Here is a 327,091-nt window from a genome sequence, read left to right as displayed (position 1 = left end):
CCGAGTTCCTTAACTACCCTTCTCCCGCTGGCCTTAGAATCTTCTTCCTGTCTACCTGTGTCGGTTTGCGGTACGGGCGCATCAGATATCCATACAGCTTTTCTCGCCCCACTTCAGGCATACTTCCCTACTCTAATTTCGGTCCCTTACGCCCGGGTCAACCATCGCCCGGGTTATGCCCTTCGCAGGTGTCACTGTACTTAAATCTTTCTGCGGTAACGGAATATCAACCGTTTGTGCATCGGCTACGCCTTTCGGCCTCACCTTAGCTCCCGACTTACTTGGAGCGGACGAACCTTCCTCCAAAAACCTTAGACTTTCGGCCAATATGATTCTCACATATTTCTCGCTACTCATTCCGGCATTCTCACTTCTGTACTGTCCACCAGCGCTTCCGCTCTGATTTCATCCTGTACAGAACGCTCTCCTACCATCCCTTTCGGAATCCCAAGCTTCGGTATATGATTTTAGCCCCGTTGAATTTTCGGCGCAGGGCCACTCGACCAGTGAGCTATTACGCACTCTTTTAATGAATGGCTGCTTCTGAGCCAACATCCTGGTTGTCTGAGCAACCCCACATCCTTTCCCACTTAACCATATTTTGGGACCTTAGCTGTGGGTCTGGGCTGTTTCCCTTTCGACGATGAAACTTATCTCACACCGTCTGACTCCCGCACTTAAATTATCCGGCATTCTGAGTTTGATAGGCTTCGGCAACCTTTCGGCCCCTAGTCCATTCAGTGCTTTACCTCCGGTAATTATGTGCGAGGCTAGCCCTAAAGCTATTTCGGAGAGAACCAGCTATCTCCGGGTTCGATTGGAATTTCACCGCTACCCACACCTCATCCGCTACCATTTCAACGGGAGTCGGTTCGGTCCTCCATGAGGTTTTACCCTCACTTCAACCTGGACATGGGTAGGTCACCCGGTTTCGGGTCGAATACAACTGACTTCTTGCGCCCTATTCAGACTCGGTTTCCCTACGGCTCCGGACCTTAAGTCCTTAACCTCGCCAGTTACATTCACTCGCCGGACCATTCTACAAAAGGTACCCGATCACCCTTTGACGGGCTTTCGGTGCTTGTAAGCACAAGGTTTCAGGTTCTATTTCACTCCCCTCCCGGGGTGCTTTTCACCGTTCCTTCACAGTACTCTTCTCTATCGGTCACCAGGGAGTATTTAGGCTTGGAGAGTGGTCTCCCCATCTTCCCACCGGATTCCTCGTGTCCGGCGGTACTCTGGATACAGCCCCATGTGTTCCGTCTTCGCCTACGCGGCTTTCACGCTGTCTCGCAGGCCTTCCCAGACCTTTCGGCTGACTTCCCACATTTCTTAGCTGTCCGAAACCCCGAGAACATTGCTGCCCTCGGTTTGGCCTCTTCCGCGTTCGCTCGCCACTACTTGCGGAATCTCTCTTGATTTCTTTTCCTCGCCCTACTTAGATGTTTCAGTTCAGGCGGTTCCCCCCGTATACCTATGAATTCAGTATACGGTGACTGGACATGACTCCAGCCGGATTGCTCCATTCGGAAATCTGCGGATCAATACCTACTTACGGTTCCCCGCAGCTTTTCGCAGTTTGTCGCGTCCTTCTTCGGCTCCTGGTGCCAAGGCATTCCCCTTGCGCTCTTTGTAGCTTGACCATGTGATATCGTTCGGTTCTCAAAATTGCAGTTCCCTTAAACAAGATTTCGCAAAACCTTGATTAATTGATAACAACTTTTTCTCGCTTAATATCTGCTTCGTGCTTTATTCAGTTTTCAAGGTACAGACACACAGTGTCATTCGTCGCGCTTTACTCAACCGCTTCCGCAGCCTCGCAGTCGCGCAATTGAGATACTGTATGTTATTTTGCAGGCTCAACCTGCTGGTGGGCTTAAGTGGACTCGAACCACCGACCTCACGCTTATCAGGCGTGCGCTCTAACCGGCTGAGCTATAAGCCCATATCTTCTTCCGGCCAGAGGCTATCAGTGTTTCTTAGCCACAATAGCCGTTGGTGGAGATAAACGGGATCGAACCGTTGACCTCCTGCTTGCAAAGCAGGCGCTCTCCCAGCTGAGCTATACCCCCATATAGGAGTTATTCAACTGTTTGGTCTTTTCTCGTTCTCTTTCCCTGAAGAACCTTCGCCGTCTCCGGCTTGGGGCCTTCAAAATTAAACAACGATTCAGGAATGGTCCTCCGTAATTCTGACCTTGGATTCGCAACAGATTTTCCATCTGTTCGCTCTCTCCATAGAAAGGAGGTGATCCAGCCGCACCTTCTGATACGGCTACCTTGTTACGACTTCACCCCAGTCGCCAATCCTACCTTCGGCGGCGCCCTCCTTGCGGTTAGACTACCGACTTCGGGTATTACCGGCTCCCATGGTGTGACGGGCGGTGTGTACAAGGCCCGGGAACGTATTCACCGCGGCATGATGATCCGCGATTACTAGCAATTCCGGCTTCACGCAGGCGGGTTGCAGCCTGCGATCCGAACTGGGACCATTTTTGGGGATTTGCTCCGCCTCGCGGCTTTGCTTCCCTTTGTTGATGGCCATTGTAGTACGTGTGTAGCCCAGATCATAAGGGGCATGATGATTTGACGTCGTCCCCACCTTCCTCCGTTTTGTCAACGGCAGTCTGATTAGAGTGCTCTTGCGTAGCAACTAATCACAAGGGTTGCGCTCGTTGCGGGACTTAACCCAACATCTCACGACACGAGCTGACGACAACCATGCACCACCTGTCTCAACTTTCCCCGAAGGGCACTCCCATATTTCTACAGGATTAGTTGGATGTCAAGATCTGGTAAGGTTCTTCGCGTTGCTTCGAATTAAACCACATACTCCACTGCTTGTGCGGGCCCCCGTCAATTCCTTTGAGTTTCAACCTTGCGGTCGTACTTCCCAGGTGGATTACTTATTGTGTTAACTCCGGCACGGAGAGGGTCAGACTCCCCACACCTAGTAATCATCGTTTACGGCATGGACTACCAGGGTATCTAATCCTGTTTGCTACCCATGCTTTCGTGCCTCAGCGTCAGTTAGAGCCCAGCAGACCGCCTTCGCCACTGGTGTTCTTCCCGATCTCTACGCATTTCACCGCTACACCGGGAATTCCGTCTGCCTCTACTCCACTCAAGCCCCACAGTTTCAAATGCAGTCCATCAGTTAAGCCGATGGTTTTCACACCTGACTTGCAGAGCCGCCTACGCACCCTTTACACCCAGTAAATCCGGACAACGCTCGCTCCCTACGTATTACCGCGGCTGCTGGCACGTAGTTAGCCGGAGCTTCCTCCTTGGCTACCGTCATTATCGTCACCAAGGACAAAGGTTTACAATCCGAAGACCTTCTTCCCTCACGCGGCGTCGCTGCATCAGAGTTTCCTCCATTGTGCAATATCCCCCACTGCTGCCTCCCGTAGGAGTCTGGGCCGTGTCTCAGTCCCAATGTGGCCGTTCAACCTCTCAGTCCGGCTACCGATCGTTGCTTTGGTGGGCCGTTACCTCACCAACTGGCTAATCGGACGCGAGCCCATCTCTCAGCGGATTGCTCCTTTGATTCTAAAGCCATGCGACCTCAGAATGTTATGCGGTATTAGCGTCCGTTTCCAGACGTTATCCCCCTCTGAGAGGTAGGTTGCTCACGCGTTACTCACCCGTCCGCCACTAAACTGTCTCGAAGCAAGCTCCAAAACAGTTCCGTTCGACTTGCATGTGTTAGGCGCGCCGCCAGCGTTCGTCCTGAGCCAGGATCAAACTCTCTAAAAATTTGGTATATATACGTCCGAAGACGTTTATATCAATTTCTAGAGCCTCTTAGCTCTTTTCGATACACTAACGTGTATTCGTAATCTCTTTGCGAGTATCTCTACTCTAAGGAAAATTACGGGTTCCGTATTCCTTACTCGTTGTTTAATTTTCAAGGTCCCATGCGGTCCCTCAGCCTTTTGGCTTTCGTTTCCGCAGCGCCCTTTCCGCAAGGCGCTTGTCTATAATACCTCACGTCGAACCGTTTGTCAACACCTTTTTCGAGTTTTTTTCGCAGTTTTTTAAAAATTGATTCGCCAGGAACACAAAATGCATATCAGTGAAACGAAAACGTCGCTGTGACACCGCTGTTATATTGGTCTGGGACATACTTTACTTCTACGGAATTAGGTTTCTTACCGGCAGCAAGGGCAGCTCGAAGCAGCCATTGCGACAATTCACCGGAGCCCATCTTCTGAACAGTAGCATTAAAGTTATCCTGAATCAAGAAAACAGCCGTGGTCTTTCCGGCCTTGATTAATGGTACCAACTGATTAATAATATTCTGATCCTTGGCATTTGTTGCAGAAGAGACAGGAATTCCACGCTTTCGAAAATAGTTATCGCGGACCGAATTGCAGTTATGCAACACAAAGTTAAAAGAAACAGACTCGCTCTTCAGCTGGTCCTTCGATAATTCAGAATACAGCTGAGATATCTGATGCGATTTTTTGATAACCGAATCTGTAACATTAAAATAATTATAGATGAGCATCGAATTATCGCACCATGTGAGGTCAAGGTGATACCAGCTGCCATCGATCTGGATCTCATTCCACATATGGCCGACGCCGTTATGCCAGCCGTAAACAAGCGTGCAGTTGATTCCGACGCGGCCGGCTAGAAGCTGCATCGCACGGGAATAGCCCTCACAAACGGCTTTTCCGCTGATGAGAGGTCCGCAGGCACTAAAGGGCTGCCAATTTCCAGAGCTTTGCGTTGCCGCTGAGTCATATACGCAATGGGAAGCAAGATAATGAAATAGATATTCTTCCCGCGCAAACTCACTCAAGCCAGACGGAATCGATGAAATTACTTTAGAAACGGCAGAATCGAGCTTTTTTTGCATCGCAATACATTCATTCGGGGACAGGACTGAAAACAGCTGAATGTCGGTTTTGCCATTATGCTTGCTGAATCCGTAAACGCCAGCGACCCAAAAAACTTGCGGATTATCATCGAGATAAGCGAGCATGCCCAACTGTATCTCGGTTTCCGTAACATCGCCGGAATAGGTAATCGTGCGGATGGGGTAATAGCCAGAATCCGATTTTTGCTCGGAAATCCAATTGACATTATCACCAATCAATCGGTAAATACTGCGCGCGGCTTTGGATTTCAGCGCCAGATAGCACTCCTGCTGCTTCACAGGGGTGTATTGCCTGGAGGTGCTTTTGGAGGTAACTGCCACATTCTTCTCGGTTTTTGAAGAACTTGGAAGTACCTTTTCGATTTTCTTTACTGTGCGGACCTCATCGGCAGCTGATGTGGTTGCTTCGCTAACTACAATCTCGGATGTTTTCGGTTTATCACTACTGGCAGTAAGGCGTGAGACGTTATCCTGAGTGATATTTGTAACTTGTTTGATTGTTTTATCGAACTGATTGACTAAGTCTTTGTGCCCTGCATAGGAAGATACTGCGACCGAATCCAGGACGACGGCTGCCGTTGTACACAAAATCGCAGAAATTGTACCTTTTCTCACCAAGAGTACCCCCTACGCAGTATTTTTTATTATTATAGCATGGCCTATTACAACATCAATTGATTTTTCCGTGAAACGTCGCTCTGCGCTTGACATTTTGGTCAGATTCCAATATACTAATAAAGCGCGTTCGTAGTAAGAGAAGCGAGCTGCGATTTCAACAAATTTCATATCCGGGTGTGGCGCAGTTGGTAGCGCGGGTGGTTTGGGACCATCAGGCCGCAGGTTCGAACCCTGTCACTCGGACCAAAAATATCCAGTATTCATGCGCCTTTTTGAATCAGTCATAGGCTTTTGACCACTTAATTGACCACTATAAGGTATTGGCGCTAGTTTCCAATCAATAATCAATCAACATGGAAAGCGGCGGAATTCGGAAAATCCGGATTCCGCCGCTTGTCTATTACGCACCATTTGTATCAATCGACTATAAATGTGCGAATTGAACCGGCACTTGGTGCGGCAAATAAGGCTGATAACATAATGTTATCAGCCCAGATTGTCGAAGAACCCATCCAACGCGGTTAAACGAAGGATGGGTTCTCTTGATAATATGCAGGATAGGAAAATAAGCAAAGTAAAATCAATAAAAACCCGGAGGGATGGCCATCCCTCCATTTCCACATTGCCAGCTTTTTGAGATTCATGGCAGCAAACTTAAGCTTAACCCAATTCGTCACTTGAGTTAAGCCCCGGTAGAGCGTGTACCGCATCCCATATTTCACTTTTGCATCGGCGAAGACACGCTCAATGGTTTCTTTTCGTTTTTTGTAAAGCTCTTTGTATTTCGGTGTGTGCCTGATATCTTCCGCAAGCTCCACATAATCCTGCCACACATGCCGCGTTACGGTTTTCGTACAGCTTTTACTCTCGGTGCAGCGAGAACGGAATGGACATTTTTCGCAGATGTAACTCCGGCTTTTGTATTCCCGGTATCCCTCACGGTTGGTTGTTGCATAATGCAGAACCTGATATTCCGGGCAGATCACACAGTCATAATATTCGTCGTATACATACTTCCACCATTCCAGATTTCCTGCTTTGGTCATTGGCCGCTTGTATGCTGTGGAAAGTACCCGCCCGTCGTCAAACACCCGTTTACAGATATGCGGCGTTTTGTATGCGGCGTCCGCCACCACCGTTTCAATTTCAGGAAACCGTTGAGTCACTTTGCCATAGACCGCGTCAAATGCTACACTGTCATGTACGTTTCCCGGAGTCACCTCAACGTCAAGGACAAAATTGTGTTTGTCGCAGGCCGTATGTGCTTCGTAGGCAAAGCACTTCTTGTGTTCTCCCTTTTGGAACAACCCGCTTTCCGGGTCTGTTTTGGACACCATGATTTCTTTTTCCTTCGGCGGTTTCGGAGTACTGTCGAATGGCTTCTTCCCATGATCTTCCCGGTCAGCGTTAACCTCTTCCATTAATTCTGAGGCATATCGCTTTGCCGCCTGAGGAACTGCCTTTTTGATCTTTTTGTTGATGTTGGCGTTTGCTTTGATATGCGTCCCATCCACAAATACTGCTTCCGGCTCCAAATATCCGGCGTAATTTGCCTCCTGCAAAATCCACGAAAACACCTGCTCCACGGTTTCCTCTGTGAACCGGTGCTTAAAATTGTAACTCACAGTGGAGAAATGCGGCAGCTCCTCGTTCAGTGTATATCCCAGAAACCACCGATACGCGATATTCATATTGATTTCCTGCATCGTCCGGCGTAAAGAGGGAATTCCGTACAGATGCTGGATCAGAACAATCTTAAACAGGACGACCGGGTCCACACTAGGACGACCGTTGCCCTCACAATACAAATCTTCTACAAAATCATAAATATGGCTAAAATCTACCGCGCTGTCAATCTTTCGCAGCAGATGATTTCCCGGCACCAATAGGTCTGTATTCACAAATTCCACTGCATCTCTGCGTAGTTTTTCCCGTTCCAGCATCTTTCATCACCTGTCTATATTTTACCATTTTACAACGAAAAAGCCCAGCTTTCACTGGACTTTTTCGACAGGCTGAGAGAAGAATTCCAAAGAATTCTTCTCTGTTTTTCTTCTAAGCCGCCGCAAATTACTGATAAAGCGGATAACGGCTGCAAATGTCTTTTACGGTTGCATGAATCTTTTCTTTCGATGCTTCAAAGTCAAATATCGCGAGGCTGATGCACTCGGCAATCTTGTCCATATCGGCTTCGTTCAGGCCGCGTGTTGTAACAGCCGGAGTTCCGAGGCGAAGGCCGCTTGTAACAAACGGGCTGCGCTTCTCATTCGGAACCGTATTTTTATTGGCAGTGATATTGACGGAATCCAGGCGCTGTTCCAGTTCTTTTCCGGTCAGTTCCATACCGCTCAGGTCGATCATCATAAGATGGTTGTCTGTTCCGCCGGTTACCAGCTTGACGCCGCGCTTCATGAGGCCGTTGGCGAGTGCCTGCGCGTTTTTGACGATGCGATGGCCGTATTCCTTAAATTCAGGCTTCAAAGCCTCACCGAGGCAAACTGCCTTGCCGGCGATGATGTGCATGAGCGGGCCGCCCTGTGTACCTGGGAAAACTGCCTTGTCAATCGCCTTTGCGTACTGCTCTCGGCAAAGAATCAAGCCGCCGCGGGGACCGCGAAGCGTTTTGTGTGTAGTGGTGGTGACAATGTCTGCCCACTCCACCGGGTTGGGATGATCCCCGGAAGCGACAAGGCCAGCAATGTGCGCCATATCAACCATCATGATGGCACCACAGGCATCGCAGATTTCACGGAATTTTTTGAAGTCGATTATCCTCGGATAAGCACTTGCACCGGAAACAATAATCTTCGGCTTCACTTTCATAGCGGTTTCATAAACCTTGTCGTAATCTATGCGGCCTGTCTCGGGGCTGACGCCATAGGGAACGAAATTGAAATATTTTCCCGAAATATTCACCGGAGAACCATGTGTCAGGTGGCCGCCTTCCGAAAGGCTCATTCCCATTACCGTATCGCCGGGCTGGAGAAGTGCAAAATACACCGCAGTGTTGGCCTGAGCACCGGAGTGCGGCTGAACGTTGGCATGTTCTGCACCGAACAGCTCACAGGCGCGTTTGCGGGCGATCTCTTCCACAACGTCAACGTACTGGCAGCCGCCGTAATAGCGTTTGCCCGGGTAACCTTCGGCATACTTGTTGGTAAGGACGCTGCCCATAGCCGCCATAACCGCAGGAGAAACTATATTTTCTGAAGCAATCAGCTCCAAATTGTCGCGCTGACGCCCAAGTTCCTTCTTCATAGCCGCTCCGACATCGGGGTCGACCTTAGAAACATAGCCGATGGTATCCATCATATCACTGTACATGCCTTTCAATTCCTTTCCCAATTGATTTTGCTAATATTATACCCTTTAGCGCATAAAAGTGCAATCTTACCCAAGAAATGCGCGGAAAAGGTTTGGCCTTGTAACGAATCCATTTTTGTACTAAAATGATAAAAACAGTTTCGCAAGGAGTACTCTCATGACAAAAAAGCAACGCGCCGCACTCGCTGTGCAGGCGTTGAAAAAAGAATATCCGGACGCCATTTGTTCCCTTAACTACAAGGACCCGCTTCAGCTGCTGATTGCAACCCGGCTTTCCGCACAATGTACGGACGCTCGGGTTAACCTCGTTACCCCTGCTCTTTTTAAGCGGTTCCCGACGCTTGACGCATTCTGCAACGGCACGCAGGAAGAAATCGAAGAATACATTCATTCCTGCGGCCTCTACAAGACCAAAGCTCGTGACATTCTGGCAATGTGCCGCATGCTCAAAGAGAAATTCAACGGTGTTGTTCCCGACACAATTGAGGCTTTAACGCAGCTTCCGGGGGTCGGGCGCAAAACCGCCAACCTTGTTGTGGGCGATATTTACCACAAGCCGGCTGTGGTAACGGATACACACTGCATCCGCATCTGCGGACGGCTCGGCTTGAGCGAAGGCAAAGACCCCGCAAAGGTGGAAAAGCAGCTTCGCGCGGTTCTCCCGCCGGAGGAATCTAACGACTTCTGTCACCGGCTTGTTCTGCACGGAAGGGCTGTTTGTACCGCGCGAAACCCGAAATGTGAAAAATGCTGCATGAACAAATTCTGCAAATCTTCCACCGTCAAAGACGAATCAACTGCATAAAAGAAAGGCTCGGTGCGTAATGCACCGAGCTTTTTTTCATATTGATTTACTTTATCATCAGCTTGCAGATCTGATTGGTGTACTCGACCGGGTCATCAATCGGAACGCCTTCAATCAGCAGAGCCTGCGTATACAGCAGGGACGCATACTCCTTGAGCGTATCCTTATCGTTCTGATAAAGGCTGCAAAGCTTTTCAAAAATCGGATGGTTGGCGTTGATTTCCAGAACACGCTGCGTCTTGACTCGATCCTTATCTACATTCGGCATAGAGTTGAGCACTTTTTCCATCTCCATGGAAATCATGCCGTTTGTGGAGATGCAGACCGGGTGAGTCTTGAGCTTCTTAGAAAGGACGACATCGGTGACCTTGCCTTTGAGGGAATCCTTCATGAAAGCAAGCATGTCCTTATTCTCTTCAATCTTTTTCTCCGCTTCCTTCTTTTCCTCTTCTGTTTCGAGGCCGAGGTCATCAGCGGAAATCGACTTGAATTCCTTGTCGTTATATTTCATCAGCATGGAAATTGCGAATTCGTCGACAGGATCGGTCATGTAGAGAATCTCATAGCCGCGCTCGCGGACAGCGTCAGCCTGCGGCAGCTTGTCGATGTGCTGGATGGTGTCGCCGCATGCGTAGTAAATATATTTCTGATCTTCCTTCATGCGGTCCGTGTATTCCTTCAAGGTAACGAGTTTCTTTTCCGTGGAGGAATAGAACAGCAGCAAATCCTTCAGAACATCCTTGTGCATGCCATAATCTTCATAAATGCCGTATTTCAGCTGCAGGCCGAAGTTCTTGAAGAACTTCTCATACTCTTCCCGCTTGTTTTTGAGCATTGTCTCCAGCTCGGAGCGAATCTTCTTCTCAATACGCTCGGCAATTAGTTTGAGCTGGCGGTCATGCTGAAGCATTTCTCTCGAGATATTGAGCGACAAATCCTGCGAATCGACGAGGCCGCGCACAAAGCTGAAATAATCCGGTAGAAGGTCGGCGCATTTATCCATAATCAGCACGCCGTTGGAATAAAGCTGAAGGCCCTTCTCATAATCGCGGGTATAGAAGTTGAACGGAGCATGCGCCGGAATGAACAAAAGCGCATGGAAGTTTGAAGCACCTTCCACATACATGTGAATTGATTTGGCAGGGTTCTCGTAATCGCTGAATTTACTCTTGTAAAACTCGTTGTACTCGTCCTGGGTGATTTCGTTCTTGTTCTTGCGCCAAAGCGGAACCATGCTGTTCAGCGTCTCGGTCTCGGTATACTTTTCGTATTCGTCTTTGCTGCCTTCTTTCAGACGGCTTTTCTCCATATCCATCTTGATGGGATAACGGATATAGTCAGAATACTTCTTCACGAGGCCCTTAATGCGGTACTGGTCAAGAAACTCGCTGTATTTCTCATCGTCCGTGTCGGGTTTCAGCTTCAACACAATCTCAGTGCCGTGCTCCGCCTTCTCGCAAGGTTCTACCGTGTAGCCTTCCGGTCCAGAAGATTCCCATTTCCATGCTTCGTCACTGCCGTAAGCCTTACTGGAAACAGCAACATGCTCGGCCACCATGAACGCGGAGTAGAAACCTACGCCGAACTGGCCGATAATCTCAATATCTTCGTTCTCTTTGCCCTGTTCTAAATTCTTCTTGAAATTAAGCGAACCGCTCTTGGCGATGGTGCCGAGGTTTGTCTCAAGTTCTTCCTTGGTCATACCGCAGCCGTTGTCGGAAATGGTAATGGTACGGTTTGCTTGATCGAGACGGATGCGAATTTCAAAATCGTCGCGGTTCAGTCCGGTTTGACCATCCGTCAGTGCCTTATAATATAGCTTGTCGATTGCGTCGCTTGCATTCGATATCAATTCGCGAAGAAAAATTTCCTTGTGCGTATAGATGGAATTGATCATCAAATCCAAAAGACGTTTAGACTCTGCTTTGAATTGCTTCAAAACAATGCTCTCCCTTCTGGACAAAAAAGAATTAGCACTCTTTACATTCAAGTGCTAATTCAATGATAACTCCTTGCAAGCAAAAATGCAAGTGGTCAATTGTTAAATTTTCTTTACATTCCCCTAGCTTTTCGGAACGTAATCGTGGTCGACTGTAATGGCGGCGTAATAGGTTGAATTGAGCTTATGGATTTTATCCGACACCACCTCGACCAGCTCATCGTCCTTCATAGAAAAACCGAACGGCACACAGATGTCAAAGACTAAATTCGAGTGGGTAGGCCCCCAGACCACGCGGAAATCGTGCATTGTAATTTCCGGGGAAATCGTATCAAGAAGCGCTTCTACCTGTTTTTTGAGCTCGTTTGTGCGCGCATCATCGGTAATAATCGGGTCCATGTGAATTACAAGATGAATCCCTTTTTCAGAAAGGAACTCTTTTTCAATATTATCAATGAGGTCGTGGCTTTCGAGAATATCGCGTTCCGCAGGAACCTCGCAGTGAACGGAAGCAAAGCATCCCCCGGGGCCGTAGTCGTGGACCGTAAGGTCATGTACTCCGATAATGCCTTCTTTTTGCGTGATGGTGCGGTAAATATCGTCTACAAGAACATGGGAAGGCGCCGCGCCGAGGAGTGGGTCGCTCGTCTGGCGGATAAGCCGGTAGCCCGTTATCATAATCAAGACGGCAACGGCAGTTCCCATATATCCGTCCAGATTATAGCCGGTAAAGCGTGTAATGAGGGCGCCAACAAGGACAACAGACGTCGTGATGACGTCGCTTCGGCTGTCAGCTGACGCAGCCATCAGCGTTTCCGAATTCGTGAGCTTTCCCACTTTGCGGTAGAAAAGTGACTGCCAGAGTTTGAGCAAAATAGAAAGGCCGAGAATCAGTGTCGCGAGCAGAGAAAAATCGGTTTTCTCCGGTGAAAGGATTTTATGGACAGAATCCCGGGCAAACTCGAAACCGACAACAAAGATGAGCAGCGACACAATAAGGCCGCTGATATACTCAAACCTTGCGTGGCCGTAAGGATGCTCGCGGTCCGCCGGTTTGGAAGCCATGCGGAACCCCACAAGGGTAATGATGGACGACGCGAAATCAGTCAGGTTGTTCATAGCATCGGTGGTAACCGCAATACTGTTTGCAATGGTTCCTGCTATGATTTTTGCGATGAAGAGGATGAAATTCGTAATGATACCGACGATTCCCGCAAAGCGGCCATAACTTCTGCGCACTTCCGGGTCATCGAGTTTTTCGGAATTACGCACAAAAAGGTGAATTAATAGTTTTGTCATAGCGCAGCCTCAAACAGATTTCCGCCGCTGCTGTCGATGGCAACAATCAGTGGGAAATCCTTTACCGTTAATTTTTTGACCGATTCACAGCCCAGGTCTTCAAAAGCAATCACTTCGAGGGAAGTAATGCACTTGGCGGCAAGCGCACCGGCTCCGCCGACAGCGCAGAGATACACTGCCTTGTTTTGTTTTATGGCCTCCACAACCTCCGGTGAGCGGTCACCCTTTCCAATCATGCCTTTCAAGCCGAGGTCGAGCAGATGGGGCGTATACGGATCCATGCGCGCTGATGTGGTCGGGCCGCAGGAACCGATTGCCATACCGGGCGGCGTGGGTGTCGGGCCTGCATAATAGATCACCGAGCCGCGAAGCGGAAACGGAGGCTCCTTTCCTTCTTGAAGCATCGCAAAAATGCGCTTATGTGCCGCGTCACGGGCTGTGTAAACCGTACCGCTGAGCAACACACGGTCGCCTGCTTTCAGCGTTTCTGCCCATGACTCAATGTCTTTCACATCAAGAGAACGTGTATCCAAACGATTACCTCCATCTAGCCGCCATTGCTGCCGGCCGGTATTGAAAAAGGGAACCGCCTGAAGCAGTCCCCTTTTGCGTAATGACAACGGTTAATCCAACATCTTTTTCTTTTTTAAGAAAGCAAACAATCCGCCGGTCAGCACAACCGCAAGTGCCAGCGGGAACCAGAACTGCGGCAAAGGGATTCCTTTCACGTTCATTCCGTACAGTCCGAAAATCGTCATTGGAAGCGCTGCGAGCAGTAAAACCGAAACCAGATGACGCATAACGGTATTGAGATTATTGGAAATGACCGAGGAGGAAGCGCCCATGATGCCATTTACGATATTCAGGTAAATGTTTGACATATCAATTGCCTGCTTCACTTCTATGAGCACATCTTCCAAAAGGTCCTGATCATCCTCGTAAAGCTTTAGAACCCTGCCGCGCATGATTTTTTCTAGCGTAATCTCGTTGCCTTTGAGCGATGAAGAAAAATAAACAAGCGACTTTTCAATGCTCAGGAGCTGAAGTAATTCCGCATTCCGCATGGAACGCCTCAGTTCTGTTTCAACATAATTGCTAATCTTATCAATCTGCTTCAGATACTGAAGGTAACGCGATGCAACCCGAAGCATAATGTGGAGCACAAACCTCGTCTTTAGGTTTGTCTGTACTCCGCGCACAAGCCCCTGCGCAAACTCTCCTACCACCGGGTTATCCTTAATGGAAACGGTAATCACATTGCGCTCTGTGATAATAATGCCGAGCGGCATGGTGGTGTAAGTTATGCTTTTACCTTCTTTTTCAACAACCGGAATATCAATGACAATCAGTGTATTTTGGTCTTCGTGGTCAATGTGGGAAGATTCTTCTTCATCCATTGCCGCACGGAAAAAATCCGGCTCAATGTTAAAATCTGAAATCAGGCTGTTAATTTCTCTGTCGTCTGGTGCGACGCAGTTAATCCAGCAACCCGGTTCGCACTCTGGAATCTGCATCATGCGCCCGTCTTGCGTTTTGTAATAGGACAGCATTGTGTTCATCTCCTTGATTCAGTTTTCGTCGAACATTCCCATAAGGGTCGGGATTCACAATGCCACCCCCTTTATGACTTGCATACACGTGAATATTATAACACAGCAAACTCGGATTACAAGAGTGCACAGGAAGTTTCATGCTCTGTTTTTTAACTTTGAGTTCAAAATCGCTGAATTTCGCCTTATACGGTTATTTTTGGCCGATTACGCAAGAAAAAGCTCCGCATTTCTGCGGAGCTAATTTGCTTCGGAAATTAATTCTTGCGGCTGAAAATCTGCATGATATCCGTAAAATCATCGTCAGCAACCATGTCTTCGTTGCTGGAATTCTTTCCGGACTCAGCCTTTCCTGCCGATTCTTGCTTGTTCTGAGATCTTTTAATCGTAAATGGCTCTTCGGCATCCGCTGTTGGAAAACCGGTGGCAATAACCGTTACGCTCATTTCATCATCCATATTCTCATCAAACGCGGCACCCCAGATGATGTTCGCATCTTCGTGCGCCTGCTGGGAAATCATGGACGAAGCCAATTCCATTTCGTCAAGGCCGATATCTGGCGAAGAAGTGATATTGATAATCACGCCGCGTGCACCATTGATAGATGTTTCGAGCAGCGGGCTGGAAATTGCCATTTTTGCCGCTTCTTCCGCCTTGTCTTTACCGGAGGCATGTCCTACGCCCATGTGTGCGTAACCTGCATCCTTCATGACTGCGGTGACATCTGCGAAGTCCAAATTGACAAGGCCCGGCAGTTTAATCAGGTCAGAAATACTCTGAACGCCCTGACGCAGGACATCGTCTGCAACAGAGAACGCATTGAGCAGCGTAATGCGCTGTTCGCTGACAAGTTTCAAACGCTCATTCGGAATCACAACAAGGGAATCTACATGTTCTTTCAGCGCCGCAATGCCGCTTTCCGCCTGTTCCATACGACGGCGGCCTTCAAACTCGAACGGCTTTGTCACAATACCGACCGTGAGGACGCCCATATCGTGAGCAATTTCGGCAACGATTGGTGCTGCACCTGTTCCGGTGCCGCCGCCCATGCCTGCGGTGATGAAGACCATATCGCTCCCGCGAATCGCAGCGGCAATCGCCTCACGGCTTTCATCGGCTGCTTTTTGTCCTGTTTCAGGATTGGAACCGGCGCCTTTACCATGCGTAATCTTTTCGCCGATTTGAATTTTCTGTGTCGCCTTAGAACGGTACAGTGCTTGCTTGTCGGTATTTATGCTGATGAATTCTACACCCTGTACACCCGCGGTAACCATGCGGTCGACTGCATTTCCGCCGCCCCCGCCGACACCGATTACTTTTATCTGAACGATATTGTCAAAGTCGTTGTCAATCTCAAAAGGCATTGCGCCGCTTCCCCCTTATTATTGATACACAATCGCTCACAAACCCATAATGTAATTATACACAATTTCCAGCTAAATTCAATCTATTTTTCGAGTTCTCAAAGATAAGCGTGCTATTTTTTTGCTGTTGCAGAAGAAACCGTTGCAGTGTTTGGGTCAAAATATGCCCGATCGGTGTCTCCTGCCGTCGACATATTGAGGGTACCTGTTTCAGTAGGCTTAATTTGGGTTTTTAGGATTTCTTTGGCAAATTTTAGCTTATAGGGCAGGTCTGTTGCTGTTCCTAAGTTAATGGTAATCCGTCCGTCATAAATGAGTAAGATGCGGGAAACCTGTGAAAAATCCGAGGAAGTTATGTTGCTGATGCCACTTTCCTTGATTGCTTCTAGCGTACTGCGGAAGGCGGTTTCCTGCATGGAATCCGCAAACTCGATTTTTGAACCTGCCTGTGCTTTTTTAATGTTCAGCCCCTCTATGGTCATGCAACTTTCTGGGGCAGAAGAAGCCGTTTCAAGAACTGTCTCATCACTGCCGATGATAGCGTAGCCTGAACCATACACGACCGCGCCTACGATTTTTGCTTCTTCCACTGCAATGGAGATCCCCGTGGGGAAATGTTTCGATATCCTGACAGAACCTATGTATGGAAGTGATGTTCGGATCTTTTGCACATCCTCTTTTGTTCTTGTTAGCACAAGGTTGTCCCCAATTTTGATGCCGCTTGCCTGTATGATTTGTTCTTCCGTATACCGTGTTTTTCCGCTTACGCTGATATCGGTAATCTTAAACAGAACCGTTACCGAAAGGATAGCCGCAACGCTTAAAACGACAATGAACAGGGTAAGGTAAAACGCTATCAGCACACGTCTCCGGTGTTTCCGGCGGCGAAGAGCGCGTTCTCTGGCCTTTTCGGAAAAAGCCGGCGCCTGCTGCTCTGCTCGGTAGTAGCCAGCCCTCTCCGTACGTGGATTGCGCAGAGAGGGCTGATAGCCTCTTCCCCCGTCCCTCTGCATTCTCTTTCCTCCTCTAGATTCGTTTTACATCTGCACCGAGATTGCGAAGATTTCTTTCAAGGTTTTCATAGCCGCGGTCAAGATGGTTCAGACCGCTGATTTCCGTCGTTCCGTACGCTGTTAGGCCGGCAACAACAAGTGCCGCACCGCCGCGCAGGTCGGTAGCTTCCACGGAGGCGCCGGACAGTTTCTCAACGCCGTCGACAATAGCGACGCGGCCTTCCACTTTTATGTTAGCACCAAGCCTGAGAAGCTCACCTACATGTTTATATCGACTTTCAAATATATTTTCTACAAAAACACTTGTGCCATCCGCAACGCTGAGCATTGCCATGATCGGTGCCTGTGCATCGGTCGGAAAGCCCGGGTACGGCATGGTTCGTATACTCTTGACCCGATGCAATCTCTTCGGCGGAATAATCGTCATTTTGTTTCCGTTTGTTTTCAGAACACATCCGCTTTCTTCAAGCACAGGAACGATTGGCTCCAAGTGTTTTGGAATAATATCGGAAACAGTCAACGTACTTCCGGTCGCTGCCCCTGCAGCGAGGTAGGTTGCTGCGGCAATGCGGTCCGGAATCACGCGGTGTTCGCAGCCCGAAAGGCGTTTCACCCCTTCAATCGTGACGGTGCTCTCCCCTGCGCCCCTGATTTTTGCGCCGCAGGAATTGAGAAAATCGGCAAGGTCGCAGATTTCCGGTTCGCGTGCCGCGTTGTTGATGACTGTGGTTCCCTCGGCAAGAACGGCGGCAATCAGAATATTCTCCGTCGCACCGACGCTCGGAAACGAGAGGGAAATGACTGCACCGTGCAAGCCATTCGGGACAACACAGTTCAGGCTCCCGTGATCTTCGTTAATGATGACGCCCATACGGCGCAGCGCCATGAGGTGGAGGTCGATGGGTCTCGGCCCGAGTTCACATCCGCCCGGGTAGGAAAGAATGGCTTTCCCCATTCTCGCAACAATCGCGCCGAGGAAAATGATAGAGGAACGCATCTCCCGCATCAGGTCGTCCGGAATGTTGTATCCATCCGCTGAAGTAGGGTCTATTTCGATGTCTCCGTCAGACCGTTTTACTCTGCAGCCGAGGTGGTTCAGAATACGCTCTGATGTGTCCACATCAGACAGCGACGGGCAGTTATGTAGAATGCATTTCCCGCCGCAGACAAGAGAAGCTGCCATCAGCGGCAATGTGCTGTTTTTTGCCCCGTGTATATTAACTTCACCTTGGAGTTTTTTGGCGCCATGTATCAATAATTTTGACATACCAACACCCCCACACATTCTGCTTTTATATTATGCTTTTGGGGGCATTGCGGTGACGACGCCTCAATAGTGCTCGGCAAGCACTTCCTTTATGAGCTTACAGATGCGTGCATTTGCATCGGTAATTGCCATTTTCTTTGCATTTTCGCCGAGCTTTCGTATCGTGTCTGGGGACGCAAAGAGTTCGTCCACTTTGCGGCAAAGCGTTTCAGGCGTCAGGTCCTTTTCCTCAAGGATTGCCGCCGCGCCGCGGTTTACCATAGCCATGGCGTTGTGATACTGATGATTTTCCGCGACATTGGGCGAGGGAATCAAAATGGAGGCGCGACCCTGTGCCTGAAGTTCACTGAGGGTAATGGCGCCCGCACGGCAGATTACGAGGTCGGCAGCAGCGAGGCAGTCCGGCATATCGTTGATATACTCACGGATGTCAAGCTCGGGATGCTGAGCCAAATCGACTCCCTTCTCCTTCAGCAGGTCGGGGAACCATCTTCCCCACTGACCATAGGCGTGGATATGCTGGAAGCGGCCCGTTTTGACGCTGGAAGCAATTAAACCTGCTACGGCTTCGTTAATCGTTCTTGCACCGAGACTTCCGCCGAATGAAAGGATAACCGGACGCTCATCGAGGCCGAGTTTCTCGCGTGCCTTCTTTCGGTCTGCGCGGATAATCTCCTGCCTGACAGGATTGCCGGTGAGGACGCAGCGGGCTTCCGGTGCCAGATATTTCTGTGCATCGGCTACCGCAAGCATGGTGCGGTCTGCGCGTTTGGAAAGCATTTTATTGGTAACACCGGGGTATGCGTTCTGCTCGTGAATCAGGGAAGGAATTTTCATCTTGGTAGCTTCCCGAATGACAGGGCCGGCGACGTAGCCGCCAGTGCCGATGCAGATATCCGGCTGGAATTCGCGGATAATCTTGCGCGCTTCCCAGCTGGCCGTGAAAACATGTACTGCCGCTGCGGCATTTCTTTTCACGTTTTTCCAACTCAGCTTTCTCTGGAAACCGGCAACCGTGATGCTCCTAAAATCAAAACCGGCCGCAGGGACAAGCCTTTCTTCCATGCCTCCCTTTGCGCCGATATAAAGGATCTGTGTGTCCGGTTCATTTTCACGTAAATATCCGGCGACAGCAAGTGCCGGGTTGATGTGTCCGGCGGTGCCACCGCCGGCAAACAGAACTTTCATACTGCAAAACTCCTAATTATGTTTTTTCTGCCGATGACGTCCGTGAGATCGAAAGAACAATTCCCATTTCTGACAGCAGAATGACAAGCGAGGTACCTCCGTAGCTGAAAAACGGAAGGCTGATGCCGGTGTTCGGCACCGTGTTGGTAACAACGGCGATGTTCAGCAACGCCTGCAGGCCAACCTGCAGGACAAGTCCGACGCCGAGCAGCATACCGAATTTATCTTTCGCGCGCAGCGAGATGGAAACGCCGCGCCACACAAGCATAACAAACAAAGCAATAATAATCAAGGCACCGATGAAGCCGAGTTCCTCGCAGACCACGGAAAAGACGAAGTCATTTTCCGGCTCCGGCAGCCACAGATATTTCTGCCGCGACTGCCCGATTCCCACGCCGAGCAGGCCTCCCGAACCAATCGCATACAGTGATTGACGGGTCTGCCACGTTTTTTCCATGATTTCCTTGCTCTCGGTGGAGAAGGGATTCAACCAAACCGCAAGTCGGGTGCTGGTGTAGGAAAGCTTGTGCGAGAAAGCAACCAGATAGACAATCGCCGCGCCGATTGCTCCAAACGCTGCGATAAACCAGCGCATTTTCACACCGCCGATGAACAGCATGATGCCGGCCAGAAGAATAATTATGACCGTAGCTGAGATATGCGGTTCCTTAACAAGCAAAAGGCAGATGGGCAGCAAAATCAGGAGATATGGAAGAATTCCGTGCCGAAAGGTATCCATTTTGCTGAAATTGAGGGAAATCAGATGTGCAAACATTAAGATGGTGGCAAACTTCGCAACTTCTGACGGCTGAAACTGCCCGAGCGGCCCGAGAGAAATCCAGCGATGCACTCCGTTTGTTGCCGGCATGACCAAAACAATGGCGAGAAACACAATAGAAATAAGCAAAATGGGAACGGCCAGCTTATGAAAATGGTGATAATCGAAATAAGAAAGCAAGATCATTGCCGTGACGCCAATCACCGCAAAGACTAACTGACGCTTGATGAAAAAATAGCTGTCGCCCTGTGTATATTCCGCAGAAGCATAGCTTGCCGAAAACAGCATCACAAGACCGATTACGAGCAACGTCATAACGAGGAAAAAGAACGGGAGATCCATTCCTTCCCGCGCGGAGAAAAGACGAAATTTCTTTTTCACCCGAACCGGACGGACAGAATTCTGCTGCACGGTTTTCTGCTGGGCGGTGCGCACGGGTGCGCGCCTCCCTGCGGCGGTTCCATTCGTCAATGTTCGTCACTCCTTTGGGAAAGGGTATGTATGACAGCACGCCGCCGGATAAAGCAGCCGGAAGCTGTTACAGTCCAAAAACCGCAAGCAGAACAGATACTGCACCGAAAATAACAGTAACGATGCTGAACACAGCGCAGATTTTCACTTCGCTCCAGCCACAGAGTTCAAAATGGTGATGAATCGGGCTCATTTTGAACAGCCGCTTTCCATGCGTGGCCTTAAAGTACAGAACCTGAAGTACAACGGAGAGAATTTCGGCCAAGTAAACAATGCCTGCCAGAAGAATCAAGATCGGCAGATTTAAAGCGAAGCCGAGCGCGCACACAATGCCGCCGAGGAACAGCGAACCGGTGTCACCCATAAAAACCTTTGCCGGGTTGAAATTCCAAATAAGAAAGCCGAGGCAGCCGCCTGCCGCAGCCGCAGCGAATATTCCGACCGGTGTAAGGCGCAAAAATCCTGCAATCGTGAGGAATGTAAGGCTTACGAAAAAAGTAACTGATGCGTTCAGTCCGTCAATTCCGTCGGTAAAGTTGACGGCGTTGACCATGCCGACAATTCCAAGCAAACAAATAACCCAGTACCAGATTCCCCAATCGACACTGCCGGCAAACGGAACAAGCATCCTGCTGCCTGCCCCGAAGCGGTAGAGTGAATACAGGTATGCTGCCGCAACAAGGAATTGAAGAACCAGCTTCTGCCGAACGTTGAGGCCTAAATTTCTCTTTTTTACGGCCTTGATGTAGTCGTCCAGGAACCCAATCGCTCCAAAGCCGCAGGCCATCAGCATACCGCCGACAATCTTGACGTTCATTAGCATTACAGAAGGACTTTCTCCGCTTTGATCGAAATACAATGGGACGCAGATTGCGACAGCGACAATCGACCCGATTATGAACATCAAACCACCCATAATCGGGGTTCCGCTCTTTTTCTTATGCCATGCCGGTCCCTCACTTCGGATTGTCTGACCGAAATTAATTCTATGAAGGAACGGTATCATCCATTTTCCAAGCAGGGCTGTTATGCCGAATGAAATTAATGCCGCTGCTGCAATCAATACAGAATTCATACTAATCTTCTTCCATTCTTTATAAACTTCAGAGGCCCGAAGCGGCCGGAGCTTCATCCGGTCCGTTCAGGGCATCCAATATTCCGGCAAACGGTACGCCTGCGGCCATTGCCGCGGCCGCCGCAGCCAAAGACGCTTCCACGTCTCCTTTCTGGGCATGTTCCAAGCGCACTCGGCCAATGATGCCGATTCCAACCATTTCAAACACAGTTGTTCCATCGGGAAGAGTGCGGATATTTCTCGCAGTGAAATCCGCTCCGTCCCAACGGGTTGAATAAGTAAACACGCTCCGGAAGCCGAGGGGTTTCGGCTTTTCCGGCTCAAATTTCGTTACGCACACCGAAAACAGCGCAGGCAGCGGGATTTCCTGAGGTTCCGGAGCAAGGAGAACCGCCACCGTATCTCCCCGCTCCTCGGCTTTGTGTACATCAATAACAGTGACGTCATTTATGTTCCTTTTCAGTATCTTTCCCAGAAAATATGTTGCCCGTTCAGCGCCATTCGATACAGCAATGATTTTTTTCGCTTGTTTCATCTTAATCATACCACTGCTTCTCCCTGCGTCAACGCATTAGGCCACCTGATTCTTTTCGGAGAATGTCACGGTTATCACCGTGCCCGGAGCCACCTTCGTCCCTTCCGCAATGCTTTGCGTGGACGAGACTGCGCTTGAGCTGGTCAATGCGGCACCTGCAATGCTAATATTCAAACCCGCTTCCGCCGCTCTTTGGTTCGCTTCGGAAAGGGTCAGATTCACAAGATTGGGAACCGTAACAGTTTGTGCGGCAGAGTTTTTATCGGTAAACAGTACAACCGTGCCTTTCTTCGGTATGGACTTTCCTGCCTCCGGAATCTGGGAAACGACGGTATTCCCATCCCCATAGACTTTGGCTTGGAGGCCTTCCTGAGCCACTTGATTCTTTGCCGCGTCAACCGTTTTGCCGACAACATTCGGAGCTTTCCCGTCGAGTTTTGCAAGTTCTTCCTCCGTATACTGCGGCTGAACACCGATATAGGGCAAAACCTGCGTCATAGTCGCCAGAAAAGTCGGGCCGGCAACCGGACTGCCGTAATATCCGTTCGGGCCATGAGGCTGGTCATAGAAGACCAGCATGGCGATTTCCGGATCTTCCGCGGGCGCAAAGCCGCAGTAAGACGCGATATATTCTCCTTTCGCCATGCCTTGCTTTTCGGAAGTTCCCGTTTTGCCGCAGACACGGTAACCGGCAATATATCCGCTCTTCGCGGTGCCGGTCTTGGCGTCTTGTTGCAATATTTTGCACATACGCTGTGAGGTTTCTTTAGAAATCACTTGGCGTTTCGGAGTCGTGTCAGCAGTTTTGACGATGTTTCCGTTGCTGTCTATAATCTTTTCGACGATGTGCGGCTGAACAAGATATCCGCCGTTTGCAACCGCGCACGCCGCTGTAATCATCTGGATTGGTGTAATACTGTTGGACTGCCCGAAGGATATGCACGCAAGGTCAACCGGTGTCATATTCTCGGCGGTAATATAGATGCTTCGCGATTCACCCGGAAGGTCGATTCCCGTTTTTTGGGTAAACCCGAACGCATCAAAGTATTTGAAGAGGAGTTGTGCCCCGAGTCTCTGACCCACCTGCATAAAGACGACGTTGCTGGACTGGCAGATTCCTTCCGCAAAGGTCAAATGGCCGAAGGTTTTCCAGTCTTTAATTTTTCGGTCGCCAATTACCAAATATGGCGGGCAGTTGAACGGGGTATCCTCCGACACCAATTTCTCTTCCAAGGCCGCCGAAGCGGTAATCATTTTGAAAACGGAACCAGGGAAATACACATCGCTGATGCACTTGTTGCGCCACTGCTCCTGAAGTGCTTTCTGCTTGGCTTCGCTTTTTTTATCTGGGTCTGTAATTGCTTCAATCTCCGCTGCTTTTTGGGGATCGTCAATGACAAACGGATTATTGGGGTCAAAATCGCCCTTTACGGCCATTGCGAGAATAGCACCGGTCTTGACATTCATGACAATAGCGCATCCGCGGTTTTGGACCTTGTTGTTTGCGATGCCCTCAGCGAGGTATTTTTCCACATAATGCTGAATGACCTCATCAATGGTAAGGACGAGGCTGTCGCCGTCTTTTGCGGCAACTTCCTGCTCATATTGGAAGTTCATATCGGTGCCGACGGCGTTCTGTGCCGTGACGAGGCGTCCGGGCGTGCCGGTGAGTTCGCTGTCATACTCTGCTTCTACTCCGGCGAGGCCCTGATTGTCCGTGCCGGTAAACCCGAGCACAGTGGCGGCAAATTTTCCGTAAGGATAGTACCGTTTATAGTTTTCTTCCAAGCGGATTCCGCTCGTGATATTATTTTTCGATTTGAATTCCAGAATCTTATTGCGGACGTCTTCCTCGACTTTGCTTTTCAGAATCTCATAGTACGTCTTTTTTTGACTGCGTTTTACAATCTCATCCTTGTTAATACCGAGAATTTCCGACAGGCCCGACGCAATAACATCGCGGTTTTTATCGGTAATATAGGCGGGCTCAAGGATTACGTCCCAGACAGTAGCGCTCTTAGCGAGTTCCTTCATGTTGCAGTCGTAAATTGTTCCGCGCTTTGCCGAAAGCGTAGTGTCTTTCAACTGTTGATCGGTGGCGCGTTTCTGGAGTTCAGGGCCTTGAATCAGCTGCAGCTTCACTAAGCTGAAGATGACGGCGCCAAAACCGACCCCCACCAGCAGAATCAGGATGATCATTGTTCTGCGCCATGTTCTGACCGTTTTCCCTTTTGCCATATTTACCTCCAACAAGGAACGCCTCATAACAAATGAGAGTTAAGATTCTCTCTCAACTCTCTTTCCACTCGTCAATACAAATTTTCGCGCTAAATAATATGTACTGGAGACATGCTTCGTTTATGACAGAAAGCTTGTTATCGTGTCCCAGATGTTCTGCAGCCATGCCCAACTGCCTTCAACCGTTTTCTGCACTACCTCACTCTTGTCGCCGTTTGTCAGCTGCATGGTGATGACCTGATCCTCCTGCGTGGGTTTCATGCCAAGTTTCTGAGATGCGTAGTTTTCAACTGCTTCCATAGAAAGCGAGCAGTCGGAACGGAGTTTCAGTCTGGCGTTGCAGTCCTGCTGCTCTTGCAGAGTCTTTTGTGCGGCATTGAGCTGCGTGGTGAGTGTGTAAAGCTGGACTTCCCCGTTAATATAGGCACCAACCAGTCCGGCAATGACAAGAAACGCAAAAAAAGGAAGAAGATATTTTTTCAGACGCGCTTTGCGATTTGCCTGCAGGCGCTCTTTCGGAAGTTCAATTACATTGGATTTTTTCTGCGGTACTCGTATCGGTTCCGCTGTGTTCTTCTCTTCAAAGAGGGCAAAATCGTAAGCAATGTTCTGGTTTGCCACAACAATCACTCCCCACATTTGAATTACAGCTTAACGCATACCCGCAGCCTAGCACTGCGAGAACGTGGATTTTCTTTTATCTCTTGCTCGGAAGGTACAAGGCCTTTCTTGTAAAGCAACTCTGCTTGAGGTTTTCTGCCGCATACACACACCGGAAAATCCGGAGGGCAGATGCAGCCCTTGCACCAGTCTGCCATGCGCTGCTTCACGATGCGGTCTTCCAGAGAATGGAAGGTAATTACTGCCAGACGCCCGCCCGGCTTCAGAAGCGAGAATGCGGCATCCAATCCCTCGGAAAGCTTGTCCAATTCCCCGTTGACTTGAATCCGGAGCGCTTGGAAGGTTTTGCGGGCCGGGTGCCCGTCCCTGCAAGCCTTGGCAGGCACAGACTGTTTAACGATTTCGGCGAGCTGAAGCGTTGTTTCCACTGGGGCTTTTTCCCTCGCCCGAACGATGCCCTGGGCAATTTGTCTCGCGTATTTCTCTTCCCCATATTTTGAAATGATTTCCGCGAGTTCCTGCCACGAAAAAGTATTCACAATATCTTTTGCGGAAACACCTTTCTTGCTCATGCGCATATCGAGAGGTGCGTCATGGTGGTAGGAAAAGCCGCGTTCCGGATTATCGACCTGGTAGGAAGAAATCCCGATATCCAACAGAACCCCATCGGCTTCGTTGATTCCGTTTGCTGCGGCAGCTTCCTTCATTTCCGCAAAATTGCATTGGTAAATGCTGACACAAGGAAAACTTCCGAGTCTTTCTTTCAACACCTGAATCGCGTCAGGGTCTTGGTCGATTGCTAAAAGCCGGCCTGTCGTCAACTTTTCGGCAATTGCCCTAGAATGGCCGCCGCCACCGGCCGTGCCGTCAATATACACTCCATCCGGCTTAATGGACAAGCTCTCGATTGTCTCATCGAACAGCACAGGTTTGTGAGTGAATTCCAATTTAGTCACCCCTAAAAATCAAGCTCGTCCATGGCTTCGGCAATCGCTTCCTGTGTCAGCGACGCATTAAACTCATTCCACTTTGTGGTGTTCCAAATCTCCGCCCGGTTGGAGGTTCCGATAAAGGTAACATCCCGATCGAGGGAGGCGTAAGTGCGAAGGTTTTGAGGAATCAGGATTCTGCCCTGCTTGTCCGGCTCTACCTCAACGGCCCCAGAGAAGAAAAAGCGCTGCAGTCCACGTGCCTTGGAGACAGGCATGGCGCTCACTTTTTCCTGAAGGCTTTTCCAGCCTTCCGCAGAAAGGACAAAAAGGCAGCCGTCCAAGCCTTTTGTGACATAGAAACGATCCCCCAAATCCTCACGGAATTTGGAGGGAACGATAACCCTGCCTTTGAGGTCGATATTATGTTGATATTCACCGATCAGCATAATTCGTCACACGAAACAGAACACCGAATTACCACTTTGTGTTCTGTTACCTCCACCTTTCACCACTTTATGGTTAGATTATAGCTTGTTTATGTATAAAATGCAACTAAATATTTCAGCGCTGAAGCGCTTTTTTTCGTCTTTTTAAATACAAAAATCCCAATATATAGTTTTCTAAAAAGGAATAAAAAAAATACGCCACAACATCTTGTGGCGTAAGAATTTTTGGAATTTTTTCCCGCTAATTTGAATGTTGGGAAGCCTTGATGCTCTGACGGATCTTTCTCGCCTCAGAAAGAAGCTGAGCAAGTTCTTCGTCGGTTCGCTTCATCAGGTCATCCACATATTCATTGGTAGCACGCTTCATTTCCCGAGACTTTGCCTGTGCCTGGCTCAGAATTTCGTTAGCACGCTGCTGCGCCTCCCGCGTAATCACGTCCTGAGCAACCAATGCCTTAGCCTTTTCCTGAGCAACGCGCAGGGTGGTCTCCGCCTCGCGTTTCGCATCGGCTAAAATCTGTGCGCGATCCGCAACGATTGCCTTGGCTTGATGCACTTCCTGTGGAAGCAGTTCACGCATTTCATCCAGAATCTGCTTTACCTGTTCCCCATCCACGACTTTGCCGTGACTCATCGGAAGGGTCCACGCCTTTTCCACCATATCATAGAGTTCGTCAATCAGATCATCAATATTCATGTCTGTTTCCCTCCCGCGCATAAACGACGTTCAATATCCGAAAGAATTACTTCGGGAACAAAGTTTGAAATATCACCGCCGAAGCAGGCAATTTGCTTTACTCCGCTGGAGCTGAGGAACATATTTTCTGCCGTAGTGTTCAGGTAAACTGTTTCCAAATCTGGGTTCAGCTTCTTGTTGAAGAGAGACATCTGGAACTCATACTCAAAGTCTGACATTGCCCGAAGGCCTCTCACAATGGCGATGGCACCGCGCTCCCGCGCATAATCGGCGAGGAGGCCGTCAAAGCCGACAACCTCAACATCATCCATATCCGCTGTGCAGCGTTTTAGGAGCTCAATACGTTCCTCAAGCGTGAATGCCGGGTGCTTTGCAGGATTGACAAGCACCGCAACAATGACATGGTCAAAGATTTTGCGGGCACGGTTGATAATATCCATATGCCCGAGCGTAACGGGGTCAAAGCTTCCCGGACAAATTGCGGTCTTCATTCGTTGGTCGCATCCTTTCGCCGGTAAACCGTGAGGCAGATTTTTCCGTAGCGGTACCGCTTGATGCGGGAAAATCCCTCACACTGTTCCGGCAATTCTTCCTCTTCCGGATTTTCACAGATAATCGTGCCGCCCGCGTTCATTTTTGCGGCTACAAGCGGCAGCGCACGCTGAAGCAGCCCTGTGCGGTACGGCGGATCTAGAAAAACAATGTCAAACGGTTTTTCTGAACGCATTAAATATGCGGCGAAATCCATATTGACGATTTTTGCGCAGTCTGCAAAGCCGCAGGATTCAACATTTTTCCGCACAACATCCAAGGATTCGCGGCTGGAATCCACAAAAACCGCTTCCCTGGCTCCGCGGCTGAGCGCCTCAATGCCAAGCTGACCGGAACCCGCGAAAAGGTCGAGGACGCGGCGTCCCTCAATTTCAAATTGTATAATGCTGAACAGGGCTTCTTTCACTCGTTCCGGCGTAGGGCGAACTGCCTCGCCTTCCCGCGTAATTAGACGTCTTCCGCGCGCTGTTCCTGTAATTACTCTCATATTTTTACCACCTATTTCCGCCTGCGTGAAAAGGCAGACGGCACTCTCAAAAGCAAACAAAATACCAACAATTCAGAGCATTTTTAATTTATATTACAATTTGTTTTATTATCCCATGAAGCGGACAAACTGTCAACTTTTTTCAATCGTCCTTTGACTCGGGGTGGAAGTAGTTGTAGATATTCCGCGCCGCCGGTTCGGTGATTCCGGGAGTTTCAATCAGCTCCTGCAGGTCGGCGTCCCCAATGGCGGCAACGGTGCGGAATCTTTTCAGCAGCGCTTTGGCTCTCACCGGGCCGACGCCCTCAATGGAAAGAAGTGTGGAAGAAATGGTTGATTTTTTGCGCAGTTGGCGGTGATAGCCGATTGCAAAGCGATGAACCTCATCTTGAATGGTAGAAATCAGCGTAAAGGCGCTGCGGTTGGAATTGATGGCGATTTCGCCGCCGTTCTTTGCGATGGCCCGCGTTCTGTGGCGGTCATCCTTAACCATGCCGAACAGCGGAATATTGTAGCCCGCTGCATCGAGAATCGGCTGAACAGCCGCAACGTGTCCTTTTCCGCCGTCGAGGAGGATAAGGTCCGGAAGGCGGCCGAAGCCTTCACCGCTGTCTTTATTTTTCTCATATTCCTCGAGCCGGCGTGCAATAACTTCGCGCATGGAGGCATAGTCGTCCTGCCCGACCACGGTTTTGATTTTGAACCTGCGGTAAGCGGAGCGAAGCGGCCTTCCGTTTTCAAACACGACCATGCCCGCTACATTTTCTTCCCCTGCGAGGTTGGAAATATCGTAAGATTCAATGTAGGCGGGCGGTTCCGGAAGTCCCAGAAGCCGTGCAAGCTCATCCAGCGCCGAAGCCTCACGGCCGGTGCGGCCTGTTGCCTGCGCAAGCTGCTCCGCGGCATTATTCCGGCACATATCGGCTAGTTTTGCCTGTTCGCCCTTCTGAGGAACCGTTATCGTCACTTTACGGCCTGCTTTCTCTGAAAGCCAGCGGGAAAGCAGTTCCTGTCCTTCTGCCGGACCATCCAATGTGACACGCGGAGGAATGCGGTCCCGCATGGAATAGTAGCGTTCCAAAAACTCCCCGCGCACCGCCTTCGGCATGCCGGTTCCATTGATAAAGAAGGTTTCGCGGTCGGTCAGGCGCCCGTTTTCAAACCGGAACACCTGAAAGCAGGTTTTCCCGCTCCCCTGAGTCATAGCGATAACATCCTGCTCCGGTATTTTTGAGCATACGACTTTCTGCCTTTCCGCCGTTTTTTTGATTGCGGCAAGATAGTCGCGGATTCGCGCGGCACGTTCAAACTCCAGTTTTTCCGCCGCTTCTTCCATGCGCCGCGTTAATTCGCGGACGCTTTCGGCACTGCCGCCGCGCAGAAAATTGATGGCATCCTGCACCGCTTCTCGGTATTCTTCTTCCGAAATTTTGCCTCGGCAAGGCGCGCAGCACTGCTTAATGTAATAGTTAAGGCAAGGTCTCCCCTTCCCGATATCGCGCGGGAACACACGGTTGCAGGTTGGCAGGCGGAAAATCTTCTGGGCTGCTTCTACCGACTGCTTTACCGACCAGCCGCTGACATAAGGGCCGATATATTCCGCACCGTCATCTGCGATTTGCTTTGCCTCGCTGATGCGCGGCCACGGTCCTTTCGACACACGAATGTAGCTGTAACCCTTGTCATCTTTCAGCAGAATGTTGTATTTGGGTGTATGCTGCTTTATCAGGCTACATTCCAGCACCAGCGCCTCAAACTCGCTGTCTGTGAGGATATATTCAAACCAGTCGACATGGGCAACCATCTGGCGGACTTTTTCATCGTGATTCTTATCGGAGCCAAAGTACTGGCTGACACGGTTCTTGAGTGCTTTTGCTTTTCCGATATAAATAATCTTGCCGGATTTGTCGTGCATCAGGTACACGCCCGGATGGAGCGGCAGCTTCATGGCACGAGCGCGGAGTTCTTTTTTGTGCTTTTCAAATTCGGTCACAGCAGCCGCCTCTCTTTCTTTTGATCTCATAAAACAGAAAGGGCACCGCAGAAAAGCGGTGCCCGTGAACCCTAGGAAATTACTCTGTAAAACCGGACTGAACCAGCTTTACAAGGCTGCTGACAGCTTCTTCTTCGTCGGAACCGTCTGCTATAATCTTGATGGTGGTACCGCCGACAATTCCAAGGGACAAAACGCCCAGCAGACTCTTTGCATTGACGCGGCGCTCCTCTTTTTCAACCCAGATGGACGACTTAAACTCGTTTGCTTTTTGAATAAAAAAGGTTGCTGGTCTGGCATGAAGGCCAACCTGATTCTGAACCAAAACATCCTTTGCATACATGTCGTATTCACTCCTATCAAAATAACGCAAAGCAGCAGAGTAATAATCGTAAACTTCTCACACATTATAGCACTTCTGGACAAGCCGTCAAGGAAAGCAGACAAACTTTGGATTACTGACCGAAACCGTTCCTTTTCAAATTGCCGCTATTTGTGCAATTTGCCAATATTGTTGAAAACTTTTAGATTCTCTGCCTCATTCTATGCATCAAAAAAGCATTATTTTACTTATTTGGAACTTCAAAACCATGCTGGGAGAGGAAAAGCCTGTCTTGTTCCGTCAGTTCCGCCGAAGCCAAAAGCTCCGGGCGCTTTCGCGCGGTTACCAGCAAAGACTGTTCCCTACGCCATTTATTCACGTTCTCATGATGGCCGGAAAGCAGCACCTGCGGTACTTCTCTGCCCCTCCACACCGCCGGACGAGTGTACTGTGGGTATTCGAGGAGGGAATGATAATGGCTTTCCAGCTGAAAGCATTCATCATCTGCCAGCACGCCCGGCAGCATCCGGCACACGGCATCGGCCAAAATCAGCGCGGGTAATTCGCCGCCTGTGACGACATAATCTCCGATGGAGATTTCCTCGTCGACATACGCTTCGAGCACGCGCTCGTCGATTCCCTCATAGTGGCCACAGAGAAGCACAAGCCCGTCCATTTTGGAAAGCTCCTGCACCCGTTTTTGGGTGAGCGTTTTGCCCTGCGGAGAAAGGTAAATTGTATACGGCTTATAGCCGAGATGGGCAATCAGGTCATCCATGCAGAGAGCGATGGGTTCCGCCATCATCAACATGCCCATTCCTCCGCCGAACGGGGAATCATCGACCCGCTGATGTTTATCGAACGCATAGTTGCGAATCTGATGGCAGCAGACCTGCACTGCACCCTTTCTGCGTGCGCGCCCGATGATGCTTTCCGCCATTACGGTCTCGCACATTTCAGGAAACAGGGTCAGAAGGTCAATCCTCATCGTCAAAAATCCCCTTAATCGGCTGAATCAGCATTTTCCCCTTTTCGAGGTCGATGCGTTTGATAACCGGCTCTATTGCGGGGATGAGGTAATTCTTTTTCCCCGGCGAGGTAATCTGATAAACATCATTGGCGCCGGTACGCATAATATCGGTGACGGTACCGTAGTAGACAAACGTATCAACGTCGTAAACATCCAGACCGATTAAGTCGGCCATAAAATAATGCCCCTGCGGGATTTTTGCATCGTCCCGCTTGAGGTAAAGAATCTTTCCGCGGTAAGTATCGGCAGCTTCTACCGTGTTGACATTCTCCAGCGTAAGAAGAAGCTGTGATTTATGAACACGTGAAGAAACGACTTTCAAAGGAATTTCGCCTTGATTCAGGTAAAGAGTGTGAAACTGTTTCAGGAACTCTGGGGAATCGCACCAAGGATCGACACGAAGTTCACCGCGGACCCCATGGGTCCCAACAATTTTGCCAGCTTCAAGGAACTGCTTTACCATATCATTTCCTCCAACGAAAAGCAGAGCAGGAAACCCCTGCTTTCTACTGTTTCAACAATTTTTCCGTATCAGCCGTGTAACCCGGCTCTTTTCAATCATTTTCAGAAGCAAATGCAGAATCGTTGCTTCAATGGGAAACATCACAAGATTGGTCACAATTCTGGCGGAAACAACCGCAAAAAACGCCTTGCCGTAGAGGATAGACAGCCACAGCGGATTCAACAGGATACTGATAAGGAACGTAATCAAAGCCTTTGCAGAGAAGGTACGCCGCAGACTGACCGGTTTGCGGTAGAAGAATACGCCGTAAACGAATCCAGAGAGAAACGCATTCAGTGTAAAGCCCGGAAAATACGGTCCGGTGGGACAAATAAAGTACCCCAGAATGTCGCCGGCAACCCCGAACACGCCCCCAGCCACCGGTCCGAAAATCATTCCTACCGCCGCAATCGGCAAGTAGGAAAAGCTGATTCTGAGTATGGCCGTAATATGAATGGTAAACATGCTGAGGACGATTCGCAGGGCAAGAAGCATGCCACAGACGGTAATGGCACGGATGCTGCCTAGTTCTTTAGCCGACAGGCGAACAGAATTCAAGATCTGCTTCATATGGAAAGACCCCTTTCTGCAGCAATGCTGCACAAGAGGCCTTACCCTCAAATATGCAGCAGCGGGATGCGGTTTCCGCACCGCAAGCTCGAAAGCTATTCGTCCGCCCGACAACTCCCCGTCCGGGCGGCACTGACGCCGCAAAAAAGCGGCACGCGCGCGAAAACCTACTCTGCAGTTTTTTTATTTTATGTTTAATTATATCAAAGTTCCACACTGTTTGCAAGGTCTGCCAAAGCGGGCAGGAAAAGGCGGTTTGCGGGCAACTGCTGCACAAAACAGCCGCAGTGTCAAGATGACACTGCGGCCTGTTTTTCTGCCTCAGTCGATTTCGACGGCAACCTTGGTATTATTGCGGGTTGCTGCAGAACGCATCACAACGCGGATTGCTTTGGCGATACGACCCTGCTTTCCGATAACTCGGCCCATATCACTCTCGGCTACATGGAGGTGATAAACGACTGTGCCGTCTTCGGTAGGTTCGTCAACGTCAACGCGAACCGCTGACGGATCTTCAACAAGCCCCTGCGCAATGGCGATAAGCAATTCTTTCATTGCACTTCACTCTCCGGATCACAGTACGCCCTGCTTTTTGAGCAGCGCCTTTACGGTATCGGTCGGCTGAGCGCCGTTCGCAATCCATTTTTTTGCCTTATCCGCATCAACTTTGATAACGGACGGTTCCTCCAACGGATTGTAATATCCGATTTCCTCAATAAAGCGACCGTCACGCGGGAAACGTGAATCGGCGACAACAATGCGGTAGAAAGGAGCTTTCTTTGCGCCCATACGACGCAGTCTGATTTTAACTGCCATAACTTTCTCACCTCCAATGGAATCTCTAGCATATCTTCACCGGCAAGTACCGGATGAAAGCGGAATCAGAACGGTCTGCCGAAACCGGCAAGACGCTTGCGGAAACCGGGCTTTTTCATCTGCTTCATCATCTTTCGCATCTGCTCATAGCCCTTCAGCAGGCGATTGACATCTTCGACCTTCATACCGCTGCCTGCCGCAATGCGGCGTTTCCGCTGTGAATTGATGATTTCCGGCTTTGCGCGCTCACGCGGCGTCATGGAAAGAATAATTGCCTCCATGCGGTCAATCTGCCGGTCATCAATCTCAACATCTTTAATCTGCTGGGCGACACCCGGCAATTTGGAAAGGACACTCTTCATGGAGCCCATTTTCTTCATCTGACGCATCTGCTCGAGCAAGTCGTTGAGGTCGATTCCCTCATGCATCATCTTGCGGGCTGTCGCTTCGGCTTCTTTGCGGTCCAAGGCCTTTTCGGCATCTTCAATCAGGGTAAGGACATCACCCATGCCGAGGATGCGGGAGGCCATGCGGTCCGGATGGAACACTTCAATATCGGTGAGCTTTTCGCCCGTGCCGGCATACATAATCGGTTTGCCGGTAACGGCACGCACCGAGAGGGCCGCGCCGCCGCGCGCGTCACCGTCGAGCTTCGTGAGAATTACACCGCTGATGTTGAGCAGGTCGTCAAACGACTTGGCAACATTCACGGCTTCCTGACCGGTCATGGCGTCCACGACGAGCAGAATATCGGAAGGATGCACCGCAGCACGGATGTTCTGCAGTTCATCCATCAGCTTCTCGTCAATCTGCAGACGGCCGGCCGTATCAATTAAAACAAAATCATGGCCGTAATCTTTTGCATGCTTCACAGCCGCCATGCTGATCTTCACCGGATCTTCGGCGCCCATTTCAAAAACGGGAACCCCTGCCTTCTCTCCGATGACTTTGAGCTGTTGAATTGCTGCCGGGCGGTAAACGTCGGCGGCAACGAGCAGCGGCCTGTGGCCTTCTTTTTTCAGCATCAGCGCAAGCTTTCCGGCGTGGGTGGTTTTACCGGAGCCCTGCAGTCCGCAGAGCATCACAATGGCCGGCGGTGAAGACGGTCTGCTGAGGTGGGCGTCACCGCCACCCATCAAAGCTGTCAATTCTTCATTGACGATTTTAATTACCATCTGCGCCGGGGTAAGGCTTTGCATTACTTCGGCACCCACGGCACGCTCCGCGACCTTTGCGGTAAATTCCTTTGCGACTTTATAGTTTACATCGGCTTCAAGCAAAGCAAGGCGGACTTCACGCATAACATTCTTAACATCTTGTTCGGTCAGCTTGCCCTTTGATTTCAGCCGTTTGAAAACAGCGGAAAGCTTATCTGAAAGACTTTCAAATGCCAACGCATTTCCTCCTTATTCGCCAAGCAGCTTCTGTGTATTCTGAAGAATTTTGTCGGCGTCCTCTTCAATCTGCCCCACATAGCTGCACCTGCTGTTGGTCTGCTTAATTCGGTCAGCCGCCTCATAAATTTCACGGAGAGTAGCACGAAGTTCAGCCGTACGCTTTACAAAACCGAGGCGCTCCTCCATCTCTCTGAGCTGCATCTCGGCGCGCTTAATGGCATCGCGGACACCTTGGCGGGTTATCCCTTCGTTTTCTGCAATTTCGGAAAGAGAAAGGTCGTCGTTATAATAAAACTCAACCACTTCACGCTGCTTTTCCGTAAGCATATTTCCGTAAAAATCCAACAACAGGGATACTGTAAGATCCTTTGGCATCTTGAAGCACCGCCTTATGTAAAGCAATAAATCTTTACACCTGAAATTATACAAGATCGTCCTTCGGGTGTCAAGGCTTTTTTCTTGTCACCCTAAGGTAATATGCACTTTTGCCGCAAGTTTCAGTTGGCCGTCGTTCATCTCCAGCTTCGTCAACCCTGCGGAGGCGGTAATTCCGAGGAGGGAAGCTTCAAATGATGGCGCCTTGCACGAAAAGCGGTTCCCGTCACGCTGAAAATCCTTCGGCAGGTGATCCTCCGCCTTATCCAGCAGCCAGTTGACCGGCACAGCAAGGCGGCCGATTTTCGCCGAATTTACCTCAAACCGGAGTTTCTGCTCCTTCGTATCAAGCGAAGGGGTAACATTCAGCGTCACGGCCAGATTTTTGCCTTGGTAAACGACCGGAATGTAGACATCCGCGCTTTTTCCGGAGCCACCGGCAATCGCAACGGCCTGAATCTGCAAATCCCCCGTTTGAATCTGGCCATCATATTTCCTCACAAGATAGGCAAGGTATGCATTTACTTCGTCGCTGGAAAAGGTGTTCTCTTTCCCTGTGAGAACCGATGCCGCCGCTGTGCGAGCCAAAGTGTCGGAAGGCTCAATGTTCTCGAGGTTTCTGCCCGCGTACGGGTTACTGAACATCAGCCCTACCGTAACACAGGCTGCCACGATTACCACAATGAAAATCGCAACGCCCTCCATGAGCCCCTTATTTTGGTTTTGCTTCTGCGGGCCACGCACACCATACGGCACGATGGATTCCATTATGAAGAGACCTCCGTTTCGTTTACTTCAGTTCAACGATTGTAACGCCGGACTCCCCTTCCCCGAATGTTCCAAGACGGTATCTTTTCACCTGCGGGTGATTTTTCATGTGAGTCTGCACCGCCCTGCGAAGTACGCCCGTGCCCTTTCCGTGAATAATCGTCAGCTGCCCGACGCCGGAAAGCACGGCGGCATCAATCGCACGGTCGACCTCCATTAGTGCCTCTTCCGCTGTAAGGCCTCGGACATCCACTTCCCTTGCGGCAGGAACCTGAGCGCGGCTTACGTTGCTAGTGACTGTTCGGAAGATTTGCTTCTGCTGCTTTTCCTGCAAGAGGCGCAGATTAGACAAAGGAACGCGAGTCTGCAGAATTCCCGCCTGAACGAGGACTTCGGGTGGATTGCCCTCCGGCAGGCGAAGGACCGTAGCTTTTTTATCAATGTCAAAAATCAGCACCGTATCGCCGACCTTGAGAGGACGCGGCAAACGGTAATCGGAGTCCTGCTTTTTGCTGACAGGGTCCGCTGTACGTTCCAGAGAACGAAGTCCTGCATTGAGTTTTGCTTTTTGTTCGGCTGTAATCCCTTTGTTTTTCTGCTTGCGGATTTCATCCATCTCATTCAGGAGAGCATCGATTTGTGCCCGGGTCTGCGCAACAAGCTGAGCCGATTTTTCGCGTGCCTGCGCAATGGCGCGGTCTGCTTCTCTCTGCACCTTGCTGCGCGCTTCTTCCGCTTCGCGGCGGGCAAGCTCAGCTTCCTCCCTCATGCGGCGGGCTTCTTCACGCTCATTTTCCAGTTGTCTGCGGCTTTCCTCAAGGTTTTGGACTACGTCCTCGAAACGCCGGTTCTCACCGGAAACGAGCTCTTTGGCACGGTCTACCACAGCAGGGTTCATTCCGAGGCGAAGAGAAATTGCGAATGCGTTGGAACGGCCCGGCATTCCGATTAAAAGGCGATAAGTCGGGCGAAGCGTTGCTACGTCAAACTCGCAGCTGGCGTTCTCGACGCCGCTCGTCTGCAAGGCATAGGCTTTTAGCTCGGCATAATGCGTAGTTGCGGCGATTTTCGCTCCTTTGGAACGAAGCTCCTCCAGAATGGATTCCGCGAGGGCGGCGCCCTCTACGGGGTCAGTGCCGGCTCCCAGTTCATCGAGCAAGACAAGACTATGTTCATCCGCGCGCTGTATGATTTCTATTATATTCTTCATGTGTGCAGAAAACGTCGAAAGCGACTGCTCGATGCTCTGTTCATCGCCGATGTCGGCAAGCACCTGGGTGAAAACGGAAAGTTCGCTCCCTTCCGCCGCAGGAATCATCAAGCCGCACATCGCCATCAGCGTCAGAAGGCCGACTGTTTTGAGCGAAACGGTCTTACCGCCGGTGTTCGGGCCGGTGATGACAAGGGTATCAAAGGTTGTTCCAAGCTCGATATCCGTCGGGACAACCTTGTCTTTATCAATGAGCGGATGGCGCGCGCGGTGAAGGACGATTCTTCCCTTGTCGTTGAGTTTCGGCCGTGTTGCTTTCATGCGGTAGGCCAGCGACGCCTTGGCGAACACAACACTGAGCGACACCGCAAGGCCGTAGCTGCGCACAATCGTGTCCGCAAAATTGCCGGCTTCCGCAGAAAGCGCATAGAGGACGCGCTCCATCTCCTTTTTCTCCTGAGAAAGGAGCTCTTTGACGCGGTTATTTGCTTCCACGGCGCCCATCGGCTCAATAAAAACCGTTGAGCCGCTTGCCGAAGTATCGTGCACAAGGCCCGGAATCTCGGAGCGATACTCCGCTTTAACAGGCACAACAAAACGCCCTTCACGGATGGTTACAATCGGCTCCTGAAGGTACTTCTGGTAAGTGGCGGAATGAATCATCCGGTCAAGCACTTCGCGGGCTCGGGCGGACGATTGACGGATTTTCCTGCGGATTTCCGCAAGCGCGGGCGAAGCGTTGTCTGCCATCTCTTCTTCCGAGAGAATTGCTTCGCTGATTTGGTTTTCGAGGTACGGATTCGCCGTGATGAGGCTAAACCGCTCATCAAGGCAGGTTTTGACCCCTTCGCACTTATCGCGCCACTCCTTAATCCCGCGCAGGGTCCGAAGGACGGAGGCGATTTTCAACAGCTCCGCCATAGTGAGCATTCCGCCTGCCTGAGCGCGGTGAAGAGAATCCGTTACATTGGTAAGGCCCCCGAAAGACGGGGAACCGAAGCGCGCCATCAGGCCGAAAGCGTCGTCGGTTTCCTGAAGGAGGCGCTCCGCGTCGCTCGGCGACGGTTCTAGTTGCAATGCTGCCTGCGCAGCGTCTTCACATGCAGCCTGCTCTGCGAGCAGGTTCAGAATTTTATCGAGCTCAAGCGCTTTGGCGTGTTTTTTCCAATCGTACTGCATTTCAAAAATCCTTTCTCAAGGCTTGCCTGTATTTCTGCACGATGTATGGTGTAAAGTAATCAGCACCAATTCAGGCGGATTGTTGAGTCTGGGATATTTTCCCAGACCTGTGCTGACGATCAGTTGTTTGTTTTCCATGCGGTACAGCCCGGCGCTGTACTGCGGAAAAAATTTACGCTCCGGAGACAACAGTCCGCCGAAGTGCGGAATGCGAACCATTCCGCCGTGAACATGGCCGCTTAAGGTAAGCTCCGCGCCCCATTCCGCATAAGTATCAAAAAATAACGGATTATGGGCCAGCAGCACTGTAAACGAAGCATCATGCTGCCCGACAAGATTCTCCATCTGTTTTTTTGTAAACACGGCGGGTTTGCGTGAATCCCAATTTTTCCAGCGATAAAACCGCAACGGCACGCGTATGCCGCAAAACGTGATGTTCTCGCCGTTTCGCTCCAGTTTTTCCGAACGGTTGTTCAAGACATGAACTCCTCGTTCCCGCAATTCTCGAATGAAAAAGCGCCGATTCTTTGTAGACAGCTTTTGCTCATGGTTGCCGTATGCAAAATACACGGTACATTTCTTGCAGAGAGTTTCGGCAAGCCGGAACAGCGAGTGAAAATCCTGAATCCACTCATCCGCAAAATCCCCGGTGATAACGATTGCATCCGGCTTGAAGTCATTGATTCTCTGCACAAATTTCTGAACGCACTTCGGAGAAGGGTTCCCGTGCAGGTCGGATAATTGGGCAATGCGAAACCCATCAAACGAAGCTGGGATTTTTGCAGACGAAACTATATACTCGGAAGTACGCAGCATGGCATTTTCCGGGCATAACGGAGCGATGGAACGAAAAACGCGCTTGATGAGCTGTTTTTCTCCATACAGGGTATCATGATATGCAGCATACGGCCGTTTTGAAAAAGAAATTGATTTTTTCAAAAATATTCTCCCGCTGTAATTGTGTTATTCTAAAATTTTTTATAGCAAATAGTAAAGGCGCAAAACACTGTGAGGAAACCTGCGCTTCACGATATTTTTGCCCCATTTGTCATCTGATGGTAAAAATCGAGTGTGGCAAATCCGCGCTGAAGCGTTTCCAACACATAGTGTTCCGAGGCGGCAGACAATTCCTTTGCGGCCTCCTCCGAAACACGGAAGGAAAAGAGCTTATCAAAATCGGCATAAACCGTGTGGCGCAAAGCAGTCATGGCTCCGGGATGGAGCAAATACATCGGTTCCGGCTGCTGCTTACCGCAGCAATTGCCGCACAGAATTCTTCCGCTCCTCGGCAGGAAATACATGGTTTCCGATTCGTAGCACCCGCAATCCGCGCAGCAGATGAGGTTCGGCATATAGCCGGCAAATGACATCATCCGCATCTCCACGGCTGCCTTGAGCACCGCTTCGGGTCTCATATTTTTACTCAAAAAGTACATCGCGTTTAGCAGAAGGCGAAGGAACATCTCCGCTTCGGAATCCTGCGGAGCGAGGACAACGGCCAGTTCGCAGAAATACTGGGCAAGCGAAAGGCGCCCAATATCCTCTCGAAGGCCAAAAAAGACTTCGATTGGCTGGGCGTCGTCAATTATGTAACTATCCCGCCCTTCAAAAATGGAAAAGCGGGAATAAGTAAAAAGTCTTGTAGCGGAAAGCCGGCCAGAACCGGCTCGCCTCGACTGGCGAACGAATGCACGCAAAATGCCTCGTTCCCCCGTCAGGACTGTGACCAGGCGGTCTCCTTCACCCACGCGTTTCTCCGAAACCACCAGGCCCCGGGCGTCGATCTTCATTCTGGTCCTCCCGTTTTGACTGTGCCTGTTGGGATTTTGCCTTGCACTGTGTGTACGTCAGGTAATCGCGTACCGTTCCGGTACGGCGGAAAACATCCCAGGCTGTCTTTTCGTCCATAGCTAACCGCTCCTCTGTAAAAACCGGTGTTACCCGGTTGAATCTTTCCGGTAACAAGTATTTGCAGAGGAGGCGTTTCTATAAGAGGTAATTGTATGAATAGAAACCATAATATTACATATTTTGCTGTTTGTATTTCAGCGAAATATGTTTTCAGCTGTCGAAAGCGGAGCTATCATATCCCATTGCTCTGAGCGCAGCTTCCCGGTTTCTCCAGTCTTCTTTGACCCTGACCCATAGTTTTAGATTGATTTTACACCCGAAAAAGCGTTCCATATCCTCGCGGGCATAGGTGCCGATTTTTTTCAGCATGGAACCGTTTTTGCCGATGATGATACCTTTGTGGGATTCCTTTTCGCAGTAGATAACCGCAGAGATATCGGTGATTCCGCTGCCGTCATCCCTCGCCGACATACGCTCGACGACAACGGCGACTCCGTGAGGAACTTCACTGCTCAAGAGGCGGAGAATCTTTTCTCGGACGATTTCACCCGCAAGGACGCGCTCCGGCTGATCCGTCAGGGCATCGTCGTCAAAGAAGTGAATTTCCGGATGAGCAAGCTTCTTGAGCTCTTCGGTGAGTTCGTCAATTCCGTCGTTCTTAACAGCCGAAACCGGAACAACCGCCTCAAACGGATAGAGGGAAGAAAGCTCGGCAATCTGCGCCATTAGGACAGATTTATCGGCCAAGAGGTCAATTTTGTTGATGGCAAGCACCGCCGGAATTTTCTGTGCCTGAAACCTTTGAATCAGCTCCCGCGAAGACGGGGAAACCTTCCTGCCCGCTTCTTCCACCAGCAAGCAGGCGTCCACACCGGAGACGGACTCCAAAACCGACTTGACCATGTATTCTCCGAGACGGTTGCGCGGTTTCAAAAGTCCGGGTGTGTCGATAAAGACCAATTGGGTTTCCGCTTGTGTCAGCACGCCCATGATGCGGGTGCGTGTTGTCTGCGGTTTATGAGAAACAATGGCAACCTTCGTGCCAAGCAGTGCATTGAGAATTGATGATTTGCCGACATTCGGCCGCCCGACAATGGAAATAAACGCTGTTTTTTGTTCCGGTGATTCAGCCACGGTGTTTCCCTCTTTCTGCTTTTTTTCGGAAGAGCTTGTCCTTTACGCCAAGTGGACCTAACTCAATAAAAATCAGGCTGATCGCCGTCGCTGCGGCAACAAGAACTATCATGCCCGGGTTTTCGCAAAAATAAGTCAGCATAAGCTGAAAACTCTCAGGCTTCCAGAACAGGCAGACCGCAACGCCCAGTGAAAAAAGGGCGCCCATCAGAACGGCACCTGACGCAAGGTCCTTAATTTTGCGGATGCCGGGATCATAGTGCTCCGCCATGCGGTTGCAGATGGTTTCTGCCGAGGTATTCAGCAGTTCACCCATGAAAACAGCCGCAAAGGTAAGAAAAAGCACGGCGTATTCTGTTCTGTTCAAATGAAAAAAGAACGAAAAAGCGAACACATATAGTGCGACGACAATGTGTATCCGCATATTTCGTTCATGATTGATGCAGTAACCGATTCCTCGGAAAGCACAACGAAAACTGTTCAAAAACCGCAAGTTCTATTCCTCATCTTCTTCAAGTACATAACTGCTTGTGCTCGGCAGGCCAAGCTCCGTCATGACTAGTTCTTCTTTCTCGCGCATATGAACCCTTTCAATGCCACCCTGCTCATGGTCATAGCCGAGAAGATGCAGCATGGAATGGGCTGTGAGATAACCGACCTCGCGCTCAAGGCTGTGGCCGTAGCGTTCTGCCTGCTCCACAGCTTTTTCCATGGAAATCACGATATCTCCGAGAATTTTTGCACCGGTTGAGTGGTTTATGTCGTAAACTCCGTTCTCTCCCATTGGGAAGGACAAAACATCGGTAGGCATGTCCTTATTGCGATACTGCAAATTCAGCTTGTGGATCTGCTCATTGTCAACGAAGACCACACTGACCTCCGCAGGTCCCTCAAACTTCTCCATTCTAAGTACGGCAGTACAACAGCGCCGCACAAGCATCCTAAGGCCCGTCGGTATTTTGACTGCCTTCTGCCTGTTATCAATAATCACCTTGACTTTTTCCATGGTAATCACCGCCCCGCTTCTTCATATTTCTCATAAGCTTTTATGATTTCCTGCACCAATCTGTGGCGGACAACATCTTTTTCCGTAAAACGAATCTGCGCAATGTCATCAACATTCCTCAGAATATGCAGGACATGTTTCAGGCCGGAACGTTTGCCGTCCGGTAGATCAATCTGCGTAACGTCTCCTGTAATAACCATTTTGGAACCGAACCCAAGCCGCGTAAGAAACATCTTCATCTGTTCCGGCGTAGTGTTCTGAGCCTCGTCGAGAATGATAAAGCTGTCGTCCAACGTTCTTCCGCGCATATAAGCAAGCGGTGCAACTTCTATGTTGCCGCGCTCAACATACTTCTGGTATGTTTCGGCCCCCAGCATATCAAACAACGCGTCATAAAGAGGGCGCAGGTAAGGATCGACTTTCTGCTGTAAATCTCCGGGAAGAAAGCCGAGTTTTTCACCCGCCTCCACGGCAGGGCGAGTCAAAATAATCCTGCTGACCTGCTGTGCGCGGAAAGCCTTGACGGCAAGCGCCACGGCAAGGTAGGTTTTACCCGTTCCGGCCGGCCCGATGCCGAATGTTATGGTATTGGACTCGATTGCCGTGCAATAGCGTTTTTGACCAAGCGTCTTTGGCTTAACCGGTTTGCCTTTTGACGTCAGGCAGATGCAGTCGCCTGCAAGCGCCTCGATTTTCCGTTCGTTTCCTTCGCGAACCAGTTCAAAGCAATAGCGAACATTCTGCTCGTTTATTATCTCACCGCGGTTTGCCAAAGCAATCAAGCTTTTCAATGCGCGCACGGCTTGTTCTACGTCTTCCGGTTCCCCGGAAACTTTCAGTTCGTTGTCGCGGCAGACAATTTCAACATGGTACTGCTGCTCAACCAGACGGATATTTCCGTCAAAGCTGCCAAACAGGGCAGCTGTCTGGTTATCATCTTCAATATTTATCTTTTCTTCAAACATCCCATCACCTGAACGGTTTGAGCCGCAGCAATAAAATCTGATTCCGGCGATACCGGAATGATTCCATTATACCACGAACACAAAAAACCTTCTACGAAATTAATAGCAATATTATATACAAAATTTTATGAATCTTTTATGAATATCGGCGATTCCTTTGCAATATTTTCTTCGCATACCAATAATACGCTTTCTTCGAGCATGTCATTTCCCCATTTTTCATTGATTTTTGAGGAAATAACCTTACCAGAAGGAAGAATTTCTTTCGTCTTGCGTTCCACTTCCTTTTTGGCAAGAGCCCGTGTTTCGTCTTTCGTCAACATCGTTTCCGCAATCTGAGCTTCCGACCATTCTTCTTCGTAGATGCCGAGCGGGAGCAGCACGCCGAACATAGAAATTCTGGACTGTGACCGCGACACGCTCCACCCAGCCCCCGGTTTTCTTTGAAAGGTAAGTGGAAACCGTGCATTAAATATATCGAGATTTCGACGGTAAACTTTATTCCCCGTAAGCACCGTTTTTTTCTGTTTCTGCTGCACCCGAACCGTAAAGCTATGCTTTGTTTCGGCTATGATTTCGGCGGAGGCATGGGTCAGCGTACTGCCGCCGGTCTGGTCGACTACGACGGAATCTACCAAGAGCTGATCCTTAACAACCGCGTCTCCCTTTTTTACAAGCGGGGTTCCGGCGTAAACTTTCATGGAAATAATCTGACCGGTTTCGGAAGCCTTGATGTTGCAGATGCTTTTTAGGTCTGCGATTTTCGGCTTCTCCACTTTTTTCTGAACGACGACTTCCGCCCTACACCCTTGCAGATTAACGCTCATCCACCGGATTTCCGGAAACTTCAGCATAATTTTCTGTGCCAGCGCCCTTGGATCAATGGAACTTCTCCACGTTCCCGGAGAAAGCCCCTCGGCAGCCAGAGCTTTTTCAAGCTGCGCGGCAGGATAGGGAGAATCTCCGGTAATCTCCACACACCACACCCGCAGGGAAAGAATGAAAGCGATGATGAGAAACGCTGCCGCCCCAGCCCAAAGGCCCATGTGCCCACGTGTCTTGTACAGCAAAAACGGAAGGCCATGTTTTTCGCGGATTTTCAGGCGGCAGCCGGCTCTGCGGGCAAGCGGCCGCAAAGCCCGATATTTGCGCGCCGCGACACAGGCTCCCATATTCTTGCCTGCGCGGATATCCCACAGATAGATGCCTTTTCTGGCACAGGCGGTATAAAACCGTTCCGGGCTGCCTCCATGAACGCGGAAACGGACATAGCCGATCAGCCAGCGAGTCAGATTAAGTGAAAGCATGGAACACCTCAGTCCAGAAATTCAATTCCTGTGATGTAGCCGGTTACAACAAGAGCATCAGCCGTTAAGCAGCGGATGGTAAGGCCCCTTCCGGTAAAGCGGACGACATGGTTCGGCGTGCGGACGCGGACAACGGTCTCGTCGTATTCCAGGACGCCGCCGCATCCTTCCACGACTGCTTCGCGGTTTCCGTTCAGTTCCATATGTGACTGTATGGAAAGCCCGGACATTTCAAGCATTTTCCCCGGCCTGCGCATCCTACCCCACCTCTCGGTAAATGCTATGCGGCGGAATGAGGAATTATCCGTTCCGCATATATATGGCTGAATCAATAGTTTGGACCGGCTGCGTTCTTTACAGGCGGTTGCAATCAATGAGGTGGTTCTGTGGGTAAAAGTTCGGGTTTGCTGCTTGCGGCTGTACTGACGGCGGCGTGCGCTCTGCTGATCTTTCCGGCTCAGGCGGCGCAGGGAGCAAGAAACGGCGTGGAGTATTCACTCAACATCCTGCTTCCTTCCCTTTACCCGTTTATGGTCCTCTCGGTTTTCGTCGTGAAATGCGGGCTCGCGGAAAAACTCGGCGCCGTGCTCGAAAAGCCGACGCAGGCATTGTTCCACCTCCCCGGCAGCGCGGCTGTCTCCGTCGTGATGAGCGTCATTGGAGGCTACCCCGCCGGAGCGCGTTCCGCGGCGGCGCTTCGCTCAGAAGGCCTAATTACGGATAAGCAGGCAGAACAGATGATGTATTTCTGCGTCAATGCGGGGCCATCGTTCGTCATTACGGCTGTCGGCATCGGATTTCTCGGGAATGCGCAGGCGGGAGCTGTTCTGTTTGCTTCTCAGCTGATTTCCTTTTTGATTATGGGGATTCTCTCCGGTCTGCCCGCGCGGCGGAAGAAAGATACTGCTCGCGATGCTGCGAAACGGAACACGACACAGCACGGGACCGCGGAGGCATTTATCGTTTCTGCCGCAGATGCAGCTTACTCTACGCTGATGATGTGCTGCCTTGTGATTTTGTTTGCCGCAGGAATGAACCTGCTGCGGATGGCGCTGACTTCGCCCGTTGTTTCCGTTTTCTGTTCCGCGGTTCTCGAAGTGACGGGCGGCTGTGCTGACCTCGCCCGCACCGGAGCACCTCTCTGGTGTTTTGCGCTTGCGATGGGTTGGGGCGGAATCTGTGTTCATCTGCAAGTGATTGCCTGCCTCGGCTCGATACAGATTCGCAAAGGCCGTTTTGCTCTCTGCCGCCTGATACAGGGATGTATTTCGGCTCTGGTCTGCTGGTGCCTGACACAGCTTTTTCCCCCGTGTGCCGAGACTTTTACAAACACTTACGAACCCATTGTTGGCGCCACCTCCGGCTCCATTCCCGCGGCGGCAGCGCTTGCCCTGCTTTGCGTCGTTCTGCTGTTTTCCATGCCGCATCAAAAGCTGGAAATTGACGATACAAAATGATATAATTCTTTTAAGATTGAACCCACAAAATTTTTTACAGGGGATGAATTCATGTTCAAAAGAAAAAAACTTTTTGGAAATAAAATTGAACCTGACTGCTCCCTGTGTTATTATGCCGATGAAAATAAATGCGGTACCGACAAGAAGCCCTGCAGCCGCTTTCGCTATGACCCGCTCAAGCGTACACCTGAAAATCCTCCTCCGCTCCGCCATTTCAGCAAAGATGATTTCGAGCTGTAAATTCCAACAGAAAAGGAGGCCGCATTTTAAGTGGTCTCCTTATTTTTTCTTATTCAGTTCATAACGCCGGAAAAAATAGAATCCATATCCTCCGTGACGGAGGCTTCAATCTGCCCTTGGGCAGCCATATCTTTCATGATGTTAATTGCTTTCCGATGCTCCATAGCCTTCCGGTACGGCCTATCCTCTGTTAAGGCCTGATAGATATCAACGCAAGCAAGGATGCGGGAATTGAAATCAAGATTGCTGCTGTCGCGCCCATAGGGATAGCCGGAGCCATTCAGTTTTTCATGGTGATTGGAAGCCCATTCGGTAATCTCTTCAAAGCCATCAATCCGCTCCAAAATTTTGCGGGTATAATACGGATGGGCCTGAATCATGCGGAATTCGTCCCTGCTAAGCTTTCCGGGCTTATCCAGAATCGAACTCGGTACAATCAATTTTCCCAAATCATGCAGGTCGGCTGCAACACGCATTTGCCAATACGTTTGCTCGTCAAATTCATAATACTGGCAGATAAATCCGGTCTTTTCACTGATTCCCCGCGAATGAGAACCGGTAAACGGCGACTTGGCGTCGATGATTCGGCTGAAAATCTGAGAAATCTCGCGGAGCTTTCGGAAGTCAAACTCACGGCTCACTTTAGGCTGCATCGCAACAAGCGCCCGCTGTACAAACATATCATTCAGGTCGAGCCAAAACTCCACATTGGCGCTCAGTTCCAGAGCCGCTTCACACAAATCCGGATCAAACATATGTACATTCTGGACGATGGAATCCATAACTTGATCCGTTCCCATACCGCTGGAATACCAAATTGCCATCAAGTCCGCCAGATGGATGATTCGTGAAAAGATTGGAATCTTGTTGCCTGCAATGCCGAAGAATCCGCTTCCGTCGTAATTCTCGTGGTGATAAAGAATCACGTTTTCACGCTTCATCAGGAACGGAAAGTTCGCAAGATTTTTTTCACCCTCGATGCAGTGCAAAGGCATTGCCTCAACCGCACCACTATCTGTACTAATAGTAACTCCTTTATCCTTCATCTTGCGAAGAGAAGCCATTACGCCGTTATCATGAAGGAGTGAATAGGAAATTAAATCGAAAAGGCTAGACTCAGAAAAACCGATTTTCTTCGCAAGGCGCGCAGAAATATACGCAACACGCATTCCGTGATTGGAATGTGTTGGCAAAATTTCTTTTTCAGCAAAATCCAATGTCCGTGATAAAGAAATTAGGAACTCATTGATATTCAGCAACAAATGATCACACGCTTTACTTGAAAATTTTGTATACAAAAATTCGTATATTTGTTTTATTATAACAGAAATGGCGACTGTGATTTTTTACAATAAAGAAAAATACATGATTTACGGCAAAATTTTCTTGAATTTTTGGTATTTATTATTAAACAATTAAGGAATGCTATTTTGTTTTTTATTAAATTTTGTTGTTTTTACGCTTAATTTTCCTTACGCTTTCCGATGTGCTGCAAAGATAAAAAACGGAAGGAGAAAACGGCATGAACCGTATTGAAGCGAACATACAATCCCGATTATTTGGATTGCAGGACCTAAACTACCGCAGCTTTCAATGCAAGTTGATTCCGACTGTTGCACCCGAAAACGTAATTGGCGTTCGCACCCCCGAACTGCGTAAGATTGCAAAAGAACTTTCCGGAACAACAGAAGCAAACGAATTTCTGAAAATTCTGCCACACAAATATTATGAAGAGAACAACCTTCATGGCTTTCTCATTGATTTGATGACGGATTACGACCAGGTCATTGATTCCCTGGATAAGTTTTTGCCCTATGTGGACAACTGGGCCACCTGCGACATGATGTGCCCCAAAGTGTTCAAAAAACATCTGCCGTCGGAACTGCTCGAAAAAATTCGCGAATGGCTGAAGTCGAGTCACACTTACACGATTCGCTTCGCCATTGAAATGCTAATGACTTTTTACCTGGGTGACCTCTTTCTTCCGGAGTACCCGGAGATGGTTGCGGCAGTAAGGTCCGAGGAATACTATGTAAAGATGATGATTGCATGGTATTTTGCGACGGCACTGGCGAAACAATATGACGCTGTTCTCCCGCTCCTCGAGCAGCACCGTCTGGAAACGTGGACCCATAACAAAGCGATTCAGAAGGCGATTGAAAGCTACAGAATCACGGATGAGCAAAAAGCTTATCTCCGGACTTTGAAGGTGAAGGATTAAATAAGCCATAGATGAAAGGCTGCAGATGATAAATCTGCAGCCTTATTTCTTTATTGATTCTGGCCCATGACGTCGCTTGCCCCGAGCTTAACATCCCTTTTCTTGAAATCAAAATTCCTGAAGTATTTTACATTCTGCGGTGTACCCTGCGCCGGCGGGAATTCATAGCCGGGGTAACGGACTACCGGGCAGGTCTCTTTTTTCAGCTTGCTGATAAAATCATCCGGAAGGTTCAAAATACTCTGAATGACTTCCTTCGGGGTATTTGCCATCCACTGGGCAAGCGAGACGTCCGAATAGTGGTCGCTGTTGAAGAATTCCAGATAAATCAGTTTTTCGTTTCCGGTATTTTGAACATAGTGGAAACCGCCCACCGGCACATAGCCTACGTCGCCCGCCTGATAATTGAACGTGCGTGCCTTCGGCCCGGGCATAAATACCGTCATCCGAGCCTGCCCCTGGATATAATACTGGAATTCATCATTATTGGTATGCCAATGGATCTCGCGCATGGCACCGGGCTCTACCTCAACCATAGCGCAAGAAACAGTTTTGCAGGCAGGGAAATTCCTTTGGTCCAGAATACGGATGCTACCGCCTTCCCCCATAATGGGTTTGACGTTAATCAGTTCATGCTTGTACGTGTTCGGAACGGTTCCATACGGTGACTGAATGGTCTGGGATTCAATCGGCCCCGGGTCGCCGCCATCGGTAATATAGACTTCTTCCTTCGGTATTTTGTCAAACACGGACTCCGGACACCCGAAATTCGCCGACAAAACATCTTTTGGCAGATGGGAGAACAGCTCGCTGATTGAAAACGTATTGTTTTCGGAATAAGTGCCTTTATCAAAAAGCATCAAGAATTCGCAGCCCTCATGAAGCCCCTGAATGGAATGCGGAATATTCTTCGGAAAAATCCATCCCTCACCGGGTTTACAGTCCGCAATAAAATTGCGGCCCATTTCGTCAACGGCTGTCACGCGGGCGCCACCGACCAGCACAAAACCAAATTCCGACTGCTGGTGGGAATGCATTTCCCGAACGCCCGGAGAAAGGTTCATATCAACGATGGCAAATGTGTCTGATACCGGAAGTTCGCGCTTTGTGATTTCGCGCGACCACCCGCCCGGCTTGATTTCAACATGAGTGTCTGAAAAAGAAAACTTCAGGTTCGGCAGCAGGCCGTGGTCTGTTGCCGGAGGTACAAGCATATCGGGCGATTGCTCATCTCTCTGCAGGTTCCTAGGCCCCAGGTCAAGAGCACCTGCCCCGTCGCTCCGAATCGGTTCCGGCCGGTTCGCCGCTTTCAGCTGGTCCAGTTTTTCCTGCATTCTTTCAAAATACCGTCGATCCATCTACATTCCTCCTAAGCTCTCGCTTTTTTCTTAGTTATCCCCATTTTTTGGCGGTTAATCATAGAAGGGAATGGAGATCACTAAGAATCGGAATCTTCGCGCACGATTAAGAAAGGCACAAAAATTTGTGCTGTCCGTTCTAATAATTTGTAATCCGTTTTATATAATTTTATTGACAAGTTATTAATTTATCGTTATACTTTTTTCAAGAATCGAGGTGACGTTCGACTTGTCAAAAAATGTTTACAGTATCGTGCTGATGGACGAAATTGTGGAGGCAATCGACAAGCTAGCCTATGAGCAATGTACCAGCCGCAGCGGGCTGATCAACCGAATTTTGGCTGATTATCTTTCCTGCCCCACGCCTGAGAGCCGCATCCGCGATATTTTCAGCTGTATGGAAGAAATGTTCGCCGGCCTTGACAGCTTTCAGTTCCGTGAGCAGCCGAGTGAAAGCATGGTTACGATTCGCAGCGCCCTGCATTACCGTTACCGGCCAACGGTGCGATATCTGCTTGAGCTTTACCGAGAAACCGGTGATTATCTCGGCGAGCTACGCGTTTCTTTCCGAACGCAGAACCGCGAGCTTCTGGAACTCTCAGAAGATTTCTTCCGCTTCTGGGCGGAGCTGGAGAGCGAGGTTGTCGCAGGCCGGTTCCCGGAAGGAAGAATTCCATGCTCCATAGAGCCGGGACGCTTTATCCGCCGCCTTCTTCGGCCGGGCAACGAAAACAGCGTTACCTGCGAATCTTTGGCACGAACAATCCTCGATTATATCCGTTTGTTCGACGATTCCATGAAAAAGTACTTTGCAGACGAAAGCGAAGCAGCAAAAAATCAAATTGCAAAGAATTATTTGAAACGGCTGAACAGAAATGATGTTCTGTAAGCTGACCTCATAAAGGAGGGGTTTTATGGATACCCAGAAATTCACACATAAATCGCTGGAAGCAATTCAGCAGGCGCAGACGACAGCTCTGGAAAACAACTGCATGCAGATTGAACAGGAGCATCTGGCAGACGCGCTGCTGCGGCAGGAAAACGGATTGATTCCCCAGCTGCTCACCAAGATGGGGCTGGACTCCGGTGCTGTGCTTCGCGCTGTGGAACAGCAGGTCAAGAAGCTGCCCGCCGTGACCGGCCCCGGACGCGAGCCGGGAAAAATCTACATTTCTCCGGATGTAGACGCTGTTCTCGTCGAAGCGGAAAAACAGGCCGAACGCATGAAAGATGAATACATTTCCGTGGAACACATCATGCTTGCAATGATTGAAAAGCCGAATTCTGCGATGCGCAGTGTGTTCGAGCGTTTCGGCATTGACCGCAATCGCTTCCTGCAAGTGCTTTCCACCGTGCGCGGGAATACGCGCGTCACAAGCGACAGTCCGGAGGAAACTTACGATGCGCTTGCAAAATACGGCCAGGACCTAGTGGCACTTGCCAGAAACCATAAACTTGACCCGATTATCGGCCGCGATGATGAAATCCGAAGCGTAATACTGATTCTCTCACGGAAAACGAAAAACAACCCTGTGCTCATCGGTGAACCGGGCGTCGGCAAAACGGCGATTGCTGAAGGTCTTGCCCAGCGCATTGTGCGCGGCGATGTACCGAACAGTCTTAAGGACCGCAAGGTCATCTCGCTGGATATGGGTGCGCTCGTAGCCGGAGCGAAATACCGCGGCGAATTTGAAGAGCGGTTCAAGGCCGTTTTGAATGAGGTAAAAAAGAGTGAAGGCCGCATTATTCTGTTTATTGATGAGCTGCACACCATTGTGGGTGCGGGCAAAACGGAAGGCAGCATGGATGCGGGCAACCTTCTGAAACCGATGCTTGCCCGCGGTGAACTGCACTGCATCGGTGCGACAACGCTCAACGAGTACCGCCAGTACATTGAAAAAGACGCGGCTCTCGAACGCCGCTTCCAGCCCGTCATGGTCGAGGAGCCCTCCGTGGAAGACACCATTGCCATTCTGCGCGGTCTGAAAGAGCGCTACGAAGTGTTTCACGGAGTAAAAATTCAGGACCAAGCTTTAATTTCGGCGGCGACGCTGAGCAACCGTTATATCTCGGACCGTTTCCTGCCCGACAAGGCAATCGACCTTGTAGACGAGGCGTGCGCAATGGTCCGCACGGAAATCGACTCGATGCCGGTAGAACTGGACGAAATTTCCCGCAGAATCATGCAGCACGAAATTGAGGAAGCGGCTCTGAAAAAAGACACCGATCCTCTTGCACAGGAGCATCTGAAATTGATTCAGAAGGAGCTTGCGGACGAACGTGCACAGCTGAAAGAACGCAAGGCAAAATGGGAAAACGAAAAGAACGCAATCAGCAAAGTGCGCAAGCTGCGTGAGGAAATTGAGCAGGTCAACGCGGAAATTGAAAAGGCAGAGCGCGTTTATGACCTGAACAAGGCTGCCGAACTGAAATACGGCAAGCTACCTGCACTGACAAAAGAACTGAAAATTGAAGAAGAAAATGTAGAAAAGGCGCAAAGCGAAGATTCTCTGCTGCATGACCGTGTAACGGACGAAGAGATTGCGAAAATCGTAGCCAAATGGACGGGTATCCCCGTTGCACGGTTGATGGAAAGCGAACGGGAAAAGCTGCTCCGCCTCGAAGATATTCTCCATGAACGCGTCGTTGGGCAGGACGAGGCCGTAACAAAAGTGTCCGAAGCGATTCTCCGTTCACGCGCAGGAATCCAAGACCCGAATCGCCCCATCGGTTCGTTCCTGTTCCTCGGGCCGACCGGCGTCGGCAAAACGGAGCTGGCAAAAGCCCTTGCTCAGGCACTGTTCGACGATGAAAAGAACATGGTCCGCATTGACATGACGGAATACATGGAGAAATTCTCGGTATCGCGGCTCATTGGAGCACCTCCGGGCTACGTCGGCTATGAAGAAGGCGGACAGCTTACCGAAGCGGTGCGCCGTCACCCCTACTCGGTCGTTTTGTTCGACGAAGTGGAAAAGGCTCATCCCGATGTATTCAACATTCTTCTGCAGGTTCTCGACGACGGGCGAATCACGGATTCTCAGGGACGCACGGTCGACTTCCGCAACACCATCATTATTCTGACCTCGAACCTCGGCTCCAGCTATATTCTCGATGGCATTGACGAAGCCGGAAACATCAGCGAGGAGGCAAAAAATCAGGTCAATGGTCTGCTGAAAAAGCAGTTCCGCCCCGAATTCCTCAACCGACTCGATGAGATTGTGTTCTACCGTCCGCTCCAGCGCAATGAAATTTACAAGATAATTGACTTGCAGGTTGCTGACTTACAGCGCCGTCTGCAGGAAAAGCAGCTAAACGTGGAACTGACCGACGCGGCGAAAGAGTTCATCATGGAAAGCGCTTTCGACCCTGTATACGGCGCAAGGCCGCTGAAGAGGTTCATTCAAAGCCGTGTGGAAACGCTGATTGCAAAGAAAATCATTGCAGGCGGTATTCTCCCCCGCACGGTGCTCAAAATCGACGTAAGCGACGGACACCTGACGATAAGCGAAAAGCCGCAGATTGCTGCCGCAGAATAAAATTGCACTCAGGCATCTACCGTAGCGTGAAAAGAAACGGAGCAGCCGTTCCGAAATGGAACAGTTGCTCCGTTTTACTATGGAAATGATTTGTCAGACGTTTTCGCCCTCTACTTGCGCAACTTCTTCTTCGGGAGCATCTGCGTAGTCGTTTGCCAGATGGAATTTATCAATGAGCCAGAAGATAAAGCCAAGCAGCATAGCGACGCATGCACCGAGGGACATACCTTTGAGCTGTACCTGGCCAATCTGAATGAATGCGCCTGAAAGTCCCGTTACCAGCACAACGCTCGACATGACAAGGTTGCGCGAACGGCTGTAATCGACCTTCTGTTCCACGAGCAGGCGCAAACCGGAAGCCGCAATCATTCCGTAAAGCAGGAAGCTTACGCCGCCCATTACCGGGCCCGGAATGGACTGAATCACAGCGGAAACCTTGCCAAAGAAGGCAATTACCATCGAAATCACGGCCGCACCGCCAATGACCCAGACACTGTAAACACCTGTCATCGCCATGACGCCGATATTCTCGCCGTAGGTCGTCGTCGGGACGGAACCTACTAAACCAGACAGCATAGTGGAAACGCCGTCGCCCAAAAGCGTGCGGTCAAGGCCCGGGTCTTTGAGAATGTCACGGCCAATGATTTTTCCTGTGACGATCTGGTGGCCGATATGCTCGGAAACGACAACCACCGCTGCCGGAAGGATGACCGAAATTGCCGTCCAGTTAAACTTTGCCGGCTGGAAATTCGGAACTGCGAAGATCGGAGCCTGGTCCACCAGTTGCCAATCCACAAGTCCGAAGCAGGCGGCTGCAATGTAGCCTACAACAATTGCAATCAAAATCGGAATTACCGCAAAGAAGCGGCGGAACAATACATTTCCGAAAACTGCCACGCAAAGTGTAATCAGGAAAACAGCAACCTTTTTGGGGTCGATTTGCGTGTAGGTATCCGTAAGGATCAGCCCGCCCATTTCAGCGGCGTTTCCGGCAAGTTCGAGACCGATTAATGCAACGACCGCTCCCATGGCCGCAGGCGGAAGAATGACGTCAATCCATCTGGTTCCGCAGAAATGAATGATGAGTGCTACCAAACAGAATACAGCACCGGTCACGACAAATCCGCCGAGTGCGTAACTGTATCCCAATCCTTGGGTTGCTATAACAATTCCGGCAGGTGCAATAAAGGCAAAGCTAGAACCAAGATATGCCGGGGCTTTGCCCTTTGAAATCAGAAGATAAATCAGTGTGCCGACGCCGTTCATGAAAAGCACAACGGCCGGGTTAATGCCGATAAGGTTCGGCACGAGCACCGACGCGCTGAACATGGCAAACATGTGCTGCAGACTAAGCGGGATTGCTTCCAGAATGGGGGGTACTTCTTCGACCTGAATGATTTTTTTCTTCATTTTCTTCTCTCCTCATCTCTGTCTTTATCTATCTTGAGTTTTCCTAGAAAAACTCAAAAAAAAAGCCCGCCCGATGCTGAAATACATCGGTGTGAGCTTTTTTGTTATGTTGTGCCGGCCCGTCGGAACGAGGATTTCGGGGCCCCGCAAATGGGGCAAACCCAATCTTCCGGCAATTGTTCAAATGGAATAGCGGGATCGTTATAAACATATCCGCAAATGGTGCAGACCCAACTTTCGGAATTTGACTCCTTTTTCGGACTATCCTCCCTATAAGTAGGAGCATTTTTCGGAGCACGGCCTTTAATCACGCGATGATAATACTCATATGTCATCGGTTTGCCTTGAACGGTATCGCTGCCTGCAACCACTTCCGCCAAGTAAATAGTATGAGATGCGGTTTCCACGCTGGAAACCACTTTACAGAGGAACCAACAACAAATATTTTCCTCAATAACAGGAACACCTTCCGCGAGAACACGGTAATGAATGTTCTTGAGCTTATCTGTGTCACGTCCGGAACTGAAACCAAGAGCTCCAATAACCGCCCCGGAGGTATCTTCCGAAAGAACGGAAACTGTGAAAATACCTTCCTCGCGAATGCACTCGTTACTGAAATTGTTGTGACTCATGCTGACAGCAATAATATTGGGATTATAAGCAACCTGCTGAACAGTATTGACAATGCAAGCAGAAACTTTATTCCCGCGTTTCACGCCGATTGCATACATGCCGTAGGTTAGTATATTCAGTACATCGACTGTCAAGCATAATTCCTCCTTCAAGGCATTTTTTCTATTATAACGCGCAGTGCGCCAAATAGCAAGAGATTTTACATATTCTTGTAAATTTCTGAGGCCAAACCATCTTCCTTCCGACTCTCATTAACCGCATCGCCGTTTCCGCTGACAGACGACTGCGGGATTTTCTTTTTATAATATCGCAGGAGCTTCAGATATTCCGCCGCTTTCTTCATACCGCGCAAGGCCGCCTGTTCCCAAAATATTTCGGCCTGTCTGCGGTCCCGCTGGACCCCGATGCCATAATAGCAGCACTCGCCAAGACGGTTCAGCGCTTCACCGCTGCCGTGACCGGCTGCCTTAAAATACCAGTGCAGCGCCTGCTCCATATCTTTTTGCCCGCCGACGCCTTCCTCCAAGCACTGAGCGAGCAGAAACTGCGCGCGCGAATCTTCCAGCAAAGCTGCTTTTTTCAGCCAAAAAACCGCTTTGGCGCCATCCTGCTTCACGCCACGGCCCAAAAGGTAGCATTGTCCAAGGTTGCACGCCCCTCCGGCGCAACCCTGCTCCGCCGATTTTGCAAACCAGTATGCTGCTTTGCTGTTGTTTTGTTTTACTCCGTTTCCATCGCGGTATATGACACCGAGGCAGTTCTGTGCATCGGCATAACCCTGGCGAGCAGCCTGCAGAAACCAATGTGCTGCCTTGCGGACGTCTTTTTTCGCTCCCAACCCGTAGCTGTAACGGATTCCCAGATTGAACTGCGCCATCACATGGCCCCGCTGTGCCGCTTGAGTCCACCAGTATTCCGCTAGGGAGTAGTCCTGCTGAACACCGCGCCCCGAATAATAGCACAAAGCGAGCCTGTTCTGCGCGTCCAGGTGTCCTTTGCTCGCGGCCCTTTGGAACCAAAACGCCGCCTTCTCATAATCACGCGTCACATCTTCTGCGGTTTCATAGACAAGGCCAAGCTTGTAGCAGGCGGCTGCATCCCCGTTTTCTGCCTCATTCTGAAGCCGCTTGAGTTCCAGCACATTTTCGGGGATGGATGCTTTGCCAAGGACGCAAAGAAAGCAGAAAACGACAAAATCGGTTTGTTCCGCTGTCCAGCAATATTCATTGCTCATCCGGACTCGGAAATGCCTGCGAATTTCCTCCCAATCGGAAGGATTTTCCTTCAGTTTCTGAAATATACCCTCCCGGAACGCGAGACTCAGCAAGTGGAGTTCTCCCTTAAATTCTCCTTTTGCAAAGTCTTTGAAAAGCGCGGTGAAAAGGCGTTGATTGGAAAAGACTTCTTCGCCTTTTGTTTCCTTAATCTTGTTGAGGACACCGACAACTGCCTGATTCATCTGTTCACCTTCAGATGGATTTTCGCTTATCCGAAAAGCTCGTCTCTGTGATTCCGGCGACGGAAAGGTCATCTCCGCTTCCGCGTTCTGACATATCGGCGAGAAAGCTTTTCAGCTCCGCCGACGTTTTCTTTTTTCTCCCAGCGGAGAACTGACGAATCACCTGATCCATAAAATCGGTGTAATACTCTCTGGAAGCGAAGGAATTCCGCACACCGTCCGTCGTCATGACAACAGCAGAAGGTTTCTCCAACCCAAAGATGTGGTGAAACTTATAATACGCATCCGGTTCACAGAGAGAAGTCGTTATATTCCCGATAAGTCCTTCTTCCTTCGGCACGAAAACCTTCTCCCCTTCACAGACGGCAAAGCAATCCCCGTCGCCGATCTGCAAACCGAACCAATAGTAGGGGGTTACCGCCGCGGCGATTAAAGTCGTTCCGTAGGCGGTCTCCACAAGTTGACCATTGCGCAGAAGCTCTCTGCGGTGTTCGGAGAGGGGCGAAAGCTCCTCCTCGCTGAATGGATGAGAAGCATAATGCGCTGCAACCTTCCGGTTCCAGCTCAAAATAATATTCTTTTTCAACTGCTCGAGCTTTGCATCGACCTCGCAGCTCAATAAGCCTCTACCTTCGCGCTTGACAAACTCACGCACTGCATGCAGCGCCGCAGACGCCGCCAACTGAGAGCCGACGTCGCTGCGAAAATACCGCTTGTCGCCATGCCCGTCCGCAACCGCTGCCGCCGCAGAGTCCCCAAAATGGGCGGAACAGGAAAAATCCTGACAGACCTGCTGCTTGCGCGTATGGGACGCTCCCCGCACCGTTACATGAAAATCAACAAGGCAGTGCGAAGGCACACGATAATCAGTTCCAGCCTTCATCCTCATCCACCAATGCGTTCTCAGGCTGCCATTCTTGTTCCTGCTGATTCAGCTGCTCGGTAAATGCTTCCTGACGGCTGGTTTGGCCCACAGGGCTGCTTTGGCTGCCGATTTTCGACGCCGTAACGGAGACAAGGCGAATCATCTTCATCAAGGCCTCCGGCGTATGGGCGCGGAGAACTGCTTCCTTTGTGCCGGTGAACTCTACCAAGACATCGTCGTTAATTTCACTTTCTTCCCCAATTGCAACCGCAACTTTAATGGCAGCACGGAACCAGTTGTTCTTTTTCAAATCTTCAAGTGCTTTTTCGTAATCGTCGGTCGGCTCTCCGTCCGTCATCAGAAAAATCGCCGGAGCATAGGAACCTTCGGCATCGCTCATGAATGCTTTGCGGGAAAGTTTTTCGCCCAGCATGCGGAATGCTTCTCCCAAATCCGTCAGGCCGTCCGCGTCAACGTAGGGCCACTCAAATTCACTGGCTGGTTTCGGCTCGTCATAAACCCACTTTGCCCCATTAGAAAACGTGAGCGCAGCAATTTTAATCTCAGCGTCAGCATTATCCTCGGAAATTGACCGAATCTCAGGCAAGACATTGAAGATTGCATCATTCACCGCACCGATTTTCTTTCCCGCCATACTTCCCGAGGTATCGACAAGGAAGAAGAGAACCATCGTACGTTTTGCAATTCCTTCGGTATTTTCAAACGGATTGGACATTTTATTACTTCCCTTCAGCAATTCAGCTCTGCGCGGTGTCAGGTAATTTCAGCCTGCACATCGCCGCCGAAATTAATTTTTACGTTTCTGAAAATCGGAAGAACTTCCTGCGGCAGAATGGTTCTTTCGGTTCCGTCCGGCATTTCAGCTTTCCAAGGCGCTTGGGACAGATTCCGAACGCCCCAGAGTGTTGGTTTTTTCTTGTTTCTTATAACCTCACCGGTTACTGTCCGACAATCTAGACTGCCTTTCTGCGTATGGCAGGCATAGAGGTGATTTCCCGGGCAAAGTGCCACAGAAAACTTCTGCACGTCCAGCCGCAGCGGGTGAACCAGTTCCGCTCCGCAGGAAAGGCAACGCAAGGATTCGTCTGCCCCGCCGCCGGTAGGAACGACAAAATTCTCACAGCCGCAGCCGCACGAGACAATCTCGTCACGCAGGCGGATAAACAGGCGCAGCCATTCATTGTCGGATACGCGGCGCTCTTTGCGGCGGATTCCCTCCGTAAACGAACGAATGAACGCTTCGCGGATAAATTCCGGGTAAAGAGGCCAAAGCACGATGGCATTGTTATGTACTCCGCGCACGGGGCGGTTGCTCCCATTCGACGGGTCGAAAATAAATACCGGAGAAGTTCCGTAATGCCGTACCTCATGCTCATCTGTCAGGCAGACGCTTTTGAGCACCTTCTCCCCCTCAAGCGGATGCGAAAGAAACAAAAGGAGAAATAGCATGACGGCAAGAGAGAAGTAATCCGACTGCATTCCGGGCTGCTCGCCAAGAACGACCTCCGGAGCCATGTAGCGGCATTTCCCCGCAATGCCGAGATTTACCCCGTAAGGGGCAACATTGTCGTTATCGCAGATGAGAACACTTCCGTCCTCCGGATTGATGAAGAAGTTGCCGTCGTTGAGGTCTTGATAGGACTTTCCCTGACGGTGCAGCGCCATAAAACTTTCCACAATATTCAGTGCCGCATTAACCCGAACCGAGTGCTTTACGATTCGTTGTTTCGCATTGAGAATATCGGTAAAGCTACAGTAATTCTTCGGCCGCAGCTTCATCAGGTAGCCGAAGCTGCCCTCCGTTTCCTCCGTCACGCACAGAGGCCACAGAAAAGAAGGCGCAGGGGCACCGTCCTGGATATTCTGCTTTAGATTTTTCAGGAACTCTTGCGGGCGTTTCAAGGAACCCGGAAAGAACCATTTCAGCGCATACTCCTGCCCGCAGTATTCCACGCGGTAAACGATTCCCTGGCCGCCTTCCCCAAGTTTCGACAGAATCGTGAGAAAGCCGCCGGAATCCGCGACTTTTATCTTATGTCCGGTTTCAAACTCCATTTCGGACATTCCTCTCTCGCAATTAGAATCGTTTTTTACAGAACTTTACGAAATTTTGGCAATACTATAATATATCACGATACCTTTTAAATGTCTATAATTCAAAAAACGCCCTGTGCCGTTTCGGCACAGGGCGTATAAAAGCAGCAAAAAGAATTATTTCTTGCGTTCTGCCAGAGCTTTTTTGACTTCTTCGGTGAAAAGCGGGATAATCTTCGTTGCGTCTCCGACAATGCCGTAATCGGCAACTTCAAAAATCGGCGCAGATTCATCCTTGTTAATGGCAATGATGACGTCGGATTCTTCCATGCCGGCGAGGTGCTGAATCGCACCGGAAATGCCGCAGGCGATATAGAGGTTCGGGCGAACCGTCTTACCGGTCTGACCGACCTGGATATCTTTCTCAACCCAACCGGCGTCAACAGCCGCTCTGGAGGAGCTGACCGCTCCGCCGAGAACTTTGGCGCATTCTTCGAGCATCTTGAAGTTTTCGGGGCAGCCCATGCCGCGTCCGCCGGAAACCAGAATCTTTGCGTCCTGAATGTCCATCTTGTGGGATTCTTTCTTCACGACATCGAGAATCTGAACATCTTTCTCGGATTCCGGAATCTCAATATCGAATTTCTCAACAACAGCCTCTGCGTCTGCAATCGGCTTAATCTTCTGCATAACGCCCGGGCGAACGGTTGCCATCTGCGGACGGTAATCCGGGCAGACGATGGTTGCCATGATGTTGCCGCCGAATGCAGGACGGGTCATGCGGAGATTCTTGGTTTCGTCATCTGCAATATCGAGTTTCGTGCAGTCAGCCGTAAGGCCGGTGCGGATTCTGGCAGCTACGCGCGGAGCGAGGTCGCGGCCGATTGCGGTTGCGCCGTAAAGGACGATAGCCGGCTTATATTTCTCAATAACCTTGCACATAGCATAAGCATACGGCCTTGTGGAATACAGCTCAAGGTCTTTGTTGTCGACCATGACGATTCTGTCGGCGCCATAGCTTGCAAGGTCTTTGCAGAGACCGGAAACACCGTAGCCAAGAAGAATGGCCGTTACTTCAGTCTCCAATTTTGCAGCGAGTTCTTTTGCTTTGCCGAGCAGCTCATGGGATACACCGGCAACCTGGTTATCTACCTGCTGGATAAATACGTAAACGCCTTTATATTCCTGAATATCCATTCTGATCACCACTTTCAACTATATAATGAATTTCTCTCTGAGCTTTTCGAGCATGTACTCGGCCGCTTCCTGAGGATTCAGGTTGGTGACGACCGTGCCGGCAGCCTTCGGGGTCTTGGTGAAGGTCTGAACAACGCGGGTCGGAGAACCTTTCAGACCGATGTCTGTATCCTCAACGTCGAGATCCTTGCGGGTGATGATCTTGACTTCTTTTTCACGGTACGCGTCAAAGATTCCGCCCGGAGTCATGTAGCGCGGCTCGTTGAGCTCGCTCAGTGCGGTGATCAGGCAAGGCATTTTTGCCTTGACAATGTGGTAACGGTCTTCAAACTGGCGCTTGACGATGACATACTCGCCCTCGACCTTGATTTCTTCCGCATAGCTGATATTAGTGATGTTGAGGTTCTCAGCAATCTGCGGGCCAACCTGGGCGGTGTCACCGTCGATGGCCTGACGGCCGGTGATGATGAGGTCAAACGGAAGCTTCTTGAGTGCAGCAGCAATAGTGTGAGCTGTTGCCCATGTGTCGGCACCGCCGAATGCACGGTCCGTCACGAGGTAGGCTTCGTCGGCGCCCATTGCCAGAGCTTCGCGGAGCGCTGCATCAGCCTGCGGCGGGCCCATGGTAAGAACGGTAACATGTGCGCCCTGGGAGTCTTTCAGACGGAGAGCGGCTTCCAGACCTGCTTTATCATCTGGGTTGATAATGCTCGGCACGCCTTCGCGGATCAGAGTACCGGTTTTGGGGTCGAGTCTTACTTCATTTGTATTTGGAACCTGCTTAATGCAAACGACTATATTCACTGCAATTCCCTCCTAATCTTTCTGCCTTACTTCAAGGCATATTTGGAGATTACCATCTTCTGAACTTCGCTGGTGCCCTCATAGATTTCGGTAATCTTGGCGTCGCGCATCATGCGCTCAATCGGATACTCTCTCGTGTATCCGTAACCGCCGTGGAGCTGCAAGCAGCGAGTGGTAACATCCATAGCCGTGGAGGCGCAGTAAAGCTTTGCCATGGCTGCTTCTTCGGAATAAGACTTCTGGGTATCTTCCGCAACAGCTGCGCGGTACATCAAAAGCTGAGCAGCCTTCACTTTTGTAACCATGTCCGCAATTTCAAACTGGGTGTTCTGGAATTTCGCAAGCGGGCGGCCGAACTGCTTTCTCTCTTTAACGTACTTGATTGTTTCTTCAAGTGCGCCTTCTGCAATACCGAGAGCCTGTGCGGCAATGCCGATACGGCCATTGTCCAGCGTTGCCATAGCAATAACGAAGCCTTTGCCTTCCTGACCGAGAAGATTTTCCTTCGGGACAATGCAGTTTTCAAAAATCAGTTCGCAGGTGGAAGAACCGCGGATACCCATTTTCTTTTCTTTCTTGCCGACGGAGAAGCCCGGGAAATTCTTTTCTACAATGAACGCGGAAATACCATGGTTGCCCTTACTCTTATCCGTCATGGCGAAAACAATGTAAGTATCCGCATAACCGGCGTTTGTAATGAAAATCTTGTTGCCGTTAAGGACATAGTGGTCGCCTTCGAGGACAGCCCTCGTCTGCTGTGCGGAAGCGTCCGTGCCGGCATTCGGCTCTGTGAGAGCGAAAGCGCCGAGGTATTCGCCGGAGCAGAGCTTCGGCAAATACTTAGCCTTCTGCTCAGGAGTACCGAATTTCAAAATCGGCCATGTACCAAGAGATGTGTGAGCGGAAAGCATGGTGGCGGTAGTAGCGCATACCTTGCTGATCTCTTCGATGCACATTTCGTATGTAAGGGTATCGCAGCCTGCGCCGCCGTATTCCTTCGGGTAAGGGATACCCATGAACTTATATTTACGCATTTTTTCGAGCGCTTCGACCGGGAAGCGCTCTTCTTCGTCGATTTCCTGTGCGTAAGGTTTAATTTCTTTTTCTGCAAACTCTTTGAAGAGCGTGCGGGCTAGCTGATGTTCTTTACTGAGTGTGAAGTCCATACTCGTTCCTCCAAATCTGTCGGTTTCGATTACTTCTTGGAATAGTCATAGAATCCCTTGCCGCTCTTCCTACCGAGCAGGCCGCCGCGTACCATTTTGCGGAGCAGGGGGTGAGGACGGTATTTCGGATCTCCGGTTTCTGTATAAAGCACTTCCATAACGTCAAGAACAATGTCAATGCCAATGAGGTCAGCCAAAGCAAGCGGTCCCATCGGGTGGTTTGCACCGAGCTTCATAGCGGTGTCGATATCCTCTGCGGAAGCGGTGCCTTCAGCCAGGACGTTGACTGCTTCGTTGATCATCGGAACAAGGATGCGGTTTACGACAAAGCCCGGAGCTTCTTTGACCTGAACCGGGGTCTTGCCGATTTCTTCGGAAATCTTCTTGATTTTTTCAACGAGCTCGTCCGGTGTGTTGATGCCGGCGATAACTTCGACGAGTTTCATGACCGGTGCGGGGTTGAAGAAATGCATACCGACAACCGGGCGGTCAAGTTCGTTGCCGATTTCTGTGATGGACAGAGAAGAAGTGTTGGTTGCAAAGATAGCGTCTTTCTTGCAGATGGCGGAAAGTTCCTTGAACAGGTTTTTCTTGACATCCATCTTCTCAAGAGCTGCTTCCACGATGAGGTCGCAGTCAGCAGTAATTTCCTTTGTGCCGGTTGTAATCTTTGCGAGAACTGCATCCGCCGCAGCCTGCTCCATCTTGCCCTTTGCAACGAGTTTGCTCAGGTTCTTTTCGATCTTTGCTTTGCCGTTCGCGGCAAGCTGCTCATTGATGTCGCAGAGTTTTACGGAATAGCCTTCGGTCTGTGCAAATGCCTGTGCAATGCCGGAGCCCATGGTTCCGGCGCCAATGACGCCAACGATCATAATCATAAGCCTCCTAAAATGATTTTACTTATTAATGAACGGGTCGTGCTTTCTCTTTTCACAGAACGCCGTCATAGCGTTTCTCTGGTCCTGTGTGCCACAGCAGGCCGCAAAAAGCTCAGACTCCAGCGCAACGGCGGAGTCGATATCCATCTGCAGGCCCATGTTGATCGCCTTTTTGCACTGGCGAACGGCAATCGGAGCGTTTTCGGAAATGCGTTTGGCAAGTTTCATGGCTTCGTCCATCAGCTGGTCAGCGGGATAAACCGCATTGACTAGACCGATTTGCAGCGCTTCGTCAGCCTTCACATTGCGGCAAGCGAAAATCAGTTCCTTTGCCTTCCCTACGCCGATGGTGCGGGCAAGGCGCTGGGTGCCGCCGAAGCCCGGTGTAATGCCGAGACCAGCTTCCGGTTGGCCGAAAACCGCATTTTCCGAGGCGATGCGGATATCGCAGCTGAGTGCCAGCTCACATCCGCCGCCGAGTGCAAAGCCGTTGACCGCTGCGATGACCGGAATCGGCAGCTTCTCGATTTTGCGGAAAACAGCATTTCCCTTTGCACTGAATGCGCGGCCTTCCTCAGACGTCATGTTGCACATAGCGGCGATATCGGCGCCGGCGACGAACGCTTTTGCGCCCGCGCCGGTGATGATGAGGCAGCGTGTTTTATCCACGTCAACCGCGTCGATGACTGCTTCGAGGTCGCAGAGGACTTCGTTGTTCAGCGCGTTGAGCGCTTTTTCACGGTCGATGGTAACGACACCGACAAAGTCTTTCTGCTCATATTTAACATAGCTCATCGCTAATCCTGCCTTCCTTCAAATCGGAAAATCTTAATATTTCTTCACGATGGTTGCAACGCCCATACCGCCGCCGACGCACAGCGTGGAGAGACCGTACTCGACATCTCTTCTCTGCATTTCGTAGAGCAGCGTGGTGAGAATGCGGCAGCCGGAGCATCCGACCGGATGGCCCAGAGCGATTGCGCCACCGTTGACGTTGACCTTGCTCATGTCGAAATCAAGGCCCTGGCAGACTGCGATGGACTGTGCTGCGAAAGCTTCGTTTGCTTCAATCAGGTCCATATCTTTAACGGACATACCGGTCTTTGCCATGACCTTCTTGGTAGCCTCAATCGGGCCAAGGCCCATGTAAGCCGGTTCAACACCAGCAGAAGCACCGGCAACCCAGTAAGCCATCGGCTTTACGCCGAGTTCTTTCGCTTTTTCTTCGCTCATGACAACAACTGCGGAAGCAGCGTCGTTGATGCCGGAAGCATTGCCTGCGGTGACGGTTCCGTCTTTCTTGAACGCCGGGCGAAGAGCGGCAAGGCTTTCAACCGTAACGTTTGCGCGCGGAGCTTCATCGGCGTCGAAGATGATGGTGTTTTTCTTCTGCTTTACTTCAATCGGAACAATTTCATCCTTGAATTTGCCTTCCGCAATGGCTTTCTGAGCTTTCTGCTGGCTGTTTGCGGCAAATTCATCCTGCATGGTGCGGGTGATGCCGTATTTTTCAGCAATGTTCTCGGCAGTGATGCCCATGTGATAATGATAGAAGGAATCCTCAAGTCCGTCATGAATCATAGAGTCAAGGAGTTCGCCGTTGTTCATGCGATAACCGAAACGTGCCTTCTTGAGGAGGTACGGTGCATTGGACATGCTCTCAGCACCGCCGGCGATGATGACGTCAGCTTCGCCCGCAGCAATCAGGGCTGCCGCGACGTTAACACTCTTAAGGCCCGAGCCGCAGAGGTTATTCAGGGTAAATGCCGGGGTCTCAACCGGGATGCCTGCATGAACTGCCGCCTGACGAGCCAGATTCTGGCCGATGCCTGCCTGGAACACACAGCCGAGAATAACCTCATCAACTGCTTCCGGAGCAATTCCGGCACGCTTCATGGCTTCTTTAACAACGACTGTTGCGAGTTCAGGCGTTTCAACGTTGACAAGAGCTCCGCCCATTTTGCCAATGGCGGTGCGGCAAGCGCCTGCTAAGACAATTTTTTTGGACATAATTTTTCCTCCATTCGTTTTCCATTTTTTATCGCAGAACTTAAAAATGACTGCACTTTTAGTGGCTACACTTTCAAGGTTAAACTATGTTAAATATATCACAAGTGTTTCATCAAATCAACCAGAAGAAGAAAAAAATCGTCATTTTTTTAACAATAAGTTTCGGAAAATCTCATGCATTTATATTTTCACAGAAGAATTTTTGGATTTCCGGAAATTCCCCGTTCAGAGAACCTTGCGCCAGCTCTGCCGAGCCTCCTCCGCGGCCCCCGAAAGCAGCGTTTAATTTCTTGCAGAAAGGACGGACATCCCCTTCCGAAACTGCCAACGCATAGCGGAAACTGTTGTCTTTGCCGCTGAAAACGCCCACCGTTCCGCCGCACCGTTTTGCAAGCATCAACGCATAGCGCCTGAGGTCATCCGGAGAAAGGTTCTCTTCCAGCGTGCAGTAGTTTCCGCAGTTTTCCGGAACCAAAGCCGCCTTTTGCGCGAGCATGGCGGCAGTCATTTCGGAAAGACGACGTTTCAGGTCGGCGTTCTCCTTTAAAAGACGTTCTACAGCAGAATCAATTTCCCCCTGCTTTGCGGAAAGCAGCGCAGAAACGGCGGAGACACTCCGGAGCTTTTCATGATAATCTTCCATGGCCTGAGCGCCACACACCAGAGTGATGCGCGTTCCGCCCTTGTAGTTTTGCCAGCCGATCAGCTTTATCGCGCCAATCTCCCCCGTGCGGGCGACATGTGTTCCGCAGCACGCGCAGACATCGTATCCTTCCACGGTTACGATGCGGACGGCACCCGTCAGCTGCTTTTTGCTTCGATACGAAAGCGTCTGCAGCTTTTCCTGCGACGGATACTCCGCATGAACCGGAACATTGCGGTACACCGCTTCATTTGCTAGGTCTTCCACGAGCTTCAGTTGGCTTTCGCTGAGCGGAGCGTTCCAGTCAACCGTCATAAACTTTTCACCCATGTGGAACCCAACATTGTCGACTCCAAACAACCGGTTGGCGATGCCGGAAACAATGTGTTCGCCGGTATGCTGTTGCATCAGGCGGAACCGGCGCGTCCAATTCACGCCGCCCATCACGTTGAGACCTACGGGCAAAGGCTTGTCCGTTGTGTGAACAATCTCATCTCCCTGCTCCTGAACATCAAGCACATTCACAAAATTCAGTACACCGGTATCCGCCGGCTGGCCGCCGCCTTCCGGATAAAAAGCCGTGCGGTCAAGAACGACCTGCCATTTTCCGTTTTTCTGTTCGCATTTCAACACGCGGGCCGAAAAGATTTTGCGGTACGCATCTTTGTCATATAATTTTTCGGTCATGGTTTCTCTCCTTTTGCTTTTAGGAATTCGCACTGAGAATAAAACCATTATATAGCTGCCACGGCGGCTCTTCAATAGAATAGGAAAGGGTTCTTCCGTCCGACGGGACTTTCCAAGTCGGGGAAAATTGTAATATTTTCGGGCTGTCATGGGAATTCTACCCGTGAGGTGATGAAAAATGAAGGCAAAAGATATTATGACCAAAAACGTCGCCTGCGTGCAGCCGAATGAATCCGTACTACGAGCAGCACAAATGATGAAGCAGTACAAGTGCGGTTCCATTCCGGTGTGCAGCGGCGGCAAGGTTGAGGGTATCGTTACCGACCGCGACATTGCGCTGCGGTGCATTGCAGAAGGCAAAGACGCAAAGCAAGCGAAGGTCAGCGAAATTATGACAGCCAACCCGGCAACAGGCTCCCCGGAGATGGATGTCAACGACGCGGCAAAAATCATGAGTGAAAAGCAGATCCGCAGACTGCCGATTGTCGAAAACAACAACATTGTTGGTATGCTTTCTCTCGGCGATATCTCCACGGAACCGGCCGAAAAAGATACGGCAGGGAATGCGCTGAATTGTATCTCAAAGCCCTCATCGGCACAGATGTAACCCTCCCCGTTTTATTTGACAAATTTCTGGCTGCATGTTAAAATACAAGCAATTGAGTCATGAAGGCTCAGAAGTTTTCTAAATGTTTCTAATATATATTTGAATAACAAAAAGCCCATGAAGGGTAATTTTCCGCCCTTTATGGGCTTTTTTATGAGGTGCCGTAAAAATGCATATTCCGGACGGCTATTTGAGCCCGCAGACAACAATTTCGGGCCTTGCCGCTATGGTTCCCCTTTGGGGCGTTTCTTTTCACAAAGTGAAACGCGAGCTGAAACAAAAAGATATTCCGCAGATTGCGCTTTGTTCCGCCTTTACCTTTCTTGCCATGATGTTCAATGTTCCTGTGGCCGGAGGTAGCTCCGTTCACGCCATCGGTTCCGTTCTTGTCGCTATTTTGCTCGGCCCGTGGGCCGCGGTCATCTCCGTGAGCACCGCGCTGCTGATTCAGGCGCTGATGTTCGGCGACGGCGGAATTCTCGCTTTCGGCATGAACTGCCTCAACATGGCCGTTGTGATGCCGTTTGCCGGTTACGGAATTTATAAACTGATTGCCGGCAAATCCAAGTTGGGCAGCGGGCGGAATCTTGTTGCTGCGTTTTTTGGTGCATATTGCGGGCTGAACCTCGCGGCGTTCTGCGCTGCGGTGGAGTTTGGCATCCAGCCACTCCTGTTCCGCGATGCAGCCGGACAGCCGCTGTACTGCCCCTATCCACTTTCGGTTTCGATTCCGTCCATGATGTCGGCACACTTAATTGTTGCCGGGCCGATTGAAGGAATCCTCACCGCCGCGGCACTCGCTTATGTTGTAAAGTTTGCACCGAATCTGATGCAGAGGTTACCTGCTCAGGAGCCAGAAAAAATTTCGTTTTTCAAACGCTACAAGCCTATTCTCATCGCCCTGCTTGTTCTTGTCGCTTTGACTCCCGTCGGCCTGCTTGCAACGGGCACTGCCTGGGGGGAATACGCCACAGACGAACTGAAAGCGATGATTGGATACATTCCGAAAGGCATGGCGCAGTTGGCGGATAAATGGAACGCACTGATGCCGGATTATTCCCTTCCGATACTCGGCGGCGGTCAGACTGCTTCCGTCGGCGGGTACGTTCTTTCTGCAGCTGTCGGCATTGGAGTTGTCGGGTTACTGATTTTCCTGATGGCAAAACTGTTTGTAAAGAACAGCAAAGGGGGCCCAAACCCATGACTGACCCGCAAAACGGCAAAATCACTCTGCCCGCGTGGATGACCGAAACGAATAAAAATGTTTCCGGCAAGGCAAAGACAGGCTTTCTCCGCCGAACAATCCAAAATATCTCTCAGGTGTTTAAAAACGACCTGTATTCGGAAACCTATGCCTCAAAAGCGGGGCTTTTACAGGCCGTTGACCCCTGTGCAAAAATTCTTGCATTTCTTATCCTTATGATTTTTTCCGGCTGCACATCGAGTATCACAACGCTGATTGTGCTTACGGCAGTTCCGCTGTTTTACGGAGCGGCATCCGGCATTCCGATGAAGGATTTTTTCCGGCGCGTGTGGCTGACCATTCCGCTGATTGTTCTGCTGTTTTCTCTTCTAGGAACCAGCAGTCTGTTTCTCGGCGGGCAACCGCTTTTCTACCTGATTCCCCCACGGCTGTTCGGCAGCTGTGGCGGCATGTATTTCACCGCAGAAGGCATCGCTGCGGCATTCCGCATTGCGCTTCGCACAGGGATTTCCATTTCCTTTGCCGCTCTACTTTTGATGACGACGCGCTGGCAGCAGGTTATCGGAGCCTTTGCGGCGATGCATCTGTCCAAGACCGCTGTGGCGGTTCTGGATATGGCATATCGCTACATTTTCTTTCTTTCGGAATCGGCAAGCGAGATGTTCGAAGCGTGTTTTCTCCGGACAATCGGGAAAATTTCAGCTCGTGAAAGCCGCCGCCGTACGGGCGGCAGCGTTGCCATTCTGCTTCTGAAAAGCCACGCTGTGGGCGACGAAGTCTACGACGCCATGCGCTGCCGAGGTTACAACGGAGATTTCCGCCGCCTTCGCAAATCCCACCTTTGCAGCAGAGATATGGCTTTTCTGGGGATTAACCTAATTCTATTGATTTTTTTGAGTCTGATTCGGTAGCATCAGGCATCGTTGGGAGCATTGTATTCATGGTGCTGAACCAATCTGTTTTCCGGCTGGAACACGCCGAATATTCCTATATTCCGGGGGAACCGGCACTCTCGGATATAAACCTTGAAATCAAAAGCGGAGAGCGCGTCTGCATTCTCGGCGCGAATGGGTGCGGAAAGTCCACTCTGCTAAAAATGTTTGCCGGTTTGTTCTTCCCGCAGAGCGGTTCGTTTTCCGCATTCGGCGAACGACTCACAAAAGGCCGCTTTGAAGATGACTCCTTTGCTGCAAGCTATCACCGCAGAGTCGGGTTCATCTTTCAGTCTGCCGACATTCAACTGTTTTGCGGCACGGTTCGGGACGAAATTGCGTTCGGGCTGCTGCAGCAGGACCTTTCGGAAAAAGAAGTTCGGAGCCGCACAGACGACGTCATGCGCATGCTCGGCATTGAGGCGCTCGCGGAGAAGCCGCCGTTCCGCCTGAGCGGAGGCGAAAAGAAGAAGGTCGCACTTGCCGCCGTTCTTGCTATGAATCCCGAAGTGTTGATTCTCGATGAACCGACAAACGGACTTGACCCGAGAACGCAATCGTGGCTTATACGCCTTTTGGACGCTCTGCACGCAGCCGGAAAAACCATTATTTCCTCTACGCACGATTTAGGGCTTGTAACGCGAATTTCCGACCGTGCGGTATTATTCTCTGAAAATCATACGATTGCCGTGGACTGTGCTACACAAGACGTGGTGCAAAATATTTCTCTACTAAAATCCGTCAATTTGATTGATGATTCCGTTTGATTGCACGTTCCCTCTGTGTTATAATCAGTTCAACGAAAAACGACATCAGGCGGTGACGGAATGCAGATTATGATCGTAGACGGCCAAGGCGGCGGCATTGGCAAGGCCGTGATTGAAACCATCCGAAAACGCCTCGGCGACAGTATTCCGATCGTTGCGCTTGGCACAAACGCGCTTGCCACTTCCGCCATGCTGAAAGCGGGGGCAAACGAAGGGGCCACAGGAGAAAATGCAATCCTCGTCTGCGCACCGAAAGCAGACGTTATCATCGGAAGCATCGCAATCATCTGTGCAAACTCCATGCTCGGAGAGCTGACCCCGGCAATGGCGCGCGCCATTGCGGAAAGCCCCGCAAGAAAGCTTTTAATTCCTCTGAGCCGGCAGAATATATCGGTGATGGGTGTTACAGGAAAGCCGCTTCCACATTATGTGGAAGACGTGATTCAGGTGTTGAAGGAACTGACAGAAGGTGACTGAACATATGTGTGAAGCAAATGTCTACTGGTTGGATGAACAGGGCAAAACGAGCTTGCTGATGGACTCCGTCGATAAAATCATCCCGGAAGAGGACGGCAAGATTTTTCTCGAGAATATTTACGGAGAACGCAAAACCGTCGCCGCCCGCATCAAGCGGATGGAGCTTGTTGACCATAAAATTTATTTTGAGCCGAAGCACGATTAACTTATAAAAAGCAACAGCCCGGTGCAGAATTTGTCCCCAATAGGACGAGTCTGTTACCGGGCTGTTTTGTTTTCTTCTTTCTACGCAGAAGCCGTTTTCCGCAGCTGCGTTCCCATGTTTTGTGCTATGAAGCGTCGGCTATGTCAAGAGAAGTTCGCAATTTGGGGACTCCACGAAATGAATTAAGCTGCGCTTAGCAGAAGTGTCTGAATCGATTTGGGATTCAAATATGCTCTGGAAACGGACCAGTCTTCAGCGTATTCCATGAGATATGTTGTAACCAACCGCAGATAGGAATCTTTGTTTGGGAATATCCCGACGACGTTGGTTCTGCGCCGGATTTCCTTGTTCAGCCGTTCCAGCATATTGGTCGATGAGATTTTACGGGCATCAAGCTCGGGGAATGCATAGAAAGCCAGTGAGTCCTCCAGCCCGTCTTCCAGAAGCTCGATTGCTTTGGGAAACCGCTTCCCATATTGCTCCGACAACTGTTTTGCGCGCTGTCGCGCTAATTGGACGGAAGGCGCCAGCCAGATTTCTTTCAGTTGGACCGCAAAGGATTCTTTTTCTTTCTGCGGTATATGGGCCAGAATATTTCGCATGAAATGCACTTTGCAGCGTTGCCAGGATGCGCCGGGAAAACTTTCTCGGATGGCGGCAATCAGCCCTTTGTTCGCATCGGAAACCACCAGCAGCGGTGTTTTCAAGCCGCGATCCAAAAGACTTTGAAACAACTGGGAATAGCTCTCTTTGGATTCGTCCAGCATCGGCTCCACGGCGAGAATGTCCCTGTGCCCTTGCTCGTTGACGCCGCAGACAACCATCACCGCCATGCTGACGACACGGCCATCCATACGGACTTTTTCGTACAGGGCATCCGTCCAAATGACAGGATAACGAGTATCCGTCAGAGAACGGTTGCGAAATTCCTGTACCTGTTCATTGAGCCCTTTTGTCATCTCACTGACCTGACTGCGGGAGAGGTTCTCTATCCCCAGACTGTGAGCCAACTTTTCCATCTTCCGTGTGGACACGCCCTGCACGAATGCCTCCTGAATAACCTGTACCAGCGCCGCCTCGCTGCGTTTGCGTTCAGTGACAAAGAACGGGATATATCCATGGCTGCGCAGCTTTGGCACCATGAGATACATCGTCCCTACGCGAGTATCCAGCCTCCGGGGACGATATCCGCAGCGGTAGTCACTTCGAGACGGATTGTGCGCATTCTTTTCCGCCCCCACAAGGCCGGAAACCTCCGCCTCCATCAGTTGAGCGCAGAGCCATTCCAGCATACTGAGCATCGGGTCGGGCTCCGCCATACATTTCAGTAGCAATTCCGTAAGATCTGTGTTATTCTTTCCTTGAGTCATTGGGACCAACTCCTTTTTGAATGTCTTGACACCATTCATTTTAAAGGAGTCCCAATGGCTTTTCTATACCTTCTCGAAATTGCGAACTTTATTGTACTCTATCGAAGCGTCAGGTTTGAAACGTTGCATTTGGGGGGGAGTTTCCTTATAATTATTATATGCAACACATACAATTTAAAGCGACGCTGTTGAAAGGAAGGAGGATTTATGATAAAAATTGACAATCGGGTCCGCGCCGTTTTCCTGAAAGTTCTGATGATTATGGCAGGTGCAACGCTTTCCTCCATCGGACTTGAAATTTTTCTGATTCCGAACGATATGATTGACGGGGGTGTCGTCGGAATCTCGATTATGGCGAGCTACCTCACTCATCTGCCCTTGGGATTGTTCACCTTCTGCCTGAATCTTCCATTCCTGCTAATCGGGTATAAGCAGTTCGGAAAAACTTTTGTGATTTCAACTTTGTTTGCCGTCTCATGCCTTTCCATAGGCGTTTCTCTGTTCCACCCGATTCCGAGTCTGACGCAAGACACATTTCTGGCAGCAATCTTCGGCGGCATCATCAACGGTGCCGGAGTAGGCCTGATTATTCGAGCCGGAGGTTCCCTTGACGGAACCGAAATCGTTGCCATTATTTTTGACAAGCGAACCAGTTTTTCCATCGGCGAAATCGTAATGTTCTTCAACATATTCATTCTCGGAATCGCCGGTTTCCTCTATGGGTGGGACCGCGCCATGTATTCGCTGGTGGCATACTTTATCGCGTTCAAGGTCATTGATATTGTGGTGGAAGGCTTGGACGAATCGAAAGCCGTTTTTATTGTTTCCGACCGCTACGCCGAAATTACCGATGCGCTTTCGGCAAGATTGGGCCGCGGCGTGACACTTCTGGAAAGCCAAGGCGGCTATTCCAAAACAGAAACGATGGTAATTTACATTATCGTCTCCCGTCTTGAAATTGCGAAACTGAAATCCATTGTCCTTGGCTTTGACAATGACGCGCTGATTACAATCGGCAGCGTGGAAGTCGCCGGTAAAAAATACAGAAAAAAAGCAATTCACTGAATTGCTTCAAAGACGGCTGCGGTGCAGCCGTCTTTTTTTGTTCAGGTGTGAAAAATCTTCTCGCGTTTTAGAACATTGTTACAAAATTTGTCGAAAGAACACAGATTGTCTATTGCATATTTAGTATTACCATGCTATAATCATTCCAAAATATGGTGTAGGTTGTATGGAATCGTGATATCGCACAACCGCACCGTATCTTTGCGTAAACGGGGGATTGCCTTCTGAAAATATGCGGACTGCAAAAGCTCACTCTACTTGATTACCCCGAAAAAATGGCATGTACCGTTTTCACCGGTGGGTGCAATCTGCGCTGCCCATTCTGCCACAACGCTTCGCTCGTAGTCGGGGCGATGCCCGATGAAATTCCTCAGAGCGAATTGTTCTCATATCTGGAAAAAAGGCGCAAGGTGCTCGACGGCATCTGCCTTACCGGAGGAGAACCGCTTCTGCAGGACGGCGTAGAGGATTTTTTGAAGCGTGTCAGAGAGCTCGGCTACTCGATCAAGCTCGACACAAACGGCACATTCCCGGAAAAGCTTCGGAAGCTTATCGAATCCGGTCTGGTCGATTATGTTGCGATGGACATTAAAAATTCGCCGGAACGATATGCGGAGACAGTCGGCGTACCCGGCTTTGACGATTCTCCCATTCGGGAGAGCATCGATTTTCTTCTTTCCGGCTCCGTAGATTACGAATTTCGCACAACAGTCGTCCGAGAGCTGCACAATGCGGAATCTCTCGCCGCTGCCGCCCGTTCCATTCAGGGCGCGAAAAGGTATTATCTGCAGAAGTTCGTAGATTCCGGTGAACTAATCGGCTGCGGTTTCTCCGCTGTTTCCGATGAAGAGATGAAGGAATTCTTGGAACTTGTTTCTCCCTTTGTACAATCCGCCGCGCTGCGCGGCGTTTAATATCTAAATTAAAGGGGTTTGGGGAAATGTATGAGGTAGTGAAAAGGGACGGAGCCGTCGTTGCTTTTGATATTTCAAAAATCAGCGCGGCCATCGGCAAAGCATTTGAAGCATTGGACAAGCAATGCAACAAAGATATTTTGGACTTGCTCGCACTCCGCGTTACGGCTGACTACGCACCCAAAATCAAGGACAACAAAATCGGCGTTGAAGCGATTCAGGACAGTGTGGAATCGGTGCTGATTCAAGCCGGCTATGCTGACGTTGCGAAATGCTATATTCTCTACCGCAAACAGCGCGAGAAAATCCGCAACATGAAGTCCACCATTCTGGACTACAAGCAGGTTGTTGACAGCTACGTGAAATTCACCGACTGGCGTGTAAAGGAAAATTCCACTGTTACCTATTCGGTAGGCGGCCTGATTCTCAGCAACTCGGGCGCCATTACCGCAAACTACTGGCTTTCCGAAATCTACGACGAAGAGATTGCGAACGCACATCGCAACGCGGATATTCATATTCACGACCTTTCGATGCTTACCGGCTACTGCGCCGGCTGGAGCCTGAAACAGCTGATTCAGGAGGGGCTCGGCGGGGTTCCCGGCAAAATCACCTCTGCACCGGCAAAGCATCTCGTTTCCCTATGCAACCAGATGGTCAACTTCCTCGGCATCATGCAGAATGAATGGGCGGGTGCACAGGCTTTCTCATCGTTCGACACTTACTTGGCGCCGTTCGTCAAAGTGGACAACCTTTCCTACTATGAAGTCAAAAACTGCATTCAGTCTTTCATTTACGGCGTGAATACGCCCAGCCGCTGGGGTACGCAGGCACCGTTCTCTAACATTACATTGGACTGGACGGTTCCGGATGACCTTGCTGAATTACCGGCAATTGTCGGCGGCAAAGAAATGGATTTCAAATATAAAGACTGCAAAAAAGAAATGGACATGATCAACAAGGCCTTCATCGAGACGATGCTGGAAGGAGACGCCAACGGCCGCGGATTCCAATACCCGATCCCGACTTACTCCATCACGAAGGACTTTGATTGGTCTGACACGGAAAACAACCGCCTGCTCTTTGAGATGGCTTCCAAATACGGCACTCCTTATTTCTCCAACTACATCAACAGCGATATGAAGCCCACCGACGTGCGCAGCATGTGCTGCCGCCTGCGCCTTGACCTTCGCGAGCTGCGCAAGAAATGCGGCGGATATTTCGGAAGCGGTGAAAGCACCGGCTCTATCGGCGTTGTCACCATCAATATGCCCCGCATTGCTTATCTTGCGGAGAACGAAGAAGACTTCTACGCGCGCCTCGACCATATGATGGACATCGCCGCGCGTTCCCTGAAAATCAAGCGTGAAATTATCACTCGCCTTCTGAAGGAGGGCCTGTATCCTTACACGAAACGTTATCTCGGTTCGTTTGACAACCATTTCTCCACCATCGGCCTTGTGGGGATGAATGAAGCCTGCCTGAACGCCAAGTGGATTCGTGAGGATTTGACCCATCCGAAAGCGCATGCATTTACAAAAGACGTCCTGATTCATATGCGCGAACGCCTCTCCGATTATCAGGAGCAATACGGCGACCTCTACAACCTGGAAGCCACACCTGCCGAATCAACGGCCTATCGCCTTGCGAAGCACGATGTGGAACGCTACCCGGACATCATTACGGCTTCCGAACACGGAAAGACGCCGTATTACACCAATTCCTCGCATCTTCCGGTCGGCTACACTGACGACATTTTCGAAGCGCTCGACCTGCAGGACGACCTGCAAACGCTTTACACATCCGGTACCGTGTTCCACGCGTTCCTCGGTGAAAAGCTGCCGGATTGGAAGGCTGCGGCCACTCTGGTACGCAAAATTGCAGAGAACTACAAGCTGCCGTATTACACGCTCTCCCCAACCTATTCTGTCTGCAAGAACCACGGCTACCTCACAGGGGAACACTTCACCTGCCCGAAGTGCGGTGAACCAGCCGAGGTTTACAGCCGCATAACCGGTTATTACCGTCCGGTTCAGAACTGGAACGACGGTAAGACAGAAGAATACCATGCGCGCAAGCTGTATAACTTGAACACATCTCGCATTGAGGGTCACGGAACAATCAAAAAAGAAATGACTAAACCGGAATCCCAGACGGCTGCCAAAGGCGAAGACGGTACCATTTACCTTTTCACAACAAAGACCTGCCCGAACTGCAAACTCGCAAAGACGTTCCTTGACAAGGCCGGCATTTCTTATCGCGTTGTCGACGCAGAAGAAAACCTTGACCTAGTTGAGAACTATGGGATTCGTCAGGCTCCGACTCTTGTCGTCATTCACAACGGGAACGTCCTGCGTTATGCGAACGCTTCCAACATCAAAAAATATGCTGAGGAGCAATGCTGAAAGTCACCTCGAACATAATAACGAGCTTTCCCTGAAGCCGGGGAAAGCTCGCTTTTTTGTATAAAGCGGAAATTTTCCAAGGCAACGCGAGGGGACTAATTATACTTCTAGCCGCTGTTCGGCGTCGAATCTGCTTATGCCTGCGCGTTTTCCGCCTACAAATTGACGCGAAACAGTGCGCTAAATCGAGATAAAAGAAGATAAATACCATATTCTACTGAATGAATCTGTTTTGCACCGCTTTTTTCCGTTTTGTAAATTGAAGAATAATTTGAAAAGCGTAAATTCTGATGCTATAATATTAATCTAAGTTTATCCTAAAGTCGTCGGAGTGTTGATATGAATCTAAAAAACATTATTTTAGGGAAACCACTAAAAAACAGCGACATCTCAAACGAAAAGCTTTCTAAAGTTTGGGGACTCTCGGTTCTGGCAAGCGACGCTGTATCGTCTGTTGCCTATGCCGGCGAGGAAATCCTCCTTGTTTTGGTCCCAGTCATGGGGCTCTCCGCCTTCCATGTCGCACCACTGGTAACTCTCCCGATTCTTCTTCTTCTTGTTGTGTTGATTATCTCCTATTCACAAGTAATTGCCGCCTACCCAAAGGGCGGCGGAGCATACAGTGTAACAAAGGAAAACCTCGGCAAATATCCGGCGCTCGTCGTCGCAACCGCATTGATTACAGACTACATTATGACGGTAGCCGTCAGCATTTCGTCGGCGACCGCGGCCATAACATCCGTTTTCCCGCAGCTTATCAACTACAAGGTACTGGTTGCACTGTGTTTTGTTCTATTTATAACCATCGGCAATCTCCGCGGAATCCGGGAATCTGCAAAGCTTTTCGGGATTCCGACCTATATCTTCATATTTTCTATGGCAATCTTGATTATTGTCGGTCTTACTAGGGTCGCACTCCACAACATTCAGCCGCTGACTTACGCACCGAATGACCCAAACGTGATCAGCCAGAATTTCAACTCTTCTGTCGCCGGCATTTCCATAGCTCTGCTTCTGCATGCGTTTTCTTCCGGATGCTCTGCGCTGACCGGCGTTGAAGCTGTTTCAAACGCAGTTCCTTCTTTCAAAGAGCCTTCTCAGCGTAATGCGAAAACCGTCCTTTATATGCTCGGCGGGATAAGCATTTTCCTGTTCGGCGGCTCCATTCTTCTGGAATCTGCCCTGCAGGTCATGCCGATGAAAAATGTAACAGTCATCTCCCAGGTTGCCAGCGCTGTTTTTAACGGTACCTGGTTCTCGTTCATGTATTATGTCATTCAGATTTTCACGGCGCTGATTCTGATTCTTGCCGCTAATACGGCTTACAACGGACTTCCGGTTCTGCTTTATATTCTGGCTCACGATAATTATGTTCCCCGCCAATTTGCTCACCGCGGAACAAAGCTGAGCTTTTCCAACGGAATTCTGTTTATTTTCGTCGTTGCAAGCCTTCTCATCATCGGCTTTGGCGCTGACACCCACAGAATGATTCCACTTTACACCATTGGGGTATTCATTTCCTTCACCCTGTGCCAGTTCAGTATGATGCGCTATTGGCTGCGCACAAAGGCCAAGGGCTGGAAATATAAAATCTGGATTAACGGGCTTGGCACCCTAATGACTTTGGTTGACACCTTCGTTATCGTCTACAACAAGTTCCTCGACGGTGCGTGGATGGTCATCGCAGCAATGCCGGTTCTGATGGCATTTATGATCTATGTAAACCGGCACTACACCTATGTGGGCAAGCAGCTGGAACTGAAACAGTTCGGCCCCTATCATTCCGACACATCGGTTGGAGACAGCCCGTGCATCGTGCTGATGCAGTCCATCAATAAATCTCTTTTAAAGTCACTCAACTATGCAAAGACAATTTCGGACAACACAATCGTGCTTCACATCTGCCGACATCCGGAGCATGCCGCTGAACTGAAAAAGCAGTGGGAAGAGCTCAACATTCCAATTCCTTTGGAAGTTGTTCTGACGCCCTACCGCGACATTATGAAGCCGTTTGATGATTATATCTGGGCCAAAGAGGCACAGCTGAAACACGGTCAGTTTATCTCCGTAATCATCGTGAAATTTGTTACCGACCACTGGTATGATAACCTTCTGCACAGCCAGAACACTTATTTCTTTGAGCGGATGCTTTCGAAACATAAAAACGTCACCGCAACCATTATGCCGTTCCATTATAACCAGAATCAAGAACAGCTAAGGCTCCATTCCGAAAACCCATCGTCTGAAAAAACGTAATTGCATTATACTCCAAGTAAAACAGCCGGGGATTTTTCCCCGGCCGTTTTCGCTATCTCTTTGTGAATAATTTTCTCATTGATATTGACTTTCTTGTGGCTCAAGATTTCTGCATACTGCACTGCGTTAATGGCAAAAATAAAAACCGGAAACAAAGTTTCCGGTTTTGGAGCTACTGGTCCGACTCGAACGGACGACCTGCGCATTACGAATGCGCTGCTCTACCAACTGAGCCACAGTAGCATTAACTCAGTGACTCAAATATTATATCGAAAAAGTCAGCTGTAGTCAAGCCCTTTTTCAAAAAGTATTTCACAGCTGTGAATAGGATTCACGTGTTGATAAAATATCACTCAGTTTGTAATAGACTTATTTTAGTGGTTTTTTAACATTTTTTTATCACAACCATCCTACTTTATATAGGAAAAGGGCGATTTCAATTGCTTAACATTAATGAACGTCTTCGAGAACTGCGTGTAAAATTTGGCTATACGCAAAATCAGATTGCTAAGCTTTTGAACATCGATCGGTCTACATATGCCTACTACGAAACTGGCAAGACCCATCCGGATATTGGTTCCCTCCTTCTTCTTGCGAGAATGTACAATATTTCATTAGATGAACTGCTGGAGGACGAAACCGCACCGAAATCGGTTTGTGACCGCCGCTTAGTCAAAGATTATGTACGCGGCAATAAAAACTCAAGTCATATTTACGATCTCTCCACCGAGGAAAAAGACTTGATCGGTGCTTTCCGGACATGTTCCGATGAGGAACGTAAGAAAATCATGGAGTTGGCTTTCTCCATAATCAAGAAACACGGTGGGTCATCCCGTTCTCGCTGATTATTCCCGCTTCAAACAGCGGGAATTTTTTGTGTTCTTTTCCTAAACCTCTTTCTATGTTAAAATATCACCAAAGGAATGGAGGTTGCTGCTATGAATTTTGACGCTTTGACGGGCGGAGTAGAACCGGGCGGTCTTCGTACGAAGAGCGATATTCGCATTCTGATTTGTTATCTTCTTACAAGCATCAAAGCGCCGCTCGCAAAGGATGATTTAATCAGTATTGCGGTTGACAACGGCCTAGCCAATTATTTTGAACTTGTCGGAGCGATCTCCGAAATGGCGGAAAAAGGAATCATCACGATAAGCGGAGACAACGGTGAATTTTGTTCCGCAACCGACACCGCTTTCATGATTTCAAAGCAGCTTGACGCAGAACTCCCCCCATCGGTACGCCAGAAAGCGCGTAATGCTGCTATTGCCTTGCTCGCCAAAGCAAAACGCGAACAGGAAAACCGGGTTGAAATTGAACCGGTCGAACGCGGATATCGGGTAACGTGCCATATTTCAGGCGGAAAAGAGGACCTGATGAATTTCTCGCTCTGTGTGCCCGACCTTGCTCAGGCGAACACGGTAAAGGAAAACTTTCAGAACTCACCGGAAACCGTCTACCGCATGCTCCTAGCGCTTGTTACGGGTGAGTATGACGTTGCCTCGGGAATTTTAAAGGAAAACACAAAAAAGGAATAATCTTTTCCATAAAAAAATTGCCGAACCTCAGCAGCTTTGCGAGGCTCGGTAGTTCATGCACGATTGATAGATTTTTTATGTGTTTGCGATGATGATGTGCGCCATAATATCGGCCACATCCTCGCAGCAGTCTAGAGAATCCTCGAGAGTTTGGTACAGGCTCTGCCTGCGCATAACTTCGACGGGGTCATGCTGCTGCTCCGGATCAAACATATTGCGCATAGCTCCGATGAAGAGCACATCGCCTTCTTCTTCAATATGGTTCACGCGAATCGAAATTTCATGAAGGTCTGCCTGGTTTTTCTTGAAATGCTTAAAAGCATGCATCATGTTGCAGAGTTCCGTGCACGCGGAAGCAATCAGTTCAACAAATTTCTCTGCAGTTTCGTCTTTCTTTTCAATGTGCATCATGTATACTTGATTGCCGACATCGTCAATGCTGTCGGTCAGTGCTTCAATTGCCGCAACCAGATTCATCATATCCGGGCGTTCAATCGGTGTAATAAAAGCGTCTTCAATCAGCTTAGAGCATTCATGAACGTGCTTGTCTCCTTCGTGTTCGATCGCTTTCAGCTGTTTGATTTCTTCCTCATTGATTCTATCTGCGGCAAATGCACGCTTCAGCGTTTGTGCTGCGCGGGATGAAATTTCCATTCCTTTTTCAAACAGAATAAAATAATCCGGTCCCTTTGAAAAAAAAGTGCTCATTTTTCTGCCCCTGTCTTTCATTTGTCCATATGTATATTTCTGGCCCGTTCTCATTTGCTTTGGCAGCTTATGACTGCTTCCGATATCTTATTATATCGAATCGAATGATTCATTTCAATCCTCACGATTTCTTTTTTGCGCTATGCACAGCCGGAGATACTTTTGGGAAAGAATAATCTGCGATGAGTATAAAATCACTTGATTTTTCTCATGTGTTTATCGTATCTTAAAAAATGTATGCTATTAAATAAAACGGAAAGGAGATAGATTGTTGGACTTTGGCTTTCTTGTAGATGTATTTCTTCATCTGGACGTTCATCTTGCTTCCTTTATGCAGCAATACGGTACCCCGGTTTATGTGATGCTGTTTCTGATCATATTCTGTGAAACAGGTCTGGTCGTAACACCGTTCCTGCCGGGTGACTCTCTCATCTTCGCCGCCGGCGCACTCGCCGCAACCGGAATTGTCAGCTGGACCGCCCTGCCGCTTTTCATGATTGCGGCCGTGACTGGGAATATGCTCAACTACCAAATTGGCCTCTTCCTGAGTGACAAGGTAAAGCAGCGTAAGAAAATGCGATTCATTAACCAGGAAGACCTTGACCGAACGCAGGAATTTTTTGATAAGTATGGCGGGATCACAATCGTGATTACACGTTTTATGCCCATTCTTCGGACATTCTCGCCATTTGTTGCAGGTGTCGGCAAAATGTCTTACCGCCGTTTTCTCTTGTTTAACACTGTCGGCGGAGTATCTTGGGCTGCAGTATTCTTCTTCATCGGGTACTTCTTCGGGAATCTTCCCGCTGTTAAGCAGCATTTCAGCATGGTAGTCATCGCCATTATTTTCGTTTCTGTCATTCCTGCTGTTGTGGCGTTTTTTAAAAACAGAAAGAATAAAAAAGAGAAAAAATGTGAGGAAGGCCAAATCTGAGTCTGACTTTTCTGACAGGATAAAGAATCCCCCGCTGAAGCATAGAATTTCAGCGGGGGATTCCTATTCTGACTGGTTCTGCTAATTATGGGGGACTTCTGATGTGCCTTTTTCGCGCAGATATGTACTCTCTAGGTCTGCAAGGTGCAATTTGACTGCCAACGGGTATTTTTCATATGCCTGACTGATTGCAAAGCTGCCTCCCCTCGCAGCCTCATCAAACCCGCCCATGTGCCAGCGGATTGCGATTGCCTCGGAAGCCTTAAGCCGCATAAAACGCTCAATGAGAAATACGGATTTCTCACCGTGCCCATAGGGGTAAGGGTCATCAATCGTATATTGCACACGTTTTTCCCACTGGCCCGTTTCCTCGTTTTTATAATTGCGGTAACCTTTCTTGTAAAACTGTGCCTTGCAGATATCATGCAGCAGAGCGCAAATTGCAAAGCTCTCCTCGCTGTCATGTTCTTCGTCGAAATGCTTTTCGCGCATCACATGATAAACACTGACGCTGTGCTGAACAAGTCCGCCCAAGCAGGCACAATGAAATTTTGTGCTCGCCGGAGCAACAAAAAAATCCGTCGTCTGCAGCCAAGCAAGAAGCTCTGCAGAACCTGCGCGCGTAATATGTTCCCGGTAGATCGCTTCAAATTCTTCACGATAACCCATAAAATTCCCCCTAACGTTACAAACGGATTATACCATATTTCTGAGATTTTTGCTTCACCCCACTTTCTCCGATTTTAGACCGCTATTTTGTAAAAAAGCTCCAATTTTAACTATATCTTCAGGCAGAATATACAATTGCAATTAAATATCGTAAAAATTTTGTTCATTTTGTCAATTTTATTGGATTTCAAAGCCTTGTGTTGTGTTAATTTTAACGGTTTTTTGTTTAAAATCATGATTGTTTTTTTGTATAAATCATTGTAGAATTAGTTACGAAGAGGAGAGAAAGTGTACAGTTAATTTCGAGTACGTCTTTTCCTCACAACAGAGGGACTTCACCATTTTTTCACAAACGGAAAACGCCTACAGCTTTATTTGCTGTAGGCGTTTTCCGTTATGCTTTTTTGAATCTTTTTTCGAGGAATGTTTTGCACATTCCGACTAATACTATTTTATTGCAGGCGCATGTTTGCCTGCTATGAAAAACTTTGGAAAGGTAATGACCTATGCCTTTTTTTGAAACAAGGCTGAAAAACAGCGACAACACATACCGGGAACTGTTTGTGAGATATCCGAACAACCCGATTTTAACCGCAAAAGACTGGCCTTATGCAGTTAATACCGTATTTAATCCATCCGCCACGATTTTTAACAACCAAACGCTTCTTCTTGCTAGGGTCGAAGATCGTCGTGGTTTTTCGCACTTTACAAAAGCCGTCAGCGATGACGGTGTTACAAACTGGAAAATCGACAAATTCCCAACGCTGGAACCGTCACCGGATTTTCCGGAAGAATCTTGGGGAATTGAGGATCCACGTATTACCTGGATTGATGAACTGGAAAGCTGGGCCGTTGTTTACACTTCTTACTCACGTTCCGGCCCAACTGTTTCTTTGGCATTGACGAAAGATTTTGTTTCTTTTGAAAAAATGGGTTCCATCATGCCGCCGGAAGACAAAGATGCAGCACTCTTTCCCCGCCGATTCCAGGGAAAATGGATGCTGATTCACCGCCCAATCGGGGCAAAACTGACCAGCGAAGAGGAAGTTGGTCCGGGAGCACATATCTGGTTATCGTGCTCCTCCGACCTGAAATATTGGGGCGATCATCAAATCCTTTTGAAAGCTCGGCGAGGCGCATGGTGGGATGCGAACAAAATCGGCCTGTGCTGCCCTCCGCTTGAGACACCCGATGGATGGCTCATTTTGTACCATGGGGTGCGTCAGACTGCCTCAGGGTGCATTTATCGGCTTGGGCTTGCTCTGCTGGACGGAGAAGACCCCACAAAGGTTCTGAGGCGCAGTGATGAGTGGATTTTCGGCCCCGAAGAGTCCTATGAGCGGGAAGGGGATGTGCGTGACGTTGTATTCCCATGCGGATGGGTTCACGATAAAGCTTCCGGTACTGTGCGTATCTATTATGGGGCTGCCGACAGTCGCATCTGTCTTGCGACCGGAACACTGAGTGATCTTTTGGAATATATCAAAAGCTGTCCCGGGCCGTCGGCTGATTCCACTTATTGACGCCTTGTTTGGCTGACCACGTTCCGGAAGAAAGGAGGAAATGATTTTGAAAGCGTTATTCTTAGCCGGCGGTATGGGAACGCGCCTGAGGCCGTTAACCAATCATGTACCGAAGCCGATGGTACCGATTATGGGAATTCCTCTTTTGGAACGGTCTATCGGCGAACTCAAGCAATGCGGAGTCGATGAGATTGTACTCAGCACCTGCTACCAAGCACATGTGATTGAACAGCACTTCGGGCCGGACAGCCGAAACGGAATCAAAATTCATTGTGTCTGCGAAGAAAAGCCGCTCGGCACCGGAGGAGCCATCAAAAACTGTGAAAAATACTTTGACGACACCTTCCTTGTGTTCAATTCCGACATTCTCTGTAATTTTGACTTAAAGGCGCTCGTCGCGTTTCACAAGCGAAAGAAAGCAGACGTAACCATCGCTTCGATTGAAATTCAGGACCCGCAGAATTACGGCGTCATTGAATTTGACCCGGAGGACACCATTCTTTCGTTTACGGAAAAGCCAAAACCCGGTGAAGAAAAATCCCACAACATCAATGCCGGAATCTATGTTTTTGAACCGCGCGTACTGGATGCAATCCCTGCCGGCAAAAAGGTTTCCATCGAGAGGGATATTTTCCCCATGTTATTAAAAGAGGGATACCGCATGGCGGTTTACCGCGGCAACAGCTACTGGATTGACATTGGAACGCCTAAGAAGTATATGCAGGCACACACAGACATTTTTGAAGGCTCCTGCCATGTGCCTGAGAACGATTTCAAGAGTGCCCAGATCTACGGGCGTGAGAACGTTGACCTAGACCCCACCGCTAAAATCACCGGGCCGGTCTGGTTCGGCAAGAACGTTCATATTGGGGCAAATGCCGTCATCGGGCCAAACGTGGTCATCGGTGACGGATTTGAAGCAGGCCGCGGATTGGAGGTGCGCAACAGCGTTATCTGGAAGAATGTTACGGCCGGTAGTGGCGTAAGCTTTGACCATTCCGTTGTAACAAGCGGCTGCAAATTGGATAGCGGCGTGCAGTGCCAAAACATGATTTATTCTCCGGAATGCAAACTCCCATTCACATAATATCGGAAAGGAATGTCTCTCTTGGAAGATAAAAAAATTCCGAATACTCTGTTTCTCAGCACCTACCCCCCTCGCGCCTGTGGAATTGCGACGTTCACCCAAGACTTAATCCACGCTCTGGAAAAGGAATGCGGCTGCACGCCGGGCGTTGTTGCGATCAATGACGGGGCGTATGAGTATCCGCCGGAAGTGAAAATGACGCTGAACCAGTATGACCCGAATTCATACCTGGAAATTGCACAGCAAATCAACGTATCCGGTGCTGAACTATTGATGATTGAACACGAATTCGGCATTTACGGAGGGCGCTGCGGCGAATATCTGTTGAAGCTAACGAAGCTGCTGGAGATTCCTTACCTGCTGACACTTCACACAGTCCTTCCGAACCCCAAAAAGCTGCAGCACACAATTCTGACAAAGCTTGCGGAAGGATGCCGGAAAGTCATTACAATGTCGAACACATCGGTGCAGATTCTGAAAGACGTCTACGGCATTGACCCCGAAAAAATTGCAGTCATCCCGCACGGAGTACCGGAAATCGCCGTTGAGGACCGGGAACAGCTCAAGAAAGAAATCGGCGTTGATGGGCGGTTCGTGGTAAGCACCTTTGGTCTGCTCAGCCCCGGCAAGGGATTGGAGTACGGCATCGGTGCCGTTGCGAGGGTTGCAAAAAAACACCCTGAAATACTCTACCTCATTCTCGGCCAGACACATCCGGTCATCAAAGAAAAGTACGGAGAGCAATACCGAGAAAAGCTCGAAGAAAAAGTTAAGGAACTCGGAATTCAGGATAACGTGCGCTTTGTAAACCGCTACTTGACAAAAGAGGAAATCGTTTTTTACCTTGACGTATCCGACGCCTACATGACGCCGTATCTCGGAAAAGACCAGGCGGTAAGCGGAACCCTTGCCTATGCTGCCGGTTACGGAAGGGTCATTATTTCAACCCCATACCCTTACGCAAAGGAAATGCTTGCGGACGGGCGCGGGCTGCTAGCAAAATTCCGAAGCACAGTTTCCCTCGAAAAGTGTATTCTTCAGGTAATGCGAGACCCCAAGCTGAAGGAGAAAATGGAGCGAAACACCTTGAAACTCGGTCAAAACATGATGTGGAGCAAGGTCGCGGAAAATTATCGCTCTGTTTTCCGGGAGGCTATTTCATGCGGAGAGGGTGCAGAGAATGCCGGAAATTGATTTGCGTTACCTTTTTCGCCTCACGGATGATACCGGAATATTCCAGCACGCCGTACTGGGTATTCCGGATCCATCCGAGGGGTATACGACCGACGACAATGCACGGGCGTTAATTCTGGCCGATATGCTTTATGAGCGCTATGGCGGGAAGCGGTTTGAGGATCTTATCGTTCGCTACCTGAGCTTTTTACTCTATGCCGAACGGGGTCACTGGTTCCGGAATTTTATGAATTATAATCGAGAATTCACCGAAAAGCGCGGCTCCGAAGACTGTTACGGCAGGAGCATCCTAGCCCTCGCATACACCGCTTCCCGCTCATATTTGCCGTCAACAATCCGGGAATGTGCGAAAAATTTGCTTGACCGAACGATTCCTGCCTGTAGAAATCTGAAATATCCGAAAGGAATTGCATATACAGCCGTCGGCCTTTCTTTGTATAACTCCAGTGAAGCTGCTCATTACCGCAAAATCCTACGAGAAGAACTGATTGAAATATATCAAAAATGTCGCAAGAAAAACTGGCATTGGTTTGAAGATGAAATTACATATTGCAGCGGGATTCTGCCTTATGCGATTCTTTGTACATACAACCCAGAAAATCTGCAATTCAAAATCGGACTCGAAAGCCTTGATTTTCTTTCAAAACTGACATTTCGTAACAAGATGTTTTTCCCAGTCGGGTGTAATGGATGGATGAAACGCGGCGGTTCCCCTGCCGTTTATGATGAACAGCCCGTGGAAGCCTGCAACATGATGATGGTTTGCATGAAGGCCTATGAAGCAACCGGCAGCGGCGTTTATTTGGAGCAAGCGAAGCATTGTTTCCAGTGGTACCTTGGGAGAAATATCTCTCACATTTCTATGATAGACCCGGAAACCGGCGGCTGTTGCGACGGGATATCGCCATTCAGAGTCAACAAAAACGAAGGAGCCGAAAGTCTGATTTGCTGGCTGATTTCTGCATTGGTTGCCGAACAGAATGGTTGGTATACCTGAAGTTTCATGAGCAAATGCTGATTTTTGCCGCTTTTTTACTTGACAAGCTACTCCTTTTATGATAAACTAATTGAGTCAACTCGCGAGAGTGGCGAAATTGGCAGACGCGCAAGATTCAGGTTCTTGTGGATGATTAAAAGTCCATAAGGGTTCAAGTCCCTTCTCTCGCACCATTGTGAAAGCGCCTATCATGTTTGGGATATCATGATAGGCGCTTTGTTGTATTTCTGGGAAACTGCAGGAAATCCTAACGTTGTACTGAATTCTCCATCCGCATCTAACCATAATCAAAAGGCCGATGATAATATTCATGGGCCTTTTTGTTTGAATAAACATGCTATGTTTTCGATCATTAATGCTCTGTCTGATTTCCCGCAAATACAGTAAAAGACCGTCCATTCAATGGACGGTCTTTCTGGCTCCCCGTGTTGGACTCGAACCAACGACCCTGCGGTTAACAGCCGCATGCTCTACCGGCTGAGCTAACGAGGAATATTCGTGTTGGCGCCACCTATTGTCCCAGGCCGTCACCAGCCAAGTATCGTCAGCGCATGTGAGCTTAACTTCCGTGTTCGGAATGGGAACGGGTGTACCCTCACTGCAATCGGTACCAACTAATATCGCTGCCCAGCAGCATGAAGTTTTTGTCCTCAGGAAACTGGATTCATCATTTGAACAGTTTCCCGATTCAAATGGTGACCCGTGCGGGACTCGAACCCACGTTAACGGCGTGAGAGGCCGCTGTCTTAACCGCTTGACCAACGGGCCAAAAGATAACTTCATGCCGCCTAGCAGGTATTTGGTGCACCATCAGGGATTCGAACCCGGGACACCCTGATTAAGAGTCAGGTGCTCTACCAGCTGAGCTAATGGTGCATAAATATGTACCCTGAAAACTGAATAAAGGTGAAGCAGGTATGGGCGAGAGATGAGCGCCCGACCGAAGTATGGTCAAGCTCTCGGCCTATTAGTACTGCCAAGCTGAACACGTTACCGTGCTTACACATGCAGCCTATCAACCTTGTAGTCTACAAGGGGCCTCTCCAGCTTACGCTGTGGGATATCTTATCTTGGAGTCGGCTTCACGCTTAGATGCTTTCAGCGTTTATCCGATCCGCACATAGTTGCCCAGCTGTGCCACTGGCGTGACAACTGGTGCGCCAGAGGTGCGTCCATCCCGGTCCTCTCGTACTAAGGACAGCTCTCCTCAAATATCCTACGCCCACGACAGATAGGGACCGAACTGTCTCACGACGTTCTGAACCCAGCTCGCGTACCACTTTAATCGGCGAACAGCCGAACCCTTGGGACCGAATTCAGCCCCAGGATGTGATGAGCCGACATCGAGGTGCCAAACCTCCCCGTCGATGTGGACTCTTGGGGGAGATCAGCCTGTTATCCCCAGGGTAGCTTTTATCCGTTGAGCGACGGCAATTCCACTCTCATACCGCCGGATCACTAACTCCAACTTTCGTTTCTGCTCGGACCGTCATCCTCGCAGTCAGGCTGGCTTTTGCGTTTACACTCTTTCGCACGGTTTCCGTCCGTGCTGAGCCAACCTTTGAGCGCCTCCGTTACCTTTTAGGAGGCGACCGCCCCAGTCAAACTGCCCGTCTAACAATGTCCCCCGACCGGTTTACGGCCGCAGGTTAGAATTTCAGCAACTTAAGGGTGGTATCCCAAGGGTGACTCCGCCGCAGCTAGCGCCGCGGTTTCCCAGTCTCCCACCTATCCTGTACATAAATTGCCGAAACCCAATATTAAACTGCAGTAAAGCTCCATGGGGTCTTTCCGTCTTGTCGCGGGTAACCGGCATCTTCACCGGTACTACAATTTCGCCGGGCGGGTAGTTGAGACAGTGCCCAGATCGTTACACCTTTCGTGCGGGTCGGAACTTACCCGACAAGGAATTTCGCTACCTTAGGACCGTTATAGTTACGGCCGCCGTTTACTGGGGCTTCAATTCGATGCTTGCACATCTCCTCTTAACCTTCCAGCACCGGGCAGGTGTCAGCCCCTATACTTCATCTTTCGATTTAGCAGAGACCTGTGTTTTTGCTAAACAGTCGCCTGGGCCTATTCTCTGCGACCACATCGCTGTGGCACCCCTTCTCCCTAAGTTACGGGGTCAATTTGCCGAGTTCCTTAACTACCCTTCTCCCGCTGGCCTTAGAATCTTCTTCCTGTCTACCTGTGTCGGTTTGCGGTACGGGCGCATCAGATATCCATACAGCTTTTCTCGCCCCACTTCAGGCATACTTCCCTACTCTAATTTCGGTCCCTTACGCCCGGGTCAACCATCGCCCGGGTTATGCCCTTCGCAGGTGTCACTGTACTTAAATCTTTCTGCGGTAACGGAATATCAACCGTTTGTGCATCGGCTACGCCTTTCGGCCTCACCTTAGCTCCCGACTTACTTGGAGCGGACGAACCTTCCTCCAAAAACCTTAGACTTTCGGCCAATATGATTCTCACATATTTCTCGCTACTCATTCCGGCATTCTCACTTCTGTACTGTCCACCAGCGCTTCCGCTCTGATTTCATCCTGTACAGAACGCTCTCCTACCATCCCTTTCGGAATCCCAAGCTTCGGTATATGATTTTAGCCCCGTTGAATTTTCGGCGCAGGGCCACTCGACCAGTGAGCTATTACGCACTCTTTTAATGAATGGCTGCTTCTGAGCCAACATCCTGGTTGTCTGAGCAACCCCACATCCTTTCCCACTTAACCATATTTTGGGACCTTAGCTGTGGGTCTGGGCTGTTTCCCTTTCGACGATGAAACTTATCTCACACCGTCTGACTCCCGCACTTAAATTATCCGGCATTCTGAGTTTGATAGGCTTCGGCAACCTTTCGGCCCCTAGTCCATTCAGTGCTTTACCTCCGGTAATTATGTGCGAGGCTAGCCCTAAAGCTATTTCGGAGAGAACCAGCTATCTCCGGGTTCGATTGGAATTTCACCGCTACCCACACCTCATCCGCTACCATTTCAACGGGAGTCGGTTCGGTCCTCCATGAGGTTTTACCCTCACTTCAACCTGGACATGGGTAGGTCACCCGGTTTCGGGTCGAATACAACTGACTTCTTGCGCCCTATTCAGACTCGGTTTCCCTACGGCTCCGGACCTTAAGTCCTTAACCTCGCCAGTTACATTCACTCGCCGGACCATTCTACAAAAGGTACCCGATCACCCTTTGACGGGCTTTCGGTGCTTGTAAGCACAAGGTTTCAGGTTCTATTTCACTCCCCTCCCGGGGTGCTTTTCACCGTTCCTTCACAGTACTCTTCTCTATCGGTCACCAGGGAGTATTTAGGCTTGGAGAGTGGTCTCCCCATCTTCCCACCGGATTCCTCGTGTCCGGCGGTACTCTGGATACAGCCCCATGTGTTCCGTCTTCGCCTACGCGGCTTTCACGCTGTCTCGCAGGCCTTCCCAGACCTTTCGGCTGACTTCCCACATTTCTTAGCTGTCCGAAACCCCGAGAACATTGCTGCCCTCGGTTTGGCCTCTTCCGCGTTCGCTCGCCACTACTTGCGGAATCTCTCTTGATTTCTTTTCCTCGCCCTACTTAGATGTTTCAGTTCAGGCGGTTCCCCCCGTATACCTATGAATTCAGTATACGGTGACTGGACATGACTCCAGCCGGATTGCTCCATTCGGAAATCTGCGGATCAATACCTACTTACGGTTCCCCGCAGCTTTTCGCAGTTTGTCGCGTCCTTCTTCGGCTCCTGGTGCCAAGGCATTCCCCTTGCGCTCTTTGTAGCTTGACCATGTGATATCGTTCGGTTCTCAAAATTGCAGTTCCCTTAAACAAGATTTCGCAAAACCTTGATTAATTGATAACAACTTTTTCTCGCTTAATATCTGCTTCGTGCTTTATTCAGTTTTCAAGGTACAGACACACAGTGTCATTCGTCGCGCTTTACTCAACCGCTTCCGCAGCCTCGCAGTCGCGCAATTGAGATACTGTATGTTATTTTGCAGGCTCAACCTGCTGGTGGGCTTAAGTGGACTCGAACCACCGACCTCACGCTTATCAGGCGTGCGCTCTAACCGGCTGAGCTATAAGCCCATATCTTCTTCCGGCCAGAGGCTATCAGTGTTTCTTAGCCACAATAGCCGTTGGTGGAGATAAACGGGATCGAACCGTTGACCTCCTGCTTGCAAAGCAGGCGCTCTCCCAGCTGAGCTATACCCCCATATAGGAGTTATTCAACTGTTTGGTCTTTTCTCGTTCTCTTTCCCTGAAGAACCTTCGCCGTCTCCGGCTTGGGGCCTTCAAAATTAAACAACGATTCAGGAATGGTCCTCCGTAATTCTGACCTTGGATTCGCAACAGATTTTCCATCTGTTCGCTCTCTCCATAGAAAGGAGGTGATCCAGCCGCACCTTCTGATACGGCTACCTTGTTACGACTTCACCCCAGTCGCCAATCCTACCTTCGGCGGCGCCCTCCTTGCGGTTAGACTACCGACTTCGGGTATTACCGGCTCCCATGGTGTGACGGGCGGTGTGTACAAGGCCCGGGAACGTATTCACCGCGGCATGATGATCCGCGATTACTAGCAATTCCGGCTTCACGCAGGCGGGTTGCAGCCTGCGATCCGAACTGGGACCATTTTTGGGGATTTGCTCCGCCTCGCGGCTTTGCTTCCCTTTGTTGATGGCCATTGTAGTACGTGTGTAGCCCAGATCATAAGGGGCATGATGATTTGACGTCGTCCCCACCTTCCTCCGTTTTGTCAACGGCAGTCTGATTAGAGTGCTCTTGCGTAGCAACTAATCACAAGGGTTGCGCTCGTTGCGGGACTTAACCCAACATCTCACGACACGAGCTGACGACAACCATGCACCACCTGTCTCAACTTTCCCCGAAGGGCACTCCCATATTTCTACAGGATTAGTTGGATGTCAAGATCTGGTAAGGTTCTTCGCGTTGCTTCGAATTAAACCACATACTCCACTGCTTGTGCGGGCCCCCGTCAATTCCTTTGAGTTTCAACCTTGCGGTCGTACTTCCCAGGTGGATTACTTATTGTGTTAACTCCGGCACGGAGAGGGTCAGACTCCCCACACCTAGTAATCATCGTTTACGGCATGGACTACCAGGGTATCTAATCCTGTTTGCTACCCATGCTTTCGTGCCTCAGCGTCAGTTAGAGCCCAGCAGACCGCCTTCGCCACTGGTGTTCTTCCCGATCTCTACGCATTTCACCGCTACACCGGGAATTCCGTCTGCCTCTACTCCACTCAAGCCCCACAGTTTCAAATGCAGTCCATCAGTTAAGCCGATGGTTTTCACACCTGACTTGCAGAGCCGCCTACGCACCCTTTACACCCAGTAAATCCGGACAACGCTCGCTCCCTACGTATTACCGCGGCTGCTGGCACGTAGTTAGCCGGAGCTTCCTCCTTGGCTACCGTCATTATCGTCACCAAGGACAAAGGTTTACAATCCGAAGACCTTCTTCCCTCACGCGGCGTCGCTGCATCAGAGTTTCCTCCATTGTGCAATATCCCCCACTGCTGCCTCCCGTAGGAGTCTGGGCCGTGTCTCAGTCCCAATGTGGCCGTTCAACCTCTCAGTCCGGCTACCGATCGTTGCTTTGGTGGGCCGTTACCTCACCAACTGGCTAATCGGACGCGAGCCCATCTCTCAGCGGATTGCTCCTTTGATTCTAAAGCCATGCGACCTCAGAATGTTATGCGGTATTAGCGTCCGTTTCCAGACGTTATCCCCCTCTGAGAGGTAGGTTGCTCACGCGTTACTCACCCGTCCGCCACTAAACTGTCTCGAAGCAAGCTCCAAAACAGTTCCGTTCGACTTGCATGTGTTAGGCGCGCCGCCAGCGTTCGTCCTGAGCCAGGATCAAACTCTCTAAAAATTTGGTATATATACGTCCGAAGACGTTTATATCAATTTCTAGAGCCTCTTAGCTCTTTTCGATACACTAACGTGTATTCGTAATCTCTTTGCGAGTATCTCTACTCTCTGGAAAATTACGGGTTCCGTATTCCTTACTCGTTGTTTAATTTTCAAGGTCCCATGCGGTCCCTCAGCCTTTTGGCTTTCGTTTCCACAGCGCCCTTTCCGCAAGGCGCTTGTCTATAATACCTCACGTTTGCTCGTTTGTCAACACCTTTTTCGGGTTTTTTCGCAGTTTTTTAAATCTTTTCATTGTTGTTCTTTTGAGGAACAATGACGGCGTTTTGTAAGGATAAATGCGCCCCTATGGGGAAAACTTCTGAACAACAGGAAAAAGGAGTTGATGAGTACGAACCGAAAGCTAAAATACGTTTGGCGTGTTGTCGTTATCCTGCTGCTGAACATTCTAATCATAGCCGCGTTCATGCGCACGAACAACAACAGCGTTCAGACTCTTTCAAAAGTCGGGTCAACCGGAACAGAAGTTCGCCAGATTCAGACCAGACTGAAACAATGGGGCTATTACAAAGGAAGCGTTGACGGCATCTATGGCACCGCAACAAAGAACGCCGTGATTGCGTTTCAAAAGAAGAACGGACTGACACCCGACGGTATTGCAGGACCTGCGACCCTCGCGAAAATCGGCATCTCTTCTTCGGGCGGCAACACCGGAGGAGCCGGCGGCTTTAGTCAGAACGACGTAAACCTGCTGGCGCGTGTTATCTCCGCAGAGGCCCGTGGTGAACCCTACGTGGGTCAGGTTGCCGTCGGAGCGGTTATTCTCAACCGCATTGACCATCCGTCTTTCCCGAACACGCTGGCGGGCGTCATCTACCAGCCCGGCGCATTCTCCTGTATCACAGACGGAGGCATCAACGCTCCTGTTGAGGATTCTGCTTACAGGGCAGCGCGTGACGCAATGAACGGCTGGGATCCATCCGGCGGCGCTATCTATTACTATAATCCTAAGAAATCGACGAGTCAGTGGATCTTCGCGCGACCGGTCATCACAGTAATCGGTGACCATCGGTTCTGCGCCTAATAGATGTATGCAGCAAAAAAGCGGCGTATGAATATCATACGCCGCTTCTCTTTTTATTGTTCCTTATATAACTTATATTACATAACGTTCCGCGAAACAGGCATCAGCCGTTTGCCTTGAACTCCGTAAACAGCTTTTTGATTTTTTCGCCATAGGCCTTGTTGGCGTCGTCGGTTAAGGAATTGTTGTAAATCATAAGATATTTTCCGCTATTCGACAGAACTGCGTTCACTTGCTGGCCGATAACGGTGAACTTACCGGTGGACTTTACGTCGGAAATCACTTTCTTTGCGGTGTCGTTCAGGTTCTTCGTGTCGAATTCATACAGTTCCAGCGTCACGTTGTTTTTCCCGTTGTAATCATACTTATAGCGAACGCCGGCCTTCGCGCCGATCATATCGCTGCGCATCTCTTCCGGTGTTCCCGCGACGGAAGCGTTTGCTGTGAGATATTTCTGCAGGCCTGCAAGATTATCCTCAACCGCGGAATCGTCAGCCGATGCAGCAGACTGTGCTTGCGACGTTTGGGAAGACGCGGAAGCATTTCTCGAAGCGCTCAGATCGGTACCGCACGCGGTAAGAGAAACGGCCAGAAGCGCCGCAACGGAAATAATCCAGAGTTTTTTCATATTGAAATCCGCCTTTTTCATTTCTTAGAAGGCTCGGCCGCAGGGTTCTTCCCCGCTTATTCCGGCCATTATTGTTACTTATTATCCGATTTTTTCCCCAGTTTGTCAAGGCAGCGGCATACGGAGGGGAGTGCCGCCGCTTTTTGACAAATCTTATCCTTAGAGTATTATATTGCATTATTATAACAATATTCAATATGCTGCACCGCAAAGCAGTTTTGGATGCCGTTTCGGTCAAACTTGGTTATTCAACTGCTGCCCCTATGCGGCATAAAAAAGCCCCATTTGCTTTGACAAATGGGGCGCATTTCTTGTTTTAGCTATTAGCGAGCATACCTACGGAACCATCACAGCAGGTAAGTGCTTGCGAGCCTGTCAATCATATTTCGCATGTCTGCCACCAAATCGTTGCTTCCGTCATGCAGGCTCCAGTCAAAAATCACACCTCTCGCCGCAACGAACAGCGTTTCGGTGATTTTGCAGACATCGGCTTCCGGTGGCAGTTCCCCGTTCTTCTGTCCCTCGCGGAGAATATCCATCAATAAATCCTGCATAGCGCGGCCATGGGTCAGAAACATCTTATTGGTGGGAACATAAAGGTTACGCACCATCGCCAAGCCGTCCTTCAAAGCGAGCTGTGCGTAGAGCGCAAAATACTCCGAGATTCTTTCTTTGCAGTTTTTTGTTCTGCTTAGGAGCGCAGGAATTTTATCCTTGAAGTATTTGTCTCCCTGCCGGTAGATTTCTACGAACAGGTCAAATTTCGACTGAAAGTAATGATAATAGGTTCCAACCGATACTTTTGCCTTTTTGGCGATTTGTTCGATGGTGATGTTCTCATAACCATACTTTTTCATCAGCGAAATGCCACATTCGTAGATTCTTTTTTTGGTCGCCAAGGCCTGCAGCGTTCGGCTTGTCACATCTTTGCCCATATTTTCCCGCCTTCCGATGATTCTCCGCTCCTAATAATACCTCACCGGCATGTTCGTTGCAAATAGCCGAAACAAGAGGAGATTCGCCTCGCAAGCAGGGGTGAATCTCCTCGTCGCATCTATGTAGAAATAAAGCGGTGTTTATTCAATGTGGCTGGCAACTTCGTATGCGTCCCAAATTGCATACATAATATTCGCCACTCTGCGGGCGTCGCCGAGCAGATGAATCTCGGGGACTTCGCCGCGAAGCTGATTGTAGAGCTCATTTTCCGAGGTATAGCCCACAGCAAGAATGACCGTATCCGCCTTGATGGACTGCACTCCGTCAGCGGTTTCCACCTGAAGCGTACTTCCGTCGTAACCGGTGGCTTTCGCGGAGGTGACGGTGCGAATCCCCTTGAACGGAATCAGCGCCGCCAGCATTTCGCTGTTTGCATGGCAAAGCGGAGCATTCACCGCAAGAATCTTCGGGAGGGCTTCCACAATGGTTACGTTCTTGCCCTGCTCACGCAGCCAGAGTGCGGTTTCGCAGCCGACTAGTCCGCCGCCGATGATGGCAACATCCTGCTTTGCGATGACCTTTCCGAGCAGCACGTCTGCGGCAGGATAAACCGGTGCCGAGCCGAGAGAGAAAACCTTCGGCTTCGAGCCGGTTGCCACAATCACGACATCCGCGCCGAGCTTGCGGACGTCTTCCGCTCCGACCTCCGTGTTCAGATGTACTTCCACGCCGAGCTTTTTCAGCTCATGCGTATACCACGCCGCAAGCGCGTGGTCATCCTGCTTGAAGGACGGGGTACCTCCCGGAATCAGGTTTCCGCCCAATGCCGAAGATTTTTCGTAAACAACCGGTTCGTGGCCGCGAAGTGCCAGCACGCGGGCCGCTTCACATCCGGCAACACCGCCGCCGACAATAACGACCTTCTTTTTGCGCAGCGCGGGAACAAGGCGTGTCGAGCGTTCGCGGCAGGCCTGCGGATTGACGGCGCAATTGAGGGCGGAGTACTCCTGAATGCGCCCCATGCATCCCTCGTGGCAGGAGAGGCACGGACGAATCGAAGCCGTATCTCCGGCTTTCAGCTTATTGACGTAGTCCGGGTCGGCAAGCAGCGGGCGGCCGAGCGAAACGATATCGCACGCCCCGTCTGCCACGGCTTTTGAAGCCATTTCCGGATCATCCATGCGGCCGGCGCAGATGACGGGCACATCCACAACATCCTTTACCATCTTTGCGTAAGGAATGTAGAGGCCCTTCTTCTGGTACATCGGCGGATGGTTCCACCACCAGGCGTCGTAGCATCCGACGTCTACGTCAAGCGCGTCATAGCCATACTCCGCGAGCAGCTGTGCCGCTTTGAGGCCTTCTTCGATGTCTCTGCCCTTTTCTTCAAATTCCTCGCCCGGCAGAGCGCCGACGCGCCAGTCCTTAATGAAGCTCTTCACACTGTACCGCAGCGTTACCGGGAAGTCATCCCCGCAGGTTTTCTTAATCTCTTCCAGAATCTCGCGGGCAAAGCGCAGGCGGTTCTCAAGGCTTCCGCCGTATTCATCGGTGCGGTTGTTGAACAGTGAAATGGCGAACTGGTCAATCAGATACCCTTCATGCACGGCATGAATCTGCACACCGTCGAACCCGGCCCTTTTCGCATTGTAGGCCCCTTTGCCGAACTGCTTGACGATTTCATGGATTTCTTCCACTTCAAGCGGACGGCAGATTTTATCGAGCCAGCGGTGCGGAATGGCAGAAGGCGCCACAGGCGGGTGTTCGCCAAGATTGGTCGGAATGGTGACTCTGCCGAACCCGCCGGAAAGCTGCAGAAATACCTTTGCATCGTAGGCATGGATTCTTTCGGTCATTTCGCGCGCGGTGCGGATAAAATGCACGGGGTTATGCGTGGAACACGGGGTGTTCGGCATATCGTGCTGTTCCACCTTGTTGTCAACAAACGTGACACCGGTGAAAATCAGGCCTGTGCCTCCCTTGGCTCTTTCCACGTAGTAGTCAATGCCGCGCTGGTTAAAGCCGCCCTCCGCATCCCCAAGTCCCAGAGGGCCCATCGGAGCCATAGCAAATCGGTTTTTTATGGTGCAGTTGCCGATGGAAACTTGTTCAAACAGATTCGCATACTTGTTAGGCATAAACATTCCTCTTTTACCGAATTGATTCAGTGAATGCATTCAACGAAATCAATTTATCACGCGGATATCTTATTGTCAAGCACCTTCTCTACTGTCCTAAAGGTATGACTTGTTCCGCGTGTTGATGACTTTTCCTGTCGGGGCGATTTCCGCTTTCCGCCGCTGTCTCTTTGCTTACGAGAGGCTCGCCTTCGATTTTAGCAAGCGATGTCCGTACTGCTTGCGGGGAGTTGGGAAACGACGGCGTTCCCCGGACTGTTTTTGCTGTATCCGGTATGCGTAATGGCGGGAATCGCCGCGGCGACGGGGCAGAAGGCGTTTCCGAATCATAAAGGTCATTTTCTCTCCCTGCTTATTTGCCCATATTATACCATTATAGTGAATTGATAACAATTCCTGCCGTGTTTTATTTTTCTAAATTTGAAGATACTTCTGCTTTTGTTCCAGAGAAAAAGTGCCGAATTTGCGCTGTGGACTGCCATAGAAAGCCGCAGGCCCTCATATATTTTAGCGTATGGGGGGAAGGTGTTTTGTCATGTTGATTCATGTTGTAAAAGCAGGCGATTCACTCTGGAGCATCGCGAACAGCTATCAGGTCCCGCTGGATTCCATCATCTCCGCCAACGGGCTGGCGGACCCCGATGTGCTCGTTGTGGGAGAGGCTCTCGTAATTCCGACGGCAGGCGTGTCCTATGTTGTGCAGCCCGGTGACTCTCTGTGGAAAATCGCGCAGAAATACGGCGTCACGGTTGCCAACCTCGCCACTGCCAACAACATCACAAATCCGCAGAATTTAACAATCGGCTCAACGCTCACCATACCGAACGGATATCGGCCCGCCATCGGCGTAAACGGGTACATTGACATTTTCGGGCAGTCAGCCGTTCCCATTGTGAACCGGCACGCCGAATTGCTGACCTATTTAGCACCGTTCGCCTATCTGATCCGGGAGGATGCAGGACTCGACCCAATCGACGACGAGCCGATTATTCAGGCCATGAAGGCGTATGGCACCGTGCCGGTAATGGCTGTCACCAACTTCACCTCCACGTCGCGAGGAGAAAATCTCGCTTCGCAGGTTCTGAATGACCCGATGCTGGTTGAAACACTGCTCGACAATATCCTTTCGGTCATGAACCGAAAGGGATATCAAAGTCTGAACGTCGACTTTGAGAACGTTCTTCCAGAGGACCGAGAAGCCTACAACAGCTTTCTGATGCGCGCCGCCGACCGCCTGCACGCGGAAGGGTATTTCCTCTCCACCGCCCTCGCACCGAAAACAGGGCCGACGCAGGCAGGGCTGCTCTACGAGGCGCACGACTACCCCGCCCACGGCAGGATTGCCGATTTCGTCGTCCTGATGACCTACGAGTGGGGATACCGGAAAGGTCCGCCACAGCCGATTTCTCCGATCAACAAAATCAGGCAGGTGCTTGATTACGCCGTTTCGGTCATCCCGCCGGAGAAAATTTATCTCGGGTTTCAAATCTACGCGCGGGACTGGGTCCTTCCCCACCAAGCCGGACAGGAAGCCGAAACCTTCAGTCCGCAGGAAGCCATCAGCCGCGCCGCGAAGTACGGGGCCGAAATTATGTATGACTCCGAGGCGGCCTCACCCTTCTTCCGCTACACCGACGAAAACGGCGTTGAACACGAGGTTTGGTTTGAAGATGCACGCAGCGCGCAGGCGAAGTTCGACGCCGTGAAAGACTACGGCCTGGCCGGAATCAGCTATTGGCCCATCACCCCTGCATTCCCCCAGAACTGGAGTTTGCTGGACGCCACTTTTATCGTGAAGAAAAGAGAACAATAAAAATGCGCCCGGCAAACAGCCGAACGCGCTTTTCCCCGTGTAAACCTTCGGTTTTCGGTTATGCTATGTTGGTGATAACCAACGCAAATCGGGGGTGATACACAATGAAGGTCGAAGTCAAAAAAATCAGCCGCAAAAGCAACGCCGAGAACAGCAAAAGCCTGAACCAACCCACGCATGTGAAAAACCAGAACGACGAGCACAACGCAAGAAAAGTCTCTCTCGGCCCCAATACAAATCGTTAAATTTATGTTCCGATTTTACTTCTAGTAATTTTCTTGAAAAGCCATCCAAACGGGGAGATACTAAATTGGAAGCAGCGGGACATGTGTGCTCGTTTTGGGCAAAAAGTACTCCTCTCGGAGGGGCTTCTTTACAAATTGACTTTTAATTTCGCATCACCTTGCAGATACTATCTGCGAGGTGATTTCTTTGTATCGCGATCTTCACGAAATGCTTATGCTAAACGACAACACACGTCAATATTTTATGAAACTTCCGGTGCGCGTCCAAATGACCGCCCACGACATGAACGATGAAATTCACACAGAAGAGGAACTGCACCACCTGATTGACCGCATGACGAAAATCCATTATTAACTGCATCCGTACCGAAATTCACATTCCATCCAAATATTGGATTTGATTTCTTCGAATAATTCCGTTAAGCTAGTATTGTGAAAAGATGGTTTTCAAAATATCATTCCCAAGCCGCTCAGAAATGGGCGGCTTTCTTTTTTATCCACATTGTAGCTCTAAACAGAACGGCTGCGCATTTCTTGTACCATGTCACCATTGACAAAATTTTATCAGATAAATTATAATGAATGAAAGCTTTTAATTACTATAGAACGGCCTGAACAAAGGCTTAGGAGAATAGATATGGCGCCAAAAGACAACTTTCCTGAAGGGGTAAAAGTAAAATCGCTTTATAAAGCGATTAAGCTGCTCGATTATTTTGACAGCAACCACCCGGAACGCGGCATCAGCGAACTTGCGGAACTCAGCGGCATGCTCAAAAGCAGCGTATATAACATCATGAGTACATACGAGGCTTGCGGAATTATTGAAAAAAATCCGAAAACGGGCCGATACCGCCTCGGGCTGAAAATTCTGGCCTTGAGCAACGTCTTGGGTCAGGACGACGTCTTCTGGGAAGTCATCCGGCCGTATATGGAAGAACTCAGCGAGCAGACCGGAGAAACCGTTTTCCTCGCAACACCCTACGGCAACAACATCATCTACCGCGAAGCAGCCTACCCGAATCACGCCATTTCCGTCCGGGCAATCAAAGGCGTCGTAGCACCCATGTACTGCACAAGCTTAGGGAAAGCAATTCTTTCCTGCATGGAACCAGATTACACCGAGCGGGTTATTTCCGAGGGAATGAAAGCGTTCACCCCATACACCATAACCGACCCGCAGGCATTCCGTGAGGAAATTCAGAAAATCCGCATGCAGGGTTATTCCGTTGACAACATGGAGCATGAATACGGAATCAAATGCGTCGGCGTTCCTCTCCGGAACAGCGATGGTGAGCTGGTTGGCGCCATCAGCCTTTCCGGCCCCTCTCTGCGCTTTAAGGATGAGCAAATCAAGAAGTACGCGGAGCTGCTCACCGACTACGCCAGACGGATACAGAACCGCATTTAATCGGACTCCATAAAATGCAAAGCACACAGGTAAAAGCCTGTGTGCTTTTTTTGTTTTAAATTCCTTGTGAAAAAATGCCATAAAATGCTGGTAAATAGTTACATTGCACATTTTTGAGCAAATTTGAAGAATTCTATTGACAGATTTGCATAAAGCGCGTAAAATGACAACCACAAAACAGCGTTCATTTATAATGAATAAAATTGAAACCGGCGTTCAGAATTAATGAAAAACCAATTTCGTGGAATACAATCCGGAGGAATTTTTATGAGTATTCGCTTTTCAAACGGCGCATGGCCAACCATGGTGACGCCTTACAAGGAGAATGGGTCAATTGATTATGAAGCGCTCGCCAGATTGATAGACTGGTATATCGACAACGGGGCAGACGGTCTTTTCGCAACCTGCCAGTCCAGTGAGATTTTCCATCTGTCTTTGGATGAGAGGATAAAGCTGACGAAATTTGTAAAACTACAAACAGCCGGCAGAGTGCCCGTCATCGCCTCCGGACATGTCTCTTATGACTTAGAGGACCAGATTACGGAACTAAACGCGATTGCCGAGTGCGGTGTCGATGCTGTTATTCTCATCAGCAACCGGCTCGCCGGTGAAAATGAATCGGACGACGTTCTGCTGGAGCGGCTGGATCAAATCGTTCATGCGCTTCCCGAAGAGATTCCGCTGGGCTTTTATGAATGTCCTTACCCATACAAGAGGGTGCTTACGCCGAAGGTCATTAATTACTGCACATCTTCCGGGCGTTTCTACTTCCTCAAGGACACCTGCTGCGACATCGGGCAGATCGCTGCCAAGCTGGAGCTGCTGAAGGGCAGCAACATGCACTTGTACAACGCAAACACCTCCACGCTGCTGGACAGCCTAAAGCTCGGCGCAACAGGGTACAGCGGAGTGATGGCAAACTTCCAGATGAAGCTCTACGCTTGGCTCGTCAAGCATTGGCAGGAAGAGCCGGAACTCGCTGAGGAAGTGCAGGAGATTTTAACGGTCTGCTCACTCATTGAACTGAAAAACTACCCGGCAAACGCGAAATGTTTCTTAAATCTGAGCGGTGTGACCATGAATGAGAGTTCGCGGAGGGGAACCCAGGTCCTCCAGTCGGCAACCGAAATCCTGGAACTAAAGCAAATCCTCTCTTTGACAAAACGGCTCGAGAAAAAACTCGGCATTTAGTTCATTTTTCATGGGGAAGATTTTTCATTGTTCCTAGGAAATGAAAAACCAGCCTTTGAAAATATTTTGAAACAGGAGGAATTGTAAGAAAAATGAGGAAAAGAAGAACCATCGCACTTGCCGCTGCGGCAGCACTTATGGTATCCACTTTTACCGGCTGTGCAGGCGGCGACACAAGCAGCGCTGCTTCGGCAGCCTCAAGCCAAGCTGCGAGCGCGGCCGGAGCCACTACCATCACGTTCTATGGCGGTTGGACCGGTGCCGACCTTGACAAGATGACTGCTTTGGTCAACGAATTCAACAAATCACAAAATGCAGTAAAGGTAAACTTTACATCTCAGCAATGGACACAGATGTTCACAAAGTTCCTGGCTGACTACCAGGCAGGCTCCACGCCGGATGTTGTGGCAATGCACACCTTTGAAATGGGCCAGTTTGTCAACATGGGCGTTCTCGACAGCGATGCCATCAAAAACCTCGGCCTCAAAGAAAGCGACTATATCAAGACGGCTTGGGAAGGATGCACCTATGACGGCAAGCTCTACGGTGTTCCGCTCGATGTGAACATGCACGCCCTCTATTACAACAAAGATCTGTTTAAGAAGGCGGGCATCACAAAAGCTCCTTCCACAAGGGAAGAACTGATTGCTACGGCCCAGAAGCTCACAATTGACGCGAACGGCAAGAATGCGTCACAAAGCGGTTTCGATGCTTCAAACATTAAGCAGTACGGTTTCGGATTCCTGCAGAACCACCACACGTTCTACCAGATTTACGGCCTGATGAACCAGGAAGGCTACAATCCGTTCACCAACGACCAGACAATAATCTCACTCGATACCACAAAAGTTTCTCCCGCCATTCAGTTCCTGCAAGACCTAGCTTATAAGTACAAGGTCACGCCGGTCGGCGAAAAATCCCCGATTGACGACTTCAAAGCCGGCACAGTCGCAATGATTATCGACGGCAACTGGCAGCTCTCCGGACTACAGAACGTCACCTTTGACTGGGACACTGCAGAATATCCGCAGATTTTCGGTCAGAAGGCTGTTTGGGGCGCATCGGAACTTCTTGCGATGCCGAAGAACAAGAACGCAGATAAGCAGAAAGCAGCTGCAACCTTTATAAAATGGCTGTCGGAAAACTCCGCAAAATGGGCGGAATCCGGCCAGATTCCTGCAAACCTTGCCGCTCAGGCAGCTTCTACGAAGCTGAAGGGCATCAACGCTTACAACGCAGAACTGGATTATGTTAAGTTCCTCCCCGCCCACCCGAAGGCAGTCAAGATCTTCTCCAGCTCCGCTCCGAGCCCGATTCTAACGGCAGCACAGAACGCGATGCTGAACAATAAGAACGCCGATGAAATTACCATGCAGCTTCAGACCGACATCAACAAAGTTCTAGCCAGCTAAACCAATATCACTCGCAAACATTCGTTTTCCCCTTGTTCAGTTGCCGTCTCTCCGCGTGAGCCACCTTACGCGGAGAGACGCGGCGGCTGACGTCTAGACGCCATCTGTTCGCTTGAGACCCTTCAATACAAGGAGTTGAGATTCGCTATGCCAAAGGGGCAGAATTTTACATCGCCTGGAAACGGCACAGCTGCGAAGCCGCGGCGCACAAAATCCCTGAACGGTTCGCAAGGCAAAATCGCAGCACTGTTTTTGCTTCCATATCTTTTGATTTTTACGATTTTCAGACTCGGCCCTAGCATCGCCGGTATCTATATCAGCTTTTGCAAATGGGACTTGGCCGGCAGCCTTTCCTTCATCGGATTTGACAACTTCGTTCGGCTGCTGAAGGATACGAACTTCCATATTTCCCTGTGGAACACGCTGCTCTTTTTTGTCTTTACGCTTCCCCCGCTGATTGTTTTCAGCCTGCTTCTGGCGATTCTGCTGAATCAAAAGATGCGTTTCAAGAATGTGGGCAGAGTTGTGTCCATCATTCCTTATGTTCTGATACCGGCTGTTGTGGGTATCATCTGGAACTGGATGTATGACAACAACTTCGGTATTCTGAATTATTACATCAAGAAATTAGGCGGATCATCCGTTCAGTGGCTGACAAGCGACAAGATGGCTCTGATTTCCGTTTCGATAGTGGTGATTTGGTCTTTTATCGGGTATAACATGGTTCTCTTCCTCGCAGGACTTCAGGGAATTTCCCGCGAACTGTACGAGGCTTCGATGATTGACGGCGCCAACAAATTCCAGACTCTGATGAAGATTACTTTGCCCCTTCTCAGACCGATTACATCCATGGTCACCACCCTCACCCTGATTAACACCGTTCAGCTGTTCGACCAAATCTTCGTTATGACGAACGGCGGCCCGGGTACTTCCACCCTTACCATGGTGCAATACCTTTACACTTCTGCCTTCCAGAACTACGAAATGGGCTACGGTTCGGCAATTGAAGTTGTAATTCTGATTATTCTTGTGCTCCTGATCAAGCTCCAGAATAAGATTCTAAAAGTCGATGAGGGAGTGTGATTGACTGATGACTCATGCACTGAAGAACAGCTGGAAATATATCCTTCTGGTTGTTATCTGCGTCGTTTTCCTTTTTCCGCTCGCGTGGGCGCTTGTGTGCTCCGTTAAGCCGGAAGCGGAAATTTTAAGCTACCCGCCCAAGTGGATTCCTGAGATTTTCACTTGGTCAAACTACACTACGGTTTTGGCAAGATATCCCTATTTGGACTGGGCGAAAAACAGCATCATCACGGCCGGTTTAGGCACGCTGCTGATTCTGCTCTTCTCCTCCCTTGCGGCTTATGCTTTGGGCCGCTTTGAATTCCGCGGCAAAAAACTCATTTACAGCGTCATCGTCGCCATGCTCCTGATTCCGATTCAGGCCTACATGATTCCGCTGTACCTGATGTGCGCGAAGATGGGCATTCTCAACACCTACGCCTCCATTATTCTGCCATCTGTCGCCAACGTAACAAGCATCTTCATTCTCACCAGCTTTTTTAAGGGCCTGCCGAAGGAGCTGGAAGAAGCGGCGAGAATCGACGGATGCGGCGAGTTCCGCATTTTCGCGCAGATCATGCTCCCGCTTTCCAAACCGGCACTTTCCACGGTCACCATTCTTACCTTTATCTCCAACTGGAACAGCTTCCTGTGGCCGATGATTGCCATCCGCGAGGACACGCTCAAGACCCTGCCGGTCGGCATCGCACAGTTCATGGGCTCGGTCAACTCCAACGCGCAGTTCCAGTACGGCACCGCTCTGGCAGGCTGCTGCATGGCTGTTATCCCGACCTTGATTGTGTTCCTGTTCCTGCAGCGCTACTTCGTTGAAGGCATCGCCAGCACAGGCATTAAGGGTTAACGGATATGAAGGATTGTGCGGAATTTCGAAAAATTACACACGAATATATCTGCGGCAAAAATGCCCCGTTTCAAAGCTGCCATGCTTCCAGTGTGGCAGCTTTAAGGGACGGCAGCATTTTTGCTGTTTGGTTTGCCGGCAGCAAAGAAGGAGCCGACGACGTCGGAATCTGGGGCGCGCAGCGCCGCGGCGGAGTCTGGGGTCAGCCACATATCCTCGCGCAGCGGGATGGCGTACCGCACTGGAACCCGGTGCTCTTTGTGCGGCCCGACGGCTCCGTCATGCTCTTTTACAAAACCGGCAGGGAGATTTCCTCTTGGCAGACGCAGTTCATGATTTCCACGGACAACTGCCGAAGCTGGTCTCAGCCGCGGGAATTGGTCCCCGGCGACCGAGGCGGCAGAGGTCCCGTTCGCAACAAGGTCATTACCCTTTCGAACGGAAGGTGGCTCGCTCCCGCTTCCCGCGAAGACGGCGAGTGGCGCTGCTTTGCCGATTATTCGGACGACCAAGGAGCCACGTGGCACAAAAGCAATGAAGTTTTTGCGGGGCTGCGGAAGGAATATTCGATTAATCCCGACCACAAGGATATTCCGGTATCCGAGCAGTCTTACAGCGGCCGCGGCGTGATTCAGCCGACGCTGTGGGAATCGAAGCCGGGCATGGTTCACATGCTGATGCGAAGCTCGGAAGGCTCGATTTTCCGAAGCGATTCCGAGGATTACGGCACGACCTGGTGCCCGGGCTACGCGACCTGCCTGCCGAACAACAACAGCGGCATCGACGTAGCGAAAGCCGTCGACGGGAGGTTGTTTCTGGCCTATAACCCCGTCGGCTTGAACTGGGGTCCGCGCTGCCCGCTGAAGCTCGCCTGCTCGGAAGACAACGGCGTTACCTGGCGGGACGTGCTCACCTTGGACGACGAACCCGGCGAATATTCTTACCCCGCGATCGTTTCTCACGAGAACAGCCTGCTGATTACTTATACTTATCGGCGGATCGATATCGCCTTTTGGAAGCTCGACTTGGCTTGAAAATTTTCTCTGAAAATCTTCTCTCAATGGAAGGCGTAAACAAATGATTTATGACACAAAAGAGAATCTGCAAAACTACAAGGGCATCAGCAAAAACCTCGACCTTGCCCTCGATTATCTGGAGCGGGCCGACCTTTCCGGTATGGAGGCCGGAAGGTATGAAATCGACGTCAGCCATGTATTCGCACTCGTGCAGGCGCCGCAAACGCGTCCGCAGGAGCAGTGCCGCTGGGAGGCCCACAAAAAATATATTGATATTCAGTATTTAATCGACGGGCAGGAAACCATCGGCTTTCAGAAGACCGAAGCTATGGCGGTTTCGGAGGCATACAACGCGGAGAAGGATCTTGTCTTTTTCCGCGAAAACGGAGAAGGCTTTTTCCCCCGGCTCGTTCCCGGCAGCTTCGTGATTTGCTTCCCGACGGACGCGCACAAGCCCCTGATTTGCACGGACGAGCCTCAGTCGATTAAAAAAGTGGTTGTAAAAGTTGAAGTACAGTCCCCAACATCTGATTAAATGGAGCGAAGAGGTATGCAGAAAAGACCGAAAATTCTTGTCGTCGGCAGCTTTGTCATGGATTTGATTGTGAGCACCGAAAAGTTCCCGAATTCGGGTGAAACCGTGCTGGGCAAAAGCTTCCGCACCGCTCCCGGCGGAAAGGGCGCGAATCAGGCGGTGCAGGCCGCGCGCCTTGGCGCCGACGTTACCATGGTAGGAAAAGTGGGAAACGATGACTTCGGAAGAAGCCTCATCAATTCCTGCAAGGAATCCGGTATCCACACCGAGCATATTGCAGTTGACCCCGAGGTATCTTCCGCTGTCGGGAATATCATCTTGGAAGTCGGCGAAGGAAAGTCGGCAAAGAACCGAATCGTGGTCGTTCCGGGCGCCAACATGACGATTACGCCGGAGGATGTCGCTTTCCTGAAGGATACCATCGACCAGTACGACATGGTTATCCTGCAGCTCGAAATCCCGATGCAGATTAATGAAATCGTTGCGAAGTACGCCTTTGACAAGAACGTGCCCGTCATGCTCAACTCCGCCCCGTCGGCTCCGCTTTCCGAGGAGCTGCTTTCGCGCCTGACTTATATCTCGCCCAATGAGCATGAAGCGGCTGACCTTACGGGCATCCACATCCGCAAGGACGGGAAACTTGTGAATCAGAACGACGCAGAAGCTGTGGTTGATTCGCTGCTGCAAAAGGGCGTGAAAAATGCAGTCATTACGCTCGGCAGCGCGGGCGCGGTGGTAGCAAACAAGAACGAATTTGTCTACCAGCCGTGCATTGACGTGGTGGAGGTAAAGGACCCGACCGCCGCAGGCGATTCCTTTGTGGGCGCCTTTACCACCGGGTTGTGCGCGGGGCTGAGCCTCAGCGAAGCGCTGACGTTTGCGAACTACACCGCAACGCTTACGGTTTCGCGCATGGGCGCGCAGCCCTCGCTGCCGTACCTCGACGAGGTCCTTGACCTGATGAAGAAGGTAGGGCAATTCGGATTCGATTTTTCACGGTTGGATATTCTGAAACAATCTTGAAGGAGAAAAGCGATGATTAATAAAGAGAGTCAAGACAGTTTGAAAAACTTTATCAATCTGGCAAAAGAAGAACTCGACAAATTCTCTGCGACCATTACAAGCGAAAGCTATGAAAAGGCTGTGGAAATCATTCTGAATGCGGAAAAGAACGGAAACCGCATTCATATTACAGGTATCGGCAAGCCGTCTCATGTGGCACAGTACATGGCTTCGCTGCTATCCTCCACCGGCACGCCGACGTATTTCCTGCATGGCACCGAAGCCGTTCACGGCTCCTGCGGTCAGCTTGTTCCGGGTGACGTCGTCATCTGCATTTCCAACAGCGGCGAAACGGCTGAATTGAAGGCTACCGTTATGGCCATTAAGAACAACGGCTGCAAGATTATCGCCGTAACGGGAAATAAGGATTCGTGGCTCGCAAAGCAAGGCGACGCATGCCTATTTGCCGGTGTGGAGCAGGAGGGCGACGTGCTGAACCGTGCGCCGCGCGCCTCGATTCTCGCGGAAATTCTTGTCCTTCAGGGGCTGAGCGTTGTGCTCCAGACAACAAGAGGCCTGACGCCGCAGGAATATGTGAAATGGCATCCGGGCGGGACTTTGGGCCAGCTGAGGGACAATGAAAAATAAGAGGTAATTCGCGATGTTGAAAACAGCTTGTATTCATCCCGAAATCATGGCGGTTCTGTCCCGCTGCGGACACGGGGATAAAATCCTAATTGCGGACGGCAACTATCCGCTGGAATCCAAAAGCGGCGACGCGGCTAAGGTCTACCTCGGCTTAACAAGCGGAACGCCAGAAGTGACGGAAGTCCTGAAAGTCCTCGCTCAGGTCGTCAATTTTGAAAAGGCAGAAGTCATGATGCCCGACGGAGAACAGCCTCCCATATTCGATGAATTCCGAAGCATTCTCGGCGGAATGGAACTGAGCGGCTTGGAGCGGTTTCAGTTTTACGAAGCCTGCTGCCAGCCGAATGTTCGCCTGGCCATTTCCACGGGGGAAAAGAGAACTTTCGCAAACATTCTTCTTACCATTAATGTCGCTTGAGAAATCATACGGGTTCATTGTTTCTCTAACAGCAAAAGCCGCAGGTGAAAGCCTGCGGCTTTTCTTTTGGCGGATGGGGCCAGCCACGAACGGGCTGTGTGCCGAATTTTGCTCTGTCAAGCGCCGCCGCGGAGAGACTCCACAAAACGCCGCGTAATCTCACGCGGGCGAGTAATCGCTGTTCCGACAACCGCGGTCCATACCCCAAGGCGGAAAGCGGTTTGCAAATCCTCCGGCGTCCAAATGCCGCCTTCTGCCGCGACGGGCAGGCCGAGTGTTTCGACGTATTGTTTCATCAACGCGAAATTCGGGAGCTTCGTTTTCTTTGTATATTCGGTGTAGCCCGATAACGCCGTGCTCACGATGTCAAACCCCAGTTCCTTTGCAGTTACACCCTCTTCATAGCAGGAAGTGTCCGCCATAAAAATCCGGTCAGGGTACTTTTTCTTGACCTCCGTGAAAAAATCGGCGAGTGTCTGCCTTCCCGGGCGGAGGCGCTTCGTCGCATCAAGCGCGATAATTTCCGCGCCGACTTCAACCAGCTCGTCTACTTCTTTCATGGTCGGCGTAATATAGACGTCGCTGTCCGGATAATTGACCTTAGAAAGACCGATGATCGGCAGATCAACGGTGCGCTTGATTTCCGCAATGTCCTCCGGCGAATTCGCACGGATTCCGGCTGCTCCCCCTTCTTTTGCCGCGAGCGCCATTCGCGCCATGATTTTTGAGCCGTAAAGCGGCTCCGTCGGCAGCGCCTGGCACGAAACGACGAGGCCTCCCCTCAGCTTATTTAAAACCGCGTTTTTATTCATTGCACATCTCTCTTTACTCCATTTCCCGGGAATCCAGTGAACGGGAATTTTTTTGAATTATCTACCGCAATCATACCAATAAAATAAAAAATTTTTTCGTTATATTTGAAAATATTTTCTATTTTTCACCTTATTTCGCTGTAAATATGCTAAAATAGGAAAGAATTGAGGTAATAATAAAAAATATTTTCACTTTTCTGTAGTTGTTTTCTCTTCCAAGCATAACGGATGGAAAACAGGCTCTTTTCCCCATATTACCGCTACGAAAGCGAAGATACAAGAGACAATCGGGCAATTCTTAACGTCGAACTGCGGATTGCACTTGCCGAAAACACAAGGAGGTTTCTCCCCATGCCATACGACATTTTCGCGAAAATTAAAGACTGCTATAAAGTTTTTACAAAGGCTGAGCGCAGGGTCGCCGACTTCATTTTGGAGTCTCCGCGCGAAGCGCTCTATATGACCATCACCGACCTGGCCTCCCGCTGCGGAGTGGGCGATACCTCTGTGTTCCGTTTCTGCAAGACTTTAAATCTGAACGGGTATCAGGATTTTAAGATGACGCTGGCGCAGTCGCTGAGCGGCAACGGCACCGTTGGTATGACCCTTTCCGAGGAAATCGACATCAGCGACTCCACCGAGGAAGTATGCCGAAAGCTACTGAACATCGACATTTCTGCGCTCAACCAGACACTTGACATGATGAACAAAGACGATATTCAGCGAGCGGTAGACATGATAAAAAACGCGCGCATGATTCATTTCTTCGGCGTCGGCTCCTCGAACATTATGGCGCAGGAAGCCATCAATAAATTCGCCCGTATTCTTCCTAACGTGGCGTGCGTGCAGGACACACATATGCAGTATATGGCGGCTGCCTTGCTTGGCGAGCCCGATTTGGCAATCGCTTTTTCATACTCCGGCTCCACGAAGGACATCATTGAAATTGTGAAGCGTGCAAAGGAGAACAAGGCAAAAACAATCTGCATCACCCGCTATGCCGAATCCCCGCTGACCGCCTACGCAGACATTGTGCTCTTGTGCGGTGCGAACGAGGGACCGTTTCAAGGCGGTTCGCTTTCCGCAAGAGTTGCGCAGCTTTACCTGCTCGATGTGCTGTATACGGAGTATTTCAAGCAAAACTATGCTATATGCGATTACAACAAGAAGCGCACGACGCAGTCTGTTGCTTCAAGACTTTTGTAAACACCCGAAAAAATGGATCGATTAGAAATGGAAACGAGATTTGGGAGGGACATTCATGAAAATCATCCGTGCAACGGAATACAACGACATGAGCCGCAAAGCAGCAAACATTATCTCAGCACAGGTCATTTTGTACCCCGATTCGGTTCTCGGTTTGGCAACCGGTTCCACCCCGCTCGGCGTTTACCGCCAGCTCGTGGATTGGTTCCGCAAGGGAGACATTGACTTTTCAAAGGTTCACAGCGTCAATCTGGACGAATACGTCGGCCTTGCCCCCGAGCATCCCCAGAGTTACCACTACTATATGAATGAGAACTTTTTCCGGCACATCAACATCAAGCCGGAAAACACCAATGTGCCGAACGGCCTCGCGGAGGACATTGATGCCGAATGTGCCCGCTACGACAAGCTGATTGCCGACCTCGGCGGAATCGACCTGCAGCTTCTGGGCATCGGCCACACCGGCCATATCGGTTTCAACGAGCCGGACCAAGACTTCGACAAGATGACGCATAAGGTGAAACTCAATCAGAAAACCATTGAAGCAAACGCCCGCTTTTTCAACAGTGTGGACGAGGTGCCGAAATATGCCATAACGATGGGCATAAAAGCGATTATGCAGGCCAAAAAAATCCTGCTTGTTGCCAACGGCGAAGGTAAAGCGGAAATTCTTGACCGCGCTTTGTTCGGTCCGGTTGCACCGGCTGTACCGGCTTCCATTCTGCAGCTTCACCCGGACGTAACCGTCGTAGCGGATGAGGCGGCGCTTTCCGTCATCCAAAAAAATCATCCCGAGGCGTTGATGTAAGTATGATTCTGAAAAATGCAAAAGTCTTCGATGAGAATTTTAATCTCCAGCGCGCCGATATTCAAATTGAAAAAGACAAAATTGAAGAAGTAGGTCACGGGCTTTCGGGCGAAGACGAACTCGACCTGAGCGGATGTATCGTATCGCCCGGCTTTGTGGACATTCACATTCACGGCTGCGTCGGCGCCGATACCTGCGACGGCACGCGCGAAGCGCTGTCGAAAATGGCGTCGCACCTCATCGAAAAAGGCGTAACGTCGTTCTGCCCCACAACCATGACGGTCTCGCTGCCGGAAATCCGCAAGGCACTTTCTGCCGTCCGTGACTGCATGGACAACCCGCCGCAGGGCGCGACGATTCTCGGCGTCAACATGGAAGGCCCGTACATTTCGCCGAACCGGAAAGGCGCGCAGAGCGAAGAATTCGTGCGCCGCCCCGACGCCGCGGAATTCCGCCGTCTTTACGACGAGTGCGGCGGCATCATTCGGTTTGTTGACGTTGCGCCCGAACAAGACGATGCCGACGATTTCATTCGGGAAGTGAAAGAATTCTGCTGCGTCTCGATGGCCCATACGGACGCCGACTACGACCAGGCAAAGCGGGCGTTTGGGCTTGGCATAACCCATGTCACCCATCTGTTCAACGCGATGAACGGGCTGAATCACCGCGCGCCGGGCGCCGTGGGAGCCGTTTTCGACGACGACACCGTCTCCGCCGAAATAATCTGCGACGGGTTCCACATTCATCCGGCAGTTCTCCGCACGGCGTTTCGCCTGCTCGGAGAAAATCGGACGGTCGTCATCAGCGATTCGATGCGCGCGGCCGGATTGCCTGACGGCGTATCGGAGCTCGGCGGACAGACCGTTTATGTGAAGGACGGCAGGGCACATCTTGCAGACGGCACGATTGCAGGCTCGACAACGAACCTCTATGATGAAGTGCGCAAGCTAGTTCGCTTCGGCGTTCCGCTGCGGCAGGTAATTCGCTCCGTTACCATCAACCCCGCTCGCGAAGCAAGGGCAGATCGGGAAATCGGCAGCATCGCGCCCGGGAAAATCGCAGACCTCAATGTTTTCGACGAGGAACTCAACCTGAAAATGGTCATCGCAAAGGGTAAAATACTGGTTGACCACCGCAGTAATAGCTAATGTGCAATAAAAAAGGCGGCAGGCACTTTTGTGCCTGCCACCTTTTCGGGAGCACTGAATCAAGCAAAACAAATTTAACCGCTTAGGTGTGGAATTGTCGTGGTGTAAAATAAGGCACAAGGCTTTTGCCATGTACCTTATTTGTTTAGGCAGATGCATTTTCAGCGTTTTCCACGCTGTCGGTTTTCTTGCGAATCAGAATGAACGGCGTCAGCTCGTCCTCCTGCCCGGCAGGGTTGTCTTTAATCATGGAGCACAGTTCTTGATTCGGTATTTGCTTCAAAGTATCCGATTTTCCGAGCAGCTCCACGTTGAGGTCGTTTGCGTCTACAATCATGCAGTCGACCCCACATTCCTTCTGAATTTCGTTGCAGACTCTGTCTGGTTCAATCGGGTTCAGCAAGGCAATATCATGGTAAAGCTCGAACGACGAGCCAGGGTAGAAACCGTCGATTCCGGCAATGCCATGGCCTGCAACTTTGTAAAAAACTCCATGAATACCGAACGGCTTCGTAACAGCAGAGCAGAACGCCGCCAGCAGAATCCGCGGGAGTCCGCATAGATTGATTGCCAGCTGCAGCTTATAGGGCTGATCCATCGCCACGCCATAGCTGTTGGAAGACGCAAACTTTGAAAGGGTCTTCGCCCAAAATCCGAGGTGCACGTCTTTCTTTTCGACGATATTGTTCTGGCACATGGTGATGACCTTTTCGCTGATGGAAAGGATATCTCCGGGCTGGAAAACCGGCAGAACATAGCGCTTCACCAGCTCGATGTAAGACTCTCCCCGCTGGACGAAATGAGTCTGTACCGCTAAACGCTTATAGCTCTGACCCGACTCTGAGACGATATCTTTCCGCCAGAAGCAATGTCGGCTTTCTTCCGTTTGATTTCTATTCTCATTCTGATTCATTTTCTATACCTTCCAAAAATTCTCTGAAATTATTTTTCGGCACTTTTGTATTGTTTATACAAAATTATACGATAAGTATTTCTTTGCAGGTATGTTCGTGCCGGAATCCGGTCAAAAGGTACGGATCTACGAATTGATACCTTTTTCCTATATTATACCCACCACACAGCCACTATGATTCGTTTTCAGAATTTAATTTATTTGTCATTTTCCACTTCCCGAATTTTGTTGAAGAAAAACACTAGGAGTTATCGGGAGATTTCATGCCAGTTTGGTCGTTCACGATGCAAAGAATCCGGATTTCAAAGCAGATATAACGGCAATATGGTAACGAAGTGATTTATTAATTCTTTATTTTGGAAAATTTTTCTCGCATTTTAGAAATATTATATTGTTTTGTGCATCTTTATTTGATATTTCTATAGGAAACTAATGAAATTTAGATAAAAAAATTGCATTCATTTCTGTAGTAGAATATTTATTAAGAAAAATCGTTTTATTATTAACACATTAAGAAAAATCATTTTTTTGATATATCTTATTCAAGAAGGTAAGATGAGTAGTTTGTTTTCCGCTCACCTTACCGCGCTGATGAAATTAAAAAGCTTCTATTGTCAATTGCTTTATGCACAGTCTGAACAGTCGTCATCGTTTTTGCTGTTCCAAGTTTACTAGTGAAACTGTATGTGTCTACACCACTTCGCAGCGATTATATGATTAACGCCTTGAAATAAAAGGTTGGCAATACATGCATTGAAATATTTGAGATCGACTTTTTCTTGAATCCCGTCATTTCACTGAGCAGACGTGCAACAGATTGCAGTAGGAGGTAATTTTGGAGGGTAAATGAAATGTTGCATAAATGGCTACATAAAAGACAGGAAAAAATGAGCGCGAAGAAAAGGGCAGCTATAATTACCGGGAGCATTATCCGTGTTACAGCTGTCCTTTTCTTTGCTTGTTTTTTATTTTTTTAAGGCTATATCAGTGGATTCTGAGAACCCCGAAATTTATTCACAGGATTGTTTATTTTGGTGGGATAAATAAAATGTTGCACGAAATGCAAAGAAAAAAAGAAGATGAATGTAAAGAAATAACAGTCGCAATCACAGGGTTCTAAATGATGGCATTTATATAAAATCCGGAAAGCAGAAAGTAACTGGCAAGCAAGTTCTTGGATATTTGCACGATTCCTGGTGATCAGATACAGAAATCTGAACGAGATGTTTCTACGAAAAAATTTTGAATGAGGTTGAAATTATGTTAGAGACGAAATCAACATCACGCAAAGCACTAATTGTAGCCAACACCGGCAGATTTATTGCTTTGTTTGAACTTGACAACATTAGAATTCTTCAAAGTTTAGGGTATGAAGTTCACTGCTTCGCGGATTTTCATGAAAGTGCTTATCATGATTTAACCAAAAAAGTAGAAGATCTTGGCGTCATCATTTATAATGCCGATTCTTTTCGTTCCCCGTTCCGATTGAAAAATATAAAAGTCTACCATCAGCTGGTAGATATAATGAACAAAAATAAATTTGATTTTGTGGACTGCCACACTCCAATGGGTGGAGTTTTAGCCCGTTTGGCAGCACGAACAACAAAAACACGCCCCATACAATACACGGCACACGGATTTCATTTTTTTAAAGGCGCGCCAATACATAACTGGCTTTGTTATTACCCCGTTGAACGTTTCCTCTCCCGTTTTACCGATACCCTAGTTACCATTAATCATGAGGATTTTGAGAGGGCGAAATCCCTTCATGCAAAGCGGGTCCTGTACATTCCAGGCGTGGGGTTTGATACGGCAAAATTCAAAAACACTCAGGTCGACAGAAAAAAGAAAAGGCAGGAACTTGGCATTCCACTGGAAGCTTTTTTAATTGTATCTGTGGGTGAAATCAATAAAAATAAAAATCAACATGTCATAATCGAAGCCATATCCAAAATATCGGATTTCAATCCATATTATCTCATTTGTGGAGAAGGCCCGGAAAAAGAAAATTTGAAGGCATTAAGCAAAGAGCTCGGAATTGAGCAGCAAGTGATTTTTCTCGGATTCCGAAACGATATTGCGGAGATTTTGAAAATTGCAGATTGCTTCGCATTCCCATCGAAGCGGGAAGGGTTGGGAATTGCCGCACTGGAAGCAATGGCTTCTGGATTACCCATTATAACATCGAATGCAAGCGGCATATTGGATTACTCTGAGAATGGAAAAACAGGTTTTATTTGCTCTCCAGATGATGCCTGCGGATTTGCAAATGCGATTTGCAAATTGGCGCATGATGAAAATCTCAGACAACAAATGAGCTCTTATAATCAATCAAAGGTCTTAAAATATGATATTAAGAATGTCAGGCAAACGATGGTTGATATTTATAAAAGCATATAATTGGGGGTATTAGTTTTGGAACCTCTTGTATCAGTTGTCATCACAGTATACAACGGCGAAAGATATCTTGAAAATTGCGTGGAGTGCATTCTCAATCAGAGCTATCGTAATTTTGAAATTCTCATCTGCGATGATTGCTCCACGGACAGAACTCCTGAAATTTTAGAGCGTTTAAGCAAACAGGATTCCAGAATTCATGTTCTGACCAACCATTCGAATTTAAAGGCCGGGGCCAGCAGGAACCGCTGTATTCAGGAAAGCCACGGACAATACATCATGATACAGGACAGCGACGACGTTTGTGAGAAGAACCGGGTCGAGCGGCTTCTTGAAAGTCTTGTTAACGATGAAACCGTGCAGTTTGTCAGTAGCGGATATTATATGTTTGATGAGAAGGGCATTTACAAAACAATTGTTCCGAAAATTGAGCGACCGGAAAAAGAAGATTTTCTTTTTACATTACCTTTTTGTCATGCAGCATCCATGTTCGAGGCAGATTGCCTGAAAGCTATTGGTGGTTACCGAATCAGTAAAGAAACGCGCAGATCACAAGACTATGATATGTTTATGCGGCTTTACGCGGCCGGGTATCGCGGAAAAAATATCAAGGATATTCTATATGGATATCGTGTCGACAAAGAAGCGATTCGCCGAAGAAAGTTCCGGTACAGAATCGATGAATGTAAGATAAGATACCAGCGGTTCAAGCAGCTTGGACTGCTGCCGAAAGGGTTCCTCTATGTTCTGAAGCCTATTCCTGCGTATTTTGTCCAACTGCTGAAAGGCAATAGAGGATAACGATAAGGGTTGATTATATGAAAAAGTTAGTTTATATTTTTACATATAAACTTCCGGACGTTTCCGGAGAAAGCAATGGCAACGGCGTCATCAAAAAAATATGGAACCAATATGAAATATTCCGGAAATCTTACGATACCTATCTGCTCGGCTACACCGGCAATCAAATTGGCTTGTTTCACGAAGACAAAATAACAATTATGCCGAACTCCTTTTTGAAAGTGCCCAGAAGATGGAACCTGTTTGCCGCGGGGGAAAAGATTGCGCAGGAGATGGGAGCATCCTTTTTTTATATTCGGTATGGCTTTAGTGATGGCATTTTTGTTAAAATGCTGCGGGCAATCAAAAAGAGCGGTGCCTCCACGATTCTGGAAATTCCAACTTTTCCTTATAAGCGCACTTTTTATCGGGACCGACTTCTTCACCGTCTGATAATGCGGCCGCTCGACTGTCATTACCGAAAAAAACTCTTCCATTATGTCGACCGTATTGCAACCTTTTCGGAAGATAGAAAGATTTTCGGGATTCCTTGCATACATATCGTCAATGGAATCTCCGTTAACAGTATTCCGGTTAGAAAACCGGTTCCTCACAAGGATGCCATTCACTTAATCGGCGTAGCATCCATGCGGAGTTCTCATGGATATGACCGCATGATCAGCGGGTTAAGTGAATATTACAGAAATGGCGGGGAAAGAAAAATCGTTTTCCATGTCGTTGGCGACGGTCCGGAACTCCCGAAATACAAAGACATGGTCGAAAAATATTCTCTGCAAAGCCATGTCATTTTTCATGGACCCCAGTTTGGCGAGGCATTGGATGAACTTTTCAATTCAAGCGATGTTGCTGTAGAATGCCTAGGCTGCCATAGAAACAATATATTTATAGAGAGTTCCTTGAAAAGCAGGGAGTATGTGGCAAGGGGAATCCCGATGATTTCTTCCTGCAAAATTGACGTCATTCCGGAAGATTTTCCTTACCTTCTTCCTATTCCGGGGGATGAAAGTCCCGTCGATATTTCGGAAGTGCTCAAATTTTACGATAAAGTCTATAAAGCGGAACCTGTGGAAACTGTAATTCAAAAAATGCGAGCTTTTGCCCTCCTTCATTTTGATATGGAAAATACAATGCAGCCAATCTTACAAGAATTTGAACGGATGAAATCGGAAAATGAGTAGAATTTTAAAAAAGATAAGCTTGCCTTATATTGTTTTGCTTGCGATTGTTTTGTCTTTTATTATTGCTCTCTCCTTAGGGAACAATAATATTGTGTTCCTCTCAATCCTTGCCCTTTTTCTGTGGAATATCGTTTACTGTTTTGAGGATCTGAAAGGAAGAGTACTGTTTTTTGCCTTTCAGATTACTTTCTTTACCTTTTTGCTTGGAAAACTGACCGTTCGTTTCTTTTCCGGACAAACATTTCTGGATGGTTTTTCGGACAGCATACTTCGGCATATCTTTCTCTGCCTGTTTTTAAGTATGCTGTCCGTTTTTGCAGGTTTTTCGATTTTTCACGGAAAAAAACAATCATATTCCACCCCTTCGGCACCTATGCAATCGGATTTAGGCCGTTTCGTCCGCGACATTAGCAAAGTTGTTCTTTATGCGACATTTGCGCCTTACATGGCCCAAATTATCGAAAGAATTATTTTTGTGAGGAATTCTGGGTATTTAAGCTATTATAGGGAATTTAATTCCGCTATTCCCTTCCCCATTAAAAAGTTGGGGGAAATGTGTATTCCTGCTCTTTTCCTTTTCCTTGCAACTATGCCGTCGAAAAAGCAATGCAAAATTCCTCTGTTGCTATATTTTCTGGCCGGAGTCGCCACTTTAGGTTACGGTCAAAGAAACGGATTTGTTCTAGCAGCCGCCTTGATTCTTATTTATGCCTGCCTTCGTGACAAAATCCATAACGACGGTACCGTTTGGGTCAGTAAAAAAATGATTCTGTGTATCATTCTGGCGATGCCGTTTCTGCTGGTCTTTTTGTCGTTACTTCTCTATTTCAGAATGAATCAAATGGCAAAGTTCTCATTTTTTAGCGCAATTACCGATTTTTTTGATCGACAGGGCATAACGGTAACATTGCTCGGTTACGGCATACAGTACCAAAATGATTTTCCTGCTGGAAAGTTTTATTTGTTCGGCCCAATCATCGACTTTCTCAATAAAAACGTGATATCACAGTCCTTGTTTCATTTCCCTGTTTACCGTTCCCAGACGGTGGACATGGCTCTTTTGGGAAATTCTTTCGGCCAAACAATAAGCTATTTTGTCAATCCTGATCAATATCTAGCTGGCTTGGGGTTAGGCTCCTGCTATATTGCCGAGGCTTTTCATGATTTCGGTTACGTCGGGGTTGTTTTAGTCAGTGCTCTGTATGGATTTATTTTAGCGAAAAGCACTCGAATTTTTGAAAAACACATGTTTTTAGGTGCGTTTCAGCTTTTTATGGTGAAAGAAATTCTCTACGCACCTAGGGATGCGGCTTTTACGTTTCTAACATCCGCATTTAATTTTATTAATGTTTTTACGGTCCTTGGCATTTGTTTTTTTGCAAAGGCGCTTTTAAATCTGCAAAAAAAACGGTCTACCATGCCCCATGGAAAATCTAATAAGATCCTTGTTCTTATTAATTCTTGTTTCCCCTATGACAAAGGAGAATCCTTCCTGGAAAATGAAATACCATTTGCAGATGGTTTCGACAAAATCTATCTTTTCCCCTGCCAAGTAGAGAACGACCAAACGAAGCGTATCGTTTCTAACGATAAAATTCAGATTATTCCTCTGAAAAAGGTCACCGGTAAAGGCAGAAAGCTCCTTCAATCCATGATATGCCTGTTTCATCCGAAATTCTGGAAAGAACTCAGGTTTCTGATGCAAAATGGAAAGATGAATTTTCGGACAGTTAAATTCCTGCTTTCTTTTATGCAAACAGGAATGTCCTCTACCCAGAAAATCAAACGGCAGCTTCAGAAAGACGGCATTTCCGAAGAATCCAACATTGTTTTTTATTCCTATTGGATGTTTTATCATGCATTTGCCGCTGTCAGCCTGAAAAAACAGTTTCCAAACAGCAAAGCTGTTTCCAGGTGCCATGGCTTTGATCTTTACGAGTATCGCAACCCAGATCATTATATTCCCTTTAGGCAATATATTATCGAGAACTTGGACACGATATTCAGCATTTCCGAAGACGGGAAAAACTACATCGAAAGCAGTTACCCAAATTTCAGAAAGAACATAGTGGTCTCCAGGTTGGGTACTATGGATTATGGAGTCCGAACGATAGATACGATATCGTCGCCTTTCCGTATCATTTCCTGTTCCTGGATTTCGCCGGTAAAGCGCGTTTGGAAAATTGTTGACGCCCTCTCACAAATTCGGGATATCGAGATTGAATGGACGCACGTCGGAAGCGGTCAGCAGTTTGAATCGCTGAAGAAGTATGCCAATAAAAAGCTGGGGCCCAATATCCATGCGGTTTTCTTAGGCGCCGTTTCCAACCTTGATTTAATGAGGCTATATCAGCAAAACGATTATCATCTTTTTGTCAACGTTAGCGAATCGGAGGGAATCCCGGTATCAATCATGGAGGCAATGTCCTTCGGAATTCCCGTCGTTGCTACGAACGTAGGCGGCGTCGGTGAAATCGTCTTTGACGGAAAAAGTGGGATTTTAATCGATAAGGATTTCGATAATCAGGATTTAGTCAATGCCATTAGGGATTTTGCGACAATGGATATCTCCGTTTATGACGCATACCGGAATAACACCCGAAAATGCTGGGAAAAAAAATTCAACGCTGCTAGGAATTTTACGGAATTTTATAAAATACTAAGGGGATGAAACTATGCCCGGCTTTTTTATATCAAATCGGGATTGTGATTGCCAGATCAACAATTTTTACAACGATTGCTGTAACCGGGAGAAAATCTCTGATTGCGGTTTCGTCATTCAGCGAAACACGTTGAATAAACTACTGGACGATAAGATTTTTCAGCAAAATGAGCACTATATTGTTATCACCGAAGGTGTTATCCTCAATAGAACCACTCTGATGAAGAAATATGGAAAAACTGATTTTTTTGAAACCGTAATTTCCATGTATGAAACCTGTGGCGAGGATTTTTTCAAGGATTTCCGCGGCAGTTTTTCCGGAGCAATCTATTTAAAGTCCAATAAAAAATGGATTATTTTTACCAACCATGTTGGTGACAAACAAGTCTTCTATTACATAAACGGAGAAGATTTTGCGGTTGGAAGCGAAGTAAATTATCTTGTTGAGTGGATGAAAAAATCCGGTATCCAATACCACATGGATGAAACGGGTATTTACTTCCAGCTGACTTATGGATTTATGGGCGACAGCAACACTCTGATTCAAGAAGTGAAAAAGCTGCAAGCCGGAACTTACCTTGTCATTAAAGATGGCAAATATGAGATAAAGACATATCATCGTTTCCGTTATAACAAATATGATTTGTCCGCCCTCCGAGAGGATGAGATTATAGAAGGAATCGACCAGCGATTCAGGAAAGCCGTTCGCCTCGAATTTGAAAAAGACAAGGAGTACGGATATCGGCATTTCGGTGAGTTGAGCGGCGGTCTGGATTCCCGCATGACACTTTGGGTTGCAAATGATTTGGGATACCGGAATATCACGGCAGCGACCTATTGCAAATCGGGATATATAGATGAAAAAATCGCAGAGCAAATTGCATGCCATTGCGGCTTTCAATGGATTTTCAAATCTCTGGACGATGCCAGCATGATGTTTGACGTCGATAAGATTACAAAGATGTCTTTTGGGCTAGATTATTATTTGGGTATGGCCCATTCCAACAGCCTTTATGAACATTTAAATCTTAAAGATATCGGCTTATGCCATACCGGGCAGTTGGGCGATGTTATTGTCGGTGGTACCTATGCTTTCTATCCATATCCTGTAAAGAACTTTGATGTTCATAAAGCAAATTCTAATATGCTGATTTCCAGAGTTGACAGGTCACACCTTAGGCAGTATGACTGGCTTGAGCTTTATTGCCTTTATGTGCGGGGATTTTTGGGAACACTGAACTCTCACGCGATGCGTCAAAACTATTTTGAAATTGTTTCACCGTTTTTGGATATTGATTTTATTGAATACTGCCTTAGCATCCCGCTGAATATGCGGTTTCAACATAATATCTATAAAAAGTGGATCGTGAAGAAATATCCGGATGCGGCTCAGTTCAAATGGGAAACAATCAACGCAAAAATAACGGACAGCAAACTTAAAGTTGCACTTATTCATATTATCAGGCGAGGTCCTGCAAAACTGACGAAAATGCTAGGCATAAAGTCTGACCTGACGCTGCCTGTAAATATGAATCCGTACGATCTGTGGTATTTTCACAAGGCGCAAGTAAAGGAATTCATGGATTCTTACTTTGCCGATAACATTGAAACTTATGGAATGGGAGCGCAATTGTTGGAGGATATGAAAATGATGTATACACGCGGCAATGCAACGGAAAAAGCACAGGTACTGTCTGTACTGTCGGCTTTGAAACTCTATTTTGATAAGAAAAATGGATAAATACGTTAATCGCTTGAAAACTCTGCTACAAAAAGGCCTTTTCCACATCATGGGAACCAACATTCTTAATTATCTGATTTCTTTTGTGACAAACATTCTTATTGTTCGGTTCCTCAGTAAAACCAATTACGGAATATTTAGCTATGCTTATAACCAGTATTCTCTTTTCCTGCTTTTTTCAGGGATGGGCCTAATTAGCGGAGTTCTGCAGTTCGGCTCCGAAAAGAGGCCGGATGAAGAGAAGGAATCCTACTTCAGGTTTGGGTTGACTGCCGGACTCATTTTTAACCTCCTGATTTCAACCTTTATTTTTTTGTATGGCAGGTTCGTAAATATATCTATCCCGGAATCGGCACCGTATATCTGCGAGCTGATGCTGCTTCCCTTGTTCGACTATGTGTTTAATTACATTGCGATTCTTTTGAGAATCCGCAAAAAGAACAAGGAATACGCAAGACTGATGAATATCAATACCATTTTGTACTTCCTTTTTGCCTGCTCTGGTGCTTATTTTTACGGAATTACCGGCACAATTCTGGGGAGGTATTTTGCATTTTCGCTGTCAATTATCATTGGAATCCGTTTCTGCAAGTATGATTTCCAGAAGATGCGCGGTGTGCAAAAACTTTATTCAAGTCAAAAAAGGGGCATCTTAAAGTATTCTATTATCGCATGTCTGAGTAACTCCATTTCATCTTTGCTTTATCTGATTGATATTGCTTTAATCGGTCTTTATATAAAAGACTCTGTCACAGTGGCAGTTTACAAGGTTGCCACAACTATCCCGAACGCTATGGTTTTTATACCATCGAGCATCATGGTTTTTATTTATCCGTATTTTGCGGAACAAAATCAAAATTTTGACTGGATCAAGCAAAAATACTACTCAATGCTAAAGGCCCTACTTCTTGTAAACGCGTTCATCAGTCTTTTGCTGGTTATTTTCGCGCCTTATATCATCTCCATTCTTTGGGGACAGGAATATCTGGACGCCGTAATACCGTTCCGTATCCTATCGTTCAGTTATTTTATATCCGCTTCATTCCGTATCCCTTGCGGGAATATTCTGGCGATGCTAAGAAAAGTAAAGGTAAATTTAGTTGTAAGCATTATTTCCGGAATTTGCAATATCCTTTTAGATATGGTTTTGATTCCGTATATGGGGCCAAATGGAGCCGCAGTCGCCACACTTTCCGTGGTGGCGATTTCCTCCGTTATCGCTTTTCCCTATTTGCTTTACTATATTAACAGTAACATCTCTGATTCTAGAAAGGTCTAACGTATGATATTCTTTCCCATAAAAGCTGATGTCTAATCAAGAATCTACAAATCATTCCTTCAAAGGGTGTTCGGGATAACTACTGGCAAGCGGTCCGGGGTCTGTGCATTTTACTTGTAGTCGTAATTCATTGTGCAAACGGTTTGGATTATATCGACCGTCCGGGTCTGGAATGGAACTACTAATCCGAAAACGGCTTGAAGGAGGAAAAATAGCCAATGGGCAAAATTGAATTTAATGACCTCGGCGCCCAGTACCGCCACCTGAAGAAGGAAATTGATGCGCAGATTGCTGCGGTACTTTCGGAAGCGCATTTTATTTCAGGTCCTCAGGTGGAGCAGCTGGAACATGAGCTTTGCGAGTATACAGGCAGAAAATACTGCGTGGCGACAAGCAGCGGAACCGCTGCATTGCTGCTGCCCCTCATGGCAAAAGGCATCGGCAAGGGGGACGCAGTTTTTGTGCCGGCGTTTACCTTTTTCGCGAGTGCCGAGGTGGTCAGCCTTACGGGCGCTACACCGGTTTTCTGCGATTCCGAGGAGGATATTTTCAATCTGGACCCCGCTTCTCTGGAGGAGCAGATTGAAAAAGTTAAGCGCGAAGGGAAACTTAGGCCAAAAGCGGTCATTGCGGTTGACCTGTTCGGCCATCCGGCAGATTTTCCCCGTATTGAGGAGATTTGCCGCAAGAACGGCCTGTTTCTGTTGGAAGATGCCGCACAGGGCTTCGGCGGTGCCATCGGCGAACGAAAAGCCTGTTCGTTCGGAGATTGCTCCGGGACGAGCTTCTTCCCGGCCAAAGCGCTCGGCTGCTACGGCGACGGTGGCGCGGTGTTCACGGACGATGAGGAAACTTACCGCTTGCTGACGTCGCTGCGGGTCCATGGCAAAGGCACTATGAAATACGACAACGTCCGCATTGGCTTGAACGCACGGCTGGATACTCTGCAGGCTGCGATTCTTCTGCCGAAGTTGCACGCGTTTGATGAAGAGAATGAACACCGCAGACGCGCGGCAAAACGATACAACGAAAAGCTCAAAGACCGCTTTGTCGTTCCTCAGGAGCGGGAAGGGTTTACCTCCAGCTACGGCTACTACACGCTTAGGGCAAAAGACTCCGCGGAACGGGCAAAAGCTATGGATGCTTTGAAAGCAGCGGGAATTCCCTGCATGATTTACTACCCGAAACCGCTTCATCTTCAGAAGGTCTATGAGCCGCTCGGCTACCGTAGGGGCGATCTTCCGGTCGCGGAGAAATTGGCGGATACCGTGTTTAGTCTGCCTATGCACGGCTATATTTCGGATGACGTTATTGATGAAATCTGCTCTATTTTGAATAAGATTTAAGAAAGAATAGAGAAAATAAGAAAGAATAGAGGAAAAGCTTATGGATATCAAATCGGAACTTCTGGGAAAAATTAAAGATAAGTCTGCGGTAGTCGGAATCGTCGGTCTCGGCTATGTGGGTCTGCCGCTTGCGGTAGAGTTTGCAAATGCCGGCTACAAGACCATCGGTTTCGATGTGCAGACCAAAAAGGTGAATGCCGTAAATGCCGGCCATAACTACATCGGCGATATCGTCGACGATACGCTCAAGAAAATGGTGGAAAGCGGAAAACTTTCCGCGACCTCAGATTTCTCATTCATCAAGGATGTGGATGCCGTTGCCATTTGCGTGCCGACTCCGCTCGACAAGTATCAGCAGCCGGATATCAGCTATGTAAAGGGCTCCACGGAATCTGTGGCGAAGTACGTTCATCCCGGCATGGTTATCATTTTGGAATCCACCACTTACCCGGGAACCACGGAAGAACTGCTGAAACCGATTCTGGAATCAAGCGGCCTGAAATGCGGGAAAGACTTCTATCTCGCCTTTTCACCGGAGCGTGTGGACCCCGGCAACAAGCAATACAAGACAAAGAACACCCCGAAGGTTGTCGGTGGCGTCGGAAAGGATTCCACGGAGGTTGCGGCGGCTCTCTACCGCAGTGTTCTGGCCGGCGGTGTGTTTGAAGTTTCTTCTCCCGCCGTTGCGGAAATGGAAAAGCTGCTGGAAAATACTTACCGCAACATCAACATCGGCCTTGCAAACGAAATGGCCATCATCTGCCACCGCATGGGAATCAATGTCTGGGAGGTCATCGAGGCCGCCAAGACGAAGCCGTACGGCTTCCAAGCCTTCTATCCGGGGCCGGGCCTCGGCGGACACTGCATTCCGCTTGACCCGTTCTACCTGACTTGGAAAGCCAGAGAGTTTAATTACCACACACGCCTGATTGAAACCTCCGGCGAAATCAACACCGGAATGCCCGAGTATGTGGTGCAGCGTGTCATGTCGGTTCTGAATAAAAAGAAGAAGGCCCTGAACGGCTCCAAGGTGCTTGTTCTCGGCGTCGCTTATAAGGCGGACATTGACGATTACCGGGAAAGCCCGGCTCTGAACGTCATTGACCTGTTCAAGCAACAGGGCGCACAAACGACCTATTACGATCCGTATATTCCGGAGTACCGCTACAAGGGCGAAACTTGTGTCGGCGCGAAAGAACTGACAGACGAGATGCTGAAAGAAGCGGATATCGTTGTCATCTGCACCGCACATTCCTGCTTCGATTACAACAGGATTCAGAAGCTTTCGCAGGCAGTGTTCGATACCCGCAATGCCATGAAGGACGTCAAGGACCGTTCCAACATCGAGCTTTTATAATTACGTTTTTCTTAGCTTGGCTGAATTTCAACAAATAAAAATTCACCCCGTTGGATATATTTTTTATTTAGGCATATTCAATCAACGCAAGTGATTTAAGACAACATAAAAAGGAGTCTTCGGAACATCCGAAGACTCTTTTTTACGCAAGGGGGCTCTTACCGATAAGCAGGATGCTCGATAATTCTGCCCATTTGCGGAATAAAGGCCTTTTAAGCGCCTATTCCTTGATTACTCTTTGTTTTTTTTACCACATATGCAATGAGATAAACAATTGTCAGTACTGTGAACAGCAGGAATGGAATCAATATATCTGATTTGGTAACATACTCCCAGAGGAAGAAGATAAATGTTGCAAGTGGAAACAGCAAGCCTCCAAATTTCATCTTATTCACGAGCATAATCTCTATGATTGAGCAGATAATTAAACCGATGGTGCCCTTTCCTTCAATGTATCAAAAGTTGTCATTTTGGTTTATATTGCTTACCATATATATTTTACGCAATAGAAAGACCGCATGAGACAACCTATAAAAAGCTGTTTCATGCGGCTTTCTATTTTACCTGTTTAAGAGGAGAAAACCTATATTTTAGTGTCTCGTATTCGTTATTGCGTAGAAAGATTCACTACCCATCTCTCTTTTTTCAATGCGTAATTGGCCACCATAATTTTGCCAATATCCAAGGATTTTGCTGCCAGATACATGATAATCGGGCTCCAATTCGTAAAGGCGGCCATAAGGAACAGCATCGGAATCATCACTGCGGCTGTTCCGCCGTCTACCCACATGCAGACCTGTGTATCACCGCCCGCACGCAAAATAGCCAGTTGGACATTGATATAAGTCCATAACGGTATCAGCACTGCAATCAGCATCACCATGCCTTTGCAGATATTCTGCGCATTCTGACTCAGACTGACAAATACAATCGGTACAAGTGCCGAAGCGCCAAAACAGCCTAAGCACAAAAACAACCCAAATACCACTGCTGCAGACAGCATCCATACTTTTTCCTGTCTGGCGCGGTCTAGTTGATTGCTGCCGAGGGATTTTCCTATGATGACACCCGCCGCTGTGGTAATGCCAGTATAGGATGAGGACAACAAGTTTGAAATGGCAAAGCTTGCTGCTATGCCGGAAACAACATCGGCCCCGCCTCTGCTATTATAAACCGCCGACGCAATGGTTTCCGACGCAACAAACATTAGCTGCGAGAGGATAATCATGGAACCTTTTCGGAGGATTTCTCCAAACAGTTTCCAATCAATCCGCTTGAGAACAGACATGTCAACAAAGTCCGGTTTATCTTTCACGGTATAACCGACAAATAAAAGCATTTCTATGGTATTCGCAATAATGGCGGCATACGCTGCGCCCTTTACTTCCAGTCTCGGCATACCCAAATTCCCGTAAATCAGTACCCAACATAAGAAAGCATTGATGACTGCAGCAGACACCGAGATTATCAGAGGAACTTTTACCTTCCCTATCTCCCGGTAACAAGTTGCGAAAATATAGGAAATAATCATTTGCACTCCGACAAATCCCATTAAAAACATGTATTCTTCTGCATAGTCTAGGATAAAATTCGCTTGTTTGTTCCCTATAACCATGAGTCCCAGAACTTTTCTTGTAAAAACCATCGTCACAAGAAAATAAACAATGGACAAGGAGAAAGAGGTTATCAGCTTAAATGCAAAGGCCTGCCGCATCCCTTCCTTATCCTTCGCCCCTGAAAACTGTGTAAGAAAAATTCCTCCCGACGTGCAAATCGCATTTTGCAAAATGATAAAGATATATAAGACTTGTCCGGAAATATTTACACCGGACATCTTGACGTCTCCCAGCCCCGACACCATAAAGCTGTTAATCAGCGAAATCAGGCTTTGCAGGAGAGCTTGGAGCATGACAGGAATTCCAATCATAAAGGCTTTTTTGTAAAATTGCATATCTCCGAAATATTTTCGGTACGTTTGGATTCTCATATTGGATTTCTCTCCTATGTCGCTTGAAAATCTCCCTTGTTGCAAATATAATAATATCGTTCGGATTAGATATTTTATATCGAAACATCGCCTAAAAATATCAAAATATTTTTTATTGGGTGATATTATGACAGATTCGAGTGATAATATTACAATCCGCAGCGACCGGTCTCAAATTGTAGAATACAACAATCCGCTTTTTGAGTGCTTCGCTCAAACAAATTATTTTGCCGCGAATAAGCCTTATCACATAACGGAACACTGGCATGAAGATTTTGAATTATTTTATATTCTTGACGGAGAATTGGGATATTGCGTCAATAGAAAAAGCATCATCCTTCATGCGGGAGAAGGGATTTTGGTAAATTCAAAACGAATCCACTCCAATCACTCGGTGCCGGGGAAACCTTGTGCTTTCTATTGCAGCATCATCCACCCTTCTCTTTTATGCAGCTCCAAATACATAGAACAGACTTACCTAGCTCCTTTGCTGGGCGCAAATTCCTTTGATTATTTGCTTTTAAACCGGAACGATTGGACGCACGTCATCATCGACGAAATGGAAAGATTGTTTGAGGACTCGGATAACAAGACCATCGAGCTAGACATTTTAGAATCTTCCTTCCGAATCTGGAAAAACATTTATAAGCATGTAGAAACCCCACCTACAACAGCCGGGCCTGCCTCCTTTGAAATCGGCACGTTCAAATCCATGATTCTGTTTATTCAGCATCACTATATGGAAAAGATCTCTCTGGGAGATATCGCTGCCGCGGGAAATGTGGGAAAAACGCTTTGCGCAAAGCTGTTCAAAAAATATGCCTCGAAAACTCCCGGGGAATATTTAATCTACTACCGCATTCAAAAGAGTATCGAACTGCTGACAAAGACAAATTTGAGCATCACGGAAATCAGCTATGCCACCGGTTTTTCAAGCGCGAGCCATTACACAAAAACATTCCGTGAAAGGATGGGATGCACTCCGTTGAAATTCCGAAAAGACAACGCAAACGACAAATTAAATTTTTCTCTCATTCCTCAAAGAGAAAGACTCAGTTGATGTCCGCAAGTACAATGTTTTCCCGGCACGAATTTCTCCGGCAGAACAACCGACAGAAACTGGCCGGGAAACTTTTGCTTTCTTGACTTTTTTGAGCTTCGAACTATAATGTTAAGTATATTAACAGAATGGGAGATGTGATCCATGGCTGCTCCGAATCAAAAACAGTTGGACCTTCTCTGCGACCGCTTTTTGCAAACAGTCCATCAGTTCGGCGAACTGGAAAAGCAGGTTCACACCTTCGAGGACGGCCAAAAACTCCACCTATCAGAAACGCATACAATTGTGGCAATCGGCAGCCACGACGGGATTAATATGGTCACACTTTCTAAGCTGCAGGGCGTTTCCCGAAGCGCGGTTACCCAAATGGTCGGCCGACTGGTGAAAAAAGGGTTTGTAAAAAAAGAGGTATCGCCGAGAACCGAAAACGAAGTCGTTCTTTCCCTCACGGAAAAGGGAAAACAGGTTTGCCGGTGGCATGAGAACCAGCACCAGTGGCTCCGCGAACAGCTGGCAAAGCGTTTCGCACAATATTCCGGTTCGTTCGCCTCGCAGCTCGCTTCTCTGATGGATGAGATGCAGTCCATCTGGAATTCCGTTCCCAAGGATCTAAGATGATTTTTCAACCGTAAATGTTAAGCGAATTAACAGATGACTGGAGGAATCCCCATGAGCTATCAGCAGCTAAATCCCATCACGCAGCTGAATTTTCAGGCAAACCGTGTGCTGACCTACGGCAGCCTTGCCTGCAATGCGCAGGAGGTGCAGGAAGCGGTGCGGGATGTTCGGACGCTGGAAGAATGGGACCGTGCTTGGAGCGCGATTGCCCAAAAAGCGGAACGGAAAAAGCGCTGGCTTCACGCCGCGTATTACTACCGGATGGTGGAATTTTTCCTGAAGGCCGAGAATCCGCGGAAAGAGCAAATCTACGAAAAATGCCTTGCGTGTTTTTACCGCGGGTTTGATGACGAGCTGCATCTCCGCTATCAACGGCATGATATTCCGTTTGAAGGCGGCACGCTGCATGCGATTCATATACCTGCCGAGAAGGAAAAAGGAACCGTACTGGTCTGCGGAGGATATGATTCTTTTATTGAGGAGTTCGTACTGCAGATTCGCGATTTGGCGGACCGCGGATATTCCGTCGTTTTATTTGAAGGGCCGGGCCAGGGCTGGTGCCTGCGGGAAAAGATGTATTTCCGGCACGACTTTGAAAAGCCAGCATCCGCTGTGCTGGACTATTTTGGCATTAAGCGATGTGCCATGGTCGGCATCTCTTGGGGCGGTTATTTTGTCCTGCGCTGCGCGGCCTTTGAAAAACGAATTGTGGCCGCGGCTGCTTATGATGTGATGGATAACGGCCTTGAGGTCATGACGAATGTTTTCCCGAAGCCGATTTGCTGTCTGATTCGATGGGCGCTGCGGCACAGAAAGGAAAAACTGGTGAACGGACTGACCGCCCGCATCCGCAAGAGAAGCATTCTGGCGGACTGGGCTCTTTCCCAAGGGATGACGATTACGGGAACCGAAACGGTCTTTGCGTTTTATGAGGCACTTTCCCGCCATACGCTCTCCGGAATTGAGGACCGCATCACGCAGGATATTCTGCTGCTCGCCGGAGAAAAAGACCATTATATCCCCGTAAATCAGTACTATCGCCTCAAAGAAAGCCTGCATCATGCGAAAAGCCTCACCTGCCGGCTGTTCACAGAAGCGGAGGGCGGCGAACAACATTGCCAGATTGGAAATCACATGTTGGCGGTTAATACCATTTTGGATTGGCTGGACCGAGTTTACGGAGAACACTTCACTCAGTCCTGATCCCCTTCGGCAAAGTCACGCTTTCGGTTATAAAATAAGGGTTTCCTGCATACGAATCTCTCCGGCAGAACAGCCGAGAGAATTCGATTCGTGTCTGGAAACCCTTTTCTTAATGGCATTGAGATCGTACCGGATAGAATCATTTACGACCTGACGGAATTATTAACGCTGTCATTTTAAGCGTTCGAGGCAGGAAAGGACCTGCCAAACGACGTGACATTGAAAAGGAGAATATATGGGCATAATTTCCTTTATGACTCGAAAATCAGCCGCTGTAAAGTCTGCAAATCGGTGACCGGTGCCGAACATTTTCCTTCTTTGCAGAGATAATAAGCCGTCCCTTGGGCCGGAATCGGATAGCTTTCGGTGTAAGGTGCCAGTTCCGCTAATGCTTTTTGATTTGCTTTTGTCTTGACCGTGGTGAACGGAAGCTGTTCCTGATGGCGGTGCAAAAAAGTAAGCAATTCCGGAGGTACTTCCTCGCCGGAAGTTACGCAAATGAGTTCCTGAGACGGATAAAATTCCTCCATCAAGGTGCATAAAGCAGCACAGCTTGCCGTTGGAAAGTCGGAAAGATAGCCGGAATAGAACCTGACTTGCTTTTGGAAGAGGGTATTCCACTCTGTCTCCCCCGTAAGCCGAAAAAGCCACAGAAGTACGGCAAGAGCAACGGAATTGCCGGAAGGTAACGCCCCGTCGTCTGTTTCTTTCGGGCGGCCGATTAAAGATTCGGCGTCTTTTGCATACAAATAGAACCCTCCGTTTTCCTTATCAAAAAACAAGTCAACCATCTGTTTGGAGCAGATAATTGCTTTTCTTAGATACGACACTCGGAGCGTAGCCTGGTAGAGTTTCAGCAGGGCAAACGCATAAAACGCATAATCATCCAGCTGCGTGTCAATGCCGGCTTCGCCCTTGCGCCAGAGGTGGTACAGCCGGCAGGTCTGGTGATTGAATAAAGACTCCGAAATGAATTGCTGCGCGTTTTGCGCCGCTTTGAGGTAAACGGGTTCATCGAGCAGAATATAGGCATCTGCAAGAGCGGATATCATGAGAGCGTTCCATGCGGTTAGGACTTTATCATCTTTATGAAGCACGGTGCGCTTTAAGCGGTAATCCGCAAGGATTTTGCAGTCGGCCGCGATTTGCGGATTTCTTTCCTCATATCTCGAATTTTCGATTAAATTTGGTACGCTTCTGCCCTCGAAATTGCCGGTTTCGGTAATGCCAAACCATCGGCAGAATTCTTCTGCTTCCGCTTTTCCAAGCACCGCGGCGACTTCATCCGGCGTAAAAACATAATATTTACCTTCTTCGCCCTCGCTATCCGCATCCTGCCCGCAGTAAAATCCGGACTGTTCATCGGTCAGCTCGCGTAGAACATAGCGCAGTACGTTTTCGGCAATGCGCCGGTAAAGGGGGCTATCGGTCTTTTGGTATGCTTTCAAATAAACTTGTGCAAGCAGCGCATTATCGTAAAGCGTCTTCTCAAAATGGGGAATCAGCCACTTTTCATCGGTCGAGTAGCGCGAAAATCCTCCGCCGATATGGTCATAGATGCCACCCCGATACATTTGGTCTAACGTATGCCGAACCATTTTGAGCGCATCCTCATCACGCTCGGCTGAGGAGTAGCGCAGCAGAAACAGCAGGTTGAACGGAGTCGGGAATTTGGGAGCAGCACCGAACCCTCCCCAATCCGGATCGTAAGCCTTCCGAAACCACCGGAAAGCACGCTGAAATACTTCCTTAGTAAGTTCAGAGGCAGGGCGTTTTTCCGTTTCCAGCTGCTCAAGCATACGGACTGCGTTTTCACCGGATTCCAGCAGTTTTTGTTTATCGGTCTTCCAAAGCTGTGCGACCGACTTCAGAAGCTCCAGCAGTCCCATTTGGCCATATTGCGAGGTTTTCGGCAAATAGGTTCCGACCCAAAACGGCTTTTGCTCCGGCGTCATGAGAACCGTCAGCGGCCATCCCCCGCTGCCGTGGAAAGCCATGCACACAGACATATACACGGCATCCACATCGGGGCGCTCCTCCCGGTCCACCTTAATGCAGACATAATCCCGATTCAGAATTTCCGCTACCTCTAAGGATTCAAAGGATTCATGCGCCATCACATGGCACCAGTGACAAGTGCTGTAACCGATGGAGAGAAAAATCGGCTTGTCCTCCGCTTTTGCCTTACGGAAAGCCTCTTCGCCCCACGGGTACCAGTCGACGGGATTATGGGCATGCTGTAACAAATACGGAGACTTCTCTTTCGCTAATCGATTGGTTTTTTCGTTGTCTGCCATGCGGCCGCCTCCTTTATCTTGTAAATACCCTATTCTAAAATTATTTCATCTTTTCGGATCTTATTTCTTCCTTTTTTTGGTATATGGGCTTTTTCTGTTTTTGTAAGAAAAATCGTTCTTTCTTGTCCGGATAGTGGCATGCTTTCCAAAGAAAGTGCTATACTAGGTGATACAGGCGTTATGAATCCATGGAGCGGCGTGAGACGTCGGCAGGATTGCGCTTGGCGGCATTTACCATGTAAACGTAGAGCAGCCGAGTTATACACAGACGTGAATAAGAGAATGTGGGGAAAATAAAGTGAAAGTTTTGCAGATTAATTCCTGTTGCGGTGTTGGAAGCACCGGGAGAATAGCCGCCGATATATATAAGGCATTGGAAGAACAAGGGCATCAATGCAAAATCGCCTATGGGAGAGGGAATGCTCCAGAGGACATTGATACCATAAGAATCGGTTCGAGTTTAGATAATTATTTGCACGTAATCAAAACCCGAATCTTTGACCAACATGGTTTTGGCTCTGAGAATGCTACCAGAGCGTTAATCAAGCAGATTGAAAATTATGACCCCAATATTATCCATCTACATAATGTTCATGGATATTATGTAAACATTGATATTCTGTTCAACTATTTAAAAGAAGCGGGAAAGCCTGTTGTCTGGACACTGCATGACTGTTGGCCATTCACAGGCCACTGCGCTTATTTTGATTATTGCGGTTGTAAAAAATGGGAAACAGGATGCTTTGCATGTCCGCAAAAGCGGGAATACCCTGCTAGCTTTGTCGCTGACAACTCAAAATCGAATTACGAGAAGAAAAAAGAGCTTTTCACGTCGATTAAAAATATGGCGCTTGTTACACCCTCCCAATGGTTAGCAGGGCTTGTGAAGCAGTCTTTTCTTAGGGAGTACCCCGTACATGTAATTCCGAATGGAATTGATTTAAATGTTTTCCAGCCAACAACCGGAGACTTTAGAGAGAAGTATCATCTGCAGAATAAAAAAATTGTTTTAGGCGTTGCAAATATTTGGGATGCGCGTAAGGGATTAAAGTATTTTTTGCAGCTGGCAGACAAATTAGATGATTCTTGCCAGATTGTGATTGTCGGTGTGACAAACAAGCAAAAAAAAGAACTGCCGTCTAAAATTCTGGGAATTACCAGAACGGATAATGTAAAACAACTGGCTGAAATCTATACTGCCGCTGATGTTTTTGTCAACCCAACCCTGGAGGATAATTTCCCCACCACGAATCTGGAAGCGCTGGCATGCGGTACCCCGGTAATCACATTCAAAACTGGAGGAAGTCCGGAAAGTTTGGATGCTACCTGCGGAATTACTGTGGATGCGGGCGATCTTCAGAAATTGGCGGAAGCGGTGGAGCAAGTGCTGCAAAACCGCTTTACTAGGGAATCCTGCATCAAAAGGTCTAGACAATTTGACGCAAATAGGTCTTACGCAGATTATTTGAATCTCTACAACAATTTATTGCATGAAGCAATATCATAATCGGCCTTCCCATGCTCTTGCCTTTCTATTTTGAACGTCAGTCTGCCAACTGAAGTTTTGTTCTCTACACATATCTAAAATGCAAAAAATACCCGCATGAACCTGAAAGTTCATGCGGGTTTTTACTTTGTGGACAACGGAATATTTATTTAATTTTGATGACGGCTTTGTCCGGAAAAATCCAAATCCGAATCAGATCCACTCTTCCAGCCGGTCGTGCTCCGAAAAGGGCGTAGGCGTCAACTGCGGGTAAGTCCGGTACATGGCCAAGGAATTCATAATTACCTTAAGATTGTGGCAAGCACATCTTTGAACATCTCCGACGCAGATGCTTCTTTTTCTCCGCAGGTTGCCTCGATAGACGATTTGCCGTCCCTGGCCTGTGACGTGTGCCACATCGGTTGTGACGTCGGTATACTCCATGTAAAAATCAGCCGGGCTGGTTCTTTGGACCACGCAGTTCAGGTGAATCTTTTCTCCGTTTACCAGAATCACGCCGTCTTTTTCTTCTGCAGTGTATCCTTCTTTCAAGTTTGCCGTTACAGTGTCTTTTCCGTCCGGCTTCGGTGTAAAGGAATTCCACATTGCCTGCCGAATCGGAAGGAACGGAACTACCTTTTCAAATACAATCTGCCCTTTGTCATCGAAATTCGGCATAACGGTCTCAACAGCCATAACGATGTTTAACGCCCGCTGTTTTCCTCCCGGCATGATGAGGTCATTCCCGGCGTGCATGGATTTGTACGGGGTGGATGCGCCCCCGTTCCAGTCCGTCATAATCAGTCCCTGAAAACCCCATTCACCGCGGGCGATGTCGGTGTTCAGGTCGCGGGAATCCGCCGTCGGAACGCCGTTAATCAGATTATACGAAGTCATAATCGCCATCGGCTGGGCCGTTTTCACGGCAATTTCAAAGCCTTTGAGGTAGATTTCCCGCAACGCCCGTTCGCTGACGATGGTATCTACCGCATACCGATTGCTCTCCTGATTGTTGGCGGCGTAGTGTTTGATGCAGGCACCCGTGCCGGGGCGGGATTGAATGCCGCGTGTTATCGCCGCAGCCATAAGGCCCGAAACGAGCGGATCTTCGGAAAAATACTCAAAATTTCTTCCGCAGAGCGGATCACGATGAATATTCAGGCTCGGGCCGAGAATCATCGTAATGCCGTATTCTTCCATTTCTTCTGCAATGCCACAGCCCACACGGAAAAGAAGGTCTCGGTCAAAACTCTGCGCCAGCAGGGTACCGACCGGCCACACCGTGCAAAACTGATGTTTCTTGACTTTTTTGCCGGTAGATAAGTCGGTTGCTTCAAATTCCTGCTTGACTCGAATTCCGGCCGGTCCGTCGGCCATTACAATGGACGGAATTCCATACTTAGCAAAAAGGCTGCCAGTTGTCTCGCCGGCTGCACCGGGAATGGTGCTGGAGTTTTCGCCGATGATTGGTTGCTCCTGATTTGTTACGCCCCATCCCGTACCGCAGTTTAGTGTAGCCAGTTCTTCGGTATCCATTTGAGCAACGAAGTCTTCCAGCGATTCTCTGCCTTCTTTCACGTCTTTCAGAGTAATCGACTTTTTTTGCACGACTTTTACTTTTTCATACGGCATCGTGGGTTTATAATCGGGGTCTGTCGTATAAGTTACGACTTCCTCTTTTTCAAGGCATGGTTTCCGAAGCGGAATGTTGTTTCCGTCGCATGTTAGAACAAAAATGGATTCATCCTCCCAGTTTTCATCCCTGCATGGAGTCCTGCCAGCTTTGCTGATTTCATGCAGTTCTTCGGAAAGCGGATATTCGTTGCGCAGTTGTTCCGTCACGACCGCTTTTTTCAGCTTCAGAACAACAGCCGGAATCGTATGTCTGGATGAATTGCCGATACGAATTCTGTAATCGCCCTCATCCAAGCGATAGCAGGCGTCTTTTTCACAGTAGGAAGCCATATCGCGGATTCGGAACCGAATGAAGAGCGTCTGAGATTCTCCGGGCTTGAGTTCTTTTGTTTTCGCAAACGAGGCCAGTTCCTGGAACGGCTTTTCCACGCCATTGATTTCATTCCAGCCGCCGGGGGCGGAGTAATAAACCTGCACCACTTCACGCCCGGAATACACGCTGCCTTCATTTTTCACTTTTACCTGAAGTTTGACCCACTCCCCTTCCAGTTCGGCTCCTTGGCATTCCATGGAAAATTCCGTGTAAGAAAGGCCGTACCCGAACTCGTAACATGGTTCGATTCCGAAGGTATCGAAATACCGATACCCGACATAAATACCCTCTTCATATTTTTCTTTGCTGACATCGTTGTCGTTGTAGGCAAAGGTGGCAGACGCGGGATAATCGCTATACTTCATCGCCCAGGTTGCGGTGAGCTTTCCGGAAGGCGTGACTCTGCCCGTGAGCACGTCCAAAAGTGCGTCGCCGCCTTCCTGACCAGCCTGCGACATCAGGAGTACCGCGCCGATTTTCGAGTTCTTCCGAACGGTGCTCATATCCACAACCCCGCCGACGTTTAGAACCAGAATCATTTTCGGGAAAGCATTGGAAATTACTTCCACATTGTTCCGTTCGGTCTGACTGATTTCATAGTCCCCGATCTCATACTCCATTCCGTCAATCGTGACATTTTTCTTTAGGCAGCGGTCCGCACCTTCTCCGGAATTTCTGGAGATGACATACACGGCGGTGTCGGTCATCTTAGCATATTGAGAAACCTGCTCCGCAGAATAGCTCATCTCGGGAAAAACAAACATGTGCAAAGGATCGCCGATTGATTTTTCTTCCGCTGCGTCGTACTTTGCGGCGTACTCGTTCAGCAAGTCTTTCGTAACGACATGATATCCTGCGGACAGAAAAGATTGCATGATGTTAATGTGGTACCGAGGGCTTTGGTTCACATGAACGATGCCGCCTCCAAGAAGTCCTCCGTTCAGCGGATCGCCGGAACCGGTTCCTCCTCTTACCGTACGCACTGCACCGCAGCCGAACAGAGCAATTTTCTTTGACTCTGCTTTCAGAGGTAGTGTTCCGTTTCGGTTCTCCAAAAGCACCATGCCGCTCGCCGCGGCCTCTCGCGAAAGCGACGCGTTTCTCTTTTCCCTCATTGACATCGGGTAGTCCAGTTGGTTCTGCATATGATTGCTCCTTGTGTGTTATGTTGCCGGCTCTTTGCAATGTGCCATGCCGTGAGAGGCTTGTCCAAAATTTTTGCAGTTTGCCGGATGAATCAGAAACTGTTGCCCAGACTTAGATGGCATACTCCGTGAAAGAAAATGGAAGGCGATGTAATCGTTCTGAGAACATCGCCTTTGTGGTTATTATCGAAGCGTTTTAATGAGTTCTTCCATGTCTTCGGAGAAAAAGCTGACCATGCTGTGCAGCGGCATTCCATCAATCATCTGATGGAACATTTCCGAGTTTACGGTCTCCGATGACTGGCCGAATGCTTTCCTCATTTTCTCCAAGGCAGATTCCAGCAGCTCCGGCTTTTCGCCGTAACGGAGAACATCGCCGATTGTTGTGGTATCGGTAATTTTCAGAGGAATTCTTTCCGTGCTGCTGATTGTGACTTTATCATGAAGCGGAAGGTCTCGGCTTGAAGTGCCGACGAAAATCTCATATTCTCCGTTCCCGGTGTACCAGCCCGGAATTCTCGTTTCATAATAAGCAAAGCTGCGTTTGTCTAAGCAGAACGAGACGGTCTTTTCCTCGCCGGGGTTCAGAAATACTTTCTGGAAACCCTTCAATTCCCGAACCGGACGAATTGCTTTCTGCTCTTCCGGCGGTGACACATAGAGCTGGATGGTTTCCTTTCCGGCCACCTTGCCTGTGTTTTTCACCGTGACGGATACGGTAAGGGTATCTGTATCGTTCATTTGGTCGGAAGAAAGCACCAAATTGCTTAATGCAAACGTGGTGTAGGAAAGTCCATGGCCAAACGGGAAAAGGACTTGCATCTTTCGTGCATCATACCAGCGGTAGCCGACATAGACACCTTCGCCGTAATTGACTTCGGTTTCGCTGCCCGGGAAGTTCAGATAGGAAGGTGTGTCTTCCAGACGAAGCGGGAACGTTTCCGCGAGTTTTCCACACGGATTTGCATCCCCGAACAGCAGCCGGATTTCCGCGGTTCCGACGCCCTCGCCGCCAAGGTACATTTCCAGCACGGACGGCACCTTATCAATCCACGGCATGGATACGGCGCTTCCGTTGTGAAGCACAACGACTGTGTTCGGCTGGACTGCGCAAACTTTTTCAATCAGCTCATTCTGACATGCCGGAAGGTCAAGCGTTGTACGGTCATACCCTTCCGACTCGTAGCTGTCCGGCAGGCCGGCAAAAATGACGGCGACCTTTGCTTCCTTGGCGGCTTTCAGCGCTGCCTCAAGCAATTCGGAATTGGTGGTTACTCCGTCGGCTTCATACCCCGGAGCGTAGGTGATTCCCTTCAAACCGGATTTTTCAGCGGCTTCGAGAGCGGAATCCACCCGAAAGCTATTGATGTGGCTTGAACCGCCTCCCTGATAACGTGGAGCTTCGGCAAATCTCCCGATGAAAGCAATCTTGTCTGTCTTATTCAGCGGAAGCAGCCCGTTGTTGTTTTTCAGCAGCACGGCGCTTTCTTCCGCAGCCTTGCAGGCCAGCTGATGGTGCTTTTCTTTGTCGTAGGACTCGATTTTTGTTTGTTCGTCCAGCCCTTTTTCAATCCACTTCAGAAGATTTTCAACGGCTTTGTCGAGTGTCTCCATTTTCAGCGAGCCGTTTTTGACCGCCTCAACGATTTTCGCGTCGTTGCGTCCGTTGCTTGACGGCATTTCAAGGTCCAACCCGGCTTTCAGCGCCTCGCATCTGCGGTTCATGGCACCCCAGTCAGTCATGACAATGCCGTCAAATCCCCATTCCTTACGGAGCACCTGATTCAGCAGCCATTCGTTCTCGCAGGAATAAACCCCGTTAATCTGGTTATAAGAGCACATCAGCGTCCACGGTTTTGCCTGCTTCACGATTTTTTCAAATACGGCCAGATAAATTTCCCGCAGGGTCCGTTCGTCTACACGGTCACTGATGCTCATCCGGCGGGTCTCTTGGTTATTCGCGGCGAAGTGCTTTACGCTTGTGCCAACTTTTTTGCTTTGCACGCCCTTAACATAACTCGCCGCCATTTCTCCAGCAAGATAAGGGTCCTCCGACAGATATTCGAAATTCCGTCCGCAAAGCGGGCTTCTCTTTGACCCCGGACGTGACGGTAGACATCAGCAACGCGACCCTTACCCAGGACGGCGAAAACCGCGTGCGGGTCGGAAACATAAAAGGGAAAGAGCGCCCGGAGCAGTTAAAATTGTGCATCGGTTACCACGCAGGTTATAAAGTCGAGACATACTTGAGCTTTGCTTGGCCGGAAGCATACGAAAAAGCACAATACGCTGCCGATATTATAATGAAAAAAATGAAGCGCAAAGGTCTTCAGGCCGAAGATATCCATATTAGCTACGTCGGTCTGAATGCGCTTCATCTTGGCGTCGCCGATATGGACCCGGATTTCGTGAAAAGAATGAACGAGGTCGTGTTGCGGATTGCCATTCGCACGAAAGAAAAAGCAGAGGCCGCCAAGATTATTCCGGAAATCGCGCCACTGCAGCTCAACGGACCTCCGGGTGCAAGCTTCTTCGGCGGGCGCGCAAAAGTTCGGGAAGTAATCGGCTTATGGCCGACGCTGATTCCGCGCGATGCTGTGAAGCTCACACCGCACATTTTGGAGGTGAACTGACGGTGGCGGAAATTTATCTGATGGATATCGCCCACGGCCGTTCGGGAGATAAGGGCGACACCTGCAACGTTTGTGTTTTTGCCCGCGACCCGAAAGATTATGAGCTGATTAAAAGAGAAGTTACGGTTGAGAAAGTCCGTGAGTATTTTGGGGACATGGTTAAGGGAGAAATCATCCGCTATGAAATTCCGTCCCTCAACGGCTTCAATTTCGTGATGAAACACGCGTTAGGGGGCGGAGCAACGCTTTCACTGAGGCTGGATACTCTCGGCAAATCGATGGGCTCTGCGTTTATGAGAATGAAAATACACAAAGACTGATTTCTTCTATGGAGTAACGAAATCGGGTATTTTGATGCCCGAAACAATCGCGGCTGCAGTTTGATACGCTTTCATTCATCGGTAGATTCAAAAACATTGCTGTTCCTTGTCAGATGGGGGTAAGGTTTTACGCCGGCTCAGGCTGGTTTTTGATACACAACCGCTTTGTATCTTAGAAATCGCCTTACCCCCTCCCCTTTCCTAATCTTCTTCACAAGTAATCCGAACATCGAATGGACTATACAAGTTTTGTACTATCATTGCATAAAGAGGAATTAAAAAATGGGAAAAAAAATAAGAGCGCTTGAAAATTTGAAAGTGCTTGATTTAACAAGAGTTGTCGCCGGCCCGTACTGTACTGCAATTCTTGGAGATATGGGTGCAAAGGTAATCAAAATAGAAATTCCGGGAAAAGGCGACGACTCTAGGGCATATGATCCGCATGTAAATGGAGAAAGCGTTTACTTTGCCAACTTAAATCGGAATAAAATCGGGATTACTTTAAATTTGAAACATCCGAAAGGTAAAGAGATTTTTCTTCAGCTTGTTAAAAAAGCCGATGTTGTGGTCGAGAATTTCCGGCCTGGCGTTATGGACAAGCTCGGAATCGGCTACGATGTTTTAAAAGAAGTCAACGACCAAATCATCTACGCGGCTGTTTCAGGGTTTGGAAGCTACGGGCCTTATTCGCAGCGCCCGGGATATGACATTATTTCACAGGCAATGGGCGGTTTGATGAGTGTAACCGGCCCGGAGGGAAGCCCTCCGACCCGCTCTGGAAACGCAATGGGCGATATTCTGGGGGGAATGAACCTCGCTATCGGAATCTTAGCCGCCGTAAATGCCCGCCATTTAATCGGGCACGGGCAGAGAGTGGATGTCTCCCTTGTGGATTCGGTTGTCGCGAGCCTTGAAAATGCCTTTGAGCGATATCTCTACTCCGGGATGCTTCCAAAGCGAATGGGAAACTCTTATGCTTCTATTGCACCCTACGATTCTTATCGCGCGAAAGACGGTTATGTCATTATCGCATGCGGCAACCAAAAGCTGTACGAAAAATTCTGTACCGAAGTAATCCACATGCCTGAAATGATTACGGATAAACGCTTTGCAACGATACCTCTTCGCGTAAAAAACAATAAGATACAAAAGCAATACATCGAATCTTGGACAACAAAACATACGGTAGATGAAGTTGTTGATTTGGCTTTGTCAAAAGGAATCCCCGCTGGGCCGATTTACGATTTGAAACAAATCATCGAAGACGAACATATCTCAAAAGCACGCGAAATGTTTTTGGACGTTGACCACCCAGTCATCGGGAAAATGAAAGTAAACGGTAATCCGATTAAATTGATGGATACCATGCCGGATGTCCAGATGCCGGCTCCGACGCTCGGACAAGATAATGATTACGTTTACGGTGAGATCTTGAAAATGTCAAAACAGGAAATCAAAGACCTCTCGAAGAACGGCGTAATCTAATCATTGCTATTTCGAAACTCCCGTTATTTTTTCCATCTTCGCCGGCATTGGAAGAATCTGCACATTCTGCGAATAAAATATTTCTCTTTCCTTTGTGACGGTAAATATCTTTTACCTGTCGCTGGCCTTTCCTTCCTTCAATCGAGAGAAATCTAAAAAACCCCCTAATGTAGTTTTTCCTACATTAGGGGGGCTTTGCTGATACAGAGAAATCAAAGAACGATTTTGTTTTGCGGCAGAAAATGATAAGAAAATCAAAGCTCTGGTCATAATCGGGTCTTATGCCAGAACCTATTCTCAAGCTGATGCGTATTCGGACCTGGATATCATTATAGCCACAGAAGACCCAGAATCCTGGCTTTATGGAGAAGAACCGGCAAGCTGGGAAACATGAAGACATCATTTGTAGAACCTACTTTCACCGGAAGCAAGACAAAGGATCTAACCGAAAAAGTTAGGTCCTTTTTTCCAACATAGCAATAATTTCAGCCTAGCCTCATGTTCTTACAGTCGGGCATTTTGTCCGACTCCTTTTCTTACCCGGCTGAAATTCCCTATTTACTTTTGCAAACAGTCGGTTATAATATAAACGTACAATGTACGGAAAAGAGATGAAGTGCCATGCGTCCCTCACAGCGTGACAAAATTTATAAATATCTGACGGACTATTACAATACAAACGGCTATCCGCCTTCCATGGCGGAGATAGCGGCGTCGCTTGGCCTGAAATCACGGTCAAACATCAACGCGCAGCTTGCGCAGATGGCCAACGAAGGGAAACTTACTAAAATTAACGGCAAATACTACCCGGCACAAGCCGCTGAACAGACCCGCGTCGTCATGGTTCCGGTGCTGGGAACCATCGCCGCCGGCGTGCCCATCACGGCAATTGAGAACCTGGAAGGATATGTCGGTTATCTACCTCGCTCCGGTCACGGGGGCAATCCCCTGTTCGCTCTGCGGATTAAAGGTGACTCCATGATTGAAGCCGGTATCTATGACGGGGATATCGTTATTGTGGAGCAGACCCCTTACGCGGAAAACGGTCAGATTGTCGCGGCGATGGTTGGCGACGAGGCAACCGTCAAGCGATTCTACAAGGAGAACGGGCATTACCGTCTCCAGCCGGAGAATTCCAGAATGGAGCCAATCATCGTTTCCGAGGTTCAGATTCTCGGCCGGGTCATTTCAAGTATGCGTTATTACTATTGAGGCGACAAATGGAACGCGTAATCCTGCACAGTGACTGTAATTCCTTTTATGCTTCCGTTGAATGCCTGTATCATCCGGAAATCCGCAACAAGCCGGTCGCGGTCGGCGGAGAACCGGAGCACAGACACGGAATTATCCTCACAAAAAACGGAATCGCCAAAAAATACGGGGTAAAAACAGGCGAACCGCTCTGGAAGGCAAAGCAGAAATGCCCCGATCTGGTAATCATTCCGCCGAATTACCCGCTTTACCAGCGCTTTTCGGAGATGGCCCGGAAGATCTACCTAGAATATACCGACAAAGTGGAGCCGTTCGGAATTGACGAAAGCTGGCTCGACGTGACGGGCAGCGCAAAGATATACGGTGACGGAGAGAAGATTGCCAGAGAAATCAACCGGCGCGTCAAGGAAGAACTCGGCATCACCGTCTCAGTCGGCGTGTCCTGGAACAAGATATTTGCAAAGTTCGGAAGCGATTACAAAAAGCCGGATGCCGTGACGGTCATCACAAAAGAGAATTACAAAGAAATCATCTGGCCGCAGCCGGTGGAAGATTTGCTGTATGTCGGCCCGGCAACAAAGAGAAAGCTGAACGGGATTGGAATTCACACAATCGGCGAGCTGGCCGCTATAAAACCGGAGTACCTCCGGGCCAAATTCGGCAAGTGGGGCGACGTGCTGCATGATTTTTCAAACGGCCTCGATATCACTCCGGTTGCGGAGTATGACAGCACCAGAGCGGTAAAATCCATCGGCAACAGCACCACGACAATTCGCGACCTGAAGACCGAGGAAGACGTGAAAATGGTTCTGTTCGTCCTGGCGGAAAGCGTAGGCCGCAGGATGCGGGAACAGGGATTCAAAGGCCGGGAGCTGTCCGTTGCGGTGCGCGACAACGAGCTTTGCACAATTGCGAAGCAATGCAAATTCGAGAAGTTCACCAATATCTCTTCCGAGATTGCGGAAAAAGCGTTCTGGCTTTTTCGGAAGTTTTACAGCTGGTACCGGCCAATCCGCAGCATCGGAATCTCGGTGTCGGATTTCGCTCACGACAATATTCCCACGCAGACGGATTTGTTTTGCGACGAGCGTCAGCGGATACGCATGGAACGGCTCGACAGCGCCGTTGACGTCTTGAAACGTCGGTTTGGGAATTACTGCGTGCAGCGCGCTTCGCTACTGAAAGAACCGACCTTGACAAGGTTCAATCCGAAAGACGAGAACACAATTCATCCGATTGGGTATTTCTGAGGGGTGGTAGTCCATGTCGGTATACAAAAAATATGTGGATATGATTGTGCGGTATTATCCGGACGGCACAATCAGGCCTATGGCTGTCTGGTGGGAGGAAGGAAAGCTGTACGAAATCGATCGCATTCTTGATGTGCGCCCGGCAGCGTCGCTGAAGGCCGGAGGAGCGGGGATCCGTTACACCTGCCGCATTCAAGGGCACGAAACGTATATCTGGCTCGAAGACAACCGGTGGTTTGTGGAAGCAAAAGGAAAACCGCGCAGTCAGGAGGTAAGCTGATTTATGTGTGGAAGATACTGCTTATATGATGACGGCAACGAAGAGATACGAATGATTCTCGACCGGACGGCGGGCGATTTCAAAACCGGTGAGATCTTCCCGACGGACAAAGCGCCGGTGCTGATTGGGCAAAGCGGAAAGATTAAGCCGCAGGCTGTTATTTGGGGATTCCCCGGTTTTCGCGGCAAAGGAGTCATTATCAACGCCCGCGCGGAAACGGTTCCGGAGAAACCGCTGTTCCGAAATTCCCTCCGGTCAAAGCGCTGCGTGATTCCTTCTTCCGGCTTTTTCGAGTGGACTCACGACGGGCAGAAAACGAAGTACCGGTTCAATCTCCCCGACACCGGTGTTCTTTATATGGCAGGGCTTTACCAAGACTTTGGAGAGAAGAGATGCTATGTCATCATTACAACGGCAGCGAATGAATCCATGTCTGCCGTTCACAACAGAATGCCGGTTATATTGCGGCGGAACGAAGTGCGGGAATGGCTCTGCAATGATTCGGCAGCGACGAGCAAGTTGGTTAAGATGCCGCCGCTGCTTGTAAAAACTCAGGTTGGATAAATAACCTTCTATTAAGTCGGACAAAATGTCCGACTTCTTTTCTTCTAGAGGGTATTGTGGAGATCTTATCTCTTTACGACTCCAGTCTTTGATTATTGATCAAGCCTTACACAGAACGCCTTTTCGATTTTATAGAAATCAATCCTTTGCTTCCTAACGGCAACGTATGATAATTTAGATTAAAAAAATGCCCGCATGAATTTGAGATTGCCATTCCATACGGGCTTTTTCGTTTCTGAAAATAAAAAACCGCATGATGAAGCCGAAAATGCCGGTCTCATGCGGTTTTCTGATGTTTTGTGATGGTGGACGCAACGGGACTCGAACCTGTGACCTCTCGCGTGTGAGGCGAACGCTCTAACCAGCTGAGCTATGCGTCCAAAAAAATTTGCGCGACTCTACCACGCGCAAACACAAGAATGGTGACCCGGGCGAGAATCGAACTCGCGTTACCGCCGTGAAAGGGCGGTGTCTTAACCTCTTGACCACCGGGCCGGATGGTAGCGGCAATTGGATTCGAACCAACGACGCTTCGGGTATGAACCGAATGCTCTAGCCAACTGAGCTATGCCGCCATGTAATGCTCCGTCAAAGATAACGGAGCGTTTATTATTATACTCTATTCGTGGTTGGCTTGTCAATAAATTTTTGAAATATTTCAAGCCACTAAAATCAGGTAAGAACCGAGTAGTTCGGCGCTTCCTTCGTAATCTGGATGTCGTGCGGGTGACTCTCTCTGAGGCCTGCGCCGGTGATACGGCAGAACCTTGCCTTTTCATGAAGCTCATCAATGTTTGCACAACCAGTGTAGCCCATGCCTGCACGCAAACCGCCCATCAGCTGATAAACCGTGTCGGAAAGGGGCCCCTTGTAAGCAACGCGTCCTTCAACGCCTTCCGGAACGAGCTTCTTTGCATCCTGCTGGAAGTAGCGGTCTTTGCTGCCGTGACCCATAGCCGCAAGGCTGCCCATTCCGCGGTAAACCTTAAAGCGACGACCCTGATACAGCTCGGTCTCTCCGGGGGATTCCTCGCACCCTGCAACCAGCGAACCAATCATGACGACGTCTCCGCCGGCGGCGAGCGCTTTCACGATATCGCCAGAGAACTTAATGCCGCCGTCTGCGATAACCGGGATACCTGCCTTCTGTGCCTCGCAAGCCGCGTCATAGATTGCGGTAATCTGCGGAACGCCGATGCCTGCAACGATGCGCGTAGTGCAAATGGAGCCCGGGCCGATGCCGACCTTCACGCAGTCTGCGCCGGCGTCGATGAGCGCCTTTGCGCCCTCTGCCGTGGCGATGTTGCCTGCAATGAGCTGAAGATCCGGGTATGCTTTCTTAACCTTCTTGACAGCGTTCAGTACACCGCTGTTGTGGCCGTGGGCGGAGTCGAGGACGACAACGTCCACCTGTGCTTCCACCAAAGCAGCAACACGGTCGAGGACATCTTCGGTTGCACCGATGGCGGCGCCGCAGAGTAGGCGGCCATTTTCGTCTCTTGCGGAATTCGGGTACTGAACCGCCTTTTCAATATCTTTAATGGTGATAAGGCCTTTCAGGTTGCCGTCTTTGTCGACAAGCGGCAGTTTCTCGATGCGGTGGGAACGGAGAATTTCCTTAGCCTCTGCCAGTGTCGTTCCGACCGGAGCCGTGACCAAATGGTCTTTCGTCATGACATTCGCAATCGGCTGGTCGAAATCGGAGCCTTCCATAAAACGAAGGTCGCGGTTTGTGATGATGCCGACGAGCTTTCCGTTTTCGCAGATCGGCACACCGGAAATGCGGTAGCGGGCCATAATCTCTTCCGCGTCATGCACGGAATGCTCGGGCGAAAGATAGAACGGGTTCGCGATGACGCCGTTTTCGGAACGCTTAACACGGTCAACCATATCTGCCTGTTTCTCGATTGGCATATTCTTGTGGATGATACCGATTCCGCCTTCACGAGCAATCGCAATTGCCATCTGTGTCTCCGTTACGGTGTCCATTGCCGCCGTCATCAGCGGAATATTCAGGTGAATCTTCTTCGTGAGCCGAGTGCCGAGATTGACCTCTTTCGGCAAGACGTTGGATTCTGCCGGAATCAGCAGGACATCGTCAAACGTGAGCGCTTCCTTTACAAATTTTTCCGAGTAATTCGTATTTAACATGCCGTTCCTCCATCTTCAGCCTGATAGTCGCATGGACGGGCCAAAGCCCGTCCACTTTTGTGTTTATTTTATATAACGACTATTTTAACATTTCACTTTTGGGCCGTCAATACCATCCGTGAATTATTCTTTTTTCAGCTTTTTGCTGAAGCTGTAAACCGAACGCTGCCGTCGCAGTCGCCGCGAAGAAAGAATTTTCCGCCAATTTTTTCGCCTGAAATTTCCAGATCTTTGCCCTCATCGACTTCACGGAGGTAATTAATCTGAATTGTATGCGCCTTCCTGCGCACATCCGGGGGGAGAAAATCCCAAACGATGTCTCCGTAGACCGAATTGTTCATGTGGCCGTTCGCGTCGAGGTCCGAGTAGAACACTCGGCGCACCCCGAGAAGCGGAAGACCGTCGGGCACAGAGAATCGCTCCATGCGGTTCTCCGGCTCAACGATATCTTCTGGGTAGAAGCCAAACTGCTTCAATGCCTGCGGGCGCTGGACTTTATGCGTTACGGCATCTGCCAGCACCGTTGTCTGCATCACATCGAGCAGAAGGTCGCCCTTTGCATCGTAGAACTTGAAATCCCGGTAAAGCTGCGCTCCGCCGCGCCCGCGCGGATGTGTTTTGATGGTAATTGGCTCACCGTTCCCGGGAAAGTGGAAGATGTGTACGCGGGTGGAAATGATAAAGAACACGAGTCCGGCGGTCTTTTTCATCGTCTCATAGCCAGCATGCATTACATTTAAATGCTGTTCGCTCGTCTCCTGCACCAGGCGCAGGGCAGAACCGAACTTGAGCGTATTGGTAGGCCCTACGTCATAAACAGGCACGTTCAGGCTGCGGGAATACTCATTGATAATTTCTGGACTCAAGGACGGATGACCTCCGTTCCGACGTATTTGCGGAGGACCTCAGGTACCGTAACGCTGCCGTCCGCATTCTGGTACTGCTCTACGATTGCCGGCAAGACGCGGCTTGTCGCGAGGCCGGAAGCGTTGAGCGTATGCACGAATTTCGTCTTTCCGTCTGTGTCGCGGAACTTCACGTTGCCGCGGCGTGCCTGATATTCCCGCGCGTTCGACGCCGAGCTGACTTCCTTATAGATGCCCATGCTCGGAATCCAGACTTCAATGTCGTAAGTGCGTGCCATGGAGAACGAGCAGTCGCCCGCAGCAAGCTTGTTGAGGCGGTAGTGAAGCCCAAGCTCCTGCACGAGGTGCTCCGCCTTGTGGACGAGCTCCTCAAAAGCCTTGTCGGATTCATCCGGCTTTGTGTACTGGACCATCTCTACCTTATTAAACTGATGGCCGCGGATCATGCCGCGCTCCTCGGAGCGGTAGCTTCCCGCTTCGCGGCGGTAGCACGGAGTATAGGCAATGTATTTTTTCGGGAGTTCCTCTGCCGAAAGGATTTCATCGCGGTGGAGGTTCACAAGCGCGGTCTCCGCCGTCGGTAGAAGGAATTTCTTTTCGGTGCTTGTCGGGTTCGCAATCCAGTAAACCTCGTCGCTGAACTTCGGGAACTGGCCTGCGGTGTAGCCGCACTCATAATTCAGCATGTGCGGAACAAGCATCAGCTCATAGCCGTCCTTAATATGTTCATCGATGAAGAAGTTGAGCAGCGCCCACTCGAGGCGTGCGCCCATGCCGCAATACACCCAAGAACCGGCGCCCGCGAGCTTTGCACCGCGCTGGTAGTCGATGAGGTGCAGGCTCTCACACAGCTCCACATGGTTTTTCGGGGTAAATCCCTCAAATTTCGGTTTCTCGCCAAAATAGCGAAGCGGCTCGTTGTTTTCTTTTCCGCCCGCCACAACGTCCTCATCGGGCATATTCGGAAGGCTGAGGAGCAGCGTTTTCTGCTGTTCTTCGATTTCGTCGAGCTTTGCGGAGTATTCCTTCACTTCCGCGGAAAGCGTCTTCATGCGCGCCAACAGCTCGGATACGTCGCCGCCCTCTTTTTTCAGTTGCGGAATTTTCTTGCTTGCCGCGTTCTGTTCGGCGCGCTTCGCCTCAACTTCGGCAATCAGCTCACGGCGTTTTGCGTCAATGGCAAGAATGTCATCGACAATCTTGTCCGCGTCATAATTGCGCTTTTTTGCCCCTGCCTTAACCAAATCGGGGTTCGTACGAATCAACTTAATATCAATCATAAATCCTATCTCTCCTCGCTGCCCGCTGCGTGCGGACGAGCTTTTTCTTCAATTAGAATTATTATCTATCCCAAAAGGATAATTATTCCTGTTTCGTGTGCTTGAAATGTATCTTTAAAGACGAATAGAAAGGTATATTATTCTATGCAAGAATTATATTGATATATTTTTCCGTTTTCCGCCCGCCGATTGGCCCTTGCCGCGTTAGTTTTCCACAATTTTTTGACTTTTTGTGGAAAGTTTGTTTGATTTGCCGCGGCAATCACCATATTCTGCTTTCCAATCGGCAAAGCGGATTATCGGTTCTTCTCATTGGACCGGATTCCGGCTTTTATATCCGGCTTCAAGATGAACGCCCGAAAGAACCAATTTCCTTTGAGAATATCCCTCGCCATAGAATGAATCTTCTTCTTCCGCTTCTGCGCGGAGAGGGAGCGCGCTCATCGTGACTCGAAATACTTGACCAATTCTGCAAGGTCTTCTTCCCCGTAAAACTCAATCTGCAGAACTCCGCGCTTTTTGGTTCCGCTCACGCGCACTTTTCTGCCGAGGCTTTCTTTCAGGGCAAGTTCCGCTTCTTCATAGTAGCGTACTTTATGCGTCTGGGGTTTCTTCTGCGGCTTTGCGTTTGCCTTCTGCGCCATTTTTTCAAGCTCGCGCACAGAAGCGCCGTTTTCCGCAGCTTTTGCGCCCTCCATCATAGATTTTTCATCCGGAAAGCTGAGCAAAGCCCTTGCATGTCCCGCGGAAAACGCACCGGCTCTTACACGCTCCTGCAGCTTCTTCGGGAGATTCAGCAGACGAAGTGCATTTGCCACGGCCGGGCGCGATTTCCCGACGGTTTTTGCTACTTCGTCCTGCGTCATGCCGTAAGTATCCATGAGGGACTGGTAGCCCTGCGCTTCTTCCAGCGGATTGAGGTCCTCGCGCTGAAGGTTTTCAATCAGGGCAAGTTCCATGACCTGCTCGTCGCTCAATTCCCGAACGACTGCGGGCACTTCGTCAAGGCCCGCCATGCGCGCCGCGCGCCAGCGGCGTTCGCCCGCAACAATCTGGTAGCCTCCGCCCACGAGCGGCCGTACCAGAAGCGGCTGAAGAACACCGTGCTGGGAGATGGAGTCTGCAAGCTCACTGAGCGCCTGCTCATCAAACTCGCGCCGCGGCTGGCCGCGGTTCGGTTCCAGCTCTGTGGTCTTGAGCATGACAGCAGTGCGTTCGCCTTCCGTATCATTTTCAGCAAAGATGGCGTCCAATCCTTTGCCGAGTCCGCCTTTTCTCGCCATCGTCATTTTCCTCCGTTCATGCGCACGATTTCGTCCGCCAGATCGTTATATGCCTGCGCGCCGCGCGATGATTTGTCAAAATATTGAATCGGCCGGCCGAAGCTCGGTGCTTCCGAAAGGCGCACCGCGCGCGGTATGACCGTGCCGAAAACCTTGCGCGGAAAATATTTCTTGACTTCCTGCACCACCTGCTGCGTAAGGTTCAGGCGGCCGTCGTACATCGTGAGAAGCACGCCCTCTATCTCAAGCCGCTCGTTATACTGCCGCTTGACCCTGCGCACCGTGTTCATGAGCTGTGAAAGCCCTTCCAGCGCATAATATTCGCACTGAATCGGCACAAGCAGCGTGTCGGCGGCGTTCAAAGCGTTCGTCGTGATGATGCCGAGCGACGGTGGGCAGTCGATAAATATGTAATCATAGTTTGCCGTGATGGGAGCCAGCGCACTTTTCAGGCGTGATTCCCGTCTCTCTAGGTCAACCAGCTCGATTTCGGCGCCCGCTAGGTCAATGCTCGACGGGATGAGGTCCAGATTCTCGAATTCCGTTTTTAGAACGACATCTTTGGCCTCGGCGTCACCGATCAGCATTTCGTAAACGGTGTTCTTGAGCTTCCGCCTGTCTACCCCGACTCCGCTTGTGGCGTTGCCCTGCGGGTCAATATCCACAAGAAGTGTTTTGAGGCCCTTTTGCCCCATCGCCGCGGAAAGGTTGACCGACGTCGTGGTCTTTCCCACGCCGCCTTTCTGGTTTGCGATTGCGATGATCTTCCCCAATTTCATTCCCCCTTCCGCATTCTGTAATTTATTCATCATTATAGCACATCGAATGGGCAAGATAAAGAGATAATTCTTTGCGTTTCGTGCGGAAAACCGGAAATGTTTCACATGAAACATTCGGTGTTTTTTGCAGGCTGGGCGCGGCTTTTCGGCTTTTTTATCAGTAAAAACGCAGCAGGCCGGACTTTTGTCCGGCCTACTGCGTGGGAAATGATATAGGGAAATAGGAGTATTCTTGTAATCTATTTTAGGCGGGTTTTCGCCCTCCCGCATGGGCACAGGTTTTCGGTATCCTGACGATACACTCTATATATTCATCCGTTTCGCTCTGAAGGGTCTGTGCGGGAATTCCGCTTTCCTTCATCGTTTTTACGGCGTGGGAGATTGTGTTGAGAAAAATGCGTACATCTTTTACTACAAAAGTCTTATGTTGTTTCGCTGCGTCTTTACCGCTAAGTAGCTTCATCACATAATCGTCCGTCTGGCGGACATTATAATTTCGCTCGATGATGACGTTCAACGCTTTTTTTCGCATTTCCGGATCCTCGATGCGGACCAAAGCGCGCGCATGGCGCTCCGTAAGGCCTGCTTCGGTGATCCGTTGGCGCTCGTGCTCCGTCAGTTTCAGCAGTCGGAGCTTGTTCGCCACGGCAGACTGGCTTTTCCCGAGGCGGCATGCGGCTTCTTCCTGTGTAACGCCCCAGGTTTCAATCAGCTTGCGGATTCCTTCCGCTTCTTCAAACACACCGAGGTTTTGTCGCTGAAGGTTTTCCGTCATCGCCATAACGGCGCTTTCACTCGGCGTACATTCGCTTATAATGCACGGGACACTTGTCATGCCTACCATCTTGCAAGCACGCAGGCGGCGTTCCCCCGCGATAATTTCATATAGCCCCGAAGCGTTTTTACGCACAGTAATGGGCTGGAGAAGGCCGTTTGCAAGGATGCTTTGAGCAAGGTTTTCCAGCTCGGCCTTGTCAAAGTTACGGCGCGGCTGTGCCGGATTCGGAACAATCTGGTCAACGTTGATCTCGACGATACGGTTTCTATCTCCGAAATACAAAATCACCGCCTCCTCGCCTTGTCCTTCCAGGTACAAGCATACGACAGACAGGCGAAAAATTTTGTAGTTTTTTGGGACTGACTTGAAAATTTCTTCGTTTTTTCTCTTTCCTTTTTCAACATATTTCCGATAAATTGTTGAGAGTTCGCTTAAATCCGCCCTCTTCCCCTTTTATATTTCTTAGTATGAATTTTATAAAAGCTCAGAGTATCTTTTTCCGAGCTTTTTTCCGTGCCAAAACACTCGAAATGCAAAAATCCCCCAATGCATTTTTCTGCATTGAGGGATGAATCTCTTTTATAGGACATTAATCATCCGAAAACATCGAGTCAGAGAGGTTTTTTCGAGATTTTGGAACCGTGGCGAGGGTATGTTGCCGCGAGCAACGCGTTTCGGCGGATCAGGAATAAGGTGCGCCCGTCTCCCGCCGGCAGCGTATATTTCACCGTTTTTTCCGTCTTGCAGCCGAGTAATGCAATTGCCCTTTCTGCGGATTTTCCTTCCTCTTCCGCGTCGGGACCTTTCATTGCGGCAAACACGCCGCCCATACGCAAAAACGGCAGGCAGTATTCACAGAGAACCGGCATTGCCGCCACCGCACGCGCGGTTGCAAAGCCAAACGCCGTACGGAACTGTTTCTGCCGTGCGGCCTCTTCGGCGCGTGCGTGAACAATCTCCGCCTCAAGCCCCAGTTTCTTGGTAAGCTCCGCCAAAAAGACAAGGCGCTTGTTAAGGCCGTCTAACAGCGTAAGCTGCAAGTCGGGGCGCATGATTTTAAGCGGCACGCCGGGAAATCCGGCTCCGGTGCCGACATCAATCATCTTCTCGCCTTGCGGAATGTCGTAATACTTCAAAATCAGGATACTATCGAGAAAATGCTTCGCGGCGATACCTTCCGGGTCTACGACGGCTGTAAGGTTGATTTTTTCATTCCATTCGGTGAGCAGAGAGGCATAAACCCGAAACTGTTCCTCCTGCTGCGGAGTGATAAAAATGCCGCAGTCGGAAGCATAAGTTTTCAGAAGCGATGCCGCGTCATTCATAAATTTTTCTCCTTCTTTGCGAGCCAGATGAGAAGCACCGAAATATCGGCAGGGCTGACGCCGTAAATACGGGACGCTTGTCCCACGCTTGCGGGGCGGACTTCCTGTAGACGCTCCTGCGCTTCTTTGCGCAAACCCGTCAGCTTTGTGTAGTCAATGTCCTCCGGCAGACGTTTACCCTCCAGACGGCGCATTTCTTCAATCTGGGCTTTCTGCCGCTTAATGTATCCCTCATACTTGAGTTCAATCTCCACGTTTTCAAAAACCGCCTGTGGGAGATTCGGCCTGCCTGGGTCGACCGGCGCGAGCACTTCGTAGTTCAGCTGGGGGCGGCGGATGAGGTCCGCAAGACGCACACCGGTGGTTACCGGAGTTGTTCCACGTGAAACAAGTATTTGATTCAACTCCTCCGACGGCGGCAGAACGGTCTTTTCCACGCGCTCGCGCTCCGCTTTCTTTTGTTCTTCCTTCGTAAGAAAACGCTGCCAGCGCTCGTCGGAAATCAGGCCGATTTTTCTGCCGATGGGCGTCAAGCGCTCGTCGGCGTTATCCTGCCGCAAAACGAGGCGGTATTCGCTTCTCGAGGTCATCATGCGGTAGGGTTCGTCGGCGCCCTTCGTGATAAGGTCATCGACCAAAGTGCCGATATAGCTTCCGGCGCGGTCGAGAATCATCGGTTCACGGCCCTGAATCTTCAGCGCCGCGTTGATGCCCGCGACGAGTCCCTGCGCGGCCGCCTCTTCGTACCCAGAACTTCCGTTGAACTGCCCTGCCCCATAGAGGCCGGGGTAGTCCTTGAATTCGAGCGTCGCGGAAAGCTGGCGCGGGTCAATGCAGTCATATTCAATCGCGTAGGCCGTGCGCATGATTTCAACGTGCTCGAGGCCCGGAATCGTCCGGTAAAACTGAATCTGTACGTCCTCCGGAAGAGAAGTGCTCATGCCCTGCAGGTACATTTCCTCAGTGTCAAGGCCGCACGGCTCGATGAAAAGCTGATGGCGTTCCTTGTCCGCAAAGCGGATAATCTTCGTTTCAATGCTCGGGCAGTAGCGCGGGCCGATTCCCGTGATTCCTCCGGTAAACAACTGCGAGCGGTTGAGGTTATCCAAGATAATTTCCTTGGTGCGCTCATTTGTCCATGTGATATAGCAGTCTGCGCGATTGACCCCGGGTTCCAGCGTGTCGTAGGAGAACGGAACAACCGGGTCGTCACCGTGCTGTACCTCGAGACCATTAAAGTCGATGCTGGAGCGCAGAACACGCGCAGGTGTTCCGGTTTTGAACCGGCGCAACGAAATGCCAAGTTTTTTGAGTGACTCTGTCAGAAACGCCGCAGGGAACATTCCGTCGGGACCACTTTCGTAGGAAACCTCACCGACGAATATCTTTCCTTTCAGGTATGTTCCCGTTGCAAATATGACAGCCCTTGCTTCATAAACGCCGCCGAAGCGCGTGATAACCTTCCAAGTTCCGTGGTCGCCGCGCTCAATCGCGACAACTTCCGCCTGCTTCAAACTCAGATTCGGCTGAAGCTCCAGCTTATGCTTCATTATTTTGCTGTATTCCCTGCGGTCAATCTGGGCACGGAGCGAGTAAACCGCCGGGCCTTTGCCTTTATTGAGCATACGGCTCTGAATAAAGGATTGGTCCGTCGTACGGCCCATTTCTCCGCCGAGCGCGTCAATCTCTCGCACGAGGTGGCCCTTTGCGGTCCCGCCGATGGACGGGTTGCACGGGCAGTTTCCCACCGCATCCATATTGATTGTAAACACGACCGTCTTACAGCCAAGTCTCGCGGCAGCCAGAGCGGCTTCAATTCCGGCATGGCCGGCGCCGACTACCGCTACATCAATTTTTCCGGCATTATATCTGATTTCCATGTGATCTCCTTTTCCTATGCCGCGCGAATCGTCGGCCTTTCATTTCCTTCTCATATTATACTATTCGTATATACAACATAACATTTTACTATATGTGGATTTTAAAATTTGCGTTTATTTTCCGACACAGAAGTTATGGAAAACAGAATCCACAACCGCTTCTGTCGCCTGCTCGCCGGTCAGCTCGAGAAGCACGGATACCGCGGCCTCGACCGAAACCGTCACCGCGTCGAACGTCATGCCCGACTCCAGCGCAGCCTGCGCTTCTTCCACGCAGTCCAGCGCGCGGCGTGCGGTGTCCCGCTGGCGCTCCGTAAGGAGCATCCCCTCCGCGGGGTCGATGTTCGCCGTATCGAGCACTTTTGCAGTCTCCCGCTCCAAATCTTCCAGACCTTTTCCGGAGGCGGCAGAAAGTATTACAATATGATTATAATGTTGGCGAATATACTCCATGTTGATTTTTTGCGGCAAGTCGCTCTTGTTGACTACGGCGATGCACGGTGTTCCGGCAAGTGCCTCGGTCAACTTGCGGTCGGAGTCGTCCAACTCTGCGGAACTGTCGAACACCGCAAAAATAAGCTGCGCGGAACGAATTCGCTCATAGGCGCGTTCCACGCCGATTTTCTCCACCGGATCCTCGGTGGAGCGTATGCCTGCCGTGTCCGCAAGGCGAAGCGGGATTCCGCCGAGCAGAACCGTGTCCTCCACAACATCGCGGGTCGTGCCCGCGTACTGTGTAACAATGGAGCGTTCACAGCCCGCAAGCAGGTTCATGAGCGTGGATTTTCCGACGTTCGGCCGGCCCGCAATTACGGTCTCCACGCCTTCACGCATGGCTCGCCCAGCTTCAAAGCTGCGCAGAAGTTTTTCCAGCTCCTCCTTCGCCGAAGCGAGCGATGTGCGGATTTCTTCCGACGTTACCTGCGGAATATCGTCTTCGGGGTAATCGGCCCAAGCATCCAAGTGGGCGGCAAGTGTTGTCAGCGTATTCCTTACCCCGATTATTTTCTTTTCCAATGCGCCGTCGTGGCCGGCAAGCGCAGCTTTTGCGGCCTGCTGCCCTGCAGCGCCGATAATTTCCATAACCGACTCGGCCTCGGTAAGGCCCAACTTTCCGTTCAAAAAGGCGCGGCGCGTGAATTCGCCCGGGCCTGCGGGAACTGCGCCTCCTTCGAGTACTGCTTTTAGCAGACTGCGTGTCACATAGATTCCGCCGTGGCACGAAAGCTCAACCACGTTTTCGCCGGTAAAGCTCGCGGGTGCGCGGAAATTTAATGCGATGGCCTCGTCGATCTCTCCGTCTTTTCCGTAAACATGACCGTAAAGCGCGCGGTAGCCGGGCAGGTCCACAAGGCGCTTTCCGTGGGCGGAGACAAAAACTCGGTCTGCCACCTGCTGCGCTTCCGGCCCGGAAATGCGCACAATGCCGACTGCCCCCGGCGCCTGCGCCGTGGATATTGCGGCGATGGTCTGACCGGGCGGGTGATATTTCATTTCCATACTTTGTTCCTCCGTCCTGTCATGCGAATTTGCGTTTTCTCAGAAACAGGGAAAGGCGTTGCGCCTTTCCCTGCACTGTGGGCCTTTCTAAAAGGCCATATATAACTCCCCAAACTCCAAAAGATTACAACTCAGTGTGATAAATCGACTCTTTGATAGAGCGAGCCTTTCGTTTCCGATTTCACCGGACGCGGCTCGTTTTCCGCATTGTTTTCGGACTGAGCATTGACAGCCGGTTTGCTGCTGTCCTGCGGACGGCGGGATCTTCCGCGCTGCTGATTTTTGCGGCGGCCGTATTTTTTCCCTGACGGGCGGCGATGAATACGTTCGCCTTCAATCGGCCCGATGACCACATGGCGCTGAAGGTCTTCGCCCTCCGACCATGACTTTGCGCCTTCCACCGTCTGCACGGCGGTGTGAATAATACGGCGCTCATAAGGATTCATCGGCTCGAGAGAGCAGTTGCGGCCGTTGCGCAGACTCTTTTCGGCCATCTTTCTGCCGAGGGACTCGAGCGTTTCGCGGCGTTTCTCGCGGTAATTGCCGATATCGAGGGCGATGCGGTAATATCCGGTTCCGACATGATTGGCAACAAGTCCGGCGAGGTACTGGAGCGCGTCCAGTGTTTCCCCGCGGTGGCCGATGATAAATCCGACATCGTCGCCTTTAATGGTCAGCAGTGCGCCGCCTTCTTCTTTCTGAATATTAATCTCGGGATCCTGAATTCCCATGCATGAGAGCACTTTTTTCAAATAATCCGCAGCAACTTGGGCAGGGTCGTCCTCAATGTAGACACGAACCTTTGCCGGACTTCCGCCGAAAATACCGAATGTCTTTTTGGTGGGCATTTCAAGAATTTCAAATTCCGCTTCATAAGACTCCACGCCCAACTCTTTGCACGCAGCTTCTTTTGCAAGCTCTACAGTTTCGCCGATGCCGATGGCTTCTCTCATTTGCAACTTCCTCCCATCATACACGTTTTCCGTGTGCAGGAAATTTATTTACGGCGTTTCTCAACTTTTTTTGAGCCCGCCTTCTCTTTGATCGCAACATGTGGAATTGGTTTAATAGCAGCTTCTTCCTGTTCAAGCAGGGCAACTCGCCGTGCTTCCGCCTGAGCATTCAAAGCGTCCGGCCCGTACCATTTGTTCATAATGACGTTCTGTACGAAGCCGAGAGCCGAGGAAATAATCCAGTAAAAACCGACGGCTGCAGGAACGGTGCAGGCAAACCATGCGGAAACGAAAGACATGATGTACATGGTGTATTTCACGCAACCCTGCTGCTGTTGCTGCTGCACGGCGGACATCATTTTCGTGGTTATGAACTGAGAACTAAGGTACACAACAAGGCAGAGCACAGGAATAATCCACAGGTTGGAGCGGAACAGTGTTCCGAAAATATTCGCGGCGTCGCACGGCGTATCGAGCAGGTTCAAGCCAAGAAATCTAAATCCATGGTTGAACGACTCAAGCCTTGCCAACTCGTCGCCGCTGAACATTCCGAGAAATGGCTTAAGGTTGGTAAAGTTTTTGACAATTTCAATCTGTGCATACTGCGTGTTGAAGGAATTTCCGATGCCCGGAACGTGATTCAACATTGCAACTGCCTTGTTGACCGCTTCCGAAGAAAGGTGGAGTGCATTGGAAAGCGGGTTCAACACGGTATAGTACAAGCCCAACATTACAAGGAAAGGAAGAATCATCGTCAGGCAGCCGCCGGACGGGTTAACACCTTCCTTTTCATACAGCTTCTGCATTTCAATCTGCATACGCTGCTTGTCGTTCGCATATTTTTTTTGGATTTCCTTTTGCTTAACCGACAATTTGGCGGTAGCCGCCATGGAACGCTGCTGTTTAATAAAGAACGGAAACAAAAACATCTTGACGATGAGGGTGAACAGGATTATCGCGACGCCATAGTTGCCGACGAGATAATACAGCCACCACAGCAGATAGCCAAGGATGCTGCCAAAGAAATTGAAAATGTCGTTCATGCGGAAAATACTCCTCTAATTCGATCAATGCTTTGCCTTTTTTTCAGGTACAGGATCATAACCGCCCCTGCTGAACGGGTTGCAGCGTAAAAAACGGAACAGTGCCAGAAAAAATCCTTTCACTGCCCCAAACCGTTCAATCGCCTCAATGGCGTAATTTGAGCATGTTGGGTAATAAATGCAGCACGGCCTCCTTTTTAACGGGGAAAGTGCCTTTTGGTAAAATCGAATAGCCGCAATCATTAATTTCTTCATAGTCTCTTACAGAAAAACGCCAGCGTTTGTCAGCTGCTGCTCCATAGCGCGCTGAACTTCGCTGCTTTTCACAAACGGTGTTTTCGCCCTAGCGACGAAAATTAGGTCATACCCGGGTTTGATTTCTTTGTTCAGGGTACGGAACGCTTCGCGGATCACTCGGCGGGAACGGTTCCGTTGCACCGCATTGCCGATTTTTTTCCCGGTTGTAATTCCTACGCGCACCACGCCAAGCCGGTTTTTTATCACATAAGTAACCAGCACCGGCCCAACAAAATATTTTCCATGGGCATAGGCACGCTGAAATGCTCTGTTGTCTTTTATACTCTCAATCTTTGTCATTCGCTGTCAGGTTGTTCAGTTATGGGAAAATCACCGAAAAAGGCCGCCTCAGCCGAAGCCGGCAGCTCATTTTCGGTATCCCGTTTCAACCGCAATGAGCACGCCCATAAATTAATAGGACAGGCGTGCCCTTCCCTTTGCCCTACGGCGTGCAAGCACCTTGCGGCCGTTCGCGGTAGCCATACGCTTTCTGAAGCCATGTTCTTTTTTGCGGTGCAGCTTCTTCGGCTGAAAAGTTCTGAACATAAAAACCCTCCTTTCGGGTAATTCGGCCTGCGCTTCGGCTTCTTCCATTCCGGACTATGCCGGCAAAATTTCCGCGGCGATTTTCGCGGAAAGCGCAGCCTCCCCGGGACCTGTCCGCTTATACGTCTTACCCGAGGCCCTATAGAGTTTACTATATCACATCTTTCCTCGGTTGAAAAGACTTTTTCTTTCGATAAACTCCATTTCCTGCCTTTTCCACAGTTTTAAAGCTTTTCTAAAACCCTCGAGAAGAAATTTTGCAGAAAAGTGCTGTTTCTTTGCAAACAATTATGGTAATATTGTATCTGGAAAAATATCTCTAAATACCGGAAAATAAAATTTCTTTGAAAAGTTTCCCTCCACAGGGCAACTTTTTGGTTTTTGTGCTGTTAGACGGAGGCTGTTCTTGTGCAAAAGACGGAGGCTGTTCTTGTGCAAAATTGAAATAAATGGAAAAATACGTTTTCTTTGCTTTTTTTGCGGAAAACAGCATCAATTTGTGCTATGATTATAAATGGGTTTTTGTGCTTTCATGAAACATTGTGCCGAAAACGGCCAGTGGGTGGCACAGGAAGATAAAAAATGCTCCGAGGGAAAATGAGGTTTGAGATCAGTTATGGAATCGTTTACGGAAGTTTGGAACCTTGTCTGCGACTACTGCAAAAGTAGAATCACGGAAATTGCGTTTTCAACCTGGATTGGCAGGATTGAACCGCTGACACTGGACTTTTCCAACGGCACTGCCGTCCTGCAGGTCCCGAATGAGCTGCACCGGCAGACGGTTTTACATTATTATAAGGATCTTCTCGAAGAAGCATTCCGTCAGGTGTTCAGCCAAGAGATTCAGATTCGGCTGATTACCCCGGAAGAGGCAAAGCCTGAGGCGAAACGGGAAGATGAGGCCGCGGCAAGCGAAAACTATGAATTTACGTTTGACACGTTCATCGTCGGGCCGTCCAATAAATTTGCGCACGCCGCTTCCATGGCCGTCGCCAGCAAACCGGCTTCCCTCTACAACCCGCTTTTCATTTACGGGAACTCCGGCCTCGGCAAGACACACCTTCTCTACGCCATCCGCAGCGAAATCAACCGCACTCACCCGGACATGAATATCATCTACATTAAGGGCGACGAATTTACAAACGAGTTGATTGAAGCAATCCGCCGAGGCACAACGGGAGATTTTCATAACCGGTACCGCCGCGCCGACGTTCTGCTCGTGGACGATATTCAGTTCATCGCGGGCAAGGATTCGACGCAGGAGGAATTCTTCCATACCTTCAACACGCTCTACGAGGCAAAAAAACAGATTGTGCTCACATCCGACCGTCCGCCGAAGGATATTCAGACTTTGGAGGAGCGTCTTCTCACTCGCTTTGAGTGGGGCCTGACCGCGGATATTCAGCCGCCGGATTTCGAGACCCGAATCGCAATCATCAAGCGCAAAGCGGAGCTTCTGAAAATTGACCTTCCGGACGGCGTCATCGAATACATAGCGAACCGGCTGAAGAACAACATCCGCCAGCTGGAGGGCGCCGTGAAGAAAATGAAGGCATTCCACCTCCTCAACGGCGATCCATACAATATCCAGACCGCGCAGGCGGCAATCAGCGACATCATCAACAACGACCAGCCTACACCGGTAACCGTCGAGAAAATCATCGACGAAGTCGCACGTACGTTCGGCACCACGGCCGAGGAGATCCGTTCCTCGCGCCGTTCGGCGAACATTTCCAACGCAAGACAGGTCGCTATGTATGTCGTGCGTGAAATTACGGACATGTCTATGGAGAGCATTGGGCAGGAATTCGGCGGCCGCGACCACTCGACCGTCGTCTATGCGCTCCAGCAGATTGACGAAAAGACAGCACGCGACCCGAAGATTAAGGCTACCGTGAACGATATTATTAAGAATATCCGCGACCGGTAGCGTCTCTCAAAAAAATTATACAGACAGGAATTTTTCGATTTCCTGCGCCTTTTTGTACGTAAAAAGTTTTCCACATTTTTTCGGGAAAAGAATTCAACATCTCACAAACCGGTTGAAAACCTGAAATTCTTCTCAGAGAAATTTTTCACAAGTTTTCAACTTTCCCCACAAAGTTTTCAACAGAGAGTTGAATTCTTGGTTTTGCTTTCATTTTTCAACATTCCTACAACAACGCATTTCTGAAAATTTATACAGTGAATTGTCTGATGAATTCTGGGGTTGCCAATATTTTCAACTTTTTCATGCACACTACTCCTAATGCTGAAAAAATACTTTCAGACTTTACTTTTACAGGAAGCAGGCGGTTACAATATGCAGTTTTCTTGCGACAGGCAAAAATTGAATGAGGCGGTGTTGAATGTTCAGCGCGTCGTCTCCTCGAAATCTTCCATTCCGGCGCTCGAAGGAATCCTTCTTACTGCGAGAGGCGAAACCGTAAAACTCTGCGGCTTCGACCTTGAGATCGGGATGACCACCGAGATTGCTGCGAACGTAAAGGAACCGGGCAGCATCGTCATGGGTGCAAAGCTGTTTGGGGACATCGTGCGCAGGCTGCCGGGCGACACCGTGAACTTTTCTTGCGACGAAAAATATGTAACGCAGATTGAAAGCGGCGAAGCAAAGTTCTCGGTGACCGGAATTCCGGCAGAAGAATACCCGGAGCTGCCACACATCACCGGAGAAAAAACCGTGAAAGTCCCTTCCTCCACTTTAAAGGGAATGATTCGCCAAACGCTGTTTGCCGTAGCGGAAAGCGACGCAAAACCGATTTACACCGGAACGCTGTTTGAAATGGAAGAAGGGAAAATCCGTCTCATTTCCGTCGACGGCTACCGGCTGGCCATCCGGGAAGAGCCGATTTCCTGCGGAGAAAAGAACAACTTCGTGGTTCCGGGCAAGACCCTGAGCGAAGTTATGAAGCTTCTGGGCGACAACGACGACCCGGTGGAGCTTCAAATCGGCATGAGGCATATTTTGTTCCGCATCGGCGATTACACCGTGATTTCCAGATTGCTGGAAGGCGAGTTTCTCGACTGGCGCGCGGCGCTTCCGAAAACAAGCGCAACGGAAATTCAGGTTTCCGTTTCCGATTTCATCGCCAGCTTGGAACGCGTCTCCCTCCTGATTACCGAACGGCTCCGCAGCCCTGTGCGCTGCCTGTTCTCGGAAGGGTGCATCCGCCTTTCGTGCTCAACAGCAATCGGCCGCGCAAACGACCGGCTTGCCGCTAAGATTTCCGGCGATGAGGTGGAAATGGGCTTTAACAGCCGCTACCTGCTCGACGCACTGCGCAATACGGAATGCGATGAAGTAAAAATCAAACTGAACGGCGCTCTCAGCCCGCTGACGATGACACCGGTTTCGGGAAATTCGTTCCTGTTCCTTGTCCTCCCCGTGCGGCTTAAGAGTGGAGGAGATTAAAACATGGAATCCATAAAAATTACATTCGAGGGCGATTTTATCCGGCTGGACAGCCTTCTCAAGCTCGGCGGAGCCTTTGAAACCGGCGGCCAGGCAAAACAGGCGATTCAAAGCGGCCAAGTGAAGGTCAACGGCGCCGTGTGCTATATGCGCGGCAAAAAGCTCCGCGCAGGAGACCGTGCCGAATTTAATGGAAAAATCTACGAGGCGGCCAAAGCGTGAAGATTCAGCGATTTGCTTGGCGGGACTTCCGCAACCTCCCCTCCGGCGAAATCGTTCCGGGGCCGGAGGAAAACGTCATCTACGGAAGCAACGCGCAGGGAAAGACCAACCTTCTCGAGGGAATGTGGCTGTTTACGGGCGAGCGCTCCTTTCGGGGTGCCAAGGACCCGGAGCTTGTGCGCAGCGGTTGCGAAAGCGCCGAAATTCGGCTCGACTTTTTTGCCGACGGCCGCGACCAAACGGCGAAAATCAGCATAATCGGCGGAAGGCGCTCCGCGGAACTGAACGGCGTCAAAAAACGCTCCTGCTCCGCGCTCATCGGCGAATTCCGCGCTGCTGTTTTTTCGCCGGAGCATCTTTCGCTGCTTTCGGGCGGCCCGGCGGGAAGGCGTGCCTTCACCGACGCGGCTCTCTGCCAGATTCGGCCCGCCTATGCCGCCGTTTTTGCGGAATACAATCGGAGCCTTTCCCAAAGAAACGCTTTGCTCAAAGATATTCCGAAATGCGCGGATCTTCTCGATACGCTCGACGTCTGGGACGAAAGGCTTGTTCAGCTCGGCGAGAAAATCATGCGCGGAAGGGCGGCATACCTCGAACAGCTTTCTCCGCGGGCTGCCGCTTTTTATAGCGGAATGTGCGGCGGGCGCGAAACGCTCTCGCTCCGTTATGAAAGGAGCGCGCCCGATTTTGCGGAAGCACTGCGTAGGGAAAGAAAAAATGACATCTTCACCGGGCACACGGGCGTTGGGCCCCACCGCGACGATGTGCTCGTGGAAATATCGGGCATGGATGCCCGCGCCTACGGCTCGCAAGGGCAGAAGCGCTCGGCGGTCATCGCCATGAAGCTGGCCGAAGCCGAATTGCTTGAAAAGACGACCGGCGAAACTCCCGTCATCTTTCTTGACGACGTATTGAGCGAGCTGGACGCCGAGCGGCGGTATTACCTGCTGAACCGGCTGAAAAAATTCCAGGTGTTCATTACCTGCTGCGAGCCGGACGCGGTGAACGCCGAATGTTGCGGAAAAATGTTCCGCGTGGAGAACGGCGTTCCGAAAGAAATGACGGCCGGAACTTGACCATCGGGAGGAAAAGTATGTTTCTTCATCTCGGCCAGGATATTGTCATCCGCATGAAAGACGTCATCGGGATTTTCGACCTCGAGACGTCCACAATTTCCAATACCACACGCGATTACCTTGCGGCGGCGCAGAAGGCCGGGCAGGTCGTCAGCATTTCCGACGAGATGCCGAAGTCTTTTATCCTCTGCCAAGACAGCAAGGGAAAAATCATTGTTTATACATCCCAAATCTCAACCGCAACGCTACTGAAGAGAACCGGGTTTACCGACGAGATTTCAAATCTGTAAAGGAGGAGCCATGAAAGGAAAGAAAAAAACCGCTTGCCCCTACTGCGGGGAAACGCTGAACTATGCAAAATCCTGGACGCTTCGGCGCCGCGGCGAATATATCTGCCCAAAATGCGGAGGGCTCTCGAATGTGCATCTGGACAGGAGCCTTTATACCCTAGGTCTCACCGTAATTCTTGTGAGCCTTGTCATCTTCATTTTCGGCTTGATTTTTGACTCTTCGTTTGCGCCGTTTACGCTTGGAGCTGTTTTTTTGCTATTTCTTGCGTTTTTCCTGGTTTCTCCACTTTTTGTGAGACTTCGCAAGCCGGCACCGCCGAGGCCGCAGCAAAGAAAAAAGCCTCAGGAGCCGCCGCGTTACGGCAGAACGCTATGATTTCACCGACATGTCCTTACTGCAAGGCCCGGTTTCTTTACCCGGAACTGAAGCAGCGCGGGAAAAAACATACCGGCGTATGCCCTCACTGCGGGAAGCCTTACCGGATATCCCGTCTGGCACGCGTGGTTTATATTCTCGGTGCGCTGGCTATACTGTTCCTCATCAACTACGGCCTGCTGTTTATTTCCGACATGAACCTGCCGTTCATGCTGGCAGTTACGGTGCTTGGCGTGACGGCTTTTTACTTGCTCTTTCCGTTTTCCGTGCGTTTTCGGAAGGCGGAGCCGGACAAGCCGCAGGCAAAGAAAGAGAAAAAACCTGCAAAAAACGGCCATTTGAAAAAATGAATGCATCATTGTAAAATAAAAAGATAACGGAAGAGATTTTAAGAAAGATAACAGCTTACAGTAGAAGAAAAAAGCTGCTGTGGGCGGATACGGCTGGAAACGCTCGGCAAAGCCGACGCGGATACCGTACATGGAGGGTTGAATTTTGGAATTCAGCAAAGTAACTCAGGCGGGCGAAGCTTACGACGAAAGTGAAATTCAGGTTCTGGAAGGACTCGAAGCAGTTCGGAAAAGGCCTGGAATGTATATTGGGACAACAGGGCCTCGCGGTCTGCATCACTTAGTGTATGAAATTGTTGACAACGGAATCGACGAGGCGCTTGCCGGGTACTGTAAAAACATTGATGTTAAGATTCTGCCCGACAACGTTATCAGCGTAACGGATGATGGGCGCGGAATCCCGGTTGGTATTCACCATCAAGTGGGAATTCCGACGGTTACCGTCGTGTTCACGATTCTTCACGCAGGCGGAAAGTTCGGCGGAGGCGGATATAAAGTCTCCGGCGGTCTGCACGGCGTGGGCGCTTCCGTTGTAAACGCGCTTTCGGAATGGCTCGAAGTGGAAGTTTGCAAAGACGGAAGAATCTATTTTCAGCGCTTTGAGCGCGGCAAGGCCGTAACGGATTTGCAGGACCGCGGACCGACCGACCGCACCGGAACCACCGTTCGCTTCAAGGCTGACCCCGAAATTTTCAAAGAAACCACAGAATACGATTACGAGACGCTGCAGGTGCGTCTGCGCGAGCAGGCTTTTCTTAACGCCGGCTTGCATATTTCGCTGAGCGATGAACGCAACCCCGAGGAACCGCGCTCAGACAGTTTCCTGTATACGGGTGGCATCAAGAGTTTTGTAGAATATATTCACAAGAAAAAGGCTCTTGAGGTCATTCACCCGGACATCATCTATTTTTCGGCCGTTGCGCCAGACGATTCCGCAACCGCGGAAATCGCCATGCAGTATAACGACAGCTACAACGAGCTGATGCTGTCGTTTGCAAACAACATTCCTACGACGGACGGCGGCACGCATGAAGAAGGGTTCAAGCGCGCGCTCACCCGCGTGATGAATGACTACGGCAGAAGATTCAATATTCTGAAAGATAATGACAAAAACCTGAGCGGCGAAGATTTTCGCGAAGGTCTTACCGTCATTATCAGCGTCAAGCTGAAGGAGGCCCAGTTTGAAGGCCAGACGAAGGCTCGCCTCGGCAACACTGAAATCGGAACCCTCGTCAACAACATGGTGAGCGAGAAGCTCGCGACTTACCTTGAGGAAAATCCGTCCACGGCACGCGCGATTTTCGACAAGGCCTTGGCGGCATCCCGCGCACGCGAAGCGGCGCGCAAAGCGCGCGAAATGGTTCGCCGCAAATCGGCGCTGGAGGAGGCATCCCTCCCCGGCAAGCTGGCGGACTGCCAGAGCCGCAACGCGGAAGAAACCGAAATCTATATCGTCGAGGGCGACTCGGCAGGCGGCTCCGCAAAGGGCGGACGCGACAGGCGCTACCAAGCCATCCTGCCGCTTTGGGGCAAGATGCTGAACGTCGAAAAGGCCAGACTCGACAAAGTTTACGGAAACGAGAAGCTCCAGCCGATTGTTACGGCGCTCGGCTGCGGCGTCGGCGAGGACTTCGACATCACCAAGCTCCGCTACGGCAAAATCATCATCATGGCGGATGCCGACGTCGACGGTTCACACATCCGCACGCTGCTGCTGACGTTCTTCTACCGGTTTATGAGGCCGCTTGTAGAACAAGGCCATATTTACCTCGCACAGCCGCCTTTGTTCCGGCTGACGAAGAATAAAAAGCATTACTACGCTTACTCCGACAAAGAGCGCGACCAGCTGATGGCGCAACTCCAGAGCGGATATGAAATTCAGCGCTACAAGGGCCTTGGTGAAATGGACCCCGAACAGCTTTGGGAAACCACCATGGACCCGGCGCGCAGAATTATGCGCCGTGTGGAGGTTGAAGATGCCGAAGCCGCCGACGAGGCGTTCACGATTCTAATGGGCGATAAGGTCGAGCCGCGCCGTGAGTTTATTGAAAAGAATGCTAAGTTCGTAGAAAACCTCGACGTGTAAAAAGCGTACCGCCGCTGAAATACTCCAAACAAAAACCTGATTTTCTTGCACTGCACCAGAGTCTCCTAACAAGAATAACTTCTAGCCAACGTCCATGAAAACCTGCAAACCATTTGGCTGTTGATTCGCTTTGGAACGTCCATGAAGCAACCTGAAAAAGGAGAAATTTTATGTTTACAGTTTTCACGGAACGGGAATCGAAAGTGCGACCCTCTGGAAAAGATTCCACGCCGGCCGCAGACGGAGACCCCGGGCGAAGTACGGCGGAAAAGATCCCGCCGCAGGAAGCGAAACTTGTTTCCGACTGCACGAAAAATTTTGAAAAACCGCAGACCGGAATTTCGCTGGTCTGTGACCTCACGGATCAAGAAATCCGCGAAAATATCCGCAAAACCGGATTTCTACGCACGACGGATTTTCTGGATTATCTGATGGCGGCAATTGTTGTACTCTATACTGTCGTCACTTTTCGGCAGATTATCGCGTATGATACACCGAAAAACTGGATTATTCTGGTTTGCCTGAGCCTGATAACTGTCTCATTTCTTGCTATGCCGTATTCAAATTTGAATCACGAGAAGAAAAAGTACCAAGAAAGCGGAATGGGCAAAGTAACAATTTACCCGGACCGCATCGAGCTGCCGGAAACCGGCAGCCAACTTCCCCTCGACGGAACGGCAGAGCTGCTCCGCACGGAGAAGGCGTTTACACTGGTTTATCCGTTTGAAAAGGAAGCACTTACCCGCACGCTGCGGTGCGTGATTATTCCGTTCCGGTGCGTGCAGGATGAGTTTCTCCCCTATGTTGAGGCAATGCTCACCGCGGGGACGCGGCCGAAAAAGTAAACGGAGGGAAACAGATGCCCAAAAAAATCGAGGAACCGGTTACCGTGCAGCAAACGCTCACGGCGCGGGATTTTGCCGAGGCCTTTCAGGCAGCGTTGTTTTTCTCGGCACCCATGAGGCGGCGCTCGGTGCGCATGCTGATGTGCATTACGGCGGGCGGGATCGCCGCGTCGTTTCTTCCGCTCAGCTGGGCAAGAGTTTCCGTTCGCGCAACCTTGATTGCGGTGTCCGTTCTCTGCCTTGCGGCAGGGATTGTCATTTGGTTGTTCCAGCCTGTCTGGCAGAGAAACCGGGCAGAAAATTGGTTTCGCTGCTGCCCTTTGGCAGCCCTCCCCGCCAAAATCACGCTTTCGCGGCGCAGCGCGGAGATTGTGACCGAATGTGAGCACATGGTCGAATACTGGACGGATTTTTCCCTCTGCGTGGAAACAGACCGCCTGATTTGCGCAGCCGGAGGCCGCCAAAGATTTCTTCTTGTGCTGAAAAAGGAGGGGCTTCCCTCAGAACAGGCCGAGGAGCTTTCGGGCCTGATGCGCTATGCGTTCGACGGCCGATGGTACCGGATGCCGTCCAGAAAAGGAGGAAGCTGAATGGAGCCGGTTGAGCTCAATTTTGCTGTCACCTGTGAAGACTACATGAACGGCGCCGCCGCGCGGCTGAAAATGCAGGCAGAGGGAAACTACCGCTTGGTAAACAAGCTTGTCGGCGCGGCATTATTCGTCATCGGCGTGGTGTTGTTTGTTCTTCACTATGCAACCGGCCGCCCGTTTCAGTGGCTTGCCGGGGTTTGCACCGTTTTGGGCGCGTTCCTCCTGTTCGTGAGTTATCCGTTTCAGGAGGCAGTCGTAAGGCGGATGGCCGCTGTGCAGTTTCAAAAAGGACTGTGCGGCGTGGCCGCGCAGCAGGTTGTTTTTCGAGAAGATTGCGTAGAGTTCCACGGCGAACGCTACGAAGCCAAAATTCCTTATGAGATGTTTTTCTCGGCTTACGCCGACGAGACGTCGGTGCTGCTTTGCACCGCACCCGACGAAAGCCGTTTGATACCAAAACGAACAATGAGTCCGGAAGAGCAGGAGCGCGTGGAGCATCTGCTTGCCGCCAGACTGAACCGGAAATTTAAGCAGGAAGGTGCCCGCTAATGGATGAAATAGAAAACGAACGAATTATAAACGTAGACCTTGAAAAAGAAATCAAGAAGGCGTTTCTGGATTATTCGATGTCGGTTATCGTTTCGCGTGCCCTGCCGGACGTGCGCGACGGTCTGAAACCGGTTCATAGACGCATTCTTTACACGATGTACGAAAACGGCCTGTCGCCGGACAAAGCTTACCGCAAGTGCGCCGATACCGTCGGTTCCGTGCTCGGACGTTACCATCCGCACGGCGACGCTTCCGTTTATGACGCACTCGTCCGCCTTGCGCAGGATTTCTCGATGCGTTACATGCTGGTAGACGGTCACGGAAACTTCGGTTCTATCGACGGTGACCCGCCGGCTGCTTACCGTTACACGGAAGCTCGCATGAGCAAAATCGCCGTGGAGATGCTGCAGGACATCGACAAAGATACCGTCGATTTCCAGCCGAACTACGACGACCGTCTAAAAGAGCCTGTGGTTCTGCCGAGCCATTTCCCGAACCTTCTCGTCAACGGCTCCACCGGCATCGCCGTCGGCATGGCGACAAACATTCCGCCGCACAACATGGGCGAAGTTATCGACGGCGTCTGCATGCTCATCGACAATCCGGACGCGACGCTCGACGACCTGATGCAGTGCATTAAGGGGCCGGATTTCCCGACGGGCGGCATCATCATGGGCCGCAGCGGAATCCGCGCCGCCTACGCAACGGGCCGCGGCCGCATCATCGTGCGCGCCCGTGCCGAAATTGAAGAAGAAAAGAACGGCCGTTTCCAGATTGTTGTGACGGAGCTGCCGTATCAGGTCAACAAGGCAAGGCTGATTGAAAGCATTGCCGACCTCGTGAAGGAAAAACGTATTGATGGTATCACCAACATAGAGGACCACTCCGACCGGGAAGGCATGCGCATCGTGATTTCCGTAAGGCGCGACGCCTCCCCGCAGATTGTGCTGAACCACCTGTTTACTTATACCCAGATGCAATCAACGTTCGGCGTGATTATGCTTGCCATTGTGAACGGCGAGCCGAAAACGCTCACGCTGAAACAGATTCTCCAAGAATACATCAAGTTCCAGGAAGAAGTGGTACGCCGTCGCACTGCCTTTGAACTGAAAAAAGCGCAGGAGCGTGCCCATATTCTCGAGGGCCTCAAAGTTGCCGTCGACAACATCGACGAAGTCGTGCACATCATCCGCGCGTCGAAATCCGTTGCGGAAGCCCGCCAGAACTTAGCCGCCCGCTTCGCCCTCGACGACGTGCAGACAAAGGCCATTGTGGAGATGCCTCTCGGCCGTCTGACCGGACTCGAAAGAGACAAGCTCGAAAAAGAACTTGCCGATCTGCGCGAAAAGATTCGCGACTACGAAGATATTCTCGCACACGAAGCCCGCGTGCTTGCCATCGTGAAGACGGAAGCGCTCGCGGTCAAAGAAAAATTCAACGATCCGCGCCGCACCAGCATAGAGGCGGTCAGCGGTGAAATGGATATTGAAGACCTGATTCCGGACGAAGAGTGCATGCTCACCCTGACGGAATTCGGCTATATCAAACGCCAGAATCTTGACACTTACCGCACGCAGCGCCGCGGCGGACGTGGCGTGAGCGGCATGACCCGCCGTGAGGAGGACGTGGCTTCCGAGATGTTCGTCATCGGAACGCACGACTACGTGATGTTCTTCACGGACCGCGGCCGCGCCTACCGCCTAAAATGCTACGAGGTTCCGGAAGGCACCCGCACCAGCAAGGGCATGAACATCGCAAACCTTTTGCCCATTGCGCAGGACGAAAAGGTAACGTCGATGATTCGCGTGCGCGAATTTGACAACGAGAGCTACCTTGTGATGGTGACGAAAAACGGCGTCATCAAGAGAACGCCGCTTTCCGCATTCAGCAATGTTCGCAAAAACGGCATCAATGCCGTCACCCTCGACGAAGGCGACGAGCTTTCTTGGGTACGCCTCACAAGCGGCGACGATGAACTGCTTGTGGCGACGAATCTGGGCTACGCCATTCGCTTCAAAGAAAGCGACGTCCGTCCCATGGGCCGCACGGCTCACGGCGTGAAAGCCATTAGCCTCCGAGAGAACGACAAGGTTGTTGGCATGAGCGTTCTGCGCCCGGGCGCGTTTGTGCTCACGGTTTCCGAGACCGGCTTCGGCCGCCTCTCGCCGATTGACGACTACCGCCTCCAGAAGCGCGGCGGCATGGGAATCCTCAACTACCGCGTGGAACCATACGGAAACGTCGCGGCCATTCAGGTCATTGACCCCGATGACGACCTCATTCTCATTTCCTCCAACGGCGTCATCATCCGCATCCATGCCGACAGCATCCGCGTCTGCTCACGTCCGGCTAAGGGCGTTCTGCTCATGCGTGTCGGCGAAGGAAACCGTGTGGTAACGGTCGCCCGCACCACACGCAGCGACGAGGAAGAAACCGCTCAGCCCGAAGACGACGGAAGCGCCGAGGAAGGAGGCGCAACCGAAGAAGAAATCCAGCAGGAAGCGCAAGAACCCGAAATGATTTCCGAAGATGAAAATACACAGGAATAAAGGGAGTATCAGTCATGAAAAAGGCCGTTCAAGTTGTCGGAGCAGCACTCTGCGCAGCACTTCTGCTGGCAGGCTGCTCGAATGTAACGCTTCCCACCGTAGCTGGAGATTCCACTTCTTCGCAGACCTCCTCTGAGAAGAAAACGGTTGTGAGCCAGTCGCCCTCTTCCGCCGCCGATTCCAAAGCGGCCGCTTCTTCTCAGGCCGAGGTTTCCTCGGAAAATGCAAACGACCGCGGGAGCGGAGACGAGGGTCCGGTTAATACTATAAGTACAGACAGCGAAGCGTTCAACAAAAAGTTTAAGAATAACCCGATTGATGAACGCTATGCCTCGGAGATGTCTACGCTCATAACAACGACGGACATTGTTGAGCTTACGGGCAAGTTTACCAGCCTCTGGAACAAGGAAATCACCCACGCGATGGAGGAGCTGAAAGCGAAGCTCGAAACCACTGATGCGGAAAAATGGAGTAAAATCCAGGCCGACCAGAAAAAGTGGGAAGACGGAAAAGCAGCCGCAATCGAGGAAATCGGCAAAAGTGTACAGACTGGCGGAAGCGTGGCACGGGTGACAACCGCCACAAAAGTGATGGAGTATTACCGTGCGCGTGCCGCTGCGCTTTACCGGATTCTCTACGATTATGAGCCCGATTTCACGTACGCATATACTAAGTAAAAGCGGAAATCAACAAAAGCACACAGGTTTTCAACAACAGGTAATTACTTATTAGAAAATTGGAAAACATAGGCTGCATGCGGCTTTTCGGGCAAAATAGCAGGAACGGAAAACTGAGTTTTCAACTGTTTTTGAAAAACTTGTGGAAAAGATTTCGGCCGGAAAGGGGAACCTCAGATTCCATGAAATTGACCGAGAAAACACTGGAGCAGAATTACATTTACCGAGGCAAAATTCTCGATTTCCACGTTGACCGCGCAGAACTTGAAAACGGGCGTGTCGTAACACGCGAATGTGTCGACCACCATGGCGGCGTCTGCGTGGCGGCGCTGACCGACAACAACGAGCTTTTCTTTGTGCGGCAGTACCGTTACCCGTATCATGAGGTTGTGCTGGAGCTTCCGGCGGGAAAACTGGAAAAGGACGAGGACCCGCTGGAGGCCGGCAAACGGGAACTTCGCGAGGAGACGGGCGTTACCGGAAAAAATTACGTCGACCTCGGCAAGCTCTATCCCTCCCCCGGCTACACGAATGAGATTATTTTCCTCTACGCCTGCCGTGTGGAAAGCCGGGGCAGCGATGACCTCGACGAGGGAGAATTCCTCGAGGTGGAGAAAATCCCGCTGAGCAAGGCTGTGGAGATGGTCATGAACGGCGAGATTTGCGACTCCAAAACGCAGGTCTTGATTTTGAAGCTGAATACGTTGATTTCCGAAGGCAAGTTTCATTAAGAAAAAAGCCGTACCGCGTAATTTGCGGTACGGCTTTTACAATTTTCGGGAAAATCAGTCGTCGTTGAGTTTGTTCATCACGAGGCCGGTAATCAGCTTCGGGTAAAAATATGTGGATTTCTGTGGCATCTTTTCGCCCGCGGCGGCGACGTCGCGGATCTCGGTGACGCGGGTCGGGTTGAGAAGGAACGCGCACTGGCTTTCCCCGCTTTGTACCGAAGCCAGCGCCTCCTGCAGAGAACGGGTGTAAGTCAGGTTGACCTGCTTTGCCATGTTCTCTTTGTCAATGCCGAGGTACTTTTCAAGAATCAGGTTGTGCAGGACGGAAACGTCAAGACCGCGGTATGCTTCGCTTTTATCCGGAAGAACGGAACGCATCACGCCGATGTCCTTCAGCACGAGCAGGGTCCAGTTCTCCCCGCCATCGTAGAACGCGAATGCTTTTTTGCCTTGCAGATATTTTTCGTTCAGCACACGCTCAATGGTATCCGTGCCCTGCTGCGGAATGACCTCAAATTCGTCGGCGCAGGCGGCAAGCAGCTTTTCGGCGTTGAAACCGGAAAGGCCGCGCACCAGGCGGTGCGTCGGGAATACCACGAGGCCGTCGTTCTCCATATCCACGAGCATCATCATCACATAATCCTCGCCGCCCTTGGCGATGCCGTGCTCACGGCAATAGTTGCGGTAGTTCAGCGCGGTCTCGTAGCGGTGATGGCCGTCCGCGATATAAAGCTTGCGGTTTTCAAAGTCGGCGCAGATTGCCTTGATGGCTTCCTTGTCGTTGACGAGCCACATGCGGTGCGTGACGGCACCGTCCGAAAACTCATAGCGCGGCTTGCCGGAAGAAAGCGCGTCAAGCCTTGCGCCGGTGATATGCGCTTCGTCCATGTAGAGGGAGTAAATCTGGCTGAAGTTGCATCCGGTTGCCTGCATCAGACGGAAACGGTCTTCCTTTGCTTTGGAAAGCGTCTCCTCGTGCGGCAGCACAATACCCTTTGAGAATTCCTCGAGCTTCACAAGGCAGATGAAGCCCTTTACTTTTTTGCGGACGCCGTAGGCCTCAAATTCCTCTTCGTAAATGTAGAAGCCGGGGTCTGTGTCGCGACGAAGCGTTCCGTCCGCGAGCCAAGTTTTCAAAGTCTTTCTTGCTTCCGTGTAAGGATCCTCGCCCTTCGGCAGCTCAAGCCGGATGACGTTGCGGGGGTTCTTGTTCAGAAATGCAACGCGCTCTTCCTCGCTGATGATGTCGTAAGGGGGGCAGGTGAGTTCTTCGATTTTTCCCGCTTGTGCCGTATAGCGCAAAGCGCGGAAGGGTTTGATTTCTGCCATGTTATTCCACCGTTTCTCCGCACGTTTTTTCGCGCACCGGCAGCCCCGTGCGGAAGGCTGCGGCATCTTTGGCCGCACTTTTGCGGCTCACCGTGATAAAATCATTATACCGCGAATGGAACTTTCGGGCAACCGCGGGTTCTCCATAACCTGAAGGAAAATCTTGATGTGCATTTCTTCGCCAAGTTACAGGAAAGGGTTTTTTCTCCGAAAAGTTTGTGCTATAATAATAAAACTCTCAGCAATCGTTCAAGAAATGTTTACACTTTTGCTTTCACGGATTGCTAGAATAGAAAGGTAATGTTAGCTAATATGCTCAGGAGGGATGATTCCATGATTGAGGTGAAAAACCTCTCGAAACGTTACGGTGAAAACGTGGCGCTAAACCATGTCAGCTTCACCGTAGGCGAAAACACCGTGGTAGGTTTCCTAGGGCCGAACGGCGCAGGAAAATCCACCACAATGAACATCATAACGGGGTACATTTCCGCAAGTGAAGGGTCTGTCACAATCGGCGGCTACAACACGCTTGACAATCCGAACGAAGCGAAGAGACTCGTTGGCTACATGCCGGAAATTCCTCCCCTCTACCTCGACATGACGGTCAAAGAGTTTCTGAACTATCAGTATGAACTGAAAAAGGTTACCCTGCCGCGCGAAAAGCATATCAAAGAAATCTGCGCGCTTGTTCGCATCAGCGATGTTTACAACAGACTTATCGGTAACCTGTCAAAAGGCTATCGCCAGCGTGTCGGCCTAGCCCAGGCACTGATCGGCAACCCTCCTGTGCTGATTCTGGACGAGCCCACCGTTGGTCTTGACCCGAAACAGATTATTGAGGTGCGCAACCTCATCAAAAACCTCGGCAAAAACCACACCGTTATTCTTAGTTCGCACATCCTGCCGGAAGTGCAGGCCGTGGCGGACCGTATCATCATCATTAACCGCGGCAAGATTGTTGCGGACGGAACACCGTATGAGCTTGAGCACGGAAGCCAGGGCAAAGAGCAGAAGCTCAACGTGCGGATGGAAGGAACTCCTTCGGAGGTTATGCAGGCGATTCGCTCCATTCGCGGTGTCCTCGCTGTGCGTGATTTCGGGGAGAAAGAACCCGGTGTTCACGAATATGAAATTGACGGACGTGCGTCGGCTGACCTACGCCGTCCGCTCTTCGGCATTGCCGCAAAGCGTAACTGGCCGATTCTCTCCATGGAAAGCAGCGAGCTTTCTCTTGAGGACGTCTTCCTGCGCCTGACAGGTTCCACTTACCTGAGCGACAACGCCGACCGCAATTTCGGAAGGGACGGCGATAAGAGATGATTGCTATTGCGAAAAAAGAGTTGAGAGGTTATTTCTTCGCACCGATTGGCTACGTTTTTCTGGGAATAATGCTCCTGATTTTCGGTTTCTTCTATGAGCAGGTGCTCGGGATGCAGTCTTCCGGCTATATCCCCATGGTTTACAGCACAGCATTTACATGGATGATGCTGATTCTTCTGCCGCTGATTACCATGCGCACATTCAGTGAAGAGATTCGCAACAAAACGGACCAGGGGCTTCTGACCGCACCGGTGGGCGTTTTCTCCATCGTGTTCGGAAAATTCCTCGCGGCGTTCCTGATGTTCACCATCGGCATTTTGGCAAGCTTGATTCCTGCCGTCGTTATCAGTTTCATCGGTTCGCCGGACTGGCCTCGTATTCTGTGCACTATCTTGGGCGCACTCCTCTGCGGCGCTGCGTTTATTGCAATCGGCAACTTTATTTCTTCGCTGACGCAAAGCCAGGTGGTTTCGGCAATTGCCACCTTCGGTATTTCCCTGGTGCTGCTTCTTGTGGGCGACCTTTCCACAACGGTGAACAACGATGTACTCGCAAAGATTCTAAACTGGATTTCGTTCAATGCTCGCTTTCAGCCGTTCACCAACGGTATCTTTAACGTAACGAGCATGATCTTCTTTTTGAGCGTGGCTGCGGTCTTCCTTTTCTTGACCGCCCGCAAGCTCGAAAGCAAGAGATGGAGCTAAGGGGGGCAGAAACATGAATCAGGAAAAAGATCCGCAGATCTCTGCAACGGAGGAAAACACCTCCGCAGCTGAGACGGAAAATACAAAACAGGAAAATCCTGAGGCGGCATCCACCGAAGCCGCCGCGAAAGAAGTAGCTTCTGAAAAGGCGGAGACAAAAACTTCCGCGGAAGAAAAGAACGAGGCAGCTTCCAAAACAGAGAATAAAAAGGATAAAAAAGAAGAAAAGAAGAAACCTTCTTTCTTCCAGAGCGAAAAATTCAAGCACGGTTCTACGGCAACGGCATTCACCGCGATTTTCATTGCCGTCGTTGTGCTTGTGAATGTCCTTTTCAGCATTCTGAGCGACAAATACCCGTCCATCAACTTCGACGTGACAAAGAGCGGAACCAACTCGCTTTCTTCCGAATGTATCGAAGTGATTGACAAAGTGAAGATTCCGGTGGAAATCACCATCTGCGCTTCCAAGGAAGCATGCGAAAGCAACAACCTTAGTAGCTCGACTGCAGACTATGCGCAGGTCAGCCGCCTGTTCTCAAAAGCGGCAGAGCGCAATTCCAACATTACGCTTTCTTATGTTGACCTCGACAAGAACCCGTCATTCGCCGCTAACTATAAGTCCGACAATCTTCAGGAAGGCGACGTTGTCGTAAAGAGTGATAAGCGCTACCGCGTGCTTTCCGCGAGTGACCTGTTTGAAACTAGTTACAGCAACGGCACACAGACAACAACTTCAAGAGTAGACTCTTGCTTGGCTTCCGCCTTGAACACTGTAACCTCGGAAGATGTGCCGATTGCTTCGTTTGACACCGGCCACGGCGAGCAGATTGACGCCGAAGGATACAAGCACCTGCTTCAGAACAACAGTTTTGAAACAAAGGATTTCAATCTTCTGACAGAAGATATTCCGGAAAACACCCAGCTTCTTGTTCTTGGCTGCCCGGCCAACGACTTGACTGACGATGAAATGGATAAGATAGACAAATGGCTTCTTAACAAGTCTTTCAAGATGGACCGAGCTCTGCTTGTGACGACAACTGCCGGCGCAACAAGTCTTGATAATCTGAACAACCTGCTTAACGAGTGGGGCCTTTCCGCTGACACGAACGCAGCTGTTGAGGAACAGGACGACACGAAATATTATCAAAGCCCATTTAACATTTACACCGATGTTCAGAATTCTTTGGATTTGAGCGGAAAGAAAAGCAGCTACGATGACGTGTTTGCCACCAATATTGCACCGGTTACGATTAAGGCAAACAGTGTGGGCAACAAAACAACATATTCGCTGCTGAAAACAAGCGACCAGTCCGTTGTTGTAAAGGCCACTGACAACAACACGACCACAAAGTCGGAACCGGCCGCACAGAATGCAGCGGCGCTGTCTCGGCAGTCCATTCACATTGACCAGAAGGATTATTACGCAAATGTAATTCTTTGCGGCTCAACCACCATGTTCAGTTCGAGCCTGCTGAAAGCGGATGTGTTCGGGAACGCCTCATTCCTTGGCGATCTCTCCCGCTATGTAACCGGCACAACCGATTCCGCTTCCACCGTCTATACACAGTATCATGAGCTTTACACGAAGGATTTAGCCATCAGCTCCAAGACTATGATCGGCCTTGGCTATGGCGTGTTTACCCTCTTGATTCCGCTGATTATTATGATTACAGGCATTGTTGTCTACCGCAAGAGGAGGACGCTGTGACATGAAAAGCAGCACCAGAAATCTGATCATCGCCGGAGCCGCAGCTTTGGTGCTCGGCGGTGCGGTATTTGCGGTGAATAAGCTTGGCGGAACAGGGTCAAGCTCATCCGCTTCCGATTCCTCTGAGACCATCCAGCTGATTTCCAAAACAAGCAGCGACGTTGCCTCCATGACGGTGAAGAACAAAAAAGGCAGCTATACAATCATTCCTATGCCGACGGGTACCATCGGCTCCAGCTCCGCCGCGTCCACTTCCCTTAACTTTACGGTACAGGAGCTTTCGGGCTGTCCCATTAACATCGACAGGGCAAACGCCGTCGTGCAGAACGGAATTAGCCTCGGTGCGTTGAAGAATATCGGCAAGGTCAACAATTTGAGTGATTTTGGCCTCACAGACCCGCAGGCAACCGTTGAAGTGAAATACAAGGACGGTTCCGATTTCGGCTATAAAATCGGCAGCGCTACCGCCACAAACTCCGGTACCTACTATATGTGCGGTCTGAATTCGGACAATGTCTATGTGGTTGCGGTTGACGACGGTATTCTTGAGGCTGCCACATACTTCGTGAAAACAGACATGCTTTCCATTACACCGGATTCTTCCGACTCCACGTCGAAAGCAAATCCGCAAAATGTATTCCATAAAATTACGCTTACGGGCAAGAATTTCCCCACACCTGTGGTAATTCAGGAAATTGACGAGATGCCGACCATTGTTTCGCCAGCAAAGTATGAGGTTGACGCGCAGAATGTTACGGACCTGCTAGGCGTTCTAGGAAGCCTCACGGCGGATTCGGCGGTTGTAACGAAACCCGATGCCGCGGCGCTGAAACAGTACGGATTCGACAATCCAACCGTCAAGGCGGTTTACTCCGTCAACAAAGAAAATCATACGCTCATCATCGGCAATAAGAGCTCAAAAGGCTACTACGCGATGGTAGACAATATCAATGTCATCTATGAGGTTTCGGCGAGCGATGTAAGCGCGTTGACGGACACCGATCTGTTCAAACTGCGCAGCAAGCTCATTTTCGTGCCTAACATCAACACCGTGAAGAAAATTGAAATTACTTCTTCCGGCAAGACCGATGTTATCAACGTAAGCCGCACCGAAAACACCGAATCCTCTACGGAAGATAACAAGGTTTATAACTACAAAGTCACAGGCACAGACGGCAAAGAACTGGACTACGACAAGAACTACAAGAATGCCTACCAGACGCTTATCAGTCTCGTGATTTATGACCAGACAGATAAGATGCCGTCCGGTACGCCTGCAATTACCATAAAGTATTCGTTCTTTGACAAATCAACCACCAACACACTTGCGCTTTATGCAATTGATAACCGGCACTATACTGCCGTTCTTGACGGTACCGTGTACGGCCTCTGCACGAAGAACGATGTAGAGAATGTTCTGAATGCAATCGCAGATTTGGAGGCAGGCAAAACGGTTTCTGCTTCCTAAGTAAGCGAAAGCAAACGAACAAAGCGGGACTTCGGAAATTCCGAAGTCCCGCTTTTTCTATGCCCGAATTTGTATTGCAGCTTTCGCATAGGAAAGAACCGGAGAATCCGGGCGGCATCGAGTATGTGACAGCCTACCTGAAAGAATTGATTGCCGAAAATGAGCTTTGCCGCCGATACAGCCCAAACTACATCCGTGCCGTGCTGTTGCTTTACGGCAGAAAATACCGAATGGATTATCACGAGCTTGTAGTCAATCTTCCGGAAGTACTGGCTGAGGCAGAAAAGGGAATATAAACCTTCATGGAATGTTCATTGAATTTGTTGATTGTTGTTGGTATAATGTGGCTAGAAATATACAGAAAATAATACGGTGGTAAAAACGAAAGGAGCAAGGAACCATGGAGTTAAAGGGCAGTAAAACAGAAGCCAACCTGAGAGAGGCTTTTTCCGGCGAGTCTCAAGCGCGCACACGCTACACTTTCTTCGCTTCCCAAGCGAGAAAGCAGGGTTATGAGCAGATTGCCGCCATTTTCCAGGAGACCGCAGACAACGAAAAAGAACACGCAAAGCTGTGGTATAAGTACCTGAACGGCGGAGCCGTCGGCACCACGGAAGAAAACCTGAAGATTGCCGCAGACGGCGAACACTACGAGTGGAGCGACATGTATAAGCGCATGGCCGATACCGCCGAGGAAGAAGGATTCCTCGAAATTGCAAAGACAATGCGCCTTGTTGCTTCGGTTGAGAAGCGGCACGAGGAACGCTACCTCAAGCTGCTGAAAAACGTGCAAGACAACCTCGTTTTCCGTTGTGAAGAGACCACCGTATGGGTTTGCCGCAACTGTGGTTTTGTCTATGTGGGCAAAGAAGCTCCGGAAGTCTGCCCCACCTGCCGTCATCCGCAGGCATATTTTGAACGCAGAGCAGAAAATTACTGATTCCAATTCAAAAAACAAAAAGCAGGTGCTCCTTTGCAGAGCACCTGCTTTTTTACACAGCTTTTTTATCCCAGCCCAACAGCGGTAAGGCACCAGCAGATAAACGGCGCCAGCACCAATGCGGGCAGCTGGTTTGCAACCTTGATGTTTGTTATCTTCAGCAGATTGAGGCCGAGCGCGAGAATCGAAAGCGACCCGACACACGTAATGGCGTTAATCATCGGCGTGGTAAGCACGGGCTGAAGGACTCCGGCAAGAAGCACGAGCGCGCCCTGAAACACCAGCACAAACGCAGCCGAAAACAGGACCCCAATGCCGAGACTCACGGAGAGAATGGCGGCGGAAATCAAATCGAGCAGAGACTTCGTGAAAAGCATTTGGTTGTCGCCCTTGAGTCCGGCGTTCAAGCACCCGACAATCGTCATGGAGCCGACGCAGAACAGCAGGCTCGCCGTGACGAATCCCTGTGTTACGGAGACGGTTCCGTCCTGCTTCGCAAAGCGTTTCTCGAGGCGTTCACCGAGATTCGTAATCCACCCGTCGAGGTCGATCCACGTTCCGACGGCGGTGCCGAGAACAAGCGAAAGAATCATGGCAAGTGTATTGTTGTCGTTGAAAATCCCCTTAACGCCGATTGCAAGCGTGCACAGGCCGATGGCACACATAATAGCAGAAGTAAATTTTTCGGAAATTCCTTTTTTGAAAAGAAGTCCTACTATGCTGCCTGCGAGCACGGTGCAGACATTGACAATTACCCCGAGCATGACACACTTCCTTTTTCCGATTCAAGCTCCCGCATAGCCCAAATCCGGCGGGATATAACAATACCAGCCCAAGGGAGTTGTTCCCCGACTGGTATTTTCATTCTAGCAAAATTAGGCTTCTTCGGCGAAATATTCGTCAAGCATATCGCGCGCCGTGAGCGAATCGACCGGAACAAAGAGGTTTTCATCGTTTCCGCGGAACCTTTCGGTAATCTCGAGCGACTTATGGTATGCGTCCATGCTTGTTTTGCGCAGCGTGAATCCGTTTTTGCCCTCTTGGCAAAACGCAAAGCAGATGCGGTTCGCGGATTCATCTGCTCCGCAGAAGTACGCGCGCAGGGTCTTGATTCCGTCTTTTTGCTCCAGAACATCCGAAAGGCCGAGCTTTACAAGCTCCACGGCGTAATCGTCAAGACCGGACTCAAAAATCAGGATTTTCTCTTTCAGTTCGGCGGGCGACGCGACCACTCGCTTGGTAACGCCGGCAAGCTGAGGAAATTTTTCGCTTACATCAACGGGCTTGAATTCCTGCCCGCTTCCGGTCGGCGCCAAGTAAATCATAAAGCGGCGTTCACGATCATGGTATAGACAGGGATATTCAAATTGGGCCGAATAACCGCAGTGGGGGCATGTCCAATCAAAAAAGGTTTCGTCTAAAATATGGCTGCGCAGTTCCGGGTGCTCCTGCGCGCAGATGCCGGGCCACATCTCGGTCCGCACGGCCGTGCCGCAATTCGGGCAGCCTACGTCTTTGCTCATCTGTGTTGACATTCTTCCGGCCCACTCCCTGACAGACTGATTTCAAAAAACTGCTTGGACTGTGCTTCCGTTATTATATCATACCGACATAAAAAAAGGAATAGATGAAATAATACTGTTATTTGTGATGGGAATGCGATATAATAAACCAAGAACTGAGCCGTCTGGCAGGAGGGATTTTTCAATGGACTTTTGGAAAAACGCTACGCAATCCTTTACCAAGGCGGTCGATTACATTGTGGATAAGAACCGCAAAGCGGCCATAATGAACCGACTGAAAATTGTAATTAAAACAGAAAAAGACGCGCAAAATCATGCGTTTATTCAGCTTGGAAAATACTATTACCAGAATATGCGTGACCCGCAGAACGAGGAAACCGAAGAGTACTGCAAGGCGGTCGATAATGCAGGTGCACGCCTGAAACGCGCTTATGCAAAGCTCGACGAGCTTGCCGTTCCCACCAAGGAGCAGGATCCGGCGGAAAACGCCTGTGAAGACGAAGACTTGAGCGGCGGCTTTGAAGCGGATGAAGAACCCAAGCCGGACGCGGCACATCAGGAAATTGCCGACGATGACGAAGACTACCTTCGTCCGTTCAAGGTGGAGCCGAACGACGCCGATATCGTGGACGATGACAGCTCGGAAGAATCCGAGAGTATCGACGACGAACCGTAAACTTCAGCTGCGGGAAAACCGCAAAATAAAAACTAAGCAGGGCACGCCGCAGCGTGCCCTGTTTTTTGTTCTTTCAGCGCTGACGACCTTTTTGGGCGTGGAAATAGCATAACGCAAAACAACTAATTGTATAAAATAATTAAAATATAACAGATTGTTTCAGATGTGTCCGTGGAAGTTGGGGCTGAGTACAGCATCTCGAAGATTTCCTGCGCACGCTCGGTGAATTGAACAAGGCGGGAGCAAAGAATTTGCTCCCGCCTTTTCATTTTGTTATTCTTTTTGATTCCGAATAAAGTTCCAGCTGTCGCGGCACATGTCTTCAAGCGTGTATTTCGCTTCCCAGCCGAGTTCCGTTTTGGCACGCGTGCAATCCGCATAGCAGGTTGCGATGTCGCCCGGGCGGCGCGGCTTGATTTTGTAAGGAATCTTTACGCCGCTTGCGCGCTCGAATGCATGAACCACTTCGAGGACAGAACTGCCCTTCCCCGTGCCGAGGTTGAAGGCGCGGGCGCCGTCGAGGGAATCGAGCTTCTGCAGAGCCTTCACATGGCCCGCCGCAAGGTCGCACACATGGATGTAGTCGCGCACGCCGGTGCCGTCCGGTGTGGGGTAGTCGTTGCCGAAAACACCGAGCTCCGGCAGCTTGCCCACGGCGACCTTCATGATGTAAGGCATGAGGTTGTTCGGAATTCCGTTCGGGTTTTCACCGATGAGGCCGCTCGGGTGCGCGCCGATAGGGTTGAAGTAGCGCAGCAGCGCAACCTTCCAGGACTTGTCCGCAACGCAGGTGTCGCGGAGAATCTGCTCAATCATCAGCTTGGTGTAGCCGTACGGATTCGTGCAGGAAAGCGGCATATCTTCCGTAAACGGCGCCTTGTTGTTCATGCCGTAAACCGTCGCCGAGGAGCTGAACACAAGGCGGTGAACGCCGTATTTTTTCATCAGGCGCAGCAGGTTCAGCGTGCCGGTGATGTTGTTGTGGTAATACTCCAGCGGCTTCGCAACCGATTCTCCCACGGCTTTTAGGCCCGCGAAGTGAATTACGGCGTCGATTTTGTTTTCTTCAAAGATTTTCTCGAATTTATCGTAATCGAGCATATCGCACTCATAAACCGGAAATTCTTTGCCGGTAATGCGTGTAATCTGCCCCGCCACGCTCGGCGATGAGTTGGAGTAGTTGTCCATTACTACGATGTCATAGCCATTGTTCAGCAGCTCAACACAAGTGTGAGAGCCGATATATCCGGTTCCTCCGGTAATCAGAATATTCATTCGTTTAACCCCTTTCGTTCTAAAAAAACCGCGTTTCTCCCATCATACACTTTTCGATTTGCACATTCAAGCAGCCGAATGTAATTTCATGTGGACAAAGCGGTGAAATTATAGAATCTGAACACCGCCTGCGGCACACACCGAAAGCGGCAGGCAACTGCCGCGGCCAAAGACAGCTTCGATTTCCCGGGAAAATTCCTCAAAATACTCATTGGGCACATAGGCCTGTACCGTACCCGCAAAGCCGCCGCCGTGCAGACGCCATGCGCCGCCCCGCTTTGCAAGCAGACGGCTGCAGAGTGCGAGCGCCACGGGAATCCCCTGTTCCTTGGTACGGGAGGGGGGATAGGCATTCTGCAGGAACTCAAACGAGGAATGTCCGCTTTCCATTACGAGGCGCAGGAAGGTCGGGAACTCCCTTGTCCTGAGCGCCTCTGCCTCCCGCACAACGCGGCGGTTCTCCGCAAAGAAGTGCATCGCGCGCAGGGCGGCTCGGTCTCCCGCAGTAGCGCGAACCTCCGGCAGGCGGGAATAAAATTCCTCTTCGTCCACCTGCGAAAGGAGTGTTTTTCCGAAGCAGGCGGCAACCTTTTTCATTTCCGCCGGAATGGTGGCGTAATCCTGCGTCAGCCCGGAGTGGCTGCCCTTTGTGTCAATGATGCACAGGCGGTAGCCGCACGAGGAAAAATCGAACGGAATCTTTTCGGCGCGGGGGTTGTCCGCTTCGGAGAAGTCGAGCAGGACAAAGCCACCCACGGCGCTTGCGGCCTGATCCATCAGCCCGCAGGGCTTGCCGAAATACCGGTTTTCCGCATACTGTGCGAGCTGCGCCGTCTCAAGCGGCGTAAGAAAGCCGCCGCAGAACAGATGGTTCATTGCCGTGCCGAGCAAAACCTCAAACGCGGCGGAAGAAGAAAGGCCGGAGCCGGGAAGAACTTGGTTTTCGGTGCAGGCGCAGAAGCCCTCCGCGCGGAAACCTTTTGCGGCAAGTCCCGCGCACAGCCCGCGCACAAGCGCGGCAGAGGTTCCCTCCTCATCCGGTCTTGGGTTGGTGTCGTCCGCCTGCACGCAGTCCTCAGGGAAACCAACGGATTTCACGCGGATTTCCGTTCCGCCAGTCAACGAAACAACCGCCAGCGCGTCCAGGTTGATTCCCGCTGCGAGCACGCGCCCGCCTTGATGGTCGGTGTGGTTACCGCAAATCTCGGTGCGCCCCGGCGCACGGAATATCTTCACATCACGGTCCGCTCCGAACCGCGTTTCAAATTCCTCAATAAGACGCACAATGCGGCGGGACTCGTCTGCTGCCGCTTCTCGGCTGCACGAAAGAAGGGCGGTGATCCGTTCTACCCCTTCCCCGCCGAGGAACATTTTCTTTGCCTTTTCGGCCTGCATGCGTTCCAACCTCCCGGCAGTTGTTTCTTTCATTGTATCTCACCGAGCGGTTTCCGGCAACTTCTCTTTGCTTGAAAACGGGCAGATTAATTGCCCCTTGCCGGGTATATTCCTACGGGGCACGGGCAATTTAAATGGAAGAAAACGCGCATACTCGAAACAGCGGAGGGACTGCTATGGAAAATCACGATACATTCGGCAGTGCGAAGCTTCCGTCGGAGCAGCTGGAGCCGAATCTGAAATACATTCTGAACCTTTTCCAGGGGGACGATACCCTGCGCCATCGGTTTATTACCAACAAAGGCAAGCAGGAGCACAAGTTCTGCATTATCTATGCCGACGGCATGGTGAACAGCAAACTGATGAGCGACAATATCGTCCGCCCGCTGATGCAGTACAAGTTCCCCGAAAACTGCAATGACCTTGTGGGCACCGTGCAGGAAAGCGTGATTTCCGTCAACAGTGCGGAACGCACGCAGGATGTGGAGAAAATTGTGCAGGCCATTGTTTACGGCGACTCGGCACTGTTGTTGGACGGTTCCGCCGACGTGCTGATTCTGGACACAAAAGGCTGGTCAAAGCGGGCCATTGAGGAGCCGGAGTCCGAACGTGTGCTGCGCGGCCCGCGCGAAGGATTTAACGAAGCTCTGCTCGAAAATATTTCGATGATTCGCAGGAGGCTGCGTACCCCGGACTTAAAGCTGAATATGCTCACATTCGGCCGCAGGACGCGCACAAAGGCGTGCCTGTGCTACCTGGACAGCCTTGTGGATAAGCGTGTGCTGGAAGCCCTTAAAACCCGCCTTTCCAAAATTGATATTGACGGTACGCTCGACACGCAGTATCTCGCGGAGCTTGTCCGCGACAAGCCCTATGCGGGAATCGATACGGTCGGCTCGACGGAGCGCCCCGACGTAGCCGTCGCGAAAATGCTCGAAGGCAGAATCGTTCTAATTCTCGACGGCTCTCCGCAGGTCATGACGGTGCCGTATCTCCTTATCGAAGCATTCCAAAGCGACGAAGACTATTATTTGAGCTACTTGTTCGCGAGCATCGGCCGTATTCTGCGCATCTTTGCGTTCTATGTTTCCATCTCTCTGCCGTCACTCTATATTGCTGCTGTTACTTACCACCCGGAGATTTTACCCTTCCCACTTCTTGTCAGCATCGCGCAGGCCCGTCAGGGTGTGCCGTTTCCTACCATACTTGAACTGGTGCTGATGCTTTTTGTCTTTGAGATGCTGCGGGAATCGGGCGGGCGAATGCCCGGCAATATGGGCCAGACGCTCAGCATCGTGGGCGCCCTCGTCATCGGGCAGGCGGCCGTTGAAGCGAAGATCGTCAGCGCGCCGATTATCATTGTTGTCGCAACAACCGGGATCACCGGCCTTATGAACCAGAAAATCAAGGGATTCGATATTGCAGCCCGCTTTTTGATGTTGGCGACGACGTCTGTACTGGGGCTTTACGGGTTCCTGTTTGCGAACATTGCTCTGCTTGCTCTGCTTTACCAGACGGATTCCTTCGGCGTGCCCATTCTGGGAAGGATGCGCATGACGAAGCTGCAGGGCTACAAGGACACCTATATCCGCGCGCCTTGGTGGCTGATGCTGAAGAGGCCGAAGGAGCTTTCGAAGAATGTGACGCGTCAGAAACGGAGCGGTGCTGCAAAATGAAACGTGCGATTCGATGGACGGCTCTTGCGCTTGTTGTCGCCTCGCTTGCGACGATGACCGGCTGCCGGAATTACCAGGAAGTTGAGAACCAGGACATTGTAGTCGGTCTGGCAATCGACAAGGGGCAGCAGGGCTACCGCTACCACATGACGTTTGAAGTCATCGATGCCGTCGCCGGACAGAGCGACCAGATCAAAAGCAAGGTGCTGGAGGCCGACGGCAACACAATTGCAGACACAACAGACAATGCAACAAAATATGCAGACAAAAACCTCTTTTTCAGTGACTGCAAGATTGCGATTTTCAGTAAGGAAATTGCGAAAGAAGGGCTTTTGCAAGTTCTCGATTGGTTTAACCGAGACACGAAACCGCGTTTGGCCATACAGATGTATGTTTCCAATGAAAAAACCGCCGGCGAATTATTGAAACTGGGCCAAGGAGGCGGCCAGCAGGGAGGCGGCCAGCAGGGAGGCGGCCAGCAGGGAGGCGGCCAGCAGGGCGGCGGTCAAGGAGGCGGCCAGCAGGGAGGCGGCGAGGGCGTAGTCATCTCTTTGCAGGTTGCCAGTGTCATGGAGTCGGTCTCGACGGGCGGAAAAAGCAAGCAAATGCATCTTTATGACGTGGACAACATCCTCCTCGGGGAAGGACAAGACCTTACCCTGCCCTGCCTGCAGAAAAGCAACCAGCAGATTCAGCCGGTTGAAGTAAAAGGTACGGCGGTTTTCAACGGAGATAAATACGCAGGCTATCTGGATGATGAAAAGACGCAGCATTTCCTTCTTCTCAATAAAATCGAGGACAGCGTCTTGCTGCTCGGCGAAAAACCGTCGCAAAAGGACATTACTCTGCAGATTATGCGAAATGAAGTGTCGGTCGATCCCGAGATTCAGGGCGACAAGATCAGCATGAAGGTGAAGGTCAAAATGCAGTGTTCGTTTGACGAAGAAAACAGCTCGCGGAATTTCCTGCTGGAAAATGGCATCGAGAAAGTGGAAGAGCTTGCAAACAAAGCCGTTAAGGAAGACATCGGCGGGATGATTAAACAGGTGCAGAAGGAGTTCGGCTGCGACATTTTCGGCTTCGGGCGGAGAATCTATCAAGAGAACCCGCAGCAATGGAAGAAACTGAAACCGTCTTGGCACCAGAAATTCCGCACGGTGGCTGTGGAGATTGAACCGAACGTGTCCATCGTGAACACCGGATTTGCAAAACCGAAAGGGACGAAATAAATGCTGCACAATATTTATTCTGTTGCACTCATCGCGTATTTTGTAATTTCAGACCTTCTGCCTCATTTGAGGGACCCGGATAATGACAACCACCTTAAATGGATTGCGATTCCGGCTTACACGGCCGCCCTTGTAATCGATCTGCTGGTTGGGTTTGGAGTTCAAATTGACATGGACCCGGTAATTATGTCGTTTTTTGATTCTTTGCTGAAAGGAAAAGGATAGGAGGAGAGGCGATGAACAGAAACGTACCGGCAAGAAAAATATGGCCCGCCATAGCCCTCTGCATCATTGAGCGAAATATTTTGCTGGGAGCCAACACCGACGCAAGACAGGATTCTTGGATCTGCATGGCCATCGCCACGGTGGCAGGCCTCCTTTTTGCTTGGCTTTTCAGCGCCGTCCTACGCCTTCACCCCGGCAAAAATATGTTCGATATTTTTGTGGAGGAGTTCGGGAACATCGGCGGAAAGATTGTCTGTGTTCTTTATACCGCCTACGCCTCCTATCTTGGCGCGCGCGTCTTTTCCATCTGCAACAACTTCATCCGCATTGTGAACCTAGACGAAACGCCTACTGCGGCCATCATACTGTTTTCGGCTCCACTGGTTGCCGGTGTTGTGAAATGCGGCCTAAGAAACATGGCTGATTGTTCAAAGCCCCTTTTTCTTCTGCTTCTCATTATGACCGGAATTACCATTCTGCTCGGCCTGAATTTCATGGATTTCGGAAATATCCAGCCAATCCTTGAAACCAAACCGGATGTGCTCATGTCCACCTCGTTCGAATACCTCTTACTCGCGTTCGGAGAAACCGTGCTGTGCATGTCGTTCTTCAGCGAAGTGGACAAGAGAGAAAACCCGTTTCACATGTTCGCCCAGGCCATTCTGGTAGGTGGAGGGTTCCTCACAGCCGTCATTCTACGGAATATTCTGCTGGTCGGCGCATCGACGGCCGACCTGTTCCTCTTTACCTCTTTTGACGCGGTTGGCATTATTTCTCTGGGAGACTTCGTCACACGCATCTCGGTCATTGTCGGCGTGGAAATGACTCTGACCAGCATTGCCAAAATCGGTCTGTGCACCTACTCAGGTGCGCTGGGGCTTGCAAAAGCCCTCGATATTAAGCATGCCCTTCACCTCGCGGCACCTCTGTGCGCACTGATGTCGGCACTGAGCTTCACGCTTTACCACAACGTCCTCACAGAGTTCGAGTTTGAAAGATACCTTGTCCTCATCAGCGTCCCGTTCCAAATCATCTTGCCGCTCGCCGTCCTGATTACCGGAAAGATTAAGCAAAAAAGCAAAAAGAAAAAGACGGCAGCCAAAAAGGCCGCCGCCGTGCGAGTCCCCGCTCCGGAGGAGTAATTTTCAATTTCAGTGGTTCGCGTCCTTGTAGATGCGGTAGCAGTCCTCGCCGTCCAGCTTAAGGAACTGCCCGATGGTGCGCGTGCCGTGGAACACGCAGCGGTCTGCAAGGCCGCGGAGTTCTTCTTCGCTCTGGATGCCGACGCCAAGCTCCGAGAGGCACACCGGCATGCCGATGGAACGGAAGTAATCCACCGTTTTTTCAATGCCGCGCAAAGCCTTTTCCTCGGTGCTGCCTTCGGTGATCTGCCAGACACCCTCGGCAAACGAAGCGAAGCGTTCCGGGTTGTGCGGCATGCAGTATTTCGCCCAAGAACCCCAAACGGAGGTAAGGCTAGCGCCGTGGGCGACGTTGAAGGTTGCGCTCAGTTCATGGCCGAGCTGGTGCGTCGCAAAGTCTTTGATGCCGCCGAGACCGGTCAGGTTGTTGTGCGAAAGGCTTCCCGCCCACATCAGTTCGCTCATGGCGTCATAATTGTGCGGGTCGCCGACGGCGATTTTGCCGTTGCGAATCACCGTGCGCAGAAGCGCGACGGCAATCGCGTCGGTCAGCTCGTTGCCGACAACCGGCGAGAAATAGCGCTCCATGGTGTGCATCATTATATCCGCCACGCCGCACGCGACCTGATAAACCGGAAGGGTCAGCGTGAGCTCCGGGTTCATAATCGCGAATTTCGGGCGGTTCCACTGAGTGCTAAGGCCGCGCTTCTGGTGAATAGTGTCGTTTGTCAGCACGGCGGAATCGCTCATTTCGCTGCCTGCGGCCGGAATGGTGAGGATGACGCCGACGGGCAGGCTCTTTGTGACCGGAACCTTCTGTGACCAGAAATCCCAGATCGGCGTGCCGGGGTTTGCTGCGCCGATGGCGATGCCTTTTGCCGTGTCAATGACACTTCCCCCGCCTACCGCGAGGATGAAGTCAATGCCGTTTTTGAGGACAATCTCCACTCCCTTTTCCGCAAGGGAGAGACGCGGGTTTGGCTGAACGCCGCTGAGACTTTCAAACGGGATTCCGGCGGCAGTCAAATCCTGCCGGATTCTTCCGAGCAGGCCGCTTTTTTCGGCACTGTGCCCGCCGGAAACGAGGAGCACCTTCGTGCCTCCGTGTTTCTTAACGAGCTCCGCCGCCTGCCGTTCCGTGCCGCGGCCAAAGACAACTTCCGTTGGAATATGGAATGTAAAATCTTTCAAGACGGATTACTCCTTTCAGACAGGTGTAACGCCTGCCTTTTCTTAAATTCGGAATCTCTGTGAGCCATTGCGTTTATTTTACCCTAACGGGAGACTCCCGAAACTCTCCCGCCGAACCGGGCTTTTAAATTTCCGCTGAGCTGAACATCCGGCGTTAAAAGCGGGAGTTTCTATAAACTCTCCCGCCAAACAAGGCTTTCAAGTTCTCGCCGAGCTAAACGGCGGGGCGAAGGCCGCGGCGACACGCCGCGCGGGGCGAAGGATGCAGCGACACGCCGCTGCTAGACGTTAAAGCGGAACAGAACGACATCGCCGTCGTTCATTACATAGTCTTTGCCCTCGGAGCGGACAAGGCCTTTCTCTTTTGCGGCGGCCATGGAACCGCATTTTACGAGGTCGTCAAACGCAACAACTTCGGCACGAATGAACCCACGCTCAAAGTCGGAGTGGATTTTTCCGGCGGCCTGCGGAGCCTTCGTGCCTTTTTTGATGGTCCATGCACGGACTTCCTGCTCGCCTGCGGTGAGGAAGCTGATGAGTCCGAGCAAGCTGTAACAGGCGCGGATGAGGCGGTCAAGGCCGGATTCCTCAAGACCCATGTCCGCGAGGAACATTTTCTTTTCCTCGTAGCTCATGTCGGCAATCTCGGCTTCGGTCTCGGCGCAGATGGGCAGCACGCCCGCACCCTCCGACGCCGCAATTTCCTTTACAACATTGAAGTTTGCGTTGTTCTCGATTCCGCCGCGGAAATCATCTTCGCTCATGTTTGCGGCGTAGATAATCGGCTTCGCGCTCAGAAGCGAAACAGAAGCGAGGAGCTTCGCTTCGTCCTCGGTGCATTCCACCGTGCGGGCGGATTTTCCGGCATCGAGCACTGCCTTCACGCGCTTAAAGAAATCAAGCTCTGCCTGATATTTCTTGTCCGCCTTGAGCATTTTCTGCGTCTTTTCGATGCGGCGGTCAAGAACCTCCATATCGGAGAGAATCAGCTCGAGGTTGATGGTCTCAATATCGCGCTTCGGGTCGATGGAACCGTCCACGTGAACAATGTCGTTGTTTTGAAAGCAGCGAACCACATGAACAATGGCGTCGCACTCGCGGATGTTCGCGAGGAATTTGTTGCCGAGTCCTTCGCCCTTTGAAGCACCGCGCACAAGGCCGGCGATGTCCACGAACTCAATGGTTGCGGGCGTATATTTCTGCGGATGGTACAGGTCGGCGAGCCAGTCAAGACGCTTATCCGGCACGGCAACGGTGCCAATGTTCGGCTCAATGGTGCAGAACGGATAGTTTGCCGCCTGTGCCCCTGCGTTTGTAATTGCGTTAAACAGCGTGCTTTTTCCTACGTTGGGCAGTCCTACGATCCCGAGTTTCATATCTAAAGTCCCTCTTTATTTTTCATTTGGTTTCCAATGCATCCATTATAGCGGAAATCCCCCTCTGCCGCAAGGTCACAGCGAACCGGAACCTCCCCGCGAATCCCTTGGTAAGTGTTTCAGATTAAGAAGCAAACGCAGGATACTCTCCAGTACAAAAGCGTACCCGCCACGGGCGTAAAAGAAAGTTTTCCACCGTTTTTGAAAAATCGGTGGAAAAAGATTCGCCCGCGCATGGCGGGCGGAAAACGATTGTTCCGATTTATTCCCGATTCCTTTTCGCAAAGGTTTCTAATGCAGCCATAAACCCTTAATTCCTGGTTTTCAACTTTTTCACACAGGGTTGTTGAAAAAAGAACCGCCCGCGCATGGCGGGCGGAATTATGCGAACGTTTCGGTTTGCGCAGCGTTGGGGCGAAACAGGTTATGCCTGCTTCATCGTCAGCGAAATGCGCTGCTTCTTCACGTCAACCGAAAGAACGCGAACCTTTACGATGTCGCCGACCTTCACCACATCGGACGCGCGCTTGACAAAACGGTCACCGAGCTGCGAGATGTGCACAAGGCCGTCCTCATGCACGCCGATGTCAACGAACGCGCCGAAATCGACGACATTCCGCACCGTGCCGGTCAGCTCCATGCCGGGCTTCAGGTCCTCGATTTTCAGCACATCGGTGCGGAGAACCGGCTTCGGCAGCTCGTCGCGCGGGTCGCGCCCCGGGCGGAGAAGCTCCGAGATGATGTCTGTCAGCGTCGGCACGCCGATTCCCAAGGTTTCGGCAACCTTTTCCACGCCGCCGAGCTGTTCCACTTTTTCGTTCAAGGCGGAGAGGTTGCCGCCCGCAATGTCGTCCGCACCGAAGCCGCACAGCTTCAGCAGAGCGCGCGCCGCGTCGTAGCTTTCGGGGTGAACAGCAGTGTGGTCGAGAATGTCGGCACTTTCGGGCACGCGGAGGAATCCCGCGCACTGCTCAAACGCCTTCGGGCCGAGCTTCGGCACTTTCAAAAGCTCCATGCGGCTGTGGAACGCGCCGTTCTCCTCGCGGTACTTCACAATGTTTTTGGAGACAGTCGGCGTAATTCCCGCCACCTTTTCCAGAAGCGACGGCGAAGCCGTGTTCAAATCCACGCCGACGGTGTTCACGCAGTCCTCCACCACGCCGCCGAGGGCTTCTTCAAGCTGCTTCTTTGGCATATCGTGCTGATACTGCCCCACGCCGATGGCCTGCGGGTCGATTTTCACCAGTTCGGCGAGCGGGTCCTGAAGTCTACGCGCAATCGAAACGGCGCTGCGGAGCGTTACGTCGAAGTCGGGGAATTCCTGCGCCGCGAGCTTGCTTGCCGAGTAAACCGATGCGCCCGCTTCGCTCACAATGACGTAGGAAACGCCCGCGTCAATCTCACGAATTACCTTTGCGACAAACTGCTCCGTTTCGCGCGAAGCCGTGCCGTTGCCGATGGCGATGACGGTTACGCCGTGCTTTTTGATGAGGCGCTTTACGATTTCTTCCGACTCACGCACTTTCGCCTCGGAGTGCGTCGGGTAAATGACATTTGTGTCCAGCACGCGGCCCGTCGGATCCACTACGGCGACCTTGCAGCCGGTGCGGTAACCCGGGTCGAGCCCCATCACAACATGGCCTTTAATCGGCGGCTGCATGAGCAGGTTGTGGAGGTTGACGGAAAAAACCTTAATGGCGGCTTCATTTGCCCGTTCGGTGAGCGAATTGCGCAGCTCGCGCTCAATGGCCGGGAAAATCAGACGGTCATAGGCGTCTTCACAGGCCTGCCGCACCGCGTCCGTGCATGGCGAGGGCTCCGGCTTCAGCATTTCGGAAAGGACAATGTTCATGCCCTTCGTGCGGTCAAAATCAATCGAGACCTTGAGGAAACCTTCCCTTTCACCGCGGTTGACGGCAAGCACACGGTGCCCCGCGATTTTTGTAAGCGGTTCCTTAAAATCATAATACGGCGCATAGACGGAATCTTCGTCCGGATTCGCCGCTTTTGAGACAAGCACGCCATGCGCCCCGGCGACAACGCGCAGGCGTTTGCGGATGGAGGCATTGTCCGAAGCGATTTCGGCGATGATGTCAAGTGCACCCGCAAGCGCGTCCTCCGGCGTCTCTACGCCCTTTTCGGGGTTGACGTATGCCTCTGCGAGCACAAGCGGTTCGGGCGAATCCTTTTCCTGCGCAAGGATGGCGTCGGCGAGCGGGCCGAGTCCCTTTTCCTTTGCAACGGAAGCGCGCGTTTTGCGCTTCGGGCGGAACGGGCGGTAAATATCCTCAATCTCCGCAAGCGTGGCGACTTTTTCCAAAGCGGCGGAAATCTCGTCCGTCATGGCACCCGCTTCGGTGATGGCGTTTGCGACTTCCTCGCGGCGCTTTTCGAGCGAGCGCAGATATTCCAGGCGCTCCGCAATCTCACGCAGCGTCTGGTCGTCTAGAGAGCCGTGCGCCTCTTTGCGGTAGCGCGCGATGAACGGGATGGTGTTTCCCTCGTCGATGAGCTCAATTACTTTTTCGGTCTGCCACTTTTGCAGGTGAAACTGCTGTGCCAGTTCCTGTGCAAAATCCATTGTTTCCCCTTCTTTTTGCGTATTCAGCCGCAGCCTTCCGGGCCGTCCCCGAAACAGCGGCGCAATTTATCCGTGAGAGACAAGCGCCTGAATCAGCAGGCACACGCCGTAGATAACCGGCTGATGAACGATGTAAAGAATCAGCGCATGGCGGCCCATCCAGCCAAAGACCGGAACGCGCGACTTGTAAAGCGCCTTCGGAAATTTCCCCGCCTTTGCCAGCTTGCCGACGAAAATGCCGGCCGCGTAGACGAAAATCCACGGCAGCATCGGGAAATAATCGGCGCTCATGAAGTCTTCGTTATGAAATCCGAGCGGCGCAAGCCAGTTGGTCGAATAAAGCCCCTGCGGCAGCATCAGCTTAAGCATTCCGCCCGGACCAAAATATCCGTACTGTATATTCATAGTAAAAATATACAGAAAGACGCATAACGCTACGGGTATCCAGATAGAACGGCAGCGGTCAATGGCCGGTTTCAGGAGTCCGGCGAGAATCATGCAGACTGAAAGGAAGTGCAGAATTCCGAAAGTGATAATATCCTCCGGCACAACAAGCGCGGTTACGAGGGTTACGCCCATGGCAATGGCGAACAGCTTCAGACCTCGTGCAAGGTTCGAGTGCGAGAGGTTGCAGGCAATGCCGGAAATAAACATGAACAGACCGGCGAAAAACGGCTCGGCCGGAGTGAAAAATTGAAAAAAGAACCTGCCCCAGAAATTGCCGAACAGGTAGCCGACCGTGTAAAAGCCGTGGTAAAAAATCATGCAGAAAACCGCGAGGCCGCGGAGCTCGTCCATGGTGTAGATGCGGCCTGTTTTCAGCGGTGCGCCTTCATTCATCATAATCCCTCAAATCTTCTGCCCGCGGCTAAAAGCAGGCGTCCATTTTTACATTATACCATGTCCGCACGCCGTTTCCCAGAACCTCCGGTAAAACGCATAAAAAATGCAGCGGCTCAACCTTTCTGTTGTGAACAATCAGGGGTGATAGAGGCCGGTTCGATATGGTATAATCATAAAATACGGAAAAGGTTTGTCTAGAAACGGAGGAAGAAAATGACGGCGAAGAGAATCACAAAAAACTATACGGTAACCGAAGAAATGCTTGCCGAACGTGTGGGAAGCGGTTCCCTGCCGGTTCTGGCAACTCCAGTTTTGGCGACGCTGTTTGAAGGCGCTGCAGCGGAAATCGCGCAGGAATTCTTAGCAGACGGCCTCACCACCGTCGGTACGGAAATCACCGTGCACCACACCGCACCTACACCTTGCGGCGCAAAAATTACCATAGAGGCGGAACTGACAGAACAGACCGACCGCGTATTCCGCTTCCGCCTGACGGCGAACGACGAAGCGGGTCCGATTGCAGACGGTACGCATGAACGCGTGAGCGTAAAATCAGAACGTTTCACGGAAAAGGCTCTTGCCCGCAAGGTGAGCAAATGAAGCAGTTTGACCTTGTTTTGTTTGACCTTGACGGTACGCTGACGAATTCCGGCCCTGGAATCATAGATTGCGTAACCCGCGTCCTCAAGGAGATGGGCCGCCCCGTGCCCCCGCCGGAGACCCTCCGTAAGTTCATCGGTCCGCCTCTTTATGACAGCTATGTGACATTCTGCCACATGACATCGGAGGAGGCGCAGGAGGGAATCGACCGCTACCGTGCGCTCTACCGCGCAGGCGGCGTCTTCAACAACGGGGTTTATGACGGAATCTTCCCTGTGCTTGAAAAACTCCGCGCAGAGGGAAAACTCCTCGCCGTTGCCACCTCAAAGCCGGAGTCGATGGCGATGGACGTTCTCTCGCACTTTGGGCTTAAAAAATATTTTGATGCTATCAGCGCGGCCGATGAAAGCGACCGCGGCAACGGAAAGGAAGAGCTGATTATTCCCGTGCTCGAAAAGCTTTCTGTTGCTCCTTCCCGCGCGGTGATGATCGGCGACACGAAATACGACGCAGCCGGCGCCCGCAACGCGGGAACGCAGTTCCTCGGTGTGCTGTACGGTTTCGGCACCGAGGAGGAAATGCGCAACGAGGGCGGAACGGTTTTCGCACGCACGCCGGCGGACATTATCCGCCTGCTGCTTGACAAAACCTGAGCTGCGCAGTAAGATGAGAAACAGAAAATTACATAGAGGGGTGCTGGGTATTCCCGGCTGAGATGAAGCGGATAGACGCTTTGAACCCTTAAACCTGATCTGGATAATGCCAGCGGAGGAAAAGTATTTGTACTTATCAGCTTCGCGGGCAGATTCCCGCGGAGCTTTTTTCATGCCCGCGGGACTGCGGCGTATTCCGAACGGCATTATGCGGAGAGGAAATTTAACGGAGGTCTTTTGAAATGGAAACAGTTCCAAACAAAAAGCGCTCTGGCCTGGACCCGCATGTGCTTCGTCTTGTAGAAAGTGCCGTTATGCTCGGCCTTGCAACGGCGCTCAGCATGGTGAAGATTTTTCAAATGCCGCTCGGCGGGTCGGTGACGCTCTGCAGCATGCTCCCCGTGCTGCTCATCGGCTACAAGTACGGCCCAAAATGGGGAGTTTTGACCGCCTTCACTTACAGCGTGATTCAACTATTGCTTGACCTTGGCCAGCTTCTTTCGTGGGGCCTGACGCCCACGGCTTTGGTGGTTTCGATTCTTGAGGACTACCTGCTGGCCTACACGGCGCTCGGTCTTGCGGGCATCTACGGACATGGCCCGAAAAAGTATGTTCTCGGAATGTTCACCAGCGTTTTTCTGCGATATGTGTGGGTTGTGGTTGCGGGCGTGATGGCGTATGATTCGTTTCTGCCGGAAGAGTGGAAGGGGCATTTACTCTTGTACTCGCTTGTTTATAACGGGCAGTTTCTTCTGCCGGATTTCGCCATCTGCCTTGGGGTGGGTCTGCTGATTTACCGCCCATTAGGCAGGTTTCTCACGGTGGAGTGAACCCTCCATTACACACCGGAAGATCGGTCGAATTCATGGATTGTTCATAAAAATAGCACGGATTTTTCAAAAAGCTGTCATGTTTCATACATAATAGCTGGATAAAATGAAGTCGTTCCGAAAGGGAAACACAGAAACAGGAACGCAAAATTCTGCGGGGGCGGCGGTGAGGTCGGAATACCGGACCACCGCCCCGCAAATCAAACTATACGTTCTTCCATTGGAGGACTTTCAATTTCATATACTTTCTTCTTCCTCTTCCAAAATCGCCGCCTGAAAAAGGCGGCGATTTTGGTTCCGAAAGAACCCCAAAAGTATTTTTTCCGCGCTGCGGGTGTGGTATACTTTTGGGAAATACGGTGTAGGAGGCCTGTGTTATGAATGGCTTTTACGGGGAGCAATACGATCCAATTGACGTGCAAAACAACAGAGCTGTCAGCGTACTTGCCTACATACCCTTCCTTTTCTTTTTGCCGCTCGTCGTCCACCCGGATTCCCGCTACGGCAGATTTCACGCAAACCAAGGGCTTGTGCTGCTGCTCGTGTGGGTCATTGTCCATTTCATCCTGAAGTGGATTCCGCTGATCGGTTGGATTCTGAACAATTTTTTCTCTCTGTTTATGTTCCTCCTCGTAATTTTGGGAATGGTTCGTGCCTACAGCGGCAGGGCGGTTCCGCTGCCTTTTATTGGCCAAATTGAAATTATTAAGTAATCGTTTTTTCTTTTCATGACTTTGATAAAAATTTTTCAATCTTTTCTTGCAGTTCCTACGGATGTTAGGGTATAATAAATGCAGATAACGGTGGATGGCCGGACCGCAAAGTGCGGCACCGCCGAAGAAAAAGGGAGGACTTTTTTCAATGAATATGTTTGATTTAACCGGCAAAGTTGCCGTGATTACCGGCGCTTCGAGCGGCCTGGGTGCCGACGCGGCGCGCGCTTACGCAGAACAGGGTGCAGACGTTGCTCTTCTCGCACGCCGTAAGGAAAAGCTGGAAGCTGTCTGCAACGAAATTAAGGAGAAAACCGGCCGCAAGGCAATTGCCGTTCAGTGCGACGTCTCCAAAGAGGAGAGCGTAAAGGCTGCTGTTGAGGAAGTGCTCAAGCAGTACGGCAAAATCGATATTCTGCTCAACGACGCAGGCGTCGCTCAGGGCGGTTCCGTTGAGAACCTCACCACCGAGCTGTGGGATCGTTCCATGGACATCAACGTCAAGGGCATCTTCCTCATGAGCAAATATGTCATCCCCGGCATGAAAGAGCGTAAATACGGCAGAATCGTCAACATCGCTTCGGTCAACGCAATCATCGCCGATAAAGAGGATACGCTCGTCCGCCACGTTTACAACACCTCCAAGGCGGCTGTGCTCGGCCTTACAAAGGCTATGGCTGCGACCTACGCACGCTACAACATCACCGTCAACGCGCTTGGCCCGGGCCTGTTCGAGTCTGAAATGACCGAAGGCACGCTGTTCAAGCACGAGGGATTCATGAAGATGTACAACGCGCTGTGCCCGGCTTCCCGCCCGGGTGCCCGCGGCGAAATGAACGGACCGATTCTGTTCCTCTCTTCCGATGCGTGCAGCTATGTGAACGGCCAGTTCTTCGTAGTAGACGGCGGCCTTTCCATTACCTGATTTCAAAAACAAGCAAAGCAAATCCCCGGAGGAATTTCCTTCGGGGATTTTTTGTTGTGCGGCTGCATTCCTGTGAAAAATGCCAAGAAAACTTGGCATAGAAAGGGGCATTTCCTTGCCCTGTTCGCCTTTTTCCTCGTTTTATATCTCCTCAGAATTACGGGTGTCATGTAATGGATGAAAAGCTGATTTTGAAAAACCGTTTGAAAGAGGCCCGCGCGGAGTGCAAAATTTCGCAGGCACAGCTTGCCGAAATGGTGGGTGTTTCCCGAAATACCATCAGCTCCATTGAAACGGGGCAGTTTAATCCCGCGGCAAAGCTTGCGCTGATTCTGTGCACCGCGCTCGACAAAAAATTGGAAGATTTGTTTTACTTTGAATAAGGGATTGTGCGGATAAAAAAGCGCTGAGGCGAAAAACCTCAGCGCTTAAATTTTATGCCGTTATTTCTGGATGCCGAGCAGAACGGGCGCGGCCTCGCGCAGCTTTGCCACTTCGGCGAGGGATTCTTCCTTGTTTTTGCCGTTCGCGGAAAGATAGACTTTAATCTTCGGCTCGGTGCCGCTCGGGCGGACAATCAGCTTGCCGCCGTTCGAGAGACGGTATTCGAGAACGTTGGATTTCGGCAGAGTGATGGGCGAAGTCTTGTCACCGTCATACCGCACGGATTCGAGGTAATCGCTCCAGCCGACGACATCGTAGCCGGCAATCTGCTTGGGCGGATTGTTCCGGGTTGTATCCATAATGGCGTTCATCTTGCGCATGCCGTCTTCGCCCTCGAAGGCAAAGTTCAGCAGCTCGTTCTCGTAGTAGCCGTACTGCTTGTAGAGCGCTTCCATCGCGTCGATGAGCGTCATGCCTTTTTCGCGGTAATAGTAGGCCATCTGGCAGATGAGCATGCTGGCGTCAACGGCGTCTTTGTCGCGCACATAGCCGCCGGAGAGGTAGCCGTAGCTCTCCTCAAAGCCGAAGACATAGCGGTTCGCGCCGCCCTCCGATTCGAGCTCGGCGATTTGGTCGCCAATATACTTGAAGCCGGTGAGCACGCGGCGCAGCTCAATGCCGTAGTGCTCCGCCAAAGGAGTGACCATGTCGGTGCTTACGATGGTGGTGACGGCAACGGGGTTCTTCGGCATGGTGCCTTCCTCGGTGCGCACACGCGCCACGAAGTCGAGCAGAAGGGTGCCAACTTCGTTGCCCGTCATCAGGCGGTATTCCCCGTTGTGGCGAACCGCGATTCCGCAGCGGTCGCAGTCGGGGTCTGTGGCAAGCAGCAGGTCAGGCTGAACCTTTTCGCAAAGCTCAAGGCCTTTCTGCAGAGCCTCGCGGATTTCCGGGTTCGGGTACGGGCAGGTTTTGAAGGTGCCGTCCGGGAACTCCTGCTCCGGAACGATGGTGACGTCTTTGACGCCGATCATGTCGAGAATCCGTGTCACGCAGACACGGCCGGTTCCGTTGAGCGGAGTGTAAACCACTTTGAGGCCGGTGCACGGGCGTGTGAACGCGCGCTGCTTCATGACTTCATCGAGGTAGCGGTCGATAACGCTGTCGTCGATGTAGCGGATCATGCCGGATTTCACGGCTTCGTCGTAATCCATGCGCTTCACGTCACGGAAAATATCGAGCGCATTGATGGCGGCGAGAATGTCGTCTGCCATTTTCAGCGTAATCTGGCAGCCATCGGAGCCGTAGACCTTGTAGCCGTTGTATTTTGAGGGATTGTGGCTTGCGGTGATGCAGATGCCCGCGTCGCACTTGAGGTAACGCACAGCCCAAGAAAGGGTCGGCGTCGGGGAAAGCCACGGGTAGATATGAACATGAATTCCGTTGGCCGCCAGAACGGCAGCAGCCTGCTTTGCAAACAAGTCGGACTTAATGCGGCTGTCGTATGCAATGGCAACGGAGGGGTTTTTCCCATGTGCATTGAGGTAATTGGCAAGGCCCTGTGTGGCCTTACGAACCGTATAGACATTCATGCGGTTCGTGCCTGCACCGATGACGCCGCGAAGTCCGCCGGTGCCGAACGCTAAGTTGCGGTAGAACCGGTCGTTGATTTCATCAGGTTTGCCCTGAATGGAGCGAAGCTCCTCCGTAAGGTCCGGATCATCAAGATTTTCATGGAGCCAGCGGTCGTATTCCGTCATAGAATCAAATCCCTCTTTTTCATTGAATTGATATTCTTCAAAGTATTTCCGGTACATTCCGGAAGAGAAAGGCACGCTGGTTTCGCGCGCCGATTCGACTCTTTTTAGAGTATCATTTTAGAGCGGCGCTGTCAATCGCAGGAAACGATGTTTGTAACGATGCCTGCGGGCGTAATGTCAAGCGTGCCGTAGGTTCCGTTGCTTCCGTTCAGGCTGCCCGGGTTCATGATGTAAAGCCCGTCGCGGTATTCGGCAATCGGGTTATGCGTGTGGCCGAAGAGAAGAACATCGGCCTTCTTTGCACGTGCCGCCGAAACGGCTTCATACAGCCCGAATTTCACATTATAAGTATAACCGTGTGTGTAGAAAATACGCTTCCCTTCAAATTGAGCGATGCCCTCGGTGGGCAGAGTGCTGCCCCAGTCGCAGTTGCCGCGCACCTGAAGGAACATTTTCTCGGGGAAGTTGAGTTTCATTTCATTCGCTTCTTCTTCCCCGTCGCCAAGGTGGATGACAACCTCGGCATTCGGCTGCGCCAAGAGGGCGTTCCTCAGGGCATAGCGGTCACGGTGGGTATCGGAAACAACAAGGATCCGCAAAAAAAGACCTCCCTATTCTGCGGGTCGGCCGTGTGAGAAGTTCGTTCTACCTTTTTTGTCTTCCGCATATCTTATAGCGGGGGTGATTTGACATGGGGAACAATCCACAGGCCGGCCAAGAACTTGTTAATAAACTCATTAGTGAGCTGAGCGAAGAAGATAAAAAGAAGCTGGAATCTGTACTCGCCGACAAAGAGGCGTGCCAGCGGATTTTGCAATCGCCGGAAGCACAGAAGCTGATGAAAGAGCTGGGGGTAAAATAAATGGATGACATCTCTTCCCGCCTGAGCGAGATTTTAAGCGACCCGGCCAGCATGGAACGGCTGAGAAACCTTGCCGCGATGTTCAGCGGCGCCTCACAGCAGGATCATGAGCCCCAGCCGGCTCCGCCGCCGCAGCAGAACACGCAGCGCGCGCAGCCGCAGCCTCAGGGGCAGATGCCGTCGCTGGACCCGCAGGTCATGGGTTTGGTGATGAAGCTGGCTCCGGTGCTTTCCGCTATGAGGCAGGAAGATAATTCTACACGGCTGCTGAACGCACTGCGGCCCTTCCTCGGGGAAGACCGCCGCAGAAGGCTTGACGAAGCCATGCGAATCCTGCAGCTTGCCCGAATTTTGCCCTACCTGAGAAACAGCGGGCTGCTTCAATCCATCTTGTAACGGACGAAAAATCATTCAGAAAAGGGGGAAACGGCCATGGCAGAGTATCCAGTGCCGCAAGGGAGGGAGATGAGTCAGCTTCGGCAGGAAGCGATTCGCCGTGCACGCGAAATGCAAGCCCGTGCACAAATTCCGATCAATCGCCAGCCGCCGCAGCCTGCACCGGAGCCTCCTTCGCCGCCGCAGCCTGCGCCGGAGATTCCCCCGCAGGAACCGACTTCGGAGCCTCGGCAGGAAATACCGCCGCAGTCTCAGAATATCCCACAGCAGCAGAATGTTCCGCAGCAACCGAATATGCCGTACCCGCGCATGCAGCAGATGCCCATGCGCCCACGGCAAAACAGCGGGCAGAACCGGAGACCGGACCCGCCCGCCAATCAACCGCTCGGCGGCGCACTCGATTTTCTCACCAAAGACCCGGAACGGGCCATCATTCTGATACTCCTGCTGATTCTAATGGAGGAAAGGGCAGACAATTCGCTCCTTTTCGCCATGATGTATCTGCTTGCCTGAACTGGCACTACGAGGCTTTGCGAACGGCGTAAATATAATCTTTTCTCGTTTTCTCATTCGTTTTTATAACATAATCCATGTATTTTGCTGGGGTTGGCTTTTCCGTTCCCGAGCTGACCGACGAAGAGGCGGTGCGAGTCGCATCCGTCGGCGGAACGTACCCCACGCGGAGGACGACACTGTCGCCCTCTTTTTTTGCGCTCACGGTGTAGGGAGTGTAGACTCCCTCCTGCGAATAGAGCGCAATATGAAACTGGGCTTTCTCAGAATCATAAGTATAGAAGGATTCTGTCTTCGGGCTTTGCGGGTGCAGGGTGCAGTCCGGCCCGAACAATTCTTCACACGCCTCCGCAACGTCGCCGAGAGGCACAACGGTGCGGCCGATGTCGTCATAAGTAGTGTAGTCGGAGGAATGTTCGATCATCAGCTTCCAGATAGAGGCATTCAGGACAAATTCCTCGTCCGCCTTGTCGGGCGATTCAAACGGCTCGGGGTCCTGCGCCACAACGACGGCTATCTCTTGGTCGTAGGCGCGCAGCTTGCTGTCGTCGGTTAAAGCGCTGTGGATGCGCTGCCCTGCCGTGACGGCTATGAACACGACACCCACGAGGGCGAGCAGCAGCACGAGAAAGCCGGTAAAAAGCCCGTAGCGGTATTTCCCGGAACGGCGGAGCTGCCGGTCTTGACGGTCCGTATGAACAGAAACGGGGGGCTTTTCCTCCTCGTCCCACTTTGTGAGGTATGACTCGACGTCGTTTTTTTCGCCTTCGGGCAGAAAGTCGTCGAGTTCGTTTTCATTTTCCATGCTGGCCTTTGGCAGCGGCTTTGAAACACGTTTCTTTTCCGCCTTAGGCCTGGCGGAAGAAGCGTTTTTCGCTGTGCTGTTCCGTGCAGGCTGTTTCGGAGCAGATTTGTTCGAGGCAGACTGTTTCGGAGCAGATTGCCTCGGAGCAGGGCGTTCCGCCTTCGGCTTCGGCGGATGCGCGTTCCGGTAGTCTGCGGAAAACCCCTCTATGCCCCCGGAGTTTTGGGTGTCGTTCTCGCTCATAGCTTCCGTTCAACTCCTATCGTACCTGGCCGCTGCCGGTCACGATGAATTTTGTCGTCGTCAGTTCACGCGCGCCCATCGGTCCGCGTGCATGAAGTTTCTGGGTGGAGATACCGATTTCCGCGCCTAAACCGAATTCGCCGCCGTCCGTAAAGCGGGTGGAGGCGTTGACGTAGACCGCGGCGGAATCCACTTCCTGCGTGAAGCGGCGGGCATTCTCGTAGCTTTCCGTCACGATGCACTCGCTGTGCCCGCTGGAATACTTCGCAATGTGCGCGATGGCCTCGTCGAGGCTGTCGACTACTTTGACCGACAGGATGTAGTCGAGGTACTCTGTAGCGTAGTCTTCCTCGGTGGCGGGGACTACGCTGCTGCCGAGAATGGCGCGGGTGCGCTCGCATCCGCGCAGCTCCACGTTCTTTTCGTCAAGCCGCTTTTTAATGGCGGGAAGAACACGCTCGGCGGCCGCGCTGTGGACGAGCAGGGATTCTGCCGCGTTGCACACCGAGGGACGCGAGGTTTTAGCGTTGAACACGATTTCCGCGGCCATCTCCGTGTCGGCGGATTCGTCCACATAGATGTGGCAGTTGCCCCAGCCCGTTTCAATGACGGGAACCCGTGCATTTTCCGTAACGGTGCGGATGAGGTTTTTGCCGCCGCGGGGAATCAGAACGTCGAGGTACTCCGTCATTTCCATCATGGCCTTTGCGGAGTCGTGCGACGTGTCGTGCACAAGCTGCACGCAGTCGGCGGGGAGCCCCGCCTGCTCCATGGCGGAACGCAGAACGGCTTCCGTTGCCGTGTTGGTGCGCAGAGCTTCCTTCCCGCCGCGCAGAATGACGGCGCTGCCCGCCTTAATGCAGATGGCGGCCGCGTCAGCCGTCACGTTCGGCCTTGCTTCGTAGATGATGCCGATGACGCCGAGCGGAACACGAACTTTTTCGATGCGCAGCCCATTCGGGCGCGTAATGCCGGAAACAACTTCCCCAACGGGGTCGGTCTGATTCGCAACGCTGCGCAGACCGTCAGCCATGCCCTTGATGCGCGCTTCGTTCAGGGCAAGGCGGTCCAGCAGAGCGTCGGTCATGCCTGCCGCGCGCGCTGCCTCAAGGTCTTCGCGGTTGGCCGCAAGAATCTTCGCGGCTTCGCGCTCAAGCCCGTCTGCCGCCGCAAGAAGGGCGGCGTCTTTTTTCGGCCCCGCCGACGCAAGCGCGCGCGAGGCTTGTTTTGCCTTTTTTCCGAGTTCGGTCAGGTCCGTCATCATCGTGTCTCCCCCTTAGCTTAATTTTAGCCTTTGGCGCTGCCGAAAACTGTCCCAATCTGTGCGCCTTCAAAAAGAGTATAGAGCTTTTCGGGTACGGCGCCGCTCATGATGCAGCAGGTGATGCCCGCTTCGTTCGCATACGCCGCAGCCTGTACTTTCGTGGCCATGCCGCCGGTTCCACGGTTGGAGCCGGTTCCCCCTGCCAGCGCGCGGATTTCATCGGTGACGCGCGGAACATAGGGAATCCGCTTTGCGTCTGGGTCAACGGACGGGTTCTTATCATAGAGGCCGTCGATGTCAGTCAAAATGACGAGAAGGTCTGCTTTCACCAACCGGGCAACGATGGCAGAAAGCGTGTCGTTGTCACCGATACGCGCGCCTTCCAGCTCATCGACCGCGACGGTGTCGTTTTCGTTTACAACGGGGATAATGCCCATATCGAGCAGTTCCTTGAACGTGTTTTCGGTGTTCTTGCGGTTGTGCTCATTTGCGATGACGTCGCCCGTAAGAAGTACCTGCGCCACCGTGAGGTTATATTCCCCGAAAAACTTGTCATACATAAACATCAGTTCGCACTGGCCCACGGCAGCGATGGCCTGCCGTTTTGCCGTTTCCTGCGGGCGCGATGGGAGCCCGAGTTTACCCACACCTACGCCGATTGCGCCGGAGGTGACAAGGATAATCTCCTTGCCGGAGTTCTGCAGGTCACTGAGCACCCGGCACAAGCGCTCAATTCTGCGAAGATTCATTTTTCCATTTTCATAGGTCAGCGTGGAGGTTCCAACCTTCACGACGACTCGTTTTGCCTGCGTAATTGCCGACATATCATTTCCGCCTCTCGCGTATTTTCCGATATATGAATTGATTATAGCACAAACACAAATTATTTGAAATGCGGGTGCGCATATTTTGGCGCCCGGAAAAAAAGCCTGTCCCCGTTTTTTGCGGAGACAGGCATTGCTGCGTCGAATTACTGGTGATGGCGAACTCTGTTGAAATCGCCGCGGTTTCCGCCCTGACGGCGGTCATGCTCGAACGAACGGCGCTGGGGGCGCTGTGCGGAGACTTTGTTCTCCGGAACGAGCCCCTCAACATCAATGAGTGCTTCGCGGCGGGAAAGGTTCAATCTTCCTTTATCGTCGATATTCATAACCTTGACCATAACTTCATCGCCCACGTTCACCGCGTCGGTAACCTGATCCACATGCTTCACATCGAGCTGGGAAATATGCACAAGGCCTTCCTTGCCCGGAGCAATTTCAACGAATGCGCCGAAATCCATCAGGCGCGTTACCTTGCCGTTGTAAATGGCACCCGGCTCCGGATCGTTGACAATGGTGTCAATAATGCCCATGGCGCGCTTGCAGTTGTCGAGGTTCAGACCAGTAACATAAATACGGCCGTCTTCTTCCACGTCAATCTTAACATCGCATTCGGAGCAGATCTTCTGAATGACCTTGCCGCCGGTGCCAATGACTTCGCGAATCTTATCAATCGGAATTTCCATGGAGAGCATCTTCGGAGCATACGGAGAAAGCTCTTTGCGCGGTGCCGGAATGGTTTTGAGGATAACTTCGTCGATGATATAATCGCGGGCTTTGTGTGTCTTATAGAGGGCTTCCTTAATCATTTCCGGGGTCAGGCCGGAAATCTTCAGGTCCATCTGAATGGCGGTGATGCCGGCGTGCGTTCCGGCAACCTTGAAATCCATGTCGCCGAAGAAGTCCTCGAGGCCCTGAATGTCCACCATTGTCATCCAGCGGTCGCCCTCGGTAATGAGGCCGCAGGAAATGCCTGCCACAGGAGCCTTAATCGGAACACCTGCGTCCATGAGCGCCAGTGTGGAACCGCAGATAGAAGCCTGCGATGTGGAGCCGTTGGAGGAAAGAACCTCAGAAACAAGGCGAAGGGTGTATGGGAACTCGTCGATTGAAGGAAGCACCGGAACAAGGGCGCGCTCGGCAAGGGCGCCGTGTCCGATTTCGCGGCGGCCCGGGCCGCGGCTCGGCTTCGTTTCGCCGACGGAGTAAGAAGGCATGTTGTACTGATGAATATAGCGCTTGCTGACTTCCTCGTCAATGCCGTCGAAAGTCTGCTGGTCTTCGAGGGAGCCGAGCGTTGCAACGGTGAGCACCTGCGTCTGGCCGCGGGTGAACAGTCCGGAACCGTGTGCACGCGGCAGCAGGCCAACTTCCGCAGAAAGCGGGCGGATCTCGTCCATTTTTCTGCCGTCAACGCGCTTCTGCTCGTCGAGCAGCCAGCGGCGCACAACGTATTTCTGGGTCTTGTAGAGGCATTCGTCGATTTTTGCCTCCTGCTCGGGATATATTTCGTCGAACTTCTCGTGAACTTTTTCGTAAATAGGAATCAGGCGCTCATCGCGAACCTTCTTGTCGTCGGTATCCAGTGCCACGCGGATGTCGTCAATTGCGAACTCCTTAATGGCGTTGAACATTTCCTCATCCGGCTCACTGCTCGGATAAGTGAATTTCGGTTTGCCGATTTCGCTCTGGATGTTCTTGATAAACTCGATGATGGGCTGGTTCGCTTTGTGGCCGGCCATGATGCCGCCGTACATGACGTCGTCCGGAATTTCGTCGGCGCCGGCTTCAATCATGGCGATGCGCTCCGAAGTGGAGGCCACGGTTACAGCCATGCGGGATTTCTTGCGCTGTTCGGAGGTCGGGTTGATGACGTATTCGCCGTCAATATAGCCCACGGAAACACCGGAGATGGGGCCGTTCCACGGGATATCCGAAATGCTCAGGGCGATGGACGTGCCGACCATTGCGGCGATTTCCGGCGAGCAGTCGTGGTCCACGCTCATAACGGTGCAGACGACGGAAACGTCGTTGCGCATATCCTTCGGGAACAACGGACGAATCGGGCGGTCAATGACGCGGGCGGCCAAAATGGCCTTGTCGCTCGGGCGGCCCTCACGCTTCAGGTAGGAGCCCGGGATTTTACCCACGGAATAGAGCTTTTCCTCAAAATCGACGGAAAGCGGGAAGAAATCCACGCCCTCGCGCGGTTTTGCGGAAGCGGTTGCTGCCACATGAACTACGGTGTCGCCGTAGCGCACAAGACATTCACCGTTTGCAAGCTGTGCCATTTTGCCGGTCTCAATGACCAGCGGACGGCCTGCAAAGTCGGTTTTGTAAACGCGGTAGTTTTCAAACATTGCTTATCCTCCGTATCTGAAAAATATCGTCAGAGTGCGGCAGGTTTAGCAATTAAACCAACGTCTTGCTGCTGCAAAAGGCGCTCGTTTCACTGCTAAGTCCCGCGCACTCATGTGAACGTCAAATCTGAAAAAATGTGGGAAAAGGCAGACGGCACCTGCCGCCTGCCCTTTCGCAGCGAAATTACTTACGGATGTTCAGCTTTTCAATGATGGAGCGGTAACGCTCAATATCATTCTTCTGCAGGTAGTTGAGGAGGTTGCGGCGCTGACCAATCATTTTGTACAGGCCGCGACGGGAATGATGGTCCTTCTTGTGGACGCGGAGGTGCTCGGTGAGAGTGTTAATGCGGGTTGTGAGAAGTGCAATCTGCACCTCCGGAGAGCCTGTGTCGCCTTCATGAAGAGCGTACTTCTTGATAATTTCGGTTTTTTCTTCTTTCAGCATCGTGATTTCCACCTTTTCTAAAATTCCCGCAGTCACAGAAAAGGGCTGGTGAAATCCCCGGGACGGGGCGATTCCCCAAATCCGTGAGAGGGGTACAATATTGATAGTATATCACAAGGTTTCCAGTTTGTAAATGCCACCTAAACTTGAAAGTTTGTGCGCCGTCGTGCGCCATTACCGCCTGCTGTCAAACAGCTCCGGGTGTTCGCGGAAATAGCGTTCCGCTTGTTCCCCGTTGTGCTGAATGGCTGCTTTCAGTTCCTCAAGGCTTCCGAACTTCCTTTCGGGGCGGAGGAATTTCAGCAGCGCGGTGCGCACGATTTTTCCGTAAAGCTCCGGTCCATGGTAGGCAGGCATCCATGTTTCGGCAAGCACAGCGTTGGAACCGACGGTGGGTTTAACGCCCACGTTCGTTACACCGAAGGTTATTGTATCCCCAAATGACACCGCGGATACATAGACGCCGAATTTTGGTCGGACAAGTTCCGGCGGGACTGCCTGATTCAGCGTGGGAGTGCCGAGCTCCCGGCCGAGCCTTCGTCCGGCGATGACCGGCGATTCGTAGGCGAACGGCCTGCCGAGCAGGTGCGCCGCTTCCTCGGGTTTTCCGTCGGCGAGGAGATTGCGGATGCGGGTGGAGCTAATCAGGCCGCCTTCCGCGAAGACAGGTTCCGCAACGGAGGTCTCAATGCCCTGCGCGGCGCAAAGGCTGCGCAGCTCGCGGCTTCCGGCGCGGCCGTCTTTGCCGAACGTGAAGTTGAAGCCGCAGCAGACGAGCTTTGCCCGGCAGACGTCCGCCAGAATGTTAGAAACGAAGTCCTCCGGCAAAATCGGACGGATGGACTCGAACTCCACGAGGTACAGGCGTTTTACGCCCATCTCGCTTAAAATACGGATTTTTTCCTCTTGCGTCAGGAGAAGTCCGCCGAAGGTATCCTTGCCCGCCTTCGGGTTTTCCGTGAATGTAAAAACCGTGGGTGTCAGTCCGCGGCTTTCGGCTGCAAGCGCACGGGAAATGACTTCCCGGTGCCCGCGGTGAATCCCGTCAAAGCTGCCGAGCGCAACGGCGCTCGGAGTTTCGGCGGGCGTTAAAGTCCTGAAAATTTCCATGCTGCAGTTCTCTCCTGAACGGCTTTACTTGGTTCCGCCTTCTCTGGGGAACAGACGGAGAACAGCCAGATTTTTGTCCCGCACTTCACCGAGGCCGAGGAACACATTCTCCGGCGAAAGCACGCGGAAACGGCTTCCGTCGCTGAGCTGCGCGCTGCGCAGGGAGGTGCGTGAGAGGTCGAGTGCGCCGCCGTTTGAAAAGCGCACTGCCTGTGCCGCGGATACCGTTACCGCCGGATAGGAGGTGAACAGCGATTCCACCGGAAGCACACGCTCGGCGATTCGTCCCTCCGCCGCAAGCGCTTTTGCCTGCTCAAGCGTGACAGCGTCGGAAAGCGAATACCCAGCCGCTCGTGTGCGGCGCAGGGAGGTCATCACGCCGTATGTACCGAGCGCTTCTCCGATGTCTGCACAGAGGGTGCGGATATAGGTCCCTTTGGAGCAGGAAACGGAAAGACGTCCGCTCTGCGTAGCTTCATCGAACTCCAAGAGTTCCAGCCGGAATATGGTGATGGGCCGTTTTTTGCGTTCCACCTCAATGCCGCGGCGCGCAAGGTCATAGAGGCGCTGGCTGTTCACGCTAACGGCGGAATACATCGGCGGCGTCTGCAGAATGTCGCCGCGGAAACGGGGCAGAACGGATTCCAGTTGGGCGCGCGAAGCACGCACGGAGCTTTCCGCAATCGTCTTGCCCGTGCTGTCCTGGGTATCGGTTGCAAGGCCGAGGCGGAACCCCGCCTCGTACTCTTTGTCTGTGTCGGGAAGGAATGGCAGCGCGCGTGTGGCCGTTCCGAGGAGGAGCGGCAGAACGCCTGTTGCCATTGGGTCGAGTGTGCCGGTGTGGCCGATTTTGCGTTCGCGGCAGACACCGCGCATAACAGCAACTACATCAAAGGAAGTAAAGCCCGCCGGCTTGTCCATTATGAGGATGCCAGTCATACGTTCTCGCTCAAATACCTTTCTGCTGCGTCGAAAATCTTCTGTTCTGCTTCGTCGAGTGGCAATGCGATGGTGCAGCCCGCGGCACCCTTGTGTCCGCCGCCGCCGAACTGCTCACAGATGACGGAGGCGTCTGCCGGGGGCCTTGCCCGCAGCGACACTTTGTAGGTTCCGTCATCCTTTTCCCGCAGGGTGATGCCGATGCGTACACCCTCAATGCAGCGCGGGATGCTGGCGATGCCGTCGAGGTCATCTTCCACGGCACCCGTTTCGGCAATCATCTGCTTTGTGATGCGGATGACCGCAATCCGCCCGTCCTTCGAGAAGCGCATGGAGTCGAGCACGCGGCGCTCCATTTCGATGCGGGCGCGGCTCTTTGTGTCAAACATGGCGCGGTCGATCTCCACCGAGTCGGCGCCTGCCTCCATGAGCTTTGCCGCCACACGGTGCGTGTGCGGCGTGGTGTTGACGTATTTGAAACAGCCGGTGTCTGTGGTAATGCCCGTGTAAAGCGAATTGGCAATCAGCGGGTCAATCGGCACGTTCAGAAGGCCGAGGAGGTCATAAATAATTTCGCAGGTTGCGGCGGCAGTGGAATCCACATACGTTTCCGCGGCAAACGGAGACCTAGAACGGTGGTGGTCAACGGCCAGCGCGATTTTACCTTCATAGCGCGAAAGCAGTGGCTGTCCGAGCAAAGAGGCGTCGGCAACGTCGACGGAAATCACAAGTCCGCCCTCAAACTCATCGTCCGGAAGGTCGCGGAAGAGATAAGCAAACTTTGACCCGATGGGGTCAGAGCAGCGCACGACGGCGCGCTTCCCGAGCTTCCACAGGCCGCGGCAAAGCGCCGTGCCCGAGCCGAGGGTGTCGCCGTCGGGGAACTGGTGGCAGAGAATCGTCACGCAGTCCGCGGAGCGAAGCACCTCAGCGATGCGTTCAAGGGTTGCCATTTTCGTCCTCCTTGTCCTTCAGCTCATTCAGTAGCCGCGCGATGTTTGCGCCGTATTCAATCGAATCGGTTGCGCGGAACAGGAGCTCCGGCACCTTGCGAAGGTGAAGGCGCGTGCTCAGCTCGTGGCGGATGAATCCCGATGCGGAGCGTAGGCCTTTCACCGCTTCCTTTGCGCGGTCAAGGCCGTCCATGGAGCTGATATAGACGGTGCAGTAAGAAAGGTCGTTCGTCACTTCCACGCGCACGATGCTGATGAGGCCCTGCACGCGCGGATCTTTCAGTTCGCGGAAAATTGCGGTGAGTTCCCGCATGATATCTTCTGTGACACGCCCCAGCTTATGACTTGGCATTGTGTTCTACCTCCCACAAGGCAGGCTCTCCCTGCTTTTCTGCGCGGCCGCGGCAGCGCCGGCCCGCACATATCTCAATGATTCATTGTGCCCCAAGAAGGGGTGTGTGCCGCTCTCTATGCGAATTCAGCGGGAGAATCCTCGAGATCCTCCCGCTAATTGCTTTGTCCGGCAGCAGTTTGCCCGTTTTGGCAAAGCGGCATACGCTGTTACTCGGTATATTCTTCCATGATGAAGGCTTCCAGAATGTCGCCTTCCTTGATGTCGTTGAACTTTGTCAGGCCGATGCCGCAGTCGTAGCCTTCGGCAACTTCCTTGACGTCGTCTTTGAAGCGCTTGAGCGAGGCGATGCTGTCCTCGGCAATCACGATACCGTCGCGCACGACGCGGACCTGTGAGGAACGGGTAACCTTGCCTGTGGTGACGTGTGCACCGGCGATGGTTCCCACGCTGCTGATGCGGTAGACCTGGCGCACTTCTGCCTTGCCGAGTGCGGCTTCACGCAGCTTCGGCGCGAGCATACCCTTGAGTGCGGCGCTGATTTCGTTGATGCAGTCGTAAATGACGCGGTACAGGCGGATATCGACCCCGTCGCGCTTCGCGTTTTCCTCCGCGACGCTGTCAGGCCGTACATTAAAGCCGACGATGACGGCGTTGGAAGCGGCAGCCAACATAACGTCGGATTCGCTGATGGCGCCGACACCGCTGTGGATGACGTTGACGCGGACCTCGTCGTTGCTCAGCTTTTCAAGCGACTGCCGCACGGCTTCGACGGAACCCTGAACGTCTGCTTTGACGATGACCTGGAATTCCTTCATTTCGCCTTCCTGCATCTGCTCGAACAGATTGTCGAGCGTTACTTTGGTGCGGGCGTTGAATTTTTCTTCCTTCAGCTTGTTGCGGCGCTGTTCCACGAGCTCGCGGGCAAGGCGCTCGTCGGTGACGGCGTTGAATACGTCGCCGCCCATTGGAACATCGTCGAGACCGGTAATTTCAACTGGGACGCTGGGTTCTGCGGCTTTGACCGGTTTGCCGTTTTCGTCCGTCATTGCGCGTACGCGGCCGACGGTTGTGCCCGCTACGATAATATCGCCTACATGCAGGGTGCCGTTTTGGACCAGAACGGTGGCAATCGGGCCGCGGCCCTTGTCGAGCCTTGCTTCAATGACAGTACCCTTTGCAGCGCGGTCCGGATTTGCTTTCAGTTCTTTCAAATCGGCAACGAGGAGCACGTTTTCAAGAAGTTCCTTAATGCCGGTCCCTTTCACCGCGGAAATCGGAACGCAAGGAACGTCGCCGCCCCATGCTTCCGGAACGATGTCGTACTTCGTCAGCTCCTCCATGACAGCTTCGGGGTTTGCACCCGGTTTATCCATCTTGTTTATGGCGACAACAATGGGAATATTTGCCGCCTTCGCGTGGTTGATCGCTTCAACCGTCTGCGGCATGACGCCGTCGTCGGCAGCAACAACGAGAATCGCGACATCCGTTACCTGAGCGCCGCGGGCGCGCATGGTGGTGAATGCCTCATGGCCCGGGGTGTCGAGGAAGGTAACGTCGCGTCCGTCGACTTTGACGCGGTAAGCACCGATGTGCTGCGTAATACCGCCGGCTTCCATGCTGGTGACGTTGGTGTGGCGGATTGCGTCAAGGAGCGAGGTCTTGCCGTGGTCAACGTGGCCCATAACGACAACAACCGGCGCGCGCGGAACGAGATTGTCGTCTTCATCCTCACTGTCGTCGATGATGCGTTCCTCAATGGTGACGACAACTTCCTTCTTTACCTTCGCGTGGAATTCCATGGCGACAAGGGAGGCAGTGTCAAAATCAATCACGTCGTTGACGGTTGCGAACACGCCGAGGCTCATCAGCTTCTTGATGACTTCGGCTGCCGTCGCCTTCAGGCGCGTGGCGAGCTCACCGACCGTAATTTCATCCGGAATCTGCACGGTAATCGGTTTGTTTTTCCGCTCAAGCGCGATGCGGCGGAGACGTTCGGCCTCTGTTTCCTTGCGGGACGAGTGCGGTTTGCCGCGGTAGCGGGAACTCTTCTGAACGAGTTTTTGCTTCTTAACCGTATTATCGGTGGATTTCAGCTTTTCGGAGGCGAGGCGGTCATATTTTTCATCGTAGCGGTCCAGCTCGACATGGGACGCATGGGTGTCTATGATGCGGCCGGCCGGACGAGTGATTGTGCCGGAGGTCTCGATATGGACAGTCTGCTGCTGAGGACGCTTTTGCGCAGGTTTCTGAGCGGGCTGCTGTTTCTGTGCAGACTGCTGTTTTTGAGCAGACTGCTGCTGGGGCTTCGTCTGCTGCATTTTTTGGGCTTTCTGGGAAGTCTGCTGTGCGGCCGGAAGTCCGTCCTTGCGGGAAGCCTGAGCAGCCGCCTGCTGCTTTGCCTGACGACGAGGCTGTTCCGCCGCGGGAGCCGGTTTTTCCGTCTGCTGTGCGGTAGACTTTTCAGGAGTAATCGCAACATCGGGCGCTTCCTCAACCACAACGGGCTTCTGCTTTGCAGCCTCCGCAAAGTAGCTGTCCAAACTCTCCATGCTGTTTTTTTGGGTAAAAGCCTCAAATACGATGTCTAATTCGTCCTCTTCGAGGGCAGTCATGTATTTGTGAGGCTTGCTCGTGTATTTCTCTAACGTTTCGAGCACTTCTTTATTGGTGACGTTGAGATCCTTCGCAACGTCGCGGACTCTGTATTTCACCATCATAGTATCGTTCCTCCTCGATCCTCCGCACAAAGCTTAAGCAATGCTTCTGCGAACCCGCTGTCTTTTACCGCCAAGACACCTGCCCTCTGCCCGAGAGCAGCCTGTACCGTATCCATCCCTGCGGGAAGTTCCATGGCTTTTACGCCGGCTTTTTCGGCTTCTTCCCTTATGGACTGTGCACTTTTCGGCGAAAGGTCCGCACAAAGGAGAACCAACGCCGCCCGGCGCCGGCGCACAGTCTGTTTTACTGCTTCGCTGCCAAGCTCAAGTTTTCCGGCTTTTCTGGCAAGGCCCAGCAGGTTCATCAGTCGATCATTCTTTTCCAAGCATTTCCTCCTCCATGCGGTCGTAGATTTCATCCGGAATTTTGCACGAGAAGGCTTTTTCAAAGCGGCGCGCTTTTCGAGCGGCCTTCAGGCAATCAATGTTTTTGCATACATACGCGCCGCGGCCCGGCTTTTTGCCGGTCAAATCAAGGGATATCTCTCCTTCGGGTGACTTGACGACGCGCACGAGTTCCTGTTTTGGTTTCATTTCGCCGCAGCCCGTGCACATGCGTAGCGGCGTTTTCTTTTTGCGAATCATAGTGCGGTCCCTCCTCTGCCCTGTGGTGATTCAACGAAAATTATTCTTCTTGTTCCGACTCAGACTCCTCGTCCATTTCGGTTTCATCCGTTTCGCCGAAGAAACCGCTCTGCGGCTTAATGTCAATCTTCCAGCCGGTCAGGCGCGCGGCAAGGCGGGCGTTCTGGCCCTTGTTGCCGATGGCGAGAGAAAGCTGTTCATCCGGCACGCTCACGCGGCAGGCGTGGGAACCGTCTTTCGCGGGAACGACCTCAACAACGGTTGCGGGCGAAAGCGCCGAAGCAATGAATTTGCATGGGTCGTCGCTGTACTCCACAATATCAATTTTTTCTCCGCCGAGTTCTTCCACAATGCGGTTTACGCGCATCCCCTTTGCGCCGATGCAGGAGCCGACGGCGTCAACATTGGGGTTATGGCTGACAACCGCGATTTTTGTGCGTGAGCCGGCTTCGCGCGAAACGGACTTGATTTCCACGGTGCCGTCGTAGATTTCGGGAACCTCCGCTTCAAACAGACGGCGAACGAGGTTCGGGTGAATGCGGCTGATGATGGCGCGCGGGCCGCGCTCGGTTTCTTTGACATCGGCGATATAAACTTTAATATGGTCGCCCACCCGCAGTGTCTCACCGGGAACCTGCTCCGATTTCGGAAGCACGGCCTCAGACTTGCCGATGATGAGGGTTGCCGCACCGGTGCGCGGGTCAATCTGGTCAACTAAAGCGGAAACAACTTCCTGCTGTTTGCTTTCAAATTCCTGCAGCATGCGGCTGCGCTCTCCGTCGCGGATGCCTTGGCGGATGATGTTGCGCGCCGTCATGGCGGCGATGCGGCCGAACTGCTTTGTGTCAATCGGAACGGAAACAACTTCGCCTTCCACCGCGGTGGGGTCAATGTTTCTGGCATCTTCTACGCTGATTTCTTTTCCCGGTTCGGTTACGTCCGCTACAACAGTCTTGTTGAGAAACACAAGAAAAAGTCCCCTGGCCGGATCTATGGAAACAATACAGTCATCGTTGCCGTAACTGCTTTTGCAAGCTGTAACAATGGCCTTCTTGATGCGGTCCAGCATAAAATCCATAGAAATGCCATGCGCTTGTTCGAGCGTGGCGAGGGCTTCAAAAATTTCACTGCTGCCTGCAGGGGTTTCCGTCTTTTTTCTGCTTCTCATGATCCTTCAATCTCCTCCAACACATCATCGTCACAAAGTTTGACTGAGGCGGTGTCCTTCCGCGCGATTTGCAGCGGTTCACCGGATTCGGGCACAAGGGTGAATTCCGCACCGGAAAAAGCGCTGAGCGTTCCGGTCAGCAGGCGACGTCCGTCCTCCAGCGGGCGGATCAGCTGCACATGAATACGGGAACCGAGGCAGGCTTCAAAATGTTCGGGGCGCGTTAGTTCCCGGTTGATGCCCGGCGACGAAACCTCAAGGCAGTAGGATTCCTTGATAGGATCCAGCTCATCGAGCGGCTTATCAATAGCTCGGCTTAACTTTTCACAGTCCTCAATGCCGACGCCGCCCTCTTTGTCAATGAATATTCTCAGGTACCATGCGCCGCCTTCGCGCACATAGCGAACGTCCCAGACCGAAAGCCCGAGGGTTTCGGCATAAGGAAGAACAAGCTTGCGGACGGTTTCAGCGACGCCGCCCTTTTTTGACCCTGCCAATGAATTCACCTCTAAGACAAACAAAAGAGCGGGTCGCCCCACTCTTTCATCCTCACTTTAAAATACTGGAATCATTTTACCACGCCCCAACGAAAAAAGCAAGACAAAATAATATCCCTCTCGCCTCCGTCTGGGGCGCCACAATTATTCTTCCATGTGCCTGCCCAGAAAAGCCGCCGCAACCTGCGCCATCTTTGTGGCGAGCTCCTGCGGAGGAAGCGTTTCGCCTTCTTCCGGCTTCAGAACAATGACGGAACCGGTTACGTCGCTGGAAGCGAGAATCGGGCAGACGATTTCCGCCACGCGGTCGATGCCCTCCACGGGGAAGAGACGTTCGCCGCCGCTTTCATCCACAAACGTGCGGCGGGACTGCACATATTCGTCAAGCTCCGGCGTAGTGCGCCGCTCGAGATATTCTTTGCGCGGTACGCCGGCGGCTGCCACCACATGGTCACGGTCACAAACAATGACGGGCAGCCCGGCTACCCGATTGAGAACATCGGCATACTCCGCGGCAAATGCGGAAAGCTCCCCAACGGGAGAATATTTTTTAAAGATCACATCGCCCTGTGAATCCGTAAAAATTTCCAGAGCGTCGCCCTCGCGGATCCGCAGGGTTCTGCGGATTTCTTTTGGGATAACGATGCGACCCAGGTCGTCGATTCTACGTACGATGCCTGTTGCTTTCATGTTCTTTCCCTCCTGCGCGAAAAGTTTTAACATCCATATTATCCGCAGGAAACTATGCCCTATACCACCAACTTTTGATGCGCGAGTAAAAAAGCAGTCGGAACAGCTGGCTGTAAAATCCGGGCTTGTCAATTCAAAATGGGAACGCTATAATAAAATGAATCACACAAAAATCATGAATATTGGGGTGTTTTCCATGAAAAAAATATGGAAAATCTGTGCCGTCGTTCTTTTGGCATCGGTTCTTACGATTTTTGCAGGATGTTCCGCCCGCAAGGCAATTACGGCCGAGGAGTTCCAGAAGCAGGCAAAGAGTGCCGGGTACACGGTAACGGAGCCTAAAGATGACAGTTCCGGCGCCACGAAGAGCTATGTTGCCACCAAAGACGGTTCCGACGTAGAAATTGATTATCACTTGTTCTCCAGCGCTTATTCTGCCCAGAACTGGTACAGCACCCAGAAAAACTCCATGAAGACCGGAACGACCAAGACAGTTGTCGATAGTGACAATTACAACAAATACACGGTTACAAACGGTGAAATCAACTATGTGCTGGTCCGCGTAGACAAAACAGCAGTACTCTGCAAAGCGGTCGCTTCCAAAGCCGGTGAAGTTGATTCGTTCCTGAATACCATTAAGTATTAAGAATATGCGAACAAAAAGCCCGAAACGCTGAAAAACGTTTCGGGCTTTTTCATGTTCACCGTTCAGTCGAAGCTCATTTGCGCTGAAAGGATTTTACGCCTTAATGCAAACGGAATTTTTCCCATCTCACAGCGGCATCTCAGAGGATTTCTTCCACCTTATGAATGAGCTGAGGTTCGATTTCCGGATAGGCCAGATTTTCGGGGATGTTCTCTAAGAAATCAATACGTTCCATTTCAAAGTCGGGCAATGCGAAGAATTCCTGAATTTCCGCAAAATACAGCATGCCGAACACTTCCCCGTCGGCGCCCTCAAAGCTGTAAACGCACACCGGAGAGAGGCGGAATCTTGCCGCACCGGTTTCCTCATACAGTTCCCGGCGGGCGGTTTCCTCAATGTTTTCGCCGGGTTTTCGGCGGCCGCCCGGCACTTCGTAGGTTTCCCCGCCCTTCTTCTTGCAGAAGACCCACTTGCCCCGATAGCGTGAAACGACAACGGCAAACGTCAGATGGTCATCACTCACGCTTTCATAGAACTTCACTTCTTGCATATACTACACTCCCCAATACAACTCCAGAATCAAAAAACAGAACCGGACAGTCCGGCGAATACCATAGAGAGAATACCAATGTAGATAAGCACCCCCGGCAAACCGGAAAACGCGCGGGGCATATCCGGATTGGAGCAAATGCGCAGCGCCTGCTCCAAAAGGAGTACCGCGAGGAAGAACGCAGCACCCGTACCGAGCGAAAAACCGATGGTTTCGGCAAGACCGAACGAGCACATCTCGCGGAGGAACGGAACTGCAAGAACAACCGTATTCACAGCCGCCTGTGCAAGAATCGACGAGTATTTTTCAAAGAACGAAGGCACAGCTGTGCGCAGCAAAGCCGCAGCAAGGAGATACAGTACCGCAGCAGCGGCGGCAATCGCAGCCGGGTAAATCTGATATCTGCTGGAAAACAGCGGAGAAAGCAGATACCCCGTCAAACCGGAGCAGAGAGAAAAAACCGTGACAAACAATGCGTAAAAGCCGGCACTGGCAGGACGCCGAGCCGCACGAAGCGCGCGGCTGAATCCCGCGCCGCCTGCGAACAGGACGTTTTCTACCGTGAGCGCAAGGAGCGCCGCCGTCAGCATTTTTGCGAACATCATTCATTCCCTCCTTACGCTCCGACATTTTCACGCCGCAGGTTGATTTTTTGCACCACGGCGGAAAGGAGACCAAGGAACAGGAAGCCGGCGAACGGAAGGTTTAAGCCGCTGCCGATTCCGTCATAAAAAGAACCGTGTCCCCAAAGGTCCCTTGTCAGCCAAAGCTCCCGAACGGAGCCTACAAGGCAGACCACCGCCGCAAAGCCGAATGAGCACCCGAAAGCATCTGCCAGAACCGCCGGAAAAATATGCTCAGGCGCATATTCCTCGGTGCGGGAATAGAGAATCGAGTTGCAGGTCATCAGCGCAGCGGCGAGACCGAGGTTGTTAGCCGTGCTGGGCATCCATTGCTGCAAAACCCAGAACGCTGGGATATAAAAGACGGCGGAAACAAGCAGAATCGCTGCCGGACGAATCCATTTTGGAATCAGCAGGCCGATGGCGCAGAACAGCAGCTCGGACGGAACCGAAATCATGAGAAACAGCACAGACAGCGCAACGCCGTTTTTCAGGCCCGTGGCGGCCGAAACAATCGGGAAAAGACCGAGCGCGCCCACCAGCACGGGGTTGCGGAAGAGAAGGCCGCTTTTGAAAATCACGCCGGTGTTGTGAAGCGACGAGAGGCGATTATTCATGGACAGGTCCCTCCCAACCGCGCAGACGGGTAATTGCCGCCGATATCAGCGGAGATGCGGCGTCTGCGGCAAGAATCGCAAAGGGCGCACCCTGCTCAAACTGCCCGAAGTACCGGAACAGCATCACAAAAGCCCCGGCAAGAGCGCCGTAAATGCATCTGCCAGCTCGGGTGCGCGGTGCGCTTACGGGGTTCGACGCCATAAAGACGGCACAGAAGAAAACGGAACCGGAGAGCAGTTCATATTTGACGGAAGTCAGCGGGCTGCAGGCGATGCGCGGGAACAAGGAGGCAAGCAAGGCAGCAGTCCCGAGGAAAAAGACCATCGGTTCCCAATGGGCGGAACGGGTCAGCACAAGAAGAATCCCGCCTGCGGCAATCACAAGCGCGATGCCTGTGGTAAGCGGGCCGGCAGATTCTCCCCAAAGCATATTGAGCGGAAGAATGTCGGGCTTCAGCCCTTCCTTCAAAACAGCCGCGGCGGACTGCCCGGAAAGAAATGTGCAGGTTCCAAACGCGGGAAGCGAATAGGGCTGTGCGGGGTCAAAGTAAGTATACATAAGACTCGGCCAGCAAAGAGCGGCAAATGCGGTGCCGGCTGCGGCCGGATTGAACGGAGTACGTCCAAACGGCCCGAATGGCGCCTTGGCGATTAAAATGGCAAACGCACCGGCGGCGCAGGGAAGCCACAGCGGGGCGTTGAGCGGCATAAGCATGGTGCAGACCATGCCCGTAACAAGTGAGGAGGGGTCCGTCAGACCCAGCCTTCCCACCGCGAGCAGGTTTGCGAATAACTCACACACGAGGCAAGTGAGCATCGTGAGGCATGCCATGGTAATCGGACGTGTTCCATAGCGCACCACAGGAACAATGAGCAGCGTAAAAAGGGCAAACAGCGTCCACCCGAGCATGGAGTGTACAGAGGGCCCTTCCCGCACGAACGGCGGGGTTAATTTATGAGACGTCATGCGTCGTGCCCTCCTTTCATCCGAGCTGCGCTGCGAACTTCTTCCTCCAGATGGATGCCGGATGGGCAAACAGCGGAGCAGACGCGGCAGCCGATACAGTTATCTACGTGAAAAAGCAAAAGCGGTTCCGGCGTGTTTGCCTCAAGCTCACGGTGAACCAGCCACGGAATGATGCCTACCGGGCAGACCTTTTCGCAGCGTCCGCACCGCACGCAAGCGAACGTGGACTGCTTCGGCGCTTTTTTCATCACGGTAACGCAGCGTGTTGTAGCGGAGATCGGTATTCCGCGGCTACGGACGGCGCGTCCGGTGAGAGCGGGACCGATGCAGATAAATCCTGCGCGCGACGGAGCTTGGCAGAACTCCAGCAGGGCAGAAAGGTGGGTTCCGATGCGAACCCGCACATTTGCGCGTTTTCCCACGGCGTCTCCGGAGACCGTTACCACAGTATGCGATTGAGGCTCCCCGAGCCGAATGGCATCGGAAAGCGCGGCGCAGGCTTGTGCGCCGATAAACGCGGCTGTTTCCCCACCCCGGGACAGCCGACGCAAAAGGAAAAAGTCTGCCGGCGTGCTGTCTCCCGCCGCGACGGCAGGCTGCGGAATTCCATGGGATTTGTAGATGCGCAATTCTTTGCGCGAAGCGGCTGCAATCCGCGTTTTGGGCACACCGCAGGCCTTCGCCGCAAGGGCGAGGCCGTCAGCCACCTTATCGGGCATTTCACGCAGAACGGCTTGTGAGGCACAGGCAAAAGGGTCGTCGTCAAAGCAGCGGGCAACCAGAACCTGCGGCTTCGATTCGGCCAGAGACTCCAGCAGCTCGCGAAGCGGCATGCCGCGGAACTCGTCGCAGATGCCGGCTTCCTCCGCGGCGCGGAGAATACGCCTTGGCCCCGGCTCCCCCCTTCCGACTGTGAGGCGGGAAGGCTCGGGAAGGCCTTTCGGCGCGGGCATTGTCAAAATGCCGCGCTTCAGAATCTCGTTATTCTCCTGTCCCAGCTTTACGCCGTGTCCGGTCATTCGGCGGAACCTCCCAAGTAAAACAGTTAAAGTGTGCGATCTGAATTTTTCAGGCTGCTGATTGCCGCAGCGGCGTCTTTTGCGCCGAAAACGGAGGTTCCAGCCACAAGGACATTCACACCGGCACGAGCAGCTTCCTTTGCCGTTACGTCGTTGATGCCGCCGTCAACTTCCACGAGCACGTCGGGACGTTTCTGCTTGATAACGCGCACCTTCGACAGCATATTCGGCATAAATTTCTGCCCGCCGAAACCGGGTTCCACCGTCATGACAAGAACCATGTAAAGACGGTCAAGGTACGGAAGCACTGCGTCTACGGGCGTGCCGGGCTTAATTGCCACAGAGGGCTTTGCCCCGCCGTCGGAAATTGCTTGAATCACCGCGTCCGGATCAGAGGCGGCCTCCAGGTGGAACGTGATGATATCCGCTCCCGCTTTCCGAAACTGAGGGATATATTGAATCGGCTCGTCGATCATCAAATGAACATCAAATGGCTTGTCCGTGTAGGGACGCATTGAGGAAATCACTGGCGGGCCGAAGGTCAAGTTCGGAACAAAATGGCCGTCCATAGCGTCAAGGTGAACCCAATCTGCTCCGGCTATATCAATTCGTCTGATTTCATCGCTCAGGTGCGAGAAATCAGACGCTAGCATCGAAGGCGCAACGATCATCCAAAATCAATCCTCCTCAGCCTATTGTAAACCAAACGCGGTGCCATTTCAACCACGCGTCAGAAAAGGCCGCCGAAGAAAATTTCTCCGACGGCCCATCTATGATAAAGCGGTTTAACAAATCGCCCCGCAGTGCCATAGTATGCGGTTTGGGTACGATTTGCGCCCGAAAAAAGCGCATAGAAAAACGGGAAAAGCGCTTCGCTTTTCCCGCCCAATTGACTCTCAGTTATGCTTGGCGTTCGTCAGTCGAGGACATAGACATTCATGGTACGCGCGCCGAACCTGCAGCATTCCGCGTAAGTGTTAAAATACAGGTCCGCAACGATGGATCCGCTCATGGCGGCCGTGCCGGTGTCGGCTGCTACCGCATATCCGTAGACGTATTTCCCGTTCGGGGAGCAGATATAAAGCCTTGTACCGTAAGGGATAATCTTCGGGTTGACCGCTACGCGCCCGTAAGCGGGTTTCATGCCGGAGGCCGTTCCCCATCCGCCGCTGTAAGCGGTGCACCTGCCGGTGTAGACCTTCCGGTAAGAAATGCGCTTACCGTTATGGTCGATAAGGGTTCCGTCCGTGCCGACAGAGGCATACGCCTTGCCAAGCGACCTTGTTCCGACAACCACAACCTCATTGACCGGCTGCTTTGTGACGGTGGAAGATGTTACGGTGCTTTCCACAACCTTGCCGTCGCAGAGCTTCTGCCGGATGACGATTGTCTTTACGCCTTTTTGACCCTTTGTCTTTACGACCTTTGTGCCGGCGTTCATGGAACTGTCTTTCTTTGTTACCGTTTGATACGGAATCTCTTGGGTCGAGGTTACGTCCTTGTAACTGACTCGCCCGATTCGGATTTGCATGCCGTCGGTAACTTGATCGGTCAGGGCCTTGTCTGTAATGTCTTCTGAGCCGAGGGTAATGCCTGCCTCGCTCAGTGCGTCTGCGACGGTGCCCTTCACAACGAGGTAATCCTTCGTTGTGCCGTCTGCCGTGATTTTCACCGTGACGCGGCGTGTGACGGTAATCTCCATACCGTCTGTAACCGGCATCGTCTTCGGGGCAGAGAGAATGTCGTTGGAGCCGACCGTAACGCCGGCCTGTGAAAGTGCCTCCGCGACCGTGTCTCCGTAATGAAGTGTGACAGGCGTGGTCTTTTCATCTGCCGCAACCGTAACGTGCTTTGCCTTGCGGACGGTTATGAATACCTTGCCGTCTTCGATCGTGCTGGAGACGAGGTCATCGGTGCTCACCGGAACGGAAGCTTTGCGCAGAATCGAATCGGAATCTGTGGATTCAATTACGATTTCCGGCTGAGTCGAACCGTCGACCTGAATGGATGCGTGCCATGTGGAAGCTGCAACCGAAGCAACGGAGGCTGCAGTGATTCCGCACATCAGCGCAAGCGATACGCCGAGGCGCGTGAACTTCTCTCTGCGCGCTTTTTCTATTTGGCGGGCCCTGCTAACCGTCGTCCATTTTCGGCGGCCGGGTCTGCGACGCATATGAAAACCAAAATGCCTGAAAATCTGCAAAATTTATCACCTGATTTCTGCATCGGAAAGGCTGATTCCAGAAGGTTTTTCCCACTGGAAATGCCTTCCATGTAGCAAGCGACGTTGTATTGCGTGCTATTATATTCGACGATTCGCCGGTTGTCAAATGAAAAATGATTTGAGTTTTGTATAACTTGCACAAATTACAAAATTGTAATATTCATTAAAAGACATTAAACCGCGAAAAACGCCTCTTTTCTGTCCCTTGTCCACCGATGAATTCTGTGCATGTTGCAACAAAATGAACGGTTACAAACTTGTTACAAATATTTCAATGTTGTTTTATTTTAAATTCAGAAGAAAAACGACCCTTTTTTCTCGCGGAAAAAAGCCGGAAAATCGGCTTGCAGACCGGCTTTTCACCGTTTTGAGAGGGCTGCGGAGGCGCCTGTCGAAAGATTCCGAAAATTGGAATACGAAAAGTGAGCCGGAAAAATAGAAAAACCGCTCAGCCAAAACGGCGAAGCGGTTTGAAATAAGTCTGATATGGAAAAATCAGCGCTTGCTGAACTGCGGAGCACGGCGTGCAGCTTTGAGACCGTACTTCTTGCGTTCCTTCATCCTCGGGTCACGGGTCAGCAGGCCCGCCTTCTTGAGGGTGGGACGGAGATTTTCGGAGTCATACTGCAGAAGAGCTCTTGCAATGCCGTGACGGATAGCGCCGGCCTGGCCGGTGACGCCGCCGCCGGCAACGCGGCAGACAATGTCAAACTTCTCACTGGTGCCGGTCAGCTCGAGCGGCTGACGGACAATCGCTTTGAGTGTATCGAGGCCAAAATAATCGTCAAGGCTGCGGTCGTTCACGGTGATCTTTCCGGAACCCTGGTAGATCCTTACGCGTGCAACGCTGCTTTTTCTTCTGCCTGTGCCGTAAAAATATGGTGCTTTCTCGTACATCGTATAGATCCTCCCTTACAGTTCCCAGGTCTGAGGCTTCTGAGCAGCGTGGATATGCTCGGCGCCTTCAAACAGGTGCAGTCTTGTCATGGCAGCGCGGCCGAGCGTGTTGTTCGGAATCATGCCTTTTACGGCAAGCTCCATAGCTTTGCACGGCTTTTGGGCCATCAACGTTTTATAATTGACCTTCTTCATGTGGCCAATGTAAAGCGTGGGGTGGTACCAAATCTTGTTTTCGAGTTTTTTGCCAGTTAGGGCTGCGTCTTTGCAGTTGATGATGACAACGTGGTCACCGCAGTCTGCATTCGGTGTGAAAGTAACCTTGTGCTTACCGCGGAGAAGAATAGCAGCCTGTGCCGCAACACGGCCGAGCGGCTTTCCGGCTGCGTCGATTACATACCATTTGCGCTGGATGTCGCCGGCTTTCGGCATATAGGTAGACATTAAAATTCCCTCCTGATGATTTTTGAACATACGTTAGAAACTAAAATAACACTCTACGATTCTACCACCCGCTTGGCACCGTGTCAAGGGTCAATACCCGATTTTTTAATTTATTTCGTAGTATCTCTCGTTTTCTCGCATTTCTGCGTCATTTCTGGCCCGTTCTTTCCCTTCATTTCATAAATTGGGACGTGTGTTTCTGCCTGCGTGAAGATCCCGGGTTGTGGAAGCCTTAAAAGTCTGTTTTGGAACGAAAATCTGGAACGAAAATCATTCCTCCAAGTAATATTTTTATGGTTTTTAACATTTTCAACTGACTTTTCAACATCTTGTTGTTGACAAAGAGTTTTCCACAAAAGCATGGACCTGTTTTAGGGTACGGAATCTGTCGAATCATGATTTGAAAAACGGCTGATTTCTCCGAAATATCAGCAGAAATCGACGAAATACAGCGAAAATTTAAGTTTATCGCTCGTTCCAAGACACCCGTGCTTTGTTGCACAAAAGTGCTTTTTCAAGCTTCAGTCTTACTGTGGAAAACTCAGAAGACGGAAAGTTTTCACCGCCTGCGCGGAAAATGTGCAATACTTTTCAACTTTTCCAACAAAAGAATCCACTTTTGCATCCAACCCGGTGAAAAATGGGTTCGGTTACAGTACAAAAGTGCCAGCCAAAAAGGTTTCGGACACTCTTTCTATTAATAGATAAAAGCAGGAGAAATCCTGTCGCCTGCGAATGCGTAAAAAAGACATAAAAAACGGCACCCCAGCTTGCTTTTGGATGCCGTTTGATTCCGCCAAAATGAGGTTGAGTTTTTCCTATCATTATATAGGATATAGGCAAAATTTTTATATGGTTCTGCCGATGGCTTCGGCAACGGCACGGACTTTGCCGAACAGCTCCGCGTAGGCTTTCGGCGTGAGCTGCTGGGCAGCGTCGCTGAGCGCTTTCTTCGGGTTCGGGTGTACTTCGATAATCAGGCCGTCCGCTCCGGCGGCAACGGCTGCAAGCGAAAGCGATTCGATGTAGGCAGCTTTGCCCGCGGCGTGAGACGGGTCCACGATAATAGGCAGGCAACTGCGTTCCCGAACGACGGGAATAGCAGAGACGTCCAGCGTGTTGCGCGTGGCGGTTTCAAAAGTGCGGATTCCGCGCTCGCACAGGACCACGTTGTAGTTGCCTTCGCTCATGATGTATTCGGCGGCGTCAAGCCATTCTTCGATGGTGTTTGCGATTCCGCGTTTCAAAAGGACAGGTTTTTTCGTGCGTCCCACTTCTCGCAGCAGGCGGAAGTTCTGCATATTCCTCGCGCCGATTTGGAACATATCGCAGTAGGGCTCCGCAACGGGGATGAGGTCGTGGTCGGTGATCTCCGTGACCGCTTTGAGGCCATAGGCATCGGCGGCTTTGCGCAGAATTTTCAAACCGTCTTCTTCAATGCCTTGAAACGAATACGGCGAAGTGCGGGGCTTGTAGGCTCCGCCGCGCAGGAATTTTGCCCCCGCGGCCTTTACTCCCGCGGCGGCCTGCATCATCTGTTCTTCGCTTTCCACCGCACACGGGCCGGCAATCATGCAGAGCTGGTTTGCCCCGATAATCTCGCCGCCGACGTTCACCGTACGGCCTTCGGGGACCATATCACGGCTTGCGAGTTTATAAGAAGACATGATGGGCACGCATTTTTCCACGCCGTCCATCAGTTCCAGATTAACGTCAGAGAGTTTTGTTTTGTCGCCGAGCACGCCGACAATCGTCTTTTGAGAGCCTGTGGAAAGGTTCGCGCCCAGCCCGTGCTCTTTCAGCACGGCGATGACGTTTTCCACATCCTGCTTTGTGCAGTTGTTTTTCATTACGATAATCATGACCAGTATCCCCAATCGGCAATAGATTCTTTATTCATTTTAACTGTTAAAGCGTTAAAATGCAAGGCCGTTCTGCTAGAGGATAACTTATATTGTAAAAGCAGCAGGCTTTCGCTATAATAACATTTAGATGCTGCAGAAAAAAGCGATGCGGCGCGTAGGGAAAATGGAGGATTTCGCATGGCAAGGGTAATAGCCGTTTCAAACCAAAAGGGCGGCGTCGGGAAGACGACCACCACCTGTTCTGTTGCGGCGGGCCTCAAGAAGAGAGGTTTCCGGGTTTTGGCGATTGACCTTGACCCACAGGGAAACCTCGGCTTCAGCGTGGGAGCTGATACGACGATCAGCGCGTCGATTTATGATGTGCTCAAAGGAGAAGTGAAAATTCAATATGCCATTCAGCGCCTTAAGGCGATGGATGTTATCATTTCCAGCATCCTGCTGAGCGGCATTGATTTGGAGTATACCAGCACAGGCCGTGAATATCTGCTTCGGGAAGCGCTCGCTCCGGTGCAGGATTTCTACGATTACATATTAATTGATACGCCGCCGGCGCTGGGCATTCTTACCATTAATGCGTTTACCGCGTCGGATTACATCATTGTGCCGATGCTTCCGGATATTTTCAGTCTGCAGGGCATCGCGCAGCTTTACGAAACCGTGGTGCGCGTGCAGAAATACTGCAACAACACGCTTTCCATCGCGGGAATTCTTCTGACAAAATACAACCCCAAGACCCATCTCGGGCGCGAGGTGCGCGGCACCGCGGAGTTGATTGCGGAGGATCTGCATATCCGCGTGTTTGACGCGTTCATCCGCAGCAGCGTTGTTGCGGGCGAAGCGCAGTCGGTGCAGAAAAGTCTCTTTGATTATGCCCCGCACGCAACCGTGACGCGCGATTACGAGAAATTCATCGACGAATTGCTTGCGAAGGGGGTATAAGTTTTGTCTCGGACGAAGAATGAGATTGACAAGGAGCAGATGTATAAAAAACTGATGCCCTCGTCTGTGCGCTCTGCACTTGCCCAAGAACCGAAAATCGAACCGGTTTCCGCGGCGGAGCCTGTGAACGAGGCTGCGAAGAAGCCAGCCGCCATTCCGGCGACGCCTCAAAAAGAGATGAAGCCGCACCACATCACGCTCCCGTCATTTGACAACCGCCAGACTACGGTGGTAAATATCATGGAAAATTATGTTCTCGGCAAGCTCAATGATGTGCTGGAGCGCTTTTCCTGCTGCCGGTGTGACCGCTGCCGCAAGGATATCGTGGCGCTTGCGCTCAACAAGCTGCCGCCGAAATATATGGTTCTGGCGGAAGGCGAACCGGAGCCGGATATCACCCCGCAGATCAATGCGCAGGTCATAGCGGCGATGATTCAAGCTGTCATTAAAGTGCGCGCGAACCCGCGCCACTAAGCCACTAACTACTAATATATTTAAGGATAATCGGCGGGCGTTTCGGAAACCCGTTTTTGAATGGAGGAATTGCGGATGTATGAAGATCTTGCAAAAGCGGCCGAAACTGCCGTGCGTGAGCTGCTTGAAACTGCGCGAATGAAGGAAAACGGGCTTTTTGTCGTGGGTTGCTCGTCCAGCGAAGTTGCCGGACATAAGATCGGTACTTTTTCCAACACGGAAATAGCCGACGCGCTGTTTGAAGCGATTTACGCCGTACTGAAGGAAAAGAAGATTTTCCTAGCCGCCCAATGCTGCGAACACCTGAACCGTGCGCTGATTGTTGAGCGTGAGGCGGCGGAGTATTACCGGTTGCCCATTGTGAACGTCGTGCCGCAGCCGAAGGCGGGCGGTTCGTTTGCCACAGCGGCCTATCACGCGTTCCGAGAGCCGGTTGCCGTCGAAAGGATTCAGGCGCAGGCCGGCATCGACATCGGCGACACGCTCATCGGCATGCACCTGCAGCCCGTGGCGGTGCCCGTCCGCGTTTCGATTCGGAAAATCGGCGAAGCGAACCTTGTGTGCGCCCGCACCAGACCGAAGTTCATCGGCGGAGAGCGCGCCCACTACGACGAGCGGTACCTGTAATTGCCTTCTGCTTTTTAAGAGGAAATCTCTTCGCTCAGCCCTTCTACTTATGTATATTTTCATGCCATGAAATAACCTCCTGTTGTAGTTTCCATACTACAACAGGAGGCTTTTTGTTTTTGACTGCTATTTTTACGGGCTGACTGAAACCAGATTCAGTTCTTGTTGGATTGGCATACACGGAAAAACGGCGTTTGTGCTGCTTTTTCCTTAAGAAAGGAGCTGCTGCAGTACTTTCCTTTTGCAGCAGCTCCTTTCGTTATGCCTTCACTTCCGCCTTGCGGAGCAGAAGCCAAAAAAGGCCCAAAAAAGTTGCGGCCATGGCAAGGCGAGAAAAAAGATCGGAACCCGTTTTCAACGATAGGTTCACCCACCAGACAAAGGTGTCTACTAAAAAATGGAGAATTCTCCCCTTCGCAAGATTACTGTCAATCAGAGGAAGAATCAAGAAGAGAATGGAGGGAACTCCAACGGAGACAATAATTTTAACCGGCTTGCTCATGCGATAGTAGAGAGCGCCGATAAGCAAACCGAATAATGCAACGCAAAGGTACTCGAGGAAACACCAGAGCCAGTTTGCAAAGATCAGAGACGGCGTGATTGGAGCATCTGGGCTTTTTCCGAAAAAATTTTGCGCCATAATCAAGTAAAGGGTGCGAGATTTCATAAATTTTGAGAATACTGCAAAGTTGAAGGTGTCAATCAGGGAAACCGCAAGCGAAGTAAGGCCCAATCCGCTCAGAAAACCAAAAAAGAGACGTTTGCGTGAAACACTGAAGGAAGTGAAAAACCGAAAGTTATTCTTGAAAATCAAAATTCCGATGACGAAGCATACTATCATGGTGGCGATTTCATTGCCACGAAAAGTACTTGGGGTGTCAGGTGATGGATCAATCAGAATTTGGAAGAAATTTTGGAGGAAAATGAAAAAATAAAAAGGGAAAAAAGCTTTGCTGACTTCCAGACACTGATAGCGCAGAATCGGTTTGAGATTCATAGCAAGTTCTCCTTTCAACGGTTTGTAAGCTCAATAAAGAGCTTCTGCAAACTAATTGGCCCGACTTCCAGCCCAGCAGATAAGGCTTCGTGTGCCGGTTTGCCCCGCAGGTAGACGGTCTTTAAGCCGCCGAGCGTATCCGCCCCCAGAATATCTTTTCCGGAGGCGTAGCTGTCAACAGCTTGGCTCGGCCCGCTCACGGAATAAGAACCGCTGATTAGAGAATCCACATTCTCATCGAGAATGATGCGCCCTGAGCGGATGATGATGGCCCGTTCGATAAGACCGGCGACTTCCTCAATCAGGTGAGTGGAGAGTATCACAAGGCGGGGATTTCTCTCGTAATCTTCGGCAAGCAGGCGGTAGAACAGATCGCGGTTGTATGCGTCTAGGCCGAGGACGGGTTCGTCGAGAAGAAGAACCGAGGCACTGCTGGCAAGGCAGAGAATCAGCTTCATCATTGTGCTTTGGCCGGTTGAAAGTTTGTTGTTTTTCTTGAGCGTGTCAAGTTCAAACTTTTTGCTGAGGCTGTCTGCGTAGTCCCGGTCAAAGCCCGGGTAAAGCATTTCCATGAAGCGAAAAACCTCGCAGATTTTCATGCCTTCCGGCAGGTAGTTAATTTCCCCCATGCTTATCACTTTGCCGAGCATAAGGTCATTTTCCTGTAGCGGCTCGCCGTCCAGAAAGATGCTCCCAATTGTGGGGAAAAGCTTTCCAGAAATCATGTTCATCAGCGTCGTCTTGCCCGCCCCGTTGCGGCCGAGCAAACCGCAGATGAGCGGCCCTTCCAAGGTAATGTTTACGCGGTCAACCGCAGGCTTCCCCTGAAAGTATTTGGAAACATTCTTGATTTCAAGTATCATTCCGAAAACCTCTTTCCAACATGGCGGTCAGTTCCTGCTCCGAAATCCCGAGCTTTTTGGCTTCGGAGACAAGAGGAAGCACAAAATCGCTGTAAAATGCGTTCCGGCGCTTCTCTGCAATGAGACTGCGGGCACCTTTGCGGACAAACATCCCGATGCCGCGCTGCTTGTAGGCAATGCCTTCCTCCACCAGAAGGGTGACGCCTTTGAGCGCCGTTGCGGGATTGATGCGGTAGGCGGCCGAAATCTCCGTGGTAGAGGGCAGGCGGCTTTCTTCCGGAAATGCGCCGGAGAGAATCGCGTCTTCCAAGCGTTCTGCAATTTGGAGGAATATCGGTTTTTCCTCAACAAACGGATTCGTCATAGACTGTTCCTTTCAAGTTAACCGGTTAATTACTTGTGTAACTAACCATATAACACAGGCTTTCATTTGTCAAGAGGGTTTTGGAAAGAACTTGCAATAAATTCATCCAAAGTGGGAACATTGCACGCTGTGGAAAAGCATGTTATAATCATTCTATCTACCAGTCAGCCCGGTCAAAATTTTGTTCTGTCGGCGATGATTCGGCTTTTTTCAAACAGGAGGAAACGTTCGTGAAAGACGTTTTTCGTTCCACGGGGTTCAAACTTCTTGTGGCGCTCATCTTTGTCATGTTCTGCCTGATGCTCGCTACATCCAACACACCAAACTCCCTTACGGCCAATCTTTTCGGAAGCGTTGCCACACCCATGCAACGCATCAGCACCATTGTGACCAATAATGCGGCGGCCGTAACAGGGAGCGGAAAGACGAAAGAGCAGCTAGAGGCGGAGAACGAGCAACTGCGCGCCGAAGTAGATGCGCTCCGGAAAAAGCTCGTGAATTATTACACTTACCAGCAGGAAAACTCACAGCTGCGCAAATTTCTGGAGCTTAAAAATGAAAATCCGGATTTTAAGCCGATTACGGCGGCAGTCGTAGGGCGTGACCCGAACAATCTGTTCGGGGAGTTCACCATTGACCAGGGAACACGCAGCGGCGTGTCGCTCAATGACCCTGTGGTGACAGACGCAGGCGTTGTTGGGTGGGTCTCGGCGGTAAGCAATTCTTACAGCAGGGTGACGACGTTCCTTTCCCCGAGCACGCAGATCAGCGCGATGGATAAGGTCACGCGGGAGACCGGCGTCATCGGGTGCGATATAAAATCAGCAGATGCAAATATCCTGAAGCTGCGCTACCTCAGCAGCGACACGAAAGTGGCTGCGGGCGATATTGTTGTCACCAGCGGCATTGGCGGAGTGTATCCACGCAACCTTGTGATTGGCACAGTGAAGTCGGTCAAGAGGAGCGATGTCGACGTTTCACTCTACGCAGAAGTGGAGCCGGCGGTGAATGTGAAGGAAGTGCGTGACGTTCTCGTCATTACTTCGTTTGCAGGGCAGGGCGAGGCGATGAAAGCGGCGAATAGCTCTGCGTCATCCTCTTTGCCTGCTTCATCCGGGGGAAAATAAGATGTCAAAATATCGGTTTATCCGGTGGCTTGCCTATGCCATCGAGATTCTTGTCTGCTTTGTGCTGCAGGAGACACCGCGCCTCATCCCGCAGCTTTTCGGGGCGCGTCCGGTTTTGGTGATTCCGGTTGTGCTGGCAATCGCGATGTTTGAAACGGAGATTCCCGCCATGCTGTTCGGACTGTTTGGCGGCCTTCTCGTTGATTTCGGCATGGGGACCCTGCTGGGGTCCCACGCGATGCTGCTTGCCGCGCTGTGCTTTATTATTTCGCTCGTCGCGGCCAATCTGATTCGCACGAATCTTCTTTCCGCCATGCTCGTTGTGTTGATTTCCGCGGCAGCGCTCACGCTGCTTGACTGGGCGTGCTTCTATGTCATGCCGGGCTACAGCGATCCTCTTTATTCTCTGACAGCCCATTACCTGTTCATTTATCTGTACACCTCTGCGGTCATGCCGATTACCTACTATTTCAATCGGGCTCTTGCGCTGCAGATCCGCTCCAAGGAGGAATAAGGCTTTGGACGAAGAAGAGAAAAAGTCGGTCAGCAAAGGACGCGTCGCGTTTTTAGTGATATTCATGGTCGCGGTGGGACTCGTTTTCGGCGCTCGGCTCACGCGCTGGCAGCTATTGGAAGGCGACAAATGGCTTCAGACAGCCAACTCTTCCAGTGACGACAAAGTAACCATGGAGGCCGCGCGCGGCGAGATTATCGACACGAAAGGAAACGGCCTTGCGGTGAACCAGACAGGGTATGCCATCACGTTCAACGCCGCCACCATGACGACCAAAACAAAGAACGCCACCATTCTCAAGCTCATCAAGCTTCTGAATTCGCGCAACGAGAAATGGGAGGACGAGCTTCCTATTACCGTAAACTCTCAGGGAAAATATGAGTTTATCTCCGGCCGTGACAAAGACATCGCCTACCTCAAGTCCAAGGGCTTTTTGGGCCTTCAGACTTACGCCACGGCCGAGCAGTGCATGGATGCCCTGATTGAAAAATACGACTGCAAGGGATATTCCCCACAGGATACAAGAAACATTGTTTCCGTGCGCTACAATATGACAAAGACGGGCTTTTCCATTTCAACGCCTTATATTTTCGCCGAGGACGTCAGCCAGGATACGGTTGCCATCATCAGCGAGAATTCCTCCGAGCTGCCGGGCGTGGAAGCCAAGGTTACAACCATCCGGAAATATCCGGACGGTTCCCTCATGCCGCAGATTCTCGGAACCGTAGGAGCCATCTCCGCCGACGAGCTGGACAGCTATCTCAAGAAGGGCTACGCGATGAATGCACGCGTTGGCACGAGCGGCGTTGAAAAGGTCTTTGAAAACTGGCTTTGTGGTAAAGCCGGAGAGAAAACCGTTGAGCTTGACGCAAACGGCAACTTTGTCTCCGAAACCGTCACAAAACAGCCAATTGCCGGCAATACGGTTCAGCTTTCCATCGACAGCAACCTGCAAAAGGTTATCAACGCTTCCCTCGCAAAGAATGTCAAGGGCGCACAGGAATACGGAAAGAAGCACGGTACGGCGGAGAACCCGATGGGCGCAGACTGCACCGAAGGTGCCGCCGTTGTTCTTCGCGTGAAGGACTTTGCGGTTCTTGCCGCTTCCACCTACCCCTCTTATGACCAGAACAAGGCTGCCAGCGATTCAAAATACATGACTCAGCTCCTGAATGATAAAACAAGGCCGCTGCTGAACCGTGCCTTCAACGGCGTGTTTACCCCGGGTTCCAGTTTTAAGCCGTCGGTAGCTTTGGCAGCGCTTCAGGAAGGCACCATTACGAATTCAACGGTGTTTGACTGCACCGGTGTGTATATTTTTAGCGACCTGCACCTGCACTGCTGGAAACTCTCGGGCCATGGCCACCTTTCGCTTGAGGGCGCGCTCGCTAAATCGTGCAACGTCTATTTCTGCAACGTGGGTTACCGCACCGGCATTACGGCCATGAATCTTTATGCCAAACGCCTAGGACTCGGTGTTGCGACCGGCGTTGAGGTCGGGGAAAGCCAAGGCACGCTTGCCGGGCCGGAAGAACGCAGGGCTGCCGGCGGTACGGCTTGGAATGCCGGCGACACCGTTCAGGCGTCCATCGGCCAAAGCGACAATCAGCTCACTCCGCTTCAGCTGGCGACTTACTGTGCAACCATCGCCAACAACGGCGTGCGCCTCAAGACGCATATTGTCGAAAAAATTCTGGATTATTCTCGGACCAAAACCGTCTATACAACACCGGTTACAAAGGTCGCCGAGTTAGGTGTTTCCCAGCAGAATCTCAATTATGTCAAAGCGGGTATGCGTGCCTGCACACAGCCAGGCGGAACAGCCGCCGGCACATTTGCCAATTACGGCATCGCCGTCGCCGGCAAGACCGGCACTGCAGAGACCGGTACCGGCCACTCGGATAACGAAGTTTTCATCGGTTTCGCGCCGTATGACAATCCGGAAATCGCCATTGCGGTGATACTGCCGCACGGCGGAACAAGCACCTACTCGCTTGGCGTTGCAAAGGATATCTTTGACGCTTATTTCTACGGCAAAACCGTGGACGCGAACGGCAACATCGTCATGCCTTCGCAGCAGACATCTTCTGCGGCTTCTTCTGCATCGTCCGAAGCGGCTTCGCCTGCTTCGGCAAACAGGTAAAATTATGCATTTAGACGAAAAAAGTTCTTTACTGCCACAAACAACTGTGGTAACATGATAATGAGGTTTATTGCATGGAAAAAATAACGGTAATTACATCTGGAAAAGGCGGAGCGGGAAAATCCACCATCACAGCGGGCCTCGGCGCCGCGCTGGCGGCGCGCGGAAAACGCGTGCTCTTGATTGACGGAGACGCGGGCCTCGGAAGCCTTGACCACATGCTTGGCATAGCGGAGCGCCGCGTGTTTGACATTGCCGACGTTGTTTCCGGCACGGCGGACCCGGATAAAGCCGTTTACGTTTCCGCATTTTCTCCGAACCTATTTCTTCTTCCAGCACCGGAAACGGAAGAAGATGTTATCAGCCCTGACATTATGCGCGAGCTGGTCGGCATCCTTTCTAAGTATTACGACCATGTGCTGATTGACAGTCCGGCGGGGGTTGGGCAGGGATTTTTAAGTGCCTGTGCTCCCGCAAAACGCGCGCTGCTCGTTGCAACGCCGGACCCGGTCTGCCTGCGTGACACCATGCAGACGCACCTGCGCCTTTTGGAAGCAGGCATCACCCAGCAAAGACTGATTGTGAACCGGTTCCACTGCGCTACGTTCCGCGCGCAGGGCTATTACCCGGATTTAGACGCCGTGATCGACGCCGCCGGAGTCCGGTTAATCGGCGTTATCCCGGATGACCCGCAGCTTGCTGCGGCAGGGGCAAACGCAAGACCCGCACCGGAAAAATCGCCCGGAGGCATGGCATTGGCCCGCCTTGCTGCAAGACTGGAAGGCGTGAAAGTGCCGCTTCCGCCACTACATAAATTCTAGAATAAATGCCGAAAGATACATAATCAACTGGAGGGAGTTTATGAATATCGCATTGATCGCCCATGACGCGAAAAAAGAGCTGATGGTTCAGTTCTGTATTGCCTACTGCGGCATCCTGAGCCGTCACACGCTATGCGCAACAGGCACCACGGGCAAAATGGTTGCAGAGGCAACGGGACTGACGATACAGCGCTTTTTGGGAGGCTCACAAGGTGGCGACCAGCAGATTGCCGCGCGCATTGCTTGCAATGAAGTGGACTTGCTGCTGTTTTTCCGCGACCCGCTGAACCCGAAGCCCCATGAGCCGAACGACATGAACCTGCTGCGTCTGTGCGACATGCACAACATCCCCGTTGCGACAAATATTGCCACGGCAGAAGTGCTCATCCATGGTCTGGAACGCGGAGACCTTGAATGGCGCGATATTCTGAACCCGAAAAAATCATAAGAATTCCGGCGATGAACGGAAGGAGTACCCGGTGGACCGGCAAAGAGAGAAAGCGCCGCGGCTGAGAGCGCTTTTGCCAGCAGTGCCCGCTTGGGGAAGACATCCGCGAGCCGCGCTTGTCCCGCGCGCAGACGGGGCGTTTTGAGGGGGGCTTTGTCCCCTGAAAAAGGGTGGCACCACGAGCGGAAGATTCCCTCGTCCCTTTATCGGGGCGGGGGCATTGTTATCTTTAGAAAAGAAACTGTCGAATAAAAAGGAGAAAATTATGGAACTGATCAAAGCACAAAGAGGCACACAGGACATGCTCCCTTCACAGGCCGGAAAATGGCAGGCCGTGGAGAGTGTAATGCGCAGCGAAGCGGAGATCAGCGGGTTCCGCGAGATTCGCACGCCGGTTTTTGAAGACACTAGGCTGTTTCAGCGCTCCGTCGGCGAAACAACCGACGTTGTGCAGAAAGAAATGTATACGTTTGAGGACAAGGGCGGCCGCTCCATCACGCTCAAGCCGGAGGGAACGGCGGGCGCCGTGCGCGCTTACCTGGAGCACGGCCTGTTCAACGAGCCTATGCCCGTGAAGGTTTACTATATCACCCCATGCTATCGCTACGAGCGCGCGCAGGCCGGCAGACTGCGCGAATTCCACCAGTTCGGCGTGGAGATGTTCGGCTCTGCCCTGCCGGTTGCCGACGCCGGCCTGATTGCGTTTGCGCACAGCCTGTTTGAGCGGCTTTGCGTGAAGAACCTCACGCTAAAAATCAACTCTATCGGGTGCCCCAGCTGCCGCAAGCAGTACGCCGAGGCGCTGAAGGCTTATTTCACCCAAAACAAGGATAGACTCTGCGAGACCTGCCTTTCCCGCCTCGATCGCAACCCGATGCGCATTCTGGACTGCAAATCGCCCGAGTGCGCTGAGGTCGCGAAGGACGCTCCGCATATCCTCGACTATCTCTGCGACGACTGCCGCAGCCACTTCGAGGAAGTAAAGGACTTGCTGGATTCCATTGGCATCGAGTATGAGGTCGACCCCACCATCGTTCGCGGGCTCGATTATTACACCCGCACCGTGTTTGAATTTGTCTCCAACGACCTCGGTGCGCAGAGCACCGTCTGCGGCGGCGGACGCTACGACGGCCTCGTGGAAGAGATGGGCGGCGCAAAGACGCCGGCGCTCGGCTTTGCCCTTGGCATTGAGCGTCTGCTGCTCGTCATGGAGGCACAGAAAGTGCAGTTCCCCGAGGAAGAACCCTGTGAGCTGTATATTGCGTCCATCGGCAACGCAGCGCGCAAAAAGGCGTTCCAGCTCGTTCAGCGGCTGCGGGAATGTGCGGTGGAGGCTGCCTGCGATGAAATGGACCGCAGCCTGAACGCGCAGATGAAGTACGCCGGCAAAATCGGAGCCAAGTTCACTCTTGTGCTCGGCGACGATGAACTTGCTTCCGGCAAAGGCGTCATCAAGAACATGAAGACGGGCGAAAAAAAGGATATCGACCTGAACGATAACTTTGAGGAGCAGTTCGCTGCCATCAGTTCGGAGGCAGAGGACTTCGGCGACCTGAAATTTTAAGGTTCGGCACGAAACACGAAGAGACATTCCGAACACCTTGAAAATCTGTCCGTCCCAATAGACGGAAAGGAAAAGGATCATGAGAAGGTGCCTTCTGGAACTTCCGGATTTTATCTGCCTCATACTTGTCTATTTTGCTGTCCTGCTGCCGCGGTGGCGCGGCGACAGGAAGGGCTTGCTTTTCCGAACGGCGTTTTATGTTTACCTTTGTTTCGTTTTGCATTTTACCTTGTTGCCTCTTTTGCTGCCCACTCGGGTACCGTCCTTGCACATCAATTGGATACCGTTCCGTGATGTGATGAACGGGTACCGAGGGGCACAGAAGCAAATCGTTCTGAATTTCATCATGACGGTTCCGTTCGGCGTGTTCCTGCCGCTGATTTACCGGAAGAGATTTTTCAGCACGGCTGGATTGACGCTGGCTTTGAGCTTGGGGATTGAATTTCTCCAACTCTTTTCCGGCGATTCCCGCATCGCGGACATCACCGATGTGCTCACCAACACGCTCGGCGGCATGGCGGGGTATCTGCTGTTCCTGCCGCTGAGCAAGGCAGCGCTTTCCGGCGAGAAACCCGCGCCTGCGGACAAAACCGCTCCGAAGGCAGTCCCCAAGCGCGAAAAAGCGGTTTGGGCGATTTTCCTTTGCCAGATACTCGTGAAATCTTTCCTTGCGGCGATTTTTTAGCCGCCTTTCTGGATCTAATCTTTCTAAATCATACAGTTGGAGGAATTCTTAACAATGGCAGAATTCATGGACGGGTTCAAACGAACCCATTACTGCGGCGTCCTGCGCAGCACCGATGCGGGAAAAGAAGTATCGGTCTGCGGCTGGGTACAGCGCCAGCGCGACCTCGGCGGACTGATTTTCATTGACCTGCGCGACCGCACGGGCATTGTGCAGCTTGCGTTTGACGATAAAACCGACCGTGCAATATTCGACAAGGCGTTCACGGTGCGCTCAGAGTTCGTGCTTGCCGCAAAAGGCATCGTGCGCGAACGTTCCTCGAAAAATCCGGAGCTTCCGACGGGCGATATTGAAATCGCCGTCACGGAGCTGCGTATTCTCTCAAAGAGCGAAACGCCGCCGTTTGCCATTGAAGAAAACTCGGCCGTGCAGAAGGAAACGCGCCTGCACTACCGCTACCTTGACCTGCGTCGCCCCGATATGCAGCGCATTTTGATGGCGCGGCACCGCCTGACGAAGATTGCCCACGATTATTTTGACGAGAACGGTTTCTTAGAAATTGAAACACCGGACCTGATGAAGTCCACACCGGAGGGCGCGCGCGACTATTTGGTACCGAGCCGCATTTTCCCCGGGAAATTTTTCGCCCTTCCCCAGTCTCCGCAGCTTTACAAGCAGCTGCTCATGGTCTCGGGCTTTGACCGCTATATGCAGATTGCCCGCTGCTTCCGCGACGAGGACCTGCGAGCTGACCGTCAGCCGGAATTCACGCAGATTGACTTTGAAATGTCCTTCGTCACGCAGGAAGATGTAATGCAGATCGGCGAAGGCTTTATCCATGAGGCATACAAGAAACTGCTCGGCATTGAGATTCCGCTCCCGCTTCCGCGCATGACATGGCAGGAGGCCATGGACCGCTTTGGCTCCGATAAGCCGGACCTCCGCTTCGGAATGGAGCTTACCGATGTGAGCGAGGCCGTAAAGGGTACGGAATTCCGCGTGTTTGCGGGTGCCCTCGCAGAGGGCGGCAGCGTCCGCGGCATCAACCTCAAGGGACAGGCCGACAACCTCAGCCGCAAAGAGATTGACAAGCTCGGCGAATGGATTAAAACTTACGGCGCAAAGGGCCTTGCTTGGACACGGCTCGCTTCGACGGGAGAAACGTCCTCCTACGAGAAGTTCCTCTCGCCGGACGAGGCGAAGGCGGTGCGCAGCGCACTCGGCGCAGAGCCGGGCGACGTGCTGTTCCTCGTTGCAAGCGGCGAAAACAAGGTTGTGTACGATTCCCTCGGCGCATTGCGCTGCAACCTCGCGCGCAGGTTTAACCTGATTGATAAATCCAGCCCGAAAATCCTCTGGATTACCGACTTCCCCATGTTTGAGTACAGCAAGGAAGAGGGCCGCTGGGTGGCAATGCACCATCCGTTCACGATGCCGAATCCGGAGGACCTCGACAAGCTCGAGAGCGACCCCGGTTCTGTGCGCTCCGTAGCTTACGACATGGTCATCAACGGCTATGAGGCGGGCGGCGGAAGTATCCGTATCCACGACTCCCAGCTTCAGCAGCGCATGCTGAAAGTTCTCGGAATTCCGGACGAAACGGCGCAAGAGCGCTTCGGCTTCCTGCTGGAAGCCCTCAAATATGGAGCTCCGCCGCACGGCGGCATGGCATGGGGCCTGGAACGCTTGATGATGGTGCTGCTGGATGTCGAGGATATGCGTGACGTGATTGCGTTCCCGAAGGTGGCTTCGTCTGCCGAGCTGATGAGCGGCGCACCCGGAAGCGTGGATGAGCAACAGCTGAAAGAGCTTGGCATTGCCGTCCTTCCCCAGAAGCAGGCATGAGCCTGCAGGAGGTGCTTCATGCAAAAAGTGAATTACCAGAAGTGGCTCGATGAAACCATCGAGGGTTTGGGCGGGCGCACGCCTTCCCTTCTGCTTCACGCGTGCTGCGCGCCGTGCAGCAGCTATGTGCTGGAGTACCTTTCGCGTTTTTTCAATATTACGCTGTACTACTACAACCCAAATATCTCTCCGCAGCAGGAGTATGAGAAGCGCGTGGAGGAGGTACAGCGGCTGCTTGCGGAACTGCCGACGCAGAATCCGGTACGCTTTGCCGCCGGAAACTATGACCCGCAGCGCTTCTTTGAGCTAGTCAAAGGCCACGAAGCCGACCCCGAGCGCGGAAAGCGGTGCACCATCTGCTACCGCATGCGCTTAGAGGAGGCCGCCAAGTATGCAAAGGAAAACGGCTTTGAGTGGTTTACCACAACGCTTTCGCTTTCTCCGTACAAGGATGCGGAACGCCTAAACGCCATTGGCGCGGAACTCGAAAAAAAGTACGGCGTGAAGTATCTTCATTCGGATTTCAAGAAGCGCGGGGGTTATAAGCGCTCGATTGAGCTTTCCCGGCAATATAACCTTTACCGCCAGAATTACTGCGGATGTGTTTTTTCAAAGCGTCAGAGTGGCTGACGTCTTTTCAGATAGCAGCTTGCGGGAGCAAGGGTCCCGAAAGCAAAATAAGCAAGGAGGAGATAAAAATGGAAAGGAAAAATGACATTACCCCCTATGTAGCCGACGAAACAAGATATGACACGATGCTGTACCGCAGGGTGGGCAAAAGCGGACTGAAAATGAGTGCTGTCTCGCTGGGCTTTTGGCACAACTTCGGCGGATACGACAGCTACGAGAACTGCCGCGCCATTGTGCGCCGTGCTTTTGACAAAGGCATTACAGTTTTTGACCTCGCAAACAACTACGGACCGCCCGTCGGCAGCGCCGAGGAAACCTTCGGCCGCCTGATGAAGGAAGACATGCACCCCTACCGCGACGAAATGGTCATCACCACAAAGGCGGGCTTCTACATGCACCCCGGCCCTTACGGAGACTGGGGCTCCCGAAAATACCTCCTTTCGAGCCTCGACAGGAGCCTGCAGCGCATGGGCCTAGACTATGTGGATATTTTCTACCATCACCGCTCCGACCCGGAAACGCCGCTGGAAGAGACCATGGGCGCCCTGGCAACAGCGGTGAAGAGCGGCAAGGCACTCTATGTAGGCATTTCCAATTACAGCCCGGAAGAGGCGGAACGTGCCGCTCAGATTCTGGACTCCATGGGCGTGCACTGCCTTATCTGCCAGTCGCGGTATAATCTGCTGGACCGCCACACGGAAAAACTGTTCCCCACAGCGGAAAAATGCGGCTTCGGCATGACGGCTTACAGTCCGCTTGCACAGGGCGTGCTGACCGGCAAATATAACCACGGCATACCCGCAGGTTCTCGCGCAGACGGAAAATCTGTCTTTCTGAACAAAAACTCGATTAAGCCCGAGATGATTGAGAAGGTTTCCCGTCTCGAAAAAATCGCCGAGCGGCGCGGCCAGACCATGACACAGTTCGCCCTGAGCTGGATTCTCCGTGAGAAGACCATGGCGAGCGTGCTCATCGGCGCCAGCCGCCCCGAGCAGATCGACGAAGATGTGAAGTGCCTTGCGAAGCTCGATTTTTCCGCCGAGGAGCTAAGCGAAATCGACAGTATTGTTGGAACTGTGTAAAACACAATATGTAGAGGATAAATAAAAAAAGGAAACAAAATATTGACACAAAGAGGGCAGCGCGGTATAATCGTTTCTGCAACAAACAGAAACGAAAGAAACACAGCATCGAAGACAAACAAGCCGCGCTGCTTTTTGTGCGCACTTTTTTATCGCGGTCCCCAAAAGGATGCTGCCAAACAGGAGAAAGGAAGTATGCCGAAGATGCCTTCGGAGACAATGACAGTGAAAACAAAAGAAATCACTGCGAAAGTGGAGAAGATTCGCAAGCGCAGCGGCGTTGTTGTGCCGTTTAACCCGGAAAAAATCAGCAGTGCCATCCGGCGCGCCAACAACGCTGTAAAAGATGAGACGATTACCGAGGAACAGCTCGCATGTCTCACACGCGAAGTCGTAGATGCGGTGGCAGGCATTGGCGTGCCGACCGTTGAGCAGGTGCAGGACGCCGTAGAGGAGCGCTTGATTTCGCACGATTTTGCCAAGACTGCCAAAGCGTATATTCTTTACCGTGCAGAGCACGCGAAGATTCGCCAGGCCGCGGGCGACTTGATGGATATTTACAATCAGTTGACCTTCCGTGATTCCAAAGACGTTGACCTCAAGCGTGAAAACGCCAACATTGATGCCGACACTTCCATGGGCACGATGTTGAAATACGGTTCCGAAGGTTCCAAATACTTCATCAACAACTACATTCTTCCCAAGGATATTGCCGCGGCGCACTTGAACGGCGACATTCATATTCACGACGAAGATTTCTATATGCTCACCGAGACCTGCTGCCAGATTGATCTGCTGAAACTGTTCCACAACGGTTTCTGTACCGGCCATGGCACGCTCCGCGAGCCGCAGGACATCATTTCTTACGCCGCCCTCGCCTGCATTGCCATTCAGGCGAACCAGAACGAAATGCACGGCGGCCAGAGCATCCCGAACTTCGATTACTGCATGGCGCCGGGCGTCGCAAAGACGTTCTGCCGCAGCTATTTCGATGAGCTTTCAAAGTTCTTCCAGGTTTCGCGCAACATGAGCATAGAAGACGCAAACGCGCTCGTGGATGCTGTGAAGGAAAAGGTCGGTTCGGATATTACGCTGGCAACCACCGATGACTACGGCAAGAAGCTCAAAGAATTTCTTCCGGAGCATCAGCGCACCTGCGGCTTGGAAGAGATTACAGCCGAAGAAACCGAAAAAGCACACGCATTTGCCGTGCGCAGCGCAACGGCAATCACCGACCGCAAGACTTACCAGGCGATGGAGGCGCTTGTCCACAACCTCAACACCATGAATTCCCGCGCAGGCGCGCAGGTTCCGTTCAGCTCGCTGAACTACGGAACCGACACCACCCCCGAGGGACGCATGGCAATCCGCAACTTGCTTCTTGCAACGGAGGCGGGACTCGGCTGCGGCGAAACGCCGATTTTCCCAGTCCAGATTTTCAAGGTCAAAGAGGGCATCAACTACAACCCCGGCGACCCGAACTATGACCTGTTCAAGCTCGCCATTCGCGTCAGCGCAAAGCGTCTGTTCCCGAACTTCAGCTTCCTGGACGCGCCGTTTAACCTGCAGTATTACCGCCCGGGCGATTATAACTCCGAGGTGGCATACATGGGCTGCCGCACCCGCGTAATCGGCAATGTTTATGACAAGAACCGCCAGGTTACCTGCGGACGCGGAAATCTGAGCTTTACTTCCATCAATCTGCCTCGCCTCGGCATTGAAGCACACGGGGACATTAAAAAGTTCTATCAAATGCTCGACGAACGCATTGATCTCGTGTTCCGTCAGCTGCTTCACCGCTTCAAGATTCAGTGCTCCAAGAAGGTCTACAACTACCCGTTCCTGATGGGACAGGGGGTGTGGATTGACAGCGAGAAGCTGGCATGGACCGACAGCGTGGCGGAGGTGCTGAAGCACGGTACCTTAAGCGTTGGCTTTATCGGCCTTGCGGAGACGCTTGTGGCCCTTACAGGCAAACACCACGGTGAAAGCGAAGAAAGCCAGAAACTCGGGCTTGAAATAGTCACTCACATGCGGAAACGCTGTGACGAACAGTCGGAGAAAACAGGCCTGAATTTCACGCTGCTGGCAACGCCGGCTGAGGGGCTTTCCGGCCGCTTCGTACGCATCGACCAGAAGAAGTACGGCAAGATTCCGGGCATTACCGACCGCGAGTATTACACCAACTCGTTCCATGTGCCGGTTTATTACCCCATTTCGGCATTCCGCAAGATTCAGATTGAAGCGCCTTATCACGCTTTAACGAATGCCGGACATATCACCTATGTGGAACTCGACGGCGACACCACGAAGAACCTTGAAGCATTTGAGGCTGTGGTGCGCTGCATGAAGGAGAACGGCATCGGCTACGGCGCCGTCAACCATCCGGTCGACCGCGACCCGGTGTGCGGCTACAACGGCATCATCGACAACGAGTGCCCGAAGTGCCACCGCCATGAGGAAGAAGGACCGAAGTTTGAGCGCATCCGCCGTATTACCGGCTACCTCGTGGGTACCATGGACCGCTGGAATGACGCGAAAAGGGCCGAGGAGAGAGACCGGGTGAAGCATGGAGTATAAACTGCGCATCAGCGGTGTGGAACCGGAGTCTATTGTCGACGGACCCGGTTTCCGGTACACCGTTTTTACCCAAGGGTGTCCGCACAACTGCCCCGGGTGCCACAATCCGCAGACGCACCCGTTTGACGGCGGCAAGGTTGTGGATATCCGCAAGCTGTTTGAGGAAATCTGCCAAAACCCGCTCCTTAAGGGTATTACTTTAAGCGGCGGCGAACCGTTCTGCCAGCCTGCCCCGCTTGCGGAGCTGGCGCGCATGGCGCACAGCCGCGGCCTCGATGTTGTTACGTTTACAGGTTACCTCTACGAGCAGCTGCTCGCAAAGCATGACCCGGACGTAGATGACCTCTTGGCGCAGACCGACCTGCTCATCGACGGGCCGTTTGTGCTCGCGGAAAAAGATCTTTCCCTCCGTTTCCGCGGAAGCCGCAACCAGCGGATAATTGACATGAACGCCACGAGAAAAACAGGCTCCGTTGTCCTTGCGGATTATTAAATGACAGTCTTGACTCTCGTCAAAGCATTATAAAAATTACCTCCTGTTGCAGTTTCCATTCTGCAACAGGAGGTTTTTCATTGTAAACATAATATTTAATCTGTTACAAGCATCGTTTCCCCGCGGGAACGGTACTGCAGAATCTTTTTGCGGTACGGCTCGGTGCGGGGGTCGGTATCCAGTATTTCAAAGAAGTCGGTGTTGCCGAAGGAGTGCATGGGCACGGCATGACGCGGACTAACTGTTTTCATAAAATAGTCGAATCCGAGAACGGCGTCTTTGCCCTGCCGCGGGTCGCACGGAAGGAATGCCACGTCAACGGTTTCGCCCCGAAGAAGGTCTACCTGCGCTTTGAACGCCCGCTCCATGTAGACTGCCTCCTCCGTGGAATCACCGTCCCATTTCCACCAGTTCAGGTCTCCGGCGTGGTAAATCTTCATGCCGTCAACCTCCACGAGAAACGCAACACCTTCATCCGTCGATTTCAGCGTGCGGATTCTGACATCGCCGAGGTCGTAGTTCCGCCCCGGGGCCGCTGTCAGACCAACCCCGTGCGTACGGATTCCTTCAGACAAAACATAGCGGATGTTCGGGATTTGACTGCGCCAGCTCAGAATGCGCGGGCTGTAATGGTCGGGATGGCGGTGCGATGCGAAAACCACAACGTTTTCGTCCTTGATTTCCTCCGGGTTGATGACTCCCTGTGCAAGATGGCCGCCGTTCGGCCTGTCGTAATAATAATCGAATACAAGAAAATGCGAAGGCGTTTTCACCGCGAACGCACTGTGATAAAGATACGTGATTTCGGCTTTCATCCGCGGTTCCCTCCCGGTTTCACAATTCTTTTAGATATAGAACATATAGCCGTCGTTTTCGTGGTATTCCTCGGCCTTTGACATCAGCGAGTAAAGCGAGATGCCGGAAAGCGTCTGCAGAACCACTTTGTCAATTTCCGAAAAGACCGCGTCCTGCATGGCGTTTTCAATTTCCGGCGCTTTCGTCTCCACCGATTTCTCCGTCTTTTCAAACAGCGACTGCTCGAGCGCCGTGAGCACTTCCTTTACGCTGATATCCTGCGGGGGGCGCGCAAGCCGATATCCTCCCTGCGCACCTTTGACGGAGTGAACGATTTCCGCTTTTTTCAACAGCGAGAAAACCTGCTCCAAATATATCTTGGAAATCCCGAGCCGCTCCGAGAGGTTCACTACCGTGAGGTAGGCCCCGCTTGCGTAGTTCTGCGCCAGCACGATGGAAGCGGCAAGGCCATAACGGCCCTTTGACGAGATCCGCATATACATCCTTCTTTCATCGTTAACCTATCAGTTTAATCTTAATGAAAATAAAATGGCAAGTCAAGAAAATAATAATCCTACTAAACATATATGAAATTAAAAATTTGTTGTTGACAAAAGCATTTCCGAGACATATAATAGAACCAGATAAAATATATAAGTATTGTATGTTTAATAATATTAACGGAGGGTTACTTATGGCAATTGCAAAAAGCATACTGGACCTGATTGGCAAAACGCCGCTGATGGAGCTGACGAACTACGAAAAGAACCATGACTTAAAGGCGACCATTGCAGCAAAGCTCGAATATTTCAACCCGGCGGGAAGCGTAAAGGACCGCATCAGCAAGTACATGATTGAAGACGCCGAGCAGCGCGGGATTTTGAAACCGGGCGCCGTTATCATTGAGCCGACGAGCGGCAACACGGGCATCGGCCTTGCCGCGGTGGCGGCTGCGAAGGGCTACCGCATGATTCTGACCATGCCGGAGACCATGAGCATTGAACGCCGCAATCTGCTAAAAGCCTACGGTGCGGAAGTTGTTCTGACCGAGGGCGCCAAGGGCATGAAGGGCGCAATTGAGAAGGCGGAAGAACTCGCGAAGGAGACGCCGAACTCGTTCATTCCGGGCCAGTTCGTCAACCCGGCGAACCCGAAAGCCCACAGGGAGACCACCGGACCGGAGATTTGGGAAGACACCGAGGGCAAAGTCGACATCTTTGTCGCGGGCGTCGGCACAGGCGGAACCATCACCGGTGTTGCGCAGTACTTGAAAGAAAAGAAGCCGGATGTTAAAATAGTGGCCGTGGAGCCTGCTTCTTCGCCAGTGCTTTCCGGCGGCAAGCCGGGTCCACACAAGCTGCAGGGCATCGGCGCAGGATTTGTTCCCGACACGCTCGACACCTCGCTTCTCGATGAAATTATCCCGATTGAGAACGACGACGCTTACGCGGAAGGCAGAGAGCTTGCCCGCACAGAGGGCCTGATGGTCGGTATTTCCTCCGGCGCAGCGGTGCATGCGGCAAAAATACTTGCAGAAAGGCCTGAGAACGCCGGGAAACTCATCGTTGTGCTTCTGCCGGATACCGGCATGCGCTACCTTTCCACCCCGGATTATCTCGTGTGACGAAACAGCATGCAAAACATCCCACTGGAATTTTCACGCACACAGCTTCTCATCGGCTGTGAAGGAATCCATAAACTTCAGAACGCCGCTGTGGCCGTATTCGGCCTCGGCGGCGTAGGTTCGTTTGTCGTGGAAGCGCTCGCCCGTGCGGGCGTGGGTACGCTCTCCATCTGCGACAATGACAAAATCGCTCCTTCCAACATCAACCGCCAGCTTATCGCCCTGCACTCGACTCTCGGAATGCAGAAGGCTGACGCCGTGGAGGCGCGGATTCACGACATCAACCCGAACTGCAAGGTGGAGAAGCATCTTTGCTTTTACACCCCGGAAAACGCCGATGAGTTTGATCTCTCGCGCTACGATTACATTGTCGACGCGGTTGACATGGTGACGGCAAAGCTGGAGCTTGCGGTTCGCGCATCCAAAGCCGGAGTGCCGATTATCAGCAGTATGGGTGCCGGCAACAAAATGGATCCAACGAAATTTGAGGTTGCCGATATTTCCGAAACCAGCGTCTGCCCGCTTGCGCGGGTGATGCGCCGGGAACTGCGCGCACGCGGCGTTGAACACCTAAAGGTTGTTTATTCCAAAGAACCGCCGCTTCGGCCGCGGCAAGAGGAGACCTCCGGTCAGCCGAAGGAAGCGCAAGCATTCGCGCGCCGGGCGACTCCCGGAAGCGTTCCGTTCGTTCCGTCCGTTGCCGGAATGATTATCGCCGGCGAGGTCATCAAGGACATCATAGGCTGGAAACGGCCTGAATAAAATATCTTTTCGCAAATTGTTCCCGTTCTCTGCACGCATGGTATAATGGAGTCACTACCGATGCAAGCAGAGAGCGGGATTTTTTTTCGCATGAAAAGGGAGGATTTCTATGCAATCACGTTTTCTTCACACAAATTTCAACGTACTCGACATCGAAAAGAGCATCAAATTCTACCATGAGGCGCTCGGCCTTAAAGAAGTGCGCCGCATTGAAGCGCCGGACGGCTCGTTTATCATTGTCTTTCTCGGCGACGGGCAGACGGACTATAATCTTGAGCTGACTTGGCTGCGCGACCGCAAGGAGCCTTATAATCTCGGCGACAACGAATTTCACATTGCGTTCCGCGTGCCGGACAAGAAGGCGGCGTACGAGCTTCATAAGCGCATGGGGTGCATCTGCTACGAGAACCACGACATGGACCTCTATTTCATCAACGACCCCGACGGCTACTGGATCGAAATCCTCGCAGCAGACTGAGTCTGTTTTCACGCCCCGCCGTTTAGCGGCAAGGGAAAAATGGGCTAAGTTTGGCGGGAGAGTATTGGGAAACTCCCGAGGCAGGCTGAGCCTGCACGCACGCCCCGGCAAACTGAGTTTGCATGCACGCCCCGCCATTTAGCGGCGAGGAAAAAATGGGCCATGCTTGGCGGGAGTGTTTTTGGAAACTCCCGGGAGCCATAATCGATGAAACGAGAAATTCTTCGGGAAGGACGTTGAAGAATGAAATTCATGCATCTTTCCGATCTTCACATCGGCAAGCGCGTCAACGAGTTCAGCATGCTGGAAGATCAGGAATATATTTTGAGAGAGATTCTCGACATTGCGGCGGAGCAGAAGCCGGACGCCGTCCTTCTAGCCGGGGATCTGTATGACCGCTGCGTTCCGCCGGGGGAAGCGGTGGAGCTTCTCGATGAATTTCTGACCCGGCTTGCCGAGCGGAGCCTGCCGGTGTTTGCCGTCAGCGGCAACCACGATTCCCCCGAGCGGCTTGATTTCGGTACGCGCATTATGCAGAAGCACGGCGTTACCATTGCGGGCAGCTTCCGCGGCAGGCCGCAGAAGTCTGTGCTTTTGGACGCTTACGGCCCTGTGAACATCTGGCTTCTTCCGTTTTTGAAGCCGGCAATCGTTTCGCCGTTCTTCCCCGAAGAGCAGATAAGCTCCTACGAAGAGGCAGTTCGCCACGCCATTGCTGCCGCGGGAATTGACCCGAGCGAGCGCAACGTGCTTGTGGCGCACCAGTTCATCACGGCATTCGGCTCACAGCCGGAGACCTGCGAATCGGAAACACTTTCCGTCGGCGGTGCCGACCAAGTCGACGCCTCGGTATTCGATTCGTTCGATTATGTTGCGCTCGGTCACCTACACGGCCCGCAGCGCATTGGGCGACCCGAAGTCCGCTATGCGGGTTCGCCGCTGAAATATTCGTTCTCCGAGATGCGGCAGAAGAAATCTGTCACCTTCGTCGAACTGAAGGAAAAAGGCTGTGTTGAGATTTCTACCGTTCCGCTTGTTCCTCTGCGGGAGATGCGTGAAATCCGCGGGCCGATTGCGGAACTGACGAAAGAGGAAAACATTCTGCCCGGCCGAAAGAATGATTACATACGGGCCGTGCTGACAGACGACCATGCCGTTGCCGAAGCGGCGGAGCGTCTGCGCGCTGTCTACCCGAACCTGATGTGCATTTCGTTTGAAGGACCCAGAAGCGGGCAGGTCGGCCCTTCCCGCACGGCGGCCTCCGGAAATGTTACAATCCGTACCCCGCAGGATTTGTTTGCGGAGTTTTACCAAAACCAGAACGGCCGTGAACTGCCGGAAAACGAACGTCCGGTTCTTGACAAAGCCGTGGAAGCGGCGCGCGGGGAGGTGGAAGCATGAAACCGGTACTTCTTGTGATGAACGCCTTCGGCCCCTACGCCGGGCGTGTGGAGGTTCCGTTTGAAAAGTTCGGCACAGAGGGATTGTTCCTCATCTGTGGCAGTACGGGCGCAGGCAAAACAACCATCTTTGACGCCGTAACCTTTGCACTCTACGGCGAAGCAAGCGGGCCGATCCGCACGCCGGAATCCCTGCGGAGCAACTTTGCCGCCCCCACGGAAAAGACTTATGTGGAGCTGACTTTCCTGCACAAGGGTGCGCTTTACAAGGTCCGCCGCAACCCGAGGTACCAGCGGCCGAAGCGAGGCGGAGGCCTCACGACGGAAAACGCCGACGCAGAGCTGACATTCCCTGACGGCAGGGTTGTTACCGGCGTAACCGCCGTGACGAAAGAAATCGAAACACTGATGGGCATTGACTGTTCGCAGTTCCGCCAGACTTCGATGATTGCCCAGGGAGAATTTCTCGAACTTCTGCTCGCAAAGAGTGACGACCGAGCCAAGATATTCCGCCGCGTGTTTGACACCGGCCTTTACCGTCGCATACAAGACAACCTCAAAGCGGAAGCCGCGAGCGTTGCCGCACAGATGCAGGAAAACGCCCGTTCTATTTTTCAGGACGCCGCGTCGATTGTCCCCGACGGAACAAATTTGACGCAGGACGACCTTGCTGCGTTTCATGATGCCGAAAACGTAAACCTTGCGGGCGAACTTCTGAAAAAGCTGGATTTGTCGGTCGCCGCCGACGAAAAGCTTGCCGCTGATGCGCTCAAACGCAAAAAGACTGCAAACGAGAACGCCGCAAAGCTCACCGCAATGCTTGCGGAAGCCAATCAGCGTGCACGCCTGTTTTCCGATTTGGCGCAGGCGCGCGCCCGCCTTGCTGAACTGGAAAAGCAGAAGGCGCAGGCGGAGAATGACGAAAAACGCCTCAAGCGCGCGGAGAGTGCGGGAAATCTTGTCCTTCCCGCACAGCAGGCGTTTCTGCGTGAGCAGGAGGGTACCCATCGTGCGCTCCGTACGATTCAAGAGGCGGAGGAGAAAGCCGCGGCGCTCGGTAAAGAGCAGGCTGCGCTGCGGGAAGCGCTGAAAGCCGAGCAAGACAAAGAGTCTAAGCGCAAAGAGCTGGAGGCAGGTATTGCTGCGCTGAACGCCGCCCTTCCGCAGTATGAAAAAGCACAGGAAGCCGAGCGGCAAATCGCTAGTTTGCAGGCGGAGTTTGCAAAGGTAGACGCGCAATGCCGCAGCTTTGTTGAACGGAATACCACGCTGAAAACGTCTTTGGAGCGCCTCACACAGGAGCTTGAATCCCTTCGGAACGCAGAAACGGAGCTTGCCTCTTGCCGTGCGGAGGAAAAAGCCGCCGCGCAAAAGGTGGAAGCAATTGAAGCAATTGCAAAGAGGGCCAAAGAGATTCTCGCCGACCATGCGGAATGGAAAAAGCTGAAGGAAGAATACGACAAAGCCGAATCGCAGTTTTTAGAGGCGAGCCGCGCCGCCGAAGAAGCCGACGCCGTGCTTCTTCGCGAGCAGGCCGGGCTGATGGCTGCAAAGCTCACCGACGGTATGCCCTGCCCCGTGTGCGGCTCCACCGTGCACCCTCACCCCGCTTCCTTGACGAAGGGTGCACCCGACGAGGCGGAAGTGCGCCGACTGAAAGCCGAAAGCGAACGCCTCCGCGAAGCGCTGAAACAGGTGGGCCTGCGCGTTCAAGAGGTAAAGGCGAAATATGAAGCGGATTCTGCAAACCTCCGCGCCGCGGCGGAAGCAGCACTCGGCAATCTGGACGGTTGCGACACTATCCAGAAGCTGAAACTGCTCGCGGAGCAATCGGGAAGGATGGCACACGAGAATTGCGCCAAACTCGAAAAGCGCCGTTTGGAGCTGGAAGCGCAGTGCCGCCGCAAAGAAACCTTTGAAACGCAGAAAAAAGCCAACGAGGCGGCTTTGGAACAAACCACAGCCGCGTTACAGGAAGCGGAAGCACGGCGAAACGAGCTCAGCGCAAAAGTGCGGGCGAAGCAGTCGGAAGAAGCGACCCTACGCAGTACGCTTGAGTTTGCCTCTGCGGATAAAGCTCAGAATGTGCTTGCGCAGCGGAAGGCGGAACTGCTTTCTCTGCAGGATGCCCTGCGGAAAGCCGAAGAAGCCTGTCAGAATTGCGAAAAGGAAATTGCCGCGCAGATTGCCGTTTCGGAGAGAAGCAAAGCGGAGCTGGCAGAGCAGACCGCGCGCGAAGCGAAAGCGCGGGAAACCTACCTCCGCAGCCTTGAAAAAGCCGGTTTCGCTTCGGAAAATGATTTTACCTCCGCTTTACTGCCGAAGGAACAGACGGACCTTCTCCGCAGGCAGCTCGATTCTTACCGCGAGGACTGTCTGCGCGTGCGCCAGACGGTGAGCCAGCTGGAGAAACAGACCGAAGGGCTTAAGCCGGAGGACACCACGGCTTTGAGCGAAGCATTGGAACGGATGAAAGAAACGGAAGCCGCGGCAGACGAAGCTTTACACGACATTTCGCTGAGGCTTGCCGGAAACAAGCGCTGCGCCGAACGGATGAAAGAAGCCCTTGCCGCGCGGGAAAAACTGACGCAGACCTACGAGATTGTCCTCGACCTCGACCGCACCGCGAACGGAATGATTCCCGGGCAGAACAAGCTCAATTTTGAGCAGTTTGTTCAGGCGTCCTACTTTGACCGAATCTTGGAACAGGCCAACCTTCGCCTTTCCGAGATGACGAACGGGCGCTACGAGCTGCGCCGCCGGGAAGAAACCGCAGACCTGCGTACCCGCTCCGGTCTCGACATTGAAGTGATGGATTACTACAACGGCGTCCTGCGGGACGTAAAGTCGCTTTCGGGCGGCGAATCGTTCAAAGCCTCGCTCGCGCTTGCGCTCGGCCTCTCCGACGTGGTGCAGGCCAATTCGGGCGGCGTGTGCATCGAAACCATGTTCATAGACGAGGGCTTCGGCACGCTAGACGACGAATCGCGCAGGCAGGCGATTTCGACCCTCGCAAAGCTCGCGGGCGGCGGCAGGCTTGTGGGAATCATCTCGCACGTTGCCGAACTGAAAGAACAGATAGACCGCCGCATCATCGTGGACCGCGGCATGACCGGCAGCACGCTGCGAATCGTTACATAACAACAAAAGACAACAAAAAGAAGCCCCAGAATTTTCTGGGGCTTTTTCTTATGTATCTGATGTTTCATGGACAGCTCCACAATTCTTTCAACGATTGACGCTCCAAAGAAATGTCCGATATATCGAATATGTATCCTATTTGGAAGAAGCAATCGCCTCGAGCTTTTTGCGGTCTACAAGCGTGATTTCGCCGCGCGACAGCTTTACGGTCCCCTCTGTCTGGAAATATTTCAGCATACGCGAAACAACCTCACGCGCCGTGCCGAGGTCACGCGCGATTTCTTCATGGGTCGTTTTCAGCGTTCCGCCTTCTTCCGCAAAGTGCTTTAATAAATACTCCGCGAGCCGTTTATCGAGGCTGATGAAAAGAATCTGTTCCAGCAGCCACATTACGTCGGAAAATCTTGAAGATAAAATACTATTTGTATAATTTGCGGCTTCGGCGGATTCCTGGTTCAGCTGGCGGAAAACTGGGGTCGGAATCAAAATCGTGTCGGTTTTTTCGGCCGCCTGCATCGAGATGCTGAAGCGGATATCCTTCATCATGCAGGAGGCGGAAAAAATGCACACGTCCCGTTCGAATAGGCGGAACAGCGTGATTTCGCGCCCTGTTTCCGAAACGCTGTACGCGCGCACTTGGCCGCTTCTCAGCACATAAAGCCCGGCGCAGTCCATCTCGCCGCGGTGAAGCATTTCGCCGGGGAGAAAGGTGCGCTCCACGGCGCCATCCAGCACTGCTTTTTGCTGGCTGGGCGTCAGCTTCCCCCAGAACGGGAGTGTCTCCCGAAGGAAATCCTGTGCGCTTTGGCTCAAAGGCAATTCGATCCCTCCCCTTCTCGCAGGCTACTCATAAACTTTCATGCCGAGTTCTTTGAGTTTTGCCTTGTGTTCATCCAGTGTTTTCTGGTAATAGTACTTGCCGTCTTTCGTGATGAAGTAAAGATAGTCGGTTTTTGTTGGATTCGCAGCGGCGTTCAGCGCATTTGCGCCCGGGTTGCAGATTGGCCCCGCGGGCAGGGCTTTGCAGCGGTATGTATTATAATAGTATTTAAATTCATCGGCGAACGGTCCATTGGGCGGCAGCAGGCAGTAAGTGCAGTAGGTGATGGTGGCGTCGGCCTGAAGTTGAATTCCCTTTTTCAGCCGGTTGTGGAAGATGGCCGAAACCATTTTCATATCCGAAACGGTGTCCGCTTCCTTCTCAATGATGGAGGCAAGCGTAACAATCTGGTCGATCGTCATGCCGGAGTAACGGTATTTTCCGTTAATTTTCCTCTCTGCGTTGGCAAGGAATTTCTGAATCACAAGTTTTGGATTCATATCCTTGTAAAACTCATAAGTATCGGGGTAGAGGTACCCTTCGAGCTTATAGGCGCGATGCGAGCTTTTGGGCATTGCGGCCACAAGCGGGTAGGAGGAAAAGCTCTGCGTCTGCGCGGCTTTAATAAAATCCGCTTCCTTGCAGATGCCTTTTGCCTCCAGCTTGGAAGCAATACGCGCCAGCGTATATCCTTCGGGTATGGTGACGGTCACAGTCTCGGCTTTCTCGGGTTCGTTGGGAACATCCTCCTGAGGTGTCGCTTTGGCGGTGCCGGGTGAAGGATTTTTTGCCTGCGCTTCGCCAGCCTTTGCGCCGGAAGTTTGCGTATCGGACTTCACTGTTTCGGAAAGTTCCTCGTTGGAAGGAATCTCCGGAGATTCTGCGCCGGAAGAAATCGCTGAAGACGAATCCACAACGGGAGACGCCGGGATTGCAGAAGCGGAAGGCAACGGATTGGAAGAGTCGGACGATAGGGCGGAACTTGCTGCGGTTTTGTCTTTCGAGCACCCGGCCATAAACACAAGGCACAGTGTTATGGCAAGTGCCGCTGTGGTTTTTTTCAAAACGATACTCCTTTTCAACGTCATCCTACATCTGATTATACTTCTGTAAAAGCGAAAATACAACCAAACGGTCAAACGACCTGAAAAATATAGAATTTCAGGTAATTTGTTTCCGGCACGTTCCACAGAATCGGGTGGTCCGGCGCCTGCTGGCGCGCCTCCACCTGGCGGAGCGCCACCTGCGCGTCCGCCGCCGCGGAATGAAGCATTTTTCGGAACAGCTCATCCGTCATAAAGTGCGAGCAGGAGCAGGTTATGAGGTATCCGCCGCGGGGCAGGAGCTTCATGGCGCGGTAGTTAATCTCTTTGTATCCGCGTTCGGCGCTGTTCACCGTTTTGCGCGATTTCGTAAACGCCGGCGGGTCAAGAATGACAACGTCATACTGCCCGCGCGCGTTTTCTACGAGCTGCGGCAGAAGGTCAAATACATTGGCGGTTTCAAAGTCCACGCGGTCCTCAAGGCCGTTGAGCCTTGCATTCTCCTCCGCCGCGTGGATGGCATCAGCGGAAATGTCCACGGCATGGACGTGCTCGGCACCGCCGAGCGCAGCGTTCAGCGCAAAGGAGCCCGTGTCGGTAAAACAGTCAAGCACGCGCTTGCCGCGGCAAATCTTCGCGGCGGCGCGGCGGTTGTATTTCTGGTCTAGGAAAAACCCAGTTTTCTGGCCGTTTTCATAGTCTACTATATAGCGCACGCCGTTCTCGGTAATTTCCGTTTTCGTTGTCTGCGGAAGCGGTACGCCGGCAAGCGGGAAAAAGCCCTTGTTCTGCTCGAGTCCCTCCAGCGCACGGATGGCAACATCGTTGCGCTCATAGATGCCGTCGATTTTCCTCCCGTCCTCCGTCAGGATGCGGGCAAGAAGCGGAAACAGCACCGGCTTCATTTTCTCCATGCCGAGCGAGAGCGTCTGCGTTACAAGAATATTCTCGAAAAGGTCCACCGTGAGGCCCGGGAACGAATCGGCTTCCCCGAAAATCACGCGGCAGCAGGAAATATCCTCGCCCATGACGGTTTTTCGGTACTCCCAAGCATAGCGCAGCCTGCGCTCCCAGAATGCCTCGTCGAAAGTATCGTTCGCGTTGCGTGAAATGAGCCTTACGCGGATTTTGGAGTGCTCACTGATAAACCCCGTTCCGAGGTAACTGCCCTTTTGGTTGATTACGTCAACAAGGGCGCCGTTTTCATACGGCTCCGCCGCGGTGATTTCTGTATAATAAATCCACGGATGCCCGGCAAGGATGCTGTGTTCCGCTTTGGGCGTCACGGTAATTTTTGGGAAAATACGTGTTTGTTTCATACAAAATCTCCTAATATAAAAAAACGATGCGTCCTCATTATACCTGACAGCTGTACTCTATGCAATGATCTACCCGTTGGCAATTTTACTATAATTCTACCACTTGTCATTTTGACCGTTATGCGATATAGTATGTAATATCCTTCCCGAAAGGAGGAAGCTAATTGAGAAAGCTACTTTCCGCCGCGATTATTGTTGTATTTTGTACTGCGGCAGGTATTTTTGCATATCGATACGCACACCCAAACGTCATTCAAAGAAGCACTGCTGCTGCTGTTTCTCAGCCGGCGGCTTCTGCAGATATTACTTCCTCTGCTGAGCCATCGGAAAGCACAGAGGTGGAAACCGAAACTGCAAGTTCTGACGATGCCGAAATACTCTATTCCGGGGTTATGAGCGAGGGAATCAGCAAAGAGCAGAGCGATGTCGACCGCATTAAGGCAGCCGTTGATCTAGACTGGAACCGATATGCCCTGAAGGCTTCGCCGGCCAAAGTATTGCAAGGCAAGACGTACAGCACTTTCGATATTTGGGACGAGGATTATATCGTCGGCCCCAGAATCCTAGTAGACCAGGGGACCAAAGACATTTACACTTGGGCGCCGAACGACACTTCGCCGGTTCCGATTGCCAAGGACAAAGCTTTTGATAAGACGCCTCATTCCATCATCGGCACCGTGAAAGACGGGGCCATGATGAGCGTTACGCTGACAACCTCGAACGGAGACATTACCGTGCGCCGTCTCGGCATCGACACCACAAAGCTGTCCAGTTTGAAGATCGGCGACAGAATCAAGGTCACTTACACCGGCATAATCAACGGAACCGACACTACGCGGGCCTTCATTATAAAGCTCGAAAATGTATCCTGAAAAATCAGTAAAAGCTGGCACTGCAAATTTTTGCGGTGCCAGTTTTTCTTTTGCCCGGAATGTACCCCTTTTCTTGAACTTGACATTATTGGCATAGTGCCGTATCTTTGTGTTAAGCGTACTTGAAAAATATTCCAAAAGCCTCGGTCACTGCAGAACTGTCTGCGGTGACTTTCTCTTTTCATTTAAATTGACTTAGAGGAACAAAGAAAATAAGCAGAATAAAACCTTTTTGCTGTTTCGCTCGTTGTATTGATTAGAGGAGGTGAAAAAGTGCCCACGGATGAAGAATTAATCGCCGAGTTTTTGAACGTTCCTTGGAATATCGCGAGGTGCGCGACGCCATATTGAATTTGCCGGAAGAACAGCGTGAAGCGATTCTCCTCTTTTACTACAACGGGTACAAAATACGCGAGATATCGGAAATCACCGATACGTGCGAAGCTACGGTGAAATCTCGAATCCATCAGGCTGTGGGGAAATTGAAGAAATCACTTTTCGGAGGTGAATGCTATGAGGAAATACGAAAATAATCCATTTTTTGATGATGATCTCGACTACATACTTCAGCAGTATCATGTTCTCTATCCCGATGAAAGTGAAATAAACCGAACAATAGAGGCTTTAAGGCCGTATGTACCCTCAAAAAAGCGTGCAGCTCATTTTGCCAATCTAAAAAACCTATTGTATCGCACGGCAGTATGCATGAATTTTACCAGCGTTTCCTTTTGGGTTATTTCCGCTGTGATTTATGCAATTGGATTGATCCTCACGGTAAACACACCGATAGAAGCCTATAAAACCGTTTTCATTCTTGCCCCGCTGCCGTTTGTTTTCAGCCTGCTGGAGGTTTTCCGCGGGCGTGAGGAAGGTGTTTTGGAACTGGAGCTTTCCTGCCGGATTTCCCCGCAGGAAATCGTGGTTTCCCGAATTTGGGTCGCAGGAGCCTACAATACCATCTTGAACATCGGGTTGTCTTTGGCTATTTTGTCCCTAAGGCCAGCCGTGATATTCGGAAAAATCACGTTTTTTTGGCTGCTGCCAATGCTTTTAACCGGCGGTGCCGCGCTCTGGCTTTGCTCCAGAATCAAAAGCATTTACGCTGTGCCGGCAACGCTGTCTTTTTGGTTTGTATGCGCCGCTGTTGTTTCGCTGGAGAAGCAGACATTTGAAAAACTTCTGTTCATGAAAGCATGGGTTTGGGTTATGCTTTTGCTCCTTGGAATTGCTCTGTTTGTCAGAGAAATAGTCATTCTGAAAAAACAGTATGGAATTGAGCGGGAGGCTATAGTATGGAATTGACATTAGAGAGACTATCAAAACGCTATCAGGACAAATGGGCCGTGCGAGATTTTTCGATTGACATTCGGCCGGGGGTCTATGGCCTCCTTGGGCCGAACGGTTCCGGAAAATCCACCTTGATGCGGATGTTGGTAGACGTGCTGCAACCTACGGAAGGCCGGATTTTGTTCGACGGGCACGACATAAGCACCATGGGAGAGGAATACCGGGACAAGCTCGGTTATCTTCCGCAGAATTTCGGCGTCTATAAAAACTTTACGGCGCACCGGTTTCTCCTATATATTGCGGCGCTCAAAGGCCTTGACCGGAAAACGGCGGAACGCAAAATTGATGAGCTTCTTGAATTCGTCAATCTGAAAGAAATGAAAAACAATAAAATAAAAACATTTTCCGGAGGAATGAAGCAGCGCCTCGGCATTGCCCAGTCTTTGCTGAATGACCCGCATATTCTGGTTCTTGACGAACCGACTGCTGGGCTTGACCCAAACGAGCGCATCCGCTTCCGCAATCTGATTTCCGAGATTTCGTCCGACCGAATCGTTCTGCTTTCCACGCACATTGTTTCCGATATCGAGTATATCGCAAAAGAAGTAATTGTAATGAAGAAGGGTACGCTGCTTGATGCAGCCCCACCCGATGCGTTAGTAAAAGAGATTGAAGGGAAAGTATGGTGCGCGCGCATACAGGAATCCGACCTTTTGGAAATGAAGCAGCATTATACTATTAGCAACATTATGCGGCAAAGTGACGGCCTTGAGGTTCGCATCGTTTCCGATGAGATGCCCGTTAGCGGAGCGGTACCGGTAAACCCCGGACTGGAGGATTATTACTTATACCATTTTGGTGAGGAGGCAAATCTCACCTTTTGCATGGATTAAGGATTTTAACTACAGCACATTGATTCGTGTTTGCGACTTGTTCACGGAGTATAAGAGCTACAACATCTTCGGGTATCCGGTACTGTATTTGCCTGTGGAAATTTTTGTTTTTGCTATAATATCTGTCATTGTTTTATTGCTTACCATTCGCGTTTTCAGAAGACATCAAATTACAAATGCATGATTTCCGCGCCGAATCTTACTTTGGCATAGCAATACCCCTGATGTAGTGCTTTGACCACTACATCAGGGGTGTTTTTTGCTTATTCGTTTGTGACTCGGTTGAGAATTCCGGTAATTTCATATCCTGTTTGCGGACATATCGAGGGCCATTTGGTAGTAGGGGAATTCCTGAAAGCCGAGGCTTTTGTAAAGCCGCCGGGCCGCGTTATTGAGTGGTTCCGTCTCCAAACGGAAGCGTACCGCCTTGTCCTTATATTCCCGGAACACACGGGTAATCAGGCTTTTGCCGATTCCCATGCCGCGGTACTCGGGGCGAACATAAATCTCCTCGAGCCAAACCGTCAGCCCGCCCGCTTCATTGGACCATGTGAGCGAAAGTAAGGCATATCCAGCGGCCATCCCGTTTTCTTCTGCCAAAAATGCATCGGCATAATGCCTGCCCATAAACAGCAGGTCAAAGGTTTTATCAAAATTGCTTTCCGGCACTGGATGCAGCACGGCGTCGGTATTATAAAACTCTTTCATCATGGCGGTCATCACCCGCTTGTCGCTGGGCTCCGGCCTGCGAATCAGCATGACTTCAAGTCCCTCCTGCAACAAAGTTGCCATAATCCCTTTTATTTTAAAACAACCGCGCGGAAGAAGTCAATTCGCACACGTATGGATTCAGGCGCGCTGAAGGTAATCGAGGCAGCCCACAACGTTGCCGCCTTTTTTGAACACGCGCGGCACACGCGTTGCAACACCGCAGACAATTTCATAATTAATCGTTCCGGTGCGCTCCGCAATTTCATCGGCTGTTACAGCCTGTTCTCCGTCGCGGCCCATCAGGGTCACAGTGTCGCCGGTCTGAACATCGGGGACATCCGTAACGTCGAGCATCAGCTGGTCCATGCAGACGCGACCGATGACGGGGGCACGCTTTCCGCGCACAAGCGCGCAGGCGTTCTCGCCGTACCGGCGCAGGTAGCCGTCTGCGTAGCCGATGGGCACCGTCGCCACAAGCGTTTCACGGCTGGAGGTAAACCTTCTGCCGTAGCTCACGCACGTTCCGGCAGGCACGGATTTCACCAACGCCACCGTGCTTTTCAGCGACATAACCGGCGTAAGCGGAACCTTGTTCTGAATCTTCCCTGAAGGCATCATTCCATAAAGAATAATGCCGGGGCGAACCATGTCAAGCTGCATTTCCGGGTAATCAAACACAGCCGCGGAGTTTGCGCAGTGGCGCAAAGAAAACCGCACGCCGCGCTCCGCCAAACGCTCAATGGCGCCGGTAAAGCAAGCAAACTGCCGCCTTGTGTAATCTGCGCCGGCTTCGCCCTCATCCGCCGAAGCGAAATGTGTGAAGATGCCCTCCGGATTCAGCCCCGGAAGACGGCATGCCCGCTCCATCTCATCAATTGCACCGACGTCACGGGCGGGGTTTTGGTAAAAGAAGCCGACGCGCGACATTCCGGTATCCACCTGAATATGCACGTTTACGGTAACGCCGGCTTTCACCGCTTCCTCAGAAAGTGCCGCCGCGAACTCAGGGCCGACGACCGCTTGGGAAATGCGGTTTTCCGCAAGCTCCTTTGCACGGTCGGGCTGTGTGTAGCCGAGAATCAAAATCGGCAGCTGTACTCCGACACGGCGCACCTGTTCCGCCTCGTCAAGATTTGAGACGGCAAGCCAGTCTGCACCGAGTTTTTCATAAAGAACGGCAATCTGTTCCGCTCCGTGGCCGTAGGCGTCCGCTTTAACCACACAGCATACCTTCGTCCCGGGGAGAAGGCATGAACGAATTGCACGATAATTGCTTTCCACAGCGTCCAGGTCGATTTCTGCCCAGGTGCGCCTGAGATAATTCATATACACTCCCGCTTTTTTACAGAAAATATTTTACTCCGGATTCAAAGATCTTTTGGTCTTTTGCTCCGGGCACGTTTTTACAGATATTGTTCCCACGGCGTTCCGAATGTCCCATCTTACCGAAGATGCGCCCATCCGGGCTTGTGATGCCCTCAATCGCCCAGACGGAACCGTTCGGATTCCAAGCAATGTCGCCGCTCGGCTCGCCTTCCGGCGTGCAGTACTGCGTGGCGATTTGGCCGTTTGCGGCAAGGAGATTCAGCGTCTTGTCATCCGCAACGAAGCGGCCTTCACCATGAGACACCGGCACCGCAAACACGTCGCCGGCCCCGACGCCCGCCAGCCACGGCGATTTGACCGAGGTGACGCGGGTATAGACCATGCGCGAAACATGGCGGCCCAGCGTGTTGAATGTCAGCGTCGGTGCATTTTCACTCAGCGGCATGATTGTTCCGTAAGGAAGAAGTCCGAGCTTGATGAGTGCTTGGAAGCCGTTGCAGATACCGAGAATCAAGCCGTCCCGTTCTTCGAGTAGTTTCGCAACCTGCTCGGCTACTTTGGGGCTGCGGAAGGTCGTGGCGATGAATTTGCCGGAGCCATCCGGCTCATCGCCGCCGGAAAATCCGCCCGGCAGCATGATAATTTGCGCTTTTGCAATTGCCTTTGCCATGCGCTCAATGGTTTCCTCAATATCCGCCGGGGAAAGGTTCTTCACCACAAGGACATCCGTCTCGGCGCCGGCGCGTTCAAACGCGCGCGCTGAGTCGTCCTCGCAGTTTGTTCCGGGGAAGGCCGGAATAAACACCCGCGGCTTTGCGGTTTTAATGGAAGGGGCTTTGGAGCTGCGCTGGGTATAGAGCGGAACATCTTCCACCGGAATGCTTTCCGCCTTGGTTGGGAAAATCTTCTCCAGCGTTCCGTCCCAAGCGGCAATCAGCTCGTCAAGCGGCAGAGTCTCTCTGCCAAGCTCAATCTGCGGCTCCGCAATCGTTTCGCCGAGGGAAATATAAGCCAGTCCTCCGTCCACGGCGCTGTCGTCCAAAGCGGCGATGATTGCGCCGGAAGCGGGGGCAAAAAGGAAATCTTCATTCAAAACCGCCGGGTTGAACCGGAATCCGATGCGGTTGCCGAACGTCATGCGCGCCACGGCAGCCGCAACGCCGCCTTCCCGCACGACGGAAGCCGCCGTAACGTGGCCGCTCTGCGTCATGTTGACGAAGCAGCGGTAATACTGCTCCAAAGCAGGCCAGTTCGGCATTTTTGTGGAGGAATCCTCCGGAATCGGGAAAAGAACCACCCTGCGCCCCGGTGCGCGGAACGCAGCCGAAATCGTACGGCTCGCCTTTGTCATGGCGACGGCAAAGCTCACGAGCGTCGGCGGAACATCGAGGTTTTCAAATGTGCCGCTCATGCTGTCTTTTCCGCCGATTGACGGAACACCGAGGCCGAGCTGTGCCGAAAGCGCACCCAGCAGGGCAGCGGCCGGCTTGCCCCAGCGTTTGGGGTCGTCTGTCATGCGCTCAAAGTACTCTTGGAAAGTCAGACGGCTCGTCAGCGGGTCCGCACCGACGGCGGCGAGCTTTGAAAGGCTTTCCACAACTGCGTAGGCAGCACCGTGGAACGGCGAAAAACGCGAAATTCCGGGAATAAAGCCGTAGCTCATGGCAGTTGCATCGTCTGTTTCTCCCGTGCCGACCGGCAGTTTAGCAACCATCGCCTCTTCCGGCGTGAGCTGGTATTTTCCCGCAAACGGCATCAGAACGGTTGCAGCACCGATGGTCGAGTCAAAGCGTTCCGCAAGGCCGCGCTGACCGCAAACCTCGAGACGGGCGAGGTTTTTGCGGAACGCCTCGCCGAGCGGTAGGCCGCGCAGGCATTCCGGCGCGTGCTCGCGGTAATTTTTCTCCGGATCCACGGCGGAAATGACGGCTTCCGCGTGCTGCGTCACGCCGTTTGTGTTCAGAAACGCGCGTGTGATGTTTACAATGGTCTTTCCGCGCCATCTCATTTTCAGGCGGGGTTCCTCGGTGACAACGGCTACCACCGTCGCGTCGAGGTTTTCTTCCCGCGCCGCACGGATAAACTTTTCCACGTCGCCGGGCGCAAGCACAACGGCCATGCGCTCCTGCGATTCGGAGATGGCAAGCTCCGTGCCGTCAAGGCCTTCATATTTTTTCGGTACGGCGTCGAGGTTGATGTCCAGTCCGTCGGCCAGCTCGCCGATGGCGACGCTTACACCGCCCGCGCCGAAGTCGTTGCAGCGCTTGATGAGCCTTACCGCCTCCGGATTGCGGAACAGGCGCTGAATCTTGCGTTCCGTGGGCGGATTGCCCTTCTGCACTTCTGCGCCGCAGACTTCAATGGATTGTGTGGTGTGGGCCTTGGAGGAACCGGTCGCTCCGCCGCAGCCGTCGCGTCCCGTAGCGCCGCCCAGAAGGACGACCACGTCGCCAGGCTGAGGATCTTCACGCACCACGTTCTTCTTCGGCACCGCTCCGATGACTGCGCCGATTTCCATGCGCTTCGCCACATAGCCCGGGTCATAGATTTCCGTCACCTGGCCGGTCGCAAGGCCGATCTGGTTGCCGTAGGAGCTGTAACCCTGTGCCGCGCCGGTTGTAATCTTGCGGGTCGGCAGTTTGCCCTTGAGCGTCTTTTCCAGCGGCACGCGCGGGTCGCCGGAACCGGTGACGCGCATTGCCTGGTAAACGTAAGCCCTTCCGGAAAGGGGGTCGCGGATGGCACCGCCGAGGCAGGTAGCAGCGCCGCCGAACGGTTCGATTTCCGTCGGGTGGTTGTGGGTTTCGTTCTTAAACTGCACGAGCCATGTCTGCGTTTCACCGTCTACGGTAACCGGCACTTCCACAGAACAGGCGTTGATTTCCTTGCTTTCGTCCAAATCCGGTATTTTACCGCGCCGGCGGAGCAGCTTTGCGCCGATGGTCGCCATATCCATGAGCGACACCGGCCGCTCGGTGTTTTTGCCGTAGACTTCCTCGCGCGCGCTGTAATATGCCTTGAGGGCGTCCTCAATGGCGGCGCTCACAGCCGATTTCTCCACGGTGATTTTTTCGAGCTGCGTCAAAAAGGTGGTGTGGCGGCAGTGGTCGCTCCAGTAGGTGTCGATGACACGCAGTTCCGTCACGGTCGGCTCACGGTGCTCGGTGTCCCGGAAATAGTCGCGGCAGAATGCAAGGTCCTCAAGGCTCATGGCAAAGCCCATGGAGTCATGGTACTTTGCAAGTGCTTCCCCTTCAAGAGTCAGAAAACCCGAAACAGTTGGCACATCGGGCGGCACATCCGCCTGTGCGGTCAGCGTTTCGGGCTTTTCAAACGATGCAAGCCGGCTTTCCACCGGGTTGATTATGTAGTTTTCAATTTTTTCCAGCTTGCCTGCTTTCAGGTTGCCCTTTATCGCCACGAGCTTTGCGGTGCGCACTTGCGGGCGCTCTCCGCGCGTAAGAAGCTGCACGCACTGAGCGGCAGAATCCGCGCGCTGATCATACTGCCCGGGGAGGTATTCCATCACGAAGGCGGAATAACCCTCCGGCAGCGGGTATGTTTCCTCATAGACGTTGTCCACATTCGGCTCAGAAAAAATGGTGCCTTTGGCTGCTTCAAATTCACTGCGTGACAGCCCCGCGATGTCGTAACGGTTGACAATGCGGACATCTTCCACAGAACCAAGACCGAGATTTTCTACCAAATCCGTTCTGATTTGGCGCGCTTCCACGTTAAATCCAGGTTTCTTTTCCACAAATATCCGGATAACTTCAGACATGTGTTTCCCCCGTTCCGCCGTGTTAACAGCACTTCGTCTCATGAAATTGGCTTACAGTATTATTCATTTTACCACATTGATTCCATACCGAAAAGAGTGAAAGCAACCTAATTTTCACCCCTTCTGGGCATAGAAGTTGGCTTACTTGATTGATGCGGCCTTTTTCATCAGTGCAGAGGCGATGCGTCCTGCGGAGGCAACACTGGTCTGTGAAGAATCTTCTACAAGCACAACAAAAGCATAGGGGGTGCTGTTGTTCGTCGAATAGCCGACCATCCAGCAGTTCGGTTTTTTTCCGCCACCGACTTCGGCCGTGCCCGTCTTTGCGCAGACGTTCATACCGGGGAACAAATCGTCGCCGTAAGAATCGGTAACGTTGTAGCGCATATATTCGCGCAGACGCGCCGCTGTGGTAGGGCTAACCATTTCATTTCCGGTTTGAGCCGTGCCGACCTTCACCGGGATGCCGACCGGTGAGACAACGCTTTGCACCATGTAGGGCATAACGGGCGTACCTCCGTTCGCAATGGCACCCATAAGCACCAGCAAATGGAACGGGTTTGCAAGGTCGGTATACTGCCCGACGCCGGACCAGCCGAGTTCGTCCGCCGAAGCGCCGCTGACGTCGTAACTGCCTGCCGCTGTCGGAATTCCGTCCAGAGAGAATGAGCTGTTGAAGCCCATCTTGTTCGCTGCCGCCGTCATTTTAGAAGCGCCAAGCTCCACGGCAATCTGCGCAAACGCAACGTTGGAAGATTTCGCAAGCGCCTTCTTGAAATTCAGCGTCCCGTAGGAGCCCATATCGGTGATTTTGTTGCCGTTGATGATAACGCTGCCGTTGCAGGCCCATGTGCGGGAATCCAAATCCGGAAAATTCTCGATTGCGGCGGCGGACGTAACGAGCTTGAACACAGAGCCCGGCGTAAAGGTTGAGGAGAGTACTTTGTTGAGATAAGCGCCGCTGTAACTCTCGTTTGTGGCAATATCCTTCGGCGGGTTTTCAGGGTCAAAGTCCGGCGTGCTGACCATGCAAAGAAGCTCGCCTGTTTTGTAGTTGTAAAGTGCGGCGGCACCGTTTCTTCCGTTCAGCTTTTCACGGGCAAGGCGGCACAGGTCGCTGTCTATGGTAAGGTGGATGCTGCACCCGTTGGTTTTGCCGGTCGGGGAAACAAGGCCGGTGATGAAATTGTAGCCGGAAAGCTCCGAGCGATAGCAGTACTGCACGCCGGTAGAGATGTTTCCATCGGTGTCGCCCACAACATGGAGCAAGGCACGGCGGGTGCTTACATCGCTGCTGTAAACGCGCTTGCCACCTTTCGTCTGGGCAATGACGTTGCCATCGCGGTCATAGATGCTCCCTTCGCTCGAGGAGACCGAGTTCCCGGAGATGTGCCCATTGAACGGCTGAACCGCCCATTTGCCTCCTTCGGTTACAAGGCCGTAGAGAAAGACGCCCATCCCGAAGAAGAAACCCGCGGCCAGCAGAAAAAGGATCAAGGAGCGTGCTCCAGTTGTTTTCATCTTCTTCTCCTCCTTGCCGCATAAGTTCGTTCATCGCACGCCTTTATAAACGCAAGCATACCCCATGAGGCTACCATGCTCGAACCGCCGAGGCTGATGAACGGAAGCGTCACGCCGGTCAGAGGCAGAACGTCCGTTGCGCCGAATACATTCAGGCACGCTTGGAACAGCAGCAGCCCGCCGGCCGTACACGCCGCAATTGAATACAGCGCCGAGCGGCTACGTGTCGCTTCTCCGCGCGCGTAAAGCGCGAGAAACACAAGCACAAAAGTAACCGTGAGCGCCATCACAAGGCCCATCTCTTCACAGACCATGCCAAAGACAAGGTCGCTCGTTGAGGCAAAGACGTCTTTGAGGCACCCCCGCCCGAGGCCGACGCCGAACAGCCCGCCCGAGGCGGAATAGCTGAGCACGCGCGTCTGCTGAAAGCCCGCGTCGCCCGTGTGTTCCCAAACATGGCGCCAGACCTCAAATCGCTGCGCGACATACGGCTTGAATTTTAGAATCAGGAACACGCCGAATGCCGCGACGGAGCACGCAAGCGCAATGGTTCTTAGGCTCCCGGAGCGCATGAATGCAATAATCAGGAAGCCGACGAAGAAAATGCAGGCCGTGCCGAAATCGCGCATGAGGAAAAGCGAGCCCATGCAAACGCCAGAGAAGGCGATGAACCCCGTCAGGTTCTTGGTTGTCTGCAGCCTGTCCAAAGTAGAAGTACCCACAATGATAAACGCAACCTTGATAAACTCGGAGGGCTGCACCGTAACCGGGCCGATGGATATCCAGTTCCGAGCGCCGTTTCTGCTTTTCGCCAGCAGCAGGTTTGCCGCAAACAGCAAAATGGCAAGCGCAGCAATTTGCAAGCGCCACCGTGTTACGCGGTCCATGTCGCCGAGGAACCAGATGAGAAAGCGGAAAAAGACAAGGCCGAGCACAATCGCTGCAAGCTGCGTAATCGAGCTTTTCAGGTCGGCGGCAGACTGCAGCGCCAATCCCACACCGCAGAGGAGAAACGCCAAGGTTTCCAGTTCAAAGCTGATGTGCCCCATGATTTTAATGGAATAAAAATAGAAAATCAGTTCACATAGCATCAGAACAGCTAGCGGAATCATCGGCTTCAGCTGGAGTTTGCCGGCGGAAAACCCAACCTGAAGCATCAGCATAATCTGCGTCATCAGCACGGCTGTCATCAGTGAAAACGGAGAAGCCGCCGGACGTCTGGGCGCAGGCGGGGCCACGCCCACATCGTCGGCTCGCTTGAACATCACCACTGTGGAGCCCATAGCAAAAACATCGCCCGGAAAAACCGGCGTGCGTTCTTTAATCCGTTTTCCGCCCACATAAGTGCCGGATTTTGAATTGGTGTCGACAAGAAACCAACCGCTTTCTCGGCGCATGAGGACAGCGTGGGCGCGGCTTACCGTTTGGTCACGCAGCACAATGTCACAACTCCGGCTGCGCCCGATGGAGTTTTCCCAGTAAAAAACGGGGAAAAGTTGGTGCGTTGTCATATCCTCCAGAACCATAATGGGGGTTTTGCGCCGCTTGCCAAGGCGCATGGAGGTAAAGCACCGCACGGCCGTTAAGATGCAAAGAACCGCAACGGCAACGCGGAGCACATAAAGCAAAACCGAAACAGCGCCAGAAGAAAGCGCAGCGAGATTAATTGTAGGCAAAAGCGGCAATCCTCCTTTTCATAAGTACTCCCATTATAGCGGAAAAATCTCTCAAAGTAAAATCGCCCGTTCCGCGATGAGGCCTAGGTTTCTTGTGCTGCACCAATATACCGAGCTTGTCAAATTTTGTCCGCAGCCTGTCCAATTTTGTTTATACATGGTTATATTTGTAATTATTAGGCACATCATCCTATAATCTTCCCCCATAAATCCAATATTTTACACGATTGCCATTTCATAGAATCATCACTAAAATATCTTCGCTAGCCTGCGTTTTTTGTGTAATTTGGAAGGAGGATGAAAAAATGGCACCATTCAAACGGTGCGGTACCCGTGCACTGAGCGTGTTTGTTTCGGCCGTTGTGTGCATGAGTACCATGGGACTCGGCAACTGCAGTACAAAAGCTGCTACTACTGCTGCCGTCGACCTCGTAACAAACGGAACCTTTGAAAACGGTACCGCTGAAGGGTGGAGCGACATGTGGAGTTGCACCCTCACCCCTACCACCGAACAAGCCCATGGAGGGAACTATAGCTTGCTCGTCACCGACCGGGCCGGAAACTGGGCTGGTCCTCAGCTGGATGTTCTCGGCAAAATGGAAGTCGGACACACGTACGAAGTTTCCGTGTGGATTCGTGCGCAATCGGGAAGCGACACGGCAAGCCTCACGATTAAGCGGAAGGATTCCGGTGGATCTGAGCAGTACGACTCCATTATTTACCAGCAGCCGATTTCCGCCTCGAAATGGACCAACATTACCGGCACCTACACACTGACGGACACCAACTCTCTGGACGAATTGGCATTCTACATAGAAGCAACAAAGCAAGAGACCAATTTCTATGTTGACGACATCTCCATCATCGACCAGAATGCGTCACCGAAGTCGATTCAGACGGACATCCCGTCGCTGAAAGACGTGATTAAATCGTACCCAATCGGCACATGCCTGCAGACCGACCAAATCGGCACGGTCGACGGGGACCTGATTGTGAAGCATTTCAACAGCATCACGCCTGGCAACGAATTCAAGCCGGATTATTATTATGATCCGAATGATGCGAGCCACAAAATGGATTTCACAAAGCAAGACCAGCTGGTTGATTTCGCAATCGCCCACAATATGATTATGCGCGGCCACACGTTCTGCTGGGCCAACCAGACGCCGGACTGGTTCTTCCAGGACCCGACGGACAGCACGAAAACCGCAACGAAGGAACAGCTTCGTGCTTTGATGAAAAAGCACATCACAACCGTTCTGGAGCACTTTAAGACAAAATATGGTAAAAATAACCCCATCTACTGCTGGGACGTTGTGAATGAGCCGATCACCGAAGACGGCCGGCTCAAAGCTTCCGCCGACAAGAACGACACCGCCAACTACAACATGTGGGGCGCCATTCTCGGGGAGGAATACATTGAAGACGCGTTCCGCTATGCACACGAAGCGGACCCGAGCATGAAGCTGTTCATCAACGACTACAACCTTGAGAACAACAACGCGAAAACGCAGGGTATGTATGACCTTGTGAAACGCATGCTCGCAAAGGGCGTTCCGATTGACGGCATCGGTATTCAAATGCACATCACCGCGACCAGCCCGTCCATCGAAAACATCAAGGCCGCCATTGAAAAACTCGGTTCTCTCGGCCTGCCGATTCAGATTACCGAGCTTGACATGGGCATCGACTCCAACACGGCGGCAAACCGCCTGCTGCAGGCAAGGCGCTACAAAGAACTCTTCGATCTGTTTGAACTGGAAAGTAAAAAAGGCATCCTTAAGGCTGTTACCATCTGGGGCAGCGCCGACATTTCCTCTTGGCGCCAAACCACCTACCCGCTTCTGTTCGACAACAACTACCAGGCAAAACCCGCCTACTGGGCCATTGTTGACCCCTCGAAGCTGACTCAGCTTGACACGCAGGTCTGCAAGGCGTATAAAGGCTCGCCGAAGCTCGGCAGCACGGTTGATTCCACCTGGTCCATCATCAAGGGACTGAGCACCTCCACCTACGCAAAAGGGGTAGACGGCGCTTCTGCTTCCGTCAAAGCGATGTGGGACGACCAGAACCTCTATCTCTTCGCGGATGTCGCAGACTCCACGGTCGCTCAGAATGACAGCGTGGAATTCCTCGTGGACAACAACGGCACGGTCAAGACCTATCGTGTGGCAAGGAAAGATGCTCAGAGCGGAAAAGACTTGACGCTTTATGTCTCTTCCACGAGCAAGGGCTACACCGTTCAGGCCGCGATTCCGATTGCCTCGCTGAAACCGCAGAAGGGCAACAGCATCGGGTTTGATGTACGGGTAAATGACGACCGCGGCAGCGGCACCGTAGAGTCTGTTTCCGTCTGGAACGACTATCTGCTTGGCTCCGACGCCACGAATCTCGGAAGCCTCAGCCTTGCGGGCGAACCGATGACCGCCGACTGCGTTTACGGAACTCCGAGCATTGACGGTACCGTAGACGACATTTGGGCGAACGCAAAAGAAATCACCACCGGCACATGGGTCACCGGAACTTCCGGCGCAACCGCAAAGGTTAAGACCATGTGGGACGAAAAGAACCTCTACATTCTTGCCACTGTGACCGACCCGGTTCTGAGCGACAAGAGCGCGAACGAGTGGGAGCAGGATTCCGTCGAGATCTTTGTGGACCAGAACAACCACAAGACTTCTTCGTATGAAACCGACGACGGCCAGTACCGCGTGAACTTCAAGAACCTGCAGAGCTTCGGCAGCAGCACGCCGCAGGCCGGCTTCAAATCCGCGGCAACGGTCATTTCGGGCGGTTATCTGGTAGAGATGGCGATTCCGTGGACAGAACTTGTCCCGAAAGCCGGTACACTCATCGGCTTCGACGCTCAGGTGAACGACGGCGACGAATCCGGTACTCGCACAGGTGTTGTTACTTGGTGTGACCCCTCCGGTTCTTCTTACATGGATACCTCTGGCTTCGGCAACTTGGTCCTTGTCAAGGCAGAAGAACCCTCGAGTTCAGGGCCCGAGTCCAGCTCAAGCTCAAGTTCCGGTGCTAGCTCGAGTGCCAACTCCGGCTCAAGCAGCGCAAGTGCTTCTTCCGCAGCCGCCTCTTCGGGCAGCTCGCAGAACAGCCCCAAGACCGGAGATACTTCCGACATGTTCCCGTTCCTTCTTTGCCTGCTGATTTCCGGTTCCGCATGCGCGGTGCTCGTGATTGTGCGCAAAGCACAGAAAAAGGCAAACTGATTTTGCAAAGATTTTGTCGCTTCATCAAATAGAAAAAACAAACAACAAAATCCCCCTAATGCAGTAATTCTGAATTAGGGGGATTTCGATTGGATTCTTGTTGAATCGACAAAGCATCTCGGCTGGTATCCGTGACAAATAATGCAGGTATCCATTTTTTGGCATAAAAGTACCTCCTGTTGCAGTTCCCATACTACAACAGGAGGTTTTTTCACTGCTCGTTTGTGGAGTATCGTTCAGTTTTCCACATCAGGAGGTATTTTTGTTGAATATCCGTTTTTACGGGTTTGGTCTCACAATTATTTCTCAGAAATCCGCCGAATCAGCGTCTCGGCAATTCGGTCGAGAGGAAGCTGCTGCATGACGGCTCCTATATTGTATGCAACCATCGGCATGCCGTAGACGACGCAGGAATCGCGGTCCTGCCCGATGGTAAATGCTCCCGCTTCGCGCATGTGTAGAAGCTCATGTGCTCCATCCTGCCCCATGCCCGTAAGGATAACGCCGATGGCATCCTTCCCGGCGCATTTTGCGGCGGAATCGAACAGAACGCCGACGGAAGGGCAGTGCCCGTTAACTTTTTCGCCCGGCGCACAGCGCACATAATACCCGTTCGCGTCTTTTTTGAGGGACATCTGCATGCCGCCGGGGGCAACAAGCGCAGTTCCGGGAAGAACTCGGTCGCCGTCTTTTGCCTCCGAAATTCTGAGTTTTGAAATGCGGTTCAGGCGCTCGGCATACATTTTCGTGAAATCCTGCGGCATGTGCTGGGTAATTACGATTCCCGGCATCGTGGCGGGCAACTTTTCCAGAATCGACGCCGTAGCCTCGGTTCCTCCTGTGGAAGCTCCGATGGCAATGACGTTGTATTTAAATTTTCCGTTTGAAGTCGCAGTCGCTGCGGCAGGCTGTGCGGCAGTCACTTTCGTGGACGTAATACGCATGCTGACCGCAGCAGCGGCAGCCAGCTTCACAATCGTGCAAAATTCCTTGGAAAACGCATTTAAGGCCGCGGAATTCGGATACGTCGGCAGACGAATGAATTCCGCATCGTGGATTCCCACGGTCTGCACGGTTTCAGGGGAGCCTTCGCCGATGACGATGCATGGTGCAAAATTCGTCTCTTCGCACGGCTGCAAGCGGTCCAGAAGGTCTGCAAGTTTCCAATTCATTCCCGGGTTCTCACTGAGGACGATGACATCAGGACGGGTTTTCGACGCAATTTGCTCAGGAGATTCCTGCATGAAGTTGTCTGGCAAAATTTCAAGGGAGCTATCATCTTTTACCACTTGCCGGATGATGTCCCGAAATATTACGGAATCACTCAAAACGAGAATTCTTGTACTCTTGTGGATCATCTCTTCGCATCAAGCCGTCCTTTCTGGTAAATAGACGGTTCAACGTAGTGGAGGTCTGGAACTTCGTTTTGAATATTTTCCGAATGGCCGATAAAGAGGTAGCCGCCTGGTTTGAGCATGTTGCAGAATTTGCGGATTAGACTGTCTTTCGCTTCTTTGGTGAAATAGATCATGACGTTCCTGCAGAAAATGAGGTCGAACGGCCGCTGAAAATGGAAATCCTCCATCAGGTTTAGCCTGCGGAAGATTACTTCGCGGCGGATTTCATCCTTCAGCAGAAAGACGTCATCGGACTGAGTAAAGTAAAGGCGCTTCCAGCTTTCCGGCAGATTTTGAAGGTCCTCTGCGGAGTAAACCCTTTGCTGGGCTTCGGCGAGGACCTTTGTTGAAATGTCCGTTGCCAAAATGCGGGTGTCCCACCCGGGAGACTGCCGGAAGAAGTCCTTCATGGTCATAACGGCCGTGTAGGCTTCTTCACCCGTGGAGCAGCCGGCACTCCAAATGCGCAGGGAGTGCTCACGGTTTTCTTTGAGCTGCTGAGGAAGAATGACCTCGCGCAGGAAGTCGAAATGCCTCGGCTCACGCATAAAGTAGGTGTGGTTGGTTGTCAGTTTGTTCAGAAGTGTGTTGAGTTCATTTTCGTTTTGCTTTAGGTACGAAAAATACTGGGAAAAACTCGTGAAATCATGCTTTACAAGGACGGAATACATCCTTGCCTCAATCAACAGTCTTTTTTTGCTCAGGTCGATTCCGTAATTATTACGGATATAGGTGACAAGCCAAGAAAATTCGTCATCGGTAAGCTGGATCATGCTGTGAAAGTCGACCTTTCGATTCCCGAAAAAACGGTTTAATTATTTCTGGATTTATCAATTTCTGTAAAGGTTTTGTACATTGAGAATCAGGCTGATGCTGCCGTCACCGAGAATTGCGCAGCCGTCAATGCCGGATTTGCGGGCACGGAACTGCTGCAGGTAAGTAGGCAGGCTCTTGACAACGACCTGATGTTCCCCGAGCAGCGCATCGGCGAAAATGCAGAACGAAGTGTCGTGCGCACCCACGAGGATGACGATGCCGTCTTCAATATCGGTAACTTTTGTGTCGAGATTGTAAGCCTTGTGCAGGCGGATGAGCGGATAATATTTCTCGCGTACTTTGATAATCTCGCGCATGTCGGTGTCATACATAATGCTTTCTTTCGTTGCTTTGAAAGACTGCAGAATGTTCTTAATTGGAATCGTGAACATGGTGTCACCGACAGAAACCTTCATGCCGTTGATAATAGCGAGCGTCAGCGGAATCTTGAAAGTCGTCTTTGTGCCCTTTCCGGGGGTGCTGGTGATTGTCACTTCGCCGCCAATTTTTTCAACATTATCCTTAACGACGTCCATGCCTACGCCGCGGCCGGAGAATTCCGTAACAACGTCGTTCGTTGAGAAGCCCGGCATAAGCAGGAACTGGAAGATTTCCTGTTCGGAGTATTCACTGGCCGGCTTAGTAAGAAGGCCTTTTTTCTCAGCTTTGCTGAGCACCTTGGCGCAGTCGATGCCTTGGCCGTCGTCTTCCACGCTGATGAGAATATCGCCGCCCGTGTTCTGCGCCGTGAGCGTAACCGTGCCTTCTTCCGGCTTGCCGGCGCGCCGACGCTCCTCTGGGGTTTCGATGCCGTGGTCCATGGAGTTGCGGACCAAGTGCATGATTGGGTCAGAAATGCTGTCGACGATGGTTTTGTCCACTTCAGTTTCCTCGCCCACAAGCACGAGTTTGGCGTTCTTACCGAGCTTTTTGTTCATGTCGCGCACGACGCGGTTCATCTTCTGGAACACCGTGGAAATCGGAACCATGCGGATGGACATGACAATTTCCTGAAGCTCATCGGTCAGCTTGCGCAGCTGCCGAGTGGCTTTTGCAAAGTTGTTGTCAAGTCCCGCAGCCTGCAGGGCAGGGTTGGAAGTAACCATCGACTCGGTAATAACAATCTCGCCCATGAGGTCCATGAGAGTGTCGAGCTTTGAGAGGTTCACGTTAATGAGGCTTTGCTTGACAGGGGTATGCTGCTGCTCAGTCCGTGTCGCATTGGCGGCGGGAGCAGCCGGCCCCTCTGTTTTCTTTTGAGCCGCAGGCGGGATGATCTCGCTGTAGCTCTTGGTGTAGGTGAAATTCTCAATGACCGGAACAGCCTTCTTGAGGTCTGCTTCGGTGCGGAAGAAGAGAAAGAATCCGTCGCGCACAATCACAGCGGCCGTTGCCGGGTTGGTGTCGATGTCTTTCGGAGAATAGTCAAACTCCGGAACAACGTCGCGGAGCTCCCCTGTGAGCATAAATGCGCGCAGGTTGTCCATCTGCGCTTCTTCATCCAAAAACACACGCGCGGCGTATGGGAATCCTTTTTGCGTTTCCGCGTTCAGAAGGTCGCCCGCAGCAGCGAGGTCAGCAGGGGCAGCTGGCGCGGCAACAGCGGAAGAAGAGGCCGCGGGAGCTGCTGTAGGTGCGGCTTCCGGAGAAGGCGCAGCGCCTGAAATCTTTTGCAGAAAATCGTTAATTTCCTGCTCCAAATTGCCGATATCAGTAGTAAGAGGCTGGCCGGAGCGAACCTTGTCCATTTCGCTTTTGAGGAAGTCTCCGGCGCGGAACATCATGTCGATGAGGGGCTCTATGTACTCTTTTGCCACACCCTTTTCGCGGACGACGGCAAAAAGATCTTCCATCTTATGAGCGATAACAGTCAGGCTGTTGAACTGCATCATGGCAGAAGAACCTTTAATGGTATGCATGATCCGGAAGATCTCGTTGATACTGTCTTGGTCAAATGCTTTGTTTTTTTCACATGCAAGCAGAATATCATCCAGATGCTCCAGTAGATCGTCATTTTCAAATAAGAAGACATCCAGCATAGAATCTGTTCCGTTATCCATATCTATCACTCCCACTCGATTTTATGTCATCTAGCGGCTTGACTTGTGCAGATAACACAATTATAGTTTATCTGTGATAATATTATTATATCATTATATATCGGCGAGTGAAGTCGATTTTTTAGAAAATTTTGTCTGTTTCTGTCACTTTGGATCATAATATCATTCTTAGGGAAGAAAGAAGGGGGAAAGCGCATGCCGGATAACCTGCGGATTACTACGCCGGTTAATACTCTGAATGAAATAGCAAGGCCCAACCAAGCGGTAGAGGCGAACCGGGTGCCGAAGACCGGAAACACCACTGAGCCGAACTTGCAGTCAGCCGACCTGCTCCTGAGTGGTTCTGTTTTCAACCAGTTCCTTCGCCAGTTGGAACAAACACCCGGCCTTGACCAGACCCTCATGCGGCTTCTGGGTGACGCAGCAGCGGCGCAGTATGCCTCGCAGGCCGGAATATCTGATTTCGAGCAGAACATTCCCGAACCGATGAAGGCACTTGTTTCCGCGCTCGCCACAGACGCGGACGGAATGATGGAGGAAGTCAGGGCACAAAGCAAAGACTCGACCCTGTTCACCGGTCCTTTGTTCCGGTTCCTTGACCAGCTTTCCGCACAGGAAGCCGACCCGCAGTTCGACCTTCACGTTGCGAATTTTCTGAAGGCATACAGCGGCGTGCAGAATGCCGCTGGAACCCGCGCAGCCATTCACAGAAACCTTGAACAGCTGAAATACACCATTCCGCTTCCGTTCGCGAAGCGGCTTGTGCCGTTAATTGCGGAACTGACCGGCGACACGGACGCCGATCTTGCTGTTTTGAAACAAAAGATTATTCCGCTGCTCGGCGAATACGCCGCAAAGACGAACGAGATCGGAAAGCCGCGCGACACCATCTCCATGCTGCTGAACAACACGGCAATTCTCAACGAGAGCACGCGCGCGAACCTCAATGCGAAATTCAACGAGCTGTATGTCTACTGCAGGGACACACTGAACCTGCCGCAGATGACGCTCAATATGTTGCGAGCCTTTTTTGCCGCAGAGCTTTCCGAGACAAACGACAGCAAAAAGGAAGCGTTTCTCAGCAAGCTGACCTCGCTGCTATCCGCGACGGGAAAGGCGGCGGAGGGAATCGACCGCACCGTTCTCCACGACATTACGCGGTCGCTTTTGCTGGACAGCAGCGTCTTTATGCCGTTTGTTCATTTGGTTCTGCCTGCGCAGATTGACGGACGTTTCCTGTTTGCCCAGATGTGGATTGAAAAGACCGACCCGGACACAGCCGGAAAAGGGCAAAGAAGAGCGGTAACAGGGCCAAAGAACATCTATCTTTCGTTCGAAATTCAGGATCTCGGCCTGTTTGAGGCTTCGGTGAGCTTGATGGGAAAGCAGGTCAACATGAAGCTCGCATGTCCTCCGACCTTCCGTAGCTTCAACTCAGAAATCCGCAACAGCATCTCTTCCATTCTGAGGCGGAACGGCTTGGAACCCGAAGAAGTTCGGGTTTCTTCGGCACAGAGCAAGCCGCAGATTCCGGATATTATCCTTCAGAAAGTCAAGGAAAGAAGGAGGTCTGTCGATGTCACAGTTTGAACGGCTGCAAAAGGCTGCTGCGCTGAAATACAGCGATAACGGAACGGATTCCGCGCCGGTTGTCGTAGCCTCGGGTTCGGGGCATATTGCCCAGACGATTATCGACATCGCCGAAAAAAACGGTGTCCCTGTTTTCCGGGACAGTTCGCTTGCGACGCTTCTTTCCCAGCTTCAGTGTGACACGGAGATTCCGCCCGAGCTTTACCGCGCCGTGGTGGATATCTACGTTTATTTCCTCGGTTTCCGCGTGGACCAAAACGGTAAAGTCGTGCGTGGATCCCCTGCGGAAAAGCCTCCGGAAGAAGGCTCGACAAAAGTCGACGAAAATCCAATAAATCTCCCAGAAAATGCTAAAGAAATCCGTCCCTGAACCGATATATTTAAGTAAACATATTGTGAGGCCATCTTCCGTTCCCGTTACGAAAATCATAGTTATTTCTTTCGTTATTTCTAAGTAGAAAAAGGTGAAATGAATGAAGACGTTGAAAGAAATGCGTAGAGAAAATGCAGTGGCTGCCGACCTGCATACCGAGAAATATCTGACTTTTTTCATAGACGGTCAGCTTTTCACCATTCCCACTTCCGAAGTGGTTGAAATCATCCGAATGCAGCCTATTACATACATTCCGAATACGGTTGCCTATGTAAAGGGCGTCATCAATCTTCGCGGGAAAGTGGTTCCCGTCATTGATATGCGCCTGCGTTTTCAAAAGGAAGAAGTTCCTTACGACACGCGCACCAGCATCGTCATTGTAGAAAAGAAAGACATGACGGTGGGCTTGATTGTGGATTCCGTGAGGGATGTTCTTGACGTTTCCTCGGCGCAAATCAGTGATTCGCCGAAATTCTTCGGAAGAAATGCCATCGGGAAAAATGCAGTAAGCAAGAATTTTGTTTGCGGCATGGTAACGCTCAGCGAGAATGAGACCGCTATGCTTCTCGATATTGCAAAGGTCTTGACCCATCACTCCAGAGACAGCGTAAAAGCCGCTGAAAAGACCGACAGCGCAGTGGATGCCTCTGTCCAGGAAAAGGCTCAAGGAAATTAATTTTCTCCTTACTTTTTTTGGGGAGGGGAGGCTTAAATGCTTCCAATTTCAGAACAGTATCTGCATTCGCCGTGCGAAGTCCGTTCCATGAAAAACTCGTTGTTTTTAATGGGTTACATCAGCAGCTTTACGGAGGACGGAATCCAGATCGAATCCACAGACCGAATGCCGATTATTCACTGCAATACGGTAGTAAAGATCAGCATGATGAACAGTAGACTCGGGTTTCAGACCCTAGTTGGTAAAGTGTATCTTTCCACGGATTCCATGCTGCGTGTGGTGGACCTGCAGAATGCTATGGACTATGAAAAGCGAAATTTCTTCCGGGTCAAGGTAGACACGGTGGCGGAAGCCATTCTCGTCCCACCTGTTACGGAAGCTGAGAACGAAACCAAGCCCGCCCGTAAACCTGAGCGCATTGTAGTACGAGACATCAGCCTGAGCGGTCTGTTCTTTGTCAGTGGGTTGGAGTTGTCAGTTGGTGATCAGCTGATTGTGAACCTGAGCATTTACGACACGGTGGTGTCGCTGCTGTGCAAGGTTGTGCGAAAAAGTTCTGTGGAGCTTGGCACAATGAACGGCTATGGGTGCGAATACCTTGATAATTCTGGAAAGCAGTTTGATATTCTCTGTAAATACTTATTTGATTGTCAACGTGAACAGATCCATATGATGAAGCAATACACGGAAGAAGTGCGCCGTGCCGGAAACACTACGCAGAATCACATAGATTCCGGCGGACGCTGAAATAACAAATGAGGTGAAAAGAATTGGAACAGCCGGAAATGATAGAAGAAACCCAAGAGCAGAAATCTGCAGAAGGAGAACAGAGGTACCTAACATTCTGGACGGCCAGCGAGCTTTATGGAATTCCTATCTCCGATGTCGTTCAGATTATCAGCATGCAGGAGATTACTCCCCTTCCCGATTTCCCGAACTATGCAAAGGGAGTCATCAATCTGCGTGGTAACATCATTCCGGTGATTGACATGAGAATCCGTCTCAAGAAGCCGGAAGTTGAGTACACCGACAATACCTGCATTATTGTAACAAACATCCAGGATACCTACATGGGGTTTATTGTTGACACGGTCGATCAGGTTACTACCATCGACCCAGAGGACATTACCCCCGCACCAAGAGTCTCGAAAGAAGTTACCAACCATTATCTGACTGGTATCGGGCAGGTGAACGATAAGGTAGTCCTGATCCTCGACCTTTCCAAAATCCTGACGGAGAGTGAATTTAAGCAGGTGACGGAAACAGCGCTTCAGGAAGAGAAAGATGATTCTGAAAACTGAAATTCAGGAAGAGGAGTATTGAGGATTATGAACAATAAGAAAAACAAACGCGAGATTAAAAAATTTTTATTCTTTGGAATCTTTTTGGTTGTGCTGATGCTGCTGCCTTTGGTAGCTTTGGTTGTCTGTTCTTTTACAATGGGAGGCAACCCGGAACAACTCGGCAAGTTCTTTGCTAATGCGTCTATTGTGTCTTTAGTCTATCTAATTGTTGTTTTAGCACTGGGAATTTTCTTCCTGGCAAGATTCGTTAAAAGGCAATCTACCTATGTAAAGAAAATTGCCGAGGATATTCAGGAACTCAAGCAGGGTCAGTTTGATTTTATTGACACAGAGACAAACTCAGAGGACGAAACAATCAACGCTCTGATTGATTTCTCCAATCAGCTCAATAACATATCGGCAGATCTTGTCAATGTGTTCAAGAAAATGTCAGAGGGCGATTTGACCGTAAGCTTGAAGGCTGACCTCATCGGCGACTGGAAGGCCATTGGCGAAGCGGTCGAAACGATGAAGGCTCGCATGAACGATGTGTTCACGCGCATCAAGGCCGCCGCGGAGCAGACGGCAAGCAGTTCGGAACAGGTTGCAAGTGCCTCTCAGGCACTGGCTCAGGGCGCTACGGAGCAGGCAAGCGCCATTCAGGAGCTTTCTGCGACCGTGAGCGAGATTTCAACCCACGCCCGCAACAATGCCTCCAACGCGGCAAATGCCGACCAAGCTTCATCCCTTGCTGAGCAGAAGATTACCGAAGCAAGCCAGAACATGCAGGACATGATTCGGGCAATGGGCGAGATCAGCGATGCTTCCAATAAGATCAGCAAAATCATCAAGACCATCGACGACATCGCCTTCCAGACCAACATCCTTGCTTTGAATGCCGCAGTAGAAGCGGCACGCGCCGGTGCGGCAGGCAAAGGCTTTGCTGTTGTTGCCGATGAAGTCCGTAACCTTGCAAGCAAGAGTGCAGAAGCTGCAAAGGATACAACGCAACTGATTGAACAGGCAATCCAGGCGGTTGAAGAAGGACAGAAGATTGCACAGATTGCTGAGAAGACCCTGAAAGAAGTGGAAGAGGCTTCCGACGTTTCCAATAAACTGGTGAACGAAATCGCCAGCGCTTCAAACCAGCAGGCTGCTTCTATCGGCCAGATTACCCAGGGTCTGCAGCAGATTTCTGCGGTGGTTCAAACGAACTCGGCTACGGCAGAACAGAGCGCGGCCGCAAGCCAAGAGCTTGCAGCGCAGGCTAAGGTTCTCAAGACTGCTCTTGCTTCCATTAAGATGGTAGAGACAAAACAGAAAGAAGAGGCGAAAGAGAAACCTGCTGAAAAACCTGAAACCAAGGAGCCTCAGGCAAAAGCAGCAGTTTCGTCTGAAGTTACCGACGATAAATACGTCTAATATCTATGAAATTATGTAACAGGCACCTTCCGGGGATATCCTCGGAAGGTGCTTTTTTGCGCGGAAGCTAAACAAAAGAGGAAAAAAGCCGATATACTAAGTAGATTTTACAGAGTTGAGATAAGTTAACTTTTCAATATGAATGGAGGATGCTGCATGAGTACATCAACAACATCGACCTCATCGTCGATTCCTTCTTTTTATACAATGGATGGCACCACGCGCTTAAACGGTTCGGAATTTGCTTCGGGTCTGGATACTCAAAATCTGATTAAAGCGCTGACTGCCAAAACGTCCGAAAAAATTGCAAAACAGCAGCAGCTCCAGCAGAAGGTTGAATGGAAGCAGGAAATGTACCATGAGATTGAAGACCTGCTGCAGAGTTTTTCGGATAATTACCTGTCTTACTCAACAAAATCCTCCACAAACCTGATGAGCAAGAGGTTCTTTGATGCGGAACAGCTTGTCAGCTCGAATTCCAGTGTCGTTACGGCAACGGGAGATGCGGCGGATGCTGGAAATGTGGTGATAAACAGCATCACGAAGATTGCAAAACCCGCAGTTTTAACCGGTTCCGATGTATCTGTGCCGGATATTCATACGATGTCGCCATTGAAAAACACCATTGCTTCTTCTTCTTACCTCAATGTGGAAGTAGGAGGAACTTTATATACCATTTCCCTCGGCAGCAATCTTGCGATTCCCGACAGCGCCGATGAAATAATTTCCGACTCCTCCTTCCTTCAGAAGCTCGCAGATAATCTGAACAACCAGGTGAAGAAAGCCGGCCTTACAGGAAAGATTTCGTTTGCTGTGAGCGATGGTTGCATTACCATGACAGCTACCGATGATTCTACCAAAATCACCGGAGCTTCTCAGAATTTTATCGACGGACTCGGCTTGACGAAAACAGGCGACAGCTATACGCTGAACGGCCCCGTCAAGAAGAGTATAGCATACATCGGCAGTCAGCTTGCCGGAACCTCCTTAACCGTGCAGCTGGATGGCCTTACCAAAACAATCTCCTTCAACCAAAGTGAAGTGGAGCAATATAAAGATGTCGAATCCCTGGCATCGTATTTACAGAGCAAATTTCGCGATGCTTTCGGCGTGAATGCTCACAACGAGAATAAGGTAAAAGTGAACTATGATGACAGCGGAATACTCAGATTTTCTGTGGACGACAGTTCTTCCGTGCTGACATTTGTATCCGCCAGCTCAAGCGGAGTGCTTGGGACGGATGGCTTGCTTCATATCCGCTCCGGAGAGACGAACCGCCTTGAACTCGACAAGAAGCTCAGTGAGCTTAAAGGAGAACTTCAAACTACCCTCTCCACCGAAGCTGTGGATGAGAATGATAAAAAGGTTTATTCCTTTACGATCAATGGAAAATCCTTTACGTTCAACGAGGATACGGAGCTCAACACGATTATCAATACTATCAACAACGATAACGACGTAAATGTAACCATCAGTTATTCGCAGACACTCAATCGCTTCCGCATTGTTTCCGATAATACCGGCTCACAGGAAACCATCGACATCCATGACAATGAGGGCGGCGGCAATCTCGTGGCAGCTTTGTTTGGCAGCAACCCTTCGTTCACGAGCGGGCAGGACCTCGAGATGGATGTCACGCTGGGTGGAACGCCTACCCATATTATACGCGGAACCAATAGCTTTACGCTCGACGGCGTTACAATGACCGTAACCGGCACGACGGACAGCGCGGTGACTTTTTCCGCGGCTGACAACTCCGAAGATCTCTACGAAAAAATCTCCACATTTGTGGAGACCTATAATAAAATTATCACTACGATAAACACGTACGTCACAGAAATGCCGGCTTCACATAGCACGCGCAACGGCGGCGGAAAAACCTACGAGCCGCTGACCGATGAGCAAAAGAAAGAAATGACGGACGCGGAAATCGAGCAGTGGCAGAAAAAAGCAAAACAAGGTCTGTTGTTCGCTGATCCCCAGCTCAGCCAGCTGCAGAACGACCTGCGCAACGCAATGGAAACCATCGTTACTTCTGTGGGGATGTCTTTGGCGGATATCGGCATTTCCACCCAGGCTTATGACTATACTTCAGGCGGTAAGCTCGTCATTGACGAAACAAAGCTGAAGGACGCGCTGAAAAACAACTTGAGCCAAGTGGAACAGCTTTTCACAAATTCAGACGGTAAAGACGAGTCCACAAATGCAGACGGCGTGGCGCAGCGCCTAAGGGATGTCGTTACAAAGTATATCGGTGTTTACGGCAACAGCGGCATTCTGGTTGACGTGGCCGGCAGCAGCACGCTGATCGGTGTGGATAACAGCCAGTTCGCAAGTCAAATCAACCAATACCAGAAGAATATCAAAGAGTTGCAGACACAGCTCACAAATGAGCGGAACCGTTTACAGAGGGAATTTACCCGAATGGAGAATATCCTTTCAAGACTTGTTACTCAGTTTGATTATATCTCGAACATGGGCTTAGGAACCAGCTGACCTCTGAATTAAATTGATAGACCGGAGGAAATGAAAATGTACGGAAACGGGAGTTTGATTCAAAAGTACCAGGAACAGGCTGTCAACACAATGTCCCGCGGGGAGCAAATTGTGGTGCTTTACGATGAGGTGATTAAGAACCTGAAGTATGCTTCCATGCTGATAGGCAAGGGAGACACCCAAACAGCTCAGAAATGCATGAAAAAGTGCCGGAACATCCTGAATTACCTCGTTGTAGTCCTCGATGAAAAGTACGATATTTCCAAGCGGTTAAAAGCCATTTATTCTTACATGATTGGCCAAATCGTCATTACGGAAGCGACGGGCGATGCTTCCCGAATCGACGCGATTATTCCTAAGCTGGCAGAACTGCGGGAAGCATGGAGTGAAGCGGAAAAATCTCTGCACACACATGGCAGCAATTCAAATCCGCTTCCGGGGCATACAACGTGACAGAGAACAAAAAAAACCCCGGAAGATTTCTTCCGGAGTGTATGGAGCAGAGGTTGATTCTGCTCAACCATATTTTGAACCTGACCAAGGAAATTGAGGTGCAGAGCCGCCAGCAGATGGTTGACATCGGCACGCTCGTTGACAAACGTCAGGTTTATATTGATCGGCTGAAAAAATGCAACGCCATGATTGACGCCGTCTGCCGTGAATTTCCACCGGAACAATGCGAGCGAATGAAAAAAATCGTTGCGGGAAAGCTGCCGCAAACGGAATGCACAGAAGAGGAAAAGAAGCTTTGCGAGCTTGCTCAGAAAGAAAACGAAGTGCTGCAGAAAATCCTTGCGCTTGACCGTGAAGCCCGAAGCAGGCTTGAGGCGGAATGTAACCGCATTCAAGCCCGGCTGCGGGAACTTCAAGAGCCTTTGCCCAAAAGCAACCGCAGAATATATTAAAAGGTTTTGGAACCCATGGTGCAGGATTTCACAACCATGGTGCCGTCTTCCGTATAGAAGAAAACAGTTCTACCATAATTCAGGCCCGTATCTTGCGCAACGATACGGACCTGAAGATTTTGTAGAGTAGTTTTTACTGCATCTACATTTCTGGCACCGATGTTGCCAAAAGCACTGTCGCTTGCAATGTTAAACATTTTTGCACCGCCGGCGATTTTTGCTGTAATCCTACTGCGCACGCATCCCATTTTCTCCATTTCTTTCACCATTTCCGGGATGCAGGTGTCAGCGTAGCGGTGGAGCTTTTCGTTCGGGTGTTCATGGGGATAATTTGGCAAGAGAATATGGCCGAGGCCGCCGACCTTACGAACCGGGTCATAAAGACAAATGCCTACGCAGGAGCCAAGTGCATAGGTAACAAAACAAGTAGGAGATTCAGCAACCTGCATCTCCGCAATACCTACTACAATTAAATTGTTCATAATGCTATCCCCAGCCCATTCATCAGAGTACTCAGAGAGTCTAGACTAGGAATCAGCATCATGTTCGCGGTGATGACATCCTGTTCATTCTCAAAATCATCTTCCACGAAGATGATTTTGTCGGCATCCGCTCCCATTTCCGCTGCGGGCACCGTAAGCAGAGAGCCGACCATGTCGGCTGTAACACCCGGAACGGACATGTTGATTTTTAGGTTCGCAAGGGAAGAAATGGCGGAAACATAAGAACCGATCATGATGTTGCCTATTTCGGAAAGTGCAGAGCTTTGCATCTCGGTCAGATGCATGCAGTCTGCGTCTTCACATCCCAAAAGGCTTCCGAGCATCGTCTTGGTGAACTTCTGCCCTGCCACAAACATCATGATGCCGTGAATATCGCCAAACAATTCCACCAAGATCGCAACGACTGGTGTTTCCGGCCCACCCATCGCTTTGTCCACATCTTGAATGTCCATTATGCGCACAACAGGCGTTCTCATTTCAATCTGCCTGTTCAGCATATTTGCCAGGGAAGTGGCTGCATTGCCGGCACCGATGTTCCCGATTTCGCGCAAAACATCGATGTGCATATCATTGAGCTGACTGAAATCTTTAATTGACATTTTCACACCTTCAATAATTGCCGGATAAAATCTCCGAAAGAGTGCTCCTTAGTTTTCTTCGTCGGAGGGAAGGATTGGTCCGGTGACGATTTGATCGCCTTTCAGATAGAATTTCATGTGGTCATACTTATTGTTCAGCATCATGCTTACGGTACCAATTGTGATTTTGGTTCCAGGATAAGCGGTGCGAAGCACAGCAACATTAAATTCGGACAGTGGAACAATTGGGGCATTCTCCAACTCTTCAATCCGTTTGGAGTATCGGTACACATCGTTTTCCGACTCCTTTTGCCGATTCGTAATCGACTTAATCAGGTTCTGAGTGCGAGCACTCGGTTCCCGCGAACCGAGTGTGCTGCTAATCAGCTTTAGCTGTCTAGCGCAGTCCTGCTGAACCAAGTTTTCAGCCATGATTTTCTGCTTCAGTTCAGCAATTTCGTTAGCCCGCGAAAAATTGCCGGAAAGCGAGTCTTTCAGGTCAGGAGACGTAATGATTAGCTCAGTAAGCGCATAGCTGGTTGTGCCAATCATCTTCGCATATATGCGGTGCCCAGCCTGGCATTTTCCTCCCATTATTGACGAGTTCGGGCCGCGCATAATGATGCGGCCACCGGCGTCAACATCGCAGTTCATCAAGGTGTCTGCGTAAACATCGCAGCCGCTGATGACTTTGGCACTCTGAAAATAACGTGCAACAACATTGCCACCTGCCTTTAGGTAGCCGCCGAGCATTCCGTTGACGCCTTTGGAAACCGTAATGCTGCCGCCGGCTTCAAGCGTTGCCCCGATGACCATGCCGTAAACCTTGATGTCGCCGCCCGCTTTCACCGTATAGCCGGCCGTCACATCGCCTTGGACTACGACCGTGCCTCCAAAAGAGATGTTTCCGGAGGAACTGTCTACATTGCCGCGTACATAGAAGGTATCGTTAATATTGAGTATGCCTTTGCGGTATTCGATGCACCCATCAATGGCAGCGCGTACTTCCGTTCGTTCTTCATTGAAGGTAAGGTTGCGCCCGGAAGGGAGAGAGGGAAAGTGTCCTTTTTTGTAGGGAACCGTCTTACCTGTCACATCCGTACCGTCTTTTCCCGGCTCAGGCGGAACGATGCGGCAGAGAAGGTCGCCTTTTTTCACGCTTTGTACCATGTCCAGACTACTGTAGTCGACCGTGCCGTCTTCCAGCTGTTTCGGGGTGGAGCATTCATCGGTACGGAAAAAATATTCGATTTCTCCGTTCCCCTCATTCTGTGCGGGGATTCCATGTGCACAGAGAGTCTCCCGCGTAGGATTTGCACAGAAGGTTTTTATGGCATCGGGCAGAATTCCAAATACGACACCGTTTTCTTCTAAAGCGCGTTTAACATCTTCCTCTTGGATTTGTTGCCCCAAAGTGACATTTTTCGCCCAAACGAAGGCTTCCTGCCGGTTTTCCGAAATACGCACAAATAACTGCGGTTTTGAGCTGTCTGTGCCGGCATTCGGATTGGAGAATTGTCCATTATTGAGTGTACTCATACGTTACACTTCCTCAGCGCAGATTATTGACTGCCTGCATCACTTCATCTGTCATGACCACCATTTTAGCATTTAGTTGATAAGCACGTTCTTGGATAATCATATTGGAGATTTCCGTTGTCATGTCGGCGGAGGAAGCTTCCAGAACCCCTTGCCGAACTTCGGCACCCGGAACACGAATCGCTTCTCCGGAAAGAGCGGTTGCTTCAAAACCGCCGCTTGTTTTTTTCAGCCCATCCAGATTGGCAAACGTGAAAACGCCGAGATTTTGCTTTTCTTGGATGTTTGTTACCACAATGCTGTTTCCGTTCGGATCCAGAACCTCGTTGCCGGCGGAATCCACCAAATAATTCAAACCGTCTGCGTGCCGTGAAAGCTGAAAACTGCCGCCGCGCGTGTAGATGATTCGCCCCTGCGGTGTGCGAACCGCAAAGAAGTTCCGCGTATCTGGTAAAGCATAATCCTGCGGCTTGTTGGTCTGGGTTAAAGAAGCAGCAGAAAACACCGTGTCGGTTTTGTTGATTTTGCTGCCGTGGCCAACCTTCAATGCGGGGTTTGATCCCGGCTGCTTCACTTCGGTATAGAGAAGATCGGCAAAAGACGCTTTGTCTGCTTTGTATCCGCTTGTGCTTAGGTTCGAGATGTTGTTTGCGGTTACGTCAAGCGCTTTCTGAGACCATAGCATTCCGGCAGTTGCAGTATGAAAACCTGTGGTCATACCTTATCTTACACTCCCTTCTGTTTTTAGACTCTGCCAAGGTCGATTGCTTTGTCAAGCACTGTATCATAAATCTTGAGGGCTTGTGAACAGCTCTGAAGGCCTCGCTGTGCTGTCATGCCGCGGGTCAGCTCGGCTGCCATTTCCGTATTGGAGTTTTCCAGCGACTGCCACACCACCTGCGGCTGCGGATCGGCCGTCGCGCCGACACCTTGGAAAAATCCTTCCCCTACAATGGTTAGCTGCGCATTATCCGGAAAGCGGAAGACGCCGATGCTGCCTGCCGCTGCGCCGTTGATATAGAGATTGCCAGCCCCATCACTCGTTATATTGTCAGTACCAAGGTAGATCGGCTGGCCGTTTCTCCCAAGAACGCGCCCGGCACCGTTCAGCACCAGATAACCCTCTGCATCCAGATTAAAGCTGCCGTTGCGTGTGTAAGCTACACCGTCCGCGGTCTGCACGGCGAAAAATCCGTCGCCGGAAATTGCGAAGTCAAGCGCGCGTCCGGTGGAATTGAGGGAGCCCTGCGTGAAGTCAGTAACCGCCTCATCAACCGTTGTGCCGAGTGCCAAAGAGCCGATTTCGGTGGAAGCGCTATCAAGTCTGCTGGCAACCATTTCCCCGAATGTTTTCTGGGTAAGATGCTGCGCCTTGAAGCCGGTTGTGTTTGTGTTTGCCACATTGTTGCTGACTGTGTTCAGAATTCTGTTTTTTGTCAGCATACCGGAGGCAAGCGTGTAAAAGCCTCGCACCATAAGCTGAACCCTTCTTTCCCTACTGTTTCAAATAATTGCCAACGCTGTTCTTTAACTTTTTCAGTGCGCTGGAGTGTATCTGTGAAACGCGTGAGTCACTAATGCCGAGAATCTGTGAAATCTCGCGTATTTTTAACTCTTCTTTATAATAAAGCGAAATTACAATTTTTTCTTTTTCATCTAGGCGAGAGATGCTTTCAGCCAAAATCTCTTTTAGTTCCTTCTCTGCCATGGCCTGTTCCGGACCCTGGGAATCGGAACCGGTGTGAAGAGAAAGACTTTCGCAGCCCTTCTCGTAGATAAGCTCCTCAAACGAGAGCATATTCATGGAGCAAGTTTCTGCAAGCATTTTTTCGTAGTCCTCAGGGCTGACGTTCAGGTACTTTGCCAGCTCCGCGTCAGTTGGCTCCCTGCCAAGAGTGCAGCAGAGAGTTTCGCTCGCCTCGGTAAGCTGTTTTGAAAGCCGTTTCAAGCGGCGCGGAAAACAGTCCTGCCTACGAATATAATCAATCATGGCACCGCGGATGCGGATGGATGCGTAGGTTTCAAATTTCACGTTTTTGTCAAGCTCAAATTTCTGCACGGCATCCATCAGCGCAATGAGACCTTCGCTTACAAGGTCATCTAATTCGCTGAAGTATTCGTAGTGTCCTACGATTTTGCGCGCAATGCAGCGCACAAGGTAGCTGTAATGGCGGATCAGTTCGTCCCGCAATTCAGGTAGCCGGTCTTTTTTGTAACGAAGCCAAAGCTCCTGAATGGGCAGAAGAATGGTTTCTGCAGTCTGTGTCATTCAGCCGTGCTCCTTTCCGATAGAATCAAGGGGCGGTATCAGTCAACCGCAATATTGGCAACAGCTTGAATCTGCACGTTGTTTTCCAGTTCATTGAACGAGAGGACAACTGCTTTGGGGTAGAACTGCTGAAGCAGTTTACTGAAGTAGAGGCGCACAACGGGCGAGGTCAGAATGATTGGCGTGCTGATAACGTCTTTCACATTGGCGATGCATTCCGAGAGTTTGGTAATGATCTTTTGCGTCATCTGTGGATCGAGTGCAAGGTAGGTTCCATGCTCGTTCTTGGTGATGGAGTTGATGATGGTCTTTTCCACCTCGCTGTCGAGCGTAATGACGCGAATCTTTCCACCTTCCGACCACTGTCTTGTGATAGTGCGGCGGAGTGCCTGCCGCACATATTCGGTGAGCATTTCGGGATCATGCACCGTTGCATGGTTGGAAATCGTTTCGAGAATCGTCTCCATGTCCCGAATAGGAACTCCCTCTTTTAGCAGACAGCACAGCACCTTTTGCAGATTTGCCTGGGAAATAATGCCGGGAACCACATCGTTGACAAGCGGTTCGTTATATTTCTTGAGGTTTTCGAGAATCTGGCTGACATCCTGCCGCGAGAGCAATTCGCATGCGTGTTTGCGAACGGTCTCGGAGAGATGCGTGATGACCACGGAGAGCGGGTCAATTACCGTGTAGCCGTAGATTTCTGCCAAATCCTTTTTATCGGGGGTAATCCACTTGCTCGGAATTCCGTAGGCAGGTTCTATGGTGTCAATGCCGTCGATTTCACCGGTGAGGTTACCGGGGTCGAGAGCAAGATAATAATCCATTAAAATTTCGCCGCGGGCGACTTCTTCGCCCTTGATTTTAATGACATACTGGTTCGGGTTGAGGCTTGCGCTGTCGCGCAGACGCACGGCAGGGACAACCATGCCCATCTCTATGGCAAACTGTTTGCGGAACATAACAAGGCGCTCAATGAAGCTGCTGCCGCTCCGTTCATCGACCAGCGGAATGAGGCTGTAGCCAAAGTCCATTTCAATGGCGTCGAGCGGGAGAAGGTTGTAGATATTGTCAATGTTCTTGTAATATTCCACTTCATTCTCTGCGGCAGATCCGGCAGCTTCGCCGGCGGCGGGAGCAAGCTGGAGTTCCTCGGCCTTGTGTCTCCGCAAGATGGTGAAGCCAAGTGCGAGCATCAGTCCGGAAAGAACGAGCACCTGTAAAATCGGCATCCCCGGAATCAGACACATGGCAAGAAGTGCAAAGCCCGCGATTATAATAACGATTGGCTGGGAAACAAACTGGCCGGCGACATCTTTTCCGAGGGTAGAGTTAGAAGCGGCACGGGTAACAATCATGCCGGTCGCGGTTGAAATCAAAAGTGCGGGAACCTGCGAGACAAGACCGTCACCGACGGAGGCAATCGTGTAAATGTTGAGGACTTCGTCAAACGATTTGCCGCCCTGCACCATGCCGATGATTATGCCGGCAATCAGGTTGATGAAGGTTACGACGATTGCCATGATGGCGTCGCCTTTGACGAACTTGCTGGCACCGTCCATAGCACCGTAAAACTCTGCTTCACGCTGCACATCCGCGCGGCGTTCGCGGGCCTGCTTTTCGTCAATGAGGCCGGAGTTCAGGTCTGCGTCAATTGCCATCTGTTTGCCGGGCATTGCGTCCAAGCGGAACCTAGCAGCAACCTCAGACACGCGTTCGGCGCCTTTGGTGATGACGAGGAAGTTCACCAACACAATGATGAGGAAGACGATAAAGCCGACGACTATGTTACCCTGCAAAACGAAACTACCGAACGTCTTGATGACTTCGCCGCCGTAACCGTTGTTCGTCAGAATTTGACGCGTTGAGGAAATATTCAGCGCCAGACGGAACAATGTGGCAATCAGCAAAATAGACGGGAAAACGGAGAAGTCTAGCGCCGTGTGCACATACATGGTAAGGAGCAGCACCATGAGCGACAGGGTAATATTCAGAATGAACATTACGTCAAGCAGCTGGGTCGGCAGAGGGATAACAACGAGCGCGATAATGAGTATGACGAAAAATGCAACTGCATTGTTGAAGAGTTTCTTCAATTATCGGCTCATCTCCTTTTTAAGCTGAAAAACCCACGCCATGACAACTGCTAGCGCGGAGTAGAACTCGGTTGGAATTTCGGACCCAACTTCTACGGAGGCATACAAGGCGCGGGCAAGCGGCTTGTCCTCCCTCATCGGAATACCATACTGCTCTGCGATTTCTACAATGCGCAGGGCAACATAGTCCTGCCCTTTTGCGACAACGACCGGAGCATTGTCTTTATCCGGGTTGTAGCGCAGGGCAACGGCGTAATGCGTAGGGTTTCTAATGACCACATCTGCGGTCGGAACCTGCTGCATCATGCGCCTGCGTGACATCTCACGCTGCATCTGGCGGATGCGCCCCTTGATTTCGGGGTTGCCTTCCAGCTGTTTGAACTCTTCCTTAACTTCCTGCTTGGTCATCTTGATGTTGCGCTCGTATTCCCACCATTGGTAGAGATAGTCCGCAGCAGCAAGAGCAAGCAGCACAACGGAAATCTGAATGACGAGTTCCATCAGATCATTGAGAACCGCAACGGTGGACCGCAGGACGTCCGTTTGCATCATGGCCGTGCACTGAACGCGGATGTCGAGGATTTTGCGGTAGATGATGTAGCCGATGATGACCGTTTTAATAGCGGCTTTCAGAACCTCAATGACGGAACGTAGCGAAAAAAGTCGTTTAATTCCCTGTAAGGGACTGATGTTGTTGAGCTTAAACTTGATTTTCTCTCCGGAGAATTTGAACCTTGTCTGAACCCCCGTAACGAGGATTCCGGTGCCAGCTGCCGCGAGAAGAACGGGAGAGGAAAGCAGAAGAATCTGCATCCACATGGAGCGGTTTAGGCTGAGCGCGTAAGCAGTGGAGAGAGTGTCCTGCTCACCGATGGACTGAATGCTGGCCCTCATAATGTTGGAGAGGGAGCGGTAGATGTAAGGCATGGCGATGCGCAAGGCAAGGAAAACAATGAGAACGCAGAATGCGCTGACGGTATCGGCGCTTTGAAAGATATTACCTTTTTTGCGTTCGTCTTCGCGCTTTTTCGGCGTTGCCTTTTCGGTTTTTTCGGACGCCGACGCCATGAAATCCCCCCTCTGCCGTTAGGCCATATCCAATTATGTCAACAGCGAGTAAATTTCGCTGATATTTTCAAACATAACGTTGATAAGTTTTTCAATCAGTGATGAGAACGACGGCACCAGGAAAATGACCGCCAAAAAGCCGATGATGATTTTCATTTGAATCTCGATGGTAAAAATATCAATTTGCGGCACAGCCCTCATCATGATGCCAATGCCGACCTGCGCAATCATTTCAACGGCGATGAGAGGCAGACAGAGCTTTGCGGAGTAAATCAGCATAAGCCCGAAGCAACCGGCAAGATCCTTGAAGATAGTGGACGGAATCGCTGTGTCTCCGTAAGGAATCGCTGTGCCGAGCTTCACAAAAAGCTCCATCAAGGTCAGGTGCGAGTTTGTGAGGAAAAAAATCAGAAAAAACATTGCGTTGATCAGCGAAGCGGAGAGCGGCATCGAAATGTTGCTTTGCGGGTCGTAAATCTTCGACATGGAAATGCCGATTTGCATATCCATCTGTTCACCGGCCATGATGAAAACCGATTGTATCATTTGAATCAGGAAGCCGATGATAAGACCTATCAGCAGTTCCTTCACGCCGCAGACGACAAACACGATTGGTTTGGAGATTTCCAGCGACTTCTGCGGAAGAAACGGATAGGTAAAGAGAGTAAGCATAAGACAAAGGGCAGCGCGCGCCAAATTCGGAATGTTTTTTCTGCCGAAGATGGGGTTAAAAAGAATACAACCCGACATACGCAGAAACAGCATCATCAGTAAATTAAAGTTGTAATCAAGTTCCAACAGCGCACCACGCCTTTATGACAAGTTCACAATCTGGTCGAATATATATAGCGTAAAATCCTTCAGGTTTCCGAGCATCCATGCACCCATAATCACAAGTATGACAGCGATGGCAACGAGCTTCGGAACAAAGGCGACACTCTGCTCATGAATCTGCGTGGCAGCCTGCAGAATGGAAACGACCAGACCGACAGCCATACTGATGAGCAAAACAGGAGCCGAGACTTTCAGCATTGCAATCAAAGCTGCCTGAACGATTTGTGTTACCTGTGCTACGGACATAAGTCAATTCCTTTCCGGCTCACGCTAGAGGTTAAATGAAGTTGCCAGCGTTTTGAAGAGCAAGTCCCAACCATCGACAATGATGAAGAGCAGGAGCTTGAACGGCATGGAAACCATGTTCGGCGGAAGCATCACCATGCCCATGGACATCAGTGTGCTTGAAACAATCATGTCGATAATCAAAAACGGTATGTAAAGCAGGAAACCGATAATGAAAGCACGCTTGAGCTCACTGGTCATGAATGCTGGAATTACAACGGTAATGGAAAGATCCTTGGCCGCCACGTCGTCGCTGACTTTTCCGAGGCTGCGGAAAAGATTCAGGTCCTGCGTTTTGGTGTTTTTCAGCATGAACTCCTTGAGCGGCTCACTGGCCTTCTTCATGAACTCCTCTTGGGTGATGCGGGATTCCTTGTAAGGCTGGTAAGCCTCTGTGTTGATTTTTGACACAATCGGAGACATGATGAAAAGCGTGAGAAAAAGCGAAATGCCGATGAGCACTTGGTTCGGCGGAGTGTTCTGAAGACCAAGGGCATTCCTTAAGAACGAAAGAACAATCACGATGCGCGTGAAGCAGCTTGTCATGATGAGAATTGTGGGCAGCAGTGCGAGAATCGTCATCATCTCGATGATTTCGAGGGTGTTGACGCCCTCTCCGTTCACATTCACATTCACACTGCTGGCAGCGGAAGCTCTCATGGGCAGGAGAAGAAGAACGATGAGAAACACAGCCACGGAAAGCATGACCTTTCGGAAGGTTTTCTGCTTCGCCGATTTTTTAGGTTTTGCTGTCGTCACTGCCGTTGTTGTTTTTTCCGTTAAATCTGGTTGCATCCAATCTTCCTTTCAGGGCGGAGTTCAAGATATCCTTGAAACTCTGCTGAGCCATGGGCTTCGGCTGCTTCAATAAGTGCCTGTCAAGTTCCATGAGAATCTCTACTCGCTCATTTGAGAACGAAAGAAGGTAAACTCCGCCGCAGATTTCCGCAATCACAAGGCCCTTGTCCTGGGCAATGCTCACACGCTCGAGAATTCGGATATTGTTTGTGCTGCTGATTGCACCGGTGCGCTTCAGAAGAAACTTGCTCAGCGCCCAGCACAACCATAAGACGCCGACAACCGCCAGCAAGTAGAGGATAAGCTCCCCAAGCTGAGATGCCGAATCGAAGGAAAGTAAATACGGCATTTTCATGGGATTAACCTAAAATGCTTCTAACGGTTTTCATAATGCGGTCTGCCTTGAACGGTTTTACAATGAAATCTTTTGCACCATGTTTCAGAGCATCGACAACCATTGCTTCCTGTCCCATGGCAGAGCACATAATGATGTTGGCAGACGGATCTACACTTTTAATTTGCTTCAAGGCTTCCAATCCGTCCATTACCGGCATGGTAATATCCATAATTACAAGGTCCGGATGTTCGGCAGCGTATGTATTAACAGCTACTTGCCCGTTATTTGCTTCAATGATATTCGTATATCCGTTTTTGGACAGGGTGTCCTTAATCATCATTCTCATAAAGGCAGCATCGTCTACGAGCATTATTTTCTTATCCATGTGTCGTTCCTCCTAATTGAATGTTGAGTCATTATATCAGTTTCATCAATTCGCTGTTGATAACCTCGGTAATGCGGACACCGTAGTTGTCATCAACTACGACGACGTTCCCTTTTGCGATTGCTTTTCCGTTCACAAGAACATCCACCTGAGAACCGGCCTGACGGTTCAATTCTACAATTGTACCCGTTGTGAACTCAAGGATGTCTTTAATCTTCTTGCTTGTCCTTCCGATTTCAACGGTGATTTGAAGTGGAACGGACATAATCATATTCAAATTATTTGTTTCATTCTGCGTAAGCGATGGCGCTGCGTTGTCGAAATTCGGGTACACTGCATTTGTCACGCTGTAATTGGCAGGCGGCGCGTAATAGGGCGCCTGCATCGGCGCAGCAGGATACGGTGTTGCCGCTGGCGGAACAGAGGATACCGCGCCAGGAGCCGGAGCAACAGAACCCGCCGTGGGAACAGGCTGCGGAGCAGGGGCATTTGCAGGTGCAGCGGGAGCAGTTGCCGATGCGGGAGGAGTTGGTGTTGCAGGAGCTGTTGCCGTTGCGGTCGGAGCAGCGGGTGCAGCCGGAGCAACAGGCGGCGTGGTCGGTGCAGCAGGCGCTGATGCAGCCGGAGCAACAGGCGGCGTGGCCGGTGCAGCAGGCGCAGCCGCTGCTGTAGGCGCGGATGGAGCAACCGCCGGCGCGGATTCTGCCGAAGACTGGGCGTTTTCTTCTTCGCCGCCATCCAGTTGGAAGTTTGCGACAAGTTCTTTTGCAAGATCGGTGCGCATCAAGTTAATGAACTTACTTTTTACCACGTTACCGATGGAGAGGTCGAAGTATACTGCAACAATATCTTCACTGCCGCTCAAATATTTTTCACGGAATTCATCCCCAGACTGGATTGGGAAGGAAGTCGGCGGGGAGATAATGATGGAGCGATTCAAGAACTGTGACAGCGCGGTGGCAGAAGCCCCCATCATCTGGTTCATGACCTCACAGATGGCGCCGATGTTCATTTCATCCAGAACAAACTCGCGGTCTGAAAAATCTGTCTGGAGAAGAAGACCGACAATAACCTTGACGTCTTCTTCTTTTAATATCAAAATATTCTTTCCGGTAAGACCACTCACATATTTGATTTCGACACCGATTGCAGGCTCATAAAGTCTAATGTCGAATTCACTGGTCTTTACCAACTTTACTTCCGGAGTGGTAATGTTAACCTGTTGGCCAAGCAGCTGTGAAACTGAGGTGGCCGACGAGCCCAAACTGATGTTCAAAATCTCGCCAATTGCATCAATCTCCATCGGCGTTAAAAGTTCCGCATTATTTACTCCCAATGAAATCACCTTTTTTCTAATTAGTGCGGCTTAAAGAGCCTTTTCGACTTTTACTGCATAGTTTTTCCGCAATGTACCTAGTGTGCCCTTGAACCATTCCAGCTTCTCTACGTTGATGGTAATGGATCCAGGGCCTACCTTCGACTCAAGCGGAATAATATCACCCGGGTGAAGGTTAAGCAGTTCCCCAAGGGTAACCTCGGTGGAACCGAGAATCGCAGAGACTGTAAGAGGAGTTCCCTCCAGCTGTTTTAAGATGCTTTCTCGTTTAAGCTGCTTTTCATGGGGGGCATCATGCTTGTTTGCTTTCACGAACTTTGCATCGTAGCTTTTGAAAAGTTCTTCCAAAGAGCTCGCGGGAAGGCAAATATTGAGGTTGCCTTGAAGTTCATTAAGCGTGATGCTTAAAACAACGATTGCAACCGATTCATCCGGCTGAATGGATTGAACCATTTGAGGGTTGGTTTCAATGGAATCCATGCTGAAACTGATGTCAAAATAGTTGCTCCAAGAATCTCCCAGAAGATTGGCAAACTGCTTGAACAGGTATGTCAGCAAGGAAATCTCGATTTCCGTGTAATCGCGGTTTATGAGGTAACCTGAGCCGTTCCCTCCGAGGAGCTTGTCCAGCGCACTGAAGGAAATCGGCCGCGACATTTCCATTAAAATCTGTTTATCCTCTACATGATAGGTATCGCTGTGCAATCCCATGACGGCAACAAGCACAGAATCGCTGAGTGCATTTTCAAATTCGCGGTATTCTTCTTCTTCCACTTGAAGAACTTCCGTCTGACACGAAATTCGTAGCTGGCTGGAAAGGTAGAGGGAAAGCATACGTGAATAATTCTCAAAAACACTTTGAAGCAGGCGAATCTGTTCTCTTGTGAATTTTTTCGGAGAAAGAAAGTCATAATCTTTGATTTTCTGTGCAGCGGTTTGCTCTTCGATTTTTGTAAGGTCGGTATTTCCACTTTGCAGACTGCCTAGGAGTTCGTCAATTTGCTGCTGTGAGAGGACTTCGGCCATTAGTTACCACCTTCTCCGCACTAATATTCAATGGCAAAAGCCTATGTAAAACGTTTTGTCCCGTGCGGTAGACATCACGCTAATAATACTCGAATTTTAGGCCGAAGCACCGTCGGCAGGCCCCGGCGCATGCTTCGGTGCTCAAAAGGAAAATTCAAGAGGTTTCTTCTTCGCGGGAGGACCGCTTTCGGCTGTCTCCAGTTTTACCGGCGGAATGCCAATTGTAGACTTTTCGTTCATATTCAAGCACGCGGCGGTCTACTTCGCTGCGGCTTTCTTGAACCAGATAATACTTTCCGTTTGTCAAGAGAACTTTTGTTTCCGGGATGTTTAGAACAACCTCAATCAGGTGTTCGTTCAAAGAGAACTGTGTGCCGTCAAGCTGTGTTAGTTCAATCATTTTGTCCCCCTCATTTCAGCGTTTTTCCTGCCCCCATGAAAGGGGGCAGGAATATTACGGCTGATTATTTCATGTTTACAAGGGTTTGAAGCATTTCGTCCGCTGCGGTGATCACCTTGGTGTTTGCCTGGTATCCGCGCTCGTAAATAATCAGGTTGGAAAATTCGGTTGCTAGGTCTACGTTGGAGGCTTCAAGCGAACCGGTAATCAAGGTGTTCGTGCCATTTGTGCCCGGAGCGATAATATTCGGCGCACCGGAGTTATCGGTTCTGCCGTAGAAGCTGTTGCCGAGCTGAGACAGGCCGGCAGGGTTGGTGAAGGTTGCAAGGACAATCTGACCGACCTTAACGATTTCGCCGTCTTTGTTGCATGTAATGGTACCGTCGGAAGCGATTGAGATGTTGGAGATGTTTGTAGCCGTGGGAAGCTTGATTGCCTTGGGCGTGTTTCCCATGACGTTGTTCTCAGTATCGTATTGATAGCCGACGACGTAGTTGCCCGACCCAGCGGTCAGGTAGCCTGCACTGTCCCAAGAAAGGGTGCCGAGGCGTGTGTATTTGTAATCGGTAAAGGTATCGTCTACGTCGTTTTTGCTGCTGCCGCCGACGATGAGATAACCGTCGCCTTTAATGTAAACGTCGCTGGCTTTTCCGGTGGCGTTCTGTCCGCCGGCAGTTGTGTCGACGTTGATGCTGGAAGCTGCGGAGCCGTAACCAATCTGAGAAGGGTTTGTGCCTGCCGCGTTGTTGCTGTTGGCAGTGGCGCCGGAAATCTCCTGATACATGGTGTCACGGAAGGAAACGCTGCTGCTCTTAAAAGCATCGGTGTTAACGTTAGAAATGTTGTTACCTGTAACATCAATGCCGGTCATGTTGGCTTTTAATCCGGCAATCGCGGAAGTCATACATCTGAGCATATAAATAATCTCCCTTCATGTTTGGGAGCCGTTCGGGTTTCTCTGTCGTTCAAAACCCGGGTAACCTCCTTGGAAGGTCCGGTTACAGAATGACGGCTCCGTCAATATTTGTAAAAATGTTTTCCTTCATCTCATTGCCGTTCATGGAAGTGATGACAACTCGGTTAGGGATGTTCACGATGAAAGCCGTGTTTCCGTTGAGAATCAGGGCTTCTGTAACACCCTTTTTGCCGGCTTTGTCTACCGCATCGCTCATTTTGGTCATGAGCTGAGGAGAAACCTCAATTTGCCTTGCGCTGAGGCGTTCCATGGCGTGCTTTGAGAAGGTCAGGTTTACGCGGTTGTTCCGAACCGCTTCTTGCAGCATATCGGCGAAGGATGAAGTGCCTTCTGCCTTTTTGTGAGTCTGCTGTGCGGAATCGGACTGCGTCTGCGGAGAATAAACCGGGGAAATCAATGCCGAATAGTTTTTCATGAACTGAATGTCGTTCATGGAACCACCTCCCATCAGATGTTCTGTTCGGTGGGCTCGCTGTTGCTCTGGGCGTTTTCGGAATCCAGAATCTCCACAACATCCGAAACGTCGTAGGTTTGGTCGCCAACCTGGATGGTGCAGTCACCCGATGAGGAACTGAAAATCGCCTTTGAAACGGTTCCCGTAACATCCTTTGCCATTCCCGTAAGCGTATCGGTAGTGTGGATGTGCACGTTCTTGCCCACGAGGGATGAGGCATACTGCTTGGTCGCTTGCATCGTCTGGTTGTTGATGGCCTGAATGGCGGTGAAAAGCGTCAACTGTGTGATGTATTGGGTATCATCAGCTTCTGACGTAAGGCTTTGGTTCTGCATCTGGGCCGCCATGAGCTTCAGAAATCCCTGCATATCAAGGCCGTTCGATTTCTTTTTGCTGGCTGCCGCAGCGACAGAAGAAGCATCAATTGCCGACGTCCATGTTCCGGGAATATTGCTGATGGTTTCTGCCAAGACGGTTTCCTCCTTTCTTTTACGAAACTGCTGTTGTCTGCAGCAAGGTTAAGAAATCTGCTGCGCTGAACCCAGAAGTATTGCTTGTGTACCAAATGGTTGCTGCGCGCCGGCGTTCAGCCTCTTCTTGCTGCTGTTGCTGCTGTGCGGAAGACTGCTCCTGTTGTTGCTGCCCTGCAAGGTTTTGGTCGGTGTACTGCTGTGCATCGGGCTGCTGCGCCGTGACCTCAACCGTCTGGCCGGTGGTAGTTTGCAGAAGAGAACGAATCTCACCGGAGCTGGACGCGAGAAGGCTTTGCGTCTTTGGGTTTGCGGCGGCGATCTCAATGGTCAGGATACCTTTTTCCGCAACGAGCTTCACGGAAACTTTGCCGAGCGACTGCGGATAAAGGTCTATCTGGAACTGTCGCTTTCCTGTTTTGAGATGCTGTACGACCGCATTCGCAACCTGATTGGTCACAGGAGTTTTTGTAGCTGCTGGTGTGTCGGAAATCTGCACCACTACTTTTTCCGAAGAATATGGAACGGTTGCTTGGCGGGATGTCAAGGAAGGAATTTTATCCTTTTCTTCTTTCTGTGAGAGAATCGGTTCCCCGACGGTGCCGGACTGAACATCCGTGTCAAGCGGCTGTGCCTTCTGTGAAACCGCAAACGCTGCCTTTTCCGTTTCCGCAATCGGTTCAGTCATGGCAGTGGACGTTTGCTCCGATGTCTGTACGGCCGTTGCAGAGGAAAATTCTGCCTCGGTTGGCGTGCCGGTGATGTCCTGTCGGATTGCCGTATCCGTTGCCTCGGTCTGTTGCGGAGTCTGAACCGTTTGCACCGTCTGAGCTGTCGGTTCTGCCGATGCTGACGGAACTGTCGCTTCGGTCTCAGAAACTGCCTGTGTCAGCTGAGTGGCCTGAGCCGCCGAAACTGTCTGTGCCGGAGCTTGAGCCGTAACCGCTTGCGGTGTTTCCACAAAGACTTCAGAAAGCACTTGTTGCGTCTGCAGGTTTTCGGTTGCCGATACCGCAGTTTGTTGTGCCTGTAAGTTTTCGGCTGTTGCCGCAATCGTAGCACTTCGTTGCGCCTGCAAGTCTTCGGTTACTGCCGGAAAAGCACTTTGCAATGCCTGAGCATCTACGTTTGGCACGGAACCCGAAGGAACTTCGCCAGCGGCAGTTTGCTGCGCCGCGAAAAGCATGGCCTGCGAAAGCGTGGTCTGCGTACTGTCGCCGGAAAGCGATGGCGGAGATTCTTCGTCAGGCCGGTCTTTAGGATTAGAAACGGAAATATTGCCGGATGCTGTGCCGGAAGACGCGGCTTTAGCCGACTGTGCCGTCTTCAAAAGCATAGAGCGAAATTTGCCGGAACGTTGCGTATTCGCTGCCGTCAGCTGAACCATGGCCTGCTGCATATCCTGTGTGCGCGGCTTTGCGCTGAGCTGCTGAATCATTTTTTCATCTCCTTTCCGCTCAAATGCTATCTATTAAGAAGAAAGATAATCAAAGGAATGTGCGTCAGCCTGCCTTAACGTGGGTGTGGCTGACAAATTCTTCAATGAACAGTTCCTGTTCCTTCTGGGCTTCGTAGCGATACGCCGCAAGTTGATGGTCTTTTATGCGCTCGAGGCCGGAAATGTCACTGTTCATTTTAATGATTTCTTGCTGTTTTGCGGTGATTTGCTGCTCAACAGCACGGAGGTCTGCCTTAAGAGATAGGATGCGGCGATTTATCGCTGCAAGGAAATTTTTATAGGAAGCAATTTCGCGGCGCGTCATTCCTTCCATCATTTTCACAATCAGAGTTTGATTGGTGTTGTCAAATTCAAGGTTCGCCTGCTCGATTTGCTCGAGAATCTCGAGACGGCGGGCTTGCAATACGGAAAGCTCGTTTTTGAGCATTCCAAGCAGCTGCTGCTTATATCCGAGTACTTTTTCAAGGGAAAAAACGAACTTTTTCATCTCGTTATATCTCTTTCATCAGTTGTTCGGTTTCTTCAGCGGTGAAGCTCTCATCGACCTGCTGCGTCAAAAAAGCATTGATTTTGTCGATTTTGGAAACAGCTTCATCGAGCTTGCGGTTCATGCCGGGCTTGTAAGCACCGATCGAAATCAGGTCATAGTTTTGGTAGTAGACAGAAAGGAGATCGCGTATCTTCGCTGCCAGTGCCCGATGTTCCGGAGAAACAATGTCAGTCATCAGACGGGAAATGCTCGCATTGATGTCGATTGCCGGATAATGGTTCTGCGAGGCGAGCTGGCGGGAAAGAACGATATGGCCGTCCAGAATACCTCGAACGGTGTCGGCAATCGGCTCGTTGGTGTCGTCCCCTTCCACGAGGACGGTGTAAATTCCGGTAATGGAGCCGGTCTTGAAGTTTCCGCTTCGCTCCAGAAGTTTGGGGAGTTCCGCGTAAATGGATGGGGTATAGCCGCGCGCGATGGGCGGTTCGCCGGTCAAGAGACCGATTTCGCGCTGCGCCATGGCAAATCTCGTCAGGGAATCCATCATCAGCAGAACGTCTTTGCCTTGGTCGCGGAAATATTCGGCAATTGCGGTGGCAACGGAGGGGCATTTTGCCCGAAACATTGCCGGCTGGTCGGAAGTCGCGACCACGAGAACGGAACGGGCGAGGCCTTCCTCGCCGAGGTCCTTTTCGATGAATTCCTTGACTTCTCTGCCGCGCTCGCCGACGAGGGCAATCACGTTCACGTCGCTTTTGACGTGTTTAGCAATCATGCCCATCAGGGTGCTTTTGCCGACGCCGCTTCCGGCGAAGATTCCCATTCTCTGCCCTTTGCCGATGGTGAGCATTCCGTCGATTGCCTTGATGCCGTAGCTGAGCGGCTCGGTAATGCGCGGACGTTCCAATGGATTGGTATAGCCTGCGTCAATATCGTAGTACTGCTCAGGCTCAAACGGGCCAAGCCCGTCAATCGGTTTGCCGGTGGAGTCAATCGTGCGGCCGATAAGAAAATCACCGACCGGTACGCGCAGCTTGTGCTCGGTGTTAACAACGATGCTGCCAAGCCCGACGCCCCTGACATCGCCGTAGGCCATGAGCAAGAGGTTGCCTTCTTTGAATCCAACGACTTCTGCCGTGACGTTTTCCACGTCGTCGACTTCTATGGTGCAGATGTCGCCGATTTTGCCCTCCAGTCCCGAGGCTTCGATCATCATTCCGCTGATGTTTTTCACTTTTCCTTTATAGCAAAGCGGATCAGCTTTGGAAACGATCTCGCACGCCGCGCGCAAATCAATCATAATCAAGAACCCACTCCGTGAATGATTTTTTAGTGGTTCGGCTTTTTCCGAGCTGCTTCCGAAATTGCCTGCCGCAGTTTTGTCAGCTGGCTATTGATGCTCGCGTCGATTACTTGGTCAGGCATTTCAATAACGCATCCTCCGTCTTCCATATCCGATGCAACAATCACTTTGACGCTGTCGGAAATACCCTTCAGCGCCTCGACGATGCTGCTGTCCGCTTTCAAAAGAATGTTTGCGGAGTCTTGTGGAACGTAAATGCGAATCCACTCCTGATTCCGGTACTCTTCCAAAGCGGAGAGGATAATACTGTGCAGAGCCTTCTCATCGGTGTGGAGTTCATGTTTGAGAATTGCCTGTGCCATAGAGGTGGAAAGCTCGATGAGATCATCTTGAAATTCGCGGAGAATTTTTGTTTTGGATTTCTCAACTGCCTCAATCATCATTCCGAGCTCATCGAGTGTCTTTCGGTTTTCAGCCTGTGCATCCCTTTTGCCGGCTTCGTAGCCTTCTTCATAGCCGCGCTCGGAGCCTTCCTGTTTGCCTCTTTTCAGGCCTTCGGCGTAGCCGTCGGTATAGCCATGCTGTTTAGCTTCCGCACTTTGTGCCGCAATAGTTTCATGCGCCTGCCGAAGCTGTTCTGCTTGGTAGCGCTGTGCAGACTGAACGATTTCTTGTGCTTTTTCAAAAGCACGCTCCAGAATCAATCGGCCTTGCGCCAAGGCGTCGGAATTATCAGGTTCCCTTTTTGATTGGGAACTTTGCTGTTCCGTTTTTACTGCCGGCTCTACTGATGTTTGCTGCGGTGGCTGTTCGGATAGTTTCGGCTGTGGTTCTGGTTGTTGTTTGAATTCTAACTCAAATGGCTGCAATTCTAATGGTTTAACCGTATCGTTGGCAAAATCCGTGTATTCTATGGGGTGGTAATCGGAAATGATTGGTGAGTATTGGCCGGGATGTATGACCTTACTCAATGATCTCATCCTTTCCGCCCTTGGTAATTACGATTTCGCCCTCACTTTCCAGACGGCGGATAACTCCAACAATTCTTTGCTGCGCTTCTTCAACATCCTTCAGACGGACATTGTGCGTATATTCGAGGTCGGTTTTGACCGTATCGGCAGCACGGTTGGACATATTGCGGAAAATGACATCCCGAACTTCCTGGTTCGCACCTTTAAGGGCAAACACGAGGTCTCTGTTATCGACTTCGCGAAGGAAGCGCTGAATGGACATATCGTCGAGACCGGTGATATCTTCAAACACGAACATCTTCTTGCGGATTTCCTCCGAAAGATTCTCATCTTTCCGATTGAGTTCATCGAAGATATTCTTTTCTGCGGTTCTGTCCATGTTATTCATAACGTCGGCTGCGTAGTCAACACCGCCGAAGGTGGTAAAGTCCATATCGAAAATGTTGGAGAATTTGTTTGCGAGATTTTCTTCGACAATTTTTACGACTTCCGGCGAGGTGCGATCCATGGTGGCAATGCGCTGGAGAACGTCTACCTGCTTGTCCGGCGGAAGCTCACTGATTACCGTCGCAGCCTGGTCGGGCCTTGTGTAGGAAAGAATCAGTGCGATGGTTTGCGGATGCTCATTCTGAATGATTGTCAACAGGTTCTTGTAGTCTGCTTTGCGCAGGAACTCAAACGCCCTGGAACGAAGGGATTTCGTAACGCGCTCAAGCAGAGAGGTAGCTTCCTGGGGGCCGTAGGCCTTTTCCAGAACACTGCGCGCATATTCCACGCCGCCGTCGTTAATCACTTTTTCCGTCAGGCAAAGGTTGTAAAAATCATTGAGGATTTCATCCATTTGCTCGGCCGAAACGTGCGATGTGCGTGCAATTTCGTAAGTAATCTGCTCCAGCTCATCTTCGCGAAGATATTTATAAATCTTTGAAGCCGTATCACTGCCAAGGGCGATAATCACGGCTGCAGCCTTCTGGGCACCGGTGAGTTTTGTTTTCGGATCAGCCATGTTTGTCGTCCCCCTTTAGCCAGCTGCGGATCAGCTGGGCTGCGATCTCAGGATTGCGGTCAGAGAATTCCTGCAGCTCGGTCTTGACGCGCTGTTCCTTGCCGTTTGCGGCATTGCGGATGGCTTCAATGGATTCGATTTGCATGTCATCCTCATCTTCTTGTTCCTCTGCCGGCTGAGATTCCTCTGCCGGAGCTTCTTCGGATTCTTCCGCTTCCTCTTCGGATTCCTCCTCTTCGTTGCCGTTTTCTGCTTCTTCCTCTTCTTCGGTGCCTTCTTCCACTTCTTCCTCTGGCAGTTCCTCAGGAGCATAAGGCTGCAGGTTTGCAAGCATCTTCTCACGTCTTGCCTTTCTGCGCTCACTCACCAAAAGAACAATGAGGAGAATGACCAGTAAGAGAAGTACACCCAGAATAATCAGAACAAGCTGGTTGTTTGCCATGGAACCGAGAAGGTCTGTAAGGGAAACGGCCTGTGTTTCAGCTTGTGAAACAGTAGAGTTAATCGGTGCCGCCATGATTGCTACTTTACTGATGTCTACGGCAGCTGCGTTTGCAACCAGTTCCGTGACTTCCTGCTTTTTGTCATCGGTCATGTTGTCGGTGTTGATGACAACAGCAACCGTGAGGTCATCAAGAGCGGCAGCGTCGCTCTGAACCTGCTGCTGCACTTTGCTGACGAGATAATCGTAAGTTTTGCTGTCCTTTGTCGTGATGACGCCGTTGCTTACGGTCACGCCGGGATAGGTTGTCGTTGTGTGGTCCACATTGCTTGTGGTTCCCGCAACACCGCCGACAGCGGAACTGGGTGATGTCGTTTCAATTGTCTCTTCCGAGTGGCTGACAACGCCTTTGCCGTCACTGGTGGAAGGAGTGTATGTAATAATATCCTCAATTTTCTTGTCAAGGTCCATTTTGCTTTTTACGCTTACGCTGAGGTTGTTCCTTCCGTACGCCTGAGCGAGAAGGTTCATAATTTTGTTTTCCAAGCTTTCTTCATACTGCTTTTCAATTTTCAGCTTGAACTCGGAAAGCGTAATCTGCATGGAATGCGAGGCTTCCGAAGAACTTTCCGAAGATGTCAGTTCTTCGCCGGTGGAGGTGTCCATGACGGTAACATCATCGACCGAAAGGTTCGGTACGCTTTTGGCAACGAGCTGTTTAATGCCGTTGACTTGCTTCGCGTCAAGCGTTTTTCCTTTTGCAAGGCTAATGGCAACCGACGCAGAAGCTCCGCTCTTATTATCTTCCCATGCGTAGTCGGTGCTGTTCGGAAGACTAATCGTTACATACGCCTTATTGACCGAGTCGAGCGTTTCAATGACGGAGCCGAGACGCGTTTCGAGCTGATACCTCTCGATAATCTTGCGTTCCTCATCGGTCGTCATGACACCCACATTTTGCGTGAAGAAATCGTAGTTAGGGGCAGATTTTGGATAGCCTTCGTTTGCAAGCTGCATACGCGCCGAGTTTTCGCTGGATTTCTCTACATATATGGTACCGTCTTTGTATTGATAGCCTATATTCATGGAGCGCAGCTCATTTGTAATTTCCTGTGCTTCACTGTTATCAATGCCCGAATAGAGAACGGTGTACTGAGTTCTGTTCATGAGTACAGCGGTGATTATGGCGATTAACAATGCAGCACCAAGGCAGGAAAATAAGATTATTTTCGCTTTTTTCGTGAGGTTGCCCCAAAAAGCCTTGATGGCTTCGATTGCTTTCTTTATTTGCTCGTTCATTGGTGAGAACGGACCGCCCTTCTCCATAGATTATTCAGACACTGATATTCGAGATTTCCTTGTATGCGTCGAGAAGTTTATTTCGCAGCTGAACAACCATGTTAACGGAGAGAGTAGCTTTTTGAGATGCAATGAGCGCAGCGTGAAGATCATCCGTCTGGCCGGTTGCCAGCTTCGTAATTTCGCTGTCGAGAACAGCACTCGTTTCTTTCACATTTTCAATGGCATCTTCAAACAACGACTGAAACGGAATCGCAACAGAACCCGTATTTTCCGTTGCCGCGGAGGTCTTTTCAGCCTGATGCAGAGATTCAATTGACTCAATTGGAACAATTGGCTGAATTGTGTTCATCTCATTCACTTCCCAAGTTCAAGGGCCTTAGTGGCCATATTTTTTACAGCGTCGAAAGCCGTGAGGTTTGCGTTGTATGCGCGCGAAGCGGCCATCATATCGGTTGTTTCCTGTATTAAATCAACATTCGGTTTTTCCACATATCCCTGAGCATTGGCGTCCGGATTAGTAGGGTCATATTCAACATTAAACGGAGTCTGGTCTTCCACGATACCGGTTACCTTTACACCCTGCGGAACAGCGGCATCTCCGTTTCCGTTCACCTGGGCTTCCAGCATGTTGCGGAAGGTCTGTGCAGTATCTGCACACTCATATACCACCATTTTGCGGCGGTAAGGGCCCCCCCTCACTTGTCCTGGTGGTCTCGGCGTTGGAAAGATTTTCAGCGATAACATCCATGCGGAGCCGGCTTGCAGTCAGCCCAGAACCGCTGATGTCGAGGGAACTCAAAAAGGCCATGGAGAAAAACTCCTTTCATTTGTTATTATTTTACGTTTCCAGAAATCGCTGTCTGCAACCGAGCAAAATAATCCGACATTTGCCGCAGCGAATAGGAGTAATTCGTTGTTGTGCGGACCATGTCAATCATCTGCTGCTCCAGGTCAACACCGTTTCCGTCTTCGCGGAATGTTTCTCCTTCGTCTTCCGTAACTTCGGGGGTGACGGAAGAAATCGCTTCGGAAACGGCCTGCGGATTGCTGCCGGGGGAGGCGAGTTCTTTAAGAAGCTGATCCTCAAAGGATACTCGCTTTGCTTTATAGCCGGGAGTTTCAACGTTTGCCATATTGTCGGAAATTGCCTGCTGGCGGACCCAAAGCCCGTCTAGGTCTTTTTCTAGCAAAGTTGAAGAAATCGTATCAATCCAATTCATGGACAGGCGCTCCTTTCATTAATAAAATAGCCCCAAAAAAGAAAAGCGAGGAAATATACGCACAAGTTGCATAAAAACCCCGCTATTTATTCGATTAAAGAAATTTATTTTATATACAAATTATATAAAAACTTCTCATAATATTCGAATTTACAATCATCATTATGTGACGTTCATGCGCAAAAGTCAAGAATTCTTGTAAAATAAACACAAAAAAATGCGAAAAAACATATATTTTTATTAACTAATATACAATTATTTACACATCATACAAAAAAACATCCTATTTTCCAACGCATTCGGATAAATATTAGAATGAATATTTTGGAAAAGAAGGATACGCTTTCAGGCTAAACTTCTCAGCACTTGTGCCGATAATCAAAACAGAGGTGATAGGAGAATGGAGATAAAAGGCATTAACAGCTTTTTTTCAGATATACAGCAGACCTCTGCCTGCAAGGAGGAATCCATCCAAAACGAGCGTGCTGAGTCTTTCGGAAAAGTGCTTCGCGGGAAGATGGATACAATTGAGATTTCCGCGCACAAAACGCAGCGCTCTGTTTTGAAGGAGACCCGGAACAACATCCTGCGTGAGCTGAGGCGGCCGGTGGACAGCGCTACGCTGAATGAACTGAAGAACCGCATCGCTTCCGGTATGTATTCCGTCAATGAAGAGGAGATTGCTGATATTCTCGGCAGATAATCACGCGGGGAGGAGTTTTCGGAATGATCGCAGCGGAACAGGCAGACGAACTGATTCGTTTTTTTAAGCGGATGCTTGCTTTTTACCGTGAGTTTCTTGCGTTTGAGCGTGAAAAATATGAAATTATCGTTTCTGGTAATTTTCAGAAGCTAGATGCTTCCCTAAAACGGGAACAGGCTTTTACCTTGAAAGCCCGCGGCTTTGAAAAAGACCGTGTAAAACTTTTGGAGAAATTGGGCTGTACGCAGGCAACCTTCCGGCAGCTGATTGAGGAGGTTGACCCTACGCGAAAGGAAGCCATGCAGAAGCTTTATGAAGACCTTTCCGCCACTGTTTCGGATGTAAAAGCAGTGAATGAGCGTTCTGCCGGCATGCTGCGGGCAAAGATGAACCGTGTGTCAAAGATTCTTTCTAGAATGGAAAATCAGCCGGAGTTAAAAAAAATATATGGAAATCATCTTGGAGAGAGATTAGGACACGAGACCACTTTTTCCAAAAAGGTTTGAATCGTTTACAGCCATACTTGAAAGCTGAACGGAGGAATTAACTTGAGTTCGATGTTTGAAGGCCTGTATATCGCGAGAAGCGGTGTTCAGGCTTCTAAGGCGGCCCTGAATATCACCGGCCAGAATATCACCAATGCCAACACCGAGGGATATACCCGCCAAAGGGTTGACCAAAACTCCCTTCCGCCTTCGGATTCCGGCGGCCAGTGGGCTTCTTTGGGAACCTCGGTTGGAACCGGTGTCAGCGTGGATTCCATCAGCCAGCTGCGCGACGCATTTCTCGACAGTGAATACCGCACACAGAACGCAAAGAGCGGTGAAAGCGCACAGTGGGTGGACACGTTGTATGACATGGAGGACATTTTTACCACCACGACCACCGCTTCTTCGTCCTCAAACGTTTCTGTCATTGATGTGCTGAGCAATCAGTTCAGCAATTTCCTAACGCAGCTACAGAATATTACTTCTTCGTACAGCAGCGTTTCCGAAGGCAATGTGCGTGAAGCCGCCAAATCGCTCGCAACCCAGCTCAACACGGCAGCCAGAGCGCTGAACACCATACGCGAGCAGCAATACAATCATCTTGAGGAGTATAATGTGAACACGGTCAACGACCTTCTCAAGAGTATTGCTTCGCTGGACAAACGCATTAAGGACGCCGAGCTTTCCGGTTCCCCCGTTCTGGAGCTGAAGGATCAGCAGAACCTGCTTTTGGACAAGCTCTCCAAATACGTTCCCATTAAAGTGGTTCAAGAATCCGAGAAGTTGGATAACGGAAAAAGCGTTGATACGACAAAGGTATATCTTGCGGATGCCAACGGAAACAAACTCGCCGGAAATTACGAGCTTATCGGCGGTGCGGACGGCAGTGATTATGCACAGTTTACCATTACGCAGGATGCGCCCGAAGAGGGCAAGTCCTTCGGTATTACCCAGCTGCACCTGACAAAGCTTTCGGTCAATGGAACTATCCCGACCGATGCCGACGGCAATCCGGAGCTTCAGGGAATGACGAATGACGACATTGCTACGGGTGCATTTGCCGCCAGCCTTGCCCTTCTGAACGACAGCGGAGATTATGACGGAGATTCGACTTCGCCGCGCGGAATCGGATTTTATTCGCAGTACCTTGACACGATTGCGAGAGAACTCGCATCTACGCTGAACAATCTGAATTATAACCCAAACAAGAAGGATTCTTCGGGAAATACAATCCCTGCGGAACAGCAGATTCTCTTCAGCGGTTCTGTCGAAACAGGTACCTTGGATGACATTACAAAGGGAATTACAGCAGCGAATATCCATGTAGCATCCACATGGAAAGACGGCGTGCTGACAACTAACAAAGATGTTTCCAATTCCGGTGACGACAACAGCGGTGCATGCCCCAATATCCTGACCATGATTGCAAAACTGAAAGATGACAAAATTACTCTTACCACGGATACCGGAGCGATTGTTTTCAACGGAACACTCCAGAAAGCATTCGCAAGTGTAAGCGCAATGCTTGCACTGAACACAAACAGCATGCAGACCATTGACAACACGAATTCCCAGTTGTTGAACAATATCGACAACAGCCGGCAGGAACTTTCCTCCGTCAGCTTAGATGACGAAGCCATCAGCATTGTTCAGTATACCCAGTCGCTGAATGCATCTTCACGCTTTATGACCGCTGTGGACGAATGTCTGCAGACAATCATCAACAACATGGGCCTTGTGGGAAGGGGATAATCGAAAATGAGAATCACTTCGCAGATGATGCTTTCACGCTATAAGAGCGATGTCAGCGACGCATACGCTACCCTAAACAAAGCTATGCGCCATGCCTATGACTACCGCAGGTTTGACCGCCCGTCGGAGGATCCCCTTGCGGCTTCCCAAACCGCTGACATTCACTGGCAGATGAGCCTTAACGACAATTATTCTTCCAATATTACCAATATTAACAGTGCGCTTACTACTGGCGAAAAGATTCTGCAGAACATTGATGCGATGCTCACGCAGGCAAGCGGAACCACGGTGCTGAAAGCAATCAACGGCACTATGGCCGCGGAAAACCGCCTTGCGCTGGCAGATCAGCTTCTCAGCATACGCGACAGCATCGTTTCGCAGATGAACACAAAATATGCCGACAGTTACCTTTTCAGCGGTTCCGGCGCAGGGAAAGCTCCGTTTGAGCTTGTAAAAGATGCGAGCGACCCTTCCAAGGACAAGCTGTATTACCGCGGTGTGGATGTTGACACGGGAAAAATGAAAGATGGTTCTACCCCGTCGGTGAGCCTTGAGGATCTTGCGAATGAAAAGGTGTATGTCGACATCGGCCTCGGCATGACAATGGATAAAAACGGAGTTATAGAGGACCAAAGCGCTTACAATAAGGCAATGCCGGGCATCAGCTTCCTCGGTTACGGTACAAACAGCGACGGCGTGCCGAATAACGTGTGCAGCATTCTTTCCCGAATTGCCGGTATACTCAAGAACAGTGCAAACGAGCAGCAGTTGAGCACGGCTGAGCTGGAAGAAATCGAAAAGCTCACTTCCGCATTCGACGCCTCCCAGGATAATTTTGAGGCAGGGCAGGCACAGTTGGGCAACCGAATGCAGTTCCTCAACAACACTTCAGAATACATTACAGAATTGAAAACCAACTTGGCCGAGAAGGACAACGAAGTGGAATTTGTAGAGCCTACCGATGCCATTGAGACGTATTATAGCCAGCTTTACTGCTACAATGCCGCGCTGAAAGTCGGCGCGCAGATTCTACAGCAGAGCTTGATTGATTACCTGAGATAAGCAGACGCCGCACCGAAATTTTTTAGGAAAGGTCGGCGGAATCAGTGCTTCTGATTATTGAGGACAAAAATAACCCTACGGAGCCCCTTGCCGAAGAAACGGACGGTGGCTCCGAACTTGTTTATATTCCCACAATCTTCGTTCCGGTAAAAAAAGACAAAAAGACTCTGCAGGCGGAATGTGAATTGGACCGGATCCTGTATGATTTCCGGCAAAACAAGGAAAATCAGTCCTCTTCACCGGGGCAGTGCGGCAAACTGATTCCTCTTTTTTTGAAGGCTGTCAGTCGAACGGGGCTTCCGCCCGAGTATATTACGCCTTCCGAAAATTTCTGCCCGCCTCAGGAAGAAGGCCGTAAATTATGTGCCCGGGGCTGACCCCCGGGGGAGATGGTACATTTTATGGACAACAAAATGGAAGACAAGCCCCAAGAGAAGCAAGAAAAGATTATCATTCATTTTCCCGAAGGGATTTACGGTTTTGAAGATGTAAAAGACTTCATTTTGCTTCAGGAAGACGACGCACAGTTTCTTTGGTCACTTCAGGCGGCATATTCTCCGTATCCCACCCTCATTGTGGTGGACCCGTTTCTCATTATGCCCGACTACGCACCGAAGCTTCAGGAACGCGAGCTGCATCTGCTCGGAGACCCTGCAGAGGAAGACCTTTGCTGGCTGGCGGTAGCGGTTATCCGCAAAAAACTGGAGGATTCCGTTGTCAGCTTGAAAAGCCCCATTGTGATTAACGTGAAAAACCGCGTGGGAATGCAGGTTATTTTGGAAGATGGAGATTACCCGCTTCGTTACCGGTTGTTCGCTGAGACGGGAGGGCAGTAGAAATGCTAATCGTCTCGCGAAAAAAGTCGGAGTCCATCCTCATCGGCGACGACATTGAAGTCATTGTAACCGAAGTGGGCGCAGACCGTGTAAAAATTGGCATTAAAGCGCCGAAGGGCGTGCCAATTCTGCGCAAGGAGCTGGCGGATGCACGGGAGCTTAACCGTGAGGCGAGCACCGTTTCCGGCAGAGAAGCGATGGATGAGTTAAAAAATGCACTTAAAAAACGATAAAAATAGAAATCTTTCTGGGAAATATTCAAAACACCCTAAAGTTTTCAGCAGCCGAGCCGATATTATAGGTGGTTTCCAAAACGGGCGGCAGTTTTCTCCAGTCCGAAGTCGCTGGGCCCGCGAGTTCGGATGTAGAAAGCGGCTTTCCCGGTCGGATCATAAAAACAAACGAGAAGAGAATGGAATCTCTTCCACCCGCAGGGCAAAAGTCTGCGGGAAAAATCAAGGAGGAAAGATTTTATGCGTATCCAGCACAATATTACCGCTCTCAATGCGGCCAACAGATTAAAGACCAATGAAAGCGCTGTCAGCAAGAACATCCAGAAGCTGTCTTCCGGCTACCGTATCAACAGCGCAGCAGATGACGCTGCAGGCCTTGCAGTTTCTGAAAAAATGCGCAAAGAGATCAACGGTCTCTCCCAGGCAGAAGACAACACCAAGAACGGCATCAGCCTTGTACAGACAGCAGAAGGCGGCCTGAACGAGACCTCCGCTATCCTGCAGAGAATGAACACTCTGGCTGTCGAGTCCGCAAACGGCACCTACAAGGATACCGACCGTGCGAACCTGCAGAAGGAAGTTGACCACCTGAAGACGGAAATTGACCGTATCGCCAATTCCACGAACTTCAACGAGATCAAACTTCTCGACGGCTCCCTCGGAACAGTATACAAAGCTGACGTTACTGCAGCGGATGATGGCATTACCAAGGCTGTTGTCAGCGGCGGCAATTTCACAGCCTCAGAGACGCTCACTCTGACAGTGACTACTAAGAGCGATGGTGCTGTAACAGTTGAATTCAGCGGAACTGCTCCCACCGGCATTAGCTTTACAACAACAGCTACTACATTCGAAACCGGTACGGCTTACACCTTCACAGCTGTCATTGCCGACACGGCTTCTGCCGAAGATGCAGCGAAATTTAAGGACTTTACAATTACTGTTACAAGGGGTTCAGACATTCCTACTACTGACAATCCGCAGGATGTAACGATTACCGCTACCCGCCATGATCCTCTCACCTTCCAGGTTGGCGCAGAGAATGTTGATGACCAGCGCGCAACGCTTTCCATCAATGCTATGGATTCCAAGGGCCTTGGAATTGACGGCAACAATCTGTTGATTGATACGCAGAAGCATGCAGAGGCTGCAATTTCCACCATCGCTGACGCTGTTGCGATTGTCAACAGAACCCGTGCTGACCTCGGTGCTCTTCAGAACGAACTCGAGCACACCGCTAACAACCTCAGCACCATGAACGAGAACCTGACCTCTGCTGAGAGCACGATCCGCGACGTGGATATGACTGACGAATATGTTCAGTACTCCAAGAACCAGATCCTTGCTCAGGCTGCAAACGCAATGCTGGCTCAGGCGAATACTCAGCCGCAGAACGTTCTCACGCTCCTCAAAGGCTGATTCGTTCACGGATAATCCTTTGCAAAAGTTCAGCCCTCGGCAACGGCCGGGGGCGTTCTTTTTGCTCTATCTATGAAAAGGCCCCCGACAGTTGTCGGGGGCCTGCCTATGTGCAGGGGAGCAAATTATTGCGGCAGATTGGCCGCAAGTTCGTTCATGGTGGGCTCTGTATGCGTCAGTTTGCGGTAGCGGCGTATGTCGTCATCCTCGGGAATGAGCTTCGCAAGCTGAAGCGTATAGGTTCCGGCTTGCTCCAGATCGCCTTGCTCAATAAGCTGTTCAATATTTCTCTTAACCTGCTTCGCAAGAGCGGCAAACTCTTGTGCCTTTAAGTCACGCATCTTCTGTTCTTCTTCAAAACGTGTGAGCAGAAAATGAATGGCGTCTTTCATGGCCGGAGATTCTTTCAGCGCTTTACGAAGCAAAGAGATATATTCTGTGTTTTTACCCAGCCGTCTTGCATCCAGCGCAGCGCCGGCGTAATATGCAAAGCGAATACTGCCGGGCAATGCGGAAAGTGCCGCGGAGAGAGCTTCCGGGCGGTACACGGTGCGCACATATTTCGAGGCACATTCTATGTACGCTTCCAACAGCGCATCGTATTGTTCGGCATTGCTTTCCGCCTTTGTGAAACGCACCGCATATTCCAGTAGGCAGGCGAGCAGGAAAAGCGCTTTTGGGTTTTCAAACGAAAACGCCTCCACATAGCTTTTCAGAATGTCGGCATAGTCTTCATGCTCCTTTTTCAGCTCCGCCGCCATGTGCGCCATGGCATCCGTGTCGATATGCGAAAGATATGGCACAATATTGATTTTTTCGCTCAGAAGGTACCATAGAATATCCGCGGTGCGAAAATCCCACTTCTCATCCAGACGGCGAAGAGAAGCAAGGCAATTCTCGGCGGCGGAACGGTCTCCGTTTTGCTGCGCGAGCTTCAAGCGGCAGGCAAGAAGCCATGCACTTTCGCCTTTTGCAGCGGCAGCGGTGCGCAGGAGTGCGTCCCGCTGGGACGGATGAAGAAAGCAGTAATTGTTTACTGCGGCTGTAAATCCATCAATCTTTGCTCGGTCGTCCGAAGCCAGCAGCTTCTGGTAGCAGTCAATGGCGGCAGACCAATCATTCCGTTTTTCGCAGATGCTGAAGCACAGCGTAAGCGAACCGTTTTGATCGTAGTTTTCGATGCCTGAGCCAAGCTCTTCTAAGCAATCAAGCGCTTCTTGTGTCTTCCCGAGCTCAGCTAAGGCTTGACCGTTCAAGACGGTTACGGTTTCCCGTACCTTTTCGGAAAGACAATGGTAACTGCCGAGGAACAGAAGGTATGGGTCAAGTTTTTCCGCGAGGTGATCCTCATAAAGTTTAAGGAATAAACGGCCGTATTTTATGGTTTCTTCATACCGCTTTAAACGCCAAGCGGCCATCTGCGCCAGCATATAACACTCCAGATGAAAATAACCGGGTGCTTTTTCCATAGACAGCACATCGGGCAGTTCTTCAAGCAGTTTTGCATAAAGGCTGCTTTGAAAGTAGGCTTGAAGAAGGTAGCAGCCGCATCTACCGTAGAGATGATTATTGTTTTCCGGGTCGATTCTGCGGGCTACCTCCATGGCGTGCTTCGAATAATGAATGGCTTGTTCGTTGTCAATATCAATCAGCTGGCCGCTGATTTGGATGAGCGCCTTCATGTCGTCCGGATCCTCTTGAAGCTCGGCACGAAGCAGCGAAAGGTTTCTTTTGTATTTCCAATCCCTTTCTTCCGGATTTTTGTATGCGTAGCCGTAATGGTGCGCAAGCACAGGAATCATTTTTGTAGGCAGTACAGGGACAATATCTTCGTGAATCTTGTGTTCAAAGTGGATTTTGGGGTGCATACGGTGAAGCCTGATAATGTGAATATCATGGTAATCGGTGCCGTCCAAACTGGTGTAGTCCCGCCTTGAAATGCCGGCAGACCAGTATTTGTCACACTCACCGCTTTGGAAGAATTCAATGAGCGGCGTCGCGTCGTCGAGGTACTCGTCCGCGTCAAGGTAAAAGAACCATTCGCCCTGTGCGGCAAAAAGGCCAGTGTTTCGGGCGGCGGAAAAATCATTGCACCAGTCGAAGTGAAGAACGTGGTCGGTGAACTTTTTCGCAATTTCCACCGTCTTGTCCGTAGAACCAGTGTCGGTGATAATCAACTCGCTCGGGACTGCGTCCAGCAGCGGTTGGAGGGATTTCAAACATTTTTCCAAATGTTTTTCTTCGTTTTTTACAATCATGCCTACCGTAAGGCGCAGCTTGTGCCCGTGGAACGGGCCGTCACCCTGCCGCGGCGTGGCTTTTTTTGTTTGCTGCAAATGTGCTTTCATAAATTAGAACCCCTTTGGCGAAATTCGGTAGAACCGGTTTTTACAATATCTTATTATATAACATATCGACAGGAACCGATAAAAATTCACAGGCGGCGGTGCTTATCAGAGGTGAAAAAACGTGGTATACTGTCGATAGGAAATATCTGGGGAGGAACAGAATGATTACGGTCAGCGTTTGTATGATTGTGAAAAATGAAGAGGCGGTTTTGGCACGGTGTTTGGACAGCTTGAAGGGCATCGGGGATGAAATCGTAATTGCCGATACCGGCTCCACAGACAGAACCAAAGAGATAGCTGCCCGGTATACGGACAAGGTGTACGATTTTCCGTGGAATGAGGATTTTGCGGCCGCCAGAAATTTTGTGCTTTCCAAGGCCGAAATGGAATATATTTATTCAGCAGATGCAGATGAAGTACTGGACGATGAAAACCGGAGAAAGTTTCTCGAAATGAAGCAGACCCTTTCACCGGATATTGAAATCGTTCAGATGCGCTATGCCAATCAACTGCAGTACAACACAACCTATAATTTTGACACCGAACTGAGGCCGAAACTGTTTCGCCGCCTTCGTACCTTCCGCTGGGTAGACCCGGTGCACGAGACGGTTGAGCTGACGCCGCGTGTTCTGGACAGCGACATTACGATATTACATAAGCCGCAGAACCTGCACTCCCCGCGCGACCTTTCTATCCTCGAAAGGGCAGCGAAGTCCGGGAAAATGAGTGAACGCTTGGCGCGCATGTACGCCAAGGAGCTGTTCATCAGCGGCACCGACGCCGATTTCCTTGCGGCGTACCCCTACTTTGAAGCGATTCTCCATGACGAGAACAAAAGCCTTGACGAGGTGCGTGTGGCACAGTGTGTGGTTTCGCGCGCGGCGCGCATAAAAAACGACCCGGATACCTTCTTCAAGGCCGCGCTCAAAAATGTGATTGGCGAGCCGTGTGCGGAAGTGTGCTGTGAACTCGGAGCGTGGTACTTTGCGGCGGGTGACTGGGAAGAAGCCGCAACGTGGTATTACACGGCAGCCAACGGGGTACAGAGTGAACTGGATCTGCGCACTTCCGGCAGTATTCCGCTCCTGCGCCTTGCGGAATGTTACCTGAAGCTCGGAATGACGGACGAGGCGCGGGAATGCTTGGCCCGGGCGGAACAGTGTACCTAAAACCTTTGGGGCAGATTCATATTTCACTGGCTGGTTGGCACAATAGAATGGGATAGATTGGAATTAAAAATGCCAGTCCGGCAGGACTGTGGAAAGGAAGGAATCTGATGAAAAACGGTTACACAATCACAGGCGTAAAGGCAATGGAAATCCTCGATTCGCGCGGTGACCCCACAGTGGAAGCTACCGTGACGCTTGAAAACGGTGTTACGGGAACGGCTGCTGTGCCGAGCGGTGCTTCGACCGGAACGTTTGAAGCACTGGAGCTGCGCGACGGCGACAAAGATCGTTACGGCGGAAAAGGCGTCACCAAGGCTGTAGCCAATGTCAATGAGTGCATCAGCGAAGTCGTGGTTGGCCTTGACGCGACGGATACCGCGGCCGTTGACGGGGCAATCCTTGCGGCGGACGGAACGAAGGACAAATCGAAATTCGGCGCCAATGCGGTACTCGCCGTGTCGCTTGCCGCGGCTCGCGCAGGCGCAAATGCCCTTGGAATCCCGCTTTACCGCTTCATCGGCGGCATCAGCGCAGATACGCTGCCTGTGCCGATGATGAATATTCTCAACGGCGGAGCACACGCAGCCAACAACATCGACATTCAGGAATTTATGATTATGCCGGTCGGCGCGCCGAGCTTTTCGGAAGGACTGCGCCGCTGTGCAGAAGTGTTTCATAAGCTGGGGGCGATTCTGAAATCGCGCGGCCTCGCTACCGCCGTCGGCGACGAAGGCGGTTATGCCCCGAACCTTCAGACCGACACCGAGGCCATTGAGCTGATTCTTGAGGCCATTTCGGCGGCGGGCTATGAGCCGGGAACCGATTTCGTGCTTGCCGTGGACGCGGCTTCGAGCGAATGGGCTGTTTCGGACGGCTATACCCTGCCGAAGCACAAAACGCACTATACCACCGACGAATTAATTGCTTACTGGCAAGACCTTGTTTCTAAGTATCCCATCCGCTCTGTGGAAGACCCGCTCGGCGAAGATGACTGGCAGGGCTGGGCGAAGATCACCGAGAAACTCGGAAAGAAGATTCAGCTCGTCGGCGACGATCTGTTTGTCACCAACACGTCTCGTCTGGAGCGCGGCATCCAAATGGGCTGTGGAAACTCCATCCTCATCAAGCTGAACCAGATTGGCACGCTGACTGAGACCATCAGCGCAATCTGCATGGCAAACCGTGCAGGCTATACCGCCATCGTGTCGCACCGCTCCGGTGAAACGGCGGATACAACCATTGCGGACCTCGCTGTGGCACTCAACGCCGGACAGATTAAGACTGGCGCACCGAGCCGCACCGAGCGCGTGGCGAAGTACAACCGCCTGCTGCACATTGAACAAGAGTTGAAGGCAGCTGCCAGATACCCCGGCATGAAGTGCTTCAACCAGTAATCTTTCCACAATTAAGCCGCACCTCTGTTTTGGACGATACCCGAAAAGACGAACAATAAAAAGCCTCCTGTTGTAGGATAAAAACTACAACAGGAGGTAAATTTATGTAAAAAATATTCAAAAGTAGATTTGCTAGCGAAGAGATATGATGCGCTTTTTCCGGACGTGTTTTTGCGAAAAGCAGCAGAAGAGGCTAACCCACCACAATACAACTACAAACAAAAAATCCGATGCAAATGCATCGGATTTTCATTTCATGGTCGAGGTGACTGGATTCGAACCAGCGGCCTCTACGTCCCGAACGTAGCGCTCTACCAAGCTGAGCCACACCTCGAAAAATTAAGCCCCGTTGTCTGGGGCTATGGTTGCGGAAGAAGGATTCGAACCCTCACGTACAGAGTCAGAGTCTGTTGTGCTACCATTACACAATTCCGCAATGTATCACCTGCATCAGTTCGCAACAGCAAGATTTATTATACCAAACCAATTGAATTTGTCAATCCCTTTTCTGGTTTTTTCGGGGAAAAGCAACAGCTTTCATTTTCAAACTTTGCTGTCTATGCTATACTGACCCCAGACGAGAAAAGGAGTGGTGAAGCATGCCGCAGCGCAAAACGATGAGAGAAGCCATTGCCGAGGCCTGTCTTCAGGAAGAAGATATTACCAAAGCGGAATATGACGGCGAAAGCGCGGAAGGTCTGGAATTTTCGGGAATCGGGTTCCACGGGTGCCGATTTTCCGGCTGTCGGTTTGAAAACTGCCGCGCGGAAAATCTATATTTTGAAGATACGGTTTTTGAAGCGTGCAATTTTTCGAACGCATCTCTGGCAGGCTGCTGCCTGCGCCGAGTAAAATTTCTCAACTGCAAGCTGATGGGAACCAGTTTTTCCGAACCGATTCTCGATACGCTTGAAGTTGCGGATTGTTCCTGCCGGTTTTTCGCTGTTTCAAACGGGAAGCTCCGCCGCGTTGTTTTTTCCGGCAGCGACCTTTCGGAAGCCGTTTTGCAAGAATGTTCGCTGAACGGCACCGAATTTCGAGACTGTTGCCTGCGTAAGGCTGACTTTCTGCACACGCCGCTCAAGGGAATCGACCTGACGACCGACGAAATTGCAGGGCTAGTGGTTTCCGGCCCCGAGCTGCGCGGCGCAAAGGTCACCATGCTGCAGGCCAGCGACCTTGCACGCTACCTTGGCCTGATTGTGCAAGATTAATCTGTGCAGTTAACCCTTTAATATACCGCCATGAGTACCCGCTCCGCGCAGCGAATTCCGTCGACGGCGGCGGAAACGATTCCGCCGGCGTAACCTGCACCCTCTCCGCAGGGATAGAGTCCGCGAAGCCCAACAGACTGCAAGCCCTCACCCCGCAGCAGACGCACAGGCGAGGAAGAACGGGTCTCCACTGCTGTGAGAACCGCATCCGGACTGGCGAATCCCTTCAGGCGGGTATCCATCTGACGCAGGCCCTCACGCATCGAATCCGCGATAACCTCGGGCAGGCAGTCATCCAAGGAGCACGGTGTTACGCCGATGGGATAAGTCGGCACAACGCTGCCGAATCCGGTAGACGCACGCCGCGCAAGGAAATCCTCCACGCGCTGGGCGGGGGCGCGGTAATTTCCCCCTCCGAGTTCAAATGCCTTTTCTTCCAGCCGGCGCTGAAACTCCATGCCGGCAAGCGGGCCTTCCCCGCCGAAATCTCCCGGGCCGACGTTCACAAGCAAAGCGGAATTTGCATTTACGCCGTCACGGGCAAACTCGCTCATGCCGTTCGTAACGAGGCGGCCCGGTTCGCTTGCCGCAGCCACCACCGTGCCACCCGGGCACATACAGAATGTATAAACGCCGCGTCCAGTGGGAAGGTGTACAGCTAGCTTGTAATCCGCTGCACCGAGCGCCGGATGTCCTGCAAATTTTCCGTACTGAGCCTTATCAATCATGCTCTGCAAGTGCTCAATGCGCGCTCCGACGGCAAACGGTTTTGCCTCCATGGGCAGCTTCATTGCCTCCAGCATGGCGAATGTATCCCGCGCACTGTGGCCGATGGCAAGGATGACGTTCTCGGTTTCCAAACGCTCGGGTGTTCCGCCTTGCGTCCGGAATTCCACCCCGGTGATTTTTCCGTCGCGCGTCAGCAGCGCCGTCATCTTCGTGTCAAAGTAAATCTCTCCGCCGAGGGAAAGAATCGTTTTGCGGATGTTCCTCACCGCACCGGGCAGGCGGTCGGTGCCGATATGCGGCTTTGCTAGGTACAGGATTTCCTCCGGTGCTCCCGCCAAGACAAACTCCTCCAGCACCTTGCGGATGCGGGGATCCTTTGTTCCGGTGTTGAGCTTTCCGTCCGAAAAAGTTCCGGCGCCGCCCTCGCCGAACTGCACGTTGCACTCCGGGTCCAGCACACCGATTTTCCAGAACTGCTGTGTTTTCTTCTGGCGCTCCTCCACGCAGGAGCCGCGCTCCAAGACGATGGGCCGCTGACCGGCCTGTGCCAGAATCAATGCCGCAAACATTCCCGCTGGGCCGAACCCCACGACCACGGGCCTCGAAGAAAGCGGGCGGATTTCCGGCAAACGATATCGGTAGGGTTCCGCTTTTGTGATTTTTCGGTCGCGCGGAGCTTTGCAGCGAGGACATTCTACATCCACCGTGCAGATGAAATGAACGTCGTCTTTTCTTCTTGCATCCACCGAGCGGCGGTAAAGTTTCAAAGAACGGATTTCCTCCGGCCTGACACGCAGACGCCTTGCGGCTTCGCGTTTCAGGTCGCTTTCCGTTCCATTTAATTCCATTCGGATATCGGTAATTCGATACATCTTTCCTCCGTCAAATTCCTGCTGCGGCGTTTCCCGCCGTAATGCCGCTGGCCCATGCCCAGTGAAGGTTGAAGCCGCCGCATTCTCCGTCAAGATTCAACAATTCCCCGCAGAGGTACAGTCCCTTGCAGAAACGCGACTGCAGGTTCTCATCCACTTCGGAAAGCGGTACGCCGCCCGCTGTTACCTGCGCGTTCTGCCACGGAGCTGTTCCCAAAACGGGAAAACGGTACTGTTTCAACGTCGCCGCTGCGTTTTTTACATTCTGTGCGGTCAGCGAGCTTGCCGAAACGGATGCTCCTTGAAGTGCTCTTCTCATCACTTCGATGGCGAGCGGTTTACAGAGAATTCCTTCCAACGCAGCAAACGCCGGCATATCACCGCAGGCATCCGCCCGCGTACGAATCAGCCTTTCCAGCTCCTCCGCTCGATATTCGGGAGCGAGGTCAAGCGTGATTTCAAGTGTCTTTGGTTCATAACTGCCC

General features: G+C 51.1%; 303 protein-coding genes, 15 tRNA genes, 5 rRNA genes, 2 pseudogenes and 2 riboswitches (2 of these 327 running past the window's edge). Of the genes and pseudogenes, 142 read left to right on the top strand and 183 right to left on the bottom strand.

Annotation, left to right across the window (positions count from 1 at the left end; all coding sequences use genetic code 11):
- The 5 genes from NOG13_RS02480 to NOG13_RS02460 form a co-directional block, all read right to left on the bottom strand.
- Nucleotides 1-1,643: ribosomal RNA gene (locus NOG13_RS02480) — 23S ribosomal RNA — on the bottom strand; it reaches 1,189 nt to the left of the window's first position.
- 225 nt (nt 1,644-1,868) lie between these two features.
- Nucleotides 1,869-1,945, bottom strand: a tRNA-Ile gene (locus NOG13_RS02475).
- Nucleotides 1,946-1,996: 51 nt separating this feature from the next.
- Nucleotides 1,997-2,072 (bottom strand) — tRNA-Ala (locus tag NOG13_RS02470).
- A gap of 168 nt (nt 2,073-2,240) precedes the next feature.
- A 16S ribosomal RNA gene (locus NOG13_RS02465) occupies nt 2,241-3,758 on the bottom strand.
- Together the 16S and 23S rRNA genes with 2 tRNA genes alongside form the textbook arrangement of a ribosomal RNA operon.
- Nucleotides 3,759-4,074: 316 nt before the next feature.
- Nucleotides 4,075-5,502, bottom strand: a complete 1,428-nt coding sequence (locus NOG13_RS02460) for a transglutaminase domain-containing protein (protein ID WP_283110719.1) — start codon at nt 5,500-5,502, stop codon at nt 4,075-4,077.
- 173 nt (nt 5,503-5,675) lie between these two features.
- Here NOG13_RS02460 and NOG13_RS02455 point away from each other — a divergent pair.
- Nucleotides 5,676-5,751, top strand: a tRNA-Pro gene (locus tag NOG13_RS02455).
- Nucleotides 5,752-6,026: 275 nt separating this feature from the next.
- Here NOG13_RS02455 and NOG13_RS02450 read toward each other — a convergent pair.
- Nucleotides 6,027-7,448 (bottom strand): IS1182 family transposase, encoded by a 1,422-nt coding sequence (locus NOG13_RS02450; protein ID WP_283109454.1) that lies wholly within the window; start codon nt 7,446-7,448, stop codon nt 6,027-6,029.
- Between the two features lie 127 nt (nt 7,449-7,575).
- The gene (locus tag NOG13_RS02445; protein WP_283110718.1) at nt 7,576-8,829 is read right to left on the bottom strand and encodes a serine hydroxymethyltransferase; all 1,254 of its coding nucleotides are present in this window, start codon (nt 8,827-8,829) and stop codon (nt 7,576-7,578) included.
- A gap of 157 nt (nt 8,830-8,986) precedes the next feature.
- Between NOG13_RS02445 and nth the strand changes: the two genes are divergently transcribed.
- Nucleotides 8,987-9,634 carry an endonuclease III gene (gene nth, locus NOG13_RS02440; RefSeq protein WP_283110717.1) on the top strand — a complete coding sequence of 216 codons (648 nt, stop codon included), beginning with the start codon at nt 8,987-8,989 and terminating at the stop codon, nt 9,632-9,634.
- Between the two features lie 46 nt (nt 9,635-9,680).
- Here the strand turns inward: nth and htpG are convergent, their stop codons facing one another.
- From htpG to NOG13_RS02255, 37 genes are all read right to left on the bottom strand, one after another.
- On the bottom strand, nt 9,681-11,579 hold the full coding sequence (htpG, locus tag NOG13_RS02435) for a molecular chaperone HtpG (RefSeq protein WP_283111137.1): 1,899 nt from the start codon (nt 11,577-11,579) through the stop codon (nt 9,681-9,683).
- A 117-nt stretch (nt 11,580-11,696) separates the two neighbouring features.
- On the bottom strand, nt 11,697-12,872 hold the full coding sequence (locus NOG13_RS02430; RefSeq protein ID WP_283110716.1) for a cation diffusion facilitator family transporter: 1,176 nt from the start codon (nt 12,870-12,872) through the stop codon (nt 11,697-11,699).
- Nucleotides 12,869-13,405, bottom strand: a complete 537-nt coding sequence (locus tag NOG13_RS02425; protein ID WP_283110715.1) for a Fe-S-containing hydro-lyase — start codon at nt 13,403-13,405, stop codon at nt 12,869-12,871. Before NOG13_RS02425 ends, NOG13_RS02430 begins: the two co-directional genes overlap by 4 nt.
- Before the next feature lie 90 nt (nt 13,406-13,495).
- Nucleotides 13,496-14,422, bottom strand: coding sequence for a magnesium transporter CorA family protein (locus NOG13_RS02420; protein WP_283110714.1), 927 nt, complete (start codon nt 14,420-14,422; stop codon nt 13,496-13,498).
- Nucleotides 14,423-14,679: 257 nt separating this feature from the next.
- A complete protein-coding gene (gene ftsZ / locus NOG13_RS02415) occupies nt 14,680-15,786 on the bottom strand; it encodes a cell division protein FtsZ (protein ID WP_283110713.1) in 1,107 nt (368 codons plus the stop codon).
- 113 nt (nt 15,787-15,899) lie between these two features.
- Nucleotides 15,900-16,799 (bottom strand): cell division protein FtsQ/DivIB, encoded by a 900-nt coding sequence (locus NOG13_RS02410; protein WP_283110712.1) that lies wholly within the window; start codon nt 16,797-16,799, stop codon nt 15,900-15,902.
- Between the two features lie 13 nt (nt 16,800-16,812).
- Nucleotides 16,813-18,066, bottom strand: a complete 1,254-nt coding sequence (gene murA / locus NOG13_RS02405; RefSeq protein ID WP_283110711.1) for a UDP-N-acetylglucosamine 1-carboxyvinyltransferase — start codon at nt 18,064-18,066, stop codon at nt 16,813-16,815.
- 63 nt (nt 18,067-18,129) lie between these two features.
- The gene (murG, locus tag NOG13_RS02400) at nt 18,130-19,254 is read right to left on the bottom strand and encodes an undecaprenyldiphospho-muramoylpentapeptide beta-N-acetylglucosaminyltransferase (RefSeq protein ID WP_283110710.1); all 1,125 of its coding nucleotides are present in this window, start codon (nt 19,252-19,254) and stop codon (nt 18,130-18,132) included.
- Nucleotides 19,255-19,270: 16 nt separating this feature from the next.
- Nucleotides 19,271-20,503: a putative lipid II flippase FtsW gene (gene ftsW / locus NOG13_RS02395; RefSeq protein ID WP_283110709.1), complete on the bottom strand. Its 1,233-nt coding sequence runs from the start codon at nt 20,501-20,503 to the stop codon at nt 19,271-19,273.
- Between the two features lie 67 nt (nt 20,504-20,570).
- Nucleotides 20,571-21,578, bottom strand: a complete 1,008-nt coding sequence (gene mraY, locus NOG13_RS02390; RefSeq protein ID WP_283110708.1) for a phospho-N-acetylmuramoyl-pentapeptide-transferase — start codon at nt 21,576-21,578, stop codon at nt 20,571-20,573.
- Nucleotides 21,579-21,606: 28 nt separating this feature from the next.
- Nucleotides 21,607-22,122: a hypothetical protein gene (locus NOG13_RS02385; protein WP_283110707.1), complete on the bottom strand. Its 516-nt coding sequence runs from the start codon at nt 22,120-22,122 to the stop codon at nt 21,607-21,609.
- A 27-nt stretch (nt 22,123-22,149) separates the two neighbouring features.
- Nucleotides 22,150-24,351: a penicillin-binding transpeptidase domain-containing protein gene (locus tag NOG13_RS02380; RefSeq protein ID WP_283110706.1), complete on the bottom strand. Its 2,202-nt coding sequence runs from the start codon at nt 24,349-24,351 to the stop codon at nt 22,150-22,152.
- Nucleotides 24,352-24,471: 120 nt separating this feature from the next.
- Nucleotides 24,472-24,972 carry a hypothetical protein gene (locus tag NOG13_RS02375; RefSeq protein WP_283110705.1) on the bottom strand — a complete coding sequence of 167 codons (501 nt, stop codon included), beginning with the start codon at nt 24,970-24,972 and terminating at the stop codon, nt 24,472-24,474.
- A gap of 23 nt (nt 24,973-24,995) precedes the next feature.
- Nucleotides 24,996-25,919: a 16S rRNA (cytosine(1402)-N(4))-methyltransferase RsmH gene (rsmH, locus tag NOG13_RS02370; RefSeq protein WP_283110704.1), complete on the bottom strand. Its 924-nt coding sequence runs from the start codon at nt 25,917-25,919 to the stop codon at nt 24,996-24,998.
- A gap of 11 nt (nt 25,920-25,930) precedes the next feature.
- The gene (mraZ, locus tag NOG13_RS02365; protein ID WP_283110703.1) at nt 25,931-26,350 is read right to left on the bottom strand and encodes a division/cell wall cluster transcriptional repressor MraZ; all 420 of its coding nucleotides are present in this window, start codon (nt 26,348-26,350) and stop codon (nt 25,931-25,933) included.
- A 241-nt stretch (nt 26,351-26,591) separates the two neighbouring features.
- Entirely contained in the window at nt 26,592-27,047 is a 456-nt protein-coding gene (locus NOG13_RS02360; RefSeq protein ID WP_283110702.1) for an ATPase, read from the bottom strand.
- A complete protein-coding gene (gene coaD / locus NOG13_RS02355; RefSeq protein ID WP_283110701.1) occupies nt 27,044-27,538 on the bottom strand; it encodes a pantetheine-phosphate adenylyltransferase in 495 nt (164 codons plus the stop codon). Before coaD ends, NOG13_RS02360 begins: the two co-directional genes overlap by 4 nt.
- Nucleotides 27,535-28,086 carry a 16S rRNA (guanine(966)-N(2))-methyltransferase RsmD gene (gene rsmD, locus NOG13_RS02350; protein ID WP_283110700.1) on the bottom strand — a complete coding sequence of 184 codons (552 nt, stop codon included), beginning with the start codon at nt 28,084-28,086 and terminating at the stop codon, nt 27,535-27,537. Before rsmD ends, coaD begins: the two co-directional genes overlap by 4 nt.
- A gap of 142 nt (nt 28,087-28,228) precedes the next feature.
- Nucleotides 28,229-30,079: an excinuclease ABC subunit UvrC gene (gene uvrC / locus NOG13_RS02345; RefSeq protein ID WP_346347662.1), complete on the bottom strand. Its 1,851-nt coding sequence runs from the start codon at nt 30,077-30,079 to the stop codon at nt 28,229-28,231.
- A 79-nt stretch (nt 30,080-30,158) separates the two neighbouring features.
- Nucleotides 30,159-30,422 (bottom strand): HPr family phosphocarrier protein, encoded by a 264-nt coding sequence (locus NOG13_RS02340; protein ID WP_283110699.1) that lies wholly within the window; start codon nt 30,420-30,422, stop codon nt 30,159-30,161.
- A gap of 223 nt (nt 30,423-30,645) precedes the next feature.
- On the bottom strand, nt 30,646-31,389 hold the full coding sequence (gene trmD, locus NOG13_RS02335; RefSeq protein ID WP_283110698.1) for a tRNA (guanosine(37)-N1)-methyltransferase TrmD: 744 nt from the start codon (nt 31,387-31,389) through the stop codon (nt 30,646-30,648).
- Nucleotides 31,379-31,894, bottom strand: coding sequence for a ribosome maturation factor RimM (gene rimM / locus NOG13_RS02330; RefSeq protein ID WP_283110697.1), 516 nt, complete (start codon nt 31,892-31,894; stop codon nt 31,379-31,381). Before rimM ends, trmD begins: the two co-directional genes overlap by 11 nt.
- 51 nt (nt 31,895-31,945) lie before the next feature.
- Nucleotides 31,946-32,503 carry a folate family ECF transporter S component gene (locus NOG13_RS02325; protein ID WP_283110696.1) on the bottom strand — a complete coding sequence of 186 codons (558 nt, stop codon included), beginning with the start codon at nt 32,501-32,503 and terminating at the stop codon, nt 31,946-31,948.
- A 57-nt stretch (nt 32,504-32,560) separates the two neighbouring features.
- Nucleotides 32,561-32,680: riboswitch (THF riboswitch) on the bottom strand.
- Between the two features lie 144 nt (nt 32,681-32,824).
- Nucleotides 32,825-33,058: a KH domain-containing protein gene (locus NOG13_RS02320; protein WP_283110695.1), complete on the bottom strand. Its 234-nt coding sequence runs from the start codon at nt 33,056-33,058 to the stop codon at nt 32,825-32,827.
- 18 nt (nt 33,059-33,076) lie between these two features.
- Nucleotides 33,077-33,319 (bottom strand): 30S ribosomal protein S16, encoded by a 243-nt coding sequence (rpsP, locus tag NOG13_RS02315; protein WP_283110694.1) that lies wholly within the window; start codon nt 33,317-33,319, stop codon nt 33,077-33,079.
- Nucleotides 33,320-33,384: 65 nt separating this feature from the next.
- Nucleotides 33,385-34,713, bottom strand: a complete 1,329-nt coding sequence (gene ffh, locus NOG13_RS02310) for a signal recognition particle protein (RefSeq protein ID WP_283110693.1) — start codon at nt 34,711-34,713, stop codon at nt 33,385-33,387.
- 12 nt (nt 34,714-34,725) lie between these two features.
- Entirely contained in the window at nt 34,726-35,091 is a 366-nt protein-coding gene (gene ylxM / locus NOG13_RS02305) for a YlxM family DNA-binding protein (RefSeq protein ID WP_283110692.1), read from the bottom strand.
- 87 nt (nt 35,092-35,178) lie between these two features.
- On the bottom strand, nt 35,179-35,859 hold the full coding sequence (locus tag NOG13_RS02300) for a hypothetical protein (RefSeq protein WP_283110691.1): 681 nt from the start codon (nt 35,857-35,859) through the stop codon (nt 35,179-35,181).
- Nucleotides 35,860-35,881: 22 nt separating this feature from the next.
- Entirely contained in the window at nt 35,882-38,248 is a 2,367-nt protein-coding gene (locus NOG13_RS02295) for an endonuclease MutS2 (RefSeq protein WP_283110690.1), read from the bottom strand.
- A gap of 15 nt (nt 38,249-38,263) precedes the next feature.
- Nucleotides 38,264-39,187 carry a metallophosphoesterase gene (locus NOG13_RS02290; RefSeq protein ID WP_283110689.1) on the bottom strand — a complete coding sequence of 308 codons (924 nt, stop codon included), beginning with the start codon at nt 39,185-39,187 and terminating at the stop codon, nt 38,264-38,266.
- Nucleotides 39,188-39,273: 86 nt separating this feature from the next.
- Nucleotides 39,274-40,038 carry a DNA repair protein RecO gene (recO, locus tag NOG13_RS02285; protein WP_283110688.1) on the bottom strand — a complete coding sequence of 255 codons (765 nt, stop codon included), beginning with the start codon at nt 40,036-40,038 and terminating at the stop codon, nt 39,274-39,276.
- Nucleotides 40,039-40,309: 271 nt separating this feature from the next.
- Entirely contained in the window at nt 40,310-41,233 is a 924-nt protein-coding gene (gene era / locus NOG13_RS02280) for a GTPase Era (protein WP_283110687.1), read from the bottom strand.
- Nucleotides 41,226-41,726, bottom strand: coding sequence for a diacylglycerol kinase family protein (locus NOG13_RS02275; RefSeq protein ID WP_283110686.1), 501 nt, complete (start codon nt 41,724-41,726; stop codon nt 41,226-41,228). The genes era and NOG13_RS02275 overlap by 8 nt, the downstream gene beginning before the upstream one ends.
- Nucleotides 41,727-41,729: 3 nt before the next feature.
- A complete protein-coding gene (gene ybeY / locus NOG13_RS02270) occupies nt 41,730-42,239 on the bottom strand; it encodes an rRNA maturation RNase YbeY (protein ID WP_283110685.1) in 510 nt (169 codons plus the stop codon).
- A 5-nt stretch (nt 42,240-42,244) separates the two neighbouring features.
- Complete coding sequence (locus NOG13_RS02265; protein WP_283110684.1) at nt 42,245-43,204, bottom strand: PhoH family protein; 960 nt, start codon at nt 43,202-43,204, stop codon at nt 42,245-42,247.
- A 125-nt stretch (nt 43,205-43,329) separates the two neighbouring features.
- Nucleotides 43,330-44,511, bottom strand: coding sequence for a sporulation protein YqfD (locus tag NOG13_RS02260; RefSeq protein ID WP_283110683.1), 1,182 nt, complete (start codon nt 44,509-44,511; stop codon nt 43,330-43,332).
- Nucleotides 44,512-44,519: 8 nt separating this feature from the next.
- Nucleotides 44,520-44,750, bottom strand: coding sequence for a YabP/YqfC family sporulation protein (locus NOG13_RS02255; RefSeq protein WP_283110682.1), 231 nt, complete (start codon nt 44,748-44,750; stop codon nt 44,520-44,522).
- A gap of 147 nt (nt 44,751-44,897) precedes the next feature.
- Here NOG13_RS02255 and NOG13_RS02250 point away from each other — a divergent pair, with 147 nt between their 5' ends.
- Both NOG13_RS02250 and NOG13_RS02245 read left to right on the top strand, forming a co-directional pair.
- Nucleotides 44,898-45,968 (top strand): sporulation protein, encoded by a 1,071-nt coding sequence (locus NOG13_RS02250; protein ID WP_283110681.1) that lies wholly within the window; start codon nt 44,898-44,900, stop codon nt 45,966-45,968.
- A gap of 51 nt (nt 45,969-46,019) precedes the next feature.
- Nucleotides 46,020-46,208, top strand: a complete 189-nt coding sequence (locus NOG13_RS02245) for a hypothetical protein (RefSeq protein ID WP_283110680.1) — start codon at nt 46,020-46,022, stop codon at nt 46,206-46,208.
- 53 nt (nt 46,209-46,261) lie between these two features.
- On the opposite strand, the gene NOG13_RS02240 is transcribed toward NOG13_RS02245, so the two are convergent.
- Nucleotides 46,262-47,401, bottom strand: a complete 1,140-nt coding sequence (locus NOG13_RS02240; RefSeq protein WP_346347661.1) for an HD-GYP domain-containing protein — start codon at nt 47,399-47,401, stop codon at nt 46,262-46,264.
- Between the two features lie 329 nt (nt 47,402-47,730).
- On the opposite strand from NOG13_RS02240, the gene NOG13_RS02235 reads away from it, so the two are divergent.
- Nucleotides 47,731-48,429 carry a DNA alkylation repair protein gene (locus NOG13_RS02235; protein ID WP_283110679.1) on the top strand — a complete coding sequence of 233 codons (699 nt, stop codon included), beginning with the start codon at nt 47,731-47,733 and terminating at the stop codon, nt 48,427-48,429.
- Between the two features lie 50 nt (nt 48,430-48,479).
- On the opposite strand, the gene NOG13_RS02230 is transcribed toward NOG13_RS02235, so the two are convergent.
- Nucleotides 48,480-49,787, bottom strand: a complete 1,308-nt coding sequence (locus NOG13_RS02230; protein ID WP_283110678.1) for a cupin domain-containing protein — start codon at nt 49,785-49,787, stop codon at nt 48,480-48,482.
- Between the two features lie 229 nt (nt 49,788-50,016).
- Between NOG13_RS02230 and NOG13_RS02225 the strand changes: the two genes are divergently transcribed.
- Entirely contained in the window at nt 50,017-50,676 is a 660-nt protein-coding gene (locus tag NOG13_RS02225; RefSeq protein ID WP_283110677.1) for a hypothetical protein, read from the top strand.
- A 25-nt stretch (nt 50,677-50,701) separates the two neighbouring features.
- Nucleotides 50,702-53,326, top strand: a complete 2,625-nt coding sequence (clpB, locus tag NOG13_RS02220) for an ATP-dependent chaperone ClpB (RefSeq protein ID WP_283110676.1) — start codon at nt 50,702-50,704, stop codon at nt 53,324-53,326.
- Between the two features lie 93 nt (nt 53,327-53,419).
- Here clpB and uraA read toward each other — a convergent pair whose 3' ends face one another.
- From uraA to NOG13_RS02155, 13 genes are all read right to left on the bottom strand, one after another.
- Nucleotides 53,420-54,736 (bottom strand): uracil permease, encoded by a 1,317-nt coding sequence (gene uraA, locus NOG13_RS02215; RefSeq protein WP_283110675.1) that lies wholly within the window; start codon nt 54,734-54,736, stop codon nt 53,420-53,422.
- 104 nt (nt 54,737-54,840) lie between these two features.
- The gene (locus NOG13_RS02210) at nt 54,841-55,503 is read right to left on the bottom strand and encodes a flavin reductase (RefSeq protein ID WP_283110674.1); all 663 of its coding nucleotides are present in this window, start codon (nt 55,501-55,503) and stop codon (nt 54,841-54,843) included.
- 65 nt (nt 55,504-55,568) lie between these two features.
- The gene (locus tag NOG13_RS02205; RefSeq protein WP_283110673.1) at nt 55,569-56,828 is read right to left on the bottom strand and encodes an SEL1-like repeat protein; all 1,260 of its coding nucleotides are present in this window, start codon (nt 56,826-56,828) and stop codon (nt 55,569-55,571) included.
- Nucleotides 56,829-56,838: 10 nt separating this feature from the next.
- On the bottom strand, nt 56,839-57,711 hold the full coding sequence (locus NOG13_RS02200; protein ID WP_283110672.1) for a PP2C family serine/threonine-protein phosphatase: 873 nt from the start codon (nt 57,709-57,711) through the stop codon (nt 56,839-56,841).
- Complete coding sequence (locus NOG13_RS02195) at nt 57,695-58,429, bottom strand: vWA domain-containing protein (protein ID WP_283110671.1); 735 nt, start codon at nt 58,427-58,429, stop codon at nt 57,695-57,697. Before NOG13_RS02195 ends, NOG13_RS02200 begins: the two co-directional genes overlap by 17 nt.
- Before the next feature lie 38 nt (nt 58,430-58,467).
- Nucleotides 58,468-59,769: a serine/threonine protein kinase gene (locus tag NOG13_RS02190; protein WP_283110670.1), complete on the bottom strand. Its 1,302-nt coding sequence runs from the start codon at nt 59,767-59,769 to the stop codon at nt 58,468-58,470.
- Between the two features lie 156 nt (nt 59,770-59,925).
- The gene (locus NOG13_RS02185) at nt 59,926-60,945 is read right to left on the bottom strand and encodes an electron transfer flavoprotein subunit alpha/FixB family protein (RefSeq protein ID WP_283110669.1); all 1,020 of its coding nucleotides are present in this window, start codon (nt 60,943-60,945) and stop codon (nt 59,926-59,928) included.
- Nucleotides 60,946-60,963: 18 nt separating this feature from the next.
- A complete protein-coding gene (locus NOG13_RS02180) occupies nt 60,964-61,749 on the bottom strand; it encodes an electron transfer flavoprotein subunit beta/FixA family protein (RefSeq protein WP_283110668.1) in 786 nt (261 codons plus the stop codon).
- 26 nt (nt 61,750-61,775) lie between these two features.
- Entirely contained in the window at nt 61,776-62,915 is a 1,140-nt protein-coding gene (locus tag NOG13_RS02175) for an acyl-CoA dehydrogenase (protein ID WP_283110667.1), read from the bottom strand.
- A 29-nt stretch (nt 62,916-62,944) separates the two neighbouring features.
- Complete coding sequence (locus NOG13_RS02170; protein WP_283111134.1) at nt 62,945-63,787, bottom strand: 3-hydroxybutyryl-CoA dehydrogenase; 843 nt, start codon at nt 63,785-63,787, stop codon at nt 62,945-62,947.
- A 24-nt stretch (nt 63,788-63,811) separates the two neighbouring features.
- The gene (locus tag NOG13_RS02165) at nt 63,812-64,588 is read right to left on the bottom strand and encodes an enoyl-CoA hydratase-related protein (RefSeq protein ID WP_283110666.1); all 777 of its coding nucleotides are present in this window, start codon (nt 64,586-64,588) and stop codon (nt 63,812-63,814) included.
- 33 nt (nt 64,589-64,621) lie between these two features.
- Complete coding sequence (locus tag NOG13_RS02160) at nt 64,622-65,803, bottom strand: acetyl-CoA C-acetyltransferase (protein ID WP_283110665.1); 1,182 nt, start codon at nt 65,801-65,803, stop codon at nt 64,622-64,624.
- Nucleotides 65,804-65,975: 172 nt separating this feature from the next.
- Nucleotides 65,976-67,133, bottom strand: coding sequence for an alanyl-tRNA editing protein (locus tag NOG13_RS02155; protein ID WP_283110664.1), 1,158 nt, complete (start codon nt 67,131-67,133; stop codon nt 65,976-65,978).
- Nucleotides 67,134-67,311: 178 nt separating this feature from the next.
- On the opposite strand from NOG13_RS02155, the gene NOG13_RS02150 reads away from it, so the two are divergent.
- The 6 genes from NOG13_RS02150 (at nt 67,312) to NOG13_RS02125 (ending at nt 71,325) form a co-directional block, all read left to right on the top strand.
- Entirely contained in the window at nt 67,312-67,740 is a 429-nt protein-coding gene (locus tag NOG13_RS02150; RefSeq protein WP_283110663.1) for a CBS domain-containing protein, read from the top strand.
- 169 nt (nt 67,741-67,909) lie between these two features.
- On the top strand, nt 67,910-68,944 hold the full coding sequence (gene cbiM / locus NOG13_RS02145; protein ID WP_283110662.1) for a cobalt transporter CbiM: 1,035 nt from the start codon (nt 67,910-67,912) through the stop codon (nt 68,942-68,944).
- Complete coding sequence (gene cbiQ, locus NOG13_RS02140) at nt 68,941-69,855, top strand: cobalt ECF transporter T component CbiQ (protein ID WP_283110661.1); 915 nt, start codon at nt 68,941-68,943, stop codon at nt 69,853-69,855. Before cbiM ends, cbiQ begins: the two co-directional genes overlap by 4 nt.
- Nucleotides 69,856-69,884: 29 nt before the next feature.
- Entirely contained in the window at nt 69,885-70,643 is a 759-nt protein-coding gene (locus NOG13_RS02135; RefSeq protein WP_283110660.1) for an energy-coupling factor ABC transporter ATP-binding protein, read from the top strand.
- A gap of 60 nt (nt 70,644-70,703) precedes the next feature.
- The gene (locus tag NOG13_RS02130) at nt 70,704-71,120 is read left to right on the top strand and encodes a DUF3842 family protein (RefSeq protein ID WP_283110659.1); all 417 of its coding nucleotides are present in this window, start codon (nt 70,704-70,706) and stop codon (nt 71,118-71,120) included.
- A gap of 4 nt (nt 71,121-71,124) precedes the next feature.
- Nucleotides 71,125-71,325, top strand: coding sequence for a CooT family nickel-binding protein (locus NOG13_RS02125; protein ID WP_283110658.1), 201 nt, complete (start codon nt 71,125-71,127; stop codon nt 71,323-71,325).
- Between the two features lie 182 nt (nt 71,326-71,507).
- Here NOG13_RS02125 and NOG13_RS02120 read toward each other — a convergent pair whose 3' ends face one another.
- The gene (locus tag NOG13_RS02120) at nt 71,508-72,695 is read right to left on the bottom strand and encodes an IS256 family transposase (RefSeq protein ID WP_135661204.1); all 1,188 of its coding nucleotides are present in this window, start codon (nt 72,693-72,695) and stop codon (nt 71,508-71,510) included.
- Between the two features lie 207 nt (nt 72,696-72,902).
- Between NOG13_RS02120 and NOG13_RS02115 the strand changes: the two genes are divergently transcribed.
- The 4 genes from NOG13_RS02115 to NOG13_RS02100 all read left to right on the top strand — a co-directional run bounded on the left by NOG13_RS02115 (nt 72,903) and on the right by NOG13_RS02100 (nt 79,335).
- Entirely contained in the window at nt 72,903-73,760 is an 858-nt protein-coding gene (locus tag NOG13_RS02115; RefSeq protein WP_283110657.1) for a YitT family protein, read from the top strand.
- Nucleotides 73,761-73,984: 224 nt separating this feature from the next.
- Nucleotides 73,985-74,674: an anaerobic ribonucleoside-triphosphate reductase activating protein gene (locus tag NOG13_RS02110; protein ID WP_283111133.1), complete on the top strand. Its 690-nt coding sequence runs from the start codon at nt 73,985-73,987 to the stop codon at nt 74,672-74,674.
- A gap of 26 nt (nt 74,675-74,700) precedes the next feature.
- Nucleotides 74,701-77,079, top strand: coding sequence for a ribonucleoside triphosphate reductase (locus NOG13_RS02105; RefSeq protein ID WP_283110656.1), 2,379 nt, complete (start codon nt 74,701-74,703; stop codon nt 77,077-77,079).
- A gap of 339 nt (nt 77,080-77,418) precedes the next feature.
- Nucleotides 77,419-79,335: an APC family permease gene (locus tag NOG13_RS02100; protein ID WP_283110655.1), complete on the top strand. Its 1,917-nt coding sequence runs from the start codon at nt 77,419-77,421 to the stop codon at nt 79,333-79,335.
- Nucleotides 79,336-79,502: 167 nt separating this feature from the next.
- Here the strand turns inward: NOG13_RS02100 and NOG13_RS02095 are convergent.
- Nucleotides 79,503-79,578 (bottom strand) — tRNA-Thr (locus NOG13_RS02095).
- A gap of 197 nt (nt 79,579-79,775) precedes the next feature.
- Between NOG13_RS02095 and NOG13_RS02090 the strand changes: the two genes are divergently transcribed.
- Together NOG13_RS02090 and NOG13_RS02085 are read left to right on the top strand one after the other, a co-directional pair.
- Nucleotides 79,776-80,180 carry a helix-turn-helix transcriptional regulator gene (locus NOG13_RS02090; protein ID WP_283110654.1) on the top strand — a complete coding sequence of 135 codons (405 nt, stop codon included), beginning with the start codon at nt 79,776-79,778 and terminating at the stop codon, nt 80,178-80,180.
- 93 nt (nt 80,181-80,273) lie between these two features.
- On the top strand, nt 80,274-80,870 hold the full coding sequence (locus tag NOG13_RS02085; RefSeq protein WP_283110653.1) for a DUF4364 family protein: 597 nt from the start codon (nt 80,274-80,276) through the stop codon (nt 80,868-80,870).
- Nucleotides 80,871-80,945: 75 nt separating this feature from the next.
- Here NOG13_RS02085 and NOG13_RS02080 read toward each other — a convergent pair whose 3' ends face one another.
- Nucleotides 80,946-81,578: a DUF47 domain-containing protein gene (locus tag NOG13_RS02080; RefSeq protein ID WP_283110652.1), complete on the bottom strand. Its 633-nt coding sequence runs from the start codon at nt 81,576-81,578 to the stop codon at nt 80,946-80,948.
- A gap of 271 nt (nt 81,579-81,849) precedes the next feature.
- Between NOG13_RS02080 and NOG13_RS02075 the strand changes: the two genes are divergently transcribed.
- Nucleotides 81,850-82,512 (top strand): DedA family protein, encoded by a 663-nt coding sequence (locus NOG13_RS02075; RefSeq protein WP_283110651.1) that lies wholly within the window; start codon nt 81,850-81,852, stop codon nt 82,510-82,512.
- 81 nt (nt 82,513-82,593) lie between these two features.
- Here NOG13_RS02075 and NOG13_RS02070 read toward each other — a convergent pair whose 3' ends face one another.
- Nucleotides 82,594-83,181 (bottom strand): HD domain-containing protein, encoded by a 588-nt coding sequence (locus NOG13_RS02070; RefSeq protein WP_283110650.1) that lies wholly within the window; start codon nt 83,179-83,181, stop codon nt 82,594-82,596.
- Nucleotides 83,182-83,687: 506 nt separating this feature from the next.
- Here NOG13_RS02070 and NOG13_RS02065 point away from each other — a divergent pair.
- From NOG13_RS02065 to NOG13_RS02045, 5 genes are all read left to right on the top strand, one after another.
- Entirely contained in the window at nt 83,688-84,704 is a 1,017-nt protein-coding gene (locus tag NOG13_RS02065; RefSeq protein ID WP_283110649.1) for a glycoside hydrolase family 130 protein, read from the top strand.
- A 46-nt stretch (nt 84,705-84,750) separates the two neighbouring features.
- Nucleotides 84,751-85,791, top strand: a complete 1,041-nt coding sequence (locus NOG13_RS02060) for a nucleotidyltransferase family protein (protein ID WP_283110648.1) — start codon at nt 84,751-84,753, stop codon at nt 85,789-85,791.
- Nucleotides 85,792-85,803: 12 nt separating this feature from the next.
- Nucleotides 85,804-86,985 (top strand): glycosyltransferase family 4 protein, encoded by a 1,182-nt coding sequence (locus NOG13_RS02055; RefSeq protein ID WP_487251190.1) that lies wholly within the window; start codon nt 85,804-85,806, stop codon nt 86,983-86,985.
- Complete coding sequence (locus tag NOG13_RS02050) at nt 86,972-87,982, top strand: glycosyltransferase (RefSeq protein WP_283110646.1); 1,011 nt, start codon at nt 86,972-86,974, stop codon at nt 87,980-87,982. Before NOG13_RS02055 ends, NOG13_RS02050 begins: the two co-directional genes overlap by 14 nt.
- An 82-nt stretch (nt 87,983-88,064) precedes the next feature.
- Nucleotides 88,065-88,155 (top strand) — tRNA-Leu (locus tag NOG13_RS02045).
- Between the two features lie 243 nt (nt 88,156-88,398).
- Here the strand turns inward: NOG13_RS02045 and NOG13_RS02040 are convergent.
- The 8 genes from NOG13_RS02040 to NOG13_RS02005 all read right to left on the bottom strand — a co-directional run bounded on the left by NOG13_RS02040 (nt 88,399) and on the right by NOG13_RS02005 (nt 93,876).
- A tRNA-Asn gene (locus tag NOG13_RS02040) sits at nt 88,399-88,474 on the bottom strand.
- 7 nt (nt 88,475-88,481) lie between these two features.
- Nucleotides 88,482-88,597 (bottom strand): 5S ribosomal RNA (rrf, locus tag NOG13_RS02035).
- Nucleotides 88,598-88,675: 78 nt separating this feature from the next.
- A tRNA-Glu gene (locus NOG13_RS02030) sits at nt 88,676-88,750 on the bottom strand.
- Between the two features lie 32 nt (nt 88,751-88,782).
- Nucleotides 88,783-88,858 (bottom strand) — tRNA-Lys (locus tag NOG13_RS02025).
- Nucleotides 88,859-88,929: 71 nt separating this feature from the next.
- Nucleotides 88,930-91,761: ribosomal RNA gene (locus tag NOG13_RS02020) — 23S ribosomal RNA — on the bottom strand.
- Nucleotides 91,762-91,986: 225 nt separating this feature from the next.
- A tRNA-Ile gene (locus NOG13_RS02015) sits at nt 91,987-92,063 on the bottom strand.
- A 51-nt stretch (nt 92,064-92,114) separates the two neighbouring features.
- Nucleotides 92,115-92,190, bottom strand: a tRNA-Ala gene (locus NOG13_RS02010).
- A 168-nt stretch (nt 92,191-92,358) separates the two neighbouring features.
- A 16S ribosomal RNA gene (locus NOG13_RS02005) occupies nt 92,359-93,876 on the bottom strand.
- Between the two features lie 384 nt (nt 93,877-94,260).
- Between NOG13_RS02005 and sleB the strand changes: the two genes are divergently transcribed.
- Nucleotides 94,261-94,959 carry a spore cortex-lytic enzyme gene (gene sleB / locus NOG13_RS02000; protein WP_283110645.1) on the top strand — a complete coding sequence of 233 codons (699 nt, stop codon included), beginning with the start codon at nt 94,261-94,263 and terminating at the stop codon, nt 94,957-94,959.
- A gap of 103 nt (nt 94,960-95,062) precedes the next feature.
- Here the strand turns inward: sleB and NOG13_RS01995 are convergent, their stop codons facing one another.
- The 3 genes from NOG13_RS01995 to NOG13_RS01985 all read right to left on the bottom strand — a co-directional run bounded on the left by NOG13_RS01995 (nt 95,063) and on the right by NOG13_RS01985 (nt 98,661).
- Nucleotides 95,063-95,587 (bottom strand): hypothetical protein, encoded by a 525-nt coding sequence (locus tag NOG13_RS01995; protein ID WP_283110644.1) that lies wholly within the window; start codon nt 95,585-95,587, stop codon nt 95,063-95,065.
- A 347-nt stretch (nt 95,588-95,934) separates the two neighbouring features.
- Complete coding sequence (locus NOG13_RS01990; protein ID WP_283110643.1) at nt 95,935-96,522, bottom strand: TetR/AcrR family transcriptional regulator; 588 nt, start codon at nt 96,520-96,522, stop codon at nt 95,935-95,937.
- A gap of 141 nt (nt 96,523-96,663) precedes the next feature.
- Nucleotides 96,664-98,661, bottom strand: a complete 1,998-nt coding sequence (locus tag NOG13_RS01985) for an oxidoreductase (RefSeq protein ID WP_283110642.1) — start codon at nt 98,659-98,661, stop codon at nt 96,664-96,666.
- Between the two features lie 535 nt (nt 98,662-99,196).
- Here NOG13_RS01985 and NOG13_RS01980 point away from each other — a divergent pair.
- The 13 genes from NOG13_RS01980 to NOG13_RS01920 all read left to right on the top strand — a co-directional run bounded on the left by NOG13_RS01980 (nt 99,197) and on the right by NOG13_RS01920 (nt 110,273).
- Nucleotides 99,197-100,474: a glycoside hydrolase family 18 protein gene (locus NOG13_RS01980; protein WP_283110641.1), complete on the top strand. Its 1,278-nt coding sequence runs from the start codon at nt 99,197-99,199 to the stop codon at nt 100,472-100,474.
- Between the two features lie 104 nt (nt 100,475-100,578).
- Nucleotides 100,579-100,719: a hypothetical protein gene (locus NOG13_RS01975; protein WP_283110640.1), complete on the top strand. Its 141-nt coding sequence runs from the start codon at nt 100,579-100,581 to the stop codon at nt 100,717-100,719.
- 187 nt (nt 100,720-100,906) lie between these two features.
- Nucleotides 100,907-101,074, top strand: coding sequence for a hypothetical protein (locus NOG13_RS01970; RefSeq protein ID WP_283110639.1), 168 nt, complete (start codon nt 100,907-100,909; stop codon nt 101,072-101,074).
- Nucleotides 101,075-101,356: 282 nt separating this feature from the next.
- Nucleotides 101,357-102,127, top strand: coding sequence for an IclR family transcriptional regulator (locus NOG13_RS01965; RefSeq protein WP_283110638.1), 771 nt, complete (start codon nt 101,357-101,359; stop codon nt 102,125-102,127).
- Nucleotides 102,128-102,394: 267 nt separating this feature from the next.
- On the top strand, nt 102,395-103,318 hold the full coding sequence (locus NOG13_RS01960; protein WP_283110637.1) for a dihydrodipicolinate synthase family protein: 924 nt from the start codon (nt 102,395-102,397) through the stop codon (nt 103,316-103,318).
- A 92-nt stretch (nt 103,319-103,410) separates the two neighbouring features.
- Nucleotides 103,411-104,730 carry an ABC transporter substrate-binding protein gene (locus NOG13_RS01955; protein WP_283110636.1) on the top strand — a complete coding sequence of 440 codons (1,320 nt, stop codon included), beginning with the start codon at nt 103,411-103,413 and terminating at the stop codon, nt 104,728-104,730.
- Nucleotides 104,731-104,877: 147 nt separating this feature from the next.
- Nucleotides 104,878-105,813: a carbohydrate ABC transporter permease gene (locus NOG13_RS01950; protein ID WP_283110635.1), complete on the top strand. Its 936-nt coding sequence runs from the start codon at nt 104,878-104,880 to the stop codon at nt 105,811-105,813.
- Between the two features lie 7 nt (nt 105,814-105,820).
- Nucleotides 105,821-106,654, top strand: coding sequence for a carbohydrate ABC transporter permease (locus tag NOG13_RS01945; protein WP_283110634.1), 834 nt, complete (start codon nt 105,821-105,823; stop codon nt 106,652-106,654).
- Between the two features lie 5 nt (nt 106,655-106,659).
- On the top strand, nt 106,660-107,688 hold the full coding sequence (locus NOG13_RS01940) for a sialidase family protein (RefSeq protein WP_283110633.1): 1,029 nt from the start codon (nt 106,660-106,662) through the stop codon (nt 107,686-107,688).
- 43 nt (nt 107,689-107,731) lie between these two features.
- Complete coding sequence (locus NOG13_RS01935; RefSeq protein WP_283110632.1) at nt 107,732-108,205, top strand: NanQ anomerase/TabA/YiaL family protein; 474 nt, start codon at nt 107,732-107,734, stop codon at nt 108,203-108,205.
- Nucleotides 108,206-108,220: 15 nt separating this feature from the next.
- Nucleotides 108,221-109,228 carry a ribokinase gene (rbsK, locus tag NOG13_RS01930; protein ID WP_283110631.1) on the top strand — a complete coding sequence of 336 codons (1,008 nt, stop codon included), beginning with the start codon at nt 108,221-108,223 and terminating at the stop codon, nt 109,226-109,228.
- A 12-nt stretch (nt 109,229-109,240) separates the two neighbouring features.
- The gene (locus NOG13_RS01925; RefSeq protein WP_283110630.1) at nt 109,241-109,855 is read left to right on the top strand and encodes a KpsF/GutQ family sugar-phosphate isomerase; all 615 of its coding nucleotides are present in this window, start codon (nt 109,241-109,243) and stop codon (nt 109,853-109,855) included.
- A gap of 13 nt (nt 109,856-109,868) precedes the next feature.
- Nucleotides 109,869-110,273, top strand: coding sequence for an RbsD/FucU domain-containing protein (locus NOG13_RS01920; RefSeq protein WP_283110629.1), 405 nt, complete (start codon nt 109,869-109,871; stop codon nt 110,271-110,273).
- Between the two features lie 116 nt (nt 110,274-110,389).
- Here NOG13_RS01920 and NOG13_RS01915 read toward each other — a convergent pair whose 3' ends face one another.
- Nucleotides 110,390-111,085, bottom strand: a complete 696-nt coding sequence (locus tag NOG13_RS01915) for an N-acetylmannosamine-6-phosphate 2-epimerase (RefSeq protein WP_283110628.1) — start codon at nt 111,083-111,085, stop codon at nt 110,390-110,392.
- Nucleotides 111,086-111,436: 351 nt separating this feature from the next.
- On the opposite strand from NOG13_RS01915, the gene NOG13_RS01910 reads away from it, so the two are divergent.
- From NOG13_RS01910 to nagA, 3 genes are read left to right on the top strand one after another with little or no spacing between them, the layout of a single operon-like run.
- Entirely contained in the window at nt 111,437-112,291 is an 855-nt protein-coding gene (locus NOG13_RS01910; protein WP_283110627.1) for a MurR/RpiR family transcriptional regulator, read from the top strand.
- 55 nt (nt 112,292-112,346) lie between these two features.
- Nucleotides 112,347-113,099 carry a glucosamine-6-phosphate deaminase gene (nagB, locus tag NOG13_RS01905; protein ID WP_283110626.1) on the top strand — a complete coding sequence of 251 codons (753 nt, stop codon included), beginning with the start codon at nt 112,347-112,349 and terminating at the stop codon, nt 113,097-113,099.
- 2 nt (nt 113,100-113,101) lie between these two features.
- Nucleotides 113,102-114,247 (top strand): N-acetylglucosamine-6-phosphate deacetylase, encoded by a 1,146-nt coding sequence (gene nagA / locus NOG13_RS01900; protein WP_283110625.1) that lies wholly within the window; start codon nt 113,102-113,104, stop codon nt 114,245-114,247.
- A 145-nt stretch (nt 114,248-114,392) separates the two neighbouring features.
- Here nagA and NOG13_RS01895 read toward each other — a convergent pair whose 3' ends face one another.
- Complete coding sequence (locus NOG13_RS01895; RefSeq protein ID WP_283110624.1) at nt 114,393-115,160, bottom strand: F420-0--gamma-glutamyl ligase; 768 nt, start codon at nt 115,158-115,160, stop codon at nt 114,393-114,395.
- A gap of 1,260 nt (nt 115,161-116,420) precedes the next feature.
- Here NOG13_RS01895 and NOG13_RS01890 point away from each other — a divergent pair.
- From NOG13_RS01890 to NOG13_RS01855, 8 genes are all read left to right on the top strand, one after another.
- Complete coding sequence (locus tag NOG13_RS01890) at nt 116,421-117,560, top strand: glycosyltransferase family 4 protein (RefSeq protein ID WP_283110623.1); 1,140 nt, start codon at nt 116,421-116,423, stop codon at nt 117,558-117,560.
- 15 nt (nt 117,561-117,575) lie between these two features.
- On the top strand, nt 117,576-118,358 hold the full coding sequence (locus NOG13_RS01885; protein ID WP_283110622.1) for a glycosyltransferase family 2 protein: 783 nt from the start codon (nt 117,576-117,578) through the stop codon (nt 118,356-118,358).
- A gap of 17 nt (nt 118,359-118,375) precedes the next feature.
- Nucleotides 118,376-119,536 (top strand): glycosyltransferase, encoded by a 1,161-nt coding sequence (locus NOG13_RS01880; RefSeq protein WP_283110621.1) that lies wholly within the window; start codon nt 118,376-118,378, stop codon nt 119,534-119,536.
- Nucleotides 119,529-122,207, top strand: coding sequence for an O-antigen polysaccharide polymerase Wzy (gene wzy / locus NOG13_RS01875; RefSeq protein WP_283110620.1), 2,679 nt, complete (start codon nt 119,529-119,531; stop codon nt 122,205-122,207). Before NOG13_RS01880 ends, wzy begins: the two co-directional genes overlap by 8 nt.
- Before the next feature lie 4 nt (nt 122,208-122,211).
- A complete protein-coding gene (locus NOG13_RS01870) occupies nt 122,212-123,939 on the top strand; it encodes an asparagine synthase-related protein (RefSeq protein WP_283110619.1) in 1,728 nt (575 codons plus the stop codon).
- Nucleotides 123,932-125,218, top strand: coding sequence for an oligosaccharide flippase family protein (locus tag NOG13_RS01865; protein ID WP_283110618.1), 1,287 nt, complete (start codon nt 123,932-123,934; stop codon nt 125,216-125,218). Before NOG13_RS01870 ends, NOG13_RS01865 begins: the two co-directional genes overlap by 8 nt.
- A 218-nt stretch (nt 125,219-125,436) precedes the next feature.
- Nucleotides 125,437-126,564 (top strand): DegT/DnrJ/EryC1/StrS family aminotransferase, encoded by a 1,128-nt coding sequence (locus tag NOG13_RS01860; protein ID WP_283109802.1) that lies wholly within the window; start codon nt 125,437-125,439, stop codon nt 126,562-126,564.
- 40 nt (nt 126,565-126,604) lie between these two features.
- Complete coding sequence (locus NOG13_RS01855) at nt 126,605-127,921, top strand: nucleotide sugar dehydrogenase (protein ID WP_283109801.1); 1,317 nt, start codon at nt 126,605-126,607, stop codon at nt 127,919-127,921.
- Between the two features lie 607 nt (nt 127,922-128,528).
- Here NOG13_RS01855 and NOG13_RS01850 read toward each other — a convergent pair.
- On the bottom strand, nt 128,529-129,908 hold the full coding sequence (locus NOG13_RS01850; protein ID WP_283110617.1) for an MATE family efflux transporter: 1,380 nt from the start codon (nt 129,906-129,908) through the stop codon (nt 128,529-128,531).
- A gap of 16 nt (nt 129,909-129,924) precedes the next feature.
- Between NOG13_RS01850 and NOG13_RS01845 the strand changes: the two genes are divergently transcribed.
- The 3 genes from NOG13_RS01845 to NOG13_RS01835 all read left to right on the top strand — a co-directional run bounded on the left by NOG13_RS01845 (nt 129,925) and on the right by NOG13_RS01835 (nt 132,789).
- A complete protein-coding gene (locus tag NOG13_RS01845) occupies nt 129,925-130,968 on the top strand; it encodes an AraC family transcriptional regulator (protein ID WP_346347660.1) in 1,044 nt (347 codons plus the stop codon).
- A 144-nt stretch (nt 130,969-131,112) separates the two neighbouring features.
- Nucleotides 131,113-131,586: a MarR family transcriptional regulator gene (locus NOG13_RS01840; protein WP_283110615.1), complete on the top strand. Its 474-nt coding sequence runs from the start codon at nt 131,113-131,115 to the stop codon at nt 131,584-131,586.
- A 51-nt stretch (nt 131,587-131,637) separates the two neighbouring features.
- Nucleotides 131,638-132,789 carry an alpha/beta hydrolase family protein gene (locus tag NOG13_RS01835; protein WP_283110614.1) on the top strand — a complete coding sequence of 384 codons (1,152 nt, stop codon included), beginning with the start codon at nt 131,638-131,640 and terminating at the stop codon, nt 132,787-132,789.
- Between the two features lie 251 nt (nt 132,790-133,040).
- Here the strand turns inward: NOG13_RS01835 and NOG13_RS01830 are convergent, their stop codons facing one another.
- Complete coding sequence (locus NOG13_RS01830; RefSeq protein ID WP_283110613.1) at nt 133,041-135,086, bottom strand: thioredoxin domain-containing protein; 2,046 nt, start codon at nt 135,084-135,086, stop codon at nt 133,041-133,043.
- Nucleotides 135,087-135,384: 298 nt separating this feature from the next.
- On the opposite strand from NOG13_RS01830, the gene NOG13_RS01825 reads away from it, so the two are divergent.
- A complete protein-coding gene (locus NOG13_RS01825) occupies nt 135,385-136,593 on the top strand; it encodes a glycosyltransferase family 4 protein (protein ID WP_283110612.1) in 1,209 nt (402 codons plus the stop codon).
- A 192-nt stretch (nt 136,594-136,785) separates the two neighbouring features.
- Here NOG13_RS01825 and NOG13_RS01820 read toward each other — a convergent pair whose 3' ends face one another.
- From NOG13_RS01820 to NOG13_RS01810, 3 genes and pseudogenes are all read right to left on the bottom strand, one after another.
- Nucleotides 136,786-139,725: a glycoside hydrolase family 3 protein gene (locus NOG13_RS01820; protein ID WP_283110611.1), complete on the bottom strand. Its 2,940-nt coding sequence runs from the start codon at nt 139,723-139,725 to the stop codon at nt 136,786-136,788.
- Between the two features lie 183 nt (nt 139,726-139,908).
- Nucleotides 139,909-140,466, bottom strand: a complete 558-nt coding sequence (locus tag NOG13_RS01815) for a fibronectin type III-like domain-contianing protein (protein ID WP_283111132.1) — start codon at nt 140,464-140,466, stop codon at nt 139,909-139,911.
- A 114-nt stretch (nt 140,467-140,580) separates the two neighbouring features.
- Nucleotides 140,581-141,798, bottom strand: a pseudogene (locus NOG13_RS01810) (glycoside hydrolase family 3 C-terminal domain-containing protein); the annotation flags it as partial.
- A 20-nt stretch (nt 141,799-141,818) separates the two neighbouring features.
- Here NOG13_RS01810 and NOG13_RS01805 point away from each other — a divergent pair.
- The 8 genes from NOG13_RS01805 (at nt 141,819) to NOG13_RS01775 (ending at nt 147,469) form a co-directional block, all read left to right on the top strand.
- Entirely contained in the window at nt 141,819-142,358 is a 540-nt protein-coding gene (locus NOG13_RS01805) for an acyclic terpene utilization AtuA family protein (protein ID WP_283110610.1), read from the top strand.
- A gap of 2 nt (nt 142,359-142,360) precedes the next feature.
- Nucleotides 142,361-142,678 carry an AtuA-related protein gene (locus tag NOG13_RS01800; RefSeq protein WP_283110609.1) on the top strand — a complete coding sequence of 106 codons (318 nt, stop codon included), beginning with the start codon at nt 142,361-142,363 and terminating at the stop codon, nt 142,676-142,678.
- Between the two features lie 282 nt (nt 142,679-142,960).
- Nucleotides 142,961-144,163, top strand: a complete 1,203-nt coding sequence (locus tag NOG13_RS01795; protein ID WP_283110608.1) for a CaiB/BaiF CoA transferase family protein — start codon at nt 142,961-142,963, stop codon at nt 144,161-144,163.
- Between the two features lie 211 nt (nt 144,164-144,374).
- On the top strand, nt 144,375-144,557 hold the full coding sequence (locus NOG13_RS09480; protein WP_428849328.1) for an aminoglycoside 6-adenylyltransferase: 183 nt from the start codon (nt 144,375-144,377) through the stop codon (nt 144,555-144,557).
- A 227-nt stretch (nt 144,558-144,784) separates the two neighbouring features.
- The gene (lexA, locus tag NOG13_RS01790; protein WP_283110607.1) at nt 144,785-145,375 is read left to right on the top strand and encodes a transcriptional repressor LexA; all 591 of its coding nucleotides are present in this window, start codon (nt 144,785-144,787) and stop codon (nt 145,373-145,375) included.
- Nucleotides 145,376-145,383: 8 nt separating this feature from the next.
- Nucleotides 145,384-146,625: a DNA polymerase IV gene (gene dinB / locus NOG13_RS01785; protein ID WP_283110606.1), complete on the top strand. Its 1,242-nt coding sequence runs from the start codon at nt 145,384-145,386 to the stop codon at nt 146,623-146,625.
- A 13-nt stretch (nt 146,626-146,638) separates the two neighbouring features.
- Nucleotides 146,639-146,905, top strand: a complete 267-nt coding sequence (locus tag NOG13_RS01780; RefSeq protein WP_283110605.1) for a hypothetical protein — start codon at nt 146,639-146,641, stop codon at nt 146,903-146,905.
- A gap of 3 nt (nt 146,906-146,908) precedes the next feature.
- On the top strand, nt 146,909-147,469 hold the full coding sequence (locus NOG13_RS01775) for an SOS response-associated peptidase (RefSeq protein WP_283110604.1): 561 nt from the start codon (nt 146,909-146,911) through the stop codon (nt 147,467-147,469).
- Between the two features lie 303 nt (nt 147,470-147,772).
- On the opposite strand, the gene NOG13_RS01770 is transcribed toward NOG13_RS01775, so the two are convergent.
- From NOG13_RS01770 to rpmH, 17 genes are all read right to left on the bottom strand, one after another.
- A tRNA-Val gene (locus NOG13_RS01770) sits at nt 147,773-147,849 on the bottom strand.
- Nucleotides 147,850-147,889: 40 nt separating this feature from the next.
- Nucleotides 147,890-147,964 (bottom strand) — tRNA-Glu (locus tag NOG13_RS01765).
- A gap of 3 nt (nt 147,965-147,967) precedes the next feature.
- Nucleotides 147,968-148,044 (bottom strand) — tRNA-Met (locus NOG13_RS01760).
- A gap of 97 nt (nt 148,045-148,141) precedes the next feature.
- Nucleotides 148,142-149,620, bottom strand: a complete 1,479-nt coding sequence (gene guaB, locus NOG13_RS01755; RefSeq protein WP_283110603.1) for an IMP dehydrogenase — start codon at nt 149,618-149,620, stop codon at nt 148,142-148,144.
- Nucleotides 149,621-149,754: 134 nt separating this feature from the next.
- On the bottom strand, nt 149,755-150,486 hold the full coding sequence (locus NOG13_RS01750) for an acyl-[acyl-carrier-protein] thioesterase (RefSeq protein ID WP_283110602.1): 732 nt from the start codon (nt 150,484-150,486) through the stop codon (nt 149,755-149,757).
- Complete coding sequence (gene serS, locus NOG13_RS01745) at nt 150,483-151,766, bottom strand: serine--tRNA ligase (protein ID WP_283110601.1); 1,284 nt, start codon at nt 151,764-151,766, stop codon at nt 150,483-150,485. Before serS ends, NOG13_RS01750 begins: the two co-directional genes overlap by 4 nt.
- 440 nt (nt 151,767-152,206) lie before the next feature.
- Nucleotides 152,207-153,049, bottom strand: a complete 843-nt coding sequence (locus NOG13_RS01740; RefSeq protein ID WP_283110600.1) for a ParB/RepB/Spo0J family partition protein — start codon at nt 153,047-153,049, stop codon at nt 152,207-152,209.
- A gap of 2 nt (nt 153,050-153,051) precedes the next feature.
- Nucleotides 153,052-153,822 carry a ParA family protein gene (locus NOG13_RS01735; RefSeq protein ID WP_283110599.1) on the bottom strand — a complete coding sequence of 257 codons (771 nt, stop codon included), beginning with the start codon at nt 153,820-153,822 and terminating at the stop codon, nt 153,052-153,054.
- A 250-nt stretch (nt 153,823-154,072) separates the two neighbouring features.
- Nucleotides 154,073-154,894, bottom strand: coding sequence for a ParB/RepB/Spo0J family partition protein (locus NOG13_RS01730; protein ID WP_283110598.1), 822 nt, complete (start codon nt 154,892-154,894; stop codon nt 154,073-154,075).
- 323 nt (nt 154,895-155,217) lie between these two features.
- The gene (gene rsmG, locus NOG13_RS01725; protein WP_283110597.1) at nt 155,218-155,931 is read right to left on the bottom strand and encodes a 16S rRNA (guanine(527)-N(7))-methyltransferase RsmG; all 714 of its coding nucleotides are present in this window, start codon (nt 155,929-155,931) and stop codon (nt 155,218-155,220) included.
- The gene (mnmG, locus tag NOG13_RS01720) at nt 155,928-157,811 is read right to left on the bottom strand and encodes a tRNA uridine-5-carboxymethylaminomethyl(34) synthesis enzyme MnmG (protein ID WP_283110596.1); all 1,884 of its coding nucleotides are present in this window, start codon (nt 157,809-157,811) and stop codon (nt 155,928-155,930) included. The genes rsmG and mnmG overlap by 4 nt, the downstream gene beginning before the upstream one ends.
- A 114-nt stretch (nt 157,812-157,925) precedes the next feature.
- Entirely contained in the window at nt 157,926-159,311 is a 1,386-nt protein-coding gene (gene mnmE, locus NOG13_RS01715; protein ID WP_283110595.1) for a tRNA uridine-5-carboxymethylaminomethyl(34) synthesis GTPase MnmE, read from the bottom strand.
- Nucleotides 159,312-159,442: 131 nt separating this feature from the next.
- Entirely contained in the window at nt 159,443-160,264 is an 822-nt protein-coding gene (jag, locus tag NOG13_RS01710; RefSeq protein ID WP_283110594.1) for an RNA-binding cell elongation regulator Jag/EloR, read from the bottom strand.
- A gap of 44 nt (nt 160,265-160,308) precedes the next feature.
- Entirely contained in the window at nt 160,309-161,307 is a 999-nt protein-coding gene (locus NOG13_RS01705) for a YidC/Oxa1 family membrane protein insertase (RefSeq protein ID WP_283110593.1), read from the bottom strand.
- 24 nt (nt 161,308-161,331) lie between these two features.
- Nucleotides 161,332-161,562: a membrane protein insertion efficiency factor YidD gene (gene yidD, locus NOG13_RS01700; protein WP_283110592.1), complete on the bottom strand. Its 231-nt coding sequence runs from the start codon at nt 161,560-161,562 to the stop codon at nt 161,332-161,334.
- Nucleotides 161,563-161,568: 6 nt separating this feature from the next.
- A complete protein-coding gene (rnpA, locus tag NOG13_RS01695) occupies nt 161,569-161,904 on the bottom strand; it encodes a ribonuclease P protein component (protein WP_283110591.1) in 336 nt (111 codons plus the stop codon).
- A 111-nt stretch (nt 161,905-162,015) separates the two neighbouring features.
- A complete protein-coding gene (gene rpmH / locus NOG13_RS01690; RefSeq protein WP_283110590.1) occupies nt 162,016-162,150 on the bottom strand; it encodes a 50S ribosomal protein L34 in 135 nt (44 codons plus the stop codon).
- 616 nt (nt 162,151-162,766) lie between these two features.
- On the opposite strand from rpmH, the gene dnaA reads away from it, so the two are divergent.
- The 14 genes from dnaA (at nt 162,767) to NOG13_RS01620 (ending at nt 175,903) form a co-directional block, all read left to right on the top strand.
- On the top strand, nt 162,767-164,080 hold the full coding sequence (dnaA, locus tag NOG13_RS01685; protein ID WP_283111131.1) for a chromosomal replication initiator protein DnaA: 1,314 nt from the start codon (nt 162,767-162,769) through the stop codon (nt 164,078-164,080).
- Nucleotides 164,081-164,452: 372 nt separating this feature from the next.
- On the top strand, nt 164,453-165,562 hold the full coding sequence (gene dnaN / locus NOG13_RS01680; protein WP_283110589.1) for a DNA polymerase III subunit beta: 1,110 nt from the start codon (nt 164,453-164,455) through the stop codon (nt 165,560-165,562).
- A 3-nt stretch (nt 165,563-165,565) separates the two neighbouring features.
- Nucleotides 165,566-165,784, top strand: coding sequence for an RNA-binding S4 domain-containing protein (locus NOG13_RS01675; protein WP_283110588.1), 219 nt, complete (start codon nt 165,566-165,568; stop codon nt 165,782-165,784).
- Nucleotides 165,781-166,860 (top strand): DNA replication/repair protein RecF, encoded by a 1,080-nt coding sequence (recF, locus tag NOG13_RS01670; protein WP_283110587.1) that lies wholly within the window; start codon nt 165,781-165,783, stop codon nt 166,858-166,860. The genes NOG13_RS01675 and recF overlap by 4 nt, the downstream gene beginning before the upstream one ends.
- Before the next feature lie 17 nt (nt 166,861-166,877).
- The gene (remB, locus tag NOG13_RS01665) at nt 166,878-167,150 is read left to right on the top strand and encodes an extracellular matrix regulator RemB (RefSeq protein WP_283110586.1); all 273 of its coding nucleotides are present in this window, start codon (nt 166,878-166,880) and stop codon (nt 167,148-167,150) included.
- Nucleotides 167,151-167,160: 10 nt separating this feature from the next.
- Nucleotides 167,161-167,526 (top strand): TFIIB-type zinc ribbon-containing protein, encoded by a 366-nt coding sequence (locus NOG13_RS01660; protein WP_283110585.1) that lies wholly within the window; start codon nt 167,161-167,163, stop codon nt 167,524-167,526.
- Complete coding sequence (locus NOG13_RS01655; RefSeq protein ID WP_283110584.1) at nt 167,523-167,876, top strand: hypothetical protein; 354 nt, start codon at nt 167,523-167,525, stop codon at nt 167,874-167,876. Before NOG13_RS01660 ends, NOG13_RS01655 begins: the two co-directional genes overlap by 4 nt.
- 145 nt (nt 167,877-168,021) lie before the next feature.
- A complete protein-coding gene (gyrB, locus tag NOG13_RS01650) occupies nt 168,022-169,962 on the top strand; it encodes a DNA topoisomerase (ATP-hydrolyzing) subunit B (protein WP_283110583.1) in 1,941 nt (646 codons plus the stop codon).
- 170 nt (nt 169,963-170,132) lie between these two features.
- The gene (locus NOG13_RS01645) at nt 170,133-170,807 is read left to right on the top strand and encodes a hypothetical protein (protein WP_283110582.1); all 675 of its coding nucleotides are present in this window, start codon (nt 170,133-170,135) and stop codon (nt 170,805-170,807) included.
- A 14-nt stretch (nt 170,808-170,821) separates the two neighbouring features.
- Nucleotides 170,822-171,397: a hypothetical protein gene (locus NOG13_RS01640; protein ID WP_283110581.1), complete on the top strand. Its 576-nt coding sequence runs from the start codon at nt 170,822-170,824 to the stop codon at nt 171,395-171,397.
- The gene (locus tag NOG13_RS01635) at nt 171,398-171,946 is read left to right on the top strand and encodes a YcxB family protein (RefSeq protein WP_283110580.1); all 549 of its coding nucleotides are present in this window, start codon (nt 171,398-171,400) and stop codon (nt 171,944-171,946) included.
- Complete coding sequence (gyrA, locus tag NOG13_RS01630) at nt 171,946-174,495, top strand: DNA gyrase subunit A (RefSeq protein WP_283110579.1); 2,550 nt, start codon at nt 171,946-171,948, stop codon at nt 174,493-174,495. The genes NOG13_RS01635 and gyrA overlap by 1 nt, the downstream gene beginning before the upstream one ends.
- Before the next feature lie 14 nt (nt 174,496-174,509).
- Complete coding sequence (locus tag NOG13_RS01625) at nt 174,510-175,172, top strand: lysozyme inhibitor LprI family protein (RefSeq protein WP_283110578.1); 663 nt, start codon at nt 174,510-174,512, stop codon at nt 175,170-175,172.
- 182 nt (nt 175,173-175,354) lie between these two features.
- Nucleotides 175,355-175,903, top strand: a complete 549-nt coding sequence (locus tag NOG13_RS01620; RefSeq protein WP_283110577.1) for an NUDIX hydrolase — start codon at nt 175,355-175,357, stop codon at nt 175,901-175,903.
- Nucleotides 175,904-175,957: 54 nt separating this feature from the next.
- Here NOG13_RS01620 and NOG13_RS01615 read toward each other — a convergent pair whose 3' ends face one another.
- Nucleotides 175,958-177,232: a DUF1015 domain-containing protein gene (locus tag NOG13_RS01615; RefSeq protein WP_283110576.1), complete on the bottom strand. Its 1,275-nt coding sequence runs from the start codon at nt 177,230-177,232 to the stop codon at nt 175,958-175,960.
- A 333-nt stretch (nt 177,233-177,565) separates the two neighbouring features.
- Between NOG13_RS01615 and NOG13_RS01610 the strand changes: the two genes are divergently transcribed.
- The 6 genes from NOG13_RS01610 (at nt 177,566) to rbr (ending at nt 183,372) form a co-directional block, all read left to right on the top strand.
- Nucleotides 177,566-178,552 carry an ABC transporter ATP-binding protein gene (locus NOG13_RS01610; protein ID WP_283110575.1) on the top strand — a complete coding sequence of 329 codons (987 nt, stop codon included), beginning with the start codon at nt 177,566-177,568 and terminating at the stop codon, nt 178,550-178,552.
- Nucleotides 178,549-179,256 (top strand): ABC transporter permease, encoded by a 708-nt coding sequence (locus tag NOG13_RS01605; RefSeq protein WP_283110574.1) that lies wholly within the window; start codon nt 178,549-178,551, stop codon nt 179,254-179,256. Before NOG13_RS01610 ends, NOG13_RS01605 begins: the two co-directional genes overlap by 4 nt.
- Before the next feature lie 13 nt (nt 179,257-179,269).
- Nucleotides 179,270-180,964 (top strand): motility-associated ABC transporter substrate-binding family protein, encoded by a 1,695-nt coding sequence (locus NOG13_RS01600; RefSeq protein WP_283110573.1) that lies wholly within the window; start codon nt 179,270-179,272, stop codon nt 180,962-180,964.
- 1 nt (nt 180,965) lies between these two features.
- The gene (locus NOG13_RS01595) at nt 180,966-182,432 is read left to right on the top strand and encodes a DUF4340 domain-containing protein (RefSeq protein ID WP_283110572.1); all 1,467 of its coding nucleotides are present in this window, start codon (nt 180,966-180,968) and stop codon (nt 182,430-182,432) included.
- Between the two features lie 59 nt (nt 182,433-182,491).
- On the top strand, nt 182,492-182,728 hold the full coding sequence (locus NOG13_RS01590; protein ID WP_283110571.1) for a DUF6179 domain-containing protein: 237 nt from the start codon (nt 182,492-182,494) through the stop codon (nt 182,726-182,728).
- A gap of 104 nt (nt 182,729-182,832) precedes the next feature.
- Complete coding sequence (gene rbr, locus NOG13_RS01585; RefSeq protein WP_283110570.1) at nt 182,833-183,372, top strand: rubrerythrin; 540 nt, start codon at nt 182,833-182,835, stop codon at nt 183,370-183,372.
- A 65-nt stretch (nt 183,373-183,437) separates the two neighbouring features.
- Here rbr and NOG13_RS01580 read toward each other — a convergent pair whose 3' ends face one another.
- Entirely contained in the window at nt 183,438-184,136 is a 699-nt protein-coding gene (locus tag NOG13_RS01580; protein ID WP_283110569.1) for a DUF554 domain-containing protein, read from the bottom strand.
- A gap of 111 nt (nt 184,137-184,247) precedes the next feature.
- Complete coding sequence (locus NOG13_RS01575) at nt 184,248-184,907, bottom strand: CpXC domain-containing protein (protein WP_283110568.1); 660 nt, start codon at nt 184,905-184,907, stop codon at nt 184,248-184,250.
- Between the two features lie 172 nt (nt 184,908-185,079).
- Between NOG13_RS01575 and NOG13_RS01570 the strand changes: the two genes are divergently transcribed.
- Nucleotides 185,080-185,571 (top strand): hypothetical protein, encoded by a 492-nt coding sequence (locus NOG13_RS01570; protein ID WP_283110567.1) that lies wholly within the window; start codon nt 185,080-185,082, stop codon nt 185,569-185,571.
- Nucleotides 185,572-185,844: 273 nt separating this feature from the next.
- Here the strand turns inward: NOG13_RS01570 and galE are convergent, their stop codons facing one another.
- On the bottom strand, nt 185,845-186,846 hold the full coding sequence (galE, locus tag NOG13_RS01565; protein WP_283110566.1) for a UDP-glucose 4-epimerase GalE: 1,002 nt from the start codon (nt 186,844-186,846) through the stop codon (nt 185,845-185,847).
- Between the two features lie 108 nt (nt 186,847-186,954).
- Nucleotides 186,955-188,274, bottom strand: a complete 1,320-nt coding sequence (locus NOG13_RS01560) for a galactokinase (RefSeq protein ID WP_283110565.1) — start codon at nt 188,272-188,274, stop codon at nt 186,955-186,957.
- Between the two features lie 143 nt (nt 188,275-188,417).
- Between NOG13_RS01560 and NOG13_RS01555 the strand changes: the two genes are divergently transcribed.
- The 4 genes from NOG13_RS01555 to NOG13_RS01540 are packed head-to-tail and all read left to right on the top strand — an operon-like array spanning nt 188,418 to nt 192,513.
- On the top strand, nt 188,418-189,917 hold the full coding sequence (locus NOG13_RS01555; protein WP_283110564.1) for a spore germination protein: 1,500 nt from the start codon (nt 188,418-188,420) through the stop codon (nt 189,915-189,917).
- Nucleotides 189,914-191,146 (top strand): Ger(x)C family spore germination protein, encoded by a 1,233-nt coding sequence (locus NOG13_RS01550; protein WP_283110563.1) that lies wholly within the window; start codon nt 189,914-189,916, stop codon nt 191,144-191,146. Before NOG13_RS01555 ends, NOG13_RS01550 begins: the two co-directional genes overlap by 4 nt.
- Complete coding sequence (locus NOG13_RS01545; protein ID WP_283110562.1) at nt 191,147-191,371, top strand: hypothetical protein; 225 nt, start codon at nt 191,147-191,149, stop codon at nt 191,369-191,371.
- An 11-nt stretch (nt 191,372-191,382) separates the two neighbouring features.
- On the top strand, nt 191,383-192,513 hold the full coding sequence (locus NOG13_RS01540; protein ID WP_283110561.1) for a GerAB/ArcD/ProY family transporter: 1,131 nt from the start codon (nt 191,383-191,385) through the stop codon (nt 192,511-192,513).
- Between the two features lie 9 nt (nt 192,514-192,522).
- On the opposite strand, the gene NOG13_RS01535 is transcribed toward NOG13_RS01540, so the two are convergent.
- The 4 genes from NOG13_RS01535 to NOG13_RS01520 all read right to left on the bottom strand — a co-directional run bounded on the left by NOG13_RS01535 (nt 192,523) and on the right by NOG13_RS01520 (nt 198,504).
- Complete coding sequence (locus tag NOG13_RS01535; RefSeq protein ID WP_283110560.1) at nt 192,523-193,704, bottom strand: iron-containing alcohol dehydrogenase; 1,182 nt, start codon at nt 193,702-193,704, stop codon at nt 192,523-192,525.
- A gap of 281 nt (nt 193,705-193,985) precedes the next feature.
- Entirely contained in the window at nt 193,986-195,080 is a 1,095-nt protein-coding gene (gene ychF / locus NOG13_RS01530) for a redox-regulated ATPase YchF (RefSeq protein WP_283110559.1), read from the bottom strand.
- A 424-nt stretch (nt 195,081-195,504) separates the two neighbouring features.
- The gene (locus NOG13_RS01525; protein WP_283110558.1) at nt 195,505-197,661 is read right to left on the bottom strand and encodes a Tex family protein; all 2,157 of its coding nucleotides are present in this window, start codon (nt 197,659-197,661) and stop codon (nt 195,505-195,507) included.
- Between the two features lie 66 nt (nt 197,662-197,727).
- Nucleotides 197,728-198,504, bottom strand: coding sequence for a heparan-alpha-glucosaminide N-acetyltransferase (locus NOG13_RS01520; protein WP_283110557.1), 777 nt, complete (start codon nt 198,502-198,504; stop codon nt 197,728-197,730).
- Between the two features lie 213 nt (nt 198,505-198,717).
- Here NOG13_RS01520 and NOG13_RS01515 point away from each other — a divergent pair, with 213 nt between their 5' ends.
- From NOG13_RS01515 to NOG13_RS01490, 6 genes are all read left to right on the top strand, one after another.
- On the top strand, nt 198,718-199,104 hold the full coding sequence (locus NOG13_RS01515) for a thioesterase family protein (RefSeq protein WP_283110556.1): 387 nt from the start codon (nt 198,718-198,720) through the stop codon (nt 199,102-199,104).
- Complete coding sequence (locus NOG13_RS01510) at nt 199,101-199,757, top strand: HAD hydrolase-like protein (RefSeq protein ID WP_283110555.1); 657 nt, start codon at nt 199,101-199,103, stop codon at nt 199,755-199,757. Before NOG13_RS01515 ends, NOG13_RS01510 begins: the two co-directional genes overlap by 4 nt.
- A 26-nt stretch (nt 199,758-199,783) precedes the next feature.
- Nucleotides 199,784-199,895, top strand: a riboswitch (TPP riboswitch).
- 104 nt (nt 199,896-199,999) lie between these two features.
- Nucleotides 200,000-200,587 carry an energy-coupled thiamine transporter ThiT gene (locus NOG13_RS01505; protein ID WP_283110554.1) on the top strand — a complete coding sequence of 196 codons (588 nt, stop codon included), beginning with the start codon at nt 200,000-200,002 and terminating at the stop codon, nt 200,585-200,587.
- 377 nt (nt 200,588-200,964) lie between these two features.
- Nucleotides 200,965-201,300, top strand: a complete 336-nt coding sequence (locus NOG13_RS01500; RefSeq protein ID WP_283110553.1) for a DUF4870 domain-containing protein — start codon at nt 200,965-200,967, stop codon at nt 201,298-201,300.
- Nucleotides 201,301-201,454: 154 nt separating this feature from the next.
- On the top strand, nt 201,455-202,225 hold the full coding sequence (locus NOG13_RS01495) for an SDR family NAD(P)-dependent oxidoreductase (protein ID WP_283111205.1): 771 nt from the start codon (nt 201,455-201,457) through the stop codon (nt 202,223-202,225).
- Nucleotides 202,226-202,398: 173 nt separating this feature from the next.
- On the top strand, nt 202,399-202,608 hold the full coding sequence (locus NOG13_RS01490; RefSeq protein ID WP_283110552.1) for a helix-turn-helix transcriptional regulator: 210 nt from the start codon (nt 202,399-202,401) through the stop codon (nt 202,606-202,608).
- 60 nt (nt 202,609-202,668) lie between these two features.
- Here NOG13_RS01490 and NOG13_RS01485 read toward each other — a convergent pair whose 3' ends face one another.
- Nucleotides 202,669-204,369, bottom strand: a complete 1,701-nt coding sequence (locus NOG13_RS01485; RefSeq protein ID WP_283110551.1) for a phospho-sugar mutase — start codon at nt 204,367-204,369, stop codon at nt 202,669-202,671.
- A 131-nt stretch (nt 204,370-204,500) separates the two neighbouring features.
- Entirely contained in the window at nt 204,501-204,968 is a 468-nt protein-coding gene (locus NOG13_RS01480; RefSeq protein ID WP_283110550.1) for a YfcE family phosphodiesterase, read from the bottom strand.
- 92 nt (nt 204,969-205,060) lie between these two features.
- On the opposite strand from NOG13_RS01480, the gene NOG13_RS01475 reads away from it, so the two are divergent.
- From NOG13_RS01475 to NOG13_RS01465, 3 genes are read left to right on the top strand one after another with little or no spacing between them, the layout of a single operon-like run.
- Entirely contained in the window at nt 205,061-205,231 is a 171-nt protein-coding gene (locus NOG13_RS01475; protein ID WP_283110549.1) for a hypothetical protein, read from the top strand.
- Nucleotides 205,232-205,627, top strand: a complete 396-nt coding sequence (locus NOG13_RS01470; protein ID WP_283110548.1) for a hypothetical protein — start codon at nt 205,232-205,234, stop codon at nt 205,625-205,627.
- A 36-nt stretch (nt 205,628-205,663) separates the two neighbouring features.
- Complete coding sequence (locus tag NOG13_RS01465) at nt 205,664-206,140, top strand: hypothetical protein (protein WP_283110547.1); 477 nt, start codon at nt 205,664-205,666, stop codon at nt 206,138-206,140.
- 7 nt (nt 206,141-206,147) lie between these two features.
- On the opposite strand, the gene NOG13_RS01460 is transcribed toward NOG13_RS01465, so the two are convergent.
- The 15 genes from NOG13_RS01460 to NOG13_RS01390 form a co-directional block, all read right to left on the bottom strand.
- On the bottom strand, nt 206,148-207,188 hold the full coding sequence (locus NOG13_RS01460; RefSeq protein WP_283110546.1) for a hypothetical protein: 1,041 nt from the start codon (nt 207,186-207,188) through the stop codon (nt 206,148-206,150).
- Between the two features lie 16 nt (nt 207,189-207,204).
- Nucleotides 207,205-208,449: a glutamate-5-semialdehyde dehydrogenase gene (locus NOG13_RS01455; RefSeq protein ID WP_283111204.1), complete on the bottom strand. Its 1,245-nt coding sequence runs from the start codon at nt 208,447-208,449 to the stop codon at nt 207,205-207,207.
- 26 nt (nt 208,450-208,475) lie between these two features.
- Complete coding sequence (proB, locus tag NOG13_RS01450; RefSeq protein ID WP_283110545.1) at nt 208,476-209,276, bottom strand: glutamate 5-kinase; 801 nt, start codon at nt 209,274-209,276, stop codon at nt 208,476-208,478.
- 146 nt (nt 209,277-209,422) lie between these two features.
- Entirely contained in the window at nt 209,423-211,633 is a 2,211-nt protein-coding gene (locus NOG13_RS01445; RefSeq protein ID WP_283110544.1) for a polyribonucleotide nucleotidyltransferase, read from the bottom strand.
- A gap of 184 nt (nt 211,634-211,817) precedes the next feature.
- Nucleotides 211,818-212,081 carry a 30S ribosomal protein S15 gene (gene rpsO, locus NOG13_RS01440; RefSeq protein ID WP_283110543.1) on the bottom strand — a complete coding sequence of 88 codons (264 nt, stop codon included), beginning with the start codon at nt 212,079-212,081 and terminating at the stop codon, nt 211,818-211,820.
- Nucleotides 212,082-212,255: 174 nt separating this feature from the next.
- Nucleotides 212,256-213,191, bottom strand: coding sequence for a riboflavin biosynthesis protein RibF (gene ribF, locus NOG13_RS01435; protein WP_283110542.1), 936 nt, complete (start codon nt 213,189-213,191; stop codon nt 212,256-212,258).
- 24 nt (nt 213,192-213,215) lie between these two features.
- Nucleotides 213,216-214,130 (bottom strand): tRNA pseudouridine(55) synthase TruB, encoded by a 915-nt coding sequence (truB, locus tag NOG13_RS01430; protein WP_283110541.1) that lies wholly within the window; start codon nt 214,128-214,130, stop codon nt 213,216-213,218.
- Nucleotides 214,127-215,083 (bottom strand): DHH family phosphoesterase, encoded by a 957-nt coding sequence (locus NOG13_RS01425; protein ID WP_283110540.1) that lies wholly within the window; start codon nt 215,081-215,083, stop codon nt 214,127-214,129. Before NOG13_RS01425 ends, truB begins: the two co-directional genes overlap by 4 nt.
- Nucleotides 215,070-215,435: a 30S ribosome-binding factor RbfA gene (gene rbfA / locus NOG13_RS01420; protein ID WP_283110539.1), complete on the bottom strand. Its 366-nt coding sequence runs from the start codon at nt 215,433-215,435 to the stop codon at nt 215,070-215,072. Before rbfA ends, NOG13_RS01425 begins: the two co-directional genes overlap by 14 nt.
- A 209-nt stretch (nt 215,436-215,644) precedes the next feature.
- The gene (gene infB / locus NOG13_RS01415) at nt 215,645-218,155 is read right to left on the bottom strand and encodes a translation initiation factor IF-2 (RefSeq protein ID WP_283110538.1); all 2,511 of its coding nucleotides are present in this window, start codon (nt 218,153-218,155) and stop codon (nt 215,645-215,647) included.
- Nucleotides 218,152-218,481, bottom strand: coding sequence for a L7Ae/L30e/S12e/Gadd45 family ribosomal protein (locus NOG13_RS01410; RefSeq protein WP_283110537.1), 330 nt, complete (start codon nt 218,479-218,481; stop codon nt 218,152-218,154). Before NOG13_RS01410 ends, infB begins: the two co-directional genes overlap by 4 nt.
- On the bottom strand, nt 218,468-218,740 hold the full coding sequence (rnpM, locus tag NOG13_RS01405) for an RNase P modulator RnpM (RefSeq protein WP_416201327.1): 273 nt from the start codon (nt 218,738-218,740) through the stop codon (nt 218,468-218,470). The genes NOG13_RS01410 and rnpM overlap by 14 nt, the downstream gene beginning before the upstream one ends.
- 40 nt (nt 218,741-218,780) lie before the next feature.
- Nucleotides 218,781-219,908, bottom strand: coding sequence for a transcription termination factor NusA (gene nusA / locus NOG13_RS01400; RefSeq protein ID WP_283110536.1), 1,128 nt, complete (start codon nt 219,906-219,908; stop codon nt 218,781-218,783).
- Nucleotides 219,905-220,414, bottom strand: a complete 510-nt coding sequence (locus tag NOG13_RS01395) for a ribosome maturation factor RimP (RefSeq protein ID WP_283111202.1) — start codon at nt 220,412-220,414, stop codon at nt 219,905-219,907. Before NOG13_RS01395 ends, nusA begins: the two co-directional genes overlap by 4 nt.
- 135 nt (nt 220,415-220,549) lie before the next feature.
- Nucleotides 220,550-221,095 (bottom strand): stage V sporulation T C-terminal domain-containing protein, encoded by a 546-nt coding sequence (locus tag NOG13_RS01390; RefSeq protein ID WP_283110535.1) that lies wholly within the window; start codon nt 221,093-221,095, stop codon nt 220,550-220,552.
- A 196-nt stretch (nt 221,096-221,291) separates the two neighbouring features.
- Here NOG13_RS01390 and NOG13_RS01385 point away from each other — a divergent pair, with 196 nt between their 5' ends.
- Complete coding sequence (locus tag NOG13_RS01385) at nt 221,292-221,741, top strand: hypothetical protein (protein ID WP_283110534.1); 450 nt, start codon at nt 221,292-221,294, stop codon at nt 221,739-221,741.
- Nucleotides 221,742-221,880: 139 nt separating this feature from the next.
- Here the strand turns inward: NOG13_RS01385 and NOG13_RS01380 are convergent, their stop codons facing one another.
- The 10 genes from NOG13_RS01380 to aroF all read right to left on the bottom strand — a co-directional run bounded on the left by NOG13_RS01380 (nt 221,881) and on the right by aroF (nt 230,944).
- On the bottom strand, nt 221,881-222,291 hold the full coding sequence (locus NOG13_RS01380; RefSeq protein ID WP_283110533.1) for an NUDIX hydrolase: 411 nt from the start codon (nt 222,289-222,291) through the stop codon (nt 221,881-221,883).
- A 29-nt stretch (nt 222,292-222,320) separates the two neighbouring features.
- A complete protein-coding gene (locus tag NOG13_RS01375) occupies nt 222,321-222,896 on the bottom strand; it encodes an Rnf-Nqr domain containing protein (RefSeq protein WP_283110532.1) in 576 nt (191 codons plus the stop codon).
- 11 nt (nt 222,897-222,907) lie between these two features.
- The gene (locus NOG13_RS01370; RefSeq protein WP_283110531.1) at nt 222,908-223,531 is read right to left on the bottom strand and encodes an Rnf-Nqr domain containing protein; all 624 of its coding nucleotides are present in this window, start codon (nt 223,529-223,531) and stop codon (nt 222,908-222,910) included.
- The gene (locus tag NOG13_RS01365) at nt 223,524-224,498 is read right to left on the bottom strand and encodes an RnfABCDGE type electron transport complex subunit D (protein WP_283110530.1); all 975 of its coding nucleotides are present in this window, start codon (nt 224,496-224,498) and stop codon (nt 223,524-223,526) included. The genes NOG13_RS01370 and NOG13_RS01365 overlap by 8 nt, the downstream gene beginning before the upstream one ends.
- A complete protein-coding gene (locus tag NOG13_RS01360) occupies nt 224,495-225,517 on the bottom strand; it encodes a 4Fe-4S dicluster domain-containing protein (RefSeq protein WP_283110529.1) in 1,023 nt (340 codons plus the stop codon). The genes NOG13_RS01365 and NOG13_RS01360 overlap by 4 nt, the downstream gene beginning before the upstream one ends.
- Before the next feature lie 26 nt (nt 225,518-225,543).
- Nucleotides 225,544-226,188, bottom strand: a complete 645-nt coding sequence (gene rpe / locus NOG13_RS01355; protein ID WP_283110528.1) for a ribulose-phosphate 3-epimerase — start codon at nt 226,186-226,188, stop codon at nt 225,544-225,546.
- A 245-nt stretch (nt 226,189-226,433) separates the two neighbouring features.
- The gene (locus tag NOG13_RS01350) at nt 226,434-227,720 is read right to left on the bottom strand and encodes a resuscitation-promoting factor (protein ID WP_283110527.1); all 1,287 of its coding nucleotides are present in this window, start codon (nt 227,718-227,720) and stop codon (nt 226,434-226,436) included.
- 516 nt (nt 227,721-228,236) lie between these two features.
- Nucleotides 228,237-228,638 carry a 30S ribosomal protein S9 gene (gene rpsI, locus NOG13_RS01345; protein WP_283110526.1) on the bottom strand — a complete coding sequence of 134 codons (402 nt, stop codon included), beginning with the start codon at nt 228,636-228,638 and terminating at the stop codon, nt 228,237-228,239.
- Between the two features lie 15 nt (nt 228,639-228,653).
- Nucleotides 228,654-229,082, bottom strand: coding sequence for a 50S ribosomal protein L13 (gene rplM, locus NOG13_RS01340; RefSeq protein WP_283110525.1), 429 nt, complete (start codon nt 229,080-229,082; stop codon nt 228,654-228,656).
- Nucleotides 229,083-229,930: 848 nt separating this feature from the next.
- Entirely contained in the window at nt 229,931-230,944 is a 1,014-nt protein-coding gene (gene aroF, locus NOG13_RS01335) for a 3-deoxy-7-phosphoheptulonate synthase (protein WP_283110524.1), read from the bottom strand.
- 180 nt (nt 230,945-231,124) lie between these two features.
- Here aroF and NOG13_RS01330 point away from each other — a divergent pair, with 180 nt between their 5' ends.
- From NOG13_RS01330 to NOG13_RS01320, 3 genes are all read left to right on the top strand, one after another.
- Complete coding sequence (locus NOG13_RS01330) at nt 231,125-231,886, top strand: ParA family protein (RefSeq protein WP_283110523.1); 762 nt, start codon at nt 231,125-231,127, stop codon at nt 231,884-231,886.
- A gap of 3 nt (nt 231,887-231,889) precedes the next feature.
- Nucleotides 231,890-232,360 carry a late competence development ComFB family protein gene (locus NOG13_RS01325; RefSeq protein ID WP_283110522.1) on the top strand — a complete coding sequence of 157 codons (471 nt, stop codon included), beginning with the start codon at nt 231,890-231,892 and terminating at the stop codon, nt 232,358-232,360.
- A gap of 75 nt (nt 232,361-232,435) precedes the next feature.
- A complete protein-coding gene (locus NOG13_RS01320; RefSeq protein ID WP_283110521.1) occupies nt 232,436-232,987 on the top strand; it encodes a TIGR01440 family protein in 552 nt (183 codons plus the stop codon).
- Nucleotides 232,988-233,246: 259 nt separating this feature from the next.
- On the opposite strand, the gene NOG13_RS01315 is transcribed toward NOG13_RS01320, so the two are convergent.
- Genes NOG13_RS01315 through NOG13_RS01305 form a run of 3 tightly spaced genes read right to left on the bottom strand, consistent with a single transcriptional unit; the run spans nt 233,247 to nt 235,211 of the window.
- Nucleotides 233,247-233,984, bottom strand: coding sequence for a hypothetical protein (locus NOG13_RS01315; RefSeq protein ID WP_283110520.1), 738 nt, complete (start codon nt 233,982-233,984; stop codon nt 233,247-233,249).
- A 14-nt stretch (nt 233,985-233,998) separates the two neighbouring features.
- Nucleotides 233,999-234,847, bottom strand: a complete 849-nt coding sequence (locus NOG13_RS01310; RefSeq protein ID WP_283110519.1) for an ATP-binding cassette domain-containing protein — start codon at nt 234,845-234,847, stop codon at nt 233,999-234,001.
- Nucleotides 234,837-235,211 (bottom strand): GntR family transcriptional regulator, encoded by a 375-nt coding sequence (locus NOG13_RS01305; protein WP_283110518.1) that lies wholly within the window; start codon nt 235,209-235,211, stop codon nt 234,837-234,839. Before NOG13_RS01305 ends, NOG13_RS01310 begins: the two co-directional genes overlap by 11 nt.
- A gap of 230 nt (nt 235,212-235,441) precedes the next feature.
- Between NOG13_RS01305 and mreC the strand changes: the two genes are divergently transcribed.
- From mreC to nrdG, 12 genes are all read left to right on the top strand, one after another.
- Nucleotides 235,442-236,338, top strand: coding sequence for a rod shape-determining protein MreC (mreC, locus tag NOG13_RS01300; RefSeq protein WP_283110517.1), 897 nt, complete (start codon nt 235,442-235,444; stop codon nt 236,336-236,338).
- 1 nt (nt 236,339) lies between these two features.
- On the top strand, nt 236,340-236,852 hold the full coding sequence (mreD, locus tag NOG13_RS01295) for a rod shape-determining protein MreD (protein WP_283110516.1): 513 nt from the start codon (nt 236,340-236,342) through the stop codon (nt 236,850-236,852).
- Nucleotides 236,853-236,856: 4 nt separating this feature from the next.
- Complete coding sequence (locus tag NOG13_RS01290) at nt 236,857-238,995, top strand: penicillin-binding transpeptidase domain-containing protein (RefSeq protein ID WP_283110515.1); 2,139 nt, start codon at nt 236,857-236,859, stop codon at nt 238,993-238,995.
- 74 nt (nt 238,996-239,069) lie between these two features.
- A complete protein-coding gene (locus tag NOG13_RS01285) occupies nt 239,070-239,816 on the top strand; it encodes a nucleotide-binding protein (protein ID WP_283110514.1) in 747 nt (248 codons plus the stop codon).
- Nucleotides 239,817-239,856: 40 nt separating this feature from the next.
- The gene (locus NOG13_RS01280) at nt 239,857-240,264 is read left to right on the top strand and encodes a methylglyoxal synthase (RefSeq protein WP_283110513.1); all 408 of its coding nucleotides are present in this window, start codon (nt 239,857-239,859) and stop codon (nt 240,262-240,264) included.
- A gap of 265 nt (nt 240,265-240,529) precedes the next feature.
- Entirely contained in the window at nt 240,530-241,828 is a 1,299-nt protein-coding gene (hisS, locus tag NOG13_RS01275; RefSeq protein WP_283110512.1) for a histidine--tRNA ligase, read from the top strand.
- 79 nt (nt 241,829-241,907) lie between these two features.
- Nucleotides 241,908-242,513: a VanZ family protein gene (locus tag NOG13_RS01270; RefSeq protein WP_283110511.1), complete on the top strand. Its 606-nt coding sequence runs from the start codon at nt 241,908-241,910 to the stop codon at nt 242,511-242,513.
- 54 nt (nt 242,514-242,567) lie between these two features.
- Complete coding sequence (gene aspS / locus NOG13_RS01265; protein WP_283110510.1) at nt 242,568-244,358, top strand: aspartate--tRNA ligase; 1,791 nt, start codon at nt 242,568-242,570, stop codon at nt 244,356-244,358.
- 18 nt (nt 244,359-244,376) lie between these two features.
- Nucleotides 244,377-244,988 (top strand): epoxyqueuosine reductase QueH, encoded by a 612-nt coding sequence (locus NOG13_RS01260; protein ID WP_283110509.1) that lies wholly within the window; start codon nt 244,377-244,379, stop codon nt 244,986-244,988.
- Nucleotides 244,989-245,056: 68 nt separating this feature from the next.
- Complete coding sequence (locus NOG13_RS01255) at nt 245,057-246,070, top strand: aldo/keto reductase (RefSeq protein WP_283110508.1); 1,014 nt, start codon at nt 245,057-245,059, stop codon at nt 246,068-246,070.
- A gap of 204 nt (nt 246,071-246,274) precedes the next feature.
- Nucleotides 246,275-248,650 (top strand): anaerobic ribonucleoside triphosphate reductase, encoded by a 2,376-nt coding sequence (locus tag NOG13_RS01250; RefSeq protein ID WP_283111201.1) that lies wholly within the window; start codon nt 246,275-246,277, stop codon nt 248,648-248,650.
- Nucleotides 248,640-249,143, top strand: a complete 504-nt coding sequence (gene nrdG, locus NOG13_RS01245) for an anaerobic ribonucleoside-triphosphate reductase activating protein (RefSeq protein WP_283110507.1) — start codon at nt 248,640-248,642, stop codon at nt 249,141-249,143. The genes NOG13_RS01250 and nrdG overlap by 11 nt, the downstream gene beginning before the upstream one ends.
- A 95-nt stretch (nt 249,144-249,238) precedes the next feature.
- Here nrdG and NOG13_RS01240 read toward each other — a convergent pair whose 3' ends face one another.
- The gene (locus NOG13_RS01240) at nt 249,239-249,958 is read right to left on the bottom strand and encodes an MBL fold metallo-hydrolase (RefSeq protein WP_283110506.1); all 720 of its coding nucleotides are present in this window, start codon (nt 249,956-249,958) and stop codon (nt 249,239-249,241) included.
- A 30-nt stretch (nt 249,959-249,988) separates the two neighbouring features.
- Nucleotides 249,989-250,435 (bottom strand): RrF2 family transcriptional regulator, encoded by a 447-nt coding sequence (locus NOG13_RS01235; protein WP_283110505.1) that lies wholly within the window; start codon nt 250,433-250,435, stop codon nt 249,989-249,991.
- Between the two features lie 197 nt (nt 250,436-250,632).
- Between NOG13_RS01235 and cysK the strand changes: the two genes are divergently transcribed.
- From cysK to NOG13_RS01210, 5 genes are all read left to right on the top strand, one after another.
- Complete coding sequence (cysK, locus tag NOG13_RS01230; protein ID WP_283110504.1) at nt 250,633-251,562, top strand: cysteine synthase A; 930 nt, start codon at nt 250,633-250,635, stop codon at nt 251,560-251,562.
- Between the two features lie 9 nt (nt 251,563-251,571).
- Nucleotides 251,572-252,324, top strand: coding sequence for a tRNA threonylcarbamoyladenosine dehydratase (locus NOG13_RS01225; protein WP_283110503.1), 753 nt, complete (start codon nt 251,572-251,574; stop codon nt 252,322-252,324).
- Between the two features lie 109 nt (nt 252,325-252,433).
- Nucleotides 252,434-252,802 carry a VOC family protein gene (locus NOG13_RS01220; protein ID WP_283110502.1) on the top strand — a complete coding sequence of 123 codons (369 nt, stop codon included), beginning with the start codon at nt 252,434-252,436 and terminating at the stop codon, nt 252,800-252,802.
- Between the two features lie 243 nt (nt 252,803-253,045).
- Nucleotides 253,046-254,203 (top strand): exonuclease SbcCD subunit D, encoded by a 1,158-nt coding sequence (locus tag NOG13_RS01215; protein WP_283110501.1) that lies wholly within the window; start codon nt 253,046-253,048, stop codon nt 254,201-254,203.
- Complete coding sequence (locus NOG13_RS01210; protein ID WP_283110500.1) at nt 254,200-257,343, top strand: SbcC/MukB-like Walker B domain-containing protein; 3,144 nt, start codon at nt 254,200-254,202, stop codon at nt 257,341-257,343. The genes NOG13_RS01215 and NOG13_RS01210 overlap by 4 nt, the downstream gene beginning before the upstream one ends.
- 135 nt (nt 257,344-257,478) lie before the next feature.
- Here the strand turns inward: NOG13_RS01210 and NOG13_RS01205 are convergent, their stop codons facing one another.
- The 3 genes from NOG13_RS01205 to NOG13_RS01195 form a co-directional block, all read right to left on the bottom strand.
- Entirely contained in the window at nt 257,479-258,156 is a 678-nt protein-coding gene (locus NOG13_RS01205; protein WP_283110499.1) for a Crp/Fnr family transcriptional regulator, read from the bottom strand.
- Between the two features lie 30 nt (nt 258,157-258,186).
- The gene (mltG, locus tag NOG13_RS01200; protein ID WP_283110498.1) at nt 258,187-259,227 is read right to left on the bottom strand and encodes an endolytic transglycosylase MltG; all 1,041 of its coding nucleotides are present in this window, start codon (nt 259,225-259,227) and stop codon (nt 258,187-258,189) included.
- A 71-nt stretch (nt 259,228-259,298) separates the two neighbouring features.
- The gene (locus tag NOG13_RS01195) at nt 259,299-260,525 is read right to left on the bottom strand and encodes a class I SAM-dependent rRNA methyltransferase (protein WP_283110497.1); all 1,227 of its coding nucleotides are present in this window, start codon (nt 260,523-260,525) and stop codon (nt 259,299-259,301) included.
- Nucleotides 260,526-260,689: 164 nt separating this feature from the next.
- Here NOG13_RS01195 and NOG13_RS01190 point away from each other — a divergent pair, with 164 nt between their 5' ends.
- The 4 genes from NOG13_RS01190 (at nt 260,690) to NOG13_RS01175 (ending at nt 263,577) form a co-directional block, all read left to right on the top strand.
- Complete coding sequence (locus NOG13_RS01190) at nt 260,690-261,397, top strand: hypothetical protein (RefSeq protein WP_283110496.1); 708 nt, start codon at nt 260,690-260,692, stop codon at nt 261,395-261,397.
- A 317-nt stretch (nt 261,398-261,714) separates the two neighbouring features.
- Nucleotides 261,715-261,930, top strand: a complete 216-nt coding sequence (locus NOG13_RS09475) for an RNA polymerase sigma factor (RefSeq protein ID WP_283110495.1) — start codon at nt 261,715-261,717, stop codon at nt 261,928-261,930.
- Nucleotides 261,911-262,699: a hypothetical protein gene (locus NOG13_RS01180; protein ID WP_283110494.1), complete on the top strand. Its 789-nt coding sequence runs from the start codon at nt 261,911-261,913 to the stop codon at nt 262,697-262,699. The genes NOG13_RS09475 and NOG13_RS01180 overlap by 20 nt, the downstream gene beginning before the upstream one ends.
- Nucleotides 262,690-263,577, top strand: coding sequence for an ABC transporter ATP-binding protein (locus tag NOG13_RS01175; protein ID WP_283110493.1), 888 nt, complete (start codon nt 262,690-262,692; stop codon nt 263,575-263,577). Before NOG13_RS01180 ends, NOG13_RS01175 begins: the two co-directional genes overlap by 10 nt.
- Before the next feature lie 300 nt (nt 263,578-263,877).
- On the opposite strand, the gene NOG13_RS01170 is transcribed toward NOG13_RS01175, so the two are convergent.
- From NOG13_RS01170 to NOG13_RS01150, 5 genes are all read right to left on the bottom strand, one after another.
- Complete coding sequence (locus tag NOG13_RS01170; RefSeq protein WP_283110492.1) at nt 263,878-264,369, bottom strand: GNAT family N-acetyltransferase; 492 nt, start codon at nt 264,367-264,369, stop codon at nt 263,878-263,880.
- Nucleotides 264,370-264,426: 57 nt separating this feature from the next.
- Complete coding sequence (gene alr, locus NOG13_RS01165; protein ID WP_283110491.1) at nt 264,427-265,614, bottom strand: alanine racemase; 1,188 nt, start codon at nt 265,612-265,614, stop codon at nt 264,427-264,429.
- A gap of 16 nt (nt 265,615-265,630) precedes the next feature.
- A complete protein-coding gene (locus NOG13_RS01160; protein WP_283110490.1) occupies nt 265,631-269,395 on the bottom strand; it encodes a phosphoribosylformylglycinamidine synthase in 3,765 nt (1,254 codons plus the stop codon).
- 141 nt (nt 269,396-269,536) lie between these two features.
- A complete protein-coding gene (locus tag NOG13_RS01155; RefSeq protein ID WP_283110489.1) occupies nt 269,537-270,916 on the bottom strand; it encodes a penicillin-binding transpeptidase domain-containing protein in 1,380 nt (459 codons plus the stop codon).
- On the bottom strand, nt 270,913-272,592 hold the full coding sequence (locus NOG13_RS01150) for an FtsW/RodA/SpoVE family cell cycle protein (protein WP_283110488.1): 1,680 nt from the start codon (nt 272,590-272,592) through the stop codon (nt 270,913-270,915). Before NOG13_RS01150 ends, NOG13_RS01155 begins: the two co-directional genes overlap by 4 nt.
- 305 nt (nt 272,593-272,897) lie before the next feature.
- Between NOG13_RS01150 and NOG13_RS01145 the strand changes: the two genes are divergently transcribed.
- Nucleotides 272,898-275,822 carry an endo-1,4-beta-xylanase gene (locus NOG13_RS01145; RefSeq protein ID WP_283110487.1) on the top strand — a complete coding sequence of 975 codons (2,925 nt, stop codon included), beginning with the start codon at nt 272,898-272,900 and terminating at the stop codon, nt 275,820-275,822.
- A gap of 299 nt (nt 275,823-276,121) precedes the next feature.
- Here the strand turns inward: NOG13_RS01145 and NOG13_RS01140 are convergent, their stop codons facing one another.
- The 3 genes from NOG13_RS01140 to NOG13_RS01130 all read right to left on the bottom strand — a co-directional run bounded on the left by NOG13_RS01140 (nt 276,122) and on the right by NOG13_RS01130 (nt 280,095).
- Nucleotides 276,122-276,994, bottom strand: coding sequence for a CheB methylesterase domain-containing protein (locus tag NOG13_RS01140; protein WP_283110486.1), 873 nt, complete (start codon nt 276,992-276,994; stop codon nt 276,122-276,124).
- 182 nt (nt 276,995-277,176) lie between these two features.
- Nucleotides 277,177-277,992 (bottom strand): CheR family methyltransferase, encoded by an 816-nt coding sequence (locus tag NOG13_RS01135; protein WP_283110485.1) that lies wholly within the window; start codon nt 277,990-277,992, stop codon nt 277,177-277,179.
- 57 nt (nt 277,993-278,049) lie between these two features.
- The gene (locus NOG13_RS01130; RefSeq protein WP_283110484.1) at nt 278,050-280,095 is read right to left on the bottom strand and encodes a chemotaxis protein CheA; all 2,046 of its coding nucleotides are present in this window, start codon (nt 280,093-280,095) and stop codon (nt 278,050-278,052) included.
- 195 nt (nt 280,096-280,290) lie between these two features.
- Between NOG13_RS01130 and NOG13_RS01125 the strand changes: the two genes are divergently transcribed.
- The 9 genes from NOG13_RS01125 to NOG13_RS01085 all read left to right on the top strand — a co-directional run bounded on the left by NOG13_RS01125 (nt 280,291) and on the right by NOG13_RS01085 (nt 288,840).
- Entirely contained in the window at nt 280,291-281,685 is a 1,395-nt protein-coding gene (locus NOG13_RS01125) for a hypothetical protein (protein WP_283110483.1), read from the top strand.
- On the top strand, nt 281,672-282,055 hold the full coding sequence (locus NOG13_RS01120) for an EscU/YscU/HrcU family type III secretion system export apparatus switch protein (RefSeq protein ID WP_283110482.1): 384 nt from the start codon (nt 281,672-281,674) through the stop codon (nt 282,053-282,055). The genes NOG13_RS01125 and NOG13_RS01120 overlap by 14 nt, the downstream gene beginning before the upstream one ends.
- 103 nt (nt 282,056-282,158) lie before the next feature.
- A complete protein-coding gene (locus NOG13_RS01115) occupies nt 282,159-282,734 on the top strand; it encodes a chemotaxis protein CheW (RefSeq protein ID WP_283110481.1) in 576 nt (191 codons plus the stop codon).
- Nucleotides 282,735-282,770: 36 nt separating this feature from the next.
- Nucleotides 282,771-283,481 (top strand): PilZ domain-containing protein, encoded by a 711-nt coding sequence (locus NOG13_RS01110; protein ID WP_283110480.1) that lies wholly within the window; start codon nt 282,771-282,773, stop codon nt 283,479-283,481.
- A 23-nt stretch (nt 283,482-283,504) separates the two neighbouring features.
- Nucleotides 283,505-284,035 carry a chemotaxis protein CheW gene (locus NOG13_RS01105; RefSeq protein ID WP_283110479.1) on the top strand — a complete coding sequence of 177 codons (531 nt, stop codon included), beginning with the start codon at nt 283,505-283,507 and terminating at the stop codon, nt 284,033-284,035.
- A gap of 27 nt (nt 284,036-284,062) precedes the next feature.
- Nucleotides 284,063-285,439: a methyl-accepting chemotaxis protein gene (locus tag NOG13_RS01100; RefSeq protein ID WP_283110478.1), complete on the top strand. Its 1,377-nt coding sequence runs from the start codon at nt 284,063-284,065 to the stop codon at nt 285,437-285,439.
- 156 nt (nt 285,440-285,595) lie between these two features.
- Nucleotides 285,596-287,935, top strand: coding sequence for a flagellar filament capping protein FliD (fliD, locus tag NOG13_RS01095; protein ID WP_283110477.1), 2,340 nt, complete (start codon nt 285,596-285,598; stop codon nt 287,933-287,935).
- A gap of 36 nt (nt 287,936-287,971) precedes the next feature.
- Nucleotides 287,972-288,388, top strand: a complete 417-nt coding sequence (gene fliS / locus NOG13_RS01090; RefSeq protein WP_283110476.1) for a flagellar export chaperone FliS — start codon at nt 287,972-287,974, stop codon at nt 288,386-288,388.
- Entirely contained in the window at nt 288,385-288,840 is a 456-nt protein-coding gene (locus NOG13_RS01085) for a hypothetical protein (protein ID WP_283110475.1), read from the top strand. The genes fliS and NOG13_RS01085 overlap by 4 nt, the downstream gene beginning before the upstream one ends.
- Here the strand turns inward: NOG13_RS01085 and NOG13_RS01080 are convergent.
- The 28 genes and pseudogenes from NOG13_RS01080 to flgB form a co-directional block, all read right to left on the bottom strand.
- On the bottom strand, nt 288,837-289,322 hold the full coding sequence (locus NOG13_RS01080) for a chemotaxis protein CheD (RefSeq protein ID WP_283110474.1): 486 nt from the start codon (nt 289,320-289,322) through the stop codon (nt 288,837-288,839). The two genes, NOG13_RS01085 and NOG13_RS01080, sit on opposite strands and share 4 nt — an antisense overlap.
- Complete coding sequence (locus NOG13_RS01075) at nt 289,319-289,942, bottom strand: chemotaxis protein CheC (protein WP_283110473.1); 624 nt, start codon at nt 289,940-289,942, stop codon at nt 289,319-289,321. Before NOG13_RS01075 ends, NOG13_RS01080 begins: the two co-directional genes overlap by 4 nt.
- A gap of 48 nt (nt 289,943-289,990) precedes the next feature.
- A complete protein-coding gene (locus tag NOG13_RS01070) occupies nt 289,991-291,460 on the bottom strand; it encodes a flagellar assembly protein A (RefSeq protein ID WP_283110472.1) in 1,470 nt (489 codons plus the stop codon).
- 13 nt (nt 291,461-291,473) lie between these two features.
- The gene (locus NOG13_RS01065; RefSeq protein ID WP_283110471.1) at nt 291,474-292,178 is read right to left on the bottom strand and encodes a flagellar hook-basal body protein; all 705 of its coding nucleotides are present in this window, start codon (nt 292,176-292,178) and stop codon (nt 291,474-291,476) included.
- A gap of 26 nt (nt 292,179-292,204) precedes the next feature.
- Nucleotides 292,205-292,936: a flagellar hook-basal body protein gene (locus NOG13_RS01060; protein WP_283110470.1), complete on the bottom strand. Its 732-nt coding sequence runs from the start codon at nt 292,934-292,936 to the stop codon at nt 292,205-292,207.
- A gap of 19 nt (nt 292,937-292,955) precedes the next feature.
- Nucleotides 292,956-293,729, bottom strand: coding sequence for a sigma-70 family RNA polymerase sigma factor (locus NOG13_RS01055; RefSeq protein WP_283110469.1), 774 nt, complete (start codon nt 293,727-293,729; stop codon nt 292,956-292,958).
- Between the two features lie 38 nt (nt 293,730-293,767).
- Entirely contained in the window at nt 293,768-295,825 is a 2,058-nt protein-coding gene (gene flhA, locus NOG13_RS01050; RefSeq protein WP_283110468.1) for a flagellar biosynthesis protein FlhA, read from the bottom strand.
- Nucleotides 295,826-296,893: a flagellar biosynthesis protein FlhB gene (gene flhB, locus NOG13_RS01045; protein ID WP_283110467.1), complete on the bottom strand. Its 1,068-nt coding sequence runs from the start codon at nt 296,891-296,893 to the stop codon at nt 295,826-295,828. It abuts the gene before it with no gap.
- A gap of 33 nt (nt 296,894-296,926) precedes the next feature.
- On the bottom strand, nt 296,927-297,691 hold the full coding sequence (locus NOG13_RS01040) for a flagellar biosynthetic protein FliR (protein ID WP_283110466.1): 765 nt from the start codon (nt 297,689-297,691) through the stop codon (nt 296,927-296,929).
- A 15-nt stretch (nt 297,692-297,706) separates the two neighbouring features.
- A complete protein-coding gene (fliQ, locus tag NOG13_RS01035; RefSeq protein WP_283110465.1) occupies nt 297,707-297,973 on the bottom strand; it encodes a flagellar biosynthesis protein FliQ in 267 nt (88 codons plus the stop codon).
- 24 nt (nt 297,974-297,997) lie between these two features.
- Entirely contained in the window at nt 297,998-298,807 is an 810-nt protein-coding gene (gene fliP / locus NOG13_RS01030) for a flagellar type III secretion system pore protein FliP (protein ID WP_346347659.1), read from the bottom strand.
- Nucleotides 298,752-299,165 carry a FliO/MopB family protein gene (locus NOG13_RS01025; protein ID WP_283110464.1) on the bottom strand — a complete coding sequence of 138 codons (414 nt, stop codon included), beginning with the start codon at nt 299,163-299,165 and terminating at the stop codon, nt 298,752-298,754. The genes fliP and NOG13_RS01025 overlap by 56 nt, the downstream gene beginning before the upstream one ends.
- 4 nt (nt 299,166-299,169) lie before the next feature.
- Entirely contained in the window at nt 299,170-299,532 is a 363-nt protein-coding gene (locus NOG13_RS01020) for a response regulator (RefSeq protein ID WP_283110463.1), read from the bottom strand.
- A gap of 31 nt (nt 299,533-299,563) precedes the next feature.
- On the bottom strand, nt 299,564-300,868 hold the full coding sequence (fliY, locus tag NOG13_RS01015) for a flagellar motor switch phosphatase FliY (RefSeq protein ID WP_283110462.1): 1,305 nt from the start codon (nt 300,866-300,868) through the stop codon (nt 299,564-299,566).
- A gap of 30 nt (nt 300,869-300,898) precedes the next feature.
- The gene (fliM, locus tag NOG13_RS01010) at nt 300,899-301,894 is read right to left on the bottom strand and encodes a flagellar motor switch protein FliM (protein WP_283110461.1); all 996 of its coding nucleotides are present in this window, start codon (nt 301,892-301,894) and stop codon (nt 300,899-300,901) included.
- Nucleotides 301,895-302,048: 154 nt separating this feature from the next.
- Nucleotides 302,049-302,294 carry a flagellar FlbD family protein gene (locus NOG13_RS01005; protein WP_283110460.1) on the bottom strand — a complete coding sequence of 82 codons (246 nt, stop codon included), beginning with the start codon at nt 302,292-302,294 and terminating at the stop codon, nt 302,049-302,051.
- A gap of 64 nt (nt 302,295-302,358) precedes the next feature.
- A complete protein-coding gene (locus NOG13_RS01000) occupies nt 302,359-303,210 on the bottom strand; it encodes a flagellar hook-basal body complex protein (RefSeq protein WP_283110459.1) in 852 nt (283 codons plus the stop codon).
- Nucleotides 303,211-303,292: 82 nt separating this feature from the next.
- On the bottom strand, nt 303,293-303,703 hold the full coding sequence (locus NOG13_RS00995; RefSeq protein ID WP_283110458.1) for a TIGR02530 family flagellar biosynthesis protein: 411 nt from the start codon (nt 303,701-303,703) through the stop codon (nt 303,293-303,295).
- A gap of 14 nt (nt 303,704-303,717) precedes the next feature.
- Nucleotides 303,718-304,194 carry a flagellar hook capping FlgD N-terminal domain-containing protein gene (locus NOG13_RS00990; RefSeq protein ID WP_283110457.1) on the bottom strand — a complete coding sequence of 159 codons (477 nt, stop codon included), beginning with the start codon at nt 304,192-304,194 and terminating at the stop codon, nt 303,718-303,720.
- Between the two features lie 19 nt (nt 304,195-304,213).
- Nucleotides 304,214-305,632 (bottom strand): flagellar hook-length control protein FliK, encoded by a 1,419-nt coding sequence (locus NOG13_RS00985; RefSeq protein ID WP_283110456.1) that lies wholly within the window; start codon nt 305,630-305,632, stop codon nt 304,214-304,216.
- A gap of 64 nt (nt 305,633-305,696) precedes the next feature.
- Nucleotides 305,697-306,140: a flagellar export protein FliJ gene (locus NOG13_RS00980; protein WP_283110455.1), complete on the bottom strand. Its 444-nt coding sequence runs from the start codon at nt 306,138-306,140 to the stop codon at nt 305,697-305,699.
- Between the two features lie 4 nt (nt 306,141-306,144).
- Nucleotides 306,145-307,443, bottom strand: coding sequence for a flagellar protein export ATPase FliI (fliI, locus tag NOG13_RS00975; RefSeq protein WP_283111199.1), 1,299 nt, complete (start codon nt 307,441-307,443; stop codon nt 306,145-306,147).
- A 29-nt stretch (nt 307,444-307,472) separates the two neighbouring features.
- Nucleotides 307,473-308,150 (bottom strand): FliH/SctL family protein, encoded by a 678-nt coding sequence (locus tag NOG13_RS00970; protein ID WP_283110454.1) that lies wholly within the window; start codon nt 308,148-308,150, stop codon nt 307,473-307,475.
- Nucleotides 308,151-308,409: 259 nt separating this feature from the next.
- Nucleotides 308,410-309,423, bottom strand: coding sequence for a flagellar motor switch protein FliG (fliG, locus tag NOG13_RS00965; protein ID WP_283110453.1), 1,014 nt, complete (start codon nt 309,421-309,423; stop codon nt 308,410-308,412).
- Nucleotides 309,416-311,164 (bottom strand): flagellar basal-body MS-ring/collar protein FliF, encoded by a 1,749-nt coding sequence (gene fliF / locus NOG13_RS00960; RefSeq protein ID WP_283110452.1) that lies wholly within the window; start codon nt 311,162-311,164, stop codon nt 309,416-309,418. The genes fliG and fliF overlap by 8 nt, the downstream gene beginning before the upstream one ends.
- A gap of 34 nt (nt 311,165-311,198) precedes the next feature.
- Nucleotides 311,199-311,516, bottom strand: coding sequence for a flagellar hook-basal body complex protein FliE (gene fliE, locus NOG13_RS00955; RefSeq protein ID WP_283110451.1), 318 nt, complete (start codon nt 311,514-311,516; stop codon nt 311,199-311,201).
- Between the two features lie 5 nt (nt 311,517-311,521).
- Nucleotides 311,522-311,975 (bottom strand): annotated as a pseudogene (gene flgC, locus NOG13_RS00950) (flagellar basal body rod protein FlgC).
- A gap of 25 nt (nt 311,976-312,000) precedes the next feature.
- Entirely contained in the window at nt 312,001-312,387 is a 387-nt protein-coding gene (gene flgB / locus NOG13_RS00945) for a flagellar basal body rod protein FlgB (RefSeq protein ID WP_283110450.1), read from the bottom strand.
- A gap of 400 nt (nt 312,388-312,787) precedes the next feature.
- Here flgB and NOG13_RS00940 point away from each other — a divergent pair, with 400 nt between their 5' ends.
- The 8 genes from NOG13_RS00940 to NOG13_RS00905 all read left to right on the top strand — a co-directional run bounded on the left by NOG13_RS00940 (nt 312,788) and on the right by NOG13_RS00905 (nt 318,880).
- Nucleotides 312,788-313,090: a flagellar biosynthesis anti-sigma factor FlgM gene (locus tag NOG13_RS00940; RefSeq protein ID WP_283110449.1), complete on the top strand. Its 303-nt coding sequence runs from the start codon at nt 312,788-312,790 to the stop codon at nt 313,088-313,090.
- Between the two features lie 23 nt (nt 313,091-313,113).
- Nucleotides 313,114-313,596 (top strand): flagellar protein FlgN, encoded by a 483-nt coding sequence (locus NOG13_RS00935; RefSeq protein WP_283110448.1) that lies wholly within the window; start codon nt 313,114-313,116, stop codon nt 313,594-313,596.
- Nucleotides 313,597-313,647: 51 nt separating this feature from the next.
- Entirely contained in the window at nt 313,648-315,330 is a 1,683-nt protein-coding gene (gene flgK / locus NOG13_RS00930; protein WP_283111198.1) for a flagellar hook-associated protein FlgK, read from the top strand.
- A gap of 6 nt (nt 315,331-315,336) precedes the next feature.
- Nucleotides 315,337-316,392, top strand: a complete 1,056-nt coding sequence (locus tag NOG13_RS00925; RefSeq protein WP_283110447.1) for a flagellin family protein — start codon at nt 315,337-315,339, stop codon at nt 316,390-316,392.
- 44 nt (nt 316,393-316,436) lie between these two features.
- Nucleotides 316,437-316,769, top strand: a complete 333-nt coding sequence (locus tag NOG13_RS00920; protein WP_283110446.1) for a hypothetical protein — start codon at nt 316,437-316,439, stop codon at nt 316,767-316,769.
- A 24-nt stretch (nt 316,770-316,793) separates the two neighbouring features.
- Complete coding sequence (gene fliW / locus NOG13_RS00915; protein WP_283110445.1) at nt 316,794-317,228, top strand: flagellar assembly protein FliW; 435 nt, start codon at nt 316,794-316,796, stop codon at nt 317,226-317,228.
- 2 nt (nt 317,229-317,230) lie between these two features.
- Nucleotides 317,231-317,461, top strand: coding sequence for a carbon storage regulator (locus NOG13_RS00910; protein ID WP_283110444.1), 231 nt, complete (start codon nt 317,231-317,233; stop codon nt 317,459-317,461).
- Nucleotides 317,462-317,701: 240 nt separating this feature from the next.
- Entirely contained in the window at nt 317,702-318,880 is a 1,179-nt protein-coding gene (locus tag NOG13_RS00905; protein ID WP_283110443.1) for a flagellin N-terminal helical domain-containing protein, read from the top strand.
- 125 nt (nt 318,881-319,005) lie between these two features.
- Here the strand turns inward: NOG13_RS00905 and NOG13_RS00900 are convergent, their stop codons facing one another.
- Nucleotides 319,006-321,228: a glycosyltransferase gene (locus NOG13_RS00900; RefSeq protein WP_283110442.1), complete on the bottom strand. Its 2,223-nt coding sequence runs from the start codon at nt 321,226-321,228 to the stop codon at nt 319,006-319,008.
- A 161-nt stretch (nt 321,229-321,389) separates the two neighbouring features.
- Between NOG13_RS00900 and NOG13_RS00895 the strand changes: the two genes are divergently transcribed.
- On the top strand, nt 321,390-322,397 hold the full coding sequence (locus NOG13_RS00895; protein ID WP_283110441.1) for a tetratricopeptide repeat-containing glycosyltransferase family 2 protein: 1,008 nt from the start codon (nt 321,390-321,392) through the stop codon (nt 322,395-322,397).
- Between the two features lie 107 nt (nt 322,398-322,504).
- Nucleotides 322,505-323,791, top strand: coding sequence for a phosphopyruvate hydratase (eno, locus tag NOG13_RS00890; RefSeq protein WP_283110440.1), 1,287 nt, complete (start codon nt 322,505-322,507; stop codon nt 323,789-323,791).
- A gap of 257 nt (nt 323,792-324,048) precedes the next feature.
- Here eno and NOG13_RS00885 read toward each other — a convergent pair.
- Together NOG13_RS00885 and NOG13_RS00880 are read right to left on the bottom strand one after the other, a co-directional pair.
- A tRNA-Pro gene (locus NOG13_RS00885) sits at nt 324,049-324,125 on the bottom strand.
- Between the two features lie 28 nt (nt 324,126-324,153).
- Nucleotides 324,154-324,227 (bottom strand) — tRNA-Gln (locus NOG13_RS00880).
- Nucleotides 324,228-324,390: 163 nt separating this feature from the next.
- On the opposite strand from NOG13_RS00880, the gene NOG13_RS00875 reads away from it, so the two are divergent.
- A complete protein-coding gene (locus NOG13_RS00875) occupies nt 324,391-325,005 on the top strand; it encodes a pentapeptide repeat-containing protein (protein ID WP_283110439.1) in 615 nt (204 codons plus the stop codon).
- Between the two features lie 17 nt (nt 325,006-325,022).
- Here the strand turns inward: NOG13_RS00875 and NOG13_RS00870 are convergent, their stop codons facing one another.
- Entirely contained in the window at nt 325,023-326,606 is a 1,584-nt protein-coding gene (locus tag NOG13_RS00870) for an NAD(P)/FAD-dependent oxidoreductase (RefSeq protein ID WP_283110438.1), read from the bottom strand.
- A gap of 10 nt (nt 326,607-326,616) precedes the next feature.
- Nucleotides 326,617-327,091, bottom strand: the 3' portion of a protein-coding gene (locus tag NOG13_RS00865) for a BaiN/RdsA family NAD(P)/FAD-dependent oxidoreductase (RefSeq protein ID WP_283110437.1). Its footprint extends 755 nt past the window's final position; only the last 475 of its 1,230 coding nucleotides appear in the window; its start codon lies beyond the right edge, outside the window; it ends in the stop codon at nt 326,617-326,619.

The sequence above is a fragment of the Thermocaproicibacter melissae genome, from assembly GCF_024498295.1.
GTDB lineage: Bacteria > Bacillota > Clostridia > Oscillospirales > Acutalibacteraceae > Thermocaproicibacter > Thermocaproicibacter melissae.
Note: the sequence above shows the minus strand (reverse complement) of the source record. Positions and strands in the feature narration are given on the sequence as shown.

Coding starts and splice junctions, on each gene's coding strand:
- NOG13_RS02450 (WP_283109454.1), bottom strand. CDS start 7,448: ATGCTGGAACGGGAAAAACTACGCAGAGATGCAGTGGAATTTGTGAAT.
- NOG13_RS02445 (WP_283110718.1), bottom strand. CDS start 8,829: ATGTACAGTGATATGATGGATACCATCGGCTATGTTTCTAAGGTCGAC.
- nth (WP_283110717.1), top strand. CDS start 8,987: ATGACAAAAAAGCAACGCGCCGCACTCGCTGTGCAGGCGTTGAAAAAA.
- NOG13_RS02430 (WP_283110716.1), bottom strand. CDS start 12,872: ATGACAAAACTATTAATTCACCTTTTTGTGCGTAATTCCGAAAAACTC.
- NOG13_RS02420 (WP_283110714.1), bottom strand. CDS start 14,422: ATGCTGTCCTATTACAAAACGCAAGACGGGCGCATGATGCAGATTCCA.
- ftsZ (WP_283110713.1), bottom strand. CDS start 15,786: ATGCCTTTTGAGATTGACAACGACTTTGACAATATCGTTCAGATAAAA.
- NOG13_RS02410 (WP_283110712.1), bottom strand. CDS start 16,799: ATGCAGAGGGACGGGGGAAGAGGCTATCAGCCCTCTCTGCGCAATCCA.
- murA (WP_283110711.1), bottom strand. CDS start 18,066: ATGTCAAAATTATTGATACATGGCGCCAAAAAACTCCAAGGTGAAGTT.
- murG (WP_283110710.1), bottom strand. CDS start 19,254: ATGAAAGTTCTGTTTGCCGGCGGTGGCACCGCCGGACACATCAACCCG.
- mraY (WP_283110708.1), bottom strand. CDS start 21,578: ATGAATTCTGTATTGATTGCAGCAGCGGCATTAATTTCATTCGGCATA.
- NOG13_RS02385 (WP_283110707.1), bottom strand. CDS start 22,122: ATGATTAAGATGAAACAAGCGAAAAAAATCATTGCTGTATCGAATGGC.
- NOG13_RS02380 (WP_283110706.1), bottom strand. CDS start 24,351: ATGGCAAAAGGGAAAACGGTCAGAACATGGCGCAGAACAATGATCATC.
- mraZ (WP_283110703.1), bottom strand. CDS start 26,350: ATGCTGATCGGTGAATATCAACATAATATCGACCTCAAAGGCAGGGTT.
- NOG13_RS02360 (WP_283110702.1), bottom strand. CDS start 27,047: ATGAATATTGATGATCTGATTGACGAACTCTATGATATGGTGGAAAAG.
- coaD (WP_283110701.1), bottom strand. CDS start 27,538: ATGAAGACCGCAATTTGTCCGGGAAGCTTTGACCCCGTTACGCTCGGG.
- rsmD (WP_283110700.1), bottom strand. CDS start 28,086: ATGAGAGTAATTACAGGAACAGCGCGCGGAAGACGTCTAATTACGCGG.
- NOG13_RS02340 (WP_283110699.1), bottom strand. CDS start 30,422: ATGTATGCAAAGGATGTTTTGGTTCAGAATCAGGTTGGCCTTCATGCC.
- trmD (WP_283110698.1), bottom strand. CDS start 31,389: ATGAGGATTGACCTTCTGACCCTGTTTCCTGAAATGTGCGAGACCGTA.
- rimM (WP_283110697.1), bottom strand. CDS start 31,894: ATGGTAAAGCAGTTCCTTGAAGCTGGCAAAATTGTTGGGACCCATGGG.
- NOG13_RS02325 (WP_283110696.1), bottom strand. CDS start 32,503: ATGAAGCAGATCTTGAATTCTGTTCGCCTGTCGGCTAAAGAACTAGGC.
- NOG13_RS02320 (WP_283110695.1), bottom strand. CDS start 33,058: ATGAAAGAATTGCTTATCGCCATTGCGCAGGGGCTTGTTGAAGATCCG.
- rpsP (WP_283110694.1), bottom strand. CDS start 33,319: ATGGCAGTTAAAATCAGACTGCGTCGTATGGGCGCAAAGAAAGCTCCT.
- ylxM (WP_283110692.1), bottom strand. CDS start 35,091: ATGCCAAAGGATCTTACAGTATCCCTGTTGTTGGATTTTTACGGAAAT.
- NOG13_RS02300 (WP_283110691.1), bottom strand. CDS start 35,859: ATGGAATCCATCGTGCCGTATGGTGTGCGTGGCCCGCAGAAGCAAAAC.
- NOG13_RS02295 (WP_283110690.1), bottom strand. CDS start 38,248: ATGCAGTACGATTGGAAAAAACACGCCAAAGCGCTTGAGCTCGATAAA.
- recO (WP_283110688.1), bottom strand. CDS start 40,038: ATGAAGATCGACGCCCGGGGCCTGGTGGTTTCGGAGAAACGCGTGGGT.
- ybeY (WP_283110685.1), bottom strand. CDS start 42,239: ATGGAAAAAGTCAAGGTGATTATTGATAACAGGCAGAAGGCAGTCAAA.
- NOG13_RS02265 (WP_283110684.1), bottom strand. CDS start 43,204: ATGTTTGAAGAAAAGATAAATATTGAAGATGATAACCAGACAGCTGCC.
- NOG13_RS02260 (WP_283110683.1), bottom strand. CDS start 44,511: ATGCTTTCACTTAATCTGACTCGCTGGCTGATCGGCTATGTCCGTTTC.
- NOG13_RS02255 (WP_283110682.1), bottom strand. CDS start 44,750: ATGCTTGAAATGTCCGGGCTTTCCATACAGTCACATATGGAACTGAAC.
- NOG13_RS02245 (WP_283110680.1), top strand. CDS start 46,020: ATGTTCAAAAGAAAAAAACTTTTTGGAAATAAAATTGAACCTGACTGC.
- NOG13_RS02235 (WP_283110679.1), top strand. CDS start 47,731: ATGAACCGTATTGAAGCGAACATACAATCCCGATTATTTGGATTGCAG.
- NOG13_RS02230 (WP_283110678.1), bottom strand. CDS start 49,787: ATGGATCGACGGTATTTTGAAAGAATGCAGGAAAAACTGGACCAGCTG.
- clpB (WP_283110676.1), top strand. CDS start 50,702: ATGGATACCCAGAAATTCACACATAAATCGCTGGAAGCAATTCAGCAG.
- uraA (WP_283110675.1), bottom strand. CDS start 54,736: ATGAAGAAAAAAATCATTCAGGTCGAAGAAGTACCCCCCATTCTGGAA.
- NOG13_RS02205 (WP_283110673.1), bottom strand. CDS start 56,828: ATGAATCAGGCAGTTGTCGGTGTCCTCAACAAGATTAAGGAAACAAAA.
- NOG13_RS02200 (WP_283110672.1), bottom strand. CDS start 57,711: ATGAAGGCTGGAACTGATTATCGTGTGCCTTCGCACTGCCTTGTTGAT.
- NOG13_RS02195 (WP_283110671.1), bottom strand. CDS start 58,429: ATGTCCAATCCGTTTGAAAATACCGAAGGAATTGCAAAACGTACGATG.
- NOG13_RS02190 (WP_283110670.1), bottom strand. CDS start 59,769: ATGGAGTTTGAAACCGGACATAAGATAAAAGTCGCGGATTCCGGCGGC.
- NOG13_RS02185 (WP_283110669.1), bottom strand. CDS start 60,945: ATGGATATTCAGGAATATAAAGGCGTTTACGTATTTATCCAGCAGGTA.
- NOG13_RS02175 (WP_283110667.1), bottom strand. CDS start 62,915: ATGGACTTCACACTCAGTAAAGAACATCAGCTAGCCCGCACGCTCTTC.
- NOG13_RS02170 (WP_283111134.1), bottom strand. CDS start 63,787: ATGATCGTTGGCGTCATTGGCGCCGGAACCATGGGCTCCGGCATTGCA.
- NOG13_RS02165 (WP_283110666.1), bottom strand. CDS start 64,588: ATGAGCTATGTTAAATATGAGCAGAAAGACTTTGTCGGTGTCGTTACC.
- NOG13_RS02160 (WP_283110665.1), bottom strand. CDS start 65,803: ATGTCCAAAAAAATTGTCTTAGCAGGCGCTTGCCGCACCGCCATTGGC.
- NOG13_RS02155 (WP_283110664.1), bottom strand. CDS start 67,133: ATGACCGAAAAATTATATGACAAAGATGCGTACCGCAAAATCTTTTCG.
- NOG13_RS02150 (WP_283110663.1), top strand. CDS start 67,312: ATGAAGGCAAAAGATATTATGACCAAAAACGTCGCCTGCGTGCAGCCG.
- cbiM (WP_283110662.1), top strand. CDS start 67,910: ATGCATATTCCGGACGGCTATTTGAGCCCGCAGACAACAATTTCGGGC.
- cbiQ (WP_283110661.1), top strand. CDS start 68,941: ATGACTGACCCGCAAAACGGCAAAATCACTCTGCCCGCGTGGATGACC.
- NOG13_RS02135 (WP_283110660.1), top strand. CDS start 69,885: ATGGTGCTGAACCAATCTGTTTTCCGGCTGGAACACGCCGAATATTCC.
- NOG13_RS02130 (WP_283110659.1), top strand. CDS start 70,704: ATGCAGATTATGATCGTAGACGGCCAAGGCGGCGGCATTGGCAAGGCC.
- NOG13_RS02125 (WP_283110658.1), top strand. CDS start 71,125: ATGTGTGAAGCAAATGTCTACTGGTTGGATGAACAGGGCAAAACGAGC.
- NOG13_RS02120 (WP_135661204.1), bottom strand. CDS start 72,695: ATGACTCAAGGAAAGAATAACACAGATCTTACGGAATTGCTACTGAAA.
- NOG13_RS02115 (WP_283110657.1), top strand. CDS start 72,903: ATGATAAAAATTGACAATCGGGTCCGCGCCGTTTTCCTGAAAGTTCTG.
- NOG13_RS02105 (WP_283110656.1), top strand. CDS start 74,701: ATGTATGAGGTAGTGAAAAGGGACGGAGCCGTCGTTGCTTTTGATATT.
- NOG13_RS02100 (WP_283110655.1), top strand. CDS start 77,419: ATGAATCTAAAAAACATTATTTTAGGGAAACCACTAAAAAACAGCGAC.
- NOG13_RS02085 (WP_283110653.1), top strand. CDS start 80,274: ATGAATTTTGACGCTTTGACGGGCGGAGTAGAACCGGGCGGTCTTCGT.
- NOG13_RS02080 (WP_283110652.1), bottom strand. CDS start 81,578: ATGAGCACTTTTTTTTCAAAGGGACCGGATTATTTTATTCTGTTTGAA.
- NOG13_RS02070 (WP_283110650.1), bottom strand. CDS start 83,181: ATGGGTTATCGTGAAGAATTTGAAGCGATCTACCGGGAACATATTACG.
- NOG13_RS02065 (WP_283110649.1), top strand. CDS start 83,688: ATGCCTTTTTTTGAAACAAGGCTGAAAAACAGCGACAACACATACCGG.
- NOG13_RS02055 (WP_487251190.1), top strand. CDS start 85,804: ATGTCTCTCTTGGAAGATAAAAAAATTCCGAATACTCTGTTTCTCAGC.
- NOG13_RS02050 (WP_283110646.1), top strand. CDS start 86,972: ATGCCGGAAATTGATTTGCGTTACCTTTTTCGCCTCACGGATGATACC.
- sleB (WP_283110645.1), top strand. CDS start 94,261: ATGAGTACGAACCGAAAGCTAAAATACGTTTGGCGTGTTGTCGTTATC.
- NOG13_RS01995 (WP_283110644.1), bottom strand. CDS start 95,587: ATGAAAAAACTCTGGATTATTTCCGTTGCGGCGCTTCTGGCCGTTTCT.
- NOG13_RS01990 (WP_283110643.1), bottom strand. CDS start 96,522: ATGGGCAAAGATGTGACAAGCCGAACGCTGCAGGCCTTGGCGACCAAA.
- NOG13_RS01985 (WP_283110642.1), bottom strand. CDS start 98,661: ATGCCTAACAAGTATGCGAATCTGTTTGAACAAGTTTCCATCGGCAAC.
- NOG13_RS01980 (WP_283110641.1), top strand. CDS start 99,197: ATGTTGATTCATGTTGTAAAAGCAGGCGATTCACTCTGGAGCATCGCG.
- NOG13_RS01975 (WP_283110640.1), top strand. CDS start 100,579: ATGAAGGTCGAAGTCAAAAAAATCAGCCGCAAAAGCAACGCCGAGAAC.
- NOG13_RS01965 (WP_283110638.1), top strand. CDS start 101,357: ATGGCGCCAAAAGACAACTTTCCTGAAGGGGTAAAAGTAAAATCGCTT.
- NOG13_RS01960 (WP_283110637.1), top strand. CDS start 102,395: ATGAGTATTCGCTTTTCAAACGGCGCATGGCCAACCATGGTGACGCCT.
- NOG13_RS01955 (WP_283110636.1), top strand. CDS start 103,411: ATGAGGAAAAGAAGAACCATCGCACTTGCCGCTGCGGCAGCACTTATG.
- NOG13_RS01950 (WP_283110635.1), top strand. CDS start 104,878: ATGCCAAAGGGGCAGAATTTTACATCGCCTGGAAACGGCACAGCTGCG.
- NOG13_RS01945 (WP_283110634.1), top strand. CDS start 105,821: ATGACTCATGCACTGAAGAACAGCTGGAAATATATCCTTCTGGTTGTT.
- NOG13_RS01940 (WP_283110633.1), top strand. CDS start 106,660: ATGAAGGATTGTGCGGAATTTCGAAAAATTACACACGAATATATCTGC.
- NOG13_RS01935 (WP_283110632.1), top strand. CDS start 107,732: ATGATTTATGACACAAAAGAGAATCTGCAAAACTACAAGGGCATCAGC.
- rbsK (WP_283110631.1), top strand. CDS start 108,221: ATGCAGAAAAGACCGAAAATTCTTGTCGTCGGCAGCTTTGTCATGGAT.
- NOG13_RS01925 (WP_283110630.1), top strand. CDS start 109,241: ATGATTAATAAAGAGAGTCAAGACAGTTTGAAAAACTTTATCAATCTG.
- NOG13_RS01920 (WP_283110629.1), top strand. CDS start 109,869: ATGTTGAAAACAGCTTGTATTCATCCCGAAATCATGGCGGTTCTGTCC.
- NOG13_RS01915 (WP_283110628.1), bottom strand. CDS start 111,085: ATGAATAAAAACGCGGTTTTAAATAAGCTGAGGGGAGGCCTCGTCGTT.
- NOG13_RS01910 (WP_283110627.1), top strand. CDS start 111,437: ATGCCATACGACATTTTCGCGAAAATTAAAGACTGCTATAAAGTTTTT.
- nagB (WP_283110626.1), top strand. CDS start 112,347: ATGAAAATCATCCGTGCAACGGAATACAACGACATGAGCCGCAAAGCA.
- nagA (WP_283110625.1), top strand. CDS start 113,102: ATGATTCTGAAAAATGCAAAAGTCTTCGATGAGAATTTTAATCTCCAG.
- NOG13_RS01895 (WP_283110624.1), bottom strand. CDS start 115,160: ATGAATCAGAATGAGAATAGAAATCAAACGGAAGAAAGCCGACATTGC.
- NOG13_RS01890 (WP_283110623.1), top strand. CDS start 116,421: ATGTTAGAGACGAAATCAACATCACGCAAAGCACTAATTGTAGCCAAC.
- NOG13_RS01880 (WP_283110621.1), top strand. CDS start 118,376: ATGAAAAAGTTAGTTTATATTTTTACATATAAACTTCCGGACGTTTCC.
- wzy (WP_283110620.1), top strand. CDS start 119,529: ATGAGTAGAATTTTAAAAAAGATAAGCTTGCCTTATATTGTTTTGCTT.
- NOG13_RS01870 (WP_283110619.1), top strand. CDS start 122,212: ATGCCCGGCTTTTTTATATCAAATCGGGATTGTGATTGCCAGATCAAC.
- NOG13_RS01865 (WP_283110618.1), top strand. CDS start 123,932: ATGGATAAATACGTTAATCGCTTGAAAACTCTGCTACAAAAAGGCCTT.
- NOG13_RS01860 (WP_283109802.1), top strand. CDS start 125,437: ATGGGCAAAATTGAATTTAATGACCTCGGCGCCCAGTACCGCCACCTG.
- NOG13_RS01855 (WP_283109801.1), top strand. CDS start 126,605: ATGGATATCAAATCGGAACTTCTGGGAAAAATTAAAGATAAGTCTGCG.
- NOG13_RS01850 (WP_283110617.1), bottom strand. CDS start 129,908: ATGAGAATCCAAACGTACCGAAAATATTTCGGAGATATGCAATTTTAC.
- NOG13_RS01845 (WP_346347660.1), top strand. CDS start 129,925: ATGTCGCTTGAAAATCTCCCTTGTTGCAAATATAATAATATCGTTCGG.
- NOG13_RS01840 (WP_283110615.1), top strand. CDS start 131,113: ATGGCTGCTCCGAATCAAAAACAGTTGGACCTTCTCTGCGACCGCTTT.
- NOG13_RS01835 (WP_283110614.1), top strand. CDS start 131,638: ATGAGCTATCAGCAGCTAAATCCCATCACGCAGCTGAATTTTCAGGCA.
- NOG13_RS01830 (WP_283110613.1), bottom strand. CDS start 135,086: ATGGCAGACAACGAAAAAACCAATCGATTAGCGAAAGAGAAGTCTCCG.
- NOG13_RS01820 (WP_283110611.1), bottom strand. CDS start 139,725: ATGCAGAACCAACTGGACTACCCGATGTCAATGAGGGAAAAGAGAAAC.
- NOG13_RS01815 (WP_283111132.1), bottom strand. CDS start 140,466: ATGAACGATACAGATACCCTTACCGTATCCGTCACGGTGAAAAACACA.
- NOG13_RS01795 (WP_283110608.1), top strand. CDS start 142,961: ATGGGAAAAAAAATAAGAGCGCTTGAAAATTTGAAAGTGCTTGATTTA.
- lexA (WP_283110607.1), top strand. CDS start 144,785: ATGCGTCCCTCACAGCGTGACAAAATTTATAAATATCTGACGGACTAT.
- dinB (WP_283110606.1), top strand. CDS start 145,384: ATGGAACGCGTAATCCTGCACAGTGACTGTAATTCCTTTTATGCTTCC.
- NOG13_RS01780 (WP_283110605.1), top strand. CDS start 146,639: ATGTCGGTATACAAAAAATATGTGGATATGATTGTGCGGTATTATCCG.
- NOG13_RS01775 (WP_283110604.1), top strand. CDS start 146,909: ATGTGTGGAAGATACTGCTTATATGATGACGGCAACGAAGAGATACGA.
- guaB (WP_283110603.1), bottom strand. CDS start 149,620: ATGTTAAATACGAATTACTCGGAAAAATTTGTAAAGGAAGCGCTCACG.
- serS (WP_283110601.1), bottom strand. CDS start 151,766: ATGATTGATATTAAGTTGATTCGTACGAACCCCGATTTGGTTAAGGCA.
- NOG13_RS01740 (WP_283110600.1), bottom strand. CDS start 153,049: ATGGCGAGAAAAGGCGGACTCGGCAAAGGATTGGACGCCATCTTTGCT.
- rsmG (WP_283110597.1), bottom strand. CDS start 155,931: ATGAATGACGCGGCATCGCTTCTGAAAACTTATGCTTCCGACTGCGGC.
- mnmG (WP_283110596.1), bottom strand. CDS start 157,811: ATGGAAATCAGATATAATGCCGGAAAAATTGATGTAGCGGTAGTCGGC.
- mnmE (WP_283110595.1), bottom strand. CDS start 159,311: ATGGAAATGAAATATCACCCGCCCGGTCAGACCATCGCCGCAATATCC.
- jag (WP_283110594.1), bottom strand. CDS start 160,264: ATGAGAGAAGCCATCGGCATCGGCGAAACTGTAGAGCTTGCAAAAGAA.
- NOG13_RS01705 (WP_283110593.1), bottom strand. CDS start 161,307: ATGAACGACATTTTCAATTTCTTTGGCAGCATCCTTGGCTATCTGCTG.
- yidD (WP_283110592.1), bottom strand. CDS start 161,562: ATGAAGAAATTAATGATTGCGGCTATTCGATTTTACCAAAAGGCACTT.
- rnpA (WP_283110591.1), bottom strand. CDS start 161,904: ATGACAAAGATTGAGAGTATAAAAGACAACAGAGCATTTCAGCGTGCC.
- rpmH (WP_283110590.1), bottom strand. CDS start 162,150: ATGTTCAGAACTTTTCAGCCGAAGAAGCTGCACCGCAAAAAAGAACAT.
- dnaA (WP_283111131.1), top strand. CDS start 162,767: ATGGAATCGTTTACGGAAGTTTGGAACCTTGTCTGCGACTACTGCAAA.
- dnaN (WP_283110589.1), top strand. CDS start 164,453: ATGCAGTTTTCTTGCGACAGGCAAAAATTGAATGAGGCGGTGTTGAAT.
- NOG13_RS01675 (WP_283110588.1), top strand. CDS start 165,566: ATGGAATCCATAAAAATTACATTCGAGGGCGATTTTATCCGGCTGGAC.
- remB (WP_283110586.1), top strand. CDS start 166,878: ATGTTTCTTCATCTCGGCCAGGATATTGTCATCCGCATGAAAGACGTC.
- NOG13_RS01660 (WP_283110585.1), top strand. CDS start 167,161: ATGAAAGGAAAGAAAAAAACCGCTTGCCCCTACTGCGGGGAAACGCTG.
- NOG13_RS01655 (WP_283110584.1), top strand. CDS start 167,523: ATGATTTCACCGACATGTCCTTACTGCAAGGCCCGGTTTCTTTACCCG.
- NOG13_RS01645 (WP_283110582.1), top strand. CDS start 170,133: ATGTTTACAGTTTTCACGGAACGGGAATCGAAAGTGCGACCCTCTGGA.
- NOG13_RS01640 (WP_283110581.1), top strand. CDS start 170,822: ATGCCCAAAAAAATCGAGGAACCGGTTACCGTGCAGCAAACGCTCACG.
- NOG13_RS01635 (WP_283110580.1), top strand. CDS start 171,398: ATGGAGCCGGTTGAGCTCAATTTTGCTGTCACCTGTGAAGACTACATG.
- gyrA (WP_283110579.1), top strand. CDS start 171,946: ATGGATGAAATAGAAAACGAACGAATTATAAACGTAGACCTTGAAAAA.
- NOG13_RS01625 (WP_283110578.1), top strand. CDS start 174,510: ATGAAAAAGGCCGTTCAAGTTGTCGGAGCAGCACTCTGCGCAGCACTT.
- NOG13_RS01620 (WP_283110577.1), top strand. CDS start 175,355: ATGAAATTGACCGAGAAAACACTGGAGCAGAATTACATTTACCGAGGC.
- NOG13_RS01615 (WP_283110576.1), bottom strand. CDS start 177,232: ATGGCAGAAATCAAACCCTTCCGCGCTTTGCGCTATACGGCACAAGCG.
- NOG13_RS01610 (WP_283110575.1), top strand. CDS start 177,566: ATGATTGAGGTGAAAAACCTCTCGAAACGTTACGGTGAAAACGTGGCG.
- NOG13_RS01605 (WP_283110574.1), top strand. CDS start 178,549: ATGATTGCTATTGCGAAAAAAGAGTTGAGAGGTTATTTCTTCGCACCG.
- NOG13_RS01600 (WP_283110573.1), top strand. CDS start 179,270: ATGAATCAGGAAAAAGATCCGCAGATCTCTGCAACGGAGGAAAACACC.
- NOG13_RS01595 (WP_283110572.1), top strand. CDS start 180,966: ATGAAAAGCAGCACCAGAAATCTGATCATCGCCGGAGCCGCAGCTTTG.
- NOG13_RS01590 (WP_283110571.1), top strand. CDS start 182,492: ATGCCCGAATTTGTATTGCAGCTTTCGCATAGGAAAGAACCGGAGAAT.
- rbr (WP_283110570.1), top strand. CDS start 182,833: ATGGAGTTAAAGGGCAGTAAAACAGAAGCCAACCTGAGAGAGGCTTTT.
- NOG13_RS01580 (WP_283110569.1), bottom strand. CDS start 184,136: ATGCTCGGGGTAATTGTCAATGTCTGCACCGTGCTCGCAGGCAGCATA.
- NOG13_RS01575 (WP_283110568.1), bottom strand. CDS start 184,907: ATGTCAACACAGATGAGCAAAGACGTAGGCTGCCCGAATTGCGGCACG.
- NOG13_RS01570 (WP_283110567.1), top strand. CDS start 185,080: ATGGACTTTTGGAAAAACGCTACGCAATCCTTTACCAAGGCGGTCGAT.
- galE (WP_283110566.1), bottom strand. CDS start 186,846: ATGAATATTCTGATTACCGGAGGAACCGGATATATCGGCTCTCACACT.
- NOG13_RS01560 (WP_283110565.1), bottom strand. CDS start 188,274: ATGAAAGAAACAACTGCCGGGAGGTTGGAACGCATGCAGGCCGAAAAG.
- NOG13_RS01555 (WP_283110564.1), top strand. CDS start 188,418: ATGGAAAATCACGATACATTCGGCAGTGCGAAGCTTCCGTCGGAGCAG.
- NOG13_RS01550 (WP_283110563.1), top strand. CDS start 189,914: ATGAAACGTGCGATTCGATGGACGGCTCTTGCGCTTGTTGTCGCCTCG.
- NOG13_RS01545 (WP_283110562.1), top strand. CDS start 191,147: ATGCTGCACAATATTTATTCTGTTGCACTCATCGCGTATTTTGTAATT.
- NOG13_RS01540 (WP_283110561.1), top strand. CDS start 191,383: ATGAACAGAAACGTACCGGCAAGAAAAATATGGCCCGCCATAGCCCTC.
- ychF (WP_283110559.1), bottom strand. CDS start 195,080: ATGAAACTCGGGATCGTAGGACTGCCCAACGTAGGAAAAAGCACGCTG.
- NOG13_RS01525 (WP_283110558.1), bottom strand. CDS start 197,661: ATGGATTTTGCACAGGAACTGGCACAGCAGTTTCACCTGCAAAAGTGG.
- NOG13_RS01520 (WP_283110557.1), bottom strand. CDS start 198,504: ATGATGAATGAAGGCGCACCGCTGAAAACAGGCCGCATCTACACCATG.
- NOG13_RS01515 (WP_283110556.1), top strand. CDS start 198,718: ATGACGGCGAAGAGAATCACAAAAAACTATACGGTAACCGAAGAAATG.
- NOG13_RS01510 (WP_283110555.1), top strand. CDS start 199,101: ATGAAGCAGTTTGACCTTGTTTTGTTTGACCTTGACGGTACGCTGACG.
- NOG13_RS01505 (WP_283110554.1), top strand. CDS start 200,000: ATGGAAACAGTTCCAAACAAAAAGCGCTCTGGCCTGGACCCGCATGTG.
- NOG13_RS01500 (WP_283110553.1), top strand. CDS start 200,965: ATGAATGGCTTTTACGGGGAGCAATACGATCCAATTGACGTGCAAAAC.
- NOG13_RS01495 (WP_283111205.1), top strand. CDS start 201,455: ATGTTTGATTTAACCGGCAAAGTTGCCGTGATTACCGGCGCTTCGAGC.
- NOG13_RS01490 (WP_283110552.1), top strand. CDS start 202,399: ATGGATGAAAAGCTGATTTTGAAAAACCGTTTGAAAGAGGCCCGCGCG.
- NOG13_RS01485 (WP_283110551.1), bottom strand. CDS start 204,369: ATGACGGAATACGACCGCTGGCTCCATGAAAATCTTGATGATCCGGAC.
- NOG13_RS01475 (WP_283110549.1), top strand. CDS start 205,061: ATGGGGAACAATCCACAGGCCGGCCAAGAACTTGTTAATAAACTCATT.
- NOG13_RS01470 (WP_283110548.1), top strand. CDS start 205,232: ATGGATGACATCTCTTCCCGCCTGAGCGAGATTTTAAGCGACCCGGCC.
- NOG13_RS01465 (WP_283110547.1), top strand. CDS start 205,664: ATGGCAGAGTATCCAGTGCCGCAAGGGAGGGAGATGAGTCAGCTTCGG.
- NOG13_RS01460 (WP_283110546.1), bottom strand. CDS start 207,188: ATGAGCGAGAACGACACCCAAAACTCCGGGGGCATAGAGGGGTTTTCC.
- NOG13_RS01455 (WP_283111204.1), bottom strand. CDS start 208,449: ATGACGGACCTGACCGAACTCGGAAAAAAGGCAAAACAAGCCTCGCGC.
- proB (WP_283110545.1), bottom strand. CDS start 209,276: ATGTCGGCAATTACGCAGGCAAAACGAGTCGTCGTGAAGGTTGGAACC.
- NOG13_RS01445 (WP_283110544.1), bottom strand. CDS start 211,633: ATGTTTGAAAACTACCGCGTTTACAAAACCGACTTTGCAGGCCGTCCG.
- rpsO (WP_283110543.1), bottom strand. CDS start 212,081: ATGCTGAAAGAAGAAAAAACCGAAATTATCAAGAAGTACGCTCTTCAT.
- ribF (WP_283110542.1), bottom strand. CDS start 213,191: ATGGAAATTTTCAGGACTTTAACGCCCGCCGAAACTCCGAGCGCCGTT.
- truB (WP_283110541.1), bottom strand. CDS start 214,130: ATGACTGGCATCCTCATAATGGACAAGCCGGCGGGCTTTACTTCCTTT.
- NOG13_RS01425 (WP_283110540.1), bottom strand. CDS start 215,083: ATGGCAACCCTTGAACGCATCGCTGAGGTGCTTCGCTCCGCGGACTGC.
- rbfA (WP_283110539.1), bottom strand. CDS start 215,435: ATGCCAAGTCATAAGCTGGGGCGTGTCACAGAAGATATCATGCGGGAA.
- infB (WP_283110538.1), bottom strand. CDS start 218,155: ATGATGGTGAAATACAGAGTCCGCGACGTTGCGAAGGATCTCAACGTC.
- rnpM (WP_416201327.1), bottom strand. CDS start 218,740: ATGATTCGCAAAAAGAAAACGCCGCTACGCATGTGCACGGGCTGCGGC.
- nusA (WP_283110536.1), bottom strand. CDS start 219,908: ATGAGAAGCAGAAAAAAGACGGAAACCCCTGCAGGCAGCAGTGAAATT.
- NOG13_RS01390 (WP_283110535.1), bottom strand. CDS start 221,095: ATGAAAGCAACAGGCATCGTACGTAGAATCGACGACCTGGGTCGCATC.
- NOG13_RS01385 (WP_283110534.1), top strand. CDS start 221,292: ATGAAAAAAATATGGAAAATCTGTGCCGTCGTTCTTTTGGCATCGGTT.
- NOG13_RS01380 (WP_283110533.1), bottom strand. CDS start 222,291: ATGCAAGAAGTGAAGTTCTATGAAAGCGTGAGTGATGACCATCTGACG.
- NOG13_RS01375 (WP_283110532.1), bottom strand. CDS start 222,896: ATGATGTTCGCAAAAATGCTGACGGCGGCGCTCCTTGCGCTCACGGTA.
- NOG13_RS01370 (WP_283110531.1), bottom strand. CDS start 223,531: ATGAATAATCGCCTCTCGTCGCTTCACAACACCGGCGTGATTTTCAAA.
- NOG13_RS01365 (WP_283110530.1), bottom strand. CDS start 224,498: ATGACGTCTCATAAATTAACCCCGCCGTTCGTGCGGGAAGGGCCCTCT.
- NOG13_RS01360 (WP_283110529.1), bottom strand. CDS start 225,517: ATGACCGGACACGGCGTAAAGCTGGGACAGGAGAATAACGAGATTCTG.
- rpe (WP_283110528.1), bottom strand. CDS start 226,188: ATGATCGTTGCGCCTTCGATGCTAGCGTCTGATTTCTCGCACCTGAGC.
- rpsI (WP_283110526.1), bottom strand. CDS start 228,638: ATGTACGAGAAAGCACCATATTTTTACGGCACAGGCAGAAGAAAAAGC.
- rplM (WP_283110525.1), bottom strand. CDS start 229,082: ATGTCTACCTATATGCCGAAAGCCGGCGACATCCAGCGCAAATGGTAT.
- aroF (WP_283110524.1), bottom strand. CDS start 230,944: ATGATTATCGTAATGAAAAACAACTGCACAAAGCAGGATGTGGAAAAC.
- NOG13_RS01330 (WP_283110523.1), top strand. CDS start 231,125: ATGGCAAGGGTAATAGCCGTTTCAAACCAAAAGGGCGGCGTCGGGAAG.
- NOG13_RS01320 (WP_283110521.1), top strand. CDS start 232,436: ATGTATGAAGATCTTGCAAAAGCGGCCGAAACTGCCGTGCGTGAGCTG.
- NOG13_RS01315 (WP_283110520.1), bottom strand. CDS start 233,984: ATGAATCTCAAACCGATTCTGCGCTATCAGTGTCTGGAAGTCAGCAAA.
- NOG13_RS01310 (WP_283110519.1), bottom strand. CDS start 234,847: ATGATACTTGAAATCAAGAATGTTTCCAAATACTTTCAGGGGAAGCCT.
- NOG13_RS01305 (WP_283110518.1), bottom strand. CDS start 235,211: ATGACGAATCCGTTTGTTGAGGAAAAACCGATATTCCTCCAAATTGCA.
- mreD (WP_283110516.1), top strand. CDS start 236,340: ATGTCAAAATATCGGTTTATCCGGTGGCTTGCCTATGCCATCGAGATT.
- NOG13_RS01285 (WP_283110514.1), top strand. CDS start 239,070: ATGGAAAAAATAACGGTAATTACATCTGGAAAAGGCGGAGCGGGAAAA.
- NOG13_RS01280 (WP_283110513.1), top strand. CDS start 239,857: ATGAATATCGCATTGATCGCCCATGACGCGAAAAAAGAGCTGATGGTT.
- hisS (WP_283110512.1), top strand. CDS start 240,530: ATGGAACTGATCAAAGCACAAAGAGGCACACAGGACATGCTCCCTTCA.
- NOG13_RS01270 (WP_283110511.1), top strand. CDS start 241,908: ATGAGAAGGTGCCTTCTGGAACTTCCGGATTTTATCTGCCTCATACTT.
- aspS (WP_283110510.1), top strand. CDS start 242,568: ATGGCAGAATTCATGGACGGGTTCAAACGAACCCATTACTGCGGCGTC.
- NOG13_RS01260 (WP_283110509.1), top strand. CDS start 244,377: ATGCAAAAAGTGAATTACCAGAAGTGGCTCGATGAAACCATCGAGGGT.
- NOG13_RS01255 (WP_283110508.1), top strand. CDS start 245,057: ATGGAAAGGAAAAATGACATTACCCCCTATGTAGCCGACGAAACAAGA.
- NOG13_RS01250 (WP_283111201.1), top strand. CDS start 246,275: ATGCCTTCGGAGACAATGACAGTGAAAACAAAAGAAATCACTGCGAAA.
- nrdG (WP_283110507.1), top strand. CDS start 248,640: ATGGAGTATAAACTGCGCATCAGCGGTGTGGAACCGGAGTCTATTGTC.
- NOG13_RS01240 (WP_283110506.1), bottom strand. CDS start 249,958: ATGAAAGCCGAAATCACGTATCTTTATCACAGTGCGTTCGCGGTGAAA.
- NOG13_RS01235 (WP_283110505.1), bottom strand. CDS start 250,435: ATGCGGATCTCGTCAAAGGGCCGTTATGGCCTTGCCGCTTCCATCGTG.
- cysK (WP_283110504.1), top strand. CDS start 250,633: ATGGCAATTGCAAAAAGCATACTGGACCTGATTGGCAAAACGCCGCTG.
- NOG13_RS01225 (WP_283110503.1), top strand. CDS start 251,572: ATGCAAAACATCCCACTGGAATTTTCACGCACACAGCTTCTCATCGGC.
- NOG13_RS01220 (WP_283110502.1), top strand. CDS start 252,434: ATGCAATCACGTTTTCTTCACACAAATTTCAACGTACTCGACATCGAA.
- NOG13_RS01215 (WP_283110501.1), top strand. CDS start 253,046: ATGAAATTCATGCATCTTTCCGATCTTCACATCGGCAAGCGCGTCAAC.
- NOG13_RS01210 (WP_283110500.1), top strand. CDS start 254,200: ATGAAACCGGTACTTCTTGTGATGAACGCCTTCGGCCCCTACGCCGGG.
- NOG13_RS01195 (WP_283110497.1), bottom strand. CDS start 260,525: ATGAAACAAACACGTATTTTCCCAAAAATTACCGTGACGCCCAAAGCG.
- NOG13_RS01180 (WP_283110494.1), top strand. CDS start 261,911: ATGAGGAAATACGAAAATAATCCATTTTTTGATGATGATCTCGACTAC.
- NOG13_RS01175 (WP_283110493.1), top strand. CDS start 262,690: ATGGAATTGACATTAGAGAGACTATCAAAACGCTATCAGGACAAATGG.
- NOG13_RS01170 (WP_283110492.1), bottom strand. CDS start 264,369: ATGGCAACTTTGTTGCAGGAGGGACTTGAAGTCATGCTGATTCGCAGG.
- alr (WP_283110491.1), bottom strand. CDS start 265,614: ATGAATTATCTCAGGCGCACCTGGGCAGAAATCGACCTGGACGCTGTG.
- NOG13_RS01160 (WP_283110490.1), bottom strand. CDS start 269,395: ATGTCTGAAGTTATCCGGATATTTGTGGAAAAGAAACCTGGATTTAAC.
- NOG13_RS01155 (WP_283110489.1), bottom strand. CDS start 270,916: ATGAAAACAACTGGAGCACGCTCCTTGATCCTTTTTCTGCTGGCCGCG.
- NOG13_RS01145 (WP_283110487.1), top strand. CDS start 272,898: ATGGCACCATTCAAACGGTGCGGTACCCGTGCACTGAGCGTGTTTGTT.
- NOG13_RS01140 (WP_283110486.1), bottom strand. CDS start 276,994: ATGAATTGGAAACTTGCAGACCTTCTGGACCGCTTGCAGCCGTGCGAA.
- NOG13_RS01135 (WP_283110485.1), bottom strand. CDS start 277,992: ATGATCCAGCTTACCGATGACGAATTTTCTTGGCTTGTCACCTATATC.
- NOG13_RS01130 (WP_283110484.1), bottom strand. CDS start 280,095: ATGGATAACGGAACAGATTCTATGCTGGATGTCTTCTTATTTGAAAAT.
- NOG13_RS01125 (WP_283110483.1), top strand. CDS start 280,291: ATGCCGGATAACCTGCGGATTACTACGCCGGTTAATACTCTGAATGAA.
- NOG13_RS01120 (WP_283110482.1), top strand. CDS start 281,672: ATGTCACAGTTTGAACGGCTGCAAAAGGCTGCTGCGCTGAAATACAGC.
- NOG13_RS01115 (WP_283110481.1), top strand. CDS start 282,159: ATGAAGACGTTGAAAGAAATGCGTAGAGAAAATGCAGTGGCTGCCGAC.
- NOG13_RS01110 (WP_283110480.1), top strand. CDS start 282,771: ATGCTTCCAATTTCAGAACAGTATCTGCATTCGCCGTGCGAAGTCCGT.
- NOG13_RS01100 (WP_283110478.1), top strand. CDS start 284,063: ATGAACAATAAGAAAAACAAACGCGAGATTAAAAAATTTTTATTCTTT.
- fliD (WP_283110477.1), top strand. CDS start 285,596: ATGAGTACATCAACAACATCGACCTCATCGTCGATTCCTTCTTTTTAT.
- fliS (WP_283110476.1), top strand. CDS start 287,972: ATGTACGGAAACGGGAGTTTGATTCAAAAGTACCAGGAACAGGCTGTC.
- NOG13_RS01080 (WP_283110474.1), bottom strand. CDS start 289,322: ATGAACAATTTAATTGTAGTAGGTATTGCGGAGATGCAGGTTGCTGAA.
- NOG13_RS01075 (WP_283110473.1), bottom strand. CDS start 289,942: ATGTCAATTAAAGATTTCAGTCAGCTCAATGATATGCACATCGATGTT.
- NOG13_RS01070 (WP_283110472.1), bottom strand. CDS start 291,460: ATGAGTACACTCAATAATGGACAATTCTCCAATCCGAATGCCGGCACA.
- NOG13_RS01065 (WP_283110471.1), bottom strand. CDS start 292,178: ATGACCACAGGTTTTCATACTGCAACTGCCGGAATGCTATGGTCTCAG.
- NOG13_RS01060 (WP_283110470.1), bottom strand. CDS start 292,936: ATGGTGCGAGGCTTTTACACGCTTGCCTCCGGTATGCTGACAAAAAAC.
- NOG13_RS01055 (WP_283110469.1), bottom strand. CDS start 293,729: ATGACACAGACTGCAGAAACCATTCTTCTGCCCATTCAGGAGCTTTGG.
- flhB (WP_283110467.1), bottom strand. CDS start 296,893: ATGGCGTCGGCGTCCGAAAAAACCGAAAAGGCAACGCCGAAAAAGCGC.
- fliQ (WP_283110465.1), bottom strand. CDS start 297,973: ATGTCCGTAGCACAGGTAACACAAATCGTTCAGGCAGCTTTGATTGCA.
- fliP (WP_346347659.1), bottom strand. CDS start 298,807: ATGCAACCAGATTTAACGGAAAAAACAACAACGGCAGTGACGACAGCA.
- NOG13_RS01025 (WP_283110464.1), bottom strand. CDS start 299,165: ATGAAAATGCCGTATTTACTTTCCTTCGATTCGGCATCTCAGCTTGGG.
- NOG13_RS01020 (WP_283110463.1), bottom strand. CDS start 299,532: ATGGATAAGAAAATAATGCTCGTAGACGATGCTGCCTTTATGAGAATG.
- fliM (WP_283110461.1), bottom strand. CDS start 301,894: ATGGCCGAAGTCCTCTCACAGCAGCAAATTGACGAACTCCTAGGCAGT.
- NOG13_RS01005 (WP_283110460.1), bottom strand. CDS start 302,294: ATGATTGAACTAACACAGCTTGACGGCACACAGTTCTCTTTGAACGAA.
- NOG13_RS01000 (WP_283110459.1), bottom strand. CDS start 303,210: ATGCTCAGATGTATGACTTCCGCGATTGCCGGATTAAAAGCCAACATG.
- NOG13_RS00995 (WP_283110458.1), bottom strand. CDS start 303,703: ATGAACGACATTCAGTTCATGAAAAACTATTCGGCATTGATTTCCCCG.
- NOG13_RS00985 (WP_283110456.1), bottom strand. CDS start 305,632: ATGATTCAGCAGCTCAGCGCAAAGCCGCGCACACAGGATATGCAGCAG.
- NOG13_RS00980 (WP_283110455.1), bottom strand. CDS start 306,140: ATGAAAAAGTTCGTTTTTTCCCTTGAAAAAGTACTCGGATATAAGCAG.
- fliI (WP_283111199.1), bottom strand. CDS start 307,443: ATGATTGATTTGCGCGCGGCGTGCGAGATCGTTTCCAAAGCTGATCCG.
- fliG (WP_283110453.1), bottom strand. CDS start 309,423: ATGGCTGATCCGAAAACAAAACTCACCGGTGCCCAGAAGGCTGCAGCC.
- fliF (WP_283110452.1), bottom strand. CDS start 311,164: ATGAACGAGCAAATAAAGAAAGCAATCGAAGCCATCAAGGCTTTTTGG.
- fliE (WP_283110451.1), bottom strand. CDS start 311,516: ATGAACACAATTCAGCCAATTGTTCCAATTGAGTCAATTGAATCTCTG.
- flgB (WP_283110450.1), bottom strand. CDS start 312,387: ATGAATTGGATTGATACGATTTCTTCAACTTTGCTAGAAAAAGACCTA.
- NOG13_RS00940 (WP_283110449.1), top strand. CDS start 312,788: ATGGAGATAAAAGGCATTAACAGCTTTTTTTCAGATATACAGCAGACC.
- NOG13_RS00935 (WP_283110448.1), top strand. CDS start 313,114: ATGATCGCAGCGGAACAGGCAGACGAACTGATTCGTTTTTTTAAGCGG.
- flgK (WP_283111198.1), top strand. CDS start 313,648: ATGTTTGAAGGCCTGTATATCGCGAGAAGCGGTGTTCAGGCTTCTAAG.
- NOG13_RS00925 (WP_283110447.1), top strand. CDS start 315,337: ATGAGAATCACTTCGCAGATGATGCTTTCACGCTATAAGAGCGATGTC.
- fliW (WP_283110445.1), top strand. CDS start 316,794: ATGGACAACAAAATGGAAGACAAGCCCCAAGAGAAGCAAGAAAAGATT.
- NOG13_RS00910 (WP_283110444.1), top strand. CDS start 317,231: ATGCTAATCGTCTCGCGAAAAAAGTCGGAGTCCATCCTCATCGGCGAC.
- NOG13_RS00905 (WP_283110443.1), top strand. CDS start 317,702: ATGCGTATCCAGCACAATATTACCGCTCTCAATGCGGCCAACAGATTA.
- NOG13_RS00900 (WP_283110442.1), bottom strand. CDS start 321,228: ATGAAAGCACATTTGCAGCAAACAAAAAAAGCCACGCCGCGGCAGGGT.
- NOG13_RS00895 (WP_283110441.1), top strand. CDS start 321,390: ATGATTACGGTCAGCGTTTGTATGATTGTGAAAAATGAAGAGGCGGTT.
- eno (WP_283110440.1), top strand. CDS start 322,505: ATGAAAAACGGTTACACAATCACAGGCGTAAAGGCAATGGAAATCCTC.
- NOG13_RS00875 (WP_283110439.1), top strand. CDS start 324,391: ATGCCGCAGCGCAAAACGATGAGAGAAGCCATTGCCGAGGCCTGTCTT.
- NOG13_RS00870 (WP_283110438.1), bottom strand. CDS start 326,606: ATGTATCGAATTACCGATATCCGAATGGAATTAAATGGAACGGAAAGC.